The organism is Kocuria sp. MNB10, from assembly GCF_054073685.1.
On sequence record NZ_CM133411.1, the window covers coordinates 1837396 to 2294471 of the forward strand.

A 457076-nucleotide genomic window follows, 5' to 3' on the forward strand; every position below is an offset into this window, starting at 1 on the left:
CTGCGATACGCACGGTTTCGGCCCCGAATCCGCGCGTTCTGCAACGAGGATGTCCCGGGCCGCACCGGCGTGGGAGCGGGCTGAGGTTGCCGCTTCCGCCCGGTCACCAGGGGCGGATACACATAAGTGGCTCTTCAGGATCCAGGGTGTAGTCGCGGCCTGAACCCGCCGGTCTCCAGGAGCGATCTGGCGATGTAGTTGGTGAGGTTGCGGAACCCGAGCGCGGAGCCGCGCAGGTGTTCGAGCCGGCCGTTGATCGCCTCGGTCGGGCCGTTGGATGTACCAGGACGATCGAAGTAGGCCAGCACGTCGGTGGCCCGCTTGGTCAGGGTCCGGCCGAGCGTGATCACCTCGCTCAACGCACCCGGGACGCCGTGGCTGAGGGAGTGGATCAGCCGCTGCATCAGCGCTCGGCCTCGGGCCCGGTCGGGTTCTCGGTAGGCGGCGATCATCCTCTGGTAGATCCCCCAGGTGGCCTCGACCTCGACGTGGGCGTCGGCCGTGAACAGCTTCTCCAGCCGGTCCCGCTGCTTGTCGGTGAGCAGGTCCGCTCCGGTGTGCAGGGTCCGGCGAGCCGAGTAGAGGGGATCGCCGGCCCGGCCGCGGTGGCCACGGGTGTCCTGCTGAACGCGGCGCCGGCACTGATCCAGGGCATCGCCGGCCAGGCGCACGACGTGGAAGGGATCCATGACCGCGGTCGCCTCGGGCAGCTCCTCGGTGGTGGCGGTCTTGAACCCGCTGAACCCGTCCATCGCGACTACTTCCACGCCCTGGCGCCAAGGGTTCTCGCGCTCGGCCAACCATGTCTTGAACGCCTGTTTGGAGCGGCCCTCGACCATGTCCAGCAGCCGGGCGGGACCCGTCCCGGCGCGAACCGGGGTGAGGTCGATGATGACGGTGACGTACTTGTCGCCGCGGCGGGTGTGGCGCCAGACGTGCTCGTCGACGCCGATGACCTTGACCCCGTCGAACCGGCCGGGGTCGTCGATGAGCACCCGCTTGCCCTCGGCCAGCACGGCGTCGTTGGCGGTGTTCCACGAGACTCCCAGGCCTTCGGCGACGCGGGCCACGGTCAGGTGCTGGCACACGATCCCTTCCAGCGCCCACCGCAGACCGCGACGGGAGAGCCTCGCCCGCGGCTCGGCTGCCTTGGTGGTGTCCTGGCGCCACACGTGTCCGCACCCGGTGCACCGGTAGCGGCGAACCGTGACCAGCAGCGTCGTAGGTCGCCAGCCCAGCGGCTCGTGCGCCAGGCGCCGCACCACGGTGTCGCGGGGCGTGCCCTCGCAGCCGCAGCGCCGGCACCACTGGTCCGGTTCCAGGACCCGGCAGGCCAGGATCGCCTGCTCGGGCTCGAGGCGCTGACCGACGACGTCAAGACCGAGCTCGTCGAGACGGCAGAAGGTGGTCAAGTCAGGGCAGGCGAAGGTAGCGTCAGGCACGTCGAGGTCTTCCAGATGAGGCGTGTAGGAACCTTCATCTTCGGGAGGCCTCGACCCCTATCCGGCGACCGACGCGCCGACCCCAACTACACCCTGGATCCTGAAGAGCCACATAAGTCCCGGAACAGCCGCCTGGACACGGGATCCGTGTCTTTTCGGGCCATGAATGTTCGCAGCCGCGGGGCGCGGTGCTTCCCCGGCCCCGTATGGAGTGCTCCCCGCCGACCCCCACGGCACGGAGTCCCATCCGGCGCGCTCGCGGGGACCGTCCGCCGCGCGATACCGTTCAAGGAGAGTTCCGTGACCGCAACAACACCCCGTGAGCCCTACTGCGCGGCAACAGCACGAGAGGGCCCCGGACGGGTGTGAAAGGACTGATGGCATGAGCGAGCTGACCCTGGCGTTCCTGGGAACCGGTTCCATGAACGGTGCGATCCTGCGAGGGGTCTTGGCGGGCGGCACCGAGAAGGGGGCGGTGCGCGCGACGACCCGATCGGCGTCGTCGGGGGAGGAGCTGCGTGACGAGACCGGCGTGACCGTGTTCGCGGGCGAGGAGGACGCGGAGGCGAACCGCACTGCTGTGAAGGGCGCGGACGTCGTGCTGCTGGGGGTCAAGCCGTACGCGATCCTGGACCTGGCGCGCGAGATCGCACCCGCTCTGGACCCCGGGACCGTGGTGGTGTCCGTGGCCGCCGGTGTCACGCTGGACGCCCTGCAGAAGGCCCTGCCGCAGGGGCAGCCGGTAGTGCGCTCGATGCCCAACACGCCGTCGAGCGTGGGCCGCGGCGTGCTGTCCGTGACCCCGGGTGAGCACGTGTCCCGCGAGCAGCTGGACGCGGTGAAGGACGTGCTGGCCGCCGTGGGCACGGTCGTGGAGGTGCCCGAGAACCTGATCCGCGCGGTCACGGGTGTGTCCGGCTCGGGCCCCGCGTACGTGTTCTACCTGGCCGAGGCCATGCAGCACGCGGGGGAGCAGCTGGGCCTGGACCCGGAGACGGCGCGCGTGCTCGCGAAGGAGACGGTCTCCGGCGCGGGCGTCCTGCTCGCTCCCGACCACGCTGATCCCGCCGCCCTGCGCAAGGCCGTCACCAGCCCGGGCGGCACCACGGAGCAGGCGATCACCACGTTCGACGAGAAGGGCCTGCGCGAGATCATCGCGGCCGGCGCGGAGGCGTCCGCGACGAAGGGTGACCACATGGAGAAGGAATACGGCGGCGAATGACGTGAACCGCCCGGCCCACCACACGAGACCACGCAAGGCGGTAGCACCATGAGCACGTTCGGCATCGAGGAAGAGTTCCTGCTGGTGGACCGCGGGGACAACCTCCCCGCACGGCCCACGCAGGAACAGTCGGCGCAACTGACGTCGCTGACCGCTGGCGGCGGTGCGGCCACCCCGGAATGGCTCTCGTGTCAGGTCGAGGAGACCTCCCCGGTGTTCCGCGACGCCGCCACGGCAGTGGACTCGCTCGTGGAGTTCCGCACGGCGCTGCGCGAGGCCACGAACGCCATGGGAATGGACGTGGTGGGCGTCGCCGCAGCCCCGGACGTGCGGCCCGAGCCCGCGCAGATCACCCACGACGCCCGCTACCAGCGACTTGCCGGCCAGACCCCGGCCATCGCGGCGGACCAGTACATCAGCGGGATGCACGTGCACCTGGGGTTCCCGGACCTGGAGGTCGCGGTGCGCGCCCTGAACGGGCTGCGGGGCTGGTTGCCCGTGCTCGTGGCCATCGGTGCGAACTCGCCCGTGTGGCGGGGCGTGGAATCCGGGTTCGAGAGCTGGCGTTCCATCCACTATCGCCGCTGGATGACCAACGGCGTGCCGCCCCACTTCCAGGACCTGCACGACTACGACTCACGCGTGGCCATGCTCACCGCGTTCGACGCCGTGGAGAGCCCCGCGAGTCTCAGCTGGCTCGCCCGGTTGTCCCACCGCCACGACACCCTGGAGATCCGCGCGTGCGACGTCCAGTTGGAGGCCCAGGACTCGGTGGCCATCGCGGTGCTCACGCGCGCCCTCGCGAACTACGCGCTCGAGACACCGCCCGCGGTCGCGTTCACCCAGGAGTACCTGGACATCGCACTGTGGCAGTCCGCCCGGTGGGGGCTGAGCGGTCGGCTCCTGGATCCCGTCACGGCCACCCTGGTCCCGGCCGAGGAACTCGTGAGCACCCTGCTGGAACGGGTGAGCGGGCACTACACCTCGCAGGAGGACCGTCGCTTCGCCGAGGCGGGGGTGCGCCACATCCTCGAGCGCGGTAATGGGGCGAGCCGTCAGCGCCGGGCGTTCGGCCGCGCCGGCGTCCCCGGGATCATGGCGCTCGCCACGCGGGCCATGACGGCCGCGCCGTCGGATGCTGGATAACGCGGGGTAGCCTCACGCGCGTGCGCCGTACCGGGGGACGACGTCCCTCGCGGGCGTCGGTCACGCCGGTCACCGAGGAGCGCGTGCCGGTCGACGCTGACCGGCACCGAGGGGCGTCGGGCCGTGATGCCGGATCACAACGGCCCGCCGAGACGCAACCGGGTCAGGGGCGTGCGGCGAACCGTTCGATCAGGTCAACGTGCCCGGACACGATGAGCAGGTCCCGCGAGCTGACCGTGGTGTCCGGGCGGGCGTAGGTGAAGTCCTCGCCCGGGGACTTCACACCCACCACGGTCACGCCGTACTTGGAGCGGATGTCGGACTCGCCCAGTGTGAACCCCTGCGTCTCCCGGGGCGGGTACATCTTGACGATCGCGAAGTCGTCGTCGAACTCGATGTAGTCCAGGAGCCGCCCGGAGACCAGGTGGGCGGTGCGGCGCCCGGCGTCGGCCTCGGGGAAGATCACGTGGTGGGCGCCGATGCGCGCGAGGATCTTGCCGTGGGCGGGGGAGATGGCCTTGGCCCAGATCCGGTCGATCCCCAGGTCCACGAGGTTTGCGGTGGTCAGCACCGAGGACTCGATAGACGTGCCCACACCCACCACGGCGGAGGAGAACTCGGCGGCGCCGAGCTGGCGCAGGGCGTCGATGTCCGTGGCATCGGCCTCGACTACGTGGGTGAGCTGGCCGGACATCTTCTGCACGAGGGCGGCGTCGCGTTCCACGCCGAGGACCTCGCGCCCCTGCTGGATCAGCTGCAGGGCCGTGGCAGAGCCGAAGCGCCCGAGGCCCACCACCAGGACGGGGACGGAGTGGGAGGAGTTCTTAGCCAATGATGGGCCTCTCTTCCGGGTACGTGTAGAGCCGGCGCCGCGAGCGCAGGGCCAGGGCCGTGGCCACGGTGTTGGTACCGATGCGGCCGATGAGCATGATGACGGACAGCACGTACTTCCCGGCGTCCGGGGCGCCCGCGGACACACCGGTGCTGAGACCGCACGTGGCGTACGCGGAGATGACCTCGAACAGTACGTGGTCCAGGGGCATGTGGGTCAGGGCGACCATGATGCTCGAACCCAGCAGCACCACGGAGGCGCCCATCATGATCACGGAGATCGCGATGCGCAGCACGGAGTCAGGGATGGTGCGGAAGAACGCGATCACGGACTGGTCGCCGCGGGCCTCCGCGAGGATGGCCAGGAAGACGACGGCGAGTGTGGTCACCTTGATCCCACCGGCCGTGGACGCGGAACCGCCGCCGGCGAACATCATGGCGTCCGTGAGTAACAGCGTGACCTGGGACGTGTCGGTCATGTCCACCAGGTTGAAACCGCCCGAGCGCATCATCACGGACGCGAAGAACCCCTGGAAGATCCGTTCGGGGACGGACTGTCCGCCCAGGGTGTCCGGGTTGGCCCACTCGATGGCCGTGAACAGCACCCACGCCAGCAGCAACAGTGCGGCGGTGGTGACCACGGTGAGTTTGGCGTTGAGGTTCCACCGGGTGAACCGGAACCCCACCTGACGCAGCACCAAGATCACGGGGAAGCCCAGGGACCCCACGATCACCCCGATGCACACGGGCAGCAGGATGAGCCACGCGGTGGGCCCGGCGTGGTCGTAGGGCACGAGCCCGTCCGTGTGGGGCGTGAACCCGGCGTTGTTGAAGCTCGAGATCGCGTAGAACACCCCGTGCCACAGGGCCGTTCCCAGGGGTTCTCCTTCGGCGAGGAACCCCACGGAGAGCACGAGCGCCAGGGCGGCCTCGATGCTCACGGAGGTGATCACAATGATCTGCAGCAGCGAGCCGACCTCACCCAAGCGCCCGATGTTGAGGGCCTCCTGAGTGATGAGCTTGGACTTGAGCCCGAGCTTGCGCCCGATGGCCAGCGCCAGGATGGACGTGAGCGTCAGGGTGCCCAGACCGCCCACTTGAATGGCGATCAGGATGACTACCTGGCCGAACACGGACCACTGCGCGGCCGTGGACACCGTGGTCAGTCCGGTCACGGTCACGGCGGAGGTCGCGGTGAACACGGCGTCCACGAACCGGGTCTCCTGACCGGGATTGGCGGACAAGGGCAGCCACAACAGTGCCGCGAAGCCCAGGTCCACGATCACGAACACGATCACCGCGAGCCGCGCGGGCGAGGAACTCGCGATCTGGTCCACGAAGTCCCGGATGCCTCGCGCCGTGCGTGTGGTCAGCGGTTCACCGGAGGGCGCGGGGGATGCAGGCTCCTCGACGGCGTTGGGTTGTTCGAGCTCGCTCACGGCACCTCCTCGCGGGATCCGATGGACGGTCGGGTCACGCGGAATCCTACGGTCCCGCGGGGGTGGATCGGCGCAACGACCCCTAGTATCCCCCGTCACAGTACGCTGCAGCGACTGCCGCACGCGCGTGAGTGTTCTAATGGAGGTGTGAGCTCCGCGACAACGGGCAAGGATGCCGTCTACCCCACCAGTGTCTACTGGGATCCCCGGTTGCTCCAGTACGACTTCGGGGACTACCACCCCATGAGCCCCACCCGCCTGGACGCGACCATGCGGTTGGTGCAGAACCTGGGCCTGGACACCGCGCCCAACGTGCGGGTCACCGTCCCCGAGGTCCCGGACGACTCCGTCCTGGAACTCGTGCACACCAAGACCTACGTGCAGTCCGTGCGCGCCGTCTCGGAGGACCCCACGCGGCAGATCCCCGAATGCGGTTTGGGCACCGAGGACACTCCCGGCTACGAGGGCATCCACGAATCGAGTGCGCGCCTGGTGGGCGGCAGCTACCAGGGTGCCGTGGACCTGCTGAGCGGTTCCGTGGTCCACGCCGTGAATTTCGGCGGTGGCATGCACCATGCCGCGGCGGACAAGGCCTCAGGTTTCTGCGTGTACAACGACTGCGCCGTGGCCATCCAGCACCTCTTGAACAACGGAGTGCAGCGCGTGCTCTACGTGGACGTGGACGGCCACCACGGGGACGGCACCCAGTCGATTTTCTACGACGAGCCCCGCGTGATGACCGTGTCCCTGCACGAGACGGGCCTGTCCCTGTTCCCGGGCACGGGCTTCGCCAACGAGATCGGCTCCGGGGCGGCGGCCGGCACCGCGGTCAACGTGGCCATGCCCACGCGCGCGGACGACTCCCAGTGGCTTCGAGCGTACGACGCCGTGGTCCCCCCGATCGCGGGCGAGTTCCGTCCCGAGGTGATCGTCTCCCAGCACGGCTGCGACTCCCACTTCCAGGACGAACTGACCCATTTACGCATGAGCGTGGACGGGCAGCGTCAGATCGCGTTGGCGGTGTCCGAGCTCGCGGCGGAATTATGCGAGGGCCGGTGGATCGCCACGGGCGGCGGCGGGTACGACTGCCACGACGCCGTTCCCCGCTCGTGGGCGCACCTCGTGGGGGTCGCCTCGGGATACCCCGTGGACGTGAACACGCCGGTCCCGCAGGCGTGGCGCAGCTACATGGCCGAAAAGTACGGCGGGCGCCCGCCCGAGCGCATGGGCGACGACGTCGACATCTGGTGGCGCTCGTGGGAGATCGGCTACGACCCCAGTGACGAGACCGACCGCAGCATCATGGCCACGCGCAAGGAGGTCTTTCCCCAGTGGGGACTGGACCCCTGGTACGACTGACCCTGGTAGGGCTGACGCTGGTGGGACCGGCCCGTGACGGGAAGGTCTGATTGGGTCGGGGTGGGCAGCCCGTCTAAGGTGAATCCCATGTCCCACGACGCATATTCCGCCTTGTCCGACCCCACCCGACGCCGCATCCTCACGGCCCTGTGCGGCGGGCCCCGGCCGGTGGGCGAGCTGGTCACCGCGCTCCAGGTCTCCCAGCCCACGGTGTCCAAGCACCTCAAGGTCCTGCGCGACGCCGGGATGGTCACCACCCGCGCCCAGGGACAGAAGCGCTTCTACAACCTCACCGCCGAGCCCTTCGTGGCCGTGCTCGACTGGGTGAACGAGCTGGTCGCCGCCGCGAACGAGGCGGACACTCCCGTGACGGATACGCACGAGTCCGCCCCGGCCGAGTCCGATGAGCCCGCCATGGCGAACGACGTCGCTGCGCAGCTGGCCGTCGACGACGCTGCGCAGCTGACCACGGACGCCTCCGCCGAGTCGACCGACCATGACGCCACACCGTCGCCCGAGGACGCCCCGCGCCCGGAGCCCGTATACGCCGAGGCCGCTGACCTCGACGCCGCCCAGGAACCTGTGCGCGAACCCGAGCGGTCCCTGCCGTGGTTCACGGCGGAGGTCACCGACGTCACCACGGAGGCCGCGGAGGCCACCAACACCTCGGACGATCCCGAGGTCCTGGACATCCCCGCTCCCACGGTCGCCCCCGGATCCCCGGTCGATGATCCCCGTCCGGAAGAAAATTCAGACGAAGCAGAGACACCCGCAGAAGCCGAGTTTTTCAACGAATCATCCCAAGAGTCCGAGAAAGTCGTGCAGTTCAGCTCGGGAGTCACCGAAGAAGCTATCAATTCCGCTGATCCGGACGGCCTGGCCGGCGAACGGGAGGCCCAGGTCACAGGGGATACTGTGGACGATGGTGCCCACACCGAGCCCGCTGCGCAGCCCCGTGCCGCGCATGATGCCGAGCCCCACGATGCAGAGCCCCGCGCTGTCTCCCCGGAGACGAACTCGCCCGAGATCGCGGAGCTCATCCGACCTCGCGGGGCCGCGCATCGCCGTCAGGGCGGTCTGCTGTCCACTCTGACGGGTTTCCGGCGCCGCAACCGCGGTTCACGCCGCGGTTGAGTGGGAGCCGCAGACCTTTCAAGAGGGCAGGAGAGACATGCACGAGAAACTGATCCCCATCCGACAGATCGTCACGGCGCGCAACCCGGGTGAGTCCGAGTTCCACCAGGCCGTGGACGAGGTCTTCGAGTCGTTGGGTCCCGTGGTGGCTCGCCATCCGGATCTGTTGGACTCCGCGATCGTGGAGCGTATCTGCGAACCCGAACGTCAGATCATTTTCCGTGTGCCGTGGATGGACGACCAGGGCCAGGTGCACATCAACCGCGGGTTCCGGGTGGAGTTCAACTCCGCGCTGGGTCCTTACAAGGGTGGCTTGCGGTTCCACCCGTCGGTGTACCTGGGCATCGTGAAGTTCCTGGGTTTCGAGCAGATCTTCAAGAATGCGCTGACCGGCATGCCCATCGGCGGCGGCAAGGGTGGATCGGACTTTGACCCGTCCGGGCGTAGTGACGCGGAGATCATGCGGTTCTGCCAGTCCTTCATGACCGAGCTGTACCGCCACATCGGTGAGTACACGGACGTCCCCGCCGGTGACATCGGCGTGGGCGGGCGTGAGATCGGGTACCTCTTCGGTCAGTACAAGCGCATCACCAACCGCTACGAGTCCGGTGTGCTCACGGGCAAGGGCCTGTCCTGGGGCGGTTCGCTCGTGCGCACCGAGGCCACGGGCTACGGTGCGGTGATGTTCGCGGAGGAGATGCTCAAGACCCGCGGGTTGGACCTCGAGGGCCGGGACGTGATCGTCTCCGGTTCGGGCAACGTGGCGATCTACGCGATCGAGCGGGCCCAGTCGCTCGGCGCCAAGGCGCTCACGGCGTCGGACTCGAGCGGTTACGTGGTGGACAGCAATGGCATCGACCTCGAGCTGCTCAAGCAGGTCAAGGAGGTTGAGCGGGCCCGGATCAGCGAGTACGCCGAACGGCGCGGCTCGAGCGCCCGATTCGTCTCCGACGGTTCGGTGTGGGACGTCCCCGGCACGGTCGCTCTGCCGTGTGCCACGCAGAACGAGCTCAACGGCCGTCAGGCCAAGACCCTGCTCGAGAACGGGATCTTGGCCGTCGCCGAGGGTGCCAACATGCCGTGCACCACCGAGGCCGTGCGTCGGTTCCAGGAATCGGACGTGCTGTTCGCGCCGGGTAAGGCCGCCAACGCCGGCGGTGTGGCCACGTCCGCGCTCGAGATGCAGCAGAACGCGTCCCGCGACTCGTGGAGCTTCGACTACACGCAGCAACGCCTGCGGGAGATCATGCGCGGGATCCACGATCGCTGCGCGGAGACCGCCGAGGAGTTCGGGATGCCGGGCAACTACGTGGCCGGTGCGAACATCGCGGGGTTCCTCAAGGTCGCCCGGGCCATGGTGGCCCAGGGCATCATCTGAGCACGGCCGCGTCCGGAGAGCGGCGCGCCGGGCGCCCGACCGTGCCATACGGCGGTCGGGCGCCGTACGACGTTTAGGGTGGGGTATATGGCAACGCATCGAGAGGTTCTGCAATGGCTCGAGAACGAGCTGTTCGACGCAAACCTGGTGCTGGGTCAACGACTGCCCACCGACAAGGACCTGGCCGCGATCTTCCGGGTGTCCCGCAACTCCATGCGTGAGACCCTCAAGATCCTGGAGGCCCAGGGCATCGTCAAACTCTTCGAGGGCCCGCACCGCAGCATTCTCCCCATCCTGGTGCGCGAACCGGCCGCGTCCGCGGGTCCCGCACTGCAGTTGCACATAGCGACGTCGCAGCACCCGTTGCGTGACATCGTCCAGACTCGCGTGATGCTCGAGACCTCGGCCCTCGAGAACGCCGAGAAGCACAGCATCCCACGCGAGGAACTGCACGCGATCATGGCGCAGATGGACGAGGACCTGGGGCTCAAGCAGTTCCACCACCTCTACGTGAGCTTCCACATCGCGCTGGTCAAGGCGGGCGGCAACGCGGTGAACGCGGCATTGTTCACCGCCCTGCGGGACTCGATCTACGAGTACACCCTGGCACTCGTGGGTCATGTGCCGCTATGGAGCACCACGTCCAGCCGCATCCGCGCCGAACACCGGGCCATCGTGGGCGCACTCGAGGCGGGGGACCACAACCTGGCCGCCCGCCTCGTGGCCGAACACATCACCTACCAGTACGAAGAAGCCGGCGTGGACCCGGACGACTCCCGCGCCTCGGTCGCGGAACCACGCTCGCTGGACCGTGTGGCATCGTCCCGGGACAAGCGCACGGCCACGCCGCGGGGGCGTTCCGTCACGGAGCAGGACGGGCGGCCAGAGCAGGACGAGGAACTCGACGCCGATCGCCGCGCGAGCGCCTGAGCGCCCGTTTTCGGGCCCGGCGGGGTCGCACGGTAAGGTAGGCCAGTAGTTTGCCGTTAAACGTATGTTGCCCCCGCGTTAGCAGGGGCGGGGCGGTGTTCACCCGCGGCCCCCAGCAAATACCACTGTCCAGAGAACTGTGAGGGATCCTATGGGTTCGGTCATCAAGAAGCGCCGCAAGCGCATGTCCAAGAAGAAGCACCGCAAGCTGCTTCGCAAGACTCGTCACCAGCGCCGTAACAAGAAGTAAGCGCGCCCGTGATAGGCCCCGTTCCCGCTACGGGAACGGGGCCTTCATCGTGTGCGCAGTGTCCGCGTGCGTAGCATGGGCCGCATGACGCAGCAGCCCGTGAGCCCCGACCGTCTCGATCCCGCCCGTCCGGCCGAACCGGGCCCCGCCGTGCAGGCGGAACCCGCAGCGGCGACGACGCGCGGGACGACGACGGCTCCCGTAACGGCGACGGCGCGTGGAACCGACGCGGGCGCCGGTGCCGCGGGGCGGCAGGACGGGCGCGAGCGACGTCGTACGCCCCTGCTCTCCGGCGCGGACTGGACCCGCCCGCGCCCGGCGCACACAGTGACGCTGCTGACCAAACCGGGATGTCATCTGTGCGAGGACGCGCGCGAGGTCGTGACCGGGGTGTGCGAGCAGACGGGCAGCGAGTACCGCGAGCGGGACATCACGGGCGATCCGCAGCTGCTGCGCGACTACGCCGAGTACATCCCCGTGGTCTTCGTGGACGGAGCCCCGTGGGACCGGTTGCGCATCGACGCCGCCCGGTTGCGCGCCGTGCTGTCCTGACGCGCAGTGCTGTCCTGACGGGGTCAGTTCCGTGCCGACGGGGCCGATTGGGGGCTGACAGCGGGGTTTGAGACACTGGGGGCATGCCTTCAGCAACCGTTCACCTCCTGCGCCACGGCGAGGTCCACAACCCCGCGCACGTGGTCTACGGGCGGCTCCCGGACTACCACCTGTCCGAGAAGGGCGCTCGGATGGCCGAGGCCGCCGCGGCGGACCTGGCCCGGCGGGTCCAGGATGGCGATCGGATCGTTCTGCTGGCGTGCTCGCCGCTGACCCGCACGCGGGAGACTGCCGCACCCGTGGCCCGCGAGCTGGGGCTCGAGGTACGCACGGACGAGCGGTTGATCGAACCGGCCAACCACTTCCAGGGTCTGCACGTGACCGGGCGTGAGCTCGCCAAGCCCAAGCACTGGCCCTACATGCTCAACCCCTTGCGGCCCTCGTGGGGTGAGCCCTACAAGGCGCAGGTCGAGCGCATGGCACAGGCCGTGCGGGAACTCGCCCGGGACGCGGTGCGCCGCGGTGGCGACGGCGCCCAGGCCGTGGCCGTGTCCCACCAGTTGCCGATCTGGCTCACGCGGTTGTCCGCGCAGGGCCGTCCGTTGCCGCACGACCCGCGGCGGCGTGAGTGCAACCTCGCGTCCCTGACGTCCTTAACGTTCGAGGACGTGGACGCCGCGCAGGTCCCGGAGGTCTCCTACCGGGAACCCGCCGCCCACCTCTATCCAGGCGTCAATCAGCTTCCCGGCTCATAATTGATCTCTCATCCCACAACCTCTTCCCAGGTGTTCTCCCCGTGACTTCTCCGCGTTGTTCATCCGCCCGTTCCCTGCCTGCCCGTGCCCGAGTGCGCACGGGAGCGGTCGCCGTGGTGGTGTGTCTGGGGCTCGCGCTCGCGGGGTGCTCGTCCTCGGGCAACGACAGCCTCGCCCAGCAGGCCAACGCCGGCGGCGAGAAGGGCTACGTGGCCGGTGACGGTTCCGTGAGCGAATACGCGCCGGAGCAGCGCGGGGAGCCCGTGCAGTTCGAGGCCGAGATGTTCGACGGCAGCACCGTGAGCGCCGAGAGCCTGCGCGGCAAGCCCGCCGTCGTGAACTTCTGGTACGCAGGGTGCGCGCCGTGCCGCGCGGAGGCCCCGGACCTCGTGGCCCTGCACCACGAGTACCAGGACCGCGCGCAGTTCCTGGGCGTGAACCTGCGCGACCAGCAGCCCACCGCGGAGGCGTTCGAACGCAACTACGGGGTGGACTACCCCTCCGCGTCCGATCTCAACGGGGCCGTGCTGCTCGCACTGAGCGACTACGTCCCGCCGCAGGCCGTCCCCACGACCCTTGTTCTGGACGAGCAGGGTCGCGTGGCCGCCCGCGTGCTGGGCAAAGCGGACAAATCCACCCTGGACGCCCTGATCAAGGACACGGTGGCTGAATCCGCATGAACGGCAATGCCTTCGCCGAGGTCGTCCTCGACGGTTCACTGATTGCCGCGCTGCCCGTGGCGCTGCTCGCGGGATTCGTCTCCTTCGCCTCACCGTGCGTCCTGCCACTAGTGCCCGGGTACCTGGGTTACATCACCGGGCTCACCGGGGTGGACCTGCGGGAACAACGGCGCGGGCGGATCCTCACGGGCGTGGTGCTGTTCGTCCTGGGGTTCTCCGCGGTGTTCGTGCTGATGTCCGTGGTGCTCGCGCAGCTCGGCGCGTTCGCGTGGTTGTTGGGCCAGCAGTGGATCATGGTGGTGCTCGGGATCCTGGTGATGCTCATGGGCGTGGTCTTCATGGGTGGTTTCTCGTGGTTCCAGCGTGACCGCAAGATCGAGCGCCGCCCGCCCCCGGGGCTGTGGGGTGCGCCCCTCCTGGGGATGGCCTTCGGTTTGGGGTGGGCCCCGTGCATCGGCCCGACCTTCGCCGCGGTGCAGGCGCTCGTCTACGTGGACGGCGCGTCCACCGGCAAGGCCGTGGTGCTCACCACCGCCTACTGCCTGGGACTGGGCGTCCCGTTCGTGCTGATCGCCCTGGCGTTGCGCCGGGGCATGGGGACCATGTCCTTCTTCCGCAGGCACCGTCTCACGCTGCAGCGCGTGGGCGGTGCCGTGCTCGTGCTCATCGGGGCCGCCATGGCCACGGGCGTGTGGTCCGCACTGGTCTCGTGGGTCCAGTCCGAATTCGTAACCGATTGGGTGATGCCGATATGACCGAGACGCGCACGCCACGCCCGAAGAAGGCGCAGCGTTCCGACGTGGAGGTCCCCTCACTGGGTCCCCTCGGCATGGCCCGGTGGGCCTGGCGGCAACTGACCAAGATGTCCACGGCCCTCGTGCTGTTGTTGTTGCTCGCGATCGCCGCGGTCCCGGGATCCCTGTTCCCCCAGCGGGTCCAGGACCCGGACGCGGTGACCAGCTACATCGAGGCGAACCCCACCATGGGTCCGTGGCTGGACCGCCTGCAGCTGTTCGACGTCTTCTCCTCCTACTGGTTCTCCGCGATCTACCTCCTGCTGTTCATCTCGCTCGTGGGCTGCGTGCTCCCGCGCGCCGTCCAGCACTTCAAGGCGTGGCGTTCCAAGCCGCCGCGCACCCCGCGCCGGATCTCCCGGTTGCCGCAGTACCGCAAGGTCATGCTGGGCGGGCGCGACGGCGCTGCCGCACCTTCCCCGGACGACGCCGTCGAGCAGGCCGCCGCCGCCCTGAAGAAGCGCGGCTACCGGGTGCAGACACAGGACCTGGGCTCCGCGGCGCCGTCGGTCGCGGCCGAGCGCGGGATGCTCAAGGAAGTGGGCAACATCCTCTTCCACGTAGCGCTGCTGGGCGTGTTGGTCTCCGTGGCGATCGGTGCCCTGTTCGGGTACAAGGGGCAGAAGATCATCGTGGAGGGGGAGTCCTTCGTGAACACCCTCGTGGACTACGACTCCTTCAACCCGGGGACCAATTTCGACCCGGACTGGCTCAACCCCTTCTCGGTGCGGCTCAACAACTTCCAGGCCACGTTCAATCGGGACACCTCGGATCCCCGGCACTACGGTCAGCCCACCGACTTCAACGCGGACCTGACCGTCACGGACGAACCCGGGGCCACACCCCAGGACGTGAACCTCGCGGTCAACAAGCCCCTCAACGTCAACGGCACCAAGGTGTACCTGGTAGGCAACGGTTACGCGCCCGTGATCCGCGTGACGGACGGGGAGGGCAACGTGGCCTACGAGGGCCCCGTGGTCACGGTCCCCTCGGACTCCGTGTACACGTCCTCGCTGACCCTCAAGGCCCCGGACGCCCGCCCCGATCAGCTCGGGTTCGTGGGGTTGTTGTTGCCCACGGCCGTCTCGGAGCCGGGGGAGATCCCGCGCTCCGCGGACCCCGCGCTGAACAACCCCGCGCTGATCCTGTCCTCGTTCTACGGGGACCTGGGCCTGGACAGCGGGCAACCGCAGAACGTATACGTGCTCAACACCGAGAACCTCACGGAACTGAACTCCATGACTTCGGCCAACGGGCCCATCCTGCTGGACGGTCAACACCGCGAGGTGCAGTTGCCCAACGGCAAGGGCAGCGTGGAGTTCCTGGACGTGAAGCGCTACGTGGGTCTGGACGTGCACAGCGACCCCGGGCGGATCCCCGCGTTCATCTCCTTCGTGCTCGCGTTCATCGGGCTCATCATGAGCCTGTTCATCGCGCGCCGGAGGGCGTGGGTGCGGGCCACCACCACGGAGGACGCCAACGGGGTGCGGTGTACTGTTCTGGAGTACGGACTGTTGGCGCGTGGCGAGGACCACCGCTTGGGCGCGGAAGCGGAAAAACTGACAGCTCTGTGGACGTCATTGTGGGAGGACCGCGGCGTGCGGGAGTTCCACCTGAATTCGAAGGCGTGAACTAATGGGTAGCAACATCAACGTGACCTTGGGCAACTGGAGCGAATGGTTCATGCTCCTGGCCGCCATGACCTACCTGGTGGTGTTCGTGGCCTTCGTGTGGGACATGGCCTCCCACTCCAAGACCCTCGGCCTGACTGAACGTGCCCGGCGTGACACCGCCGAGGGTGAGGCCAAGGAACTCGTGGGCGCCACGGCCGCGCATTCCGGGGCCCGGGCGGCGGGTGCCGCCACGGTTGGTTCCACGGTGTCGCGCTCCGCGTCCACTCGCTCTTCCGCCGGGGGTGCGTCCGGCGACGGCGCGGGGACCGGTGAGTCCGTCGCGGATGAGTTCCGGACCTCGGCGGACGGCGCCAAAGGCGTGAACGAGTTCGAGGCGCTGGACTACCAGCACAACAGCCGCCGCCCGGCTGCCCGCGTGGCCGTGACCCTCATGGTCATCGCGTTCCTGCTGCACGCGTTCGCGGTGGTCTCCCGCGGTGTCGCCGCGGACCGTGTGCCGTGGGCCAACATGTACGAGTTCTGCACCACGGGCGCCCTGGTGGTGGCCGGCGTGTACCTCGTGACGCTGTTCTTCAAGGACCTGCGCTTCGTGGGACCCATGGTCTCCGGCCTCGTGCTCATCATGCTGTGTCTGGCCACGATCGCGTTCCCGACCCCCGTGTCCCCCTTGCAGCCCGCACTGCAGTCCTACTGGCTCATCATCCACGTGTCCATCGCGGTCGCGGCCTCCGGGATCTTCACCATCACGTTCGCGATGGCCGTGCTGCAGTTGCTGCAGTCCCGCCGCGAGAAGAAGCTGGCCGCCGGCGAGGACGCCCGTCTGGGCTTCCTGCGGGCCGTGCCCACGTCCGTGACCCTCGAGAACTTCTCGTTCCGGCTCAACTCCGTGGGATTCGTGTTCTGGACCTTCACCCTGGCCGCCGGTGCCATCTGGGCGGATCAGGCCTGGGGTCGGTTCTGGGGCTGGGACACCAAGGAGGTCTGGACCTTCGTGGTGTGGACCGTCTACGCCGCCTACATGCACGCGCGCGTGACCCGCGGCTGGAACGGCAATCGTTCCGCGTGGCTGTCGATCGCGGGCTACCTGTGCGTGGTGTTCAACTTCACGGTGGTCAACACGCTGTTCCCGGGCCTGCACTCGTACTCGGGCCTGTGAGTCCTCCGCGGGCATGAGCCCGTGACATGAGTTCGCGAAACAGGTGAGCCCCGTCCCTCATGGGGCGGGGCTCACGTCATGTTCAGTGGGTATCTCGGGCTCTTAGCGGGGAGTGGAACCACCGGGACGCGAGTCGTCGCCGCGCGGATCGTCGGGGTCCAGGCCGTCCGCGTCGGGATCGTCCCGGGGAGCGTCTGAGTCTTCCGAGTGGGAGCCGCTGCGGGGGGCGACGTCGTCCGGGTCGTCCGCGCGGACATCACCCGCCGGGTGGTCGGGGGAGGGAGCAGTGAGGCGCGGGTCGGAGGGATCCAACACCGGTTCCTCGGCGTCGGGGCGTTCTCCCGGGGCGCGACCGGTGCGCTTGAGTTCGTTCTCCCATTCCTGGAGCTTGCGAGCGCGTTCCTGTTGCTTGCGCCGCTCCTCGAGGTTGCGCAGGAACTGGGGGTCGTCGTCCGGGCCGCGGCCGCGCTGGGGTTCGCGAGCGGCGTCGTCCTTGCGGGGGCGGCCGAAGAAGAGCCACAGCACCGCCCCGACCACCGGCAACAGCAGGATCACCAACAGCCAACCCCACTTGGGAATGGCCCGCACGGCGTACTTGTCCGACTGCGCGCACTCGATGAGCGCGTAAATGATGACGCCCACAGCGAGGGCGCCTGCTCCGATGATCAGGATCGCTCTGCCCATGCGGATCATCCTAGGGGAGTGGACTGGGCAGTTCCTCTTCGGGTCAGCGCGGCGGGTGGGGGCGCGCGTTCCGTCCGGATCGGGCCCGGGCAGGAAGGCGCCCTGACCAGGGCCGGGGCCTTGAGCGGGGAGGGCGTTCGAGGCAGATGCCCCGCACGGGCAACGTCCTGTCCAGATCGGGGCTTCTCGCAGGCAACCACGGTGCCCGGGAAGCACCCAGGGCGGGCCCGTAGAATGGTTGGGTGAACTTCGTGAAGTATTCCCTGCTGCGCCTGGGCATCCTGGTGGTGCTCTTCCTGCTGTGCATGTACCTGGGGCTGGGGTTGGTCTTCTCCGGGATCGCGGCCGTGGTGGCGGCCTTCGCGATCTGCTACATCTTCTTCCCCAAGCTGCATTACGCCGCGGGCCAGGACTTCCACCGATGGATCTCACGCACCCCCAAGCCCACCAACCGGGTGGCCCTGGAGGACCAGGAGATCGAGGACTCCTACACGGACCGCGAGGCTCGCAAGGACGTCTGAGCGTCCGCCCGCGGGGTTCTGGCCCGGGGCACTTCAGCGGTCGCGATGGCGCACACCCGGAGCGCGACGCCATGATTCAAGCGGCGGGGAGTGTCAGCCCAGGTACTGGTGCACCAGCACTGCGATCGCGTAGAGCACGGTCACGCCCAGGTTGATGAAACCGCACTGCTTGAGCACGGGGATCAGCTCGCGCCGGTCGGTGGTCCTGAGCACGGTCATGGCCGCGCCGATGGCCAGTGGCGTCACGGCATAAATCAGGAGCACCCACGGGTTGTGGGGCACGAGCAGCAACGGCAGGACCATCCCCACGAACAGCTCCGTGGTGAACGTGAGCCGGGCCTTCGGATCGCCCAGACGCACGGCCAGGGTCTTCTTGCCCACGGCGCGGTCCCCGGGGATGTCCCGGACATTGTTGGCCATGAGCAGCGCGCACGCGAACAGCCCTGTGGAGATCGCCAGGACCCACGACTCCAGGTTGAGCCGCCCGGCCTGGGTGATCGTGGTACCCAGGGTGGCCACGAGACCGAAGAAGATGAACACGAAGAGATCGCCGAGTCCCATGTACCCGTAGGGCTTCTTGCCACCCGTGTAGCCCCATGCCGCGAGGATCGCCAGAACACCCACCGCGGCGAGCCACCACTGCTGGGAGACCACCACGAGCGCGATGCCTGCGAGCGCAGCCAGCCCGAAGCACACGAACGCCGCGGTCTTGACCTCGCGGGGGGATGCCGCACCGGAGCCGGTCAGACGCAACGGGCCCACGCGATCGTCGTCCGTCCCGCGCACGCCGTCCGAGTAGTCGTTGGCGTAGTTCACCCCGATCTGCAGGAACAGCGCGACCAGCAGCGCGAGGACCGCGGGGCCCAACCGTGCGGCAGCCATCCACTGGGCGGCGGCGGTGCCGGCGATCACGGGGGCCGCGGCCATGGGAAGCGTACGCAGACGTGCTCCCTCGACCCACTGAGCTGGTGTGGCCACGGTGCAACCTTTCGAGAACGGGGACGGGTTCGTGTCATTGTTTCACGCGCTGTGCACGTGCACACGTTCCGGGGACACGATGAGTCCAGGCGGTCCCAGCGGCCCGGCCGTGGAGGCGGTCGCGGATTCCGGTCGGGCGCTGGGGCGCCTGAGTGCGTCAGGCATGCGCGGTCTCGCCGAGCCCAAGGGATGACGACGGCGCGAGCACGGTAAGCCGCCCGGTCTGGTTCAGCCCACCACCATGGCGGTGACGCGCTGGTCGGGATCCCACCGTCGCAGGCCCGCGATCTCGACCGCGCGCGGTGCGGGCACGTCTGCGAGTACTTCCAAGGCCTTACCCACCTGAGACGCGGTGAGTTGCTTACCCAGGGTCAGGTGCGGAACCCACGGGCGAGCCGGGGGTCGGGACTCCGCCGCGATCCGTTCCAGCTCGCGGACGGCCTCCGTGACCCCGGGTGGCACAATCACCGACTCCGCGAGCACGAAGGGCCCGTGCCCCACAACGAGCAACCCAGGGATGTCCACGGAACACGGCAACAATGCGGAAAACACCTCCCGTGCTCGGGCCAGGACGTGTTCGGGTATCGAGGGCGCGGACAGTGCGGTGATGTGCGGGGCGTTGGACGCACCGCGATGCGTGGCGAGGCTCGGTAGACCGGCCCCGTGCAGTGCCGCCCACCGCGAGCGGATCAGATCATCTGAGGCGGGGGAGAGCACCAGGTCGAGGGAGTGCGCGGGCATGATGTCACCTCGTCCCGTCCGTGGGGTCGTCGCGCAGGACCGCCCGGCCTGTCGCGGTCGGCAGCCACACCCCGGCCCCGTGGAACGCCGGCGCGCTATACATCGGGGCTCGCGAACAACGCTTCGGCGGAACGGCGGTCGGGTTTCCCCGTGGCCAGCATGGGCAGTTGCGCCACGTGACGCCACAGCTTGGGCACCGCGGGGGCTCCGAGCCCGTCCCGGATCGCCGAGGACAGTTCACGCTCCACGGCATTGAGGTCCGAGCCCTCCCGCAGCGCGATCAACGCCGCGACCGCCTGCCCCCACTCCGGGTGCGGCACAGCGAGCACGAGTGCCTGGCGGACCCGCTCATCACGCTGCAGTTCGGCCGCGACCAGTCCCGCGGAGACCTTCACACCGCCGGTGTTGATGACGTCGTCCGTGCGGCCCAGCACCCTGAGCGTCCCGTCCTCCCGCAGCACACCGAGGTCATCCGTGCGGTACCAGCGCACGCCGCCGATCACACGGAAGTGGTCCGCGGTCTGGGCGGGATCGTCCAGGTAGCCGTCGGCCACGGCCGCCCCGCCCAGCCAGATCCGGCCCTCCCGGCGCTCGTTCGGGTCGGGTACGGCGCTGGATGGTGCGCCGTCGGGGACGATCCCGGCGGTGACGGCGTCGAGCGCGGCGTCGTCGTACACGCAGCCCCCGCACGTCTCCGACATCCCGTATGTGCGCACCACGTGCACGCCCTCGTCCGCGGCGCGCGCGGCGAGGTCGGGGTACAGCGCGGAGCCGCCCACGAGGACGGCATCGAAGCGGGCGAGGGCGGCGACGGCGCGCGGGTCGGGTGCGCCGTCGCGCGGGTCCAGAATGCGCTGCAGCTGCGTAGGCACCACCGAGACGTAGCGCACCGGATGGGTGAGCCGCTGCGCGGCGTCCGCGAACGCGGCGGGGGTGAAATGCTCGGTGGGTATCGCGACCGGGTGCGTGCCCGCAAGCACCGAGCGCGCCAGCACCTGGATGCCCGCGACGTAGTGCGCCGGTAGGCACAGCAACCATTGACCGGGGCCTGCCGTGGCACGCTCGGTGGCGCGACCGGAGGCCGTGAGAGCTTGCGTGCTCAGCACGGTCTTCTTGGGGCGCCCGGTGGAGCCGGACGTCGCCACGACCACCGCAGGGCCCGGTCGGGACAGGGCTGCGGTCAGGCGCGGTACGAGCTCGAGTGGGTCCCCGGGGACGGGCCCGTCCAGGGTGACGACGTCGCTCGGCAGCGCACGCGCCTCGGGTGCCGGCACGGGCTCACCCGGCAACGCGGGATCATTCGGATAATCCGACATGCCGTGATGCTCAGAAGTAGTAGGGGAACGCGGACCAGTCGGGGTCGCGCTTCTGGAGGAAGGCGTCCCGGCCCTCGACGGCCTCGTCGGTCATGTAGCCCATGCGGGTGGCCTCGCCCGCGAAGACCTGCTGGCCCACCATGCCGTCGTCCGGGAGATTGAACGCGTACTTGAGCATCCGCACGGCCTGCGGGGACTGAGCGGTGATCTTACGGGCCCACTCGACGCTCGTCGTCTCGAGGTCCGCGTGCGGGACCACCCGGTTGACCGCGCCCATCCGGTGCATGTCCTCGGCGGAATATTCATCCGCGAGGAAGAAGATCTCTCGTGCGAACTTCTGGCCCACCTGGCGGGCCAGCAAGGCGGAACCGTAGCCGGCGTCGAACGAACCCACGGTCGCGTCCGTCTGCTTGAACTTGCCGTGCTCGCTCGACGCGATGGTGAGGTCGCACACCACGTGCAGCGAGTGGCCGCCGCCAGCGGCCCAACCGGAGACCGCCGCGATGACCACCTTGGGCATGGTGCGGATCAGGCGCTGGACCTCCAGGATGTGCAGGCGTCCGGCGCGGGCCGGGTCGATGGAGTCCGCGGTCTCACCCTCGGCGTAGTGGTAGCCGTCCCGGCCGCGGATGCGCTGATCGCCGCCCGAGCAGAACGCCCACCCGCCGTCCTTGGCGGAGGGGCCGTTGCCCGTGAGGATCACGGCGCCAACGTCCGAGGACATCCGGGCGTGATCCAGGCTGCGGTACAGCTCGTCCACGGTCCCGGGACGGAATGCGTTGCGCACCTCGGGCCGGTCGAACGCGATCCGCACCCACGGCAGATCCCTGACCACGTCCCCGTCCCGTTCCACCCCGCGGTGGTAGGTGATGTCCTGCAGGTCCTCGAAGCCCTGCACCGGACGCCACTGCTGCGGGTCGAAGATCTCGGATACCTGCTCGGGAAGCTGCGCGTTGGTCATGGGTACCACTCTAGGCAGGTGGCCGGGGCGCCGTCCCACTCGGCGTCGGGTCCGTTGACGTCGCTGTGCCCGCCGCCGCTGCTCGGTCGTGGCCGTTCGAGCGGCCCGCCATCGCGACCGCGCACGCGCCGACGACCACGGCCACGAACGTCAAGGTGAGGAACGTGAAGGTGAGCATTCCCGTCACCGCTGTCACCACCAACAGGATGACACCGGCGACGATCGCGCCGATGCCCAGCGCGCGGCCACGTTTCGCGGTCGAGTCCATGCCCACCTCTCCGTCGGGGGCTGCCCCCCTAACAACCGCGTCCGAGGGCTCGGCCATACTGGAACCCATGAGTGCCGCCCCGTTCGACGTCCGCCGGATCAGCCGGGGCCTGCCGTTCGCGGAGTCCGTGCCGGCTCTGCAGGAGGCGCTGCGCGGGGGCGCGGCCGTGGTGCAGGCCCCGCCCGGGACGGGCAAAACCACTCTCGTGCCGCCGGTGGTGTCCAACGCGGTCCGGGAAAACCTCGTAGGGGCGTCCGGTGCGGATGCTGATCCCGTCACCGGCCGCGTCGTCGTCGTCCAGCCCCGCCGGGTGGCCGCTCGGGCCGCCGCGCGCCGGCTGGCCGCGCTCACGGTGACGGAGCCGGGCGGCGTCATCGGCTGGAGCGTGCGGGGCGAGCGCAGGACGTCGAAGGCCACTCGGGTGGAGTTCGTGACCCCCGGCATCCTGCTGCGCCGACTGCTGCAGAACCCGGAACTGGCCGGGACCGCGGCCGTGGTGCTGGACGAGGTGCACGAGCGGGGCGTGGAGTCGGACCTGCTCGTGGGGATGCTCGCGGAGCTGCGGCAGCTGCGGGAGGACCTCGTGCTCGTGGCCATGTCCGCCACGGTGGAGGCGAAACGGTTTGCGGCCCTGCTGGGAGGGGACGCGCCCGCTCCGGTGGTGGACTGCCCGTCCGCGCTGCATCCGCTCACAGTGGAGTGGGCGCCGGGCCCGCAGCGCCTCGACGAACGGGGTGTCACCCCCGCGTTCCTGGCTCATGTGGCCCGCACCGCCGCGGCGGCTCATGCCCGCGCCGTGGCCACCGACCCGACCGTGGACGCCCTCGTGTTTCTCCCCGGCGCCCGGGAGGTCTCCCGTGTGGCGGCCCAGCTGCGGGGCCTCACCGACGCCGAGGTCTTGGAACTGCACGGTCAGCTCAGCCCGCGCGAGCAGGACCGCGCCGTCGCGGGCCGCGCGCCGGGGGAGCGCCCGCGCATCGTGGTCACCACGTCCCTCGCAGAGTCCTCGCTCACCGTCAACGGCGTGCGCCTCGTGATGGACTCTGGTCTGGCCCGCCAGCCCCGCCGGGACGCCGGGCGCGGGATCTCCGGGCTCGTCACGGTCTCGGCGTCCAAGGCGTCGGCCGAGCAGCGCGCCGGCCGCGCCGCTCGCCAGGGCCCGGGCACGGTGGTGCGCTGCTACGACGACGCCGCCTGGGGCGCCATGCCCGCCCACTCCGTTCCCGAGGTGCGCACAGCGGACCTCACCGCCGCGTGCCTCGCGCTCGCCGTGTGGGGCTCACCGGGAGGTGAGGGGATGGCCCTGCCGGACCCGCTGCCGCCCCGTGCCCGCGCGGACGCCGAAGCCGAGCTGACGCGCCTCGGCGCGGTAGCCGAGGACGGCCGCGCCACCGGCCTCGGACGCCTGCTGGTCTCCCTGCCGGTGGAACCCCGCTGGGGTCGCGCCCTGTTGGACGGAGCGGACCTCGTGGGTGCTAGAACGGCGGCGGAGGTCATCGCCGCCGTCTCCGACGGCGTCCGCGTGCCCGCCGCGGACGTCCCCGCGCTGGTGCGCGGGCTGCGCTCCTCCCGTGGTGACGAGTCCGCTCGGTGGCGCCGCGAGGCGCAGCGGTTGGAACGGATGGCGGCGCACCCCGCGCTGGCGGGCGACGGTGCGGCGGAGGGAGCCGAGGAGAACACGGACGCGCCGCCCCGCGGGCCGGAATCGGACGTGCCCGCCGACGTCCGGGAGGGTGTCGTCGTGGCCCTGGCGCGGCCCGAGTGGATTGCCCGACGGATGGACGCCCACGGGGACCAGTGGCTGCTCGCCTCCGGAACACGCGCGGGGCTGGAGGCCGGGAGCCCGCTGCGTCACCACGAGTGGCTGGCCGTCGCCGAACTGACGCGCGCCGCGGGCAGGGTTGCCGCGGGCACCGGCGCGGTGATCCGTGCGGCGGCACCCCTGGACCTGGCGCACGCGCAGCTCGCCGCCGGTCCGCTTGCCCGCACTGAGACGCGCGCGAGCTTCTCGAACGGTCGCGTGAGCACCCGCGAGGTGCGTGCGGTGGGCGCGATCGAGCTCTCCGCCACGCCCGTCCGCGCGGATCCGGACGCCGCCGTGCCCGCCATCCGCGCCGCGCTCGCCGCCGAGGGCCTGGACCTGCTGCCGTGGGACGACGCCGCCCGCGGCCTGCGCGCCCGGCTCGCGCTGCTGCGTCGTCACCTGGGGGAGCCGTGGCCCGCGGTCGACGACGCCGCCCTGGTCGAGCGCGTGACCGAATGGCTCGCCCCCGAACTGCGGGACGTGGCGCGTGGCGGGTCGCTGCGGTCGATCCGCGTGGTCGATGCGCTGCGCAGGCTGCTGCCCTGGCCGGAGGCGGCGCGCTTGGACGAGCTGGTCCCCCAGCGGCTCATGGTTCCCAGCGGGAACACCGCCCGGATCGACTACCCGGCGGTCTTCTCGGAGGACGAACCCGCCCGTTCGCCGGTGGTCGCGGTGAAACTGCAGGAGTGCTTCGGGTGGGCGCAGACGCCGCGCGTCGTGGCCGGGCGTGTGCCCGTGCAGTTCCACCTGCTCTCCCCGGGGCGGGCCACGCTGGCCATCACGGAGGACCTCGCGTCCTTCTGGTCGGGGCCCTACGCCCAGGTGCGCGCGGAGATGCGTGGCCGCTACCCCAAACACCCCTGGCCCGAGGACCCGTGGAACGCGGTGGCCACCGCGAAGACCTCCAGGGCGCTGCGCAGGGACGGGTGAACCCACCCCCGGTTGAGATCAGGTGTGAGCTGGGTTACTGTGGGGTCACCGTTTACGCCCGAGCGCATCACCGTGCGCCGCGGCCCGCGCATTCGAGGGATGTCGAGGCCGCCGGGCACCAGGACTGGCAGACAAGCTGCACCAACCGCCCCATCGTTCAGGTTGGTCCGTGCGTTCGGCTGACCTGCGCCACCCCGATTTCCCGCTCACCCGGATCGGTGCACCTGCCCGACGCCCACGTGTTGGGGCAGTCGTGACACGTCGGGCCCCGGGCGGCGCCCGGGACTCGCGGGGGCGCGTCCGTTCACAGACATAGATCGCGAAGTGACATCATGACCACCACCATTCCGGACACCACCACCATGACCATCGATCCCACCGAGACCCCCGCCGTGGGCCCGGAGCTGGCCCGTTCGTGGCTGCTTGTCAACGGCTCCCACACGTCCCGTTTCGACCAGGCCGCGCAGAGTGCCGCGGACGCCGTGGTACTGGACGTCGAGGACTCCGTGGCACCCGCGGACAAGGCCCAGGCCCGCGAGAACGTGATCGAGTGGCTCGGCTCCCGCAACCAGGAGGGTCAGGTCAACCGCGCGTGGGTGCGCGTCAACGGCTTCGGCACCGCCTGGTGGGAGGACGACCTCCTGGCGCTGAGGGACGTCCCCGGCCTGGACGGCGTGATGCTGGCCATGACCGAGTCCCCCGAGCACGTGACCCGCACCGCAGAGATACTGCGCGGCACCCGCATCGTGGCCCTGGTGGAGACCGCCCGCGGGGTGCAGAACCTGCAGGACATCGCCACCGCGCGCTCCACGTATCGCTTGGCGTTCGGGATCGGCGATTACCGCCGTGATACGGGCTTCGGCGAGAACCCGATGGCGCTGGCGTACACGCGCTCGCAGTTCACCATCGCGTCCCGCGCCGCGAACCTCCCGGGTCCCATCGACGGCCCGGCGGTGGGTGCGCTGGGCGCCAAGCTCGCCGAGGCCACGGGCATCACGGACGAGTTCGGCATGACCGGCAAGCTGTGCCTCATGCCCGAGCAGACCGCCACGGTCAACGAGGGCCTGTCCCCGTCCCTCAGCGAGCTCTCGTGGGCCACCGAGTTCCTGCAGGAGTTCGAGGAGGACGGCGGCCAGATCCGCAACGGCTCCGACCTGCCCCGACTGGCCCGGGCCCGCAAGGTGTTGGGGCTGGCGTCGGCATTCGGGATGCGCTTGCCGGAGGGCTACGACATGCACTTCGAGGCCCCCACGGACACCTACCACTGCTGACCTGGGCAGGGCGTGTGGCCCGGACCCGGGAGCGCCTTCAAACGTGGCCGTGGCTTGGGAGTGTCTGGAAAGTCGGCCGTGGCCTCCGCGTTGAAGCACACTCGAAGAGCGCAGCCCACAACGGCGCGGGACACCACCGCCCCGACGTGGGCTGCTCATTGCCAGGCATTGCCGTCGTGGCCGAAAATGGGGTGGGGACCGCGCGGTGCCCACCGCGCGGGACGCCACCGAACGGCGTCGCCGTCCCCGTCAGCTGATCCGGGTTCGCGGGTCCCCCGCGGGCGCGGTCGGACCGAGCGCGTCGAATGGAGAATGAGCCGTGAGCCCGTCAAACGAAACTACCGTGCGCCGCACCAAGATCGGGATCGTGGGGGCGGGATCCGTGGGGACATCCCTGGCCTACGCCGCGATGATCCGGGGCACGTCCACGGACATCGCCCTCTACGACCTGCAGACCGCCAAGGTGGAGGCCGAGGCACTGGACCTCTCTCACGGCCAGATGTTCGCCCCGGGTGTCCGGGTGGAGGGCTCGGACGACGTCGCCGTGCTCAAGGACGCGGACATCATCTTCGTGACCGCGGGCGCCAAGCAGAAGCCGGGGCAGACCCGCCTGGATTTGGCCGGTGCGAACACCGCGATCCTCAAGTCGCTCATGCCGCAACTGGTGGAGCAGGCGCCGCAGGCGGTCTTCGTGCTGGTGACCAACCCGTGCGACGTGCTCACCGTGGTGGCCCAGCAGATCACAGGGCTTCCCCACCAGCGGATCATGAGCTCCGGCACCGTGCTGGACACCTCCCGGCTGCGCTGGTTGATCGGCAGCGAGGCGCAGGTGAACACCAGCAGCGTGCACGCCTACATCATCGGTGAGCACGGGGACAGCGAGTTCCCCGTGTGGTCCTCCGCGAGCATCGGTCAGGTGCCGCTCAGCGAGTGGGAGGTGGACGGGCGCCGGCCCTTCACCACCGAGCGCCTGGACGAGCTCAAGGACCAGGTGGTCAACGCCGCCTACCGCGTGATCGAGGGCAAGGGCGCCACCAACTACGCGATCGGCCTGGCCGGGGTGCGTATCGCGGAGGCCGTGCTCAAGGACCAGCAGTCGGTGCTGTCCGTGTCCACCGTGCTGGAGGACTACTACGGCGTGAGCGGCGTGGCCCTGTCCGTGCCATCCGTGGTGGGGGGCGCCGGTGTGGGCCAGCAGCTGCGCATTCCCATGGGCGAGCCCGAGAAGCAGCAGCTGCGCGCGTCAGCGGGGACCATGCGGTCCTCGCTGCACGACCTCGGCTTCTGAGCCCGCGCGCCCCGGCGGAACGGGTTTCGCAGGAATGAACGACGCCCTCGCACCGTGCGGTGCGAGGGCGTCGTCCGTCTGCGCCGCGGCGCAGGCCGTGGAACTCAGACGGTCCCGGGGGTGGTGCCACCGGCGGCCGCCTTGGCCGCGGCGGCGGGATCGGCTTGCTCGGGGTGGTGGACCAGGCGGAGGGTCTCGTCGAACTCGCGGTCGATCTCGGGGCTCTCCCGGTGGGTGGCCAGCGAGACGATGATGCCCACCAGACCACCCAGGATGAAGCCCGGGATGATCTCGTAGAGGTCACTCCACGGGGTGTACTGCCACAGGAACACGGTCGCGGCACCCACGACCATGGCGCTGATGGCGCCCGCGTTGGTGAGCTTGCGCCAGAACAGGCTCATGAGCACCACGGGGCCGAAGGCGGCACCGAAGCCGGCCCACGCGAAGCCCACGAGGTCCAGGATGGTGGAATTCTGTTCCCACGCGAGAGCGGCCGCCACGAGGGCCACGAGCAGCACGCCACCGCGGCCCAGCCACACCTGCGCCCTGGGGGACGGGGTGCGCTTGGCGGCCAGGTTGTAGAGGTCCTCCACCAGCGCGGAGGAGGAGACGATCAGCTGCGAGGAGATCGTGGACATCACGGCCGCCAGGACGGCGGCGAGCACGAGGCCCGCGATCAGCGGGTGGAAGAGCACCTGGGACATGTCCAGGAAGATGGCCTCCGGGTCCGTGGGCTCCTGGCCCGGGCGGTTGCCGTAGTAGGCCATGCCCACCAGGGCGGTGCCGATGGCACCCAGCACCGTGAGGATCATCCAGCCGATGCCGATCCGGCGCCCGGACTTGGCGTCCGCGGGGGTGCGCAGCGCCATGAAGCGCACGATGATGTGGGGCTGGCCGAAGTAGCCCAGGCCCCACGCGAGCGAGGAAATGATGCCCACCGCAGTGCCGCCCGCGAACAGGGACAGCGCGTCGGGGTTCACGTTCTCGATCCGGGTGGCCATCTCACCGGGCCCGCCCACCAGGAAGATGCCCACGATCGGCACGAGCAGCAGCGCGCCCAGCATCAGCAGACCCTGGAACAGGTCCGTGTAGGACGCCCCCAGGAAGCCTCCGAAGAATGTGTAGAGCACGGTCACCCCGGCCACCAGGAGCATGCCCGTGAGGTAGCTGGTGCCGAACGAGGACTGGAAGAACACACCCCCGGCCACCATGCCGGAGGAGACATAGAACGTGAAGAACACCAGGATGATCACACCGGAGATCACGCGCAGGATCCGGGTGTTGCCCTTGAGCCGGTTGTCCAGGAAGGACGGGATGGTGATCGAGTTGTGGGAGACCTCGGTGTACGCGCGCAGCCGCGGTGCCACGATCTTCCAGTTCACCCACGCACCGATGGTCAGCCCGATCGCGAGCCACGCCTCCACGAGACCCGAGAGGTACACGGCACCCGGCAGACCCATGAGCAGCCATCCGGACATGTCCGACGCGCCGGCCGACAGCGCAGCCACGCCGGGCTTGAGGTTGCGCCCGCCCAGCATGTAGTCGTCGAGGTTCTTGGTCTTGCTGTTGGCCCACAGGCCAATGCAGATCATGGCGATGAAATACGCCAGGATTGCCATGAGTTGGTACGCCTGATCGGACATACTCGTGCCTTCCGGTACGGGGTCGTTGGACTGCGCCCACTGTATAGGGGAGGTGACGCAGATCCCATGTGAGCCGTGTGAGACGGTTCACAACCCTACCGCTCCGGAGGCCCTACGGACGCGTCACCGGCCACGGTGTGAAGGTCGCGGGTTCGCGCCGCCATGAGCTCGGGTCCCAGCAGTCCAGCACGTCCGCGGTGGTGCGCACGGGGTGGATGATCCCCAGAGAGCCGGCGAGCCACGCGAGCACGTCCTGCGCCGTGTACCCGATGTCCTCGAGCTCCCCGAGCGTGACGGCGCCGTCCCGCTTGGCGAGCCGCGCCCCGGCGGGACCGAGCACCAGCGGCACGTGGGCGTATTCGGGCACCCGGTGCCCCAGCAGCCCCGCGAGATACGCCTGTCGCGGAGCGGACGGCAACAAGTCGTCCCCGCGCACCACCTGGTCCACACCCTGTTCGGCGTCGTCCACGACCACGGCCAGGTTGTACGCCGGCGTCCCGTCGTTGCGCACGAGCACCATGTCGTCCACGGCTCCCGTGTACTCGCCCACGAAGTGGTCGTGCACCGTGAACTCCCGAGTCTGCGCCCTCAGCCGGATGGCGGGGGGTCGCTGGGTACGACGTCGCGCGCGCTCGGTCGCACTCAGGTTCCGGCACGTGCCGGGGTACGCGCCCGGGATGCCGTGGGGAGCGGAGGCCGCCGCGTGGATCTCCTTGCGCGTGCAGAAGCACTCGTACGTGAGGCCCGCCTCGGTGAGGTCCTGGACGCGGTCCAGGAATCGGGGAATGCGTTCGGACTGGTGGTCCACGGGGCCGTCCCAGTCGAGGCCGATCGCCCGCAGATCCGCCACGTTGCGCTGTGCTGCCCCCTTCTTGACCCGGTCCAGGTCCTCCACGCGCAACAGGAAGCGGCGCCCCGTGGCCCGCGCGAATCCCCACGCGGCCAGGGCCGTGCGCAGGTTTCCCAGGTGCAGGTCCCCCGACGGCGACGGCGCGAAGCGGCCCGCCGGGGTCACGGGGGTGTCGGGGCTGGTCGAAAACACGCGGCACACAGTAGCACCGCCCCGCCGCGGGTTCCCGTCGCGCGGGGCGGCCGGAGCGGCGTCGTGCCCCATGCCCCGGTGGCTTGCGGCGATACGTAGAGGGTGCGGGGTTGCCGATAGAGTGAGCCCCATGGCACGCACCCAGGAGTTGCGCCCCGGCGTCTATGTGATCGGCACCGAGAACTGGAGATTGAACTCCGGTCTGGTGCTGGGCACTCAGCGCGCCCTGGTGATCGACACGGGTGCGGGGCCTCGCCAGGGCCGGGAGATCCTGACCGCGGTGCGTGAGCTCACGGAGCTGCCGCTCACCGTGGTGAACACGCACGCGCACTACGACCACTACATGGGTAACGCGGTGTTCACGCGCGCCGGGGCCACCGAGTTCTGGGCGCACAAGGCGTGCGCGGCCGCGATGGCGGAGGTCGGCGAGTACCAGCGCAGTTTCGTGAGCACGCAGGAACCCGAGATGGGTGAGGGCCAGGGCATGGACACCCAGCTCGTGATGCCCACCAACACTCTTCCGGGGGACGGTCGCAGGCCTTCCCTGACCCGGATCGACCTGGGGGAACGCCCCGTCACCTTGTTCTTCCTGGGCCCCGGTCACACGGACAACGACGTGTGCGTGGGCGTGGACGACGTCGTCTTCTGCGGTGATCTCGTGGAGGAGGGGGCGGACCCCAACTTCGAGGATGCCTACCCCCAGCGCTGGGTGGAGTCCTTGCGCGCGCTCGCGACTCTGGAACGCTACCGGGTGTTCGTGCCGGGCCACGGCTCGCCCGTGACCGGCAACTTCGTGTCCCAGCAGGCGGACACCATGGAGCTGGCCATCCGGCGCGCTCGGGACGTGGGCCTCTCCGGTGAGGGCCCGTCCACCGCCTCGATGTACCGCTTGCCGTACCAGGCCGGCGTGGCCAGGGTGTTCCTGGACCGATTGGCGGCGATCTAGCCGGTCGTCACTCCCGGACGTCCGATAGCAGTTGCGTTCGTTGTCACCGGGCCGCCGTCACCGGGTCGTGTCGCGCAGTCGCCGCGCCACGAGCGACCACCCCAGGGCCGCGGCCGCCGCGATGCCCACGTACCCCGCCGTGAGCGTGACCCGCCCGGCAAGCGTGCCCGCCACGGTCGGGGAGGGCCACCAGATTGCTGCCGCGAGCAATGCCGCGGCCAACACGGTCAGGGTGATCGCGGTGCCCAACCGGGGTCGCGCGGGGAATCGCGGGCGGTACACGGGCGCTCCGTAGGGGGCGGGCTGCGACCGCGTCGGCTGGGGCTGCTGGTGCCCGTACTGCGCGTGCGGGTACCCCTGCTGAGCCTGCGGGTACGATGCCGCCCGCTCCTGCTCACCACGCTGCTGTTCCGCGAACTGCCGCTCGGCGCGCTCGTGGGCCGGTGGAAGATAGGCACTCTCGCCCCGGTCCTCGCTCCATTCGATGTCCTGGCGTCTACGCGAACGGTTCTTTCGGAACTGCCGGTAGAACTGGAGCGATGCCGCTCCGGGACGGGCGTCGGTACGGGAGAGAGCGGCGTCGACGGCGCGTGCCACGAGGGTTGCCACGACGCCCCACCCGCCCACGATGAGCAGCGCGGCCGCGGCGTCCGTGGGACGGTGCCAACCGTTGAGGATGGTGAGCATGCCAGTGACCGCCGCTATCAGGGCTCCCCAGCGCCCCACCCTGGCCCGCAGGTGGGGAGGCGCCACGAGCAGCACGGCCATGAGCGCGGAGGCCGCCGCGGTCGTGTGACCGGACGGGAACGAGTTGGACGCGATCTGCTGGATCCCCAAATCGGGTTTGTCGAGCACCCCGTGCTTGAGGAACTGGGTGGTCACGTTCGCAGCGAACGCCGCCCCCGCGGCACATACGGCGGCCGTCCAACGGCGGTAGCGCACGGCCCACACGAGCGCGAGGACGCCGGCGGCCACCGCCCCGAGCTCCGGGACGTACTGCGCGAGGACGAGGGCCGCGCCGGGGAAGTAGACATTGCGGTCGGCCTTGGCCTGGGCCAGGGCGACCTCGTCGAGTGCCTGACCCGTGACCGTGTGCAGACTGCCGTACGCGATGAGCATGACCAGACCCCACAGCACCGCGAGCGCCAGGAACGCACCGACCACGGTCCGGGTGGTCACCGAGCGGGCGGAGGTCCCGGCCGGTGGGCCGGCGAACTGCGGATAGGAGGCCTCGGGGCCGCGGGGGGAGGGGGCGTGGGACACGGAAGACTTACCTCACCGATAGAAGGACAAGTGGGCCCACCCGGGTGTGGCGGGCCCGTCCCCATGGTGACACGTTCCGCCCGGACGGTGCTGTGAGTTCCGGGGTGGGCCGCCCGGGCCGAGGGCGCCACCAGGGTGGTCCTCAGTGAGCGAACGAGTTCTGGGGCGACATCCGGACCTAGCGTGCTCATTGGGGCGAGTTCCGACGGCGAGATCTGCCAGATATCAAAAGCGTTCGGTAACTAATCAATATGGATTTCGTCCAAATAATCGAATTGCGTAGTCCTACCCTTACGATAACGCCAATTTCATGCTAGCCGATCCAGTTTTTGAGGCGGATGTTGTCTTTAGCGGCTGAACTGCTTATGAGTTACCGAGTCAAATCCATATCGTGTGAGACAAAACACAGAATGTCATTCCATTCCTCCAAGGAGATATCATGCAGTTTCATGTAGATGGCTATCAAACCGGTGATCCCATGACTATGCCCGCTCAGGGCTCGGGGGTGGATCGTCCCGCCGAGTTGCCCGACACCATGGACGTGCTGATCGTGGGGTGCGGTCCCGCCGGGTCGATCACCGCAGCACAGCTGTCCCGGTTCCCAGAGGTCAACACCAGGTTGATCGAACGCCGGGGACACCGATTGCCGTTGGCCAATGCGGATGGCGTGCACTCCCGGACCATGGAGACGTTCCAGGCGTTCGGCTTCGCCCACGAGATCTACGAGGAAGCGCACACCATCACGGACATGGCGTTCTGGAAGCCTGATCCCCAGGACCCGGAACGTATCATCCGCGAGATGAGCACCCGCGAATTACAGGAAGAATTCAGCGAATGGCCCATGATGCTGATCACCCAGGTGCGCATCATCGATTATTTCAATCGGTTCATCAAGAACGCGCCCACTCGGATGGAACCGGATTACGGGCCCTTCACAGATGAGCATGGGTAGCGGTGTGCGCGTGGGCGTCTCGAGGGGTGTGTTGTGAGGTCTGGGTAGAGGTCGAGGCCTCCAGGATGGGTAGCGACCAAGCAACCCGATCCATGAAGGCCTCGACGTGTCTCATGCTATCTGCGCGCCCGCGTGCGCGCTCTTCGACCTGCCCGACGTCCATGTCAGGGCCGTGGAACGCGGACCACGCTCGTTCACCGTGGTGGTGGAGACTTCTCCGACGCTGGTGGGGTGCCCGTCCTGCGGGGTGCTCGCCACCGGCCACGGCCGCCGGGAGGTCGTGCTCCACGATCTGCCCTGCGCTGGGGTGCCCGTGCGGGTGGTGTGGCGCAAGCGGATCTTCAGGTGCCGGGAGGACGCCTGCGAGGTCGTGACGTTCAGCGAGGTCCACGAGCTGGCCGCGCCGCGGGCCAAGCTCACCACCCGCGCGATCGCCTGGGCGGTGACGCAGCTGCGCTCCCACGACATCGCGGTCTCCGCCCTGGCGGACATGCTCGGAGTCGCCTGGAACACCGTCTGGCACGCCGTGGCCCCGGTCATCGAAGGCCAGCTGGCCGCGGAGGATCGGCTGGCCGGGGTGGACGCCCTCGGTGTCGACGAGCACGTGTGGCGCCACGTGGGTCCACCCGGCACCGGGCTGGTCACCGGGATCGTGGACCACTCCCGCGGCGAGGACGGCCGGCCCCGGGCGCGACTGCTGGACCTGGTCAAGGGGCGCACGGGGGCGGCCTACGGCGACTGGCTCACCGAGCAGGGTCCGGCGTTCACGAGCGGGATCCGCACGGCGACGCTGGACCCGTTCCACGGCTACGCCAACGCCATCCGCGACGAACTCCCTGAGGCGATCACCGTCCTGGACGCCTTCCACGTGGTGAAACTCGGTGGGCAGGTCGTGGACGAGGTGCGTCGTCGGGTGCAGCAGGACACCCTGGGCCACCGGGGCCGGGCCGGGGACCCGCTCTACGGGATCCGCCGCACCTTGCAGATCGGCGCCGAGCACCTCACCGCCAAACAGATCACCCGGCTCAACACCAAGCTTGAGGCCGGGGACCCGCACCACGAGGTGACCCTGGCCTGGCACTGCTATCAGAAGCTGCGTGCGATCTACCACGCCCGCCCCGAGACCGGCCGCCGGCTGGTCGCCGAGATCCTTGCCGCCTTCCCGTCCTGCCCGATCCCGGAGATCGCCCGGCTCGGGCGGACCCTGCGCCGGTGGAAGGCCGCGATCCTGGCCTACTTCGACACCGCCGGGGCCTCCAACGGGCCCACCGAGGCCGTGAACGGGGTGATCGAGACGATGCGCCGGGTCGCCCGCGGCTTCCGGAACTTCGACAACTACCGCCTACGCGCCCTGCTCGCCGCCGGCGGACACCGGCCGTGGCGCAAGACCCCTACCCATGCTCATCTGTGAAGGGCCGGATTACGGGCTCTTCAGGATCCAGGGTGTAGTTGGGGTCGGCGCGTCGGTCGCCGGATAGGGGTCGAGGCCTCCCGAAGATGAAGGTTCCTACACGCCTCATCTGGAAGACCTCGACGTGCCTGACGCTACCTTCGCCTGCCCTGACTTGACCACCTTCTGCTGTCTCGACGAGCTCGGTCTTGACGTCGTCGGTCAGCGCCTCGAGCCCGAGCAGGCGATCCTGGCCTGCCGGGTCCTGGAACCGGACCAGTGGTGCCGACGCTGCGGCTGCGAGGGCACGCCCCGCGACACCGTGGTGCGGCGCCTGGCGCACGAGCCGCTGGGCTGGCGACCTACGACGCTGCTGGTCACGGTTCGCCGCTACCGGTGCACCGGGTGCGGACACGTGTGGCGCCAGGACACCACCAAGGCGGCCGAGCCGCGGGCGAGGCTCTCCCGTCGCGGTCTGCGGTGGGCGCTGGAAGGGATCGTGTGCCAGCACCTGACCGTGGCCCGCGTCGCCGAAGGCCTGGGAGTCTCGTGGAACACCGCCAACGACGCCGTGCTGGCCGAGGGCAAGCGGGTGCTCATCGACGACCCCGGCCGGTTCGACGGGGTCAAGGTCATCGGCGTCGACGAGCACGTCTGGCGCCACACCCGCCGCGGCGACAAGTACGTCACCGTCATCATCGACCTCACCCCGGTTCGCGCCGGGACGGGTCCCGCCCGGCTGCTGGACATGGTCGAGGGCCGCTCCAAACAGGCGTTCAAGACATGGTTGGCCGAGCGCGAGAACCCTTGGCGCCAGGGCGTGGAAGTAGTCGCGATGGACGGGTTCAGCGGGTTCAAGACCGCCACCACCGAGGAGCTGCCCGAGGCGACCGCGGTCATGGATCCCTTCCACGTCGTGCGCCTGGCCGGCGATGCCCTGGATCAGTGCCGGCGCCGCGTTCAGCAGGACACCCGTGGCCACCGCGGCCGGGCCGGCGATCCCCTCTACTCGGCTCGCCGGACCCTGCACACCGGAGCGGACCTGCTCACCGACAAGCAGCGGGACCGGCTGGAGAAGCTGTTCACGGCCGACGCCCACGTCGAGGTCGAGGCCACCTGGGGGATCTACCAGAGGATGATCGCCGCCTACCGAGAACCCGACCGGGCCCGAGGCCGAGCGCTGATGCAGCGGCTGATCCACTCCCTCAGCCACGGCGTCCCGGGTGCGTTGAGCGAGGTGATCACGCTCGGCCGGACCCTGACCAAGCGGGCCACCGACGTGCTGGCCTACTTCGATCGTCCTGGTACATCCAACGGCCCGACCGAGGCGATCAACGGCCGGCTCGAACACCTGCGCGGCTCCGCGCTCGGGTTCCGCAACCTCACCAACTACATCGCCAGATCGCTCCTGGAGACCGGCGGGTTCAGGCCGCGACTACACCCTGGATCCTGAAGAGCCGGATTACGGCTACGAATTCGTGGACATGGAAGTCGCCCCCGAGGAAGAGAACCGCGAATACCCGATCACGGTGACCCTGCGCCGCACGGCCGGACCCGACGAGGGCCAAGAGCTTCAGGTGCGTACCAAGTATGTGGTGGGGGCGGACGGCGCTCGGAGCAATGTGCGCAAGTCCCTGGGGTATCGACTGCATGGCAAGCAGGCCAACCATGCGTGGGGCGTGATGGACATCTACGCGGACACCAACTTCCCGGACGTTCGCAAGAAGTGCACCATCAAGTCCTCGACCGGTCGCACCATCCTGCTCATCCCGCGCGAGGGCGGGTTCCTCTTCCGGCTCTACGTGGATCTGGGTGAAGTGGCGGAGGGTGATCGCTCCGTGCGTGAGACTCCACTCGAGGACGTGATCGCCACTGCTCAGCAGATCATGAGCCCGTACAAGCTGGATGTGAAGAACGTGGTGTGGCACTCGATCTACGAGGTGGGTCACCGCGTTTCCGACCATTTCGATGACCGCGCCTCGGAGAAGACCTCCAGCCAGGACCCCCGCGTGTTCATCACCGGGGATGCGTGCCACACGCACTCGGCCAAGGCGGGGCAGGGTATGAACGTGTCCATGCAGGACGGGTTCAACCTGGGGTGGAAACTGGGCCACGTGCTCTCCGGAAACAGCCCCCTGGAACTGCTGCGCACCTACGCGGAGGAGCGCAAGGACATCGCCCATCGTCTGATCGAGTTCGACAAGGCATGGTCCACCCTCATGGCGCAGCCGAGTGACCAGTTCGAGAACCCCAACGAACTGGAGGATTTCTACACGAAGAACGCCGAGTTCAACGCGGGCTACCTCACCGAGTACGAGCCATCGATGATCACGGCGGACACCAAGCACCAGGAACTTGCTGAGGGATACCCGCTCGGTAGGCGTTTCAAGTCCGCCATGGCGGGCCGTGTGTGCGATCTGGTGCCCATGCACATCGGGCACGATCACTTCGCGGACGGTCGGTGGCGTGTCTACGTTTTCGCTGACGACGCAGCTCCGGGAGTTTCCCAGACCCTCCAGGATTGGGCCCACTGGGCTGAAGGATCACTGTCGCCCGATCTGTTCGACACCAAGTTGATCCACCGCCAGCGGCACACCGAATTCGATGTCTCGGACGTGCCGGAGGCGTTCAAGCCCAAAACCGGCACGTTCCGACTGACGGACATGGAGAAGGTGTTTGGCACATTGGAGGGACACGACATCTTCGAAGAGCGCGGTATCAGCGCGGACGGTGCGGTGGTAGTGGTCCGCCCTGACCAGTACGTGGCCGGCATCTTCCCGCTGGGGGACACGGCGGAGATCGAGGAGTTCCTCTCAGGCGTATTTCCTTCGGTGCGCTCCGCGGCAATGATCAACGTCTGAGTCCCAGCCGCACCAGCGTTTCTTCACGCGCTGACCGGCTGACACTGGCGCCTCGGACCTCTCGATCCGGGGCGCCAGTGCATGTCGTGCTTCGCGCCTTACATTCCTCGTCTGCCGTCGACCCACGATGCGATGTGCATGCGGGTCGTGACGTCCAACTTGGTGAGGATGCGACCCACGTGGCCGTCCACGGTGCGCGGCGAGACCACCAGTTCTTCGGCCACCTGTCTGTTGGTCAGCCCCCGAGCCACCAGTTGAGCGACCTGCCATTCCTTGCGGGTCAGCGGTTGGATGTCCGTCTCCTGATCGGCATCCTGCGGTTCGGCGAGTGCCACCGCGATCGCTTCCTCCTTGGTCAAGCGCTTGTGCTCGAAGGGTGAGGAATCCGATGTTCCCGGTTCGAGTCCTTGTCCGACACGCTTGGCGGAGGCCCGGGAAATCTCGTCGATGTGGGGCCCGAACGCCCGGATCGTGGTTCCCAGACTGCGCCACACGGAGGCCGCGGCGCCAGAGAGTTCCACGGCGCGCGGGAAATCACGGGTGGAAGCGGCAACCCACGAGAGCAGTTCGGTCGTCAGGGCTGTGCAGATCGCGTCGTGGAAGTTCTTCTGGATGGTGAGGGCGTCCGTGGCGGCCGCTCGAGCTGCCGAATGATCCCCCATCATCCAGAGGCCGATCCCGCTGATCCAGAGAGAATACGCGCGTGTCCAGAGCTCGCCGTGCTCCGCGGCGGATTTAATGGCACGGTCGCACGTGGCCAGGGCGATCCGGGGATCGCCGTGGAAAACCTGCGCCATACCAAGTTGAAATTGTGCCGTGAGCCTCGCACTCAGATCGCCCACGCGGTCGTGGGCGGCTACTGCGCGTTCATAGTGAACTATCGCGGAGGAGAGGTCCCCTGTGAAGATGCCGTACAAACCGCTCCAGTGCTCCGTGTGAGCAAGCAGGCCGTCGTCCCCGAGGGCCGTGGCTACCCGTCGGCATTCGGCGAGGTATTCCGCGCCAGCTTCGTGATCGCCTTGCAACAGGCTGACCCAGGCGACCACCCACAACGCGGATCCTCGTTCGTGTCGTTCCGGGGCGTCGTCGTACTCGCCCAGCACACGGTCGAGCCAAAAACGTCCTTCGCTGAGGTAACCGTCCGACACCCAGTGGTGATGCAACGCCACCGCCAGGCGTGCAGCAGCGTTGATCTCACCGGGGGTGGCTACGGACCACTGCAATGCCGCCATGGAATTGGGGCGTTCCGTGCGAGCGCGCAGGATGAACTCACCCTGGCGCGGAGTAGACCACTGTTCGACCATGGTTTCCGCCCGGCGAAGAAAGCAATCCCGGTGACGACGGCGCAGCTCAGTGGCCGCGCCGTCGTTCAGCCGGTCGGCGCCGTATTCACGCACGGTCATGAGCTGGCGGTAGCGCACTGCCTCCCCGTTGCGTTCGGTGAGCAGGATGGACTTGGCCACGAGGCGATCCAACAAGTCCAGAACGAGATCCGGGACGAGACCATCGAAACTGCAGATCTCCTCGGCGGCTTCCAGATCGAAACTGCTGGGGAAGACTGACAGCCGTTGCCACAGCACCTGCTCCTCCGGGGTGCAGAGCTCGTAACTCCAGTCGATCAACGCTTGGAGTGTCCGGTGCCGGGGCTGAGCAGTGCGAGACCCGCGGCTCAACAATCGGAAGCGCTGGTCCAGGCGATCGAGCAACTGGGTCACGGACATGCTCTGCAACCGCGCAACGGCGAATTCGATGGCCAGTGGCATGCCGTCGAGGCGCGTGCACAACTCGATCACGGCCCTCTGGCTCTCGGGAGTGATCGCGAAGTCACCCACCACGTTCCGTGCACGGTCCACGAACAAGGCAATCGATTCGAAGCGTTCAAGGTCCTGAACCGCATGGTCGTCCTCCACGGAGGGTGTCGCCAAGGGAGGCACGGGATAGATCGCCTCGCCGACCATGCTCAGGGGCTCACGGCTGGTGGTGAGGATCCTCACCCCCGGGGCCGTGGCCAGGACACGGTCCACCAACTCCCCGGCCCCGGACAGCACGTGTTCACAGTTGTCGAGGAACAGCAACAACTCCTTGTCCTGCAGGTAGTCCGTCACTCGTTCCAGCGCCCCGCGATTCGACTGGTCTTGAATGGCCAGGGCGGAGGCGACTATCGGGCTGATGGGGGCACCGGGGTTGAGGGATCCCAGATCCACCATCCACGCACCGTCGCGAAAATGGGTCTGCAAGCGCTGACCGACTTCCATCCCCAGGCGGGTTTTGCCCACGCCTCCGGGGCCCGTGAGGGTCGTCAACCGCGAGCGGGACACCGTGGCCCGCGCTTCCTTCAGTTCCCTGCGACGTCCCACGAATGAGGTCGAAGCGGTACTGCTCGTCGCAAAGGACTGACTACCTACGCGGTTGACCATGCCCATCATCTTCTCGCGGCGAGGCCCGGAACAGAACTCACGAACCCTTACGGCGTACCCACCAGCCCGGACCCGTCAGCTGCGCGTGCGCGTGAAGGACGAGATCCGGGTGATCTCCCGGCCCACGATGAGCGCCTGCATCGAGTCGGTGCCCTCGTACGTGGAGACCACTTCCATGTCGGTGAGGTGACGGCCGATGTGGTACTCCAGCAACAGCCCGTTGCCGCCCAGCATGTCCCGGGCGGTGCGGCACATGGCCAGGGCTTTGCGGGAAGTGGTCATCTTGACCATGGAGGCCATGGCGTCCGTGAGTTGGTCGCGCTCCTGCAACTGCGCCATGCGGGTGCACAGCAGCTGCATGGAGGTCAGGTCCGAGAGCATGGTGGCCAGCCGCTCCTGCACCAGCTGGTAGCTGGCGATCGGCATCCCGAACTGTTCACGCTCCAGGGCGTAGTTCGCGGCGATCTCGAACGCCGCCATGCCGTGCCCCACGGCCTCCCACGAGGCGCCGCCGCGGGTGGCCTTGAGCACCTTGTTGACGTCCTTGAAGCTGTGGCAGTTCTCCAGCCGGTTCTCCTCGGGGATCCGCAGGTCCTCGATCACGATGTCCGCCTGGTTGATGGCGCGCTTGCCGATCTTGCCGTCGATCACGGTGGGGAGGTAGCCCTGCGGGTACTCGCCGTCCTCCTGTTTCTCCACCACGAAGCATTTGACCTGTCCGTCCGCCTCGTCCCGGGCATAGAGCACGATCACGTCCGCGGCGTGGCCGTTGCCGATCCACCGCTTGTGCCCGTTGAGCACCCAGTGGTCCCCGTCCCGGCGCGCGGAGGTCTCCAGGGACACCGAGTCCGAGCCGTGGGTGGGCTCGGTGAGCGCGAACGCACCGGTCGTCTCGATCTTCGCCATGGTGGGCAGCCACCGCTGGCGCTGCTCCTCATTGCCCAGCATGTAGATGCTGCCCATGCACAGGTTGGAGTGCACGCCGAAGAACGTGTTCACGGAGCCGTCGATCCGGCCCATCTCACGGGCCACCAACCCGGCGGCCTGGCGGGAGAGTCCGGGGCAGCCGTAGCCCTCGATGAACGTTCCCACGACTCCCAGGTCGGCGAGGCCCTTGAACGCGGGGAGGGGGTGCTCGCCGCGCTCCCAGAACGCGTTGATCGCGGGCAGCACGTGCTCCTGACCGTAGGCGCGCACGCGGTCGCGCAGGGCGATCTCCTCGGCGGAGAGTTCCTGGTCCAGCAGGAAGAAGTCGGGGTTCTCGAGCAGTTCGCTCATCACGGGTCCTTTCGGTGGCCGGGAGGCGGGGCTCCGCCTCGCTGCGGCGCGAGATTCTGGTGTGGGGAGGGGCTACGCGCGGTTCGGGGCCGCGCCCGGGGAACCGGCGGCTCCGTCGTGCGCGGCGGTGGGCACCGCACCGACGGCCGCGCGGTCCGGTGCGGGGGCGTCGTCGTGGGCGGCGCGACGGGAACGCAGCCAGGCCATGACATCGGTGCCGTCCGCACCGAGGGCGGGCGGGGCCTTGTCGTAGCGCACCGGGGTGCGACTGAAGGTCACGGGGTTCTTGATCAGGGGCACGGCCTCGTCGCCCTCGCCCACCTGCACCACGGGGTCCAGGCCCAGGGAGGCCGCGTACTCCACGCCCTCGGGGATGGTGAGGATGGGGGCGCACGGCAGGCCCTCCGACTGCAACCGGGACGCCCACACCTCGGCGGTGTTCGAGGACAGCGCCTTGTTGAGCAGCGGGCGCAGCTCCTCACGGTGTTGGTTGCGGTTCTCCACGGTGTCGAAGCGCGGGTCCTCCGCGAGCTCGGGCAAGCCCAGCACCGTGACGAAACGCCGGAACTGGGGGTTGTTGCCCACCGTGATGATGAGGTCCTTGTCCGCGGTGGGGAATGGTCCGTACGGGAACAGACTGGGGTGGTCGTTGCCCATGCGCTGGGGGTCGTTGCCGCACGCCGCGTAGCCCGTGGTCTGGTTGACCAGGGAGGACAGCGCGCAGGAGAGCAGATCCAGGTGGATGTGCTGGCCCCTGCCGGAGACGTCCCGCTCGTGCAGGGCGCCCAGGACGGCCACTGCGGCGTGCAGCCCGGTGAGGACGTCGAACATCGCCACGCCCGCGCGCTGGGGTGGGCCCTCTGCGGAGCCGGTCACGGACATGAAGCCCGAGACGCCCTGGACCAGCAGGTCGTAGCCCGGCAGGTGTGCGCCGCGGTCCGTGCCGAATCCGGTGATGCTCGTGTGGATGAGCCCGGGCCACCGCTCGGCCACGGCCTCGGGATCCAACCCGTAGCGGGCCAGCCCGCCGGGCTTGAAGTTCTCTATGAACACGTCCGCGGCGTCGATGATCTCGTAGGCGGTCTCCAGGTCCGCCGGATCGCGCAGGTCCAGCACGATGGAGTGCTTGTTGCGGTTCACGGAGAGGTAGTAGGTGCCCACCCCGTCCCGGCTAGGCGGCTTGTACCCGCGGGTGTCGTCCCCGGTGGGGCTCTCCACCTTGACCACGGTGGCGCCCATGTCCGCGAGCAGCATGGTGCAGTAAGGCCCCGCGAGCACGCGGGAGAAGTCCGCGACGACCACTCCGCTGAGCGGCCCGGAGGTCGCAGGATCCTGGGTGAGGGACATGAACGCTCCACTGGGACGGGGAATGTGTTTCATCCCACACAATCACCGTCATTAGGTTCTGTCCAATACAAGAAGAGCGGTGGACTGATGCGAGTATGGCAACAATCGCGTAGGCTCCGCCCATGGAAGTCCACGAAGCCAAGGCGTTCCTGGCGGTTGCCGAGGAACTGCACTTCGGGCGCGCCGCCGCCAACCTGCGGATCGCGCAACCACCCCTGAGCCGGCTCATCAAGAGCATCGAGAAGTCCCTGGGTGCTCAGCTGTTCGAGCGCAGCACTCGGCAGGTCTCGCTCACCCCGGCCGGGGCGGCCCTCCTGGAGCCCGCGCGCGAGCTGGTAGCGGCCTCGGAACAGGCCCGCACCGCGGTGGCCAAGTCCATGGCCGGAGAGACCGGGCGCGTGCGCCTCGGGTTCGCGGGGGCGTCCATCAACCGGCAGGTGGGGGAGCTGGCCCGCCACGTGCGCACCCACCGCCCCGGGGTACACCTGGAGCTGCACGGCTCGCAGTTCTCCCACACCGCCATGCAGAAGGTGCTGGGCGGCTCCCTGGACGTGGCCATCGGGCGGTGGGACTTCATCCCCTCGGAGCTGCGCTCGTCCGTGCTGGGCCACGAGGAGGTCATGGTGGTGCTGCCCAGCAACCACCCGCTGGCGGACGCGCCCCGGGTGGAGATGTCACAGCTGGCCGAGGAGTCCTGGGTGATCCTGCCCTCGGGTCCGGGGGCCGCACTGCAGAACCGGCTGACCTCCCTCGCCACAGCAGCGGGCTTCGTGCCACGCGTGGCCCAGGTGGCGCCGGACTCGTGGACCCTGGTGGTGCTCGTGGCCGCCCAGATCGGCTGCGCCCTGAGCCTCGACACCGTGCGGGACAACGTCGCCTCGGACGGCGTGGTGTTCCGGCCCCTCGCCCAGCCGCAGCGCCCCCTGGACGTGCAGCTCATGTGGCGCGCGGCGGACCCCAACCCCGCGCTGTGTGCCGTGGTGCGCCTGGCCCAGAACCTCTACGGGGACCCCCGCGGCCAGGCTACAGAGGTCCCCGGAACCTAGCGGGTCCTACTCGTAGTCGTACCAGCCGTGGCCGGTCTTTCGGCCGTAGTCACCGGCCTCGTACTTCGCCTTGATGGACTCGGCCGGCAGGGACGCGGGGTCACCGGTCTGCTCGTACTCGGCCAGCCGGATCAGGTAGACCACGTCGATGCCCACCATGTCCATGAGCTCGAAGGGGCCCATGGGGTGGTTCAGGGCGGTCTTGGCGGCCACGTCGATGTCCTTGTAGTCCGCCACCCCGTCCTCGTAGAGCTTCAGCGCCTCCGTGCGCAGGGCGCCGAGCAGGCGGTTGGCCACGAAGCCCGGAACCTCCTTCTTGAGCTCCACGGGGGCCTTGCCGATCGAGCGGGCCAGCTCCATGGCGGTCTCCACGGTCTCACGGGAGGTGCCCTCGTGGGGGACCACCTCCACGCACTTCATCACCAGCGCGGGGTTGAAGAAGTGCACGTTGCACACCTTCTCCGGGCGGTGGGTGGCGTCCGCCACACGCGAGGACACGATGTTCGAGGAGTTGGTGGCCAGGATGGTGTGCTCGGGGCACACCGCGTCCAGCTCCGCGAAGACTTGACGCTTGATGGTCAGGTCCTCCACGGCGGCCTCGATCACGAAGTCCGCCTGCGCGGCGCACGCGTCCCGGTCCGTGGAGAACGTCAGGCGCCCGAACGCGGCGTCCACGTCCTGCTGGGTGCGCCGGCCCTTGCTGACGTCACGGTCCATGCGGGAGTGCAGCTGCTTGGAGGCCTTGTCCACGGCCTCCTGCTTGATGTCCACCACGTCCGTGTCGTACCCGGCGAGGGCGCAGACCATGGCGATCTGGGAGCCCATGGCCCCGGCACCGATCACGGTGATGTGCTGGATCTCCTTCAGGGGGTTCTCGCTCACTTGCTCACGTCCTTCTGTGCTGCACTGTGGAAATCGGGGGTCCGCTTCTCCAGGAACGCAGTGGTTCCCTCGGCCTTCTCGGCGCTGCTGTAGAGCACGGACTGGGCCAGGCGTTCCAACAGGATCCCGGTCTGGTGGTCCACGTCGAAGCCGTGGCGGATCACGGTCTTGGCCAGCTGGATGGCCAGCGGGCCCTTGGCCATGATGGCCTGCGCCGTCTCGCGGGCGGTAACCAGCAGCTCGTCCGGCTCCACCACCTCGGTCACCAGCCCCATGTCCAGGGCCTCGTCCGCCTTCACACGTCGCCCGGTGAGCACGATCTCGGTGGCCCGGCCGAGGCCCACGAGCTTGGCCAGGCGCTGCGTGCCGCCCGCGGCGGGCATGATGCCCAGCCCGGTCTCGGGCAGCGCGAACTGCGCATTCGTGGAGGCCACGCGGATGTCGCATGCCAGGGCGAGCTCGTGGCCGCCGCCGAACGCGTAGCCGTTCACCGCTGCAATGGTGGGCTTGGGGAACTGCTCCACCTTCTCGTACACACCCTGCATGGTGGCCTTCAGCCCGTCCTTGGGCGTGCGTACGGCGAGCTCGTTGATGTCCGCGCCCGCCACGAACGCCTTGTCCCCGGCGCCGGTGAAGATCAGCACCTGCACGTCATCGTTCTCGGCCAGCTGCGAGAGGGTCTCGGTGATGGCTCGCAGCACGGTCGCATTGATCGCGTTGCGCACCTCCGGCCGGTTCACGGTGACCAGGGCGATCCCGTCCGTGACGTCCACGGTCAGGACGTCGGTGTTCTCTGCGCTCATGATGCGTTCTCCTTCGTGTTCTCGTGCGGGGCGTGCGCACCCGCGGGGGCACCGCCGGTGCCGTGCGCGCCGTGCGTGCCGCGGGCGGCGTCGGGAACCTCGGCTCCCTCCGGCACCCGGGTGATCTGCCCGGTCTCGGGGTCGACGACGGCGCGCGGCCGGCGCAGGCGCGCGAGCACCGCGGCCGCGACCACCAGCGCCAGACCGATGAGCGTGACCGGGGCCCCAGGCAAGAACATCATGAATCCGCCCACCGCGAGAACCACCCGCAGATACAGGGGCAGCTGGCGTTCCACGAACGTGAGCCAGCCGCCCATGGCCGCGGCGATCGCGTAGACCGCCACGAGGCTGGAGAGGAAAGCCAGCCCGATGTGCACGGGCTCGCCCTGGGCCACCAGTGCGGGGTTGAGCGCGAAGCCGAACGGCACCACGTACTTCACGGCGCCGAGCTTCATCGCGGAGAAGCACGTGGCCATGGGCGAGGCCTTGGAGATGCCCGCCGCCGCGAAGGCCGCGAGCCCCACGGGCGGGGTGATGTAGGAGACCGAGGCCCAGTAGATGACGAACAGGTGCGCGGCGATCGGGTCCACGCCCAGGGCCGTGACGGCCGGGACCATCACGATGGCCAGGAACACGTACGCGGCGGAGATGGTCAGGCCCATGCCCAGGATGAAGCACACCACGGCGCCGGCGATCAGGATGAGCACCACGTTGTCGCCCACCAGGGCCACCAGGTCACGCGAGAGGGACAGGGCCACGCCCGTGGCGGTCAGCCCACCCAGGATCAGGCCCACGCCCGCGATGATCCCCACGATCTGCGCCAGCGTCTTGCCCACGTCCACGCCCATGTCCACCCACTGGCGGGGGCCGAACGTCACGCTGGGCTTGACCAGGGCGATCAGCAGCAGGATGGCCACCACCCAGTACGGCACCTGCGCCTCGGAGTCCGTGGTGAACAGCAGCACCGTGAGCACGGCCAGGGCGCCCAGGTAGGGCCAGCCCATGGCCAGGGCGTGGCGGGCTCGTGGCAGCAGGTTCTTGGGCGTGCCGCGCAGGCCGCGCTGGGCGGCGTAGCCGTCGATCTGCAGGAAGATGCCCAGGTAGTACAGGATCGCGGGGATGGTGGCCGCCACCAGGATGGACGTGTACGGCACGCCCACGAAGGAGACCATGAGGAACGCCGCGGTGCCCATGATGGGCGGAGTGATGGAGCCGCCGGAGGACGCGGTGGCCTCCACGGCCCCGGCCACCCGGGCGCTGAACCCGGAGCGCTTCATGGCCGGGATGGTCATGGGCCCCGTGGTCAGCACGTTGGACACCGCCGAGCCGCTCATCATGCCCATGGCCGCGGAGCTCGCCACGGCCACCTTGGCGGAGCCGCCGCGGTAGCGGCCGAACACGGCCATGGACAGCTCGTGGAAGAAGTCCGCACCGCCGGTGTGCTGCAGCACCACGCCGAACAGCAGGAAGCCCACCAGGATGGTGCCCGCGGTCTGCAGGGGCAGGCCCAGCACGCTGTCCACGCCCATGGTGTGCACCTGGGCCAGGGTGGGCAGGTCGTAGGAGATGCCCTGCAGGAAGGACAGCGGGATGATCCCCGCGAACAGCGGGTACACGGAGAACAGGAACGCGATCACGAGCACCACCAGACCGGCGGCCCGGCGCAGGGTCTCCAGGATCAGGGCCCAGAACACGAAGCTCAGCACGGTGGCCAGGGTGGGGGCCATGTACTGCCAGCCGTACTCCTGGATCTCGATGCCGTGCACCGCGAAGTACGCGCTGGTGCCCACCACGGCCAGCAGCAGCAGGACGTCGTACCACGGCACGCCCCGCCGCTGCCGAGCCGCGGCCCCGGGGGCGTGCTTGCGGATGGGCGTCACGATGAACACGATCGGCACGAACACCGCGATCAGCAGGTACAGGAACGAGTTGGTGGGGATGGTCACCCCGCCCACGTTCCAGAAGAACACCTGGTTCATGGTCAGCAGCACGCCCACCACGGTCAGCACGATCACCAGGCTGCGCCAGAACGGCGTCAGTCGGGGGCTCGCGTCGTGCAGGGAGACGTCCGAGGGCATGGTGGGCTGGGCGGCGTCGTCGCCCCCGTGCGGGTGCGTGGCGGTGATCTCCGCGCCGGTGCGGGGGTCGATGGCCGGTCCGGGGGTGGTGATGGGGCCAGCGGTGCCGGCGGGAGCCGAGGCACTGGCGGGGCCGGCGGCGTCGCCGGTCTGGTACGGGGTGCTCATGCGTGGCCTCCGGAGGGTGCGGTGGTGGACGAGGCGCCGGGCAGGGTGCCGGGGGTGTCCGGGAGCTCGGGAAGGTTGGCCTTCTTCCAGTCCACCCACTCCTTGCGCGCGGACTTGGGGTCCTCGCGGTCCTTGTGGTCCTGCCAGAACGCGGGCCAGGCCTCGTGCATGCGGCGCTCGCGCTCCAGCAGGGCGTCCTGGCGGGTCTGCAGGTCCTTGTTCCAGCGGCCCTTGCTGGTGAGGAACTCCACCATGGCGTCGTGGAACGGGATCACCAGGGGCGTGAGCTGGATCTGGTCCGTGCCGAAGCGGTGGGCGTCCGGGGTGGTGTCCTTGTAGTCCGGGTAGTAGCGGTCCATGTCCGCGACCAGTGCGGCGACCTCGTCCGCGGGGCGGTCCGCGCGGGCGACCACCGGGATGGTGTACTGCATGTTCACCGCCGTCTCCCCCTTGGCCAGGCCCGCACCCTTGGAGAACTCGCCGGGTTTGACCATCGGCGCCAGCTCCTTCCACGTGGCGTACTGGGAGGGCGTGCCGCCGCCCAGGCCCAGCCAGCGGATGGGGTACTGGGAGGCCAGCTCGGAGACGTTGGCGCCCACCACGTTCTGGTAGAGGGTGTCGATCTGACCGGTCTTCAGCGCCTCGATCTGGCCGCTGTAGGTGACGTCCACCATCTGGACGTCCTTGCCGGTGAGGCCGCCGTAGTTGAGGATCGCCTCCATCTTGCGGTTGATGGACGTGCTCGCGATCAGCTTGGGGAACTTGCGGCCCTTGAGGTCCGCCACGGTCTCGATGCCACTGTCCTTGCGCACCAGCACCCCGTAGTTGCCCGGGGGAGTCCACACGAGGCGCAGCGCCTGCGGGCCCCACTGCTCGGAGCAGTACTCGTCATTGCCCTCGAACGCGTAGTAGTACTCGTCCCCGGTGCGCGAGTACTGGGCCGTGCCGTTGATCAGCGGGGCCAGGCGCCCGATGCCGGTGTCCGAGGTCATCAACCGGATCTGCCGTCCCGTGCGCTGGGTCAGGGTGTTCGCGACCGCCGCGAGGTCGTTGTACGTCCCGGTGCCCACGCCGTAGGTGGACCACACCAGCTGATGCGTGCGGTCGGTCGCGCGCGGGCCTCCCGCGCAGGCCGACAGGCCCCCGATCACGGGCAACGACGCCGCTGCGGCTAGCAACGATCGTCGGCTGAGGGTTCGTGTCATGGTGCCTCCACGGGAGTGATGCGATGGACCCACCGGCCCAACGCCGCCGCAGGGTGCGCGGGGGCCGGTTCGGCCGGTGGGTACATTCATACCGTCAATTGCGTGACCCACGACACTTTCCGGTCGATTGATGCCTAACCAGTATCGCCGAGGGTCAGGTGGGGCAATGCGTCACGGTGACGGCGGCGGGTCCCTGCCAGTCCTCGAACTCTGGAGCACGTTTGGGCCAACGTGCGCATTTTGAGGCACGTTCTGGCCAGCCCCCGGACTGTGAGGCACGTTGAAGCCACGAACAGCGGGTATTCCTGGCCTCGACGCGCCTGAAAGTGCACCCGGTGGCTCGAGAGTGCCTCAAATGTCAGGCAGTGGGCGGGGTGTCGCTCTCGCGACGTCGCATCGCGGCCAGGTGGACACGCAGGTCCGCGAGGAGACGACGCCGCTGCAGCTCCACCGTGCGACCGTCACCTCGGTCGGTCCGAGGGTTCGATCGTCCGCCGGGCCGGCGTCGGAACGTGGTCGCACCGCGGGCAACTCTGGCCGACTGGCCAATCGACCCGTGCGGCGCGCTCCCCGATAGGCTCCGGCCATGGACACTTCCGCTCTGGACTACGTCGTGACCGAGTGCAAGGCACTACTCGAAACCCGGTTTCCGGACGGGTCGGAGCACGGTGCGGCGGCCATGTTGCTCGAGGACGGCACCGTGGTCACCGGAACCGCCCCGGACATGCCGAATGCTGCGGTCGAGGTGTGCCACGAGATCGAACCGTACTGTGCCGCCCACCGGTTGGACCTCAGGGTGGTGGCCTCGGTGTGTGTGCACCGCAGGGCGGATGGCAGCGTCGTCGTGCTGAGCCCGTGTGGGGTGTGCCGGGAACGGTTGGCAGCGTACGGGCCGGACGTCCTGACGGCGGTGGCGGACCGGGACGATCCCACGGCGGTCGTGTGGAAGCGATTGGCGGACCTGCTGCCGGACTACTGGCTGACCGCGCTGACGGGTGACGCCCACCCCGGCTGGCTGCGGTGACGGGATGCCCCGCGGGGAAGTGGGTCCGGCATAGGGTTCCCTCATGAACACTCGAGGAATGAGCGTGGGGGAGCGAGCGCCGGCGTAGCGACGGCCGGGACGATGAGGATGGGGAGTCCGCATTGTGGGGTGCCCCCTGGACCTGGCTTCTAGCCGACTCCTACGGTCCGCTTTTCTAGTTCGGTAGCACATAGGGGCAAGCCGGCGCGAGCGAGGCCCTCGAGGTACCCATTCCACGTGATCTTCGGATTCCGCATGTCAGCCACCACTTCTTCGGCGACCGGACCGAATGAAGGGGGCGGCCCAGCCTCCCCCGGCATCTCGGGGAACGTTCACAGTGTTCTCACGCGAAGGGACGCTGCTGCACGACGCGGAGAAGAGGTGCCAGGCCGCCCCGCAACACCGCGCGGGTCCCAGGATCACCGAGAGGCTGCCGCCGAATTCGATGGCCGGGCCGAGTGATTCGACCCATGAGGGCGCCGGTCCCGGACTCACCCCCGAGGGGCGGAGCCGACATGCGGCGACGGCGCCACCCTCGCAAGGGTGACGCGTCGCTCGGCCGGGCTCGGCGATGCAGGCCCGCCACAGGTGGGCGTGGTGGTGATGGCCACGCCCACCTGTGGTCGCTCAGGAGCGGGCGAAGAACATCTGGTTGACGGACTTGTTCGCACCCCAGGCGGAGGTGGGGCGGGCGCCCTTGCCGAGCTCCCACGCGATCGTCACCGAGCGACCACGCGTGATGGAACGCAGGCGCGAACCGGTGTGCACGTCACCCACACGCGAGGACGTCTTGGCGTTGATCACGGCCATGACCTGCGCCTTGCTCGCGTCGGCGGGCACCCGCACCGTCACGAACTGCCAGTTGTTCGCGCCCCAGAGGGCGCGGTCCTCGCGGTAACGCAGCACGCCGTCGTCGTCGAGGCGCGCCACGACCCGGGCCTGAGCCGCGGTCTTGGGCATGTACCGGTCCACCTGGAAGGTGCGCTGCACCGCCTTCACTGCGGGGACGCTCGGACGGGTCGTCGGGCGCGTGGTGGGCGTGGTCGTGGGGCGCGTCGTCGGCGCGGGCACCGTAGTCGCGGGCGACGTGGGCCGCGGCGTGATCGCCGGGACCGAGGTCGTCGGCGCCGGGCTCGTCGGCCGGGGGGCCGTCGTCGGGTACACGCAGCACCGGAGCGGGGACGCCGTTTCTCCATGTGATGTCCCGTGTCGCCTGTCTGATCGACCCCGGCCTCACCTTCCTTAGCCGCGATGCCGAGGCCTGGTCCACGTTCTGCGGGCCGTCCGGGCGTGGACGGGCACCCAGGGCGCCGGCACAGAGCGTCCGAAGTGCCACGGGGCGGGCCGGCAGGCATGATCCGGGCGGGACGCGGCCCCCCCACCGGGGGTGACCCTGCCGGGCCGCCGGGTCCGGACCCGGTCACGCGGCTCTCGGGACGGGCTGGGCGCGTACCTGCCGCTCTCAGCGCCCGCGACAGGGAGTTCCGCGAGTGGGCGACGGAGGTCGGGGGCCGGACATCCCGTTGTCGGCAGGTACGGTAGGGTCATACCGTCGAGCTCCTCGCCCGAGGGGCATGACGAGGAGGTCAGCATGGCTCTGCGCGAACTCGAGTTCACGTCGCACAACGGCACCGAGACCATCCAGGCCTGGGTGTACGAACCGGCGGTCACGCCGGTGGCGGTGGTCCAGCTCATCCACGGTCTCGGCGAGCACTCCCGCCGGTACCTGCACATGACGGCCGCGCTGGTGGATGCGGGGTTCGTCGTGGTCGCGGACGATCACGCGGGTCACGGTCGGACGGCGATGCAGTCGGGGACGTGGGGTGACGCCGGTGACGAGTCGGCGACGGTCATCGTGCAGGACGAGGTGACGCTGTACCGGAAGGCCAAGGAGCTGTTCCCCGACCTGCCGTACGTGGTGTTTGGCCACAGCCTGGGGTCGATGATCGCGCGGGCGCTGGTGCTGCAGCCGGGTGTCGAGGTCGACGGGCTCGCGCTGGGCGGTATCGCCGTGGGCATGCGCGGTGTCGAGTCGACGCTGGATCGCGAGGCCCTGAAGGCTGCCGTGGCGGCCGACGGTTCCGCCCCCGCTGCGGATGCGTTGGTGGGCCAGCTGTTCGACGGCTTCTACGACCGCCTCGGCCCGGACTTCGGCCCGACGGACTGGGTGGCGCGCAACGCGGACGTCGTCCGTGATCACGGCCGCGACCCCTTCAACAACTTCGGCGCCCCCTTGAGCAACCGGTTCCTGCAGGGCTTTGTCGACGTGTACGACCAGGCCAACGGCGACGACTTCTTCGACCGCCTTCCGCAGGTTCCCGTCGCGATCTTCGCGGGCGCGGAGGACCCGGTGACCAACTACGGCGAGGGTGCGCGCGAGGTCGCCCGGCGCCTGGAGGAGAAGGGCCACGACGTCGAACTCCACATCTACCCCGACGTCCGCCACGAGGTTCACAACGAGCCCGAGACCCGCGCCGAGATGGAGAACTCCCTCATCGAGTTCGTCCACCGCGCCGCCGGGCGGGACGACGCCTGACCCCCGAGGCGCACCCGGCCGCTCGCGCCCAAGCACCGTGACGGGGCCCTGCCGTGAGGATCGTCTCTCGGCAGGGCCCCGTCGGTGATGTGAGGTCTCAGGCCATGACGGGACGCACGCGTCGCCCAGCGAGGGGCTCGTCCATGGTGACCTCGCGAAGCGGAGGATGTCGCCGGTGGCGCAGCGAGGGCGAGAGGCCTGGCCACGGGTGACCTCGCCGAAGTGAAGGCGAGGATGCCGAGAGCAGGCTCCGCGACGAGTGCCTGAACATCAACAGCTTCTACTCGCTGCTCCACGCCCAGGTCGTGATCGGCGACTGGAAGACCGAATACAACCACGACCGCCGGCATTCATCGCTCGGCTACCTCGCACCCGTCGACTACGCTCGGCAATGCACCCATCAATCGGAAACCGACGACTCGCACAGCGACCGGACCGAATGAAGGGGGCGGCCCAGGTCCAAATCCAACTGGTCGAGTAGGAAGTCATCCGGAGACCGCACCGCAACGTCATAGGGCTTGAGGGCGGTCGCCGGGAAGTCCTTCTGGTTGGATGTCACGATGAGCTCGGCTCTTGAACGGACCGCTGCCGCCAGCACATGTCTGTCCTTGGGGTCATTGGTCATGGCAGGCACGAGGCTCTCGTAGTTCTCGACCAAAGCGGCCTGAATTGCTTGGCCGTGGCCAGACGCAGTAATAGATCTGCGATAGGCATGGGAATCAATACGCATGCATCGAGAACCACCGGGAACGACATAGGGATTTACCGGGTGGTCGGGTCTGCCGGGATGTCGAAGTATGTGCCGTGGTTCGCTGCCTCGTGAGTTGCCTGTCGGAGACCTTCGCGGCGTGTCTTCTCGAGACGTTCTTCGTAGGCAATGAGATCAGTCAGCAGGACTCTGCGGTGCCTTCCGACCTTGGTGAATGGGATATCACCTTGCTCCAGCAGCTTGACCAGTGTCGGCCGGGAGATTCCCAGATGATCAGCAGCTTGCTGGGTGGTCAGCTTCGCATTGGTAGGTACCACGGAGACGCCGCGGTTGTTGGCAAGCGCGTCCACGACGTGTGTGAGCAGGGAGTAGACCTCAGCGGGGATCTGCTGTGTGGCTCCGGTCGGAGACACCAGATATGGGATCCCGCGGCCCTGTGCCGAGGGCGTGGCCTCGAGGAAGGCCGCGAGGGCTTTCAGTTCTTCCTCATGAGCCGGGGTGGGTGCGACAGTTGAGCGATCCAGCGGGGCGGTTGTCATGTTTCTACCCTACTAGATATTCGAAATATTCAAAATGTCGTCACTCCACCTCGCTCTGCCGCAGCCGCTCCCATAGGTCGAACGCCAGAGCGGGTACCGCGGGATGAGGTTGGCGCCAGTTAGGAGTTGCGGGTCCTTCCAGGAGTGGCATTTCCGCCCCGCCCGGCGACGAGGCGGCGCGTCCCCTTCGCGCAGTAGGCGACCACCCGCTCGAGCGGTCCCTGCCCAAGAGTCTGTTGCCAGATGACCGCGAAGACAGCGGCCACCAGCAGGTGCACGACGTACCAGAGGTAGGGGGAGTCGTAATGCAGCTCGAGGGACAGCGCCAGCAGGTGCGCCGAGTAGAGCGTAAGGGTCATCGATCCCATCGCGGACAACGGCACGAGCCAGTCCCCGATCTTCTGACTGATGAGCAGGAACACACCCAGCACCGCCAGGCTCAGCCCGAGGCTGGTCGCAATGGCCAGCGGCGTGTTGGAATGCGGGGTCGTGATGGCCAGCCACCACCCGGTGTCGGTCGGTAGCGAGTCGGTACCCCACACCAGGATCTCGTCGAGCGTGGACTCGCTCAAGCGCGATGCCTCCTGCAATACGGAGTAGCCTCCGAGGCCGTAGAGGAGCACGGCGGACACGAGCTGGGCCAACACGGTGAGCGCGACGCCCACGATCACCAGGCGGACCTGGGTGCGCATTGCTCGCAGATCCAAGCGGCCCAGCCCCATCCCGACCAGCAGGTACGTCATGTACGGCAGCGCCGGGTAGTTGCCGGTCAGCAGAAGCTGAGACAGCGTGCCCGCGGGGTTGCTGAGGACATTGGGCAGCGTGGGGTTGTAGTACCACCACTCCGGCAGGACATCCAGCATGCGCTGCATCAGCAGGGGCGAGAGGATCCCGAACCCGGCGGCCCAGATGAACAGCGTCTTGGGGCGGGCACGCAGGAACGGGATGGCCAGGATGAAGAACATGCCGTAGTAGAACAGGATGTTGTAGGCGGGAGGGTCCTCCGGCATCGCGGCGTTGACGGTCATACCCACCGTGACGATCAGCAGGGCGCGGACCAGGACACTCACCCGGTCAGCGGTCAGGCCTCGCCCCTCGCGTGGTTGCCGGGCGCCGGAGCCCAGCGCCAGGCCCACTCCGGCCAACAGCGCGAACAGGGCCGCCGAGTGCCCGGAGAACAACCGCCAGGACCAGCTGGCCTCCCCGGTCTGTTCGTTCCACGCGGGCAGCAGGTGGATGGCCATGAGCCCGATCAGTGCCAGCCCCCGGGCGGCATCGATCCCCACCAGTCGCCGCTTGCGCGGCGCCCCGTCCGTTGCGGTTGCCACGTCCCCCGTGCCCCCGCGTCGTGTCGTATTCACTCGTACTCCTGAGTTCTCCCCGGCCTCGCGGCCCCCTAACACGTGCTTTCAGGGATAAGCCCTACCCTGCCCGCGACCGTTCCCACAAATCGAACGCCATGGCCAGTTCCACCAGATCGGTGGGCGGGAGCTCCTGGAGTCGCTTGGCGATCGCCTCGGACTGGCGGTTCTGATTCCACACGGAATCCTCCAGCACAAGACGCACCTGCGGGGAATGCGAGAAGTCCGCCCTGGTGTTGTTGCGCGCCTGTTGCTGCAGGTCAGTGTTCTCGGCGGCCTCGCGGACCAGTAGTTCCACGGTGCTTACCTTGTGCTCGTCGCTGGCGTCCAGGCCTCCGAGGAATCTGTTGACCTTCTCCACCAGCTCGGCCTTGGCTGCCCGCTCGCGTTCCTGCTGGCGGGCCATGCCGGCTTCGGTCATGCCCTGCAGCCCTCGGGCCTCGCCGTCCTCCAGTTGCAGGTCCTCGTCCCGCTGCTTCTCCAGCCGGTAGTGGGTGAGGACGACGTCGTCCGCCGTCACCGTCTCGCGCTCGCCGCCGTCCAGCTGTTCGCGCAGCAGTCGCGCCAACAGGTCCGCGAACACCGAGAGCTTGAGGTAGTACGTGTCCCCGAAGTTGAGGATCTGGGAGAAGAACGCATAGGACTTCGTGTACTGGCCCAGCAGGGAACGGAACTCGTCGAGCTCGTCGCGCGCTGCGGCGTCGTCGTCGTACACGGCGCGGGACCAGCGGTTGGTGAACCGCTCGACCGCCGGTACCAGCGCCGAGGTCAGCGCGCCGCGCTTGCCGTTCCTGTTCGACCACGCCGCCCACACCCGGTCGACCTCCGCGGGTGTGTAGATGTTGGCGGCATCCAGCTTGGTCATCTGTTTGGCCACGAGGTCCGGGTCCGAATCGGTTTCGATGCGCGCGTCCTCGTAGTAGTCCTGGAACGCCGCCAGGATCTGGGCGGGGTCGTTGACGAAGTCCAGCACGTACGTGTTCTTCTTGCCGTCCGCGCGCCGGTTGAGCCGCGACAGCGTCTGCACCGCGGCGATCCCGGAGAGCTGCTTGTCCACGTACATGGCCGTGAGTAGCGGCTGGTCGAAGCCCGTCTGGTACTTGTTCGCCACGATCAGGATGTTCTGGTCCTCTTGGCTAAACACCCCGGCCAGGTCCCTCCCGCGCAGTTCCGGGTTCATGGACGCCTCGGTCACCTCCGGCACGGCCGCGTTACCGATCGCGGTAACATCCGGATCCGGCAGCGAGCCCGAGAATGCCACGAGGGTTTGCAGCGGCAGCTTCTCGCGTTCGATGTGCTTCTGGAACGCCCGCTGGTACTTCACCGCGGACGCACGCGACCCCGTCACCACCATGGCCTTCGCGCGCCCGCCCAGCTCCTTCTTCACGGTGTGCTGATAGTGCTTGAGGATCACGTCCACCTTGGAATCCACGTTCGTGGGGTGCAGCTCCACGAACCCGATGTACGCGCGCGTCCCCTTGCGCACGTCCACCTCGTCCTCGGTCGACGACGCCGCAGTCCCCGTCCTGCCCTCGGGCACCGTCTCGGGGTCCGCACCCTTGAGGGCGATCCGGGCGGCCATCTCGTACGTGGTGTAGTTCTTGAGCACATCCAGGATGAATCCCTCCTGGATGGCCTGCTTCATGGAGTACAGGTCGAACGCTTGTCGCTTACCGTCCGGACCCGGGGTGCCGAACAGATCCAGGGTCTTGGCCTTGGGGGTTGCGGTGAACGCGAAGTAGCTGATCCGACGACCGTCGTCCGCCTGTGCGGCCATCTGGACCAGGGCGTCCTGGTCCGCGCCCGGCTCCAGCTCGGTCTCCTCGCCCGTCTGCGCCGCGGTCGGGTCGTTGCGGTACAGCAGGTCCTTGACCGACGACGCCGCGGCCCCCGTCTGCGACGAATGCGCCTCGTCCGCGATCACCGCGAAGCGCTTGCCCTCGAATGTCCCGCCCTTTTCCCGGATCTTGGCGAGGGCGTACGGGAAGGTCTGCAGGGTCACGCCGATGATCTGCGTGCCCGCCCGCAATGCCTCCAGCAGGCGCTCGGTCTTGGAGCCCTCGGAACCGGAGGTGATGGGTTCGAAGGTCCCGGTGGCGACCACCAGTTGGTCCACTGCGTCCTGGAGCTGGCGGTCCAGCACCTGCCGGTCCGCAATGACGAACACGGTGTCGAAGACCTTCTCGCCCTCCGGTGTGTGCAGGGAGGCCATGCGGTGGGCGGTCCACGCGATGGAGTCCGTCTTGCCCGAACCCGCTGAATGCTGGATCAGGTACTTCTGCCCCGGGCCCTCAGTCCGGGCCGCCTCGGTCAGCTTGGTGACCGCGCGCCACTGATGGAAGCGGGGGAAGCGGATCTGGCTGGCCTCCGTGATCCGCCCAGTTTTCGGATCGGTCTTCTTCTCGTGGTTCACGTAGACGAACTTGGTGAGGATCGTGATCCACGTGTCCTTGTCCAGGATGTGCTCCCAGAAGTAGGACGTGGCCACGCCGTCCTGCGACGGCGGGTTGCCAGCTCCGTTGTCATGCCCCTGGTTGAAGGGCAGGAAAAATGTGTCCGCACCCTTGAGCTGGGTGGTCATGTAGACGTCGTTCTCGGTGAGTGCGAAGTGCACCAGTGCACCTCGATGCGGGGTCAGCAGCGGTTCACCGGCTGGCGTGCGGTCCGTCTTGTACTGCTCGATGGCCGCCTGCAGCGACTGCGTGAAGTTCGTCTTGATCTCAATGGTCGCCACGGGCAGCCCGTTGAGGAACAGCACTAGGTCGATCCGGTCGCTCTTCCGCGTCGAGTAGCCGACCTCCTGCACCACCCGCACCCGGTTCTTCGCGTAGCGCTCCGTGATCCGGGGATTGCGGTTGTCTGCGGGCGGGGCTGTGAGCATGCTGAACTTCTGTGCCCCGGGGACCGAGAAACCGCGACGAAGCGTATTGAGGGTGCCACCGCCGGCCTTTTCCGACTGCCCCAGCTGAGATGCCAGGCGATCCAGAATCCGGCGCTCGCCCTTGGCTCGGGCGGCGTCATCGCCATGCTCTGGAACGATCCGGGCATACTGCTCCGGTTGCGTGTCCTGCAGCCAGCCGAGAACGTCCTCGGGGAACAGCGCCCGTTCTTTGTCGTAGCCCTGGGAGTTGGGGGAGTGGGACCACCCGTGCCCCTCCAGGTACTCCGCGATCTCCCTCTGGAACGGCTTTTCCTGATGCGGTGCGCTCATGCGTACTCCCTGTGCAGACCCTGCGCGACGTCGTCCTCGATCTGCTCCGCCGCGGGCTTGTTCTTAGCGGTCACGTCGATTTGCCCGGTCACCGCCGCGGTGATGAGGGCGGCGCGCCGCTCGTGGGCTAGGTCAATGGCTCTATTAGCGCCGGTTATCAGACTTGATATATCGTCTTTCTTTCCTCTATATGTTTCAACAATTTCTTGTTGATTCGTATAAGAAGGTAGCCATGCGGGTTGTTCTCTGTACCATGCCATGTTCAAAGACGGAACAGCACCTGGATTGCCCAACGGAACTAGATCCATATTGGAAATTATTCCTTGCAAGAATTCTGGATTAACGCTTGGACGGGGAATTAGGCCTAGCATATTGTTGTCGATACAAGAAGGTTTCCCAAGACGTGCAGTGCGGTTTAAGAACAGGGCTGCCCCGATTTTGGCTAACACGACAGTATTCTCAGGCAAGATCATGGCTCCGAGTGCCTTCGCAGTGCTCGTGCTGACGGTATTCGGGGAGTTTGTCAGTTTCCCATCAACAGAATCTTTGAGTGATCCTACTTTAAAAAAAGGAATCTCCTGTGCCGGGTCTCCTTGATAATCGTGGGGGAAACCGGATCCGCTGACCTGTCTTGCCAACCGTTTTAAGGAAATAGCTTCATGAGTGGTCGGCAGTCCAAATAGTTCAGAACGAATAGCCCCTAAACTCTCATGGAGAAGGGATATGAAACTATCAAGGTCCATAATAAACGCATCGATTTCGGCGGTCTCGTGGTCGAGGTAGTCCGCGATCTGCTGCTGCTCGTATATCGAAGGGGCAGGCAAGTGCAAGTCCTTAATGTACGAATCGGACACACGCTTCAGGCCGCCCGCGCCTGTCATCGATGAGATTGCAGGATTACGAAACGTGGCAGATTGAACCACGTATGACAGGAATCTTTGGTTCGCTCCGTCCCTCGGGCGAAGGACCGTGACCTCAGTAGTGGCAAACACCGGTTCTTCGAGGTCTGCTCCAACGAGGCCCTTCCCGTTTTCGAAGCAGGGGGTGACCTTTGCGTAGGCGACGTCCGTTGGCTCGATGTAGGAGTACCCGGACAGCAGCTCCAGTGCGGGCCGCTTGTAACCGGTGTCGGGAGGGGAGAACTCATGGATGGCTTCCATCGGGAGAAGCCGATACTCGGCTTCCGGGTCCAGCCGCACGTGACCAGGAACTGGCGGATTCACATCTGCCAGGTAACGAAGGCGGCGCGTCGGGAATGCTTGTCTCACCGCTTCACCTCCTCCAAACGCGCGCGGATGCGGCCCAGAACCTCGTCGAGGTCGCGGTCGATCTCATCCAACGGTCGGGGTGGGACGTACTCATAGAAGTGGCGGGTGAAGGGGATCTCTGCGCCCTCCTTGGTCTTGGATTCGTCGATCCAGGCGTCGGGGACGAAGGGTTTGACCTCACGTTCCAGGTACTCGTGGATGTCCTGATCCCAGGGGACGTTCTCGGTGTCCCGGAGCGTGGGGTCCGGTTCCGGGTCCAGGACACGGTTGGTCTGCAGCTCACCCTCCTCGTCCCGTTCGCTGAGCTCGGCGACAATCGTCTTGAGCACTGCGGGCTTCACCACCACCCCAGCTTCCGCCAGCGCTTCGAGCAGTATGGTCGTGAAGGCGCTCTTGTTGGTGCTGACCTCTCCGCCCGCACGCTGGGACTGGGCCTCGAGGGCGGAACGCAGCGCAGCGGCGTCGCCGTCCGAGAGCTTTGCGATGGACTTGGCTGCCATGACGCGCTCGATGCGCTCCCCGGTGAACGCGAAGTTGAGGCGCAAGGGGCGCTCCACCGTGATGGTGCGGTAGAAGAAGTCCTCGGTGCGGAAGATCTTGGAGTGTTGGGACTCGGTGAACTCGTCGTAGATCCGGCTGATCTCCGCGATGTTCTCCCGCGAGAGTTCCTTGCGCTTGGAGCCCACGGATTTGCGCATCTTCACGAACATGCCGGTGGCGTCGATCAACTGGACCTTGCCGCGGCGTTCGGGAGCCTTGTCCTTGGACAGGATCCAGACGTAGGTGGAGATGCCGGTGTTGTAGAACATGTCCGTGGGCAGACCGATGATGGCTTCGAGGTAGTCGTTGTCCAGCACCCATTTGCGGATGTTGGATTCCCCGGAGCCGGCACCGCCCGTGAACAGCGGGGAGCCGTTGAGCACGATGGCCGCGCGGCCGGCCGACTGGTTCTCCTCCGTGGCGCTGGGTTCGCGCATTGTGGAGATCAGGTGCATCAGGAAAAGGAGCGAGCCGTCCGAGACGCGGGGCAGGCCGGGGCCGAAGCGGCCGGCGAAACCTGCGATCTGATGTTCGGTCTCCACGGCCTTGCGGTGCTGCTTCCAATCCACGCCGAAGGGCGGGTTGGACAGGCAGTAGTGGAACGTGCGGTTCTCGAATGCCGGGTTGGTCAGGGTGTTGCCCAGGACGATGTTGTCGATGGGCTGGCCCTTGACCACCATGTCCGCCTTGCAGATTGCATAAGAGGCGGGGTTGATCTCCTGGCCGAGCAGGTTGACCCAGGCCTCGCTGTTGAACTGCTTGATCTTGTTCTCGGCGGCGGAGAGCATGCCACCGGTGCCGGCGGTGGGGTCGTAGACGTCGCGGCCGATGCCGGGGGTGGTGAGCTCCTCGTCGTCGTGCAGCAGCAGAGTGACCATGAGGTCGATGACCTCGCGCGGGGTGAAGTGCTCACCCGCGGTCTCATTAGACGCTTCCGCGAACTTGCGGATCAGTTCCTCGAAGATGTGACCCATCTGCTCGTTGGACACCGCATCCGGGTGCAGGTTGGCCTTGGTGAAGTGCTGCAGGACCTGCAGGAGCAGATCGTGCTGGGCGAGGCCGGAGATGGTCTGCTCGAACTCGTACTTCTGGAAGATCTCGCGCACGTTCTCCGAGAAGGCGTTGACATAGTCCCGCAGGTTCTCCTCGAGGTTGTCGGGGTCACCCTGCAAGGTCTTGAGGGTGTGGCGGGAGCGGTTGAAGAAGTTGTAGGTGTGCTCGTTGCCGGCCTGCTTGGTGCGGTTGCGGATCATCGCCAAGGGCGGCTCGGTGTCCACGTAGGTGGGGCCGATGGCCTCGAGGACGTCCTCTTTGGTGGGGGCCAGGACGGCGTCCAGGCGGAACAGGACCGTGAACGGCAGGATCACATCCCCGTACTGGTGCTGCTTGTAGGTGCCGCGCAGGATGTCCGCGGCACCCCAGATGAAGGACGCGTGGTTAAACACGGTGGGTGGCTGCCTTACTCGGTGGGGCGGGGGTCTACCGTGCAGTCTACGAGGGGGGTAATGAGAAGCTGTTCTCTTCGCGGCCTTTTGTGAGCTGAAGGTTCCCGGACCTGGTGCCGGCCGACCACCGGAACCAAATGGGTCTGTTGCACGAACTCGTGACAGTGTGACCTGCCCCTGTTGGAGACCCTCTGTGGGCTCGCTGATTTGTACCTTGCCGTGAGGCACCCGGACAGGTAGTACGGCCGCCCGCAGTTCGGCGCCGCGGAGGCCGCGGGCGGCGTCGTCGATGGCCCGCGCGAACGGACGCGCCGCCGGACAGCGGGTGGAAACATCTGTGGTGCAGAACGACCAGAAAACAAGGAAAAACCGTGCGGATCGCGGCATGGATGTAGTGGAGAGCGTTTGCCGCGGCGCCAGAGGGTGAGGAGGGGAAAGCCCCCTCCCCGAGGGTTCACCCTCCCGTCACCCCTACGTCGTCCGGCACACCCCGCAACCTTTTGATGAGTAACTCAAAACATGACATAGTGAAGCTATGACCTCGACAACACTGACCGATCAGCCCGGGGGACGGGAGAACGGCGGCGGCGCCGTCGTGCCCGTGCCGTGGACCGATCGGATCCGGGCGGCCGGACTGCGGGTCACCAAGCCCCGGCTGGCGGTGCTGGACGCTGTCGATCGCCACCAGCACGCCACCGCGGACGAGGTGCTCGCGGAGGTGCGCACGGCATTGCCGGAGATCACGGTGCAGTCCATCTACGTGGTGCTGCACTCGCTCACGGACGCCGGACTGTTGCGCCAGCTGGACCTGGCGAACTCCCCGGCGCGGTACGAGACCCGGGTCGATGACAACCACCACCATGCCGTGTGCACGGTGTGTGGACGCATCGAGGACGTGGCCTGTGCCGTGGGGTATGCACCGTGCCTGACTCCCAGCGAGGCCCACGGGATGAGCATCCACGTGGCCGATGTCGTCTACCAAGGCGTGTGTTCCGACTGCTCGGCCCAGCGGGCCGGTGCGACCGCGGCGCCCGTGTAGGCCCCCCTGAGCTCCGGGAACCCATCTGGGCCACCGGTTCACCCACCCATCCCAACCCCATCAAGGAGTACGCGATGACGGAATCCACACCGCACGCCACCGGGTCCACGACCCAGGCCGGCATTCCCGCTGTCAGCGACCGCAACTCGCTGACCACCGGCCCCAACGGTTCGATCGTGCTGCATGACCACCAGCTGGTGGAGACCCTGCAGCACTTCAACCGGATGAACATCCCCGAGCGTCGTCCGCACGCCAAGGGCGCCGGCGCGTTCGGCACCTTCGAGGTCACCGAGGACGTCTCGCAGTGGACCAAGGCGGACTTCCTGCAGCCGGGCAAGAAGACCGAGATGCTGGCCCGCTTCTCCACCGTGGCCGGCGAGCTGGGCTCCCCGGACACCTGGCGTGACGTCCGTGGCTTCGCCCTGAAGTTCTACACCGAAGAAGGCAACTTCGACATGGTCGGGAACAACACCCCGATCTTCTTCGTGCGCGACCCCATGAAGTTCCCGCACTTCATCCGCTCGCAGAAGCGCCTGCCGGACTCCGGGCTGCGTGACGGCACCATGCAGTGGGACTTCTGGACCAACAACCCCGAGTCCGCCCACCAGGTCACCTACCTGATGGGTGAGCGCGGCCTGCCCAAGACTTGGCGCCACATGAACGGCTACGGCTCGCACACCTACATGCTGGTCAACGCCGAGGGCGAGAAGTTCTGGGTCAAGTGGCACTTCGAGTCGCGGCAGGGCGTGGAGAGCCTGAGCAACGAAGAGGCCGAGCGCCTGGCCGGAGCCGATGGCGACGTCCACCGTCGCGACCTGTTCGAGGCGATCGAGCGGGGCGAGTACCCGAAGTGGGACCTGTACTTCCAGATCATGCCGTACGAGGAGGCCAAGACCTACCGGTTCAACCCCTTCGACCTGACCAAGACCTGGTCCAAGAAGGACTACCCGCGGCACAAGGTGGGCACCATGACCCTGAACCGCAACCCGGAGAATTTCTTCGCCCAGATCGAGCAGGCGGCCTTCTCCCCGGCGAACATGGTCCCGGGCACCGGCAACTCCCCGGACAAGATGCTACTGGGGCGCACCTTCGCCTACGCGGACGCCCAGCTCTACCGCGTCGGCACCAACTTCCAGCAGCTGCCGGTGAACCGCCCGATCAACGAAGTGCACACCTACAACTTCGAGGGCAGCATGACGTATCACCACAGCGGTGCCCGGCGGGTGTACGCCCCGAACTCCTTCGGTGACTCCTGGTCGGACGAGACCGGTCCTGTGGACAACGGCTGGGAGGACGACGGCGCTCTGGTCCGCGAGGCCTACACCTTGCGTCAGGACGACGACGACTTCGGTCAGCCGGGCACCTTGATCCGCGAGGTCTTCAACGACGCGCAGCGCGCGCAGTTCGTGCAGACCGTGGCCGGCGCCCTCGAAGGTGTCGAGGAGCCGGTGCTCTCGAACGCCTTCCAGTACTGGAAGAACGTGGACGAGAACATCGGTCAGCGTATCGAGGAGGCCGTCAAGTCCAACGCCGCCAACCCCGAGGTTCCGGGCATGGGCGTGGACGAGGACCCCACGAGCAACTCCGAGATCAGCGAGTGACGCTCCGGGGGTGAACGGGCCCCGGGTGAGTTCGGTGGGCCCGGGCGCGGTGGGATGATCACCGTGCGGGGCCCCGGCCGCCGAAGGCCGCCCACCCCTGACGTTCACACGCGTGCGAACACCCGGTCAGTGATCCTGGCCGGGTGTTCGCGCGTTCTGGGTCCAGGGTGCCCACCCGGGGGCGCCGACCCGGACGCTACTTCAGCTCCGTGACCGGTCGGAACTCGTACCCCAGCTTCTTGATGCCGGTGACCGTCTTCTTGAGGTACTCGATGTCCAGGTACGGGTGGAAGAAGAAGCTCGCGGTGGATTCGCGCACAGTCAGGTTCGCATTGGCCCGTGAGACCAGGAACTCCGGGGTGCGGGCGGCATGGTTGTTCTGCTCGCCCTCGGTGATGTTGCCCAGGTTCTCGGGGTAGACCGTGCCGCCGTAGATGTCGCTCACCGTGAACGGGAACTGCTGGCTGTAGGACTTTCCGGCCTCGGAGGGCTGCCCCGTGAGAATGCTCGCGTAGTAGTCACCCTGCTCGTAGCGCGCGTCGTACTCCTGGGCCATGGCCACGTACGAGTTCACGGACCCGCCGTAGTGCGGGGTCTCGAAGATCGTGGGCGCGCCCAGACCGGCGTCCTCCATCACGGAGCGTCCCGCCTCGAGGCGGTCCTTCCACTGGTCCACGTCGTCCTGGGCCACGCGGCCCACGGGCGTGATGTAGGAGTCGTTGGTGCACTCCTCGAACGTGTAGGGCGCGGTGCCGGTGGACGTGCATCCGAACTGGTAGAACTCGTAATCCTCACCGGAACGCCCGCTGTACGGGTTGTCCATGGTGCCCATCTGGTGCGTGGTGCCGTGCTGGATGAGCGTGCCACCCTTGCTCTGCATGTACTTCAGGGCGTCCACGACCTCGGGCCGGTCGGTGAGGCTGAGCCCGTACCAGTCGGAGCCATCCTTGTTCTGCCCAATCTGGATGGGGATCACGGCCACCTGGAACGGGACGTTCTCGGACGCGAGGTAATCGGCCACGCGGCGCAGGTCCTTCGGGTTGGACTCCGGCCCCACGTCCTCCAGGCGCACCGCGGCCTGCTTCACCGCGGGGGCGTCCGAACCCACGAGGTCGTAGAAGAGATCCGTGTAGACCAGGTACACGTCGTTCGCGTCGATGTAGTCCAGGGGCACCTCGGCCAAATACGTGAGGTTCGCGGAGCGGATGGCCCACGGGGCCTGCGGGGAACCGTTCGGCGTGCACGAGGTGGGCTTACCGTGCTCGGTGCACTGCGACGTCGTCAGGACCTCCACCTTGTCGTTCGTGCCCGTGAACGGGACCACGATCTCAGGGGCACCCTGGGTCTCCCGGTGCACCTTCTCGCCCTGGTACTCGACCGAGGTGACCTTGGAACTGTCCACCGTGGTCGCGGCGCGGGGGTCCCAGCCGTACTTGTCCCGGAACTGGGCGTTCTGCGCGTCGTCGGGACCCGCGAGGGCCTCGATGTTGCGGCCCAACCACATCACGGGCTTGTCGGTGGAGCGGACGTCGTCCAGGAAGGCCTGGGGGAGCGGGACGCGGTGGTCTGCGCCGATGTACACCGCGGCGTCGTAGTTCTCGACCATGGCGTCCGTGTAGTCGGCCACCGGCTTGAGTTCGGTCTTCCCGAAGTGTGTGAGCAGGTTGCCCGTGGCGATCGCGTACATGGCGTTGGTGTCCGCGGCGGCACCGGTGTTGTCGTAGAGCACGAGTGTGGACTTGCCACTGTCCCGGCCGTAGCTCGCGGACAGCTGCTCCTCCGGTTCGGTGGAGCTCGCCCCGTCCAACTCGGGATCCGTGTACTGCTTGGCCAGGCTCGAATCCTGCCCCTCCACGAGCGAACTGCTCGTGAGGCCGAACACCACCACGAGCGCGATCGTCAGGATCACGGCCATGCCCGTGAGCCACCCGATCCGCGCTCGCCGTGTGAGCTTGAAGTCCCCGTCCATCGTTGTCTCCCTGTGTTTCCGCACGTTCCCGCGGGTCCCCCCGGACCGCGCGTCCCCCCTTGTCGGGTGCGCTGCCGTGCGCACCCCGCAACCGTCCGCACCAGCCCGGCGCGAACGATCCCGTCAGCCCTGCCCCATGATCTCGAAATCGTGGAACAGGACCTTGGCGTCCTCCGTGTACAACCCGATCGCGCCCCCTCGGTAGGGAGTCTCCTCGTCCGTGACGGTGGCCAGTTCGGTCCCGTCCACCGTGACCGTCATCCTGGGCCAGTCCTGCCTGATCTCCACCCGGTAGTCCCTGCCCACCGGGAAGGTCCGGTCCCCACCGGAGGCGATGAACCGCTGCGCCCCCGGGTAGGCCGGGTCCTGCTTGGAGATCTCCCAGCCGTTGGGTTTGAGCGCCACCGCGTAGAAGTGGTCGTTGTCACGCAGGTTCCACTGCACCCAGCCCACTTCCCACGCATTGGGTTCGTCATTGCGGCGCAGTTGCTCCTCGGTGCGCACCGTGACGGCGAAGTCGGCGTCGTCGTAGTTCTCCACCGTGTGCACGAGCGCCCCGTGGGTCACGATGGCGGCCTCGGCCGTGTGGGGTTCCAGCAGCACCTGCCGGTCGTTGCCCTTCACGGTGCCGTAGCCCGTGTACATGACCTGCCAGCGCCCGTGCACCTCCCCGTCCGCCCACGGCTGCACGCGCCACAGGTTATTCATGACGGCCACCACCGCGAGCACCAGCACGATCGTCGCGACGAGTACGACGACGCCGCGCTTCCTCATGCATGGGCCTCCACCGTGAGCTCTCGGGCCGAGGAGTCCACCTGCTCCTGGTTCTCGACCACGCGTTCCGTCTTGGCCCAGCCGTTGTGGCCGCGCACCGCGCGCCACGCGGCCTTCCAGCCGGCCACGTACCACAGCACGGCGTAGAGCACGTAGAGGTGGACCAGGCCCACGGCCTTGACCGGGTTCAGACCGCTGTGACGTTCCTGCGACCAGTACACCAGCCCGTAGAGCAGCGCGGGTCCGAACGCGATCAGGTAGGACGAGAGCCACCACCCGGAGACCACAGCATGACCCGTGACGATCCCGACCGCGAGGTCCAGCACCCAGAAGGCGAACGCCAGGGACAGGAAGGACGTAAGCAGCAATAGGAACGGGCTCGTCAGGTGGTACAAGAGATCCGCCCGGCGGCTGCCGGTGAGGTCCCGCAGCACCCACGGCACCAGGTTCCAGGACTGCAGGTGGCCCTGGAACCACCGGGTGCGCTGCTTGACCCAGCGCTTGACGTCCACGAGCCCCTGCTGGTGCACGGACGCGGTGGAGACGAACTCGGTCTGCCACCCGTCCATGAGCAGTCGCACGCCCAAATCCAGGTCCTCGGTGAGGCTGCGCGACCACGGGGACACACCCAGCCCGTCGAGCGCGGAGAGCCGGACGAACTGGCCGTTGCCGCCGAGTCCCACGCTGCCCAGGTGTCGGCGGCCCCGCTGGAACACGTGGGTGTAGAGCACGAACTCGAGGTCCTGCATCCGGGCCAGGAGGTTCTGCTGGCGGTTGTTGATCCGCACGCCGATCTGCACCGCGCCCAGGCGGTTGTCCTTGAACAGGGGCATGACGTCGTCCAGGGCGTGCGGGTCCAGACGTCCGTCCGCGTCCATGACGCACACGACCACGTCAGAATGAGACGTCCCGGCGATCAGATCGCTCGTGCGCAGGTACTGGATGGCGGCGTTGAGCGCCTCGCCCTTCCCCTCGCGGGCGTGGGGCAGGGTGCGCTGGAACAGGTGCACGCGCGGGTCCGGGAACGAGCGCACGATCTCGGCCGTGCCGTCGTCGGAACCGTCGTCGATCACCATGATTTGGACGTCCGGGTGGCCCAAGCCGACGAGCCGCTCGAGGCTGGGCCGCAGGACGCGTTCCTCGTTGAGGCACGGGATCACGAAGACCACCTTGTGGTGGCCGGGGACGGTGGCGATCTTCACCCTACGGTGCTGCGAGCGCTGCGGTTCGAAGCGGGAAAGCACCAGGATGAACATGCCGTACAGGACGCTCAGGGCCACGAGGACCACGGCGAGCACCAGGATGAGGTCGATACGATGACCGAAGACCAGGATCACGGTTCAGCCCTTCACCTTCAGCGCGTGCCGACCGTGCGCGGGCAGCTCCTGGTACGGCTGGTCCTCGGCGGCGGTCACGGGCGCCATCTCGCGCGGGTGCGCGGCCTGACGGGGCCTGCGCCGGATCTGGTGCCACGTGGTGATGGCGCTCGCGATGGACACCGTGCTGAGGAAGAACAGCAGGTACGCCAGGAACAGCACCATGGCGATCATTAACAGCACGCGGCTGCCGCCCTGCAGGAACGCCTGCAACGTTTCCCCCACGGACGCGATTTCGGACAGCGCAAAGACACGCAACACGAATCCCCCGATTCCCCCTGTGGTGTCGCGATCATCCCCCCGGACTCACGACACCAGTGACCCCTCCAGAATACGTCGGGCACAACCATGCGTTGTGGCACGTAGTTGCGACTGCGAACGCTTTGTGGGCCGAGCGGCCCACGGTGGTGTGGGGTCTCGGGGGAAGTCTTCCGGCGCGCAGTGGCATAAAAGGTGCGTTTCGCATGTAAACAGATGCACTTACATAGAAAGTTGTGGGCTCAAACTCTATGCAGTAACGCCAAACAGGGGACAGTAACCGACGTTTCGATCAAGGCGGACACGTACCCTAGGGCCATGCTCTCTTCGGTGACGCCCATACCCCCACTGTCCGATCTGCTCGATACCGCTCGGGTGGTCTCCCTGCCCATGCGCGTGCGGTTCCGGGGGGTCACCGCCCGGGAAACGGTGGTCTTCCACGGCCCGGCGGGTTGGGGTGAATTCGGTCCCTTCACCGAGTACGAGGACGCCGAAGCGGCGTCGTGGTTGCGCGCGGGCATCGAGGTGGCATGGACCGGGTTCCCCGACCCCGTGCGCACCCGGGTGCCCGTCAACGCCACGGTCCCGGCCGTCCCCGCCGAGCGCGTCCCGGAGGTCCTTGCGGGGTACGGCGGCGCGGTGCACGCCGTGAAGATCAAGGTCGCCGAACGCGGACAGAGCCTCGCGGACGACGTCGCTCGCGTCGCCGCCGTGCGCGCCGCCCTCCCGGACGCGCAACTGCGCGTGGACGCGAACATGGGCTGGAGCGAGGACGACGCCGTATGCGCACTCACCACCCTGAGCGAGTTCGAGCTCGCGTACGCCGAGCAACCCGTGGCCACCGTGCCGGGGCTGGCCAACGTGCGCCGTCGGCTGCGGGACGCGGGGAACAAATTGTTGATCGCCGCGGACGAATCCGTGCGCAAGGCGCAGGACCCGCTGGCCGTGGCTCGGGCCGACGCGGCGGATCTGATCGTGGTCAAGGTCGCACCCCTGGGCGGGGTACGCCGGGCGCTGGAGATCGTGGCGCAGGCCGGGCTGCCCGCCGTCGTCAGCTCCGCGATCGACAGCTCGGTGGGGATCCGGGCGGGCGTGGCACTCGCCGCGGCGTTACCGGAGTTGCCGTACGCGTGCGGGCTCGGGACGCTGTCCCTGATGACCGCGGACGTCACCGCCGAGCCCCTGCGCCCGGTGGACGGCTACCTCCCGGTGCGGGACGTGGCGGTCTCCGAGGATCTGCTGACGGAACACGCGGTCACGGGCCCGCGCCGTGACTGGTGGCTCGAGCGGATCTCCCGCACGTACGAGGTGCTGCGGGGCGGGGACATTTAGACGGCGGAAGGGGCCGACACTACGCATGGGTAGGATCGGCCCCTTCTTGGCAAGTCCGGTTCAGCGACGGGCAGCCGGAGTGGGCTCCTCGGTGGCGGATTCAACCAAAGGAGTATCGATATGGGGCTTCAAGCGCGAGGCCGCGAAGGCAGCTAGAGCTACCACGACCGCAACCCCGATGTAGAGCTGGGTCGGTGACCAGCCGCCGTCGAGGAGGGTGCCCACCAGAATGGGTGCCAGAATGGCTCCCACCCGGCCAATTCCGAGACCCCATCCGACACCGGTTGCTCGCACCTCCGGCGCATACGTCTGAGGCGCCACGGTGTAGAGTCCCGCAACACAGCCGTTGATGAGCATTCCCACGACAACACCACTTAGGAATGCGAGAGCCGGAATTGATGTAGTAGTAATGAATACCACCAATAGCACGGCCGCAAGAATAGTGAACACCACGAGCGTGTTGCGCGCGTTACGCCGAATGGTCAGAACACCGTAGATCAGTGAACCGAAGGTTCCACCCATGGTCAGCATCAGCCCCCCCACAATGCCTTGTTGCTCCGTCATCCCGGATTCAACCAGAAGTCTCGGCGTCCACGAATTCGCGAAGTAGAAGCCGAACATGATGACGAAGAACGATACCCATAGCAGGATGGTCGAAACCCGGTACCGGCCACCAAGCAGCTGAGTTACGCTACCCTGTGACGAATTGGTTGTGGTGGGTGCATCCCCCAGGAAAACGTCCCCCTTGAGCCCGATCCGTCGGGCAATTCCAGCCAACTTCTCTTCGGCATTCTTGGGGCGTCGGACACGGTAGTAATCAACTGATTCTGGCAGGATAACCAGGATCAAAACGGCTGCGAACAATGTCACAAGGCCACCGGCAAGGAACACGGAGCGCCATCCGAAAGCGGGAATCAGCTGGGTGGCGCCCATTCCACCCAGTGTCGCACCCACCCCGTAGCCGGCGGTGTAGATACTGATGGCCATGCCGCGATTCTTCACATTGGAGTACTCGCTGGTGATGACCGTAACCGTTGCGAGGATGCCGCCCACACCCAGCCCGGTGATGACTCGCCATGCGCCCAGCTCAAGGGCGGAGTTCGCCGTGGCGGAAAGGAACAAACCTGCGGCATTGATGCCAACCGCGACCAACAAGATCTTGCGACGTCCGAAGCGATCAGCGAACGGGCCCAGCAAGAGTGATCCAGCAGCCATGCCGATCAGACCGGAACTCAGCAGCCAGCCCAGCTGGGCTCCTGTGAGTTCGAACTCCTTGGAGACGGAGGTCGCGGTGAAGGCCATTGCCAACACGTCGTACCCGTCGAGGGCGTTGAGAAACGCGGCTAGTGCAACAATGACCCATTGATATGCCGACATCTTGGAAATGTCGATCTTACGGCGAATGTCCAAAACATGCCTTTCAGGGAACGTCGATGGTTACGAGGGCTGACTGTGCGGGGTTTCCCGGAGTTGAATCCGGTCGAGTTGCTACTGCGCGGGAGACGCAGCAGCACATTGTGGCGTTCGGGGCCTTCTGGCGGTCGGAATAGAAGACGTCTCGATGATCAACTTCCCCGGAAAGCTCCAGAATCTTCACCTGACAGAGACCACACTCTCCCCGGCGACAATCCGACATGGTGTCCACACCTCCGCGTTCCAGCGCTTCGAGCATCGACTCATCCGAATTCACGGTGGTCCTGAAGTTCAATCGGGGAATATGGACTTCGAAGGGCTCGGCCTCGTACCATCCACTGTTCCCGAACGTCTCGTACCTCAACTTGGTAGGGTCCAGGCCGTTATCGGACCACGCCCTGCGGACAGCATCCATCAAGCGAATGGGTCCGCACATGTACAGCTCGGTGCCATCGGCAACGTTGCTCACGAGATCAGCGACATCCAGAGTTCTCCCCCGATCATCCAGGTGAACCTCGATACGGTCGCCGTGCAGCGCCTTCAAATCCTCCATGTAGCATGGGCACTGCTGCACGGTGAGGTGACATTTGTAGTGTCAAGCCGCGAGGTCCACGGCTTGGTTCATGATGGTCTCGCATTCCATCGGGGTCAAACGGCCCAGGCGAACCTGTCGACGGCGCCAGTGGTAGGCCTGTTCGATCCAGGTGATAATCGCGATCCGCAGCTCGTCACGGGTCCGCCAGCGACGGCGATCGAGGACGTTCTTCTGCAGCAACGCGAAGAAAGATTCCCGCGCCGCGTGGCCGCATTGACCAGTGCGTTCACCGCGAGGCGGGCCTTCATCCGGGAATCCATGGAGTAGCCCACGATCCGCCCGCAGAACGCGTCCTTACGAACGACGTCCGTGCGGAACTCTCGGGGATATGCAGCGGGCATGGTGCATATCCTTCCAGGCCGCCCGACGGGCAAGCCAGATCAGATGTCACCTCCCCCGTACAGCAGTTCCGATCCATGATGAGGGGCCGAGGTGGCTCGAACTTGCCCCAGCGCGTCAACGGGGGTTGAAACCCGCCCCTGTATGCAGCCCGGGACCCAAAGTCGCCACAATGCGGCACGCGGCGCGCGGGGCCCCGAAGGTGGTCCGTGACGGACGCGCAATTAACCCGTCGTTCGCCCGGTGGTTGCTTGGCGATCACGCCGTGATGGTGGGCTGAGCAGCGGAACCACTCGCTGACATGCATCAACGCATGTCCCACCCAGGGAGCCACGCCATGACCCAAGCGCCCGAACGCCGTCGCCTGTTGCCCATGCTGGGCCACGTCAACGGCAAGCGAAGCCCGCTCACGTGTGAACTCAAGTGCGGTAGCCAGTGCATGACCCCGGACGCGAACACATCCGGCAACGAGTACGTGCACGACGTCATCTCCGCAGCTGTCAGCCGCCGTGCCGCCCTGGGTCTGGGGATGGCCGGGGCCGTGACCGTGGGTGTGGTCGCCGCGACCGCCCAGCCGGCCGAGGCCACCTACGCCTACTGGGGTCAGGGCCGTGCCCGCCTGGACTTCACGCCCATCAAGCCCGTGGACATGACCGTGGACGACCTCTCGGTGCCCAAGGGCTACGACTGGTCGCCCATCATCCGCTGGGGTGACCCCCTGTTCTACGACTCCCCGGAGTTCGACCCCAAGAACCAGACCCCCGAAGCGCAAGCCAAGCAGTTCGGGTTCAACTCGGACTATCTGGACATCATCCCGGACCCGAACGGGCTCACGGGCGTGCTGGTGAACAACCACGAGTACACCAACGAGAACACCATGTTCCCGGCGGGCTACGACAAGACCAACCTGACCAACATGGTCAAGACCGCGATCCAGGCGCACGGCATGTCGGTCGTGGAGATCTCCCGCACCAAGGTGGGGGAGCCGTGGACCTATGTGCGCGGTGGCGCTCGCAACCGTCGCATCACGCTGACCACCACGTTCGTGATGGACGGGCCCGCCGCGGGGTCCGATCTGCTCAAGACGCAGGACGACCCCACCGGCAAGCGCGTGCTGGGCACCCAGAACAATTGCTCGGGCGGTGTGACACCGTGGGGCACGGTGCTCTCCGGTGAGGAGAACGTGCACCAGTACTTCATCACCTCCGGCACCGCCGAGGAGAAGCGCTACGGCTTCCCCACGACCATGCCGTCCCGCCGCTGGCCCGAGGTGGAGAAGCGATTCGACGCCCGGATCGAGGGGTACAAGAACGAGCCCAACCGCTTCGGTTGGATCGTGGAGATCGACCCGCAGAACCCCAACTCCGCGCCCATCAAGCACACCGCGCTGGGCCGCTTCAAGCACGAGGGCGCGAACGTGCGCGTGGGTGACGACGGCACGGTGGTCGCGTACTCCGGTGACGACGAGAAGTTCGAGTACATCTACAAGTTCGTCTCGTCCCGCAAATACCGCAAGGGCGACAAGGCCCACAATATGAAGTTGCTCTCCGAGGGCGACCTCTACGTGGCCCGGCTGCGCGGCAACTCCCAGGCCCCCGAGATCACTGGGACGGGCCAGCTGCCCCGCGACGGCGAGTTCGACGGCACCGGCGAGTGGCTGCCCCTGCTCAAGGGTGGAAAGTCCATGGTCCGCGGCATGTCCGTGGAGGAGGTCCTGGTTTACACCCGCCTCGCCGCGGATAAGGCTGGCGCCACCAAGATGGACCGCCCGGAGGATGTGGAGCCCAGCCCCCACACCGGCAAGGTGTACGCGGCGCTGACCAACAACTCCGATCGCGGCAAGCCCGGCAAGGCGGACGTGGACGAGGCCAATCCCCGCACCGGCAACCGTGACGGGTACATCCTGGAACTGACCGAGCGCAATAACCGGCCCCAGGCCACGCGCTTCGACTGGAACCTGTTGCTCGTGTGCGGTGACCCCACCAAGGATTCGGGGACGTACTTCGGCGGGTTCCCCAAGGAGAAGGTCTCCCCGATCTCGTGCCCCGACAACGTGGCCTTCGACAAGGCGGGCAACCTGTGGATCTCCACGGACGGTGCGCCCTCCAAGATCGGCTACAACGACGGTCTGTTCAAGGTGGACCTCCAGGGTGCCAATCGCGGTCGCGTGCAGCAGTTCCTGGCCGTGCCGCAGGACGCGGAGACGTGCGGTCCCGTGATCCACGACATCGAGGGCATGGTCTACGTGGCCGTGCAGCACCCCGGTGAGGACGGCACGTTCGAGCAGCCCCGCTCGTACTTCCCCGACTACGTGCTGCCCACGCGCGCCGGGGCCGGCGAGTTCTCCATGCCGCGCCCCGCGGTGGTCCAGGTCTTCCACAAGAACCGCGAGGACCAGCCCGAGTTCCCCGGTGGCGTGAGCGACAAGCCGGGTAAGGGCCGCAACCAGGACAAGCGCCGCAAAAACGGCAAGAACGGCCCCAAGTACCGCGGGTACCAGGGCAAGAGCAATGCCGAACTCAAGCGCCGCGCTCGCCAGGCGCCCAAGTCCTTCGAGGGCTGAGCTGGTAGCACCACCGCACGCATGCGCGGGCGGGATCGCGGGGACCGCGGTTCCGCCCGCGTCGTCGTGCCCGGGAACAGCGGGCGACGACGCCGCGGTGTCGGCCGAGCGACGTCGGCCTGTACTCGCGGGTGACCAGGGGGAATGCCGGCTATGTGACGGGTTTGTGACGGTGAATCGCTGCACTGAGGGCTCGCTCGGTACGTTGGAGCGACTTGCCTCCCCCTCACCCAAGGAGCACCCATGACACCCTCCGCCGACACCCAGGACAAGGCCCCCGCCGCGGCGTCCGGCCGCGTGCGCGGACCCCGCAAGGGCACCGATCTGGGCCAGTGGAAGGTCAGCGGCCGCACGCCGCTGAACCACAACGAGGAGTTCAAGGCGGAGGAGAACTCGCTCAACGTCCGGCAGCGGATCATCGACACGTACTCCAAGACGGGGTACGCCTCGATCCCCGCGGATGACGTCCACGGGCGGTTCCGCTGGTTGGGCCTGTACACGCAGCGCAAGCAGGGCGTGGACGGTGCGTCGACCTCCAAGCTGGACGCCGAATCGCTCTCGGACGAGTACTTCATGCAGCGCATCCGCCTAGACGGCGGACAGCTGACCACGGAGCAGACGCGCGTGCTGGGTGGTATCTCCCGGGATTTCGCGCGCGGCACCGCGGACGTGTCCGACCGGCAGAACATCCAGCTGCACTGGCTGCGCATCCAGGACGTCCCCGAGATGTGGGAACGCCTGGACTCGGTGGGGCTCACGACCCTCGAGGCGTGCGGTGACACCCCCCGCGTGTTCCTGGGCAGCCCCGTGGCGGGCGTCGAGGCGGATCCGATCATCGATCCCACGTCCGAGCTCGAGGCGCTGCGCACAGAGTTCGTGGGCAACCCGGACTACGTGAACCTGCCGCGCAAGTTCAAGACCGCGATCACCGGCAGCCGCACCCTGGACGTGGTGCACGAGATCAACGACGTCAGCTTCGTGGGGGTCAACCACCCGGAACTCGGTCCCGGTTACGACCTGTGGGTGGGCGGTGCACTGTCCGTGTCCCCGCGGTTGGGGGAGCGCCTGGGTGCGTTCGTGGCGCCGGAGGACGTCGTGCCCGTGTGGGCCGGGGTCACTGCGATCTTCCGTGACTACGGCTACCGCAAGCAGCGCACCAAGGCCCGGTTGAAGTTTTTGCTCGCCGAGTGGGGCCCGGAGAAGTTCCGCCAGGTGCTCCAGGACGAGTACCTGGGTCGCGAGCTGCCCGACGGTCCCGCCCCCGGGCGCGCCGTGGGTCACGCGGATCACGTGGGGGTTCACGAGCAGAACGACGGCAAGAAGTACGTGGGCTTCGCGCTGACCGCGGGTCGCCTGAGCGGTGACGCCCTCGTGGCGCTCGCCGACGCCGCCGAGGCCGCCGGTTCCGGCCGGATCCGGTTGACCCCGCACCAGAAGGTCCTGGTGCTGGACGTGGCCCCGGAGAACGTGGATTCCCTGATCGAGACGCTGCGCCCGTGGGGAATGCACGCCAAGCCCAGCCCGTTCCGCCGGTCCACGATCGCGTGCACCGGGATCGAGTTCTGCAAGCTCGCGTTCGTGGAGACCAAGGGTCTTGCCGCGCGGGTGATCGACGACATGGAGCAGCGCCTCCAGGACGTGGAGATCCCCACTCCCATTTCCCTGCACATCAACGGGTGCCCCAACTCGTGCGCGCGTATCCAGACCGCGGACATCGGCCTCAAGGGCCAGTACATCGGTGAGGAATACGTGTTCCAGGTGCACCTGGGCGGCGGCCTGGCCTCCCCGGACCGCGAGGAGGGCGGTTTGGGTCGCACCGTGCGCGGGCTGAAGATCACCGCAGATGACCTGTCCGACTACGTGGAGCGTGTCACCCGCACGTTCCTCGACGAGCGCGAGGCTCACCAGAGCTTCGCCGAGTGGGCCCTGAACGCCCAGGAGGATTCACTGAAATGACCAGGACCGACACCGCAGGCAACAGCGGCGCGGCGGACGCGTCGTCGTCCGCTCATACCACGACCATCGAGCAGGACCCCGCGGCCGCTTCCCCCGGACGCACCCGCTCCGTCGAGGAGCTCAAGGCGCTCGTCGAGGAGGCGCAGCAGCGCTTCGGACTGCGGGATGCGGACCCGGACGAGGTGCTCGCGTGGGCCGCCGAGACCTTCGGGAAGAAGCTCGCGGTCGCGTGTTCCATGGCCTCCGACACCGTGGTCCCCGCCCTGGTGAGCAATCACGTCAAGGACGTGGACGTGCTCTTCCTGGAGACGGGCTACCACTTCCCGGAGACCCTCGAGACCCGCGATCGCTTCGCCTCGGACTGGCCAGTGAACGTGCGGACCCTGCTGCCCGAGCTGACCGTGCCCGAGCAGGACGCCAAGTACGGTCCCAAGCTCCACGACCGTGACCCGGGCCTGTGCTGCGGGATGCGCAAGGTCGCGCCGCTGGACAAGGCCCTGGCCGGCTACGAGGCCTGGGTGACCGGGCTGCGGCGCGAGGAGACACCCCACCGCGCGAACGCCGCGCCTGTGGAGTGGGACGAGCACCACCAGATGGTCAAGCTCAACCCCGTGGTGGATTGGAGCTTCGACCACGTGGTCGATTACGCCGAGCAGAACCTCGTGGTGGTCAACCCGTTGCTGGGCCAGGGCTACCCGTCCATCGGGTGTGCACCGTGCACGCGCAAGGTCGCGCCCGGAGAAGACCCCCGCGCCGGTCGTTGGTCCGGTGTGGGCAAGACAGAATGCGGGATCCATCTATGACCACGACCACCTCCGAGTCCGTGACACTCTCCCAGCTGCAGCGCCTCGAGGCCGAGTCCATCCACATCTTCCGCGAGACCGCGTCCGAGGGCGAGCGCCCCGTGCTGTTGTTTTCCGGCGGCAAGGACTCGGTGGTCATGCTGCACCTGGCCGCCAAGGCCTTCTGGCCGGCCCCCATCCCGTTCCCCGTGCTGCACGTGGACACCGGGCACAACTTCCCGGAGGTCCTGGAGTTCCGGGACCGCACCGTGGAGCGGTTGAAGATCCGTCTGGAGGTCGCCAAGGTCCAGGACTACATCGACGACGGCCGCCTGGCCGAGCGCCCGGACGGCACCCGCAACCAGTTGCAGACCGTTCCCCTGCTGGACGCGATCGCGGAGGGCAAGCACGACGTCGTCTACGGCGGCGCCCGGCGTGATGAGGAGAAAGCCCGCGCCAAGGAACGCATCATCAGCCTGCGCGATGAGTTCGGTCAGTGGGATCCGCGTAACCAGCGCCCTGAACTGTGGAGCCTGTACAACACGCGCCACCGCCCCGGTGAGCACGTGCGGGTGTTCCCGCTGTCCAACTGGACCGAGTTGGACATCTGGTCCTACATCACCGAGCAGGGCATCGACCTGCCCCCGCTGTACTACGCCCACGAGCGGGACGTGATCAGCCGCGACGGGATGTGGCTCGCCGTGGGTGAGTACGTAAGCCCGCGGGAGAACGAGACCGTGGAGCAGCGCACCGTGCGCTACCGCACCGTGGGTGACATGAGCTGCACGGGTGCCGTGGAGTCCCCGGCCACGACCGCGGAGGAGGTGCTGGCTGAGGTCATGACCAGCACCCTCACCGAACGCGGGGCCACCCGCGCGGACGACCGCGTGTCCGAGGCCGCCATGGAGGACCGCAAACGAGAGGGCTACTTCTAGAGATGAGCACCGAGAACCGAGCAAGCCTGCTGCGGATCGCCACGGCCGGCAGCGTGGACGACGGCAAGTCCACGCTCGTGGGCCGCTTGCTGCACGACACCAAGAACATCCTGGTGGACCAGCTCGACGCGATCGAACGGGTCAGCCAGTCCCGCGGCCTGGACGCCGCGGACCTCGCGCTGCTCACGGACGGGCTGCGGGCCGAACGCGAGCAGGGCATCACGATCGACGTGGCCTACCGCTATTTCGCGACGCCCGCGCGCAGCTTCATCCTCGCGGACTGCCCGGGGCACGTGCAGTACACGCGCAACACCGTCACGGGTGCCTCCACCGCGGACGCGCTGATCGTGCTCGTGGACATCACCCACGGGATCATGGAGCAGACCCGGCGCCACCTGGCTGTCGGGGCCCTGCTGGGGGTGCCGCACCTGATCGTCGCGGTCAACAAGATCGACCTGTTGCCCGATGCGGAAGAAGCGTTCCGGGAACTGAGCGGACAGTTGCACGAACTCGCGGACGAACTGGGTGTGCTGGACCTGCGGATCATCCCGGTCTCCGCGCTGCGCGGCGACAACGTGGTCGAGGCCTCCCAGGACACCCCGTGGTACGACGGTCCGTCCCTGCTGAGCTGGCTCGAGAACCTCCCGGACTCGTCCGAGCTCACCCAGGCGGAACGGTTCGCGCTGCCCGTGCAGTGCGTCATCCGCCCGCAGGCCGCCGCACTGTCCCCGGAGTTCGTGGACTACCGCGGCTACGCGGGCCAGATTGCCTCCGGTTCGGTGGCCGTGGGGGACAAGGTCGCCGTGCAACCGGCCGGGCGCACCACCACGGTTGAGCGCATCGACGTGGCCGGGGCTCCCGCCGAGTACGCCGTGGCCGGGCAGTCCGTCACCCTCACGCTCGCGGATCAGATCGACATCACGCGCGGTGACCTGATCGCGGAACCGGCCGGGGCGCCGTCGGGCACTAAGTCGGTGGAGGCCGTGGCGTGCTGGCTCGACGACGAGAAGCCCCTGCGCGAGGGCCAGCGCGTGCTGCTCAAGCACACCACGCGCGTGGTGCGCGGGATCGTGGGTTCGCTCGACGGGCGGCTGAACCTCGAGAACCTCGCCGCGGAATCGGTGGAGTCGTTTGAGCTCAATGATATTGGCCGGGTGACCGTGCGCGTGGCCGAACCGCTGTTCACCACTGCGTACACGCAGTCGCACGCGCTGGGCTCGTTCCTGCTCATCGACCCACAGTCCGGTCGCACGCAGGCCGCGGGCATGGTGCAGGACGACAGCGTCAACACCCCGGGTGTGCTGGGTAACCTCCGCGCGGACGCGGGGGAGTGGGCCATCTGAGCCGTCCCTGAGTGACCTTTGCGGCCCCGGTCCACGTCGTCGACGACGGCGTGGCACCGGGGCCGCTGTGCGTGTCGGTGCCGGTCGATACGCTCTGGAGCGTGATCAGCCCCAGCCTCGTCTCGGCCACCGCCGTCCTGCGCGCCCTCGCGATGCGCGGGATGGAACACCTCGTGGTGTCCCCGGGGTCGCGTTCCGCGCCGCTGGCATATGCCGCGGCCGCAGCGCAGGCCAGCGGTGCACTGTCGGTACACGTGCGGATCGACGAGCGCGACGCCGCCTTCACCGCCCTCGGCATCGCCCGCTCCACGGGCCTGCCGTGCGCCGTGGTGACCACGAGCGGGACGGCCGTGGGTGAGCTGCTCCCGGCGGTCATGGAGGCCTCCCACGCGGGGGTCCCCCTGGTGGTGCTCAGCGCGGACCGCCCGCCCGAACTGCGCGGGACCGGCGCGAACCAGACCACGCGGCAACCCGGGATGTTCGCCAACTTCGTGCGCGCGGCCGTGGACCTGCTACCCCCGGACGATCCGCAGTTGTCATGGCCGCAGCAGTGCGAGGACGTAGAATCGTTGCTCGATCACATCCTGGCCGCCCTTCCCGGCGATGAGCAGGATCCGCCTGGACCCGTGCACGTGAACGTGGCCCTGCGCGATCCGCTGTACCCCGTGTGCGACGACGACCACCGTCACCTGCGCAGCTGGGCCCGCGACCTCGCGAGTGAGGTGCGGCCCGTGCGTTCCGGGGGTGCCGCGCGGATCCGGGTGCACCCGTGGTCGGTGCTCCTGGAGCCGTTCCTCCCGCCCGCCGAGTCGGTGCGAATCGCGGAGTCGGCGCCATGGAACGAGCCCGTGCGTGTGACTTCCGAGGCCGACGGCGCGGATATGCGTTCCAATGCTGCGCGGCGGGTGTCTTCCGACTCTGAGTCTTCGGCGCCCCCGGCACCCTCGGCGACCGCGGGCACCGCGCATCCCCTCATCTTTGCCGGCGACGGCGCGGGGCCTACCACCGAGCGTTTCGCGCTGGAGCATTCGTTGCCCCTGCTCGCCGAACCCTCGTCCCAGGCGCGCGCGGGAGAGGCCGCCATCGCGTCCTACGAGAGCGTGCTGGACTCACCCCTCGGTGAGCGCGTGGACTCGGTGATCCTCGTGGGCCGCCCGACCCTGAGTCGCCGTGTCTCGGCGCTGCTCAAGCGCCCCGACGTGCGGGTGATCGCCGTGCGACCCGATCCCGCTCCGTGGTTCGAGCACGGCAGGCGCCCCGAGGACGCGGTGGGCTCGTTCGAGGAGGCGGCGAGCGCCGTCGGACCTGCGGAACCCGGGTGGCTCGAGGCGTGGCGCGAGGCGGGAGCCGCCGCCGACGCCGCGGTGCTGCGGTTCGCGGACGACCAACCCTCGCTGACGCGCCTGCACGTAGCGCGGGCAGTGTGGGACGCAGCGTGCGCGGACGGGTCGGTACTCGTGGCGGGGTCCTCTAACATCGTTCGGGACCTGGATCTCGTGGCCCGCGCCCGGGGGCCCTTGGCGGTGATCGCCAACCGCGGGCTCGCGGGGATCGACGGGACCGTGGCCACCGCGCACGGCGTGGGACTGGGGACGGGGCGGCCCGTGCGTGCCGTCATGGGGGACCTGACGTTCCTGCACGACGCCGGGGGACTGCTCCTGGGACCCGGCGAACGCGTTCCGGACCTGCACATGATCGTGGTCAACGACTCCGGCGGCGGGATCTTCCAGACCCTGGAACACGGGGAGCTGGGCCGGGACCCGCGTTACACCGCGACCGTGGAGCGCTTCTTCGGAACCCCCCACACGGTGGGGATCGCGGAGCTGTGTGCGGCGTACGGGGTCCAATACGTGAGCGCGGACACCGCGATCGAACTCGCCGCCGCACTCGCCGCACCCGTGGCCAGCCGGCGGGTCATCGAGGTCACACTGGACCGGCAGAGCCTGCGGGACTTCAACGTGGCCGCCAGGGACGCCGGTGCGCGAGCGGTGCGGGAGTACCTTGAGGGCGAGCCCTCCGAACGGGAGCATCGCGCGGGGGAGTGAATGCCACTCGGCGCTCACATGTTTTTCACCGTGCGCCGTGCGTACCGTCCCGGGCCGGCTGCGCCCGTATGCGCCGCCCATGGTGTCCGGGGCGCTCGTTAGCATGGCGTCATGACTGAGCAGAGCACTCACACGACCACCGTCCGCACCGCGCTCGTCACGGGCGCCACCCGCGGCATCGGCCGGGCCATCGTGCAGGACCTCGCACGGGACCACATCGTCTTCGTAGGCGGACGTTCCGCCGACGCCGTCCAGCGGGTCCGCGACGAACTCGCCGGGCTGGGTCCGGGGACCCGGGCGTTCACCGCGGACGTGAGCTCGGACGAGCAGGTCGCCGCGGCGTGGGAACCCCTGCGGGACGAGTTCGAGGGGCTCAACGTGCTGGTCCACTCGGCCGGGATCGCACCGCAAGCGCGGGTGGAGGAGGCCACGCGGGAGCAGTGGGAGCGGATCTTCGACATCAACGTGATCTCCGTGGCCCAGCTGACCCGGTTGACCCTGCCCCAGCTGCGCGTGGCCGGCGGTGACGTCGTGGCCATCAACTCGGGCTCGGGGTTCACCTCGGGCCCGTCGGCGGCGCTGTACTCCGGGACCAAGTTCGCCCTGCGCGCCCTGACCGACGCGCTGCGTGAGGAGGAACGCGAGAACGGCGTGCGCGTGAGCTCGGTGCACCCGGGGCGCGTGGCCACGGACATGCAGGAAAAACTGCAGGCGTACATGGGCAACGAGTACCACCCCGAGGACTGGATCCGCCCCGAGCAGATTGCCGCGGCGGTGCGCACGGCAGTGGACGCCACGCGGGATTCTCAGGTCGAGGTGATCTCGGTGCGGCCCTCCGGGATGGTGAACCGGGGCTGACCGCGGTTCATCGCCTCCCGCAGGGGCCGCTCATGACGTCGTGATCGGGTGGGCGCGCTGCATCGGCGCGGGATGCGCGCCCCGAGGGATGCCGGCCGACCCCGCCGGGACCACCGTGAACGCCGGTGAATAGGCGTCCTCACCATAGGGTGCGTGTTTCAATCACGCCGATTCATTCATGATTCGGGAAAGAGGCACCCCTGGTAAAACCCAGGGGTTGCTCCCGGTGCCATGGGTCACACTCTCGGTCAGGATCGAGGTCGAGTAATGAGCGCCACGTCGGTGCTCAACTCGGGCGCGGTGATCGGCGGCATGCTCGCCTCCAAGCTCGCGGACCGTTCGGGCCCGCAGCGCATCGTGGCCACCACGTTCGTGCTCCCGGCCATCACCCTGACGCTTATGACCTTCGCGTTCCCGCTGCCGGTGCTGTTCATCGTCATCGCGATCGCCGGTGTGGGCACCCTGGGTACCCAGGTGCTGATCTACGGCTTCACGTCCAACTACTACACGACCAACGCACGTGCCGCCGGCGTGGCCTGGGGCTCCGGCCGCCTGGGCGGGATCTTCGGCCCGCTCATCGGCGGGTGGCTCCTGGCCGCCAACCTGGGAGGCGCCACCGCGTTCTACATCTTCGGTGCCGTGGCCCTGTTCGGTGCGCTCGTGACCATCCTCGTGCCGCGTCAGCGCACGGTGGAACAGGCCAAGGCCACGGCCGAGGAGATCCTCGAGACCCAGGACATCCGGGGGTCCGCCACCGACATCCCTGTCACGGATCGCGTCTGATCCACCGATCCGGTCGGGCACCCGCTCGGCACCCGTGTTCCACCACGACGGCGCTGCTGTTCTTCCCGAACAGCGGCGTCGTCATCGTGTGCTTCCACGCGGCATCGAGCGCCCCGCCCATTGCTGCAGGATCACGGGGGCGGGGCCCCCGTTTCATGGGAGTCGGCGGGCGGATTACTCCGGGGTGTCCACCGTGGTGGGGTTGAGGACCCGGGAGAGGAACGTGCGGGTGCGCTCGTGCTGGGGTGAGCCGATGACCTCGCGGGCGGGGCCCTGTTCCACGACCACGCCGCCGTCCATGAACACCACGCGGTCGGCGACGTCGCGTGCGAAGGACATCTCGTGGGTCACCACGAGCATGGTCATCCCGTCATCCGCGAGTTGGCGCATGATCGCGAGGACGTCGCCCACGGTCTCGGGATCGAGAGCGGAGGTGGGCTCGTCGAACAACATCAGATCGGGGTCCATGGACAGCGCCCGGGCGATCGCCACGCGCTGCTGCTGACCGCCGGAGAGCTGGGTGGGCCGCTGGCCGGCCTTTGCCTCCAGACCCACGCGTTCCAGGTTCGCCAGGGCGATGCGCTTGGCCTCCTCCTTGGAGCGCTTGAGCACCTTGACCTGGGACACCGTGCAGTTCTCGAGCACGCTCAGGTGGGGGAACAGGTTGAACTGCTGGAACACCATGCCCACGCGGCGGCGCATGGCGTCCACGTCCAGATCTGGGTCCGTGACCGTGAACCCGCCCACGGAAATGGTCCCGGACTGCGGGGACTCCAGGAGGTTGAGGCAGCGCAACAGGGTGGACTTGCCGGAACCGGAGGGCCCGATCAGACACACGACCTCACCTGTGGCCACGTCCAGATCGATCCCGCGCAGCACCTCGAGGTCCCCGTAGGACTTGTGCAGCTCGCGCACGTGCACCGCGGCGGAACCGGAGTGGCCCCGGTCGGACGCGGCAGCGGCGTCGTCGGAGGACGCGCGAGATACACCCGGGGACCGGGCAGCGGAACGGCCCGGACCGGTCGCGGCAGCGCTGGGACCTGCAGTAGAGGCGGCGTCGTGCTGGGAACCCCGGGCGGGATCCGCCCCGGGGGTCGCCGACGGGTCGGAGGATGCGGGATCGGGGGAGGCTGCGGAAGTGGACACTGGGAGCTCCTAGGACTTCTTGACCCGGTCGGTCTTGGTTTCGAAGTGGCGGGACAGAAGCCCCAGCGGCACGGTGATGATCAGGTAGCAGATGCCGGCCACGACGAGCGGGGTCAGCCCGGCGCCGGCGTCGGAGATGCCTTCGCGGCCGAACTTGGTGAGTTCGTACTGCTGCACGCCCATGCCCAGCAGATAGACCAGGGAGGAGTCCTTGGTCAGCAGGATGACCTCGTTGGTCAGCGGCGGCAGGACGATGCGCAGGGCCTGGGGGATCACGATCGTGACCATGGCGCGGGTGTGGGACATGCCCAGGGAGCGGGCAGCCTCGTACTGCCCCGGGGGCACGGCCTGCAGACCTGCGCGGAGGGACTCGGCGATGTACGCGGCGGCGACCACGCCGAGCGCGATCATCACGGTCACGTAGTGGTTGAAGCGGAATCCGAAGGCCAGGGGGATGCCGTAGCCCAGGGCCAGGAACACGAGCAGCGCGGGCACGCCGCGGAAGAACTCGATGTAGAGGGTCGCGATCCACCGGTAGGGCGCCACGGAGGAGAGCTTCATGAGCGCGAGGACCACACCCAGGGTCAGGCCCACCACGAAGCCCAGGACCGTGTAGATCAGGGTGTTCTTCAGCGCCACGGTGATGATCCCGGGGAACTGGTTCAGTGCGACCTCGGGGTTGAACACGCGCTGGTAGAGCACGTTCCAGTCCGCGAGGAACACGAGTGCTACCAGTACGACGACGAGTACGGCGTACTGGATGCCCCGCGACAGCTTGGCGCGCTGCCGGGTGGTCATGGCCATGGATGTCTCCCTGTCCGTGGGTTGCCCACATATGCGTGCCGGGCGGTGTCACACCGCCCGGCACGGATGTCCTGCTCTCGGGGAGTGGAGCCTACAGGCCCATCCACTCCTTCTTCATCTTGTCCATGGTGCCGTCGCTCGTGATGCGGTCCAGGGTCTTGTTCACGGAGTCGAGGATCTCGGTGTTGCCCTTCTTCACGGCCACGCCCAGGTTCTCGTTGGTGTCCACGGTCTGCACGACCTCGAGGTCCGGGTTGTCCTTCGCGCGCTTGGACAGCGTGGAGATGTTCCCGGACACGGCCTGCACGCCACCGGACTCGAGGGACTGGAACATGAGCTCCACGTCTTCGAACTGCTGGGTCTTCAGGTGCTTGTCCTTGGCGAACTGCTCACCGGAGGTGGCCTGCTGTACGCCCACGGTCTTGTCCCCCACGGAGTCGAAGCCGCGGATCCCGGAATCCTTGGTGGTCAGCAGGGCGATCTGGTCGTTGAAGTACGGCTTGGAGAAGTCCACGGACTGCTTGCGGGCGTCCGTGATGGTGATCCCGGAAATGGCGGCGTCGCACTGGTCGGTGTCCAGCGCCGCTCCGGACTCGAGGGTCTCGAAGTTCGCCTGCACGACGTTCTTCTCCCGGCCCAGGTCCTTGGCGATCTCGTCCCCCAGGGACATGTCGAAGCCCACGATCTTGCCGTCCTTCTCGAACTCGAACGGCGGGTACGGAGAGTTGGTGCACACGGTGAACGTGTCGGAGCCACCGGCCTGGGAGCCGCCCCCGGAGGTCGATTCACAACCGGTCAGTGCCAAGCCTGCGGCGGAGAGGACGGCGAGCGCGGGAACGAGTCGGCGCAGGGTTGACATGTGTGCTCCTCGGGGAGATGTGGGGTTCCGGGTGAAACTCGTGGCGATTTTACTACGGGGTGCCCGGATCGGCCCGGAATCCCTTTACTCCCGGTCCCACCGTGCGGGCAGGGACTCGAGCATGGGGCGCAGTTTCGCCCAGGTCTCGGCGAGCTCGGCGCGCGGATCGGATTCGGCCACGATCCCGCAGCCGGCGCTCACGCGCGCCCGGTGCGCGTCCAGCTGCACGGCCCCGCGCAGGGCGATGCCCCACTCGCCGTTACCTGCGCCGTCGAGCCAGCCCACAGGGCCGGCGTAGAGCCCACGGTCCATGCGTTCGAGGTCCTCGATCACGGCCCCGGCGGTCTCGGTGGGCGTCCCGCACACCGCGGCGGTCGGGTGGACGGCCTCCGCGAGTTCGAGGGCCGAGGGCAGGGTCCCGTCCACGCCCGCACGCAATTGCGCGGTGACGTCCGACGCGAGATGCCACACGTTCGGCAGCGCCAGGATGAAGGGGTGCTCGCCGCCGGAGACCTCATCCGCGTACGGGGACAGCCCCGTGATCAGAGAGTCCACGGCGAAGCGGTGTTCGCGCTGTTGCTTCTCGGACCCGCCCAGCTCGGTACCAGCGAAGTCCTCGGGGTTGGCGCCGTCCGGCAGGTCCTGGCGGTCCAGGGTCCCGGCGAGCACACGGGCCGTGGCGGTGCCGCGATGCACCCGGATGAGCATCTCGGGGGTCGCGCCGAGCAACCGGCCCGCACCCTCCCCGTCGTCCGGGCCCTCCTGCTCGGAACCTTCCTGCTCCGGGCCCAGGCGCACGCAGTACGTCCAGCACGTGGCGAAGCGTTCGCTCAACCGCCCCAGCACCGCACCGAGTTCGATGGGCCGCCCGGTGTCCACGACCACGTCCCGCGCGAGCACGAGCTTGTCGAGCTCCCCCGCGCGGATCATCCCCACGCCGTCCGCGACGGCCTCCATCCAGTGCTGTTCGTCCAGGGTCCCGGGCACGGCCGTGGGGTACGACGACGCCGCTGCGTCCGGTTCCTCAGGCCGCGCCACCGCGGGTGCGGCGCGCACGAGGCGACGCCACGCGGCGTCGACGTCCTCGACCGTGGGTTCAGACGGTCCGGTGGAGATCAGGGTGAGCCACGCGCCATGGGCGTCGGTGCCGATCACGAGCTCGGGGACCATGAGCCCGGAGTCCACCGTGGAGGACGGCGCGAACGCGAACGCCCCGAAGGCCAGCAAACCGGTGCCGGGGCGCTGCACGGAGTCATGCACGGTCGCGTCCTGGCGAAGCTCGTCCCACCACACGCGCGCGGAGGTGAACCGGGTCCCGCCCCGCACGCGGTAGGCCGCCACGCGACCGAGGCCGACGATTCCCTTGCCGCGCATGATCCACGTGGCCGGGTCCGCGCTGCCCAGCAACCGCCGGACGTCCGGGTTGCGGGCGAACTCTGCTGCCGCGGGAACCTCGGACAGGGGAAGGGTGAGCGCACTCAGGCGGGGCGCGGGGAACTCGGGTGTCATCGTCCTCAAGCATAGGACGCGCGCGTGGGCGCGGCGGTGTCGGTCGGGTGGGACCGGGACCGGCCCGGCTTCCTGCCGAGTCCGTGGGCGGAGCGACGACGGCGGGCACGGCGTACGTGGCGAGGCCCGCGCCACCGCATGGATGGCGGCGGTCGCGGCGACGGCGGGGACAGCGGCGTCGGCGGGCGATGACACAATGGGCGGGTGGTCCGTCCAGCACGCGGGCGCGCCGACATCACAAGGAAGAACACAGGAAGCGGAGGGCCGCGGCGCAGTGAAGGTCTTGATCAGCGGGGGAGGCCCCGCCGGTGCCACGGCGGCGTACTGGTTGGCGAGCCAGGGGATCGCGGTGACCGTGCTCGAGAAGAGCGGCTACCCGCGGGAGAAGGTGTGCGGGGACGGGCTCACGCCGCGGGCCGTGCGCCAGATGCAGCTCATGGGCTTGCCGCACGGCGCCGCGGAGGGTTATAAGGCCAACAAGGGACTGCGACTCGTGGCGTCCGGGCGCACCGTGGAGGTCCCGTGGCCCGAACTGACCGATTTCCCGTCCTACGGACTCGTGCGCACGCGCGCGGGTTTCGACGAGGACCTGGTGCGGCACGCCCGGCGTGCCGGTGCGCACGTGATCGAGCACCGCACGGTGCGGGACGTGCTGCGTGATGACACCGGGCGGATCGTGGGCGTGCAGGCAGCCGTGATGGACCCGGCGACCGGGCGACGCACATCCGAGACGGAGGAGCACCGCGCGGACCTCGTGCTCGCCGCGGACGGCAACTCGACCCGCACCGCCGTGGCCGCGGGTCTGCACCGGCGCACGGATCGGCCCCTGGGCGTGGCCGTGCGCACGTACTACCGTTCCCCGCGCTCGGAGCTCGACTGGATGGAGGGGTGGCTCGAACTCGCGGACGGCACGGACCCCGAGCGCTCCCTGCTGCCCGGCTACGGCTGGGTCTTCGGCGTGGGGGACGGCACCGCGAACGTGGGCCTGGGCATCCTGGACACCTCGCCCGCGTTCGGCAAGCTCGACTACCGCGCGGTGCTGCGTGACTGGGCCGCGTCCATGCCCGCCGAGTGGACCTTTGACCCGGAGCACCAGGTGGGCCGGGTGGGTTCGGCCGCGCTGCCCATGGCCGGCAACCGCACCCCGCACTACGTTCCCGGGCTCATGCTGGTCGGGGACTCCGCGGGGCTCGTGTCCCCGTTCAACGGAGAGGGGATCTCCAACGCCATGGAGTCCGCGCTGTTCGCGGCGTCGTGCATCGTGGACGCCGCCGAGGCCAACGGGCCCCAGCAACGGGAGAACGCGCTCGCCCGCTACCCGCAGCTCGTGCGCGCCGAATGGGGGGCCCATTTCACGCAGGGCCGGGCGCTCGCCGAGCTCATCGGCCACCCGGCGATCCTCACCGCGGGCCTACGGGCGGGGATGAGCGTCCCGGCCATGATGCGCTTCGCGGTGCGGGTCATGACGGAACTGTCGGACCGGCCCGCCCGGACTGTGACCGATCGCGCGATCGCGGTGCTGGACGCACTGACCCCCGCGAGCTGAATTGTCGATAGAGTGGTGGATCGTGACTGACCCCAGCCGCCCGAATGACTCCCTGCGCTTGCCCGAAGGGTTCGAGCTCATCGCCCAGGACTCCCACCTGGGCCCGCTCATGCTGCGCAGCCTCGATCGGATCGAGCAGCGGCTGGCAGAGTCCGTGCACTCCGCGGACCGGATCGCGGACGTCACGGCCCGGCACCTGCTCGACGCCGGCGGTAAACGGGTGCGGCCCCTCCTCACGCTGCTCGCGGCGGAAGTGGCCGGTGAGGTCACGGACGAGGTCATCGAGGCCGCCGCGGTCGTGGAACTGACCCACCTGGCCTCCCTCTACCACGACGACGTCATGGACTCCGCCCCCATGCGCCGGGGCGTGCAGACCGCGCACACGGTGTGGGGCAACACCGTGGCCATCCTCACCGGGGACATGATCTTCGCGCGTGCCTCCGCCATGGTCTCCGCACTGGGCCAGGAACCCCTCATGATCCAGGCGACCACGTTCGAGCGCCTGGTGATCGGGCAGCTGCAGGAGACCACCGGTCCCGCTCCGGACGAGGATCCCGTGGCCCACTACATCAAGGTGCTCTCCGGTAAGACCGGTTCGTTGATCGCCGCGAGCGGTCAGTACGGCGCCCTGCTGGGCGGGGGGCCCCGCTCCGTGGTGGATCTCATGGTCGTCTACGGCGAGAAGGTGGGACTCGCGTTCCAGCTCGCGGACGACATCATCGACCTCACCGGCCACCCGGACGTCTCCGGCAAGATACGCGGTACGGATCTGCGCGAGGGCGTGGACACCCTCCCGGTCCTGCTGTTGCGCCGCGACGCCGCCGGCTCCGACCCGGCCGCCGCGGCCTCCGCGCGCGAGCTGCTCGAGCTCGTGGACGGGGACCTGTCCGACGACGCCGCCCTGGCCCGCGCCGTCGAGGCCGTGTCCGAGCACCCCGCGGCTGCGGAGGCGTGGCAGATTGCCAACGACTGGGCGGACGAGGCCATCGCGGCCCTCGAACCGCTCGACGATTCCGTGGCCAAAGCGGCACTGATCGAATTCGCGCACGGCGTGGTGCATCGCAGGGGCTGAGTTCTCAGTAAGCTTGGCGCATCCGTAATCCACTTGCGCGCCACGAGGGCTTCCGCGTGCGCGCCGATGGGATTCGTCCCGCGTGAGGTTCATCCATGTCCACAGACACGACACGTGGTCGCGCCGCGAAGGAAGCATTTTCCGGGCGCACCATGTTCATCTTCGCCGCCATCGGCTCCGCCGTGGGGCTCGGCAACATCTGGCGGTTCCCGTACGTCGCGTTCGACAACGGCGGCGGCGCCTTCATCATCCCCTACCTGGTGGCCCTGCTGACCGCCGGTATCCCGCTGCTCATGCTCGACTACGCGGTGGGTCACCGCTACCGCGGGTCCGCCCCGCTGTCCTTCCGACGGCTGCACCCCAAACTCGAGACCATCGGGTGGTGGCAGCTGGCCATCTGCGTGGTGATCGCCGTGTACTACGCCCTGATCATCGGATGGGCCATGCAGTACACCGTGTTCTCGTTCAGCAAGGCGTGGGGGGACGACCCCGCGACCTTCTTTATGAGCGACTACATGCGGGTCTCGGACGAGGTCACGATCGGCTTCGACTTCATCTGGCCGGTGTTCATCGCCACGGCCATCGCGTGGCTCGTGCTGCTGATCGTGCTGATGATGGGCGTGCAGAACGGGATCGGGAAGATCAACGTGGTGTTGATCCCGCTGCTCGTGGTCATGTTCTTGATCATGGTGGGCATGGCCCTGACGCTGCCGGGTGCCGCCGCGGGTCTGGATGCCCTGTTCACCCCGTCCTGGTCCGCACTGGGTGATTCCTCCGTGTGGGTCGCGGCCTACGGGCAGATCTTCTTCTCCCTCTCGGTGGGTTTCGGCATCATGGTCACCTACGCGTCCTACCTCAAGCCCCGCTCGGACCTCTCCGGCTCCGCACTCGTGGTCGGTTTCGCGAACTCGTCCTTCGAGATCCTCGCCGGTATCGGCGTGTTCGCAGCACTCGGCTTCATGGCCTCGGCCTCCGGGACGGAAGTCGCCGACGTCGCGACGTCCGGGATCGGTCTCGCGTTCATCGCCTTCCCGGCCATCATCTCCCAGGCCCCGTTCGGCACGCTGATCGGTGTGCTGTTCTTCGGTGCCCTGTCGTTCGCCGGGTTCACGTCCCTGATCTCCATCGTGGAGGTCATCGTGGCCGGTTTCCGCGACAAGCTCGGGCTCTCGCGCCCCGCGGCCGTGGCCCTCGTGGTCATCCCGCTCGCCGCGATCTCCCTGCTGTTCTTCCCCACGACCACGGGGCTGAACCTGTTGGACGTCGTGGACGCGTTCGTGAACAACTTCGGCATCGTGGCCGCGGCCCTGGTGTCCGTGCTGTTGCTCACCGCGGGCTTCTCGGCGTTGCCCACGCTGCGTGACCACATCAACTCGGTCTCGTCCTTCAAGCTCGGGCGCACGTGGATGATCATGGTGGGCGGTGTGACCCCGGTGATCCTGGGCTACATCCTCATCGACCAGCTCACCGAGACCGTGTCCCAGGGCTACAACGACATGCCGCAGTGGTTCGTGAACACGTTCGGGTGGGGGATGGCCGTGGCCCTGATCGTCTTTGCCTACCTGCTGTCCCGACTGCCCTGGTCCCGGCGCACCGCGGAGGCCCTCACGAGCCCCGCCCCCGCCATCCAGGACGCCTACGTGGACCGCGGCACCCTCGCGCGCCACAAGCCCCTGTCCCACTACCAGGACACCGCGACCCGCACCCCCGCACTGGGCCAGGACTTCTCCCTGCGCGCCATCGAGGACGGGACCGTGGTGCAGCGTCAGGCCCCGTGGGCGCACGCCGGATCGGGTCACACCGACCCTGTCGGCGACGCCGCGGGCCGGTCGTCCGCCCAGGTCCAGCCCCGCCGCTCGGAAGGAGAACTCTCATGAGCACCATTTCCGTCGTCATGATGATCGTGGCCATGGTCACCGTGTGGGGTGGGCTGTTGCTCGCCCTGATCAACATCAAGCGCTCGCCCGAGGAGGTCGACGAGCTCGACACCCCGTCGGAGGGCTCCCATGAGGACGCCGCGCACCGCGCGGCCACCGACGGTGACCCGGGATCCCGGGTGAACGCCGGCGCGGCTCCCGAGTCGCGGATCTGATTCACGCGGTCCCATGAGAGAAGGCCACCCCTGGTCAAGGGTGGCCTTTTCTCGTTCCGGGACTCAGGACCCGGGACCCGGTATCCCGGACACGGGACCGAGAACGATGCCGGGACCCGGACCGCGCGGCGACGGTAGCGTGGGGCGTGCGCTCAGCGGCGGGGGAGACGGGGCGCGCGGGGCGCGCGGACGGCGTCGAGCACGAGCAGCACCACGGCGAGCCACACGAGGCCGAAACCGACCCAGCGCTCCGGGGGCATCTCCTCGTGGAAGACCAGGACGGCCAGGATGAACTGGCCGATCGGTGCGATGTACTGCAGCATGCCCACGGTGCTCAGGGGCAGCCGGGCGGCGGCGGCGCCGAACAGCAGGAGCGGAACAGCGGTGATCACGCCGGAGGACAGCAGCAACAGGAAATGCCCGGTGCCCTCGGAGGTCAGGGTGATCTGTCCCTGGGCGCCCAGCAGCGCGACCGCCACGAGCGCGAGCGGCGTGATCATGGCGGTCTCCCCGGTGAGGGTGATCAGCGCGGGATAGCGCGAGCCCACGCGGGACTTAACCAGGCCGTAGAAGCCGAACGTGAAGGCGAGGCCCAGTGAGAGCCACGGCACCGCGCCGTAGAACACGGCCATGATCACCACGGCCAGCGCACCCACGGCGATCGCGGTCCACTGCAGGGGGCGCAGCTTCTCGTGCAGCACCAGGACACCCAGCAGGATGGCCACGAGCGGGTTGATGAAGTACCCCAGGGACGCCTCGAGGGTGTGCCCCGTGGTCGTGGCGACCGTGTACAGCAACCAGTTCCCGGCGATCAGCACACCGGCCACCGTGAGCGCGAGCACCGCCGAGCCGTCCCGGAACAACCGGATGAACCGGCCCACGGAGTGGGTCACGGCCAGCATCAGCAGACAGACCACCAGGGAGAAGACAATGCGCAGGGCCACGATCTCGTACGCCGTGGCCGGGGCCAGGACCACGAAGTACAGGGGCAGCAACCCCCAGATCCCGTACGCGGCGAACCCGTAGCCGAAACCGGCCCGGGCCCTCTTCTGCTGGTGAGGGCCCGGGCCGGAAGTCGCGTTGTCAGTCACCGTCCGATCCTATCCCCGGTGACCGCCGCGTCGGTTCGCGATCAGAGGTCGAAGAAACGGCTCAGGAAACCGCGCTTCTTCTTGCCCTTCTTCTCCGCCTGCTCGTTGGTCTCGACCTCCTGGCCGTCCACCACGGCGGGGGCGGAGATGTCGTCCTCAGCAGCGCCGGGGCCGGCGACGGTCTCGCGGGCGACCACCGTCTCCCGCTCGGCCCGCTCGCGGGCCACGGTGTCCTCGGAAACGTCCCGCAGGACTGGCTGCTCCGTCGCGGGTTCGCTCGGTTCCGGCGCAGTGGGTTCGCGCGTGTCCCGCGCCGCGTCCTCGTCCTGCATCCCCGGCTGGGCCGCGGCGAACTCGGGGTCCGGGATCCGGGACATGGCCGTGGTGTTGGGGTGCGGGGAGGCCTGTGGGCCGGCGGTGGCCGCGTCCCCGGAGGGACCGGGCAGCACCGTGGTCTCCACGCGACCCGGCTCGGCGGGTCCGGAGGTGGGTTCCTGGTCGAACGGGCGGTCCGGGTCCCGCACCTCGCTCGCGGGGACGGCCACGTCCCCCTCGGGCTGCTCGGGCTCGGGCGCCTCGATCTCCTCGCGGGACAGCTCGCTGGGCAGCGGCTCCTCCTGCTCGGACGCGGACGACGCCGCTGCGGCGGCTTCTTCACGCTCGCGCCGCTTGCGTTCGGCGGACTCCACGCGCTGCTGCTCACCGAGCTGCTCGGCCTGGGCCACCGCGGCACGGCGGTCCTCGAGCAGGGCCTCGCGGTGGGTCTGCGCCTGGTGTTCGAGCTCGCGCAGTTCGTCCTCGCCCACGGAGGGCTCAGCGGGTTCCACGCCCGTGATCTGGTGGTCGTCGAACCAGAAGCGCTGAGCGCCGTCGTGCACGGTGACCACACAGGTGGCGTCCGTGTCCCACTCCACGTGGGCGCCGCGCAGCTTGGCGTAGCTGGCTACGGCGAGGTTGTGGTCCACGGCGGTGTCCGTGGTCAGGGATTCCCCGATGACCTGCATCATGCGCTGCTCCGTGAGTCGGGGCAGCTCGAACTCGGGGCCGTCCAGCAGCAACCACGCCGTGATGTTGCCACCGGCGCGCGCGGGATAGTGGGCGTAGAGACCCGTGACGGCCTTGGCGGCCAGGGTCAGCCTGCGGGCCAGACCGTCCTCGAGGGGCAGCTCGTCCGTGGTCAGCTCGGAGACCTCGTGACGCTCACCGGCCTGCTTGGCCTGCACGGCGGCGGAGACCACGCGCGGGTTGAAATGCCCAAGCTCCTGCCACGACCACACGAAGGACCCGCGGGACGCAGATTCGGTGCCCAACAGGTAGGGGGTCAGGGTGACGGGAGGCGTGGTTTGCAGGGTGAACGACGGCGCGGAAAAGTCCACGTCCCACTCCGCGCCCTGGGACAGTTCCGCCAGCACTGCCTGGTATTCGGTGGAAAGGAAGATCGACGCGTCGATCAACTCCTGCAAAGTTTTCGTCATGGGTCCAGGCTAACAACTGGCGCGGACGCCAGCGCGCGCCGGACGGCACGTCGGTGCCTGTGGGGCCCCTGTATCCGCCCGCGGCACGTACCCGACGACGACGCCGCGGCCGCACCGAGCGACGTCGCACCCCGCGGCCGTGTTGGGACCTCGCACGCGAGCGGTTCGTTAGGCTGGGGGCGCGCGGCGCCCGGCAGCGACCGGGGGAGATCGCGCGAATTTACAGCGAGCGGACCCGTGGCTCACGGGTCGAAGGGACACCACACCATGACCTCTGAGCCTCGGCCCGAATCGACGACCCCCGCACCCGGTGAGCGTGAACTCGTCGCACGGGTGGGCGAATGGGTGATGTCCGTCCTGCGCACGGAACCGGGCTGGGACACCATGCTCGTGGAGTTCAAGCCCCAGGGCGGGCGGGTCCATCTGCGGGTGGTCGAGAACAGGGACGGCTCCGTGATCCCCGGGGCGGCAGGGCCCATCAAGCAGGACAGCCCGGTGCTGGAGACGATCGCGCAACTGCAGCGCAGCTGCGCGGTGCCCGGGCGGGGAAGCTGGTTCACCGCGTCCGTGAGCATCGCCGCGAGCGGGTGGCCCGAACCCACGCTGCACACGAGCGCGTCCTACAATTTCCGGGAGCTGCCCCGCCCCTACGCGGACGAGGGCGCCTACACGGGCCGGGACGTGCTGGCTCAGCTGACTGAGTTCCCGCGTACCCAGGAGCGTACGCCGCTGTGGGCCTTGGAACTGGCCGATGAGGCCGGGGTCGAGCTGCCGTTCGCACCGGCCTCCGAGGACGACTCCCACGGGGACGTGCACCCCCGGTTGCGCGCGGCGGCCGAGGCGTTCACTCGCGAACCCGGGGAGCGGACCCTGGCCGGGGCCCTGCGCGAGGCGTTGGCCGGGACCGTGCTGCTGGACATCTCCGGATCGGACCTGGTCCCGGGGGAGGACGGTCAGCCCGTGGGGCCGCAGTCCCACATCCGGGTCCAGGCGGTCGCCCAACCCGACGGTGGTCGCGCACTGGCCGTGTATACGACCGCCGAGCAGGCCCGCGAGATGTTCACCCGCAGCAACAAGAACCCGGATCTGGCCGAACCCGTCCTGCTGCGCCAGCGCGCGAGCGCGATGATCGAGATGGTCGCGCAGGACACCCAGTACGACGAGATCGTGGTGGACCCGGCGTCCGAACACGCCCTGCGGATCCCCCGCCAGCAGATCGAGTGGGTGGGCCGCTCACCCCACAACGAGGCACTCAAGCAAGCGCTGCTGGACAATGCCATGGCGGACGTCCTGGGGGCCCTGCTCAACCCGAACGGCCACCTCATGCTCGGCACCCGGGACGAGGGGGAGAACGCGATCCCGGTCATGGTCCAACCCTCCGAGGAGGGCGCCGCACCGGATACCCTGCTGGTCTTCACATCCGCGGCGGAGGTGGCCGCCCTGGACCCGGCGCTCACGGTGCGCTCGGCCCCGTCCCGGAAGATCCTGGAGTTCGCGCTCGAATCGGGTGCGGCGGCCATCTGCCTCAATGCCATGGCCCCCGTGGCCACCCTGCCCACGGCGCAGCTGCGGGAGATGCTGGAGCTCGTCACGCAGCGCGAACAGGGCGGTACCTCGCAGCCTCGCGACTGAGAGGTCGGTGGGTCGGAATTGCGGCGCATCTCGTCCGCAGTTTCCACACCCGCGGGGCGTGTCCGGGGGTGCGCCAGGGCTGTATGCCAGGGCCGCGCGTAAGGGAGCCGGTGTCAGCGTGGCTCAGCGGGCCTCGGTCGCGCTCGCCGCGAGCTCTTCCTGGCAGCGGGGGCACACACCCCGGTAGACGACCTCCGCGGCTAGCAGCTCGAAGCCGTGGTCCTGGGACGGCGTGAGGCACGGGGCATGGCCCACGGCGCACGGCACGTCCTGGACCACTCCGCAGCGCACGCAGTACGCATGGTGGTGGTTGTCCCCGGTGCTGATCTCGTAGCGCGCGGGGGATCCGGGCGGCTCGAACTTGGACACCATCCCGATCGCCGCGAGGTCCGCGAGGACCACGTAGACGGACTGGACGGACATATTGGGCAGCACGGAGCGGACCTGCTGCACGGTGTCCTCGGCGGTGGCGTGCGGGACCGCGGACACGGCGTCCAACACGGCAAGACGTTGTTTGGTGACCCTGCGCCCGTGCGAGCGCAGATGCGAGGTCCACGCATCCCGCGACGGGTGCGGCGCGGCCTGAACGGTGGTCTCCATGGGGTCCATTCTATTCTTATTCTGAGCTACTCACAATAGTTGCACTCACGGCGCTCCCGCGCTGTCAACGCCGCCGTCCCCGCCGACATGCCCCCCGCGGTCCCGGGTCACCGCCGTGGTGCGCTCGCAGCCCGCCCGCCGCGTGGGGCCGTCGCGGTCCGGGACGGGCGCGCGGAAGGCCGCGCGCAGCGGCGTCGTCATCCGTGACGGGACCCGCGAAAAAAGTTTTCGGATCTCGCGTCATGATTTCCGATCCCGTGCGTCTACGTAGTGGATCCCGCGCGGGCTGCGCGGGATCCCGGACGGTCCGATCGCTCTGGGACCGGCGAACCGGTGCCGCGATCACCACGGGGACACATCGCGCGGCACGCGGCGGGTGAGAGCGTCTCCTTGCCGGACGGGCTGTCCGGCGCGGGGGAGGGAGATGGCACTAGGAGACGGGGGCGGGACCGGCGTGGGGGCGCCGGTCCCGCCCCCGGCCATGACCGGGCCGGCGCGGTGACAGCGGGAACGCGGGGGAGGGGCGGGGTCGCGGAGTGCCGCGCAGCGCCCGCGGCTGTCACAATGGAGGTACCGAGTTACTTCCAGTGGGCAGAGAGCGCCATGTCACACAGAGCAGTTCCCGGCACCGGGGACCACCCGGGCCAGGGCGGCCAACGCATCAGCGACGAACACCTGTTACGCGCGGTCCGCGAAGGTGACTCGCATGCCTTCGCCACGCTCTACGAACGGCACCGCGGGGCGGCGCTGGCCGTGGCCCGCATGCATTCCCGCAACGAGCCGGAAGCGGAGGACCTCGTCTCCGAGGCGTTCACGCGCGTGTTCGCGCTGCTCAAGGAGGGCAAGGGCCCCCGGGAGTTCCTGCGCGCCTACCTCGTTACGGCCGTGTCCCGGCTCGCTGCGGACCGCGCCAACGAGCTGAGCCGCACGCGTCCCGTGGACCCCCAGCCGGACGGGCCGCTGGACCGTGTGCAACTGTTCGAGGACACCGTAGTGCGCCAGGTGGACTCCGTGGTGGTGGCCCGCGCGTTCGCGTCCCTGCCAGAGCGCTGGCAGGAAGTGCTGTGGTACCTCGAGATCGAGGGGCGCAAGCCGCGTCAGGTGGCCTCCGCCGTGGGCATTCAACCCAACGCGGTCTCCGCGCTGGGCACACGCGCACGGGAGGGACTCCGCACCGCCTACATGCAGGAACACGTCTCGGTGCGAGCACTCGAGGACTGCGGCGAGTACTCACGACAGCTCGGTGCGTTCGCGCGCGGTTCCCTGACCCCGTCACGCACCAAGGTCGTGCAGGAACACCTGGACCGGTGTCCCCGCTGCACCGCCGAGTACCTGCAGCTCCAGGACCTCGGGATCGGGATGCGCGGTTGGCTCCTGCCCGTCCTAGCCGGACTTCCGTTGTGGGCCGGCGCGGGCGGTCGGCTCGTGGACGCGCTCGCCGGCACGTCCCTGGCGGGCTTCGGGGCTGCCGCGTCCCAGGCTCCGGGAGTCGCGGGGACCCCGGCTTTCGATGGCGCGGCGGGGAGCGCCATGGCAACCTCCGGGGGTCCGGGTGCCGGCGGCTCCGTGGCCGGCGCGGGCGCCTCGTCCGGGGCTGCAGCCGCAGGGCAGTCCACGGGGATTGCTGCGTTCGCATCGTCCGGTATGGGCCTGGCGATCGCCGCGGTCGGCGTCCTGGTTGCGGCCGCCGCGGCCGTGGGGATCGTGGCCGTGTCCAACTCGCCGGACGATCCCTCGGGCGGTGCGCCCGCCGTCGCCGCCTCCCCGGATGTGAACTCTTCCGACGGCGACGCCGCTGCGTCTGGCGCCCGCGGTTCTTCCGAGACACCCGCAGCCGGTCGCGACGACGATGCGGACGGCAGTGATTCCCGCGATGGGGATTCCGCCGGTCGGGACTCGGACGGCGGTGCCGCCGATGGTGGAGATTCCGCGTCCGTGGCTCAGGGGGACTCGGGCGGTTCCGACGGTGGAGGGTCCGTGGCCCTCGGCGATTCCGACGCGTCCCGCCCCGAGCAGGCCCGCGAGGACGTCCCCCAGGGACAAGGCCCGGACGGCCAGGCCGGCCGCAATCAGGGTGACTCGCAAGGTCGCTGGCCGGGCGGTGCGCCACTGCCCGGGGACCCGGGTGCGCCGGGCAACGGAGCGGGCGGTGCGACGTCGTCCTCTGCCCCCGACCTCGGCACCGATCCGGACGTCCCGCCCACGCCGTCGCCGAGCCCGTTCCCGGGTGACGCGGACCCGGGAGGGAACCCCGCGGACCCGGGCGAGGGAACCTCCCCCGCGCCGTCGGACGCTACGCAAACACCGGTCCCGTCCCCCTCGACGGGGGTGGCACCACCGCCCCCGACGACCACGGACCCCGGCTGCGAGGTGTCGTTCGGACTGGGAGGGTGGGAGATCATCTGCCTCGACGGGCTGCCCCCCGCTGCCCACATTTCCCCCACTGCCCGCGCCGCCGTCCGCATTGGTACCGTCGGTATCCCTCAACATTTTCTTGCCCCGCTAGACCCCACAGGAGAACACTGAATGCACCGCCATTACAACGGACTGAAGACCGTGCTGCTGTTGGGCGGTATGTGGGTGGTGTTGCTGGCGATCGGCTGGATCATCGCCGGGGCCACGCGCAGCTCGTTCTTCATCATTTTGTTCGCAGTGATCGGGCTGATCGGTACCGCATACAGCTACTGGAACTCGGACAAGCTCGCCATCCGGTCCATGCGGGCGGTGCCCGTGAGCCCGCAACAGGCACCGGCCATGTACCGGATCGTGGAGGAGCTCTCCCGCCGGGCGGAGCAGCCCATGCCGCGGCTGTACATCGCGCCCACCATGAGCCCCAATGCGTTCGCCACCGGACGCAACCCGGACAACGCCGCGGTGTGCTGCACCGAGGGGATCCTGCAGATGCTCGACGAACGCGAGCTGCGCGCGGTGCTCGGCCACGAACTCATGCACGTGTACAACAGGGACATCCTGACCTCGTCCGTGGCGGCCGCGGTGGCGGGACTCATCACGTCCGCCGCGCAGGTGCTGCAGTTCGCGGCCATCTTCGGCGGCGGGCGCGGTGATGACAACCGCGGTGGCAACATGCTCGTGGGGTTGCTCATGGCGTTCCTCGCACCCGTCGCGGCCACCGTGATCCAGCTCGCCATCTCCCGCACGCGCGAGTACGACGCCGACGAGGACGGCGCCAAGCTCACCGGCGACCCCCTTGCGCTCGCCTCGGCACTGCGCAAGATCGAGGGCGGCGCGTCCCAGCGGCCCATGAACCCGGAGGACCAGAAGGTGGTCAACACGTCCCACCTGATGATCGCCAACCCGTTCCGCGGCGGTGCGGTCTCCGGCCTGTTCCGCACCCACCCCTCCACCGACGACCGCGTGCAGCGGCTGCAGAACATGGCACGCAACGGCGGGTTCTACGGCCGCTGACGCGGCGTTCGGGTTTCGACGTCGCGGTGGGCGTCGCGTGCGACCGGCCCGTCGCGTCGTCCCACGACTGCGGCCCGCGTGTCCGCCGTGGTGCCCGGGGGGGGCGAACCCCGTACGGAAGAAGCCGTGATCCCCGCTCGGGGCTCACGGCTTCCTGGTCTCCGGATGCGGACCGGCGTGTGACGGGCGTAGGGCCGACGCGGTGCTGGCGCAGCGCCGGGGCCGGGTCACGTCAGCGGTAGTTCACGAACTGCAGGTCGACCTCCACGTCCGATCCCTTGAGCAGCGCGATCACGTCCTGCAGGTCGTCACGGGACTTGGACGAGACCCGCAGTTCATCACCCTGGATGGTGGCCTTGACACCCTTGGGGCCCTCGTCACGGATGAGCTTGGTGATCTTCTTGGCCTGGTCCTGGGCGATGCCCTCCTTGATAGAGCACTCGATGCGGTACTCCTTGCCGGAGGCGTAGGGCTCGCCGTCGTCAAGGGACTTCAGGGAGATCCCGCGCTTGACCAGCTTGGACTGGAAGACGTCCAGGACGGCCTGGGCACGCTCCTCCGAATTGGCCTTGATCAGGATCTTCTCGCCGGAGAAGTCGATATCCGCGCCCACCCCGCGGAAGTCGTAGCGCTGGGCCACTTCCTTCTGGGCCTGGTTCAGGGCGTTGGACACTTCCTGCTTGTCGACCTTGCTGACCACGTCGAATGATGATTCCGAAGCCACGGTTGTCCTCCTGAGTGTGTTGGGTGCGTGATGTCACCCACCAGCCTAATTGCCCGCGATGAGCGCATTCGTGCCGGAACCGGGCGGATCGGTGGTGATCGGGCTCCCCGCGCAGTTCGCGGTCACCCGCGTGGGGGCACCGATGTCACGCTCCCGGCCGTTCAGGGGTTCTGGGGGCACCCGCGCTGATTTGGGGGACGGGGGGTGTGCTGTGTAATGTTGAGGTGCTCCCGCACGGCGGGGGTGCAATGCGCTCTGTGCGCTCTCGGCAGGTTACCCGAGCGGCCAAAGGGGGCTGACTGTAAATCAGCTGGCACTGCCTACGGGGGTTCGAATCCCTCACCTGCCACCCACGGGGATGAGTGATCATCCCGAAGGGGCTCCCCGGATGACATGATCCGGGGAGCCCCTTCTTTCGTCCCAGGGCCCTGCTGCAGTCGCGACTTCTCTGCCAAGCTCTGCCGCGCACTGCTCCGCGGCTCATCCGCCCTCTGTGCCGACCGCATCGAATTCCTAGTGGAGCACAAGCAGCTGAGGGCGCCCATTTCTGCTTTAGCTCAGTAAAAGCCGCAGGATGGGGCGTGATGTGTCGGGGCGGAGCCCATGGATGTGGGTGGCAGGTGCGGGAGTTCCGAGCAGCGCGGGTGGGCTCAGCGCAGCGCCGGGAGGACCTCTCGACCGAGCAGTTCCACGGTCCGCAGCGCCGCGTCGTGGGGCAGGCCGTTCACGTCCACGCGCACGAGCACCCGATCCAGCTCCAACGTCTCGCGCATGGCCCGCAGCTTGGTGACGACGTCGCTCACACCGCCCACGAGCAGCGCACCCTCCGGCCCGCACTGTTCGCGGAACTCCTCCGGTGTCCACGCGGGATCGTCGGCGCTTGCGGCGCCGAAGGTTCTCGTGCCCGCGGCGAAGTGCGGATAGGCGAGGGTGAGGGCGTCGGGGGAGCGGGCGGCGTCGTCGTCGGACACCACGAGGCCCGGCAGCAGCAGGCCCACCGCGCCGCGCGTGGAGTGCCTGAAGCCGCGCAGCGCCTCCCGGTACGCCTTGACGTACGGCACGAGCTGGTCCCAGCGGCCCTCCATGACGTTGAGCATCACGCCGATCCCGTGCCCCGCGGCCCGCAGCACCGAACGCGGCGAGCCCGACGATGCCGCCCACACCGTCTCGCGCGTCCCGCCCACGGGCGGTGGCAGGGTGACGCCAGCGGCCTCGGGCCGGTGGATGCCCGCGAGATCGGTGGGGCCGGGGGAGAGTAACTCGAGCAGCTGGTCCAGGCGTTCCTCGAAGATCTGCTCCTGGTCGAGCGGATCCACACCGAACAGCCGCAGATCCCGGTCGGTCCCGCCCTGGCCGGCCACGAGCTCGGCGCGGCCACCGGAGACCGTGCCCAGGCTGCGCAACTGCTCGGCCACGCGCACGGGATCCACGGTGGTCAGGACGGAGGCGGCAGCGCACAGGGTGACGCGCGGGGCGTGGGAACTCAGGGCGGTCAACAGCTGCAACGGATCCGGGTTGATGTGGCCAGCCCCGTGCCCTTCGCCCACAGCGACGACGTCCAGTCCGGCGCCGTCTGCCGCGCGGGCCAGCTCGGTGAGTTGTGCGAACCGCTCCCGCGGGTCGGGTAGTTCTCCCGTGACGGGGTGGGCAGCGCGTTCTCCCCACGTGGCGATGCCGAGTTGGAAGGACACGGGTGGCTCCTCACGGGTGCTTCCGGACGAATACCGCCGGCGCGGCGCCCACGGTACTGGTGCCCAGGGCGTTCCTTGTGCCCGCAGTGAACGTTCTGGAGCCCAGCGGAACGGGAGTCCTAGGCTGGTTCCATGGCTACTGTAGACATCACCCAGGACACCCTGGGCCAGACCATTTCCGACAACGACATCGTGTTGCTGGACTGGTGGGCGGACTGGTGCGGACCGTGCAAGCAGTTCGCGCCCACCTACGAGGCCGCGTCCGAGAACAACCCCGAGATCGTGTTCGGCAAGGTGGACACCGAGGCCGAGCAGGGCCTGGCCGCCGCCGCCCAGATCTCCTCGATCCCCACGCTCATGGCGTTCCGCGAGGGCATCCTGGTGTTCTCGCAGCCCGGCGCGCTTCCCGCGTCCTCGCTCGAGCAGGTCATCGACGCCGTCAAGAACCTGGACATGAACGAGGTCCGCGCGGAGGTCGAGAAGCAGGCCGCCGAGGCGGAGAACGGCGCCGCGGGGGATCAGCAGAACTGATCCCGCACGGTTCCACGGGCCGGGTCCGGCTCGTGAAACCGTAATGGGCCCGACACCCCTGCGTTTCGAGGAATGCACGGGTCGGTGACCATGCGCCGAACGACAGTGAGGGCGGCTCCCGAAGGAGCCGCCCTCACTGCGTGTCCGGCGGGATCCGGGCCGCAGCCCGTCACGGCCGTCCGCTGCGGCCATCCGTCACGGCTGTCGGACACCGCGGTGGGTCACGGCGGCCCGTCACGCCGCGGAAACCCCCAGCAGGGAACCGATGAGGAAGGTCGCACCCAGGGCCAGCGCACCGCCCACCACCACGCGGGTCGCGGCACGGGCCACGTGCGGGGTGTCACCCAACCGGGCACCGAGCGTCCCTGTGAGCGCGAGCGCCACGAGCACGGCCACGAACGTGACCGGGATCCGCCATGGCGCGGGCGGGAGCAGGATGGCCAGCAGCGGCAACAATGAACCCAGCAGGAACGCCACGGCGGAGGAGATCGCGGCACCCCACGGGCTGGGAATGTCATCCGGGTCAATCCCGAGTTCGGCATCCAGGTGGGCACGCAACACGTCCTTCTCGGACAGTTCCACCGCGACCTGTCGGGCCGTGGTCTCGCTCAACCCGCGATCCCGGTAGATCTGCGTGAGTTCGTCGAGCTCGGCCTCCGGCATGGCCTGTAGCTCCCACTTCTCCTTCTCGATGAGAGCTTCCTGCGAATCCTTCTGACTCGACACGGACACGTACTCGCCCAGCGCCATGGACAGTGCGCCGCCGATCACGGCGGCCGAACCGGCCACGAGCACGGGCGTCGTGGCCGCGGTGGCCCCGGCCACGCCGACGACGGTCGCGGCCACGGACACGATGCCGTCGTTCGCGCCCAGGACCCCGGCGCGCAGCTTGTTCATTTTCTCCCCGGACCTTGTCGCGTGCGGTTCCACCGCGGTGTGCTGTGCCATGCAGATAGTTTGCGTCGCAAATGAAAACCCCGCCAGGCAGGCAAGCCAAACCTCAGTCGGGCTGTCATCCGCGGGAGAGCAGCACGCGTGGCACGCGACATCATGCCCCGCCCGCTCTTTGGGGCGACGCCGCTCTGGAGTAGCCCGTTCGCCGCGGCGGCGCCGATCCAGGGGCGGGCCCATCAAACCCCGTCAGTGGTGACGATGATCCTGGGGTGTGAGGCGGGGTCCGAACGCGGGTTTGCGGTGCCCGCTGGCCTTGATGAGCCGCACGACCCGCTGCCGGTGACCCCGCCACGGTTCGAGCAGTTCGAGCATGCGCTCGTCCGATCCGGGGGCACCGTCGAAGAACCAGCACACGTAGTCGGCCAGGTGGAAGTCCCGCACGCTCACGCCGTCCGGGTCCGCGTGGGTGCACTGGGTGATCTCCGCGGCCGTCCACACACCGATCCCGCTGATCGATTGCACCGCAGCCCGCACCCGCGCCGGATCCGGTTCCCGGCCCAGGCGCTCCAGGGCCGACGCCCGCTGTACCGTGCGCATGACCGTCGCGGAACGGGCGGGGTCCACGCCCGCCCGGTGCCACTGCCAGGACGGCACCCTGCGCCACTGCTCGGCCGTGGGCGGCACCCGCATCCCGCGCGGAGCGGGCCCGGGCGCCTCCTCACCGATCCAGCGCAGCAGCGCCCGGTACGCCCGCACGGCCTCGATCGCCGTGACGCGCTGTTCCAGGATGGAGACGACGGCGCGGTCCAGGACGGTGCCCGTGGCGGGCAAACGCATCCCCGGGTGATCGTGGCGCGCCCGGACGAGCCGGTGCGGCAACTGCGCGAAACCCGCCGAGGACTCGAACTCCTCCCACGAGTCGCCGTGGCCCACCCACCGGGGCGCCGACGGCAACCATTGCTGCGCTCCCGGGCCCCACGCGTCCACGACGACGTCCCGGTCCAGGGGGTTCTCACCCGCGACGCGAGGTGGGCGGGAGAACCGTGCACTCACCGGCAACCCGCTCGAGCGCGTGGTGATCCACACGCAGTCCTCGTTCAGGATGCGCACCGTGGGATCGTCCGCACCGCGCCCGAGCACCCGCAGGGTCTGGCCCAGGTGCACGGGCCCGGGTGGCGTCCAGCGCAACCGGGCGGGGGAGTCCCCCGAACCGCTGATTCGCGCTGTCCGCACCGTGGTGGTCATGCGCAGATGATGCCACGGGTCTCCGACACCCTCGCGCGCACCCGGCTGGCATACTGGGTCCGACAACCCCGCCGCCCGGCACAGGCACCCCGGAGGGAGGATCGTGGCCCGTTCCCCCGCGTCGGCCGACCCCGGGCGGACTCGTCCCGCATGGTTGCTACCCGTCCTCGTGGGAGCGTTCACGACCGCGGTGTACTGCGCGTTCTCCTGGAGCCAGTGGATCCGCTGGGACGTCCCCTCGTGGGACAACGCGATCTTCACGCAGCTGCTCTCCGCGTACGCCTCCGGACACGCACCGATCGTGGACATCAAGGGCCACGGGTTCAATCTCCTGGGGGATCACTTCCACCCGCTGCTGATCGTCCTGGCACCGATCTACGCCGTGCTCCCCTCCGCGCTCACCCTCATGATCCTGCAGGACGTCCTCTTCGGGAGCTCCGCCGCCGTCGTCACGCGGTGTGCCCTGCATGTCCTGCGCCCCGCCCCGGCCGTCGCGATCGGCGTGGCGTACGCGGCGAGCTTCGGACTGCAGAACGCGGTCGCGGTGCAGTTCCACGAGATCGCGCTCGCCGTGCCGCTGCTCGCGCTCGGTTTGTGCGCACTGCGGGAACGGCGGTGGCGCGCGGCCGCCCTGTGGAGCGTGCCCGTGGCCCTCGTCAAGGAAGACCTGGGGGTCACGGTCGCGGTGATCGGGGCGCTCATGCTCGGTCACGCGCTGGTCCCGTTCGCGCGTGGGTGGAACCGTGCGGTACGACGCCGCTGGGCCGAGTTCCGCGCCTACACCCACCGCGGCGCAGGGCGCAGTGCCGCGCACGTGCACGGCACTGAGGATCGTGTCACCGCGGATGCCCGCCACCATGGGGACCGCGGCGCCGCACAGACATCGGCGGATCCCGCGAGAGCGGTCCTGCGGGATCCGGCCGCGCGGTGGGGCGCAGCACTCATGGTGTGGGGCGTCCTGGCCTCCGCGCTCGCGGTGGGGGTGATCCTGCCCGCGCTCAACCCCGCGGGGGAGTTCGCGTACTCGGACAAGATCGACCTGGCACTCCTGCTGCGCGATCCCACATCCGTGGTCGTGTTGCAGGTCGTCCCGGTTGAGAAGCTTGTCACGTGGTTACTCCTGCTGCTGATCGGCGCCGTGGTGGCGGTGCGCTCACCCCTCGCGCTGGTGGCGCTGCCCACGCTCGCGTGGCGCATGCTGTCCCCCAACCACGGCTACTGGGGGCCGGGGTGGCACTACAGCGCGGTGTTGATGCCCGTGGTCTTCGTGGCGCTCGTGGACGCCATCGATCGGCTCCGCGACGATGCGGATCGCGCGCAGAAGGCGGGGAGCGACGTCGTCGTCCGAGACGGCCCGGCGCGCCGAGGAACCGCGGGGGATCATGCCGGGAGCGGGGTTACGAACGGACGCCTCACCCGTGACCGCTTACCGTTCCTCCCCGGCGAGGGTGCGGTGCTGCGCACCATGGCGCGCGCGGCCCCGTGGGCGGCGCTGGTCGTCGCGCTCGCGGTGGGCACCCAGCAACCGCTCGCGCAACTGGCCACCGCCGAGGCATGGCAACCCGATCCGCGTCAGGACGCCAAGGCCGCCGCGGTGGAGCGCATCCCGCACGGGGCGAGCGTGGCCACGGACCTCTCGCTCATGAACGGGCTCGTGAGCACCACCCGCGTGCACTGGATCGGCAACGGGGACGATCCCGCCCCCGAGTACGTGGTCGTGGACCGGCTCGGCGGGACGTGGAGCGGCGAGCCACCAGCGGACGTCACGGGCTACGCGCGGGACATGTACGGGGTCGACTACACGGTCGTGAGTGACGAGGCGAACATCGTGGTGGCCCGCAGATCGGCCTAACATGGCCCGGCCGTGCGGTAGGCTAGTGGTTTATCATCCCGGTTTCTTGTCTGTCGTAACCGTTTCGCCGTAGTGGGCATGTCGGTCCAGGACTTCAGCGGTAGTACCGCGCGCACCGGTGACAATCACTCCATTCCACCGAAGCGAGGTTCTTCCGTGTCCACTGACTCCCTGTCCCAGAACGAAAATCCCCACAACGAGACCCCCGAGCACGAAACCCCCGAGGGCGACGCCGCTCCCGCCGTGACCGACGCCCCCGACAACCACGACGTCGTCGTCGACGACGCGCAGCGCACCGAGAGCGGCGAGGCGACCGAGCCCACCGCGACCGAGTCCGCCGACACGTCTTCCGCGGTCGAGCAGACCGCCCGGGACGACGACACCGCCGAGTCCGCCCAGGCCGCCGAGAACGACTCTGCCGAGAAGCGCGCCGAGGCCGAACCGAACCCGCCCACGTTCGCCGAACTGGGCGTGGACGCGCGCGTGCTGGCGGCACTGGACGAGGTGGGCTACGAGTACCCCTCGCCCATCCAGGCCGCGACGATTCCCGCGCTGCTGAGCGGCCGCGACGTCGTCGGGCTCGCGCAGACCGGTACGGGCAAGACCGCCGCGTTCGCCGTGCCCGCACTGTCCAAGCTCGCGGAGCTGTCCGACCTGCACGGCCCGCAGCGCAGCACGCGCGTGCTGGTGCTCGCGCCGACCCGCGAACTCGCGCTGCAGGTCGCCGAGGCCTTCGGCTCCTACGCGACCCACCTGGACGACTTCACCGTGCTGCCCGTGTACGGCGGCTCCTCGTACGGTCCGCAGCTCGCGGGCCTCAAGCGCGGCGCGCAGGTGGTCGTGGGAACCCCGGGGCGCGTGATCGACCACCTGGCCAAGGGCTCGCTCAACCTGGACGACATCGCGTACGTGGTGTTGGACGAGGCGGACGAGATGCTGCGCATGGGCTTCTCCGAGGACGTCGAGAAGATCCTGGCGCAGACCCCCAAGGAGAAGCAGGTGGCTCTGTTCTCCGCCACTATGCCCAAGGCCATCCGCCGGATCGCGCAGCAGTACCTGCACGACCCCCAGGAGATCACGGTCAAGGCCAAGACCACCACGGGCAGCAACACCCGGCAGCGGTACATGCAGGTCATGGGCCCGCACAAGCTGGACGCCATGACCCGCGTGCTCGAGGTCGAGGACTACGACGGCGTGATCGTCTTCGTGCGTACCAAGGCCGCCACGGAGGAGATCGCGGACAAGCTCAAGGCCCGCGGCTACACCGCCGCCGCGATCAACGGTGACATCCCACAGAACCTGCGCGAGCGCACCGTGGACTCGCTGCGCGACGGCAAGATCGACATCCTCGTGGCCACGGACGTTGCAGCCCGCGGTCTGGACGTCGAGCGGATCTCCCTGGTGGTCAACTACGACATCCCCCACGACACCGAGTCCTACGTGCACCGCATCGGCCGCACCGGCCGCGCGGGGCGTAAGGGTGAGGCCATCCTGTTCATGACCCCGCGCGAGAAGTACCTGCTGCGCGCGATCGAGAAGGCCACCCGCCAACCCGTCGAACAGATGCGCGTGCCCTCCACGGACGAGGTCAACCAGACCCGCAAGGAGAACTTCGCGCAGCAGATCGAGGAGACCATCGACTCCGAGGACCTCTCGCTGTTCCGTGAGCTCGTGAAGCAATACGAGTCCGAGCACGACGTCGACGCCGTCGAGGTCGCCGCTGCGCTCGCCGTGATCGCCCAGAACGGCCGCCCGTTCCTCCTGGAGGACCTGCCCGAGCTGCCGCAGCGCAAGCGGGACCGCGAGCGCCGTGACGGCGACGGCCCCCGCAATCGCCGTTCCCCGGGGGACGAGGCCGGGATGAAGACCTACAAGCTGGCCGTGGGGCACCGCGATCGCGTAGTCCCAGGCGCCGTGGTGGGTGCCCTCACGCACGAGGGCGGTCTCAACGGTTCGCAGATCGGTGCGATCGACATCCGCCCCACGTTCACGCTCGTGGGTCTGCCCGAGAACCTCCCCGCGGGAACCCTCGACAAGCTGGCCAACACCCAGATCAACGGTTCGCCCATCCGGATCCAGGAGGATCGCGGACCCGGTGGCGCGCGCGGGGGCAAGCCCTTCCGCGGCGGTGACCGTGACCGTGGACCCCGCAACGACCGGGGCGGGTACCGCGAGGATCGGGGCCCGCGCAACGACCGCGGGGGCTACCGCGGCGACCGTGGTGACCGCGGGGGATACCGTGAGGACCGGGGCGGCTACCAGGATCGCGGTGGGTACCGCGAGGATCGTGGCGGTTACCGCGACGATCGCGGCGGCGGCCGTTCCCGTGGCGGGTTCTACCAGCAGGACCGGCCGCGTCGGAAGAACCGCCCGGACAACGGCGGCTACTCGGGTCGCTGATTCGTCGGTTCACTGCCTCACCGTGAGCCGCTGACTCGCGGATTCGCCGGTTCGCTGCGAGCCACTGAGCCGGCCGACTGAGCAGGACCGGCTCAGCCGGGATGGTCGCTGACGTGGTCGGTCATCGGCGCGGCCGGTGAGTGACAGCACAAAGGGCCGTGGCCGGGACGATCGTCCCGGCCACGGCCCTTTTCTGCTTCTCATGTTCCCGTGAGGTGTGAGGTGCGCTGACGCGTGCGGCTCAGGCCACCGTGATGATCTGCAGGCCCTGCCCCACGGTCACCGCGCCGTCGTAGCCGCGGCTGGCCAGCCGGTGCCACTCCACGGGATCGATGGTGCCGCCCGTGTTCTCGATGTGCGAGAGCACCAGGTGGTCCACATGGGAAGCCTGCGCCACGGGTCCCACGTCCTCAACCATCACGTGGGCGGAGTGCGGGGGCATGATCTCGTTGACGGCCACGAGCGAGTCGTAGTCCCGGACGTCCTCGTCCCGCATGAAGATGTTGTTCGTGTAGGCGAACGCCCGCAGCAGGTGCGCGGTCATGGACTTGGTGCCCGGTGTGGGTTCCTCCGGGCTCGCGATCCCCACCGGCCGACCCCCGAACGGTTCCGGCAGACCGCCCGCGGGCCCGGGACCGTACACCGCGAGCTGGCCGGGGATAACGTCCCCGTTCTTTCGGCCCGTCGTGGACGCCATCATGAAGTAGTTGAAGTAGTCGGCCACGGGATCGGCATGCAGGTGGGTCAGGCAGATCCCCCGCAGGGACGCGAAGCTCAGCCCCGCCTTGTGGAACTGGGTCACGCAGGCGCGTCCGCAATCGACCAGGTACGTGTGCCCGTCCACGATCGGTGCGGACGAGATCCCGGCGCGGTCCGCAGCCATGGGCGGGCCCGCCTTGGTCCCCACTTCTCGGGGTCACTCGTGACGCGGTGCGCGAGCTCCGCCTCGGTGATGCTGCAGTGGTGGTCCTCGTGCACCAGCCGAAGAGCAACAGCCCCAGGGCCGGGCGCAGGACCAACAGTCCCAGGGCCATGATCAGGCTCCTTCCGTGAGCAGTTCGCCCCGGGCGGGGGCGTTCTGCGCGTCGGGTACATCCCTTGCGGGGGTGCCCAGGATGCTGTGCAGCGCGGCACGCAGTTCGGCGGTGGGATCCGCGAGGTCCTGTCCCGCACCGATGCCGTGAACGGCGATCTGCAGACCCAGTTCCTCGCCGACGACGCGAACGGCCTCGCGCCACGGCGCCCCGCCGATCCCGGTCAGCAGGGTGAACCCGCCCGCGGCCCACCAGATCAATCGTGGAGACCCGGCGGCCGTCCTGGGTCAGTTCGAGCAGTTCGGTGCCGAACCGGATGCTCGCCCCGTGGCGCTCGCCGGCGGCCGCAGGATGGGTTCCAGATCGTGCTGGCCGATGTTGCACATGGACGTGGGGCTCGCGTTGTCGTACTCGACCCGCAGGTCGTCGCGCCCGCCCCACGCCTTGCGGCGCGCGATCTCGGTGCCCGCGAAGGACCTGGCCCACACGTTGCTGACCATGAGCTCGTGGAAGCGGTCGGTCGGGAGGATGCCCCCGAGGCCTGCTGGCTCATCAAGGAGCACACCGTGGCGGGTGAATCGGCGCGGCTTATGGGGTGAGGTGCTCGTTTTTGCGACCCGCTCATCTCCTGTTAGAGTATTCCGCGTTGCCCCGATAGCTCAGTGGTAGAGCGCCATCTTGGTAAGATGGAGGTCCCGGGATCGATTCCCGGTCGGGGCTCTCATGATGAGAACCTGCGGCTCCTTGTGAACCGTGGGTTTCATCCATGATGTGGCGGTGTAGCTCAGCTGGTTAGAGCGCACGACTCATAATCGTGAGGTCGACGGATCGAGCCCGTCCACCGCTACCGTTCAGGCGCCGTTCCCCTCGGGGAGCGGCGCCTTCGTCGTCCCCGGGCACAATTGCTCCGGGACAGCCGGTCCCGCACCACCCGCTGCTGAGCAGTCCGGGAACGGGCGACCCCCTCGCCGATTGCTGAGCCACCCGTCCGTCAGGTCGACTCGCGGAGGAGCCCGATTCACCTCGCGGCCGTTTGGCCCTGTTCCACTCGAGGAACAGGGCGCCGCACTCCGGAGCAGCCTCCGGGGCGGGTGGGCACGATCGGACGTCGGAGGGGCGAGGCACCATGTCGGGTAGCGGATCAACGCTGGCACAGCGACCCACCGAGAAGGGCGCGGCTGGACGAGCGCGTGCACGGCCCCGGTAGTTCGTGCGGGCCCGCTCGCCCAGTACTCTGGGAGAAATTCTTCCCAGCGATCGAGGAGAGTCATGGCCATATCCGCTGACGTGGTGGGCAGGACCTACCCGTCCATCCCCCCGTACCTCGTGGGCCGCGAGAAGATCCGCGAGTTCGCGAGCGCCGTCCACGCCACGGATGCCGCCCACCACGACGTCGCCGCGGCGCGCGCTGCCGGGTACGCGGACCTGGTGGCCCCGCCCACCTTCGCGATCATTGTGTCCCAGCGGGCCGACGCCGCCCTGGTCAACGATCCCGAGGCCGGGATCGACTTCTCGCGCGTAGTGCACGCGGACCAGCGGTTCACGCATCACCGCCCCGTGGTCGCCGGGGACGAGCTGACCGCCGCGGTCACGGTGGACAACGTGCGTCCCCTGGGATCCGGGGCCATGGTGACCTCTCGCGTGGAGATCACCACGGTGTCGGGGGAGAAGGTGGCGACCACCGTGTCGTCGTTGTTGGTACGCGGGGAGGACCAGTGAACATCACGTTCGACGAGCTCGAGAAGGGTCAGTCCATCGGGGAGCGCCGCGTGGAGGTCTCGCGCGCGGACCTGGTGCGTTATGCGGGCGCGTCTGGTGACTTCAACCCGATCCACTGGAACCAGGACTTCGCGCAGGGCGTGGGCTTGCCCAACGTGATCGCCCACGGGATGTTCACCATGGGTGCGGCCGTGGCGCTGGTGACCGAGTGGGCCGGCGACCCCGGCGCCGTGGTGGACTACCAGACCCGGTTCAGCAAGCCCGTGGTGGTCCCCAACGCGTTCGAGGACCGCGTGGTCCCGGGCACCGCGCTGACCGTGAGCGGGGTGATCGGAGTCGTGGATCCCGAGGCGCGTACGGTGCGCGTGGACCTCACCGTGACCGCTCCGGACCTCTCCGAACCGGACACGGATCCGGCCGAGGCCAAGGAGCTCAAGGTGCTCGTCAAGGCTCAGGCGGTTGTGCAGTTCCCGCACTAGAGTGGTGCCTCATGAACGCAGCACGCCTGTCCCACCTCACGACCACGGCCGTGGGGGGCCCCGCCGAGAAGGTCGTGGAGGTGACCACGGAAGCGGAACTCGTCGACGCGGTCTCCCACGCCGATGACGCCGGTGAGCGCGTGTTGATCGTGGGCGGCGGCTCCAACATCCTCGCCTCCGATCAGCCGTTCGCAGGAACCGTGGTGCACGTGGCCACGCGCGGGATCACGGTCACGGACGAGGACGGCTCGGCCGACCGCGACTCGGAGACGGCGCTCGTGGACGTCGCCGCGGGAGAGCCGTGGGAGGACACTGTTCGGGAGACGGTACAGCGCGGGCTGGCCGGTCTGGAGACCCTGGCCGGGATCCCGGGCACCACGGGTGCCACGCCCGTGCAGAACGTGGGCGCGTACGGCGCGGAGGTCTCCCAGTGCATCGTGCGGGTGCGGGTGTGGGACCGGGAAGCCCGGAGGGAGCTCACGTTCGGTTTCGCGGACCTGGAATTCTCCTACCGTGACTCCCTGCTCAAGCGCAGCATGACTCACGGTTCACCGCGCTACGTGGTGTTGTCCGTGACGTTCCGCCTGCGCAGGCAGGAGCAGTCGATGCCCGTGCGCTACGCCCAGTTGGCCGCCGCTCTCGGGGTCGAGACGGGTCAGAGCGCACCGCTCGCGACCGTGAGGGACACCGTGCTGCGACTGCGAGCGGGCAAGGGCATGGTCCTGGACCCCGAGGACAGGGACACGTTCAGCACTGGGTCCTTCTTCACCAATCCGGTGGTCCCGGAGGACGAACTCACGGATCGGATCCCCGCGGACGCCCCCCGCTACCCGGTCCTGGACGCCACGGGACGGGAGGTTCCCGGTGCGGTGAAATTCTCCGCGGCATGGTTGATCGACCACGCCGGTTTCGGCAAGGGATTCGGGCTGCCGGGCACCCGAAACGAGCTGTTGGACCTGGACGGCGGGGAGGTCGCCGGAGGACGCGCGGCGCTGTCCGGCAAGCACACGCTGGCCATGACGAACCGGGGCACCGCGTCCGGGGAGGACGTCGCCGCCGTCGCGAGCACGGTACAGCGCGGCGTGGAACAGGTCTTCGGCGTACGACTGGCCCCCGAGCCCGTGCTGATCGGGCTGTCGCTCTGACGAGCGCGACCCATGGGACGAACGGAACAGTTGTGATGATCGGGGCGAGATGCGTCGGCACGGCGCACCACCTGAGTGGGACGCGCGCATGAGTTCCGAGTTGCAGGAGGAGATCGAGCGCGGCGAACGCGGGGGCCGGGTGCACCGGGCGGTGCTGCGGCTGCGCGCGTGGTCCGAGCGCCACCCCGTGCTGCGGGTCCTGCACAAGGCCACCGTGATCGTGCTCGGCGGGGTGTTCGTGCTCGCGGGGATCGTGATGCTCGTGACGCCCGGGCCCGGGTGGCTTGCGATCTTCCTGGGGCTGGGGGTCTGGAGCACCGAGTTCGAATGGGCCCACCGGCTGAATCAGCGGATCAAGCAAGTCGCGCTGCGTGCGTGGCGGTGGTGGGCCAACATCATGGCGCAGTGGCGCTACCGGCGTGCCCGGGACAGGCCCCACACCATGGTGCAGGGGCCGCGGCACATGCGGGCCACGACCCCTGATGATCCTCGCTAGGTCCGGGAACCCCACCGAACGCGCGGATCAACGCGCGCACCGAAACGCCCGGATCAGAACCTCATGATCAGAGGGTTCCCGTGGCGATCTTGAGCATGCGCCGCACGGGCTCCGCCGCGCCCCACAGCAACTGGTCGCCCACGGTGAACGCGGAGATGTACTGCGGACCCATGGACATGGTGCGGATACGACCCACCGGGATCTGCAGGGACCCGGAGGCGGCCACCGGCGTGAGGTCCCGCATGGAGTCCTCCTTGGTGTTGGGCACCACGGTGGCCCATTCGTTGTCCGCGTCCAGCAAGCGCTCGATCTCCGCGACGGGGACCTCCTCGCGCAGCTTGACGGTCAGCGCCTGGGAGTGGGAACGCATCGCGGCGATCCGCACGCACAACCCGTCCACCGGGATGGTCCGGTCCCCGGAGCGGCCCAGGATCTTGTTGGTCTCCGCCTCGGCCTTCCACTCCTCGCGGGACTGGCCGTTACCCAGATCGGCGTCGATCCAGGGGATCAGGGACCCGGACAGCGGGACCCCGAACTGGGTGGTGTCCAGCTCACCGCCGCGCTGCTTGGCGAGCACGGCGCGGTCGATCTCCAGAATCGCGGAGGCGGGATCCGCCAACGGGTCGGCGACGCTCGCGTGGATGTCCCCGAACTGCTGGATGACCTCGCGCATGTGGCGCGCACCGCCGCCGGAAGCGGCCTGGTACGTCATGGACGTGGCCCATTCCACGAGCTCGTTGCGGAACAGCCCGCCCAGCCCCATGAGCATGCACGAGACGGTGCAGTTGCCTCCCACGAAATCCTTGACGCCGCGGTCCAGGGCGGCGTCGATGACGTCCCGGTTGACGGGGTCCAGCACGATCACGGCGTCGTCGTTCATGCGCAGCGTGGAGGCGGCGTCGATCCAGATGCCGTCCCAGCCGTTCTTGCGCAGCTCACTGTGCACGGCCTTGGTGTAGTCCCCGCCCTGGGTCGTGACCAGGATGGGCAACTTGGAGAGTGCCTCGAGATCGTGGGCGTCCTGCAGCACACCAGGATCCCCGGCGCTCCCGACCGAGGGGGCCGGACCCCCCGCATTGGAGGTGGAGAAGAACACGGGATCAAGCTGGGCGAAATCGTTCTCGGCGCGCAGGCGGTCCATGAGCACGGAGCCCACCATGCCGCGCCATCCGATGAAACCTACGGCGGCGGGTTGTGAAGTCATGCGCCCCAGTCTAACGAGGCACCGTGTTCAGCCCCGAGTCCGCGGGTCCGGGGTGGTGGCCAGCAGCTCCCGGTAGGACGGGAAGCGACGCATGTAGTCCTGGATGTAACTGCACGTAACCCGGACCTTGAGGCCGCGCTGCCGGTAGTCGTCCAGCACGCGCGTGACCAGTGTCCGCGCGTATCCGCGGCGGCCGAAGGCCTCCGAGATGATCGTGTGCTGCAGGTCCACGGTGCCGTCCTCGAGCACCTCGACGCCCAGGAACCCGATGTACTGCTCCCCGTCCCACAATTCGTAACGTGAAGCGTCGTGGTTGGGGACCACCTTCAGGTCCGGGCTGTTGTTGATCTGCGGTGTGGGTTCAGTCGTCACGGCGGGGACCTCCATCTCGAGCTGTGTGTCCCATCACGCTATCCCATCGCCCCTGGTCACGGTCCCGGTCGCGGCACCGCGCGTGTATTCGTCGATCCGGTAACGGACCCCCTTGGCGGACTCGGCCCAGTCCGCGACCTCGCGCCGCGCCCACTCGTCGTCGAGGTGTGGGGCGTGGGTGTCGCCGGTGACGTCCAGCTCGATGGTGGTCACGAGCGCCCGGGTCAGGGGCAGCGGAGCGTACGCGGCGGCCTCGCGCCACACCCCCGGGCCGCCGATCACCCAGATCTCGCGCGCGGTCCCCGGCACGAGGGATGGCCCGTCCGAGGAGGCAGCGTCGGTGCGCGACGAGGTCCCGGCGGGCGCGGCATCATCGGCGCCGGGGGCCGGGGGCAGCAGGCGCAGCGCGAGGGCCACGGCGGCGTCGTACGAGTCCACGGCCCACACCCGCGAACCGTCCGCGGGCACCGAGTCCGGACGGGAGGTGATCACGATGTTGGGCCGGCCCGGCAGGGGCCGGAAACGCTCAGGGAAGGACTCCCACGTGCGCCGACCCATGATCACCGGGTGCCCCACGGTGGTGCGGGAGAAGAACCTCAGGTCCTCGGGCACGTGCCACGGGATGCTGCCGTCCGCCCCGATCACGCCGTCCGGGGACTGCGCCCAGATCCCGCCCACGGCGACGTTGCTCCCGCCGTTCGGGCGCTGCTCACCCTTTGCGGGAGCCACGATCGCGGCGAGTGCGTCCGAGCCTTGCCCGTTCACGACGTCCCCGTTCATACCGCCACCGGGGCCTTGATACCGGGGTGGTGCTGGTAGTCGAGCACCTCGAAGTCCTCGAACTCGTAGTCGAAGATCGACTCCGGACGCCGGCGCAACTGCAACCGGGGGTACGGGTAGGGCTCACGCGCGAGCTGGGTGCGCACCTGCTCCAAATGGTTGGAGTAGATGTGGCAGTCACCCCCGGTCCACACGAACTCACCCGGGACCAGATCGCACTGCTGCGCGACCATCACGGTGAGCAGTGCGTAGGACGCGATGTTGAACGGCACGCCCAGGAACAGGTCCGCCGAACGCTGGTACAGCTGGCAGCTCAGGGCGTCCGGACCGTCCTCGCGCGGCTGAACGTAGAACTGGAATAGCGCGTGGCACGGGGGCAGCGCCATCCGGTCCACCTCCGCAGGGTTCCACGCGGTGACCATGTGCCGGCGCGAGTCCGGAGTGGTGCGGATGGACTCGACCACGCGGGCAATCTGGTCGATCGTCTCCCCGTGCCCGGCGGGCCAGCTGCGCCACTGCACGCCGTAGACGGGCCCCAGGTCCCCGTTCTCATCCGCCCACTCGTCCCAGATGCTCACCCCGCGCTCCTGCAGCCAGCGCACGTTGGAGGAGCCAGAGAGGAACCACAGCAGCTCGAGCGCCACCGAGCGGAAGTGCACGCGCTTGGTGGTCAGCAGGGGGAAGGAGCCGCCCAGGTCGTAGCGGATCTGGCGTCCGAACACCGACAGCGTCCCCGTGCCGGTGCGGTCCGTCTTGGGGGTCCCGTTCTCGAGCACGTCCCGCAGGAGGTCCTCGTAGGGAGTGGGGATGGGCATGGGTCTCCTCTCACGACGCCGCTGCGGCGGCCTCCGCGCGGCGCGCACCTCACGAACGGTCGGGGCGCGCCCGGGTGGGGACAGCGGCGTCGGCGTGGGCATGAACGCGGGCCGGGGGCCCGGCAGTCGGGGTGGTGTCAGTCGTCGAACGGGGAAATGATCTCGAAGCCCACGGCGCGAGCGCTCTGCGAGGCCCGGGGCATGTGCAGCACGATCATCTGACCGGGGCTCAGGTACGGGTCCGCGTCCGGCAGTTGCGCTGCGAGCGCGGGCGGCAGGTGCTTGGCGAGCACCTTCAACACGGTGGGCAGCACGGGGCGGTGGGTGCACAGCACCACGGGACGCTCGGTGTCGAAGAGCTGCTCGGTGACCTGGGCCGCGCGCTTGGGATGGCGCTTGTGGGCGGCCTCCGTCAGCTGTGAGCGCTCCTTGACCTTGATCCCGTACTTCTTGGCGTAGGGCACCACGGTGGAGATGCAGCGCAACCACGGGGACGTCACCACGCGCTTCGGTTGCCACGCGGCGAGCAACCGGGTCACGGCGAGCGCCTGACGCTTGCCCGTGGCGGCGAGCGGGCGGTCCCCCTCGGCGCGCTGCCAGGAGGAACGCGGCTTGGCCTTGGCGTGGCGGATCACGATCACGGGGCGGGTGGCCAGGGAGGCCCGCGCGTACAGGCGGGCGAGTTCGTCCAGGGGAGCGGTGTCGTCCTCGTTGGTCAGGATCGAGCGGGCCCGGGCCACGGGCAACCAGCTCATCCGGTCCACCTCGTCGTCCTCCGGGGACGTGTGGGCGAACGGGGAGACCTCCGCGGCCCAGTAGCGCACGAGCTTGTCATGACCACGGACGGTGTACTCGGTGTCCGCGAGGTGGACCCCCAGGGTGATGTGCAACCCCGTTTCCTCGCGCAGCTCGCGCACGGCCGTCTCCGGCAGCGTCTCGCCGTCGTCTTGCTTGCCCTTGGGCCAGGACCAGTCGTCGTAGCGGGGGCGGTGGATGACCAACACCTGGAGTTCGCCGTCCACCACCCGCCAGCACACACAGCCGGCGGCGAGGATGTCGTACTTACTCAGGGTCTTGTTCTTCGCCATGACCTGCTCTCCGTAGTCGGACGCTCGACTCGACCGCGCGGCGCGGGCGGGGTTCGGTAACGATCGTAGCCGTCTCAGCTGCGGTACATGACGTCCACGTGCCAGCGCTCGAAGCCCAGGGATTCGTACAGCGCCACGGCCGCGGGGTTGTCCGCGTCCACGTACAGCATGACCTCGTCCAGCCCCTGTTCGGCCAGGTGGTTGATGCCCGCCGCGGTCAGGGCGCGGCCGAGTCCGTTGCCCTGGTGGTCCGGGGCGATCCCCACGGCGTAGACCTCACCGATGGCCGCGGCGTCCCCCGAGGCCGGGTGCACCTTGGTCCAGTGGAAGCCCGCGACGTCATCCGGGTCGTCCGCGGCGACCGCGAGCAGGAAACCCCGGGGATCGAACCACGACTCGTTCTCGCGTTCCTGCAGATCGGCGAGCGTCATGCGGCCCTGTTCGGGGTGCTCGGCGAACGCCGCGGCGTTGACCCGCAACCACGACTGCTCGTCCCGGCCGACCTCGAACGCCCGGATCTCGAGATGTTCCGGTAGGTCCACGGGCAGGGGGACGTCCTCGGCGCCGGCCACGGCGCGCTTGAGCTGGTAGAGGTCTCGCACGGCCTCTAGGCCGTGGAGCTCGGCGAGGCGTTGCGCGGCCACGTGGTTGCCGTGGGCCCAGGCCTCCACGGTGCCGTCCAGCTGAGCGCGCAGCTGCCCCGCGATCGCCGTGGCCACACCCCGGTTGCGGTGCTCGGGGTCCACCACGAGCTCCACCGTGTACGTGGACGCGCGATCCGGCTGCGGCACGACCACCGCGGCACCCACGAGGCGCTCGCCGTCGGTGGCCGCGACGCACGTGACCCCCGCACGGTCGGAGCGCACGTCCACGAGGGTCTGGTCGGAGAACGGCGGCTCGCCGTCCGCGGCGTGGGCGCGCTCGGCGAGCGCCACGAGATCGTCGGGGAACGGGATGTCGTCGTGGGCGGTCACGGTCACGGACATGGGATGCCTCCTCGGTGGGTTATGGCGCGCGATCAGGGCGTCTGGTCCCTGCCCGCGGTGTAGCTGTACCCCACGTTACGCACCGTGGTGATTAGGTGCTCGTGATCCGCACCCAGTTTGGCTCGCAGCCGACGGATGTGGACGTCCACCGTGCGCGTCCCGCCGTAGTAGTCGTAGCCCCACACCTCGGAGAGCAACTGGTGGCGCGTGAACACCCTGCCCGCGTGCTGGGCCAGGAACTTCAACAGCTCGAATTCCTTGAACGTGAGGTTCAGGGCCCGCCCGCCGAGTTTCACGGTGTAGGAGTTCTCGTCGATCACCACGGCCCCGGCGCGGATCACGGCGTCGTCGTTCTCGAGCGCGTTCGTCCCGGCGTCGGCGAGCGCGAGGCGCAACCGCGCCTCGATCTCGGCGGGTCCCGCGGTGTGCAGCAGGACGTCGCTCACGCACCATGACGGCGCCACGGCCGCCATCCCGCCTTCGGTCACCGTCACGAGCACGGGCAGCGGGCGTTCGAGCCCCGACAGGGAGACGGCCGTGTTGCGCGCCGTCACGAGGTTGCGGGTGCCGTCCACGATCACCACGTCCGGGCGCGCGGACCCGGTCAGTGCACTGCTCTCGTCCGGGGCGTGCACCCGCACCCGGTGCGGCAGCAGCTCGAGCGCGGGCAGCGCGGACTCCACGGCGGGGGAGGCGGTGCTGAGCAGGGCGATGTGGGTCACTGTGGGATCCGCTCGGACGCGAGGTGACCGCTCCCGCGCGGGCACGGCCGATGACCGGGCCAGTATAGGCGGGCCCCGTGGACGTGCGGGGGTACACGTGACCCGCCGCGGGGCCCGCGCCGGTTACGCTGAAACGGGTACGCACCACACCGCCCGCCCTCGGCCCCGAAGGAACCCCGCCATGAAGTACGCGCGCATCATCGTTGCCGCCGCGGTGGCGCTCGTCCTCGCGCTCACGGCGGGCGTGATCGGCTCGTGGGCGCCGCTGCTCGTGTCCGTGGCCATGGCCGTGACGATCGGTGTGGGGTGGCCCGCCGCCGCGGGGATCCAGGCGCGGCGCCGGCACAACGTGCTCATCGCGGTGGCCGGCACCCTCGCGTGCCTGCTCGTACAACTCGTCCCGTCCCAGCGCCTCGTGTGGTTGCCCGCGATCATCGGTGTGTCCTTCATGGCCGTGTGCGTGGCCGAACTCGTGCGGGGGGAGGGTGCCAAGTACCGTCTGGAATCCGCGCTGGCCTCCGCGACGGGGGTCCTGGCCGCGGTTGCCGCCTCGGGGTGGATTGCGTTCTCCCGCGTGGCCCACGACCAGGGACTGAGCAGGTGGCTCACCGTCGCGGGCGTGGGCGCCCCGCTGACCATCATCCTGGTGGTCGCCGGTGCCCGCGTGATCTCCGCGGCCCCCGAGAACCTGCGCCGCAGGGGCATGATCACGCTTGGTGTCACACCCGTGGCACTGTTCGGTATGGTGGCCGTTTTCGCGACCCAGCTACTGGCCGCCGTGGTAGCGTGAAGCCATGCTTGCTCTCGAAATCTTCTACCTCGTCCTGCTGGGTCTCGCGGGCCTGTGCATCCTCGGAATCTCCTTGAAGGTCGTGTTCAGCCTCTTCAAGGGCCAGCTGTAACTCGTGCCCGTCGAGATCCCCACGGACCTGACCCCCGAACTCGTTCCCTTCGCATGGCTGTTGGGCACGTGGGAGGGCAACGGCTTCATGGGATACGGTGACGCCGAACAGCGTGCCTTCCGGCAACGCGTCACGTTCGAACAGACCGGCTTACCGTTCATGATCTACCGCGCGCAGACCACGCTGCTCAACGAAGAGGGCGAACCCCAGCGCGAGGCCACGTACGAACAAGGGTTCTGGGAGCTCGCCCGTCCTCGTGAGGACGGCGACATCGGACCCGGGATGCTCCCGCCGGACCCCGTGCCCGTGCTCAAGTCCGCACAGGACGTCGAGGACCTGCGCAACGCGGACGGTGGCTTCGACATCTCCGTGACGATCGCCCAGCCCGGCGGCGTCGCCGAGCTGTACCTGGGCCAGATCAAGGGCCCGCGCGTGGACCTCAGCACGGACGCCGTGATCCGCGCCCGCGGTGCCAAGGAGTACGTCTCCGGGACCCGGCTCTACGGGCTCGTCAACAACCACCTCATGTGGGCGTGGGACATGGCCGCGCAGGGCCACGAACTCGCTACGCACGCTTCCGCCGAACTGAGCAAGGTCGAACCCCAGAAGTGACTGACACCGCACCCTCATACTCCTCCGTCCTGTTGCACCGCCACGGTGCCGTGACCGCGGAAGCGCTGGACGAGGGGGTCGCGGCGCACTACGGCGCCCCCGTGCACGAACAGCGCGCCCTGGCCCGGGGGAGGGCCGTGGTGGACCAGTCCCAGCGCGGCGTCGTGACCGTGAGTGGCCCCGATCGACTGAGCTGGCTCACCACCTTGTCGTCGCAGGTGCTCACCGGACTGAGCCCGGGAGTCAGTACCGAAACCCTCTTCCTGAGCATCCAGGGCCGCGTGGAATTCGCTCCGCACGTGGTTGACGATGGCGGGACCACGTGGTTGATCACCGAGGCCCGGGAGGCCGCAGGGCTCGCCGACTGGCTGACCACCATGCGCTTCGCCCTGCGGGTGGAGATCGAGGACGTCAGTGACCGCTGGGCGGTGCTCGTCGCCACGCGGGACCTTCGTGAGCTGCTTTCCGCCCAGACCAACCCCGTGCTGGTGTGGCATGACCCGTGGCCGGGCGTCGGCGCGGGCGGTCACGCCTACGCCGTGACCGAGGACCACCCGGGTGCCGCGCGCTCGTGGTACGAACACCTGATTCCGCTCGCGTCGTTGGAGACCGCGGTCGCGGCTCTCGAGGAACAGGGGTATTCGCTCGCCGGTTCGTGGGCCGCGGAGGCCCTGCGGATCGAGGCCTGGCGGCCGCGCTGGGGCGCGGACACGGACGAGAAGACCATCCCGCACGAACTGGACTGGATGCGCACCGCCGTGCACCTGGCCAAGGGCTGCTACAAGGGCCAGGAGACCGTGGCCCGCGTGCACAACCTGGGCCACCCGCCGCGCCGGCTCACGTTCCTGGACCTGGACGGTTCCCAGCACACGCTCCCGGGCCCCGGGGCCACGGTCGAGCTGAACGGCAAGGTCGTGGGTCGCGTGACCGCGGCCCAGTTGCACCACGAGGCTGGCCCCATCGCGCTCGCCGTGCTCAAACGCTCGGTCGCCCCGGACGCGGTACTCACCGTGCGGGACACCGTCGTGCAGGGCTCGGAGGAGGCCGCATCGAACGGCAACGGCGCGTCCGACGACGCCGCGGGCGGCACGTCCGCGGACGCACCCGCCGAACAGTGGGCCGCCGCCCAGACCGTGGTGGTCCCCCCGGATGCCGGGTCCGTGGTGGGCCGGGCCCAGGGGCTCATGCGCGGTCCGCGCGGCGGTGGAATGCGGCTCTGACCTGACACGACTGATATGTGGTGACGCCCCGTTCCCCTCGGAGGGGAACGGGGCGTCACCACGAGTCGGGGCTCAGCGACCGAACAGCACCTTGGCCTCGTCGTAGCGGTCCTGCGGTACCACCTTGAGCCCGTCGAGTGCCTCGGAGAAGTCCACGCGCACCACGTCCGTGCCGCGCAGCGCGCACATCTTGCCCCACTGCTTCTCGGTGGCCATCCCCACGGCGGCGATCCCCAGTCGAGTGGCCAGGACACGGTCGAAGCCGGTGGGCGCGCCACCGCGCTGGATGTGACCCAGGATCGTGTTGCGGGTCTCGATGCCGGTGTTCTCCTCGATCTCCCGCGTCACGAAGTCCCCGATGCCCCCCAGCCGCGGGCGCCCGGACGCCTCGGTGCCCTTGCCCGCGATGGCCTCCTCGCGGTCGTCGGGGATGAAGCCCTCCGCCACGACGACGAGCGGTGAGCGGCCACGCTCGTGGACCTCACGGACCCACTCGGAAACCTGCTCCATGGACTCCCGGAATTCGGGGATCAGGATGGCGTGCGCGCCGGCGGCCATGCCGGAGTGCAGCGCGATCCAGCCCACGTGGCGGCCCATGACCTCCGCGACCATGCACCGGTGATGCGATTCGCCGGTGGTGCGCAGCCGGTCCATCGCATCCGTTGCGATCGAGACCGCGGTGTCGAAACCGAACGTGAAGTCGGTGGCCTGCAGGTCGTTGTCAATGGTCTTGGGCACGCCCACCACGGGCAGCCCCGCATCCGCGAGCCGCTTGGCGCCGGCCAGGGTGCCTTCGCCGCCGATCGCGACCACGGCGTCGATCCCGTGACGCTCCAGGACCTTGGCGATGTTCTCGGGACCGCCCTGGGGGCCGTCGAACGGGTTGGTGCGCGAGGTGCCCAGGATGGTCCCGCCCTGGCGCGCGAGGCCGCGTACACTCTGCCGCGGCAAGTCGATGATGTCCCCTTCGACGACGCCGCGCCAGCCGTCCCGGAAGCCCACGAACTCGTGATCGAAAGATTTGATGCCGTGTAACACCGCGCCGCGGATCACCGCGTTGAGTCCGGGGCAGTCCCCGCCGCTGGTCATGAGCCCGATTCGCATGTGTGCCTCAGTTCCCCTCTGTCGTGTCGTATCGTTGTTCCCTTTCCATCCTAGTAACGCGCGCTCGGCGTTGCCCGGGACACCGGATAAACGGATGCGCGGCACATGGCGGGTCCCGTCCACCCGTGGTTAATGTGGGCAACTAAGATCGGGGGAGGATCTGTGAACACGCCGTTCGCGATGTCAGGCCACCAGGAGGACGTTATGACCGCCCAGCAAGAACCGGCCCGGGAGAACCTGCGCGAGTTCATCGACAAGCTCGTGGACCAGGGTTACACCGTGCGGGACGGGCAGTCCCCGGACCCCGATCTGATCGACCCGGGTGGAAGCGCGGTGGAGACGTGGCGGGAGGGGTACCCGTACGACGAGCGGATGTCCCGCGAGGACTACGAGCTCGAGAAGTACCAGTTGCAGATCGAACTGTTGAAGTTCCAGTACTGGGGTCAGGACAACGACCTCAAACACGTGATCGTGTTCGAGGGCCGGGACGCCGCGGGCAAGGGCGGGACCATCAAGCGTTTCACCGAGCACCTCAACCCCCGCGCCGCCCGCGTGGTGGCCCTGAACAAGCCCTCGGACCGCGAGCAAGGCCAGTGGTACTTCCAGCGCTACATCCAGCACCTGCCCACCAACGGTGAGATCGTGCTGTTCGACCGCTCGTGGTACAACCGCGGCAACGTGGAGCGCGTGATGGGCTTTTGCACGGACGAGCAGTACGAGAGCTTCATGCTGCAGGCGCCCGTGTTCGAGAAGATGCTCGTGGACTCGGGGATCCACCTGACCAAGTTCTGGTTCTCGGTGACGCAGCACGAGCAGCGCACGCGCTTTGCGATCCGCCAGATCGACCCGGTGCGCCGCTGGAAGCTCTCGCCCATGGACCTCGCGTCCCTGGACCGCTGGGAGGACTACACCGTGGCCAAGGAGGAGACCTTCCGCCGCACGGACACGGACCACGCCCCGTGGATCACCATCAAGTCCAACGACAAGAAGCGCGCCCGCCTCAACGCCATGCGCTTCTTCCTCAACCAGTTCGACTACGAGGACAAGGACACCTCCGTGGTGTACCCGCCAGACCCGCTGATCGTGCGCCGCGGCCGCGACGCCGTGGACGACTGACGGCTCCTCCCACCGTTCCCCGGAAGCGTCCATGGTTGGTTCCACCCCCGTGAGCCGCCCGGCCTGATTGATTCGTGGCGGGGCGGCCGCTGGCGTATCCACCCTGTGCGAGGCCACGTCCCACTACGCGGCGGTCCCGAACCCGCCGAACGTGGCCCTCCTGGCGTTGACCCTCTCGAACGCGGGGCTCGTGTGCGTGCTTCTCGCCGGGCGGCGTCTCGGCGCCGTACGAACCGCGTGTGCCGTGGCGCTGAGCCAGCTGCCCTTCCACGCGCCGTTCTCGCTGGGCGGTCATGCCGCGGGGCCGTCCTCCCACGTGATCGGGACGGCCCACGCCCACGGTCACGCCCTGCACGCCCACGCCCCGTCCCCGCACCTCACGGACGCCCAGTCCCTCGTGCCTCCCGATCCGGCGGCCATGGGTCACGACCCCATGGTGAGGGCCCACGTGGCCGCGGCCGCCCTCACCTTCGTGCTCGTGCGGCACGCGGAGGACGGGTGACGGCGGCTCGCGCACGCCGCCGCGCGTATGTTCTTCAGCGTTCTCGCACTCGTGGTCCCGGCGCTCGTGTCGTGTCACGCACTGCGCCCCGTCCCCCTGGCCTACCTCCTGCCCCCGTGCGCGTGGTCACCCGTGCGCGCCCCTCCCACGCCTGGTTCATGGCCCTGCTGCAAAGACTGCACTCTGCCGCTGCGCACCACGATCGACCGGTTGTACCGGGACCTGCTGCTGGGTGAGCCCGGGCGGCTCTACAGCGAACTCGCGGCCTCGTGGCTGGGTGTCATGGCCGTGAGCAGGATCGTGCTCGTGGTGCTGCACCGACGTCGCGTGGGGCGGGGCCGCTGCGCCCGGGTCACCCTGGACCCGCGCCCGGGGGAGGCCAATGCGTATCGCCGGACCCGGTCGTGCCACACGGCCACGGGCGTGTGGCTGGCCCTCGATTTCCTGTTTCTCGCGTCGTCGGGACTCACGTGGTCCGCGCACGCGGGGGGGGTGCCTCTATGGTTTTCGTCAAGCAGCCAGGGCCACTGATGACGCGGTCTGAGGGCCGGTGGGGTCTTGGTAGAGGGTGCCGTCACGCAGCATTGCGAACAGGACGTCGGTCCGCCGGCGGGCCAGGGCGATGATTGCCTGGTTGTGGCGTTTGCCCTGGGCGCGTTTCCGGTCGTAGTAGGCCCGCGACGGGGCGTGGTGGATCTCGCGGTCGCCGTCGTCGCACAACGCCGCTCGGCCCGGGAATCCGCGCACTGATCATCCGTGCGGACGGCGCTCCCCGAACGGGCCGCGCCGTCTGAACGGATGTCGCTCCCTGCACGAACAGCACCCCTGAACGAGCAGCACCCCCGACAGCGGTCATCCGCCGTCGGGGGTGCGTGCGCTGTGGAGGGTGCGTGCGCGGTGAAGGGTGCGTCCGCGCGGGGGCCTCAGTCGGTCTCGCCCCGGAAGTTGTGCCGGTCCACGAGCGCCCACGACGCCGCGGCGTTGACAGCGGCCACGGTGAACACCGAGGGCCACGCGCCGATCTTCTTGGCCAGCGGGTGGGACAGTCCGAACCCGGCGAGGTACAGCACGCTCAGGCCCGCGGTCGTGGCGGGTCCCGCGGAGCGGTACCACGTGCGCCCGGCGACCACGCCCTTCGCGAGCAGGACCGCGCCGCCCAGGGCGCGCACCCCCGTGAAACGGGCCACCGCGTAACCGCCGATCAGTCCGCCGGCCACCACAGCCGAGCTGGGCATGGCCACGGCGGAGGGCAGCAATTCGTTTAGCTCGTGCAAGGTCTCTTTGACGCTCATTCGGTGCCTCCCAGGAAGTTCTGCAGACGGGACAGGCCCTCGGCAAGATCGTCGTCGCCCAGGGCGTAGGACAGGCGCAGGTACCCGGACGGGCCGAAGGCCTCACCCGGGACCACTGCCACCTCGGCCTTCTCGAGGATCAGTTCCGCGAGCTCCGCGCTCGTGGTGGGCGTGACGCCCGCGAACTCGCGGCCCAACAGTGCCGTGATGTCTGGGTACGCGTAGAACGCACCGGTGGGGGTGGGGCACACCACGCCGTCGATCGCGTTGAGCCCGTCCACGATCGTGCGACGACGCCGGTCGAAGGCCTCGCGCATGCGCTCCACCTGGTCCATGGGCCCGTTCAGGGCGGCCAGGGCCGCGCGCTGGGCCACGTTGTTCACGTTGGAACTCAGGTGCGACTGCAGGTTGGTCGCGGCCTTCACGACGTCCGCGGGACCGACCAGCCAGCCCACACGCCACCCGGTCATCGCGTAGGTCTTGGCCACGCCGTTGAGCAGGATGAGGTTCTCGTGCAGCTCGGGCACGGCGCGGGCCATGGAGGTGAACTCCACGTCGTCGTACGTGAGGTGCTGGTAAATCTCGTCGCTGATCACGAAGATGCCCTTGGCCGCGGCCCATTCACCCACGGCCCGGGTCTCCTCGGCGGTGTAGACCGCACCCGTGGGGTTGGAGGGCGAGCAGAACAACAGGGCCTTGGTGTGCTCCGTGTATGCGGCCTCAAGTTGTTCGGGCGTGACCTTGTACTCCTGGTCCGCACCCGCGAAGACCTCCACGGGGTTGCCGCCGGCCAGTCGGATGGCTTCAGGGTAGGTGGTCCAATATGGGGCGGGCAGCAGGACGTCGTCGCCGTCGTCCACGACCGTCTGGAACGCCTGGTACACGGCCTGCTTGCCGCCGTTGGTCACGAGCACCTGGGAGGGCTCCACGGCCCATCCGCTGTCGCGCTGCGTGGCTTGCGCGATCGCTGAACGCAGCTCGGGCAGTCCCGCGGCGGGGGAGTAGCGGAAGTTCTTGGGGTCCTGGAGGGCCTCGGCGGCGGCATCCACGATGTAGTCGGGGGTCGCGAAGTCCGGTTCACCCGCGCCGAAGCCGATCACCGGCCGCCCCTCGGCCTTGAGGGCCTTGGCCTTGGCGTCCACGGCGAGGGTCGCGGACTCCGCGATCGCCGAGATCCGATGCGAGATGCGCTGCTGCGCTGGTGACATGGTGATCATTTCTCCTGGGCTGACTGGGCTGCTTGGACTGACCGGGTCGTCCCGGCGGGCGGGCCTCTCACTGGCCCGCGCACGGATCCGTACGAGAATCTGACGGGCCCGGGGTCCGACCGGGGACGCGGACACCGCTCCCAGCTTAGGTGGCCGGACCCTTGCTTTGCACGGGACGCGGCGGGCGCGTACCATGGTCTGTTGGTGCCGCCACCAGTGCGGTGTGCTCTGCCCCGGGATGGACTCCCGACGGCGGGATGACGGGCCGATGATAGGCTCGGGCACCGGATTTCGTGTCGCGCATGGCTGCGGCGCGGTGTCGAAGGGCAGTGGCGCAATTGGTAGCGCAGCGGTCTCCAAAACCGCAGGTTGCAGGTTCGAGTCCTGTCTGCCCTGCTTCAGGACCCACAACGGCACGCACACCACCGCCGAGAAGTTGCTTCACGCAGGGGAGAGCCGATGTCGCACACCGTCACAGGACAGACCCCGGGTCAACCTGCCGGTTCCGATCACAAACGTGGGATCTTCGGCCGGATCTGGCTGTTTATCCGTCAGGTCGTGGGAGAACTCAAGAAGGTCGTCGCCCCGTCCCGCCGGGAACTGGTCAACTTCGTCCTGGTCGTGCTGGCGTTCGTGGCGTTCATGATGGTGTTGATCTCCCTGTTGGACCTGGGCTTCGGTCAGGTGGCCATCTGGCTGTTCGGGAACGGCGACCAGGCCCAGTAAGTCCTTCCACCACTTCCAGACGTCCACAGAAAGCAGGAATCCCCGGTGACCGATCACGAGCTCGATAACGACGACACCCAGCCCGCTCAGTTCGACTCCCTGATGGCGGACGCTGCGCGGGACGAGTCGGCGCAGAGCACGTCCGAGACCACCGAGACCACGGATCCGCAGCAGGACTCCGACGAGCGCACCGTGCAGGAAGCCGACCTCGACGCCGCCGAGGGTAACGGCGAGGCCGTGCCCGTCCCCACCGAGGACGCCGCGGCCACGGCGGAAGCCGCCGAGGACGACGTCGACCCCGCGGTGGAATTTAAGGCCAAGCTGCGCCGCCAAGAGGGCGACTGGTTCGTGATCCACACGTACGCGGGGTACGAGAACCGTGTGAAGACCAACCTCGAGACCCGCATCCAGTCCCTCAACATGGAAGAGGACATCTTCCAGATCGAGGTGCCCATGGAAGAGGTCGTGGAGATCAAGAACTCGCAGCGCAAGACCGTGCGCCGCGTGCGGATCCCCGGGTACGTGCTCGTGCGCATGAACCTCACGGATGCCTCCTGGGGCGCTGTGCGCCACACCCCGGGTGTCACGGGCTTCGTGGGCCAGGACGCCTACAACCCGGTGCCGCTGCGCCTGGACGAGGTCTTCGACATGCTCGCTCCCACGTTCGAGACCCCCGAAAAGGCCAAGGGCCTGGGCGAGACCGCCGGTTCCGGCGCGGGTGCCCAGGGTGGCGCCCAGCAGGTCACCGTGGACTTCGAGGTCGGCGAGTCCGTGATCGTGAAGGAGGGCCCCTTCGAGACCCTCCCAGCCACGATCTCCGAGATCAAGGTGGAATCCCAGCAGCTCGTGGTGCTGGTGTCCATCTTCGAACGCGAGACCCCCGTGACCCTCAGTTTCGACCAGGTCACCAAGATCTAGTCCCATCAGGTTTCGGAATCCGGCCTCGGATGTGCTTTGGTCCGGGGTGTTTCCGTTCGGTCGCCGCGCCACGGCGACCACTCGCCGTCGTACGCTCCTGTGCGGCGGTACGCACAGCTAGAAGAAGGACCATCACATGGCTCCCAAGAAGAAGGTCGCAGGCCTGATCAAGCTGCAGATCCAGGCGGGCGCCGCCAACCCGGCTCCCCCGGTGGGTCCCGCGCTGGGTCAGCACGGCGTCAACATCATGGAATTCTGCAAGGCCTATAACGCGGCCACGGAATCCCAGCGCGGCAACATCGTGCCGGTCGAGATCACCGTGTACGAGGACCGCTCGTTCACGTTCGTAACCAAGACCCCGCCGGCCGCGCAGCTGATCAAGAAGGCCGCCGGCGTCGCCAAGGGCTCCGGTGTCCCACACACCAATAAGGTCGGGAAGATCACCATGGACCAGGTCCGTGAGATCGCCGAGACCAAGAAGGAAGACCTCAACGCCAATGACGTCGAGGCCGCCGCGAAGATCATCGCCGGCACCGCCCGTTCCATGGGCATCGAGGTCAACTGAGCTCTTCCGAGCTCGTACCGAAGACAACCATCGTGGCAGGGCCGAGCGCGGCCCGCTGACCACAACTGCACAAGGAGAACAAGCAGATGGCACAGCGCAGCAAGGCATACCGGGCAGCTGCCGAGAAGATCGAGGCGGGCAAGTTCTACGCTCCCGCCGAGGCGGTCGCCCTGGCCAAGGAACTGGCCGAGAACAGCAAGTCCGATTCCACCGTCGAGGTGTCCATGCGCCTCGGTGTGGATCCCCGCAAGGCGGACCAGATGGTCCGCGGCACCGTGAACCTGCCCAACGGCACGGGCAAGACCGCCCGCGTGGTCGTGTTCGCAACCGGTGACAAGGCCGCCGCGGCCGAGGCCGCCGGTGCGGACTTCGTGGGTTCCGACGACCTGATCGCCAAGGTCCAGGGCGGTTGGACCGATTTCGACGCCGCCGTGGCCACCCCGGACATGATGGGCAAGGTGGGCCGCCTGGGCAAGATCCTGGGTCCCCGTAACCTCATGCCGAACCCCAAGACCGGCACCGTGACGATGGACGTGGCCAAGGCCGTGTCCGACATCAAGGGCGGTAAGATCGACTTCCGCGTGGACAAGCACTCCAACCTGCACTTCATCATCGGCAAGGCGTCCTTCGACGCCCAGAAGCTCGCCGAGAACTACGGTGCCGCGCTGGAAGAGGTGCTTCGTCTGAAGCCGGCTGCGTCCAAGGGCCGTTACATCACCAAGGCCACCGTGGCCACCACGTTCGGCCCGGGCATCCCTGTGGACCCGAGCGCCACCGAGGTCACCACCCAGGCGTGATCGCGGGTACGTAACGAGGGAACGCTCGCGTTCCCTGCCGTCGAGGGAAGGGTCCGTGCCGTCACCGGCCGGACCCTTCTTTCGTGGGACGATGGAAACACCGTTACGAATTCTTGATGTACTTGAGGCCGGGTTCCGTGGACGGGGCCCGTCGCCCGGGTGCCGTCCCGGCCGGGCGGCGCGGAAGGAGATCACTGTGACGGAGCCGTCACCGGTACGCATCGAATTGTTGTGCATCCCCGACACCTTCGATGACGAGGCGCAGCGGGTCCTGGGGCGCGTGGCCGCGCTCGTGCAGTCCTCCCGGCGACACGTGTGGGGCACCGGTCAGCTCAGCAACGGCGCCCACGACATCTTCCGGGACCTGCACGACCCCTACGAGCGCGTGAACATCCTGTGCGCGTACCTCGACGACCGTCTCGTGGGGCGCGCCGAGGTGCGGATGCCCCTGATCACGGACACCGACATGGCGCAGATCGCGGTGGACGTGGCCCCGGACGAGACCTCCGAGGGGATCGGGCGCGCTCTTCTGAGTGCTGCGGAGCAACTTGCGCGGGGTGAGTCCCGCCGGTTCATCCGCCTCGTGACCGAGCACCCCGCGTCCGAGGCGCGCGATCCCTCCGGCCCCGGGGACGGCAGCGCGGACGGCACGGCCGACGGCGGTGCGAGCCCCGTGGCGCCCGTCCCATGGCTCGACGCCGCCGATGGTTCCGGGCGCCTGCCCGCGAGCCACCGCCAGACCCGCTTCGCCCAGCACGCCGGGTACACCCTGCGCACGGTCAGCAGTTTCGCGCTCCTGCCCGTGCCGCTGGACGAACAGCGCGCCGCGCGCATCCACGAATCCCTCGAGGCCGTGCCCTTCGCGGACCACTACCGCCTGCACACGTGGGTGGGGGAGGCCCCGGACGAGCTCCTGGCCCCGCTCGCGCAGCTGCACGCCAAGATCCCCACGGACTCGTTCGTGCGACCGATCGTGGCGGACCCGGACCCGTGGGACGGCGCGCGGGTGCGCCGCACGGAACAGCTGCGTCAGGAGGACGGCGACCGGTCCCTGATGGCCGTGATCCAGGACGTGCGCACGAGCGAGCTCGTGGGGATGACCGAACTGATCCTCGCGCAGCACCGTCCGGCCCTGGCCCTGCAGGACGAGACCCTCGTGGTGCGCACCCACCGCGGGCACCGGTTGGGGATGCGGCTCAAGCTCGCCAACCTCGAGCAGCTCGCGAACGTGGCCCCCGAGGTCCGGACCGTGTACTCGTGGACCCACAGCGGCAACGACCGAATGAACTGGGTCAACGCCCAGCTAGGCTTCCGGGACGCCGGTCAGTCCGCGATCTGGGAGCAGGACTTCAGCATCCACTGACCGCCGGGCCGGTCACTCACCACGGCAGGGGCAGCACCACGGTCTCCTGTCCGCGGGCCAGCCCATCCCGGGGCACGGACAGCAGCCCTTGCGCCGCGGCGAGTCCGCGCACCATGTTGGAGCCCACCGCGCGGCACGGCACCCAGCCGTCCTCGTGCCGCCGGGCCGGTAGCAATCGTTCGGAGCGGGCGTCGGCCAGATCCTCCCCGGCAATCGCGGGGGCGAAAGATTGGGCATCGCGGCCCAGGTGGCCGGCCAGGAACGCCCCACCCAGCAGCAGGAACGCCACCATGGCACCCAGGGGATTGCCGGGCAGCGCGAGCACGGCAGTGTCCCGCGCGGCTGCGAACAATGTGGGGTGACCGGGCATGAGGTCCAGCTGGTCCACGAGCACATGGCACTCGTCCTGCACCAGGGGGCGCACGAAGTCCGCGCGCGAGCGGGACGTGCCACCCGTGGTGACCACGAGGTCGTGCTCGGTACTCAGTTCGCGGAGCAGGGAACGCAGCGCCGCGGCGTCGTCGGGACCGCGGCGCACCGTGACCGTGCGCCCGCCGAAGGCCTTCACCATGGGCGGCAGGGACATGCTGAACGCATCGCGCACGTACCCGGGAGCCGGGAGCCCGCTGGTGCGCACCTCGGAACCCGTGAGCAGCACGGCCACGCGCGGGACGGTACACACGGGCACGTCGTCCCGTCCGGCCACGGCCAGGAACGCGGCGTGCGCGGGGGAGAGCACGGTGCCCGCCCGCACCACGGTCTCGCCCTCGGCGCATTCCGCTCCGGCCGGGCGAATGTGCCTGCCCGCGAGTTCCGTGCGCGGACTGTCGGGGGACAGCTCAAGGAGCTCGCCGCGGCGGGTTGCGAATTCCTCGCGGATGACCGTGGTGGTGCTGTCCGGGATCACGCCGCCCGTGACCACCGGGACGGCCGTGCCGGGCGCGAGCGTGACCGCGGACGCGGCACTCGGCAGCGGCGCGGACGTCGCAGCGCCGTCGGCCAGGTGATCATCCAGTCGCCGTCCGTCGGATGCCCCCGCACGGGAGCCCGGGGCGACGACGCGCCACGGTCCCGGTCCGTGGACCGCGTACCCGTCCATCGCGCTCGAGGCGTAGTGCGGGACGGAACATGCCGCGCGGACGTCGTGGGCCGCGGTGCGACCCGCCGCCCGGTCCAGGGGGACGATCTCGATCGCGCCGGCGGGCCGGGAGTCCGCGAGCGCCGAACCGGCCCGGTGTGCGAGGGTCCGGGCGGCGTCACGCGCCGCGTGATGCAGGGGTTCGAGACCGCTGCTCCACGCGGGTGGGGTAGGACCAGGCATCCGATCAGCCCCCCGCGAAGGGCGGGAGGACGTCCACCGTGGCGGCCGGGGCCAGCGGGGACTCCTGGTCCAGGGCGGCCACACCGTCCACGAGCCACGAGCATTGCGGCAACACCTGGGCCAACGTGCGTTCGCCCGGTGGGGCCACGGGGTGCAGGGTGACCAACAGTTGCTGCAGCTCGGAGCGGGTCAGCGCCGTGGTGGTCTCCACGTGCTCTTCCTCTGTCCCGGCCGCGGCAGCGGCGGCCGCGAAATAACGCACGAGCACGGTCTCAGCCCCCGATCGCACTCATGCTGCGGTCGGGCTGGACGTAGTCCCCGGAGTCGAGGCCCGCGTGGTCCATCCCGTGGGCGCGCGGCTTGACCCACGTGGCATCGCGCCAGCGTTGGGCGATGTCCCGGTCGGTTGCGTTCGAGCGCAACAGGTGCATCAGATCCGTCTCGTGGTGGGAGAACAGACACGAGCGCACGTGGCCGTCCGCGGTGATCCGAGTGCGCGTGCAGTCCTCGCAGAACGGTTCCGTGACGGACGCGATGATCCCCACGGTCCCCACCACGGTGTCCTGACCGCGTTCCCGCACGAGGTACTTCTCCGCGGGGGCGCCCGCGCGGGGTGCGGTGTCCGGGGTGATGTCGAAGTCCCGGGACAGGGACTCGCGGATCTCGGTGGCCGTGACCATGTTCTTCCGGGTCCAGCCGTGGTCCGCGTCCAGGGGCATCTGTTCGATGAAGCGCAGGGCGCAGTCGTGGTCCAGGGCCCAGCGCAGCAGCGCGGGCGCCTCGTGGTCGTTGATCCCGCGCATCAGGACGGCATTGAGCTTGACCGGGCTCATGCCCGCGTCCTGGGCGGCAGCCACGCCCTCGAGCGTTTGGGTGAGCCGCCCGCGGCGGGCGAGCTTCTCGTAGGTGTCCGCGCACAGGGTGTCCAGGGAGATGTTCACGCGGGTCATCCCGCCGTCCGCGAGGGCCTGGGCACGCCCGGCGAGTCCGATGCCGTTGCTCGTCATGGACACGGGGATCCCCGGCATGCGCTCGGTCAGGGCGGCCACGAGCTCCTCGAGATCGGGGCGGATGAGCGGTTCCCCGCCCGTGAGTCGGATCTCCCGCACCCCGAAGTCCGAGACGGCGATGGCGGCCAAGCGCACGATCTCCGGGACCGTCAGCAACGATTCACGCGGCAGCCACTGCATGCCCTCCGCGGGCATGCAGTACGTGCACCGGAGGTTGCACTTGTCCGTGAGGGAGATGCGCAGGTCCGTGGCGGTACGTCCGAAGCGGTCCGTCAACGGCCCCTGCGTGGGCACCCCGCGAACGGGGAGGACATGGGGATTACCGAGGAAAACGGACATACCGTCCAGTGTAGGTGCTGCCCCCAGCACGGGCGGAACCCCCGGCGGGGTGGCTACCCTGGAGCCATGTCCCGCTGTATCGAAACGCACCAGCGCACGCTGGCCGAGTTGCTCAACTCCGCGTCCCACGACGACGCCACACTCCTGCCCCTCGCGCGCGCCGCGGGACGCGTGCTTGCCCGGGACCTCGTGGCGGAGGCGGACCTGCCGCCGTTGGCGAACTCGCAGATGGACGGGTTCGCGGTGCGCGTGGCCGATCTGACCCCCTCCGTCCCGCCCCACCCAGGGGATACTGAAGGGATTGAACTGCCCGTCGCGGACGTGCGGCCCGCAGGTGCCGAACCGGCGCGGCACACACCCGGTACCGTGACCGCCGTGATGACCGGGGCCGTGCTCCCCGAGGGTGCGGACGCGGTGATCCCCGTGGAACGGGTGCGTCCCCCGCGCTTCGACGTCCCGGCCGTGACGATCAGCCCCGACGTCGCCCGGTCCGTCACCGAGGGCACCTTCGTGCGCGCGGCCGGGAGCGACGTCGCCCGCGGCGCCGTGGCGCTGCCCGCCGGAACGCGGCTGGGGGCTGCGGCGCTCGGTGCGTGCGCCGCGCTCGGACTGGGCCCGGGAACCGAGGTGCCCGTGCGCACCGGACCGCGTGTGGTCGTGGTGAGCGGAGGGGACGAGATCGCGCCCGACGGGCACGCGCCGCGCCCCGGGATGTACCACGACGCCAACGGCCCCTTGCTGGCCGCGTGGTTGTCCGAGGCGGGCGCCGAATCGGTGACCCGGGTCCGTGCGGACGATGACCCGGACGCCTTCGTGCGAGTCCTGGATCACGTTGTCACCGAGGCACGACCCCACCTCGTGATCACGAGCGGCGGGATCAGCGCGGGTGCGTTCGAGGTCGTGCGCCAGGGCCTCGAGCGGGAGGGCCGGGACACGTGGTTCGACCACGTGGCCATGCAACCGGGAGGCCCCCAGGGACACGGCACGTTCCGTGGCGTGCCCGTGATCTGCCTGCCCGGTAATCCCGTGAGCACGTGGGTCTCGTGCGAGGTCTTCGTTCGTCCCGCGCTCGCGGCCGCGTGGGGGTGTTGCCCGTCGCCGCGGTGGTTCACGGCCGAATTGGGCGAGGCGGTTCGACCGCTGGATACCAGGACCCAGCTGCGCCGCGGGAGCATGGAACACCCGGGGGACGGAACGGTCCCGCGCGTGCGTCTCGTGGGGGGAGCGTCGTCGCACCTGCTGAGCGCCGCCGCCCATGCGGACGTCCTGGTGCGCATCCCGCCCGGGGAGCACGAACTCGCTGCCGGGACGACCGTGGCGGTACTGCCGGTGGACGGCGGCGTGCTGCCCGCGGACGACGACCCGGTGCCCGCGGGCGCAGCAGACGGAACGGAACGAACAGGAGAGCCAGCGTGAGCGAACGAGAGCCGGAGCCCGGACAACAGCACCTGACACACGTGCGGGAGGACGGCACGGCGCACATGGTGGACGTGAGCGAGAAGGCGGTGACCTCGCGCGAGGCCACCGCCCAGGCCGTGCTCATGACCCGCCCGGACGTGATCGACCTGCTGGCCTCGGGGGGGCTGCCCAAGGGGGACGCGCTCGCCGTGGCGCGCGTGGCCGGGATCATGGCCGCCAAGCGCACCCCGGACCTCGTGCCCCTGTGCCACCCGCTGCCCCTGAGCAAGGTGACCGTGGACCTCACCCCGGGCGAGGACCGCGTGGTGATCGAGACGACCGTGCGCACCCGCGGTGTGACCGGCGTGGAGATGGAGGCCCTCACTGCGGCGAGCGTGGCCGCGCTGACCCTGTACGACATGATCAAGGCCGTGGACAAGGCCGCCACGATCACCGACACCCGCGTGCTCGCCAAGTCCGGCGGCAAGAGCGGCGATTGGAGCGCCCGGTGAGTGAGCACGCGGATCCGGCCCACGGCCGTCCCTCCCGTCGACACGAGGTGGGCGACACCCACCTGGAGGGGCGCGGCGCCGTGGTGGTCGTGGTGTCCAGCTCGGCGGCGTCGGGCGCGGCGGAGGACCGTTGTGGGCCGCTACTGCGGGACTGGTTGCGGGGCCGCGGCCTGGACGTGACGCTGCGCGTGATCCCGGACGGTCCCGAGGTCCTCGAGCTGCTGCGCGACCTCACATCGGCGTCCGGGCCTGCCGCCCCGCGGTTCGTGATCACGACCGGGGGCACCGGACTGAACTCGGACGACGTCACGCCCGAGTCCACGGCCCGGGTGCTGGAGCGCGAGTCGCCGGGGATCATGCACGCGCTGTGGAGCGCGGGGCTGCAGAAGACCCCCACGGCCGTGATGAGCCGCGGGGTCGCGGGGCACACCGGCCAGACCTTCATGGTGAACCTCCCGGGCTCGCGCGGGGGCATCAAGGACGGGATGACCGTGCTGGACCCCCTGCTGGACCACATCAGCGCACAGCTCGAGGACGTGCACGGTCACGGGGAGGACCGCTCCGTGACGCGCTCCGCGCAGGGGGAGGTCGTCCCCGCGGCGGTCCCGGACTCCCCGGGCCACGCCGAGCGCACGGACGTGCCCGGCCATGACGCCGCCCCCGCCGCGGGCACGGTCGGCGCGCAGGTGCCCGCAGCGTCGTCGTCGTCCGACGACGACGCCGCGCCGGGCGCCGAGCCCTCGGCGGGCGAGGTGCTGCTGGCGCTCGTCACGACCGACCCCCTGGATGCGGCCGAGGCGCAGCGTGCGGTCCAGCATCCGCGGTGCGGGGCGGTCGTCGGGTTCAGCGGCGTGATCCGCGACCACGACGGCGGCAAGGACGGTGTCACGGCGCTTGAGTACAGCGCCCACCCCAGCGCGGGCGAGGTCATGCGGGACGTGGTCGGTGAGATCGCGAGCGCCCACCCGGACGTGCGCTTGTGGGCCGCGCACCGGATCGGCGCGCTCGCCGTGGGGGACAGCGCGCTCGAGGTGGCCGTGGCCGCGGGACACCGTCGCGAGGCGTTCGAAGCGTGCGCGCAGCTCGTGGACCTCATCAAGGAACGCGTGCCCATCTGGAAGCGGCAGAGCTTCGAGGACGGGCAGCACAACTGGGTGGGGCTGGACGCCTGAGATGGCCGCTCGGATCATCGTCCCCGCTCGCGTGCGCACGTTCGACGCCCACGGAGAAGTGCGCGCGGGTCCGGACCGGCTCGCGGGGGAGGAACCCCTGGAGATCCGGCTGAACGGGCAACAGTTCACCGTGACCATGCGCACGCCCGGGGACGACTTCGAACTCGTGACGGGGCTGCTGCTGAGCGAGGCCGTGATCACGGAGGTCTCGCACATCGTGAAGATGGACTACCGCTCGGGCGTGGACCAGGACGGGCACCGCACGTACAACGTGGTGGACGTCCGGCTCGCACCGGCGGCCCCGGGGCCGCGCGCGGACGCCCAGCGCCAGGTGTTCACATCCTCGTCGTGCGGGGTGTGCGGCACGCCGTCGTTGGACGGGGTGGTCAAGTCCTCCGCGTACCCCGTGGCGCACCCGCGTCCACTCGTCACCGCGGCGCGGCTCGTGTCCCTGCCGGATGAGTTGCGGGAGCACCAGCGGGTCTTCTCCGCCACGGGCGGGGTGCACGCGGCGGCGCTGTTCCCCGTGGGCCGGGACGAACCCCTCGTGGCCCGGGAGGACGTGGGCCGGCACAACGCCGTGGACAAGGTCATCGGGTGGGCGGTGCAGCGAGGACTGCTGCCGCTGCACGAAGCGGTCCTGCAGGTCTCCGCTCGGGCGTCGTTCGAGCTTGTGAGCAAGGCCGCCATGGCCGGGATCCCCGTGCTCTCCGCGGTCAGCGCACCCTCCGCACTCGCCGTGACCCACGGGCGGGAGCGCGGGGTCACGGTCGTGGGGTTCAACCGCAAGGGTCGGTGCAACGTCTACACCCACCCGGAGCGCATCACGGGGGAGTGAACCGGGCCCTGACGATTTGATGGGCACCCGCGCCCCGCTGATTTGGTGGGCACCGCGCCCTGGGGTACGATCGATGTACCAAAGACCGCCGGTCATCACGCGTGCCCCGGTACGCGCGATCTAAGAGGTTCTCGGAAACGTGAACCGTCCAGCGCAGGTGAACCAGCACGAATTCCGCTCCTCAAAACCGCATCTTCATGCGTGTGATCAGGACGTGGTCTCGAGCCCCGGGCATCTGCGCGGGGCTTTTTTCGTGTCCTCGTACGGGACGCGGGCCGGCACCCACATGTAAGGAAGGAGCACCATGGCGAATCCTGAAAAGGCTGCCGCGGTTGCGGAGTTGAAGGAATTCTTCTCCAACTCGCATGCTGCCGTCCTGACGGAGTACCGCGGTCTCACCGTGGCTCAGCTGAAGACGCTGCGCCGTTCCCTCGGTGAGAACGCCGAATACGCCGTGGTGAAGAACACGCTCACCGCCATCGCGGCTCGCGAGTCCGGTATTGACGCGTTCGAGGGCAAGCTCACGGGCCCCTCGGCCATCGCGTTCGTCTCCGGTGACGCCGTCGAGGCCGCCAAGAGTCTGCGTGACTTCGCCAAGGACAACCCCCAGTTGGTCGTCAAGGGCGGTTACCTGGATGGCGTCGCGATGGACGAGTCCGAGATCAAGAAGCTCGCGGACCTCGAGTCCCGCGAGGTTCTGCTGGCTAAGGTCGCCGGCGCCGCCAAGGCGTCGATGTCCAAGGCTGCTGCGCTGTTCCAGGCCCCGCTGTCCAAGACCGTGCGCACCGCCGAGGCCCTGCGCGCCAAGCTGGACGAACAGGGCGAGAACGCCGCCTGATCCCTTCGGGGACCCGGTTGCGGGGTCCCGGGCGAGTGCCCGGGAAACACCCGTGTTCTTCCCACGCACACCTCGCCGGCGCCACCAGCACCGGCACCACGTACAAGTAAGGAGCCAATACCATGGCTAAGCTGACCACCGAAGAACTCATCGAGGCCTTCAAGGAACTGTCCCTCATCGAGCTGTCCGAGTTCGTGAAGGCGTTCGAGGAGACCTTCGACGTCACCGCTGCCGCCCCCGTGGCCGTGGCCGGTGCCGCTCCCGCCGGCGGCGACGCCGGTGCGGCCGAGGAGGAGAAGACCGAGTTCGACGTCATCCTCGAATCCGCCGGTGACAAGAAGATCCAGGTCATCAAGGAAGTTCGCGGCCTGACCTCCCTGGGCCTGAAGGAAGCCAAGGACCTCGTGGACAGCGCTCCCAAGGCCGTCCTCGAAGGCGCGACCAAGGAAGCCGCTGACAAGGCGAAGGAAGCCCTCGAGGGCGCCGGCGCCACCGTCACCGTCAAGTGATCCACGGCGCCTCGTGCGCCCGCCGTGTCCCGTGACGTGACCCCCGGGCCCGTTCGGCACGACATCACCGCGAAACCCCGCACCGATCATCGGTGCGGGGTTTCGCGCATTCCCCGCCGCGGTGTGATGTGCGAAACTGTGTGTGACCATCTGGCCGTCACCGTACGGCGGGAGAGCATGGCGGATCCTCGTGAGCCGGTACCGCGGGCAGCGCGCCATCGCCGAAGGAGCAAACCCTCCCCGGGAATCTCTCAGGCACCCGTACCGCCGCACCAGGCCACTCTGAAGAGCTCACCCCGTCACGGGGAGAGCACCGACGGGGCAGGTCGACGGGCGCGAGCTGCTGCGCCCGCCGGCGAAATCTCTCAGGTTGCGATACAGAGCGGGGAGGACTCACCGGGCCCTCGCGCGCCCACAAGCAGCCCAGGAGACCCTCGTATGTCCTTCCTGTCACGCCACATCGGCCCCGACGCCGATGACATGGCCGTCATGCTCCGCACCGTGGGGGTGGCCGGTCTCGACGAACTGATCGACCGCGCCGTCCCCGAGAGCATCCGTGTCCGGGACGCCCTGGACCTGCCGGAACCCCTCGACGAGCCCGAGGCCCTCGCAGCCCTGCGCTCGATCGCTGCGCGCAACACCGTGATGCGCCAGATGATCGGGCAGGGCTACCACGACACCGTGACGCCCGCAGCGGTCCGTCGCAACATCCTGGAGAACCCGGGGTTCTACACGTCCTACACGCCGTACCAGCCCGAGATCTCCCAAGGCCGGCTCGAGCTGCTGCTCACGTTCCAGAACGCGGTGATCGATCTCACCGGCCTCGAGGTGGCCAACGCGTCCCTGCTGGACGAGTCCTCCGCCGTGGCCGAGGCCGTGCTCATGATGCGCCGCGCCAACCGCCGATCCAAGAGCCTGCGCGTGCTCGTGGACAGCCGCAGCCTGCCCCAGACCCTCGCCGTGCTCACGGGCCGCACCCGTGCCGCGGGTATCGAGCTTGTCACGGCGGACCTCGGTGATCCCGACGCCGCCGCGCGGGCGGTCTCGGAGGGTGACGTCTTCGGCGTCGTCGTCGCGCAGATCGGTGCGGACGGGGACGTCACGGATCCCACCGCGGTGATCGACGCCGCGCACGAGGTGGGCGCGCTCGTGACCGTGAGCACCGACCTGCTCGCCTTGACCATGCTGCGCAGCCCGGGTGAGCTGGGCGCGGACATCGCGGTCGGTTCGGCCCAGCGCTTCGGGGTGCCCCTGTTCTTCGGGGGCCCGCACGCCGCGTTCATGGCGACCCGCAAGGGTACCGAACGCTCCTTGCCGGGGCGCATCGTGGGGGTGTCCACCGATTCCTCGGGCGCACCCGCGTACCGGCTCGCGCTGCAGACACGTGAGCAGCACATCCGACGCGAGAAGGCGACCTCCAACATCTGCACGGCGCAGGCCCTGCTCGCGATCGTGGCCGCGGCCTACGCGGTGCACCACGGTCCCGTCGCACTGCGTGCCCTCGCCGAGCGGCTGCACGGTCTCGCCACGGAGCTCGCCGCCGGGTTGCGGGAGCGCGGGATCGACGTCGCCCACGAGCGGTTCTTCGACACCGTGACCTTCTCCGCGCCGGGCCGGGCGGACGGCATCGTGGCCGCGGCCGCGGACCGCGGGATCAACCTCCGCCGCATCGACCAGGACACGGTGGGCGTGAGCTTCGGTGAACCCCATACGCAGCGGGACGTCCAGGACGTGCTCACCGCGGTGTCCGAGGCGTGCGGCGCGCGCACCTCGGACTCCGGGGAAGCCGCGAGCGCGGACGCACTGCCGGACGAGTGGCTGCGCACGGACGAGTACATGACCCACCCGGTCTTCCACACGCACCGCTCCGAGACCTCGCTCATGCGGTGGCTGCGCGAACTCTCCGACAAGGACCTGGCGCTGGACCGCACCATGATCCCGCTGGGCTCGTGCACCATGAAGCTCAACGCGGCGGCGGAGATGGAACCCATCTCGTGGCCCGAGTTCGCGAGTATCCACCCGTTGGCCCCTGCGGATCAGACCCAGGGCTGGACCGAACTGATCGAGCAGTTGCAGACATGGCTCGCGGAGATCACCGGCTACGCGGCGGTGTCCGTGCAGCCCAACGCCGGTTCGCAGGGTGAACTCGCGGGTCTGCTGGCCATCCGGCGGTACCAGCTGGCCCGCGGCGAGGGTCAGCGCAAGACGATCCTCATCCCGTCCTCGGCGCACGGGACCAACGCGGCGTCGGCCGTGCTCGCGGACCTCAAGGTCGTGGTCGTGGCGACCGCCGCGGACGGCACGATCGATCAGGCGGACCTCGCGGCCAAGATCGAGGCGGTGGGGGACGAGCTCGCGGGCATCATGGTCACCTACCCCTCGACCCACGGCGTCTACGACACGGACATCACCGAGGTGTGCGCCGCGGTACACGACGCCGGTGGTCAGGTCTACGTGGACGGCGCGAACCTCAACGCGCTCATGGGGCTGGCACGGCCCGGCCGCTTCGGCGGGGACGTCTCCCACCTGAACCTGCACAAGACCTTCTGCATCCCGCACGGCGGCGGCGGGCCCGGTGTGGGCCCCGTGGCCGTGGCCGAACACCTCGTGCCGTACCTGCCGGGCAACCCGGCGGACGCGGACCTGGACGAGCACGGCGCGGGCTTCCCCGTGGCGCAGGCTCCCTACGGTTCCGCGGGGGTTCTGCCCATCACGTGGATGTACATCGCCATGACGGGCGCGCAGGGGCTGACTGAATCCACGCGCACCGCGGTGCTCGGGGCCAACTACATCTCCCGCGCGCTCGCGGACGTGTTCCCCACGCTGTACACCGGGGACGGCGGGCTCGTGGCCCACGAGTGCATCCTGGACCTGCGGCCCATGACCAAGGCCTCCGGCGTCACGGCCGAGGACGTGTGCAAGCGCCTCGTGGACTTCGGGTTCCACGCGCCCACGCTCGCGTTCCCGGTCGCCGGGACCCTGATGGTCGAGCCCACCGAGTCCGAGGGCCTCGAGGAGCAGGACCGGTTCATCGCCGCGATGCGCACGATCCACGCGGAGATGCAGGAGATCGCGGACGGCACCGTGTCCCTCGAGGACTCCGTGATCCGCAACGCCCCGCACACCGCCCAGGTGCTCACCGCGGACGAGTGGCAGCGCGCCTACCCGCGCTCGCAGGCCGCCTACCCGGTCGCGTCCCTGCGCCGGGTCAAGTACTGGCCCCCCGTGGGCCGGATCGACAACGCCGCGGGGGACCGCAACCTCGTGTGCGAGTGCCCGCCCATCGAGGCGTTCGACGCCGCGTACAACACCGCAGCAGTAGCACAGGAGGAGACTCGATGAGCGAGCAGCGCACCGCACTGTACGAGGCCCACGAGCGGTTGGGGGCGCGGTTCACCGACTTCGGTGGCTGGACCATGCCCGTGCGCTACGCGAGCGACACCGCCGAGCACCACGCGGTGCGCCGCGGCGCCGGGATCTTCGATCTGTCCCACATGGGGGAGGTCTCGGTCTCGGGTCCGCAGGCCGGCGCGTTCCTGGACTACGCCCTCGTAGGTGTGCTCTCCGGGCTCACGGTGGGCCGCGCCAAATACTCGATCATCGTGGACGAACAGGGCAGGATCCTGGACGACCTCATTACCTACCGTACGGACGAGGACGAATACCTCGTGGTGCCGAACGCGGGCAACCAGGAGACGGTCGTGCGTGCGCTCCAGGAGCGCGCCCAGGGCTTCGACGTGCGCGTCACGGACAACGGTCCGGCGACGTCGCTGATCGCCGTCCAGGGTCCGCGCGCCCTCGAGGTGCTCGAGGCCACGCGTTTGGAACCGGCCGAGGACGTCGCCGCGCTGAAGTACTACGCGTGCGTGCGCGCACGCTGCGCGGACGTGGCCGTGCTCGTGGCCCGCACCGGGTACACGGGCGAGGACGGTTTCGAACTGTACTGCGCCAACCAGGACGCGCCCGTGCTGTGGGACGCGCTCCTGGCGACCGCGGCCGAGCTTGGCACGGAGGAGGCCCCCGTGGGAGCGGCGGGTCTCGCGGCGCGCGACTCCCTGCGGCTCGAGGCCGGGATGCCGCTGTACGGTCACGAACTGTCCACGGAGATCACCCCGGTCGAAGCGGGACTCGGCAAGCTCGTGGAGATCGCCCTGCGCAAGAAGGCGGAGGCCGGCACCACCACGGTCGGCGAGGAGGTGCTCGCGGCGATGCTGGAAGGCACGCCCGAACGCACCCTCATCGGTCTGGAGGGCCTGGGTCGCAAACCCGTGCGTGCGGGCTACACCGTGCACGTGGGGGAGCGCACCGTGGGTGAGGTCACGAGCGGGCTGCCCTCGCCCACGCTGGGCAAGCCGGTGGCCATGGCGCTCGTGGCCACGGACGCCGTCGACGGGATCGACGCCGGTGAGGTGAGCGTCCAGGACGCACGCGGGCGCGCCGTGGAGGTCACGCGCACCGCGCTGCCCTTCTACAAGCGGTCCTGAAGGGTGGTGTGGGGAGCGAGCCGCCCGGAGTAGTCTCTAGGCAGGCCCGCTCCGCCGTGCACGTTCCGAGGACCGCGCGGGCCGGTGAGGGTCCCGCCCCGTGTAATCGGGGCGGGACGGACAAGGAGAACGCCGTGTTCCTGCGCGACGTCGCCCCCGGGATCCATATGATCCAGAACCACAACGTGAACTGCTATGTCCTGGAGGACTCGGACGGCCTCACGGTCGTGGACGCCGGTCTGCCCAGGGTGTGGAACGAACTCGGGTGGGCCGTGCGCGAACTCGGCCACGCCCCGGAGGACATCAAAGCGCTCGTGTTGACCCATGCGCACTTCGACCACGTGGGGGTCGCCGCGAAACTCGTGGACCGGCTCAAGATTCCCGTTTACGCCCACCAGCGGGACAAGCACCTCGCGGCACACCCTTACAGCTACGCGCACGAGAACCCCACGGCCGTCTACCCGCTGCGTCACCCGCGCGCCGTGCCGATCCTCGCGTCCATGATCGCCGGTGGCGCCGCGATGGTGCGGGGCGTGACCGTGACCCGCGAGCTGACCGCGGGGGAGACCGTCCCCGTCCCGGGCCGCCCGCGGGTCGTGTTCACCGCGGGCCACACGTACGGGCACTGCGCGCTGTACGTCCCTACAGCGGACGCCGTGATATCGGGGGACGCGCTCGTGACCCTGGACCCCTACTCGGGTCTCACGGGCCCCCGCATCGTGGCCCGCGCCGCCACCGCGGACAGCGCGATGGCCGTGGAATCCCTCGCCGCACTCGAGGTCACGGGAGCCACCCTGGTGCTGCCCGGACACGGCGACCCGTGGCGTGAAGGCGTGGGACGCGCCGTCGAACTGGCCCGGGAGAACGGGGTCGCCTGAGGGGGCGCCGCCCGAGGGGCGGGCATCTTACGGCCCGGACGGGATTTCGTCCAGCACCGGTGTGGACAAACGGGCGCAGTTCGCCTAAGCTAGTACTTTGCGTTGTCCCTTATGCATGCGTGCCTTCATATAGCGGTGGGCGCCGCAGGGGCGGTTGTCGACGAGCATCGAAAACCGGCCCCTTTTTCTCTCCCCGGGAACCTCGCGTATTCACTGCATGTCTGTGGAAGGATCACATCTTGGTCGCCTCGAGCACCGATACGAACGTCTCCGCCAACCACCCCACGAGTGATAACACTCCTCGCCGCGTTTCCTTCGCGAAGATCCACGAACCGCTGGACGTCCCCAACCTGCTTGCTCTGCAGACCGACAGCTTCGATCGGCTGGTCGGCAACGAGCGCTGGCAGGCACGCGTGGTCGAAGCCCAGGAGACGGGTGACACCAGCGTTCCCACGACCTCCGGTCTGTCCGACATCTTCGAGGAGATCTCCCCGATCGAGGACTTCCAGGGCACCATGTCCCTGTCCTTCTCCGAGCCGGAGTTCTACGACCCCAAGTACACAATGGTCGAGTGCAAGGACCGCGACGCGACCTTCTCGGCCCCGCTGTACGTCAAGGCCGAGTTCATGAACAACAACACGGGCGAGATCAAGCAGCAGACCGTGTTCATGGGCGACTTCCCCCTGATGACCGACAAGGGCACGTTCGTGATCAACGGCTCCGAGCGCGTCGTCGTCTCCCAGCTCGTGCGTTCCCCGGGTGCCTACTTCGAGAAGGGCCAGGACCGCACGTCCGACAAGGACATCTACTCCGCCAAGATCATCCCGTCCCGCGGTGCGTGGTTCGAGCTCGAGATCGACAAGCGCGATCAGGTGGGTGTGCGCCTGGACCGCAAGCGCAAGCAGTCCGTGACCGTGCTGCTCAAGGCGCTGGGCTGGACCGAGTCCAAGATCCTTGAGGAGTTCGGCGAGTTCGACTCCATCCGCGCGACGCTGGAGAAGGACACCACGGAGACCCGCGAGGAGGCGCTGCTGGACATCTACCGCAAGTTGCGCCCGGGGGAGCCGCCCACGGTGGACGCCGCCCAGTCCCTGCTGGACAACATGTACTTCAACCCCAAGCGCTACGACCTCGCCAAGGTGGGCCGCTACAAGCTCAACCGCAAGCTCGGTCTGGACAAGCCGTTCACGGACTCGGACGCCTCGGTGCTGTCCCTCGACGACATCGTCGCCATGATTCGCTACCTCGTGACCCTGCACGACGGCGGCTCCACCATGCCCGGTACGCGTGACGGCGAGGCCCGTGAGATCCACGTGGACGTGGACGACATCGACCACTTCGGCAACCGTCGCATCCGCGCGGTGGGCGAGCTGATCGAGAACCAGATCCGCACGGGTCTGTCCCGTATGGAGCGCGTGGTGCGCGAGCGGATGACCACCCAGGACGTCGAGGCGATCACGCCGCAGACCCTGATCAACATCCGCCCGGTCGTGGCCGCGATCAAGGAGTTCTTCGGGACCTCCCAGCTGTCGCAGTTCATGGACCAGAACAACCCGCTCGCGGGCCTCACGCACAAGCGTCGTCTATCCGCGCTGGGTCCCGGTGGCCTCTCCCGCGATCGCGCGGGCATGGAGGTCCGTGACGTGCACCCCTCGCACTACGGCCGCATGTGCCCGATCGAGACGCCGGAAGGCTCGAACATCGGTCTGATCGGTTCGCTCGCGACCTACGCGCGGATCAACCCGTTCGGTTTCATCGAGACGCCCTACCGCCGCGTCGTGGACGGCACCGTAACCAACGACGTCGTCTACCTCACCGCGGACGACGAGCGCGGGCTCACCATTGCGCAGGCCAACGCCCCGTTGACCGACGACGGTCGCTTCGCCGAGGACGCCGTCCTCGCGCGTGCCTCCGACGGCTCGGGTGAAGCGGTGCTCGTGGCCCCCTCGGACATCGAGTTCATGGACGTGTCCCCGCGCCAGATGGTGTCGGTGGCCACCGCCCTGATCCCGTACCTCGAGCACGACGACGCCAACCGCGCGCTCATGGGCGCCAACATGCAGCGTCAGGCCGTGCCGCTGCTCACGTCCGAGGCGCCGCTCGTGGGCACCGGTATGGAGCGCTACGCGGCCCTGGACGCCGGCGACTCGGTGCTGGCCACCAAGTCCGGCGTGGTCGAGGAAGTCTCCGCGGACCTCGTGACCGTCCTGAACGACGACGGCACCACCAAGCTCTACCCGATCAACAAGTTCGTGCGCTCGAACCCGGGCAACACGTACAACCAGCGCGTGATCGTCTCCGAGGGCGACCGCGTGGAGCCCCGCACCGTGATCGCGGACGGGCCCTCCACCGATCACGGTGAACTCGCACTGGGCAAGAACCTGCTGATCGCGTACATGTCCTGGGAAGGCCTCAACTACGAGGACGCCATCATCCTGTCCCAGCGCATGGTCTCCGAGGACGTCCTGACGTCCATCCACATCGAGGAGCACGAGATCGACGCCCGCGACACCAAGCTCGGTGCCGAGGAGATCACCCGTGACATCCCCAACGTGTCGGAAGAGGTGCTCTCCGCCCTGGACGAGCGCGGCATCATCCACATCGGTGCCGAGGTCCAGGCCGGTGACATCCTCGTGGGTAAGGTCACACCCAAGGGCGAGACCGAACTGACCCCGGAGGAGCGGCTGCTGCGCGCGATCTTCGGTGAGAAGTCCCGCGAGGTCCGTGACACCTCCCTCAAGGTTCCCCACGGCGAGTCCGGCACCGTGATCGGTGTGCGCGTGTTCGACCGCGACGACGAGGACGACGACCTCCCGGCCGGCGTCAACCAGGTCGTGCGCGTGTACGTGGCGCAGAAGCGCAAGATCACGGACGGCGACAAGCTCGCCGGTCGTCACGGCAACAAGGGCGTCATCTCCAAGATCCTGCCCATCGAGGACATGCCGTTCATGGAGGACGGCACCCCCGTGGACGTGATCCTGAACCCGCTGGGCGTGCCCGGTCGTATGAACCTGGGCCAGGTGCTCGAGGTCCACACCGGCTGGCTCGCCAAGCAGGGCTGGAACATCGAGGGCGACCCGGAGTGGCTGCACGGTCTGAGCAACTTCCCGAAGTCCACCGGTCCCACTAACGTGGCCACCCCGGTGTTCGACGGCGCTCGCGAGGACGAGATCTTCGACCTGCTGGACCACACCAACCCCACGCGGGACGGTGACCGCTTGATCGGGCGTTCCGGCAAGGCCAAGCTCTACGACGGCCGTTCCGGTCAGCCGTTCCCGGACCCCGTGTCCGTGGGCTACCAGTACATCTTGAAGCTCCACCACCTGGTGGACGACAAGATCCACGCGCGCTCCACCGGCCCGTACTCCATGATCACCCAGCAGCCGCTGGGCGGTAAGGCGCAGTTCGGCGGTCAGCGTTTCGGTGAGATGGAGGTGTGGGCGCTCGAGGCGTACGGCGCGGCCTACACCCTGCAGGAACTGCTCACCGTCAAGTCGGACGACGTCCACGGCCGCGTCAAGGTGTACGAGGCGATCGTCAAGGGCGAGAACATCCCTGAACCGGGTGTGCCCGAATCCTTCAAGGTGCTCATCAAGGAAATGCAGTCCCTGTGCCTGAACGTGGAGGTCCTCTCCGCGGACGGTAACGCGGTGGAAATGCGTGATTCCGAGGACGACAGCTTCCGGGCTGCGGACGAACTCGGTATCGACCTCTCCCACTCCGAGCCCAGCTCGGTCGAAGAGGTCTGAGACCCCTTTCGTTCATCGATCAGCCCGAACACACTTCAGGATTTTAGAAAGAGGGACAGGACCTTATGTCCAACGATTCTTCACTGGGCCTCATGCGTATCGGCCTCGCGACCGCGGATCAGATCCGCGGCTGGTCCTACGGCGAGGTCAAGAAGCCCGAGACCATCAACTACCGCACGCTCAAGCCTGAGAAGGACGGCTTGTTCTGCGAGAAGATCTTCGGCCCCACCCGGGACTGGGAGTGCTACTGCGGTAAGTACAAGCGTGTGCGCTACAAGGGCATCATCTGCGAGCGCTGCGGCGTGGAGGTCACGCGCGCCAAGGTGCGTCGTGAGCGGATGGGTCACATCGAGCTCGCCGCTCCCGTGACCCACATCTGGTACTTCAAGGGCGTGCCCTCGCGCTTGGGATACCTGCTGGACCTCGCCCCGAAGGACCTCGAGAAGGTCATCTACTTCGCGGCGTACATGATCACGTCCGTGGACGAGCAGGCCCGTCACGACGACCTGCCCAACCTACAGGCCGCGATCGACCGTGAGAAGAAGCAGCTTGAGGACACCCGCGACGCGGACATCAACGCGATCGCCCGTGACCTCGAGAACGATCTCGCGCGCGTCGAGGAGGAGGGCGGCAAGGCCGCCGAAAAGCGCAAGCTGCGTGACTCCGCAGACCGTCAGATGGCGAACGTGCGCAAGCGCGCCGATCGTGAGATCGACTACCTCGAGAAGGTCTGGGACCGTTTCAAGAACCTCAAGGTCAACGACCTCGAGGGTGATGAGGCCCTGTACCGCCAGATGGTGGACCGCTACGGCATGTACTTCGAGGGTTCCATGGGCGCCGAGTCCATCAAGAAGCGCCTCGAGACCTTCGATCTCGCCGCGGAGGCCGAGGCCCTGCGCGAGACCATCGCCACGGGCAAGGGTCAGCGCAAGACCCGCGCCCTCAAGCGCCTCAAGGTGGTCAACGCGTTCCTGACCACGAACAACTCGCCGCTCGGCATGGTACTGGACGCCGTCCCGGTGATCCCGCCGGAACTGCGCCCCATGGTGCAGCTGGACGGTGGCCGGTTCGCGACGTCCGATCTCAACGACCTCTACCGTCGTGTGATCAACCGCAACAACCGACTCAAGCGGCTGCTGGACCTCGGTGCGCCCGAGATCATCGTGAACAACGAGAAGCGCATGCTCCAGGAGGCCGTGGACTCGCTGTTCGACAACGGCCGCCGCGGTCGCCCGGTCACGGGCCCCGGCAACCGTGCGTTGAAGTCGCTGTCCGACATGCTCAAGGGTAAGCAGGGCCGCTTCCGTCAGAACCTGCTGGGCAAGCGCGTGGACTACTCCGGTCGTTCCGTGATCGTGGTGGGCCCGCAGCTGAAGCTGCACCAGTGCGGTCTGCCCAAGCAGATGGCGTTGGAGCTGTTCAAGCCCTTCGTGATGAAGCGCCTCGTGGACCTCAACCACGCGCAGAACATCAAGTCCGCCAAGCGGATGGTGGAGCGCTACCGCCCGCAGGTGTGGGACGTGCTGGAAGAGGTCATCACGGAGCACCCCGTGCTGCTCAACCGCGCACCGACCCTGCACCGTCTGGGCATCCAGGCGTTCGAGCCGCAGCTCGTGGAGGGCAAGGCCATCCAGCTGCACCCGCTCGTGTGCGGCGCGTTCAACGCCGACTTCGACGGTGACCAGATGGCCGTGCACCTGCCGCTGTCTCCGGAGGCGCAGGCCGAGGCGCGTGTGCTGATGCTGTCCTCGAACAACATCCTCAAGCCCTCGGACGGCAAGCCAATCGCCCTGCCCTCGCAGGACATGATCATCGGCCTGTACCACCTCACCACCGTGCGTGAGGGTTGGGCCGGGGAGGGCAACAGCTACTCCTCCGTGGCCGAGGCCATCATGGCCGCGGACTCCGGTGAGCTGCACCTGAACTCGCGCTGCAAGATCGAGCTCGAGGACTTCGTGCCGTACGCCGGGTGGGAAGCGCCCGAGGGCTGGGAGCAAGGTCAGCCCGCCGTCGTGGAGACCACGCTCGGTCGCGTGCTGTTCAACGAGACGCTGCCTGCCGACTACCCGTGGGACGAGAACGTCGCGGACAAGAAGCACCTGTCCGCGCTCGTGAACGACCTCGCAGAGCGTTACCCCATGACCCAGGTGGCCAAGACCTTGGACAACCTCAAGGACGCCGGCTTCCACTGGGCCTCCCGCTCGGGTGTCACCGTGGCCATCTCGGACATCGCCACCCCGCCGGAGAAGCCCGCCATCATGGAGGGCTACGAGGCGCAGGCCGCGCGGATCCAGGGCCAGTACGACAAGGGGCTGATCGACGACGACGAGCGCCGCTCCGAGCTCATCGACATCTGGTCCAAGGCCACCGACGAGGTCGCCGAGGCCATGCGCAACAACCTGACCGCCGGGAACACGATCAACCGGATGGTCTCCTCCGGTGCACGTGGTAACTGGATGCAGGTGCGTCAGATCGCGGGTATCCGTGGTCTGGTGGCGAACCCCAAGGGCGAGATCATGCCCCGACCGATCAAGTCCTCCTACCGTGAGGGCCTGTCCGTGTTGGAGTACTTCATCGCGACCCACGGTGCGCGTAAGGGCCTCGCGGACACCGCTCTGCGTACCGCCAACTCGGGTTACCTGACCCGTCGTCTGGTGGACGTCTCGCAGGACGTGATCGTGCGAGAGTCCGATTGCCAGACGGTGCGCGGGTTGACCCTGCCGCTCGCGGACATCACCGACACCGGTGTGCGCACGCTGCACGAGGACATCGAGAACACGGTGCACGGCCGCGTGCTGGCCAGCGCCGTGGCGGACGAGAACGGCGAAGTGCTTGCCGAGGCGGGCGCGGACATGTCCGACGCCATGATCAACAAGCTCTACAACGCCGGTGTGGACCAGGTGCGCGTGCGCTCGGTCCTCACGTGCGAGTCCGCCGTGGGCGTGTGCGCCGCGTGCTACGGCCGTTCGCTGGCCACCAACCAGTTGGTGGACATCGGCGAGGCCGTGGGCATCGTGGCCGCCCAGTCCATCGGTGAGCCCGGTACCCAGCTGACCATGCGTACGTTCCACACCGGTGGTGTGGCGTCCTCGGACGGTGACATCACGCAGGGTCTGCCCCGTATCCAGGAGCTGTTCGAGGCCCGCACGCCCAAGGGCGTGGCCCCCATCTCCGAGGTGGCCGGCCGGATCCGCATCGAGGACACGGACAAGTCGCTGAAGATCGTGGTGGTCCCGGACAACGGTGACGAGGAGTTCGCCTACCCGGTGCTGCGCCGCGCCAAGCTGCTCGTCGCGGACGGCGATCACGTGGAGGTCGGTCAGCAGCTCGTGACCGGTGCCGTGGACCCCAAGGAGGTACTGCGTATCCGCGGTCCTCGTGAGGCGCAGAAGCACCTCGTGGATGAGGTCCAGGGCGTGTACCGCTCCCAGGGCGTGGGCATCCACGACAAGCACGTGGAGGTCATCGTGCGCCAGATGCTGCGGCGCGTGACCATCATCGAGTCCGGCGACACCTCGTTGCTGCCGGGTGAGCTGGTGGACAACGTGCGCTTCCTCGAGGCCAACCGCGCCGCGGTGGCGGAGGGCAAGCGTCCCGCGGCCGGGCGTCCGGAGCTCATGGGCATCACCAAGGCCTCCCTGGCCACGGACTCGTGGCTGTCCGCCGCGTCCTTCCAGGAGACCACCCGTGTGCTCACGCAGGCCGCCATGGAGGGCAAGTCGGATCCGCTTCTGGGTCTGAAGGAGAACGTGATCATCGGTAAGCTCATCCCCGCCGGTACCGGTCTGGAGCGGTACAACAGCGTGGATGTGGAGCCCACCGAGGAGGCCAAGGCCTCCATGTTCACGGATCCCTCCGCGTTCACCGATTTCAGCTACGCCGAGGAGAACGCCGGGGGGCTCGGTTCCGAGTTCCATGCGATCCCCCTGGACGACTACGATTTCGGCGGTCACTGAGCCGAGTAGGCGTGTGATCTGAGAGCCCGGGTGGGCTTCCCTTCGGGGAGGGCCACCCGGGCTCTCGCGTACCCGGACCCGTTCCGGACGCCGGCGCGGTACCCGGCCACCGCGCCCCGGTTGCGACCGACCCGAACGCGTTCGTCCCGGTCGCGGCCACCCTCGCCGCGGCCTCGTGCCGGGAGAGGCCCGGCCGCGGGGTCGTAGGCTGGAGCGGGCAAGGATCCCGCGGTTCGGCTTTCGCGGGAACCATGAGCGGAGGCGAAGCATGGCCAACTCGGCGTCCGGTGAATCACTGATCACCCGGTTCGATCGCGTCCTGGACGCGTTCGGCCCCGCGCGTCCCGAGCTGACCTTCCGCGAGATCTGCGCGGCCACCGGGTTGCCATCCTCCACGGTGCACCGGATCCTGGGGGACATGAAGCGCGCGGGATGGCTCGAGTCCGGTTCCGCGCAGACCTACCGGGTGGGGACCCGGTTGTGGGAGCTCGCGTCCCGCGCGGCATCCGCCGAGAACCTCGCGGCGGTCGCGATCCCGTTCATGTCGGACGTGCACGCGGTGTTGCGCCAACACGTGCACGTGGGGGTGATCGAGGGCCACGACGTCCTGTTCGCCGAGCGGATCGCCGCGAGTGACTCGGCGGTCCCACTGCGCTCGATCGTCGCCGGACGCCTTCCACTGCACCGCTCGGCCACGGGTCTCGCCCTGTTGTGCCACTGTTCGGACGAGTTCATCGCGCAGTACCATGACGTCGCTGCGGCGCGGGCGGTCGCGGACGAACCGGGCGGTGCCCTCGTGGGCAGGGAACGCTTCGCGGAGGACCTGCGGGTCTTCGCGAAGCGCGGTTATGCGATCCAGCGCGAACGCATCGACGAGGGCAGTGGGGGAGTGGCGGTCCCGCTCAAGGTCCCCCCGGGGCACCGCGCAGCGGCCCTCGGAGCGGTGCTGCCCCTGAGCGACATGCGGGATCCGGACGTCTCGGCCATCGTGCAAACGTTACGGGTTGCCGGCCACGGGATCTCCCGCGCCCTGGGGGCATTCTGACAACCTCTTGTGGGTGATCTTCGCGGGACACACCTCCGCCCAAGGCGCAACGGGGAGCCTCGTACCGGCCGCAGCGATGTCGTACCCCGCGTCACAGACGCGACCCCCGTCCCATTGAACGGAATCAATGAGATACGCGCCATGTGGCTCCAACATAATGTGACCCACGACGTGCGCAAGGAGGACACATGCTCGAGGAGCGAACGATCATCGACACCCAGGTGGCCATCGTGGGGGCGGGGCCCGCCGGACTGATGCTCTCCCACCTGTTGTACCGGGCCGGGATCGACAACGTGGTCGTGGAGAAACGCAGCCACGACGAGATCGCCAATACCCACCGTGCGGGCATCCTCGAAGCGGGGACCGTGCAGATGCTCGTCGAGACCGGCGTGGACGGGCGCGTGCTATCGCACGGCCACGAGCACGAGGGCACCGTGCTGCGCTTCGAGGGCGAGAGCCGTCGCATCGACTTCCAAAAGCTCGTGGGTCAGTCCGTGTGGCTGTACCCCCAGAACGAGGTATTCGCGGATCTTGCGGCGGCGCGCGAGCGCGACGGCGGTGACGTGCGCTGGGAAGTCACGGACACCGAGGTCCGGGACCTGACCACGGAGCAGCCCACGGTGCTGTGCACCACCAAGGAGGGCGAGAAGCTCGAGATCCGTAGCCGCCTGCTCGTGGGCGCGGACGGTTCCAAGGGCATCTGCAAGCGTCAGATCCCGCAGGACGTGCGCACGGACAATTTCATCGAGTACCCGTTCGCGTGGTTCGGGATCCTGTGCGAAGCGCCGCCGTCGGCACCCGAGCTGATCTACGCGAACTCGCAGTACGGTTTCGCGTTGATCTCGCAGCGCAGCGACACCGTGCAGCGCATGTACTTCCAGTGCGACCCCAACGAGAACGTGGACGACTGGGACGACGAGCGGATCTGGACCGAGTTGCAGCGGCGCATCGACGGCCCGGACGGGTTGCAGCTGCAGCGCGGGTCCATCTTCGACAAAACCGTGCTGCCGTTCCGCTCGTACGTGTGCGAGCCCCTGCGCTACGGGAACATGTTCCTGGTGGGGGACGCCGGGCACACCGTGCCGCCCACGGGCGCCAAGGGTCTGAACCTCGCGTTCTGCGACGTGCGGGTGCTCGCGCCGGCGATCATTGAGTTCTTCGGTTCCGGTGACGAGCGCGGGTTGGCCGGGTACTCCGCCAAGGCCCTGGACCGGATCTGGAAGGCCCAGAACTTCTCGTACTGGGTCACCAACCTGATGCACGTCCAGCCGGGGGAGAACCCCTTCAACATGAAGCGCCGCCGGGGCGAGTTCGAGACCGTCACGAACTCCACGTACGGCTCGGGCTACTTCGCCGAGTCATACACCGGCTGGCAGGACCGCACCTGAGCACACCGGACCCAGACTCCGATCCACTCACCCAAGGAGATGATCATGACCACCGAGAACGACGACACCTTCGACCCGCCGTACGTCAAGGGCGCGGACGACGCCGCCGACACCCAGAACCAACTCAACGACGAGATGGCCGCCATCAGCAAGCAGTACGAGAAGGCTGGCACGGAGGAGACCCAGCCTCGTCTGGACTACGCCCCGTACCGCAGCTCGATCCTGCGTCACCCCACCAAGGACCCCCGTCACGCGGACCCGGAGACCATCGAGCTCTACGCGCCGGCCTTCGGCCAGCGGGACGTGCACGCGCTGGAGTCGGATCTGACAATCCAGGACGGCGGCGAGCCCATCGGTGAGCGGATCCGGATCTCCGGGCGCATCCTGGACGGCGACGGCCGCCCCGTGCGCAACCAGCTCGTGGAGATCTGGCAGGCCAACGCCGCCGGTCGCTACATCCACAAGCGCGATCAGCACCCAGCCCCGATCGACCCGAACTTCACGGGCGTGGGCCGCTGTCTGACGGGTGACGACGGTTCCTACTCGTTCATCACCATCAAGCCGGGCCCGTACCCGTGGAAGAACCACCTCAACGCGTGGCGCCCCGCGCACGTGCACTTCTCGCTGTTCGGCACGGACTTCACGCAGCGCATGATCACCCAGATGTACTTCCCGGGTGACCCGCTGTTTGCGTTGGACCCCATCTACCAGTCAATCGTGGACCCCAAGGCGCGCGAGCGTCTCGTGGCGGACTACGACCACGACATCTCCGAGCACGAATGGCTGCTCGGCTACCGCTGGGACATCGTGCTGAGCGGTTCGAACCGAACCTGGACGGAGGACGACAGCAATGTCTAAGAACACTGAGCGCCTGGTGCCCACCCCGGGCCAGACCATCGGACCCTTCTACGGCTACGCGCTGCCCTACGAGGGCGGGGAGTTCCTCGTGGACCGTTCGCACCCGAACGCCGTGCGCCTGCACGGCACGGTGTACGACGGCCACGGCACGCCGGTTCCGGACTCCATGCTCGAGATCTGGCAGGCGGACGAGAACGGCCAGGTCTCGCAGGAGCCCGGTTCGCTCAAGCGGGACGGCTACACCTTCACCGGTTTCGGCCGCGTGGCGGTGGACAACGTGGGGCACTACGACTTCACCACGGTCAACCCCGGCCCTACCGAGGACGGCAAGGCCCCGTTCATCTGCCTCACGGTGTTCGCGCGCGGTCTGCTGAACCGCCTGTTCACCCGCGTGTATCTCCCCGAGGATACGGACGCGCTGACCAACGATCCGCTGCTGTCCTCGCTGTCCGAGGCCGAACGCGCCACGATGATCGCAGAGCGTCAGTCGGACGGCTCGTTGCACTTCGACGTGCACCTGCAGGGGGACCGCGAGACCGTGTTCCTGGCCTACCCGGGGATCTGATGATCTTCACCGGTCTTCTCACTCCGGGGAGCCACCGAGCCGCAGAGCTCGCCGACGACCGTGCCGTGGCCCGCGCGATCCTCCGTGTGGAGGACGCGTGGGTCGCGGCCCAGTCGCGGTCCGGGCTCGTTGCGCCCGACGCCGCTCGGGCGGCCCACGCCGCAGCTGAAAGCGTGGCGCTCGACGAAGCGGCCCTGAACGACCTCGCGGTCGCGGCCGAGGGCGGAGGCAATCCCGTGATCCCCCTGCTCGCGGCCTACCGTGCGGCGGTCACAGGGGAGAACGGCGCGCCGATTAGTGCGGTGCACGCCTCGTTGACCAGCCAGGACGTCATGGACACGGCCCTGGCGCTGGTGGTGCGTGACGTCCGCTCGAGCATCCTCGCGCACCTCGCCCGCACGGGGGACGCTCTCGCTCGCATCGTGGCTGAGCACCGCGACACCGTGATGGTCGGACGGACCCTCACCCAGCACGCACTCCCCATGTCTTTCGGTCTCAAGGCCGCCTCGTGGCTCGCAGCGGTCGACGACGCCGTGGACGCCGTGCTCGCCGCACGGCTTCCCGTGTCGTACGGCGGGGCGTCCGGGAGCCTGGCCGCCACGATGGCCCGCTGCTCCGACGGCGCAACGTCGGAGCAGACCTTCGGGCGGGTCACCGATTTGCTGGGCCACTGGGCGGACGAGCTCGGCCTGGAGCTGCCGAACGGTGTGTGGCACACCGACCGCGTGCCGGTGCTGCGGGTCGCGAGCGGCTACGCGCAGACCACCGCCGCACTGGCCCGCATGGCCAACGACGTCCTCATGATGTCCCGCCCGGAGGTGGGGGAGCTGCGCGAACCCACCGCGGAGGGGCGAGGTGTTTCCTCGGCCATGCCGCAGAAGCAGAACCCCGTGCTGAGCGTGCTGCTCAAGCGCACGGGCATCGCGGCCCCGGGGCTGCTGTCCCAGGTGTTCGCGGGTGCGAGCGCCGCGGACGACGAACGCCCGGACGGCGGCTGGCATGCCGAATGGGCCGCGTTGCGCGAGCTCGCGGTACTGGCGACCGCGGCGTCGTCGCACGCTGCCGAGCTGGCCGGGGGGCTCACGGTGGACACCGAGCGCATGGCGCAGAACCTTGAGCGCGCCGGAACGGGCGTGATGGCGGAACGGCTGAGCGCGGCACTCGCGCCGGTGCTGAGCGAGCGCGAGGGCAAGAACGCGAAGCAGCGCGTGCAGGCCGCGGTGCGCGCTGAGCCGTGGGACGCGGACGCGCTCGCGAGCGCCCTGGCGCGGGAGATCGCGGCGGAAGAGGACCCGACTCTGCCCGAGGGAATGTCCGTCGGGGATCCGCAGTCCGTGACCCGCTGGGTCCGGAGCCTGCTGGACCCGCGCGGTTACCTGGGCGCGTCGGGCGAACTGTGTGACCGGGCCGTGGCCCGGCACGAGGAAAGGACGACGGCATGACGGTTCCCGCACCGGGACTTGTGGAATTCACCCGACCGCAGGACCTCGCGGAGGGTGCGCCCCTCGTGGTGCTCGGCCCCGCATTGGGCACCTCGGTCACCCATCTCTACGCGGCCGTGGCCCCGCTGCTGGCCGAGCGGTTCCACGTGATCGGCTGGGACCTTCCGGGCCACGGGGTCAGCGATCCCGCGCAGGAATTCACGCTCGGAGAACTCGCCCGCGCCGTGGCGGACGCCGTCACCGAGCACACCGGTGCGCGGTCGTGGCACATGGCGGGGACCTCGATCGGGGGAGCGGCGGTGCAGCAATTGCTCGCCCAGGATCCCGAGCGGGTGGCGTCCGCGGCGTTGATCGCCACGAGCAACTACTTCCCGGACCCGCGGATGTGGCGCGAGCGCGCCGAGCTCGTCGCGAGTGCCGGCACACCCACCCAGGTGATCGGGTGTGCCAAGGCGTGGTTCGCCCCCGATTTCCTGGCCGAGCACTCGGAACGCGGGACCCCGCTGCTGCACGACCTGCAGGGGACGGACCGGTTCAGTTACGCCGCGGCCTGCCGTGCGCTCGGTGGTTTCGACCTGCGGGAGCGCACGCGCCCCGCGCCCGTCCCCACCGCAGTCGTGGCCGGTGCGCAGGATGTCATGGTGGGGCCCGACGTCGCCCAGGGTCTCGCAGACGCGCTGCATGCGCGCTGCGAGGTCGTCGACGACGCCGCCCACCTCGTACCTGTGGCCGCACCCGAGCTCGTGGCCCATACGATCGCGGAGCTCGTGGCGGCCGCGCGCTGACGCGGTCCACGCGCGCTCGATCGATCCGCGGCACCCGCGGGGAGCCGCGAGCGCACGAGACACGGATTCACGGGACGCGGCATGACGGGCCACGAGCTCGGGAACGACGACACGAACCAGCACGAGACCAGGAACGAGGAACAAACATGAACCCACGCTCGCAACGCACCGAAGCACAGGCCCTGCAGGACGGGATGACCGTGCGCCGGGAGGTGCTCTCGGACGCCCACGTGGACCGCGCGGAGTCCGGCAAGACCGAGTTCACGGAGGACTTCCAGGACTTCATCTCGCGCTACGCGTGGGGTGAGATCTGGACCCGGCCCGGCCTGGACCGCCGGATGCGCAGCGCGTGCGTGTTGACCGCGCTGATCGCCGCCGGTCACTGGGAGGAGTTCGAGATGCACGTCAAGGCGGCGTTGCGCAACGGGCTGAGCACGGACGAGATCAAGGAGATCCTGCTGCAGTCCGCGATCTACCTCTCCGTCCCGTCCGCCAATAACGCGTTCAAGCACGCGCAGAAGGCGCTGTCGGAGTACTCCGGCTGACCGGAATTGTTCGTCATGCGAACAAGTGTTCACATGGCGATCACTGCGCTCTAGACTGAACACATGCAACGCGGTGACCGGACACCCGAGCCCGGCGCCGCCCCGGCCGCGGCCGGGTGAGTTACCACGGTGAGGATCCCCATGAACCACGCATACGTCTACGACGCCATCCGTACCCCGTTCGGGAAGGTGGGTGGCGCGCTCGCGAGCCACCGTCCCGACGACCTCGCGGCCCTCGTGGTGCGCACGCTCGTGGAGCGCGCACCCGAGCTGGACCCCGCCACGATCGATGAGGTCTACTTAGGCAACGCCAACGGCGCCGGTGAGGAGAACCGCAACGTGGCGCGCATGGCCACGCTGCTCGCGGGTCTGCCCGTGTCCGTTCCCGGCTCCACGATCAACCGGTTGTGCGGTTCGTCCCTGGACGCCGCGATGATGGGCTCCCGTCAGATCGAGGTGGGGGAAGGGGACTTGCTGCTCGTGGGCGGCGTCGAGTCCATGTCCCGCGCGCCGTGGGTGCTGCCCAAGACCGAGCGGCCCTACCCCATGCAGAACCTCGAGCTCGCCAACACGACCCTGGGCTGGCGCCTAGTGAACCCGGACATGCCGAGCGAGTGGACGGTGTCCCTCGGTGAGGCCACCGAGCAGTTGCGCGAGAAGCACGGCATCTCGCGCGAGGACCAGGACGCGTTCGCGGCCACCTCCCACCAGCTTGCGGCCAAGGCGTGGGACGAGGGCAAGTACGACGACATCACGGTCAGCGTGGCACCCAACACCAAGAAGGGCGTGGAGCTCACCCGGGACGAAACCGTGCGCGGGGACTCCACCCCGGAGACGCTCGCCGGTCTGCGCACCGTGTTCCGCAGCGGTGACAACGCGACCGTCACCGCCGGTAACTCCTCTCCCATGAACGACGGCGCGTCCGCCGTGTGGCTCGGCAGCGAGCGCGGTGCGCAGCTGCTCGGTCGAGAGCCCATCGCCCGTATCGCCGGCCGCGGTGCCGCCGCCAACGAACCACAGTTCTTCGGTGAGGCGCCCGTGGAGGCGGCCAACATCGCCGTGCGCCGCGCGGGGATCACGTGGGACGACGTCGCCGCCGTGGAACTCAACGAGGCCTTCGCCGCGCAGTCGCTTGCGTGCCTGCGCCAGTGGGGTGTGGACCAGAGCATCGTCAACCAGTGGGGCGGGGCCATCGCGATCGGCCACCCGCTCGGCGCCTCCGGGACCCGCGTGTTGGGGACCCTGGCCCGCCGGTTGCAGGAGAGCGGGCAGCGCTGGGGTGTGGCCAGCCTGTGCATCGGCGTGGGGCAGGGCCTCGCGGTGGTGCTCGAGAACGAAAACGCCCAGGGCTGAGACCCCTCCAACCTTTTCGAGAAAGGCACACCATGCTCAACATTGCAGACAGCGCCGCGGCGGCCGTGGAGCTCATCCACGACGGTGCGTGCGTGATGATCGGCGGCTTCGGTGTGGCCGGTCAGCCCGTGGAACTCATCGACGCCCTGATCGAACACGGCGCCAAGGACCTCACGGTCGTGAACAACAACGCCGGCAACGGGGACGTGGGTCTCGCCAAGCTGATCCAGCTGGGCCGCGTGCAGAAGATCATCTGCTCGTTCCCGCGCCAGTCGGACTCGTGGCACTTCGATGAGAAGTACCGCGCCGGTGAGATCGAGCTCGAGGTCGTCCCGCAGGGCAATCTCGCCGAGCGGATCCGCGCCGCCGGTGCCGGGATTGGGGCGTTCTTCACGCCCACCGGTTACGGCACGCCCCTGGCCGAGGGCAAGGAGGTGCGCGAGCTGGACGGCAAGCACCAGGTGCTCGAGTACCCCATCCACGCGGACTTCTCCCTGACCAAGGCGTATCGGGCGGACAAGGCCGGCAACCTCGTGTACCGCAAGACGGCGCGCAACTTCGGCCCCATCATGGCTGCGGCGGCCACGCACTCCATCGTGCAGGTCAGCGACATCGTGGAGCGCGGGCAGATCGATCCCGAGGTCGTGGTGACCCCGGGGATCTACGTGGACACCGTGGTGCAGATCAACCGGCCCCAGCAGCAGGACCCGCGAGAGGAAGGTGCGGCATGAGCGTTCCGCAGAACAGTGATCACCCGTTGAGCCCGGAGGAACTCGCGGAGGTCGTGGCGCGGGACATCCCCGCCGGGGCGTACGTGAACCTGGGCATCGGCCAGCCCACCCTGGTCTCCAACTACCTCAGCGCCGAGGACGACGTCACCCTGCACACCGAGAACGGGATGCTCGGGATGGGTGCGGAGGCCCACGGGGACGAGGTGGACCCGGACCTGATCAACGCCGGCAAGATCCCCGTGGTCGAGACCGAGGGCTGCTCGTACTTCCACCACGCAGACTCGTTCGCCATGATGCGCGGCGGTCACCTGGACTGCTGCGTGCTGGGTGCGTTCCAGGTGGACCAGCAAGGCAACCTCGCCAACTGGCACACCGGCAAGCCGGACGCGATCCCCGCCGTGGGCGGTGCCATGGACCTCGCCACCGGCGCCAAGCAGACCTTCGTGATGATGACCCTGAAGACCAAGAAGGGTCAGTCGAAGCTCGTGAAGGAGTGCACCATGCCGCTCACGGGCGTGGGCTGCGTGTCCCGGATCTACACGGACCTCGGCGTGTTCCTCCTCGAGGACGGCAAGGTCACGGTGCGCGAGACCTTCGGTGTCGGCTTCGACGAACTCGCCCAGCAGGTGGAGGTGGAGCTGACCCCCGCCCAGTGACCCACGCGGTAGTCTGCCGGGTAGTGTGCCGATGGTGTCGCGCGGACCGTTCGCGGTGCCATCGCCGTGTCGATCAGTGACCCACGCGGCGTCGTGGGGGAGAGAGGGTGGTCACCACGACCGGTAGCAACGACTCCGCCCCCGGGGACGGTTTCGTGCAGTCGCTCGCGCGCGGGCTCGCCGTGATCGGGGCGTTCGACGCCGAACGCCCCGCCATGAGCTTGTCCGAGGTGGCCCGGCAGACCCAGCTGACCCGCGCGACCGCCCGCAGGTTCCTGCTCACGCTCGAGTCCCTGGGTTACGTGCGCTCGGACGGGCGGCGCTTCGAACTCACGCCCAAGGTACTGAGCCTGGGCTACTCCTATCTCTCCGCGCTGTCGCTGCCGCAACTGGCCCAGCCGCACCTGCGCTCGTTGTCGGAGGAGCTCGGGGAATCCACGTCCATGTCCGTGCTCGACGGCGCGGAGATCGTCTACGTCGCGCGCGTGGCCACCCAACGGATCATGAGCGTGAGCATCTCGCTCGGCACGAGGTTCCCGGCGTACGCAACCTCCATGGGCCGGGTCCTGCTCGCGGCACTGCCCCCCGAGGAGCTCGCGGAACTGCTCGAGCGGGCGCAACCGCGCAGCCTGACCCCGCTGACACTCACGGACCACACGCAGCTGCGGGCGCAGATCGCCGCCGTGCGTCGTGCCGGCCACGCCGTGGTGGACCAGGAACTCGAACTCGGGCTGCGCTCCGTGGCCGTGCCGGTGACGGACGGCACGGGAGCGGTGGTAGCCGCGATCAACGTGTCCATGCGCGTGGGCCTCGGATCCGGGGACGTGGAACACCCGGACCGCCGAGTGGTCCCCGCACTGCAACGGTGCGCCGCCGCCCTGTCGGCAGACGTCGTGACCTCCGGCAAAAGCGATTTTTCCTCCTGAGGCGCGAGCTGCTATGCTAAGGAAGAATTGCTCCATTCCGGGCAATCTTCAGATGGCAAATCGGACACCGTCCTGTGGTACGCACCCTGTACCTAGATGCCATCTTTCGTCATGCTCGGACACGGTTTCGTCGCAGTCACTACTGCTGATCCGTCCCGGCGGGCCCGGGATCAATATTCCGCCATCAACGGGGGGCGGCCACCGCCGGTCCCGTTCCAACAGGAGGCACTGTGCCAACTATCCAGCAACTGGTCCGCAAGGGCCGGCACTCCAAGGTCGTGAAGACCAAGGCCCCCGCGCTCAAGGGCAACCCCATGAAGCGCGGCGTCTGCACCCGCGTGTTCACCACGACCCCCAAGAAGCCGAACTCGGCGCTGCGCAAGGTGGCCCGTGTGAAGCTCAACGGCGGCGTGGAAGTCACCGCCTACATCCCGGGTGAGGGTCACAACCTTCAGGAACACTCCATCGTGCTCGTGCGCGGTGGTCGTGTGAAGGACCTGCCGGGTGTCCGTTACAAGATCGTGCGCGGCGCGCTCGACACCCAGGGTGTCAAGGGCCGTCAGCAGGCTCGCTCCCGCTACGGCGCGAAGAAGGAGAAGAAGTAATGCCTCGTAAAGGTCCCGCTCCCAAGCGCCCCCTCGTCGTCGATCCCGTCTACGGCTCGCCCGTGGTCACGCAGCTGATCAACAAGGTCCTGCAGGACGGCAAGAAGTCCACCGCCGAGCGCATCGTCTACGGTGCCCTCGAGGGTGTGCGCAACAAGACCAACTCCGATCCCGTGGCCACCCTGAAGAAGGCCCTCGACAACGTCAAGCCGGCCCTCGAGGTCCGCTCCCGTCGTGTTGGTGGCGCCACCTACCAGGTGCCGGTCGAGGTCAAGGCAGGCCGCGCCCAGGCGCTGTCCCTGCGCTGGCTCGTGGGCTACTCCAAGGCGCGTCGTGAGAACACCATGACCGAGCGTCTGCAGAACGAGATCCTCGACGCCTCCAACGGCCTCGGCGCCGCTGTGAAGCGCCGCGAGGACACCCACAAGATGGCCGAATCCAACAAGGCCTTCGCCCACTACCGCTGGTAAAATTCGGTAGTCCTGTCGGCCCCGCCCCGCGCGGGGCCGACACCAGGGCCCGGCACTACCTTTTACGAAGGGAACCATCGTGGCACTCGACGTGCTTACCGACCTCAAGAAGGTCCGCAATATCGGCATCATGGCTCACATCGATGCCGGTAAGACCACGACCACCGAACGAATCCTGTTCTACACGGGCATCAACCACAAGCTCGGCGAAACGCACGACGGTGCATCCACGATGGACTGGATGGCTCAGGAGCAGGAACGCGGCATCACCATCACGTCCGCCGCGACCTCGTGCTACTGGCACGACTACCAGATCAACATCATCGACACCCCGGGTCACGTGGACTTCACGGTCGAGGTCGAGCGCTCCCTGCGCGTGCTCGACGGCGCCGTGGCCGTCTTCGACGGCAAGGAGGGCGTGGAGCCCCAGTCCGAGACCGTGTGGCGCCAGGCCGATAAGTACGAAGTGCCCCGCATCTGCTTCGTCAACAAGATGGACAAGCTGGGCGCCGACTTCTACTTCACCGTGGACACCATCAAGTCCCGCCTGGGCGCGACCCCGCTCGTGCTGCAGCTGCCGATCGGTGCCGAGAACGACTTCGTGGGCGTCATCGACCTGGTGACCATGAAGGCTCTCGTGTGGGAGGGCGACTCCAAGGGTGACGTCTCCCTGGGCGCCAAGTACGAGACGCGCGAGATCCCCGAGGACCTGAAGGACCGCGCGGATGAGTACCGCAACCAGCTCGTCGAGGCCGTCGCGGAGGCGGACGACGAGCTCATGGAGAAATACCTCGGCGGCGAGGAGCTCACCGAGGACGAGATCAAGGCCGGCATCCGCAAGCTGACGATCACCTCCCAGGCCTACCCCGTGCTGTGTGGCTCGGCGTTCAAAAACCGCGGCGTTCAGCCCATGCTCGATGCCGTGGTGGACTACCTGCCCTCCCCGCTCGATGTGGAGGACGTGCAGGGCCACGCCATCAACGACGAGGAAGAGGTCATGACCCGCACCGCGGACGCCAACGGCCCCTTCGCGGCGCTGGCGTTCAAGGTCGCCTCGCACCCGTTCTACGGCCAGCTCACGTATATCCGCGTGTACTCCGGCAAGGCGAAGGCCGGCGAGCAGGTCATGAACTCCACCAAGGGCAAGCGCGAGCGCATCGGCAAGCTCTTCCAGATGCACTCCAACAAGGAAAACCCGGTGGACGAGATCTCCGCCGGTCACATCTACGCCGCGATCGGTCTGAAGGACACCACCACCGGTGACACCCTCTCGGACCCGAACAACCAGATCGTGCTGGAGTCCATGAGCTTCCCCCAGCCTGTGATCTTCGTGGCCATCGAGCCCAAGACCAAGGGTGACCAGGAGAAGCTGTCCACCGCCATCCAGAAGCTCTCCGCGGAGGATCCCACCTTCACGGTGTCCCTCAACGACGAGACCGGCCAGACCGAGATCGGCGGCATGGGCGAGCTGCACCTGGACATCCTGGTGGACCGCATGAAGCGCGAGTTCAAGGTCGAGGCCAACGTGGGCAAGCCGCAGGTGGCCTACCGCGAGACCATCAAGAAGGCCGTGGACAAGGTCGACTACACCCACAAGAAGCAGACCGGTGGTTCCGGCCAGTTCGCCAAGGTGCAGGTTTCCTTCGAGCCGCTGCCGCTGGACGCGGAGGAGCTGTACGAGTTCGACAATGCCGTGACCGGTGGTCGCGTGCCGCGCGAGTACATCCCCTCGGTGGACCACGGTATCCAGGACGCCATGCAGTTGGGCATCCTCGCGGGCTACCCGGTGGTGGGCGTCAAGGCCACCCTGATCGACGGTGCCTACCACGACGTGGACTCCTCGGAAATGGCGTTCAAGATCGCCGGCTCGATGGTGTTCAAAGAAGGTGCCCGGCGTGCCAACCCGGTCCTTCTCGAGCCGCTCATGGCCGTGGAGGTGCGTACCCCGGAAGAGTACATGGGTGACGTCATCGGTGACCTGAACTCCCGCCGTGGCCAGATCCAGTCCATGGAGGACGTCGCGGGTGTCAAGCTCGTGAAGGCCCTGGTGCCCTTGTCGGAGATGTTCGGCTACATCGGTGACCTGCGGTCCAAGACCCAGGGTCGCGCGGTGTACTCGATGGAGTTCGACAGCTACTCGGAGGTCCCCAAGGCCGTGGCCGAGGAGATCATCCAGAAGAACCGCGGCGAGTGAGCCGGCGGGGCCCACGCCCCGTGATTTCAGTAAATTCGTAATCCAGAAGTAGACTTGCACAGGTTTCGACACGCGCAGCGTCTGAAGCGCTGTGGTCCCACGCTCCGTGGTCCGGAGCAGTCGAGCAAGTCTCACCTCAATGTTCTAGGAGGAACACATCATGGCGAAGGCCAAGTTCGAGCGCACCAAGCCGCACCTCAACATTGGCACCATCGGCCACGTTGACCACGGCAAGACCACGCTCACCGCTGCGATCTCCAAGGTCCTGGCCGACAAGTACCCGGACGTCAACGAGCAGCGTGACTTCGGTGCGATCGACTCCGCCCCGGAGGAGAAGCAGCGCGGCATCACGATCAACATCTCCCACATCGAGTACCAGACCGACAAGCGTCACTACGCCCACGTGGACGCCCCCGGTCACGCTGACTACGTGAAGAACATGATCACCGGTGCTGCTCAGATGGACGGCGCGATCCTCGTGGTCGCCGCGACCGACGGCCCCATGGCCCAGACCCGCGAGCACGTCCTGCTCGCCCGCCAGGTGGGCGTGCCCTACCTGCTGGTGGCGCTGAACAAGTCCGACATGGTCGACGACGAAGAGCTGCTCGACCTCGTCGAGATGGAGGTCCGCGAGCTGCTGTCCGACCAGGGCTTCGACGGCGACAACGCCCCCGTGGTGCGCGTCTCCGCCCTGAAGGCCCTCGAGGGCGACGCCGAGTGGGTCAAGTCCGTCGAGGACCTCATGGAGGCCGTGGACGAGAACGTCCCGGACCCCGTGCGTGACACCGACAAGCCCTTCCTGATGCCCATCGAGGACGTCTTCACGATCACCGGTCGCGGCACCGTGGTGACCGGCCGCGCCGAGCGCGGTACCCTGCCGATCAACTCCGAGGTCGAGATCGTGGGCATCCGCCCCGTGCAGAAGACCACGGTGACCGGTATCGAGATGTTCCACAAGCAGATGGACGAGGCCATGGCCGGCGAGAACTGCGGTCTGCTGCTGCGCGGTCTCAAGCGCGACGACGTCGAGCGTGGCCAGGTCGTGTGCAAGCCGGGTTCCATCACCCCGCACACCGACTTCGAGGCCAACGTCTACATCCTGTCCAAGGAAGAGGGCGGGCGTCACAACCCGTTCTACTCGAACTACCGCCCGCAGTTCTACTTCCGCACCACGGACGTCACCGGCGTCATCACCCTGCCCGAGGGCACCGAGATGGTCATGCCCGGTGACAACACCGAGATGACGGTCGAGCTGATCCAGCCGATCGCCATGGAGGAAGGCCTCGGCTTCGCCATCCGTGAGGGTGGCCGCACCGTGGGCTCCGGTCGTGTGACCAAGATCAACAAGTAAGACCCGTTGATCCGGTGAGGCGCTGAGTCGAACCTTCGAGAACCCCGTGGTCCGTTCAGGACCGCGGGGTTCTCGCATGTCCGGGCGGCGGCGTGCCCGCCGGCCCGGGGGAGTAGGGGCGTGGCCGGTTTGCGCGCTCCCCCGGATCTCTGGCAGAATGGTCGCTGTTGTTCGCTCAGCGACGCGGGATTCCGTGCGCCGGTCGAGCGCGTGGAGTCCATTGCGAGAACCGGGTGCGGAGCAGTCGCGCAACCGAAGCAAACGCAATGCAGCGAACTTCCACGCGGATATCACCGCGGACAACCATTTTTCAACCGGCACCGCATCATTGTGTGGACCGGGCGGCGCGCTCCTCGCGCGACACGCCCGAGTTCGGGTGCCGGGGCCCCGACAGGGTGAGGAACCCGGAAGTTTCCGGATTCAGTCTGTGCGGGGTGGCGAGCACGATCGCCGAGCACAAGGAGTCCGCGGACTCCATACAGGGAAGTACTTGAAGAAAGAGAGTCACGACGCCATGGCGGGACAAAAAATCCGCATCCGGCTGAAGTCCTATGACCACGAGGTCATCGACGTCTCGGCCCGGAAGATCGTTGAGACGGTGACGCGCGCAGGCGCCACGGTGGTGGGACCCGTCCCGCTGCCCACCGAGAAGAATGTGTACTGCGTGATCCGCTCGCCGCACAAGTACAAGGACAGCCGTGAGCATTTCGAGATGCGCACCCACAAGCGGCTGATCGACATCATCGACCCCACGCCCAAGGCCGTCGACTCGCTCATGCGCCTCGACCTGCCCGCTGACGTGAACATCGAAATCAAGCTGTAAAAAGGATCGCACCCCAATGACTACCACTTTCGAACGCCAGGTGAAGGGCCTGCTGGGCACGAAGCTCGGCATGACCCAGGTCTGGGACGAGAACGGGAAGTTCGTGCCGGTGACCGTGGTCAAGGCCGACTCCAACGTCGTGACGCAGCTGCGCAACGAGGACAAGGACGGCTACAACGCCGTGCAGATCGGCTTCGGTGCGATCGATCCCCGCAAGGTGACCAAGCCACTGGCCGGTCACTTCGCCGCTGCAGGCGTGACGCCCCGTCGTCATGTCGTCGAACTTCGTACTTCCGACGCCGCTGAGTACGAGCTGGGACAGGAACTGTCCGTCGAGCTCTTCGAGGCCGGCGCCAAGGTCGACGTCGTCGGCACCACCAAGGGCAAGGGCACCGCGGGTGTCATGAAGCGCCACGGCTTCGCCGGTGTGGGCGCTTCCCACGGTGCACACAAGAACCACCGCAAGCCGGGTTCCATCGGCGGCGCATCGTACCCCGCTCGCGTGTTCAAGGGCATGCGCATGGCCGGCCGGATGGGCAACGCCCGTCACACGACCATGAACCTGACCGTGCACGCTGTCGACGCCGAGAACTCCCTGCTGCTCATCAAGGGCGCCCTGCCGGGCCCCAAGGGATCGGTCGTCCTCGTCCGTTCCACCGTGAAGGGAGCCTGATACTCATGGCAACTGAAACCGTCAACGTCGAGCTGCCCGCTGAGATCTTCGACGCCCAGACCAACGTGGCGCTGCTGCACCAGGTCGTCGTCGCACAGCTGGCCGCCGCCCGTCAGGGCACGCACAAGACCAAGACCCGCGCGGAGGTCTCCGGCGCCGGTCGCAAGCCGTTCAAGCAGAAGGGCACCGGCCGGGCTCGTCAGGGCTCCATCCGTGCCCCGCACATGACCGGCGGTGGAGTGGTGCACGGCCCCACGCCGCGTGACTACTCCCAGCGCACGCCCAAGAAGATGAAGGCTGCCGCCCTGCGCGGTGCCCTCTCGGACAGGGCCCGTAACGGCCGCATCCACGTGGTCGCGGACCTGGTGAGCGGCGAGCAGCCGTCCACGAAGGCCGCCAAGGAGGCGCTGCGTTCGCTCACCGAGCGCAAGAACCTGCTCGTGGTGCTGAACCGTGGCGAGGACAACGCCGCGCTGTCCGTGCGCAACCTGGTCAACGTGCACGCCGTGTACGCCGATCAGCTCAACACGTACGACGTGCTCGTCTCGGACGACGTGGTCTTCACCAAGGCCGCTTACGACTCGTTCGTCGCAGCCGCGTCCGGTAGCAAGCAGGAGGACGCCAAGTGAGCGTTATCTACAACAAGGACCCGCGCGACGTCATCATCCGTCCCGTGGTCTCCGAGAAGTCCTACGGTCTGATCGACGAGGGCAAGTACACCTTCCAGGTGGCCCCCTCCGCCAACAAGACCGAGATCAAGTACGCGATCGAGCACATCTTCGGTGTCAAGGTCGCGTCCGTGAACACCCTCAACCGTCCCGGTAAGCGTAAGCGCACGCGCTTCGGCTGGGGACAGCGTAAGGCCACCAAGCGTGCCATCGTGTCCCTCCGGGAAGGCTCCATCGACATCTTCGGCGGTCCGCTCTCTTGAGCGGAGACCACTTTAACGAGGAACTCAAAACATGGCTATCCGTAAGCACAAGCCGACAACCCCGGGCCGTCGTGGCTCGTCGGTTGCGGACTTCGTAGAAATCACGCGCACCACGCCCGAGAAGTCCCTGGTGCGTCCGCTGCCCAAGAAGGGCGGTCGTAATAACACCGGCCGCATCACCACCCGTCACAAGGGTGGCGGGCACAAGCGCCAGTACCGCGTGATTGACTTCCGTCGTCACGACAAGGACGGCGTGGACGCGAAGGTCGCCCACATCGAGTACGACCCGAACCGTACGGCTCGGATCGCGCTGCTGCACTACGTGGACGGCACCAAGCGCTACATCATCGCGCCGAACCGCCTGCGTCAGGGCGACGTCGTGGAGTCTGGCCCCAACGCCGACATCAAGCCGGGCAACAACCTGCCGCTGCGCAACATCCCCGTGGGTACCGTGCTGCACGCGGTGGAGCTGCGTCCGGGTGGGGGAGCCAAGCTCGCCCGTTCCGCCGGCGCATCCGTGCAGCTGGTCGCCCGTGAGGGCAAGTACGGTCAGCTGCGCCTGCCCTCCGGTGAAATCCGCAACGTGGACGTGCGCTGCCGCGCGACCGTGGGCGAGGTCGGTAACGCCGAGCAGTCCAACATCAACTGGGGCAAGGCCGGACGTAACCGCTGGAAGGGCATCCGCCCGACCGTCCGCGGTGTGGTCATGAACCCCGTGGACCACCCGCACGGTGGTGGCGAGGGCAAGACCTCCGGTGGTCGTCACCCGGTCAACCCCAACGGTAAGCCCGAGGGACGCACCCGTCGCCCCAACAAGGAAAGCGACAAGCTCATCGTGCGTCGTCGTCGTACCGGCAAGAACAAGCGCTAAGGAGCCTGACTAATGCCACGCAGCCTCAAGAAGGGCCCTTTCGTTGATCAGCACCTCTTCGTGAAGGTCGCCAAGGAGAACGAGAAGGGCACCAAGAACGTCATCAAGACGTGGTCCCGCCGCTCGATGATCGTGCCCGACATGCTCGGACACACGATTGCCGTGCACGACGGACGCAAGCATGTCCCGGTGTTCATCACTGAGTCGATGGTCGGGCACAAGCTCGGCGAATTCGCCCCCACCCGCACGTTCCGCGGCCATGTGAAGGACGACAAGAAGGGCAAGCGTCGCTGACCCCTCGGGGTGAGCACGTTGCACTTCTTCGACAAGACGAGAGAAGGAAAGCAATGGAAGCCAAGGCATCTGCGCGCTACATCCGCGTGACGCCTATGAAGGCCCGGCGCGTCGTCAACCTGATTCGTGGCCAGCAGGCGAATGAGGCGTTGGCGATTCTGAAGTTTGCCCCGCAGGCAGCTTCAGAGCCGGTGTTCAAGGTTCTCGAATCCGCCGTGGCCAACGCCCGGCAGAAGGCCGACCGCGAGGGTCTCGCGTTCAAGCCGGAAGACCTCGTGGTCTCCGCGGCCTTCGTGGACGAGGGACCCACCATGAAGCGGTTCCAGCCGCGTGCCCAGGGTCGTGCGTTCCGCATCAACAAGCGCACGAGCCACGTGACCGTGGTCGTGGCGACCCCGGAGAAGGAGGAGGTCCGCTAAGTGGGACAGAAAATCAACCCCAACGGATTCCGTCTGGGTATCACCACCGACCACGTCTCGCACTGGTACGCGGACTCGAACCAGCCGGGTCAGCGCTACAAGGACTACATCCGCGAGGACGTGAAGATCCGCGAGCTCATGTCCACGGGCATGGAGCGCGCCGGCATCGCCAAGGTCGAGATCGAGCGCACCCGTGACCGCGTCCGCGTGGACATCCACACGGCGCGCCCGGGCATCGTGATCGGCCGCCGCGGCGCCGAGGCGGACCGGATCCGCGGTGAGCTCGAGAAGCTCACCGGCAAGCAGATCCAGCTCAACATCCTCGAGGTCAAGAACCCGGAGACCGATGCCCAGCTCGTCGCTCAGGGTGTCGCCGAGCAGCTGGCCTCCCGTGTCGCGTTCCGTCGCGCCATGAAGAAGGCCATCCAGTCCGCGCAGCGCGCCGGTGCCAAGGGCATCCGGATCCAGTGCGCCGGCCGCCTCGGTGGTGCGGAGATGTCCCGTTCGGAGTTCTACCGCGAAGGCCGTGTGCCCCTGCACACCCTGCGCGCGAACATCGACTACGGCTTCTTCGAGGCCAAGACCACCTTCGGCCGCATCGGCGTGAAGGTCTGGATCTACAAGGGCGACCTGACCGACAAGGAACTCGCTGCCCAGCAGGCCGCTGCTCCCTCCTCGCGGGGTCGCAACGACCGTCGCGGTGGCGGCGGGGGCGAGCGTCGTCGTCGCCCGAATGACCGTAACGACCGTGGCGGGCGCCGTGAGCGCGACTCCGCCGCAGCCCCGCAGCAGAACACCGCTGCGGAGGCGACCAACGCAGAGGGTGGTAAGTAATGCTCATCCCACGTCGTGTGAAGTTCCGTAAGCAGCACCACCCGCGTCGTCGGGGTCAGGCCAAGGGCGGAACCCAGGTCACGTTCGGCGAGTGGGGCATCCAGGCGATGAGCCCGGCGTACGTCACGAACCGTCAGATCGAGGCCGCGCGTATTGCCATGACCCGTCACATCAAGCGTGGCGGCAAGGTCTGGATCAACATCTACCCGGACCGTCCCCTGACCAAGAAGCCCGCCGAGACCCGCATGGGTTCCGGTAAGGGTTCCCCCGAGTGGTGGATCGCCAACGTCAAGCCCGGACGCGTCATGTTCGAGATCTCGGGCGTGAGCGAGGAAGTGGCCCGTGAGGCCCTGCGCCTGGCAATCCACAAGCTCCCGATGAAGGCACGCATCGTGCGTCGCGAAGGCGGTGAATGATCAATGGCTATTGGATCCAAGGATCTGAACATGGAGAACCTCGCGGCTCTCGACACCGGTGCCCTCACCGACCAGCTGCGCACGTCCAAAGAAGAGCTGTTCAACCTGCGCTTCCAGGCCGCGACCGGTCAGCTCGAGAGCAACGGCCGTCTCAAGTCCGTCAAGCGCGACATCGCCCGGATCTACACCGTGCTGCGTGAGCGCGAGCTCGGGATCCGCGAGGACGTGGCGCCGGCTGCTGAGAAGACCGAGAAGAAGGCCTCGAAGAAGGCTGCCAAGTCTGAGGATGATGCCAAGTGAGCGAGCAGGTTAACAACGAATCGGCCGCGGCCGAGCGCGGTGACCGCAAGACCCGCCAGGGCTACGTGGTCTCCGACAAGATGGACAAGACCGTGGTCGTCCAGGTCGAGGACCGCGTCAAGCACGCCCTGTACGGCAAGGTGCTGCGCAAGTCCAAGCGTGTGAAGGCCCACGACGAGCAGAACACCTGCGGCGTCGGGGACCTCGTGCGCATCGCCGAGACCCGTCCGCTGTCCGCCACCAAGAACTGGCGGATCGTGGAGATCATCGAGAAGGCCAAGTAAGTCCTCCTCGACAGCGTCAAGGGCCCCCGACCGGTTGCGGTCGGGGGCCCTTGCGCGTGCACGACGGCGCTGCCCGGCGCCGTTCCCGCGTCCACCCGCGCCCCGGCCGCCGGCCTGTCCATCGATTGGCGTTCCCCGCCGGGGCGCGGTAGAGTAGGCCGGTACGCGTGTCGACACACGTGTGCCCACTCTGACTTCGACCCTGCTGAGTCAGAATCCACGTCCGCCCCACGTGCGCTGTGCGCACCGTACCGGGACGGCGGCAAGCCCCGCGGTGCGTCCGTGGGCGGCTCCGCGCATTGCACGCCGCGGTTGCTGCGACAACTTGCTCGTTGATTCTGCATTCAGCCACGAATCCGAGCAGGGCAGCACGGCGAACCCGTTCGCCATCCATGTGTGAGCGATCATCGCGTACGAACTCCGCGCACGCCCCGGACCCCTCCTACGGTCACGGGGAACACCGTGGCGTGGAGCGTTCACACGACCACCGTTCCGCAAGGCTCGGCATTCAGCACCATCGGATGAGAACCAGCGCGACGACAGGAGTAAATCAGTGATTCAGCAGGAATCGCGGCTGAGGGTCGCCGACAACACGGGTGCGAAGGAAATTCTCACCATCCGTGTGCTCGGTGGATCCGGACGCCGTTACGCAGGCATTGGCGACATCATCGTCGCCACCGTCAAGGACGCCATCCCCGGCGGCAACGTCAAGAAGGGTGACGTCGTCAAGGCGGTTGTGGTCCGTACCAAGAAGCAGAGGCGCCGTCCCGACGGTTCCTACATCCGTTTCGACGAGAACGCCGCAGTGATCTTGAAGAACGACGGGGACCCCCGCGGCACGCGCATCTTCGGCCCCGTGGGCCGCGAGCTGCGCGACAAGAAGTTCATGAAGATCGTCTCGCTGGCCCCGGAGGTGCTCTGACATGGCGAAATTCAAGATCAAGACCGGCGACCTGGTTCAGGTCATCACCGGTAAGAACAAGGGCGAGCAGGGCAAGGTCCTGCGCGTGATCACCGAGACCTCCCGCGTGGTGGTCGAGGGCGTCAACGTCGCGACCAAGCACAAGCGCGCCAACGCCCAGGGCGAAGCCGGCGGCCTCGTCAAGTCCGAGGCTCCGATCCACATCTCCAACGTGATGCTCGTGGACCCGGAGACCGGCAAGCCGACCCGTGTGGGCTACCGCACCGAGACCGTGGAGCGCAACGGCAAGCAGAAGACCGTCCGCGTTCGCGTGTCCAAGAGCACCGGCAAGGATCTGTGATGAGCGAAACCACCGAAACCAAGTTCACCCCCCGGTTCAAGACCAAGTACCAGGAGACCGTCGTCCCGGCCCTGCAGGAGCAGTTCGGCTACGCGAACGTCATGCAGATGCCGCGCGTGGTCAAGGTCGTGGTCAACATGGGTCTGGGCGAGGCGGCCAAGGACTCCAAGCTGGTGGACAACGCCATCAAGGACCTCACCGCCATCACCGGTCAGAAGCCCGTGGTCAACCGGGCCAAGAAGTCCATCGCGCAGTTCAAGCTGCGTGAGGGAATGCCCATCGGCGCGCACGTCACCATGCGTGGCGAGCGGATGTGGGAATTCCTGGACCGTCTCGTCACGCTCGCGCTGCCGCGTATCCGTGACTTCCGTGGTCTGTCCGACCGCCACTTCGACGGCAACGGCAACTACACCTTCGGTCTGACGGAACAGTCCATGTTCCACGAGATCGATCAGGACAAGATCGATCGCGTGCGCGGTATGGACATCACCGTGGTCACCTCCGCCACGACCGACGACGAGGGTCGCGCGCTGCTCAAGGCGCTCGGTTTCCCGTTCAAGACCAACTGATTCCATCGACGTCAGAAGGTCCCTGCGGGCTGCAACCGGCAGGGAAACCCTGACGAGGAAGGGCTGAAGCCCACATGACAATGACAGATCCCGTCGCAGACATGCTGACGCGGCTGCGCAACGCGAACTCGGCCTACCACGACACCGTGAGCATGCCGTACTCCAAGCTCAAGGCTCGGATCGCGGACATCCTCAAGGCCGAGGGCTACATCGCCGACTGGTCCGAAGAACCCGCACGGGTGGGCAAGACCCTGACCCTGTCGCTGAAGTTCGGTTCCAACCGTGAGCGCTCGATCGCCGGTGTCCGGCGCATCTCCAAGCCGGGCCTGCGCGTGTACGCGAAGTCCACCGAGCTGCCCCGCGTGTTCGGCGGCCTCGGCATCGCGATCCTCTCCACGTCCTCCGGGCTGCTGACCGACAAGCAGGCCGGCAAGAAGGGCGTGGGCGGGGAAGTCCTCGCGTACGTCTGGTAACCGGTAGCACAGAAGAAGAAAGGAAGAAGACATGTCACGTATTGGACGTCTCCCGATCTCTGTGCCCGCCGGTGTGGAGGTCTCCGTGGACGGTTCCGTGGTGCAGGTCAAGGGCCCCAAGGGCGAACTGACCCACACCGTGCCCGCGCCCATCACCGTGGTCGTCGAGGACGGCACCGTGCAGGTGTCCCGCCCCAACGACGAGCGCGAATCCCGTTCCTTGCACGGCCTCACGCGCACCCTGATCTCCAACATGATCCAGGGTGTCTCGCAGGGCTACGCCAAGCAGCTGGAGATCGTGGGCACGGGTTACCGTGTCCAGGCCAGGGGTGCCAACCTGGAGTTCGCTCTGGGTTACAGCCACCCGGTGCCCTTCAACGCTCCGGACGGCATCACGCTGTCCGTCGAGGGCGCCAACAAGGTCACCGTTTCCGGTATCGACAAGCAGCAGGTTGGCCAGGTCGCCGCGAAGATCCGCTCCCTGCGTCTGCCCGATCCCTACAAGGGCAAGGGCGTGCGCTACGCCGGCGAGCAGATCCGCCGCAAGGCCGGAAAGGCTGGTAAGTAATCATGGCTCTCGTAATCAAGGGAAAGTCGAAAGCTGCTCAGCGGGCACGGCGTCACCGCCGCGTGCGCAAGCACATCGCCGGAACCGCGCTGCGCCCCCGTCTGGTGGTCACGCGTTCCACCCGCCACATGGTCGCCCAGGTGATCGACGACGACAAGGGTTTCACCCTGGTCTCGGCGTCCACCATGGAAAGCGATCTGCGTGCGTCGTCCGACGACAAGACCGCCAAGGCCAAGCGCATCGGTGAGCTGATCGCCGAGCGTGCCAAGGCTGCGGGGATCGAGACCGTCGTGTTCGACCGCGGCGGCAACAAGTACCACGGCCGCGTGGCCGCGGTGGCCGAGGGTGCCCGTGAAGGAGGTCTGGCGCTGTGAGCGAGCAGAAGAACGAGAAGGAAACTCAGGTGAGCGAAGCCACCAACGGTTCCAACACGACGACCGAGGCGAACACCTCGGAGCGCCAGGGGACCGACGAGAACCGCGGTGGCCGCGGCGGTCGTAACGACCGTGGCGGTCGCAACGAGCGCGGTGGCCGCAACGACCGTGGTGGTCGTGGGGGCCGCGGCGGGCGCGACGACGACAAGGACAAGTTCCTCGAGCGCGTCGTGACCATCAACCGTGTGTCCAAGGTCGTCAAGGGTGGTCGTCGCTTCAGCTTCACCGCTCTCGTGGTCGTCGGTGACGGCAACGGCATGGTCGGCGTGGGCTACGGCAAGGCCAAGGAAGTTCCCGCCGCGATCTCCAAGGGCGTGGAGGAGGCCAAGAAGAACTTCTTCCGGGTCCCCCGCGTGGAGAACCGCACCATCCCGCACCGTGTGCAGGGTGAGGCCGCGGCTGGCGTCGTCATGCTGCGCCCGGCGACCCCGGGTACCGGTGTGATCGCCGGTGGTCCGGTGCGTGCGGTGCTCGAGTGCGCCGGTATCCACGACGTGCTGTCCAAGTCCCTGGGCTCGTCCAACCAGATCAACATCGTGCACGCGACCATCCAGGCGCTGCGTGAGCTCGAGGAGCCCGCCTCCGTGGCGGCCCGCCGTGGCCTGCCCATGGACGAGGTCGTTCCCGCGCCGTTGCTGCGTGACATCCAGAAGGCAGGTGCCTGATGAACGGAAAGCGCATTCAGGCCACCGGCGCGTCCCTGCGCGTGAAGCAGGTCCGCTCCGTGGTCGGTCAGAAGCAGAACATGCGCGACACGCTGCGTTCGCTCGGTCTCAAGCGTCCGGGCCAGGTCGTGGAGCGCAAGGCCGATGCCGCCACCGTGGGCATGATCAACACGGTGTCGCATCTCGTAGAGGTTGAGGAGGCCTGAGCATGGCTGAAAACACCGAGAGCAAGCGCCACGCTCTGAAGGTCCACCACCTGCGTCCCGCCCCCGGCTCGCACCAGGCCAAGACGCGTCTTGGCCGTGGCGAGGCCTCGAAGGGTAAGACCGCGGGCCGTGGTACCAAGGGCACCAAGGCGCGTTACCAGGTCAAGGCCGGTTTCGCGGGCGGTCAGCTGCCGCTGCATATGCGCCTGCCCAAGCTGCGCGGGTTCAAGAACCCGTTCCGCGTGGAGTACCAGGTCGTGAACTTGGACCGCCTGGGCGAGCTGTTCCCCGAGGGTGGCACGGTCACCGTCGCGGACCTGGTCGCCAAGGGTGCGGTGCGCAAGAACCAGCCCGTGAAGGTGCTCGGAAGCGGGGAGATCTCCGTGGCGCTGAACATCACCGCGGACAAGTTCTCCGCGTCCGCGTCGGAGAAGATCGCCGCGGCTGGTGGGTCCACGCAGAACGCATGAACCGATCCCAGTGTTCGGTTGTAGGGTGAATCCCTGAACTCGAACGGGCCCCGTGCCGGATTGCCGGCGCGGGGCCCGTTGCGTTACCCCCACGGCGACGCCCGGACCGCGTCGCCGGAATCGCTTTACCAGGATGTCGCAAGACCGACCGCCGGGGTCGCGGCGGATCCTTCGCTAGACTTGCCCGGGGTCGGAACCCACCGGGCCACCACGTTTTTGGAGGAGGACCTGTGCTCAGTGCTTTCGCACGGGCGTTTACCACGCCGGAGCTGCGCAACAAGCTGCTGTTCACACTGGGGATCATTGTGATCTACCGGTTGGGGACGTTCATCCCCGCACCGGGTGTGGACTACGGCAACGTGCAGCAGTGTCTCGCCCTGGGCAACACCACGGGTGGCGCGTACGACCTGGTCAACCTGTTCAGCGGTGGGGCCCTGTTGCAGCTGTCCATCTTCGCGCTGGGCGTGATGCCCTACATCACCGCGAGCATCATCGTGCAGTTGCTGCGCGTGGTGATCCCGCGGTTCCAGGAACTGCACGAGGAGGGTGCGCAGGGGCAGACCAAGCTCACGCAGTACACCCGCTACCTCACGATCGGGCTGGCCGCGTTGAACGCGACCACCGTGATCTCCCTGGCGCGTTCGGGCAACCTGCTCGGCAACTGCCCCCTGCCCGTCATTCCGGACGACTCCCTCTTGGTGCTCGTGATCATGATCCTCACGATGACCGCGGGCACCACCGTGATCATGTGGCTCGGTGAGCGCATCACGGACCGCGGCGTGGGTAACGGCATGTCCCTGCTGATCTTCACCTCCATTGCGGCCACGTTCCCGTCCGCGCTCGGTGACATCCTGCGCACCCGCGGTTGGGGCCTGTTCCTGGGCGTGTGTGCCGTGGGACTGGTGGTCATCACATGCGTGGTGTTCGTGGAGCAGTCGCAGCGCCGGATCCCGGTGCAGTACGCCAAGCGCATGGTGGGCCGCCGCACCATCGGCGGGACCAGCACCTACATCCCGCTCAAGGTCAACATGGCCGGCGTGATCCCCATCATCTTCGCGTCCTCCATGCTCATGCTGCCCACGATGATCGCGCAGTTCGCGATGCCCGACGACGGCAGCCCCGTTCCGGGGTGGGTCAACTGGGTCAACACGTACCTGGCCCGCGGTGACCACCCGATCTACATGACGGTCTACTTCCTGCTGATCGTGGCCTTCACGTACTTCTACGTGTCCATCACGTTCAACCCCGAAGAGGTCTCCGACAACATGAAGCGCTATGGCGGCTTCATCCCGGGGATCCGCGCGGGCCGTCCCACCGAGAACTACCTGCGCTACGTGCTCTCCCGGATTACGCTGCCCGGTGCGCTGTACCTGGGCATCGTGTCCATGATCCCGCTCGTGGCGCTCGTGCTCTTCGACGCCAACCAGAACTTCCCCTTCGGTGGCCCGTCGCTGCTGATCATGGTGGGCGTGGGTCTGGACACCGTCAAGCAGATCGACGCCCAGTTGCAACAGCGCCACTACGAGGGTCTGCTGCGCACCTGAGCCCGTGCACGGCCACGGCAGGCGAGTCCACCGCCCGGTAGAGTGGGGGAGAACCTGACGTTGACGCAAGGAGAGAACATGACCCGCATGTTGATCATTGGACCGCCGGGCGCGGGCAAGGGCACCCAGGCCGCGCGGATCTGCGAGCGACTAGGCGTTCCCGCGATCTCGACCGGTGACATCTTTCGCGCCAACATCAAGGAACAGACCGAACTCGGCAAGGAAGCCCAGCGCTACACGGACGCCGGGAACCTGGTCCCGGATTCCGTGACCAACAACATGGTGCGTGACCGGTTGTCGCACGACGACGTCCGCGACGGCTTCCTGCTGGACGGGTACCCGCGCACCGTGGCCCAGGTCCGTGAACTGGACCGGATCCTCGAGGCCAACGGGGTCTCCCTGGACGTGGTGCTGCTGCTTACCGCGGACAACGAGGAACTCGTCTCCCGGTTGTTGGGCCGCGCCCAGGACCAGGGCCGCACGGACGACACCGAGGACGTCATCCGGCACCGTCTGGACGTCTACGACGAGCAGACCGCACCGGTCGTGGAGCTGTACGAGGACCGGGGCATCGTCACGCGCGTGGACGGACTCGGCGGCATCGACGAGGTCACCGAGCGCATCCTGGCGGCATTGCCCGCCTGAGCCGCAATCCACACGAACGGCGCCGCTCGGCCGCGGCCGGGGGCGCGCCGTCGATCACCAGAACCATCACGAGCCCCCAGACCGGCGCGACGCGTCGGTCCGGGGGCTCGCCCGTCAGACGAACATCAACCATCAGGGGAGGTCCCGAGCACCGTGTTCGGACGCCGCAAGATCCAATTGAAGTCGGACGCCGAGTTGGCGGCCATGTCCCGGGCGGGCGTGGTCACGTCACTCGCGCTCGACGCCGCGGTCGCGGCCGCCGTCCCCGGGGCCACCACCGCGGACCTCGACCGTGCATTCCGCGAGGTCCTGGACGAGTACGACGCGCAGTCCAACTTCCTGGGCTACTACGGCTACCCGGCCACGGTGTGCACCTCCGTCAACGACGAGGTCGTGCACGGAATCCCCGGGCAGCGCGTCTTGGCGGACGGTGACATCGTATCGATCGACGGCGGTGCGATCGTGGCCGGTTGGCACGGGGACTCCGCGCGCACCGTTCTCGTGGGGACGACCCACGACCCCGCCGACCAGGAACTGTCGGACGTCACGCGTGCGGCCATGTGGCGCGGCATCGCCGCGATGGCCACCGGTACCCACGTGGGGGACATCGGCCGCGCGGTCGAGGACCACGTGCGGGACACCGTGGGCGGGCGTCTCGGGATCCTCGAGGACTACGTGGGCCACGGCATCGGCACCGAGATGCACATGGCCCCGGACGTCCCCAACTACGCGGTCAGCAATCGCGGGCCCAAACTCGTCACGGGCATGGCTCTGGCCATCGAACCGATGCTCGTGCGCGGCGGGATCGAGACCCGCGTGCTCCAGGACGAATGGACGGTCGTGACCACGGACGGCTCGCGCGCGAGCCAGTGGGAGCACACCGTGTGCCGCCACAGCCAGGGCGTGTGGGTGCTCACCGCGGAGGACGGTGGCCGCTCCGAACTCGAACCCTTGGGGGTCCGCCCGGTCCCGATCCCCGCTGCCTGACGGCCCCGCCGCCTGACGGCCTGCCGCCGCAGGTCCGATCGTCACAGCTCGTCCCGCAACGTCCACCCGACCCCTGACACCACAGAACCACCCCGAGAACAGGGAGAGGATTCCCATGACGGCACAACCCGTTGAGATCACCCCGAAACCCAAGACCGGCCAGCTCGTGTTCAAGCCCGCGCGGCGCGGCAAGCCCCCGCTGCACCTCGCGGACTTCGACATGGCCGGCCGCAAGCAGTTCCTGCAGGACGCGGGCTACCCCGCGTTCCGGGCGTCGCAGCTGTCCAAGCACTACTTCGAGCGCTTCGAGGCAGACCCCGCGGCCATGACGGATCTGCCCGCCGCCCAGCGGGACGAGCTCGCGGCCAAGGCACTGCCGCCGCTGTTGACCACCGTGCGGCAATTGCGCGCGGACCAGGGGATGACCGTCAAGTCCGTCCACCGGTTGTTCGACGGCGCTATGGTCGAGTCGGTACTCATGCGCTACGACAAGCGCGTGACCATGTGCATTTCGTCCCAGGCGGGGTGCGGGATGAACTGCCCGTTCTGTGCGACCGGCCAGTCCGGCCTCACACGCAACCTCTCCGCCGCCGAGATCGCCGATCAAGTGGTCCAGGGTGTGCGGGCGCTGCGCGACGGCGTGGTGGGGGACCCGGAGGACGTGCCCCAGCGGGTGTCCAACATCGTGTTCATGGGCATGGGGGAGGCCCTGGCCAACTACAAGGCCACCATGGGCGCCGTACATCGGATCATCGACCCTTCCCCGGAAGGACTCGGGATCTCCGCGCGCGGGCTCACCATGTCCACCGTGGGTCTGGTTCCCGGGATCCGTAAGTTCACCCTCGAGAAGCTGCCCATCACGCTGGCGCTGTCCCTGCACGCGCCGGACGACGAACTGCGCGACGAACTGATCCCCATCAACACCCGCTGGAAGGTGGACGAGGCGCTCGACGCCGCGCGCGACTACTACGACGCCACCGGCCGGCGCGTGTCGATCGAGTACGCGCTGATCCGTGATATCAACGACCAGGGCTGGCGGGCGGACCTGCTGGGGGAGAAGCTCAACAAGCGTGGTGCCGGGTGGGTACACGTGAACCCCATCCCGCTCAACCCCACCCCCGGCTCCAAGTGGACGGCCTCGCGCCGTGGCGTGGAGCAGAACTTCGTGGAGCGCCTGCGCGCCCACGGCATCCCCACCACGGTGCGGGACACTCGCGGCTCCGACATCGACGGCGCGTGCGGCCAGTTGGCCACGGACGTCTGAGCCGGCGCGCGCTCACCCGCGTCGTGAGGGGTGGGCCCAGCGAACGGGCGGCCCGGTGTCGGCCGACGGGACCAGGCTCACGGACTATCGGGACCACACTCACGGAAGAGCACCACCGCGGTGCGGGGGGGGGCTGACGGCGGGGCAGCGCGGCGTCGTCGTGGCGCTGCCCTCCGGTTTGCGAAGACGGACGAAACAGCGTAGTGTCGTGCGTTGGTTGTTTGTGCTCGCAGACCGAGCCGCGCCCACCCATCCCATGACCCCCACTGCGAATCGTAGTGCGGGGTTGTTCGTCTGGGGGGACTACCGGTCCGGGCACCGCCGTCCGGTAGGACAACCGGACCCCTCGAGAAGTTAGCGGAGGATATGGCCAAGAAAGACGGAGTCATCGAGATCGAAGGCACTGTGGTCGAGGCACTGCCCAATGCGTCGTTCCGTGTTGAGCTGACCAACGGTCACAAGGTGCTCGCCCACATCTCTGGCAAGATGCGCCAGCACTACATCCGGATCCTCCCTGAGGACCGCGTCGTGGTGGAGCTCAGCCCCTATGACCTTTCCCGAGGCCGGATCGTCTACCGCTACAAGTAAGACCCAGAACCACCGCGCACGGCCGGTACCCCCGGCCCGGGCGCGGTGTCTCCGGTGCACACGCCATTACGAGTACGCGAAGGAATGCGATGAAGGTCCAACCGAGCGTCAAGCAGATCTGCGACAAGTGCAAGGTGATTCGCCGTAACGGGCGGGTCATGGTGATCTGCGAGAACCCCCGGCACAAGCAGCGCCAGGGCTGACGGGGACGCCCCCACGCAAGTGGATTGACAGAACGGGCACTGCAGCCGGCACCCACGGGTGCGGCAACCCCCGGCACGGAGGCCGGAGACCAGATGTGACGAAACATCCGGGACGCAGTGTTCAAGACCTCCGGACAGTACAAGGAGAACCGCCGATATGGCTCGTCTCGCAGGCGTCGACCTCCCCCGCGAAAAGCGGCTGGAAATCGCGCTGACCTACATCTACGGCGTGGGACGCACGCGCGCTCTCGCAACCCTGGATGCCACCGGCATCTCGGGCGACGTGCGCGTCAAGGATCTCACCGACGCCCAGCTCGTGGAGCTGCGCGACTACATCGAAGGCAACTACAAGGTCGAAGGTGATCTGCGCCGCGAGGTTGCCGCCGACATCCGCCGCAAGGTCGAGATCGGCAGCTACCAGGGACTGCGTCACCGCCGTGGCCTCCCGGTCCACGGCCAGCGCACGAAGACCAACGCTCGCACCCGCAAGGGTCCCAAGCGCACGGTCGCCGGCAAGAAGAAGTAATCGTGGTCGCCACCGCCGCCGGTGGCTGATCTACGTCGAAGATCTTTGTAGGAGAATTCATGGCTCAGAAGACTCGCGCGACGGCTGCTCGCAAGCCGCGTCGCAAGGTTAACAAGAACGTGACGCAGGGCCAGGCCCACATCAAGTCCACGTTCAACAACACCATCGTTTCCATCACCGACCCCTCGGGTGCGGTCCTGTCGTGGGCCTCGGCCGGCGGCATGGGCTTCAAGGGTTCGCGGAAGTCCACCCCGTTCGCCGCGCAGCAGGCCGCCGAGGCCGCTGCCAAGGGCGCGCAGGAGCACGGCATGCGCAAGGTGGACGTGTTCGTCAAGGGCCCCGGTTCGGGCCGCGAGACCGCGATCCGCGCACTGCAGGCCACCGGGTTGGAGGTCGGCTCCATCCAGGACGTCACCCCGTCCGCGCACAACGGCTGCCGGCCCCCCAAGCGCCGCCGCGTCTGACACGTCCCGCGTGGTCGCCCGTGCCCCCTGGGTGCGGGTGACCACGCTTCGACGCGGTGTTTCACGCCTGCTCACCGCGGCACCCACCCATTTTGTTTTCCACCACCTGCGTGCGTCATATGGCGGAGGCACGCTGAAAGGAAACATCAGTGCTCATCGCACAGCGCCCCACCCTCACGGAAGAGGCTGTGGCCGAGAACCGTTCCCGGTTCGTGATCGAACCGCTGGAACCGGGTTTCGGTTACACCCTCGGTAACTCCCTGCGCCGTACGCTCCTGTCCTCCATCCCCGGGGCCTCCGTGACCAGCATCCGCATCGACGGTGTGCTGCACGAGTTCTCCACCGTGGAGGGTGTCAAAGAGGACGTCACCGAGCTCATTCTCAACATCAAGAAACTCTCCCTGTCCTCCGAGGAGGACGAGCCCGTCACCGCGTGGCTGCGCAAGCAGGGCCCGGGCGAGGTCACCGCGGCGGACATCTCCGCCCCGGCCGGTGTCGAGGTCCACAACCCCGATCTGCATATCGCGACCTTGAATTCCAAGGGCCAGCTCGAGATCGAGCTGACCATCGAGCGCGGGCGCGGTTACGTCTCGGCGTCGCAGAACAAGTCGGGTGACGCGGAAGTCGGTCGGATCCCCGTGGATTCCATCTACTCCCCCGTCCTGAAGGTGACCTTCCGTGTGGAGGCCACCCGTGTGGAACAGCGCACCGACTTCGACAAGCTCATCCTGGACGTCGAGACCAAGGAAGCCATCTCCCCGCGTGACGCGGTGGCTTCGGCGGGCACCACGCTGGTCGAGCTGTTCGGCCTGGCGCGCGAGCTGAACTCGGCCGCCGAGGGCATCGAGATCGGGCCTTCGCCCACGGACGCAGCGGCTGCCGCGGACATGGCGTTGCCCATCGAGGACCTCGAGCTGTCCGTGCGTTCGTACAACTGCCTCAAGCGCGAGGGCATCCACAGCGTGGGTGAACTCGTGGGCCGCTCCGAAGCTGACCTCATGGACATCCGCAACTTCGGTGCCAAGTCCATCGATGAAGTCAAGGAGAAGCTCGGTGAGCTCGGTCTGGCCCTGAAGGATTCCCCTCCGGGTTACGACCTCGCCGCCCACGCGGCGTCGCTCGAGGACGAGGACGAGAACAACAACCCGTTCGACGTCGATCTCGACTGACGCCCACACCACTTTCCGTGCCCCGCGGCCGCTGAGCGGACCGCACGGGCCCGATCATCAGGAGACCTACTATGCCTACCCCTACCAAGGGACCCCGTCTCGGCGCCGGGCCGACCCACCAGCGCATGATCCTCTCGAACCTGTCGCAGCAGCTGTTCGAGCACAAGCGCATCACCACCACCGTGACCAAGGCCAAGCGCCTGCGTCCCGTGGCCGAGCGCCTGATCACGTTCGCCAAGCGCGGTGACCTCGCGGCCCGCCGTCGCGTCATGCGTCAGCTGACCGACAAGTCCGTGGTGCACGAGCTGTTCACCAGCATCGCGCCCGCCATGGAAGGCCGCGACGGCGGGTACACCCGCATCACCAAGATCGGCAACCGCAAGGGCGACAACGCCCCCATGGCCGTGATCGAGCTCGTCATGGAGCCCGTGGCCAAGCGGGAGACCGTGGCCGAGGCCGAGCGCGCCACGACCAAGGCCGCCGCCGAGCCCGCCGCTCCCGTGGACACCCCCGCCGGTTCTACCGCCGAGGACGTCAAGAAGAACGAGATCCCCGCCGAAGAGCAGGCTCCGGCCATTGGCTCCCAGGAGGCCGCCGAGGTCGCCGAGGAGAACCAGGACGCCGAGTTCGCCGGTTCCCACGCGCCGCTCGAGTCCGGCGAGGCCCCCGAGGGCTTCACCGTCAAGGGCAACCGCAACTCCATGAAGTACCACGTGCCCGGTTCGCGCTGGTACTCCGGCACGACCGCCGAGATCTGGTTCGACTCCCCGGCCAATGCCGAGGCAGCCGGCTTCCAGCCCGCCGGCGGTGCCGCCGCCCAGAAGATCTCCGAGTGATCGGGACTTCTGAGTAGCACGACCGTCACGACGCCGCCGCAGGTTCCTGCGGCGGCGTCGTCGTCCTCGGGAGGAACGCACAGATGACGGGGGAGACCCTCAGACTGCGGGTGGAACTGGGCTACGACGGCGCCCCGTTCAAGGGCTGGGCCCGGCAACCCGGGCTGCCGAGCGTGCAGGGCGCGCTCGAGGACGCGCTCGAGCTGATCTTCCGCGCGCCGTGCGCCACGGTCGTGGCCGGGCGCACGGACACGGGTGTGCATGCGCGTCGGCAGACCGTCCACGTGGACGTTCCCGCGCCGTTGTGGGCCCGGTTCGCGTGCTCGCGTCCCCGCGGGCCCCTGGCAAGTGATGCCGACACCGGCGATCTCAGCGCAGGCGGTCCCGCCGACGTGCAGGACGTCGCGGCCCGCGATGCCGCCGCCGCGGGGCTCACGCGCAAGCTCAACGGCGCCCTCAACCGGGTCCTGGGTAAGGACCGTGCGGCCCACGGCTGGGACCCCGCCGTGGGTGCGATCGTGGTGCGCGACGTCGCCGTGGCCCCCGAGGGCTTCGACGCCCGGTTCTCCGCGCTCTCCCGCGGCTACACGTACCGCGTGGCGGACGCCGTGACCGGCCACGACCCCCTGACGCGCACTTTCTCGTGGTGGGTCCCCTGGCACCTCGACGTGCCCGCGATGGACCGGGCCGTGCGCGAACTGCTGGGGCTGCACGACTTCCTGAGCTTCTGCAAACCCCGCGAGGGCGCCACCACGATCCGCGACCTGCAGCGCGCGGGCGTGCACCGCGACGAGAGCGGCATGATCACGATCGTCCTGCAGGCGGATGCCTTCTGCCACCACATGGTGCGCTGCATCGTGGGCGCGGTGGTCCGCGTGGGGGAGGGGCGGTACGACGCCGGGTGGCCGGGTCAGCGGCTGCGCGCCCGGGTCCGGGACGCGAACGTCCTCATGGCACCCGCGCACGGTCTCGTCCTTGATGCCGTGCGCTATCCCGACCAGTCCCAGCTCGCCGAACGCGCCCGGCTCACGCGCGCTCGGCGCCCCGCCCACCACGACGAATAGCGCCCCACGACTGGCGGGGCGGGCGGTGATCCGGTAATATGGAATGCTGTTGTGCGTGTTCTGCCCCGGTTCACGTGTACCCGCATCGGTCGCTCATGTTGCAGAGCGCAGGGCCGTGCGGTGCACCGGGTTGTGGACGCACGGATGCCGCCCGGATCTCACCCGGGCCCCGAAGCACAGCGGAACCATCGGACACGAGCATTCGTGTCATCAGCAGACAAACGAAGGCAGATCAACGTGCGTACGTACACTCCGAAGCCCGGTGACGTCCAGCGTCAGTGGCACGTCATCGACGCCACCGACGTCGTCCTGGGTCGTCTTGCCAGCCAGACCGCAACGCTGCTGCGCGGGAAGCACAAGCCGACCTTCGCTCCCCACGTGGACACCGGCGATTTCGTCATTATCATCAACGCGGAAAAGGTCGCCCTCACGGGTGCCAAGCTCGAGAAGAAGCGCGCCTACCGCCACTCCGGCTACCCGGGTGGGCTCAAGTCCACCAGCTACGCCGAGCTGCTCGCGAAGAACCCCACGCGCGCCGTGGAGAAGGCCGTCAAGGGCATGCTGCCCAAGAACAAGCTGGCCGCCCAGCAGCTGTCCAAGCTGAAGGTCTACGCCGGCGCCGAGCACCCGCACCAGGCCCAGCAGCCCAAGCCCTACGAATTCACCCAGGTCGCCCAGTAATTCGGGCCAACGAATAACACATAAGGAGAATCGTGGCTCAGAACACTGAAGAGCAGATCACCGAGGACGTGGAGCTGACCAGCTACACCTCCGAGTCCACCGAGCCCGTCGCCGGTGCCGCACTGTCCGACCGCCCCGCCCTGACCGTCTCCGGCCAGGCCGTGGGCCGCCGCAAGCAGGCCATCGCCCGCGTGCGCGTGGTCCCCGGTTCCGGGCAGTGGACCGTCAACGGTCGCAGCCTCGAGGAGTACTTCCCCAACAAGCTGCACCAGCAGGAGGTCAACGACCCCTTCCGCCTGCTCGAACTGCAGGGCGCGTACGACGTCATCGCCCGCATCAGCGGCGGCGGCCCCTCCGGCCAGGCCGGTGCGCTGCGCCTCGGCGTGGCCCGCGCGCTCAACGAGATCGACGCCGAGCACAACCGCCCCGCCCTCAAGAAGGCCGGCTTCCTGACCCGTGACGCCCGCGTCATCGAGCGCAAGAAGGCAGGCCTCAAGAAGGCCCGCAAGGCTCCCCAGTACTCCAAGCGCTAAAACGAAGCAGCCCAAGCCTCGGCCGGGCGTTTTCGTGCAGGGTCCCGTTCCTCGGTTTCGGCCGGGGAACGGGACCCTGTTTCGTTGCCCGGGCGTTGCCATGCGGCCACCTGCCGCGGTGACGGACGTACCATGAAGGTGTGGAGCGACGTCGCTCCCGCCGTACCGTCGAGAGAGGGCCCGTATGAGCAAGCAGTCGGAGCAGAAGTCGGGGAACGCCGTCGTCGAGGAGCAGCAGGCCGAGACGGAACAGCGCACAGAGCAGCGGGTGGCGGTGGACGAGGCCCTCAAGAAGGAACAGCACCGGGTCTCCGTGGTGGAGGACTACGCGGCCGAACTCGACGAGATCGCGGAGCTCGGGAAGAGACTCAACGACGCGAGCGGGGCGGAACCGTCCACCGCGTGGAAACTGGGCTACCCGTACGACGAGAAGCTGCCCCGCAAGGACTACGAGCGCACCAAGCGGGCCCTGCAGATCGAACTGCTCAAGCTGCAGTTGTGGATCAAGGAGACCGGCCAGAAGCTGCTCATCATCTTCGAGGGCCGGGACGCCGCGGGCAAGGGCGGGGCGATCAAGCGGTTCACGGAGCACCTGAACCCCCGTGGTGCGCGGGTCGTGGCGCTCGAGAAGCCCACGGACATCGAGCAGACGCAATGGTACTTCCAGCGCTACGTCAAGCACCTGCCGTCCGGTGGGGAGATCGTGCTGATGGACCGCTCGTGGTACAACCGGGCGGGTGTGGAACGGGTCATGGGCTACTGCACGTCCCAGCAGTATTACGAGTTCATGCGTCAGGCGCCGGAGTTCGAACGGATGCTCGTGAACTCGGACACGCACCTGATCAAGTTCTGGTTCTCCGTGACGCGCGCGGAGCAGCTCGCGCGGTTCCAGTCCCGCCGGACGGACCCGGTGCGGCAGTGGAAGCTCTCGCCCACGGACGTGGCATCCCTGGACAAGTGGGACGACTACACGGAGGCCAAGGAGGCCATGTTCTTCTACACGGACACGGGGGACGCCCCGTGGACCGTGATCAAGTCCAATGACAAGAAACGCGCGCGGCTCGAGGCCATGCGCTACGTCCTCACGCAGTTCGACTACCCCAACAAGGACCACTCCGTGGTGGGCACGCCGGACACCAAGATCGTGGGTGGGGCGGCGGATCTCACGGAGGACAGCAACGAGAACCCGGACGGTTTCCCGGTGGTCCGGCCTGGGAAGGGCTGAGTCGAATGCGCAGGGTTTGCGCGGGCGTCGGTCGTAAGATGACTCTCGATGTCTAGAATCTTTGGAACGGACGGCGTTCGCGGTCTCGCGAACGGCCTCCTCACAGCAGAACTTGCCATGGAGCTGTCCCAGGCGGCGGCGATCGTCCTGGGCCACGGCCACGCGGAGGCCGGGAAGCGACCCACCGCCGTCGTGGCACGGGACGGGCGCGCGAGCGGGGAGTTCCTCGGCGCGGCCGTGATCGCGGGTCTCGCGAGCTCCGGCGTGGACGTCTACGACGCCGGGATGCTGCCCACGCCGGCAGCCGCCTACCTGGTGGGGGACATCGACGCCGATTTCGGCGTGATGATCTCCGCGTCCCACAACCCCGCGCCGGACAACGGCATTAAGTTCCTGGCGCACGGGGGCAAGAAACTGCCGGACGCGATCGAGGACACTATCCAGGAGGTCTACGAGGCCAAGGATTTCCGCCGCCCCACGGGTGCGGAAGTGGGCCGCGTGACCCGCTTGTCGGACGCCGAGGACCGCTACATCCTGCACCTGGTCGGTGCCATCCCGCACCGTCTGGACGGGCTGTCGATCGTGCTCGACTGCGCGAACGGCGCGGCGTCCGGCGCCTCACCGGACGCGTTCCGCGATGCCGGTGCCAAGGTGCACGTGATCGGTGCGGAACCGGACGGGCTGAACATCAACGACGGCGTGGGCTCCACCCACCTGGGTCCGCTCAAGCAGGCCGTGCGTGAGCTGGGCGCGGATCTGGGCATCGCACACGACGGCGACGCAGATCGCTGCCTGGCCGTGGACCACACCGGCACGGAGGTGGACGGCGACCAGATCATGTGCATCCTTGCCATGGCCATGAAGGACGCGGGCAGGCTCAACCAGAACACGCTCGTGGCCACGGTCATGAGCAACCTGGGTCTGCAACTGGCCCTGGACGAGGCCGGGATCCAGCTCGTGCGCGCCTCCGTGGGGGACCGCTACGTCCTGGAATCTATGGTGGCCAACGGCTACAACCTGGGTGGCGAACAGTCCGGGCATGTGATCATGGCGGATTACGCGACCACCGGTGACGGTCTGCTCACGGGTCTGATGCTCGCCTCACGGGTGGCTCAGACGGGCATGCCGTTGCAGGAGCTCGCCAAGTCCATGACGCGCATGCCCCAGGTGATGATCAACGTCAAGGGCGTGGACAAGGCGGCGGCCAAAACGAGCGAACCGGTGCTCGACGCCGTCGCCCGCACGGAGGAGCGGCTCGGCAGCGAGGGCCGGGTGCTGTTGCGCCCCTCCGGCACCGAACCCGTGGTGCGGGTCATGGTGGAGGCGGCTTCGCAGGACATCGCCCAGCGCGAGGCGGAAGAGCTCGTGTCCGTGGTGGAACAGCACCTCAGCCTGTAGCGTCACCGAACGGACCAACGGCGAAGGGGTGGTGGGGTCAGCGGATCGTTCCTCCGGTGGTACCGGGCTGTCCCGAGAGGCCGGTCTGCGTGCCGTCCGTGCGCAGCGCGTCGGCGTTGTGCCCGGTGAGCGCGTCGCGGATCTCGGTGAGCAGCACGGTGTTGGGATCGGCCGGCTCATCGGTGGGCTCGATGCCCAGTCGGCGGTTGCGGCGTTCGATCATCTTGTTCATGGGCAGCACGATGCAGAAGTACACGGCGGCGGCGATGAGCAGGAAGTTCACGATCGCGGTCAGCAACACACCGAACTTGACCTGGTTGCCGTTGAACGTGACGGCGGCGAAATTGTCGAAGTTGGGCGAACCGACGAGTCCCGAGATGGCGGGCATGAGGACGTTCTCGACGAGAGCATTGACGATCTTGGAGAAGGCGGCGCCGATGATCACGGCAACGGCCAGATCCATCACGTTGCCCTTCATGATGAATTCTTTGAAACCACTGAGCATGGCGCTCATCGCACAGTGAGAACGGGCCTGAAAATATCAGTTCTTTCGCAGCAGCACCCTGCGGATCTTGTGATCGTGGTCTTTGGAGAGGATCAGCCGTGCGCGGCCGCGTGTGGGGCGCACGTTCTGCTCCAGGTTAGGTTCGTTGATCCGCCGCCAGATGTCCGTGGCCACGTCCTGTGCCTGCTCGTCCGTGAGGTCCGCGTAGCGGTGGAAGTAGGACTCGGGGTCCGAGAACGCGGAGGAGCGCAGGGCCTGGAAGCGCTCCACGTACCAGCGTTCGATGTCCTGGGTGCGGGCGTCCACGTAGATGCTGAAGTCGAAGAAATCGCTCAGCGCGAGCGCGGTGCGTTTGCCGCTCTCCAGCTTCGCGGGCGCGAGCACGTTCAGGCCTTCCACGATCACGACGTCGGGGCGGGTCACTACCACTTCCTCGTCCGGGAGGATGTCGTAGGTGACGTGGGAGTACTTGGGGGCACGCACCTCGGGGGCGCCGGACTTGATCTCGGAGACGAAGCGCAGCAGCCCGCGCCGGTCGTAGGACTCGGGGAAGCCCTTGCGGTCCATGAGTCCACGCCGTCGTAGTTCGGCGTTGGGGTAGAGGAAACCGTCTGTGGTCACGAGCTGCACGTTCGGGGTGGACGGCCAGCGGGCCAGCATCTCGCGCAGCAAGCGGGCCGTGGTGGACTTACCCGCCGCCACGGACCCGGCGATCCCGATCACGAACGGGGTGCGCGCGTGATGCTCGCCCAGGAACGAGTTGGTGGCGGCATTGAGCTGTGTGGAGGACATGTCGTACAGCGTGAGCAACCGCGAAAGGGGCAGATAGACCTCGCGGACCTCGTCCACGTCCAACCGGTCACCGAGACCGCGCAGGTTCTCGATCTCCTGCGCGGTGAGCGGGACGTCGATCTCGTGCGAAAGCCTGGACCAGGTCTGACGATCCAACTCCACGAAAGGGGAGACGCGGTGGGTTATGGGCTGTGTGCTCATGCTCGGACCAGTGTAGGCCCGGGCCCCCTCCCGCAAGGCATTAGGGCGCGTAGCGTTTCCGGTACAGTATTTTTCATGTGTGGAATTGTGGGATATGTGGGCTCGAACCGTGCTGACGGGCGACAGCACGGTGCGCTCGAGGTGATCCTCGAGGGGCTTCGTCGACTGGAATACCGCGGGTACGACTCCGCGGGCGTCGCAGTGATCGCCGACGGTGCGGTGGAGTACCGCAAGAAGGCCGGGAAGCTGAGCAACCTGATCGGTGAGCTCGAAGCGCACCCCCTGCCGGAATCGAACATCGGGATCGGCCACACCCGCTGGGCCACCCACGGAGGCCCCTCCGACGTCAACGCGCACCCCCACGTGGTCGACGGCGGCAAGCTGGCCATGATCCACAACGGGATCATCGAGAACTTCAGCGAGATCAAGCGCGAACTCAGCGCCCAGGGCGAGAGTTTCACGTCCGAGACGGACACCGAGGTCGCCGCGGTGCTGCTGGCCCGCACGTACAACGCGCAGGGCGCGGACGAGAAGGACCTCACCGTGGCCATGCAGGACACGTGTCGCCGCCTCGAGGGCGCGTTCACGCTGCTGGCCGTGCACGCGGACCACCCGGACCGCGTGGTCGCTGCGCGCCGCAACTCGCCGCTCGTGATCGGGCTGGGCGACGGCGAGAACTTCCTGGGCTCGGACGTCTCCGGTTTCATCGACTACACCAAGCGGGCCGTGGAGATGGGCCAGGACCAGATCGTGACCATCACCGCGGACGACTACACGATCGTGGACTTCCACGGCAACGCCGCCGAGGGCAAGCCCTTCGACATCGAGTGGGACGCCGCCGCCGCGGAGAAGGACGGCTACCCGTCCTTCATGGAGAAGGAGATCCACGACCAGCCCGCCGCCGTGGGCGACACCCTGCTGGGCCGCCTGGACGAGAACGGCCGGCTCACGCTGGACGAGATCAAGATCGACGAGACCGTGCTGCGCTCGATCGACAAGATCGTGGTGATCGCATGCGGTACCGCAGCATACGCCGGGCAGGTCGCGCGCTACGCGATCGAGCACTGGTGCCGGATCCCCACCGAGGTGGAGCTCGCGCACGAGTTCCGCTACCGCGATCCGATCGTGAACGAGAAGACCCTGGTGGTCGCGGTCTCCCAGTCCGGCGAGACCATGGACACCCTCATGGCCGTGCGTCACGCGCAGGAACAGGGCGCCAAGGTCGTGGCGATCTGCAACACGAACGGTTCCACAATCCCGCGCGAGGCGGACGCCGTGCTCTACACGCACGCGGGTCCCGAGATCGCGGTGGCCTCCACCAAGGCGTTCCTCGCCCAGATCACCGCGGCGTACCTGCTGGGCCTGTACCTGGCCCAGTTGCGCGGCAACAAGTTCAAGGACGAGATCTCCACCATGTTGGCCGAGCTTGAGGCCATGCCCGCCAAGATCCAGCGCGTGCTGGACGAGGTGGAGCCGCAGGTCAAGGAACTCGCGACCGGGATGAAGGACGCCGGATCCGTGCTGTTCCTGGGTCGTCACGTGGGCTTCCCCGTGGCCATGGAGGGCGCCCTGAAGCTCAAGGAGATCGCGTACATCCACGCGGAGGGCTTCGCCGCCGGTGAGCTAAAGCACGGGCCGATCGCGCTGATCGACCAGGGCCAGCCCGTGTTCGTGATCGTCCCCTCGCCCAATGGCCGGGACTCGCTGCACGCCAAGGTGGTCTCCAACATCCAGGAGATCCGCGCTCGTGGTGCCGAGACCATCGTGATCGCTGAGGAGGGCGACGACGCTGTGCGCGAGTTCGCCAACCACGTCTTCTACGTCCCCGAGGCGCCCACGCTGCTGCAGCCGTTGCTGGCCACGGTGCCGCTGCAGATCTTCGCGTGCGAACTCGCCGGGGCCAAGGGCTACGACGTGGACCAGCCGCGCAACCTGGCCAAGTCCGTGACCGTGGAGTAATCATCCGGTTCGTCCGTCCGACGGCGGGTGACGCCTCCCACGGGAGCGTCGCCCGCCGTCGTCGTACCCGGGCATGCCGCGACGCCCATGGGGCCCGGACCGTGCCGCGGCGCCCGTGAGGGGGCCGGGCGGCGCCGGTAGGCTGGCGACATGATTGTGGGCACCGGCGTGGACATCGTGGACATCGCGCGTTTCGAACGACAGCTGGAGCGCACGCCGCGATTGCGGGAACGCCTGTTCGTCCCGCACGAACGGGAACTGCACCCGCGCTCGCTGGCCGCGCGCTTCGCGGTCAAGGAGGCCGCGGCCAAGGCGCTGCTGGCCCCGCCGGGGATGATCTGGCAGGACTGCTGGATCAGCAACGACGCCCACGGCGCTCCCCGTCTGCACACTGCGGGCACCGTGGCCGAGCAGGCGCGGCGCAGGGGCGTGGAAACATGGCACGTAACGATCTCCCACGACGGCGGCATGGCCGTGGCGTTCGTCGTGGCCGAGGGACAGGGAGGACACCGCGATGATTGAGGCGTACTCGGGCGAGAGCATCCGCGCCGCGGAACAGCCGCTGCTGGACGAGGGCTACGGGGACGTGCTGATGCGTCGTGCGGCCCTGGGACTGGCCCGCGGCTGCGAAGCGCAGTTGCGCCTGACCAACCGGAGAGGGTTGTTGGGTGGCACCACGGCGGTGCTGCTCGTGGGCTCGGGCAACAACGGCGGGGACGGACTGTGGGCGGGCGCATTCCTGCGCCGCAGCGGCGTGAAGGTCGTGGCCATCCTGACCGGCACGCGCGTGCACGAACAGGGCCTGCGGGCGCTGCTCGCTCGCGGCGGCACCGCGCTGCGGCTCACCGACCAGGACGGCGAGGAGCGCGAACCCTCGGACGCCGTGGCCGCCGCGCACCCGGTGGAGGTGTCCCGCGCGGTCTCCCTCATGGCCGACGCCCATCTGATCGTGGACGCCGTGCTCGGCACCGGTGCGCAGGGCGGGCTGCGGGGTACGGCCGCCGAGCTCGTGCGGGCGTTCACCGAACGGCAGCGGGATCCCGCCGCCGCGCGTGAACGGCGCTTCCCACGGATCGTGGCGTGCGACCTCGTCTCCGGCGTCAGCGCGGACACCGGCGAGGTTCCCGAGCCGGTCCTGCATGCCCACGCGACCATCACGTTCGGCGGGGCCAAGACGGGCCACGTGGTGTCCCCGGGGGAGCAGGCCACGGGGGCGCTCACGGTGGTGCCCATCGGGATCGAGGACCGGCTGAGCGACCCCGCCGTGCACCGGCTCGAACCGCGTGACGTGCTCGCCGCGTGGCCGCGTCCCGGCGCGACCGACACTAAGTACACCCGAGGTGTGCTGGGCGTCGTGGCCGGCGCGTCGAGCTATCCGGGCGCGGCGATCATGTGCACCCAGGCGGCGGTCAACGCTGGCGCGGGGATGGTCCGCTTCCTGGGGGATTCGACCACGCGCGGCATGGTGCTCGCGCGCAGTCCGGAGGTCGTGTGCTCGGACGACCAGCCGTGGGACGTCCACGTCCAGGCGTGGCTCGCGGGCCCCGGCGTGGTGGGGGACGAGTCCCAGGCCGCGCGCGTGCAGGCAATCATCGAGGCCCAGGAGCCGGCTGTGCTGGACGCAGGTGCGCTCGACGCCGCCGCGCGATCCGTGGTCGACGCCGCTCTGGGCCCCCATAAGATCCTCACGCCCCACGCGGGGGAGCTGTCCCAGGTCTTCGAGTGGCTCCACGGTTTCGGGGTGTGCGATTCCACGGTGGAGCGCTCCGAGATCGAGGCCAACCCCGTGCACTGGGCCGGTGAAGCCGCGCGCCTCACGGGCGCCACGGTGCTGCTCAAGGGCGCGTCCACCGTGATCGCGTCCCCTGTGGGACGGAACGGGGACGCATGCGAGGACGGGAACGCTTCCGGGTGCGACGAATGCCTGTGCCTGAGCATCGGCCACGCGAGCCCCTGGCTGGCCACGGCGGGTTCGGGGGACACCCTCGCCGGGATCCTGGGCACGGTCGTGGCCCACGTGGCCGAGCACCCGGACGCGCTCGCGGCCCTGGGCGACTGGGCCCGCGGGGACGGTCGCTGGGCGGCCGCCGCGGCCGTCGGGGCCGGTCTGCACGCGGTGGCCTCACGGGCAAATGGGGAGGGCCCCGTCCCGCCGTCGGTGCTCGCGGAGAACGTGCGCGCGGTGCTGACCCGTCCGTGAGCCGCGACCCGAACGACTATTGTTAGTGGCTGGCTGTGAGCGGGGATCCGCTCACAGCCCCACGACACGCTGAGGAGAAGTACATGGAAGTTTGGCCAGGACAACCGTACCCGTTGGGCGCCACGTTCGACGGCACGGGGACCAATTTCGCGCTCTTCTCCGAGGTCGCGGACCGTGTGGAACTGTGCCTGTTCGAGGAGGACGGCACCGAGACGCGCGTGGAGGTCACCGCCGTGGACAGCTACGTGTGGCACTGCTACCTCCCCCAGGTGCAGCCCGGTCAGCGCTACGGGTACCGGGTGCACGGGCCGTGGGATCCGTCCCAGGGGTTGCGGTGCAACCCGGACAAGTTACTCCTGGACCCCTACGCCAAGGCCGTGGAGGGCGGGATCGACTGGGACGAGTCCCTGTTCTCCTACAACTTCGGCGACGAGGACTCCGAGAACCACCAGGACTCCGCGGAACACATGATGAAGGGCGTGGTGATCAACCCGTTCTTCGACTGGGAGGGTGACCGCACCCCGCGCACCCCGTACCACAAGTCCGTGATCTACGAGGCCCACGTCAAGGGCCTCACCATGCAGCACCCGGAGGTCCCGGAGGAACAGCGCGGCACATACGCCGGTGTGTCCCACCCCGCGGTCATCGAACACCTGCAGAAGCTGGGTGTCACCGCGATCGAACTGATGCCCGTGCACCAGTTCGTCCAGGACTCCACGCTGCTCGAGAAGGGGCTGCGCAACTACTGGGGTTACAACACCATCGCGTTCTTCGCGCCCCACAACGAGTACAGCGCGGCCTCCCACCTGGGCAGCCAGGTCCAGGAGTTCAAGGCCATGGTGCGCGCACTGCACCAAGCGGACATCGAGGTCATCCTGGACGTGGTGTACAACCACACGGCCGAGGGCAATCACATGGGCCCCACACTGTCCATGAAGGGCATCGACAACACCGCGTACTACCGCACCGTGGACGACGACCAGAAGTTCTACATGGACTACACGGGTACCGGTAACTCCCTGAACGTGCGCCACCCCCACTCGCTGCAGCTGATCATGGACTCGCTGCGCTACTGGGTCACCGAGATGCACGTGGACGGTTTCCGTTTCGACCTCGCCGCCACCCTGGCCCGTGAGTTCTACGACGTGGACAAGCTCTCCACGTTCTTCGAACTCGTCCAGCAGGACCCTATCGTCTCGCAGGTCAAGCTGATCGCCGAGCCCTGGGACATCGGTCCCGGTGGCTACCAGGTGGGCAACTTCCCGCCGCAGTGGACCGAGTGGAACGGCAAGTACCGGGACACCGTGCGTGATTTCTGGCGCGGGGAGCCCTCGACCCTGGGGGAGTTCGCGTCCCGTGTCACCGGTTCCGCGGACCTCTACGAGAACAGCGGCCGGCGCCCCTTCGCCTCGGTGAACTTCGTGACCGCCCACGACGGCTTCACACTGCGGGACCTCGTGTCCTACAACGAGAAGCACAACCAGGAGAACGGCGAGGACAACAACGACGGCGAGTCCCACAACCGCTCGTGGAACTGCGGTGAGGAGGGGCCCACGGACGATCCCGAGGTGCTCGCGATGCGTGCGCGTCAGCAGCGCAACTTCATCGCCACGCTCATGCTGTCCCAGGGCACGCCCATGCTGTTGCACGGTGACGAGGCGGGGCGCACCCAGAAGGGCAACAACAACACGTACTGCCAGGACAACGAGCTCACGTGGATCAACTGGGAGAAGGTGGACACTCCGCTCGTGGAGTTCACCTCGGTGATCACCCACCTGCGCCACGAACACCCCACGTTCCGCCGCTCGCAGTTCTTCGACGGGCGTCCCGTGGACATGGGCGAGCGTGCCGAGGGCGATCCCATGCCGGACATTGCGTGGCTCAACACGGACGGCACGCCCATGGTGCCCGCCGACTGGGACGAGCCCTTGGCTCGTGCCGTGGGCATGTGGCTCAACGGTCAGGGCATCACGGGAGTGGATATGCGCGGTCGCCGGATCACGGACGTGAACTTCATCGTGTACTTCAACTCCAACCCCGAGCCCGTGGACGTCACACTGCCCCCGGCCAGCTACGGCATGAAGTGGGAGGAGATCGTGGACACCGCCGGCGAGCATGCGGACGGTGCCGTGCGCGGGCACTCCTCCACGTTGCGGATGGCAGGCAAGTCCACGGTGCTGTTGCGCGCGTGGGAGGCCCCCGAGGAAGAGCCGGACGCCTCCGTGGCCGCGTCCGTCGCGGCAGCGGTGTACGCGGCGTCGTCCGACGACGCCTGAGCGCCCCGCGGTGCGTGACCGGGCAGATCGCCCGCAGCCCGCGCCGCGCTGAACACGACTGCGGACGCGTCACCCCACACGGGTGGCGCGTCCGCCGTTTACGGGCCCTTCACAGATGAGCATGGGTAGGGGTCTTGCGCCACGGCCGGTGTCCGCCGGCGGCGAGCAGGGCGCGTAGGCGGTAGTTGTCGAAGTTCCGGAAGCCTCGGGCGACCCGGCGCATCGTCTCGATCACCCCGTTCACGGCCTCGGTGGGCCCGTTGGAGGCCCCGGCGGTGTCGAAGTAGGCCAGGATCGCGGCCTTCCACCGGCGCAGGGTCCGCCCGAGCCGGGCGATCTCCGGGATCGGGCAGGACGGGAAGGCGGCAAGGATCTCGGCGACCAGCCGGCGGCCGGTCTCGGGGCGGGCGTGGTAGATCGCACGCAGCTTCTGATAGCAGTGCCAGGCCAGGGTCACCTCGTGGTGCGGGTCCCCGGCCTCAAGCTTGGTGTTGAGCCGGGTGATCTGTTTGGCGGTGAGGTGCTCGGCGCCGATCTGCAAGGTGCGGCGGATCCCGTAGAGCGGGTCCCCGGCCCGGCCCCGGTGGCCCAGGGTGTCCTGCTGCACCCGACGACGCACCTCGTCCACGACCTGCCCACCGAGTTTCACCACGTGGAAGGCGTCCAGGACGGTGATCGCCTCAGGGAGTTCGTCGCGGATGGCGTTGGCGTAGCCGTGGAACGGGTCCAGCGTCGCCGTGCGGATCCCGCTCGTGAACGCCGGACCCTGCTCGGTGAGCCAGTCGCCGTAGGCCGCCCCCGTGCGCCCCTTGACCAGGTCCAGCAGTCGCGCCCGGGGCCGGCCGTCCTCGCCGCGGGAGTGGTCCACGATCCCGGTGACCAGCCCGGTGCCGGGTGGACCCACGTGGCGCCACACGTGCTCGTCGACACCGAGGGCGTCCACCCCGGCCAGCCGATCCTCCGCGGCCAGCTGGCCTTCGATGACCGGGGCCACGGCGTGCCAGACGGTGTTCCAGGCGACTCCGAGCATGTCCGCCAGGGCGGAGACCGCGATGTCGTGGGAGCGCAGCTGCGTCACCGCCCAGGCGATCGCGCGGGTGGTGAGCTTGGCCCGCGGCGCGGCCAGCTCGTGGACCTCGCTGAACGTCACGACCTCGCAGGCGTCCTCCCGGCACCTGAAGATCCGCTTGCGCCACACCACCCGCACGGGCACCCCAGCGCAGGGCAGATCGTGGAGCACGACCTCCCGGCGGCCGTGGCCGGTGGCGAGCACCCCGCAGGACGGGCACCCCACCAGCGTCGGAGAAGTCTCCACCACCACGGTGAACGAGCGTGGTCCGCGTTCCACGGCCCTGACATGGACGTCGGGCAGGTCGAAGAGCGCGCACGCGGGCGCGCAGATAGCATGAGACACGTCGAGGCCTTCATGGATCGGGTTGCTTGGTCGCTACCCATCCTGGAGGCCTCGACCTCTACCCAGACCTCACAACACACCCCTCGAGACGCCCACGCGCACACCGCTACCCATGCTCATCTGTGAAGGGCCCGTTTACGTCACGGTGCTCGTTGAGCGCGGGGTGACTGGCCCGAGCGCGCGCATTCGGCAAGACTGTAGGGGTGCTGACACCCACTTCAACGTACCGGTTGCAAATCACGACCCAGCAGGACCTGCATCGCGCGGCGGAACTGGTCCCCTACATCAAGCGTCTGGGGGCGGGGTGGGTGTACCTCTCGCCCATCCTGCGGGCCACGAGCGGCTCGGACCACGGGTACGACGTCGTAGATCCCACCGAGGTGGATCCCGAACGCGGGGGATCGGAGGGGCTGAAGGCACTGTCCGATGCCGCGCACGAGGCCGGACTGGGCGTCGTCGTGGACATCGTGCCCAACCACCAGGGCGTGGCCGCCCCGCAGGAGAACCCGTGGTGGTGGTCGCTGCTCGAGAAGGGGCAGGACAGCCCCTACGCGGACGCGTTCGACGTGGACTGGCAGGCCGGCGGCGGCAAGATCGTGATCCCGGTGCTCGGCGACGGTGACGAGGACCTCTCCGCGCTCACCGTCCAGGACGGGACGCTGCGCTACTACGACAACGTCTACCCCCTGGCCGAGGGCACGTACCGCGAGGGCGACGATCCCGCCGAGGTGCACGGGCGGCAGCACTACGAACTGATCAACTGGCGCCGCGGTGACTCCGAGCTGAACTACCGCCGGTTCTTCACCGTGGCCACGCTCGCCGGGGTGCGGGTCGAGGACGCCCGTGTCTTCGAGGAGTCCCACGCGGAGGTCGCGCGCTGGTTCCGCGAGGGACTCGTGGACGGGCTGCGCATCGATCACCCGGACGGGGTGCGGGACCCGCAGGACTACCTCGGGAAGCTGGCCGGGCTCACGGACGGCGCGTGGACCGTCGTCGAGAAGATCTTGGAACCGGGGGAGTACCTGCCCGAACAGTGGCGCACGGCCGGGACCACGGGCTACGACTCGTTGGGCTGGATCGACCGGGTGCTCACGGACGCGCGCGGGCACTACGAGCTCGCCTCATTGGACACCAAGCTGCGCGGTGGTCAGCCCGTGCGCTGGGACCCGCTGATCCACGAGACCAAGCGCCGGATGGCGGACGCTGGCCTGGCCGCGGAGGTGCACCGCCTGGTGCGCGAACTGCCGGCCGACTTCCCGCACGGGGCCGCGGCGTCGTACGACGGTCTCGCCGAGATCCTCGCCAACTTCCCGGTGTACCGCACGTACCTGCCCGAGGGTGCGCAGTACCTGCGCGACGCGGTCGCCGCCGCGCGGCGGTGGCGCCCCGAGCTCGCGGACGTGCTCGACGACCTCGCGCGTGAACTCGGCGGGGACGTGAACGGCACCCTGAGCGGAGTGGCGCAGCGTTTCCAGCAGACCTCGGGCATGGTCATGGCCAAGGGCGTGGAAGACACCGCGTTCTACCGATACCCCAAGCTCTCCTCCCTCACCGAGGTGGGCGGTGACCCCTCGGTCTTCTCGCTCACGCCCGAGCAGTTCCACGCGGAGGCGGCGCGGCGGCAGCGTGAATCGCCCTCGACCATGAACGCACTGACCACCCACGACACCAAGCGCTCGGCATCGGTGCGTGCGCGGATCACGGTGCTCTCGGAGCAGCCCAGGGCCTGGTCCGAGACCGTGGCCACGCTCGTCAACCGCGCCAAGGACGCGCAGATCGAGCTGGCGGACGGACCCGCCGTGAACCTCGTCCTGCAGGCCGTGGTGGGTGCGTGGCCGCTCGAGCGCGATCGTGCCGTGGACTACGCGATGAAGGCCGTGCGCGAGGCGTCCGTGTCCACCGCGTGGGTGGACGGGGACGAGCACTTCGAGGCGGAGCTGACCCGGTTCATCGACTTCCTCTTCAGCAACCCGCGCGCCCGCGGCATCGTGGAGGGATGCGTGGAGCGCGTGAGCGCACCGGGGTTCAGCAACGCCCTGGCGGCCACCGCGCTGCAGCTGACCCTGCCGGGCGTCCCGGACGTCTACCAGGGGCAGGAGTTGTGGGAACCGTCGCTCGTGGACCCCGACAACCGTCGGCCCGTGGACTTCGCGGCGCGCGAGCAGATGTTGGCATGGCTCGACGCCGCTCGGCCGGGTTCCGCGGACGCCACCCCGCCCGTGGACGGCACGGGGGCGGCGCGCATGCTGTTGACCTCGCGCGCCCTGCGGCTGCGCGGCGAGCACCCCGAGCTGTTCACGGAGTACATACCGCTGGAGTTCCGGGGCGCGCTCGCCGAGCACGCCCTGGGCTTCGACCGCGGCGGCGTGGCCACCGTGGTCACCCGCTTCCCCGCGACCCTCGCCCCCGAGGGCGGCTTCACGGACGAGACCGTGGTCCTCGCGCCGGGGACGTGGCAGGACGTCCTCACGCACCGCGAGTACACCACGGACCAGGACGGCGCCGTGCGCCTGGCCGACCTCCTCTTCACCTACCCCGTGGCGATCCTGCGCCGGAAGGACGGCTGAGACATGACCCAGGACCATCGTTTCGACGTGTGGGCACCCCACGCCCGCAAGGTCACCGTCCGCATCGACGGTGTGGACCACCCCATGCAGGGCCTGGCCGATCGCCCCGGCTGGTGGACGCTGCCCGACGACGCCGACGTCCCCCGGGGCACCGTGCGCTACGGCTACCTGCTGACCAAGGTCTTCGACGAGGGCACGGACAAAGAACGCACTTCGGTGTCCGAGGTGCTTCCAGACCCGCGCTCACGCCGCCAGCCGCAAGGTGTGCACGATTTGTCCTGCACGTTCGACCCGGACGCCTTCGAATGGCACGACGCCGCGTGGCGGCCGCGTCCGCTGCGGGACTCGGTGCTCTATGAACTGCACCCCGGGACGTTCACCCCGGAGGGCACGCTCGACGCGGCGATCGGCAAGTTGGACCACCTCGTGGACCTTGGCGTGGACGCCGTGGAACTGTTGCCCGTCAACGGGTTCAACGGGGACCACAACTGGGGCTACGACGGCGTCGCCTGGTACACCGTGGATGAGTCCTACGGTGGGCCCGAGGCCTATCAGCGGTTCGTGGACGCGTGCCACACCAAGGGCATCGCCGTGATCCAGGACGTGGTCTACAACCACTTGGGACCCAGCGGGAACTACCTGCCGCTCTTCGCGGAGTACTTCAAGCCCGGGGCCTCCAGCTGGGGGGACCTGATCAACCTGGACGGGTGGGGTTCGGACGGGGTGCGCGAGTACATCCTGGACAACATCACCATGTGGCTGCGCGAGTACCACGTGGACGGGTTCCGCCTGGATGCCGTGCATGCGCTCGCCGATTCCCGCGCCACGCACATCCTGGAGCAGATCGCCCAGCGCATCGCGGCGGAGTCCGAGCGCACGGGCAAGGAGCTCGTGGCCATCGCGGAATCCGACCTCAACGATCCCCGCATGATCGCGGGTACGGAGGGGCACGGTCTGGGCATGGACGCGCAGTGGCTCGACGACGTCCACCACGCCGCGCACGTGGCATTCACCGGGGAGACCCACGGGTACTACGGGGACTTCGCATCCCTGCACGCCCTGGAGAAGACCATGCACACGGCGTACTTCCACAACGGGACGTACTCGACGTTCCGTGGCCGCTCGCACGGCCGCGAGATCGATCCTGCCGAGCAGCGGCCGTGGCAGTTCGTGACGTTCCTGCAGAACCACGACCAGGTGGGCAACCGCGCGGCCGGGGACCGGATGAACCACGGCATGACCGTGGACCGGGCGATCGCGGCCGCCACGTGGCTGCTCACCCAGCCCTACACGCCCATGCTGTTCATGGGCGAGGAGTTCGGGGCCAGCACGCCGTGGCAGTTCTTCACGGCCCACCCCGAACCCGAGCTGGGGGAGGCCGTGGCCACGGGCCGCAAGGCGGAGTTCGCCGCGATGGCCTGGGATCACGCGACCGTCCCGGATCCCCAGGACCCGCAGACGTTCGAACGTTCCAAGCTCGTCTGGGGCGAGGTGCACGAGGGTGAGCACCAGCGCATCCTGGACGCCTACCGGGAGCTGATCGCGCTGCGCCACGACACCCCGGAGCTCACCGATCAGAACTGGGCCACCGTGGCCACCCAGGCGAGCGACTCCGAGCAGTGGTTCGTGGTCAAGCGGATGAGCGAGCCGGAGTCCGAACACGGCGTGGTCGTGGCCGTGAACCTCTCGGACTCCGAACGCGAGCTGCCGCTCATGGGCGGTGACGCCCCGCGGGTGCTCTTCGCGAGTGGCACGGACCCTGACATTACGACGACGCCGGGCGCGGTGCGGCTCGCGCCGGAGACGGCGGTGGTGCTGCGCGTGTAGCTATGCGTGTGGCGTCGTTCTGCGCGGCGTCGGTGTGTGCGGCGGGATTCCATGGGGGCCCGCGCGGGCCCCGCCGCGGCGCCGTCGTGCGGGCTGCTGCACCGGGCCCGAGACGTGACCGTTACCTGCTTCGAGTCAGCCCCACCCGCAAGGTGGCACACTGGACCCCATGCTGACTTTTGGTGAGAACACCGTGTGGACCGCGGCCGAGGACCGCTACGAGACCATGCCGTACCGGCGGGTGGGCAACTCCGGGCTGAAGCTGCCCGCGCTGTCCCTGGGGTTGTGGCACAACTTCGGCGACGACACGCCGCTCGCCACCATGCGTGCCACGCTGCGCCGGGCGTTCGACCTGGGGATCACGCACTTCGACCTGGCCAACAACTACGGCCCGCCCGCGGGCTCCGCAGAGCTGAACTTCGGGCGCATCCTACGGGAGGACTTCGCACGGTACCGCCAGGAACTCGTGATCTCCACGAAGGCGGGGTGGCAGATGTGGCCCGGCCCGTACGGCGGTGTGGGCGGTTCACGCAAGTACCTGCTCGATTCCATCGACCAGTCGCTCGAACGCATGGGCCTGGACCGCGTGGACATCTTCTACCACCACCGCCCGGACCCGGATACTCCCCTCGAGGAGACCATGGGTGCCCTGCACCATATCGTGCGCTCGGGCCGCGCGAGCTACGTGGGGATCTCGTCCTACAGCGCGGACCTCACGCTCGCCGCGCAGGGGATCATGCGGGAGCTGGGCACTCCACTGCTCATCCACCAGCCCTCGTACTCCATGCTCAACCGCTGGATCGAGCAGCCGGACGAGCACGCGGACGGGAAGAACCTGCTGGGCGCGCTCACGGAAGCGGGCATGGGCTCTATCAGCTTCTCCCCGCTGGCCCAGGGCATGCTCACCGACAAGTACCTGAACGGTGTACCCGAGCACTCCCGCGCGGCCGCTGGGAAGTCACTCAACCCGGACTGGTTGAGTGAGAACACCCTGGATCAGATTCGGGAACTGAACGCGATGGCCCGGGACCGCGGGCAGACGTTGGCCCAGATGGCGATCGCGTGGGTGTTGCGTCCGCAGGCGGAGGGACAGGTCACGACGGCGCTCGTGGGCGCGTCCTCGCCCGAGCAGATCGCCGATTCCGCCCGCGCCGTGCAGAACTTGGACTTCTCCGACGATGAACTGCAGCGGATCGACGAGCTGGTCTCGGACGCGGACATCAACATCTGGGGGGCGGCCACCGAGTCCAAGCACGTATGACCGCGGCGCAGTACGCCGCGCTGCTGGGACTGTGGATCGCGGGGATCATCTCCCCGGGTCCGGACGTCCTGGTGATTCTGCGCAATGCGTTCCTCACCACACGTGGCAAGGCCATGCTCACGGCGGCGGGGGTGATGGTCGGCAACCTCATGTGGATCACGCTCTCGCTCACGGGTGTGACGCTGGTGATCAACAGCAATCATGTGCTCAAACTTGTGATCCAGATCGCCGGTGCCCTGTTCCTGGCGCGCATGGGCTACGGATCCCTGCGCGCCGGGCTGGCCACGCGCGCGCTGAATCGCGGTGGAACGGGTCACGCGGAGACCTCGGATCCCGAGGCACGAGCGGGCCTCGCCGCGCGGGTCTGCACCGACGGGCAGGACGGCCCCGGCGGTTCGGCCGGATTCAGCGGACCAGTGGACCCCGACGTCGCCGCGAGCCCCGCCGCATCCGCGGGCACCATCGGGGGTCCCGCGTTCTCCAAGGCCGGAGGTCTGCTCGGGACCCGCCACTTCACATCGGGCAAGGCCCTGCTCCAGGGGACGATCACCAACCTGGCCAACGCCAAGGCGATCGTCTTCTTCATCGCCCTGTTCGCGACCGTTGTCCCCGCGGACATCCTGTGGTGGGAGGGATTGATCGCCCTGGCGCTCCTCATGGCCGTGGGCCTGGCATGGTTCCTGGCCGTCGCGTGGTTCGGTTCCGTCCCCGCGCTGGCGCGGCGGTTCCAAGCGCGTTCGGCCGAGGTCGAGATCGCGGCCGGGGTCGTGTTCCTGCTGGTCGCGGTGTTGTTGCTCGTGGAGGTCGTCCTGGCCGAGTGACCGTGCAGTGTGAGGGCGGCAGCGGCGTCGTCGTCACGGCGGTGCCCGGGCGAGGCACGTCCGAGCGCGGGGCTAGACTGTGGAGTCGGTTGCGTGCGGCGTGGCACGGCGGGATGCGGTGCCCACGCACGAACGCGCGAGGTGCGCGTGGCCGTCATCACCCGAGCTGAGGAGAACCGTGTCCGAAAATCCCATCCGAGTGGCCATTGCCGGTGTGGGCAACTGCGCCACATCGCTCATCCAGGGCGTCCACTTCTACCGGGACGCAGACCCCTCCGAGACCGTGCCCGGGCTCATGCACGTGCGCTTCGGTGACTACCACGTGGGGGACGTGCAGTTCGTGGCCGCGTTCGACGTGGACGCCGCCAAGGTGGGCTTGGACCTCTCCCAGGCGATCCTGGCCTCCGAGAACAACACCATGGAGATCGCAAAGGTCCCCAACCTGGACGTGAACGTGCAGCGCGGACCCACCCTGGACGGGCTGGGCCAGTACTACCGCGAGACCATCACGGAATCGGACGCCGAGCCCGTGGACGTCGCGCAGGTGCTGCGCGAGCGCGAGGTGGACGTGCTCGTCTCCTACCTCCCGGTGGGTTCCGAGGAGGCCGACCGCTACTACGCGCAGGCCGCGATCGACGCCGGTGTGGCGTTCGTCAATGCCCTGCCCGTGTTCATTGCCGGGACCGACGAGTGGGCGCAGAAGTTCACGGACGCCGGCGTGCCGATCGTGGGCGACGACATCAAGTCCCAAGTGGGCGCGACCATCACCCACCGCGTGCTGGCCAAGCTGCTCGAGGACCGCGGCTACGTCCTGGACCGCACGTACCAGCTCAACGTGGGCGGGAATATGGACTTCAAGAACATGCTCGAGCGCTCGCGGCTCGAGTCCAAGAAGATCTCCAAGACACAGGCCGTGACGTCCAACGTGCCGCACGAGATGCGGGCCAAGGACGTGCACATCGGCCCCTCGGACTACGTGGGGTGGCTTGACGACCGCAAGTTCGCCTTCGTCCGCCTCGAGGGCCACGGCTTCGGCAACGCCCCGATCTCGCTCGAGTACAAGCTCGAGGTGTGGGACTCGCCCAACTCCGCCGGTGTGATCATCGACGCGATCCGCGCTGCGAAGATTGGCCTGGACCGCGGCATCGGGGGACCGCTGACCTCGGCGTCCTCCTACTTCATGAAGTCCCCGCCCGAGCAGTTCGACGACGACACCGCCCGCGAGAACGTGGAGAAGTTCATCCGCGGCGAGGTCGAGCGCTGATCGTCCCGTAGCACCTCACGACGACGCCGCGAGGGCCGTCCGGCACGTACCGGGCGGCCCTCGGTCGCGTCCGGGGGCGCGCGTCCTGCCGCTGGCCCGGGCCCGCCGGTGCGGCGGCCCGGGTCCCTGGGGGCGGGCGTACGGCCCGGCCCTCGCACGGTGCAGCGAAAGATCGCCGAGCCCTCGGCGGACGCGCGCGCCAGGTCCGCGACCGCCCGGACCCGCCGGGGGCACGGTCACGCCCCGCGGCCAGGCCAGCACGATCGATTCCCGTTCGTTCCCCGGGGACACCGGGCGGCACACCACGGGTAGTCCCTCCCGACTCAACTCCGTCCCCACGCCCAGGAACGGATCCCGCCGCGCTGGACACCTCCCACCCGCACGTCGTGGTGTGTTCCACGTACGGGGACGGCGAACTGCCCACGTCCGCGCGGGCCTTCGCGACGGCAGTGGCCGAAGGAGCCGCGGATCTGAGCGGCGTGCGCTACGCGGCGTTCGGCCTCGGGAACCGCACGTACGGGGAGACGTTCTCGCGCGGCGTCGTCGTGCTGGACGAGACCCTCGCGGCAGCGGGCGCGTCCCGGTTCGGGGACGCGGGTCGGGACGACGCCGCCGAGGGCCGATCGCCCGCGCGGCAGGCGTGCGACTGGCTGGACGGCATCGTCGAACTCAGCCGCGTTCCTGCCCCGCGAGCCCCGCACGGGAAATGATGTAGTCCACCACGGGGTCGTAGAGGTGCGGGGGGACGTTGTCATCCAGCGGGACCACGACCTCCACCTGCCCCTGGGCCTCAGCGACGAAGATCCCGGGGTCGTTGCAGTCACCCATCGCGATGGTGGACAGCCCCGCCCGCGAGCCCGCGTGCCCGGCCATCCCGTGATCGGCGATCACGAGGTCCGGCGCCTCGCGGCCCTGGTCCCGCAGATGATCGAGGACCAGCTGCATGGGCTCGGGGAAGTGGGTGTGGCGCAGGCCGCCGTACTGCTCGACCATCACGACGTCCTCGATCTGGCGGACGTCCCCGTCCTCGAACGGCAGGGCCTCGTCGAAGCGCAGCACGCGCGCCCCGGACTTGCGGGCCACCCGCGCGAGCCGGGCGTACACGGGCGCGAGGCCGGAGGGATGACCGGTCGCGAACAACAACCGCTTGCGGCCCTGCACCGCGCGGCTGAACAGCTCGGCGTAGCGGTCGAGTCCGGCCACGCACAGCTGCGCGGAAATGAAGTCCTGGCCCTCGGCGTACTCGGGGTCGTCGTTGATCCCCACGCGGTCACGCATGAGCTCGAAGACGGAGTCGAAATCCCAGTCCCTGGTGCGCTCGACCCCCATGTGCTGGTGCTGGTCCCCGTCCAGGAAACCCTGGATGTTGCGGAGGTTGGCTTCACGGGGGGTCGCGACGGCCCCGGTGATCCGGGAGCGGTCCAGGTAACGGGCAAGGGAATCACGGCTCAGGTACGCGGTGGTCACACGGGAAAGTTTAGGCGTCGTGCTCGCGCGCCGCACAGGCGAGGTAGGCCGCAGCGTGCTGCGCGGCGACGTCGTCCCACGTCAGTTCGCGCGCTCGCAGCCGAGCGGCGTGTGACATTGCTCGCCACGCGCCCGGGTCCCGGGCCGCGCGGTACAGTGCGTCCGCCCAGCTCGCGGGCTCGCGGTCCGGGACGAGCCGGCCGGTCTCACCGTCGCGCACGGCGTAGCGCAGTCCGTCCACGTCCGTGGCCAGGACGGGCGTCCCGCACGCCTGGGCCTCGACCGCCACGAGCCCGAACGTTTCCGACGACGACGCCACGGCCACCGCGTCCACCCGGCCCATGAGTCGGGCGAGGTCCTCGCGGGGCAGGGAGCCGCGGAAGTCGACGGCGCTCGCCACGCCCCCCCGCGTCCGCCAGCTCGCGCAGGTGGGCCAGGAAGCCGGGGGAGCCCACACCGGCCAGGATCAAGCGAACGGGAACGTCGGGGTGACTGCGGTGCAACTCTCCGAGCGCGCGGACCAGGATCTGCTGTCCCTTGAGGGGTTGCATGCGTCCCGCGGACAGGACGGTGAAGGGCCCGTTCCGTAACTCGTCCCGTTCGTCCGGGACCGGCGGGTGGAAGACCTCGGGGTCCACCCCGGGCGGGATCACGACCACGCTCGCCGGATCCGCGCCGTACAGCTCCACGACCTGCCGCTGTTCCGCGGGGGTGTTCACCACGGTGCGGCAGGCGTGGGCGATCAGTTCTCGTTCGGCGGCCTCCCGCTCGGCCGGTTCGGGGGACTCGTCCGATCCGGCGCGCAGGTTCTTGGCGGCGGCGGAGGTGTGCAGGGTCAGGACGAGGGGAGCCCGGAGGAAGCTGGCCACGTGGAGCCCGGCCACGCCGGAGAGCCAGTAGTGGGCGTGCACGACGGGCGCGGCGTCGTCGGCGTAATGCTGTGCGAGGGCCTCGCCGAAGGCACGAGCGAACCGGGGCAGGCCCTCCTTGGGGACCTCTGCGGCGCCCGCGAGCGCCACGGTGAGCAGCCGCACGCCCGGGGCGAGGTCCGTCGTGCGAATGCCGGGGGAATGGGACGGATCGCGATCGAGGGTGGCCATGTCCACGGCCCAGCCCGCGTGGGCGAGCGCGTGGGCTAGGTGCCACACGTACACGTTCATGCCACCGGCGTCTCCGGTCCCGGGCTGGTCCACGGGGGACGTGTGCATGCTCAGCAGCAGGACACGGGGCCGATCGGGAGAGGACACGCGACCAGCCTACTGGGGCGGCGTACCGCGACCGCCCGCCCGGGAACGAGTGCGCGTGACTCGGGCGGGGCCGGGCGCGCCGGCGGCGCAGGGCACAATGGAATGGTGAGTGCGATGACAGACCGACAGCCCCGGCAACCCAGCGAACGCAGCGCGGTGGTGGACCTCTCCGCCGTGCAGCACAACGTGCGGCGCCTCGCGGAACTCGCCCGGGGGCGCACGCTGATCGCCGTGGTCAAGGCAGATGCGTACGGCCACGGGGCGGTTCCGGTGGCGCGCGCGGTGCTCGCCGCCGGCGCCCATATGCTCGGCACGGCGCACGCGTCCGAGGCGGTCGCCCTGCGCGACGCGGGCATCACCGCCCCCGTGCTCGCGTGGCTGCACACCCCTGCCACGGACTTCGAACAGGCGCTGCGACGCGACGTCCGCCTGGGTCTCAACGGGTGGGAGCTCGACGCCGTTCTGGCCGCCGCCCGCGACACGGGCACCCCGGCCACGGTGCACCTCAAACTCGATTCCGGGCTCGGCCGCAACGGTGCCACGGTGGAGGAGTGGCCCGGGTTCGTCGAGCGCGTGGTGGCCGCTCAGAACGCCGGTCTGCTGAGCGTGGAAGGGATCTTCACGCACCTCGCCGTCGCGGACGAACCGCAGCGCGAGGCCGAGACCGTTGCGCAATTGCACGCACTCAGCGATGCGGTGCGGATCGCGCGCGACGCGGGCCTGGACCCCACCCTGATCCACGCGGCCAACACCCCCGGATTATTCGGGGCACAGGACATGGCGGATCCCGATCTCATGCTCTGCGACGCCGTGCGGGTGGGGCTGGGCCTGTATGGGCTGAGCCCGTTCGCGGATCGCACCCCCGAGGACTTCGGCCTGCGCCCGGCCATGACCCTGCGGGCCCGTGTGGCCAACGTCAAAGCCGTTCCCGCGGGCCACGGGGTCTCGTACGGTTTCGCGTACCGTACCACCGGGCCCACGCACCTTGCGCTGATCCCGCTGGGCTACGCCGACGGCGTTCCCCGGGTAGCCACGGGCACCCCCGTGCGGATCGGGGACCGGGTGTACCCCGTGGTGGGGCGGATCGCGATGGACCAGTGCGTCGTGGACCTGTCGCGGGGCGGGGAGCCCGCGGCGTCGTCGTCCGGATCGGAACCGCCCGGAGTGGACTCGTCCGCGGCGGAACCGCCCGTGCGCGTGGGGGACGAGGCCGTGCTGTTCGGGGCGGGGGAGGACCCGTCCGCCACGCGGTGGGCGGATGCCGCGGGGACGATCAACTACGAGATCGTCACGAGGATCTCGCCGCGCGTACCCCGGGAGTACGTGAACGCTCCCGATGCCGACGGCGTCGGAATAGCCGGGAGCGCGGCCGACGGTGCCGCCTGGACCGTGACTCGGCATCCCGACACCGCTCATGACACCCGGGTGCTCGCCGAGCGGGTGGCCGAGCACCTGCGGGCCGGGGACCTGGTCATGCTCAACGGTGACCTCGGCGCCGGAAAGACCACGTTCACCCAGGGGCTCGGCCGGGGCCTCGGGGTGCGCGACGGGATCATATCCCCCACGTTCGTGTTGAGCCGCGTGCACCCCAACGATCCGGACGGGCCCCACCCGGGCGGACCCGATCTCGTGCACGTGGACGCCTATCGCTTGGACTCCGCGGCGGACGTGGACGACATCGACCTCGAGGACACCGTGGACACGTGCGTGACCGTCGTGGAGTGGGGGACCGGCAAGGTGGAACACCTCAGCGATTCCCGGTTGGTGATCGACATCGTCCGGGCGCGGGGTACGCAGGACGGGCCCGGTTCGGCGGATCCGGTGTCGGACGCGACGGGTGCGGAGTCCACCGTGGGGACCACGGACGGTGAGGACCCCGCGGATCTCCGTGGGGCGGTGCTCTCCGGCGGATCAGGTTCCGACGGAGAGGGCCATTCCCCCTCCGCGGCGGACGTGATCCGCGCCCTCAACGACGAGTGGAAATCCGCGGAGCAACTCAGCGATGAACCGCGCGCGGTGATCGTGCGCGGCTACGGACCCCGCTGGGCGAACCCCCTCCAGCTCTGACCGTGCCACGGCATGCCGGGGCGAGGGGTCGCCGGGGCCCGGAGTGATTGCGCCGAGTGGTCACCGGGGGCCCGGGGCGGTGACGGGGGCGGGCTTAGACTGTTCGGGTGCTTGTGCTGAGTCTGGATTCCTCGTCGATCGCGTCCGTGGCACTGTCCCGGGACGGTGAGGTCCTGAGCAGGTTCGACACCACCGACACCCGATCCCACGCCGAGGCCCTGGCTCCGGCCGTCCAGGACCTCATGACGGAGGCGGGCCTCACCGGCGCCGACCTGGACGCCGTGCTCGTGGGAACCGGTCCCGGTCCGTTCACGGGATTGCGAGCCGGACTCGTGACCGCTCGCACGCTCGGCTTTGCGTGGGACGTCCCCGTCCACGGGATGTGCTCCCTGGACGCGGTGGCCTTCCACGTGGCTCCCGCGGCGCTCGCCGCCGGGCACACCGAGTTCGTGGTCGTCACCGACGCGCGCCGCAAGGAGCTCTACCGCAGGAGCTACCGGGTGCACGAGGACGAGCTCGGCCCCGTGATCGCCCCGACCGACGATCCGCGCGTGGGTGCTCCGCAAGATGTTCCCGCGCTGCCGTGCTACGGCTCCGGTGCGGGGCTCTACCCCGATCGGTTGTCGCACACGGTTCCGGGGTTCGCGGAGCTGCACCCCTCGGCCGCCGATCTGACCCGGGCCGCATGGGCGCTCACGCGCCGCGGTCACGAGCTGAGCACCGACACGTCCCCCCTGTACCTTCGCGATTCCGACGCCAAGGTGCCCGCATCCCCCAAGCGAGCCACCCGATGACGGGCCACCCCATGACGGGAGGGCACGCGGCTGCGGTGGGAGCGGCGTCGTCGTTACCGGCGGGCTATGCGCTGCGGCCCATGCAACCCGGGGACCTCGAAGACGTGTACGCGCTGGAGACCGTCCTGTTCCCCGAGGACGCCTGGCCCCGGCACATGTTCCACGAGGAACTGACCCACCCCACGCGGCAGTACTGGGTGCTCACCCGGGACCGGGAGATCGTGGGCTACGCGGGGATGATGAGCATCCCGCCGGTCGCGGATGTGCAGACCATCGCGGTCGCGAAGGACCACGAGGGCAAGGGCCTGGGCAGTGCCCTGCTGCGCGTGCTGCACGAGGCCGCGATTCGCAGCGGCGCCACCGAGATAATGCTCGAGGTGCGGGCGGACAATCCGCGGGCACAAGAGCTGTACCGCCACTTCGGCTATCACCACATCCACACCCGGGCGCACTACTACGGGCCCGGCCACGACGCGCTGATCATGCGCTGCGAATTGGTCCCCGCGAAGGAGCCCACCCGCAGCGCGGACGGAAGGACCATTCATGAACACCGCTGAACCGCTCGTCATGGGCATCGAGTCCTCGTGCGACGAGACGGGTATCGGGATCGTGCGGGGCACCGAGCTGCTCACCAACACGGTGTCCTCGTCCATGGCCGAACACGTGCGCTTCGGCGGCGTGATCCCCGAGATCGCCTCGCGCGCGCACCTCGAGGCGTTCGTCCCCGCGGTGCGTGCTGCGCTCGACGACGCCGGTGTGACCCTGGACCAGCTCGACGCGATCGCCGTGACCTCCGGGCCCGGGCTCGCCGGGGCGCTCATGGTAGGCGTCGCGGCGGCCAAGGCACTCGCGGTGGCCACGGGCAAACCCCTGTACGCGATCAACCACCTCGTGGCCCACGTGGGGGTGGGTCTGCTCGACGACCGCGGTGAGCTGCCCGACGGCCTGGGCGCGCTGCTCGTCTCCGGGGGCCACACCGAGATCCTGGCCGTCCCCGACATCACGAGCGACGTGCGGCTCCTGGGCGCCACGATCGACGACGCCGCCGGCGAGGCCTACGACAAGGTCGCCCGCCTGCTCGGCCTCTCCTACCCCGGTGGGCCAGCGATCGACAAGGCCGCGAAGGACGGCGACCCGACGGCTTTCGCGTTCCCCCGGGGGCTGACGGCGGGCAAGTACATGGGGTCGGCCGAGAATCCCGGTCCGCACCGTTACGACATGTCCTTCTCCGGCTTGAAGACGGCCGTGGCCCGCGTGGTCGAGGCGTTCGACGCCGCCGATCAACCCGTCCCCGTGGCGGACGTGGCCGCAAGCTTCCAGGAGTCGGTCGTGGACGTGATCGCGCGCAAGACCGTGCTGGCGTGCACCGAACACGGGATCACCACGCTTCTCATGGGCGGGGGCGTGGCCGCCAATTCCCGGTTGCGAGAGGTCGTGACCACGCGGTGCGGTGAGCACGGGATTCCCGTGGTGATCCCGCCGCTGTCCCTGTGCACCGACAACGGGGCGATGGTCGCGGCCCTGGGCTCCCGGCTGGTGGCGCAGGGCCGTCAGCCCACCGGGATCTCGTTCACCGCGGACCCCGGCCTGCCGGTGTCCACGGTGTCGATGCCGGCGGCGTAGTCCTGCCGGGCCGTATCCGGATCAGCGTTCCGAGCGGTTGCGCTCCACGATGTCCATGACCACGGCGCGCAGGTCCCCGCCGTTCTCCCGGGCCACGCGCCGTTGGCGCTGATAGCCCACGGCCCCGCTCATCATGGTCTCCACGTGCGCGAGCTCGCGGGCGCAGCCGAGCTCGTCCGCGAGGGGTTCCAGGTCGGTGAGCAGATCCGCGAGGTCCTCCGTGACCAGGCGCTCGCGATTGCGGGTGTCCCGGATCACCACGGCCTCGAGACCGTAGCGCGCGGCGCGCCACTTGTTCTCCTGGTGGTGCCACGGGGGCATCACGGGGATCGTCCCGCCGTCGTTGAGGGAACGGGAGAAGGACTCCACCAGGCACTGCGTCAGTGCGGCGATCGCGCCCACCTCCCGCAGGGTCGAGGGACCGTCGCACACGCGCATCTCCACGGTCCCGAAGCGGGGGACGGGGCGGATGTCCCAGCGGTTCTCGGAGATCTCCTCGATCACGCCGGTCTCGATGAGGTCGTTGACGTAGGACTCGTACTCGCCCCACGTGTCGAAGTGGAAGGGCAGCCCCGCCGTGGACAGCTGCTGGAAGATCAGTGCCCGGTGGGACGCGTACCCCGTGTCCTGGCCGCACCAGTACGGCGAGTTCGCGGACAACGCGAGCAGGTGGGGGTAGTAGTTGAGCAGGCCCTCCAGGACGGGCAGGGCCTTGTCCCGGTGGTCGATGCCCACGTGCACGTGGGCCCCGAAGATCACCATCTGCCGACCCCAGTACTGCGCCCGGTCCAGGACCTTGAAGTAGCGTTCCTTGTCCACCACGGGCTGGTCCGCCCACTGGGAGAACGGATGGGTCCCCGCGCCGAAGATCTCGAGGGACCGAGGATCCGTGATTTCCCGGATCCGGTCCTGGGTGTCCGCGAGCTGGTCCACGGCCTCGCCCACGGTGTCGCACACACCGGTCACCATCTCCACGGTGTTCTGCAGGAACTCGCCCGTGACATGGGGGTGGTCCCCCTCCTCACCGAACTGCGGGTGCTGCGCCACGAGGGCATCGAGGACCTCCTGGCCGCGCGGGGCGAGCTCGCCGCTCTCGCGCTCGACCAGGGCGACCTCCCACTCCACACCCAGGGTGGAACGTTCGGAGCTGTGGAAATCAATCTGCACGGCGTGGTCCTCTCATGGGTGCACCGGGATCGGCGGTCGTGACCTGAACCGGGACGTCGTTGCCGACCACCGGGGTGTCGCGCGCGGTCCGAACACAGGGGTATCAGTGTACGAGGTTTACGGCGAGCACCACGCGCCGTTCCTTCCCCGCCTGTTCGAGTCGCGTCATGACCAGGGTCGCTCGCTGCGAACCCCGGGGTGCAAGTTGCTTACGCAGTTGCTCGGGGGTCACGTCCGTGCCGCGTTTCTTGATCTCCAGGGTCCCCACGTCCTGCTCCCGCACCCACTTCTTGAGGGTCTTCACGGTGTGGGGCAGCACCTCGCGCACCTCGTACGCGGTGGCCAGCGGGGTGTGCACGAGCGTGTCCGAGCTCAGGTACGCGATCGCGGGATGGATCAGACGCGCTCCGATGCGCTGCGCGAGATCGGTCACGAGCCCCGCGCGGATCACCGCGCCGTCGGGCTCGTAGAAGTACTGCCCCACCGCGCCCAGCAGTTCCCCTTCCGCCGCGGGCGACTCCCACGTCGCGGAGGTCAGTTCGGCCGCCGACGACGCCGCGGCACCGTCCCGGGATGCGTCACCGCTCCGGCCGTCTCCGGCACCCGGCGCGTCGTCACCCGGCACGAGCGTGTCGTCGGCGGCGCCGGGAAGGCGGGGTGCGCCGTCGTGCCCGAGGACCAGGGCGGCACGCGCGACGCCCGGGCGGCGCACGGCGTTGAACCACAATGCGACCTCCACGACGTCACCGTGCTGCGAGATCCACTGGGCCTCCGCGGCGCGCGGGACGTGCTCGTGGGGGATGCCGGGACCGAGCTTGGCGCCCACGGAGAGCCCCCGGTCCGCGAGGTCCGTAACGAAGGACAGGGGAGGGGAGAAGGCCTCCGGGTCGAACAACCGCCGCGTGCGCCCGTGACCCGAGACCCGGCGCGCGGGGTCCAACCACACGCCCTGCGCGGGACCGGACTCAAGGGCGTCCAGGTCCAAGGACTGCGCGTCCGCGCACACGACGCGAGCGCGCGGCCACCCCGTGAGGTTGACGGTCGCCACGGCCGCGGTGACCGGGTCCCGCTCGACCGCGGTGACCGTGCGCTCGAGCGCGGCCAGGGCCAGCGAGTCCGCGCCGATCCCACATCCCAGGTCCACCACGTGCTCGATCCCCGCTTGCGCGAACCGCTGGGCGTGCAGGGCGGCCACCGACCACCGGGTGGCCTGCTCCACACCGTCGCGCGTGAAGACCATATGACGGGCGAAGTCCCCGAACTTGGCGTGGGCCTTGGCGCGCAACCGGGACTGGGTGAGGACCGCGGCCACGAGCTCCGGGTCATGGCCCTGTGCTCGCAGGGACTGGGAGAGCGCGAACGTGGCGTCCGGGTCGTAGGGGCCCAGCGAATCCAGCAGCCGCATCCCCCGCGGGGTCAGCAGCTGGGCGAGGCTGCGGGTCTCGGCGTCGTCGGGGGCGGTGGAGGCGTTCACACGTCCATCACATCACGGCGCGGGGAAGCCGCGGCGAACGCGCGGGCCGCGACGCCCGTCACAGAGCTATTTACATTACGATCCGCATCCCTAATTAGGTTAGGCTCACCTAGTGGCTGGCCGCCCGTAACAGACGACCCCGCGAGATTGCGAGAAGATCCATGTCCATGAACCGATTGATCCCCGGTGTGGCGCTGAGTGCCGTGGCGGCACTGGCCCTCGTGGGATGCGGTGCCAACGCCCAGAACGCCTCCGACACCCAGGCGTCCTCGGCCACCGTGACCGTCACGGACAACAAGGGCGAGCAGACCGTTCCCGCACCGCCGCAGTCCGTGGTGGCCACCGACAACCGGGTGTTCGAGACGCTCGCGGACTGGGGCGTACAGCTCAAGGCCGCCCCCAAGCAGCTGATCCCGAACGACATCTCCTATGCGAACGACGACGCCGTGGTGGACCTGGGTTCGCACCGTGAACCGAATCTCGAGGCGATCGCCGGGGTGGACCCGGACCTCGTGATCAACGGGCAGCGCTTCGCGCAGTACTACGACGACATCAAAAAGCTCGTCCCGGACGCCGCCATGCTGGAACTGGATCCGCGCGACGATCAGCCGCTGGACGAGGAACTCAAGCGCCAGACCACGGCCCTGGGCGAGGTCTTCGGCAAGCAGGAGGAAGCCCGCCGACTCACCGACGGGCTCGACCAGGCCGCCCAGCGCGCCAAGGACGCCTACGACGGCCAGTCCACGATGGGCGTGATCGTCTCCGGTGGTGACATCGGGTACGTGGCACCGAGCAAGGGACGCACGATCGGCCCGCTGTTCGACATGGTGGGGCTGCAGCCCGCGCTGAAGGTCGAGGGCTCCGACAACCACCAGGGGGACGACATCTCCGTGGAGGCCATCGCCCAGTCCCGCCCGGAACTGCTCATCGTGCTGGACCGTGACGCGGGCGTGAAGACCTCCGAGGGTGCCAGCCCGGCGTCCGAGGTGATCGAGAAGTCCGAGGCCCTCAAGGACGTCCCCGCGGTGAAAAACGGCAACGTGGTCTACCTGCCCGCGGACACCTACACGAACGAGGGGATCCAGACCTACACCGAGATCCTCGACGACATCGCGGAGAAACTGGGAGGTCGGAGCAACTGATCCCTCCCACCCCGCACGACCACCGACGCCCCGCGGGAGTCTCCCGCGGGGCTTCGGCATGATCCAGGAAGCACACGTGATGGTCTCCACTGCACAACGTCCGACCCGCACGGGGGTGGCCCGGGACTGGAAATTCTGGCTCGCCCTGCTGGTGGTCCTGGGACTGCTCTGGCTGTCCCTGGTCACGGGGGTCGCGGACCTTTCGGACTCCCAGGGTGAGCAGTTCCTGGGTCTGACCCGGATTCCCCGCACGGTGGCCCTGGTCCTGGCCGGTGCCGCGATGGCCATGTCCGGGCTGGTCATGCAGTTGCTCACCCAGAACCGGTTCGTGGAACCCACGACCACGGGCACCACCGAGTGGGCCGGGCTGGGGCTGTTGCTCATGATGATCCTGGCCCCGGACGCCGGGTTGAGCGCGCGGATGATCGGCGCGATCGTAGCCGCGTTCGTGGGGACCATGGTGTTCTTCGCGTTCCTGCGCCGGGTTACGCTGCGTTCCTCCCTGATCGTGCCGATCGTGGGGATCATGCTCGGGGCCGTGGTGGGGTCGATCTCCACCTACCTGGCGCTCGTCACGGACCGGTTGCAGAACCTGGGCGTGTGGTTCGCCGGCAGTTTCACGTCCGTGCTGCGCGGCCAGTACGAGACCCTCTGGGTCGTGGCACTCGTGGCGGTGCTCGTGGTCATCACCGCGGACCGGCTCACCGTGGCGGGACTCGGCGAGGACATCGCGACCAACGTGGGATTGAACTACAACCGGATCATCCTGATCGGCACCGGACTCGTGGCCGCGGCCACCGGCGTGGTCACGGTGGTCGTGGGCAACCTGCCGTTCCTGGGGTTGATCGTGCCCAACGTGGTGTCCCTGTTCCGGGGCGACGACCTGCGCTCCAACCTGCCGTGGGTGTGCCTGCTCGGGGTCGGCCTGGTCACGGTGTGTGACCTGATCGGGCGCACGATCATCGCGCCGTTCGAGGTCCCCGTGTCCCTGATCCTGGGCATCGTGGGCGCTGCGGTGTTCATCGCCCTGTTGCTGCGAAGCCGGCGCCATGTCTGAGGTGACCGCGCTGCGCCACGACCGGGCGCGCACTGGATCGGGGGCCTTCGTCTCCCCGGCCCACCGCCGCCGCTACTGGATCACCGCGCTGTCCCTGCTCGTGGCGGGACTCGTGTTCTGCGCGGGCATCCTCACGTGGGACAACCCCCTGCCGTTCGGCACCCCGGGGTTCTGGCGGATCGCCGAGTCCCGGGCCACGAGCGTGGTGGTGATCGTGATCGTGGCGGTGAGCCAAGCCATGGCCACGGTCGCGTTCCAGACCGCCGCGAACAACCGCATCATCACGCCGTCGATCATGGGTTTCGAGTCCCTGTACGTGCTCATCCAGACCTCGGCGGTCTACTTCCTGGGTGCGGTGGGGGTCAGTGCGGTGCAGGGGCTGCCGCAGTACGCCCTGCAGGTGAGCCTCATGATCGTGTTCGCGCTGGGGCTCTACGGTTGGTTGCTCTCGGGCAAGTACGCCAACGTGCAGGTCATGCTGCTGATCGGCATCGTCCTGGGCGGCGGGCTCGGCGCGGTGTCCACCTTCATGCAGCGCTTGCTCGCACCGAGCGAGTTCGACGTGCTCAGCGCCCGCTTGTTCGGCTCGGTGGCCAACGCGGATCCCGGGTACTTCCCGCTGGCCGTGCCGCTGTGCGTGGTGGCCACGGTGGCCCTGTACGTGCACTCCCGCACGCTCAATGTCATGGCTATGGGGCGGGACGTGGCCACGAACCTGGGCATGGACCACCGCCGGGAGCTGCTGCTCACCCTGTTCTGGGTGTCCATCCTGATGGCGGTCTCTACGTCCCTGATCGGGCCCATGACGTTCCTGGGGTTCCTCGTGGCGATCCTGGCGTACCAGTTCGCGGACACCCACGACCACCGCTACGTGTTCCCCATGGCCGCGCTGATCGGTTTCGCGGTGCTGTCCGGGGCCTATTTCGTCCTGAAGAACGTCTTCTACGCGGAGGGCGCTGTGTCCATCATCATCGAGCTGGTGGGTGGCAGTGTCTTCCTCTTCGTGATCCTGAGGAGGGGCAGACTGTGATCCAGTTGACCGGACTGGTCAAGGAGTACGGCACGGACTTGGCGATCGGGCCGGTGGATCTGCAGATCCCCGCCGGTGGCGTGACCGCGCTCGTGGGGCCCAACGGCGCGGGGAAGTCCACGCTGTTGACCATGATGGGTCACCTGCTGGGTCCCGAGGCCGGCACCGTGGAGATCGGCGGTCACGACGTGAGCAGGACGCCGCCGCGTGAACTCGCCAAGGTGGTCTCCACGCTGCGCCAGGAGAACCACTTCACCGCGCGGCTCACCGTGCGCCAGCTCGTGGCGCTGGGTCGCTTCCCCTATACGCGTGGGCGGATCACCCGGGACGACGAGCGGATCATCTCCGAGTCGATAGACTTCTTCGACCTGGGACCCCTGCAGAACCGCTACCTGGACCAGCTCTCGGGCGGTCAGCGCCAGCGCGCCTACGTGGCCATGGTGCTGTGCCAGGACACCGAGTACCTCCTGCTGGACGAGCCCCTGAACAACCTGGACATGCGCCACTCGGTGCACATGATGCATCACTTGCGCCGCGTCGCGGACGAGCTCGGACGCACCGTGCTGATCGTGCTGCACGACATCAACTTCGCGAGCCACTACTCGGACTGGATCTGCGCCGTGAAGGACGGTCGCGTGGTGGAGTTCGGCCCGCCCGAGCAGATCATGACGGACGAGACCCTCACACGCGTGTTCGACACCCCGGTCACGTGCCACGACGGTCCCCACGGGCGGCTCGCGGTCTACTACTGACGCGGCACGGACGGCTCGCCGGCCGCGACTGACGCGGCCGCGGGGACGGCGGCGTCGTACCCGCGGATTGTGCCCAGAGACGAGCGCGGCGGGCGCGCCTTGACCGCGCGCGGCCCGTCTCCCTACAGTGATGATTAGCACTCTCATGGTGAGGGTGCTAAAGGCCAGGCGCTCAATCGGCACCGCGACGACGGTTGGCACGCCAACTGGCCTGTGGCGGACGCGGTCATGGGACCCCATGACACGGCGCGTTCGCACACCGTCTCACACGCCTAGAAGAAAGGGAGAGATCGTGTCGGTCTCCATCAAGCCTCTCGAGGATCGCATCGTGGTTCAGCCGCTGGCCGCTGAACAGACCACCGCTTCCGGTCTGGTCATCCCGGACACCGCCAAGGAGAAGCCGCAGGAAGGCACCGTCCTGGCCGTGGGCCCGGGCCGCGTGGACGACAAGGGCAACCGCATCCCCGTGGACGTCAAGGAGGGTGACGTGGTCATCTTCTCCAAGTACGGCGGGACCGAGGTCAAGTACAACGGCGAGGAGTACCTGGTGCTCCCCGCGCGCGACGTGCTGGCCGTCATCGAGAAGTAATCCCCGCAACGACTTTTGTGCGCGGTGCCCGGACGTTCGCCCGAGAACGGGCCACGCGGGCACCGCGCCGTCATTTCCACACCCTTCTCGTTTCGTAAGGAGCACACATGCCCAAGCAGTTGGTGTTCAACGACGCCGCTCGCAAAGCGCTCGAATCCGGTGTCAACCGACTGGCCGACACCGTCAAGGTCACGCTGGGCCCCCGCGGGCGCAACGTGGTCCTGGACAAGAAGTGGGGCGCACCCACCATCACCAACGACGGCGTGACCATCGCCCGTGAGGTGGAGCTCGAGGATCCGTACGAGAACCTCGGCGCCCAGCTGGCCAAGGAAGTGGCCACCAAGACCAACGACGTCGCCGGTGACGGCACCACCACGGCGACCGTCCTCGCGCAGGCCATCGTCAAGGAGGGTCTGCGCAACGTGGCCGCCGGAGCGGCCCCGGGCGACATCAAGCGCGGCGTGGAAGCGGCCGTGGCCACCGTGGCCCAGCGTCTGCTCGACAACGCCCGCCCCGTGGAGGGCAAGGACGTGGCCCACGTGGCCGCGATCTCCGCGCAGTCCATGGAGATCGGCGAACTGATCGCCCGCGCCTTCGAGACCGTGGGCACGGACGGTGTGATCACCATCGAGGACGGTTCCTCCACCGAGGTGGAGCTGGACGTCACCGAGGGCATGCAGTTCGACAAGGGCTACCTGTCCCCGTCCTTCGTCACGGACCCGGAGCGCCAGGAAGCCGTCCTGGACGACACCTTCGTGCTGCTGTTCCAGGGCAAGATCTCCTCGGTCCAGGACCTCATGCCCGTGCTCGAGAAGGTGCTGCAGGCCAAGAAGCCGCTGACCATCATCGCCGAGGACGTCGAGGGCGAGGCCCTGTCCACCCTGGTGGTCAACAAGCTGCGCGGCACGCTCGACGTCGTGGCCCTGAAGGCCCCCGGTTTCGGTGACCGCCGCAAGGCGATCATGCAGGACCTGGCCGTGCTCACGGATGCGACCGTGATCACCCCCGAGCTCGGCATCTCGCTCGAGGGCGTGGACGTGTCCCAGCTGGGCAACGCCCGCCGGATCACCGTGACCAAGAACCAGACCACGCTCGTGGACGGTGCGGGCTCCTCGGAGGCCGTGGCCGAGCGTGTGGCGGAGATCAAGGCGGAGATCGCCCGCACGGACTCCGAGTGGGACCGTGAGAAACTCCAGGAGCGCCTCGCGCGCCTGGCCGGTGGCATCTCGGTGATCAAGGTCGGTGCCGCGACCGAGGTCGAGCAGAAGGAACGCAAGCACCGCATCGAGGACGCCGTGTCCTCGACCCGCGCGGCCCTCGAGGAGGGCATCGTGGCCGGCGGCGGTTCCGCGCTGGTCCACGCCTCCAAGGCGCTCGACGGCACGGACCTCGGTCTGACCGGGGACGCGGCTACGGCCGTGACCATCGTGCGGCGCGCACTGACCCAGCCCCTGCGCTGGATCGCGGAGAACGCGGGCCAGGACGGCAACGTCGTGGCGGCGCGCGTGGCGGACCTCGAGCCCGGCAACGGCTACAACGCCCTGACGGACGAGTATGAGGACCTGCTCGCCGCGGGCATCATCGACCCCGTCAAGGTCACCCGTTCCGCTCTGCAGAACGCGGCGTCCATCGCGGCGCTCGTGCTCACCACGGAGACCCTCGTGGCCGAGCACAAGGGCGAGGACGCCTGATCCGTCCCACCCCGCCCACGTCCGTGGGTGACCGGGAATCGGCGGTCCACTCCTGACGGGAGTGGACCGCCTTCTCCCATGTCGTGTCGCGCAAGGACCCGCACCGCGAACGGTTCGCATCCTGCCGCGGCGCCCCCTAGGCTGAATCAATGCGGCGCCCCCTTGGCTGAATCAATGCCGTCCGCCCCGAAGCGCTCCTCGCACGATCCCGGGTCGAGCGCTGCCGGTTCCGTGACCGGCGCCGCGGTCGCCTCCGCGGACGACGGCGCCCACCCCCGTATCGGACCGGCGACACCGCAGGACGCGCGCCCCGCCGATGCCGCCGCCCGGGTGGCCCGGTACTGGCTGCACACGTTCAAACGCTTGTTACCCCTGGCTACGCTCACAATCTTGCTGACCCTCGCCGCGCTGTGGGCGTTCTTCCCGACCATGCAGATCGCCCAGTTCCGTTCGCAGGGTGTGGCATCCGTGATGTACGTGGAGAACTGGGCGCTCGCTGCCGAACAAGTGGATTACTACGCGGCGGACCACTCGACCGAGTCCCCGTTCCAGCACTTCTGGTCCCTGTCGGTGCAGGGGCAGGTCTTCCTCGTGTGGCCGCTGATCTTCGCCCTCGCGTGGTGGTGGCGACGCCGCACCGCCCGCAGCTGCGTACCCGTCCTCGCGGGCTGCTTCGGTCTCGTCTTCGCCACGCCCCTGGCATTCTCCGTGGTCACGACGGTGTCCCGACAGGGGTTCGCGTACTTCGATACCCGTGCTCGACTGTGGGAGTTCGCGCTGGGTTCCCTGCTGGCCCTGGCTGTCCCGTACCTGCGCGTGGGTCGGGGCCTGGGACTGCTGCTGGGTTGGGTCGGGTTCGTGAGCATGGTCCTGGTGGGCATCCTCGTGGACGTGCAGGGCGCGTTCCCGGGTTGGATCGCGTTGTGGTCGTTGCTGTCGGCGGCGGCGATCATCGTGGCCGGACAGTCCGGTTCCAGCATCGGTTTCGACCGGTTCCTCTCGTGGGGCCCCATAGTACGACTCGGGGATGCGGCGTACGCGCTCTACCTGGTCCACTGGCCGCTGCTGATTACCTACCTGGTGCTCCGTGACCGCCCGGACGCCGGAGCCCTCGCGGGAACCGCCCTCGTGCTGGCCTCGATTGCGCTCGCCCTCCTTCTCACGCGCTGGTTCGAAGAACCCCTGAAGCGGTGGTCGTGACCGGAGGCCCGGTCGTGGCGAGCCGGACTCGTGATCGCGGTGTGCATGGGGCTCGTGACGGTGACCGCCGGCGCGTGGGAACGGGCGGAGCTGCAACGCAACCATCGACTGGGGGAGAACGCGTCCGCGAACAACCCTGGCGCCGTCGCCCTGCTGCCGGGCTACGAGTTCCACGGCGACCCGACCGCGCCCGCGCTGCCGCGCCCCGAGGAACTGCCCCACAGCGCCGCGGACCTGGGTGGGGGCTGTCCCGAGGACGTCGAGCTGCCCGAGCAGTTCCGGCAGTTCTGCCGCGAGCCCGTGGCCACGGAGGACCCCGCCCGCACCGTGGTGGTGATCGGCAACAGCCACATGCAGCACTGGGTCCCCGCGCTCGAACCGCTGGCCAGCGCGAACGGGTGGCGCGTGCTCGCCTACATCCAGCACGGGTGCTCTTACACGGTGGCCGCGGAACTCGAGGACGCCGAGGCGTGCGCGACCTGGTTCGAGGGCAGCGACGAGATGCTCGCCGCCGCCGACCCGGATCTCGTGTTCGTGCAGGGCACCTTCAGCGAGCCGGACGGGGAGACGTGGAAACCGGGCCTGGAGACCCGCGTGCGCGCCCTCGTGGCGGACGGCATCCAGGTGGTGGGCATCCGGGACACCCCGCGGTTCCACGACGCCCCGGCCGAGTGCGCCGCGCTGCGCGGCCTCGAGTCCCCGGAGTGCGAGATCGTGCACCCCATGCTCGACACCCCCGACCCCCAGCGGGACCTGGGCTCCGAACTGGAGGGTTTCGCGCCCGTGGACATGACCGACGTCGTGTGTCCCGACGGCGCGTGCCGGCCCGCCGTGGGCAACGTGATCGTGTACTCCGACGACGACCACCTCACCGGGATGTACGCGGCCTCAGCCTCCCACAGCTTCGCCCAGCGGGTCTCGGACGCCCTGCAGCAGGACGGGATCACGGGGATCGCGTTACCCGAGTAACTCCTTGTCAGGCGGGGGAGGTCTACTATGGCCTGCGTGCTTCCCCCCGATCGATCCCTCACGACAGTTCCGCAGGCCCCCGGGTCACCCACCACGGCCCCCGCCCCGTGGACGGACGTCTCCTCCGCCGGGATGCCCACCGCCTCCGCGTCCCCGGGCTCCTCCGCCTCGGCCACCCGGGTGGCCCGGTACTCGGGATTCCGTCCCGAGGTGCAGGGGCTGCGGGCGGTGGCCGTGCTGTTGGTGGTCGTCTACCACGTGTTCATGGGCCGGGTCTCCGGCGGCGTGGACATCTTCCTGCTGATCTCGGCGTTCTTCATGACCCTCTCCTTCGTGCGCCGGATCGAAGGGGGGCGTCCGCTGGGGCTGGTCCGGTACTGGCTGCACACCTTCAAGCGGTTGCTGCCGCTCGCCACGGTGATCATCCTGGGCACGCTGGCCCTCGTGGCGTTCGTGTTCCCGCGCACCGACGTCGCGGAGTTCCGGTCCCAGGGCGTGGCCTCGATCCTGTACGTCGAGAACTGGGCGCTGGCCGCCAACCAGGTGGACTACTACGCCGCGGACCATTCGACCGCCTCTCCCTTCCAGCACTTCTGGTCCCTGTCGGTTCAGGGTCAGGTGTTCCTGGTGTGGCCGCTGATCTTCGCCCTCGCGTGGTGGTGGCGACGCCGCACCGGGCGCAGCTGCGTACCCGTGCTGGCGGGGTGTTTCGGCCTCGTGTTCGTCGCCTCGCTCGCGTTCTCCGTGGTGACGACGGCGTCCCGGCAGGAGTTCGCGTACTTCGACACCCGCGCCCGGTTGTGGGAATTCGCACTGGGCTCCTTGCTGGCCCTGGCGGTGCCCTACCTGCGCGTGGGCCGGGGCCTGGCAGTGCTGCTGGGCTGGGCCGGGTTCGTGAGCATGGTCCTGGTGGGCATCCTCGTGGACGTGCAGGGCGCGTTCCCGGGCTGGATCGCGTTGTGGCCGCTCCTCTCGGCCGCGGCCATCATCGTGGCCGGCCAGACGGGATCGCCGATCGGTTTCGACCGGTTCCTCTCGTGGGGCCCCGTGGTGCGACTCGGGGATGTGGCGTACGCGCTCTACCTGGTGCACTGGCCGCTGCTGATCAGCTACCTGGTGCTCCGTGAGCGCCCCGAGGCCGGCCCCCGTTCGGGTGTGATGCTCGTGGTGCTCTCGGTCGTGCTGGCCCTGGCGCTGACCCGTTGGGTCGAGGCGCCGATGAAGCGGTGGGCGTGGCCCGAGGCCCGGAAGTGGCGCATGGGGCTCGTGATCGCGGTGTGCATGGGACTCGTGGTCGCGACCGCGGGGGCCTGGAGCGCCGTCGAACGCCACCGCACGCAACAGCTCACGTGGAACGCGGCCGAGAACAACCCGGGCGCGGTGTCCCTGCTGCCCGGTTTCCAGTTCGCGGGGGACCCGGAAGCACCCACGCTGCCGTTGCCGGAGGACCTCTCCCGCAGCGCGGCGGAACTGGGCGGCGCGTGCCCCGAGGACATCGAGCTGCCCGAGCAGTTCCGCCAGTTCTGCTACGAGACCAGGGCCGCGGAGAACCCCGCCGAGACCGTGCTCGTCACGGGTAACAGCCACGCGCAACACTGGCTGCCGGCCATCACCGCTCTGGCCGAGGCGAACAATTGGCGGGTCGTGAACTACATCCAGCCCGGGTGCTACTACACCGTGGCCGAGGAGCAACCCCCGTTCGAGACGTGCGACCGATGGTTCGAGGGCACGCAGCCCATGGTGGACGCCGTGCACCCCGGTCTCATGTTCGTCCAGGGAACGTTCACCAACGTGGACGGGGAGTTCTGGAAGGCCGGTCTGGAGACCCGGGTGCGGGACCTCGTGTCCCAGGGCATCGACGTAGTGGGCATCCGCGACGTCCCCCGCTTCTCGCAGCCACCGTCCGAGTGCGCCGTGGAGCACGGGGAGGACGCCCCGCAGTGCGTGGGCACCCACCCCATGCTGGGCACCGAGGACCCGCAGCAGACCCTCGCGGAGGTGCTGCCCGGGTTCTCGGCCGTGGACATGACGGACGTGATCTGCCCGCGCGAGCAGTGCCGCCCGGTGATCGGCAACGTGTACGTGTACCTGGACGACGACCACATCACGGGCATGTACTCGGCCACGACCGCGCCCATCTTCGCGCAGCGCACCGCGGAGGCGATGACCGCGGACGGTGGCGCGGGTCTCGACGTGCCCCGCTGAGTCCGGCCTGCCACCCGACTGGGGGAAACGTCTACGATGGCCTGCGTGCTTCCCCGTGACGAGACCCCAGCCACCGCCGCGCCGTCCTCCGCGCCCGCGCCCTGGGGGGACGCGGCCTCCGCCGGGGCACCGACCGCGTCCGCGACCCCGGGATCCTCCGATTCCGCGGCCCGGGTGGCCCGGTTCTCGGGGTTCCGCCCGGAGGTGCAGGGGCTGCGGGCCGTGGCCGTGCTGCTCGTGGTGGTCTATCACGTATTCATGGGCCGGGTCTCCGGCGGCGTGGACGTCTTCCTGCTGATCTCGGCGTTCTTCATGACGCTGTCGTTCGTGCGGCGGATCGAGGGCGGCCGACCGTTGGAGTTGGGTCGGTACTGGCTGCACACGTTCAAACGCCTGCTGCCCCTGGCCACAGTGATCATCCTGTTCACCCTGGCGCTCATCTGGTTGGTGTTCCCGCGCACGGACGTCGCGGAGTTCCGGTCCCAGGGCGTGGCCTCGATCCTGTACCTCGAGAACTGGGCCCTGGCCGCGAACGAGGTCAACTACTATGCGGCGGACCACTCGACCGCGTCTCCCTTTCAACACTTTTGGTCCCTGTCCGTCCAGGGCCAGGTCTTCCTGGTGTGGCCGCTGATCTTCGCGCTCGCATGGTTCGTCAAACGGCGCACGGGGCGCAACACCATCCCCGTGCTGGCCGTGTGCTTCGGTCTCGTGTTCGCCGCCTCGCTCGCGTTCTCGGTGGTCACGACGGCGACCCAGCAGGAATTCGCGTACTTCGACACCCGCGCCCGGTTGTGGGAGTTCGCACTGGGGTCGCTCATCGCGCTCGCGATCCCGTACCTGCACCCGGGCCGCGTGCTGCGTGTGGCCCTGGGCTGGCTCGGTTTCGTGAGCATGGTCTCGGTCGGTGTGCTCGTGGACGTGCAGGGCGCGTTCCCGGGGTGGATCGCCCTGTGGCCACTGCTCTCGGCGGGGGCCATCATCGTGGCGGGGCAGTCCGGGTCCCGGATCGGTTTCGACCGGTTCCTCTCGTGGGGCCCGGTCGTGCGCCTGGGGGATGCGGCGTATGCCCTCTACCTGGTGCACTGGCCGCTGCTGATCGCTTACCTGGTGATCCGCGAGCGCCCCGAGGCGGGCCCGCGCTCCGGGGTGGCGCTCGTGGTGCTCTCGGTGGTGCTCGCACTGCTGTTGACCCGCTGGATCGAGACCCCGTTGAAGCGGTGGACGTGGCCCGAGGCCCGGAAGTGGCGCATGGGCCTCGTGATCGTGGTGTGCATGGGGCTGGTTACCGCGACCGCCGCGAGTTGGGCCGCCATCGACCGGCACCGCGAGGCACAACTCGAGGCGCAGGCGGAACGGAACAACCCGGGGGCGCGCGTGCTCGACCCGGGGTTCGAGTTCACGGGGGACCCGAACGCCCCCGTCCTGCCACAGTCCATGGGGGACCAGTGGGTGGGACTGCCGCAGGAGTGCAGCGGGCTCTACCGCAGCCTGAACGCCACGGCCCAGGGGTTCTGCCGCCAGACGCCGGAGGTGTGGGACCCGGACAAGGTCGTGGCCGTGGTGGGCAACTCCCACATGGAGCAGTACATGGGCGCGCTGATCCCCGTGGCGGAGGAGGAGAACTGGCAGCTGATCTCCGTGCTGCAACCGGGCTGCGGCTTCGGCGTGGAGGGCCAGTCCGCGGCGTGCCGCGAGGGCAACGAGGCCGCCCTGGAATACCTCAAGGCCATGCAACCGGACGTGGTGATCACCACGTCCACCCGGTCCGAGCTCATGTCCGGGGAGGACGAGCACGTGGTGATCGGTCTCGAACAGATCGTCCACGAGCTCACGGCCGACGACATCACGGTCGTGGGGTTCCGGGACAACCCCCGGCTGGACTTCGACCCGACCCGGTGCGCGCAGGAACGCAGCCCCGACGACCCGTTGTGCTCGGTCTCGAGCGACGTCGTGCTCGGGGACCACAACCCCGCCGAGGCGCTCGAGACCATCCCCGGATTCGTGGGCGTGGACCCCACGCCGCTGATCTGCCCGCGGGGCGAGTGCGTCCCGGTGATCGGCAACGTGGCGGTGTGGTTGGACTCCCACCACCTCACGTGGGACTACACGCGCAGCATGGCCCCGCTGTTGCACGACACCCTGGTCCGCGCGGTCCAGGTCACACCGGGGGCGGACACGGAGTGAGCCCTCGGCGCGCGCCGTAGACTGGTGGGGACATTCTCGCGTGAAAGGGATTATTCGTGTCTGAACCCGTGCCCACGGCCCTCATGGACGACCCGTTCGGCTTCACCGGACTGACCTACGACGACGTGTTGTTGCTTCCCGGCAACACGGACGTGATCCCGTCGGAGGCGTCCACCAAGACCCGCTTGTCCCGCAGGATCACGCTGGAGGCCCCCGTGCTCTCCGCCGCGATGGACACCGTCACGGAATCGGCCATGGCCATCTCCATGGCCCGCCAGGGCGGGATCGGCGTGATCCACCGCAACCTGTCCATCCAGGACCAGGCGGATCACGTGGACCGCGTCAAGCGCAGCGAGTCCGGGATGATCACCAACCCGGTCACGGTATCCCCGGAGGCCACGCTCGCGGAACTGGACCGGCTGTGCGGCTACTACAAGGTCTCCGGTCTGCCCGTGGTGGACGAGTCCCAGAAGCTGCTCGGGATCATCACCAACCGGGACACCCGCTACCTGCCCGAGAGCGATTTCGAGACCCGGCTCGTGAGGGACGTGATGACCCCCATGCCGCTCGTCACGGGCAACGTGGGGATGAGCCGGGACGAGGCCCACAAGCTGCTGGCCACGCACAAGATCGAGAAGCTGCCGCTCGTGGACGACCAGGACCGGCTGACCGGGCTGATCACGGTCAAGGACTTCACCAAGGCCGAGCAGTACCCGCTGGCCACCAAGGACGACGAGGGCCGGTTGCGCGTGGGTGCCGCCGTGGGCTTCTTCGGCGACGGCTATGAGCGCGCCATGGCGCTCGTGGAGGCCGGGGTGGACGCCCTGTTCATCGACACCGCCAACGGTCACTCCCAGGGCGTGCTGGACATGATCGTCCGGCTCAAGAAGGACTCCGCCGCCGCCCACGTGGACATCATCGGCGGGCAGGCCGCGACCCGCGCGGGCGCCCAGGCGATCGTGGATGCCGGCGCGGACGCCGTGAAGGTGGGCGTGGGCCCGGGTTCCATCTGCACAACCCGCGTGATCGCGGGCGTGGGCGTCCCGCAGATCACCGCGATCAACGAGGCCGCCCAGGTCACCATCCCCGCGGGCGTGCCGCTGATCGCCGACGGCGGGCTGCAGTTCTCTGGGGACATCGGCAAGGCCCTCGTGGCCGGTGCGGACTCCGTGATGCTCGGCTCCCTGCTGGCCGGTTGCGACGAGTCCCCCGGAGAACTCGTGTTCGTGGGCGGCAAGCAGTTCAAGGCGTACCGCGGCATGGGCTCGCTCGGGGCCATGCAGTCGCGCGGCAAGAACACGTCCTACTCCAAGGACCGCTACTTTCAGGCGGACGTGGCCGACGACGAGAAGCTCATCCCCGAGGGCATCGAGGGCCAGGTGCCCTATCGCGGGCCGCTCGCGTCCGTGCTGCACCAGTTGGACGGTGGGCTGCGCCAGACCATGTTCTACGTGGGCGCGCACAGCATCGAGGAGCTCAAGCACAAGGGGCGGTTCGTGCGGATCACGCCGGCCGGGCTCAAGGAGTCCCACCCGCACGACATCACCATGACGGTGGAAGCCCCCAACTACAAGCGCTGATCGCGCCAGCCCCCGCGCTCTCCGCGCGGTGAAAGGATCCCTCGTGAGTTACGACATCGAAATCGGGCGCTCCAAGCGGGCACGCCGCACGTTCAGCCTGGACGAGATCGCCCTGGTGCCCTCCCGACGCACGCGCGATCCGCAGGACGTGAGCACCTCGTGGCAGATCGACGCCTACAACTTCGACATCCCCGTGGTGGGTGCGCCCATGGACTCCGTGATGTCCCCGGCCACAGCGATCGCCCTGGGCCGCTGCGGCGGTCTGGGCGTGCTGGACCTCGAGGGCCTGTGGACCCGCTACGAGGACCCGCAGCCCGTCCTGGACGAGATCGCGGACCTCAGCTCTGAAAACCTGCCGCAGGCCACGCGGCGGATGCAAGAGCTGTACTCCGCCCCGATCCAGCCCGAGTTGATCAAGGCCCGGTTGGCCGAGATCCGCGAGTCCGGGGTGATCGTCTCCGGCTCCCTGTCCCCGCAGCGCGTCGTGGAGCACTACCGCACCGTGCTCGAGGCGGGCGTGGACCTGTTCGTGATCCGCGGCACCACGGTCTCCGCCGAGCACGTCTCGCGCACCCAGGAGCCCCTGGACCTCAAGAAGTTCATCTATGACCTGGACGTTCCCGTGATCGTGGGCGGCGCCGCGGGCTACACCCCGGCCCTGCACCTCATGCGCACGGGTGCGGCGGGCGTGCTCGTGGGCTTCGGGGGCGGCGCGTCCCTGCGCACCGAATCCATCCTGGGCATCCACGCGGCCATGGCCTCGGCCATCTCCGACGTCGCCGCGGCCCGCCGCGACTACCTCGACGAGTCGGGCGGTCGGTACGTCCACGTGATCGCCGACGGCGGTCTGGGCACCTCGGGTGACATCGTCAAGGCCATCGCCATGGGCGCCGACGCCGTGATGCTCGGGACCCTGCTGGCCCGCGCGGAGGAGGCCCCGGGTCAGGGCTGGCTGTGGGGTCCCGAGGCCCACAACCCGCACTCACCGCGCGGTGTGCGCACCCACGTGGGGACCGTGGGTCCTCTGGGCGAGCTGCTCAACGGGCCCTCGCGCCATGTGGACGGCTCCTCTAACGTGATCGGTGCCCTGCGCCGGGCCATGTCCACCACCGGCTACTCCGAGCTCAAGGAGTTCCAGCGCGCGGACGTGGTGATCCGCAGCTGATCCCCCCGTGCCGGGCCGCGGGTGCGCCCGCGCTTCCGGCTCGGGAACCGGTGGCCGTTACGGACCCGTGACCCGTGGCCGTCCCGTGATCGGGGCTGCCCGTACCCCCGCTGATTTGGGAAACGTCCAGCCCGGAGCACTAGGGTTGAGGGGTGCTCAAGACCGCCCTGCGCCCCCGCTCCCTGGCTTTCCTGGTGGTCGCGCTGCTCGTGGCGGCACTGTTCGTGGTGTTGAGCATGTGGCAGTTGAACGCTTCCCTGCAGTCTTCCACTGTGGTGGATCCCGCCAAGGACCGGGTCTCGACCCTTGAAGACGTGGTCTCCCCGGGGGAGGCCACGACCGCTCAGCAAGCCGATCACATGGTATCCGCGGTCGGACGCTACGTCCCCGATTCCACGGTGCTGGTCCCGGGGCGGTTGCAGGACGGCAACCCTGGGTACTGGGTGGTCACCCAGCTCGCGATCCCCGAGTCGCAACAGCGCTGGGACGCCGCCGATAACGACGTCTCGATCGCGGTGGCCCGGGGCTGGGTCGCTTCCGCCGACCGGGTGCCGCGAGCGCCGTCGGACGAGATCCGGGTGATCGGCAGACTCCTGCCCACGGACTCCCCGCTACCGAGCGAGAACGTGCCGGCCGGGCAAGTCGCGTCCGTGGCGTCCGCGCAGCTGAGCAATCTGTGGGACGCGCCCCTGTACTCGGGGTACGTGGCCGCGTTCGCGGAGAACCCCTCGGCGGAACCGGCGCCCGTGACCCGGGAGGGTACGCTCGCGGTGTCGGCCGGGCTCATGGGGGAGGGGCTGGAACCCCTGCAGATCCAGCAGCAACCCGCGGACACCTCCGTGCACGCCCTGAACCTGTTCTACGCGATCGAGTGGGTCGTGTTCGCGGGCTTCGCGTTCTTCATGTGGTGGCGTTTCGTGCGGGACGACTACCTGCGCCGGCAGGACCCCGAGAAGTACTTCTACTTCGACGGCGACTACTTCTGGGACGAGGCCGAGCAGTCCTACTACTACTGGGACGCCCAGGACCAGTGCTACTACTACTTCGACGACCAACCCGCGGTGCGCACGGAATCGCGCACCCCGCCCACGAGTTCCACCCCGCGATCCCACGGAGCCAGTCATGAGTGATCACACGCCGCAGCCCGATTCCCAGCCCCGCCCGGTGCGCCGCACCGACGGCGTGCGGGTCACCGCGCCCGAGGACGCGAGCCCCGAGCGGGCGACCGTCCCGGACAGTGTGCGCGCCAAGGCCGCCGCGCTGAAACCACGACGGCGCTTCGGCGGGACCGAGGCGCAGATCCGCGGCGCGCTGACCTTCTACAAGGTGTGCGCGTGGATCTCGGGTACCTTCCTGCTGCTGCTCGTCGCGGAGATGATCACCCGCTACGGCTTCGGCTACGACCTGATCGCGGGCGGCACGGACAAGGCCACGGGGCAGAGCGTGGCCCTGGGCTGGCAGGACCTCGAGCTCGAGAACCTGGCCGGGGGCGTGAACATCTCCACGTGGATCCTGATCATCCACGGCTGGTTCTACGTGATCTACCTGCTCTCATGCCTGCGCGTGTGGTCGCTCATGCGCTGGCCGTTCGCGCAGCTGGTCGTGATGGCCCTGGGCGGTGTGGTGCCGTTCCTCTCGTTCATCGTGGAACGCAAGATCCACCGCTCCACGGAGGCCGAACTCGTGGCCAATCCGCGCGCCGCCCGGCGCTACTGAGACCGGGCGAGGGTGTCCGAGCGGTGTTCTAGACTTGTCCGCGTGAGTGAATCCCCTGACAACCTGAGCGAACTGGAGCAACGTCCGGTACTCGTGGTCGACTACGGCGCGCAGTACGCGCAGCTGATCGCCCGCCGGGTACGCGAGGCGAACGTCTACTCCGAGATCGTCCCGCACACCTGGTCCACCGAGAAGATCCTGCAGCGCAACCCCGCCGCACTGATCCTCTCCGGCGGCCCGGCGTCCGTGTACGCGCCCGGTGCGCCGCAACGGGACGCCGAACTGTTCGAAGCCGGCGTGCCCGTGCTGGGGATCTGCTACGGCTTTCAGATCATGGCCAACGCCCTGGGCGGGACCGTTGAGCGCACGGGTGTGCGCGAGTACGGGGCCACCGCCGCCTCGACCTCCGGGGACGGCGTGGGCACCATCCTGGACGGCACCCCGGACGTGCAGACCGTGTGGATGAGTCACGGTGACTCGGTCACCGCCGCACCCGAGGGTTTCACGACCCTGGCTACTACGGAGGGCGTCCCGGTGGCGGCCTTCGAGAACCGCGAGCGCAGGCTCTACGGCGTGCAGTGGCACCCCGAGGTCAAGCACTCCGCGTACGGGCAGAAGATCCTGGAGAACTTCCTCTTCGAGGGGGCCCAGCTCACGCCCACGTGGTCCACGGGCAACATCATCGAGGAGCAGGTAGCCGCGATCCGCGCCCAGGTGGGTGACGGCAAGGCCCTGTGCGGGCTCTCCGGCGGTGTGGACTCCGCGGTGGCTGCAGCCCTCGTGCAGCGCGCGATCGGGGACCGTCTCACGTGCGTGCTGGTGGATCACGGTCTGATGCGCCAGGACGAGGTCGCGCAGGTCGAGAAGGACTACGTGGCCGCCACGGGCATCAAGCTCCACGTGGCCCGCGAGCAGGACCGCTTCCTCGCCGCGCTCAAGGGTGTCACCGACCCCGAGACCAAGCGCAAGAACATCGGCCGCGAATTCATTCGCGCGTTCGAGGCCGCCGAGCAAAAGGTGCTCAGCGACGAGGCCCAGGACGGCCAGCCCGTCCGGTTCCTCGTGCAGGGCACGCTGTACCCGGACGTCGTGGAATCCGGCGGCGGCGAGGGTGCCGCCAACATCAAGAGTCATCACAACGTGGGCGGGCTGCCCGAGGACCTGCAGTTCGAACTCGTGGAACCGCTGCGCGCCCTGTTCAAGGACGAGGTCCGCGCCGTGGGCCGCGAACTGGGACTGCCCGAGAACATCGTGGGCCGCCAGCCGTTCCCCGGTCCGGGTCTGGGAATCCGGATCATCGGTGAGGTCACCGAGGAGCGCCTGGACATCCTACGCCGCGCGGACGCGATCGCCCGCGAGGAGCTCACGCGCGCCGGTCTCGACGACGACGTGTGGCAGATGCCCGTGGTGCTGCTCGCGGATGTGCACTCGGTGGGCGTCCAGGGGGACGGTCGCACGTACGGCCACCCCGTGGTGCTGCGCCCGGTCAGTTCCGAGGACGCCATGACCGCTGACTGGTCCCGCTTGCCCTCCGAGCTGCTCGCCCGGATGTCCAACCGCATCACCAACGAGGTCGAGGAGATCAACCGGGTGGTCCTGGACGTCACGTCAAAGCCGCCGGGAACCATCGAGTGGGAGTGAACCCCACCGCGTAGAGAGCCATCGTCAGTTGCGGTGCGCCGGTCCGCCCCATCCCCCGTGGTGAGCAGACCGGCGCACTCGTGAGTAGGAGCACCATGTCGACACCCGCCCCGGACCGTTCCCGAACAACCCCCCAGGACACGGGCGCCACGGGCGAGCGTGAACACCCCCGCGTGTCCCTGCGTTCCTGGACCCAACAGATGGACGCCTACACGGGCCCGGACACCCTGCTGGACTTCAACCAGGTGGACAACGTCTGCATCGATCTCACCGAGGCCAACTCCTCGGGGCAGGCACAGTTGCTCATGGGCCGTCCCACCCGGCTGTCCACGATGATCCACCAGGACAGCCCCGCGTACGAGCGCGCCGTGCGCTCGGCCCGGGCGCTGCGCACCAAGGTCCACGAGCTGTCGGTGATGCACGGTCTGGACGCCTCCTACCTGGCCGCGGGCACGGCGTCGTGGCTTGCCGATCCCGTGGCGGACGGGTTGCGCCGGTTCATCGCCCCGGTCCTGCTCGCCCCGGTCACGGTCAAGTTGCGCCCGGACCACAAGGACTTCGAATTGCACATCGTGGGTCCCGCCCACCTCAACCCGGCACTCGTGCGTCGGCTGCGCGAGGACCACGGCGTGGAACTGGCCACGGCGGAGATGTCCCGGCTCGCGTACGGCACCCGCAAGTTGGACCCCGCGCCCGTGCTGGAGACCCTGCGCCAGCTCGCGGCCCACGTCCCGGGCATGCACGTGGAACACCAGTTGCTGGTTTCCACGTTCGCGGATCTGCACGAACGTCCCGCGGACGAGCACGTGGTCGCGCACACCCAGTTGATCGAGGACCTCGCCCGGCTCAAGAACCCCGAGGTGGGCAAACTGCCAGTCGTGCGCCCCCTGACCGATCAGGCACCCGGTCTCGACGAGCGCGACCCCGCCCAGGAGCTGCTGCTCACGGACCTGGACGCCAATCAGCAGGAGATCGTGGACCTCGCCGAACAGGGTGAGAGCTTCGTGGTCGCTACACCCGTGGGCACCGCCGCGGTGGACACCGTGGTCTCCACGGTCGGCGCGCTCGTGCACCGCGGCCGCAGCGTCCTGGTGCTCGGCGAGTCCCGCACCACGCTCGCCGCGTTCAACCGCGCGTGGAACCGCACCGGCCTGGACTCCCTCGTCCTGCCGCTGGGCTCCCACCTGAGCCCGGACGACGTCGCCGAGCGGCTCGTGCGCGCCGTCGCCCGCAACGAACGCGCCGAGCAGCCGCAGCTGGAACAGCACCTGGACGCCCTGCAGCGCAGCCGCGAACAGCTGCGGGTGCACGAGGAATCCCTGCACGCACTGCGTCCCCGCTGGCAGGCCTCGCCCTACGAGGCCATGCAGGCGCTCGCGGAACTGACCGCGCGCACCCCCGGACCGCAGACCGCCGTGCGGTTCCGCCGTTCCGTGCTGGACGCCGTGTCCCACCGCAGCGAGGTGCAGCGTCAGCTCCAGCGCGCCGCGACCCTCGGCGCGTTCGACGCCGCGGCGCTCGCGAGCCCGTGGCACGGTGCGCGGCTCGTCAACGACGACGAGGCCCGTGAGGCCCACGACCTCGCCAAGTCCCTGCTGCTCGAACTGACCACCCTCAAGACGGCCATGCGCCACGTCCTGGGGGTCTCGGGGCTGCGCGTGGGCTCGACCATCGGCGAATGGGAGCAACAGCTCGAACTCGTGACCGAGGTCGGGGAGTCGCTCGAGTACCTCACACCGGACATCTACGACCGGCCCGTGACGGACCTGATCGCCGCGACGGCCTCCGCGTCCTGGCGGCGGGACCACGAGATCGAGCTGAGCGGGCTGCAGCGCTCCCGCCTGCGCAAGGCCGCCAAGGAATACCTCCGACCCGGCGTGCACCTCTCGGACCTGCACTCGGCGCTCGTGAAAGTGCAGTCCGAACGGGACAGGTGGCGCGAATGGGCCACCACGCTCGAACAGCCCGCCGTCTCGGACCGCGCCGGGGAGACCCTGCAGATCCATCGCCGGTTCCGCGAGGACCTCGAGGGGCTCGCGATCGCACTCGAGGGCTCGCGCACTGCCGCGCGCCTGGAGACGGCCGGGGTGGACGAACTCCAGGAAATCCTGGACGAACTGATCAACGACGAGGCCCACCTCGCGACCCTGCCCGAACGCACCGTGTTGCTCGACGACCTGCGGGCGCGCGGGCTGGGGGAGTTCCTGCAGGATCTCGAGACCCGCGCGGTACCCGCCGAGCGCGTGGGCGAGGAACTCGACCTCGCGTGGTGGCAGTCCGTGCTCGAGGCCATGATCAGCGGTGATGACTTCGTGGCCATGCCGGACGGTTCCGAGCTGCGCCGCACGGAATCCGTGTTCCGCCGCGCCGATTCCGCCCACATCGCGGCCGCACCGGCGCGACTCGAGTACGCGCTGGCCGAGCGTTGGGCGCGGGACACCAAGCGCAACCCCCGGGAGGCCCGCGCGCTGCGGGACATGCTGCGCAGCGGTCACGTGCGCACCGAGGAGCTGGACCGGGTCCAGCACCTCACGCCGTCGCTCGTGCCCGTGTGGACCGCGAGTCCGCTCGTGCTCACCGCCACGCTGGGGGAGGAGCAGTCCGTGGACACCGTGGTGGTCCTGGACGCCGAGTCCACCCCGCTCGCGGCCACGCTGCCCGCGCTCGTGCGGGCGGATCAGGTCATCGCGTTCGGTGACCGCAACGCCGCGGGTCCTCAGCCCTTCACGGTGGCCCCGCACGTCGCGGCCCGGGACACTCCGCAACCCGTCGCGGACATCGACTCGGCGTACGACGCACTGACCCGCGTGGTGGACTCCCGGTCCCTGACCTCGGTGCGCCGGCCCATGGACCCCCGCTTGTTCGACTACCTCAACGACGCGTTCTACGACGACACCCTGACCCGCGTGCCGCAGGCCTCGGAACTGACGAGCGTGAGCACGGGGATGTCCGCCGAGTACGTCGTGAACGGCGTGGGCGTGCTCACCGCGGGCAGCGAAGGGGTGCAGGCACCCACCGCAGAGGTCCACCGCACCGTGGACCTGGTCTTCGCCCACGCCGAGCGGCACCCCGAGCGGTCCTTGGCCGTGGTCACCGCGAGTGCGATGCATGCCGCCCGCGTGGCCCAGGCCGTGCAGCGTCGACTGCGGGAGACCGGTGAGTCCGCCGAGTTCTTCGCTCCGGGGCGGGAGTCCTTCCGCGTGGTCGAGTTGCACCGGGCCGCGGGGATCGAGCGGGACACCGTGATCTTCTCGCTCGGCTTCGGGCGTACCACGTCCGGGCGCAGCACCCCGCAGTTGGGTGCACTGTCCGAGCGGGACGGGCGCCAGGCGTTCGTGCGCGGGATGACCCGCTCGCGTCGCCATACGCACATCGTCACGTCCATCCACCCCAAGGACACCGAGCCGCGGCGGCTGCAGAACGGCGCCAGGGACATGTACCACATGCTCGAGATCCTCTTTGGAGAGGACACCACGTCGGAGCGCGCGGTGGCTCCCGCCGAGGACACCGACGCCGCCCCGGATGCTTTGGTCGCTGATCTCGCCCGACGGCTGCGGGGCGCCGGAGCCACGGTCCACACCGGCTACGCCCACATGATCGACATGGCCGCGTACGCGGAGACCGAGTCCTTGTCCGCGGGGGCTGTCACCCAGCGTGCGGCCACGGGCGAGCCCGTACGCATCCCGGTGGCGCTGCGCTCCGACGGGTCCGAGCGCAGCCGCGCGCTGAGCGTGCGCGAACGCTCGCGGCTCATCCCGCAACAGCTCGAACGCGCGGGGTGGAACTACGTGAGCCTGTGGTCCGTGGAGGTCTTCACGGACCCGCAGACCGTGGCTGGTCTCGTCCAGCGCTACCTCGGCCTGGGGCCCGATGCGGGGTCCGACTCGGAGACCGACGCGCGGAGAGTGAGCGGTTCGCGTGACGACTGATCGCCCGGCGGGCCGTCCTAAGTCCTCGTGGGACGGCTGGGACGCCGGGGACGGGCGCTCGCGGGACGAGGCGGCGCCGAAAGAGGTGGCTCGGGATCCTACGCGGGGCCCAAGGCCCACGGATGGCGAGGACGCCCCGGGCGCAGCGGTCACCTCGTCCGAGGGCGCCCCGGATGGTGCCACTTCCGACCAGCCCGGGGGACGCCGCCGCCGCGGCCACCGCCGCGCGACGGGCGGAACCGCGCCGGACGCGGAGTGCGCGCTGCGCACCACTGAGTGGGGTGCGGGCTCCGATGAGCTGGGCGGCGACGCCCCGGACCCCCGGGAGGCTGCCGCGGAGAGCGGCCACGCGCAGTGGTTGAAACAGCAGCGCCCGCCCCACTGGGGATGAACCGGCTGCCGGAGGGATCCGGTGGTGATTCCACCCGAGTCCGTATGACCTCGACCCGGGGCAGGGTTTTGCATGATCCCGCGTTCCCTCACGACGACACCAGGACGAGGGACACCCGACCCGTCCCATCGAGCGTGGCCAGTTCCGCGGCGGTCTCACGGGACGCCGCCAGGACCACGAGCCCGGCATCCCCGTCGGTGCCCGACGCGGAGAGCAAGGACGAGGTGTCGGGGGAGCGTGGGGTCGCGGCCCACAGCACGGTGACCGATTGGGCCACGGTGCGACCGCGCCCGTTCGAGGCATCGTCGGTGTGGTGCACCACGTCCACCACGTCACCCGGTCGGACATGTCGTAGCACCGCGGGATCGCTCACCCGCACCGTCGCAGCGGTGGTCCCCTGGGGCTGACCCGTGAGCACCCCGGGGCCCAGCACGGTGGACGGTGTCACGGGTTGCCCCGCGGTCAGGGCGATCGTGGTGGTCTGCCCCGCGGCGTCGTCGGGACTGCTGAAGGCTGACGCGGGGGTGAGGGCGGACGGGAACTCTGCGACCGTGAGGTCACCAGGCGCAAGGGACTGGCCCGCGGGGATCTCCCGGGCCGCCGTGACCACGGGTGTAGTCTGCGCGCTCGGCGGGGCGAGTCGCAGGATCACGAGCGTCAGGGCCAGGGCACACAGCGCGGCGGCCACGAGGCGGTGGCGGCGCCGCACCGCGGTGCGGACGCGCAAAGCCAGCGGATAGTGCGGACGGGATCGGGAGCGCATACCCGGACGCTAGGCGGGCGGCGTCGTCGTCCCGGAGCGGCGTGGTGGATCGGTGGAGACCGGGGGTGGGCTCAGCGCTGAACACTCACCCGTGCAGTGCGCTCGCCGCGGTGAGAATCAGGCATGCGCCGGTCTGTCGACCCGGGTCCCGTCGTGCAGGGACGCCGCGCTGGTCCGGTCAGCAGCGGGCCCGGCGGAAGTGACCGTGGGAGCGACGTCGACTCAAGACGCGGAGGTCGACCCGCTCGCGGTCGAGGCGGAGGATGAGCTCGTGCCGCTGCCGGAGGTGGCGGACGCAGCGGTGCCGGAGTCCTTGCCTGCGCCCTTGTCCGCGGCCGGGGTCGCGGTGGCATCCGCCGATCCCGAGGTGCCGGAGGAACTCCCGCTCGAGGAGGAGTCCGAGCGCGAGTCGTTGCGGTAGAAACCGGAACCCTTGAACACCACGCCCACCGAGTTGAACTTCTTCCGCAACCGACCGCCGCATTCCGGGCACACCGTCAGGGCGTCGTCGGAGAAGGACTGACGGATGTCGAAAGCATGGCCGCAATCTTTGCAGGCATAGGCGTAAACGGGCACGGGTGTTCCTTCGAGGGGTGAGGGTGGTTTACCGACCTCACATCCTACTCGCCCGTCCACGGCTGCGATCACTGCCCGGAGGGCCCCAGGGGCACGACGCCGCGTTCCGTGAGGACGCTGCCGAGCACGGCATCGTGCGCTTCGCGGGGGACGGTCCCCGCCGGCAGCACCTCGTCCGCGAAGCAGCAGGCCATGGCCTCCAGCCGGTGCTGGGTCCCCGTAACGCGCGGCAGGAACCGGTCGTAGTACCCGCCCCCGAAGCCCAGCCGCACACCGGCCTCGTCCACCGCGACCACCGGCACGAGCAACACCCGCACCGCCGTGAACACCTCCGCCCCGTGCCGTTCCCCGGCGGGTTCGAGCAGCCCGGGCAACGCCCCCTGGACCAGAGGGGCATCCGGGTGCCACTGCACCCAGCTCAACTGCCGCAGGGGTTCCACCACGGGCAACCAGACCCGGTGGCCGCGGTGATGCGCCTGCGTGAGCGCGGACAGCAGGGGCGGCTCGTCCGGCAGCGGCAGGAACGCAGCCAGGTCACCCGTCCCGGTCCCGGCGAGGACGCGCGCCAGGTGCTCCGCGAACCCCGTCTCCGCCCGGTGCCGTGCGGCCGCCCCACGACGACGCCGCCGCGCCAGGATCCGTGCGCGCAATCGCGCCTTGTCCTCGGGGACCGGGGATGCGTCCGCGGGGGATGCCGTGGGGTCCATGCGTCGTCGACCGTCCTTCCCTGTTCACCGTTGGGAGTACATTTCCCGAGAATTCTCGCATTCCCGGTATCACACGGGCGTTGGAACGCGGGCGCCCGTGTGCGGTCGTTTACCCTGATCCCATGAGTCGTGAAGAGACCAAGCGCGTACACAAGGCCGTCATCCCCGCCGCGGGGTTGGGCACCCGATTCCTGCCCGCCACCAAGGCCATGCCCAAGGAAATGCTGCCCGTGGTGGACCGCCCGGCCATCCAGTACGTGGTGCAGGAAGCCGTGGACGCCGGCCTGGACGACGTCCTCATGATCACCGGCCGCTCCAAGCGCGCCCTCGAGGACCACTTCGACCGCGTCCCCGCGCTCGAGGCGCAACTGGATGCGTCCGGTAAGAAGGCCCTGTTGGCCGAGGTCGAGCACGCGTCGGACCTGGGCGAGATCCACTACCTGCGGCAACAGGACCCCAAGGGGCTGGGACACGCGGTGTTGCGTGCCCAGACCCACGTGGGCGACGACCCGTTCGCGGTGCTGCTGGGCGACGACCTGATCGACGAGAAGGAAGACCTGCTCGCCCGGATGATCCGCGTGCAGGAGCGCACCGGCGGTTCCGTGGTGGCCCTCATGGAGGTGCCCCGCGAGAACATCAGCGCGTACGGCTGCGCGGACGTCACCGCCGTCGAGGGGGAGGACTACGTCCAGGTCAACGGCCTCGTGGAGAAGCCCGCGCCGGAGGACGCCCCGTCCAACCTCGCGATCATCGGCCGCTACGTGCTGCACCCGGAGATCTTCGAGATCCTCGAGAACACGGCCCCCGGTCGCGGTGACGAGATCCAGCTCACGGATGCCATGCAGACCATCGCGGACCGCGGGGATGCTGCCCACGGCATGTACGGCGTGGTCTTCAAGGGCCGCCGCTTCGACACCGGGGACAAGCTGTCCTACCTCAAGGCGAACATCGAGCTCGCGTGCGAACGCGAGGACCTCGGTCCGGGCCTGCGCGCCTGGATCAAGGACTACGCCCGCGACCTCGAAGGCTGAGGTCCCCACCTTCGTGAACACGGCTGCAGAATGGCCGGTCACCCTTCAGTGGGCGCAGCTCGTGCTGCGCCCACTGGCCATGAGTGACCGCGGTGAATGGGACCGGGTGCGCTACCGCAACAAGCAGTGGCTCGAACCGTGGGAAGCGAGCAACCCCGAGGCGGACGGCGCGGCGCCGTCGTTTCGTGGTTTCGTGCGCTCCATGACCAAGCAGGCGCGGGAAGGGCAGACCCTGCCGTGGCTGATCACCGAGCAGGACCCCGGGACCCGGCGCCACGAACTCGTGGGGCAACTGACCGTCTCGGGCATCACCCTGGGTTCGTTCCGCTCCGCGACGTTGGGCTACTGGGTGGACGGCGCGCAAGCCGGGCGCGGGATCGCCCCCATGGCGGTGGCCATGGCCACCGACTACTGCTTCGAGCACCTGCGGTTGCACCGGATGGAGATCAACATCCGCCCGGAGAATGCCAAATCACTGCGGGTCGTGGAGAAGCTGGGTTTCCGGGACGAGGGGCTGCGCCCGCGGTTCCTGCACATCGCGGGTGACTGGGCGGACCACCGAAGCTTTGCGCTCACCGCGGAGGAGGCCCCGGAGGGGCTCGTTCGTCGGTTCACGGGCGAGGACCGAGGGATCACCGTCCGGCGCGCGTCTCGCTGACAGTCATGGGAAAAGGCCCCGGACGGCGTCATAACTGCATCGAATTACATTGATGTGAGCAACACGCGTTTGCGTTGCGGGGGATCACGGCGCGGTGTCCTACGCTGAGACGGTGGGATTGTCGTGGGTGAGCAGTTCGGCCGTATTGGCCATTATCATCGTGCTGTGCGTCGTGCGGTTCGCACCGCGCGTGGCTCGGCGCACGAACGCTCCTGTTCGTGCCCAGGTGGAGGCCCCAGAGCTGCAGACCGGTGCCGTGATCCACAGGCAGGAGCGCGTGGGCGCGGAGTCCACTACAGTGCACACAGTAGCCTCATCACACGTCCACGAACGGGAGACGAAAGCCATGGAGACAACGGCACCCGCGCCGGGCGCGACCACAGTCCAGCGCGGTTCCCTGGCGGGGCTGCGGATCAAGTGGGACCGCACCATCATCTTCCTCACCGGGGTGTTGCTGCTCCTGGCCGCCGTGGTGAGCGCTCTCGCCGCACCGCTGACCTCCGTGTCCTGGGCCGTACCCGTGGTCCTGTTCCTGCTGGGCGCCGGGTGCGTGGCCGGTCTGCGCTACCTCGCCGTCACCGACCGTGAACAGCGCGCCGCCGCCCGTCCCGTCACCGCGGACGTCGCCCCCGTGCAGTACGCGATCTTCGACAACGAGGACGAGGACCGCCAGGAAGCCGCTCAGCACGACCGCGAGCTGCACGCGTCCCTGGATCTGCCCGTGGACGGTGAACAGCCCGCCACCGGAACCGCCGAACGTCCCGCGGAACCCGTCTACACCGTCGCTGAGTTGCGCGCCGAGGCCCTCAAGGTAGCCCGCAGTGCGGCACCGGCCGCGTCGAGCGCCACCACGTGGCAGCCGGTCCCGGTGCCCAAGCCGCTCTACACGCAAGCGCCCGTGGTCGAGCGCAGCGAGCCGGAACCCCTCCGCGTGCCCGAGCGCCCGGCAGCCCGTTCAACGTCCCTCAAGGAAGCCATGCGCGCCGGCGAGCAGGAGCCTGCGGCGCTGAACCTCGACGACGTGTTGAAGCGACGTCGGGCCTGAGAACTCTGCAGAACATTCGTTGACAGCAACGCGCCGCGGCACCCGACCAGGGCCGCGGCGCGTTCCACACAGGGAGCACCATGGTCACCCAACAGGTCGAGATCGAACGCAAGTACGATGTTGCGGGGCAGCGCACCCCCAGGCTCAAGCTGCACAAGCTCAAGAACTTCACCGTGGGTGATCCCGTGGAGCACGAGATGAGCGCCACGTACTACGACACCGCCGATCTCGCGCTCGCGCACGCGAAGGTGGCCGTGCGGCGTCGTACGGGCGGCAGCGACGACGGCTGGCACGTCAAGTACCAGGCTGGGCAGGTGCGCGGGGAACTGCACTACGAGCCGCTGAAGACCTCGGCGCAGCGGATCCCCGCCGCGCTGCGCAAGGTCCTTACCGGCCTGACCCTGGGCGAGGAGCTCACCCCGGTCGCGACCATCAACACCCACCGCACGGTGTACCCGGTGCTCGGGGAGGACGGTCAGTACGCGGAGCTGTGCCTGGACGCGGTCAGCGCGCGCGACGAGCGCGGCCGGGTCACGCGGGAATGGTCCGAGTGCGAGGTCGAGCTCACGCGCGACGACCTCACCCAGAAGCAGGCGCGCACGGTGTTCGAGGCCGTGGAGTCCGTGCTGTACGCGGCGGGGGCGGCGCCGTCGTCCTCGGTCGCGAAGATCGCCCGCGCCCTGGGCCAGGACGGTGGCGACTCGGTGCGGGTCGTCGCCCCGGAGCACGCCGCAGAGGCCGGTGCCTCCGACGACGCCGCCCTCCCGGACCACGCCAGTTCCGGCACCGATGACGCCACGTCCTCGGACGGTGGTGTGAACGAAACAGATGCCGCGAAGGCGTCGACGGAATCGGAGCGGGGTTCGGCCAGGAAGTCCGAGATGACGGGCGATGCGGAGACGGACAAGGACTCCGGCAAGAAGCCGGGCAAGAAGGCCAAGGCCGAGAAGACCGGGAAGAAGTCGAAGAAGAGATCAGGGAAGTCCTCGGACAAGGACTCGCAGGCCCCCGCTGCTGCGGAGCCGGAGCCCGAAACGGAGTCCGAGCCGACCGGAGCGGACGTTCTCGCGGCGATGCTCGCCCGCCTGACCGGGGAGCTGCAGCGGTGGGACTTCGCCGTGCGGATCGACGCCCCGGACTCGGTGCACCAGTTGCGGGTGCGCTCGCGGGCGTTGCGGGCCGTACTGCAGGCCGCGCGTGGGTTCGTGACCGAGGACGTCGTCGCGGATCTTGAACAGCGCCTCAAGGGTGTTGCCAGGGTCCTGGGTGATGCCCGCGATCAAGAGGTCGCCCGTCAGCGACTCGACGTGTTGCTCGAGGCCCAGCCCTCCGGCGTGGTGACGGAACAGGCCAAGCAGGAACTGCGTGCCGCGGCCGACCAGCTCGGCGTGGTGGCGGGCCGCACCGTGCGCCGGGAACTCGACGGTGCCGCCTACCTGCAACTCGTGCGGGACCTGCGAGCGCTCGCGGCGGGCCAGGACATCACCGAGGACGCGGCGCAACTTTCGGCCAAGGACTTCGCCAAGACCGTGCTGGGTGCCGCGTTGAACCGTGTGCTCGTCTCCGCCAACGCCAAGGTCCCGGACGCCGATGTCGCGACCGACGTCAGCGACATGGCTGCCGAAGTGGGTCGACGCATCACCCTCCCGGGTCTGGACGCAATGCAGACCGCCGCGGCGTTCGACGTGGTCCACGAGACCCGCAAGGCCGCCAAGTCCGCGCGGTACGTGTCCGAGGCACTGGGGCACGCCCACGCGAAGGCGGGCAAGAAGCGGGTCCGTGCGGCCGTGGTGGCCAAGGACTACCAGGACGATCTGGGCGTGATTACGGACGCCGCCGTCATGGAGGAGTGGTTGGCCCGGGCCAGCCGGTCCTTCCAGCGCACGGGCAAGGACCGCTACGCGGTGGGCCTGCTGCACGGGATGGAGCTGTCCGACCTGCGGGACGGGATGCTCGAGGCGCCGGAGATCCTCGAGGATCTGGTGGAGGACCTGTGCGAGGTACTGCCGTCGGAGGACTGACGAGCCCCGCCCCGCCCCTGGGGTGGATCCCAGGGGCGGGGCGGTGCTGTCGCGCGGTTGCGGGCCCGTGATGTCGGGCACTGCATTCGTGGCGGGGCCGTCTCGCCTCAGCGCCCGCCCGGTCAACGCGGAGCGGCTGGTCCCGGGGTGCGAACGGCGTGCATCACTCGGATCCCGGAGCGCTCTTTCAGGCCCGGTGGCGCGGCGCCGGGCGGCCACCGCGTCGGCCTCTGCGCGGCGGGCGGGCCGCGGTCTGCGTGGCTGTCGACGCCTGCGAGGTCTCCCGGGTTCGCGGGAACTCAGAGGCGGCACTGTCCGTCACGGTCCCCGGCTGACGAGGGGATTCTGCGGGGCGGTCCGAGGCGCCCACTGCCGCCTGCGACTCGGTGGCGGTGGCCTCGACCGTGGAGATCTCGCCCGTGCTCAGGTCCACGCGGGTGGCCAGGGGCTTCTCCTCCACGAACAGCAGCAGCACGAACGCGAGCACCGCGAGCGGGATCATGAACAGGAAGATGGGCAGCAGGGCGTCGTTGTAGGACTGGATCACCGGGTCGCGGAACATCTCCGGCAGCCCGTGCACGCTCTGCGGGGTGAAGGAGTTGGCGTCCATCGCCCCGGCGGACTTGTCCGGGATCTTGGGCAGGTTCTCCGCCAGCAGGTCCTTCAGCCGGGAGATGAACAGCGAGCCCACCACGGCGGAGCCCACGGTGGCTCCCACCTGGCGGAAGAAGTTGCTGGAGGCGGTGGCGGTGCCCACGATCCGGTTGGGCACCGAGTTCTGCACGATGAGCACCAGGATCTGCATGCTCAGCCCGATGCCCGCGCCGAACACGGCGAGGAACACGCACATCCGCACGGTGGAGTCCGAGACCTCCAGGGTGGACAGCAGCCACAGGCCGATACCCATGATCACCATGCCCACCAGGGGGAACAGCTTGTACCGGCCCGTGCGGGAGACGATCTGGCCCGAGACGATCGAGGTGATCAGCAGGGACGCCATCATGGGGGTCATGAGCAGACCGGCCTGGGTGGCGTCCACGCCCTTGACCATCTGGATGTAGGTGGGCATGTAGCCGATCGCGCCGAACATGGCCACGCCCACCGCGAGCCCGGACACGGTGGTCAGGGTGAAGTTGCGGTCCTTGAACAGGGACAGGGGGATCACGGGGCTGCTCGCGCGGGTCTCGGCGATCACGAAGGCGATGGCCCCGGCCAGGGTGGTGGCGCACAGCAGCAGGATCTGCGGGGAGTTCCAGTCGTACTGGGTCCCGCCCCACGTGCACACCAGGATCAGGCACGTGGTGGCACCGGCCAGCAGGATCATGCCCAAATAGTCGATGCGTTCGCGCTCCTCGCGGGGCCGCCGGGGCAGCTTGAGGAACACGGCCACCGCGATGATGGCCAGGATGCCGAGCGGGATGTTGAAGGAGAACGCCCAGCGCCAGCCGGGACCCTCCGTGATCCAGCCGCCCAGCAGCGGCCCGGCCACCGAGGACACGGCGAACACGGCGCCCATCACGCCCATGTACTTGCCGCGCTCACGGGCGGGGACCACGTCCGCGATGGAGGTCTGGGCGAGGATCATCAGACCACCGCCGCCCAGGCCCTGCACCACGCGGGCGGTGATGAGCCAGCTCATGGTCCCGGCCGCCGCACCCAGGGCGGAGCCCGCGATGAACAGCACGATGGCCGCGATCAGCAGGGGCTTGCGGCCGAGGAGATCGGAGATGCGGCCGTAGACCGGCATCATCACGGTGGAAGCCAGGATGAAGCCGGTGATGACCCAGCTCATGTGGTCCACACCGCCCAGGTCTCCCACGATGGTGGGCAGGGCGGTGGAGAGGATGGTCTGGCTGAGGGACGCGAGCAGCATGACGACCATGAGGCTCGCGAACAGCAGTCCGAGGTGGGGTGGTTTCTCGTCCACAGGAGGGCTGGATACAGCCCGGGTGGCGGTGGCGGTCATGAGATCTCCTTGAGAGCGGTGCGGAAGACGCCGATGGCGTGGTCGAGCGCGCGCTGGATGGCGGCGTCGTCGGGTGTGGTGGCCAGATGCGTGTTGGTACGGAACACGAACTTGATGACCGAGCCGGCCAGCAGGACGAACGCGTGGGTCGTCTCCTCCGAGCGGGGAGGGGTGTCGCGCGCGGAGTGTTCGGTGACGGTGGAGACCACGAGGTTCTCCACCGCGGTGATGTGCATCCCGATGCGCCGTTTGAGGTCGGGGTGGGCGCACACCAGTTCACGACGGCGCGTGGCCAGTTCCGGGGGTCCTGTGGCGTCCCGGAGGACGTCTACGAACAGGCGCACGGTGCGAGCGAACTCGTCCCCGGCGTCAGGATCCGTGTAGCGCTCGCGAGCGGCCTCGGACAGTCGCGGCGGGGTGAGCCCCAGCATCGCGTCCTCCTTGGACGAGTAGTAGTTGAAGAACGTCCTGCGGGAGACCCCGGCACGTTCGGCAATGGCTTCCACAGCGGTGTCGGCGTAATTCCCCGACGTCGCGAGCTCCAGCGCGGCGCGATGGATCTCCGCGAGGGTGCGAACACGGTGGCGTTCACGCAGGGAGAGATGGGATTCAGGCACGACGAAAATCCTATGCACGAGTGCAAAGTTGCACAAGTGCAACGAGTGCACGGGTGAAGTGAGTTCCGCCACGACGTGCGGGGTGTGACCGGCAGCCAACCCGGGTCCTTTAAGACGCATGCGATGCCCACCCGGGCCCTCTCGGACGCACCCGGTACCCACCCACCCGCCCGCTCCTGGCCGCCGCGGCAGCCGGACTGCACAACACCTGGGGCCCGAAAATGCACGGATTCTCGAATCCACGTGTTGTTCCGGGACACAGATGTTGGGGGCCGGATGGATGGCCGGGTCGATACAGTGGGGCGGTGACAGTTCCCCTCCTCGCCTGTGTGGGCCCGGCCCAGCACGGTGTCCGCATGCATGCCGAGGCACTCGCGCGGCACACCCCGGAAGCCCGATCGGTGTCCGGCACGGTCGACGAACTCCTGCCCGACCTGTTCCGCGACGACGCCCCCGTGCACCTGCACTTCACCGACCGCGTGTTCGGCGATTCCGCCACGGCCGCCGCGGACACGATCGCCCGGTTGACTCGGGTCCGGCCCGTCTCGGTGACCCTGCACGACATTCCCCAGCCGTCGGACGGCCACGCCTTCGAGGCGCGACGTGCCGCCTATGCGCGCGTCGCGGACCTCGCGCGCACCGTGATCGTGAGCAGCGCGTCGGAACGTCGCCAGCTCGAGCGGTTCGTCGCAGCCGATGTCACCGCCGTTTTCGTGGACCCGCTGCCCATCGATCCGCCGGAGCCGGGGGAGTGGGCGGCCGCGCGACGTCATCCGGCGAACGGCACTCCGAGCGTGGCGATGCTCGGCTTCCTGTATCCGGGCAAGGGCCACGACCGTGTGGTCGCGGCCCTCGAAGGTGTGCGTACCCCGGTTGACGTCGTGGCACTGGGCCGCCCCTCGGACGGTCACGACGACCTCGTCCCGGCCCTGGACGCCGCGGCCCGCGCGCTCGGGCACTCGTTCAGCGCCACGGGATTCCTGCCCGACGCCGCCCTGACCCGCGCCGCGCAAGAGGTTACGGTCCCGGTGGTCGCACCGTCCCACGTCTCGGCCTCCGGATCGGTAGGCCGGTGGATCGCGAGCGGACGCAAACCCCTCGTGACGCCCCACCCGTTCTTCGAGGAACTCGCGGCGCGGGCCCCATGGGCGCTTACGCTCACCGATGACCTCCCGACGGCGCTTGCTCGCGCACTCGAGGATCCCGCCGCCACGTGGATCGATCCCGCCGCGTGGGATGTGACTCAGGTCCCCGGCACGGCTGCTGCCGCCGCAATGCAATGGGAGCGGATCACGGGGGATCGACTCACACCTCGGCGAGGTGCGCTGTGAGCGCGCCGTCGATGAGCGTCATCGTCCCGTACTTCGAGAACCAGCGCGGCCTGGATCGCCTGCTCGCCGCATTGGCGCAGCAGGACCACCCGGTAGAAGAGTTGGAGGTTGTGGTCGCCGACGACGGCTCCGCAGAGGCCCCCGCGATCCCGCCCGTCCCGTTCACATGCACCGTGGTGCGCCAGGAGGACCGGGGCTTCCGCGCGGGGGCGGCGCGCAATCTCGGGGCGCGCACTGCGCGGGGTGATGTGCTCGTGTTCCTGGACGGGGACATGATCCCCGAGCCGGGGTTCGTCTCCGCGATGCTCACCGGGCTCACCCGTGCGGATGACGGCCACGGCGCGCTCGCGGTGGGCGCTCGCCATCACGCGGCGCTCGACGGCCTCAACGTGCCCGCCGTGCTGCGCTGGGTCGCGGGCGAGGACGTCCCCGGCGCACGTCGGCTGCAGGATCCCGTGTGGCTCGCGGACGGCTACGCCCGCACGGCGGATCTGGCGGACGCGGGGACCGAGGACTTCCGGCTCGTGATCAGCGCGCTGCTTGCGATGGACCGCGCACTCTTCGAGCGCTGCGGTGGCTTCGACGAGACCCTCGTGGGCTACGGCGGCGAGGACTGGGACCTGGCGTACCGCTGCTGGCAAGCAGGGGCGCGCTTCACCCACGTACCGGGGGCCGGGGCGTGGCACGACGGTCCCGACCTCGCCGGCCGCAGTGCCACGCGCGCGGTCAAGGACGCCGAAACTCTCGCCCTCGCCCGGCGGATCCCACTGCGCAGCACGCGCGGGTCGGGTGTCGCGTTCGGCCAACCGTGGGCGGTCGTGCAAGTGCACGGGCACGACGACACCGCCGAGGCCTACCTCACCGCCGCCCACGTCCTGCGCGACACGGATGCTGGGGTGTGGTTCGTGGACCGCGCGGAGGTCCCGGACGCGCTCGCCGAGGACCCCCGGATCCGGATCGGTGCACCACCGCAGAACGTGCTCGACCGGGCCGTGGTCCTCGCCGATGTCCACGCGCCCCTCACTCTGGACGTGCCCCTGCGTCGGTGGTGCGAGCGCGGGGAAACTCATGTGCCGGGGTTGCTCACGGTGCGTTCCGTGCGTGCCGTGAACCGGGCAGAATCGAATCCGGTGGACGTGGACCCGGACGATCCGCAGGTCCCGGTCCACGCCGCGGACACCGCACGACGACTCGAGGACAGGGTGGGACATGACCACTGAACCGACGAACGACGCACACATCGCGGGCCGCCGGGTGCACTACGGGGACTTCTACGGGCTCAACGAGCTCCCCGACGTCCCGCTGTTCGCGGTGTACGGCAACTGTCAGGCCGAGTCCCTGCGCGTCCTGCTCCACGGCGCCCTGGCCGGTGAGTGGCACGGGGTGCGCTTGCCGCCCGTGCACGAGTTGACCGAGCAGGACCTGCCCCACTTGCATACCCTGCTGCCGCGGCTCTCGCTGTTCGTGACCCAGCCCGTGGCGGCCGGATACCGCGGCCTGCCCCTGGGCAACAACGACGTCCTCCCGCGCTTGGCCGACGACGCCCGGATCGTGCGCATCCCGGTGATGCGCTGGACCGCGCTCATGCCCACGCTTGCGATCGTGCGGGCCCCGGGCGTGGGGGACCCTCCCGTGGCCCCGTACCACGACCTGCGGGTGCTGACCGCCGCGGCCCGGGGTGAGTCCACGGTGGAGCTGACCCGCCCGACCCCGGAGGCAGTGTGGGCGGCACGGGAAGAGTCGCTGCGACAGCTGCGAGTGCGGCAAGACGCGCACCATGCCCTCGATGCCGCCTCGATCCTGGATGCCGCCGGCCCCAATGCCGTGCACGTGATCAATCACCCGGGTAACGGGGTGCTCACGGAGGTCGCTGCGGCGATCCTGGCGGAGGCCGGCCTCAGCGCGACCGTCCCCGATCCCGGGCGGGTGCTGCTGGGCGGGATCCGCGCACCGATCTACGCGAGCACGCTCGAAGCCCTCGGTCACGATCCCGACGACTTGATCGGGGGTCCGCACGACGACTGGATCATCCACGGGGAACACATCCCGGAACAAGACATCGCGGCCGAACACCTGCGCTGGTACGCCCAGAACCCTTCCGTGGTCACGGCCGGTCTGGCGCGCCACGAACAACTCATCTCCCGCCTGGGACTGGACGGGGGGGCTGCGCCGATGAGCCCGGAAAAGAAAGACGCGGCGACCGCGGCGTCGTCGGGCCCCGAACGCACTGTGGACGGGCACCACATCGTGGTCAACGGGCGCACATGGCGCGCCACGGACCCATGCATCCCTGAGAAGTTCCGGGAAGAACTCGTCCGCGAACTCATGAGCGCCCGGCGAGCCGTGAAGTCCAAGGACGAACACGCGCGCGAGCGGGTCCAGGACGCGAAGGTCGCGCTGGGGGAGCGAGGTGACCCGTGGTGGGAGACCCCCTCGGAGTCCGGGCTGCGGGAACGGCGTGCGGCCACGATCCGTGCGCTGCTGCGGCACCGAGCGGGCACGACGATCTGCCCGTCCGACGTCGCCCGGACCCTGGGCGGGGACGAATGGCGGGACGACATGCCCGGGGTGCGGGCGGTGGCCCGGGAACTGGCGGACGTGGGGGAGATCACGGTGCAGCAAAAAGGTGAGACAGTGGACATCACCACAGCCCGTGGCCCTGTCCGGCTCGCGCCGGGACCAGAACTCACGGGGATGCCGGCGGACGGGGACTGAGACCGCCCGCCCGGACCGAGGAGGCCGCGTGACGTTCCTGGACGACGCGACATCACTGCGGCCCGACCTGCACACCGCTGGTCTCGTGGGCGCGGCCACACTGCTGAGCGCTCGCCGGGACGACCTGTCGGGCCACGTCGTGTTCATGTTCCAGCCCGGCGAGGAGGGACCCGGCGGAGCGGCGCCCAGGCCGCGGCCCTCGCCGAACTCGCGTGGGAGCGTCTGGCGCGCGCCTGATGTTCCGGCCGGGGGCCGGGGCGGTGCGCCCCGCTCAGCGCACCCGTTCCCCGGCCTGCCACACCCCGCGGACCCGGCCGCGCAGTTGCGTGACGCCCTCGCGGTGGAGATCACCCTGGAGTAGGACCAGATCCGCCGTGGCGCCACGCTCGAGGTTGCCCAGGCACGGTTCCTCGATGAGCTGCGCGGCCGTGGATGTCGCGGCACGCAACGCGTGCACCGTGGACATCCCGTTGGCCGCCATGAGCTCGATCTCCTCGAGGTTCTCGCCGTGGGCGCCCACGCCCGCATCCGTGCCCATGGCGATCTTCACGCCAGCGTCGTGGGCCTTGGCCACGGACGCGCTGTGGGCTTGCGCCACGCGGCGGGCCTTCTCGACCACGCCCGGGGGCATGGGCACGCCCGCCTCGTGGGCCGTGATCACCGCGAGCGGGGCCTGCAGCGTGGGGACCAGGAAAGCGTCGTTCTCCAGGAGCAGCTCGATGGCCTCGTCGTCCAGGAAGATCCCGTGTTCCACGGATCGTGCTCCGGCGCGCAGGGCGTTCTTGATCCCGGGGGCACCCTGCGCGTGGGACATCACGTAGGCACCCTGTGCGCGGGCCTCGGTCACGATGACCTCGATCTCGTCCGGGCCGAACTGCGAGTGCTGCGGATCGTCGTCGGGGGACAACACACCGCCCGTGGAGCAGATCTTGATCTGGTCTGCACCGGCCCGCAGGATCTCGCGGGCCTTGCGCCGCACGCCGTCGGGACCGTCGGCCACGCCGTCGGGGCGGCCGGTGTGCGGCGCGAGCATGGGTGAGCACGCACCCGAGAGCAACCAGCTGTCCCCGTGGCCCCCGGTCTGGGACATGATGCTCACCGAGAGTTTCACGCGTGGTCCGCGGACCAGCCCGGTGGCCAGGGAATGCTTGAGGCCGGCGTCCGCACCGCCGGCATCGCGCACGGTGGTCACACCGGCGTCGAGCGTGCGGCGCATGTTGTCCACCGAGCGGTAGAACTGCGTGGAGAACGGTTCCGCGAAAGCCGCGAGGGACCCCGCGTTGCTCACGGTCAGGTGTACGTGACAGTCGATGAACCCCGGGGTGAGCGTGTGTCCCGAACCGTTCACCGTGCGCGTGTCCTGCGAGGCCTGGATCTCACCGTGCGATGCCACCCGCTCGATGCGTCCCTCGCGCACCAGGACGTCCCTGGTCCCGGAGTGGAAGTCCGTGCCGTCGAAGACGACGACGTCCGTGAACAGCGTGCTGGTGGGTTCCCTCATGGTGTCCTCCCGGGGTGTGGGCGTTGCGGCGGAGTCAGGCGTGCAAAACCTCGTGGGATTCCGAATCGCGAATGTCTGCCGTTTCGATCTGGAACGTGGAGTGGTGTACCGACACGTCGAAGTGTTCCGCGACACACGTCTTCACGTCCCGGAGCAAGTCTGCCGCATGCCCATCCCGGAAGCACTCGTCCTCCACGACCACGTGCGCGCTGATGGTGGGAAGGCCCGTGGCGACCGTGGAGGCGTGAACGTCGTGCACGTCCACCACGTGGTGCAGGGCCATGATGTGCTCGCGGAACAGGTCCAGATCCAGGCCGTGCGGCGTGAACTCCATGAGCACCGCTGCGGTCTCGCGCATGATCCGCACGGCGCGGGGGAGGATGAGCGCGGCGATGAACAGTGCCGCCACGGTGTCCGCGCGCTGGAACCCGGTGGTCGCGATCACCACGGCGGCGACGATCACGCCCAGCGAGCCCAGGGCGTCGTTGACGACCTCCAGGAACGCGGCACGCATGTTGAAGTTGCTCTCCCGACTCGAGGACAGCACCAGGACGGCCACTACGTTGCACGCCAACCCCACGGCACCGAAGACCAATAGCTCCGTGGGCGGTACCTCGCGCGGTTCCACGAGCCGCCGGACACCTTCCACAGCGGCGAAGATCCCCACGCCCAGCAGGAGGGTGGCCTGGCCGAGGGCCGCGATCACCTCCACGCGCCGGAAGCCCCACGTGTGCTTGGAACTGGCCGGGCGCGTCATCAGGTGCGCCGCGACGAGCGCTACGAGCAGCCCGATCGCATCCGTCAAGGCGTGAACGGTGTCGGTCAGCAGGGCCAAGCTCCCCGTGATTACCGCCCCCGCCGCCTGAGCCACGACCATCCCCGCGGTCAACCCGAAGGCCACCCGCAGTCGCCCCGGGTGTCCCGTGGCCCCCGCGTGGGTGTGCCCGTGTACGTGTCCGGCGCCCATTACTCGGCCTCCCGTCCCGACGACGCCGCCGCCCCGCCCCGCACTGCAGCGGTCCCGGTGGCGGGTCCCTGCGGGGGGTGGCGCAGGTGAGCGCACAGCACCGCGTCGGTGCCGGTGGCGTGCAGGATGCGTTCCGCGGCTGCGATCAGGGCCGCGAGTTCATGAGGGCGGGTGAGCGAGTACCACGTGGCGCGCCCCTCCGGCCGTGCCTGGATCAGGTGGCACTCCACGAGGAAGCTCAGGTGCTTGCTCACCGTGGACTGGGCCAGGCCCATGTGCTCCACGAGGTCCCGGACCCGGTGTTCCCCCGAGGCCAGGTGTTGAACCACGGCCAACCGGGTCGGTTCACTCAGCGCCTGGAACAGGTGCGCGTACGCCGCGGTGGCTCGTGCATCCAACGTGGGGAGCTCACTCACTTCAATCGTCATAGAGCGATGATATCGCTGCACACCGCATGCGGGAAAGCGTGGGACGATGTGTCGCCCTGGCCGCCGCGAACGACGCCCACCCCGCGAGCCTGCCCGGCGTCGTCGAGCTCCAGAATCCTGGCTGAGTCGCGCTCGCTGACCAGGGGAGTGCCCCCGTGGAAGGCAATGGGCCACGGCGCGTCCAAGTTTTCGGTCACGGTCCGGGGCTCACCCAACGACGACGCCGCCGCGGCCGTTTCGCTCGGGTCGGCTCGGACGTCCGGTCGCCGTTGCACGAGGTCAGAAGGAAAAGGCCGGACACAAGGAACGCGGTGGCTGCGGGACGTGATGTGGACACCATGCTGAGCTCCTTTCGGGGCCGTGGCGTGGATCCGGCCTACCGGGGCTGTTCAGGCCGACTGCGATCCTGACTCAAGGGCGACGGCGTGGACAGCGGCCGCCAGCGCGTGTGCGAGGTCATCGAAACTCAGCGCCGAATCCGCGGGGGTGTGATCCGGGTCGGTCTCGGCGCCGATCCCCGCTGATCCTCTCGACCTGACCGCGGGTACGTGGATGAACGCGGCGGGCAGATCCGTGCGGTGCAGCGCGGTCCAGAAGACGGCGTTGCACAGGAAAGCGCCTGCGTCGTCGGAGACCTCGGCCGGGATGCCCGCGTCCCGGACGGCATGGGCGAGCGCGGTAGGGTCAATGCGGGACTCGAGGCGCTCGGGACCCTCGGCGAGGGGAGCGGCGTCGCGGACCCCGCCGTCGTTGTCCGGGATGCGCCCGTGCCCCAGGTTCCTGGCCCACCGCTCAGGGGTGACGGCCGTTCGGCCGCCCGCTTCACCCACGGCCACGACCGCGTCGGGCCGGTGTTCCTCGACGGCCCGCAGCAGCGCGGGACCCGCGCCGGACCACCTGACGGGGAGGATCGCCGTGGCGATGCATACGCCGTCGCTCGGCGCGAACTCGCGGAGCATGTCGACGGCGACGCCGCTCGCGTTCTCCGTCTCTCCACCGAAGGGCTCGAAGCCGGTCACGAGGATCTTCATGGGCTCACAGTATCCGCGCGCGGCGGGTCAGCCTCGGAGGATCTTCTCCATGGCCTTGCCCTTGGCGAGCTCGTCGACGAGCTCGTCCAGGTAGCGGATCTCCCGCAGGAGGGGTTCCTCGACCTCCTCGCCGCGCACGCCGCAGACCACACCCGTGATGAGGGAACGGTTGCTGTCCATGGCAGGGGTGTCGGTGAAGAAGGTCTGGAAATCGACGTCGTTGTCGAGCTGGCTCCGCAGCTGCTCGGGGGAGTATCCGGTGAGCCAGCAGATGATCTGGTCCACCTCGTCCTTGGTGCGGCTCTTCTTCCCCGCCTTGGTCACGTAGTGCGGGTACACGCTGGCGACGCTCGTCGTGTAGCTCCGGTGCTGGGGCATGGGGCCCTTCTGCCGGGGGCAATGGGTGGCGATGCACGTGTGTCCCGAAAAAACATGTCCTTGGCGAATCGCATGTCTTCACGGGGCACAGATGTTCGCGACGGTCCGGCGGCCGCGCTCCCGACTCCATCGATTGGGAGCGCGGCGCGCGGACAGCAAAGATCCCGTGCCCTTCCGGACACGGGATCTGAGAAAAATGTGGAGCTTAGGGGAATCGAACCCCTGACCTTTTCATTGCGAACGAAACGCTCTACCAACTGAGCTAAAGCCCCGAACAACAGGGAACACTCTAGCCCTCCGCGCCGGTTTTCGCACATCCGTGCGCCACGAAGCCGCACGTATCACTCGGATGGGCCTGCACGCCCAGCTCGGACAGGCCCGGACATGGCGCACGCACGGGTGCACTTAGGGTGGGAGCATGACCGTAGCGGACACCCCGACACCCCCCTCTGAGCCCGCGGAGCCGGGCGCGTTCACCGTGGGGTACGTCCCCGGTGTCATGCCCGGCAAGTGGTTCGGCCGGTGGCGCGAGCGCAGGATGCGCCCCGAGCTGCGGGACGTCCTGGTCCCGGCCGCGGAATGGCGCTCCGCGCTCGGCGACGCCGCCGTCACCGCGTGCTTCGTCCGGCTCGGCTGGGCGCCGGGGGATCCCTCGCTCGAGGACCTGCGGGTCACCCACAACGCGGTGCACCTGTACGACGAGCTGCAGGTGGCGGTGCTGAGCACCGACGACCTCCTGACCGTCCTCGACTCCCTCACCCTGGCGCAGCTCACCGAGGAGTCCACCCCGCAAGCGCACGGCGATATCGACGACGCCGCCATGGCCGTCGAACTCGCCGCCGCCGGCGTGGGTCCCGTGGTGCTGCCGATGTCCGTGGCGCGCCTGCACGCCCGCAAGGACGTGACCTTGAGAGAACTCACGGACGCCCCCACCGTTCCCGTGGTCCTCGTGTGGCCTCGCGGCCTGGATGACGAGGGCGAGGACACGGTGCAGCGGTTCGTGGGGATCGTGCGTGGCCGTAAGGAGTCCAGTGGCAGGGAAGCGCCGCGAGACGGCGGCCGCACCAAGGATGGGGCCCATGACAGGGACAGGCGAGCGGCGTCATCGGCGGGGAAGCGTAGCGCAACGAAGCCGGGACGCGGGCGGCCCTCCCGGGGTGGGGGAGTCCGCCGGAAGCGGAGCTGACGGCCCGCGCTCAGCCGTCCCCGCGGCGTTCCGCGGACGTGGTTCCCTCGCCGGACTCGTCGCGGCTGGGGGTGCGGCCGTCCGGGGTGTGGCTGTCCACGTCCACGGGTTCGGGGCGCACCGGGGTGGTGCGCAGCTTGCCGGTCGTAGGCACACGCGGCACGGGGAAGGACGTGGTGGGTGCTTCTCCCTGTGTCTCGGGCTCGGCCCCCGTGCGCACCGTGACCTGGTTGGTCAGCGGGATGCGCAGCCCGTCCCGGTCGAGCATTTTTTTGATCCGCACCCGCATCACGCGGGCCACGTCCCACTGCTCGAGGGGAGCGGTCTTGACGGCCAACCGGATCGTGATGCTCTCACCCGAGATGTTCTCCACACCCCACACCTCGGGGTCCGCGACGATGCTGGGACCCACGTCCGGATCGTCACGCACGAGCCGGGCTTCGTGTTCGATCATGTCCGCGATCAGGTCGATGTTGGTGTCGTAGGGCACGGGGATGTCCAGGACACAGCGGGCCCAGCCCTGGGACTGATTGCCTACGCGCAGGATCTCGCCATTGCGCACGTGCCACAGGGTGCCCTTCACGTCCCGGACCTGGGTCACGCGCAACCCCACGTTCTCCACGGTGCCCACGGCCTCACCGAGATCCACGGAGTCACCGATGCCCAATTGGTCCTCCGCGACCATGAAGATCCCGGAGAGGTAGTCCTTGACCAGGGACTGCGCACCGAAGGACAGCGCCACGCCCGCGATGCCCGCGGAGGCGAGCACCGGCCCGATGTTGTACCCGAGTTCCGAGATGATCATGAGGATCGCGATCGCCCACACCGCCACGGTGGACACGGACGAGAGCACCGCCCCGATGGTCCTGGCCCGCAGGCTCTGGCGTTCGGATGCCAGCCCCGCGTCCTGCACCCAGCGGGCCTGGCCGTGGTCGAAGCGCTTGATGATCCGCGATTGGGTGCCGCGTGCAATCCCCCGGGTGATCTTGCGGATCAGCAGGCGCACGAGCGCGGAGACCACCACGGCGCCCAGCAACACGAGCACCAGGCGGAACGGTTTGTCGAGCCAGAATTCCCAGTTGTCCATCCCCGCCAGGGTAATGGCCCGGGATGCGTGCCCGCTCAACGCGGAGCGGGAGCGGCCTCCGAGAGGGCCGCCGGACGACGTCGCCCGCGGACGTCACCCGCCGACGTCGCCCCCGGACCGTCCCACCGTGCGGCCCGTCCGCGCCCCAGCGAACCGACGCGTTGCGCGCCTCACAACCAGTTCTTGACCTTGAATACCGCGTAGAGCACCACGGCCACGAGCAGCATGAGGCCCAGGGACATGGGGTAACCCAGGCGCCAGTCGAGCTCGGGCATGTGGGTGAAGTTCATGCCGTAGATCGAGCCCACGATGGACGGCGCGAAGAGGATCGCCGCCCACGAGGAGATCTTCTTCATCTGTTCGTTCTGCTGCATGGCGGCCTCGTTCTGCCGCGCCGTGGTGAGGGTGGAATCCACGCTCATGGCGTCGGTGAGCGAGGCCCGCATGGATTCGAGCTTCCCGCTGACCTGGATCACGTGATCCAGCACGTCACGCAACCGGTGCTGCAGTTCCTCGTGCGTACCGTACTTGGTGAAGCCCGTGAAGTAACGCTGCATCACGTTGCTGAGCGGGGCCACCCCGCGGTGGAAGTCGTTGATCTCCCGGGCGAGCTCGTAGATCCGTTGCGAGACGTTCGGCTGCCCGGCGAACAACGCGTCCTCGATCTCGTCGATGTCGTTCTGGAGACCGTCGAGCACGGGGAAGTAGTCGTCCACGATCTGGTCCAGCAACGCGTACAGCACGCCGTCCGGACCGAAGCACAACAGCTCCCGGTCCTCCTCGACCCGCTTACGCACCCGCCCCACGCCGCTGGACTCGGAGTGACGGATGGTGATCACGAAATGGGGTCCGGTGAAGATGTGGATCTCACCGATCTCCACGGTCTCGGTCGCGTCCTGGTAGACCGCCGGGCGGATCACGGTGAACAGCGTCTCGCCGTAGCGTTCCATCTTGGGGCGCTGGTGCGCCTGGACGGTGTCCTCGACGGCGAGCTCGTGCAGGTGGAAGTGCTCGGCGAGCGAGCGGGTCTCGTCCGGATCGGGCCGGTACAGACCGATCCACGCCACGACCGTGTCCGCGCTCTCGGACGCTGAGGGCTCCCCGGGATGCTCCAGCATCCGCTGCAGCAGGCCGTACGTCTCCTCGAGGGACCGGGGCGACTCGACCCTGCGCCCGTTACGGTAAATGGCGTTCTCCACGATGCTCACCCGGACATTATGGGCCCCGCCAGCGCGCCGCACCGACCGCACCCTGCCGCGCCCGCACCGCCCCGGGGAAACCGGTCCGCTGTCAGGGGTCACCCGGAACGCGTCAGTAGACTGGCGCTCATGAGCAAGCCGTTCGATTCCCGTGTGGGCGCCTATGCCCTGATCACCCGCGACGAGCACGTGCTGTTGACGCACTGGAACCCCCGTCACCCGGGGTTCGACGGCGCGTGGACCCTTCCCGGCGGCGGCATGGAACCGGGGGAGCAGCCGGAGCAGACCATGATCCGGGAGGTCTTCGAGGAGACCGGTTTCCACGTGGAATCGGATGGCCTGGTGGGCGTGCACAGCTACTGGATGACCCCCGAGCAGCGCCTGGACGGTCAGCCCCGTGGCAATCACGCGTGCCGCGTCCTGTACACCGCCCACATCACGGGCGGTGAGCTGGCGGTCGAGCAGAACGGTTCCTCCGACGACGCCGCGTGGTTCCCGATCGCACGCATCGACTCCCTCAAGCGCCTGGACCTCGTGGACCAGGGCCTGCGACTCGCCGGGCTCACGAGCGCCGTCACGGACCCGGACACCCCGCCCGAGGACATCCCCGAGCAGGACGTGGCCACCGAGCCCGGCCGGGACCGGTGAGTCACGGGGTGCGGCTGCGCGCCGTCGCCGCGATCGCGAGCGGCGCCCTCCTGCTGAACGCGTGCGGCGCGGGCGGCGGGACCGGCGGGCCGGACACGGAGACGGCGAGCCAGGCGGCGTCGTCGAACGCCACGGGGGAGTCCACCGTGAAGATCGCGACCGGTGTGGACCTGCAGACCCGCGTGCTGGCGCACCTGTACCAACAGCGGCTGGCCGCGGACGGGATCACCGCGAGCGTGGTGGACGTGGGGACCACGCGCGAACAGATCGTGGACGCACTGCAGGCCGGCCGCGCGACCATGGTCCCCGACTTCACCGGTGATTTGTACGTGTACGCGCGGCAGAACGAGCGGCCGGCCTCGCCGCAACCGAGTGCGAACCCCTCGTCCACGCGTTCCCCCGCCCCGGACACGGACACCCCGCGCGGGCTGCTGGACTCGCTCGGGCAGTTGCTCGGCATCACGGGGGAGACCGGGCCGTCCGACGACGACGTGTACCGCGCCCTGCCCGGGGCACTGCCGCGCGGGCTGACCGTGCTCGATTCGTCGTCCGCGCAACGTACGGACCGCGTGGTGGTCACGGCCGCGACGAACGCGCAGTACAACCTGGGGGGCCTGAACACGATCGGGGGGCACTGCCCCGAGATGGCCGTGGGGATGGCCCGGGGCTACGCGGACAGCGCCCAGGGAGAGCGCGGGCTGAAGGCCTATTACGACTGCGCTCCCAAGGCCGTGCCGGAGTTCGCTACCACCGGTGAGCTCGTGAATGCTCTGCTGAGCCACGAGGTGCAGGCCGCGGTGCTGCGTTCCTCCGAACCCGCGATCGACGACGGGCTCGTGGAACTGGACGACCCGAACCGACTGTTCCGCCCGGAGCGCGCGGTGGTGCTCAGCTCCGAGGGCATGGACGACCGGGCGGTGGCCTCGGCGAACGCGGTCTCGGCAGATCTCACGTCGGAGGACCTGACGACCATCACCCGGCTCGCGGGCGGGTCCGATCCCGCGATGAGCCCCGAACAGACGGCGACGTTCCTACGCGAGCAGCCGCGCTGACGTGATCCGAGAAGTGCTGACGTGCGACGGGAGGCAGCGCGCGACGTCGTGGGCCCTTTGAGCCGCGGAGCACCGCCGCGTGCCGACCGAATCGGGACGGGGGCGCCGAGTATGGTGACCCCATGGCAAAGGTGAAACAGTCCGACAAACTGAAGAACGTCCTCTATGACATCCGCGGGCCCGTGCTCGAGCAGGCGGAGAAGATGGAGGCCGCGGGTCAGCGCATCCTGCGCCTGAACATCGGCAACCCCGCACCCTTCGGCTTCGAGGCACCGGACGCCATCCTGGTGGACATGATCAAGAACCTGCCGAACGCGCAGGGCTACTCGGACTCCCGGGGCATCTACTCCGCGCGCACCGCGGTGGTGCAGTACTACCAGACGCGTGGGATCATGAACCTGGACACAGACGACGTCTACCTGGGCAACGGTGTCTCCGAGCTGATCACCATGACCCTGCAGGCACTGTGCAATCCGGGCGACGAGATCCTCATCCCTTCACCGGACTACCCCCTGTGGACGGCGTCGGTGGCGCTGTCCGGCGGCACGCCCGTGCATTACACGTGCGACGAGGAGAACGGGTGGAACCCGGACCTCGAGGACATGGAATCCAAGATCACCTCGCGCACCAAGGGCATCGTGATCATCAACCCCAACAACCCCACGGGTGCGGTCTACTCACGCGAGACCCTGCAGAAGATCGTGGACCTGGCCAAGGAACACGAGCTCATCCTGTTCTCGGACGAGATCTACGAGAAGATCACCTACGACGACGCCGAGATGATCAACACCGCGAGCCTCACGGGCGAGGACGTGCTGTGCCTGACGTTCTCGGGCCTGTCCAAGGCGTACCGGGTGGCCGGCTACCGCTCCGGGTGGCTCGCGATCACCGGGCCGAACTGGCGGGCGGAGTCCTACCTGGAGGGCATCAAGCTGCTCGCCAACATGCGCATGTGCGCGAACGTGCCCGCACAGCACGCGATCCAGACGGCGCTGGGTGGATACCAGTCGATCAACGACCTCATCCTCCCCGGCGGGCGGCTCAAGGCCCAGCGGGACATCGCCCACCGCAAGCTCAACGAGATCGACGGCATCACGTGCGAGCAGGCCCACGGCGCGCTCTACCTCTTCCCCAGGCTGGACGTGGAGAAGTTCGGGATCGTGGACGACGAGCGGTTCGCCCTGGACCTGCTCAAGGAACAGAAGATCCTGCTCAGCCATGGCACCGCGTTCAACTGGGGCAAGCCGGACCACTTCCGCCTGGTCACGCTGCCCGCGGTGGACATGCTGGACACCGCACTGGATCGACTCGGCGAGTTCCTCTCCGGGTACCACCAGTAGCCGGTTCCTGACCCCGACCACGGTCCGGGCAACGTCCCACCACGGGGTGACGTGGCCGGGCCGCTCCGGGAGTTTACCGGTGACCGGACTCCACTGCGTCCACCCGACGACGGCGCGTCAGTCCTCCGACGCCGCCTGCCCCCGGTTCTCCTCGCGCCGGGCGCGGGCGGCGTCGAGGCGTTCGCGGGCGCCGTCGAGCCACTGCTCGCAGCGGGTGGCGAGTGCCTCGCCCCGTTCCCACAGGTGGAGGGACTCCTCCAGCGTGGTGCCGCCCGCTTCGAGCCGGGCCACGGTCTCCACGAGCTGCTCGCGGGCCTGCTCGTAGCTCAGACCGTCCACGTCCGAGAGATCGGGGCGGGTTCCGGCCGAGCCGCCGAGGCGGGAATCGTCCTGTCCGGTGCTGTGCTGTTCGCTGCTGTTCTGCTGTGCCACGGTGTGTCCTTCCGGTGGGGTCGAGGAGATCGAAGGGCGGGGTTCAGTGGTCCCCGGGCTGGCGGTTGGTGCGGGAGGTGACATTCACCCCGAGTTCCCCGGCGGCCAGGCGCACGGTGAGGTCCTGCCCCTCGGAGACGTCGCGTGCATCGGTGAGGACCGAACCGTCCGAGGTCTGCACGACCGCGTAACCGCGCTCCAATGTCTGCTGCGGGGACAGAGCACGCACGCGGGCGCGCATCTGGGCCACCGTGTCCTGCGCTCGCACGGTCTGGGCGTTCACCGCGGACCACGCGCGCGAACGCCAGCGATCCAGGTCCTCCTCACGGACCAGGATCATGGAGTCCGGCTGGGCCAGGGAGGGCCGGGACCGCATGGTCTCGAACCCCTGGTGTTCGCGCTCGATCATGGTGGCCACGGCACGGTCCAGGGCCCCGCGCGCCTGGGCAATGCGAAGGCGTTCCTCGTGCACGTCCGGGACGATGCGTTTGCCCGCGTCCGTGGGGGTGGAGGCGCGCAGGTCCGCGACGTAATCCAGCAGCGGTTGGTCGTTCTCGTGACCGATCGCGCTTACGACCGGCGTGTGGGCGGCGAACACCGCGCGCAGCACGGATTCGTCGCTGAACGACAACAGGTCCTCGAACGCGCCCCCGCCGCGGGCGATCACGATCACGTCCACGGCATCCATGGCGTCGAGTTCCACGAGGGCTTGGACCACGGCGCGCGCCGAACCGGCTCCCTGGACCGGAACCTCGCGGATCTCGAATTGCACACCCGGCCACCGGTTGGTGGCGTTGCGCACCACGTCCTTCTCGGCATCGGAATTGCGCCCGGTGATCAACCCGACCCGGTGGGGCAGCACCGGGAGGGGTTTCTTGTGGGCGGGATCGAACAGACCCTCTTCCGCGAGCGCTCGCCGCAATCGTTCGAGGCGTTCCAGGAGGTCCCCCAGACCCACGGGGCGGATGTCCCGCCCGATCATGGACAGCCGCCCGGTCTTGACGTACAGATCCGCCTTGAGGTTGACGATCACCCGGGAGCCCCGTTCGAGGGGGCGCTCCAACCGGGACATCTCCGCCTTGAACATGGTGACGCTGACCGAGACCTCGTCGTGGAGGTCGCGCAGCGTCACGTAGGAGACGCGGGCGCGGTGGTTGACCTCGATCACCTGACCCTCGACCCAGGCCGCAGGTGCGCGTTCGACCCACCCATGCAGCCCGTACGACAGCTTGCTGAGCGGCCACGGATTCTCCGGTGTGGTGTCCCGCGCCAACCGGGGCGTCTCGGCGGGGCGTTCCGGTGCGCCGGTGTCTTCGCTCGGGGGCCACGTACTCATGGGACATAAGTATCACCCGACGGGGACACGCACAGCCGGTTGTCCGTACATTGGAGTCGTGAGCTCATCTCCGTCATCCCGTCCCGCGGCGCTGCTGCGCAGCCTGTGCGCCGCCCTGTGCGCGATCCTGGCCGGTGCGGGGTTCGCCGCGTGGCTGGGGCTGACCTGGATCCAGGACCATCTGCTCTCGCCCTCGGGGTTCCAGGACACCGCGGCGGCCGTGGTCACCGAAACGACCTTCCAGGACGAACTCGTGCGCACCGTCCTGGACCGCGCGACGTTCAACGCCCTGAGCGACGTCGAGGTCGGGATCGAACCCGTGGACCAGGCCATCGAGCGGGTCCGGGAAACGGCGGTCACCGCCGCACAGTCCTGGCTCACCGCCCCTGAGCAACAGGGGACGTGGATCCAGGTCCTGCAGGACACCCACGACGCGAACGTACCCCTGAGCGCCGATTCCGCGGACGCGCCCGAACACCTCGTGGTGGACGCCACCGCGTTGGGCGCCGCCGTGGATCACCAGGTCGAGGACGTCATCGGGATCTCCCCGGGGATCGCCCGCAACGATCTGATCATGACGGTCCCCGGTGCCGAGACCGGTCGCGTGCTGGACGCCCTCGTGTGGCTCGCGCAATGGCGATACGCCCTGCCGTGGCTCGTGGCGCTGCTCGCGGTGCTCGCCGTGGTGGTCAGCCCGCGGCGGTGGCTCGCGATCGCCGGGGTGGGCCTGGCCGGTGTGTTGTTTACAGGTGTCCTACTCGCCATGGTGCTGTGGGCCGCGAGCTCCGTGGTGGACGCGTCCGGTGTGGAACCCGTGGCGCACCTGGTCACGGAACAGATCATCACTCTGCTGCGAGAATCCTTCGTGGGACGCAGCGTCACGGGCATGATCGGTGCCGCGTGCGTGGCCCTGGTGGGTGTGATCGGCGCCGTGGTGCGCTCCCGTATGGTCACTTACCATTAAGGACATGTCCACTGTGGTTGACCTGTCCATGCCCACCGTTCCCCGGGTTCGTCGCACCCCCCAGGAAATTGCCGACGCCGCTCCGGTCACCGGAGAGCGCAAGGTCCTGTTGGCGGCGCCGCGCGGATACTGCGCGGGCGTGGATCGCGCGGTGATCGCCGTGGAGAAGGCGCTCGAGCACTACGGTGCCCCGGTGTACGTGCGCAAGGAGATCGTGCACAACAAGCACGTGGTCCAGACCCTCGAGGAGCGCGGTGCGATCTTCGTGGAGGAGACGGACGAGGTGCCTGAGGGCTCCCTGCTGGTGTTCTCCGCCCACGGGGTGTCTCCCGCCGTGGTGCAGTCCGCCCACGACCGCAACCTCCACACGATCGACGCCACGTGCCCGCTCGTGACCAAGGTGCACCGCGAAGCCGTGCGCTTCGCCAAGAGCGACTACGAGATCCTGCTCATCGGCCACGTGGGCCACGAGGAGGTCGAAGGCACGTTCGGGGAGGCCCCCGAACACATCCAGATCGTGAACTCCCCGGAGGACGTGGACAGCATCGAGGTCCAGGACCCGGACAAACTCGTGTGGCTGTCCCAGACCACGTTGAGCGTGGACGAGACCATGGAGACTGTGAACCGGCTGCGTGCCCGGTTCCCCAATATGATCGATCCCCCCAGCGACGACATCTGTTACGCAACCTCAAACCGCCAGGCGGCGATCAAGGAGATCGCCCCGCAAGCGGATCTGGTGATCGTGGTGGGCTCGGCCAACTCGTCGAACTCCGTCCGGCTCAAGGAGGTGGCCCTCGAGTACGGGGCCCGGCGCGCCGAACGCGTGGACTTCGCCCACCAGGTGGACGAGTCCTGGTTCGAGGGTGTCGCTACCGTCGGAGTGACCTCCGGTGCTTCGGTTCCCGAGGTCCTCGTGCGCCAGGTCCTGGATCTGCTCGCGGAGTACGGCTACGGGTCCGTGGTAGAAGTGGAGACCGCCCAGGAGGACATCCTGTTCTCCCTGCCCAAGGAACTGCGCGCCAAGCTGGCCCAGGACGGGGACACCTCCCGACGGCTGGGCGGCCGCGGGGCCAAGCCCACCCGCTGATCCCCCACCGCTCCGTTCGGAGCCGCTCGCGATTGCGGAGGGCCGGCCTGCGGGCTCTGCTCCCGGCGCGATCGCTGCGGAGTGACCCACCGTTCCGGCCGGACCGCTTACTGCCGCGCTCGCGCCCGGAAGGAACGCCCGCCCGCCTCAGTCCCGCACGAACTCCGTGGCCGTAACCGGACGGGGGACCGAGTCCACGGGTTTGGTGTCCAGGGCATCGGTTCCCGTGCTCGTGGGATCCAGTTCGGCGATCTTCCGGGCAGAGGGCAGCACCCGTGATTCCAGCGACCCCACGAGTTTGTTGTACCCGTCCACGGAGCGCCGCAGTGACCCGCCCATGTCGGCCAGGTGTTTGCCCACCGCGCCCATGCGGTCATACAGCTCCCGCGACAACCGGTAGAGCTCCCGCGCATTGTCCGTGAGGGTGGCCTGACGCCAGCTGAATGCCACGGCCTTGAGGGCCGCCAACAGGGACACGGGGGACACCAACGCCACGTTGTTGCGCGCGGCGTACTCCAACAGGGACGCATCCGCGTCCAGGGCCGCGGCGAGCGCGGACTCGATGGGCACGAAACACATCACGAGCTCGGGGGAGTTCTCCTCCGCGGACCAGTACCTCTTGGTGCCCAGGGTGTTCACGTGGGAGCGCAGTGCTTTGGCGTGGGCCACGAGCAACTGGGCGCGGCGCTGCTCGCTCTCCGCCGCGCCGTCCGACGCGACCGCCTGGGCGTCCAAGTACGAGTTCATGGGGGCCTTGGCATCTACCACCACGGTCTGCGCACCGGGCAGGTTGACCACCATGTCCGGTCGCTGCACGCCGCTGTCCGTGGTACGCACGGACTGCTCGGCGAAATCCACGTGCCGGGTCATGCCGGCGGCCTCCACGACGCGGCGCAACTGCATCTCACCCCACGCACCGCGCGCCGTGGTGGAACGCAGCGAGGATTCGAGCGAGCCCGTGGCCTGTAGGAGTTGCTGGTCCGTGGTGCGGGCCGCTTCCAACGCCTGGGCGACCGCGCCGAACTGCTGGGCGCGGTCCCGTTCCATCTGGTTCACGTGCCGCCCCACGGTGGAGAGTTGATCGTTGAGCGGAGCCAGGGCGCGCATCACGTTCTGGTCCTGCACCGAGCGGGCCTCGAGTGAATCCACCCGTTGTTCGAGTTGTTCGCGGGCGGAACGATCCGCGGCCGCTTCCTGTAGCGCGGTGAGTTTTTGTTCCTGGGCCTCGTCCAGCTCGGTTTCCAGTACCCTGGCCTTCCGCGAGGCCACGAGGTACCCGAGCACCCCGCCAACCACGAGCGCGAACAACGCCCACAACCACCACACCTGAGACATCACGGAACCGTCCATGGGCTCACGATGACAAGACCGTCCGACACGCACAAGCGCACGGGTGACCGCGGCTCAGATCCACCCGTTGCGCAGGGCCAGGGCCGCGGCCTCCGACCGGTTCTGCACACCCGTCTTGCCGATCGCGGAGGACAGGTGATTGCGCACGGTACCGGGGGAGAGGTGCAGGGCCGCGGCGATCCGCTTGGCGGACGCGCCGTTCGCGGCCTCGCGCAGCACGTCCTGCTCCCGCTGGGTCAGCGGGTTGGCACCGGCCACGAGTGATTCCTCCGCGAGCGCGGGGTCGATCGCGCGCAGCCCCGCATGAACGCGCCGGATGGCCTCCGCGAGCTGCTCCGCGGGCGTGTCCTTGACCACGAAGCCGCTCGCCCCGGCCTCCAAGGCGCGGCGCAGGTACCCCGGCCGGTCGAACGTGGTCACGATCAGGCACCGCGTTCCCGAGCCGCCACCCGTGATCTCCCGGGTGGCCTCGAGCCCGTCCAGCACGGGCATCTCGACGTCGAGCAGCGCCACGTCTACGTGCTGCGAGGTCACCGCGGCCACGGCCTCCCTGCCATCGCCCACCTGGGCCACCACGCGGATGTCCGGTTCCAGGTCCAGCAGAGCTGCGAGCCCGGCCCGGACGAGCGCTTGGTCGTCGGCGATCACCACGCAGATCGGATTCATGCCGGCTCCACCACGATCCGCAATCCACCGTCCGCGCCGGCCACGGGCGAAATCACGGCCAACCGCAATCCGGCGGCCTCGGCCCGTTCCCGCATGCCCCGCAGGCCATTGCCGGGTAGTCCGTTGCCGCGCAGCACGGACGACGACGCTGCTGCCGCCCCGTTCCGTACGCGTCCCGGCCCGGTGCTGTCCCCGGTCCGTCCCGACCCGGCGTCGTCGGCCGCTCCACCCGAGCCAGTGCCGGCACGCGCGGGGGACAGGACGACGTCGTCGACCAATGCGCGCGAGGCCGCGAGGGCAGGAGGGGCGGGCACGGCGTCGTCGTCTGTTCGTGCGAGGCCCACGCCGTCGTCGGTGATGGTCAACGTGGTGGGAGTTAGCGTGACCCGGCACGAGGACGCCGCGGAATGACGCACCGTGTTGGTCACGGCCTCACGCAGGATCCAGGCGAACGCGGAACGCCGTGCTGCGTCGATCGAGGGCACGGTGTCGGGCAGGTGCGGCGTGATGCCTGCCGAGCGCAAAGCGGCGCGGGCCTGGACGAGTTGGACGCTCAGCTCCGGTTCGCGCAGTTTGCCCACGGTGGAGCGCACGTCGGTGAGGGAGTCGCGGGTCAGGACCAGGACGTCGTCGAGTTCCTGGGCGGCGCGCTGCGGATCGGTGGTCAGCAGCCGCTGGGCTAGCTGGACCTTCATGGACACCACGGTGAGGGAATGGCCCAGGATGTCGTGGACGTCGCGGCCCACCGCCTCGCGCTGCCGAGCCAGCTCCAGCTCCCGCTTCAGTTCCTCCTGGACCCCGGAGCGTTCCATCATCCACCGGGAGATGAGCAGCAGGAAGACCGCGGGCAGGGTCCCGATCAGCGGCCACCCCCACTCGTGCGGCAGTCGGGCGAGCAGCCACGGGACGCTCGCCGCGAGCACCACCACCGCCGCGGAGATCAGTGAGGCCCGCATACTGAACCGGAAGATGCACACGGCCACGAAGAACGGCGCCACGTACGTGACGGCCAGCCCCGCGGCCGGCACCACGAGAGCCAGCGGCAGTAAGAGAACGAGACACCAGAACAGGGCGTTGGCCCGTTCGCTGCGGCGCGGGAACGGGTACTCGAGCAACCACGAGACCACGTAGAGTGCGGCGAACAGGCCCAGACCGGTCAGGCCCAGCGCCTTCGTGCCGCTCGAGACGGGTGCGGAGAGCACCCCGGAGGCCGGGAAGAAGAGGAAGACCAACCACACGGACGCGTAGAGGACGTCCGGCCACGTCGATGTCCCCGGGGCGGGGTCGCTCGCGCACGCGGTACCCCGGACCGCGGGGTTCTCGGAAGTCCTGGTGGTCATCGGCGGGCCGTTGCTCTTCGGGCCGCGATCAGGGCGATGGCGCCGAAGATCGCGGCCCAGACACCCACGTTGGCCAGTAGCAGCCACACGCTGTCCTGTTCGGCCGTGCCGTCCACGGCGACCACCCAGCCTTCGGTAATCGGATAGCGGGCAAGTCCCACGATCCCATACAAGGGCGTGAAGCGCGCGAAGTCCAGCAATGCACCGGACAGCGGCATGAACACGTTGCCCAGGAATGCGAGCACCACGAGCAGACCGGACGCCGCGCTCACGGCCCCGTCCGAGCGGAACAACAACCCCGCGGCCAGTCCGTAGAGCGCGAAGACCGAGGAGCTCGCCACCACGATCCCGGCGGTCGCGAACCAGCGCCAGAGGTCGTCCAGCATGGAATTGGTGAGCAGGCCGGCCAGGTACACGATGATCACCGGTATCACGGCCACGGAGACCGCCACCGTGACCTTGGTCGCGGCGTACCCGCCCGTGCCCATGGGGGTCATGGCCAATTGGCGGCCCCACCCCTGCAGCCTCTCGACCGCCGCACTGCCCGCGATGGACGTGGTGGCGGTGACGGCTCCATACGCGGCCATGGACACCATGAGGTACGCGGAGACGTTGCCGTGGCCCGAGGATTCTCCGGACCAGCCCTGGGTGACGCCGAACATGACGAACAATGCGGCGGGCAGGACGGCGATGAAGAACATGTTCGCGACGTCCCTGACCTGGCGCCAGAAATCGTGGAGTGTGTAGGTGAGGTTCATGACGGGATCCTTCGTGGGTCGGATGAGGCGGGGACGCTGCGGTTCAGTGCTCGCCAGAGCGGTTCACGAGGGCGGCGAAGGCGTCCTCGAGCCCGCCGCGAGAGATCTCCAGCTCGGTGGCCGGGGTCTCGGTGAGCAGGACGCGGGCCAGCCGGTCGGATTCCCGGGTGTGCGCGGTGACGCGGGTGCCCGCCCGATCGAGGTGCGTGACGCCGGAAAGGTCCGGCAGCGGCGTCGTCCCCGGCCAGGAGAAGGAGACGGTCTGACGGGTGGAGGCGGAACGGAAGCTGTCGAGCGTCCCGTCGTGGTGGACCATGCCGTGGTCCATGAGCACTACACGCCGCGCAAAATCCTCCGCTTCCTGCAGGTAGTGGGTGGCGAACACGACCGTGAGCCCGCGCTGGGCCTCGGCATGCATCGTGTCCCAGAACTCGGCGCGGGACTGCACGTCCATGCCCGCGGTGGGCTCGTCCAGCACGAGCAGTTCGGGGCGGGGGAGCAGGGCGAGCGCGAACCGTACGCGTTGCTGCTGACCGCCCGAGCACCTGGACACCTTGCGGTTCGCGAACTGCGCGGCTCCGGCCCGCTCGAGCACCTCGGCCACCGGCGCGTGGTCGCGGTAGAGCGAGGCGATCATGGTCACGGTCTCGCGCACGGACAGGTCCCCGAGCAGCCCGCCCGCTTGCTGCACCGCGCCGACCTTCCCGTGCGCGACGGCGACGCGCGGCGTCTCACCGCACACGCGCACCTCGCCCTCGGTGGGGTCGGTCATGCCGAGGACCATGTCCAGCAGGGTCGTCTTCCCGGCGCCGTTGGGACCGAGCAGGGCGACGACGTCGCCGCGCGGGACCCGCAGCGAGACACCCTTCACGGCGCGCACCGTTTCCCGGCGGGTGCGGAAGGACTTGACGGCGTCCGTCACGGTGATCGCGGGGGCTTCCCGGGGTGCTGTGGTGTTCATGACTCCACCCTCCCGCGGGCGGCCCGGGCCCGGAACCGTGGTTTGTCACGACGTGGGGGTGACAAGTGTCAGGGGTGGGCACTTCCGATAGGACCTGCTGACGCGGGGACGGAACGTGCGCGGGCGGGCCCCCCGGCGGTCCGAGCACCGGTAGACTGGTCTGCCGTGGCTCTTACTATCGGAATCGTCGGTCTGCCGAACGTCGGAAAATCAACCCTGTTCAACGCGCTCACGCGCAACACGGTGCTCGCCGCGAACTACCCGTTCGCGACCATCGAGCCCAACGTGGGTGTGGTGAACCTGCCGGACGAGCGGCTGGACAGGCTCGCGGAGATGTTCGGTTCGCAGAAGATCGTGCCGGCCACGGTGTCTTTCGTGGACATCGCGGGCATCGTGAAGGGCGCGTCCGAGGGGGAGGGGCTGGGCAACCAGTTCCTGGCCAACATTCGTGAGGCGCACGCGATTGCCCAGGTCATCCGTGTGTTCGACGATCCGGACGTGGTGCACGTGGACGGGAAGATCGATCCCGCCTCCGACATGGAGACTATCAACACCGAGCTGATTCTGGCCGATCTGCAGACCCTCGAGAACGCCATTCCCAAGCTCGAGAAGCAGGTCAAGATCAAGAAGGGCTCGCCCGAGCAACTCGCGGCGTACCAGGCCGCGGAGAAGGTGCTGGCGGAGGGCCGCACGATCTTCGAGGCCGCCGGGCCGGAGAAGCTGGACACCGACAACCTGCGCGAGCTGAACCTGCTCACCGCCAAGCCGTTCATCTACGTATTCAACGCGGACGAGGGCGTGCTGTCCTCACCCGAGCGTCAGGCTGAGCTGGAGGCGCTGGTGGCGCCCGCGCAGTGCGTGTTCCTGGACGCGAAGCTCGAGGCGGATCTGGTGGAGCTCTCCGAGGAGGAGGCCCGCGAGATGCTGGAGATGGAGGGCCAGGACGAGTCCGGCCTGGACAAGCTGGCCCGCGTGGGCTTCTCCACCCTGGGCCTGCAGACCTACCTCACCGCCGGCCCCAAGGAGGCCCGCGCGTGGACCATCAACCAGGGCGACACCGCCCCCAAGGCCGCCGGGGTGATCCACTCGGACTTCGAGCGGGGCTTCATCAAGGCGGAGATCGTCTCCTACGACGACCTCATGGCCGCCGGGTCCATGGCCGACGCGAAGGCCGCGGGCAAGGTGCGCATGGAGGGTAAGGAGTACGTGATGCAGGATGGGGATGTGGTGGAGTTCCGATTTAACGTATAGCGTTATTGACGCTCCGCGTTATACACTGGCCTCGTGATCAGATCGTTCGGCAGCAAGGACACCGAGCGTCTGTGGCGTCGTGAGCGCGTGCGGTCCATCGATCCCAGGATCCATCGGGTTGCTCTGCGCAAGCTGCGTCAGGTGGGGTCGGCGGAGGTGCTCGACGACCTTCGCGTCCCGCCGGGCAACCGGCTCGAAGCACTGAAGGGTGATCGGGTCGGGCAGAACAGCATCAGGATCAACGACCAGTGGCGAATCTGCTTCGTGTGGACGGATGCTGGGCCAGAGGAGGTGGAGATCGTTGACTATCACTGACAGGATCGAGCCGATACACCCTGGAGAGGTCCTCATGGAGGACTTCATCGAGGGGTTCGGGATCACTCAGAACAAGCTCGCCGTGTCGATCGGGGTGCCGCCGCGTCGGATCAATGAGATCGTGCACGGCAAGCGGGGGATCACCGCGGACACCGCGTTGCGGCTGGCGAAGTACTTCGGCACGTCGGCTGAGTTCTGGATCAACCTGCAAAGCCACTACGAGCTGGATCGCGCAGAGGATGCTGCAGGGGATCAGATCGCGTCGATCACGCCGCTGCAGGTCGCGTGATGTCTGGAGGGATGGACGCCGAGGAGGTCGTCCGAGTCGTCGACTGGCTCGACGAGCGCTCTGTCGTGTACCAGGTGAACGGCGGCTGGGCTGTCGATGCCTTGGTCGGATCCCAGTCCAGAACGCACGGAGACCTGGACCTCTTCGTCGACGCTGGACAAGTCGACACCCTCATCGAGTGGCTGTCCGGTCGCGGGTACGAGGTCGTCGAGGATTGGCGACCGATTCGTGTGGAGCTGCGATCGGGCGATCGGGCTGTCGACATCCACCCGATGACGCTGGACGCAGCCGGTGACGGTGTCCAGAGGGGGTTCGGGGACGAGACCTTCGCCCATCGTGCGCGCGATCGTGCTGCGGGGATGATTCGTGGTCGCCCAGTGGTCGTAGCGACTGCGGCGAGGCTCGTGGAGTTGAGGTCAGGATATGAGCTCCGGCCTGAGGACCATCACGATCTCGAGTTGCTCTGGGAGCTGGGTGACGGCAGAGGATGAGCGACGTCGACGCGTCTCGACCGAAGATGGTTCTCCATGCCGGAACTCGGTGGAGTTTCGCTTTTCGATCTAACCTCTGAAGCTGCAACTCCTCTTGATCGAGGCTCTTCAGGGTGGCCTGCGCGAGGTCGGCCAGCGGCACGTCTGCGATTTGAGATGTTGACCAGACGCCCGATGACGACGGCCCTAGGCTTGGGGGCATGCCAGAAGTCGCGATCGAGATCGTTGCGCACGAGGAACTGACGTCCAGTGACCTCGAGGGATTGCGACGACTCTTCGATGCCGAGTACCTGGATGACTTCGGTGAGTGGGACCCCGATATGCCGTACGGGTATGCGCCTCACGCCCTTCATGTCATCGCGCGGAGAGGCGGGGAGATCGTCGGTCATGTTGGCTGGGCGAGGCGGACGATAGCCGTCGGCGGTACTGAGATCGAGATCGGCGGTGCGGGGGGAGTGCTGATCTCTGATGCTATGAGGGGTGAGCGCGTCGGGAGTCGGCTCATGAGCGCTGTTGCGGAGTCGATGAGGGGAACCAACGGCGTCGCATTTGGGTATCTCGGTTGTCGTGAAGAGGTGGTCTCGTTTTACGCCTCGTGCGGCTGGACTCGGATCTCTGCTGAGGAGCGTTCGATCGATACGTCTGGCCGACCTCGCGAAGACCCGCCCGGCCAGCCGTTGCTGATCCTGCCGGTTGAGGGTGAGATCGCCGATTGGCCGGTGGGTGCGGTCGACCTGCGGGGTCGGGCCTGGTGATCGGTCGTAATGCACGGCAAGCGCGGAATCAGTGAGGACACAGCTATCCGGCTCGCGCGCTACTTCGGCACGTCCGAGGAGTTTTGGATGAACTTACAGTCGAACTATGAGCTGCGGCTCGAGCGTCGAGCGCTGCGCGACATGGTCGCGGCGATCACGCCATTGCACTTGACATGATGGACCGCACAGTGTTGCGCCCCGACAGCGTCTGGATCGCGGTCACCGACCTCGGTGGCGATGGCCCCACCGTCGTACTGTTGCACGGCCTCGCGGGGAGTTCACGCGAACTGTTGCCCACGGCGCATGCGCTACCGGGCTATCGTGTGCTGCTCATAGACCAGCGGGGGCACGGCGCGAGCACGCGGCTTCCCGATGATCTGTCGCGCGAAGCCTTCGTCGGAGACGTCGTCGCAGTGATTGAGGAACTCGTCCCTGGGCGGCGGGCGACGCTTGTCGGGCAGTCGATGGGAGCCCACACCGCGTTCCTTGTCGCGGCGGCGAGGCCAGACCTGGTCGAGGGGCTCGTGATGCTGGAAGGGCACGTGGCGGGCAACGGTGATCCGGGAGAGGCTGCCGGACTCGGCAGCTACTTCGAGTCCTGGCCGGTGCCGTTCGAAGACGAAGCTGCCGCGCGGGGGTTCCTCGGTGATGACGCGATCGTCAATGCCTGGGTGGCCGACCTTCTTCAGACCGATGATGGCCTGGTACCGCGCTTCGATGCCTCGGTCATGCAGCGCACGATCGAGGCCGTCCATGAGCCGCGCTGGCAGGAGTGGGAGGCTCTGCAGGTTCCCACGCTCGCGGTCTTCGCAAAGCATGGGATGTTCAGCGATGCCGATAAGGACGAACTGGTCCGGCGCAGGCCCGAAACGCAGAGAGTAGATCTGGCCGACGGCAGCCATGACGCCCACCTTGACGCCTTCGACGAGTGGACCGATGTGCTCCATCACTGGCTGTCCCGCGATCAGACCGGGCCGTTGCGACCCAGCGGCCGCTGAGGTTGCTCCGTGCCGGAACGTGGTGGAGTTTCGTTTTGCCGCATAACCTCCGGTTGCGCGTGGTGTCATGCGCTTCCTCTGCGTCTGGTCACCGCGTTGCTGCCCTTGTCCATGTCCTCCCGGGTCCGCTCGTGCCGGTGGACAGCTGGATGACGACCCTGCGAGCCGATCCGCGAGACGCGTTGCCATACGATTGAGCGGTGACGACTCCTATACGCCGCGAGATCGGCCAAGTCTTCATGCCGGTGCGGGACATCCACCGCTCTGCCGACTGGTACGGCAGACTGCTCGGTGCGGAGGTGTCCCTGCCTTCGCATGACGACACGATCGTCGACGTCCCGATGGAACCGGGCCCCGGCCTTGCTCTGGACGCGAACGCGCCGTTCACGCCGGACGGTCCGCCACGCTTCTTCTGGTGGGCCGATGACCTCGGCGCAGTAGTGGCGCATGTGCGCGATCTCGGGGCCGAACTCGCCTCGGACGTCGTCGACATCGGGAGCGTGGCCTTCGTCCAGTTCCGGGATCCTGACGGGAACCTGCTCATGGTGTGCGCTCGAACGGCGGGCGACGAGTCAGCTCGCACCGTTGTCTGACCGCCGGTGAGCGACGGCGCGGCTCATCAGTGCTGGCCCGCACAACGACAGTGGCGGTAGAGATTGCTCGGTGTCGGAATGGGGTGGAGTTCAGGTTCAACGTGTGAGCTGAACTGTCTTTGGAGCGTAAGCGACTTCCGTTCCAGCGTGAGGACTGTCCCCCGCTGGAGCGTTGCGGGGCTTGCCCCATCCTTGGCCGGGCGAGTGATGTCGGAGCAGCGGAGCCTGGGTCTGAATTGCTCGAACGACGGGTGTGTGAGCCTCGCCCCGGCGGGTCAGAGCGCGATGTCCGTCAAGGTGGCCAGTTCAATGCCAACCTGGCGGCGTTCTGTTGAGTTCAGGCCATGCGTTTTGTCTAGTGCGACACCTGCTAACGGTATGATTAAGCCATGTCGTACACCCGTCGCGTCGTGGACCTCGAGCTGGATGATCTCTTTGGCGAGGTGGCGGCCCTCGCGCTGGACGGCCCCAAGGCCGTAGGCAAGACCACGACGGCGGAACAACGGGCGGCTGGGCTGGTGAAGCTGGACTCTAAAGCCGTTCGGGAGCCTGTCGCAGCGGATCCGCAGATCATTCTCCGCCGCCCGCGTCCGCTCCTCATCGATGAATGGCAGAAGATGCCAGAGGTGTGGGACGTTGTTCGCCGCGCCGTGGATGAGGACGCCGTGGGCGGGCAGTTCCTGTTGACCGGCAGTGCGAGTCCCCAGGACGGAACCGTGCAGCACTCGGGAGCCGGCCGGATCGGTCGCCTGCGCATGCGTCCGATGACGCTCGCCGAGCGTGGTCTGGAAACACCAACCGTGAGCCTCGGCGCTGTTCTGGCCGGACGTGACTCCATCCAGGGCGAGTCAACGATGGGGCTGCCCGAATACGTGGAGGAGATCGTTGCGTCGGGTTTCCCGGGGATGCGCGGCCTGAGCGCCCGCGCCCGGGGCTTCCAGCTCGATTCCTACTTGCGCAACGCGGTGGAGCGTGACGTGCCGGAACAGGGCCTGGCCGTCCGTCGCCCGGAGGCCATGATGGCCTGGCTGCGAGCGTATGCTTCCGCCACTTCGACGACGGCGAGCTACTCCCAGATTCTCGATGCGGCGACCCCTGGTCATAGCGACAAGCCGGCACGGGCGACCGCCGAGTCCTACCGCCAGGTGCTCGCCTCGTTGTGGCTTCTCGACCCTGTGCCGGCCTGGACCCCGACCGGCAGTCCGATGACTCGCCTCGGGCAGGCTCCGAAGCACCACCTGGCCGATCCTGCTCTGGCAGCTCGCCTCCTCGGCCTGGGCGCTGACGCACTGCTGGGCGGCAAAGGGGAGCCACTTCGTCCCCAGGCGGGTTCCATGCTGGGGACGCTCTTCGAATCGTTGGTGACATTGTGCGTCCGTGTCGCTGCCCAGGCCGCGGAGGTCGACGTCGCACACCTGCGGACGCGCAACGGCGACCATGAGGTGGACCTCGTGGTCGTGCGGCCCGACGGCGGGGTTGTTGGGGCGGAGGTGAAGCTCGCGGCGGCTATCAGCGACTCCGACGGCAAGCACCTGCGCTGGCTGCGCGATCAGCTGGGATCACGTTTCGTGGATGGTCTGATCATCACGACGGGTCCGACCGCCTATCGGCGGCGGGATGGTATCGCCGTGGTGCCCCTGGCCCTGTTTGGCCCCTGAGGAACGAAGCAGCCTGAACCGAATTGTCTGAGGGCGTCGGCAACGTCCCCAGTGAAGGAAGCCCATGCCTGATCGTCGTCATGCGGACCACGCCAGGAGGTTGACTGGTACTATAAACTGGTACCAGTCAACGTAGGGAAGGTACTCCATGTCCATCAGCGCAAGCGAGGCCCGCAAGACTCTCTTCCCGCTCATCGAGCGCGTGAACGAGGACCAAGAAGCCATCGAGATCGTCTCTCGGAAGGGCAACGCGGTGCTCATGCCCGCCGACGAGTACGCGGCGTGGCAGGAGACCGCCTACCTGTTCCGGTCGCCGTCGAACGCCCGCAGGCTTCTCGACGCCTACGATCGTGCCCGCGCCGGGAAGGCCCGGGTCCACGAGCTCGACCGTTCCGACGAGCCGTCCAGCCAGGCTCGGGACGTCTGAATGCGGCTGGCCTGGGACGAGGCCGCCTGGGAGGACTACATGTACTGGCAGACCGCCGACCGGAGAATCCTCAAGCGGATCAACCTGCTCATCGATGCCTGCCTGTGCGAGCCGTTCGAGGGCATCGGCAAGCCGGAGCAGTTGAAGTACGGGGCGCGGGGCTCGTGGTCGCGGCGCATCAACGAGGAGCACCGGCTCGTCTACCTCGTGACTGGTGAGGATCTCGTGATCTTGCAGGCTCGATACCACTACTGAGCCGGGCTGAACTGTCGTTGTTCGGAGCAGCCGTGTCAGGTGACTTTGCTGCCGTCGTTTAAGCCGCATCTCTGGGAAGCCCGCGAGGCTTGTCCGACCATTGACTGGTGAGGAATGTTGCCGTGCCCGATGAAGCCCTGTTCCTTCGTAGATTGCGACAGTCCGATGCCTCAGCCGTGTTCGAAGCCTTCGCCTCCAACCTCGACATGGCCCGTCAAGGCGTGGTCACTTCGGCCGAGGAAGCGTCGGCGTACGTCGCCCGCCTCGTGAGCCCGGACTCGCCCCACGAACCCTGGGCCGTCGTTGAGTCCGACGCACTGATCGGCCTCGTCTGCGTCACGGTGGACGAGGACAACCGGAACGGGTGGTTCTGGTACTGGATGACCGACCGAGCGCGCGGCAGGGGAGTCATGAGCCGCGCCGCAGCCACGGTCGCCGAGTGGTCCCTCGCGGAGCGCGGACTGGAGCGCCTGGAACTCGGCCACCGCGTCAACAACCCGGCCTCCGGCGTCGTCGCGAGAAGAGCTGGTTTCGTCAAAGAAGGAACCCAGCGTCAGAAATTCCTGGTGGACGGAGAACGTCTCGACGCCGACATCTACGGTCGGCTGAAATCAGACCCGCACCCGACCTTTGACCCAGTGACCATAGTCACCCGATGAACGGTGACGGGAATCACCAGACCGGTCGCCTCCACATGACCAGGGAGCCGTATTTTCGCTGGCCACGGGCCTAAAATTGAGGGGAGAAGAGTCTCACACCGGAGCGACACTCGGAGGCGGAAATGTCCGGCCATCAGGTTGATTCCACCCACGAATCCAGAACCATGAGCCGGGGCACCGTCTCGATGCTCTGGAAGTTCGGACTGATGGTGCTGGTGGGCGCGGTGATCTTCTTCATCCCGGCACCCGAGGGCGTGGACCCCCGCGGCATGCACATGCTCGGCATCTTCGTCGCGACCATCCTGGGGCTCATCCTGCAGCCTCTGCCCACCCCGTCGGTGGCGCTGATCGGTCTGGCCACGGCCATGATCACCGGTGCCATGGATGTCAAGAGTGGGGAGGCGCTGAGCGGATTCTCCAACTCCGCCGTGCTGCTCATCGTCGCGGCGTTCTTCATCGCGGACGGCTTCTTGCTCACCGGGCTGGGGCGCCGCGTGGCCCTGATGTTCCTCAGGGTCCTCGGCAAATCGCCCCTGGGCATCGCCTACGGCATGGCGGTCACGGACCTCCTGCTCGCACCGGCCACCCCGTCCAACACGGCTCGCGCGGGTGGTGTGATCTACCCGATCGTCCGCTCCGTCGCGGAGGTCCAGGGCTCCACCCCGGACACCGACGAGTCCCGCAGGAAGCTCGGCTCCTACCTCACGTTCACCGCTGCCCACGTCAACGTGGTCACCAGCGCCATGTTCATCACGGCCATGGCCGGCAATCCGCTGGCCGTGGCTTCCGCCGAGAAGCTCGGCGTGCACATCTCCTGGGGCCAGTGGGCCCTGGCCGCGCTGATCCCCGGCCTCGTGAGTCTGGCGGTGGTCCCGTGGCTGCTCATGAAGGTCTACCCGCCCACGCTGAAGAGCACGCCGGAAGCACCCACCATGGCGCGCAGCGAGCTGCAGAAGATGGGGTCCATGACTCGCGGTGAGATCATCATGGCGGCCACGTTCGTGCTGCTCCTGGTGCTGTGGGTCTTCGGCACGGCCATTGGCGTCAACGCCACCACGGCGGCCTTCGTCGGCATCGCGGTGCTGCTCGTGACCAAGGTGCTCACCTGGAACGACATGGCCAAGAACGGCTCCGCCTGGAACACCCTGATCTTCTTCGCGGTCCTGGTGGGCATGGCGGAAAACCTGAACAACCTGGGAGTCATCACCTGGATCGGCTCGGTGGTTTCCGGTGCCGTCGGCGGCATGTCCTGGCCGGTCGCCTTCGCCATCCTGGCGCTCGTGTACTTCTACGCGCACTACATGTTCGCCTCGAACACCGCGCAGATCGTCGCCATGTACGGCGTGTTCCTGGGCGCGGCCATCACCGCCGGTGCCCCGCCGATGTTTGCGGCCCTCGCTCTCGGCTTCATCGGCAACCTCTTCGGCGCCATCAGCCACTACGCGTCCGGCCCGTCCGGCGTGGTCTACGGCTCCGGGTACATCAAGGTCTCCGAGTGGTTCAAGGTCGCCTTCATCATGTCCGTCGCGATCATTGTCATCTGGACCGTCGTGGGCAGCGGCTGGATGTGGATCCTCGGCGACCTCGCCATATAGTCTGCCCGGCAAACCCTCCCCGTACGACGACGCTCGGTGCCCTCACAGGGGCACCGAGCGTCGTCGTCTGTCGTCGGGGGAGCGGGTCAGTCGTCCTTGTTGCGCAGCACCTGCCGCAGCTTCTCCCGGTTGAGCCCGGCGATCGCGGTGAGCGGGATGCCCGCGGGGCACACCTCCGCGCACTCGCCGTAGACCGAGCACGGACCGAACTCCTCCTCGGCCGCACGCGTGATGCCTTTGGCCCGGCGGCCACGCTCCTGGGAACTGGAGGGCAGCGTGGCCAGGTGCATCGTCTTGGACCCGGCGAACAGCTGCGCGGAACCGTTGGGGCACGCGGCCACGCACGCACCGCAGCCGATGCACGCTGCCAGGTCCAGCGCCCACTCCGCGGCCTCGTGGGACACCGGGATGGCGTCCGCGTCCGGGGCGGTGCCCACGGAGGTGGAGACGAAACCACCGGCTTCGATCACTCGGTCCAGCGCGCTGCGGTCCACCGCGAGGTCCTTGACCACGGGGAACGCGCCGCTGCGGAACGGTTCGAGCTGCACGGTCGCGCCGTCCTCGAAGGAGCGCAGGTGCTGCCGGCAGGACGGCGTCTTCTCCTGGGGGCCGTGGGGTCTGCCGTCCACAGTCACGCCGCACGCCCCGCAGATGCCCTCGCGGCAGTCCGAGTCGAACGCGATCGGCTCCTCGCCATGGGTAACGAGGTCGTCGTTGAGCTTGTCGAGCGCCTCCAAGAGGGAGAACTCGGGTCCGACCTCCTCCAGCAGGTACTCCTCGAAGTGCCCCTCCTCGGCGCCGGACTCCTGACGCCAGACTTTCAACGTGAGTTTCATGAGGATGGTCCTCTCATCGGTAGTCGCGGGTCTCGGGCGGGACGCTGGGGAACTCCAGGGGCTCCTGGTGCCTGATGTAGCGCGGTCCCGTTTCGCCGGTCTCGCCGGAATCAGCACGCTCCCACGCGGACGCGAACAGCCAGTGCTCGTCGTCGCGCTGGGCCTCGCCGCCCTCGGTCTGGTGCTCCTCGCGGAAGTGCGCGCCGGCGGACTCGTCCCGGTCCAGCGCGTCCAGGCACATGAGCTCGGCCATATCCAGGTAGTCGGCCACACGGCCGGCGCGCTCGAGCTCCTGGTTGAAGCCGTCCGGGCGCCCCTGCACCCGCAGGTCGCTCCAGAACTCCCTGCGCAGCTCCTGGATGCCTCGCAGACCCTCGGCCAGCCCCTCGGCGGTGCGCGTCACCCCGCACTTCTCGTACAGTAGGTCGCCCAGTCGGCGGTGGAAGCGCTCCGGGCCCTGCGTGCCGCCGATGTCGACCAGCGCCTGCACGTCCGCCTCGGCCTCGGCAACCGCGGCCCGCACGACGTCGTCGTCCGGTGAGAGCTTCGGCTTGCTCAGCAGCGGTGCCAGGTAGTTGGGCACCGAGTAGGGGAGCGTGAACCACCCGTCCACGCACGCGGAGAGCAGCGAGTTGGCGCCCAGGCGGTTGGCGCCGTGGTAGCCCCAGCCGGCCTCGCCGCCCACGAACAGCCCGGGGATCGACGTCATCATGTCGTAGTCGCTCCACAGCCCGCCCATGGCGAAGTGCGCGCCGGGCGCAATGCGCATGGGCTCCTCGTACGGGTCCTCGCCGGTGGCGTCCGAGTACATCTCGAAGAGGTTGCCGTAGCGCTCGGCGATCACCGTCCGTCCGAGCCGCTCGATGGCGTCCCGGAAGTCGAGGTAGACGGAGTTCTTCAGCGGCCCGACGCCGCGGCCCGCGTCGATCTCGGTGCGCGCGGCCCGGCTGGCGACGTCGCGCGGTGTGAGGTTGCCGAAGGCCGGGTACCGGCGTTCGAGGTAGTAGTCGCGCTCGTCCTCGGGAATCTCGTTCGGGGGCCGGTGGTCCCCGGCCTTCACGGGAACCCAGATTCGGCCGTCGTTGCGCAGGGACTCGCTCATGAGAGTGGTCTTCGACTGCCACTCGCTGGAGACCGGCAGGGCTGTGGGGTGGAACTGGATGAAGCACGGGTTGGCGAACAGCGCGCCGCGCCGATGAGCCCGGAATGCGGCGGTGACGTTCGAGTTCTTGGCCAGCGTGGAGCGGTAGTAGACGTTGCCGTAGCCGCCGGTGGCGAGCACCACGGCGTCCCCGGTGACCGCCGAGATCTTCCCGGTCACGAGGTCGCGCACCACGATGCCCTGGGCGCGGCCCTCCACGACGATGAGGTCCAGCATCTCCGTGCGAGTGTGCAGGTTCACCTGTCCCGTGGAGACCTGCCGCAGCAGCGCCTGGGCGGCGGCAACCTGCAGCTGCTGACCGGTCTGCCCGCGCGTGTAGTAGGTCCGGGAGACCTGCACGCCGCCGAACGAGCGGGTGGCCAGCCCGCCCCCGTACTCGCGGGCGAAGGGCGCGCCGATCGCGTTCATGTGGTCGATGACCCGGATGCTCTCCTCGGCCAGCCGCCAGGCATCGGCCTCGCGGCCGCGGAAGTCGCCGCCCTTGACGGTGTCCTTCACGAACCGGGCGATCGAGTCGTTGTCCACCGTGCGGGCGCGTGCGGCATTGATGCCACCCTGGGCGGCCACCGAGTGGGCGCGGCGCGGGGCGTCGTGGAAGGTGAACGACTCCACGTTGTAGCCGAGTTCGCCCAGGGCCGCCGCCGCACCTGCACCGGCGAGTCCGGTGCCCACGACGACCACGGTGAACTTCCGACGGTTGAGCGGGCCCACCATGCGGTAGTGCAGCCGCCGGTCCGCCCACATCTGAGACGGGGGCACGTCCGAGCCCAGGCCAGGGAGGTCCGAACCCACGGTGCGCAGCTCGTCCAGCAGGGCGTGCGGCTGGGTGGTCGAGGATGCCGTCATCACTGAATCACTCCCAGGAGAACCAAGACGGGGATCGAGATGTTGCCCAAGCAGATGGCCATGGCGACCAGCCCCGCCACCCACGCGGCGAGCTGCCGCAGCCGCCTGCCGGTGGCGCCGAGGTCGTTGGCGGCGGTCCACGTCCCGTGGGCCACGTGCACGGTGAGCACCAGCATGGTGAGCATGTAGAAGAGGGCCACGACGGGCCGCTGGAAACTGGCGACCAGATTGGCGTACGCCGATCCGCTCTCGAACGCCCCGGATGCGGCCGGCTGAACACCCAGCGTGAGGTCCAGGATGTGGAAGATCACGAACAGCAGGATCACCAGGCCGGTCCCGAGCATCGAGCGCGCCATCAGGGCGTCGCCCCGGCGCAGCCCGGTGCGTTTGAACGGCCCGCGGGCTCGACGGGCGCGCGTCCACAGCAGGAGCCCGCAGCCCACGTGCAGCACCAGGCTGATCAGCAACACGACGCGCAGCACCCACAGGACACCCTCGTAGGGCATGAGCGGCATCAGGATCTCGCGCAACCAGTGTGCGTAGTGGTCGAACTCCTCCTGGCCGCGGAAGATGTGCAGATTGCCGTACATGTGCACGAACACAAATCCGACGAAAATAAGACCGGTGACGGCCATGGTGGTTTTCGCGGCGAAGTTCGACACCGGCAGCCGTGTGCGCGGCGGGGCTGACGTGCGTTGTTTTCGCTGAATGGTCGCCGTCATCGTTGTCCCTCGTCAGTGGGTGAGCCGAGTGCTGAACTCCGGGAGTTCATCGCCCTCAATTCTACGCCGGGAGGGGTATCGCGGGACGCGTTCCGAGGCGTTTCCGGTACTGCCGCCAGAAAGGGTTGTGGCGGGTGCCGAGGGCATTGAGAATAACTAAGGTTTGCCTATCGTAATTTCACAGTGTGGGTATTTTTACGGTGTTCCGTTCCCACTCGCGGGGTTCCGGACCCAATGGGCGGCTGTGCCGCTCCCCAGGGGGTCCGCAGCCGGGTGTCCCACTTCTCACCTGTCACTCTCCGCGGAGGGTTCCCGCCCGAACTGCCCGGTTCAGGACTAGCGTTGACCCTGTGATCAAGGCGTCGCTGCGGCGCGTGGCAGGCGGTGGTACGAGGGTCCGCTGGCTCCCGGAACCCGCCCCGCTGCGCGACCGGCGGCCGACGACGGCGCGCACCGCGGCGACGTCGCGAGCCCGCCTTGAGGACTGCTCACCCGCCGGACGTCGTGGAGGCTCCAATGTGGACCCAATCTCTTGACACCCTGGGCAGCCTGCCCCTCACCGCGCTCGTGGCCGCGATCCCGATAGTCGTGTTCCTGGCCTGCATGATGCTGTTCAAGCTCACGGGGCTGACATCGGGGCTCATTGCGCTGGTGGTGCAGATCCTGGTGGCACTGCTCGTGTTCCACATGCCCGTCTCCGCCGCGGCCGGTGCAGGTCTGCTGGGGTTGCTGACCGCGCTGTGGCCCATCGCGTACATCATCGTCATGGCGGTGTGGCTGTACCGGCTGAGCGTGCGCTCGGGCCACTTCGACGTGATCCGCTCCTCGATCGCCGCGGTCTCCGCTGACCAGCGCGTGCAGGTGCTGCTCATTGCGTTTGCGTTCGGCGCGTTCCTGGAGGGCGTGGCAGGCTTCGGCGTGCCCATTGCGATCTGCGCGGCACTGCTCGTGCAGCTGGGGTTCCCGCCCGTGCGCGCCGCAGTGCTGTGCCTCGTGGCCAACGTGGCCGCCGGTGCCTACGGCGCCATTGGCGTGCCCGTGCTCGTGGGCGCGCAGGTCACCGGCATGGAGACGCAGGAACTCTCGCGAGCCCTCGTGCTGCTGCTCCAGCCGCTCACGTTCCTCGTTCCGTTCCTGCTCGTGTGGATGGTCGACGGGGTGCGCGGCCTGCGCGAGGGCTGGCTCCCGGCGCTCGTCTCCTCGGTGGTCTTCTGCGCGGTGCAGGGTGGCCTGCTGTGGTTCATGGGCCCCGAGCTGGCAGATCTCGCGGCCGGCCTGCTGGCCATGGTCGCCCTGTTCGCGGTGTGCCACGTGTGGTCCCCGCGCCGGATCTCGCGTGCCCCGGAGGCACCCGAGACCGCTGAGGCCAGCCATCCCGCGAGCGAGGTGATCCGCGCGTGGAGCCCCTTCTACATCCTCACCGCCGTGATCCTGCTGTGGTCCGTCCCCGCCGTGCAGAACCTCTTCACCAAGGGTGCGCTGAGCTTCACGACCTTCAAGGTGCCCATGCCCGGGCTCACCGGTCACGTGACCACCGCCGCCGGAACGGTCGTCAATGCCACCTGGACCTTCTCGATCCTCGGTGCCACCGGAACGGCCATCCTGATCGCGGTGCTCATCACGTTCTTCACCACCCCGCAGCTGCACACCAAAGAACTGGGGGAGGAGCTGGCGGGCGCCCTCAAGGCACTGGGCCCGGCCATCCTGCTCATCGCCGTGATCCTGGTGCTCGCGAACATCGCCAACTACTCCGGCGGCTCCACCGCCATGGGCACCGCGCTGGCCGCCGTCGGTCCCATTTTCCCGCTCATCGCCCCGGTGATCGGCTGGATCGGCGTGTTCCTCACGGGCTCGGTGGTCAACAACAACACCCTCTTCGCGCCGCTGCAGGTGGCGACGGCGCAGGGCATCGGCGCCGCCCCGTCCCTCCTCGTGGGGACCAACACGGCAGGCGGTACCACCGCAAAGGTCATCTCCCCGCAGTCCATCGCGATCGCCTCCGGCGCGGTGGGTCTCAACGGGCGGGAGAGTGAGATCATGCGCGGCTCCATCGCCTACAGCCTGGGCATGCTCGCGGTGGTGTGCGTGTGGACGTTCGTGCTGGCCCTCGTGTGAGCAACCCTCGGATGAGTGTCTGAGGGAGGCGCGTCCTCAGGCGGGCCACGACCTCCTCGTGGGTGGGCCGTTCGGTGCATCGGGTCAGCTGGGAGGTGCCGCAGGAGGAGAGCGACTGCTTTTCGGCGGTTCCGGCCGAGTGAACCCTCATTGATCCAATATCTTGCGCATAATATGCTGATTATGTTTCGAACAATTCACGGAGGGGACCTGAGAAGCGATGGCGCACCACTCGTTCGAGCACACCACCCACCACGGCTCCGGGAGCGGAGTCGCCACCCTTTCAGAGCTGGTCGGCCGCAGCGAACCCCGTCCGGGCCGCCCCAGTGCTGCCACGGTGGTGGAGGAGGATGGCGTCAAGGTGGTCGCCTTCGAGTTCCACGAGGGCGACGAGCTCCACGAGCACGCCGCACCGCACCCGGCGCTGATCCAGGTGGTCCGGGGGAGCGTGGATTTCCAGCTCCCGGAGGGTCCCGTGCAGCTGCGGCCGGGCCAGGTGCTGCACCTCACGGAGGGGCTGCTGCACGCCGTGAGGGCCCTCGAGCCCACGACGCTGTCCGTCACACTGCTGCGGCACTGATCCCGCTGCTGCCCGTGCCGTTCGGTCTCATCACCGTGGTGCTCATGCTGACCGTGGCGGTCCTCGTGCGGCGCCAGCCGGTGGACAGGCCCACGCCCATGCACCGACCCGTCAACGCCTGAGCGCCCAGGGCGACGTCGCGGCTGCCCTTCTCCACCCGGCGCGTGCAGTCCCGGGAAGCCGGGGCCGTTCAGCCCTGGGGTGACGGCGTGGTGAGCCAGTCCATGAGGCCCGGCCACACGGCGTTGGCGGCGGAGCGGCGGAACAGGCCGTGGTGGCCAATGCGCGGAACGCCCAGCTGCTGCGGGGTGAACATGTGGTGCTCCACCGCGGCGGAGGTGAGCCGCCCGGTCAGGGCCCTCATCTGCGCGGGGCTGGCCCAGGGATCGTCGGAGGCGCCGAGCGCGAGCACATCCTGGGTGACCGCGGCCGCGCGGCCCGTCGCGTCCATGGACGGGTCGTCGAAGAAGTAGCCGGGACGCCGTGCCCACGACCCCCACTCGACCATCGCGGCTGTGGGCATGTTTTCTCCGATGCCGAGCCGCTTGCCGGGCATGTACCCCAGGGTCCGGCTCAGTGCCGGGCCCACGACATGCAGCATGGCGGCCACGCGCAGCTGCTCCTTCCGCGGGGCGATCGTGCGGGTGTGCGCCAGGTGGGAGGAGACCACCGCGAACCGGTCGAGGCCCTCGAGCCCGTGGCCGAGGACCATGGCGTGCCCGCCGATGCTGTGACCCACGGCGTGCAGTGAAAACCCGGGGAACCGTGCGCGGTTCCAGGCGGCCACGGCGGGGACGTCCCCGCCCATCCAGTCGCGCATGCGTAGGTGCGGGTTCTTCCGGGGTTCGCCGGAGCGGCCCGTGCCGCGGTAGTCATAGGTCACCGCCGCGAGACCGCGGCCCGTCACGTACTCGGCGAACCCGGCGTAGAACCGTTCGGGCGTTGCGGTGGCGGGGTGGATGACGACGACGCCGCGCGGCTCGCCCTCGGGCAGCCACAGCGTGCCCGCCACGGCGTCCAAGGCGACGGGAATGCTCAGGTTTTCGCGGCGGATGCCGGCTCCGGGGGAGTTCCGGTGGTCAGACATAGAAGTTACTCTAGGGTATTCCCAGCGGCTCAGCCCTGGGCCGTCACAGTGACGGTGGCTCATGTCGCACCCAGGGACGCCACGTCCGTCTCGGGGGCGGAAGAGTCAGTGACAATCGGGTGGAGCTCCGCGCGAGCGCAGCCTGAAGGACGCGCTCGGCACCTCCGCGGGCACCGCGGCCGTCGCCTGCGGTGCCTTCTCCGCAACCATGACGATCGGCCGTCTGCTGGCAGACCGGGTCGTGGAGTGGCTCGGCTCCGGGGCGGTCCTGCGCTACGGGGCGTCCCGCCCCTCGCACCCGGTGAGCAGCGTGACGGCCAGTACGGCCAGGGTCGCTCCTCGGCCCGCGGTCGTGGTGCGTGGCTCAGCGGATTCCTCCCTGAGCTACCGTGGACCGGGTAGGACCTCCAAGACCCCCGGCAACTGAAAAGGGGCATATCCCCGTGCGACTCATCCTGGTGCGTCATGGCCAGACCTCCTCCAACGTGGGCCATCACTTGGACACCGCCGCATCCGGCGCGGACCTCACCGACCTGGGGCGTGAGCAGGCGCGGGCCCTCGTGCAGGCGCTGGCGGGTGAGCCCATCAGTGCGATCTACGCCTCCAACCTCGTGCGCACCCAGCAGACGGCCGCCCCGCTCGCGGATGCGCGCGAGTTGTCGACCGAGATCCGTGAGGGTCTGCGTGAGATCGGTGCCGGGGATTTGGAAATGGCCAACGACCACGATTCGATCGAGACCTATCTGGAATCAGCGTTGAGCTGGGCGGATGGCGGCCTTGATTCGAGGATCCCCGGGTCGGACGAGAACGGCCACGACGTCATGGCGCGCTTCGACGCCATCGTCGAGGAAGCGTCCACTGCTCTGGCACCGGACCGCGTGGCTGTTCTCGTGTCGCACGGCGCCGTCATCCGTGCGTGGTGTGCGCTGCGGTGCGCCAACCTGGACCGCAAGTTCACGGCGACCAACGGATTGTCGAACACGGGCGTCGTCGTGCTCGACGGCGAGCCCGGCGCATGGCGCGTGCTCACCTGGCAGGACCAGGCCGTGGGCGGGCCCGCACTGCAGGATCCGGAGTCTGACGGCGCCGCCGCCGAGGAACTCGATGGGGCAGAAAGCTCCGGCAGCTGAGAACACACAGCCTCACGGGGCGCGGTGGGAGACCACAATGAAGCATGACGATCGACTCATTGCGCGCCGTTTACGATCGCACCCGGATGGTCGGCTGGGACTTCTCAGGTTGGAAGGCCGACTGACCGCTACTGAGCCACCGTGGGATGTCGAGGCGGACTGTCTCGCGGCCGTGCGCAGTGCGTCCCGATCAGTGGACCTCGGGACCAGGGGTGGCGAACGGTTGGGAACGCTGCTCGCGGGAACCCGCGTCGGAAGCCGAGGTTGCGCATGGAGTTGAAGAAAGTGTTCATGGCCACAACAGCACTCACAGCCGCCAGGGCAAGAGCGGCAACCGCCCCGCCCCATGTCACTTTCCCCCGAACTCTCCGCGACCTGCCAGACTTTAACTCCGACCACACGAAGGGAAGATCATGGAAAACACGCCCAAAACTCAGCCCAGCAACCCGCAGAAGGGCACCCCGTGGGGGCTCATTCTGATCGTGCTCGCGTTCCTGCTGGCCACCGCCATGGTGATCGGCGTGGGCGTCGTGTCCCTGGACATTGGCTTCGGAGGCTGACGACCTCGTAGTTCGCCTCCCTTTCCTCGGCCTCAAGCGGTACATCTGGCGACGGCAGACGGTCACCTGGAACGCGAAGGTGGCCGTCTGCCGTCGTCGTACTGCCGTTAGAGATCGGGCAACGCCATCAACGGCGCGGGGGCTCGGAGTGTGCTGGGAACGGCGGGACTTCTACAACCGCGACAGCTTCTCGCCGAGTTGCTCCTGTTCCTCGGGCGGGACGCTGATCCCGCTGGTCCGCTCGGCCTCCTGATGGAGGTCACCGCTCATCACGTCGCCCAGTTGCATGGCGCGCAGGTTGAACTCGTCCACCGCCTGGATGAGGGCATTCGCGTGCCGGGGTGTCCAGCGGCGGTTCGGGTCCAGGCGGTAGAGCAGCAGCGTGCGGATCAGGTCCCCGGGCAACCCTTCCTCGGCAATGTGGGTGCGCGCGCTGACCAGCCACGTGACCAGTAGGACCGCCACGAAGAGGACACCGAGCCAGCCGATCACGGGGAAGACCTTGGTCACGAGCTCGGTGAACGGCAAGAAACTCAGCCCGAACCTGACCAGCGTGACCGCGATGAACACGAGCCGCCCCCACCGGGCATGCCAATGTAGTACACCGACGTACTGCACCGAGCGGCGTTCGATCACTTCCGGGGGTCCTCCGCAGACAAGGGGGGGGTCAGTTCATCACGGCGGACAATCCACTCCCGGCCATCCATACCCCTACGATCGCCGCGATCCACAGAAGCGTGACCTTCGCTTCCCGCTCGAGCGTGGGGACGATCCTCTCGAGGCGCGGCCAGATCCGCTGGCCGGCCAATGCTGCAGCCACGATGAGCACGAGCGCGGGCAGGATCATCACGACGCAGTAGGCAGCGAGCAGGGCCAGTCGCAGCGACCAGCCGATGTCCATACTCGTGATGATCCCGTTGGCCGCGAGATAGGGGACCATCGTGGCGGCTTCCGTGAGAGCAGCGCCGGCACCGAGGGCGACCATGGCACCGGGATGCAGGGACCTGGGCGGTGCGCGGTGCCCCTCGCGCTTCACGGGGTCCGGTGCGAAGATCCCGTACGCGAGCAGACCCAGCCCGGCGACCACCTTGAACCACTGGGCGGGCTCGCTGTCCCAGATCCTCCCGGCCACGTCGGAGAGGAGGTCGAACCCCAGGGCGATCGCGATCCCCAGGAAGAAGTAGAGGAGCACCACGGCCGCGAAGTAGAAGAACAGCGGGACCGCGTCCACGCGCCGCCGGGAGATCACGAGGACCAGGGGGATCACCAGGGTCCCGAGGCTCATGCTGTCGAGAAGAGCTAGTCCGAGCAGTGCGAGAAGGTCACCCATGTGTGCCGCCTTGTCTCGTACGAACGTATGTCATACCGCAACCATACACTTGTATGAGAGGGGGTGGTCAGATGCCACAGGAGAACGAGAGTCGCGGGATGATCCCCGCCCGGGTCATGATCGCGGAAGCGGCGATCCGCGTGATCGCCCAGCAAGGTTTCGACGTGGTGAGCGTGCGCACCGTGGCCCAGGAGTCCGGGATCTCCCCCGGGACCGTTCAATACCACTACAAGACGCGGCGGGATCTGCTGCTCGCCGCCCTCGAGAGGTCCGTGGAGCGACAAACCCAGCGGGTCATGGCTGCGCGCGGTCAGAACGGCTATCGGGCATCCCTCGCTCGCACCCTGCGTGAACTCCTGCCATTGGAGGGCGTGCGGAGGGAGGACGCTGCCGTGTGGGTCAGCTTCGGGGCGGCCGCCTCCACCCGGGACTGGCTCGCGAGCGTGTACTGGCAGAACCTGCAGATCTTCCACGAGGGTGTCCTGAACGTCCTGCGGCGGGCCCAGGAGGACGGGAAGCTACATGAGGGGCTGACCCCGGACACCGCCGCGCCCCTGGTCACGGCACTCGTGAACGGGTTGGCCCTGGATCACCTCAACGCACCCGAATCCGTTCGGGAGGGCACCGAACAGGCCCTCGATCGGGGGCTGTCGTTGATCCTCACGGACTGAGCCTCCTCAACGCCGTCGCGTCCCAACCCACCGTGTCAGGGCCCGTGCGTAGGGTCGGAGGCATGATCCCCCACGACACGAGACTGCGCCGCCATGCCCCCTTGATAGTGCTGGAGGTGCTCCTCGTGGGGACGCTGATCTTCGAGATCGCCCGGGAGAACGGCCCGGCCGTGTTCTTGCTGTCCGCACTCGTCCTCGCGGCGCTCGTCCCGCTCGCCCTGGAGCCGATCGCCTGCGCCACCATCCCCGTGACCCTACAACTGCTGTACGCGGTGCTGTTGTTCGGCGGGGCGTTCCTGGGAACGTACTTGCACGTCTACGGTGTGTGGACGCCGTGGGACACCGTGGTCCACTTCTTCTCGGGAATCCTGATCGCGCTGGGCGCCGATCACGCATGGCGCATCCTGTCCCGGCGGCATGGTTTCGCCCTGCCCACGTGGCTGTGGGGGCTCGCAATCGTGTCGTTCAGCGCCTTCATCGCGTTCCTGTGGGAGGTCGCCGAGTTCGTCACCGATCTGGTCTCGGAGAGCAACGCTCAGGTGAACAACCTGGACACCATGACCGACATGATCGCGGGCACAATGTCCGCGCTGGTCGTCGTGGTCATCCTGGCGCTCACCCGGGCGGGGGGTCGAACGTCCGTGTGACGAGGACGGGTTACTCGATCACACCGCACGCCAGGCGGCTGCCGGCGTCACCCGTGGAGCGGGTGTCCTCATCCGGTCCCTCCGGGGCGTAGCGCTCGGGGATGTTCGCGTAGTTGTCCGGGCCGGAGTGGATCATCAGCGCGGAGCCGTTGTCGTCCCGCAGGTTCTCGGCCGTGAGCCGGTCCGTCTCGAACGACATGGCCGCCCGCCCGGATTCCGTCACCAGCAGCGCGGGAAGGTCACCCGCATGCTCCGGATGGCGAGCGTCGTCGCCACCCAGGTGCCCGCCGGCGGACAGGAATGCGCCGGTCTCGGAGGGATCGTCCGGTGCGGAACTCTCCGCCTCGCACACGCCATTGCCGTGCACGTGCAGGCCGTAGTACCCCGGTTCCAGACCGGAGAACTCGACCGAAACCCGCATCGCATCCTGGTCGGCCTCGGTGAACTGCGCGGTGCCGACCTCCATTCCCTCGGCATGACGCACCGTGGCGGTGGCCAGGGGACCCGGGCTCGACGCCGCCGTCGCGGCCCCCTGCCCACCCGTCGGATCCGCGGTGGTGGCGTCATTGCCCTCGCCGCACGCAGCCAGTGTCAGCATGCCCGCGAGCCCCAGGAGAGCCAGTCCGCCGCGGGCTCGGAAGGGGCGATGGGTGGTGGGTGGCTCGTCGGTGGCCGGGGGTGTCATTGCGCTCGCGTTCATGGCATCTCCTCATCGTCGGTCCGTTGGGCCGGCGAGGATCGTGATGCCGACCATGCAACGGAGGTGGCTCTTCCACCGTACACATGACGAGGGTCACAATCGGGAGTATTGCCAGGTGGGAGGCCGGTTCCGCACCGCACTCAGGTGACCCCCGGGCCGACAGCCCGCACCCCGGCGGCTATTGTGAGGGCATGACGGAGTCAGCAACGCAGGAGTCGGTGGACGTGATCGTGATCGGCGGCGGCGCGGTGGGAGAGAACGCCGCGCAGTACGCGATCGAGGGCACAGACCTCACCGCGGTCATCGTGGAGGGTCACCTGCTGGGCGGGGAGTGCTCGTACTACGCGTGCATGCCCAGCAAGGCGCTATTGCGCCCGGTCGACGTGACGGGACTAACGGACAACCTCAAGGGCGTCGTCCCCACGCGGCTCGACTGGGACGGCATGCTCGCGCGGCGCGACTCGTTCGTCTCCGACTACGACGACTCCTCCCAGGTCGAGTGGGCCGAGTCCGCGGGCCTCCGCGTGGTGCGCGGCCACGCCCGCCTCGTGGGCGAGCGCTCGGTGCGCATCGAGGCCGACGACGCCGCCGCGCGCACCCTCACCGCGCGGCACGCCGTGATCCTCGCGACCGGCAGCGAGCCGAGCATCCCCTCCGAGTTCGACGGAGCGCACCCGTGGACGTCCGCGGACGCGACCGGCGTGGTCGAGACGCCGGAGAGCATCGCGATCGTGGGCGGGGGAGTCGTGGCATGTGAGGCCGCGGTGTGGCTCAACGCCCTGGGATCCCGGGTGACCCTGCTCGTGCGGGGCTCGGGTTTGCTGTCCGGCAACGAACCGTTCGCGGGGGACACCGTCCTGGACGGGTTGCGCGCCAGCGGCGTGGAAGTGGTGCTCGGCGCATCCGTCACCAAGTGCACCCGCAGCGATGCCGAGGACACGGGGCTGGGCCGGGTCCACGGCGGGCCGGTCCACCTGGAGACCTCCGCCGGGACCTTCGACGTGGCCGAGGTACTCGTGGCCACGGGCCGTATCCCGCGGTTGCGGGACGTGGGACTCGACGCGGTCGGGCTGAGCGCGGACGACATCCTGCATGAGAAGCTCCCCGCATGGCTGCACGCCGTGGGCGATGCCAGCGGCGATGTGCCCCTGACCCACTGGGGCAAGTACCGCGCCCGGGTCATCGGGGCCCGGATCAAGGCGGCGGCCACGGGGGCGCCCGCGCCGTACGAGGTGGAGAATCCGCCCGTGCCCCAGGTCGTGTTCACGCAACCGCAGGTCGCGCAGACGGGACTGACGGAAGCCTCCGCGCGGGACCGGGGGATCGACGTCGTCACCGCGGAGGTGCCCTACAACGGTGCGGCCGGTGCGGCGCTGCTGCGTGACACCGTCTCCGGAAAGGCCAAGATCGTCGTGGACCGGGAGACCCGGTGCCTCGTGGGTGCCACGTTCGCGGGCCCGGACGCTGGCGAGCAACTGCACGCGGCCACGATCGCGATCACGGGGAAGGTACCGGTGCACGTGCTGCGCCACGCGGTGCCCAGCTATCCCACGGTCTCGGAACTGTGGTTGCGGCTGCTCGAGGAACTGCCCGAGCAACTGCGCCGGGCGCCGGAGTAAAAGGTTCCCGCACAACTGCGCTGGGCCCGGAGCAAGAGGTTCCCGAATCCGCTCGCGACGGCCATACTGGGACCGAATCATCCGGGATGCGTTCGTCGAAGGAGCCTCACATGACCCCCTCACTCGCCACGTACATCGCCCTGCCCGGAACCACCGCCGAGGCCATGGAGCACTGGCACGACGTGTTCGGGGGTGACCTGCACATCCTGCGCTACGGCGACATGGACCTGCAGGGCATGCCGTTCGAACCGGATCCCCAGGCCGTGGACCACCCGAGCCGCCGCCACGGTGGCTGAGTGGGCCCTGGACCACGCCGGACTCGAACGCCTCGAGCTGGGGCACCGGGTCAACAACCCCGCATCGGGAGCGGTGGCGCGGGCCGCCGGTTTCCGCAAGGAAGGGACCCAGCGGAGGAAGTTCCTGATCGCGGGCGAGCGGGTGGACGTGGACACCTACGGACGGCTGCGAACGCATCCCCGGTGGCAGAGCAGCGCGGCGGCGGCCCGGTTGCGGCCCGGCGACCGTCGGCGCTACCGCACTGCCACGGCGTGACCCACGGTCGCGGGGTGTTTCCGGGAGAACTCCACGGGGAAGTCGGTCGTGATCCGATCCACGCCCAGGGCCGCCATGCGGTTGAAATTGCGCTCGGCGTTTACCGTGTACACGCTCATGCCCAGCCCTGCCGCACGGACCCGGTCCACCGCGGCCGCATTGAGCCAGCGGTGGTTGGACCCCACCTGTCCCGCGTAGGTGGAGATCCGCGCGAGGGTCTCGGCATCGGGAACCCGGTACACGAGCTGCTGCAGGGGGACCTCCGGGGCCAGCACCGCGAAGCGCTGATTGGAAGCGGCGTCGAACCCCAGGACCTCGATTCGCCCGTCGCGGACCAGACGCTGCCACCGGGGATCCGATCGCAGACGCTCCACGATGATGCGCTCGATACCGGGGGACGTGACCGGGGACTTGATCTCGATGAACACGCCGATCGCGTCGCGCGCAACCTCCACGGCGTCGTCGAAGTGCGGGATGCGCTCGCCCCGGAACGCGCCGGAGAAGGACGAACCAGCGTCCAGTCGTTGCAATTCGGCCCATGTGAACGACGTGACCGGATCGTTCTCCCGACCCGGGAACACCTCGGCGGCGTTCGTGGTGCGCGCGGGGGTGGGGTCGTGGAACGCGAAGGGCACACCGTCCGCGGAGAGCTGGACGTCGAGCTCGAAGAACTGTGCACCCGAGGAACGGGCCACCTCGAACGCCGCCACCGTGTTCTCGGGTGCGACCCCCGCGGCTCCGCGGTGGCCGATCAACAGGTGGGCCGGCGCAGTAGTCATTCCCGCAGTGTCCTCCCGCCCGCGGGGTGCTGTCAGGAGGGCCGTGGGCCGGATCCAGCGGAGGGGGTCCGTTGCGAGACGGTCGGTCAGGGGGGTCGTGCGGGTGCGCATCCAGAGCCTCTCACGGGTTGCCGTACGGAGATGGCCTTGCCGGTCGCGTGGTGATGAACGGCGAACGGGCCGAACCCATGGTCGCGGGTGGACATGACGGCTGGGGAGCACCCCGATGACCGAGGTGTTAACTCGCCACCACGGATCACAGCCGGTGTATTAACCCGGCGTCCGCCGCCGAATGCACCTCCGGCGGATCGCACCCGGTCCGTTACTCCAGCGGGTCACCCTTGGTGCGGTCCAGCGCGACCCGGACCAGGGCCGCGGCCAGGATGGGGAGTTTTTCGGGAGGGACGAGGTCCGCGAGGGCGTGGGCGTCGTCGGGCAGACCGATCCGCCGGGCGCCGTCCAGGGCCTTGGCGTCGAAGAACGGCGCGAGGCCGGGCCAGACACCTTGTACCTCCCGGGCGAAAATCGCGGCGCCCGCGGGGCCGATCCCCGGGAACTGCTGGAGCGCCTCGAGGACGTCGTCGGTACCGTCCGCGCGCTCACGCACGCGGCGCAGATCCCCACCGTACTCGTCGATCAGGAGGGCGGCGCCGTCGCCGAGCATCGTGGAGGTGCGCTCGTCGTAACGCTTGTAGCCGCCGCGACCCAGCGCCTGAACCCGTTGCCGCCACGACGCCGCGCGCATCCGTTCCGGGGTGCGGTACCCGGCCGTGAACAGCTCGCGCGCGGAGGCGACCGCCACCTTGGCCCCGATGCGCGCGGACAGCAGATTGGCCAGCACCAGCAGCTGGAACAGGGGAGCGGGTGTGTCCCGCAGCTCGATGCCGGCGTCCTGCGCGTACGTGGTGCCGTGGCGCTCCAACAGCACGTGCACGGTGTCCTCGTGCGATCGCGTCATGCGTCCCTCCCTGCCTGGATCTCTGTGTCCGTGTCGTCCGTCATCATGCCGCCCACGACCGGATCGTTCGGGGCTGTGCTGCTCACGACGGCGTGAATTCCGCTCCCGGCCAACTCTCTCGTGCGCACCGTCACTAGTAAATAAACTGACAATCGACGCCACATCGCGGTGGCAGACCCCACGGTTTGGTGGGCATTCACAGCCTCGACGAAAGGAAGTGCCATGGCGGAGAACACCAACGACATCCAGAAGGTGCGGGACATCATCAAGGGCACCCGCATCGCCATGCTCACCCACGTGGACGGGGATGGTCACCTGGTGTCCAAGCCCATGGCCACGCAGGAGGTCGAGTTCGACGGCACCGTGCGGTTCATCGCGGAGCGCGACTCCGAGCAGGCACAGGCCCTGCAGCAGCGCCCCGAGGTGAACGTGGCCTACTCGGGTTCCGGCTCGTGGGTGTCCGTGTGCGGCACCGCGCGCATCGTCAACGACGAGGCCAAGCTCAAGGAACTATGGAGCAGCTTCACCGGTTCGTGGCTCCAGGGCGGCCCGGAGAACCCCAACAACATCCTCATCGAGATCGACGGCCACAGCGCCGAGTACTGGGACAGCCCGGGTAACAGCAAGGTGACCCAGGTGGCCAACTTGATCAAGTCCAAGGTCAAGGGCGACACCGTGGACGGCGAGAACAAGGTCGTGGATCTCTGATCCGACCCGCCCGTCCGACGGCCGTTCGATCCCCATGGATCGGGCGGCCGTTGCGCATGTCGGGGCTCGTCCGGCACGGGGCGCCTCGTCCGGGTGGGGCCCGCGCGCCTACCATGGAGTATGACCGTACGCCTACTGTCGATCGAGACCGCCGTCCCCGACACCGTGATCCGGCAGGAGGACGTGTCCCGGCTGTTCGCCGAGCAGCCGGGGATGACCAGGCTCGGCACGCGCGTGGTGCGTTCCGCCTTCGCAGGCGCCGGGGTGAGCACACGCCACACGGTCCTGCCCGAGCTGGGCGTTGTGGCATCGGGGACCGTTGACGGGGGCGACGCCGCGGCGTCGCCGTTCGTGGATCCCACGGCCCGGCACCTGCGCTCGCCGGGAACGCACGCACGCAACCAGCTCTACACCGAGCACGCCAAACGGATGTTCGTGACAGCCGCCCGGGCGGCCCTCGACGCCGCGGCCCCCGGGATCGAGCTCGCGGACGTGACCCACGTGATCACGGTGTCCTGCACCGGGTTCTTCGCGCCGGGCCCGGACGTGCGCGTGACCAAGGACCTGGGGCTACCCGCGGACGTGAAGCGGATGCACCTGGGGTTCATGGGCTGCAATGCCGCGTTCCCCGCCCTGCAAGCCGCGTACACCGCGTGCCGCGCGGATCCGGACGCCGTGGTGCTCGTGGTGTGCGTGGAGCTGTGCACCCTGCACCTGCACGTGCGCAACGATCCCGACACCGTGATGGGCAACGCCCTGTTCGCGGACGGTGCGGCCGCCGCGGTGGTGACGGGGCGCGACGCCGCCGCTCCCGGCGCTACCCTCGAGCTCGTGGACTTCGAGACGACCCTGGCCCCAGTGGGCGAGGAGGAACTCGCGTGGAGCGTGGGGGACGAGGGCTTCGAGATGATCCTGGGGACCTACGTGCCGCGGATCATCGACGACCACGTGACGGACGCCCTCGCACCCCTGCTGGACCGCGCGGGGTTGAGCGCGGACCGGATCCCCCTGTGGGCCGTGCACCCGGGGGGACGCAGCATCCTGGACAAGGTACAGGGACGGCTCGCGCTCACGGACGAGCAGATGGCCCCCTCCCGGGGAGTGCTCGCGGACGCCGGGAACATGAGCAGTGCGACCATCCTGTTCGTGCTCGAGCGCCTTGTGCGAGCGGGGGACCCGGGCACCGTGGCGGCGCTCGCGTTCGGCCCCGGCCTGAGCATCGAGAGCGCCCTGCTGCGGGTCCGTCCCGCGTCCGAGGCGACGTGAGCGATGAAACCTATGCTGCGCAACAACCCTCTGCCGCACGCTGATGTCCTGCGCCGCCGCGACCCCCTGCTCCGCCACCGCAGCGTGGACGAGCCGGAGCTCATGGACGATCCGGCCTGCGATCCGGTGGCCCTGGACAACACCTACCGCTTGTTCGGGGTGATCAACCCGCTCGTTGCATCCTGGCGGCCCGTCTACCGCCGGTATGTACGTCCCGCGTTGCGTGCCGCTGCCCGAGAGGGCCGCCCCGGCACCGTGCTGGACATCGGGTGCGGCGGGGGCGACGTCGCCCGGGCCATCACCCGCTGGGCCGCTCGCGACGGGCTGGACGTGCGGATTACCGGGATCGACCCGGACGCCCGGGCCACACGGTGGGCGGCCGCGCACGACCGCGGAGTGGGCGCCGCCTACCGGACGCTCGCGAGCCACGACCTGGTGGCAGCGGGGGAGCGCTACGACGCCGTGATCTCCAACCACATGCTCCACCACCTGACACGGGAGGAGCTGTCCGCCGTGCTGGCGGACTCACGTCGGCTGACCCGTGGGGTAGCGGTGCACAACGACCTGCGCCGCAGCCGCGCGGCCTGGCTGCTGTACTGGGTGGCCACGCTGCCGCTCGCACGAGCCAGGGTGTTCGTGCGCTTCGACGGTCTGCTGTCCATCCGGCGCAGCTACCGCCCCGGAGAGCTGCGCCAGGCGCTGCCCCCGGGGTGGCGGGCCGTGCAACAGCGGTTCTTCCGGCTGCTGGCGGTGCACACCGGCCAGGACGCGCAGCCGGTCCGGGCGGATCAGGATCAGGTGGACACCCCGCAGAAGGACCGGACTCAGTCGGACCCGGGACGCACGTCCTGATCCCAGCCCTGCTGAGGCGTCTCGCACGTCTCCCGGAACACGTACTGGGAGGGGCGTTTGCGTTCGCGGCTGGACCAGTCGATCGCCGGGCGGTGGGTGCGCTCAGGCACGTAGCCCAGCCGGTACACGGCCATGAGCTCCAGATCCTCCGGAACGCGCAGCACGTCCACGATCCGCTGCCACTGGTGCGGTGCCTCCATGGGGAAGGACACGAACTGGATCCCCATACCCAACTCCACCGTGGTGAGCCACAGGTTTTCCATGGCGGCACCCATGCTGAACACCGAGTAGAACCCGGACAGTTCCTCCGGGCGGTATTCGCCGCGCTCGAGCATCACGCCGATCAGCAGCGGAGACCCCGCCACGAGCTTGCGGTTCTCCTCGCCCAGGGTCTGGGGCACGCGCAGCTTGTTCATGAGGCTCTGCCCGGAGGGCGTGAACGCCTTGGACGTGAACGGGCGCAGCAGCGCGGGCAGTTTATCGAACAGCATGCCGCTGCGCTGGGCGTCCATCTCCTTCTGGCTGAACCGGAAGTACTTCTTGTACCGGTCGAAGAACGTGCCCGCGCCCATGACCTCGGTCATGCTCTCCCCGCTGATCCGGGCAACGGTCTCGATCGTGTCCCGGTTCTCGATCAGCACGAACCGCCATGGCTGGCTGTTGAACTGGGAGGGAGCCGCGGCCGCCGCGCGGATCAGCAACTGTTGGTGCTCGGGGCTCACAGGATCCGGGCGGAACGGGCCGTTGGTGGTGCGGCGGTTGAACACGGCATCCAGGAATTCCACGATTCACCTCCAGGCCAGCGCGAGGCCGGCCACGTAGCAGGGAGCCGCCGCGAGGGCGTCTCGGGTGTGACGTCGCAGCGGGTGCGCACCGTGGCGCTGCAACAGGAAGAGCGGGACGACCGCCGGTGCGAGGACCGCCGCCACTGGGGAGCGCTCACGCACCGCGGCCACGCATGCCGCCGCGGTCACGGCGGACGTGGTGATGTACAGACCGTGGTGGATCCACCGGACGTTCGAGGTGTCCACCCACCGGGCGGCTACGGACGCCCCCAGCGCGCAATTGGCGGTGTATGCACCGGCGGATGCGGTCACGAGCGTGCGCAGCAGGTTCATGACTCTCCTCGCCAGTGGGGTGCGTCCCGTGCTCTCATCGTGTCACACGTGTCATGCCACGGTGTCCAGCCACGCGGCCGCGCTGCCGTCCCGATGGAGTGCGGGGGGCGACGGCGCGTGGTGGCGTTGTCGAAACCGGGCGCCGGGGCGCGGCTCAGCCGATACCCGGGGGCCACTCGCCCGCGTGGTCCACGGACTCGGTGTTCGGGTTCCAGGAGTACGTGGACACAGCCCGCCCGCTCGCACCGGCATTGCTCTCGCCCTCCTTGGCCCACCGGTAGGTGACCTGGATGGCGGAGTCGGACAGCCGCACGGTCGCGGGCGAGAAGGCGATGCCCTCCTTGGTGGTCGTGCCCAGGTACTCGCCGTCGTGGAAGAGCATCTGCTGCGACGGGGAGGACGCCGTGCCCCTGCGGATCGTCAGCGTGACCCACGACAGGTCCGCGCACGGGTCGTACGTCTCGGTGTCGATCGCCATCCACTCGGCGTCGGGAACGTTGCCCTTGGGGAACGCCGGGCCCACCTTGTCGATGTTCTCGTTCACGGCCTGCTCCGCGGAGGTGTTCGCGCACGACCCGGACGGTTCGGGGGTCGCAGACGACGCCGCAGTGGTCGCCGCGGGGCGCTGCGACCCGGGCGCGGGGGTGTCGGACGCGGTCATGTGACTCTTGGGCTGCGCGGCGGGCGAGGACACGGGAGCCGCGGCGGTGGCCTGGCCGGTCGCCGCGGCGTCGGCCCCGGCCTGCGGGCTCGCGGCCTGGGAGCGGATGCCGGAGGTGGGCCCGTTGGCGATCTCGGAGGAGGTGGCCATGGACTGTGGCTGTTCCGCGGGCGAGGAGCTGCATCCGGTGAGCCCGCCCAGTGACAGGACCAGGAGGGCGGCTGCCGCGGTCACCGTGCGTGTGCGGTGCATGACGAATCCTCTCGTCTCATCCGTTCCCCGATGTCCACGGGTGGTTCCAGCGTGAGGGCTCGTCTTCACTTAAGCAATACTTCTATGTAGATGCAAAAGAATCAGCCCGCGACCAGGGCATTCGTCCTGAAGACCGTCACGCGTCGTCGTCCGCGAAGCTGTCACCCGACCCACCCCAGGAGCCGTTCCGGGAGCGTGAACGCATGTATTCGCCCAGCACCGCGGCGTCGAGGTCCTCGGGATCCGGGGCGACCACCCGACCGCGCACCCGGCGCGCGAGCGCCGCGATGAAGCGAACGAGTCCGGGGTCGTCCCCCAGCCGGAACAGGGTGATCTCGGTGCCGCGCCGGGCCACGGCATCCAGCTGCGCCACGGTGAGCCGCAGGGTCTCGGGATCGGGCGGGTACATGAACCATGCCTCGCCGCCGGGTTCCAGGTGGGCGGTGGCCTCACCGTCCGTGACCACGAGCAGCACGGGGTGCATGGTGGGGTGCTTGCGGAAGAAGCGCTGCGCCAGCAGCAGGCCGTGATGCAGGTTGGTGCCCTGTTCGTGCCACGCGGGCAGCGCGGTGAGCTCCCCGATGTCCATCGTCTGGGCGTAGCGGCCGAATGTGATGAGTTCGAGTGCGTCACCCCGGAAGCGGGTGGAGATCAATTGGTGCAGGGCGATCGCCGTGCGCTTCATGGGGACCCAGCGCCCGTTCAACGCCATGGAGAAGGACGTGTCCACGAGCAGCGCCACCGCCGCTTGCGTGCGCGCCTCCGTCTCGCGCACCTCGATGTCCTGGACGTCGATCCGCAGACCCGCACTCGGGTCCGCGCCCGACGCCGCCGTGCGGGTCACCGCGTTGGTCACCGTGCGGGTCACGTCCCACGGTTCCACGTCCCCGAACTGCCACGGGCGGGACGAGCCGGTCTGCTCACCGGCGGCCCCGGCGAGCCGGGTGTCCCGGCGGCCACTGCGACCGGAGAGTCTCCCGGCGGCGTCGCGCAACAGGGATTTGCCGAGCTTGCGCATGGCCCGCGGGGACAACCGCAATTCGCCGTCCGTGCCGCGGCGCAGGTAGCCGCTGTCCCGCATGGCGCGCTCGAGCTCGGTGAGCGTGCGCGCGGCGACGGCGGCGTCGTCGCCCAGTTGCCGGGCCAGCGCGGCCACGTCCAGGTCCGAGAGCGTGGAACCCGCATAGGACTGGGACAGCTGCTCGCTCAGGGCGTCCAGGTCCGCGAGGTCCTGCAGCACACCCGTCCCGTCCCCGAGACCGAGGCCTTGATCGCCCTCGAACTGCTCCGAGCCGGACCAGTCCAACCCGGGACGCAGGCCCTGCAGCGCGGCGTCGAGGCGGTCCAGTTGAGACATCAGTTTGGGGGAGCCGAACGCCTGCGCGGACAGCGCCATGAGCTCCTCGCGCTGCTCCGGGGTCATGGACCGCATCATGCGCTGCGCGGCGGCGGAGCGCTGAGCCAGCGCGTCGATAAGCTCGTCGATGTCCTGGGGGTTCTCGGGGAACTGGTCCCCGTGCCGGTTCATGAACCGCTCGAAGTCCTCGGGCGTGTCCTCGCCGCGGGCGTGCTTCTCGAGCAGCTCGTTGAGGTCCTCGAGCATGCGGGAGACCGCGGCGCGGTCCTCGTCCGTGGCGTTCTGCAGCGCGTTCTTCATCCCCGCGAAGCGCTGCTCGAGCAGTTCGCGGCCCAGCAGGTCCTTGATCTGTTCGTAGTTGCGCCGTGCGGCGTCCGACTGCCAGTCGTAGTCGGACAGTTCCGTCACGGCCGCCGCGGTGGAGGACGGCAGGGCGTCCAGGCGCATCTCCCGGAACTGCCGGTCCGTGGGATCCATGCGCGCGTCCCGCAGGAACTGATCGCGTTCCTCGCGCAGCGCGCGGTCGAGCAGTTTCTTGGCCTCCTGCACCGTGCCGTCCAGGCGGTGCCGGCTCAGCAGGTCCCGACGCCGCTGATGCACCTGGCGCGCCAGATCGTCCAGCCCGCGCTGGTTGCGCCCGCCGCGGCGCAGGAATTCGCGCAGGGCCTGGTCGGGGGAGTAGCCGGCCATGACGTCCTCGGTCACGGCGTCCAGGACCTCCCCGAGGTCCACGGGTGGGGCCAGGGGATCGGGGCCGCCGGAGTAACGACCGTACCGTGAAGAATGCCGGGGTGTGCGCATGGGAGGCCTATCCGTAGACGGTTTCCCCGTCGCCGGACTCCTTGGAGAGCTTCCGGGTCAGGAACAGCCCCTCGAGGGCGAGTTCGACGGCGGTCGCGCGGTACCCGGGCCCCTCACCGCCCACGCGTTCGGCCAACCGGTCGTAGAGCTCGGAGTCCTCGAGGGCGGGCAGGGCGTCGAGGAACTCCTGGGCGCCGACGCGTTCGCCGGTCGTGATGGTGCGCTGACCGTCGAACGCGGCGACCAGGGGAGAGAGATCCAGGCCGCGGAAGTGTTCCCGCACGGTCTGGGCGGTCGCGGTACGCAACAAGTGCTCCAGGATGTCGTCCTCGCGGCCTTCTTCACCGGATTCGAACTCGACCTTCCCGCCGAGTACGGCCACCGCGGTGTCCACGTCCACCAGCCGGGCCACGGCGGGGTCACCGGGGCGCACCGTGGCGCGGTGCCGGGCGGCGGCCGCCACGGTTTCAGCTCCCGCGATCGCGAAGCGCGCGGAGACACCCGAGGACTGGTTCACCGCGCTGGATTCACGCAGTTGTCGTGTGAACCGGGCCAGGATCTCCAGGATGATGTCGGGGACCTCGGCGGTGAGTTCGGCCTCCTGGCGGATCACGGCCATCTCGTCCTCGAGTTCGAGCGGGTAGTGGGTGCGGATCTCCGCCCCGAAGCGGTCCTTGAGCGGGGTGATGATCCGGCCGCGGTTGGTGTAGTCCTCCGGGTTGGCGGAGGCCACGACCATGACGTCCAGCGGCAAGCGCAGCACGTAGCCGCGGATCTGGATGTCCCGCTCCTCCATGACGTTGAGCAGGGCCACCTGGATGCGCTCGGCCAGGTCAGGTAGTTCGTTGAGCGCCACGATCCCGCGGTTCGCGCGCGGGATCAGCCCGTAGTGGATGGTCTCGGGGTCTCCGAGCCGCCGCCCCTCCGCGACCCGCATGGGGTCCACGTCCCCGATCAGGTCCGCGACGGACGTGTCCGGGGTGGACAGCTTCTCCACGTAACGCTCGTCGCGATGGCGCCACGTGATCGGTAGGTCGTCACCCTCCGCGGCGATCCGCGCGGTGGACTCGGCGGTGAGCGGCTCGTAGGGGTGTTCGTTGAGTTCGGAGCCCGCGATCACGGGCGTCCACTCGTCCAACAGCCGTGGCAGGGTGCGCAGCAAGCGGGTCTTGCCCTGGCCGCGTTCACCCAGCAGCGCGACGTCGTGCCCCGCGATCAGCGCGCGCTCGAACTGGGGGATCACGGTGCGCTCGAAGCCGTGCAGTCCCTGCCACGGGTTCTCCCCCGCGGCGAGCGCCGCGAGCAAGTTGTCGCGGATCTCCCGGCGCAGGGATTTCAGCTCATGACCCGACGCGCGCAGGTCACCCAGGGTGCGGATGTCAGGTTGGGCGTTCACGCGCGTCACGCTACGCCCGGCAGGCGGCGGCGTCGAGCCCCCGGGGCGGTTCGGTGACGCCGTGTGACGGGCGGGGAGCCGTGCGGGGCGGGGCCCGTGACGCGGGGGCGGGTGCGTTCTAGGCTGACGAAGCATGAGCGACTCCCGCGGATCGACCACCGTCCTGCTCGTGCGTCACGGCCGCACCCCCACGACGGGTGAGCTATTGCCGGGGCGTTCCCCGGCACTGCACCTGTCCGAGCAGGGGTGGGAGCAGGCGCGCGCCGCGGCCGAGCGGATTGCGGAACTGCCCGTGAGCGCGCTGTACAGCTCGCCGCTCGAACGCGCGCGGGAGACCGCCCAGCCGAGTGCCGAGCTGCTGGGTCTGCCCGTCCGCGAGGACCCCGCGCTCCTGGAGCTCGACGTGGGGCAATGGACGGGGCGCGCGCTCAACGACCTCAACCGGTTGCCCGAGTGGCGCACCGTGCAGCACAACCCCTCCGCGTTCCGGTTCCCGGACGGGGAGAGCTTCCCCGAGATGCAGCAGCGCATGGTCGATGCCGTGCAGCGCCTGTGCACGTTCCACCCCGGTGGGACCGTGGTGTGCTTCTCCCACGCGGACCCCATTCGCGGGTTGCTGGCCCACGCGATGGGCACGCCCCTGGACAACTTCCAGCGGCTCAGCGTGGGGCCGTGCTCGATCTCGGTGCTGTCCTATCCCGCGGCGCCCGACGGTGCGGATGAGCCCTCCGGCGACGACACGAATCCCGTGGTGCTCACGGTCAACTCCACGCGGGATTCCTTGCGGGAGCTGGTGGCGTCGTGACGGGCCGGTCCGGCGCGACCCGGAGCGGGCGCGGGGGCGGCGGGACGGCGTCGTCGTGAGAGCGGCGTCGTGAGGGCCGAACGAGCGGACGAGCTGCTGCGCACGGGGGAGATCACACTGCTCGGGCAGCTCGCGCGCAGCAGCAATGAGACGTTCCTCGTGGAGGTGCGCGCGCTGGCGTCGCAATCGGTCACCGGCACCGACGGCGACGCTCGTGCCGGCGAGGTCCCCGGCCCTGAAGCCGCCGAGGCCTGCTTGTTTCCCGCGATCGGCGACGACGCCGCTCCGGCCGACTCACCCGTCGCGGCACCCGACCCAGACAATGCAGCTCCCGCAGCGAGGTCGTTCGGTCCGCCGGACTCGGACACGGCATGCTGGGCCATCTACAAACCCGAGCTCGGGGAGCGGCCCCTGCACGACTTCCCGCCGGGTCTGTACCGCCGGGAGCGCGCCGCGTACCTGCTCAGCGAGGCGCTCGGCTGGGGGATCGTCCCGCTCACCGTGATCCGGGACGACGCCCCGTTCGGGACGGGATCGCTGCAGTTGTTCGTGGCCGCGGACCCCCGGGAGCACTACTTCACGATTGTGGAGGACCACCCGGACACCCACCCGGTGCTGCGCGCCATGGCCGCCTTCGACGTGCTGACCAACAACACAGACCGCAAATCCGGCCACGTCCTGCGCGGCTGGGACGGGCGGATCTGGGGGATCGACCACGGCCTGTGCTTCGCCGCGGCGTTCAAACTGCGCACCGTGATCTGGGAATTCGCGCGCGACCTCTTGCCCCTGGACCTCGTGGCGGACATTGCGGCGCTCGCCGAGAACGGCGCACCGCCGGAGGTGACCGAGCTGCTGACGACCGAGGAGACGCGTGCCCTGCGTCGTCGTGCCCGTGCCCTCGCGCTGCTGGGCAGGCTCCCGGAGGACCCCTCCGGCATGCGCTACCCGTGGCCGCTCGTGTGAGCCGCCCCGGAGCGGTCCGCTGCGCGTGAAGCGGCCGGGGCTCCGGTGGAGGCGCGTGGCCGCGGCACCGTAGTCTGACCGTGCGCGTGACAGCGCGCTCGTCGAGAACCTGGCAAGGAGTAACCCATGACGCAGCCCATCCCGGACCCCAACCCGCTCGACAACCCTGAGGCCTCGGACGACACGTTCCGCGAGGACGAACTGATCGGCACCACCGGTGACGAGGACTCCGCGTGGGAGGAGGACGACGCCCAATGGGGTGCCGACGAGGATCCCCTGACCCACCCCGAGGAAGCCGACGTGGAGCAGGTGGCGCAGGAGGAGACGATCCCCGAGCTCGATACCACCTCCGAGACCCAGGACCCGGAGGTCGAGGCCCTCGTGCAGGACCCGCAGGCCGACCGCGAGGTCAACCGCTCGTTGCGGGACGGCGCGGACCAGACCGTGGACCCCATGGACGAGCGCTGACGCGACACGCCGTCGCAGACCACCGACGACCCGTGGCGTCCGGGTGGCCCGTGTGGCCCCCGGTCGTCGCGGGTCGTCGCCGTGCGGGCCGAATCCCGGCGTGACCCGGACCGATGCCGCCGCGAGGGCCGCGCGGGTCGTCGCCGTCGCGACACACCTGACACCTGGACGCGCGCGGTAAACGGTCTATTCTTGAGGTATGTCCCGATTCAGCCCGCTCGAGTGGCCGGTCATCCGCCAGCTCCGGACCGGGGATCACACCGGCCGCAGTTCCGCGGTGCAATCACAGCGCACGCGTGAGATCACGCCGCGCACCAGCAGCGCGGACCGCGTGGTGCAGAGCGTGTGCCCGTACTGCGCGGTGGGGTGTGGCCAGAAGGTCTACGTCAAGGACGAGCGCGTGGTCCAGATCGAGGGTGATCCGGATTCCCCGATCTCCCGCGGTCGGTTGTGCCCCAAGGGGTCGGCGAGCGAGCAGCTCGTGAACTCCCCGGGCCGTCAGACCCAGGTGCTCTACCGCGCCCCGGGTGCCGCCGAGTGGCAGCCCCTGGACCGGGATACCGCGATCGACATGATCGCCGATCGTTTCCTGGAAGCCCGACGCCGCGGTTGGCAGGACACCGACGAGCAGGGCCGTCCGCTGCGCCGCACCATGGGCATCGCGTCCCTGGGCGGGGCCACGCTGGACAACGAAGAGAACTACCTGATCAAGAAGCTGTTCACCGCAGCGGGTGCCGTACAGATCGAGAACCAAGCCAGGATTTGACACTCCGCCACGGTTCCCAGTCTGGGAACCTCGTACGGCCGCGGCGGCGCCACCCAGTCGCTGCAGGACATGGCGAACGCCGACTGCATCGTGATCCAGGGATCCAACATGGCCGAGTGCCACCCCGTGGGATTCCAGTGGGTCTCCGAGGCGAAGGCGCGCGGCGCCAAGATCATCCACGTGGATCCGCGTTTCACGCGCACCTCTGCGGTCGCGGACAAGCACGTCCCCATCCGGGCGGGCTCGGACATCGCCCTGCTCGGTGCGCTGATCAACTACGTTCTCACGCACGACCTGTGGTTCCACGACTACGTGGTGTCCTACACGAACGCCGCCACGATCATCAACGAGGACTTCGAGGACACCGAGGACCTCGGCGGGATCTTCTCGGGCTACGACGTCGAGAAGGGCGCGTACGACCTCTCGTCGTGGGCCTACGACGACGAGGACGACGACGCCGGTGACGGCACCGACAAGCACGAACAGGGCGACGAGGAACGCGAGGAAGCCGGCGGCGACAAGTTCGGCAGCGGCGGCGCGCCCACGGGTGCGTCCGGACCGCGCTGCGACGAGACCCTGCAGGACCCCCGCACGGTCTTCCAGATCCTGAAGCGCCACTTCTCGCGCTACACGCCGGAGAAGGTCGAGGAGGTGTGCGGCATCTCCGCCGCGGACTTCGAGTACCTGGCCCGTGCCGTGACCGAGAACTCGGGACGCGAGCGCACCACGTGCTTCGCGTACGCCGTGGGGTGGACCCACCACACGCTGGGCGCGCAGTTCATCCGCACGGCCGCGATCCTGCAGTTGCTGCTCGGCAACGTGGGTCGTCCCGGCGGGGGCGTCATGGCACTGCGCGGGCACGCGTCCATCCAAGGCTCCACGGACATCCCCACGCTGTTCAACCTGCTGCCGGGTTACCTGCCCATGCCCTCGGTCGAGTCCGATTCGCTCACCGAGTACCTGGGCACGATCGGGTCCAAGACGCAGAAAGGCTACTGGGCTGACGCGGACGCCTACACCGTGAACCTGCTCAAGGCATGGTGGGGGGACGCCGCGCGCGACGACAACGACTGGGCGTACCACTACATGCCGCGGATCAACGGTCCGCACGGGACGTACCAGACCCTCATGGCCATGCTCGAGGACAAGGTGGACGGGTACTTCCTGCTGGGGCAGAACCCCGCGGTGGGATCGTCCAACGGCCGCATGCAGCGCACCGCCATGTCCCACCTCAAGTGGCTCGTGGTGCGCGATCTGAACATGATCGAATCCGCCACGTGGTGGAAGGACGGACCCGAGATCGAGTCCGGCGAGCTGAAGACGGAGGACATCCAGACCGAGGTGTTCTTCATGCCCGCGGCCACCCACGTGGAGAAGTCGGGATCGTTCACACAGACCCAGCGTCTCGTGCAATGGCGCCACCAGGCGGTCTCCCCGCCGGGTGACGCGCAGAGCGAGCTGGACTTCTTCTACGACCTGGGCCGGCGACTGCGCACCCGGTTGGCGGAGTCCACGGATCCCCGGGACCGGCCCCTGCTGGACCTCACGTGGGACTACCCGCTGACCGAGGAAGGTGAGCCGGATCCCGAGAGCGTGCTCGCGGAGATCAACGGCCGGTTCGAGACCGGCCCCGATGCGGGCAAGCCGCTGTCCTCCTACACCCAGATGAAGGCGGACGGCAGCACGTCCGGCGGGTGCTGGATCTACACCGGGATCTACGCGGACGGCGTGAACCACGCCGCGGACCGGGTTCCCGGGCGCGAGCAGGACGAGATCGCCTCCAAGTGGGCGTGGGCCTGGCCCGCGAACCGACGGATCCTCTACAACCGCGCCTCGGCGGACCCCCAGGGCAAGCCGTGGAGCGAGCGGAAGAAGCTCGTGTGGTGGGACGAGGAGTCCGGGCGCTGGACCGGCAAGGACGTGCCCGACTTCCCGGTGGACAAGGATCCCGGCGCGCGGCCTGACCCGGAGCTCGGTGGCGCGGCCTCGCTGCACGGCGACGACCCGTTCATCATGCAGGCGGACGGCAAGGGGTGGCTGTACGCCCCCAAGGGTCTCGTGGACGGGCCCATGCCCACCCACTACGAGCCCCAGGAGTCGCCGGTGGCCAATGCGCTGTACTCGCAGCAGCAGAACCCGGCCCGCGTGATGTTCCCCCGCAAGGACAACCTCTCCGCACCGAGTGCGGGCGCGCCCGGCAGCGAGGTCTACCCGTACGTGTTCACCACGTACCGGCTGACCGAGCACCACACCGCCGGTGGCATGAGCCGCTGGTTGCCGTACCTGTCCGAACTGCAGCCCGAGGCGTTCTGCGAGATCTCCCCGGAGCTCGCCGAACAGCAAGGGTTGGAGCCCTTTGGATGGGCCACGATCATCTCGCCGCGCTCGGCCATCGAGGTCAAGGTCCTGGTGACCGACCGGATGACGCCGCTGCGGGTGGGCGGGCAGACCGTGCACCAGATCGGGCTGCCCTATCACTGGGCCGTGGGCAAGGACGCCGTGGTCAGCGGTGACGCCGCCAACGACCTGTTGGGGATCACCCTGGACCCGAACGTCCAGATCCAGAACTTCAAGACAGGTTCGTGCGACATCCGCCCCGGCCGCCGGCCGCGCGGTGCCGAACGCATCGCGCTCATCGAGGAGTACCAGGAGCGGGCCGGGCTCACCGTCCGGACCGGCAACGAGCGGATCACCGATCCGCAGCGGGAACTGAACGAGGATCCGAAGCGTCCCCACGGCGAGGGCCAGTCCGCGGGGCGTTCCACGGCGTACGGCTCCGGCACCGCGGTGCGGGAACGGGAAGAGGACGAGTGAGCACGGATCGGATGACACCCACTGACAGGTTCGCGGACGACTCCCACTGGGATCATCCGCACGAGCGCCGCGGGTTCTTCACGGACACCTCCATCTGCATCGGGTGCAAGGCGTGCGAGGTCGCGTGCAAGGAGTGGAACCGCAACCCCGCGGACTCCGACTACGAGCTGCTGGGTTCCTCGTACGACAACACGGGCGGCCTGGGCGCGGACACGTGGCGGCACGTGGCATTCATCGAGCAGTCGCGGGACCGCATCGAGCAGGCCCGGGAATCCGGGCGGGCGCTCGTGGACCTGGGGATGCCCCGCGTGGGTCCGCCCGCGGCGTCGTCGTCGGCTGAACCCGCGTCCGGTGGCTGCGGGTGCTCGTCCGGGGGAGGGGGGTGCGGGAGCGCGGCCACGACCGGCGGCGCATCCACCGCGCAGGACGGCGACTCCCCGGTCCTGGACACCCCGGACTTCCGGTGGCTCATGTCCTCGGACGTGTGCAAGCACTGCACCCACGCCGGGTGTTTGGACGTGTGCCCCACGGGCGCGTTGTTGCGCACCGAGTACGGCACCGTGGTGGTCCAGGAGGACATCTGCAACGGCTGCGGTACGTGCGTGGCCGGCTGTCCGTTCGGCGTGATCGAGCGCCGCGACGACGGTCTCGTGGAGCCCAAGACCCAGCGCGGTGCGGCACCCATGCCGGACACCGTGAAGGTCCCCCAGGACGGGATCGCCCAGAAGTGCACGCTGTGCTACGACCGAATGAAGGACGACCAGACCCCGGCGTGCGCGCAGGCGTGCCCCACCACCTCCATCAAGTACGGCGAGCGCGAGACCATGCTCGAGTCGGCCCAGAAGCGGGTCGCCCAGTTGCACGAGCAGGGCAAGACCGAGGCGCGGCTCTACGGCGCCAACCCCAAGGACGGCGTGGGCGGAACCGGGTCCATCTTCCTGCTGCTCGACGAGCCCGAGGTGTACGGCCTGCCGCCGGATCCCCGCGTCCCCACGGCTGACCTGCCGCGCATGTTCAAGCGCGCGGGCATGGCCGTGGTGGGCATGCTGGCGCTCGGCGCGGTCGCGTTCACGGCGGGTGATCGCTCATGAGCATTTCCCCGTACGACGCCTACCGTCCGCCGCAGGAGCCGCGCGGCAAACGACGCCGCAAGAACCGCACCCCGGGCGGGGGAGCCTTCCGCCGCGGTGGCGGTGACGGTTCCCGCGAAGTGCCCGTGGTGCCGGAGCCCGAGTTCACGTCCTACTACGGCCGCCCGATCGTCAAGGCCCCGCCGTGGGACTCCAAGATCGCGTCCTACCTCTTCCTGGGCGGTCTCGCGGGTGGTTCCGCGCTGCTGTCCCTGGGCGGCTACCTCACGGACCGGCCCGCACTGCGTCGTAACGGTCGCCTGGGTGCGCTGGGAGCGGCGAGCCTCGGGACCGTGGCGCTCGTCGCGGACCTCGGGCGCCCCGAACGGTTCCTGCACATGATGCGCACGGTCAAGCCCACCTCGCCCATGAGCCTGGGTTCGTGGTTGCTTGCGGGTTTCGCGACCAACGCGGGCGTGGCCGCCGCGATCGAGGTGGACCGGATGACGGATGAACGCCTCCCGCTCGGCCCCCTGCGCCCGGTGCTGCACGCGCTCGAGCTGCCCACGAGCGTGGCCTCCGGCGTTCTCGGAGCGCCGCTCGCGGCCTACACCGCCGTGCTGCTCGGGGACACCGCAGTGCCCACATGGCACGAGATGCACGCGCACCTGCCGTTCGTGTTCGTCAGCTCGGCGTCCTTGGCGTCCGGGGGCTTTGCGCTCGTGACCACGCCCGTGGCGGAGACCGGTCCCGCGCGGTTCTTCGCGGTGGCCGGGGTCGCGGGGGAGCTCGCGGCCATGCACGTCATGAAGGGCTCGATGGACCCCGTCTCCGTGGAACCGCTCGAACAGGGCAAGCCCGGTGCGTGGCTCACCTGGAGCGAACGACTCTCGGTCATCGGTGGCGCGGGCGCTCTGCTCGGCGGACGACGCCGTTGGGTCGCCGCAGCCTCGGGACTCGCCCTCATGACGTCCTCCGCGCTCACACGCTGGGGTGTGTTCTGGGCCGGCAAGGAATCCGTGAAGGACCCCCGGTACACCGTGATCCCGCAGCGCAACCGGCTCGAGAAGCGCCGCGCCGCCGGGATCATCGACGATTCGATCACGACCGCCGGTTGAGTCTGCCGTGGCGGGGGGCTGCCCCGCTCACGTGCGAACACATGCCCGGGACGACCGCGCAGGCCGTCTCGCAACCGGTCGGATGAACGGTTCGCGCAATGGGTTGAGTTGAACGACGCGCTCAGCGCACGGTGATGAGCGCGTCGCCGTCGGCGGGAACCTCGGTGGTCTCCCCGATCACGGGATAGCCGGGGACCTCCCCGACCACGAGCAGTCCGCCCGAGGTCTGGGCATCCGCGAGCAGGAGCAGCTGGTCCTCCGTGATTCCCGATCCCGCGGACAGGAACGGGCGCACCCAGTCCAGGTTGCGGCGGGTACCACCCGAGACGAAACCGTCCCGCAGGGCGTCCGCGGCGCCGTCGACGAGCGGAACCGCGGAGGCGTCGAGCGTGGCGGCCACCCCGGAGGCCCGGCACATCTTGTACAGGTGGCCCAGCAGACCGAAACCGGTCACGTCCGTGGCCGCACGCACCCCGGCCGCAAGGGCTGAGCGAGACGCATCCTTATTGAGCGCGGTCATGGTCTCGATCGCGGCGGGGAACACCTCGCCCGTGGTCTTGTGCCGGTTATTGAGTAGTCCCACCCCGATCGGCTTGGTCAGGGTGATGGGCAGACCAGGCCGGGCGGCGTCGTTGCGCATGAGGCGTTCGGGATCTGCGGTACCGGTGACCGCCATGCCGTACGTGGGTTCGGGGGAGTCGATCGAGTGCCCACCGATCACGGGGCAGCCCGCGAGCGCGGCCACGTCCAGGCCGCCCTGCAGCACCTCGGACATGAGGCTCATGGGCAGCAGTTCACGGGGCCAGCCCACGAGGTTGATCGCGACCACGGGGGCGCCGCCCATCGCGTAGATGTCGGACAGTGCGTTCGCCGCGGCGATCCGGCCCCAGTCGCGGGCGTCGTCCACCACGGGGGTGAAGAAGTCGGCGGTCGAGAGCACCGCGAGGTCGGGGCGCACGAGGACGGCCGCGGCGTCGTCGCCGTCGTCCAGGCCCACGAGGACGTCCGGGGAGTCCTGACCCGTGAGTCCCTTGACGGCGTCCTCGAGCTCGCCCGGCGGGATCTTGCAGGCGCAGCCACCGCCGTGGGCGTAGCTCGTGAGACGGCCGATCCCGGTCCCGGACGGGTGCGAGGTCGTGGACGGGCGGGCGGCTTCGGGAGTCATGCGTCCAGTCTAGGAGTGGGGACGGACAGGCTACTGAGTTATGACGACCGAGGGCGTCCGAGTGCGGTGATACATTCGCTCCCGGAGGCGTACGTGTCCTGGTGGGCGCCCCGGTCTTCAAAACCGGTGAGACCGAGCAGCTCGGTCTGGCGGGTTCGATTCCCGTCCGCCTCCGCCACTTTTTGAGCACTCGCCCGCCACAGATCCCGAGGAGTTGCCGTGAGTGCAGCGGATCCCCGCAGCCGCATCCCCCGCACCGACCGGTTGCTCGCGGATCCTCGCATCGGGTCCGCGGGAGCCGGGCTGGGGGCCGCGGCGGTGCGGGCCGCGATCACGGCCGCGCAGGCCCGGGCACGCGCGGGGGAGATCGCGCCCGAGGACGTCGCGAGCGCCGTCGTCAGCGAGCTCTCGGCGCGCGGCGCGTCTTCATTGACCCCGGTGCTCAACGCCACGGGCGTGGTGGTGCACACCAACCTGGGCCGCGCTCCGCTCTCCGATGCCGCCCGCCAGGCCCTGCAGGACGCCTCCGGCTACGTGGACGTGGAACTGGACCTGACCACCGGGCAGCGCTCCGGCCGGGGTGTCGCCGCGCGGCAGGCACTGCTCGACGCGTGCCCCGCCGCCGAGGATGCGCTGATCGTCAACAACGGTGCCGCGGCGTTGGTCCTCGCCACGACCGCGCTGGCCGCGGGACGCGAGGTCGTGATCAGCCGGGGCGAATTCGTGGAGATCGGTGCCGGGTTTCGCTTGTCCGACCTCATGGAATCCACGGGTGCGCGGCTGCGCGAGGTGGGGACCACCAACCGCACGCACCACGCCGACTACCGGGACGCCATGGGTCTGGAGACCGGGTGCATCCTCAAGGTCCACCCCAGCAACTTCCGGGTGGACGGCTTCACGTCCTCGGTGCCGCTCGGGGAGCTGCGGGCGCTCGCGGACGAGCACGGGGTGGCGCTCGTGGTGGACGTGGGTAGCGGCCTGCTCACGCCGGATTCCGCGCTGCCCCACGAGCCGAGTCTGTCGGAAGCGCTCGAGGCCGGCGCGGACGCCGTGATCGCGAGCGGGGACAAGCTGCTCGGCGGGCCCCAGGCGGGTCTGTTGCTCGGGCGCACCGAGACGATCCGCCGCCTTGCGCGCTTCCCGCTGGCCCGGGCCGTGCGCGCGGACAAACTGACCCTCGCCGCCCTCGAGGCCACCCTGCGGGGCGGTCCCACCCCCGTCGCGAGCGCCCTGCACGCGGACCCGCAGCGCGTGCGTGAGCGCGCGGAGGCCCTGGCCGCCGCGGTGGGGGCCGACGTCGTGGAGCACGATGGTCGCGTGGGTGGGGGTGGTGCTCCCGGTGTCCCGCTGCCCGGCTGGGCCGTGCGGCTCCCGGAGGCCGCCGCGCGCCCGTTGCGTCTCGGCACGCCAGCCGTGCTGCCGCGCGTGCACGACGGCGCGTGCCTCGTGGACCCCCGCTGCGTCCCCGAGGAGCGGGACACCGACCTGCTCGCCGCCGTGCGCGCGGCGCTCGCGGAGGTGGGCTGATGTATGTCGTGGCCACGGCCGGTCACGTGGACCACGGCAAGTCCACCCTGGTCCGAGCACTCACGGGGATCGAACCGGACCGGTGGGACGAGGAGAAGCGACGCGGGCTCACGATCGACCTCGGGTTCGCGTGGACCGAGCTGCCCTCGGGGAGGCATGTGGCGTTCGTGGACGTCCCCGGGCACGAGCGGTTCCTGGGCAACATGCTTGCCGGTGTGGGCCCGGCTCCGGTGGTGTGCTTCGTGGTGGCCGCGGACGAGGGCTGGCAGGCCCAGTCCCGCGACCACCGGGATGCGGTCGCTGCTCTCGGGATCGAGTACGGGATGATCGTGGTGACTAAGGCGGATCGGGCTCCGGAGCGGGTGGCCGACGTCGTGGCGCGGGCGCGCGCGGAGCTCGCCCACACGGGTCTCGCGGACGCTCCCACCGTGGCCGTCTCGGCGCGGGAGGGAACCGGACTCGACGAGTTCCGGGACACGCTGGACGCGGTGCTCTCCCGCGTGCCCGGCCCGGACCCGGACGCCAGGATCCGGTTGTGGATCGACCGGGCCTTCACGATTTCCGGTGCCGGGACCGTGATCACCGGGACCCTGACCGCCGGGACCCTGCACACGGGTGACCGGTTGACCCTGCGCGGTCGAGCGGGAAAGCAAGAGGTCACCGTGCGCTCGATCCAGAGTCAGAATGATTCCGTGGCGCGGATCGGACCCACCCACCGCGTGGCCGTGAACCTGCGGGGCACGAGCAAGGACGCGATCCACCGTGGGGACGTGCTCGTGACCCCGGACGCGTGGCCGAGCGCGGGCGTCATCGAGGTCCGCCGTGAGCGGGGTGCTCCGTTCGACGAACTGCCCGCCGAGATCGTGGTGCACGCGGGAACGGCCGGCGTGGGCGCTCGGTTGCGACCGCTCGATGCCGATCACGCCCGATTGCAGCTGGACCACGAGATGACCCTCGTGCCGGGGGACCGGCTCGTGCTGCGCAGTCCCGGGGCGCAGGTCGCGGTCGGGGGTGCACGTGTGCTCGACGTCGACCCGCCCACCTTGGACCGGCGCGGTGCGGCCGCCCGGGAGACCGCTCGGCTCGCGGGCATCGCCGACCACGGCGACCCCGTGGCGGAAACCGTCAAGTACGGGGCGGTGAGCACCGAGCGGTTGCGGCTGCTGGGGTTCGCGGCGGACGAGACGCCCTCCGGCGACGTCGTCGTGGCGGACGGATGGTGGATCCACGTGCCCCGGCTCACGGAGTGGGCCACGCAGTTGCGAGCGGCGGTCGAGGCCGCGCACGAGCGCGACCCCCTGGCCCCGGGACTGCCCCGAGGCGCGGCCCGCACAGCGCTCGGCGAACCCGGCGGACGGCTCCTGGACATGCTCGTGGCCCGGGCGCAGCTCACGGAGCAGGACGGATACATCACGGTCCCCGGTCGCGGCGGCGGACTCGGTGCCGCGGAGGCCGCGATCACCGCGCTCGAGAAGCGCTTGCGTGCGGATCCGTTCGCGGCACCGGAGGCGTACGAACTGCAGGAGTTGCGCCTCGGCCCGCGAGAACTGGCGGCGGCGCAGCGGCTCGGTCGGGTGCTGCGGTTACCCGGCGATGTCGTCCTGTTGCCCACCGCGCCCGCGCTTGCGATGCGCGAGCTCGCCCACCTCCCGCAGCCCTTCACCACGAGCCAGGCGCGGCAGGCGTGGCGCACCACGCGCCGAGTGGCCGTGCCGCTGCTCGAGCACCTGGACGCCAAGGGCTGGACGCGGCGCGAGGACGGGAGCACCCGCAGCATCGTGCGGTGACCACCCGCTGCGGATCGGTACGAGCGGTGGGACCTTGCGCGCCGTGAGCGAAACATGCTCGCGGGGAGGCGGAGCGGGGGCTAGCGTCGACACCACGACATCCGGTGATCCGGCGCGAGACCCAGCGAAGGAGCAGTCATGACCGAAACCCCCGCACAGGACCCCCAGGGCGAACAGCCCCCGCTCGAGAACGGCACCCCGGACGGTGCCCTGCCCGACCAGGCCGCCAACGGCGTTCCGCAGGGAGAGACCAATGGCGCGCCCCAGGGCGAGACCATCGGTGCGACCGGTGACACTCAGGACTCGTCCCTCGAGAAGGACCCCTCGACCTGGGTCAGCGGCGATGAGCCCATGACCGCGTCCCAGAAGTCCTACCTGGACACCCTCGCCAAGCAGGCCGGGGAGGAACTGCCCGCGGATCTCACCAAGGCGGAGGCGTCCCAGCACATCGAACGGCTCAAGGGCTCGCAGAACTGATCCGTCCTCATCCGGGACGTCCCGGATCCACCGCCCCGTACCCGGCATCCACGCCGCGTGCGGGGCGGTGTCCGCTTTGGGGCGCGGTGGGCGCGCACAGTAGATTGGGCCCGTGCCCCAGGACCAGAAACCCCTCGTGAAGACCACGCTCGTGGGAGACGGCGAGCAACGCGTCGTGTTCCTGCACGGGCTCTTCGGCCGCGGCAAGAACTTCACGAACATCGCCAAGGGATTGCGACCCGAGTTCCGCAGCTTGCTCGTGGACCTGCCCAACCACGGTGAGTCCGCCTGGACCGAGAGCTTCGGCTACGCAGCCATGGCGGATACCGTGGCCGCCGAGCTGCGTGAGTCCTTCGCCGCGGACGGTCCCGTGGACGTCGTGGGCCACTCGATGGGCGGCAAGGTCGCCATGATCCTGGCCCTGCGTCACCCGGAACTCGTGCGCCGGCTCGTGGTCGTGGACATCTCCCCGGTGGGTGCGCAGGAGTCCGGTGCCGGGCGGGGCGACTTCGAGCACCTGCTGGGCGCCCTGCAGCGCCTGGACCTGAGCGACGTCAGCCACCGCTCCCAGGCGGACGCCGCGCTGCGCCCCGAGATCCCCGAGGACCACGTGCGCGGTTTCCTCCTCCAGAACCTGCGCCACCGGGACGGCGGTTTCGGGTGGCAGCCCAACCTGGGCCTGCTCCATGCCGAGCTCGGCGCCATCGGGGACTGGCCCGCGGACGACGTCGCAGGGCGCACCTTCATGGGGCCCGTGCTGTGGATCGCGGGGGAGCGTTCCGACTACGTCCAGGACAGCGACGTCCCCGCGATGCGCGCGCTGTTCCCGCGCACGGTGCGGACCACGGTGCGCGGTGCGAGCCACTGGGTGCACGCGGACCGCCCGGACGAGGTCATCTCCGCGCTGCGCACGTTCCTGCTCACCGACCGCTGATCCCGCGCGATCCGTAGGGTTGAAACTCCACGACCAAAAGAGCACCCCGGATGCGCTCCGACCTCGGCCGCTGTGTCTTCGTGACCTTAAGCGGGGTGTTCTGCATCGTCGGGACACTCGTGGGCGTCGGGGTGACCGGGACCTCCGTGGCGAACACCGCCGGCGGAGCCCTGGACACGGACGCACTGGATCATCGCCCTGGTCCGGGGTCGCTATCGGGGCACCCGGGCACTCAACACCCGCGCGGGACGCGAGCGCAGCGGCGTCGTCGCGAGCTGACCCGGTACCGCGGGGCACCGCGTAGCGTGGACGCCGTGAATCCCTCGACCTCACCGACGGCCCGGGAGCGCGGTGGTTCGTCCGCGCAGGGCGTGCTGCTCGTGGTCGCCGCGGCGTTCGTCACGCAGACGGGCGCGGCGATCGCCGTGAGCCTGTTCGACCACGTGGGCGCCACGGGTGCCGTGTTCCTGCGACTGGTCATTGCCGCGGTGGTGCTGTGCGCCGTCGTGCGACCCTCCCCGGCGGGGCTCACGCGGCACACGATCGGGGTCGTGCTGGCGTTCGGGGTGGCCCTCGGTGGGATGAACCTGTTGATCTACCAGGCGATCGCGCGATTGCCGCTCGGGATCGCGGTGACCATCGAACTGCTCGGACCGCTCGCGCTGTCCGTGGTGCTGTCCCGGAAGTGGAGCGGGGTGCTATGGGCCGCCCTGGCGCTCGCGGGCGTCGTGCTGCTGAGCGGTGTGGGCCCGGGCTCAGGGGTCCCCGACCTCGCGGGTGTGTTCTTCGCCATGGCTGCGGCCGCGATGTGGGCCGTGTACATCCTGATGTCCCGGCAGGCGGGGCGCAGTTTCCCGGGGACCCAGGGGCTCGCATGGGCCATGGTGATGGGCGCGGTGCTCGCGGCGCCCTTCGGGATCGCGAGCGGTGGAGCGGCGCTGCTCGAGCCGCGCGTGTTGCTCGTGGGGCTCGCGGTGGCGCTGCTGTCCTCGGCGCTGCCCTACGCCCTCGAACTCGCGGCACTGCGTCGGTTGGCCGCCGAGACGTTCTCGATCCTGGTGAGCCTGGCACCGGCCGTCGCCGCTCTGGTGGGCTGGGTGATCCTGGGGCAGATGCTGGGCCCTGCGGAGATCATCGGGATGGGCCTTGTGATCCTCGCCGGTGCGGCGGCCGTGCGCACGGGGCGTCTGCCATCCACGGGGCCGACGCCGCCGGGGACATGACGCGCGCTGGTTCCGACCCGGCCCGCTCCCGCCGTTCCGGGCTGCGTCGTCGGAGGGGTGGGTTCCCGCAGCGCTGCCCGCTCCGCGTCGTCGAAGGAGCATGTTCCCGCCGCGCTGTCGGCTTCGCTGGAGGCGTGGTCAAGCCCCGCTACCCGACTCGACGGAGGGACGTTCTGCTCCGAGTGCGCCAGCTGTGTTCCGGCATCCATCCGGGCCGTCGGTGCTGCGGCCTAGCATGATCCACCATGGGATTCTCACGCGCCGAACTCGACTCCTACCGGGATCGCACTGTCCCGGATCTGCTGCCCCAGCCGTTGCGGCTGTTGTTCGTGGGTATCAACCCGGGGCTGTGGACCGCCGCGACCGGTGCGCACTTCGCCCGGCCGGGTAACCGTTTCTACCCGGCGCTGCACCGCGCGGGGATCACCCCGACCCTTATCAACGCCGCCGACGGCTACGTCCCGGAGGAGCTGGCGCAACTGACCGACCGGGGGATCGGGATCAGCAACGTGTGTCCCCGGGCCACTGCGCGGGCGGATGAGCTCACCGCGGAGGAGTTCCACGAGGGGGCACAGCGGCTGGACCGACTGGTCCGCGCGGAGCATCCCGCCGTGGTTGCGGTGCTCGGCATCACCGCGTACCGCGCGGCCTTCGACCGCCCCAAGGCCGTCACGGGTCGGCAGGATTCACCGTGGCCGGGCACCGAACTGTTCGTGGCACCCAACCCCAGCGGTCTCAACGCCCACAGCTCCCTGGACGACCTCGCGCGGATCTACGGTGACATCGCCTGCGCCGCGGGCATCGCCGTCGACCCGGAGGACACCCCTCGAAGCGTTGAACCTCGGGATGTCAAACACCCTTGACATCGGGTGTCAAGCACACTTGACTGTAGCCATCGACATTCGGAACGGTATCCCCGCTCCGACCGGGTGAAGGGATCGCAGTCATGACCACTCGAACAGAGCGCCGGATGAAGGCGCCCCCGTCCGCCTATGTCACCATGCTCATCACCGGTGCGCTCGCCGCGGCGGCGCTGGGTGGCGTGGCCGCATGGTTCTTCGACGAGAACCGGCTCATGGCGTTCGTCATCTTCGCGGTGTGCACCGCCGGGCCCATGTTCGCCCTGTCCTGGTTCGTGTTCGTCTCCCGATACACGGTGAAATCCGATCCCCACGCGGAGGACAACGTGGAGGGCCAGTGGTACGAGAAGGCGGCCTCGGGCGCCTTCCACGACTTCCTGGTGGTGGCCGGGCTGGGCTGCGTCGTCCTGGCCCTCACGCAATTCGAGATCGCAGGATCGACCCTCCTGGTGCTGTTGCTCGTGTTCGTCATGGCTGATGCCGCCATCCGCTACGCGGTACTCAACAGGCGAGGGGCCTAGTGGACAACCGGATCGCGGAGCGAAGGGGAGACCGGTCGTGGTCGCAGGCCCACCTCGCACACTTGCTGGGCGTCTCCCGCCAGACCGTGATCTCGATCGAGCGCGGCCGGTTCGACCCCAGCCTCCCGTTGGCGTTCCGGCTCGCCGCCGTGTTCGAATGTCGGATCGAGGACCTGTTCACGCCCGACGCCGTCGAGTGACCCGTGTTCCCGAGCCACCCTGTTCAGAGGGCACGACCCGTATCCGGCGGGAACATCCGCAGCCCGGCGCGGGAATCACTCGTGACGGGCTCGCCCCGCGCGAAGTCCGCCCACGCGCGACGCAAGCGAGCGCCGTCGGCGAGAACGTCCGCCCACGTGTGTCCCTCGACCATGGGGGTGCGCTCCCATGCCGGGCCAGGGAAGAGCAGGGGCAGCTCGGAGATGTGCGCCGCGGCGATCGGGCTGCGCCCCACACCCCACGAGAACTCGTAGCGTGCGCCCGTGCCACCCGAGCGGACATGGCGTTGCGCGAACCGGCGGGCGCCCCGGCCGTAGAGCCGCTGGGTGAACGGGCTGATCAGGATCCGCTCCACACCGCGGGACTTGCGGGGGTGGTTCATCCGCCGGAGTAGCGGGGGGATGCGCGCGGTGAACAGCGCGGCTTCGCGGGTCGTGTTGCCCACGAGGACCTCCACGTGTGGGGCGGCCTCGCACCAGTGCCGGTCCAGTTCGGATTCCGGCGGCAGCGGGTCGTGGCCGTACTGCAGTCCGAACGGCATCTGGCCCTTGAGTCCGAACCGCGTGGCGGCCTTGGCCACGCGCTGTTGCATCGTGCGGATGTCGTCCAGCGACGCGTCCCGGGCGAGTGCGCTCGCGGTCGTCGCCATGAGCTCGCTCATCGTGGCGCGCCCGGCCAATAGGCCGAACGGCGCGCTCTGGATGACGGCACGGCGGAACAGGCCCCGAGCGCCGTCGGCGATCATGAGGTGCGCGACCGCGTCCCCACCCGCGGACTGACCGAACGCCGTGACGTTGGCGGGGTCGCCGCCGAACGCGGCGATGTTCTCGCGCGTCCAGCGCAGGGCAGTGATCATGTCCAGCAACCCCAGGTTGGCGGGGATGTCCGCGCCGTCGCCCAGGAAACCGAGCAGCCCCAGCCGGTACGTCACGTTCACCACGATCACGCGCTGTTCGCTCACAATCACGCGCGGGTCGTAGAACGGCGCGTCCCCCGCGCCGGATGCGTACGACCCGCCGTGGATCCACACCATCACGGGCAGCCCGGCGTCCGGCGGCGTGTTCGCAGGCACGGTCACGGAGACGCGCAAGCAGTCCTCGTCCTGGGGCAGCTCTCCGATGTTGCTGCCCACGACGTCGTCCAGGAACGGCATGGGCGGTTGCGGGCACGCGGGCGCCGGCTCGGTCGCGTGGAGCTCCGCCGACGACGCCGCGACGGGCCGCGGTCGCTCGAAACGCCCCGCGCTCGCGTACCGGATCCCGGTGGCCCGGTCCACCGGCCCGTCCCGCCATCCGATGATCCGCCCGCACGGTGCGTCCCACCGGGGTGCGGTGGGTGCGTCGGACGGGGGCGGGGTGGAGCGACCTGAAACGGCGTGACCCGGGACGGCGGCGTCGTCGTCCTGTGGGGCGGACCCCGGATTTACCGGAGCGGGGGGACGCTCAGTCATGCGCGCCGCGATCCATGGACAGGCTCATCCCGATGGTCCGCGGCGCGGGGTCCGCGAACCCGCGCCGCTCGTACAGCGGACGCCCGGGCTCATCCGCCATGAGGGACACGTACGCGCCCGGCGGTGCGTCGCGGTGGATGCGATCCAGCAGCGCGCGCAGGACCGCGGAGCCGATGCCCCTGCCCTGATGCGACGGCAACACCGCCATGTCGATGACGTGGAAGTACCACCCGCCGTCCCCGATCACCCGGCCCATGCCCACGGTGTCACCGGACTCGTCGTGGATCGCGTGGATCGCCGCCCACGCGCCGCCGATCCCGGCCGCGGCCTGTTCCTCGGTCTTGCGGCTCATCCCCGCCTCACGGCGGAGCGTCAGGTAGTCCGGGATCGTGGGCGGGCCGTCCAGGACGGTGTAACCGGGCAGGGTGTCGTTCATGCTCCTATCCTGGCGCATCCGTGGACCACGGAACACCACGCCAGCGGGGTGTCCGCTGGCGCCGCGCGGTCACCGCTGCGGGGTGAGCGTGCGGGTGTAGACCGTGGTGCCGTTGGCGTTGATGAGGCGCACCGTGAACGCGCTGCCGTCCCCCGCGACGTTCACGTGTCCGAAGTACTGGTGCTCGCCCGAGCGCGGGGAGCCCATGGGCGGACCGGCCTGTTGGAAGTCCACGCGGGGGCCGAACGTGCGGTCCAGTTCGTTGGGGCCGAAGGAACCGGCGTTGATGGGCCCGGCCACGAACTCCCAGAACGGCGTGAAGTCCTTGAACGCCGCCCGCTCCGGAGAGTAGTGGTGGGCCGCGCAGTAGTGCACGTCCCCGGTGAGGAACACCACGTTCTTGATCCGGTGGTCCTTGATCGCCTTGAGCACGCGGGCCAGCTGCAGCTCACGGCCCAGTGGTGCACCGTGGTTCGCGTTGGAGATGGATTCCTGTCCCTTCCCGTCCGGGACCACCAGACCCAGGGGGAGGTCGTTGCCGATGACCTTCCACGTGGCCCGGGACCGGCACAGCTCGTGGATCAACCACCGGGTCTGTTCCTCGCCCAGGATCTCCGTCTCGTGCGACTCCAGCCCATTGGTGTTCTCGCTCTTGAACGTGCGCATGTCCAGGGCGAAGACGTCCAGATGAGGGCCCCGGGCGATCTTGCGGTGGATGCGCGCGGGCCCGAAACCGGTGCCGCGGCGCAATGCGCGGGAGTCGGCGATGGGCATGTACTCCTGCCACGCCTGCCGACCGCGGGCGGCCAGGGTGTCCACGTCCCGGACCTGCGTGTACCGCGGGTCGTCCAGGACCTCACCGGGCCACCAGTTGTTGGTGGTCTCGTGGTCGTCCCACTGCGCGATCACGGGGACCTCCGCGTACATGGCCCGCAGGTTGGTGTCCATCATGTTGTAGCGGTGGCGGCCCCGGAACTCGGCAAGTGTCTCGGCGACCTCCTCCGTGACCTCATTGCGCCACAGCGGTTCACCCGGTACCTGGCGCGTGGGCTCCAGGGGGTTGTCCGCGTAAATCGTGTCCCCGGAGTGCAGGAAGAAATCGGGCCGCGTGGCATGCATTGCCGCATAACCGCGCATGCCTCCGATCTCCGGGTTGATGCCGTAGCCCTGACCGGCGGTGTCAGCGGTCCATACGAAGGACTGGGGAGCGCACTGACCGCGGCGGTTCGTACGCTCCGGGGCGGTCGTGAACGACCCCGTGAGTCGCTCACCCATGCGTCCGGAGTCGTCCTCGAAACGGTACGTCACGTCGAAGCGGGTTCCGGCGGGAAGCTTCCGGGCCAGGATCTTGGCCGTGTGGTCGGTCCCGGGGTGGGCCCACCCGCTCACGAGGTGCAGCTTGGTGGCGCGGCGCCCGCGCAGGACGGTGCCGTCCGCCGCGGTGGCCCGCAGGACGGCGTGCAAGCGCCCCGCGCCGGAGGATCGTGCCCACAGCACGGCGGAGTCGGAGGTGACGTCGCCACTGGCCACCCCGCTCGGGAGGGTGAGGCGCTCGACCACGAGCCCCGGCCCGCGGGAGGGCTTGTCATGGGCGAGCGCGGCGGAGGGGACGGCGGTCACGGCGGCGGCCAGGGCGGCCCCGCTCATGAGCTGACGACGGTTCAAGGGGCCGTTCTGAAGAGTCATGACCTCATGATCGGCGCCGTGGGTGACCCGTGGATTGCTCCCGGGTGAATCTTCGGATCCGCTCTGACGTGCACCGATACCCCCACGGGGGTGCACCACGGGCAGCCGGGGTTCCCACCCGCGGAACCGATCGACGTGCCGGTTGCCGCCCGGTGCGCCGATCGGCCCCTATGCTGGTCCCCGTTCACGCAACGGGTCGACGGGAGAACACGCAGTGAGCATCGAGGCGGCATCCGTCTTCAGCGCCGTGGATCTGCTGGGCGTGCTGACCAACGGGATCCTGGGCGGCGTCGTGGCCCGCCAATTGCGCATGGACCTCGTGGGATTCACGGTGCTCGCCATCGTCTCCGGACTGGGCGGCGGCATGCTGCGGGACACGCTGCTGCAACAGGGCTTCCCGGTGGCGCTGACCAACCCCGCCTACCTCACCTCCGCGCTCGCCGGCGCGGTGATCGCCTACCTCATGGTCTTCGGTCACCGCTGGACGATGCGCGCCCTGTTCGTGGCCGACTGTCTCTCGGTGGGGTGCTGGGCCGCCACGGGCACCGTCAAGGCCCTGGGTGCCGGGCTCGCATGGCCACCGGCCATCCTGCTGGGGGTCGTCACCGCCGTGGGCGGGGGGATGATCCGGGACATCGCCGTGGGCCGGTTGCCCGCCATCTTCGGCGGGAACACCCTCTACGCCACGAGCGCCCTGCTCTCGAGCGGCCTCATGGCACTGCTCGCGGGCCTGGGTCACGAGACCGCCGGTATGGCCGGGGCCATCGTCCTCAGCGCCGTGGTCAGCGTCGCAGCGCGCCGTTTCGGGTGGCGCCTGCCCGGCCCCGCGAACCTCGGCCCCGGTGCGCTGGCACGGTTGCGCCGCAGACCCGGCACGGGCAGACGCGTGCGTCGCGAGCGGGGAGGGGTGCGGCGTCGTCGTCGGGTGTGACACCGGCGCGGACCGCGCCGACAGGTCCGGACCCGGGGCTCACGCGAACGGCGGACAACGCCGCTGCGTCCCGGTACGCGGGGAATGGTCAGTCGGCGGGGGAGACGTCCTTCGCGGGCGCCTTGTTGGTTCATGACGTGGGCGCGTTGCGACCCGCCAGCAGGGAGAAGATCACGATGAGCGCCAGGACGACCGGGGCGGCGTAGAGCCCCGGGTTGTACGTGCCGGTCAGGGTCTGGATGGCGCCCCCTAGAACGATGTGCCGGAGGTTCGGCGCCGATGGGTCATTGACAGCTCATCAAGTCAGGCGTCCACCGCGCGAAGCACGGGACCTGTGAGCCCCACACCGCCGGGTCGGTGACAGGTGCGGCCCTCCCCACGGCTGTATCCAATCCAGCGAGGGCCACGCGCACCCGCACCCCGCCCCACATCCCCCGCGTTACACCCCCGCGGCAATCCCACTGCACAACACACATGCCCCGGAACGACCGCGGGATCGGCCGGGAACGGCTTTTTCGGGGCATAGATGTTCGGTCGGAGCGGGGATCTACGCTGGAGTCATGTCCCTCCCCAAGATCGTGCTGTTCTACGTCTTCACACCCCTGCCGGATCCGGAGGCGGTGCGGTTGTGGCAGCTGAACCTGGCGCGGAGCAGCAATGTGACGGGGCGGATCATCGTCTCCGCTCAGGGGATCAACGCCACGGTGGGAGGGGACATCCAGGACGTGAAACGGTACGTCCGCGGGCTGCGGGAGTACGTCCCGTTCAAGGATGCGGACGTCAAGTGGTCGGACGGCCGCGGGGACGACTTCCCCCGGTTGAGCGTCAAGGTGCGCCCCGAGCTCGTGTCCTTCCACGCCCCGGACGTCATCACGGTCACGGAGCACGGGGTCCAGGGGGGTGGCACCCACCTGACACCCCGCGAGCTGCACCAGCTCGTGGACCGGGGCGGGGAAAACGTGGTGTTCTTCGATGGTCGCAACGAGCTGGAGGCGCGGATTGGGAGGTTCCGGGACGCCGTCGTCCCCGACACGGGCACCACGCGGGACTTCATCCGCGAACTCGACTCCGGGAAGTACGACCACCTCAAGGACAAGCACGTGGTGACCTACTGCACCGGGGGAGTGCGCTGCGAGGTGTTGAGCGTGCTGCTGAAGAACCGGGGATTCCGGGACGTGTACCAGCTGGACGGCGGGATCGTGCGCTACGGCGAGCAGTACGGGGACCACGGACTGTGGGACGGCTCCCTCTACGTCTTCGACAAGCGTAGGCACATGGAATTCTCCCCTGATGCGCGCTCGCTGGGCCGCTGCGAGGAATGCGGCACGGCGACACCCACGTTCGTGAACTGCGCGGAACCCACGTGCCGGCAGCTGTTCCTGTGCTGCGAGGACTGCACGGCCTCCGGGGCCCGGGTGTACTGTCCGGACTGTGTCCCGGCGCACGCATGAATCGCAGCGAGCAAGGAGCAACGAGCCACGCGCGGCGCACGAAACAGCACGCGGCAGCGCGAGACGCCGCGGGTCGTGAAGCAACTGACAGGCATGCGGACCGGCCGGACCGCGCGAGCGGCGCCCATACCCCATCCGGTGAGCAATCCCCGGGATCAGGAGGACCCATGGAGAATCCACAACTGACGGTCACGGATGCCGCGGTGGTGGCACTGCACACCGGCGCGGTGCGGCGGCAGCGCTGGGGCGGCAAGGCCTTCGACACCGCCGCGGACAAGGAGGCCCGCACGGACCGGGTGTTCCTGAGCGCCACGGGATTCATCGGCGACGAGCAAGGGGACATCCCGGTGCACGGCGGTCCCGAGAAGGCCGTGTGCTGCTATCCCCATGAGAACTACGACGCGTGGCGCCGCGAGGGCCGCGATCTGGGCCCCGGTGCGTTCTCCGAGAACCTCACGTTGCGCGGCGCCACGGAGGATCAGGTCCACCTGGGGGACGTGTACCGGGTGGGCACCGCGGTGGTCCAGGTGACCCAGCCCCGCACGCCGTGCGCCACGGTGTCCCGCAGGTGGCAGGACGCCCAGCTGCCCCGGGACATGGAGGACACCGGCCGCACGGGGTTCTACCTGCGGGTCCTGCGCGAAGGTCACGTGGCCGCGGGGGACACGTTCGAGTTCACGAGCCGGCCGTCGGGCGCGGTGTCCGTGAGCGATGTCGTGCGCATCATGAACGCCGGCATGGCGGACCCGGACGCCTACCGTGCGCTGACCCGCGCCCCGGAGTTCCCACAGCGCTGGCGCCGGCAGATCCTGCGCCGGCTCGGGGAGGACACCCTGCTCTGAGCCGCGGGCCCGACGTCGCGTGCTCGCCTCGGTCATTCTCTACCTGTTCCGCTCGGGGCGGGGACGACGGCGCTCGCGACCGGCGCGGCCCGGCTCGGGCGGCCCGCCGCTCCGCACCGCACGTCACCGCATTTCCACACCCTTCCACACCCACTCGCCCCCTTGAGACAGGCACCCGCATGGCCGAGAACCCCCAGACGCTCCTGCCCCACCCGCTCACCGGGCGGCTCTTCCCGTCCCCGGTGCCGCCCGGGACCGGGTGGCCGGAGGACCCCGCGCGAGCGGACACACCCGTGGCCCACGACGCCGCCCGGGTGCGTGAGCTCGCGGCGGGGGCGAGCGACGTCGAACAGCTCAATGCCCTGTGCAGCGTGTGTCGCACGTGCGAGCGGCTCGTCGAATGGCGGGAGGACGTGGCCGAGCACAAGCGGGCGTCGTTCGCGGGGGAACCGTACTGGGGGCGCCCGGTGCCGTCCTACGGGGACCCCATGGCGCGGCTCGTGATCGTGGGACTCGCGCCCGCGGCGAACGGCGGCAATCGGACGGGTCGCATGTTCACGGGGGATCGTGCCGGGGACTGGATCTACGCGGCGCTGTACCGCGCGGGGTTCGCGGCGAACGAGACCGTGAGCACCGCGGGGGACGGGCAGACGCTGCGCGGCGTGCGGATGATCGCCCCGGTGCGCTGCGCGCCGCCCGCCAACAAGCCCGCACCGGACGAGAAGGCGGCGTGCAGTGGGTGGTTCGAGCGGGAGATAGCGCTGCTCCCACATCTTGAGAGCATGCTCGCGCTCGGGGGCATCGCGTGGCACACGACCCTGGCCGCCGCGGCGCGCATGGGTTGGGACGTGCCCCGACCGCGCCCGAAGTTCGGCCACGGTGCCGTGGCACGGTTGCGCACGCCGGAAGGCCGCACGGTGCGACTCGTGGGGTGCTACCACGTGAGCCAGCGCAACACGTTCACGGGCCTGCTCACGCGTGAGATGCTCGACGACGTCATGGCCCTCGCCGCGGCCCCCGCCTCAGGGGAGGAGGAGTCTGGCGAGGCCTGACCCCGGGAACTGCCCCCGCGGGGCCGATTCCGGGGTGCGACGACGCCGCGCGCGCACGGACCGCTTGAAAATCACCCCCGCGGACACGGGATGCCCGGACGCCGGCGTGCGATCGACACCGAGCGGCGTCGTGCTCATCGCGGAAGAAGTTGCACGGGAAATAAAAAGGGCGGGGTCGCAGTTGCACCGGTCATGAAGGCTTTCGGATTCCTGAGTTTCGGTCATTACGGTTCCGGGCGTGGACGCGCGGACCCGGATGCTCGTCAGGCCCTCAAGGACGCGATCGAGATCGCCGAGGGCGCGGACGCGCTGGGCGTCAACGGCGCGTACTTCCGCGTGCATCACTTCGCACGCCAGTCCGCGTCCCCCATGCCCCTGTTGAGCGCCATTGCGGCCCGTACCCGCCACATCGAGGTGGGCACCGGCGTGATCGACATGCGCTACCGCATATCGTAGTTGCAACGCCCGTTCACGTAAGCTTGGTTGCATGGTCGAACTGGTAGCGCTGAGGAAGACGAACGAGGTGGCGGCGTACGTCCGCGCCTCGATGGATCGCAAGGGTGATCGGTGGACCGTCGAGACCCAGTTGCGCAAGATCAGGGCGCTCGCTGAGGCCAAGGACTGGGAGGTCGTCGAGGTCTACGACGATAACGCCGTGTCGGCGACCAAGAAGCGCCGCGCTGGCACACGGTGGGCCGAGATGCTGGACGATGCCCGCGCGGGCCGGTTCTCGATGGTGGTCGCCGTGGACATGGACCGGCTCCTGCGCAGCACGAAAGACCTCAACACGCTGATCGACCTCGGTCTGCGCGTCGTCACCGTGGACGGCGAGATCGACCTCTCGACGGCGGACGGCGAGTTCCGCGCGACGATGCTCGCGGCTCTCGCCCGCTTCGAGGCCCGACGCAAGGCTGAGCGTCAGATCAGGTCGAACGAGCGCCGTCGTGCCGAGGGCATACCCACGTCCGCCTGGAAGGCGTTCGGCTGGACGCGTGAGGGCGAGCTGATCGAGGAGGAGGCAGAGGCCGTCCGGCGAGCCTTCGATGCGTTCCTCGGCGAGCCATCGCTGTCGATCCGGCGCATCCGCGAGGACCTGAACAGCGCTGGTCACCTCACCGCCCGCGGCTCGGAATTCTCCGTCGATGCCGTGCGCTACCTGCTCGCGAACCCGCTTTACTGTGGCTACATCAAGCACTACGCATCCGGCGAGCTGTACCCGGTGCAGGGCGAGGCGTTCCCGCCCATCGTCAGCGAGCAGACGTGGCGGACCGCGGTGGCGAAGCTGGAGGACAACGTGCGGAGGTCGGCCAGGCAGGGCAACCAGCCGAAATACCTCCTGTCGACGATCGGGCTGTGCGGGAAGTGCGGTGCGACGCTCGTCTCGGGGACGAACAGCCGCAAGCAGCCGACGTATCGCTGCGGCGAGCAGTTCCACCTCACCCGCCAACGCGAGCCCGTCGATGCGATGGTCACCGAGGCAGTGCTCACCCGCCTGTCGTCGGTGGACGTGCACGACCTCGTGATGCCGCAGGAGGACGACGGGCCGGACCGCGAGGAGCTGCTGACCGAGCGGAACGCCCTGGTCGAGCGCGTCAAGGAGCTGAGCCCGCTGCTGCGCGACATCCATCAGCCGGTCCTGGAGATCACCGCGGCGATCAACGACGTGAAGGTCCGCATCGACGAGATCGACGCGGAGCTGCTCGACCGCTCGGTATCCGTGGCGGCGAAGCTGCTGGCAGACGTGGAGGAGGCGGTCGGCACCGCGGAGCGTCGCGAGGTTGTCGAGTCGAAGTGGAAGGCGTTGGACATAGACCGCCGCCGGATGCTCGTGGACGAGCTGGTGACTGTGACCATCGAGCCCATCGCGCCCGGTCACGTGAAGTTCGACCCCGACCTCATTCGCATAGAGCCGCGTCGCGACTGACTCATGAGTCAACTCGTCATTGCAATGGTGAGTCGACTCGTGGGAGAGTGGTTGCAGACAAGAAGATCCCACCGGGGCCGCGACTTAGAAGCGCGGGGTTCTGCTCCCGGATGAGTAGCCGGTCAAACAGCCCAACTACCGTGGCGGGGAACCGGAAGATACTCATATCTGAGGACTTCCGATGTCTGTCGTTATCGACGTTCCCCGCGCATCCGCGCTTGACTGCCCTGCTCTCGATCAGGACTCGTCTCCCGTTCCGCATGCTGATGGGCTCGATCCCGTCATCGCCGCCGCCCGCGCCGCCGGTCGCCGAGCCGGTGAGCGCCTGGCACTCACTCCGCTGACGCCGCGACAGCGCGCCGCCGTCGCCGCCGTGATGGGCCGTGGTCGCTGATGAGCGCGAACTCCGCCGCCTTCGATCACCTGACCAGCTTCCGCTGGCGACAGGGCGACCCGTCCCTCGCCGATGGCGAGGCCCAGCTCTACGACCTCGGCGTGCTCCGCTCCGTGCTGGAGGAGGCCGTCGAGATCGCCGTCGCCGACGCCCGCGCCGACGGGGTGACCTGGGCCAGGATCGGCGACGCCCTCGGCGTCACGCATCAGGCTGTCATCAAGCGCTACGGCCGGGGCGGTGGTCGCTGATGCACGCCGACGCACGCAACCTCAGCACCGCACCCGCCGACCTGACCCCGCCCGGAGGGCCTGGCCTGGCACCCGCCGAAGGCGGGCTGCCCATCGCCGTGATGACGGTCCGCAGCCGTGCTTCGCACTCCAAGAGTTTCGGGGGCCTCATTCGTTCCTACGGGCGCGGCAAGGGCTTGTCGATTGCCGCGCCTTGCAACAACGCGCCTGGTCAGAAGCCGATTCCGTCTTCGCTGCGTCGCGTCGCCTCGCGGGTTCATTTGAGGTCTCATTTGGGGGTCAATACGGGGTCATTTAGGCGCCGCACCCCCTCTGCGGCCCTCCACGCCGCCTGCGACGGGGGTGGTCGCCGTGGCTAAGCAGGAGAACAACCCGACGAGCATCGGGCTCACGCAGTACCTCGATCCGTCGTACTGGACCTGGGCTGCCGAGGACCCGAACGGGGCCGCGCTGCTCGAGCAGGGAGCCGGGGCGATCCTCGCCTACGTCGCGCAGCGGCTCGAGGCCATCGGCTGCGAGGTCATCGAGGCCTACGGAATCGTGCACGACAAGGATGAGCGCGAGGTCTGGAGCGACACGGAGAAGGCTCTGGTGGTCGAGCCGAAGCCCGATCACCTGCACGCGGTCATCAAGTTCGCCAGCCGTGCGAAGAGCGCGCCGCTGGCTCGGCTCGCGTTCGGCATCGGCGTCGAGCCCCAGTACGTCGAGAAGCCGGGCCGCGGTCGGTACGCCTTCGACAACATGCTGTCGTACCTGACTCACGTGAAGTATGCGGACAAGCATCAGTACGCGCCGTCGGAGGTCGCCACGGTGCGCGGGCCGGACTACCTCGGGATCGACGCCCAGCGCCGGGAGACCTGGCTCAAGGGGCGCGCCCACGTGAAGAAGAAGGTCGTCGCGGAGAACTTCGAGGACATGCGGGAGCGGGTGCTGCAGGGCGAAATCACGCGGGATCAGATCATGCTCACGGACGAACTGTTCGACATCTACTCGCGGCATCAGCGGGAGATCGACGACGCGCTGTCGGCCTACGGCCAGCGCCGCGCGTACCGGGCGGCCGCGAAGCTGCGCGCCGGTGCCTTCTCGACGCACGTGGTGTTCGTCCACGGGGATGCCGGGATCGGCAAGACTCGGTTCGCAACGGATTTCATCACCGAGGCGATTAGCGCGGCCAATGCACATGGCGAGCGGTGGCAGGTCTACCGTGCCGCGACGGGGAACCCATTGGATGACTGGCGGGGCGAGGAGGTGCTGCTGCTGGACGATCTGCGGGCCTCGGCGATGGACGCGAACGATTGGCTGCTGCTGCTCGATCCGTATAACGCCTCGCCTGCGAAGGCTCGGTACAAGAACAAGGGCGAGGTGGCTCCGCGCCTCATCGTGATTACGGCGACGATCGAGCCGGTCGAGTTCTTCTACTACGCCCGCCAGAAGGGCAACGTGGACGAGGCGCTGGACCAGTTCATCCGCCGCCTGGCGTCGGTCGTGAAGGTCTACCGCGCCGACGACATCAACCGCTACCTCGTGCAGCACATCGGGAAGATCGAGCCCTACGAGTGGCACCAGTGCAGCATCCCGACCGCCGCGCACACGCCCGGCATGTACGGCAACGCGTACCACCAGAACGCCGGGTCGCGGGAACTGACGTACGGTCCGGAGACCTCGGCGGAACACGACGCGGACGGTGCGGTCGCGGAGCTGCTCAGCGGGCTCGCGGTGCGAAGTCCGGACGTGCCGCTGGCGCTGATCGAAGGTGCCGCATGAGCACCGATCAGCATTCGCTCTTCCAGGGGGTCGAGGGGGCCGGAGGCCCCTCGCAAGCAGGGCTGGAGGACACGAGCGTCAGCGATGTGTCCGACAGGCCTACTGCTTGCCACTCTGGCGTACAGGTGGAGCAGCAGACCGACTCCCAGGTGAACACCGGTCGGGCTGATGCGGAGGCTGTGCGTCAGAGTCACGGCGGCGCGAAGCGTCGTCGTGGGGGCCGCGCGAAGCTCGATACCGACTTCGGGGAGGAGACGCTCGCGGCGCTTCGCACTCGTGCGAAGCGGCTCGGGCTGGCTCCGAGCACGTGGGTACGGACCGTCGTACGCGATGCCCTCCACGCCTCCCGCTCGGAGGAGTTGGACGCCGCCGTGGCGGCGCACCTGCTCGGGGTCGAGGCGCGTGTGCAGGCGTCGGCGGACGCTCGTGAGCTGGCTGCCCAGGTGCGCCCGCTGGCGATCAACGTCAACGACTTGGATCGCCGCGCGCGCGCCGGTGAGGCGGTGGCGCTGTCGTCGGAGGTGCCCGAGCTGATCGAGCTGCTGCGCGAGGTCCGCGCCTTGCTCGGGGATCGGACGGCCGCATGAGCACCACCCACTACAGCCCGAGCACCAGCGCCGCCGACACCGAGCGCTATATCCGCGGGAAGGAGGACGAGCGGGGCGTCGCGATCACGTGCGAAGTGCCGGGAGGCCCTGGCGCATTCTCGGCGCGCGCACGGGCGCTCACGCAGAACACCACGCGCGAGGTCGAGGCGCTGCATTACCGGCAGTCTTTCAGCGACGAGGAGTTCGACCCGAAGAACCCGGAGCACGTGCAGCGGGTGAACGATCTCGGCTATCAGCTCGCGAAGAAGATGCATCCGGATTCCGACTGCCTCGTGGTCAGTCATGTGGATGGGCGGGGAAAGAAGCCGCACAATCATATTTTGGTTCTCAATCACAACAACCGTACGGGTAAGGCGCTCTCGGACTATCGCACGTTCCACGACCGCAAGGCCGGGAATCAGAAAGGCGTGCAGTCGGCGAACGACGAGCTGATGCGCGAGCACGGGCTCTCGGTCGTGAAGCGGCTGGAGCGCGTGCCGAAGGACTGGGAGCTGCGCCGCGAGGACTTCGCCGAGGGGTCGCTCGACCGCGAGATGGGCGACCGGATGAGCGCGGCGCTGGCAGATCCCCGCGCGGTGGACAAGGCCGGTCTCGAAGCGGTGATCGAGGAGCAGAACCAGCAGCTCGTCGATGACGGGGAGCGGGTGCCGCGGATGCGGCTGCACAGCCCCGTCAGCAAGAAGGGCAAGCGCGCCGGTCAGGAGACCTGGACGCTCTACATCGAGGACCGCCGCGGCGAGTCCGGGCGTGCCGAGCGCCGCAAACGCACGAGCGCACTCTCGGCGGACTTCACCCCGGAGGGCGCGCAGGCGTTCTTCGACTACCACCAGCAGCAGAAGGAGCAGGAACATGAGCGCAGCACTCGACAGGCTGAAGCAGCAGAACGGGCCCGTGCAGTCGCCGCAGCCGCTCGGCAGTCCGGAGACGATGGAGGCGTTGACCTCGATCCTCACCGCCGTCGAGGCGCAGAACGCGAGGCTCGACCGGCTGGCCGAGCAGCAGAAGAAGCTCGCGGGGTTCGTGAAGGTCATGGACGAGGAGACGACGAGGCGGCTGGAGCGGATCACGACCCCGGCGTCGACCTCCTCGCCCTCCAGCGACGTGTCCGCGAGGATCGCGAGTATCGAGAGCAGGCAGAACGAGATCGCGAGCACGCTCGGCGAGTTCGCGCAGAGTCTCAACGGCGAGAGCTTGAACGCCGCGTCGCGAACCTTGGTCGCGGAGGCGCAGAAGAATCGCGCGGCTACGGCCTCGGCGATTGAGGGTCTGAAGGTGCAGGCCACAACGAACCAGAAGCTTGTGAGCCAGGTCGGCGGCGCGGTGCAGCGGATCGAGAAGCGTACTGAGGAGCGGGTCGAGAAGGCCGTCGAGCAGGTCGCCGGGGAGGCCTCGGCCACGATGACCGCGAACCTCGACGCCTCGAACGAGCGCGCCGAGCGGATGATGGCGGCGACGGCGAAGCTCGAAGCGCGTCAGCTCTGGTCGGCCGCCGCTGCGATGTGCCTCGCCCTGCTGCCGGTGGTCGTGGTCGTCGCCGGGCTCTGGATGGGCATCGCCGGTCTCATCACGGGCGCTCAGTGGGCGCTCGACGTGGACGGGCGCATCTGGCTCGGCATCGGGCGCTGGCTCGTGGTCTCCGTGGGTCTCGCCGGGGCCGGCTACGGGCTCTTCGCGTCCGTCCGCTCGGCCGCCGGTCTCGTGGAGACGTGGAAGGGTCGCGGGGTGCCGAAGTGGCCGAGGTGGCGATGATGGCTGGATCCGCTCGAGCTACCGGTTCCGATCAGCGGTCGAAGGATTTTCGCAGCAGCCGGTCCTGCGGCCTCGGTGCCGCCGCCCTAACCTGACGAGCATCCCCGCCGTGACGGCCATCACGACGGCGATCCCGGCACCGATGATCCAGGGGTTACCGAGGAGCCCACCGACGCCCGCGAGTGCTCCGCCCGCCGCGATGAGCGGCAGGCCGCAACAGAGCAGCAACGGAAGCGCGCAGCATGCCAGCAAGAGCAGTCCGGTCCCTGCAGCGACGACGGGACCGGCGCGCCGTTCGTCGCGGTCCTGATCGGCGCTCGTCGTCTGCACCTCTTCAGGATGAGATCTCCCCGATTGCCTGCGCTGCCGGTCATGCGCAGCACGACAGCAGCGACGGGTCGGTGGTGAAGGCCTTCGCGGCGATCCGGATGCCCTCGGCCATCGTCAGGTAGGGAGCCCAGGCGTCGGCGATCTCGGCGACGGTCTTGCCGAGCACGTGGACACCGGCGGCGGCGAGCTCTCCGGCGTCCTTGGCGACGGCGGTCAGGCCGAGGATCTCGTTCGTGTCGGCGTTCACGACGATCTTGATGAACCCGCGGGTGTCGCGGTTGACCAGCGCGCGGGGCACGTGGTGCAGCGGCAGGACGCGGCAATCGCAGCGGATCCCCGCAGCAAGCACTTCCTTCTCGGTCATCCCGACCGCTCCGATCGCGGGCCCGGTGAACGTCACCCGCGGCAGGCGGGAATAGTCGACGGCACGATCGGCGTCGGCGAACGCGTTCTCGGCGACGAGGGTGCCGTGGTGGGCGGCGACGTAGACGAACTCGGGGTGCCCGGTCACGTCGCCCGCGGCCCAGATCCGCGGGTTCGAGGACCGCAGCCGGTCGGAGACGACCACCTCGCCGGAGTCCCCGGTCTTCACCCCGACCGCATCGAGGTTCAGGCCATCGGTGACGGGACGGCGTCCGAGGGCGACGAGCACCTGCTCGGCGCGGAACTCCTGCGAGTCGCCGGACACGTCGGCGGTCACGACGGCCTCGCCTCCCGTGCCGCGGGAGACCCGGGTGGGCACCACGCGGCGGACGACGCGGATGCCTTCGTCGGCGAACGCCTCCTGAAGCGCCTTGGACACCTCCGGCTCCTCCTTCGAGGCGAGCCGGGACCGCACCAGCAGCGTGACCTGCGAGCCGAGGCGAGCGAACAGCTGCGCCTGCTCCAGGGCGACGTAGCCGCCGCCGAGCACCAGCAACGACTCAGGAACCTCAGCGAGTTCCATTGCCGTGGTCGAGGTCAGGTACCCGGTCTCCTCCAGGCCGTCGATCGGCGGAGCCCACGGGCGAGAACCAGTCGCGACCAGGAAGTGGTCGGCCTCGATGGTCTCGACCGTCCCGTCGCCGGCGATGATCTCCAGTACCGGGGCGTCTGGGCCGCCGGCGAACGATGCATCGCCGCGGCGGACCTGCCAGCCGTAGGAGTCGGCGACGTCGGCGTACTTCTCGCCGCGCAGCGACTCGACCAGCGCCTGCTTCCCGGCGATCAGCGCAGGCATGTCCACTGTCTCAGCCGTCGCCGCGATCCCCGGGAACCGGCCTGAAGCGTCGGCGGCGACGTGACGGGTGTCGGCAGCGGCGATGAGGGCCTTCGACGGCACGCAGCCGGTGTTCACGCAGGTGCCGCCGAGCGTCCCGCGCTCGATCATCACCACCGACTTGCCGAGCGTGGTCGCACGGATGGCGGCGGCGAATGCTCCGCCTCCGGATCCGATGATGGCGAGGTCGTACTTGGTAGGCATCGCTGCTCCTGTCAGTCCTTGGCTTTCTGCTCTGTCTCAGCCATACTGGACCTTCCAGTGCAGGGGAAGGTCAAGCCTGCTCCTGCCGAACGATCGGAGGCCGCGATGCGCATCGGAGAACTCGCCGAACGCGCGGGCACCACGGCGAAGACGCTCCGCTTCTACGAGGGGCAGGGGCTGCTTCCGCCGGCCGAGCGCACGCAGTCCGGCTATCGCGACTACGCACCCGAGACGGTCGCCCGGATCGACTTCGTCCACCGCGGCCAGGCCGCGGGCCTCACCCTCGCCCAGATCCGCCAGATCCTCGACATCCGCGACGGCGGCCATGCGCCCTGCGAGCACGTGCGCGACCTGCTTGACGTGCGCCTCGCTGAGATCGAGCAGCAGATCGCGCAGCTCTCCGTGCTGCGCGACACTATCGCGGACCTCAGACAGGACGCCGCGCACCCGGACCCTGAAACGTGCAGCACCGATCAAGTGTGTAGGTACTTGTAGACGACGGTAGCCAATGACTCCAACGCTACAACCCCGATATGCGCTATGAGAACCCGCTCTACCTCGCGGAGGAAGCGGCCCAGTTGGACCTCATCGCGGACGGCCGCGTGGCCCTCGGCGTGAGCCGCGGTTCACCTGAGCCCGCGCTGCGCGGGTGGGAGGCGTTCGGCTACCTGGGTTCCACGGATCCGCGCGGTGCGGACATCGCCCGGGAGCACTTCGACACGTTCCTGCGGGCCATCAAGCGTGAGCCCATGACCTACGCGGATCCCGCCCAGTACGGCGCGGGAGCACGGCTCGCCATCGAACCGCAATCACCGGGTCTCGCGGAACGCGTGTGGTGGGGTGCCGGTTCGGGCCGGACCGCCGAGTGGGCGGGCGAGCAGGGCGTGAACCTCATGAGTTCCACGCTGCTCACGGAGGCCAACGAGGGTACGTTCGCCGCGCAACAGGCCGATCAGTTGCGCCGCTACCGCGAGGCCTTCGCGAAGGCGGGCCACACGCGTGCGCCGCGCACGTCCGTGAGCCGCAGCGTGTTCCCGATCGTGGGCCCCGAGGACGAGATCTTCTCCTACATGGGCGCGCGCGAGTCCCGCGACCAGGTGGGCGTGATCGACGGGTTCACCTCCACGTTCGGGCGCACCTACGCCGATTCGCCGGACGTCCTCATCGAGCAGCTGCGCGCCGACGACGCCGTCATGTCCGCCGACACCCTCATGCTCACTATCCCGAGCCAGCTGGGCCCCGAGCTGAACCTGCGCATCCTCGAGAACTTCGCCAAGCACGTGGCACCCGCCCTCGGGTGGAAACCCAACACGGAGGGCCCGGTCCAGGGGTACTCGATCGCGGGTCGCTGACCGCCGGAGCCATCGCCGCACGGGGCGGGCCGCGGGATGTGCCCGACGACGATCGTCGGACCCGCGGCCCCCGCGCCGCCCGCTGACGTACCGCCCGGCTGTCATGCGGCCCGACCGGCGAAGGCCACGTGCACGCGCCGGGTAGGGCGACGTCGCACCCCGAGGGGTGGGGGCAGCGCGGGGGTAAACTCCCGCGCATGAGTGTTTGTCCCTGCGGTGGGCTGCCCGCCGGTGCCCCGTTCGAACAGTGCTGCGGCCCCGCGGTGCGTCACGAGCGGTGGCCCGTGACCGCGGAGGCCCTCATGCGTTCGCGCTACACCGCGTTCGCCACGGGCGACGACGACCACCTGTTCCGCACGTGGCACCCCGCGAACCGTCCCGCGGACACCGCGAGCGATCCCCGGGTCGAATGGACGGGGCTCACGATCGTGCGCACGGAGGCAGGCGGGGAGGACGACGCCGTTGGCACCGTCGAGTTCGAGGCCACCTACCGCGGTCCCGACGGTCCGGGCGTGCTGCGCGAGAACTCACGGTTCGCCAGGCGCGCAGGCCGGTGGTTCTATACGGCCCCGGTCGAGGACGCGTGAGCGGCACAGCCACGGCAGGGATCACCGGACGGGCACTGGGTGCGCTGAAGAGCACTGTGGCGAGCCTGCCGCGGTCGTGCTTTGCGGTGGTCATGGCCTCCGGCATCGTCTCCGTGGGGGCGTACCACCTGGGATTCCACGGACCCACCACCGTGGTCATGGGGTTCGCACTCGTGGTCTAGGCGATGCTCGTGGTCCTCACCGCGTGGCGCGTGGTCGCCTATCCGCAGCGGGTTCTCGAGGACCTGCACGTCCCCGCCCGGGCCGTCGGGTTCTTCACCGGGGTGGCCGGGACCAACGTGGTCGCGGTGTGTCTCATCGCGCTGGGGGAGACCGTTCCCGTGACGTGCTCGCCCGGGGGGAGGGGCTGACTGCTACGAGACATTGCGGGGAGGCGAACGGCGCCAGTGCCAGCGTCCCCGCGGAGGCACGGGCGCCGTCGCCCCTGGTGACGTCTTCGCGGACAACTCCGAGGACGTCAGAGCGGGAAGACCCGCACCCCGAGAGCGTGGTCCACACCCGCGGCGCGCCCGGCGCCTTCGGTCATGCCCGTGATCATCTCGTGCGGATCCGGGTGCCCGTCCAGCGCGGCGAGGTACTGCTCGTGGCAGCGCAGCGACTCGACCGCCACGGTGATGTCCTCCTCGGACAGTTCGATCGCATGATCGGGTTGCGCGCCCGTGACGAGCAACCGTTCGGCGCCCCACGCCTCGAGCCCCTCGTCCTCGAGCAGCTCCCGGAACACCCACGGATTATCGGCGTCCCGCAGAGCGTCGAGCGCGGCCATCCCGGCCACGCGGTGGTCGGCCTGGTTGAGACCCCACCCGGCCTCCACGGACCAGTCGATCGTGACCATGGTGTCCGGGCGGACCTCGCGGATCACCCGCGCGATCCTGCGCCGCAGGTCTAGTCCGTATTGGAGGGTCCCGTCCGGCAGGTCCAGGACCCGCAGATCGGTGACCCCCACGGCCCGGCACGCCGCTTCCTGTTCGCCCCGCCGCAACGGGCCGACGTTGCTCGGATCGCGGTCCCGGATCCCCGCCTCCCCGGCGGTCAACAATAGGTAGCTCACCGTCGCGCCGCGCCGGGTCCAGCGGGCGACGGCGGCCGAACCCCCGTACTCCATGTCGTCCGGGTGGGCCACCACGCACAGGACGGTGTGGACCCCTGAATCGTCGAACAGTTCGAGATCGGCCATGCTCCCAGCCTAGGGGCCCATGGGGTTCGGTGACAGGGCGGGACTAGTGTGGCCGTATGAACATCGAGATTCGCAAGGGTGACATCACGAAAGTCCACGCGGACGCGATCGTCAACGCGGCCAACTCCAAGCTCCTGGGCGGAGGCGGTGTGGACGGGGCGATCCACCGCGCCGCCGGGAAACAGCTGCTCGCCGAGTGCAAGCAGTTGCGGGAGACGACCCTCCCGGACGGGCTGCCCGCGGGCGGGGCCGTGGCGACCAAGGGGTATGACCTGCCCGCCACGTGGGTCATCCACACGGTGGGCCCGGTGTTCGCGAAGAAGACCGATCGCAGTGACGTCCTGGCCTCGTGCTACCGCGAGTCGCTGCGCGTGGCGGACGAGATCGGCGCCGTGTCCGTGGCCTTCCCCGCGGTCTCCGCCGGGATCTACGGCTGGCCCATGGACGACGCCGCCCGGATCGCCGTGCGCACGGTCCTCGCCGCGGACACCTCCGTGGACACCGTCGTCTTCGTCCCCTTCTCCGACGCCGCCGAGCAAGCGTTCCGCGACGCCCTGGCCGAGAACTCCTGACCCGCCCCACACACGGCGGTGCGGGTCAGGGCCGGGCTCAGATCAAGCCCAGTTGCTGCACGGCGTCGCGCTCGGACTCGAGTTCCGCCACGGACGCGTCGATGCGTGAACGCGAGAACTCGGAGATCTCCAGGCCCTGCACCACGGACCAGTCGCCCCCGGACGTGGTGACCGGGAACGAGCTGACCAGGCCGGCCGGGACACCGTAGGAACCGTCGGAGACCACGGCCATGGACGTCCAGTCCCCGTGGCGGTTACCGAGCATGAGGTCGCGGGCGTGATCGAGCGTCGCGCTCGCCGCGGATGCGGCGGAGGACGCACCGCGGGCCTGCAGCACCGCCGCACCCCGCTGGGACACCGTGGGGATGAACGTGTCCGTGACCCATTTGCGGGACACCAGGTCCAGGGCGGGCCGCCCGGCCACAATGGCGTGGTCCAGATCCGGGTACTGCGTGGCGGAGTGGTTGCCCCACACGCTGAGGTTCTTGACCGTCGCGACCGAGGTTTTGGTCTCAGCGGCGAGCATGGCCGCGGCCCGGTTGTGGTCCAACCGGGTCAGGGCGCTGAACCGGGACTCGGGTATGTCCGGGGCGTTGCGCTGGGCGATCAGCGCGTTGGTATTGGCCGGGTTGCCGGTCACGACCACGCGCACGTCGTCGTGGGCCACGTCGTTGAGGGCTCGGCCCTGTTCCGTGAAGATCGCACCGTTGGCCTCAAGCAGGTCGCTGCGTTCCATCCCCTTGGCCCGCGGGCGGGCACCCACGAGCAAGGCGAGCTGAGCGCCGTCGAACACCGTGCGGGCGTCGGAGTCGATCTCCACGTCCGCGAGCAGCGGGAACGCGCAGTCCTGCAGTTCCATGACGGTTCCCTCGAGGGCGGGCAGGGCCTGCGGGATCTCCAGAAGCCTCAGCCGGACGGGGCGTTCGGGGCCGAGCAGGTCCCCGTGAGCGATTCGGAACAGCAGGCTATATCCGATCTGGCCGGCGGCGCCGGTCACGGCCACGGTGACGGGAGTGGTATTCACGGTGATTCCTCCTGGGCTGCGCGCTCCGGGGTGCCCGGCGGTCACGCGACTCTGATGCGGGGTACCCGTGTGACTCGTCTCACGGGGCAGGGTGGCACAGAGGCTATCAGCGAGCCCGGTTCAGCGCACGGCGGACATACGTGTCACGGGCCAGTGGCGCGCACCACAATGGAGACATGGCTACTACTGCATTCCAAGGAAACCCCGTCCACACCGTCGGCGAGCTGCCCGCCCAGGGAGAGCCCGCGCCGTCCTTCGACCTCGTGGGAGCGGATCTGAGCCCCGTGGCCTCGGACGAGTTCACGGGCAAGCGCATGGTGCTCAACATCTTCCCGTCCCTGGACACGGGCGTGTGTGCCCAGTCCGTGCGCGAGTTCAACCAGCGCGCCGCGTCCCTGCAGAACACCGCCGTGGTGTGTGTCTCCAAGGACCTGCCGTTTGCGCAGGGCCGGTTCTGCGCCGCGGAGGGCATCGACAACGTCACCACCGCGTCCGCGTTCCGTTCGTCGTTCGGCGAGGACTACGGTGTGACCCAGACGGACGGCCCGCTCGAGGGTCTGCTGGCCCGCGCCGTCGTGGTCGTGGATGAGAACGGCAAGGTCGTCCACGCCCAGCTCGTCGAGGAGATCACCGAGGAGCCGGACTACGACGCCGCTGTCGCCGCCGTCTCCTGATCAGCTCACCGGAGGAGGGGCGGGGCCGTGCGGCCCCGCCCCTTTCGCGTGTCCGGATCTTTCGGGACGGATAACTAACGACGCCGCACCGCCCCCGTACGGAGGCGACGCGGCGTCGTCGTCGGTTGCTGCGCGTGCGCGAACCTGGGTCCGTCACCACGCGCGAGAGAATCCGGAACGTCAGGCGCTGAGCCCGTCCACGATCTCGTTGAGCGTGGCGGAGGGGCGCATCACCGCGGAGACCTTCTCCGGGACGGGCCAGTAGTACCCGCCGAGATCCGCGGGGGAACCCTGCACGTCCAGCAGTTCGGCGTTGATGGTGTCCTCGTTCTCGCGCAGCTCGGAAGCGACCTTCTGGAACGCCTGCGCGAGCTCGGAGTCCTCGGTCTGCTGCGCGAGCTCTTCGGCCCAGAACATGGCCAGGTAGTAGTGCGAACCGCGGTTGTCGAGCTCGTTGACCTTCCGGGACGGGGACTTGTTCTCGTTGAGGAAGGTCCCGGTCGCGCGGTCCAGGGTATCCGCGAGGACCTGCGCCTTGGCGTTGTCGTAGCGGCTGGCGAGGTGTTCGAAGGACGCGGCGAGCGCCAGGAACTCACCCAGGGAATCCCAGCGCAGGTGGTTCTCCTCCTGCAGCTGCTGCACGTGCTTGGGCGCGGAACCACCGGCGCCGGTCTCGAACAGGCCACCGCCGTTCATGAGCGGCACGATGGACAGCATCTTGGCGGACGTGCCCAGTTCCAGGATGGGGAACAGGTCCGTGAGGTAGTCGCGCAGCACGTTACCGGTCACCGAGATGGTGTCCTCGCCGCGGCGCAGCCGCTCCACCGTGAACTTGGTGGCCTCCGCGGGGGAGAGGATCCGCAGGTCCAGACCGTCGGTGTCCTCCTCCGCGAGGTACTGCTCCACCTTGGTGATCAGGTTGCGGTCGTGGGCGCGGGACTCGTCCAGCCAGAACACGGCGGGCATCCCGGAGTCGCGGGAACGCCGCACGGCCAGCTGCACCCAGTCCTTGATGGGGGCGTCCTTGGCCTGGCACGCACGCCAGATGTCACCGGGCTGGACCTCGTGGGACAGCAGCACCTCACCGGCACCGTTGACCACCTGGACGGTGCCAGCGTCTTGGATCTCGAAGGTCTTGTCGTGGGAGCCGTACTCCTCGGCCTTCTGTGCCATCAAACCCACATTGGGGACGGTACCCATGGTCGTGGGATCGTACGCGCCGTTCTCGCGGCAGTCGTCGATCACGACCTGGTAGACCCCCGCGTAGGAGGAGTCCGGCAACACGGCCAGGGTGTCCTTCTGCTCGCCCTCGCGACCCCACATCTTTCCGGACGTGCGGATCATGGCGGGCATGGAGGCGTCCACGATCACGTCCGAGAGCACGTGGAGATTGGTGATGCCCTTGTCCGAGTTCACGTAGGCCAGCTCGGGGCCCTCGTCGATCGCCTTGTCGAACGCGGCCTTGATCTCCCGGCCGTTGTCCAGGGCGTCCAGGCCCGAGAGGATTCCACCCAGGCCGTCGTTGGGGGACAGCCCCACCTTGGCGAGGTCCTCTCCGTAGCGGTCGAAGACGTCCCGGAAGAACGCGGTGACCACGTGGCCGAAGATGATGGGGTCGGAGACCTTCATCATGGTGGCCTTGAGGTGGGTGGAGAACAGGACGTCCTCGGACTTGGCGCGGGCCACCTGCTCCGCGAGGAACGCGTCCAGCGCGGCGGCGCTCATGAAGGTGCCGTCCACGACCTCACCGGCCAGTACGGGCAAGGACTCCTTGAGCACCGTGGTGCCCCGGTCGGTGACGAGCTGGATGGTCAGGGTGTCGTCCTCGGGGATGATCACGGACTTCTCGTTGCTGCGGAAGTCGTCGTGGCCGAGGGTGGCCACGTTGGTCTTGGAGTCCTTGCTCCACGCGCCCATGGAGTGCGGGTGCTGCCGGGCGTAGTTCTTCACGGCCTTGGGGGCACGGCGGTCCGAGTTGCCCTCGCGCAGCACGGGGTTCACGGCGGAGCCCTTGACACGGTCGTAACGCGCGCGGATGTCCTTGGCCTCGTCCGAGGTGGCGACCTCGGGGTAGTCCGGCAGGTCGTAGCCGTCCGCCTGCAACTCCTTGATGGTGGCCTTCAGCTGCGGGATGGACGCGGAGATGTTCGGCAGCTTGACGATGTTCGCTTCCGGGGTCTCCACGAGTTCGCCCAGCTCGGCCAGGGTGTCCGGGACCCGCTGTTCGTCGGTGAGGCGGTCCGGGAACTGGGCCAGGATGCGCGCGGCCAGGGAAATGTCCCGGGTCTCCACCTCCACACCGGCGGTGGAGGCGAACGCCTCCACGATCGGCTTGAACGAGTACGTAGCGAGCAGGGGTGCTTCGTCGGTCTCGGTGTAGATGATCTTGGGCATGAGCGATGGCTCCTTGCATTGACGGTCACTGGGCTGCCTCCCAGGATACCCGCTGGCCCGCGCCCGATTCCGTGTGCGGCGGGCCCACCGGCTGGTCACCACGCGCCCTACGCGCTGTCACGCTCGCGCACTCCCCGGAGTACGACGACGCGCGGCGCCGGTCCCGATCGACCGACGCCGCGCGCCGTGGTGCAGTGGGCTCTCAGCCGTGCAGCGAGGTCCTGATCCGCTCGCGCTCGCGTTCGAGCTTGCGCACGCGGTGACCCAAAGAGAACATCCGCACGGACCCCACGAGGGCCATGATCAGGGCCCCGGCGATCGCCGAGAGCAGCATGGCCACGCCCAACGGGAGGCTGAACGTCCACGCCATGTACTCGAATCGCGTGGCCACGTTGTTCTGGATGATAAAGACCAGCAACAAAATCAGCACGATCACGCCCAGGATCAGCGCCGCCCACACGGTCCCCGACACGCCGCGCTTGACGGGCTTGTCCAGCGAGGGATCCACGGGGGAGGCCGTACCCCCTGCCCCCGAGGCCGAGTGCGCGGTCCCGCTGTCTGTGACCGCCGTCCCGGGATGTTGCGCGTCCACGGGGGCCGACGGCGCCGGGTGCGCGTCCGCGTACCCCTCGCGCAGCGGTTTGCCCGCGGAACGGGAGCCGGGAGTGTGAGGCGGGCGTGCGGCGTCGTCCGGGGGGAGACGGGGCGCGTTACGGGGCTCGTGCGGTGTGTTGGTCACGGGGGGCCTCCTGACGGGGCGAAGTGATGATGGCAACAGCGTACGGCCAATATCACGGAATGTGATTCGATGCTCGGCATTGCCCGCGCCACGACGAAATCATTCGACACTCCCGAGACACGCGGGAGGTTTCTCCCCGAAAAGGTTATCCGCGAGTAACCTGTGCTTCATCATGAGACGCACCACAATTCATCGGTGATGCCGGCCCCGGCTTGGGGTAACAACCACCGGGGTGCAACGCACATTCCATGGACACCATATCGGGAGGAAACGTCATGGGAAAGTACACCTTCAAGGGGAAGGCTGCCGTGTCCGTCGCGGCAATCGCTGCACTCACACTGACCGGCTGCGCCAGCGTGGGCGGCGGCAACGACAGCAACGGCGGCGGCGGTGACAGCAGCGCAAGCGCCCAGAGCGGCGGCGTGGTCAATGTCGCCGAGACCAACAAGTTTTCGGGTGCCAATCCGGGCTACACCAAGACGAACCTGGACATCAACGGCCACGTGGCCCAGATGACCCGCGAAGGGTTCATCACGGTGGACCCGGAGCAGAAGATCCACCCCAACGAGGGCTTCGGCACGTACAAGAAGGTCTCGGACGATCCCCTGACCGTCGAGTACACGCTCAAGGACCCCAAGTGGTCCGACGGCAACGCGGTGGACAAGGCCGACCTCATGCTGTGGTGGTCCCTGCTCTCCGGCTACGCCAATGACGCGAGCGAGGACGGCAAGGCCGGCAAGGACTACTTCGCGATCGCCGGCTCCACGGACATCCTGAGCTCCACGGACAAGCCCGAGTTCTCCGAGGACGGCAAGACCATGACCCTGAAGTGGGCCAAGCCCAACGCGGACTGGGAGATCGGACTGGACTCCAACTCGCTCATGCCGGCCCACGTGGTCGCCAAGAAGGCGGGCATGTCCGAGGAGCAGCTGTTGGAGGTGCTCGAGAACCAGAAGAAGGGCGATCCCAAGAACCCCCAGAAGCAGCCCGAGCTGGAGAAGATCGGCAAGGCCTGGGACACCTCCTTCAACTTCACGTCCACCCCGGACGACAAGGACGTCCTCGTGTCCAACGGTCCGTTCACGATCGACAATGTGGTGGAGAACAACTCGGTCACGCTCAAGAAGAACGAGAACTACAACGGCAGCATGCCCGGCAAGCTGGACGAGATCACCCTGCGCACCATCGGCGACGCCACGGCTCAGATCCAGGCGCTGCGCAACGGCGAAGTGGACATCATGCAGCCGAACAACGTCAACAAGGACACGATGGACCAGGTCAAGCAGATCGAGAACGTGAACGTGCAGCAGGGCGACCAGCTCGCGTACGACCACGTGGACCTGAACTTCGGCTCGGACACCTTCAAGGACCAGGAGACCCGCGAGGCGTTCCTGAAGACCATCCCGCGCCAGCAGATCCTCGACCAGCTGGTCAAGCCGGTCAAGGAGGACGCCGAGGTGCTCAACTCGCAGATGTTCGTCTCCAGCCAGGGCGAGCCCTACACCAAGGCCGTGGAGAAGAACGACGCCAAGAAACTCTACGGGGACGTGGACATCGACGGCGCCAAGAAGCTGCTCGACGGCAAGACCCCCACCGTGCGGATCCTCTACAACAACGGCAATCCGCAGCGCGTGGACACCTTCCAGCTGATCAAGGAGTCCGCGGAGAAGGCCGGGTTCAAGGTCGAGGACCTGGGCGATCCCAACTGGTCCGAGAAGCTCGCGGACGGCGACTACGACGCGTCCCTGTACGGCTGGGTCTCCCCGGGCGTGGGCACCGAGATGCTCTCGCAGATCTTCAAGACCGGCGGCGGCGGCAACTACAACGAGTACTCGAACGCGGACGTGGACAAGCTCGTGGACGAGGCCCGCGCCAACCTGGACGAGTCCTCGCGCAACGACCAGATCGCTGAGGTGGACAAGCACACCTTCGAGGACGCCTACGGCCTCCCGCTGTTCCAGTCCGTGGGCTACGTGGCCTCCTCGGACAAGATCGCCGGAGTGGACCAGTACCAGCCGAACCAGACCGGCGTGTTCTGGAACGTTTCCGAGTGGAGCCGCAAGTAGGACGGTCGACCTCGGTTGACCGGGTCCTTCCCCTCATGATGCTGCGCGGGCGCGGAACGCCGTGTCCGCGCAGCGTCGTGACCACCACTCGTTCAGAGGCAGCATCATGATTTCTTACATCCTCAGACGGCTCATCACCGCCGTCCTCATCCTGCTGGGCGCATCGTTCCTCGTGTACCTCATGACGGCGGTCTCCGGCGACCCGCTGTGGGACCTGTACGGAAACCCCAACGCCCAACAGCTGATCCCCGCCCGCGTGGAGGCCCTCAACCTGGACACACCGCCCGTGCTGCGCTACTTCACGTGGCTCGGCGGGGCACTCGGGTGCCTCGTGCCCTTTGCGGACACCTGTTCCCTGGGCGTGAGCCGCGAGGGCCAGGAAGTGACGAGCCTGCTCTCCTTCGCCATGGGCCAGACCATCATGCTGGTCACGATCGGTACCATCCTGGCCATCGTCGTGGGTATCACCCTGGGTATTGTCTCCGCACTGCGGCAGTACTCGGGCCTGGACTACGGCATCACGTTCCTGACCTTCCTGTGTTTCTCGCTGCCGAGCTTCTGGCTCGCGGTGCTGCTCAAGGAAGTGGCGGCCATTCAGTTCAACGACTTCCTGCAGAACCCGTCACTGTCCATCGGGGCGCTGCTCGCAATCTCCGTGGTGGCCGGGCTCATCTGGTTCCTGGTCTCGTTCGGGCGCATGCGGACCCGCATCCTCATGGGTGTCCTGGGCTTCGTGGTCACCTTCGGGATCATCTACTTCGTGCTCGCGACCAACTGGCTAGCGCACCCCTTCCTGGGCATCCCGCTGATCGCACTGACCGGCATTCTAGTGGCCGTGACCGCCACCGTCCTCATGGCGGGACTACGCAACAAGCGGGCCCTGTACGCCGGGCTGGCCACCGTGGTGGTGGGTCTCGTGCTGTACTTCCCCGTCCAGGCCCTCTTCGTCGGGGGCGGGCTGCTGACCCTGCTGGCGTTGGTCGTCGTGATGATCCTGGTGGGTGTGGGAGCCGGTTACGTCGCCGGTGGCTACGACCGTGGTCAGGGCGCCCGCGTGGGCGGGGTCACCGGCTTCTTCGTGGCCCTGCTGATCATCCTGGACCGCTTCATGCAGTCGTGGCCGGACTACGTGAACTCCGGTCACATCCGGGGCCGGCCCATCGCCACGGCCAACTCCTCCACCCCGGGCCTGTCGGGTGACTTCTGGATCACCGGCCTGGACCGGTTCACCCACCTCTTGCTGCCCACCATCTGTATCACCCTGCTGGCGCTCGCGTCCTACTCGCGGTACTCGCGCGCGTCCATGCTGGAGATCATGGGCCAGGACTACGTGCGCACCGCGCGCGCCAAGGGCCTGTCGGAGCGGACCGTGGTCATGCGTCACGCGTTCCGCAACGCGCTGATCCCGCTGGCCACGCTCGTGGCCTACGACATCGGCGGTCTGATCGGCGGCGCGATCATCACGGAATCCGTATTCGCGTTCACCGGTATGGGGCAGTTGTTCATCCAATCGGTGCGCAACGTAGACCCCAACCCGGTGATGGGCGTGTTCCTGATCACCGGCATTGTCGCCATGGTCTTCAACCTGATCGCTGACCTGGTGTACTCCGTACTCGACCCGCGCGTGAGGGTGAAAGCATGAGCCAGCCACAACCTATCGACGTCCCCCAGCAGGTCGAACAGAATCCGCAGACCGGCGAGAAGCCCGAGGACGTGCGCGGCAAGAGCCAGGGGCAGCTGGTACGCCAGCGGTTCTTCGGCAACACGGGCGCCGTCGTGTCCCTGATCGTCCTGTTGTTCATCGTGGTGCTGTCCGTCACCTCGCTGGGTGTCGGTCCCATCCCGGGATGGTGGAAGTGGAACCCGGACGCCACGGGAACCGTGCTCAACGGTGGCCGGCCCACGCTGTCCCTGCTCCCGCCCTCGCTCGGGGAGCACCCGTTCGGCCAGGACAACCTGGGCCGTGACCTGTTCGCCATGGCCATGCAGGGCACCCAGTACTCCCTGGTGGTCATGATCGTGGTGGGCCTTATCGCGGGCCTCGTGGGCACCGTGGTGGGTGGCCTGTCCGGGTACTTCCGGGGCTGGACCGAGGCCGTGCTGATGCGTCTGACCGACGTGATCATCATCATCCCCCTGGTGATCCTGGCAGCCCTGTTGGGCCGCCTGGCCATCTCGTGGGTGCGCGCCCACAACCTGCCCACGTTCGCCACGGTGATCGCCCTGGGTCTGCTGATCGGTCTAGCCTCGTGGCCGCCGCTCGCGCGCCTGGTGCGCGGTGAGTTCCTCACGCTGCGGGAGCGCGAGTTCGTGGACGCCGCGCGACTGGCCGGTGCCTCGAGCGGGCGGATCATCTTCAAGCACATCCTGCCCAACACCGTGGGTGTGATCACCGTGAACATCACGCTGTTGATGTCCTCGGCGATCCTGCTGGAGACCGCGCTGTCCTACCTGGGTCTGGGTATCCAGGCCCCGGACTGGTCCCTGGGCCGGTTGATCAGCGAGAACCAGACCGCCTTCGCGACCCGTCCGTGGTTGTTCTGGTGGCCGGGTGTGTTCATCGTGGCGATCGCGCTGACCATCAACTTCATCGGTGACGGTCTGCGTGACGCGTTCGACCCGCGCCAGCGCAAGTTCAACCCCAAGCGCGCCCGCGAGACCGGCGAGCGCACGGACCAGTACCCGGACGCGCTCACCGCATCCGAGCCGGGGACGAAGCCCGCGGTGAACGCCGGGGCCGAGACCGGGACGCGCGGGGACACCGGCCGGGACGGACGATGATCGGTTCACACGGTGAACAGCACGGCGCTCGCGGCGGCCAGCAGCACGACCGCCGCGAGCGGGCCGGGCGCGTACCGGGTCCGCACCGGATCGGGTGCGGCGTCCCGGGCGAAGACGTCCAGCTCACCGGTCTCGATCTTGCGTTGCCACGTGTCGCGGACGCGGTGCGCGGCGGCGCCGGAAGCGGTCGAGGTCAGGTCGCCCACGCGCACCGCGCCGCCCGGTCGGGCGATCGGGTGATTGCGGTTCACGGCGTCCACACCGGAGCGCAGGGCGGCGCCCGCACCGGCGGAGGGCAGGGCGAAACACGAGTGGGCGCCCTGGTCCGTGGCGATGGTCACCGCGAAACGGGTGCGCACGTCCACGATCCGGCTCCACGGAATGCTCACTGTGCGCAGGGGGTTCACCATGCGCACCTCGTCCGCGTGCACCTCGAGCCGGGGGCGCCAGTACAGCGCGTATCCGAGCGCCGCCAGGGCGAGACCACCGAACACGGCGCCCACGTGGTGCGCCACGGTGTGGCCCCAGCCCGCGAAGCACATCACCAGACCCAGGACCACCAGGAATCCCGTGAGCCACGGGGCCGACGACGCTCGGTAGGTTTCGGGCTCGCCGGCGGGTTCTCGGGTCATGACCCCCATGCTAGGCAATGCGCGCGTGCCGCGGCCGCGCGCCCAGTTCTCGACACGATGGAGCACACACGATGAGCACCTCGAACCAGCCCGAGGGCACCCCGCGACCCCACGACGCGGCGCAGGACCCGAACGCGGCGTCATCGCACGAGGCCACGGCCGCCGAGCACAACGCCCCGTGGGACGGCACGCCGAGCGGCGACGGGCGGGTGGCCACCGAAGGCCCCGCTAACCCCTCCGCGGCTCACCCTCGCGCCGCCGGATCGTCCGGTGCCACGGCCGCCGACGCCGCTGCGGTCACCGGTCGCGCCGACGGAACCGCGGCCGCGGGTGCAGCCGCCGGCGGCAGTGCCGCGGCGGGTGCCACCGCCGAGGGCGCGCAGAATCGGCGCGGTCGGCGGGCGCAGCGCAACGAACCCACCGTGCGGCGCGGCCCGGCCCGCAGGACCGTGGCCCGCGGTGAACCCGTGCTGAGCGTGCGCGGGCTGTCCGTGGACTTCGGTGTGGACCGTGACTGGGTTCCGGCCGCGATCGACCTGAACTACGACGTCGCAGCGGGGGAGGTGCTCGCGATCGTGGGCGAGTCCGGTTCGGGCAAGTCCGCGAGCTCGATGTCCATGCTGGGGCTGCTGCCCTCCAACGCACGCGTGCGCGGTTCGGCCGTGCTGGCGGGGGAGGAACTGATCGGGCTGCGCGGCAACGCGCTGCGGCGCGTGCGTGGCGAGGAGATCGCCGTGATCTTCCAGGAGCCCATGACCGCGCTGAACCCCGTGTACACGGTGGGCCAGCAGATCGTGGAGACCATCCGCCTGCACCGGGACATCTCACCCGCCGAGGCCGCCGAACGTGCCCGGCAGATGCTCACCATGGTGGAACTGCCGGACCCCGAGAAGGCGTTCCGTTCCTACCCCCACCAGCTCTCCGGTGGTCAGCGGCAGCGCGCGATGATCGCGCAGTCCCTCTCGTGCGACCCCAAACTGCTGATCGCGGACGAGCCCACCACGGCCCTGGACGTGACCGTGCAGGCGGAGATCCTGGACCTGATCCGCAACCTCAAGGACCAGCTGGACTCGGCGGTCATCCTGATCACCCACGACATGGGTGTGGTGGCGGACCTCGCGGACAACATCGCGGTCATGCAGAAGGGCGTGATCGTGGAACAGGGCACGGCGGAGCAGATCTTCACCGCACCGCGCCACCCCTACACCCGCTCGTTGCTCGAGGCCGTGCCCCACCTGGGCCAGGGCAGCGAGAACGACGAGTCCGTGGACATGGTCGCCGCGCTCGAGCGTTCCGTGGTCATGCCCATGGTGGTGGACCGCAGCACGGCGGAGGCAGCGTCCATGGACACGCTCGCCCAGCGGGTCGTGGAACCGGTGCTGCAGTTGAATGACGTGGCCATCGAGTACCCCAAGCAGGGCCGCAACCCCGCGTTCCGCGCGGTCGAGGGCGTCAGCCTCACCGTGGCTGCCGGGGAGACCGTGGGTCTCGTGGGTGAATCCGGTTCCGGCAAGACCACGATCGGCCGCGCCGCGGTGGGACTGCTGCCCGTGGTCGAGGGATCGCTTGTCGTGGACGGCGTGGAACTGCACGGTGCCCCGCGCGCCAAGCTCAACGCGGTGCGCAAGGACGTGGGCATGGTCTTCCAGGACCCCGCGTCCTCGCTGAACCCGCGGCTGCCGATCGGTGAGTCGATCGGTGAGCCCATGTTCCTGGCCGGCGAGGCTAAAGGGGCGCAACTGCAGCAGCGCATCGAGCAACTCCTGGACCAGGTGCGGTTGCCGCGCAACTACCGCAATCGTTACCCGCACGAGCTCTCGGGCGGTCAGAAGCAGCGCGTGGGCATCGCCCGGGCCCTGTCCCTGAAGCCGAAACTGCTCGTGGCGGATGAACCCACGTCCGCGCTGGACGTGTCCGTGCAGGCCACGGTCCTGGAATTGTTCGAGCAGCTGCAAGCGGAGATGGGCTTCGCGTGCTTGTTCGTGACCCACGACCTCGCGGTGATCGACCGGCTCGCCAACCGGATCGTGGTCATGCAGCACGGGCACATCGTGGAACAGGGCTCGCGCGAAGCGGTGCTGCGCCACCCCGAGCAGGAGTACACCAAGCGCTTGCTCGCCGCGGTGCCCGTGCCCTCGCCCGAGGCCCAGCGCACGCGCCGCGAACTGCGTCAGCAGTTGGCCCACACGGTGTCCTGAGCATGATCGGAGCCCCGGGAGCAGCGCGGTTCGCGCGGCAGCCCGGGGCTCCGCCCATGGGGACTCGGACGATATGCGTATGTGTTGAGCCCTGCCATCGTGCGCTGGCTCGCGTGGGGAATTACTACAGTGGGAGCCATGATGACACCGGCACGCCTCAACTCCGACCTCTCCCGTCTGAGGCGGGAGACCGACATGTTCCTCGCGACCGTGGAGTCCCTCTCGGACGAAGAAATGGTGGGCCCCACCCTGTGCGAGGGTTGGGACCGCGCGCACGTGATCGCGCACCTGGCCTCCAACGCCCGCGCCCTGGTCAAGCTCATCGACTGGGCCACCACGGGTGAACCCCAGCAGCCCTACGAGTCCCACGAGGCGCGCGAGCAGGAGATCGACGAGCTCGCCGCGCTGCCCAAGGACGAGCTGATCGAGACCTTCAAGCAGAACGCGCAGTTCTTCGCCGAGCAGTGCGAGCGTCTCAAGGGCGACATCGTCACCGAAGAGCTCGACCTGCACGGTAAGCCCGTCCCGGCCACGTCCGTGCCCGCGGTGCGGATCGCGGAGGTCGTGGTGCACCACCACGACCTGGACACCACGTGGACCGTGGCGGAAGCGGACCCGGACTCCCTGCTCAACGCCGTGGAGGCCGCGGTGCGCACCATGCGGGCCAAGGGTGCCCCGGGGATGACCCTGCGCACCGAGGAGCGGGACGAGTGGATCATCGGCGACGGCGGTCAGCTCATCACCTCCGACCGCGAGGGCATGCAGCGGTGGCTGGCCCGCGGTGACGACGAGTTCGTGGAGTCCGAGAGCGCCTTGCCCGAGCTCCCCGCGTGGTGAACGCGGCTCGCTGATCCGCTGTCGGACTGACCCCGCTGGGCCTCCCAGCGAGGTCAGTCGCGCATCAGGAGAACACCGTGATCCCGTAGGCCGCGAAGATCACCAGGTGCGCCGCACCGTGGATCGACGTGACTCTGGAGGATGCGAACGTGGTGAGGGACAGTCCCAGCGTGATCCCGAGCAGCACCAGGTTCGCGGGGCTCTCGGCGAGCACGACCGTTTGATCGGTGAGCAGCCCGATCACGAGTATCGCCGGGATGGTCAACCCCACCGTGGACACCAGCGCCCCGTGGCACAGGTTGCTCACGCGCTGGATCTCCCCGGCCAGCGCGGCGCGCAACGAGGTGAGGGATTCGGGCAGGAACACGATGGCCGCGATCAGCGCGCCGGCCAGCGCGGGCGGTGCCCCCACACGGCCGAGCCCATCGTCCAACAGCGAGGCCATGTCGTGGGACAGCACCACGACGGGCACCACGGTGATCACGAGCAATGCCAGGCGCGCGAGGATCTCGGTGCGGTGCTCGGCCAGGACCGAGCGCAGGGACGGACGCGTCGTCGTCTCCCGGGCCGCGGTCTCCGGACCCGGGCGCAACCGGGGGTCCACTTCGGTGAAGTCCACGGCCTGCGCGCCCGTCTGTCGGTACAGGAAGAACGCGTAGATCGCCACGGTGACCGCGATGATGGAGATCTCCTGCCACGGCTGGTACGCGCCGTCGGTGCCGAGCGCCGCGGGTAGCACGAAGGTCAGGGCGCTCAGGACCACGAGCAGCGCCAGGTAGTTGGAGGTTCCCGTCCGATTGTGGGCCATGTCCCCGTGCTTGAGGCCGCCCACGAGCAGGCACAGACCGATTACCAAGTTGAGGATGATCATGGCCACGGCCATCACGGAGTCCCGCGCGATCGTGGCGTGCTCACCGGGGCCCAGCATGACCGCGGAGATCAACACCACCTCGATTACGACGATGGACAGGGTCAGCACCAGCGAACCGTACGGATCGCCGAGTCGGTGGGCCAGGTGTTCGGCCTGTCGCACGACGCCCGTGGCCGCGTACAGGATCACGCCCACGATCACCACGAGCGCCCCCACGAGCAGCGGAGAGGACACGGGTGGGGCCAGCAGCGAGCCGGAGAGTTGAAGCAGCACGAAGAATCCCCATCCTGCGATCACGCGGGCCAGGGCTCCCGGAGTCAGGATGGAACGACGCGTGGGGAACATGGAAGCGTCAGCTCGATTCTCGGGACTGTGCGCGCCCCGGTCCGGGCGGGGTCGTCCCCGAGCTATCCGGTGTGCTGACGGGTCGTCCCGTCGGAGGAGGCGATGTCCGGGTCTCAGTCACGCACCGCGAACAACCACGGATCCGCTCGATCCGTGTGCGGATCGCCAAAGTTCACGAACGTGCGGCCCTTGGCCTCCACGACATTGTATTCCTGGACAACTTCCAGGCTGAGCCGTTCGCGGTGGGCGACCTCCACGATCACCGCGGTGGCACCGGAGCGGTCCGGGAGGGTGGCGGGGTAGGCCAGTGCGGCGACGAGCAATCCGGAGGCCTTCTCTCGCGCGATGCCCCGCAGTTCGGCCAGCACGTCCTGGGGGGCCAGATCGTTCACACGAGACGGGTCCACCGAATCCAGTTCGAACTCCCCGTCCTTGGCGCCGGTGACCAGGAAGGCTGGGAATGCTCCGTACTGGCGCACCTGTTCCTCCACGACCGCCTGGACGTGGCTCAGTGCGGTGTCCACGGTCTCCACGGCGGAGTCCGAGACCCACTGTCGCCACGCGTTGTCGTGATCCACGCGGGCGCGCGCGGCGTCCGCCCGGGTCATCCGGGAGGTGCCCTTGGAAGGCGTGGAGCGGCGTCGTGATGAACGGGCGGAGGACTGAGCCACGAAGTGGGACCCCTTCGGGAGATCGGCGGGAGAACGGGAGTGCTGAGTCCAGGGTAGGCGCTCGCTAGACTGGATCGGAACCAATCAGCGAATACCAGGAGCATGCATGTCTGCGATCAATCGCGAGCAGGTGGCGCACCTGGCCGAACTCGCGCGCATCGAGATGTCGGACGAGGAACTGGCCCGCGTGGCCGGTGAACTCGATCTCATCGTCGAATCCGTGGCCTCGGTCAGCCAAGCCGCCGGGGACGACGTCCCCGCCACGAGCCACCCCCTGCCGTTGCACAACGTCTTCCGCGAGGACGTGGTGGGGGAGACCCTCACGCAGGAGGAAGCCCTGAGCAACGCACCGGACAGCCAGGACGGCAAGTTCCGGGTCCCGGCGATCCTGGACGGGGAGTGAGCATGAGCGAGCGCATCGTAGAACTGTCCGCCGCGGACCTCGCGGCCAAGCTGGCCTCCGGTGAGGTCTCCTCGGTGGACGCCGTGACCGCGCACCTCGAGCAGATCGAGGCCACGGACGGCACCCCGCTGGACGCCCAGGACCGCTCACGCGGGACCGACGGGCTGAACGCGTTCCTGCACCGCAACCGCGAGGAGGCCCTGGACGTGGCCCGTGGTGTGGACGAGGCACGCGCCAAGGGTGAGCAGTTGCCCGAGCTCGCGGGTGTGCCCGTGGCGGTCAAGGACCTCATCGTGACCAAGGGCCAGCCCACCACGGCGGCGTCCCGGATGCTCGAGGGTTGGATGAGCCCGTACGACGGCACGGTGACCCGCAAGCTGCGTGCGGCGCGCATGCCCATCCTGGGCAAGACCAACCTGGACGAGTTCGCCATGGGTTCGTCCACCGAGCACTCGGCGTTCGGTCCCACGCGCAACCCGTGGGACCTGCGCAAGATCCCGGGCGGTTCCGGTGGCGGTTCCGCCGCCGCGGTCTCCGCGTTCCAGGCGCCCCTGGCCCTGGGCACGGACACCGGTGGCTCCATCCGCCAGCCCGCGGCCGTGACCGGCACGGTGGGCGTCAAGCCCACGTACGGTTCGGTGTCCCGTTACGGCGTGATTGCCATGGCGTCCTCGCTCGACCAGGTGGGCCCGTGCTCCCGCACGGTGCTCGACGCCGCGCTGTTGCACGAGGTCGTGGGCGGTCACGATCCCGCCGACTCCACTTCGCTGACGGATCCCGTGGGCTCCTACGCCTGCGCCGCGCGCGAGGGATCTGCCGAGGGCGGGCTCAAGGGGCTGCGCGTGGGCGTGGTCCAGCAGCTGAGCGGCGAGGGTTTCCAGGCCGGTGTGCAGCAGCGCTTCGAGGAGTCCCTCGAACTCCTGCGCGCCGCGGGCGCCGAGATCGTGGACGTCCAGACGCCCAACTTCGAGTACGCGCTGGGTGCCTATTACCTGATCATGTCCTCGGAGGTCTCCTCCAACCTGGCCAAGTACGACGGCGTGCGCTTCGGTCTGCGCGTCACTCCCGAGGGCACTCCCACCATCGAGAAGGTCATGAGCGCGTCCCGCGCCGCAGGCTTCGGGGACGAGGTCAAGCGCCGGATCATCCTGGGGACGTACGCGCTGTCCGCGGGGTACTACGACGCGTACTACGGTTCCGCACAGCAGGTGCGCACGCTCGTACAGCGTGATTTCGCGGCGGCGTTTGAGAAGGCGGACGTGCTGATCTCGCCCACCGCGCCCACCACCGCGTTCGACATCGGGGGCGTGGACGAGTCCGCGGATCCCATGCAGATGTACCTGAACGACATCGCCACGATCCCCACCAACCTCGCGGGGATCCCCGCGATCTCCCTGCCGGGCGGCCTGGCACCGGAGGACGGGCTGCCCGTGGGGATCCAGTTCATGGCACCGGCGCGCGAGGACGCCCGCGTGTACCGCGCCGGGGCCGGTCTGGAGCGGTTGCTCACCGAGCAGTGGGGCGGCCCGCTGTGGCGGGAACGCGCCGACGTGACCGCCACCGTTCGTGACTTTGCGGCCACTGCCGCGCAGGGAGGCAAGTGATGAGCCAGGACGTGCTGTCCTTCGAGGAAGCCCTCGAGCGCTTCGACCCCGTCCTGGGGTTCGAGGTGCACGTGGAGCTGAACACCAAGACCAAGATGTTCGATGCCGCCCCCAACACCTTTGGGGACGAGCCCAACACCAACGTGACCCCGGTGTCCCTGGGGCTGCCCGGCGTGCTGCCGGTGGTCAACGGCAAGGCAGTGGAATCCGCGATCAAGCTCGGTCTCGCGCTGAACTGCTCGATCGCGCAGAAGTGCCACTTCGCACGGAAGAACTACTTCTACCCGGACACCCCCAAGAACTTCCAGACCTCGCAGTTCGACGAGCCCATCGCGTTCGACGGGCACCTGGACCTCGAGCTGGAGGACGGCACGGAGTTCCGCGTGGAGATCGAGCGCGCCCACATGGAGGAGGACGCCGGCAAGCTGACCCACATGGGCGGGGATGCCGGGCGGATCCAGAACGCGCAGTACTCCCTGGTGGACTACAACCGCGCAGGTGTGCCGCTCATCGAGATCGTGACCAAGCCCATCGTGGGTGCGGGGGAGCGGGCGCCGGAACTGGCCCGCGCCTACGTGGCCGCGATCCGCGAGATCGTGAAGAACCTCGGCATCTCGGACGCCCGCATGGAGCGCGGCAACGTGCGCTGCGACGCGAACGTGTCTCTGATGCCCAAGGGCGCCACGCAGTTCGGCACGCGCTCGGAGACGAAGAACGTGAACTCGCTGCGCGCCGTGGAGCGCACCGTGCGCTACGAGATCCAGCGCCACGCCGCCGTGCTCGCCGCGGGGGAGAAGGTCACGCAGGAGACCCGCTTCTGGCACGAGGACACCCGGTCCACGACCGCGGGGCGGCCCAAGTCGGACGCGGACGACTACCGCTATTTCCCCGAACCGGACCTGGTGCCCGTGGTGACCACGGCGGACTGGATCGAGGAACTGCGCGCGAGCCTTCCCGAGCCCCCCGCCGAGCGCCGCAAGCGGCTGAAGGCGGACTGGGGGTACACGGACGAGGAGTTCCGCGACGTCGTCAACGCGGGTGTGCTGGACGAGATCGAGCAGACCATTGCCGCGGGCGCCTCCGCCGCCGTGGCGCGCAAGTGGTGGATGGGTGAGATCGCCCGCCTCGCCAAGCAGCGCGAGGTCGAGATCGCGGACCTGCTCGTGACCCCGGCCCACGTGGTCGAACTCAACGGGCTGATCGACGGCGGCAAGATCAACGACAAGCTGGCCAAGAAGGTCCTCGGTTTCGTGGTCGAGGGTGAGGGCACCCCGGCGGAGATCGTGGAGTCCCGCGGGCTCGCGGTCGTCTCCGACGACGGCGCCCTCACCGCAGCCGTGGACGACGCCATGGCCCAGATGCCGGACGTGGTCGAGAAGATCAAGGGCGGCAAGGTCCAGGCCGTGGGCGCCCTGATCGGACCGGTCATGAAGGCCACGCGCGGCCAGGCGGACGCCGGACGCGTGCGCCAGATCATCCTGGGGAAGCTCGGCGTGCAGGGCTGACGCCCCCCTCACGAGCACGGAGAAGGCCGGTTCCGGGACCCTCACGGGGTCTCGTGGAACCGGCCTTCTCTCGTGGACGTTCCGCCGCTCAGTCTTCCGTTTCCTCCGCGACCCGCCACTCCCGCAACCCGTTCGCCGTCGCCGAGTCCGTGTTGATGATCCCCGCGATGCGCTCGCGGATCTGCCGGTCCTCCTGCGGGGAGCGGCACACACCGTTGGGCTGGTCCGAGGCCGTGGAGCACCACTGGAACCGGCCGTCCTGGGTGTTGGAGCTCGGTGCCCAGGCCAGGTCGCTGACCCGCCACGCGCCGTCGTCCCCGAGCGCGAACTGGAAGCGCGTGATCAGACCCTGGTTGTTGTTCTCATGCGCCGGGGAGGTCTCCGTGACGGTGTTGCCCAGTCCGTAGACGATCCACTTGCCGTTGTAGTGCTCGATGGGCTGCACGCTGTGCGAACCGTGACCGTACACGGCGTCGAACGCACCGGAATCGATCAGCGAGTGGGCCGTGGTTTTCTGGTAGGCGTCGGCGTCGTCCTGGTACTCGATGATCGAGTGCATGGCCGCGATCACCACGTCCGCGCCCTGCTGGCGCGCCTTCTTCGCCTGCGCCACGGCGCGGTCGATGTCTTGTCGCGCGGCCTGCGGCTCCTCGGCGGGGTCCCGCAGCCGGTCCACCTGCCAGTCGTGCTCCGCCCGCTGGCCGTTGAGACTGTTGGTCCCGGTGACCACGGCCACGGTCCCGGCCGGGGTCTTCAGCAGCATGGGCTCTTCGGATGCGCGCTCGGAAGTGTACGAGCCGGTGTGCTTGAGGCTCGCCTCGTCGAGGGTCGCCAAGGTCCGGTTCACGCCCTCGGTGCCGCGGTCCACGGTGTGATTGGTCGCGGACGTGCACGCGTCGTAACCCGTGTTCTTGGCCGCCACGGTGATCTCCGGCGGCACACTGAAGCTCGGGTAGGCCGAGTAGGGCCCACCCTTGGGCGCCACCGGGGTCTCCATCTCGCAGATGGCCACGTCGGCCTGGTCCAGGTACGGCTTCTGACCGGCCAGCAGCGGGTCGAAGTCGAAGTGTCTGTTTTCATTCATGGCCGGGTCCACCGCGAAGTTGCGCCACAGGCCTTCGTGCAGCAGGAGATCACCGGTCATCGCCACGGTGAAGCACGCGTCCTCGGGACACTCCGGACCCTTGCCGGGCTCGCTCGCACGGGCCGTCTCGCTCGTCGCCCGGTTGGTGGCGGACGACGTCGCTGCGCCGGGATTCTGCCCCGCGTCCTCCTGGGCGTCCCCGCCCGAGGCCCCGCACCCGGAGACCAGCAACGCCACCCCGGTCAGTGCCGCGGCCCCGGCGATCCGCGGCGAGCGTGATCGTCGGGCGGCGCGGGATGAACGGGGTCGGAGGGGTAGGGGAGGCATGCTGCGATGCTAACGCACATGCCCATGACATGAATCACCTCCATTTAGGTCATAAAAATCTGATCAAATTCGTCGCAAACCCTTCCGTCCACCTTTTTGGGAGGTTAGGCTTTCCTAAGTTTCGCGAATCGGGTGCGATCGGGATGTTCTCGGCGGACCCGGTCGGATTGGTCACAATGGAAGCGGGGACGATCGTGGGTCGAACCGACAACGGTGCACAGCTCGGGTACGTGGGCGTGTCGGAGCGCGTGGTGTCGCTCGCGCACGGCATGCTCGCGGGCGCGGGCCGAGCGAACGTGGTCGCCTACCGCCTCGAGGGTCAACCTACACTGCCGTGCGTGGCACACGGGTTCATGCCGGACGGCCGGATGGTCATGGCTGCTGCTCCCCAGCCCGACACCGCTGCGCTGACCCCGGCGGGGCAGACCGTGGACGTGCGCGTGGACATCGCCAAGTTCGCTCCGGACCCCTCCGTACGCATCGTGGCGGCCAGTGCACACTTCCTGGCGGGTCTTGAGTGGCTGACCCCGGGTGAGACCGACGAACTCCTCATGACGGGGGAGTTGCCGGAGCTCGTGGCGGCCGTGGCCGACACGGCCTCCGGGCGACTCGCGATCGTCTCCACGGCACGGGTCGTGGTTCATGACGGTTCGGGTGCCACGCCACTGAGCGTCGACCAGGTGCGGGCGTTCGGTCGCGGGCTCGGGGATTCCATTGCCGCGGTGAACACCGAAGCCGTGGCCCTGGACGCCGCGGTGTCCGTGGATCCAATCGATCTGGCCGGGATGTGCGATGCCGCGGAGAACGGATGGATCCCCGCCCACCTGCTGACGCGTAAGCCCTCGAGCGGCGGGTGCGCTCACACCCGGAATCGGGATTTCGTGGTGGACGTGGATCTCACCGGGGTCACGGTTCTGCGCGAGGGTTCGACCGCTACCAGCGTCTACTTCGTCCCGTTCCATCGTCCGACGTCGTCCGCGCAAGACCTCGCCGACAACCTCGCATCCCTGCTGGGCACCCCCGCCGCAGCGTGACGCCGCGCCGGTACCCCAGCGACAGCGTCACACCCCGAGGCTGTCCGGCGGTTGTGTGAACCTGCCGGGGCTCGATCAATCGTTGCAGACATGAGAGGATCGCGAGTCATGCGACTCGCGGTCCTCTCGTGTCTGCAGTTGTTACTCGGTGAGCTCCGCGATCAGCGGGCTTCGTAGCTCGCGCAGTTGGCGTCCGCAGTGACCTCGATCGATGAGGCGGTGCACAATAGGTCCTTGTTGTGCACGCACTCGAGGCGCTGGCACGCGCCCACCTGGCCGTTGGCGGTGGGCAGGCCACCGCGGGCATCGAGCGAGATGAACGTGGTGCACGAGGCCTCGGAGCCCTGGCCGCCCACCGTGATGGCGGGGGCGGCGCAGCCGTTGTCGTTGAAGGCGCAGCCGGTGGCGGTGCAAGCGGAAACAGCGGTGAGAGTGGCCATGATCTTCTCCTGTGATTCGGGTGGTGCTCTGATCGTCGGATGAACTGATATGGACACTACGGGTGTTTTTCGGGGCGCGCCAGTAAGTTGACCCTTATGGTAAAAGGTCGTTACCTAATTGGGGTTAGGTATGCCTGAGTTTGTTGAGGGTGCACTCACCAGAATAGGGAAACAATATTTGATCTAATGGTTCGAGTGAGCTTGCGACCCCGTCGTCGGCTCATCGCAGATGCGCGCGGGGCGTGTGTGCTCACTCACTGCGCGGCGGGGCTCCGAGTTTCCGGGGCCGCTCGAATTACTTCGACAATTTACAGAAATAATCCCGACAATGAATATGCGGAGAATCCCGCGATGAATGCCATCAGGAAATTCTTGCTCACTGCGTTCACGATCACGGAAATCACCGCCGCGAGAATCAATCGGCTCAAATGCACCCCTGAATCGGCCTCCAGCAATGTATAGGCGACCAGGATCAACATGAGTCCCGCGGGGAGCAGGGCGGAGATCTTCCGCAGGTCCTCGCGATCGCGGAACCGATGGGCCAACAACACGGGGAACAGGCGCAACGAATAGGTCACGGCGGCGCACACGACGATGGCTGCGAGCATCTCAGGCGCCGCCTTCCGCGGTCTGGGACGAACGACCGCGCCGTGGGCGTTTGACGAGCACGACGCATAGCACCGCGTAGCACAGCATGGCACCGAGCAGGAACAGGTCGCGGGGCAGCAGCAGCCCCACCGCAATGGAGGCCAGGGCAGCGAGCACGATCATCACGCGCTGCGAGGCCGCGCTCAGGGCGCTCACGAACAACAGGGTGAACAACCCGGTCAGTGCGAAGTCGAAACCGTCGAACGATTCCGAGATGAGTCCGCCGGCCACGGCTCCGGCCGCGGCACCGAAGACCCAGTAGAACTGGGAGATGCCCTGGATGAGCATGAGCTCGTGCTGCGTGGTGGGGCGCACGCCGCTGTTGATCAGCGCATAGGCCTCGTCGGTCAGGGCATAGGGGCCGTAGAACTTGGCGAAGGGCGAACGCAACAGGTGGGTGGGATAGGAGAAGCCGTAGAAGATGTGTCGGCTGTTGACCAGCAGAGTGGTCACGGCGATCTGTAGCAGGCCCGCTCCCGCCGAGACCAATCCCACGAGCAGGAACTCGATCGAGCCCGCGAAGACCACGAGAGCCGTGAGGGGCGCCAGGTAGGGAGCGAACCCCAGCGAGACCGCATAGGCGCCGAAGGCCATCCCGAGCGGCAGGTATCCCATGGCCACGGGAACCGTGACGCGCACCGCCCACGCCAACGTCCCCTTGTCCGAACTCATGCGTTCCACTCCCATCCGCCACCGCTGCGCCACGTGGCCGAGGGCCACGTTAGTGGCTGGGGTGACACGTGGGCGCTTATGCGTGACCGGCACGTCTGTAATGTGACTCATATGACACCCCGTTATGAAACTCCCGAACAGCTCGTGGCCACCCCACGACTCACCGGATTGAGCGGACACCGGAACGGCCCGGTGATCGCCCTGCGGCAGGAACTGTCCTCAGACGGTAAGCGCTACGTCAAACACGCGTGGTCGGTACCCCGCCCGACCGACGGCGATCGTGCACCTGTCCCCCTGACCTCCGGCGATCACGGAGTCCAAGAGGTGTGCCCGGCGCCGTCGGGGGAGCTCTACTTCACGTCCGACCGGCCCATGGACGGGGACGACGAGAAGCGCTCCCGGTTGTGGTTGCTCCCCGAACGCGGCGACGCCCGCATGGTGCTGGACATGCCCGAGGGCATCTCGGACCCCAAGCTGGGCGGGGACATGCTGTTCTTCCTCTCGGGCATGCACCCGAGTGCCAAGGGTGCGGCGGACGAGCTCGCCCGCAACCGTGAACTGCACGAATTGCGTGAGGAATCCGGGGCGAGTCCCATGCTCTACGACCGCGCGCCGTTCCGGTACTGGGACCACGACCTCCCAGCCGCCGAGACCGCCCTGTGGTTCGTGGACACCGCCGCGCTCGCCGAGTCCCGGGACGCGGGGGAGGCCGTGCGCCGCGTGGATCTGCCCGCCGGGCGGTTAATGCGCTACTCGGTCGCCCCGGACGGCACCTGGCTGATCGCACAGTTGACCGCGTGGTTGCCGGAGGGCTGGGAACGGTCCCAGCTGTGGCGGGTGCCGATCACGGCAGACGGCGCCGGTCAGGCCGAACTGTTCCGGGACGCCACCGAGGAGGACTGGTGGGAGCCCGGGCCCGTCTCCCCGGACGGCAGCCGGGTCGTCCTGGAGCGGGACGTCGTGTGGCGCGACGGCGTCAACCTGCAGATCTCGCTGTGGGTCCACGACCTGAGCACGGGTCGGGACACGGAAGTGGTGCCCACAGACGAATACTGGGCGGGGGAATCCCGGTGGATCGATGACGACTCCTTCGTGTGCACGTCCGACTATCAGGGCCGGGGGATCGTGCTGCGGGTCACGTGCCCGCGGGGCGGGGACTCCTCGATCGACGTCCTGGCCGGCGGTGGCGAGCAGCCGTGGACCTATTGCGCGGTCCACCCCGTGGGGGACGCGTTCTACGGTCTGCGGGCCACCTACGACCACCCCCTCGAGGCGGTGACGTGGTCCGGTCGGGAGTTCTGCGCCGAGCCCACCCGGATCGACGGTCTCGTGCCCGACGACGCCGTCCCCGGCCGCCTCGAGGAGGTCACCACGACCGCCGAGGACGGGACGAGCATCCGCGCGTGGCTCGCGCTGCCCGAGGGGGAGGGAACCGAACACCCGTTGCTCGTGTTCGTTCACGGTGGGCCGTGGGCGTCCAACAACCAGTGGAGCTGGCGTTGGAATCCGTGGCCGTTCGTGGCCCGCGGTTATGCCGTGCTATTCCCGGACCCGGCCATCTCCACGGGTTACGGACAGGCCATGATCGACCGCGGTCAGCAGGAGCTGGGCGGGGCGCCGTTCACGGACGTGATGGCCCTCGTGGAGGCCACGACGCAGCGGGCGGACATCGATGCCCAGCGCCAAGCGCTGCTGGGCGGTTCCTACGGCGGGTACATGGCCAACTGGGTGGCCACCCAGACGGCGGACCGGTTCCGGTGCATCGTGACCCACGCGTCCCTGTGGAACTTGGACTCCATGGGTGCCACCACGGACAACACCGAGTGGCGTGAGGCCATGGGCCCGGCCCAGGCCGCCGTGTACTCACCGCACCGGTTCGTGGACCGGATCCAGGTCCCCATGCTCGTGATCCACGGGGACAAGGACTACCGGGTCCCGATCTCCCAGGGCATCGAGCTGTGGTCCGATCTGCAGCTGCGCACCCGGGTGGAGGGCCACCGGTTCCTGTACTTCCCGGACGAGAACCACTGGATCCTCAAGCCGGCCAACTCGCGGGCGTGGTACGAGACCGTGCTCGCGTTCCTGGCCGAACACGTGCTGGGTGAGGAATGGCAGCGCCCCGAACTGCTCGGCTGAGCACACGGGAGACATGCATCACGTGTGCTCCGGGTGGTGGCGGAGGGGAGTAGAATCGCCACGATTCCCCTCTGCATCCACTCATGAAGAGAGACCTGTGCATGTCTGAAACCACCACCCAGCGCGCCGATCTGCGCAACGTGGCCATCGTGGCCCACGTTGACCACGGCAAGACCACCATCGTCGATGCCATGCTCCAGCAGACGAACGCGTTCTCCAGCCACGGAGAGGTCGAGGAACGGGTCATGGACTCGGGCGACCTGGAGCGGGAGAAGGGCATCACCATCCTGGCCAAGAACACCACGGTGTTCTACGACGGCCCCGCGGCCAACGGTGAGACCATCACGATCAACGTGATCGACACCCCGGGTCACGCCGACTTCGGTGGCGAGGTGGAGCGCGGTCTGTCCATGGTGGACGGTGTCGTGCTGCTCGTGGACGCCTCCGAGGGCCCGCTGCCCCAGACCCGGTTCGTGCTGCGCAAGGCCCTCGAGGCCAAGCTGCCCGTGATCGTCGTCGTCAACAAGGTGGACCGCCCGGACGCCCGGATCGACGAGGTCGTCTCCGACACCATGGACCTGCTGCTGGGCCTGGCCTCGGACATCGCCGAGGACCACCCGGACCTGGACCTGGACGCCGTCCTGGACGTGCCCGTGGTCTACGCCTCTGGCAAGGCCGGCCGTGCCTCCACCGACCAGCCCGGCAACGGCGAGTTGCCGGACAATGAGGACCTCGAGCCGCTGTTCCGTACCATCATCGAGCACATCCCCGCGCCGTCCTACAACCCGGACGGCGTGCTGCAGGCGCACGTGACCAACCTGGACGCCTCCCCGTTCCTGGGTCGCCTGGCCCTGCTGCGCATCTTCAACGGGACGCTGAAGAAGGGCCAGACCGTGGCGTGGGCGCGTCACGACGGAACCCTCAAGAGCGTGCGCATCTCCGAACTGTTGGCCACCAAGGGCCTGGACCGGGTGCCTGCGGAGAGCGCCGGGCCCGGTGAGATCGTGGCCGTGGCCGGGATCGAGGACATCACCATCGGTGAGACCCTCACGGACCTCGAGAACCCCGAGCCGCTGCCGCTGATCACGGTGGACGACCCCGCGATCTCCATGACCATCGGGATCAACACGTCGCCCTTGGCCGGACGCGTCAAGGGCGCCAAGGTCACCGCGCGCCAGGTCAAGGACCGCCTGGACAAGGAGCTCATCGGGAACGTCTCGCTGCGCGTGCTGCCCACCCAGCGCCCGGACGCGTGGGAGGTGCAGGGCCGCGGTGAGCTGGCCCTGGCCATCCTCGTGGAGCAGATGCGCCGCGAGGGCTTCGAGATCACCGCGGGCAAACCACAGGTGGTCACCAGGACCGTGGATGGCAAGGTGCACGAGCCCTACGAGCACATGACGATCGATGCTCCGGACGAGTTCCTGGGTGCGATCACCCAGCTCATGGCCGCGCGTAAGGGCCGCATGGAGGGCATGAGCAACCACGGCACCGGGTGGGTGCGTATGGAGTTCAAGGTCCCCTCGCGCGGTCTGATCGGCTTCCGCACCAAGTTCCTCACGGAGACCCGTGGCGCGGGCATCGCGTCCTCCTACGCGGACGGCTACGAGCCATGGGCCGGGGAGATCGAGTACCGCACCAACGGTTCCATGATCGCGGACCGTGCCGGTGTGGTCACCCCGTACGCCATGATCAACCTGCAGGAGCGCGGCTCGTTCTTCGTGGAGCCCACCTCCGAGGTCTACGAGGGCATGATCGTGGGTGAGAACTCCCGCGCGGACGACATGGACGTGAACATCACCAAGGAGAAGAAGCTCACCAACATGCGCTCGTCCACGGCGGACAGCTTCGAGAACCTCACGCCCCCGCGCAAGCTCACGCTCGAGGAGTCCCTCGAGTTCGCGCGCGAGGACGAGTGCGTGGAGGTCACCCCGGAGGCCATCCGCATCCGCAAGGTGGTCCTGGACGCCAACGAGCGCCTCAAGGTCGCCCGGCAGCGGGCGCGCGCCTGATCGTGGCCGATCCTCGATACCCGGGCGGGGGACACGCGACCGAGGGGGCGGTGGAGACACTGCTCCCCGGGGGCGTGGACCCCGCCCGGGCTCGTGTGTTGTGGGTGCACGCCCACCCGGACGACGAAGCCATCGTCACGGGCGTATCCATCGGGTACTACGGCGCGCTGGGCGCCACCACGGTGTTGCTGACCATGACGCGCGGCGAACGCGGTGAGGTTATCCCGCCCGCCCTGCGTCATCTCGAGGTGGGCCAACCCGGGTGCCCGGACACCGACGGCACCGCGCTGGGGCTCTACCGCGTGGGTGAGCTCGACGCCGCCGCGGCCGCCATGGGGCTCGCGGACCGGTTCTTCGCGGGGGAGCCCCCCGCCCACGATCCCGCCGAGGGTTTCGCCAACGGCGCGGACAAGTACGTGGATTCCGGGATGAGCTGGGGGCCCGACGGCCGCCCGCAGCCCGCCGAGGACGTCTCACCCGCAGCGCTCACGGCGGCGGATCCGCAGGAGGCCGCCGCCCACGTGGCCGCAGCTATCCGCGCGGTGCGCCCCCACGCCGTGATCACCTACGACGACGACGGCGGGTACGGTCACCCGGACCACGTGGCCACGCACGGGGTCACGCTGCGCGCCGTGGACCTCGCAGCGTCAGCACCGGACACCGCCCACGACGCGTGGGACGTCCCCCTGACGTGGGGGATCGAGAGCGACGTGAACCCCTCGGACGAACGGCCGCAAGCGGCGATCCACGGTGATCTGGCGGTGAAGCGCGCCGCAATGGCGGCGCACGCCACACAGATCACCCTGGGCGAGGACCCGCAGGGCACCACGTACGAGCTATCCAACGGCGTGCCGCAGACCCTCAGCGCCACCGAGACGTTCCGCCTGTTACGCCGGGGCGGACAATGAGCGCGTCCGGACTGCGCCGCACCGCCCCGTGGGAGAGCGCCCCGGCCGTGCAGACCGCCGGCGACCACGCGCCCGGGGGAGCCGAGAAGCAACGGCCGGGAGCGGCGTCGTCGTTGGTGACGGCACTGCTCACGGGACTCGTGGCGGGAGCGGTGGCCACGGCCATGCACGCCAACATCTGGTACCTGGACGGCTGGTGGCTCCCGTGGGGGCTCGTGTTCTCCGGGGCGCTGCTGCTGTGCGCGAGCGTGTGGTGCGGTACTGCGACCCGGCGCGTGTGGGCGGCTGCCGTCCCAGGGCTCGTGACGTACGTGATCGCCTGGGCCACCGCGTACCTGCGGGAGGGCTCGGCGCTCGTGGTCACCACGTGGGCCGAGCCCGTGGGGATCGTGGGGTTGCTGTGGTTCGCCGTGATCTTCGTGGCGGTCATGGCCTCCGTGATTGTTACGGGGCATTGGCTGGTGCGCTCGCGGGCGCGGTAGCCTCGAATGCCCGCCGCTAGAATGGTCGAGGACTTGGGAACAGAAGGAGAGGTTCGTCAACCGTGACTTACGTAATTGCGCAGCCGTGCGTGGATGTCAAGGACAAGGCCTGCGTGGAGGAATGTCCCGTGGACTGCATCTACGAGGGCGAGCGATCCCTGTACATCCACCCGGACGAGTGCGTGGACTGCGGGGCGTGCGAACCGGTGTGCCCCGTGGAGGCCATCTACTACGAGGACGACACCCCCGAGGAATGGGCCGAGTACTACAAGGCGAACGTGGAGTTCTTCGACGATCTGGGCTCTCCGGGTGGGGCCGCCAAGCTCGGCAACACCCACAAGGACCACCCCATGATCGCGGAACTGCCCCCGCAGAACCAGGACTGATCCGGTGAGCGTGGCCCGCGGATTCGGTCTGAACCTGCCCGACTACCCCTGGAACTCCCTCGCGCCGTACCGCCGGACCGCGCAGGAGCACCCGGATGGTGTGGTGGACCTGTCCATCGGGACCCCGGTGGACCCCACGCCGCTCGTGATCCAGGATGCGCTCGCCGCCGCCGCGGACGCCCCCGGGTATCCCACGACGCACGGGACCCCCGCGCTGCGGGAGGCCGTGGCCGCGTGGTTCGCCGATCGTCGCGGTGTGCCCGATCTGGACCCGGACGCCGTGATGCCCACGGTGGGGTCCAAGGAACTCGTCGCGTGGCTGCCGCTGTTGCTGGGTCTGGGCCCGGGCGACGTCGTAGTGCGTCCCGTGGTCGCCTACCCCACGTACGACATCGGGGCGCAGATCGCCGGCGCCGAGGCCGTGGCCGCGGACTCGCTGGACGAGCTCGAGCCCTCGGTGCGCGAGCGCGTGCGCATGGTGTGGGTCAACTCGCCGGGCAATCCCACGGGCATCGTGCGAGACGCGCAGAGTCTCAAGCGGCTCGTGGACCAGGCCCGCGCGCAGGGGGCCGTGGTGGTCTCCGACGAGTGCTATGCCGAGCTCGGCTGGGGTCAGTGGGATCCCGCACGCGGTGGCGAACCCGTGCCGTCCGTCCTGGACCCGCGCGTGAGCGGCGGGGACACGTCCCTGCTGTTCAGCGCGTACTCGCTGTCTAAGCAGTCGAACCTCGCGGGCTACCGCGCCGCGTTCCTCACAGGTGACCCCGCGCTGATGCCCTCGCTCATCAACTCGCGCAAGCACGCCGGGATGATCGTGCCCTATCCCGTGCAGGAAGCCATGCGCGTGGCCCTGGGGGACACCGCGCACGTGACGGCGCAGAAGAACCTCTACCGGCAGCGGCGCGAGGCACTCAAGCCCGCCGTGGAGGCCTTCGGGCTCACGATCGAGCATTCCGAGGCCGGCTTGTACCTGTGGGCCACCGCCGGTGAGGACACGTGGGACACCGTGGAACGCTTCGCGCGCCTAGGCATCGTGGTGGGCCCCGGGACCTTCTACGGGGACGCCGGGCACGGCTACGTGCGGCTGTCCCTGACCGCGAGCGACGAGCGCATGGCGGCCGCCGTGCAACGGCTCTCAGGCGCCGTCTGAGCCCGCCGCACACGGGTGGGCAAGTGGAATCCCGATCACACCAACGGGTAGGTTGGTGGGGAATGACATCGTGTTCCCGCCCGGTGCGCACCGACCCGAACCGCCACGACGGCGTGGGGGTGAACCGGACCGCGAACCCGTCGTGGAACACCTAGCGAACCGTGAAGGACACATCATGGCAGAGGCCAAGAAGTCCACCGACAAGGTGGAGCTGAACTACGAGAAGGGCAAGTCCCTCGAGCTGCCCGTACTGGAGGTGACCGAGGGCAACAAGGGCTACGGCGTGGGTTCCCTGCTCAAGGAGACCGGCAACGTCAGCTTCGACCCCGGGTTCGTGAACACCGCGAACACGCGCTCCACGGTGACCTACATCGACGGCGCCCAGGGCATCCTGCGCTACCGCGGCTACCCCATCGAGGAGCTTGCGGAGCACTCCAACTTCCTGGAGACCGCCTACCTGCTGATCTACGGCGAGCTTCCCACGCGTGAGCAGTACGAGGACTTCCAGCACCGCATCACCACGCACACCATGGTGCACGAGGACATCAAGATGTTCTTCAACGGCTTCCCCCGCTCCGCGCACCCCATGCCCGTGCTGTCCTCGGCCGTGTCCGCGCTGTCCACCTTCTACTCGGACTCCCTGGACCCGTTCAACAAGGAGCACGTGGAGATCTCCACCATCCGTCTGCTCGCAAAGGTCCCCACTCTGGCCGCGTACGCGTACAAGAAGTCCGTGGGGGAGCCGCAGCTGTACCCCCATAACAACCTCAACTACGCGGAGAACTTCCTGCGCATGTGCTTCGGTGTGCCCGCCGAGGACTACGAGGTGGACCCGGTGGTCGCCAAGACCCTGGACATCCTGTTCATGCTGCACGCGGACCACGAGCAGAACTGCTCCACCTCCACGGTGCGCCTGGTGGGTTCCTCCCACGCCAACATGTTCGCGTCCGTCTCCGCGGGCATCAACGCCCTCTACGGCCCGCTGCACGGCGGTGCCAATGAGGCCGTGCTGGCCATGCTGGACCAGATCCAGAATCGTGGGCTCTCCGCGGACGAGTTCATGGAGAAGGTCAAGAACAAGGAGGACGGCGTCCGCCTCATGGGGTTCGGGCACCGTGTCTACAAGAACTACGATCCCCGTGCCCGCATCATCAAGGGCTACGCGCACGACGTCCTGGCCAAGATGGGCGGCAACAACGAGCTGCTGGACCTGGCCATCGGCCTGGAGGAGAAGGCGCTCGCGGACGACTACTTCGTGGAGCGCAAGCTCTACCCGAACGTGGACTTCTACACGGGTTTGATCTACAAGGCCATGGGCTTCCCGGAGAAGATGTTCACCGTGCTCTTCGCGATCGGCCGCCTGCCCGGCTGGATCGCGCAGTGGCGCGAGATGATCGAGGACCCCGAGACCAAGATCGGCCGCCCCCGCCAGCTCTACGTGGGCGAGGGTGAGCGCCACTACCCGACCGCCAACTGAGTTCCCCGGTCAAACCGACGAGCCCCGATCACCGTTCGGTGATCGGGGCTCGTTCGTCGGTGCGGGCACGACGCCGCCGCTCGGCTCAGCCGTCGTAACCGTTCGGGTTGTTCTTCTGCCAGTTCCAGTGGTCCCGGCACATGGTGTCGATGTCCCGGTCCGCGGACCAGCCCAGCTCGGCGAGGGCGGAGGCGGGATCGGCGTAGGACACAGCGGCGTCGCCGGGGCGGCGCGGGGCGATCTCGTAGGGGATCTCCCGGCCCGAGGCCTTCTGGAATGCCTCGCGGACCTCCAGCACGGAGTAGCCGCGGCCGGTGCCCAGGTTCCACACGTGCACGCCGTGGTCCCGGCTGATCCGGTCCAGGGCACGTAGGTGCCCGTCCGCGAGGTCCATCACGTGGATGTAGTCGCGCACGCCGGTGCCGTCCGGGGTGGGGTAGTCGTCGCCGAAGACCATGAGCTTCTCGCGGCGGCCCACGGCCACCTGCGCGACGAACGGCATGAGGTTGTTGGGGATCCCCGAGGGGTCCTCACCGATCCGCCCGGACTCGTGCGCGCCCACGGGGTTGAAGTAGCGCAGCAGGGCCACGGACCAGCGGTCATCGGAGGCCGCGAGGTCTGCGAGCATGTCCTCGATGTGTTCCTTGGTACGGCCGTACGGGTTCTGCGCGTCCATGGACAGCTTCTCGGTGAGCGGCATGGTCTCCGGGGCGCCGTACACGGTGGCCGAGGACGAGAACACGATACTGCGGCACCCGTTCTCCTCCATGGCCCACAACAGGTTCACGGTCCCGCTGACGTTGTTCGTGTAGTACCACAGCGGCTTCTGCGCCGATTCCCCCACGGCCTTGAGCCCCGCGAAGTGGATCACGGCGTCCGGGCGGTGCTGCGCGAACACGCGGTCCAGACCCTCGCGGTCCAGCAGGTCCACCTCTTCGAACGCCGCGACGTCGCGTCCGGCGAGTTCCGCCACCCGCTCGAGCGACGTCTTGGTCGAATTGGACAGGTTGTCCAGGACGACGACGTCGTGCCCCGCCTCGAGCAGCGCCAGAACCGTGTGCGAGCCGATGTACCCGGTTCCCCCGGTGACAAGAATCTTCATGGTCCCCACCCTATCCAGTGGACCTCACGAAAACGCGCGGCCGGGCCCGCGAGCTGCGGGACCCGGCCGAGCGGCGTCGTCGTCGCGATCTGTGGACGCGCGACGGCGGGGATCAATTGGCGTGCAGTGCGGCGTTGAGCTCCACCGTGCTGCCCTGGCGGGGCAGCGCCTCCACGGCGCCGTTGGTGGAGTTGCGGCGGAACAGCAGGTTGTTCACGCCGGAGAGCTCGGACGCCTTGACCACGCGGGGTTCGGCGCCGCCCTCGATAAGGCTCACGCGGGTACCGGCGGTGACATACAGGCCGGCCTCGACGACGCAGTCGTCACCCAGGGAGATGCCCACGCCCGCGTTGGCGCCCAGCAGGCAGCGCTGGCCCAGCGTGATCCGCTGCTTGCCGCCGCCGGACAGCGTGCCCATGATGGATGCGCCGCCGCCCACGTCCGTGTGGTCGTGGACCACGACGCCGGCGGAGATCCGGCCCTCAACCATGGCCTCGCCGAGCGTGCCGGCGTTGAAGTTCACGAACCCCTCGTGCATCACGGTGGTGCCTTCGCCCAGGTAGGCACCGAGGCGCACGCGGTCCGCGTCACCGATGCGCACACCCGAGGGCACCACGTAATCGACCATGCGCGGGAACTTGTCCACGCCAAGCACGGTCACGGTCCCGCCGGCGCGCAGGCGCAGCAGGGAGCGGGTTAGTTCCTCCGCGAGCACGGGACCGCGGCTGGTCCACGCCACGTTCGCGAGCTTGCCGAAGACGCCGTCCAGGTTGAGGGTGTTGGGCCGCACCAAGCGGTGGGACAGCAGGTGCAGGCGCAGGTAGGCGTCCGCGGCGTCCTGGGGTGCGTCGTCCAGGTTGATCACGGTGGTCACGATCTCGGACCGCACGTTGCGATCCGGGTCCGTGGTGGCGGCCACGCGGAGATCCGCCTCGTAGCTCGTGTCCGGGTTGGCGCTCAGGCTCGGCGCAGGGTAGAAGACGTCCAGCACGGTCCCCTCCCGCTCGCCGGAGTCCACCACGGTGGCCAGCCCCACTCCGGAGGCGATACGGGAATTCTCGGTGCTCTCGCTCGTTGAAGTCATGGGCTCATCTTAAAAGATGCCCCGTGACCCCCGGTGTAGATGACCCGGCCCACGCGGCTCGTCAATGAGGCCCCTCGGCAGCCGGCCGCGACGCCCGCTGCGGGGCGCAGGGGCGAACTGTAGGCTGGCACGCATGAGCTCAGACGCTTCCGTGACCCTCGACCTCACCATGGATCCCGCGGATCTGACCGCCGCGCTCGTGGACGTGGAGTCCGTGTCCGATCACGAGGGCCCCCTGGCCGACGCCGTCGAAACAGCCCTGCGCGCTCTGCCCCATCTCAGTGTCCACCGGGACGGGGACACCGTGATCGCCCGCACGGACCGCGGCCGAGACGAACGCGTGATCCTCGCCGGCCACCTGGACACCGTGCCCCTGCCCACCGTGGAGGGATCGCTGGGCGGGGTCCCGGCCACGCGGCGTCGGGAAGCGGACGGGGACGTGATCTACGGCCGCGGCACCACCGACATGAAGGGCGGTGTGGCCGTCCAACTGGTGCTCGCGCACGAACTCACCGAGCCCAACCGGGACGTCACCTACGTGTTCTACGACCACGAAGAGGTCTCGAGCGATGCGAGCGGGCTGGGCCGCGTGATGCGCAACAGCCCCGAACTGCTCGAGGCGGACTTCGCGGTGCTGCTCGAACCGACCAACGGGACCGTGGAGGGCGGGTGCAACGGCACCATGCGTTTCCGGATCACGACCCACGGCAAGGCCGCCCACTCCGGGCGCTCGTGGATCGGGGAGAACGCGATCCACAAGCAGGCGGACGTCCTGGCCCGGTTGAGCGCGTACGAGGCGCGCACCGTGACCGTGGAGGGCCTCGACTACCGTGAAGGGCTCAATGCGATCCGGATCGGCGGGGGAGTCGCGGGCAACGTGATCCCGGACACCGCGTGGGTCGAGGTCAACTACCGCTTCGCCCCGGACAAGTCCCTCGAGCAGGCACAGGACCACATGCGCGAGGTCTTCACCGGGTACGAGCTCGAGTGGCAGGACCTCTCGCCGGCGGCCCGTCCCGGGCTGGACAGGCCCTCCGCCGCGCAGTTCGTGGCCGCCGTGGGGCGGGAGCCCATGCCCAAGTACGGCTGGACCGACGTCGCCCGCTTCTCGGAGGCCGGGGTGCCTGCCGTGAACTTCGGCCCCGGGGACGCCCTGCTCGCCCACACCGACGACGAGCACGTGTTCGACGACGCCGTCCGGGCCTGCCACCGTGCGCTCGCGTCCTGGTTGTCCTGAGTCCTGAACGGCCCGAGGGACGGGCGGCTCAGCCGATCTCGTTGCCCTCGGCGGCCTCGTGCAGTGCGCGCGTCATGCTCGCCGTGCGGTAGCTGAGCCTGCGGGACAGACGCCCGGCGGCGAACGACAGCAGCGTGTTGATCACGATGAACACCACCGCGGCGGCCAGCAGGGTCTGCAGGATGTTGCCGTCACCGGAGCCGAGCCGGCGCGCGGAGGCGAGCAGCTCGGGGTAGGTGATGATGTAGCCGAGCGCGGTGTCCTTGAGGATCACCACGAACTGGGAGATCAGCGAGGGCAGCATGGCGGTGAGCGCCTGGGGGAGCAGGATGCTGCGCAGGCACTGCGACGGCGTGAGCCCTACCGCGAGCCCCGCCTCGCGTTGCCCTCGGGGCAGTTGGTACACGCCCGAGCGCACGAGCTCGGCGATCACGGACCCGTTGTAGAGCACGAGCCCGATCACCACGGCCCAGAACGGCGTGCTGGACGGGGACACCAACCCGGTGCGCGCGAGCCCCAGGTAGAAGAAGATCATCATGACCAGCACGGGCACCGCGCGGAAGAACTCCACGACCACGGCGGCCACGGCCCGCACGGGCCACGCCCCGGACAGCCGGGCCAGCCCGAAGACCAGACCGAACACGACCGAGCCCACCACAGCGAGCAGTGCGGCCTTGAGGGTCTGGATCAGTCCGGGGATCAGGAAGTTGGCCCACGTGCGCTCGGTGAGCAGGGCCTGCCACTTGGCGGGCTCGAGCTGTCCTTGCGCGCCGAGCTTCTGCAGTACCACGACCGCCAGGCCGATCAGTACGAGCAGGGCCACCACGTTGAGCACGAGGGTGAGCCGCCGCGTGCGGGGGCCGGGGGCGTCGAACAGGACCGTGGTGCTCATCGCTTCACCGCCACCTTCCGGGACAACCACGTGGTCAGCAGACCCACGGGGATCACGATCACCACGAAGCCCAGCGCCACCGTCAGGAAGATGGCCACGATGACGTCCGGGCGGAACTCGATCATGGTCTTCATGAGGGCGGAGATCTCCGTGACGGAGGCCGCCGCGGCCACCGTGGTGTTCTTGGTCAGGGCGATCAACGTGTTGCCCAAGGGCGTCACGGCACCGCGCAGCGCCTGCGGGAAGATCACGTGGCGCGCCGCGGGGAAGAACCCCAGGCCGATCGCCCGGGCGGCCTCGGCCTGTCCCAGGGGGACCGTGTTGACGCCCGAGCGGATGGCCTCACACACGAAGGACGCGTGGTAGAGGCTCAGGCCGATGATCGCGTAGATGAAGAAGTTGCGATTGAAGTCGGAACTGAAGTTGATGGCCAGCTGGGACCACACCCCCAGCACCAGGAACACCAGGATGATCGTCAACGGGGTGTTGCGCACGATGTTCACGTACCCGGCACCCACGGCCCGCAGCGAGGCGACCGGGCTGATCCGCATCAGGGCCAGGACCGAACCCAGCACCAGGGACCCCAGGGCGGCCCAGAAGGTCAGTTGGATGTTGACCCAGAACGCCGCGAGGACGTCGTACTGGGACAGGAGTGACGCGAAGTCACCTAAGTAGTCGGACACTATTTCCTCCCGGGGGCCCCGGCGTGCGCGAACCGCGCACGCCGGGAACGGACCGAACGCTGGATCAGGAGCAGGGCTCGGGCTTGGGCGGGTTGAGCTTGGTGTTGTACTTGTAGTCCGCGCCCTGGGTGTTGGAGGTCACGGCCTTCTCCCACGAGCCGTCGTCCACCATCTTGGTGATGGCGTCGTTGATCGCCTGGCACTTGTCGGAATCCTTGGGGATGCCCACGCCGTACTTCTCCTCGGTGAACGGCGCACCGACCACCTTGAACTTGCCCTTGTTGGCGTCCGTGGCGGCGAGACCCGCGAGGATGATGTCGTCGGTCGTGACCGCGTCCACGCCGCCGGAACCGAGCATGGTCACGCAATCCGCGTAGCCACCCTGTTCCACGAGGTTGACCGAGCCCGCGTACTTGTCCTTGATCTTCTGCGCGGACGTGGAACCGGTCACCGAGCACAGGTTCTTGCCCTCGAGGTCCTCCGGGCCCTTGATGTCCGTGTTGTCGGACTTCACGAGCAGGTCCTGACCGGCCACGAAGTACGGGCCCGCGAAGTTCACGCTCTGCTTGCGGGCGTCCGTGATGGAGTACGTGGCCACGATCATGTCCACCTGACCGTTGGACAGCATGTTCTCGCGGTTCGCGGACGGGGACTCGACCCACTCGATCTTGTCCTCCGGGTAGCCCAGTTCCTTGGCGATGTAGCGGGCCACGTCCACGTCGAACCCGCTGTACGTCTCACCGTCCTTGAAGCCCAGGCCGGGCTGGTCGTACTTGATGCCCACGCGCAGGGTGTCCCCGCCCGCCTCGGAGGAACCCCCCGAGCCGCCCGAGTCCCCGGAACCGCCGCACGCGGTGAGGGACAGGGCGGCGGTGGCGGCCAGGGCAGTGACGACGGCGCTCTTACGGAATTTCACGATGTGCTCCTTGGGATCCAGGGAATGAACGGGTGGTGCTGCGGTGAAGAAGAGAAGTGGGAGTCCTGCGGTGCTGGCCTCAGTGGCCCAGGACCTTGCCCAGGAAGTCCTTTGCGCGCTCGCTGCGGGGGTTGGTGAAGAACTCCTCGGGGGTGTTCTGCTCCACGATGGCTCCGTCCGCCATGAACACCACGCGGTCCGCGGCCCGCCGCGCGAAGCCCATCTCGTGGGTCACCACGACCATGGTCATCCCGGCCTTCGCGAGGGACACCATGGTGTCCAGGACCTCGTTGATCATTTCCGGGTCCAGCGCGGACGTGGGTTCGTCGAAGAGCATGACCTTGGGGTCCATGGCCAGGGCGCGAGCGATCGCCACGCGTTGCTGCTGGCCGCCGGAGAGCTGGGCGGGCAGCTTCTCCGCCTGGTTGCCCACGCCCACGCGGTCGAGCAGTTCCCGGGCGCGTTGCTCCGCGGCCCCGCGGTCCTTGCGCCGGACCTTGACCGGGCCCAGGGTCACGTTCTGCAGCACGGACTTGTGGGCGAAGAGGTTGAAGGACTGGAACACCATGCCCACGTCCGCGCGCAACCGGGCGAGCCCCCGACCCTCCGACGGGAGGGGTTTGCCGTCCACCGTGATCTCGCCGCTGTCGATGGTCTCCAGGCGGTTGATCGTGCGGCATAGCGTGGACTTGCCCGAGCCCGAGGGTCCGATGATCATGACCACTTCCCCGCGGGCGACCTCCAGGTCGATGTCCTTGAGCACGTGCAGGTCCCCGAAGTGCTTGTTGACGCCCTTCATCCGGACCAGGGGCGCGTCACCGCGCTCGGTGCGGTGCGCGCGGTCCGCGAGAGCGGCGTCGTCCGCGGCGGGTCGGGCGCTCGCTACGGGGGCCGACGACGCCGCCGAACGTTCCCCGGGCGGCGGGGTGGAGGAGGCTGCTGCGTGAGACATGGGAACAAACTAATGCACCGTCCGCGAGAAAGCGATGCGCAACACAACACGGGCGTCGTGGCGCGGCGGGCCCCGGTCCGGGCGGTGCGTGCCGGGCCGTTCTGCGGCGCCGTGCAGCACGAGAACGTAGCCTGGTGGGCATGCACACCCCTGAGACACCGCACGAACGTTCCCTACCCCCCGAGCGTCACAAGGGGCCGGTGGTGCTGCGCCGCAAACAGCTGCATCGGCGCACGTCCGACCAGCGTTTCCTGGACCAGCGCCCCGCCGAACCGGACGACTTCACCCGCACCGACCCGTGGCGTGTCCTGCGGATCCAGGCGGAGTTCGTTGAAGGCTTCGACGCACTCGCGAACCTGGGCCCCGCCGTCTCGGTCTTCGGGTCGGCGCGCACCGCGCCGGGGCACCCGGAGTACGAGCTCGCGCGCGAGCTGGGACGGGAAATCGGCAAGGCCGGCTACACCGTGGTCACGGGCGGCGGCCCCGGTGTGATGGAGGCCGCGAACAGGGGAGCGGTGGACGTGGGCGCGCACTCGGTAGGGATCGGCATCGAGCTGCCCCACGAACAGCGCCTCAATGACTGGGTGGACCTGGGCATCAACTTCCGCTACTTCTTCGCCCGTAAGACCATGTTCGTGAAGTACAGCCAGGGCTTCGTGGCGCTGCCGGGCGGCTTCGGTACGCTCGACGAACTCTTCGAGGCACTGACCCTCGTGCAGACGGGCAAGATCACGCGTTTCCCGGTGATCCTGGTGGGCACGGACTACTGGGGCCCGTTGCTGGACTGGATCACCACCACGCTGGTGGCCGACGGCAAGGTCTCCACCGCGGACCTCGAACTGTTCCGGGTCACGGACAGCGTGGCCGAGGTCGTGGAGATCCTCACCGCGGTCCACGCCGACGACGACGGCATCCCGGTCTCCGGCCCCGCCCCGGGTGCCTCTCCCGCCCCGGGCAAGGCAGCGGTCGACGCCGCGGCGCCCGGTTCCGGGGGCGACGACGCCGCTCCCGCGGATGGCGCGCGCGGTTCCGTGCGCGGCGACACCGACCCTGGCACCGCAATACCCCGTTCCAGGGGCGACGACGCTCGCGCCCCCGGTTCCGGCGCGTGAGTTCCACGGCGGTGGCGGACCCCGCGCGCAGCGCGCACGACTCCCGTGCGGGGAGGATGCGTCGACTGTGGGCGGCGGCTCCGTGGTGGCTCGCCGTGCTCGTGGTCTACGGGGTGTCGCGGGTCTGGGGCTGGGCGGTGTTCACGGTCGTGGGTGCCCAACAGGGTCCCGGGCCGTGGGGCAACGGCGCCCTGGGTTACCTGGATTTCGTGAACACGTGGGACGCCGACTGGTACCACACCATCTTCCGGGAGGGGTATCCGTTCCAGGTGCCCCGGGACTCGCTGGGCACGGTGTCCGAGAACGCGTGGGCGTTCTACCCCGTGTTCCCGCTGCTCGTGCGCGGCATCGACGCACTGACCGGGACCGGGTGGGCCGTCACGGCCGCCACGGTGTCCCTCGTGGCCGGTTTCGGTGCGGCCCTGGTGTTCTACCGACTGGTGTGCCAAGCACCCGTGATGGCCGGGCCCCGCACTCCCGGGGGCGTCTCACGCCCGGCACTGTGGGCCGTGGCGGTGTTCGCGTTCAACCCCGTGGCACCCGTGCTGCAGACCCCGTACGCCGAGGCGCTGAGCATGCTGTTCTTGCTGAGCGCCATGTTGTGCGTCGTGCGGGACCGGCCCGTGTGGGTCACCGTGTTCGTGGTGGCGCAGGCACTGACCCGACCCACCGGCGTGGCCCTGGCCGCGGCGCTGGGGGTGTGGTGGTTGTGGCGCAGCGTGGGGGACGTGCTCGCGCGACGTCGGGCGTGGTACCGGTGCCTGGACCGCTGGCTCGTGGTGGCGCTGATCGCGTGCGCTGCCGCCCTCGCGTGGCCGGCCATCGCGTGGGTCGTCACGCGGGAGCCCATGGCCTACACCGAGACGGAGGCCGCCTGGCGCGGGAGCCAGCACGTGATCCCCGTGTTGCCGTGGTTCCGCGAGGCCACCGATCTGCTGGGCCCGATCGCCGGACTCGTCGCTCCCGTGGTGCTCGTGGCGGCGGTCGTGATGCTGTTGCGTTCGGACACGGTCAAGCGGGCCCTGCCGTTCTTTGTCCGTGTGTGGATCGCGGCCTACGGGTGCTATCTGCTGCTCGTGCTCAACCCGCAGAGCTCCACGTTCCGGTTGCTGTTGCCGTGGGCGCCGCTCGCCGCCGCCCTGGTGCACGTGAGCGACTCGCGCGCCTATCGGGTGCTGCTCGTGATCTTCGGGGCAGTGCTGCAGATCGTGTGGGTCGGGTGGCTGTGGCACTGGAAGCAACTACCCGGCGGTGGCGACTACCCGCCGTGACCCCGCGCGGCGGCCCTTGCCGCAGGCGCTGTCCACACACGCGCTGCGCGCTATGGCACAGATGGTTCCGAGCGCTCCCGCGTCGTGTGCCGGGTCACGGTACTGGCTGAGCGTTCGATAAGATAGCGAGCGTAAGTACTCACGAAGAGGAGCTCATAAATGGCGGCCATGAAGCCGAGGACGGGTGACGGACCCATGGAGGTCACCAAAGAAGGACGCAGTCTGATCATGCGGGTCCCCCTGGAAGGCGGAGGGCGTCTGGTGGTGGAACTCAAGTCGGACGAGGCCGCGGAATTGCGCGAGTGCTTGGCTTCGGTGACGCAGTAGCACCGACACCCCCCACGCCCGTGTCGCGAGGGCCCCTCACATCGAGTGAGGGGCCCTCGCGGCGTTCGGGGCTCAGAACGCCCAGTGGCTCCCGAGGGTGAGCCCCGCGGCCACGGCGAGCAGGCTCCACAGGACGGTTCCGAGCACCGACACCACCGCGGCCCCGGCACGTTGTTCTCGCGCGAGCCGTACGGCGTCCACCATGGCCGTGGAGAACGTCGTGTAGCCACCGCACAGCCCGGTGCCCAGGGCGAGCGTCCACACGGGTCCCAGAACCGCGCTCAGTCCGGTGACCACACCGAGCACGAACGACCCCGTCACGTTGATCAGCAGTGTGGCCGCGGGGAAGGTGGGAGCCCACCGGGCGGTGATCCCGCGGTCCAGGAGGAAACGCAGGACCGCTCCCACGGCGCCGCCCAGGGCCACGGCGGGTACCGCGATCACCGCGCCGCTCCCGCGGTGGGCGTGCCGCGGCGTCGTCCCCGGAGCCAGGCGCCCACCGCGAGACCCGCGGCCGCGGCGGCCAGCCCCGCGACGAGCATCAGCACCGCGTCACCGAACGCGGCCGCGCTCGCCCCGGAGCGCACGCGCTCCCACAGCTCCAGTGCGAAGGTCGAGTAGGTGGTGAACCCGCCGAGAAGCCCGGTGCCGAGCAGCATGCGCGCGGTGTGGGCACCACGGCGCTCGCGGCCGGGGCGGGTGAGCGCTTCGAGCAGCAGCCCGAGCAGGAAGGCGCCGGAGGCATTGACCGCGAACGTGGCCCACGACCACCCGGATCCTGCCGGAAGCACGAGGGACACCCACCAGCGGGCCAGACTCCCCGCGGCGCCGCCGAGGGCCACGAGTCCGGCGTCCTTGAACAGGGAGCCGCTCACAGCCGGACGGCCAGCAGTACACCCGTTCCCGTGGGCACGACGGCCGTGGACAACCGCGGTTCGTCCCGCAGGGTGCGCACGACGTCGCGCATGATCACGGTCTCCTCCTGGCGCTGCGCGGGCTGGGGGACTAGGTCCTGGTGCAGGGCGTCGTTGACCACGAGCATCCCGCCGTGACGCAGCAACCGGGCACCCTCGATGACGTACTCGGCGGTGTTGACCACGTCCGCGTCGATGAACACCATGTCGTACGCGTTCTCGGTGAGCCGCGGCAGCACCAGGGAGGCCGCACCGGAGATCGTGCGGGTGCGTTTGGTTTCGAAACCGGCCTCGCGGAACGTGTCCCGCGCGGCGCGCAGGGCCCGGATGTCGGTGTCGATGGTCGTGAGGACGGACTCGGACGGCATCCCGCGCAGCAGCGCGAGCCCCGAGACGCCCGCACCGGTGCCCACTTCCACCACGGTCGCGGGGCGGGACGACGACGCCAGGACGGTCAGCAGCGCCGCGGTGGCCGGGGTCACGGGGTCCAAGCGCAGGGCCAGGGAGCGCTCGCGCGCACGGAAAGCGGTTTCGTCCTCCGTGGCGTAGGCCTCGCAATAGGCCCAGCTCGTGGTTTTATCCGTGCTCATGGACGCGGCGTGCCCTTCACTGCTGTGTGTGCCCGGATCCCCGCGGACCCAGCGCTTCGACGTGGCGGGCCCGGCGTCATGTCCGGGCTCACGGTGCTTCAGCTTATCGCGGTCTGAGGGCACCGCCGGGAACGCCCGGTCGGTGTCCAGATCGCTGTCAGAATCCTGCCGCACAATTGGGGCGTCGAACGCGGCCGCCGCAGGGCGGTCGCAGCAGGGGACGAACAGGGAGGGGGACGGGGTGTCCACACGGGTCGCGGGTCGCAGCAGGGTGCGCCGGCCCTGGCGTCGGCCGAGTCGGCGGGCCGTGGGTCTCATGACCGCCTTCGCGGCCTGCGTGTGCGTCGCCCTGCTGACCACCGCCGTGTGGAGCGTGGGCAAGCAGGTGCAGCAGCGCCAGAGCGCGGACGCTCGGTCGGAGGCCACGTGGTCACCCGGTCCCCGGGGAATGGTAGACACCACCTCGGAGGCCGACATCCAGAGCCTGCGCGCCCGGGGGTGGGCCGTTCCGGGTCTGGCCGCGAAGGGGTACTCGGTCGCGGACATCCAACAGTCGCAGGTGGGGGGCCAGCCCGTCGTGGCGGTGGCCCTGCACAACGATCACGGCTCGGTGACCATCGTGGAGCAGCGCGGTGACATCAATCCCGACAACCCCATGGACGGCATCACCGGGCTCCCCGTGGGCGCCGAGGGCATGCACCGGTCGGTGCTCGACGGCGCGCGGTTGTGGGTGGACCGCTCCCAACCGTGGCGCGCGGTGATGGTGCGCCCGGACGCCGTGTACACCCTCACATCGGACACCGCACCGGCCACCCTGGCCCAGACCGTGAGCGCAGTCGTGGCGGAGGACCGGGGACGGGTCAGCCTGCCCTCGCAGAAGGACGAGAGTTTCGGGGCCACGGTCGCGGACGGACTCAAGGAAATTTTCGGTTAAGGACCGCCCCCACCGGGGCGTTCCACGACGTTGATAGGCTCAGCGGGTGTTCGGGATTTCAGGCGGGGAAGCCATCATCATTCTCATCGTGGCCCTGGTGATCATCGGGCCCGAGCGGTTGCCCGAGTACGCCGAGAAGTTCAAGGACATGGTCAAGTCCATCCGGCGCTACGCCACGGGTGCCACGGACGATCTCAAGGCGACTCTCGGCCCGGAATTCTCGGACCTCGACTGGCGCAAGCTCGACCCCCGGCAGTACGACCCGCGCGTGATCGTGCGTGAAGCGCTGCTCGAGGACGACGAGGAACAGAACCGCCACCAGTACGAGGCCTCCACCGTGGCCGCACCCACGGTGCGACGGCTCGCGCGAGGCGAACGCGCCCCGTTCGACACCGAGGCCACGTGAGCCGTCGAGCGCGGCGTGAGCAACCGGCCGCCGCGCTATCGGCCGCGCGCCGCGTGAGCTGACAACCGTCCCGTCATCAGACCGACGCCGCGCGGAGGTCGACGCCGCGTGAACAGACGGGTAGGTGCCGGGCGAGCGGGAACCGGGCCGTGCGGCGGCGGCGTCCCGAGGGAGATCGCTCAACCGCGCGGCGTGATGCCCAGATTCTTACCGGCCAGCCCGCGGCCCTGCTGATCCAGGGCGCGCGCGACGGCCCACAGCTGCTCGGCGGCGGGGGAGTTCGGCCGATCCCATACCGCGGGCACGCCGCGGTCCGAGGCCTCCCGCACGGTGACGTCCAGGGGGACGCTGCCGAGCAGGGGGACGGGGTAGCCCAGGCGCTCGGACAGCGAGCTCGCGATCGTCTCGCCACCGCCCGCTCCGAAGACTTCCATGCGCGTGCCGTCCGGCATGACCATCGCAGACATGTTCTCGACGACGCCCGTGACCTTCTGCTCGGTCTGCTCGGCGAGCGTCCCCGAACGCTGGGCCACGCTCACGGCGGCGTGCTGGGGCGTGGAGACCACGACCACGCCCGAGCGGGGCAGCAGCTGACCCACCGAGATCGCGATGTCCCCCGTGCCCGGGGGCAGGTCCAGGAGCAGGTGGTCCAGGTCCCCGAAGTGCACGTCCGTGAGGAACTGCTCCACCGCGCGGTGCAGCATGGGGCCGCGCCACGCCACGGGCTGGGCGGGATCCACGAACATCCCGATCGAGATCACCTTGAGCACCCCGCGCGAGCGGTGACCGGCCCCAGCCGCGCTGTCCTCGGGCCGGCGGTCCGCACCCTCCGGGACCTCCACGACGGGCGGCAGGATCATGTCCCCCACGCGCGTGGGTGGTTGCGCGATCCCCAGAAGACCGGGTACTGAGAAGCCGTGGATGTCCGCGTCCACGATGCCCACGGTGCGTCCCATCGCGGCCAGCGCGGCGGCGATGTTCACCGTCACGCTGGACTTTCCCACCCCGCCCTTGCCGCTCGTGATCGCGTGCACGCGGGTGAGTGAATGCGGGTCCGCGAACGGGTTGGTGCGGTGGTGCCCGAGCTTCTCCTGCAGTTCCTGGCGCTGCGCCGGGGTCATCACACCCACGTCCACGGCGACGTCGCGGACGTCTGGGAGCTCGTTCAGGGCGGCACGGAGATCCGCTTCGATCGTGGTGCGCATGGGGCACCCGGAGACCGTGAGCAGCACGGTCACGCGTGCCGTCCCGCCTTCGAGGACGGCCTCGGGGATCATCCCGAGCTCGGTCACCGGGCGGCGCAGCTCGGGGTCGATCACGCCGTCCAGGGCTGCGCGCAGTCGGGGGTCGATGGTGCTCCCGTTCACTGATGCGGTCCTTCCTGCTCGGGGTCCTCGAGCTCGATCTTCTTCGCACGCGGGGCCCTGGTGGAGCCGTCGGACTTCTTGCCCTCGGACTTCTTGGTCTTGGACTTGGTGGCCTGGGACTGCGCGGCGGCCTGACCGGCGGCGCGGCGGTCCTGGTCCTCGAGGATCTCCTCGAGCAGCCCGCGCAACTCGGAGCGGACGTAGTCGCGGGTCGCGACCTCGCGCAACGCGATGCGCAGGGACGCGATCTCCCGGGTGAGGTACTCGGTGTCCGCGAGGTTCTGTTGCCCGCGTTTACGGTCCTCCTCGGCGACCACGCGGTCACGGTCGTCCTGCCGGTTCTGCGCGAGCAGCAACAAGGGAGCGGCGTAGGAGGCCTGCAACGAGAGCATCAGTGTCAGCAGCGTGAAGTTCAACGCGCGCGGATCGAACTGCATGCTCTCGGGCGCCAGGGTGTTCCACGCCAACCACACCGTGACGAACACGGTCATCCACAGCAAGAACTGGGGCGTGCCCATCCAGCGGGCGAAGGACTCCGTGAGCCGCCCGAAGGCGTCCGGGTTGGGGCGGAAGCGGGTCAGGTACCCCGGGCGTTTCTCGCGCGGTTGGTCCAGGGGGGCGGGCGAATACTGCGAGGACGCGCTGCGCCGGGGATTACTCATACCGCTTACCCACCTTCCGGACCGGGGTTCCGTCGTCGTACGTGCGCCAGTCCTCGGGCAGCAGGGCGTCCAGGACGTCGTCGATCGTGACCGCACCCACGAGCCGGTCCTGGTCGTTGACGACCGGCAGGATCGTGAGGTCGTACGTGGCCAGTTCGCGAGCGACGTCGGCTAAGGACGCCTGGTCCGAGACGGGCTCGATGGACCGATCGATTAGGTTACCAATCGCCTCGGGCGGCGGGTAACGCAGCAGTCGCTGCGTGTGCACGAGACCCAGGTACTTACCCGTGGGGGTCTCGAGCGGCGGGCGGCACACGAGCACCGCGGATGCCGCGGCCGGGATGACCTCCTCCTGGCGGATGTGCGCGAGCGCTTCCGCCACGGTGGCCTCCGGGGGCAGCACGATGGGGACGGGCGTCATGAGCGAACCGGCCGTGCCCTCCTCGTACTCGCGCAGGCGCCGGACGTCCTCCGCGTCCTCGGGTTCCATCATGGTGATGAACCGCTCGGCCTCCGCTTCCGGCAGTTCGTTGAGCAGGTCGGTCGCGTCGTCGGGGTCCATCTCGGCGAGCAGCGTGACGGCGCGCTCGTTGTCCAGGTGGGTCAGAATGAAGACCTGGTCGTCCTCCGGCAGCTCCTCGAGCACGTCCGCGAGCCGCTCGTCCTGCAGTTCCGCCGCGATCTCGAGCTTGCGCTTGTCCGGCATGTCCCGCAGCTCGTCCGCGATGTCCGCGGCCTGGTCCTCCTCGTGCTGCGCGATCCACTGCGTGGCCGGTTGCGGCCCCGCGTTGGACGGGTCGTCCGCGTCCTCCCAGTCCACCACGAGCGTCTGATTACGACGCCGGATCAAGCCTCCCGTGGCCTGCGACCTGCGCACGAACAACTGCGAAATGACCCAGTCACCCCGGTTGTTGCTCTTCTCCATGGCCACGTCCTCGATCGTGGCGGTCCCGGAACCGTCCAACAGCACCACGGTGCGGTCGAAGAGCTCACCCACGGCCAGCGTCTCGGCACCGCGCTGCTCGAAGCGGCGCAGGTTCACGAGCCCGGTGGAGATGATCTGCTCCGCGTCGATGCTCGTAACACGCGTCATGGGCACGAACACACGCTTCTTCCCGAGCACCTCCACCACGAGACCCACGACGAGCGGGCGGGTGCGCACCGACGGTTTGCTACCCGGGCGCAACAGCACCACGACGTCGCGCAATCGCCCCAGGCGGTCGCCCAACGGGTCGAAGACGTCCAGGCCGATGAGTCTCGCGACGAAGATCTTGGAAAGGTTTGTGCTCACCCGCCCAGCCTAGTGAACCGTGCTGTGTGAAGCGCCCTGAGTTTGTTGGAGGCTCCTGACCTTGGAAACGAGGATGGAGTTATGCCGAAGGAACTGGCGAATGGGAAGCCGACGACGCGTCGCTACTCGGACGAGGAGAAGGCCGCCGCGGTGCGGATGGTGAGGACGCTGCGGGCCGAGCTCGGGGTCACGCAAGGAACCGTGCAGCGAGTCGCGACGCAGCTCGGGTACGGGGTCGAATCCGTGCGGATGTGGGTGAAGCAGGCCGACATCGACGAGGGTGTCACCTCCGGCGTGAGCTCGGCGGAGGCGCAGCGGGTGAAAGAGCTCGAGCAAGAAGTCCGCGAGCTTCGCCGGGCCAACGAGGTGCTGAAGCGGGCTGCGTCTTTCTTCGGGGCGGAGCTCGACCGCCACTACCGGAAGTAGTCGCGTTCATCGACGCGAACAAGGACGACCTCGTCGACGGTCGCCGGCTCGGAGTCGAGCTCATCTGCAGACAGTTGCAGGTGGCTCCGAGCAGCTACTACGCCGCTAAGACCCGCACCCCGTCCGCCCGTGCCCAGCGGGACGAGGAGCTGATCCCGCGGCTCGTCGAGCTGTGGGAGGCGAACTACCGGGTCTACGGGGTCCGCAAGCTCTGGAAGGCGGCCCGGCGGGCGGGGATCGCGATCGGCCGCGACCAGACCGCGAGGTTGATGAAGGTGGCAGGGATCGAGGGCGCAAGGCGCTCGAAACGGGTGAAGACGACCAGGCCGGATCCGGCGTCCGCGCGACACCCGGATCTGGTGCAGCGGGAGTTCACCGCGACCGCTCCGAACCGGCTCTGGGTGACGGATCTGACGTTCGTGGCGACCTGGGCCGGTGTCGCGTACGTGTGCTTCATCATCGACGCGTTCTCCCGCATGATCGTCGGGTGGCGGGTCGCGTCGCACATGCGCACCGAGATGATCCTCGACGCCATCGAGATGGCCCGCTGGTCCAGAGGTCACCGCCACGCGGACCTGCGGTGTCACAGCGACGCGGGGTCTCAAGGCGGATTCAACTGGTCGTCGCAACACCTCGATCGGGAGGTGTCAGATGGTTCGTCGTCAGCAGGCAGCAGATCGGGCGGAGCGACCGAAGCTTCGGTCCCCTGGGCATCCGAAGTTCCAACGGCATGTCGAGGCGGCGTTCTGGGCGGAGATCGCCAAGGGGCTATTGCCCATCGAGGCTGCTGCCGTGGTCGGCGTGGCGCAAGCTGTCGGTCAGCGATGGTTCCGCCACGCTGGCGGCATGCCTCCATTCGATCTGAAGTTCACGCCAACCGGACGCTACCTGTCGTTCGCTGAGCGTGAGGAGATCGCATTCCTGCGTGCTCAGGGACGCGGCGTGCGCGAGATCGCTCGAACTCTAGGCCGTAACCCGGGGACGATCTCCCGTGAGCTGCGGCGGAATGCGGCCGTCCGCTACGGAAGTCGCGGGTATCGAGCGTCGGTTGCGCAGTGGAAGGCCGACATGGCCGCGAAACGCCCGAAGGCGGCGAAGCTGGTCACGAACGTGCGGTTGCATACCTACGTCCAGGACCGATTATCGGGGCAGATCGCCACGCCTGATGGCAAGGTGATAATCGGTCCCGAGCCCCCACGGTTCACGGGGATCAACAAGCCCCACCGTAAGCACCGCGGGTGGTCCACGGCGTGGAGTCCGGAGCAGATCAGCAACCGGCTCAAGGTCGACTTCCCCGATGATGAGTCCATGCGCATCAGTCACGAGGCGATCTACCAATCCCTCTACATTCAGGGCCGCGGCGCGCTCAAACGCGAGCTTGTCTGGTGTCTGCGCACGGGCCGGGCGCTGCGCGCGCCGCGGGAACGGTCACGCCGCAAGACTTGGGCGCACGTCACTCCTGGAACGCTGATCAGCGAACGTCCCGCAGAAGCCGGAGACCGAGCTGTTCCCGGCCATTGGGAGGGTGACCTGCTGATTGGGCTCGAGCGCTCAGCGATTGGCACCGTCGTCGACCGCACGACCAGGTTCACGATGCTGGTCCACCTCCCCCGTGAGAAGGGATACCGACACAAGGAAACACCCAAGAACGGCCCCGCGCTGGCCGGCTATGGCGCGATCACGATGAAGAACGCGCTGGCGAGCACGATGTCGACGCTGCCCGCCCAACTGGCGAGGTCGTTGACCTGGGATCGCGGCAAGGAGATGTCCGCTCACGCACAGTTCACGGTCGAGACGGGCATCCCGGTGTTCTTCGCCGATCCGCAGTCCCCCTGGCAACGCGGCACGAACGAGAACACCAACGGACTACTGCGCCAGTACTTCCCCAAGGGCACCGACCTGTCGAGCTGGACGGCAGAGGAGATTGAAGCCGTCGCTCACGCACTCAACACAAGGCCCCGCAAGACCCTCGGCTGGAGAACCCCTGCCGAAGCCTTCAACGAGCAGCTACTGTTGCTCCAACAAGCCGGTGTTGCAACCACCGGTTGAACCCGGTCAATTCACGTCCATTCGCTACGGCGAACGCCTCGCGGAGATCGGCGCGACGCCGTCGATCGGGACCGTCGGTGACAGCTATGACAATGCCCTGGCCGAGACGGTGAACGGGTACTACAAGGCCGAACTCGTCCGCGGGCCGGCCCGGTCCGGGCCGTGGAAGACGGTCGAGAATCTCGAGCTCGCCACCCTCGGTTGGGTGCACTGGCACAACACGCAGCGCCTCCACAGCTACCTCGGCGACGTCCCGCCCGCCGAGTTCGAGAACGCGTTCTATGCTGTCCAAGCCGACCGCGAACACCTGGTCGGAATCAAATAGCGCGAGTCTCCATCAGACCCAGGGCGCTTCATAGCGGACGCAGCGGTCTCGTAGGCGTTCGGGGCGATGTTGCCGATCGCGGAGTGGCGGCGGCGGGTGTTGTAGCGGTTCGCCCACCGGAACACGGCCCGGTAAGCCGTGGCCTGGTCGGGGAACGCGGGGCGACCCTCGAGCAGCTCGCGCTTGAGAGCCGCGTTGAACGATTCGGCCAAGGCGTTGTCCGCGGACGAGCCGATCGCGCCCATCGACTGGGTCACCCCGAGCCGCTCGCAGAGAGTTGCGTACGACTTCGAGGTGTAGACCGACCCGTGGTCCGAGTGGAAGATCGCGCCGCGCAGAGTGCCGCGCTCGCGCCGCGCGGTCCTGAGCGCGTCCTCGACGAGTTCGGTGCGCATGTGCCCGGCCATGCTCCACCCTGCCAGCTTCCGCGAGCCCAGATCGATGCAGGACGCGAGGTAGAGATTCGTGCCGTCGGCGATGGGCAGGTAAGTGATGTCGCCCACGTAGCGGCGGCCCGGCTCCCCAGCGGTGAAGTCTCGGCCGACCAGGTCGGGGAACTTCCGGTCGGACTGGTCCGGCACCGTAGTCTTCACGCGCTTGCGCAGGCGGATGCCGGCCAAGCCGTGCTGACGCATCACGCGGGCCACCCGCTTGTGGTTGACCCGCTCGTCGGCAGGCGCGTCCTCGTTGAGGTCGGCGGTGATCCGCGGCGCCCCGGATGCGCGGTCCCCGCCCTGCTGCGGGTCTTGCAGCGCCCGGATCCGTGCCGCCAGCGCCGCGTCCGCTGCCACCCTCGCGGCCCGTTGCGGCGCGGCGGCCAGCCATGCGTAGAACGACGACCTCGCGATCTCCACGACCTCGCACAACCGCTTCACGCTCCAGGCGTCCTTGTGGTCCTCAACGAACTGGAAGCGGTTCACCAGTTCGTCTCCCCGGCGAAATACTTCGCCGCCTGGCGCAAGATGTCCCGCTCCTCGGCGAGCTTGGCCTGCTCGGTCCGCAGCGCCGCGTTCTCGGCCTCCAGCCGGGCGATCCGCGCAGCCTGCGACTCCGGCCGACCGGCCGGCGCGGCCGTGGGCGCCCCCGCGGTCGTGGTCCTAGAGCCGAGCTTGTCGACCCACTCCTTCAACGAGCCCCGGGACACGCCCAGATCCGCCGCGATCCCCTTGAGCGTCGCGCCCGGCGTGGACTCGTACAAGTCCACCGCCCGGCGACGGAACTCGTCGGTGTAGTTCTTCCTGGCCATCCTTGGATTCTCGCTTCCCCAGCATCGTGCTGGATACCGCGTGTCCAAGATCAAGGGTCAAGCCCCCTGCTCGGATATCCCAAGCTCCCGACACACCGCGGCGATGTCGCTGCCGTCGGCGAGCATCCTGTCGGCCTGCCCGAGCTTGCGGACGACCTGCTCCGGGGTGTGACGCTTCCTGCTGTTCGACATGATCTGACCAGTCTCCCTGCCCGCAACCACGGGCGACAGGACGACTCCCAGAACCACCGGACCTAAAAAACGGGGTCAGCCCAGCTACACCAAGGTGCAGGTGAAGCAGTACTACTACGCCGAGGACAAGTACGGGAATTCTCACGAGCACGGCAGTGACTACTACCAGTACAGCTTCAACCACCACGGCGGTGAAACCTGGGGCGGGGGGGCAGTGGCGCCACTTCAATCACCACCAGGACAAGAAGGTGTACCACGTGGTCAAGTACCGCTACTGGGACGGTCACGGCTGGTCGGACTGGTACAAGGACGTGAGCCACAAGACCGGCCTCGGGCACTGATCGCGCTTTGGTGGGGGCCATCCAGCTTGTGGCTGGCCCTCACCCACATAACATCGGTGAGGGCCCCATCCGCACGCTGTCGTGGCTGGTGACAGCACCCCGCAGCATTGCTCTTGCACCACTGGATGCAATTCTTGGGCAGCAGAACCGTGGCCTCCAGGTCCTCGACGGGGGCTCCCGAAGTGCCGGGTATCGATGAACACTCCTCACTTGTCGCCCATCACAAAGTCATTTCTGGGTGGGGCAGTGATCGGGCCGAACCAGAAACCCCAGATCGGACGGGATCTGCTCCCCGGGATCACGGACCAGAAGGTCCGCGGGGGCGCTGTCATGAGAGGGTTGCAGCATGTCCCATCCTGCGTCCCCCGGCGTCTGCCCACCCGATGAGTCCCGCAGCGCCCAGGGATCCTCCCCGGCCGAACCTGGGGCCGAAAACCTTCCCGCGAAGGCCGCCCCTGGGGCGGTCCTGTACGAGGAACGGTTGTCGGCCGCGTGGTGGATGTGGTTGCTCGTGCTCTTCGCGGGCCTGGTGGGTTTCATTGCCCTGGCCCCGATCAACATGTGGGCCGGGACGGCCGTCGGGGCCGTGGTCGCCGGCGGCACTGCGGTGGCGTTGATTGTTTCGAGCACCGGGATCGTGATCACCGGGGAGTCGTTGCAGGTGGGGCGGGCCCGTATCGAGCGTCGGTTTGTGGGCGAGGCCGAAGCGTTTCGCGGCAGCGCCGTGCAACGGGTGCGGGGCCCCGAGCTTGACGCCCGCGCCTACATGAACTTCCGCGTCTCCGTGGGCCCGGTGGTCCGCATCCAGATCACCGATCCCGTGGATCCCACCCCTTATTGGTTGACCTCGACCCGTCACCCGGAGCGCATCGTCGAGATCCTCTCCGCCGGCTGAGACCGGCGTCCTGTGAGGGGCTCGTCCGGTGACCAGCTCTCAGAGGCTCCGGAGAGTATTGAGGATGGTGATGGGTGTCACCCAGATGGCCTCGGCTTCCACCGGGGCCAGATCGATCGCGGTGTGCTGGTTCCCCGGTACACCGGTGGTTCCGCTGGCTCCCTGGGCGATGACACGAAAAGGCCCGCCCGGCACGAGGCCGCAGGCGCGGAACCGGGTCAGGAGTTGCGGGTCGGCATCAGAGAGACGAACGATCTCGTATCGTCCCGGCCTCGCCCTGGTGAGCCGGGTGGTGTTGAGTGGGCGGCGGGTGCGTCCCTGCGCGGTGGGGATCGGGTCCCCGTGCGGATCGGCCGTAGGCTGTCCCAGCTGGGCGTCGATGCGCTCGATCATCGCGTCGGAGACGGCGTGCTCGAGACGTTCGGCCTCGTCGTGGACCTCCTCCCACGGATACCCCAGGGTGGTGACGAGGAAGGTCTCCAGCAGTCGGTGCCGGCGCACCATCGCGACCGCGTACGCGCGCCCCTGCGGGGTGAGGGTGACGGGTTTGTAGGGCTGGTACTCGACGAGCCCCTGGGCGGCCAGTCGCTTGACGGTGTCGGTGACGTTGGGGGCGGAGGTCCCCATCCGCGCCGCCAGGGCTGTGGTGGTGATCGGCGGGTCGCCCCATTCGGTGGCCGACCAGATCGCCTTGAGATAGTCCTGGGCGACCGGGGTGATCTCACTCAAGTCCATGGGATCCACGCTACCGAGTGCCGCGCCGGAGCTGCCGGGCCCACTCAATCGGCCCCGGTGGCGGTCAGGATGATCAGCGCCAGATTCAACGACACGATCAGGGCCACGACCACCCAGGCGGCGACAGTCAAGGCCACCTTGTTCACGAAGGCGCCCATCAGATCCCGGTTGCTGCTCAGTCGCACCAACGGGATCAGGGCGAAAGGGATGCCCAGGCTCAGCAGCACCTGGGACAGCACCAGCGCCCAGGTCGGGTCCACCCCGACGGCGATGATGACCAGGGCCGGGATCAGGGTGATCAGCCGGCGGGTGAACACCGGGATGCGCACGTGCAGCAACCCGCCCATGATCGCTGATCCGGCGTAGGAGCCCACCGAGGTCGAGGCCAGACCGGAGGCCAGCAACCCGATGCCGAAGGCGACCCCGACGGCCGGGCCCAGGGCGGCGGTGATCGCCGCATGGGCTCCTTCGATGCTGTCGGTGCCGGGCACCCCGGCGAGATTGCCCGCGGCCAAAAGCAGCATCGCGATGTTCACCGACCCGGCCACGAGCAGGGACAGCAGCACGTCCCACCGGGTGGCGGTCAGCAGCCGCGGCAGGGCCTCGGCGGGCACCGAGTGCCCGTGGCGGTCCCGCGCCAGGGCGGAGTGGGCGTAGATGGCGTGGGGCATCACCGTGGCCCCGAGCATGCTCGCGGCCAGCAGGACCGTCGGGGTGCCCTCGAACCGTGGGACGATCCCGGCGACGGCCTCGTCCCACGACACGGGGCCGAAGAACAGGCCGGTGACGAAACCGGCGGTGACGATCGCCAGTAGGCCGGTCACGACGAACTCGAAAAACCGAGGGCCCCGGCGGGTCTGCAGGACCAGCAGCAGCATCGAGATCACCCCGACGATCACGCCCCCGGCCAGCAGCGGGATCCCGAAGAGGATGTGCAGGGCGATCGCCCCGCCGATTACCTCGGCCAGGTCAGTGGCCGCGGCCACCAGCTCGGCCTGGACCCAGTAGGCCAGCCGCCAGCCCCGGGGCAATCGGTCGCCCAGCAACTCGGGCAGGCTCGATCCGGTGACCAGCCCGACCTTCGCCGAGAGGTACTGGATGAGTACCGCCATGGCATTGGCGGCCACCAGCACTCACACCAACAGGTACCCGTACTGGGCGCCGGCGGTGAGGTTCGCCGCGACGTTGCCCGGGTCCACGTAGGCGACCGCGGCCACGAAGGCTGGACCCAACAACCAGGGCAGCGGTTGGCGGCGCACCCACCGCTCTCCTGGGGAAGTGGCGGCAACACCTGTTGAGCCGGTGCGCCCGGTCCCGGTCCTCATAGAAAGTTAAGCTATACGAACTTTCCGGCGCGGGGAATGGGGGCCCGGCCTCGAGGGCTTGGTCATGCCCCCAAACGTGCGCGCGCAGGAGGGGCTGGGCGCCTCGACAGCCGATCACAGGGGCATGGAACTCCGGACGGTGCTGGTCTCCTGGGGTGGGGGAACTGTCGGCCAGTGGTGGGGTCCTGGGTTCAGGGGGTCAGCTCGCCCAGGGGTGCGGGGCGGAGTCGGCCGAGACCGGGCATGAACCGGCCGACATGAGCGGCGTAGGAGGCGTAGGCCTGTCGGTGGGTGCTCAGCAGGTAGGGCTCTTCGACGAGACGGACCTGCAGCTCCACGGCCACCAGCAAGCACAGCCACGCCGCTGCAGTGACCACGGTGGGCACCAGGAGGGTCAGGCCGGCCAGGGTGGTGAGCATCGCGGTGAAAATCGGGTTGCGGACCACGGCGAAAGCCCCGGTGGTGACCAGCTCGGTGCGTTCGGTGGCGTCGACACCCACCCGCCAGGAGGCGCCCATGCCGGCCTGGGCGGCTAGTACACCGAGGAAACCCACCACGGTGACGACCGCCCCGGCCCAGGACAGTGCTTGCGGGAGCCGGGGTGCGGCCACGGTGCCGGTGAGGGCCAGGACGGGCCCGGCCGCACCGAGAACCAGGGCGGCCGCGAACAGGATCCCGCCCCACCACTCGGGCGAGCCGGGCGCCCCGCTCACCCCGCGGAAGCCGCTGGAGCCGGTGCGGCGCCGGTGGATCCACGACCGCACACCGAAGGCGGTCACCAGGCCGGCCAGGTACAGGCCCAGCGCCAGAGCCGGGGCCACTTCCGACATCATCACGGTCCTCCTCGATCCGGCAAACGCAGCACGCCCCGGGTGACCCGCTGGTGCGCCCGAGGAGTGCCAGCAGGCCACCCCTCAACAGTACACAGAAACCTGTACCGTAGGGGGGATGACCGCGGTGACCCCCACCCATACTTCGGCCCTGTCCCGGTTGGGCCATGCTCTCTCGGACGGGACCCGGACCCGGATCCTGCTGTCCCTCCGAGACGCCCCGGCCCGGCCCTCGGAACTGGCTCAGGCCCTGGGGGTGTCCAAGCAGGTGATCTCCAACCAGCTGGGGTGCCTGCGCGGGTGCGGGCTGGTGACCTCCACCGCCGAGGGGCGCAGCACCTGGTACTCCCTGGCCGATCCCCGCCTCGGGGCTGCCCTGGGGGACCTGCTGGAGCTGGTGGTCACCGTGGACCCGACCTGCTGCTCCCCGGAAGGATGCACCTGCACATGACCTCCCTGACCCTGGACCCCAAGCCCATCGCCGATGCACGCCGGGCGGTGCTGCACCGCAGGGTGCGCTGGATCGTGGCCGGCACCATCACCTACAACGTGCTCGAGGCGGTCATCGCCCTGACCGCCGGCACCATCGCCTCCTCCTCGGCGCTGATCGGCTTCGGCCTGGACTCGATCGTGGAGGTCCTCTCCGCGGCGGCGGTGGCGTGGCAGTTCGCCGCCCCGGACCCGCACCGACGGGAAAAGGTGGCGATGCGGGTGATCGCGTTCTCCTTCTTCGGCCTGGCTGCCTTCGTCACCGTCGATGCGATCCGCGCCCTGCTCGGGGCCGCCGAGCCGGAACACTCCCCGGTCGGGATCGCCCTGGCCGCGGTGAGCCTGCTCATCATGCCGTTCCTGTCCTGGTTCGAACGCCGCACCGGCCGGGAGCTGGGCTCTGCTTCTGCGGTGGCCGATTCCAAGCAGACCCTGCTGTGCACCTACCTCTCCGCCGTGCTGCTGGTAGGCCTGGTGCTCAACAGCACCCTGGGCTGGTCCTGGGCCGACCCGCTGGCTGCGCTGGTGATCGCCGCCGTGGCGGTCAAGGAGGGGCTGGAGGCCTGGCGCGGAGACGCCTGCTGCACTCCCGTTGCGGTCCTCACCGCCGAGGACGGTGCACACTGCGGTGGATGCGGTCCCAACTGCGCCCACTGAGCACGGTCGGCACGCGTCGGCGCCCCGAGACGAGGACGCCGGGGCGCACGGCTTCTCAGGAACCGAGGTAGACGGAGATCGCGGCGAACAGCGCAACTCCGCCGGTGAGCAGGATCGGTCCCGGCACGCTGGTGTCGCCTTCGTGGGCTTGGTCGGGCATCTCCTCGACCACAACGCTGGCTAACGTTCCGCCAGTCAGTGCGAGCATGGACAGAGCCCAAATTTCCGGGGCTTGATGCAGCGCGAAATATCCCAGGATGGCCGCGGGCTTCGCTCTCGATCCACCCGCCGCGCCTTTTGAAGTGGCTCCTGTCCCCACCGCTGTGTGGGCGACGACTCCCCGCGCAGCGTCCACGCACCAACAAGCCACCTCACTCAAAGCGCAGAGCGCCCCGCCTTTCTCGGGAAATTAACAGGAAAAAGCCGACAACAATTCAGGTCTTCATCAAGCCTTGACCACTTCTTTACGATCTCTATACATTCCCGAATCGGATTGTGATTGTTTCGTAATCTCCTTGTACTCTTCAGTGCGTGCCGACCACTGATCCTGTCGGCGCCCTCGTGGCACATCGCCGAGTTCTGCCGGTGCTCGGGGTTCCTGAAGAGAAATCGCTTGGCAGAAGCGGGGGAACCATTACCGGTCCCGGTGTACCGGGGCCTTGGGGTTAAGTCTCAGAGCGCGTGCGTTCTGCGGCCGGGTGTCTCCCACCCGCATCCGACAGCTCACCTCGTAGGCAAAGGGAGGAACTCCACCATGTCGCTTTTCAAGCAGCACACTGCCCGTCACCGCGCCCAGACCTCCTCGCGCGCCGTGCGTACCACCACCGTCGTCGCCGCCGCCGGCGCAGCGCTGGTGGGCTCCATCGCTCCGGCCCAGGCCTACGCCGAGATCCCCGCCGCCTCCGGGTCCTCCTATGCGGCTCCGGCCTCGGCGATGGCCGATCTGGCCTCCTACACCACCCCGGCCCCGGTCGCCGCGCAGCCCGCCGCCCCCGTCGACCAAGCCCCGGCCCCGCAGCAGAGCGCCGCCACCTCGAGCGTGAGCCCGCAGTCCACCGCCATCACCGAGATCGCCCCGGCCGCCGGCGGCATCGTGGGCACGGCCATGCAGGGCGTGGGCACCGGCTACGTCTGGGGCGGGACCTCCTTCGGGGCCTGGGACTGCTCCGGATTCACCGGCTGGGTCTACGCCCAGAACGGCATCGACATCCCCCGCACCAGCTTCCAGCAGATCGCCGCCGCCACCCCGACGTCCAACCCGCAGCCTGGTGACCTGGTGTCCCAGAACGGCGGCAACCACATCGGCATCTACATCGGTGGCGGCAAGATGGTCTCGGCGCTGAACCCGACCCAGGGCACCTTCGTCCACTCCGTCAACGCCATGCCCGTCGACGGGTACTACACCTACCGGTGAGTCTCGCCGATGTGGTGAAGGCCGGCCGGTGGGCTCATCCGTCAGGTGCGGAGTGCCCCGCCAGGATCATCGTCGATGGACCGCATGGGTGCACTCGGATGGACCGCATGGGTGCACTCCGCAGCTGTAGCCGCAGACTCGAACGATTGCCACGATCCTGTCGATGTGCACACGCCAGCGAATCGGCACACGGGGAGCAGTCCTGCGGAGAGGATCGGAGAGTGCTCATGGCCTTGCCCTGTCTTCCGCTGGACGCGGGCAGTGCTTATCCTGCTCCGCCTCGGCATTGGAGCGAGAGCCCTTAGGGTGCAGCGATGGCTCGGGGGACGGGGATGCCGCAGTGGCGGACGGCACCCCCGTCCGCCCTCACCGTATGAATACGAGCTGGACATTGCCCGATCATCAAGGGAAGCCCCTCATCTCCTTTGATACAGATTCTGCTGTACGGTTATTGGATGAGGATCTTGTCCCCGGTCGCGGCGATGTCCCGTTTCGGCAAAGCACTGGCCGATCCCACCCGGGCCGCGGTGCTGCTGCAGCTGCAGCAGGGCCCAGCGGTGCCCTCGGAACTGGCGGCCCGGATCGGGGTGAGCCGGCGGATCGTGTCCAACCACCTGGCCTGTCTGCGCGACTGCGGGTTGGTCGTGGGCGTGCCGGTGGGGCGCAACGTGCGCTATGAACTCTCGGACCCCAAGCTGGCCCACGCGTTGGAGGACCTGCTGGGCACTATCCTCACCGTCGAACCGGTGTGCCGGTGCGGGACACCCGAGTGCGCCGCCGAGGCCCTCGCCGATGACGCCACCACCCAGGAGATTCCGGTATGAGCGGCGAGCACGATCATTCCCACGCCGGCGCCGGGCGGAGGGGGAAACTGGCAGTGGTGTTCGCCATCACCGCCACGATTATGGTCGCCGAGATCATCGGTGCGGTGGTCTCGGGCAGCCTGGCGCTGCTGGCCGATGCCGGGCACATGTTCACCGACTCGGCCGGGCTGCTCATCGCCCTCACCGCCGCGACCCTGGCGCTGAAACCGGCCACGGACAAACGCACCTGGGGGTACCAGCGCGCCGAGATCGTCGCCGCGGCCGCCCAGGCCTCGGTGCTGCTGGCTGTGGGCGGGTTCATCGCCGTCGAAGGGGTGCGCCGGCTGTTGGAGCCCCCCGAGGTCGAGTCCACGGCCATGCTGTGGTTCGGGGTGGTCGGGCTGGTCGGCAACATCATCGGGCTGGTCATCCTCGCCTCGGGCCGGGGGGAGAACCTGAACATGAAGGCCGCGTTCCTGGAGGTGGCCAACGACGCCCTGGGCTCGGTAGCGGTGATCGTCTCCGCGATCGTCATCGCCACCACCGGGTGGACCCGGGCGGATGCGGTCGTGTCCTTGTTGATCGCCGCCCTGATCGTGCCGCGGGCTCTGATCCTGCTGCGCGACACCATCGAGGTCCTGATGGAAACCACCCCGAAGGGCCTGGACCTCGAGCAGGTCCGCACCCGCTTGGAAGCCCTGCCGCACGTGGTCGGTGTGCACGATCTGCACGCCTCGCGCATCGACTCCGACACCCCGGTGCTCTCGGCCCACGTCACCGTCCACGACGGCTGCCTGAACGCTGAGCACGCCGGGGTCGTCCTGGCGGATCTGCAGGCCTGCGTGGCCCGTGACTTCGACGTAGCCATCGAGCACTCCACCTTCCAGATCGAACCGGCCTCCCACCGCCACGATGAGACCCTCCACCCCTAGCCCCCTCCACCGGTACGCCCTGCTGCCGGAGACAGAACGGACACCCCTGTGAGTACTACCGCCAGCCCGCCCACCCCAAAGCAGAAGCCCTCCAAGGCCAAGATCATCGTGTGGGTCCTCCTGGTCGCCGTCGTGGCCGCCGTGGCCATCCCGATCCTCATCGCCCGTGCCAACTCCACCCCCGAAACGGTGCCCCAGGGCCAGGGGCAGGTCGTGCGGGAGAACAGCCGGGTGCTCTCCCAGGCACCGGACGAACAGGCCGTGCTGGTGGAGTTCCTGGACTATGAGTGCGAAGGGTGCCGGGCCGCCTACCCCGTCATCGAGGAGCTGCGGGCCGAGTACGCCGACACCGTCACCTTCGTCCACCGCTACTTCCCGCTGCCGGGCCACCGCAACTCCATGAACGCCGCCCTCGCGGTCGAAGCCGCCGCCCAGCAGGGACAGTACGAGGCGATGTACCAGCGTATGTTCGAGACCCAGGAACAGTGGGGGGAGTCGGCCGAGGACCAGAGCGCGGTCTTCCGCGGCTTTGCCGAAGACCTCGGCCTGGACATGGCCGCCTTCGACGCCGCGGTGGCTGATCCGGCCACCCAGGAGCGCATCGAGCTCGATGTCGCTGACGGTGAGGCTCTGGGGGTGGGTGGGACTCCCACGTTCTTCCTCGATGGGGAAGTGCTCAACCCCGAGTCCCTGGAAGGCTTCCGGGACGCCGTCGAAACCGCAGCCACCGACTGACCCAATGGTCACCCCACCCCACACGCCCACCCCGCCGGTGGTCCTCCCCCCGCCTCCCGGCCCGACGCCGACTGGACGGCGCCGGCGCGCCATGGCTGCCGTCTACATCGGTATCGGGGTGGGGACCTTGGCCGTGCTGTGGGTGGCCCTGGGATCCTCCGGGGCCACCGCGCCCCGGGAAGTGCTCGATCCCGGGGTCCTGGTGCGCTGGGGGTTGCCGCTGGCCACGACCGTGCATCACCTGGCCATGGGCATCACCTGGGCCGGGCTGGTCTTCGCCACCACCGTGGTGCCCCGGTCCACTCCGGTCCCCGGAGCGGGACAGACCAGGGCCGAGCACCCGGCCTTCGCCCGGGCCATGACGGTGGCTGCGGCCGCGGCCGCGGTGTGGACCCTGGCGGCGGTGGCGATCATCGTGCTCAGCTACGCCGACACCATCGGGGCTCCCGTGTCCGGCTCGGCCGAGTTCACCGGGCAACTGGGTTACTACGTGACCCGCCTGATCCCCGGCCAAGCATGGGCCGTCACCGCGGTGGCCGCGGCACTGACCACCACCCTGGCCGTGCTCGTTCGTTCCCCGGCGGCGGTGGCCGCCACCGCCCTGGTGGCCCTGGCCGCCGTCATCCCGCTGTCCCAACTGGGACACGTGGCCGGGGTCGATGATCACAACGGGGCCGTCAATGCTCTGGCCCTGCACCTGCTCGGTGCCGGGATCTGGACCGGCGGGATCATCGTGCTCGCCCTGCTCGCCCCGCTGCTGACCGCCCCCGCCACCGGCCACGGGTCAGCCCGGACCGTGCTGGAACGCTTCTCGGCCCTGGCCGGGGTGGCTTTCGTCCTGGTGGCTGTCTCGGGAGTCATCAACACCGTCTACCGGATCGGTGGCTGGGACGGGCTGGACTCCGGCTACGGGGCGCTGGTGATCGCCAAGACGATCGCCACCGTGGCCCTGGGCGTGCTGGGGTACCTGAACCGCCGGGCGATCACCGCCGGCACCCCGACGCTAGGCCGGGTGTGGCGGCTGATCACCGTGGAGGTCTTCATCCTCTGCGCCGTGATGGCCCTGGGCGTGGCCCTGGCACGCACCCCCACCCCGGTGCCTCTGGAGAGACAACCTGACATCACCCCCGCGGAGATCCTCACCGGCTACCTCCTGCCCCCGCCCCTGAGCTTCTCCGGTTGGTTCACCCAGTGGCGCGTCGACTGGCTGTGGATCGCCGTGGCGATCCTCGCGGCTTGCCTCTACCTGGGCGGGGCCCGACACCTGCGCCGCACCGGCGCACCATGGCCGGTGGCACGCACGGCCGCATTCCTGGCCGGTCTGGTGCTGCTGGTCTACGTCACCTGCGGAGCGATGGCCCTCTACGCCCCGATCCTGTTCAGCGTCCACACCGCCGCCCACCTGCTGCTGAGCTTCCCGGTGCCGCTGCTGCTGATCGCCGGAGCGCCCGGCCGCCTGGCCGCGGCCCTGGTTCCGGTCCGCACTGACGGCAGCACCGGGTGGTGCGAGCTCGCCGCTGCATGGCGCACCTCCCGGGCCGGGGCCCTGCTGGCTCACCCGGCCCCGGCCGGGATCCTGATGCTGGCCGGGCTGGGCGTCTTCTACTACACCCCCGCCTTCGCCGTGGCCCTGCACACCCACGTCGGCCACGAGCTGATGAACACCACCGCCGTGGCCCTGGGCCTGATTTTCGCTACCGCCGCGCTGGCCGCCCCACCGGACCGCAGAGCGGTGCGCACGCAGGCCTTGGTGCTGCTCGCGGTGGCCACCGTGCTGGGGATCTGGGTGGTGTTCACGGCCCTGTCACCGACGGTGATCCAACCAGAGTGGTTCTCCGGACTCGGCCGAGACTGGGGGCCTTCTCCGCTGGCGGATCAACAATCCGCGGCCCATTCCATCCTCTTGGCCGGGGTCCTGCCCCTGTTGGCCGCGGCCCTGGCCGTCCTGGCTCGAAGACACCAGCACGGCACCACCGACGCCACCGTTGATCGAGGAACCCCCAAGGACATCCACCATGGCTGAAACCACCACCAGCGCCCACCGCCACCCAGGCGCCGGCCCGGTCGCCGAGGAGCACCTGCCCGGATTCGCCCGTCGCCGCCCCTTCGCCCTGGTCCTGTTGGTGACCGGGGTGATCGGGTGGGTCGCCTCGGCGATTCTGGTGCTCGAGCGCCTTCAGCTCTACAAGGACCCGGGCCACGTCACCAGTTGTGACATCAACCCCTGGGTGTCCTGCGGGCAAGTCATGGGCACCTGGCAGTCGGAGCTCTTCGGCTTCCCCAACCCGCTGATCGGCATCGTCGCCTTCGCGGTGGTGATCACCACCGCCATGACGATCCTGGCCGGGGCCCGCCTCGGGCGCTGGTACTGGGCGGGCCTGCAGGTCGGGGTCACTCTCGGGGCGGTGCTCGTGATCTGGCTGTGGTCCCAGGCCCTGTTCGCGATCTACATCCTGTGCCTGTACTGCATGATCGTGTGGGCGGCGATGATCCCGCTGTTCCTCCTGCTCACCGTGCGCAACCTCGCCCACGGCGTCATCCCCGCCCCGCCCCGGTTGGTGCGCTTCGCCACCGAGTGGGCCTGGACCCTGGTGGCCATCGCCTACGTGGCCGTGGCTGCCTCGGTGTTCTTCCGCTTCTTTTCTACCTTCACCGGCCTCTGACCCACCCCTGAACGATTCCGGCCATAGCGCCCCTTCAAAGATGCCATGGCCACGATGTCCAGCGACCCGACAACTGCCCCCTGGATCTTGCCGCAGCACCTGCTGTTGGATGTCCTCGAACAACAGCCAGAGGGCCCCTGCCATGGCAGGGGCCCTCTGGCTGTTCCCGACGGTGCCGCGCATCCGGTGACACGACGCGCTCCGTTTGAGGGATGGAAGCGACCACCATTAGTGGGACACCCACGCCAGTGCTGCCCCTGCTCATCGTGAAGCGCCGTGAGTTTGTTGGAGGCTCCTGACCTTGGAAACGAGGATGGAGTTATGCCGAAGGAACTGGCGAATGGGAAGCCGACGACGCGTCGCTACTCGGACGAGGAGAAGGCCGCCGCGGTGCGGATGGTGAGGACGCTGCGGGCCGAGCTCGGGGTCACGCAAGGAACCGTGCAGCGAGTCGCGACGCAGCTCGGGTACGGGGTCGAATCCGTGCGGATGTGGGTGAAGCAGGCCGACATCGACGAGGGTGTCACCTCCGGCGTGAGCTCGGCGGAGGCGCAGCGGGTGAAAGAGCTCGAGCAAGAAGTCCGCGAGCTTCGCCGGGCCAACGAGGTGCTGAAGCGGGCTGCGTCTTTCTTCGGGGCGGAGCTCGACCGCCACTACCGGAAGTAGTCGCGTTCATCGACGCGAACAAGGACGACCTCGTCGACGGTCGCCGGCTCGGAGTCGAGCTCATCTGCAGACAGTTGCAGGTGGCTCCGAGCAGCTACTACGCCGCTAAGACCCGCACCCCGTCCGCCCGTGCCCAGCGGGACGAGGAGCTGATCCCGCGGCTCGTCGAGCTGTGGGAGGCGAACTACCGGGTCTACGGGGTCCGCAAGCTCTGGAAGGCGGCCCGGCGGGCGGGGATCGCGATCGGCCGCGACCAGACCGCGAGGTTGATGAAGGTGGCAGGGATCGAGGGCGCAAGGCGCTCGAAACGGGTGAAGACGACCAGGCCGGATCCGGCGTCCGCGCGACACCCGGATCTGGTGCAGCGGGAGTTCACCGCGACCGCTCCGAACCGGCTCTGGGTGACGGATCTGACGTTCGTGGCGACCTGGGCCGGTGTCGCGTACGTGTGCTTCATCATCGACGCGTTCTCCCGCATGATCGTCGGGTGGCGGGTCGCGTCGCACATGCGCACCGAGATGATCCTCGACGCCATCGAGATGGCCCGCTGGTCCAGAGGTCACCGCCACGCGGACCTGCGGTGTCACAGCGACGCGGGGTCTCAATTCACGTCCATTCGCTACGGCGAACGCCTCGCGGAGATCGGCGCGACGCCGTCGATCGGGACCGTCGGTGACAGCTATGACAATGCCCTGGCCGAGACGGTGAACGGGTACTACAAGGCCGAACTCGTCCGCGGGCCGGCCCGGTCCGGGCCGTGGAAGACGGTCGAGAATCTCGAGCTCGCCACCCTCGGTTGGGTGCACTGGCACAACACGCAGCGCCTCCACAGCTACCTCGGCGACGTCCCGCCCGCCGAGTTCGAGAACGCGTTCTATGCTGTCCAAGCCGACCGCGAACACCTGGTCGGAATCAAATAGCGCGAGTCTCCATCAGACCCAGGGCGCTTCAGGTGGCCGACGAGGTCCCAGCAGCCTGAGTTCCCCCGGCAGGGGCCGTAATCCCTACAGGATCGCTGGGCACACCAGTCTCGGGAGTTGGTTTGGCGGGCGCCACTCGTGCCGGGCGTATGGGTTCCTCATCCTTGTCGTTGAGGATGCCGTCCCCGTCGATGTCCGGGTCTTCCTCATTGAGCAGGCCGTCCCCATCCATGTCCGGATCAACCTCATTGATGAACTTATCGCCGTCGAGGTTGTCGTCAGCCTTGTTGTCGATGCCGTCCCCGTCGAGGTCGGTGTCATTGATGTCGAGGGTGCCGTCGCGATCGGTGTCCCGTTTGGTGTCCGGAACCCGGGGCGCCACTCCGGGCAGGAGCTCCTTCTCGCTCCCAGTGTCCGCAGACGGTGACGGTGCCGGTTGGGGTGGTGCCGTTGTGGGGCCGGGCGGGGCAGGAGCTGGTGCCGGTTGGGGTGGTGCCGTTGTGGGGCCGGGCGGGGCAGGAGCTGGTGCCGGTTGGGCGGGTTTTACGGGTTTGGTCTGGATGGCCGTGGGCTTTTGCGCCGCTGACGGTGGAGGGGCCGGTGTGGGGCTGGGTTTCGCAGGAGCGGAAGGCTCGGCCGTGGGTTGGGGCTCCTTCGTGACCTTCTTGGTGGCAGCGGCCTTCTGCTCGGCAGCTTCTTCGTCCGAGGCGGCCTTTTTCTTGGCGGTGGTCTCGTCATCCACGGGGGCCGGCACGGGCACCTCCAAGGAGTACTTGCTGCGGGAGGCGGGAATGACGCGGAGACCGTCGACCCAGTCGAAGGACTGGGGGTCCACGGCCTGCCCGTCGACCCAGGTCTCGAGGTGCAGGTTTGGTCCCGTGACTCGGGTTCCGGTGGCACCGACGGAACCGAGCTGCTCGGCTGCGGCCAGCCGGTCACCGGTGGCCACCCTGACGTCCTCGAGGTGGTTATAGGTGGTCCTCAGTCCGTCCGCGTGGGTGACCTCCACACGGTTGCCGCCCCAGACGTCCCAGAACACGGCCGTCACCTCGCCCTCGGCGGCCGCCACGACCGGCAGCCCTGCGGCTGCGGAGACGTCGGTGCCGTTGTGGAACTCGCGGTCGCCGCGATCGGGGGCGATCCGCCACCCGAAGGTTCCCCCGGTCAGGACGGCCCCGGGAGTGGTGGGGGCGATGAGGGTGTTGACGGGAAGCTCGCCCGAGTACAGCCTCGGTGCATGTCGCCCCGGGCGCACCGTCGAGGCCGCGTTCCGGGCGGCGTCGCCCGGCCCGGTGCCTTGGCGCCAGGACCCGTTGCCTGCGGCGCCGTCACGGACGGGCGAGGTGGAACGGTTCTGCCGCAACGGTGCCGCCGGAGGGTGCTGCCGCTCCTGACCTGACGCGAAGAGGCTCCACCCGCTGTCCGACCGCTCCGAGGAGGCCGAGGAGCCCGCCGACACCCCGAAGGCAGCCCCTCGTTCTTCGCCGGCCCCCGGAGTGACGCCCGAGCTGACGGCCACGCTCGGCGCCACGAGGGCCGAGAACGCGGCGAGGGCGCTCACCGGCGAGGAGGCGCGGTGACGGAGGTCGGGCTTGGCAGGGCGGCGAGAGGAGTCACGGGGCATGATGGTGTTTCCCCCAGGACGTCGCGGGCAACGACGGAAAGATCGAGCAACGGACCGCAGGCATCAAACATTGGTGTGCGCGTAGGAGCACGGACAATCCTCCTGAGGATACGTCTTCGCTCCCGTTAATGCGGTGTCGTGCGGGCACGCAACGCTGTATGACGCGCAGAGCTGCCGCCCTCCGATTCGAGGTTCCTGAATCGGTGGCAAAGTGGCGCTGATGTACCTCATGTGACGCGGTAGATCTCGGTGTCAGGGCGCCGAGTCATGGGTCAGGTGTTGCCGTGGCAGCCAGGGTGGTTCGCGCCTGTGGTCAGTCGAGCAGATTGGTGAGGCCGGGGGCGAGCAGCAAGATGGTGGGCACGATGATGAGCGCAGCGGCTGCGCCGATGACTGTTGCCTTTTGTCCCGCCGGCACGGGCGTGGCCTCCAGTCGCAGGATGCGATGACGGGCGTCCTCGGCAGGGGCCGCGCCTGTCCAGGTGCCTTGGAAGCGGTGCGAGGGAGCAGCGGATCCACCGGTGCTGACAAGGGCGACGGCTCGGGCGAGGGTACGGTCGTCGACGCTCCGGCGGGCGCGGTCGTCGGCGAGCATCTCGACGAGGAGCCCGACTTCGCGGTGAGCGCGGTCGGCGATGGGGAACCAGGGCAGGGAAGCCTTCCAGGCGCGGAATAGCATCAGCACGATGTCATGGCGTTGGGTGGCATGTGCCTTCTCGTGCTCGATCACCGCGTCCAGCTCGTTTTCATCGAGCAGTGACAGCAATCCGGCAGAGAGGACGGTCATCGTGGTGAACGCCCCCGGGAGGCAGTAGGCGACAGGGGCGGGGTTGTCGAGGAGCCGGGTGCCGGGGGCATCGGGCAACGGTGTGCTCAGGAGCAGGACCAGCTGGGCATGGCGCCGGCGATCGCGTTCGGCGCGCACAATCGTGACCATCAGGTTCAGCAGCAGATGCCCGCCGAGCAGAACTGCTCCGGACAGCGCGAGGATGTGCATCGGGCCTGCGGGCACCCATGGCTGATCTCCCAAGAAGCTAGCGGCGAAGCTGATGCCGCCCGTGACCAAGTCCGGCCCAAAAGGGGCCAGGCCGAAGGTGAGCAAGGCCCCGAGCATCGACAGCCCGCCGGCCAGGGCGACGGCCTGCCAGAGCACCAGTGCGGTGGCGGGGGCGCGGGTCGGCCACTTGGCGTGCGAGAAAAGGATCGGGACGGGCCAGGCCAGGGCGAGAGCAAATGCCGCGAGGCCGATCGAGGCGCTGATCACATGGACTCAGTGGTCGTCGAGGAGGCGCCGCAGAGTTTGTGCCTCCTCGGAACTGACGCCCCCGACGAAGCGTTCGAGTACGGCGGCCCGGTCGTTGGCTGTTCCGAGGACCTCGTGCATGAGGGAGGCCATGTGCTCTTCGCGGGACGCTGCGGCGTGGTACCGGTGGGGGCGGAAGGTGCGTTCCCGTGTGACGAAGCCTTTGCGCTCCAGGCGGGACAGGACGGTGAGCACGGTGGTGGCGGCGCGGGGGCGACCGCTGTCGGTGGCTAGGGGGAGCTGGTCCTGGAGGTCGTAGGCCGACAGGGGGGTGTCCGCCTGCCAGAGGATCTCCATGATGGATCGCTCCAGGTCACCTAAGGAGGTTGCACGTTTCGATTCGTTGGTTGCCACCAGCTGATTCTAGCGGACCGACCCACGTGTTCTACAGTGGTGTAGAAGTAGTTCTACGACTCGTAGAACTACTTCTACACCACTGTAAAAAGGCTTGGGGGACAACCCATGGATCCGTTGGAGATCGCCCGGTGGCAGTTCGGGATCACCACCGTCTACCACTTCGTGATGGTCCCGCTCACGCTCGGGCTGGGTCTGCTGGTGGCGCTCATGCAGACGATGTGGGTGCGCACCGGCAACGAGCGTTGGCTGCGGATGACGAAGTTCTGGGGCAAGCTCTACCTGATCAACTTCATCATGGGCGTGGCCACCGGGTTGGTGCAGGAATTCCAGTTCGGGATGGCCTGGAGCGAGTACTCCCGCTTCGTCGGCGACGTCTTCGGCGCACCGCTGGCGATGGAGGGCCTGCTCGCCTTCTTCTTCGAGTCCACCTTCCTGGGCCTGTGGATCTTCGGCTGGGACCGCCTGCCCAAGAAGCTGCACCTGGCCACGCTGTGGACCGCGGTGCTCGGCTCCGTGGTCTCGGCCTTTTTCATCATCGTCGCCAACTCCTGGATGCAGCACCCGGTGGGCGTGGAGATGGTGGACGGCCGCCCGGTGATGAACGACGTGTGGGCGGTGCTGACCAACAACACGGCCCTGGTGGCCTACTCCCACACCCTGGCCGGAGCGGTGGCAGTGGGCGCGGCGTTCCTGATCGGGGTTTCCTGGTACCAGCTGTGGCAGCGCCGCCGGGACAACATCGACACCGTCGACGACTCCGGTGCCGTGGTCGTGGGAGAGCGGGCCGATATTCCCGGGCGGGACCGGGTCGACCACGCGGTGTGGCTGTCCAGCCTGCGCATCGGTGCGGTGGTCGCCGCCGTCGCCTTCGGCGGGGTCGCCGCCACCGGGGACCTGCAGGGCAAGCTCATGTTCGACCAGCAGCCGCTGAAGATGGCCGCCGCTGAGGCGGCCTGCCACGATGGCACCAGCTTCTCGGTGCTGGCCGTGGGCCCGCTCGGAGCCCAGGACTGTGACCAGGTGACCAACGTCATCGAGATCCCGGGCCTGCTGTCGTTTTTGGCCCACGGGGACTTCGACACCGAAGTCAAGGGCGTGAACACCCTCATCCCACAGTACGAGGCCGCCTACGGCACCCACCTGCCTGAAGACCCCATGTACGGCGAACGGGCCGGCCAAAAGATCGACTACCTGCCCCTAATGGAGGTCACCTACTGGGGGTTCCGCCTGATGATCGGCTTCGGCATGCTCGCCGCCGGCTTCGCGGCGCTGACGCTGTGGCTCACCCGGAAGGGCACCGTCCCGGCTTCCAAGCCCTTGATGTGGGTGGCGGTGGCCTCCATCCTGGCACCCTTCGGGGCCAACATTGCCGGGTGGGTGTTCACCGAGATGGGACGGCAACCGTTCGTGGTCGTCCCGAATCCCAACCCCAGTGGTGTGGACGGGGTGTACATGTACACCGCCGCTGCCGTCTCCCCGGGAGTCAGCGGGGAGGAGATCCTTTTCTCCCTCATCACCCTCGGGCTGATCTACGCGGTCCTGCTGGTGGTGGAGACGAGGTTGCTCGTGCGCTACGTGCGCGGCGGGGTCGCCTCGGCCATGCCCGAGCTCGCCCACCACGAAGATGACCCCGCCCATCCCGAGGGCATGACCGGTCGGCGCGATGACGTGCTGGCCTTCGCCTACTGAGCCCGACGACCACAGAACGGCCCCTGACATGGAACTGCTTCCCACTCTCTGGTTCATCGCCATCGCGGTGCTGTGGACCGGGTTCATCCTCCTGGACGGCTTCGACCTGGGCGTGGGGATGCTCATGCTCACCAGTACCCGCGATGAGCGCCAGCGCCGGCAGATGCTCAATACCATCGGCCCGGTGTGGGACGGCAACGAGGTGTGGCTGATCACCGCAGCCGCCGGGCTCTTCGCCGCCTTCCCCGACTGGTACGCCTCCTTGTTCTCTGCCCTGTACGTCCCCTTCGTGTTCGTCCTGGTCGGGCTGATTTTCCGGGCGGTGTCCATCGAGTACCGCGGCAAGGTCCACAGCGACCGGTGGCGGCGGTGGGTGGACCGGGCCCTGGGCGGGGGATCGTTCCTGGTCGCCTTCGGGCTCGGTGCTGCCTTGGCTTTGACCACTACGGGCCTGCCGCTGAACGCCAACGGCGACCGCGTCGGCGGGGCCTTCGCCTGGTTCACGCCCTACGCGCTGCTCGGTGGGCTGGCGCTGGTCGGTTTCTGCCTCGTGCACGCCTCGGCCTTCCTGGGACTGAAGACCGAGGGCCCGGTCCGGGTGCGTGCCCGCCAGTTCCTCCTCCGTTTCGGCCCGGCCGCGCTGGTGCCGCTCACCGTGTGGGTGTTGGCCGTTCAAGTGCTCCACGACAAGGCCTGGACCTGGCCCCTGGTCGGTGCCGCGGTCGTCGCCGCGCTCTTCGGGTGGACCAGCGCCCGCCTGGGCCGGGAAGGCCGCGCCTTCGCCGGCTCCGCCGCACTGCTGTTCTGCGGCCTTACCTCAATCTTCGCCAACGTCTACCCCGTGGTCCTGCCCTCCACGATCGACCCCGCCCACCACCTGACGGTGGCCAACGCCTCCAGCAGCGACTACACCCTGGGGGTCATGACCGTCGTGGCGGCCATCGGCTTGCCCTCGGTGATGCTCGCTCAGAGCTGGAGCTATTGGGTGTTCCGCCGGCGCCTGACCACCGGCCATCTTCCCGCCCCCCACCCCGTCCTTCCCGCCGTTGCCCCGAGCCGCGCCGCGGGTACCCGACGTGAGGGTGTGCCGGGGACGGGCACGGACGGGAACCAGCAGGCATGAAACGTCCCCCGCTGGGCCCCGGTGGTGCTGCCACAGTCTTCACCCTCGGCCTCCTCGGAGCGCTCAAGGCTCTGGCTCTGATCGGCATGGCCGAAGCCCTGGCCCGCGGCATCGTCGGGGTCATCGCTCATGACACGGCGGCCTGGCAACGGGCTCTGCTGGTCGGGGTCGGTGCCGGGCTGCTGCGTGCCGCAACCACCTGGGCCACCCAGGTCGTCGCCGTCCGCGCCGCCGGTCGGGCGAAGCGGGGGCTGCGCCGAGAACTCGCCACCCGCCTCCTGGCCGGGGGCGGCCACGACGTCGGCGCCACGACCACTGTGGGCACCATCGGCCTCGACGCCCTCGACGACTACTACGCGCGCGTGCTGCCCTCGGTCACCGCCGCCACCACCGTGCCTCTGCTGGTCGGGGCGCGGATCCTGGCCGCCGACTGGGTCAGCGCCCTCATCATCGCGCTCACCGTGCCCCTGATTCCGGTGTTCATGGCACTGATCGGGCTGCACTCCCAGGACAAGGCTGAGGAGTCCTCCGCCGCCCTTCAACGACTCTCCCACCACCTGGTCGAACTCGCCCGTGGACTGCCCGTCCTCGTGGGCCTGGGACGGATCGAGGAGCAGGCTGCGGCGCTGCGCGATGTCTCCGAGCAGCACCGGCACACAACCATGGTGACCCTGCGCACCGCGTTCCTCTCCGCGCTCGTGCTCGAGCTGATCGCCACGCTCTCGGTCGCCGTCGTGGCGGTGTTCGTCGGCGTGCGCCTCGTCTACGGTGACCTCGACCTCCTGGTGGGACTCATTGCCCTCATCCTCGCCCCCGAATGCTTCGCCCCCTTCCGCGACCTCGGCGCAGCCTTCCACGCCTCCCAGGACGGCATGGCAGCCTTGCACTGCTCCCGTGAGATCGTCGCCGAGCCCCCGGCCCCCGACATCCGCAGACCGACGCCACCGGAATCGAACCCCGCAACGATCAACCCCCAGCCGGACACCCCAGCGGACCAGGCACCCGCGGTGCGAATCAGTGGCGTGGTCGTGCGCTACCCAGGACGGCCCTCCCCAGCAGTATCCGGTCTCGACGCCGAAATCCCTTCCGGAACTATCACTAGCGTCGAAGGCCCCAGCGGCAGCGGCAAATCCACCCTGCTCGGGGTCCTCGCCGGAACCATCGAAGCCCAAAAAGGAACCATCCACGGGATCGACCCGGCTGCAGTGGCCTGGGTGCCTCAGCACATCCACACCGTCGGCGAGACCGTCCTCGACGAGATCCAGCTCTACGCCCACGACACCGCTTCCACCCACCACGCCCTCGCGCGAGTCGGACTGACCGGGCTGGCCGAGGCGGACCCGAACCAACTCAGCCCCGGGGAACTGCGCCGCCTGGGCCTGGCCCGGGGCCTGGTCCGCATCACCGCCGGGGCCCGGCTGCTGCTCCTCGACGAGCCCACCGCCCACCTCGATCCCACCAACGCGCACCGCATCAGAAACCTCATCGACAACCTGCGCGGCACCACCACCGTGATCCTGGCCTCCCACGAAACCGAGATCACCGCCCTCGCCGACCAGAAAGTGCTCCTGGGGCAGCCCGCCAGCCCCCGCGGGGAGGGGGCGCATCGCCAGCCAGGAACCACCGCCCCGGAGGAGCAGCAGGCCTCCGATCGCCAGGGCGAGGCGTTCACTTCTTCACTCGCCGAGACCTGCGGTGGTGCGTTGGGCGAGCTCAGGGCGTTCCTCGCCTCCACTCGCTGGCGCATGTTGGGGGCAGCGGCCCTGGGGACGGCCTCAGCCCTGTTCGCCGCCGCCCTCACCACGCTGTCGGGCTGGCTAATCGTGCGCGCCAGCGAGCAGCCGGGAATCATGTACCTGATGGTCGCCATCGTCGGCGTCCGCTTCTTCGGCATCGGCCGCGCCGTGCTGCGCTACGCCGAACGACTGGCCACCCACGACGCCGTCCTGTCCGCCACCACCGAGCTCAGGTCCCGGATCTGGGCCGGGCTGGCCGCCCGAGGCCTGGCCTCCCGGGTTCTAGCCACCGGTGGGGCGGCCCTGGAGCACCTGGTCGACGCCGCCGACCGGGTCCGCGACCTGGCCCCCCGGGTCCTGCTGCCACCGATGGCCGGGGCCGGCACCGCCCTGGGGGCTGTCGTCGCCGTCATGGCCCTGTGCCCCAGCGCGGTGCCCACGCTACTGGTCGCCGTCCTCGGCGGGCTGCTCGCCGGGCCCGTCGCGGCGCTGCTGGCCGACCGATCCGCGGCCCGCCACCTCACCGTCGTGCGCTCCAGCGTGATCCGCCGCTTCGCCGCGATGGTCGCCGCCTCCGACGAGCTGCGCGCCAACGATCGAGCCAAGGACATGCTCGCCCGGCTCGACGACCTCGAGCAGTCCGCGGACACCGCAACCCGGTCCACTGCCTGGGCGCGGGGCCTGGGCGAGGCCGTCGTGGTGCTGGCCTGCTCCCTCTCCTCCGTGCTCATGCTGGCAACCACCGTCGAAGCCCGGGCGGCAGGCACAATCTCCGCACCGGTCGTCGCCGCACTCGTGCTGCTGCCCCTGGGCCTGATCGATCCGCTGCTCGGCGCGGTCGATGCGGTACAGCAGTGGCCCGCGCTGGCCCAGTCGCTGCGCAAGGTCCATGCCGTCACCGCCACAACCACCCGCCATAAGCGACCTCGGCCCCCCGCCGGGCTGGTTCCGGCTCAGGTCCAAGAGCTGACGCTGGCCGACCTGGCCGTCACCTGGCCGCAGGCGCCGGCCCCGGCATTCCGCCACCTCCAGGCCACCGTGCGCCGGGGCCGGTGGCTCGTCGTTGAAGGTCCCTCCGGCTCAGGCAAATCCACCCTGCTGGCGACCCTCCTGGGCCACTTGCCCGCCGCGGAGGGCTCATGGCAGGTCAACGGCTCCGACAGCACCACCTTCGACGCCCGGCAGCTGCGGCGACGCTTCGCCTGGTGCCCCCAGGAGGCACACCTGTTCGACTCCACCATCCGCGGGAACCTCCTGCTCGCCCGGGGGAAAAACGATCGGCCCACCGATGAGGACATGCATGAGGTCCTTACCCGCGTGGGCCTGGAGTCCTTCATGGGTGGATTGCCCCAGGGCCTGGACACACCAGTCGGCCCGAGCGGAGGGAGCCTCTCGGGAGGCCAACGACAACGCATCGCCGTCGCCAGGGCGCTGCTCACCCGCGCCGACGTCCTGCTCCTCGACGAACCCACCGCTCACCTCGACGCACCCGCTGCCCACTCGCTGATCTCCGACCTGCGCTCAGCACTGTCCGACCGCATCGTCGTGCTCGTGACCCACCACGCCGAACAACGCACTGGAGCAGACGTTCGCCTCCACCTGCCAGGAGCGCACCAGCACTGCGCACCACAGCCCAGTGACCATGCACAGACCAGTGACCATGCGCAGGCTAGAAACGGCGACCGGTCACTGACGCGTGTTCCCTGACCGTCCCGCCAACGCAGAAAATTCCAGGCGTCCCAGATGGGATACAGCCCTTCCGGGGACTCTGCTCGACCCGTCCTCAGCGCCGGCGCCCGGCTGACCTGCGCTGGCACGGGTTAATCCGGAAGGCTCCGAGAAGACGCCATGGCGAGTAGGACCATCCCGTGACGAGACACCGCTCGGCTCCCTCACGCTCCCGGGGCGATGGAGGTGTCGGTGCTCGCTGTGGCGTCTTCGGCGGGCGGCACGGTGGCGCGGCGGGGTGAGCGGCCCAGATCTACCACACGGTAGATCAGACCCGCCACCAGACCCCCCAGCAACGGGGCAACCCAAAACAGCCACAGCTGAGACAGGCTTTCAACACCCCCGATAACCGCGGTGCCGGTGGAGCGGGCCGGATTCAGCGACCCGCCGTCGAAAGGCGCCAGGATGGTGAGCAGGAAGGCGAAGCTCGCCCCGATCGCCACCGGGGCCAGGACCGCGTTGGCCCGTGGGGCTGTCGAGCCCAGGACCACGAGGACGAACAGCGTCGTCGCCACGAACTCGACCAGAAGCACGGTGGACCAACCGGCTTGGGAGGTGGAGTTCTCCCCGTAGCCGTTGGCCACCGCCCCCAAGGCCTGGGCGGTGGTGGAGGCATCAATCAGTGTCATCAGCACCGCCCACAGCATGCCCACCGCGACCAGCGCCCCGAGCACCTGGGCCACCACGTAGCCGAGGGCGACCTTGGCCGGAGTGCGCCCGGACACGACCGCTGAAGCGCCGTGAGTTTGTTGGAGGCTCCTGACCTTGGAAACGAGGATGGAGTTATGCCGAAGGAACTGGCGAATGGGAAGCCGACGACGCGTCGCTACTCGGACGAGGAGAAGGCCGCCGCGGTGCGGATGGTGAGGACGCTGCGGGCCGAGCTCGGGGTCACGCAAGGAACCGTGCAGCGAGTCGCGACGCAGCTCGGGTACGGGGTCGAATCCGTGCGGATGTGGGTGAAGCAGGCCGACATCGACGAGGGTGTCACCTCCGGCGTGAGCTCGGCGGAGGCGCAGCGGGTGAAAGAGCTCGAGCAAGAAGTCCGCGAGCTTCGCCGGGCCAACGAGGTGCTGAAGCGGGCTGCGTCTTTCTTCGGGGCGGAGCTCGACCGCCACTACCGGAAGTAGTCGCGTTCATCGACGCGAACAAGGACGACCTCGTCGACGGTCGCCGGCTCGGAGTCGAGCTCATCTGCAGACAGTTGCAGGTGGCTCCGAGCAGCTACTACGCCGCTAAGACCCGCACCCCGTCCGCCCGTGCCCAGCGGGACGAGGAGCTGATCCCGCGGCTCGTCGAGCTGTGGGAGGCGAACTACCGGGTCTACGGGGTCCGCAAGCTCTGGAAGGCGGCCCGGCGGGCGGGGATCGCGATCGGCCGCGACCAGACCGCGAGGTTGATGAAGGTGGCAGGGATCGAGGGCGCAAGGCGCTCGAAACGGGTGAAGACGACCAGGCCGGATCCGGCGTCCGCGCGACACCCGGATCTGGTGCAGCGGGAGTTCACCGCGACCGCTCCGAACCGGCTCTGGGTGACGGATCTGACGTTCGTGGCGACCTGGGCCGGTGTCGCGTACGTGTGCTTCATCATCGACGCGTTCTCCCGCATGATCGTCGGGTGGCGGGTCGCGTCGCACATGCGCACCGAGATGATCCTCGACGCCATCGAGATGGCCCGCTGGTCCAGAGGTCACCGCCACGCGGACCTGCGGTGTCACAGCGACGCGGGGTCTCAATTCACGTCCATTCGCTACGGCGAACGCCTCGCGGAGATCGGCGCGACGCCGTCGATCGGGACCGTCGGTGACAGCTATGACAATGCCTTGGCCGAGACGGTGAACGGGTACTACAAGGCCGAACTCGTCCGCGGGCCGGCCCGGTCCGGGCCGTGGAAGACGGTCGAGAATCTCGAGCTCGCCACCCTCGGTTGGGTGCACTGGCACAACACGCAGCGCCTCCACAGCTACCTCGGCGACGTCCCGCCCGCCGAGTTCGAGAACGCGTTCTATGCTGTCCAAGCCGACCGCGAACACCTGGTCGGAATCAAATAGCGCGAGTCTCCATCAGACCCAGGGCGCTTCAGTGCGGTCCCATTCCTGGAGTGGGGGATCAGAACCCGGGCAATACCGGTTGCTGGGCACCCGATCCGGGGTGGGTTCACCGGCCGCCGTGTTCACCCGCTGCGATGATCCAGGGTTTTCCCGGCGGGCTCGTGGGTGACTACGGGACAATGGATGGCATGAGCAACTCGAAACCAGGCCCCGCCCAACTGTCCATCGCCCCGGAAATGCCCCGCGGTGAGGTGGTGGGCCGTTACCGGACCTACGCCCTGGCGCAGAAAGCCGTTGACTACATGGCGGACGAACACTTCCCCGTGGCCATGGTCTCGATCATCGGCAGCGACCTCAAGTCCGTGGAGCAGGTCACCGGTCGGCTCTCCTACCCCAAGGTCGCCCTGCAGGGTGCGCTCAACGGTCTGGTCTTCGGCGCGTTCTTCGGCCTTTTGATGTCCCTGCTGGGCGGGGCCAACATGGCTTCGTCCCTGTTGCTCACCATGATCCTCGGTGGCGCGTTCTGGATGCTCATGGCCACCATCACGTACGCCATGTCCCGCGGCAAGCGGGACTTCACCTCGACCAGCAGGATCGTGGCGGGCAGCTACGAGGTCCTCGCCGCCCCGGAGGTCGCGGGTCAGGCCCGCCAGGTGCTCAACGGCATGGAGGGCGGCCACGTGGTGGGGCAGCGCGGGCAGAACCCGGGTCAGGGGTACCGCGGTCCCGCCGGTCCGCAGGGTGACCAGTGGGGTGGTTCGGGTGCTCCGCAGGGCAGCCAGTACCCCGGTGGCCCGCAGTACGGTGGACCGGCCCAGGGCGGTCCCGTCCAGGGCGGGCGGCCGGGCGCTCCGGGTCAGGGCGCCCCGGTTCACGGTGCTCCGGTGCAGGGTGATCCCGGGGGACAGAACGCTCCCGGCGGTTCCGAGCCGCGCTACGGTGTGTTTCTCCCGGGTGCAGATCAGCAGCAGGAAGACGCCAACCGTTCCGCGAAGTTCCCGGACCTCCCGGACGGACGCCCGCAGTACGGTATCCGGCTCGAACCCTCCGACGCCGCCCCGGCCGGTGGGCAGCCCGCACCGCAGGCCCCCGCGAACGCCGCCGCTCCGTCCCACCCCGCGGCCGACGCTCCCGCTCCCTCCACAGACGGGGCGTCATCGGGCACGATCCCCGCGAACCCGGCTCAGTCGGCCGACCGCGCGGCGCCGTGGACACAGCCGGGTACCCCCGAGGCACCGCGCGAGGGCGGGTCCACCCCGCACAACGGACAGGGCACGACCCAGCGGCCGCACGGCGAGGACCAGCGCTGACCCACGGCACACGCGCAACAAAATTTCGGGCACGCCAGAGCCACAAATGGTGCCCGAAGGTGGCGCGGGAGTGACTGAGAGTTCGGCGGCGTCACGCACAGAGAGCGATCCCCGGGTCCTGACATGCGGGCCCGGGGATCACTCTCTAGGTGTTCCGGGGGTTACGCCGCGGGGCCCGCGCTGGGGCCCACGTTCTCGTCCCGGTTCCAGATGCCCTGGATCCACGACTCCACGTCGTCGGGGTTGCGGGGGAGGGCCTCGGAGAGGTTCTCGTTGCCCTGCTCGGTGATCAGCACGTCGTCCTCGATGCGCACACCGATGCCGCGGTACTCCTCGGGGATCGCGAGGTCCTCGTTCTTGAAGTACAACCCGGGCTCGATCGTGAACACCATCCCCGGCTCGATCACAGCGTCCAGGTAGAGCTCACGCTTGGCCTGGGCGCAGTCGTGCACGTCCAGTCCCAGGTGGTGGCTCGTACCGTGCGGCATCCAGCGGCGGTGGTGCTGACCGGCCTCGGACAGGGAGACCTCCGCGGACACAGGCAATAGCCCCCATTCCTCAAGCCGCTGGGCGAGCACCTTCATGGCCGCGGCGTGGAGGTCCCGGAACTTGTTACCGGGGACGGCGACGTCGAACGCGGCGTCCGCGGCGTCGAGCACGGCCTGGTAGATCCGGCGCTGCACGTCCGTGTAGCTGCCGGTCACGGGCAGGGTGCGGGTGAGGTCCGCGGTGTAGAGCGACTCGGCCTCCACACCCGCGTCCACGAGGATCAACTCGCCCGGCTTGACCGAGCCGTTGTTGCGGATCCAGTGCAGCACGGTCGCGTTGTTCCCGGACGCCGCGATGGTGTCGTAGCCGAGGTCGTTGCCCTCGAGGCGGGCGCGGGAGAAGAACGCGCCCTCGACGACGCGCTCGCCGCGTTCACCGCCGATCGCGCGCGGCAGCACGGAGACGATGTCCTCGAAACCGCGGATTGTGGCCGCCACGGCCTCGCGCAACTGCCCGATCTCGTACTCGTCCTTGATGAGCCGCAGCTCGCTCAGGGCCTCGGCCAGGGTCGCGTCCTTGGTGTCCGACTGCTCGAGGTCCACGCCCGTGTTGATCCGGGAGGTGTCCACGAGCGCGTCCATGTTCAGGTCCACGTCCCGCACCAAACGAATGCTGAGACCACCCAGGGCGGTGTTGCCTGCGTCCTTGGTGACCGCGGTCTCCAGAGCGGAGAGGTCCTCGGTGGGCAGCGCGAACTCGTCGCGCAATTGCGCCAGCGTGGGGCGGGGCCCCACCCAGAACTCACCGTTCTTGGCATCCGCGTAGAACTCCGCGGAGTCCCGCCCGGCCATGGGGTGGAAGTACAGGGTGGAGGTGTGGTCGCTGCCGTCGTCTCCCTGACCCTGCTCAGTGGGTTCCATGACCAGCACGGCCTCGGGCTCGTGGTCCACTCCCATGCCCGTGAGGTGCGCGAACGCGGAGTGCGGGCGGAAGCGATAGTCGGTGTCGTTCGAGCGCACCTTGGGGGCGCCCGCGGGGATCACGAGACGCTCGCCGGGGAACATCCGGGAGAGCCGGGCACGGCGCTGAGCGGCGAACTCCGCGACCTCGGCGCGCGGCGTCGTCGTGTGCTCCGGAGCGGCCCAACCCGAGGCCATGAACTCGCGGAACTCCGCGTTGTCGGGGCGCTGCGAGCGGTTGTCCACCCGCTCGTCCATGGGCTGCGCGGCGTCCTCGCTCGCGTGATGGGAAGCGGTGGGGTGTGCTGAGCCTTGGCTCATGGACGCGGTCATCTCCTTCGGGGCGCGGGCTCCCGCGCGGGTCGCGATGCTGGCGGAATGTTCTCGTCCATGGTGCCACGCCGGTCAACCCTGGCCCGTGGACAGCGAGGACCGGGCGATCGGTAGCGATGGCTCGGCCTCGTCCGGTCGGCGCGTATCGCGGGCCGACCCACCGCGGTCCGCGGGTATCGTGGAGGTGATGAGAATCGACCTGCACACCCACTCCAACGCGTCGGACGGCACGGAGTCCCCGGCGGACGTGGCCCGCGCGGCACACCGGGCCGGGCTCAACGTCTTCGCGCTCACCGATCACGACACCACCGCGGGATGGCAGGAGGCGGGGGACACCGCCGTGTCCCTGGGGGTCGCGTTCGTACCCGGCATGGAGATCACGTGCACCACCGCGGGCGGTATCTCGGTGCACATGCTCAGCTATCTGCACGGCCCGGACCACGCACCGCTGCTGGACGCGATCGAGGAGTCCCGGCGCAGCCGACTCTTCCGCGCGCACACGATGGTGGACCTGCTCGCGCAGGACTACCCGATCAGCTGGGACGACGTCATGGCCCACGTGAGTCCCGAGGCCACGGTGGGCCGCCCGCACATCGCGGACGCCCTGGTGGAGCTGGGCGTCGTTCCAAACCGCTCTGCCGCGTTCTCGGACATGCTCTCCGGGCGATCTAAGTACTACGTGCGGCACATGGCCCTGGACCCGGTGCAGGCCATCAAACTCGTGCGCGCGGCGGGCGGGGTCCCGGTGTGCGCGCACCCCATGGCCCCGTTGCGCGGTCGCGTGGCCACCCCGGCTGATTTCAACGCGATGATCGACGCCGGTCTGGCCGGCGTGGAAGTCGCCCACCGGGACAACCCGGACGAGTCCCGCGCGGTGCTCATGAAGCTCGCCGCGGACCACGATCTCATCGTCACGGGATCCAGCGACTACCACGGCGCGGGCAAGCCCAATCGGTTGGGGGAGAACTCCACGTCCGTGCGTTCGCTCACGAGGATCTGCGAACAGGCCACCTCCGGGGTGGAGGTCCGCTGGCCGTGAGGCCGGGGCGCACGGCGCGGTCCTGACGACGTTTCGAAGAACAGTCGGGATGCAGCGGCTCGTGAACCGGATCAGGACGCGCTGAACACCGCCGTATCCGGCAGGCGCCGACGCATGACGTCCACGGCCTCGGGGTTGGAGTCCACGCACACGAACTTCCGGCCCAGTTGCTCGCTGACCGCGCCCGTGGTCCCCGAGCCTGCGAAGAAGTCCAGCACCCAGTCCCCGGGACGCGAGGACGCCGTGACGATCCGGCGCAACACCCCGGCGGGTTTCTGCGTGGGATAACCGGTCTTTTCCTTGCCCGTGGGGGAGACGATCGTGTGCCACCACACGTCCGTGGGCAGCTTGCCGCGCGCGGCTTTGACGGGACCCACGAGCCCCGGGGCCATGTACGGCTCCCGGTCCACGTCCGCGGAGTTGAAGTGGTAGGCGGTCGGATCCTTGACGTAGACCAGGATCGTGTCGTGCTTGGCCGGCCATCGCTTGGCGGTGCGTCCGCCGAAGTCGTAGGCCCAGATGATCTCGTTGAGGAAGCACCGGCGGCCGAACAGCGCGTCCAGCAGCACCTTGACGTAGTGCACCTCGCGGTAGTCCAGGTGCACGTACAGCGTCCCGTGCGTGGCCAGCACGCGCCGGGCATGCATCAGCCGGGGTTCCAGGAAGCCCAGGTAGTCCGCGAACGAGTCCTCGTAGCGCAGCAACGAGCCCATGATCGTTTCGTAGGAACGCCCCGCGAAGCCCACGCGATCGCCCTCGCCCGCGGCCGCGGGGACGGAGCGAGTGGTGCGGCGCACCTGGTCCCTGCCCGTGTTGAACGGGGGGTCCAGGTACACCAGGGAGAACGCCTCGTCCGGCAGCCCCTCCAGCACGCTGAGGTTCTCACCGTGCACGATCGCGCTGGTGCCCTCCGCATCGAATGCGAAGGGCTCCCACTGCGCCATCTACTCTCCCGCTGCAGAGGACTGCTGCGCCTGCTGACCGCCCTGGGCAGCCTTGTTCTGCCCCGAGGAACGACGACGCCGCCGGCGCCGCTTGGTGCCCTCGCCCGTGTCCTCCACGGAGGTCTCCCGGGAACGCTCGCCCTGCTCGGAGCGGGGCCGCTGGTTCTCCGCCTGGGATCGCCCCGCGGAGCCGCTGCGGGGGTCGGAACCGCCCGAGCGGCGTCGTGCGCCGGAGCCGTTGCGGCCACCGGAACCACCACGACCGTCGCGGCCCGAACGCTTCTCGGAGTGCTGCGGCCTGCCGTCACCGAGGTCCTCGAGCTCCTCGGCGTCGAGGCCCTCGAGCGTGCGCTGCGACTTGGGCAGCTTGCCCTTGACGCCGCGCGGGATGTTCAGGTCCGTGTAGAGGTGATCGGAGGACGAGTAGGTCTCCACGGGTTCGGGCACGCCCAGCTCGAGGGCATTGTCGATCAGGCGCCAGCGGGGGACGTCGTCCCAGTCCACGAACGTGATGGCCGTGCCCTTGTTGCCCGCGCGCCCGGTGCGCCCGGTGCGGTGCAGGTAAGTCTTCTCGTCCTCGGGGCACTGGAAGTTGATCACGTGGGTGACGTCCTCGACGTCGATCCCTCGCGCGGCGACGTCCGTGGCCACAAGCACGTCCACCTTGCCGTGACGGAACGCGCGCAGCGCCTGCTCGCGGGCACCCTGGCCCAGGTCGCCGTGCAGGGGAGCGGCGGCGAAACCGCGGTGGATGAGCTCGTCCGCGAGCTTGGCGGCCGCGCGTTTGGTACGCGTGAAGATGATGGTCCGTCCCCGGCCCTCGGCCTGCAGGATGCGCGCGACGACCTCGTCCTTGTCCAGGTGGTGGGCGCGGTAGATGACCTGACGGATGTCCTTCTTGGTGCTGCCCTCGTCCGGGGCGGCCGCACGGATGTGCATGGGCCGGGACATGTACCGCCGTGCCATGGCCACCACGGGGCCGGGCATGGTCGCGGAGAACAGCATGGTTTGGCGCACCTGCGGAACCGTGGCCAGCAGCTTCTCCACGTCCGGGAGGAAGCCCAGGTCCAGCATCTCGTCCGCCTCGTCCAGCACGACCATGCGCACGTGGCTCAGGTCCAGGAAGTGCTGGCGGTTGAGGTCGATCAGGCGCCCGGGGGTGCCCACGACGACCTCCACGCCCTTGTCGAGCTCGGCGATCTGCGACTCGTAGGGGCGGCCACCGTAGATCGTGGCCACGCGGGCGTTGCGGGTCTTGGCGGCGATCGCGAGGTCGCTGCCCACCTGGACCGCGAGCTCACGCGTGGGGACCACGATCAATGCCTGGGGGGCGCCGGGCTTCTTCAACTGGGCCCAGCCGTCGTCGTCACGGCCCACGGCGCGCTGCAGTGCGGGGATGCCGAAACCGAGGGTCTTGCCGGTACCGGTCTTGGCCTGGCCGATGATGTCCTGGCCGGACAGCGCGATGGGCAGCGTCATGGCCTGGATGGGGAACGGGGAGGTGATGCCGTGCTCGGCGAGCGCGTCCACGATGTCCTGGCGGACGCCGAAGTCCGCGAACGAAGACTCGGTCACGGGTTCGGCGGTGTCGACCGCCTGGGTCCCGGCCTCGTCCGGCTCGATGATGTCGTGTTCGGGTGTTGCAGTGATATCGGTCACGAATGTCCTTCACGGGTCGGCGCGGGGCACCACACCGGATCATCGGCCGGGCCGTCCCGGAGGACGGAGCGGCACGAAGCGGGGGCCGCCGCGCTGTGAGAGGAAGCCGATCGTGAAACGCACCCCGCCCGGGCGCTCAGCGGAAGGCGCGGGACCTTCCGGGCGCGGGCCGAAGCCGGGTAACAAGTGAACGTGACGGTCTCATGGGACGACCGGTCATCCTGATAAACAGCTCCAGTGTACCCGCAAAACGGTGAGGCCCCCGGACGCGGTGGTCCGGGGGCCTCACGGCGTGGGCGGTTCAGCCGAGGGGCAGGGGGGTGAAACCCACCTTTCGCTTGGTCTCCTGGCCGGTCTCCACGTAGCCGATGCTCGCGGAGGGGACCACGGTGGTGGAACCCTTGGTGTCCTGCAGCACGAGCGGTGCGCCGGAGCTCAGCGCCTCCGTGACCTTGGTCTGCACCTCGTCCGCGGAGAGGTCGGCGTTGACCACGAGCTCGCGGGCCACGTTCTGAATCCCGATCTTGATTTCCATGAGTACCTCCTGCGGCGTCACCGGCCCACGGTGATCACGGGCCGGACCATGTCTTCCAGGTGCCGCGCACCCCGGTGAGGGGCGGGCGCGTCAGCCTCGGTCGTTGCCGATCAGTTTAGGAGCAGGTTCCCGGCGCTCCTCGTCGAGCGTCCTGATTCCGCCCCAGGCTAAACGGAAAATCCGGTCCTGGACCTCTTCACGTGTGCCCGCTTCCGGGTGGCGGGTCCAGAACACAGCGGAGGTCTGGACCAGGTGCACGAGGCCCCGGGACAGCATGGTGGCCTGGGCCGGTGGCATGCCCGCTTTGGGTCCGAGCACCGCGGCCACGGCCACGGCGATCCCCTGGTAGAACTCGTCTAGTTGCGCCGCGACCTCGGGGAAGGACATGAGGTCCGCGCTGAACACGAGCCGATGGGCCTCCGGCTGGCTGTTCACGAACTCGAAGTGGGTGTCGATCACGTTCTGCACCCGCGCCTTGTTGGTCTCGGCGTTGGCCAGGGACCGCTCGAGCTTCCCGGACAGTTCCGCGAGCGTGAACTGCACGAGCGCCAGGAACAGGTCCCGCTTACCCGGGAAGTGCTGGTAGAGCACCGGTTTGGAGACTCCGGCCGCGGCGGCGATCTCGTCCATGGAGGTCGAGTGGTAGCCGCCTTCGGAAAACACCCGCAGTGCCGTGCTCAATAGCTGCTCCCGCCGCTGGTCCCGGGTCATGCGAGGGGCCCGCGTGTGGCCGGTGGGCGCGGGCGCGTCGCGTGCATCGGGAGCGTTCATGGGGTCCTCCTCTGTGACGGGCCCTCGCCCGTCGTGGCTTCAACCGGCCGCGCGGGGACGCGGGGTGTCTGAGGGGGATCGTTCAGCGAGGGAATCCTGATCCGCGGGGAGGGTCTGCGGTGGCGCGACCTCCAGACCGAACAGCGCTTCCAATCCGGAAATGTATTCGTCCGCGCGGCCCTCCGCGGCGAGTTGACGGGCACGGACGGTGGGGATGTGCAGCAGTGAGCGGACCATGCGGCGCATGGCCATCTCGATCTGTTCCTCCGCGCCGGTGCAGCCGTGGTGGGCACGGACCTTCTCGAGTTCGGCGTCCAGCACGGCCATGGTGTGCTTGCGCAGCGCCACGATGGCCTGGTCCATGGTGCGGGCGTTCTGGGCCGCCGCGAAGCCCTGGGCGGCCTCGTCCACGATCTCGCGCGCCGCGCTCACGGACTCGCGGGTCTCCTCGGGTGCGGCCACGCGCACCGATTCCAGGGTGATCAGCTCCACGTCCGGCAGGTCCGCGACGGCGGGGTCGAAGTCCCGCGCGAGCGCGAGGTCGATCACGGTGCGCGGTCCGCTCGGGAAGGCGGACGCCGGCATGGGGGCGGAGCCGCCCGAGCAGCCGATCACGACGTCCGCGCGGCGCAGTGCCGCCGGCAGCTCGACCTCCGTGACGGGGGAGCCGCCGCGCTGGTCCGTGAACTGCTGGGCGCGTCCGGAACCGGAGTAGACCTCGATGTCCGCGCAGCCGCGGTCGCGCAGCGCGGCCATGGTGGCGCCGGCGTACGCGCCGGTGCCGAAGATCAGGGCGTGCCGGTCGGGCCAGCTGCCGCGGGTGATGTCGTCGGCGAGGTCCAGGGCCACGGACACGATGGAGCGTCCCCGCTCACCGAGGCCGGTGCGGGCCCCGACCTCACGTGCGGTGCGGGCGGCGGCCTCGAACAACTGCACGAGGTGACCCGAAGCGGTGCCGGACTGGCGGGCCTGGTTCAGCGCGCGGCGGACCTGTCCGGTGATCTCGCGCTCGCCCACCACGGCGGACTCCAGACCGGAGACCACGGTGAACAGGTGTTGCGGAACCTCGGTGCCGTGGTAGGTGTCCATGGTCTCCAGGACGAAGCGTTCGTCCAGCCCCGCGCGCTCGGCCACGCGTTCGGCGAGCTGCTGCTGGGCCAGGGCGACGTCGTGGGTCTCGTCCTCGGGGAGCTCACCGTAGAGCTCGAGCCGGTTGCACGTGGACAGCGTGATGGCCCCCGAGAGCGCACCCTGGGACACGGCCTCCTCGGCCACCCCGAGAGCCCCCGTGCTCAACCGTGCGACGGTGTTGAGGTCGACGGAACGGTGCGATGCGACAAGACAGAAAAGAACCACAATCCGGCCATCCTAGACGAATTCATCCTGGCTCGCTCAGCATAACCACTGGGCGCGCCCGGCGCAGAGATTGCGTTCCCGGCGGACACTACGTCACCAAAACCCGCGGACTCCTTTGGCACAATGGGGCCATTATGGCTTCCCAGAATGATCGCACCGTAGAATCCCGCCGCGCCGAGTCCCCCCACGATCCCGCCGCGGCCACGGAGCCGGGCGGCGATCACGCGTGGGAGCAGCGCATCGCAGCGCTTCCCACCGAACACCCGCTGCGCTCGGCGGGGGTGGCCGACTCCCCGCTGATCAGGACCCTGCGGGGACTGCCCGCCGCGCACACACCCGTGTGGTTCATGCGCCAGGCGGGTCGCTCGCTGCCCGAGTACCGCGCCGCCCGGGAGGGCACGGGGATGCTCGAGGCGTGCCTGACCCCGGACCTCGCCGCGGAGATCACCCTGCAGCCGGTGCGCCGCCACGGCGTGGACGCGGCCATCTTCTTCTCCGACATCGTGGTGCCCATGAAGCTCGCCTCGGTGGCCGTGGACATCGTGGCCGGGCGCGGCCCGGTGCTCGAGCACCCGGTGCGCACCGCCGCGGACGTCGCCGCGCTGCCCGAGCTGCCCGACTCGGCGCTGGACCCGATCCGTGAGGCCGTGGCCCGCACGGTCGCCGAGCTCGGTGACACCCCGCTGATCGGTTTCGCGGGCGCGCCGTTCACGATCGCCGCCTACGCCGTGGAGGGCGGACCCTCGCGCGACCACTTGCGCCCGCGCACCATGATGCACGCGGACTCCGCGTCCTGGACCGCCCTGGCCGAATGGGCCGCGCGCACCTCCGGGGCGTTCCTGCGCGCCCAGGTGGAAGCTGGGGCCTCGGCCGTGCAGTTGTTCGATTCGTGGGCGGGCTCGCTCTCGCTCGCGGACTACGAGGCGCACGTCCAGCGCCACTCCGCGGACGCGCTCGCCGCCGTGGCGGACCTGGGTGTCCCGCGGATCCACTTCGGCACGGGCACGGGCGAGCTGCTGGCCGCCATGCGGGACGCGGGAGCGGACGCCGTGGGTGTGGACTACCGCATCCCGCTGGACGTCGCATCGCAGCGTCTGGGTGGGCGTACCGTGGTGCAGGGCAACATCGATCCCGCGCTGCTCGCCGCCCCGCGGGAGGTGCTGCACGAGCACGCCCTCGACGTCCTGCGCCGCGGCCGCAGCGCCCCCGGTCACGTGGTCAACCTGGGCCACGGTGTGCCGCCGGAGACGGACCCGGACGTGCTGAGCGAACTGGTGACCTTCATCCACAAGGAGACTCGGTGACAACTTCCCCCGGTGCCCAGCGGCGCACCGCGCCACGGCGTCCTCGCACGGCCCTCGTGGTGGGCGGCGGCGTCGCCGGGTTGACGGCCGCCCGTGACCTCGCGCGCGCCGGTCTGCGCGTGACGCTGGTCGAGGCCTCGGACCACTTCGGCGGCGCCGTGGGTGCCCACGAGGTGGCGGGGCTCGTCCTGGACTCCGGTGCGGAATCCTTCGCCACGCGCTCGGAGGCCGTGCCCGATCTGCTCGAGGAACTCGGGCTCTCCGATCGCGTGGTCACTCCCAACCCCGCGGGCTCTTGGTTGCAACTGCCCGAGGGTGCGGTGCCCGCCCCCAAGTCCGGGGTGCTCGGGATCCCCGCGGACCCCACCGCACCGGAGCTGCGCAAACCCCTCGGCCGGGCCGGCGTGGCCCGTGCGCGCATGGACAGGGCGCTGCCGGCCCGCGTGGGCGCGGGGGAGCGTTCCATCGGCGGCCTCGTACGCGCCCGCATGGGTCAGCGCGTGCTGGACCGGTTGGTCACCCCGTTCGTCTCCGGGGTCTACTCGACCCACCCGGACGAACTCGACGTCGACGCCGTGGCCCCCGGTCTGCGCGCCCGCTTGCGCGAACTCGGCAGCCTGGGCGCGGCCGCGGGTGCACTGCGCACAGCGAGCCCCGCGGGTGCGAACGTGGCCGGTCTCGACGGCGGGATGAACCTGCTCAGCGAACGGCTCGTGCGGGACGCGGAGCGGTTGGGCGTCAAGCTCGTGACCCGCTACGACGTCATCGCCCTGGACCGTGACCCCCGCAGGCCCGGGTGGATGGTGATCCAGCGCCAACCCGTGAACGGGGACAAGACGGCCGTGGCCCGCGGAGAACTGCTCGTGATGGCCACGGACGGACCCACCACGGTGCGCTTGCTCGGCACGCAGGTCAGCGACGTCCAGAACTTCACGCCGCGCTCGGGGCCCCGGATCGCGCTGGCCACCCTCGTGCTGGACTGCCCCGCCCTGGACAGTGCACCCCGCGGGACCGGTCTGCTCGTGAGCGACGACGTGCGCGAGGTGCGCGCCAAGGCCCTGACCCACGCCACGGCCAAGTGGAAGTGGGTGGCCCGCGAGGCCGGGGAGCACCGCCACGTGGTGCGGTTATCCTACGGCCGGGCCACCCCGCGTGGATCGGGCCCCTCCCCGGAGGTCACGCTCGAGGACAAGCACCTCATCTCGCTCGCCCTCGGGGACGCGAGCACACTGCTGGGCGTACCGATCGAGCCGGAACAGCTCGTGGGCGCGGACGTCGTGCGGTGGCACACCGCCCTGCCGCGCACGGACGCGGGTCACAGCGCCCGCGTCACGGGGTTCCGCCGGGCGCTCAAGGACGTCCCGGACGCCGCGGCCGTGGGGGCGTGGCTGTCCGGTACGGGACTCGCGGCGGTCGTCGCGGACACCCGCCACCAGGTCAGGACCCTGCTCAAGCACCACGGGTTCGACGTGACCCCGAACTGAGGGACCGCCGCGCGCGGGACCGAGCCGTGCGACGTCGTCCGCGCAGCCCGGGCAGTTCTGCGCGGGACGAGAACCACCGGACGTGAACAGAACGAGAAGTCGAAAGGGAGCACACACGATGAGTGAGCACGCAACCGAGGCACGCCAGGACGCGGCACAGGGCGGCGGGGACACGCTGTACTGGGCCGGTTACACGGTGTTCGAGCGGACGGGTGAGCGCCCGCGGGACGCGGACTCGCAGGCCAACCGCAGCGCGTTCGACGAGCTCGTGAAGGACCTCGAGGGTCGGGGCGTGACCGTGCGCGGTGTGTACGACGTCTCCGGGATGCGCGAGAGCGCCGATCTGATGCTGTGGCTCACGGGCAAGGAACCGGACGCCCTGCAGGCCGCGATCCGGCAACTGCGCCGTCAGCCGCTGCTCGCGGGCACCCGGCAGTCCTGGAACGCCATGGGCGTGCACCGCGAGGCGGAGTTCACGTCCAACCATTCGCCCGCGTTCGCGCGCGGTGCGGAGGCTGGCGCGTGGGTGTGCGTCTACCCGTTCGTGCGCTCCTACGAGTGGTACTACATGAACCCGCAGCGCCGCGGGGAGATGCTCAAGAACCACGGCATGAAGGCCCGCGAGTACCCGCAGGTGCTCGCCAACACCATCGCGTGCTTCGGGCTCAACGACTTCGAGTGGCTGCTGGCCCTGGAGGCCCCGGAGCTCGTGGACCTGGTGGACATCATGCGCCACTTCCGCAACACCGAGGCACGCCTGCACGTGCGTGAGGAGACCCCGTTCTACACGGGGCGCCGGATCACCACCCACGAGATTGCCGAGGTGCTTGACTGAGATGACTGGCACCCGAGAGACCAATGCCCTGAGTGCCGAGCGCGCCAACGCGCCGCACAGCTTCGACGCCCTGATCCTCTCCTCCTTCGGCGGGCCGGAGGGTCAGGAGGACGTGATCCCGTTCCTGCGCAACGTCACGCGCGGCCGCGGCATCCCGGACGAGCGGCTCGAGGAGGTGGCCACCCACTACCGTGCGAACGGCGGCGTGAGCCCCATCAACGCCCAGAACCGGGCGCTGCGCGATGCGCTCGAGGCCGAGCTGCGGCGTCGTGGTGTGGAGCTGCCCGTGCTGCTCGCCAACCGCAACTGGGACCCGTACGTGGCGGACGTTCTGCGCGAGAGCCACGAGCGAGGGTACCGGGACCTGCTGGTGCTCGCCACGAGCGCGTACTCCGGGTACTCCAGCTGCCGCCAGTACCGGGAGGACTACGGCGTGGGCCTGGAGGAGACGGGGCTGCAGGACGAGCTGCACGTGGAGAAGATCCGGCAGTACTACGACTCCGAGGGTTTCCTGCGCCCCTACGCCACCAAGCTGCGTGAGTCACTGGAGGCTCTGCGGCAGCGCACGGACGGTGCGCTCCGCGTGCTGTTCACGACCCACTCGGTGCCCATGACGGACGCGCATGCCGCGGGTCCCGAGCGCATGGACTTCGAGGGGGACTCCGCCTACGTGGCGCAGCACCTCGCGGCCGCGCGCTGGATCGTGGAGCAGGTGGGCGAGCCCATGAACGGGGTGGAGTGGGAGCTCGTGTACCAGTCCCGCTCCGGGCCCCCGCAGGTCCCGTGGCTCGAACCGGACATCTGCGACGTCATCCAGGAGCTGCCTGGTAAGGGCGTCACCGGCGTGGCCGTGGTGCCCCTGGGCTTCGTCTCGGACCACATGGAGGTGCTCTGGGACCTCGACACCGAGGCCCGTGACGCCGCGGCCGAGGCCGGCCTGGAGTTCGAGCGCATCCCCACCGCCGGCACCGATCCCGAGTTCGTGGCCGCGCTCGCGGACCTCGTGGAGCAGCGGCTGGGCACGCCCACCGCGCCCCCGCGGGTATCCGCGTGCGCCCAGGGCACGTGGTTCGACACGTGCGCCCCCGACTGTTGCTTCAAGATTCTGCGCGGTCAGGACTCACCCCGTCCCACGATCGCCCAGCGACCCGTGGGGGAGCCCATCCCGGTGGGCCTGGACGAGTCCGGGGACGTGACCTACCGATGAGCGGTGCCGATTTCACCGTGGGTACCCGCGGTTCGCAGCTGGCCATGACGCAGAGCCGCTGGGCCGCCGAGGCCGTTGCCAGCGCGGGCGGACTCGACTACGAACTGGTCACCGTGCGCACCGAGGGCGACGTGCTCACCGGGCCGCTGTCCCAGTTGGGCGGTACAGGGGTCTTTGCCACGGCGTTGCGGTCCAAGGTGCTCGACGGCGCCGTGGACCTGGCCGTGCACTCCCTCAAGGACCTGCCCACCGCGGCGGTCACGGGGCTCACCATTGCCGCGCTGCCGCAGCGTGAGGACCCGCGGGACGCCCTGTGCGCCCGTGACGGTCTGACCCTCGACGAACTGCCGGAGGGCGCGGCCGTGGGCACGGGCTCGCCGCGGCGCGTCGCGCAGTTGCGCGCCCTGCGCCCCGACCTGCGCATCGTGGACATCCGCGGCAACGTGGGCACGCGGCTCAACCGCGTGGCTCCCGGGGACCCGGGGGACCTCGACGCCGTGGTGCTCGCGGCGTCGGGCCTCAAGCGCCTGGGCCTCGAGGGGCGGATCACCGAGTACCTGGATCTGCACCGGATGCTGCCGGCCCCGGGCCAGGGTGCGCTCGCGCTCGAGGTCTCGGCGGAACTCGCGGCGGACTCGGGTCTCGCGACCGGTCTGGCCGCGGTGGACCACCTGCCTACGCGGCTCGCGGTCACCGCGGAGCGCTCGGTGCTGGCTCGCCTCGAGGCGGGCTGCGCCGCACCCGTGGGAACCTTCGCACGCCTCGTGGACGGTGATCTCGAACTGGACGTCGTCGTGGCGAATCCGGACGGCTCCGAGGTCATGCGCCGCACGGAGTCCGCGCGGGAACCCTCGGTCGAGGCCGCGCGGGCTCTCGGTCAGCGGGTCGCGGATGACCTGTTGGCCCACGGCGCGGACCGGTTGGCACGGTTGAGCCTGTGACCGCGGCGCGCGTGCTCATCACCCGCGACCCCGCTTCCGCGAGCGCCCTGGCGGTGCTGCTGCGGGAGCGCGGGTACGAGCCGTGCGCCTCGCCCCTGCTCGAGGCCCAGTTGCCGTCGGACGTGGAATCACTGCGGGAGCTGCTGGCCGAGGCCACCGGCCCGAGCGGTCCCACGTGGTTGTGCGTGACGTCCGCGACCACGGTGGCGGCGCTTGCCGCGGTCGCCCCGACCCCGCAGTGGGGTGCCGCGCTCGACGCCGCTCGGCGGCCCTCCGCTCGTCATCGCACCGAGGCCGGTGGACCCGCGCTGCGGGTCGCCGCGGTGGGCGAGGCGACCGTCCGCGCGCTGGGGGAGTATGGTGTGGGCGTGGATTTCGTCCCCGCGCGCGTCTCGAGCGCGGCGGGCATGCTCGCCGAGTGGCCCGAGGAGCACCCGGGTGCAGCCGGGGCCCCGGTGCGGGCCCTCGTGCCGGTCTCGGCGCTCGCGTCCGACGCCCTCGTGAGCGGACTGCGGGAGCGGGGGTACGACGTCGTGCGGATCACCGCGTACGACACCGTCCCGGCCCCGGCGGACCGCCCGCTGCGCGCCCCCGGTGCCGGGACCGCAACCACACCAGAAGCCCCCGAGGAATGGGGCGCCGACGCCGCTCGGGCCGCGTGCGCGTCCGGTGAGCTGGCCGCGGTGGTGGTCACGGCGCCGTCGCGCGCGGACGCCCTGCTGGAGGGCATGACGCCCGCGGCCGCCACGGCGTGGATCGCGATCGGGGAACCGACCGCCCGCGCGCTGCGGGCCCGCGGAGTCGACCCGATGACCTCCGCGCAACCGACCCCAGCGGCCCTGGCCGACGCCGTGTCGCGGGCGCTGGGTGAGCCGGACACTTCGGCGCCGGAGCGGGACGGTCACGCCGAGCCCGCAACGACCCGCCCCGTGACGACTCAAAGATTTCGATGATCAGGAGATGTGAACCATGACCGACCATGACGTGTCGTACGACCTCGTGTCACGGCCCCGCAGACTGCGCAGTACCCCGGCCATGCGCCGGTTCACCGCGGAGACCCGCGTGACGCCGTCCGAGCTGATCCTGCCCGTGTTCGTCAAGGAAGGACTCGACGAGCCGCAGCCCCTGGCCTCGATGCCCGGTGTGGTGCAGCACAACATGGACTCTCTCAAGCGCGCGGCCGCCGAAGCCGTGGAGCTGGGGCTGGGCGGCTTCATGTTGTTCGGGATCCCGCAGACCCGCGACGCAGAGGGCTCCGCCGCGCTGGACCCGGACGGCATCCTCAACCGCGGGATCCGTGCCGTGCGTGACGAGGTGGGGGACGACATCGTGGTCATGTCGGACCTGTGCCTGGACGAGTTCACCGATCACGGCCACTGCGGCGTGCTGGATGATCAGGGCCGCGTGGACAACGATCGCACCCTGGAGATCTACGGCCGCATGGGCCTGGCCCAGGCCGAGGCCGGCGCCCACATGCTGGGACCCTCCGGGATGATGGACGGCCAGGTGGGCGTGATCCGCGCGGCACTGGACGCTGCGGGCCGCGAGGACGTGTCGATCCTCGCCTACAGCGCCAAGTACTCGTCCGCGTTCTACGGCCCGTTCCGTGAGGCCGTGGACTCCACACTCACGGGTGACCGCAAAACCTATCAGATGGATCCTGCGAACCGCCGGGAGGCCCTGCTGGAGCTGCAGCTGGACCTGGACGAGGGCGCGGACATGGTCATGGTCAAGCCGGCCATGAGCTATCTGGACATCCTGCGCGAGGTCGCGGACGCGTCCCCCGTGCCGGTCTCGGCGTACCAGATCTCGGGTGAGTACGCGATGATCGAGGCCGCCGCGGCGAACGGCTGGATCAACCGCGACGCCGCGATCCGCGAGTCCGTGCTGTCCATCAAGCGCGCCGGGGCCAACTCGATCCTGACCTACTACGCGACCGAGCTCGCTCGCTGGTTCCATGAGGAGAACGGCAGGTAACCCCAGAACCCCCGCGCCCGCGCCGTCGCGCGGCACGGTCCCACCGGGAGAGCCTCCCGGCGAAAGGAATGAAGTGATCTCATGAGTGTTTCGCAAGAACTGTTCGACCGCGCCCAGCGCGTCATGCCCGGGGGCGTCAACTCGCCCGTGCGCGCGTTCAACTCCGTGGGCGGTACCCCGCCGTTCATCGCTGCGGCCAAGGGCCCGTACCTCACGGACGTGGACGGGCGCGAGTACGTGGACCTGGTGTGCTCGTGGGGCCCCGCGCTGATCGGTCACGCGCATCCCGTGGTCACGGAGGCCGTCCACGAGGCCGTGGAGCGCGGCCTCGGTTTCGGCGCCACCACGCGCGGTGAGACCGAACTCGCCGAGCTCGTGGTGGACCGCGTGGCCCCGCTCGAGGAGATCCGCATGGTCTCCACGGGCACCGAGGCCACCATGACGGCGCTGCGCCTGGCCCGCGGGTTCACGGGCCGCGACCTGGTGGTCAAGTTCGCCGGGTGCTACCACGGTCACGTGGATTCGCTCCTGTCGGAGGCCGGTTCCGGTGTCGCGACCCTGGCCCTGCCGGGTTCCGCGGGAGTCACCGAGGCCACCGCCGCCCAGACGCTCGTGGTGGCCTACAACGACGTCGCGGCGCTCGAGACCGTCTTCGCCGAGCACCCCGGTGAGATCGCCGCGGTGATCACCGAGGCCGCTCCGTGCAACATGGGCGTGGTCACCCCGGAGAACGACTTCAACGAGCACATCCGTCGGATCACCCGGGACAACGGCGCCCTGATGATTCTGGACGAGGTGCTCACGGGCTTCCGCGTCCACGAGGCCGGGTACTGGGGGCTCAGCAACCAGAACGGCGAGGACTGGGTCCCGGACCTGTTCACGTTCGGCAAGGTCATCGGCGGGGGACTGCCCACCGCCGCACTGGGCGGGCGCCGCGAGATCATGGAGTACCTGGCCCCCATGGGCCCGGTGTACCAGGCGGGCACGCTGTCCGGGAACCCCGTGGCTATGGCCGCGGGGATCGCGACGCTCAAGTGCGCGGACCGGATCGCGTATCAGACCATCGACCGCCGTTCCGAGCAGCTGCAGGCGGGGGTGCACGAGGCCCTCGATGCCGCCGGGGTCGATCACTCGATCCAGGTGGCCGGCAACCTGTTCTCGGTGGCCTTCGGGACCGGTGCCCGCGGGGTGCACGACTACGCGGACGCCAAGGCCCAGGAGAGCTTCCGGTACACGCCGTTCTTCCACTCCATGCTGGATGCCGGGGTCTACCTCCCGCCCTCGGTCTTCGAGGCGTGGTTCCTCTCCGCGGCGCACGACGATTCGGCCATGGACCGGATCCTCTCGGCCCTTCCCGCCGCGGCTCGTGCGGCAGCGGAGGCTCGACCCGCCGAAGGCTGATCCGCTCCGCCTTTTCTGTACGCCTTTTCCTGTACGACGACGGCGCGGCGCCGCCCGGGTGGTTCCCGGCGGTGCCGCGCCGTCGTCGTTGCGCAGTGCGACGGCCGCGGTCGTGCGCGTGACGGTCGCTGTAGTGGTGCGGGTGGGGTCAGGGGTGCGGGTGGACGGGCCACGTGCCGTCCACCACGGCCTCGGGATCTCGGCGCCGGAAGTACTCCTGCAACGACGCCGCTTGCTCGGCTGCCCAGCCGATCTGCAGTTCGTGCAGCTCTTCCGCGGGTCGTTCAAGCTCTGCGAACCGTTCGACCAGGGCGGTGGCGAGCCGCTCGGTGGCCAGCGCGTCCGCCGCGGAGGTGTGTGCGGCATCTAGGACCACGCCATACTCCTCGCACAGTGCGCCCAGCGTCCGCTTGCCGCGGCGGTAGCGGTGCACCTGCTTGTTGAGCACGAACGGGTCCAGCACGGGCATCGGGGCCGGGGCGGGCAGACCGTGGCGCTCGCTCTCTCTCGCGAGGACCGTGAGGTCGTAGGCGGCGTTGAATGCGAGCACCGGGATCCCCGCGCGCCACAGCCCGCTCAGCACGTCGTGCAGTTGCGCGGTGACCTCCGCGGCGGGGCGGCCCTCGGCGCGGGCCCGTTCGGTCGTGACGCCGTGGACCGCGGCGGCCTCCGCGGGGATCTCGATCCCGGGATCGGCGAGCCACTCCCATTCCCGCGTCACGGTCCCAGTGGCGTCCACGAGGACCACCGACGCCGTCACGATCCTCGCCTCCTGCGGATCCCGCCCCGTGGTCTCGAGGTCGAACGCCGCGCGCTCGCCGGCGGTCCACGACGGCGCGGCGCCGACCTCCCTGCGAGCCGCCCCGTGGGGGACGGTTGCTGCGGTCGCCGCGGGCTCGACGGCGTCGTCGCCGGCGCTCTGTGCTACTTCGGACGCGCGGTCGCGTGAGGGCGCGGAGCGGGTGCCGGCAGCGTTGTCCCGCGTGAGTTCAGGCGCGGGCTCGAGCGCGGCGTCGAACAGCGTGGGCTGCTCGGGCTGCGGCGCGGCGGGTTCCTCGGGGTCCGCCGCGGGTGGCGGGGGCGGCACGTCGAAGAGTGCGGGCTGTTCGGTGTCACCTGTGTCCTGCGGGGAAGCCATGCGACCACGGTACCGGTCGGTGCGCGGGCCGTTATGCGTGTCGGATGACCGTGATGTGATCACCACATGCGAACGCAGCGTGAACCGTCCTGGCGCGTCCTCCCGCCCCGCGGCGTCGAATCCGGCGGGGCGGACCCGGAGCTGGACCCCGCGCAACGCACCGTCGTGGAGCTACCGGCCGACCACGGGCCGGTCCTCGTGCTGGGAGCGCCCGGGACGGGGCGCAGCACGGTGACCGTGGAGGGTGCGGTGCGACGGATCGTCGAGGGAGCCGATCCGCAGCGCCTGCTCGTGCTCGCGCCATCGCGTGAACTGGCGGCCACGCTGCGGGACGAGATCAGCCGCCGTGCGCGCGCGACCATCAGCACGCCGCTCGTACGCGCGTGGCAGGCGTACGCGTTCGACGTCCTGCGCCGCGCACAGGCCCAGGACCTGTTGCCCGGGGTCACCACCACACCGGTGTTGTTGTCCGGGCCGGAACAGGACGCGTTCCTCGCGGAGATGATGCGCGGGCACGCTGCCGGGTACGGCAGCCCCGTGGTGTGGCCCGCGGAACTCGATCAGGCGCTCGGCACGCGCGGCTTCCGCGGCGAATTGCGCGAGCTGTTCGACCGCATGAACGAATACCGCCTGGCGCCCGACGTTTTGGCGCGCTGGGCGCAGCCCCTCGGTCGCCCCGAGTGGCGCAGCGCGGCGGCGTTCCGCGCCGAGTACCAGCAGATCCGCGCTCTGCGCATGCCCAACGCCTTCGACCCGTCCGAGCTCGTGGACCGCGCGGCCCGCGTCCTCGAGGAGAATCCGGATTTCCTCGCCCGGGAACAGGACCGGTTGGACGTCGTGCTCGTGGACGACCTCCAGGACGCCACCCCGTCCGCCCACCGGCTTATCGGGGTGCTCACCCGGGGCCGGGACGCCGTGTTCACCGCCAATCCGGACACCACCGTCCAGGGGTTCCGCGGGGCCCGCCCGGACCTGTTGCGCACGCTCGAGGACCGGGTGGGCACCCCCGCTCAGCCCCTGCAGCGCTTGCAGCTAGGCACGAGTCACCGCATGCCACTGCGGGTCAACGAGGCGTGGCAGCGCGTGGCGCGGGCCATCTCGGTCGTACCGGGGGCCCGCGTCCAGCGCGCCCCCGAGCAACCCCGTGCGACCGAGCACATCGCCTCCCAGGCAACCGACGCCCACACAGCCGACGCCCTCCATGCCGCCGACGACGCCCACCCTGCCGACGACGCCGCAGCGCCGGGTTCGGTGCGCGCGGTGCTCTTCGATTCGCCCACGGCCCAGGCACGCTGGTGCGCGGACCACTTCTTGCGTTTGCATGTTTTGCACGGTGTGCCCTACCGGGACATGGCGGTGATCGTGCGCAGCGGTTCCCAATTGTCGGCGCTGACCCGGCAGCTGTCGGCGCTAGGCGTGCCCACGACCACGTCCGCGGCCGAGACCCCCTTGCGCGAGGAACCCGCGGTGATCCCGCTGCTGCATGCCCTGCGCTTGTTGCTCGCGGCTCAGGATGCGGTCGCGGAACCGGACGGAGCACTTGATCAGGAAGCACAGGAGGCCGGCCCGGGCCGGGGTGGGCAGCCGGGCGACGATCCCGATTCTGCTTCCGGAACGTCGATGGAGGGCTCGGAGGCCGAGGACGCGGACCGTGAGCGGGCCGCCCACCGATCCATGCTCACGGCCAGTGCCGCGGTGGCCCTGTTGACGTCGCGGATCGGCGGGGCGTCACCCATGGAGGTGCGCCGGATCCGCCAGAAACTGCGCGGTTACGAGCTGCGTACCGGTGGTGGACGCACGAGCGACGACCTCCTCGTCCAGGCGCTCGCGGACGGTGTGTTGCTCGAGCTCGCGGAGGTGCACTCGGATTCCGCGGCGCGCGTCGCTGACATGCTCCAGGCCGGTCAGGAGACGTTGGACGAGCCCGGCGCCACCGCTGAATCCGTGTTGTGGGCCCTGTGGGACGCGTCCGGGGTCGCACCGCGCTGGCGGCGTCGTGCCCTGGCCGGGGGAGCGGAGGCCGTGCGGGCGGACCGGGACCTGGACGCCGTCGTCGGACTGTTCGAGGCCGCCGAACGGTTCGTGGACCAGGTCCCGGGCGCCACGGCACGGGCGTTCATGGACTACATGGACCACCAGGAGTTGCCCATGGACACCCTGGCGGCCCGAGCACCGGCGGAGGACAACGTCTCGGTGATGACCCCCGCGGGGTCGGCGGGTCGGCAGTGGGCGCACGTGGTCGTCGCCGGGGTGCAACAGGGGGTGTGGCCCAACACCGCCCTGCGCGGTCAGTTGCTGGGAACGGACGTGCTCACCGACGCCCTGGACCACGGGCCGGCACAGGCCACACGGTTGAGCGCGGTGGACCGGTTGCGGCAGGTGCGCTTCGACGAACTGCGGCAGTTCGCCACGGCCGTCTCCCGCGCCACGGCCAGCCTCACGGTCACCGCGGTGGCCAGCCAGGACGAGCAACCGTCCGAGTTCGTGGACCTCGTGGCCGGTGGGAGCCGCGACGATCCCGGCATCTCCGTCGAGGAACTGAGCGCACCCGAACCCCTCACGTTGCGCCAGCTCACGGGTGCGCTGCGCCGCACCGTGCAGCAACCGGACGCGGCCGCCCACGAACGAGAGGCCGCCGCGCGTCTGCTGCATGATTTCGCCGCGCTCGCAGAGCCCGTACCGGGTGCCGCACCCGAGCAGTGGTGGGGCCGCAACGCTTTGTCCACCGAGGACGCACTGTTCGCACCGGACGAGGCAGTACGCGTCTCCCCGTCCACGATCGAGACGATCCACCGCAGCCCGCTCGACTGGTTCGTGAGCGAGGCCCATGCCACCGAGGTGACCGATCTGCGGCGCAGCCTGGGAACGCTGGTGCACGACATCGCCGAGCGACTCCCGGACGCCGACAGCGTCGAGTTGATCGCGCACCTGCGCCGCCGCTGGCCCTCCCTGGGCATGCCCCACGGCTGGACGGGGGAGCAGGAGCTCGAACGGGCGGAGAAGATGTTGCGTAAGTTCGCGCAGTACTCGCGGGAGATGCGCTCCGAGCACGGGCGCGAGCTCGTCTCGGTGGAGGGCAGTTTCGAGGTCCTGGTGCGCAGCGAGGCCCGGGACGCCCTGCTGACCGGGCGCGTGGACCGGCTGGAGGTGGACGCCCACGGGCGCCACGTCGTCGTGGATCTCAAGACCGGCAAACACCAGCCGACCAAGAAGGACATCCCCGAGCACCCGCAGCTGGGCGCGTATCAGGTGGCCTTGCAGGCCGGCGCCGGGCGGGCCATGCAGGAGGCCTCCCGCACCGAGGATCTGCATGAAACCCGACGTCCGGAGCGCATCGAGCTGCCCGAGGGCGCCGTGTCCGCCCAACCAGGGGGAGCGCTGCTCGTCCAGCTCGGCGGCCCCGCGGCGTCGCCCGGTGTGCAACTCCAGGACCCCCTGGACGAGGAACACCGCTGGGCGCGGGACCTCATCACGCAAGCGGCCCTCCTCGTGGCGGGCACGCGATTCGAAGCGCGGCACACCGCGGATCAGGAGGCCGGATTCGGGATCCGGTGCTCCGTCCCGTGGCTGTGTCCGCTGTGCGCCCAGGGAAGGCAGGTCACAGAGAAATGACCCAGCAGGATTCCGCCCCCCAGCCCCGCTCACCGCAGGACGTCCGGTACTCCCCGTACGAGATCGCGGAGGCGCTCGGGGACTTCCCGCCCACCGAGCAACAGGCCGCGGTGATCGCGTCCCCGTTGACCCCACGACTGGTCGTGGCGGGGGCGGGCTCGGGTAAGACGACCACCATGTCCGATCGCGTCGCGTGGCTTGTGGCCAACGGGCTGGCCCGCCCGGACGAGATCCTCGGGGTCACCTTCACGCGCAAGGCCGCGGGCGAACTGTCCCAGCGGATCAACCAGAAGCTGCGGAACCTGCGCCGCGCGGGACTCATCGACGAGCCCGAGGACGACGACGCCCCGGCCGCGGCGCAGGAGCCCACGGTCAGCACGTACCACTCCTACGCGAACTCGCTCGTACGCAGTTACGGGCTTCGGCTGGGCGTGGAATCGGACACCGTCCTGCTCGGTCAGGCCCAGGCCTGGCAACTCGCACACGACCTCGTGCAGAGCTGGGACGGCCCGTTGCCCGCGACCGTGCCCGCCGCATCCACGCTCACCACGGGTCTCATGCAGTTGGCGTCCGAGGCCTCGGAGCACCTCGTGGAACCGCGCCGGATCCACGAGTTCGTGGGCCGGCTGCGTACGATGTGCCTGGACACCCCTCCGGACGGGCGGAAGAAGTCCCCGGGGCGCAAGGTGCAGGACGCCGTGCGCCGGATGGAGCAGACCGAGGTCCTCGCGCAGCTCGTGGAGCGCTTCCGCGCGGCCAAGCGCGTGGACTCGGCGCTCGACTACGGCGATCTGCTGGCACTCGCGGCACGGATCGTGCGGATGGACCCCCACGCGCGCACGGTCGAGCGGGAACGCTTCTCGGTGGTCCTGCTGGACGAGTTCCAGGACACGTCCCACGCCCAGTTGGCCCTGTTCTCGGGATTGTTCGGGGAGGGGCACTGCGTCATGGCCGTGGGCGATCCCCAGCAGTCCATCTACGGCTTCCGGGGGGCGTCCTCCGGCCAGCTGTTCAGTTTCGTGGAGAACTTTCCGGTCCGGGGGTCCTCGGACGTGGAGCCGTCCCGGTTCGCGGACACGAGTTTCCTCACCACGGCGTGGCGCAACAGCCTCGCGGTCCTCGAGGTGGCGAACGCCGTGGCCGAGCCGCTGCGCACCCCGCCCGCGTGGAGCCGTTCCGCGGCCACGGTCGAGGTCCCGCCGCTGGACCCGGCGCCGGGTGCGGTGCGCGGTCGTGTGCGGGTGAGCCGCTACTTCACGGACACCGAGGAGGCCCAGGCCGTGGCCGCGTCGATCCACGACCAGCGGGCCGCGCATCAGGGCCAGGCCCCGGACGAGATGCCCACCATGGCCGTGCTGTGCCGCAAACGCGCGCAGTTCGAACCCCTGCGCCTGGAACTCGAAGCCCGGGACATCCCCTACGAAGTGGTCGGGCTGGGTGGGCTGTTGCACACCCCGGAGGTCGCCGACGTCGTCGCGATGCTCCACGTCCTCACCGATCCGGGCCGCTCGGATGCCCTCGCCCGATTGCTCGCCGGTGCCAGGTGGCGGCTGGGTGCACGCGACCTCGCGGCACTCGGCGACTGGGCCGTGGCCCTCGAGCGCGGCCACGAGCGGGCCGCGCGCGGCGAGGATCCGGAGCCCGCCGACGATGCGGCCACCACCGGCGAGAATGCCGAGGAGCCCGTGGTCATGGCGGACATCGTGGACCGCGCGAGCCTGATCGAGGCGCTCGAGACACTGCCCCCCGAGGGCTGGGTCTCCTCGCGCGGTCGCGGGATCAGTGCCGAGGGCGTGCGCCGGTTGCGCGCATTGCGCCGGGACGTGCGAGACCTGCGCAGTGTGCTCGGGGACGAGCTGACCACCGTGATCCACGAGGTCGAGACCGTGCTGGGCCTCGATATCGAACTCGCCGCGCTGCCCGGGGAGGATCCCGTGCACGCGCGGCGCAACCTGGACGGCTTCCACGACCAGGCGGTCCAGTTCACGGCCACGACCCGCACGCACGACGTCGCCGCGTTCCTGGACTGGCTCGAGGCCGCGTCCCACGAAGAGAACGGCCTGGAACTTCCGCCCGCGCACACGCGCCGGGACGCCGTACAACTGCTCACGGTCCACGCCTCCAAGGGCCTCGAGTGGGACCACGTCTACGTCCCCGGGCTCAACAAGAACGACTTCCCCTCCAAGAAGTCCTCCGCGTGGACCCTGGAAGCGGCCAAGCTGCCGTGGCCGTTACGGGGCGACGCCGCTCAGTTGCCCCAGTGGGATGCGCGCGTCTCGGACGTGCGCGAACTCGAGAGTTCTTACGAGGAGTTCGCGGAGGACGTCGAACAGTACGACCTCGCCGAGGAACGTCGGTTGGCCTATGTCGCGTTCACGCGCGCCAAGTCCCTGCTCGAACTCTCCGGCAGCGTGTTCCGGGGCACCGCCCAGGGGGTCAAGGAGGCCTCACCGTTTTTGCTCGAAGCGCGGGAGTTGGTCGAGGGATCGAGCCCCAGTTTCGAGGCGGGTCCGTGGGTCGAGCCGGAACCGGATGCCACCAACCCGCAGCGGGACACCCGGGTCAGCGCGCTGTGGCCGTACGACCCCGTGGAGGGACCGGAACTCGTGCGCACCGAACGCTCCGCGGACGGCGAGCGCATGGAAACCGTGATCGCTCCGGCACACCGGGGCCGCCGAGAGGTCATGGAACGCGCTGCCCGCGCCGTGGCCGAGCGCGGTTTCCCGGACACCCGCCAGCTCACGGACGAGGAGTTGGCACAGGGGCCCTCCGGTGACGTGGTCACGCGGTGGCGGCGCGAGGCCGAACTGTTGCTGGGTCGCCGCGCGGCGTCCGAGGAGGACCGCAGCGTGCACATGCCCTCCCACGTCTCGGCGTCCGCGCTCGTGGCCATGGACACCGATCCCGAGGGGTTCATCAGCAATCTGCGCCGACCCATGCCACGCAAACCGGGCTCCGCGGCCCGGGCGGGCACGGCGTTCCACACGTGGGTTGAGAACTACTTCGGGGACTCCGCGATTTTCGACGCGGACGAACTGCCCGGTTCCGACGACTACGTGGACGAGGACCTGGACCTGCCCCGGCTCGCCGAGACCTTCCGGAACAGCCCGTGGGCGTCTCTGGAACCCTACGCGATCGAACTGCCCGTGGAGACCCCGGTGGGGTCGCTCACGGTGCGCGGTCGGATCGATGCCGTGTTCCGCACCGCGGACGGCTGGGAACTCGTGGACTGGAAAACAGGGCGAATCCCGCACGGTCGGGAGCTCAAGCGCAAGTCCGGGCAGCTCGCGCTGTACCGGTTGGCGTTCGCGCGGTTGCACGAGGTCTCGGTGGAGCATGTGTCGGCGGCGTTCTACTACGTTGCCGCAGACCAGGTGGTGCGTCCCCACGACCTCGCGGACGAGACGGAACTCGAGGCCGTGGTGAGCTCGCTCTACGAGGTGGGCGTGACGGATCCGGACGCCGCGGAGGAACCGCCGGTGGAGGAGCCGCCCTCGCCGGAGTGATGGTCGGGGGACAAGCCGTCGTCGCTGGGGTGACCGTCCGGGGCGGAGTCGCCGTCGAGGGCGCGGCCGTCGGAGTCAGTGCGGTCCACCGAGTCCACGTCGGAGTCGCCGGCCCGATCCGCACCGGACGCGGCGGGTGACGCGGTCGAGGCGGGCGGAGGACCGGCCACCCCCGGGGACGGCGACGCGCTGGCCCGCACGTCCGCCGCGAGGGTCGTGAGCATCCGCTGGGCGTTGTCCACCATGAACGTGATGCCCCGGTCCACACCGCGCACGAGCCATTCCGCGAGCGCGAACTCGGCCTTGAGGTGCGCGCGGCGCAACAGATGGCGGTCCGGGGGTTGGACGGCCGCCACGGAGTAGGCCTCTATCACGGTGTCCGCGAACGCAGGGTCGGACATGCCCACGAGCCATGAGAAGTCCACGGCGGGATCGCCCACGTGCAGATCGCTCCACCCCGTGAAGGACGCGAGTGAACCGTGGTCCACGGTGATGTTGTCCTCGTGTAGGTCCCCGTGCACCACGCGCGTGGAGAACTGCCACAGCGTGGTGTCCTCGAGGGCCTCCTCCCACCGGCGCAAGAGGTCCCCGGGGATCAGCCCCGTGGTCGCGGCCTGATCGAGATCGTGGAGCATGCGCTTGCGGCACTGTTCGGCGCTGTAGGCGGGCAGGTCCGCGTCCATCACGAGCGCACGGGGCAGAGAATGAAGGCACCCGAGCGAACGGCCCAGTTGCACGGCCAGGGGGGCGCGCGGCGTCGCACTCGGGGAGGGCGTGTGCACGGGAGGTTCGGGATGTTCGTTCTGCCGCTGGAACTCCCGCAGGCTAAGCGTGTGACCCGGCAGGTGCGAGTAGACAAAAGTGCGCAACCCGTCCTGCGCCACGGACCCCGCGACCGTGGGCAGGTGGAACGGCAACCGCGAGCGCACGGACGGGGTGAACGCCTGCAACACCAGGTGCTCGGTCTCAAGGCGCATGCTCGCTTCGGTGTTCAGGGGACTGCGGACGCGCCAGCGGCGACCCTCGGAGTCCTGGACCACGCACGAGCGGAAATCCGCGGCGTCGTCGGGAGAAGGACCGGTGGCCACAGGGGCCACCCCGGGCACGGCCGCGGCCGCGACGGCGGCCAGCAATTCGGGGGTCGTTCTCACCTCACCCACCCTACCGGTCTCGGCCCGGGGCGGGCTGTCCACCGCGGCCCGTGAGGATGTCCGGACCCCGGTCTACAGTGGTCGGATGATCTCATCCCAGGACCGTCCCGGCGCCGTCGCGCCCCTGCTCGACGACGCCCAGCTGCCCTTCGCCGGGCGCCCCTTCGACCGGGACGCGGTCGCCCGGGAGCACCGCGATCTCGTGGCTGAGGCGCTCGCCTCGCCCACCGCGCGGGTGCTCGTGCTGCGGGGCTCCCAGGCCCCCACGCGCGACGGCGCCCTGGTCCTCCCGCTCGTGGCGGAGGTCCCGGGACCCACGGATGATGCCGGCCGCCCGGACGTGTACCTGGGCCGCCTGGCGGACGGCACCCAGGTGATCCTGCGCACCTTCCCCGAGGACACCCAGCTGTCCGGTCTCGACGGTGCCCGGTGGGAGGGGCTGCGCACGCTGGCCACCGTGGTGGACCCCGAGCAGACGTCGTTGCTCGTCACGGCGCAGGCGGTGGCCTTGTGGCACCGGGACCACCCGCGGTGTCCTCGCTGCGGGGCGCTCACGCAGAGCATCCGCTCCGGGTGGGCCCGGCGCTGCCCCGAGGACGACTCGCTGCACTTCCCCCGCACGGATCCAGCGGTCATCGTGGCGGTGGTCGAGGACGGCCCGGACCCGGCCTCGCAGCGCATCCTGCTGGGCCGCTCTGCGGCATGGGCCGGCAACATGTACTCCACGTTCGCAGGCTTCGTCGAGCCGGGGGAGTCCGCCGAGCAAGCGGTCGTGCGCGAGGTGCGCGAGGAGGCCGGGATCACGGTGGACACCGTGCAGTACCAGGGCTCTCAGCCGTGGCCGTTCCCCCGCTCCCTAATGCTGGGCTTCCGCGCCGTGGCCCACACATCGGTGGCCGAGGCGGACGGCGAGGAGATCCTGGACGTCCGGTGGTTCACGCGCGAGCAGCTGCTCACGAGCACCCGCACCGGTGAGGTCACGCTGCCGGGGAGGGTGTCGATCGCGCACGCGCTGATCGTCAGCTGGCTGGGCGAGGACCTTCCGGGGACCGATTGGTGAGCGTGGAGCGGAGCGCCGAGGAGCGGATCCTCGGAGGCCTGGACCCGGAGCAGCGCGTGGTCGCGACCACACTGAACGGTCCGGTGTGCGTGCGCGCTGGAGCGGGCACCGGCAAGACGCGGGCCATCACCCACCGCATCGCGTGGGGCATCGCCTCGGGGGTCTATACCCCCCAGAAGACCCTGGCCCTGACCTTCACCGCGCGCGCCGCCAATGAGATGCGCCAGCGGCTGCGGGCCCTCGGGGCTCCCGGTGTGCAGGCCCGGACCTTCCACTCTGCCGCCCTGCGCCAGCTGCAGTACTTCTGGCCGCAGGCCGTGGGTGGGCCCCCGCCGGGGCTCGTGAACCACAAGGCGAGACTGATCACCGAGGCCGCCCAGGCCATGCGCCTGACCACGGACCGGGCGACCGTCCGGGACGTCGCGGCCGAGATCGAGTGGGCCAAGGTCTCCATGCACACCCCGGACACCTATCCGCAGGCGGCGGGCCAGCGGGACATGCCCGCGGGCTACGACGTCCGCACCATGCAGCGGCTCTACCAGTCCTACGAGGACCTCAAAGCGGACCGGCACCTGATCGACTTCGAGGACGTCCTGCTGATCACGGTGGGGATCCTGGAGGAGGACGAGCGGATCGCCGCGGCGGTGCACGCGCAGTACCGCCAGTTCGTGGTGGACGAGTACCAGGACGTCTCGCCCCTGCAGCAGCGGCTGCTGGATGCGTGGCTCGGCTCCCGGGACGATCTCTGCGTGGTGGGGGACGCCTCCCAAACCATCTACTCCTTCACGGGCGCCACGTCCCGGCACCTGCTGGAGTTCCCGTCCCGGTACCCCGGGGCGTCCGTGGTGGAGCTGATCCGCGACTACCGCTCCACCCCTCAGGTGGTCAACACCGCCAACCGGCTGCTGGCCGCGCGCCGTCCGTCCCTCACGTCCACCCCGGACACGTGGGCCACACCGCTGCGCCTGGTCTCCCAGCGCCCCGCGGGCCCCGAGCCCGCGTGGAACGAGTATCCGGACGACGAGGCCGAGGCCGCGGGCGTGGCCGTGCGGATCCAGGACCTGATCGACGACGGCGTGGCCCCGCACGAGATCGCCGTCCTGTTCCGCACCAACGGCCAGTCGCAGGCATTCGAAGCCGCACTCGCGGATGCGAACATCGGCTTCCAGCTGCGCGGCTCCGAACGGTTCTTCAACCGGCCCGAGATCCGGCAGGCCATCGTGCAGATCCGTTCCGCCGCACGCACGGCGGGCGCGGACCGCGCGGACGTCCCCCAGCAGGTGCGGGACATGCTCGGTTCGCTCGGCTACACGGAGCGGGCCCCGCGCTCCGACAGCGCCACGCGCGCCAAGTGGGAGTCCCTGCGTGCACTCGTCTCGCTCGCTGACACCATGGCCCGCCGCGCCGCGGCGGACGGCGAGACGCTGTCGCTCGCCGGTTTCGCGCAGGAGATCGAACGCCGTGCGACCACCCAGGAGGCCCCGGTGGTGGACGGGGTCACGCTCGCGTCCCTGCACTCGGCTAAGGGCCTGGAGTGGGATGCCGTGTTCCTCGTGGGGCTCTCCGAGGGACTCATGCCCATCAGCTTCGCCGACACCCCGGATGCCATGGACGAGGAGCGCCGGCTGCTCTACGTGGGGATCACCCGCGCGCGGGAGCACCTCGTGCTCTCGTGGTCGCTGTCCCGGACCCCGGGCGGTCGGCCCAACCGGGCCCGGTCCCGTTTCCTCGACGCCGTGCTGCCCCCCGCGCCGCGCACCCCGGCACGACGCCGCGGCGGCCGCTAAGCGGGTGCGGCCGAGGCCCGGCCGGGACCGGTACCACCACCCGGTGACGCGTTGTGTGGTCGCAGCGCGGCGGGTGAGCGTGGACCGGGACCGGCCCGTGCGGCGTCGTCAGCTGCGCTCCGCGCTCGCCCAGAACTCGGTGGCCAGGCGGGCGAACTCGTCGGGCCGCTCGATCATGGGCCCGTGGCCGGTGTCGGGAAACCGGTGGCTGCGAGCCCCCAGGGCCTTCGCCCCGCGGGCGAGGTGACGGAAGGGCAGCACCGTGTCCTTGTCGCCCCACATGATGAACACGGGAACACCGGTGGCCCGCACGCGGGGGAGCAGCCGGCGCCGCCAGGGCCGCTTCACACCCGCGATCGAGCCGATCGAGCGCAGCATCTGCAGCATGGCCTCGGAGCCGCCGGGGCGCTGCGCGAGTTCGTAGCCGCGTTCCACGCGCTCGGGCGTGGCCAGGGCGGGGTCGTGGTACATGGCCCGCTCGGAGCGCAGCGCACCCTTGCGGCTCGGTGCCAGTGCGCGCTCGCCCACCCCGGGCAGCGCCGCGAGCCGCAGGGCCGGGCTCACGCCCCGTCCGAATCCTGCGGAGTCCACGAGCAGCAGGCTGCGCACGAGTTCCGGGTGGTCGGCGGTGAGCTGCATGGCCACGGCCCCGCCCAGGGAGTTGCCGGCCACGTGGGCCGGCGCAATGCCCTGGGCGCGCACGAACTCCGCCACGCGGGAGGCGAGATTCGAGAGGCTCATGCCCTCGGTGGGGACCTCGGAGCCACCGAAGCCGGGGAGGTCCACGCTGATCACACGGTGCCGCGCGGCCAGACGCTCGTGCTGCTCGTCCCAGTCGGCCAGGCTGCGTCCGATCCCGTGGATCAGCAGCACCGGGGTGCCCTCACCGGTCTCGCGCCAGCTCAGCCCGTTCCACATCTGCGTGCTCACGCGCCCACCCCCGAGGCGGTGCGGGCGGGCACCGTGAACTCCAGTTGCTCGTCCTTCTCGGCACCCGGACGGAACAGCACCCGGTCCCGCAGGTAGTTCTGCCGCACGTTCCATGCCCCGTCGCGGCCCTGGCGGGGCAGCAGGTGCGCGCCACGCTGGATGTAGCCGGAGGCCAGGTCGATGAGCGGGCGCAGCCCGGTGCGGGGGCCGGAGTACCGGGGCATGACGGCCACGGCACCCTCGCGGTCCATGCGGTCCAGCAGCCGCCGGAAGTACTCTGTGATCAGGTCCACGCGCAGGGTCCACGAGGAGTTCGTGTACCCGATGGCGAAGGCCATGTTGGGGACGCCGTCGAGCATCATGCCGCGGTAGCTCACGCGCGCGGCCGGATCCACGGTCTCCCCGTCCACCACGAGATCCATGTTCCCAAGAAACTGCACGTTGAGCCCCGTGGCGGTGACGATCACGTCCGCCGGGAGGTGACGGCCCGAGCGCAGCTGGATGCCGTCCGCGGTGAAGCGTTCGATGGTGTCCGTGACCACCTCGGCGTGGTCCCCGCGCACAGCCTTGAAGAAGTCGCCGTCCGGTGCCGCGCACAGCCGCTGGTCCCACGGGTCGTACTCGGGGGTGAAGTGCTCGTCCACCGGGAAGGTGGGGCCCAGGTGCTTCACAGCCCCGCGGTGCAGCAGGTCCCGCATGGCCTGCGGTCGGCGGCGGCTGAACTCGTAGATGGCCATGGAGCGCACGATGTTGCGCCAGCGGTTGGCCTCCCCGGCCACGCGCGGCGGCAGCCACTTGCGCAGCTTGATGCCAGTCTCGTCCCTGCCGGGCACGGAGGCCACGTAGGACGGGGAGCGCTGCAGCATGCTCACGTGAGCGCCGCGATCCGTGAGCGCGGGCACGAGGGTCACGGCGGTGGCGCCGCTGCCGATCACGACCACGCGACGGCCCGCCACGTCCAGGTCCTCCGGCCAGTGCTGCGGGTGGACCACGGTCCCCTCGAACTCGGACAGCGTGGGCCAGTCGGGGGTGAAGCCCTCGTCGTAGCGGTAGTAGCCCGTGGCCATGAACAGCCACCGGCCGGTGAGCTGCTCGGCCCCGCCCGTGTGGACGTCGCGGTGCGTGACGGTCCACGTGTGGGTTTCGGAGGACCACCGTGCCTGCTCGGCGCGCCGCCCGAACCGGATGTCCTTCGTGACGTCGGCCTCCTCGGCCGCCGAGTGGACGTAGTCGAGGATGGTGTCCCCAGTGGCCAGGCTGCGCTCTCCTGTCCAGGGGTGGCTGCGGTAGCCGAAGGTGGCCATGTCCGAGTCCGAGCGGATACCCGGGTACCGGAAGAGGTCCCACGTGCCGCCCATGTTCTCGCGCGCCTCGAGGATGCGGACGGTGCGGCCGGTGCCGGCGAGCTCCCGAGCGGTGCCGATGCCGGAGATCCCGGCACCGATGATGATCACGTCGACGTCCTGAGTGTCCATGTGGTTCTCCAACTTCCTTGCGGTCGCGCGCCCCGGTCGGATCCGGGTGGTGCAGCCGGTGCCCGACGGCGTTCCCGACGGGTACCGGCTCCGAAACCTCGCGGCGACGTGGCCGCTTCCAGTTCCCTGCAGGCAGGCCGTGCGCCGGGAGGGGCCCGGGTCGGCAGCGGTCCGTGCCGGTGCACACTAACGCGTGTTAGCTTGATGGTTGTCGAGTGTAACAGCTCACATTCGTGGGGCATCAGGGCCCGGCGGCGGTGGGCCACTCGCTACCATGTGGCCACCGACCTCCAGGGAGAACTCACGAGCATGCACCGGCACCGCACCCCCGCACGGCGGACCACGAGCGCCGACGTGGCACGGCTGGCCGGGGTCTCCCGCACCACCGTGAGCTTCGTGCTCAACGACACCCCCTCACAGTCCATCTCCGCGGGCACCCGACGCCGCGTGCTCGACGCCGCCCGGGAGCTCTCCTACGCGCCCTCGGCGGAGGCGCGGGCGCTCGGCCGGGGCCGCTCCACCTCCGTGCTGCTATACCTCCCGCCAGCGGGGTCCCTCACCGAGGACATCGGGGTGATCGTGGAGCGGCTCTCGGTGCTGTTCTCCGAGGTGGGGCTGTCCATGGTGATCCATGCGTGGACCCGCCGCCCCGCCGCCC

General features: G+C 68.9%; 418 protein-coding genes, 6 tRNA genes, 13 pseudogenes, 2 riboswitches and 3 other annotated features (1 of these 442 running past the window's edge). Of the genes and pseudogenes, 286 read left to right on the forward strand and 151 right to left on the reverse strand.

Going from position 1 to position 457076, the window contains the following annotated elements; genetic code table 11:
• Positions 1-134 precede the first annotated feature (134 nt).
• Positions 135-1442, reverse strand: a complete 1308-nt coding sequence (locus ACW9PK_RS08270) for an ISL3 family transposase (protein ID WP_058955456.1) — start codon at positions 1440-1442, stop codon at positions 135-137.
• A 382-nt stretch (positions 1443-1824) separates the two neighbouring features.
• Between ACW9PK_RS08270 and proC the strand changes: the two genes are divergently transcribed.
• Positions 1825-2664 carry a pyrroline-5-carboxylate reductase gene (proC, locus tag ACW9PK_RS08275; RefSeq protein ID WP_144932563.1) on the forward strand — a complete coding sequence of 280 codons (840 nt, stop codon included), beginning with the start codon at positions 1825-1827 and terminating at the stop codon, positions 2662-2664.
• 48 nt (positions 2665-2712) lie between these two features.
• Positions 2713-3810: a carboxylate-amine ligase gene (locus ACW9PK_RS08280; protein WP_457015522.1), complete on the forward strand. Its 1098-nt coding sequence runs from the start codon at positions 2713-2715 to the stop codon at positions 3808-3810.
• A 163-nt stretch (positions 3811-3973) separates the two neighbouring features.
• On the opposite strand, the gene ACW9PK_RS08285 is transcribed toward ACW9PK_RS08280, so the two are convergent.
• Together ACW9PK_RS08285 and ACW9PK_RS08290 are read right to left on the reverse strand one after the other, a co-directional pair.
• Positions 3974-4642, reverse strand: coding sequence for a potassium channel family protein (locus tag ACW9PK_RS08285; protein WP_035965130.1), 669 nt, complete (start codon positions 4640-4642; stop codon positions 3974-3976).
• Positions 4635-6080 carry a TrkH family potassium uptake protein gene (locus ACW9PK_RS08290; protein WP_064846651.1) on the reverse strand — a complete coding sequence of 482 codons (1446 nt, stop codon included), beginning with the start codon at positions 6078-6080 and terminating at the stop codon, positions 4635-4637. The genes ACW9PK_RS08285 and ACW9PK_RS08290 overlap by 8 nt, the downstream gene beginning before the upstream one ends.
• A 147-nt stretch (positions 6081-6227) precedes the next feature.
• Between ACW9PK_RS08290 and ACW9PK_RS08295 the strand changes: the two genes are divergently transcribed.
• From ACW9PK_RS08295 to ccsB, 11 genes are all read left to right on the forward strand, one after another.
• Positions 6228-7439, forward strand: coding sequence for an acetoin utilization protein AcuC (locus tag ACW9PK_RS08295; protein WP_457015523.1), 1212 nt, complete (start codon positions 6228-6230; stop codon positions 7437-7439).
• Between the two features lie 87 nt (positions 7440-7526).
• Positions 7527-8573: a metalloregulator ArsR/SmtB family transcription factor gene (locus ACW9PK_RS08300; RefSeq protein WP_457015524.1), complete on the forward strand. Its 1047-nt coding sequence runs from the start codon at positions 7527-7529 to the stop codon at positions 8571-8573.
• Positions 8574-8610: 37 nt separating this feature from the next.
• The gene (gene gdhA / locus ACW9PK_RS08305; RefSeq protein WP_085106230.1) at positions 8611-9951 is read left to right on the forward strand and encodes an NADP-specific glutamate dehydrogenase; all 1341 of its coding nucleotides are present in this window, start codon (positions 8611-8613) and stop codon (positions 9949-9951) included.
• Between the two features lie 87 nt (positions 9952-10038).
• Entirely contained in the window at positions 10039-10881 is an 843-nt protein-coding gene (locus tag ACW9PK_RS08310; RefSeq protein ID WP_085106231.1) for a FadR/GntR family transcriptional regulator, read from the forward strand.
• Positions 10882-11032: 151 nt separating this feature from the next.
• Positions 11033-11131, forward strand: a complete 99-nt coding sequence (locus ACW9PK_RS08315) for a 30S ribosomal protein bS22 (RefSeq protein WP_005504750.1) — start codon at positions 11033-11035, stop codon at positions 11129-11131.
• Between the two features lie 84 nt (positions 11132-11215).
• Positions 11216-11683, forward strand: coding sequence for a glutaredoxin family protein (locus ACW9PK_RS08320; protein WP_457015525.1), 468 nt, complete (start codon positions 11216-11218; stop codon positions 11681-11683).
• Between the two features lie 83 nt (positions 11684-11766).
• The gene (locus tag ACW9PK_RS08325) at positions 11767-12438 is read left to right on the forward strand and encodes a histidine phosphatase family protein (RefSeq protein ID WP_085106233.1); all 672 of its coding nucleotides are present in this window, start codon (positions 11767-11769) and stop codon (positions 12436-12438) included.
• Between the two features lie 41 nt (positions 12439-12479).
• Positions 12480-13118, forward strand: a complete 639-nt coding sequence (locus tag ACW9PK_RS08330) for a TlpA family protein disulfide reductase (protein WP_396415837.1) — start codon at positions 12480-12482, stop codon at positions 13116-13118.
• Positions 13115-13873 (forward strand): cytochrome c biogenesis CcdA family protein, encoded by a 759-nt coding sequence (locus ACW9PK_RS08335; RefSeq protein ID WP_457015526.1) that lies wholly within the window; start codon positions 13115-13117, stop codon positions 13871-13873. The genes ACW9PK_RS08330 and ACW9PK_RS08335 overlap by 4 nt, the downstream gene beginning before the upstream one ends.
• The gene (gene resB / locus ACW9PK_RS08340; protein ID WP_400696158.1) at positions 13870-15543 is read left to right on the forward strand and encodes a cytochrome c biogenesis protein ResB; all 1674 of its coding nucleotides are present in this window, start codon (positions 13870-13872) and stop codon (positions 15541-15543) included. Before ACW9PK_RS08335 ends, resB begins: the two co-directional genes overlap by 4 nt.
• Positions 15544-15547: 4 nt before the next feature.
• Entirely contained in the window at positions 15548-16702 is a 1155-nt protein-coding gene (ccsB, locus tag ACW9PK_RS08345; RefSeq protein ID WP_457015527.1) for a c-type cytochrome biogenesis protein CcsB, read from the forward strand.
• Positions 16703-16804: 102 nt separating this feature from the next.
• Here the strand turns inward: ccsB and ACW9PK_RS08350 are convergent, their stop codons facing one another.
• Entirely contained in the window at positions 16805-17386 is a 582-nt protein-coding gene (locus tag ACW9PK_RS08350; RefSeq protein ID WP_085106272.1) for a PLDc N-terminal domain-containing protein, read from the reverse strand.
• 242 nt (positions 17387-17628) lie between these two features.
• Here ACW9PK_RS08350 and ACW9PK_RS08355 point away from each other — a divergent pair, with 242 nt between their 5' ends.
• Positions 17629-17907 carry a DUF4229 domain-containing protein gene (locus tag ACW9PK_RS08355; RefSeq protein ID WP_035965117.1) on the forward strand — a complete coding sequence of 93 codons (279 nt, stop codon included), beginning with the start codon at positions 17629-17631 and terminating at the stop codon, positions 17905-17907.
• Between the two features lie 93 nt (positions 17908-18000).
• Here ACW9PK_RS08355 and ACW9PK_RS08360 read toward each other — a convergent pair whose 3' ends face one another.
• The 5 genes from ACW9PK_RS08360 to ACW9PK_RS08380 form a co-directional block, all read right to left on the reverse strand.
• Positions 18001-18885 carry a 1,4-dihydroxy-2-naphthoate polyprenyltransferase gene (locus tag ACW9PK_RS08360; protein ID WP_085106236.1) on the reverse strand — a complete coding sequence of 295 codons (885 nt, stop codon included), beginning with the start codon at positions 18883-18885 and terminating at the stop codon, positions 18001-18003.
• 228 nt (positions 18886-19113) lie between these two features.
• Positions 19114-19626 (reverse strand): 2'-5' RNA ligase family protein, encoded by a 513-nt coding sequence (locus tag ACW9PK_RS08365; RefSeq protein WP_085106237.1) that lies wholly within the window; start codon positions 19624-19626, stop codon positions 19114-19116.
• Between the two features lie 95 nt (positions 19627-19721).
• Positions 19722-20942 (reverse strand): AMP-binding protein, encoded by a 1221-nt coding sequence (locus tag ACW9PK_RS08370; protein WP_085106238.1) that lies wholly within the window; start codon positions 20940-20942, stop codon positions 19722-19724.
• Positions 20943-20952: 10 nt separating this feature from the next.
• Complete coding sequence (locus tag ACW9PK_RS08375) at positions 20953-21903, reverse strand: 1,4-dihydroxy-2-naphthoyl-CoA synthase (protein ID WP_064846661.1); 951 nt, start codon at positions 21901-21903, stop codon at positions 20953-20955.
• A gap of 10 nt (positions 21904-21913) precedes the next feature.
• Entirely contained in the window at positions 21914-22171 is a 258-nt protein-coding gene (locus ACW9PK_RS08380) for a hypothetical protein (protein ID WP_457015528.1), read from the reverse strand.
• 67 nt (positions 22172-22238) lie between these two features.
• Here ACW9PK_RS08380 and hrpB point away from each other — a divergent pair, with 67 nt between their 5' ends.
• The 3 genes from hrpB (at position 22239) to ACW9PK_RS08395 (ending at position 27464) form a co-directional block, all read left to right on the forward strand.
• Entirely contained in the window at positions 22239-24905 is a 2667-nt protein-coding gene (gene hrpB / locus ACW9PK_RS08385) for an ATP-dependent helicase HrpB (RefSeq protein ID WP_457015529.1), read from the forward strand.
• A 332-nt stretch (positions 24906-25237) separates the two neighbouring features.
• Positions 25238-26176, forward strand: coding sequence for an HpcH/HpaI aldolase/citrate lyase family protein (locus ACW9PK_RS08390; RefSeq protein WP_457015530.1), 939 nt, complete (start codon positions 25238-25240; stop codon positions 26174-26176).
• Positions 26177-26495: 319 nt separating this feature from the next.
• Positions 26496-27464, forward strand: a complete 969-nt coding sequence (locus tag ACW9PK_RS08395; protein ID WP_457015531.1) for an L-lactate dehydrogenase — start codon at positions 26496-26498, stop codon at positions 27462-27464.
• Positions 27465-27568: 104 nt separating this feature from the next.
• Here ACW9PK_RS08395 and putP read toward each other — a convergent pair whose 3' ends face one another.
• Positions 27569-29107: a sodium/proline symporter PutP gene (gene putP, locus ACW9PK_RS08400; protein ID WP_457015532.1), complete on the reverse strand. Its 1539-nt coding sequence runs from the start codon at positions 29105-29107 to the stop codon at positions 27569-27571.
• 112 nt (positions 29108-29219) lie between these two features.
• Positions 29220-30149, reverse strand: coding sequence for a tRNA glutamyl-Q(34) synthetase GluQRS (gene gluQRS / locus ACW9PK_RS08405; RefSeq protein WP_457015533.1), 930 nt, complete (start codon positions 30147-30149; stop codon positions 29220-29222).
• 130 nt (positions 30150-30279) lie between these two features.
• Between gluQRS and ACW9PK_RS08410 the strand changes: the two genes are divergently transcribed.
• Entirely contained in the window at positions 30280-31095 is an 816-nt protein-coding gene (locus ACW9PK_RS08410) for an MBL fold metallo-hydrolase (protein WP_035965106.1), read from the forward strand.
• Positions 31096-31152: 57 nt separating this feature from the next.
• Here the strand turns inward: ACW9PK_RS08410 and ACW9PK_RS08415 are convergent, their stop codons facing one another.
• The gene (locus ACW9PK_RS08415; RefSeq protein WP_457015534.1) at positions 31153-32358 is read right to left on the reverse strand and encodes a phosphatase PAP2 family protein; all 1206 of its coding nucleotides are present in this window, start codon (positions 32356-32358) and stop codon (positions 31153-31155) included.
• A gap of 478 nt (positions 32359-32836) precedes the next feature.
• On the opposite strand from ACW9PK_RS08415, the gene ACW9PK_RS08420 reads away from it, so the two are divergent.
• The 4 genes from ACW9PK_RS08420 (at position 32837) to ACW9PK_RS08435 (ending at position 37561) form a co-directional block, all read left to right on the forward strand.
• The gene (locus ACW9PK_RS08420) at positions 32837-33310 is read left to right on the forward strand and encodes an FAD-dependent monooxygenase (protein ID WP_457015535.1); all 474 of its coding nucleotides are present in this window, start codon (positions 32837-32839) and stop codon (positions 33308-33310) included.
• Positions 33311-33416: 106 nt separating this feature from the next.
• Positions 33417-34721 (forward strand): ISL3 family transposase, encoded by a 1305-nt coding sequence (locus ACW9PK_RS08425; protein WP_457015429.1) that lies wholly within the window; start codon positions 33417-33419, stop codon positions 34719-34721.
• A gap of 124 nt (positions 34722-34845) precedes the next feature.
• The gene (locus tag ACW9PK_RS08430) at positions 34846-36153 is read left to right on the forward strand and encodes an ISL3 family transposase (RefSeq protein WP_457015433.1); all 1308 of its coding nucleotides are present in this window, start codon (positions 34846-34848) and stop codon (positions 36151-36153) included.
• Positions 36154-36184: 31 nt separating this feature from the next.
• Positions 36185-37561, forward strand: coding sequence for an FAD-dependent monooxygenase (locus tag ACW9PK_RS08435; RefSeq protein WP_457015536.1), 1377 nt, complete (start codon positions 36185-36187; stop codon positions 37559-37561).
• Between the two features lie 98 nt (positions 37562-37659).
• Here ACW9PK_RS08435 and ACW9PK_RS08440 read toward each other — a convergent pair whose 3' ends face one another.
• The 3 genes from ACW9PK_RS08440 to ACW9PK_RS08450 form a co-directional block, all read right to left on the reverse strand.
• Positions 37660-39918, reverse strand: a complete 2259-nt coding sequence (locus tag ACW9PK_RS08440) for a helix-turn-helix transcriptional regulator (RefSeq protein WP_457015537.1) — start codon at positions 39916-39918, stop codon at positions 37660-37662.
• Positions 39919-40053: 135 nt separating this feature from the next.
• Entirely contained in the window at positions 40054-41256 is a 1203-nt protein-coding gene (locus ACW9PK_RS08445) for an acyl-CoA dehydrogenase family protein (RefSeq protein ID WP_085106248.1), read from the reverse strand.
• A 72-nt stretch (positions 41257-41328) separates the two neighbouring features.
• The gene (locus ACW9PK_RS08450) at positions 41329-42603 is read right to left on the reverse strand and encodes a CaiB/BaiF CoA transferase family protein (RefSeq protein WP_457015538.1); all 1275 of its coding nucleotides are present in this window, start codon (positions 42601-42603) and stop codon (positions 41329-41331) included.
• A gap of 122 nt (positions 42604-42725) precedes the next feature.
• On the opposite strand from ACW9PK_RS08450, the gene ACW9PK_RS08455 reads away from it, so the two are divergent.
• The gene (locus ACW9PK_RS08455; protein WP_457015539.1) at positions 42726-43649 is read left to right on the forward strand and encodes a LysR family transcriptional regulator; all 924 of its coding nucleotides are present in this window, start codon (positions 42726-42728) and stop codon (positions 43647-43649) included.
• Positions 43650-43655: 6 nt separating this feature from the next.
• Here ACW9PK_RS08455 and ACW9PK_RS08460 read toward each other — a convergent pair whose 3' ends face one another.
• The 4 genes from ACW9PK_RS08460 to ACW9PK_RS08475 are packed head-to-tail and all read right to left on the reverse strand — an operon-like array spanning position 43656 to position 48785.
• Positions 43656-44531 (reverse strand): 3-hydroxyacyl-CoA dehydrogenase family protein, encoded by an 876-nt coding sequence (locus ACW9PK_RS08460; RefSeq protein ID WP_457015540.1) that lies wholly within the window; start codon positions 44529-44531, stop codon positions 43656-43658.
• On the reverse strand, positions 44528-45334 hold the full coding sequence (locus ACW9PK_RS08465; RefSeq protein WP_064846671.1) for an enoyl-CoA hydratase/isomerase family protein: 807 nt from the start codon (positions 45332-45334) through the stop codon (positions 44528-44530). Before ACW9PK_RS08465 ends, ACW9PK_RS08460 begins: the two co-directional genes overlap by 4 nt.
• Positions 45331-47580, reverse strand: a complete 2250-nt coding sequence (locus ACW9PK_RS08470) for a TRAP transporter permease (RefSeq protein ID WP_457015541.1) — start codon at positions 47578-47580, stop codon at positions 45331-45333. The genes ACW9PK_RS08465 and ACW9PK_RS08470 overlap by 4 nt, the downstream gene beginning before the upstream one ends.
• The gene (locus tag ACW9PK_RS08475) at positions 47577-48785 is read right to left on the reverse strand and encodes a TAXI family TRAP transporter solute-binding subunit (protein WP_457015542.1); all 1209 of its coding nucleotides are present in this window, start codon (positions 48783-48785) and stop codon (positions 47577-47579) included. The genes ACW9PK_RS08470 and ACW9PK_RS08475 overlap by 4 nt, the downstream gene beginning before the upstream one ends.
• A gap of 586 nt (positions 48786-49371) precedes the next feature.
• Between ACW9PK_RS08475 and ACW9PK_RS08480 the strand changes: the two genes are divergently transcribed.
• Positions 49372-49809: a cytidine deaminase gene (locus ACW9PK_RS08480; protein ID WP_457015543.1), complete on the forward strand. Its 438-nt coding sequence runs from the start codon at positions 49372-49374 to the stop codon at positions 49807-49809.
• A 627-nt stretch (positions 49810-50436) separates the two neighbouring features.
• Here the strand turns inward: ACW9PK_RS08480 and ACW9PK_RS08485 are convergent.
• Positions 50437-50808, reverse strand: coding sequence for a hypothetical protein (locus tag ACW9PK_RS08485; protein ID WP_013350234.1), 372 nt, complete (start codon positions 50806-50808; stop codon positions 50437-50439).
• A gap of 592 nt (positions 50809-51400) precedes the next feature.
• Between ACW9PK_RS08485 and ACW9PK_RS08490 the strand changes: the two genes are divergently transcribed.
• Both ACW9PK_RS08490 and ACW9PK_RS08495 read left to right on the forward strand, forming a co-directional pair.
• Entirely contained in the window at positions 51401-52345 is a 945-nt protein-coding gene (locus ACW9PK_RS08490) for an alpha/beta fold hydrolase (RefSeq protein ID WP_457015544.1), read from the forward strand.
• Positions 52346-52575: 230 nt separating this feature from the next.
• A pseudogene (locus ACW9PK_RS08495) lies at positions 52576-52788 on the forward strand (integrase core domain-containing protein); the annotation flags it as partial.
• Here the strand turns inward: ACW9PK_RS08495 and ACW9PK_RS08500 are convergent.
• The 6 genes from ACW9PK_RS08500 to ACW9PK_RS08525 all read right to left on the reverse strand — a co-directional run bounded on the left by ACW9PK_RS08500 (position 52746) and on the right by ACW9PK_RS08525 (position 61418).
• Positions 52746-53075: a hypothetical protein gene (locus tag ACW9PK_RS08500; RefSeq protein ID WP_457015545.1), complete on the reverse strand. Its 330-nt coding sequence runs from the start codon at positions 53073-53075 to the stop codon at positions 52746-52748. The pseudogene ACW9PK_RS08495 and the gene ACW9PK_RS08500 overlap by 43 nt on opposite strands.
• 32 nt (positions 53076-53107) lie before the next feature.
• Positions 53108-53593, reverse strand: coding sequence for a helix-turn-helix domain-containing protein (locus tag ACW9PK_RS08505; protein WP_457015546.1), 486 nt, complete (start codon positions 53591-53593; stop codon positions 53108-53110).
• 119 nt (positions 53594-53712) lie between these two features.
• Positions 53713-54954: a heparan-alpha-glucosaminide N-acetyltransferase domain-containing protein gene (locus ACW9PK_RS08510; protein ID WP_457015547.1), complete on the reverse strand. Its 1242-nt coding sequence runs from the start codon at positions 54952-54954 to the stop codon at positions 53713-53715.
• Positions 54955-55015: 61 nt separating this feature from the next.
• Positions 55016-58165, reverse strand: a complete 3150-nt coding sequence (locus ACW9PK_RS08515) for a type I restriction endonuclease subunit R (protein ID WP_457015548.1) — start codon at positions 58163-58165, stop codon at positions 55016-55018.
• Positions 58162-59433 carry a restriction endonuclease subunit S gene (locus ACW9PK_RS08520; RefSeq protein ID WP_457015549.1) on the reverse strand — a complete coding sequence of 424 codons (1272 nt, stop codon included), beginning with the start codon at positions 59431-59433 and terminating at the stop codon, positions 58162-58164. The genes ACW9PK_RS08515 and ACW9PK_RS08520 overlap by 4 nt, the downstream gene beginning before the upstream one ends.
• Positions 59430-61418 (reverse strand): type I restriction-modification system subunit M, encoded by a 1989-nt coding sequence (locus ACW9PK_RS08525; protein ID WP_457015550.1) that lies wholly within the window; start codon positions 61416-61418, stop codon positions 59430-59432. Before ACW9PK_RS08525 ends, ACW9PK_RS08520 begins: the two co-directional genes overlap by 4 nt.
• A gap of 535 nt (positions 61419-61953) precedes the next feature.
• On the opposite strand from ACW9PK_RS08525, the gene ACW9PK_RS08530 reads away from it, so the two are divergent.
• Positions 61954-62457 (forward strand): Fur family transcriptional regulator, encoded by a 504-nt coding sequence (locus tag ACW9PK_RS08530; RefSeq protein WP_457015551.1) that lies wholly within the window; start codon positions 61954-61956, stop codon positions 62455-62457.
• A gap of 74 nt (positions 62458-62531) precedes the next feature.
• Positions 62532-64058 carry a catalase gene (locus ACW9PK_RS08535; protein WP_457015552.1) on the forward strand — a complete coding sequence of 509 codons (1527 nt, stop codon included), beginning with the start codon at positions 62532-62534 and terminating at the stop codon, positions 64056-64058.
• 196 nt (positions 64059-64254) lie between these two features.
• On the opposite strand, the gene ACW9PK_RS08540 is transcribed toward ACW9PK_RS08535, so the two are convergent.
• From ACW9PK_RS08540 to ACW9PK_RS08555, 4 genes are all read right to left on the reverse strand, one after another.
• Positions 64255-66027 carry a DUF2334 domain-containing protein gene (locus ACW9PK_RS08540; protein WP_457015553.1) on the reverse strand — a complete coding sequence of 591 codons (1773 nt, stop codon included), beginning with the start codon at positions 66025-66027 and terminating at the stop codon, positions 64255-64257.
• A 123-nt stretch (positions 66028-66150) separates the two neighbouring features.
• Positions 66151-66801 (reverse strand): family 16 glycoside hydrolase, encoded by a 651-nt coding sequence (locus tag ACW9PK_RS08545; RefSeq protein WP_270259048.1) that lies wholly within the window; start codon positions 66799-66801, stop codon positions 66151-66153.
• The gene (locus ACW9PK_RS08550; protein WP_457015554.1) at positions 66798-68138 is read right to left on the reverse strand and encodes a glycosyltransferase family 2 protein; all 1341 of its coding nucleotides are present in this window, start codon (positions 68136-68138) and stop codon (positions 66798-66800) included. The genes ACW9PK_RS08545 and ACW9PK_RS08550 overlap by 4 nt, the downstream gene beginning before the upstream one ends.
• 3 nt (positions 68139-68141) lie before the next feature.
• On the reverse strand, positions 68142-68438 hold the full coding sequence (locus tag ACW9PK_RS08555; RefSeq protein ID WP_457015555.1) for a hypothetical protein: 297 nt from the start codon (positions 68436-68438) through the stop codon (positions 68142-68144).
• A 315-nt stretch (positions 68439-68753) separates the two neighbouring features.
• Between ACW9PK_RS08555 and ACW9PK_RS08560 the strand changes: the two genes are divergently transcribed.
• The gene (locus ACW9PK_RS08560) at positions 68754-69767 is read left to right on the forward strand and encodes an o-succinylbenzoate synthase (RefSeq protein ID WP_186317192.1); all 1014 of its coding nucleotides are present in this window, start codon (positions 68754-68756) and stop codon (positions 69765-69767) included.
• A gap of 60 nt (positions 69768-69827) precedes the next feature.
• Here ACW9PK_RS08560 and ACW9PK_RS08565 read toward each other — a convergent pair whose 3' ends face one another.
• The 3 genes and pseudogenes from ACW9PK_RS08565 to ACW9PK_RS08575 all read right to left on the reverse strand — a co-directional run.
• Positions 69828-71177, reverse strand: coding sequence for an MFS transporter (locus ACW9PK_RS08565; protein WP_457015557.1), 1350 nt, complete (start codon positions 71175-71177; stop codon positions 69828-69830).
• 10 nt (positions 71178-71187) lie between these two features.
• Positions 71188-71733, reverse strand: coding sequence for a flavin reductase family protein (locus ACW9PK_RS08570; protein ID WP_457015558.1), 546 nt, complete (start codon positions 71731-71733; stop codon positions 71188-71190).
• A 42-nt stretch (positions 71734-71775) separates the two neighbouring features.
• A pseudogene (locus tag ACW9PK_RS08575) lies at positions 71776-72071 on the reverse strand (IS3 family transposase); the annotation flags it as partial.
• A 380-nt stretch (positions 72072-72451) separates the two neighbouring features.
• Between ACW9PK_RS08575 and ACW9PK_RS08580 the strand changes: the two are divergent.
• The 8 genes from ACW9PK_RS08580 to ACW9PK_RS08615 all read left to right on the forward strand — a co-directional run bounded on the left by ACW9PK_RS08580 (position 72452) and on the right by ACW9PK_RS08615 (position 83379).
• On the forward strand, positions 72452-74677 hold the full coding sequence (locus ACW9PK_RS08580) for a PhoX family protein (protein ID WP_457015560.1): 2226 nt from the start codon (positions 72452-72454) through the stop codon (positions 74675-74677).
• Positions 74678-74920: 243 nt separating this feature from the next.
• Positions 74921-76633: a nitrite/sulfite reductase gene (locus ACW9PK_RS08585; protein ID WP_457015561.1), complete on the forward strand. Its 1713-nt coding sequence runs from the start codon at positions 74921-74923 to the stop codon at positions 76631-76633.
• A complete protein-coding gene (locus ACW9PK_RS08590) occupies positions 76630-77436 on the forward strand; it encodes a phosphoadenylyl-sulfate reductase (protein WP_231885587.1) in 807 nt (268 codons plus the stop codon). Before ACW9PK_RS08585 ends, ACW9PK_RS08590 begins: the two co-directional genes overlap by 4 nt.
• Positions 77418-78350 carry a sulfate adenylyltransferase subunit CysD gene (gene cysD, locus ACW9PK_RS08595; protein ID WP_085108615.1) on the forward strand — a complete coding sequence of 311 codons (933 nt, stop codon included), beginning with the start codon at positions 77418-77420 and terminating at the stop codon, positions 78348-78350. The genes ACW9PK_RS08590 and cysD overlap by 19 nt, the downstream gene beginning before the upstream one ends.
• 2 nt (positions 78351-78352) lie before the next feature.
• Positions 78353-79693 (forward strand): sulfate adenylyltransferase subunit 1, encoded by a 1341-nt coding sequence (locus ACW9PK_RS08600; RefSeq protein ID WP_457015563.1) that lies wholly within the window; start codon positions 78353-78355, stop codon positions 79691-79693.
• Positions 79694-79794: 101 nt separating this feature from the next.
• The gene (menD, locus tag ACW9PK_RS08605; protein WP_457015564.1) at positions 79795-81738 is read left to right on the forward strand and encodes a 2-succinyl-5-enolpyruvyl-6-hydroxy-3-cyclohexene-1-carboxylic-acid synthase; all 1944 of its coding nucleotides are present in this window, start codon (positions 79795-79797) and stop codon (positions 81736-81738) included.
• 111 nt (positions 81739-81849) lie between these two features.
• Positions 81850-82596, forward strand: coding sequence for an SDR family oxidoreductase (locus ACW9PK_RS08610; protein ID WP_457015565.1), 747 nt, complete (start codon positions 81850-81852; stop codon positions 82594-82596).
• Positions 82597-82863: 267 nt separating this feature from the next.
• Entirely contained in the window at positions 82864-83379 is a 516-nt protein-coding gene (locus tag ACW9PK_RS08615) for an MFS transporter (RefSeq protein ID WP_457015566.1), read from the forward strand.
• A gap of 174 nt (positions 83380-83553) precedes the next feature.
• Here the strand turns inward: ACW9PK_RS08615 and ACW9PK_RS08620 are convergent, their stop codons facing one another.
• The 4 genes from ACW9PK_RS08620 to ACW9PK_RS08635 form a co-directional block, all read right to left on the reverse strand.
• Complete coding sequence (locus tag ACW9PK_RS08620; protein WP_064846722.1) at positions 83554-84300, reverse strand: amino acid ABC transporter ATP-binding protein; 747 nt, start codon at positions 84298-84300, stop codon at positions 83554-83556.
• Positions 84301-84534: 234 nt separating this feature from the next.
• Positions 84535-85329, reverse strand: a complete 795-nt coding sequence (locus ACW9PK_RS08625) for an amino acid ABC transporter permease (RefSeq protein ID WP_064846689.1) — start codon at positions 85327-85329, stop codon at positions 84535-84537.
• A 91-nt stretch (positions 85330-85420) separates the two neighbouring features.
• On the reverse strand, positions 85421-86188 hold the full coding sequence (locus ACW9PK_RS08630) for an ABC transporter substrate-binding protein (protein WP_085108367.1): 768 nt from the start codon (positions 86186-86188) through the stop codon (positions 85421-85423).
• An 84-nt stretch (positions 86189-86272) separates the two neighbouring features.
• Entirely contained in the window at positions 86273-87697 is a 1425-nt protein-coding gene (locus ACW9PK_RS08635; RefSeq protein WP_167318152.1) for an isochorismate synthase, read from the reverse strand.
• A 274-nt stretch (positions 87698-87971) separates the two neighbouring features.
• Between ACW9PK_RS08635 and ACW9PK_RS08640 the strand changes: the two genes are divergently transcribed.
• The 4 genes from ACW9PK_RS08640 (at position 87972) to ACW9PK_RS08655 (ending at position 92407) form a co-directional block, all read left to right on the forward strand.
• The gene (locus ACW9PK_RS08640; RefSeq protein WP_457015568.1) at positions 87972-89243 is read left to right on the forward strand and encodes a geranylgeranyl reductase family protein; all 1272 of its coding nucleotides are present in this window, start codon (positions 87972-87974) and stop codon (positions 89241-89243) included.
• Positions 89244-89352: 109 nt separating this feature from the next.
• Positions 89353-90315 (forward strand): polyprenyl synthetase family protein, encoded by a 963-nt coding sequence (locus tag ACW9PK_RS08645; RefSeq protein WP_085108442.1) that lies wholly within the window; start codon positions 89353-89355, stop codon positions 90313-90315.
• Positions 90316-90410: 95 nt separating this feature from the next.
• The gene (locus tag ACW9PK_RS08650; RefSeq protein WP_368843968.1) at positions 90411-92192 is read left to right on the forward strand and encodes a sodium-dependent transporter; all 1782 of its coding nucleotides are present in this window, start codon (positions 90411-90413) and stop codon (positions 92190-92192) included.
• Positions 92189-92407: a methionine/alanine import family NSS transporter small subunit gene (locus ACW9PK_RS08655; protein ID WP_457015569.1), complete on the forward strand. Its 219-nt coding sequence runs from the start codon at positions 92189-92191 to the stop codon at positions 92405-92407. The genes ACW9PK_RS08650 and ACW9PK_RS08655 overlap by 4 nt, the downstream gene beginning before the upstream one ends.
• Before the next feature lie 152 nt (positions 92408-92559).
• On the opposite strand, the gene rarD is transcribed toward ACW9PK_RS08655, so the two are convergent.
• Both rarD and ACW9PK_RS08665 read right to left on the reverse strand, forming a co-directional pair.
• Positions 92560-93498 carry an EamA family transporter RarD gene (gene rarD, locus ACW9PK_RS08660; RefSeq protein ID WP_085108381.1) on the reverse strand — a complete coding sequence of 313 codons (939 nt, stop codon included), beginning with the start codon at positions 93496-93498 and terminating at the stop codon, positions 92560-92562.
• Positions 93499-93539: 41 nt separating this feature from the next.
• The gene (locus ACW9PK_RS08665; RefSeq protein WP_206398561.1) at positions 93540-94973 is read right to left on the reverse strand and encodes a DUF6882 domain-containing protein; all 1434 of its coding nucleotides are present in this window, start codon (positions 94971-94973) and stop codon (positions 93540-93542) included.
• Positions 94974-95240: 267 nt separating this feature from the next.
• Here ACW9PK_RS08665 and ACW9PK_RS08670 point away from each other — a divergent pair, with 267 nt between their 5' ends.
• On the forward strand, positions 95241-96605 hold the full coding sequence (locus tag ACW9PK_RS08670; RefSeq protein WP_457015570.1) for an SseB family protein: 1365 nt from the start codon (positions 95241-95243) through the stop codon (positions 96603-96605).
• A gap of 123 nt (positions 96606-96728) precedes the next feature.
• Here ACW9PK_RS08670 and ACW9PK_RS08675 read toward each other — a convergent pair whose 3' ends face one another.
• The gene (locus ACW9PK_RS08675) at positions 96729-97205 is read right to left on the reverse strand and encodes a Fur family transcriptional regulator (protein ID WP_144931517.1); all 477 of its coding nucleotides are present in this window, start codon (positions 97203-97205) and stop codon (positions 96729-96731) included.
• A 603-nt stretch (positions 97206-97808) separates the two neighbouring features.
• Here ACW9PK_RS08675 and ACW9PK_RS08680 point away from each other — a divergent pair.
• On the forward strand, positions 97809-99731 hold the full coding sequence (locus ACW9PK_RS08680) for a sigma-70 family RNA polymerase sigma factor (RefSeq protein ID WP_457015571.1): 1923 nt from the start codon (positions 97809-97811) through the stop codon (positions 99729-99731).
• Complete coding sequence (gene htpX / locus ACW9PK_RS08685) at positions 99732-100631, forward strand: zinc metalloprotease HtpX (protein WP_035960103.1); 900 nt, start codon at positions 99732-99734, stop codon at positions 100629-100631.
• A gap of 232 nt (positions 100632-100863) precedes the next feature.
• Here htpX and ACW9PK_RS08690 read toward each other — a convergent pair whose 3' ends face one another.
• Positions 100864-101355 carry a YajQ family cyclic di-GMP-binding protein gene (locus ACW9PK_RS08690; protein ID WP_035960096.1) on the reverse strand — a complete coding sequence of 164 codons (492 nt, stop codon included), beginning with the start codon at positions 101353-101355 and terminating at the stop codon, positions 100864-100866.
• 267 nt (positions 101356-101622) lie between these two features.
• Here ACW9PK_RS08690 and ACW9PK_RS08695 point away from each other — a divergent pair.
• A tRNA-Tyr gene (locus ACW9PK_RS08695) sits at positions 101623-101704 on the forward strand.
• A 301-nt stretch (positions 101705-102005) separates the two neighbouring features.
• On the opposite strand, the gene ACW9PK_RS08700 is transcribed toward ACW9PK_RS08695, so the two are convergent.
• Complete coding sequence (locus ACW9PK_RS08700) at positions 102006-103046, reverse strand: LLM class flavin-dependent oxidoreductase (RefSeq protein ID WP_457015572.1); 1041 nt, start codon at positions 103044-103046, stop codon at positions 102006-102008.
• A gap of 132 nt (positions 103047-103178) precedes the next feature.
• Between ACW9PK_RS08700 and ACW9PK_RS08705 the strand changes: the two genes are divergently transcribed.
• Positions 103179-103577, forward strand: coding sequence for a thioredoxin family protein (locus ACW9PK_RS08705; RefSeq protein WP_162230311.1), 399 nt, complete (start codon positions 103179-103181; stop codon positions 103575-103577).
• A gap of 234 nt (positions 103578-103811) precedes the next feature.
• On the opposite strand, the gene ACW9PK_RS08710 is transcribed toward ACW9PK_RS08705, so the two are convergent.
• Complete coding sequence (locus tag ACW9PK_RS08710; RefSeq protein WP_206398557.1) at positions 103812-104525, reverse strand: VIT1/CCC1 transporter family protein; 714 nt, start codon at positions 104523-104525, stop codon at positions 103812-103814.
• Between the two features lie 192 nt (positions 104526-104717).
• Entirely contained in the window at positions 104718-105716 is a 999-nt protein-coding gene (locus tag ACW9PK_RS08715) for a DNA-3-methyladenine glycosylase family protein (protein ID WP_457015573.1), read from the reverse strand.
• Positions 105717-105819: 103 nt separating this feature from the next.
• On the opposite strand from ACW9PK_RS08715, the gene ACW9PK_RS08720 reads away from it, so the two are divergent.
• Positions 105820-107568, forward strand: coding sequence for a DUF2079 domain-containing protein (locus ACW9PK_RS08720; protein ID WP_270258535.1), 1749 nt, complete (start codon positions 105820-105822; stop codon positions 107566-107568).
• A 78-nt stretch (positions 107569-107646) separates the two neighbouring features.
• A complete protein-coding gene (locus ACW9PK_RS08725) occupies positions 107647-109968 on the forward strand; it encodes a DEAD/DEAH box helicase (protein ID WP_457015575.1) in 2322 nt (773 codons plus the stop codon).
• A 241-nt stretch (positions 109969-110209) separates the two neighbouring features.
• Here ACW9PK_RS08725 and ACW9PK_RS08730 read toward each other — a convergent pair whose 3' ends face one another.
• The 3 genes from ACW9PK_RS08730 to ACW9PK_RS08740 all read right to left on the reverse strand — a co-directional run bounded on the left by ACW9PK_RS08730 (position 110210) and on the right by ACW9PK_RS08740 (position 111565).
• Positions 110210-110851 (reverse strand): MBL fold metallo-hydrolase, encoded by a 642-nt coding sequence (locus ACW9PK_RS08730; RefSeq protein ID WP_144998272.1) that lies wholly within the window; start codon positions 110849-110851, stop codon positions 110210-110212.
• Positions 110852-111004: 153 nt separating this feature from the next.
• A complete protein-coding gene (locus tag ACW9PK_RS08735) occupies positions 111005-111262 on the reverse strand; it encodes a hypothetical protein (protein ID WP_144998274.1) in 258 nt (85 codons plus the stop codon).
• A gap of 27 nt (positions 111263-111289) precedes the next feature.
• Positions 111290-111565, reverse strand: a complete 276-nt coding sequence (locus tag ACW9PK_RS08740) for a hypothetical protein (RefSeq protein ID WP_457015576.1) — start codon at positions 111563-111565, stop codon at positions 111290-111292.
• An 85-nt stretch (positions 111566-111650) separates the two neighbouring features.
• Between ACW9PK_RS08740 and ACW9PK_RS08745 the strand changes: the two genes are divergently transcribed.
• The 6 genes from ACW9PK_RS08745 (at position 111651) to ACW9PK_RS08770 (ending at position 114841) form a co-directional block, all read left to right on the forward strand.
• Positions 111651-111722 (forward strand) — tRNA-Thr (locus tag ACW9PK_RS08745).
• A 53-nt stretch (positions 111723-111775) separates the two neighbouring features.
• A tRNA-Met gene (locus tag ACW9PK_RS08750) sits at positions 111776-111849 on the forward strand.
• Positions 111850-112271: 422 nt separating this feature from the next.
• Positions 112272-112721: an FAS1-like dehydratase domain-containing protein gene (locus ACW9PK_RS08755; protein WP_064845251.1), complete on the forward strand. Its 450-nt coding sequence runs from the start codon at positions 112272-112274 to the stop codon at positions 112719-112721.
• Positions 112718-113200: a MaoC family dehydratase gene (locus ACW9PK_RS08760; protein WP_098055971.1), complete on the forward strand. Its 483-nt coding sequence runs from the start codon at positions 112718-112720 to the stop codon at positions 113198-113200. Before ACW9PK_RS08755 ends, ACW9PK_RS08760 begins: the two co-directional genes overlap by 4 nt.
• Before the next feature lie 11 nt (positions 113201-113211).
• Positions 113212-114345, forward strand: coding sequence for a UDP-N-acetylmuramate dehydrogenase (locus ACW9PK_RS08765; protein WP_457015579.1), 1134 nt, complete (start codon positions 113212-113214; stop codon positions 114343-114345).
• 88 nt (positions 114346-114433) lie between these two features.
• Positions 114434-114841, forward strand: a complete 408-nt coding sequence (locus tag ACW9PK_RS08770; RefSeq protein ID WP_457015580.1) for a PGPGW domain-containing protein — start codon at positions 114434-114436, stop codon at positions 114839-114841.
• A gap of 67 nt (positions 114842-114908) precedes the next feature.
• On the opposite strand, the gene asd is transcribed toward ACW9PK_RS08770, so the two are convergent.
• From asd to ACW9PK_RS08805, 7 genes are all read right to left on the reverse strand, one after another.
• Positions 114909-116045, reverse strand: coding sequence for an aspartate-semialdehyde dehydrogenase (gene asd / locus ACW9PK_RS08775; protein ID WP_085108425.1), 1137 nt, complete (start codon positions 116043-116045; stop codon positions 114909-114911).
• Between the two features lie 27 nt (positions 116046-116072).
• Positions 116073-116417 carry a GNAT family N-acetyltransferase gene (locus tag ACW9PK_RS08780; protein ID WP_082943131.1) on the reverse strand — a complete coding sequence of 115 codons (345 nt, stop codon included), beginning with the start codon at positions 116415-116417 and terminating at the stop codon, positions 116073-116075.
• Between the two features lie 33 nt (positions 116418-116450).
• Positions 116451-117197, reverse strand: coding sequence for a dihydrofolate reductase (locus ACW9PK_RS08785; protein WP_457015582.1), 747 nt, complete (start codon positions 117195-117197; stop codon positions 116451-116453).
• The gene (locus ACW9PK_RS08790) at positions 117194-118012 is read right to left on the reverse strand and encodes a thymidylate synthase (protein ID WP_144998286.1); all 819 of its coding nucleotides are present in this window, start codon (positions 118010-118012) and stop codon (positions 117194-117196) included. The genes ACW9PK_RS08785 and ACW9PK_RS08790 overlap by 4 nt, the downstream gene beginning before the upstream one ends.
• Positions 118013-118149: 137 nt before the next feature.
• Positions 118150-119100: an NUDIX hydrolase gene (locus ACW9PK_RS08795; RefSeq protein ID WP_064845244.1), complete on the reverse strand. Its 951-nt coding sequence runs from the start codon at positions 119098-119100 to the stop codon at positions 118150-118152.
• Positions 119101-119174: 74 nt separating this feature from the next.
• Complete coding sequence (mshD, locus tag ACW9PK_RS08800; RefSeq protein WP_457015584.1) at positions 119175-120086, reverse strand: mycothiol synthase; 912 nt, start codon at positions 120084-120086, stop codon at positions 119175-119177.
• 32 nt (positions 120087-120118) lie between these two features.
• Entirely contained in the window at positions 120119-120808 is a 690-nt protein-coding gene (locus ACW9PK_RS08805; protein WP_035960005.1) for a winged helix-turn-helix transcriptional regulator, read from the reverse strand.
• Between the two features lie 181 nt (positions 120809-120989).
• On the opposite strand from ACW9PK_RS08805, the gene ACW9PK_RS08810 reads away from it, so the two are divergent.
• The 3 genes from ACW9PK_RS08810 (at position 120990) to ygfZ (ending at position 123542) form a co-directional block, all read left to right on the forward strand.
• Positions 120990-121598 (forward strand): hypothetical protein, encoded by a 609-nt coding sequence (locus tag ACW9PK_RS08810; RefSeq protein WP_144931500.1) that lies wholly within the window; start codon positions 120990-120992, stop codon positions 121596-121598.
• 115 nt (positions 121599-121713) lie between these two features.
• Complete coding sequence (locus tag ACW9PK_RS08815; protein ID WP_035959982.1) at positions 121714-122322, forward strand: nitrobindin family protein; 609 nt, start codon at positions 121714-121716, stop codon at positions 122320-122322.
• Positions 122319-123542: a CAF17-like 4Fe-4S cluster assembly/insertion protein YgfZ gene (gene ygfZ, locus ACW9PK_RS08820; protein WP_457015586.1), complete on the forward strand. Its 1224-nt coding sequence runs from the start codon at positions 122319-122321 to the stop codon at positions 123540-123542. The genes ACW9PK_RS08815 and ygfZ overlap by 4 nt, the downstream gene beginning before the upstream one ends.
• Before the next feature lie 72 nt (positions 123543-123614).
• On the opposite strand, the gene ACW9PK_RS08825 is transcribed toward ygfZ, so the two are convergent.
• A complete protein-coding gene (locus tag ACW9PK_RS08825) occupies positions 123615-124646 on the reverse strand; it encodes a 6-phosphofructokinase (protein WP_085108437.1) in 1032 nt (343 codons plus the stop codon).
• Between the two features lie 204 nt (positions 124647-124850).
• Here ACW9PK_RS08825 and ppk2 (ACW9PK_RS08830) point away from each other — a divergent pair, with 204 nt between their 5' ends.
• The 3 genes from ppk2 (ACW9PK_RS08830) (at position 124851) to ACW9PK_RS08840 (ending at position 126795) form a co-directional block, all read left to right on the forward strand.
• Positions 124851-125762 (forward strand): polyphosphate kinase 2, encoded by a 912-nt coding sequence (gene ppk2 / locus ACW9PK_RS08830; protein WP_172644385.1) that lies wholly within the window; start codon positions 124851-124853, stop codon positions 125760-125762.
• A 151-nt stretch (positions 125763-125913) separates the two neighbouring features.
• Entirely contained in the window at positions 125914-126264 is a 351-nt protein-coding gene (locus ACW9PK_RS08835) for a hypothetical protein (protein ID WP_457015588.1), read from the forward strand.
• A gap of 27 nt (positions 126265-126291) precedes the next feature.
• Positions 126292-126795: a PepSY domain-containing protein gene (locus ACW9PK_RS08840; protein WP_457015589.1), complete on the forward strand. Its 504-nt coding sequence runs from the start codon at positions 126292-126294 to the stop codon at positions 126793-126795.
• On the opposite strand, the pseudogene ACW9PK_RS08845 reads toward ACW9PK_RS08840, so the two are convergent.
• The 3 genes and pseudogenes from ACW9PK_RS08845 to ACW9PK_RS08855 all read right to left on the reverse strand — a co-directional run.
• Positions 126775-126945: pseudogene (locus tag ACW9PK_RS08845) on the reverse strand (IS110 family transposase); the annotation flags it as partial. The gene ACW9PK_RS08840 and the pseudogene ACW9PK_RS08845 sit on opposite strands and share 21 nt — an antisense overlap.
• A gap of 242 nt (positions 126946-127187) precedes the next feature.
• Positions 127188-127556, reverse strand: a complete 369-nt coding sequence (locus ACW9PK_RS08850; RefSeq protein ID WP_457015590.1) for a hypothetical protein — start codon at positions 127554-127556, stop codon at positions 127188-127190.
• Complete coding sequence (locus ACW9PK_RS08855) at positions 127553-128773, reverse strand: pyridoxal phosphate-dependent aminotransferase (protein ID WP_186313787.1); 1221 nt, start codon at positions 128771-128773, stop codon at positions 127553-127555. The genes ACW9PK_RS08850 and ACW9PK_RS08855 overlap by 4 nt, the downstream gene beginning before the upstream one ends.
• Before the next feature lie 314 nt (positions 128774-129087).
• On the opposite strand from ACW9PK_RS08855, the gene ACW9PK_RS08860 reads away from it, so the two are divergent.
• The 6 genes from ACW9PK_RS08860 to ACW9PK_RS08885 all read left to right on the forward strand — a co-directional run bounded on the left by ACW9PK_RS08860 (position 129088) and on the right by ACW9PK_RS08885 (position 133133).
• Positions 129088-129160 (forward strand) — tRNA-Trp (locus tag ACW9PK_RS08860).
• Between the two features lie 63 nt (positions 129161-129223).
• A complete protein-coding gene (gene secE / locus ACW9PK_RS08865; RefSeq protein WP_064845237.1) occupies positions 129224-129490 on the forward strand; it encodes a preprotein translocase subunit SecE in 267 nt (88 codons plus the stop codon).
• 45 nt (positions 129491-129535) lie between these two features.
• Positions 129536-130408, forward strand: a complete 873-nt coding sequence (nusG, locus tag ACW9PK_RS08870) for a transcription termination/antitermination protein NusG (protein WP_064845236.1) — start codon at positions 129536-129538, stop codon at positions 130406-130408.
• 136 nt (positions 130409-130544) lie between these two features.
• Positions 130545-130973: a 50S ribosomal protein L11 gene (gene rplK, locus ACW9PK_RS08875; RefSeq protein ID WP_035959909.1), complete on the forward strand. Its 429-nt coding sequence runs from the start codon at positions 130545-130547 to the stop codon at positions 130971-130973.
• 86 nt (positions 130974-131059) lie between these two features.
• A complete protein-coding gene (gene rplA, locus ACW9PK_RS08880) occupies positions 131060-131770 on the forward strand; it encodes a 50S ribosomal protein L1 (protein WP_064845235.1) in 711 nt (236 codons plus the stop codon).
• A 196-nt stretch (positions 131771-131966) separates the two neighbouring features.
• The gene (locus tag ACW9PK_RS08885; RefSeq protein WP_457015592.1) at positions 131967-133133 is read left to right on the forward strand and encodes a GNAT family N-acetyltransferase; all 1167 of its coding nucleotides are present in this window, start codon (positions 131967-131969) and stop codon (positions 133131-133133) included.
• 16 nt (positions 133134-133149) lie between these two features.
• Here the strand turns inward: ACW9PK_RS08885 and ACW9PK_RS08890 are convergent, their stop codons facing one another.
• From ACW9PK_RS08890 to moaA, 3 genes are read right to left on the reverse strand one after another with little or no spacing between them, the layout of a single operon-like run.
• The gene (locus ACW9PK_RS08890) at positions 133150-134454 is read right to left on the reverse strand and encodes a molybdopterin molybdotransferase MoeA (RefSeq protein ID WP_457015594.1); all 1305 of its coding nucleotides are present in this window, start codon (positions 134452-134454) and stop codon (positions 133150-133152) included.
• Positions 134455-134458: 4 nt separating this feature from the next.
• On the reverse strand, positions 134459-134722 hold the full coding sequence (locus ACW9PK_RS08895) for a MoaD/ThiS family protein (RefSeq protein ID WP_457017192.1): 264 nt from the start codon (positions 134720-134722) through the stop codon (positions 134459-134461).
• 4 nt (positions 134723-134726) lie between these two features.
• Positions 134727-135803: a GTP 3',8-cyclase MoaA gene (gene moaA, locus ACW9PK_RS08900; protein ID WP_457015595.1), complete on the reverse strand. Its 1077-nt coding sequence runs from the start codon at positions 135801-135803 to the stop codon at positions 134727-134729.
• A gap of 66 nt (positions 135804-135869) precedes the next feature.
• Between moaA and ACW9PK_RS08905 the strand changes: the two genes are divergently transcribed.
• The 61 genes from ACW9PK_RS08905 to glmM all read left to right on the forward strand — a co-directional run bounded on the left by ACW9PK_RS08905 (position 135870) and on the right by glmM (position 192670).
• The gene (locus ACW9PK_RS08905; RefSeq protein WP_457015596.1) at positions 135870-137219 is read left to right on the forward strand and encodes a molybdopterin molybdotransferase MoeA; all 1350 of its coding nucleotides are present in this window, start codon (positions 135870-135872) and stop codon (positions 137217-137219) included.
• 65 nt (positions 137220-137284) lie between these two features.
• Positions 137285-137713 (forward strand): cyclic pyranopterin monophosphate synthase MoaC, encoded by a 429-nt coding sequence (moaC, locus tag ACW9PK_RS08910; protein WP_239318162.1) that lies wholly within the window; start codon positions 137285-137287, stop codon positions 137711-137713.
• Positions 137710-138885 (forward strand): molybdenum cofactor biosynthesis protein MoaE, encoded by a 1176-nt coding sequence (locus ACW9PK_RS08915; protein ID WP_457015597.1) that lies wholly within the window; start codon positions 137710-137712, stop codon positions 138883-138885. Before moaC ends, ACW9PK_RS08915 begins: the two co-directional genes overlap by 4 nt.
• Position 138886: 1 nt before the next feature.
• Positions 138887-139723, forward strand: coding sequence for a formate dehydrogenase accessory sulfurtransferase FdhD (fdhD, locus tag ACW9PK_RS08920; RefSeq protein ID WP_368835018.1), 837 nt, complete (start codon positions 138887-138889; stop codon positions 139721-139723).
• 304 nt (positions 139724-140027) lie between these two features.
• Positions 140028-140561 carry a 50S ribosomal protein L10 gene (rplJ, locus tag ACW9PK_RS08925; RefSeq protein WP_035959878.1) on the forward strand — a complete coding sequence of 178 codons (534 nt, stop codon included), beginning with the start codon at positions 140028-140030 and terminating at the stop codon, positions 140559-140561.
• A 122-nt stretch (positions 140562-140683) separates the two neighbouring features.
• A complete protein-coding gene (gene rplL / locus ACW9PK_RS08930; RefSeq protein WP_131332458.1) occupies positions 140684-141070 on the forward strand; it encodes a 50S ribosomal protein L7/L12 in 387 nt (128 codons plus the stop codon).
• 158 nt (positions 141071-141228) lie between these two features.
• Positions 141229-141347, forward strand: a riboswitch (glycine riboswitch).
• Positions 141348-141508: 161 nt separating this feature from the next.
• A complete protein-coding gene (gcvP, locus tag ACW9PK_RS08935) occupies positions 141509-144412 on the forward strand; it encodes an aminomethyl-transferring glycine dehydrogenase (RefSeq protein WP_457015598.1) in 2904 nt (967 codons plus the stop codon).
• Positions 144409-145554, forward strand: a complete 1146-nt coding sequence (gcvT, locus tag ACW9PK_RS08940) for a glycine cleavage system aminomethyltransferase GcvT (protein WP_457015600.1) — start codon at positions 144409-144411, stop codon at positions 145552-145554. The genes gcvP and gcvT overlap by 4 nt, the downstream gene beginning before the upstream one ends.
• A 134-nt stretch (positions 145555-145688) precedes the next feature.
• Positions 145689-146432, forward strand: coding sequence for an MBL fold metallo-hydrolase (locus tag ACW9PK_RS08945; protein ID WP_457015601.1), 744 nt, complete (start codon positions 145689-145691; stop codon positions 146430-146432).
• 239 nt (positions 146433-146671) lie between these two features.
• On the forward strand, positions 146672-150181 hold the full coding sequence (gene rpoB / locus ACW9PK_RS08950) for a DNA-directed RNA polymerase subunit beta (RefSeq protein WP_457015602.1): 3510 nt from the start codon (positions 146672-146674) through the stop codon (positions 150179-150181).
• Between the two features lie 65 nt (positions 150182-150246).
• Positions 150247-154137: a DNA-directed RNA polymerase subunit beta' gene (locus tag ACW9PK_RS08955; RefSeq protein WP_368843996.1), complete on the forward strand. Its 3891-nt coding sequence runs from the start codon at positions 150247-150249 to the stop codon at positions 154135-154137.
• Positions 154138-154405: 268 nt separating this feature from the next.
• Positions 154406-155182 (forward strand): IclR family transcriptional regulator, encoded by a 777-nt coding sequence (locus tag ACW9PK_RS08960; RefSeq protein ID WP_457015603.1) that lies wholly within the window; start codon positions 154406-154408, stop codon positions 155180-155182.
• A gap of 188 nt (positions 155183-155370) precedes the next feature.
• On the forward strand, positions 155371-156570 hold the full coding sequence (locus ACW9PK_RS08965; RefSeq protein ID WP_457015604.1) for a 4-hydroxybenzoate 3-monooxygenase: 1200 nt from the start codon (positions 155371-155373) through the stop codon (positions 156568-156570).
• Between the two features lie 45 nt (positions 156571-156615).
• Positions 156616-157428, forward strand: coding sequence for a protocatechuate 3,4-dioxygenase subunit beta (pcaH, locus tag ACW9PK_RS08970; protein WP_085106480.1), 813 nt, complete (start codon positions 156616-156618; stop codon positions 157426-157428).
• On the forward strand, positions 157421-157993 hold the full coding sequence (pcaG, locus tag ACW9PK_RS08975) for a protocatechuate 3,4-dioxygenase subunit alpha (protein WP_457015606.1): 573 nt from the start codon (positions 157421-157423) through the stop codon (positions 157991-157993). Before pcaH ends, pcaG begins: the two co-directional genes overlap by 8 nt.
• The gene (locus ACW9PK_RS08980) at positions 157993-159435 is read left to right on the forward strand and encodes a lyase family protein (RefSeq protein ID WP_457015608.1); all 1443 of its coding nucleotides are present in this window, start codon (positions 157993-157995) and stop codon (positions 159433-159435) included. Before pcaG ends, ACW9PK_RS08980 begins: the two co-directional genes overlap by 1 nt.
• On the forward strand, positions 159432-160220 hold the full coding sequence (locus ACW9PK_RS08985; RefSeq protein ID WP_457015609.1) for an alpha/beta fold hydrolase: 789 nt from the start codon (positions 159432-159434) through the stop codon (positions 160218-160220). The genes ACW9PK_RS08980 and ACW9PK_RS08985 overlap by 4 nt, the downstream gene beginning before the upstream one ends.
• A 146-nt stretch (positions 160221-160366) precedes the next feature.
• Positions 160367-160765: a carboxymuconolactone decarboxylase family protein gene (locus ACW9PK_RS08990; protein ID WP_064845218.1), complete on the forward strand. Its 399-nt coding sequence runs from the start codon at positions 160367-160369 to the stop codon at positions 160763-160765.
• A 141-nt stretch (positions 160766-160906) separates the two neighbouring features.
• Positions 160907-162118, forward strand: a complete 1212-nt coding sequence (locus ACW9PK_RS08995) for a thiolase family protein (protein ID WP_064845217.1) — start codon at positions 160907-160909, stop codon at positions 162116-162118.
• 32 nt (positions 162119-162150) lie between these two features.
• The gene (locus ACW9PK_RS09000) at positions 162151-162849 is read left to right on the forward strand and encodes a 3-oxoacid CoA-transferase subunit A (RefSeq protein WP_064845216.1); all 699 of its coding nucleotides are present in this window, start codon (positions 162151-162153) and stop codon (positions 162847-162849) included.
• A complete protein-coding gene (locus ACW9PK_RS09005) occupies positions 162846-163505 on the forward strand; it encodes a 3-oxoacid CoA-transferase subunit B (protein ID WP_085106405.1) in 660 nt (219 codons plus the stop codon). The genes ACW9PK_RS09000 and ACW9PK_RS09005 overlap by 4 nt, the downstream gene beginning before the upstream one ends.
• A gap of 107 nt (positions 163506-163612) precedes the next feature.
• The gene (locus ACW9PK_RS09010) at positions 163613-164431 is read left to right on the forward strand and encodes an IclR family transcriptional regulator domain-containing protein (RefSeq protein ID WP_270258612.1); all 819 of its coding nucleotides are present in this window, start codon (positions 163613-163615) and stop codon (positions 164429-164431) included.
• A gap of 230 nt (positions 164432-164661) precedes the next feature.
• Complete coding sequence (gene rpsL / locus ACW9PK_RS09015; RefSeq protein WP_012397684.1) at positions 164662-165036, forward strand: 30S ribosomal protein S12; 375 nt, start codon at positions 164662-164664, stop codon at positions 165034-165036.
• The gene (rpsG, locus tag ACW9PK_RS09020; RefSeq protein ID WP_064845213.1) at positions 165036-165506 is read left to right on the forward strand and encodes a 30S ribosomal protein S7; all 471 of its coding nucleotides are present in this window, start codon (positions 165036-165038) and stop codon (positions 165504-165506) included. The genes rpsL and rpsG overlap by 1 nt, the downstream gene beginning before the upstream one ends.
• Positions 165507-165585: 79 nt before the next feature.
• Complete coding sequence (fusA, locus tag ACW9PK_RS09025) at positions 165586-167700, forward strand: elongation factor G (RefSeq protein ID WP_085106407.1); 2115 nt, start codon at positions 165586-165588, stop codon at positions 167698-167700.
• Positions 167701-167860: 160 nt separating this feature from the next.
• The gene (gene tuf, locus ACW9PK_RS09030; RefSeq protein ID WP_064845211.1) at positions 167861-169051 is read left to right on the forward strand and encodes an elongation factor Tu; all 1191 of its coding nucleotides are present in this window, start codon (positions 167861-167863) and stop codon (positions 169049-169051) included.
• A gap of 514 nt (positions 169052-169565) precedes the next feature.
• The gene (gene rpsJ / locus ACW9PK_RS09035) at positions 169566-169874 is read left to right on the forward strand and encodes a 30S ribosomal protein S10 (RefSeq protein WP_003803825.1); all 309 of its coding nucleotides are present in this window, start codon (positions 169566-169568) and stop codon (positions 169872-169874) included.
• Between the two features lie 16 nt (positions 169875-169890).
• Positions 169891-170547 carry a 50S ribosomal protein L3 gene (gene rplC, locus ACW9PK_RS09040; RefSeq protein WP_035959743.1) on the forward strand — a complete coding sequence of 219 codons (657 nt, stop codon included), beginning with the start codon at positions 169891-169893 and terminating at the stop codon, positions 170545-170547.
• Between the two features lie 5 nt (positions 170548-170552).
• Positions 170553-171176: a 50S ribosomal protein L4 gene (rplD, locus tag ACW9PK_RS09045; protein ID WP_035959733.1), complete on the forward strand. Its 624-nt coding sequence runs from the start codon at positions 170553-170555 to the stop codon at positions 171174-171176.
• Positions 171173-171478, forward strand: coding sequence for a 50S ribosomal protein L23 (gene rplW, locus ACW9PK_RS09050; RefSeq protein ID WP_035959727.1), 306 nt, complete (start codon positions 171173-171175; stop codon positions 171476-171478). The genes rplD and rplW overlap by 4 nt, the downstream gene beginning before the upstream one ends.
• A gap of 31 nt (positions 171479-171509) precedes the next feature.
• Positions 171510-172349 carry a 50S ribosomal protein L2 gene (rplB, locus tag ACW9PK_RS09055; protein ID WP_035959718.1) on the forward strand — a complete coding sequence of 280 codons (840 nt, stop codon included), beginning with the start codon at positions 171510-171512 and terminating at the stop codon, positions 172347-172349.
• Between the two features lie 12 nt (positions 172350-172361).
• Positions 172362-172643 (forward strand): 30S ribosomal protein S19, encoded by a 282-nt coding sequence (rpsS, locus tag ACW9PK_RS09060; protein WP_035959716.1) that lies wholly within the window; start codon positions 172362-172364, stop codon positions 172641-172643.
• 53 nt (positions 172644-172696) lie between these two features.
• Positions 172697-173062 carry a 50S ribosomal protein L22 gene (rplV, locus tag ACW9PK_RS09065; RefSeq protein WP_012397693.1) on the forward strand — a complete coding sequence of 122 codons (366 nt, stop codon included), beginning with the start codon at positions 172697-172699 and terminating at the stop codon, positions 173060-173062.
• The gene (rpsC, locus tag ACW9PK_RS09070) at positions 173063-173896 is read left to right on the forward strand and encodes a 30S ribosomal protein S3 (protein WP_085106408.1); all 834 of its coding nucleotides are present in this window, start codon (positions 173063-173065) and stop codon (positions 173894-173896) included.
• Positions 173896-174312 (forward strand): 50S ribosomal protein L16, encoded by a 417-nt coding sequence (gene rplP / locus ACW9PK_RS09075; RefSeq protein WP_085106409.1) that lies wholly within the window; start codon positions 173896-173898, stop codon positions 174310-174312. The genes rpsC and rplP overlap by 1 nt, the downstream gene beginning before the upstream one ends.
• Before the next feature lie 3 nt (positions 174313-174315).
• Positions 174316-174612 carry a 50S ribosomal protein L29 gene (rpmC, locus tag ACW9PK_RS09080; protein ID WP_085106410.1) on the forward strand — a complete coding sequence of 99 codons (297 nt, stop codon included), beginning with the start codon at positions 174316-174318 and terminating at the stop codon, positions 174610-174612.
• The gene (rpsQ, locus tag ACW9PK_RS09085; protein ID WP_035959699.1) at positions 174609-174896 is read left to right on the forward strand and encodes a 30S ribosomal protein S17; all 288 of its coding nucleotides are present in this window, start codon (positions 174609-174611) and stop codon (positions 174894-174896) included. The genes rpmC and rpsQ overlap by 4 nt, the downstream gene beginning before the upstream one ends.
• Before the next feature lie 553 nt (positions 174897-175449).
• Entirely contained in the window at positions 175450-175818 is a 369-nt protein-coding gene (rplN, locus tag ACW9PK_RS09090) for a 50S ribosomal protein L14 (RefSeq protein ID WP_035959693.1), read from the forward strand.
• Position 175819: 1 nt separating this feature from the next.
• Positions 175820-176158, forward strand: coding sequence for a 50S ribosomal protein L24 (gene rplX / locus ACW9PK_RS09095; RefSeq protein ID WP_167318192.1), 339 nt, complete (start codon positions 175820-175822; stop codon positions 176156-176158).
• On the forward strand, positions 176158-176727 hold the full coding sequence (gene rplE / locus ACW9PK_RS09100) for a 50S ribosomal protein L5 (protein ID WP_085106411.1): 570 nt from the start codon (positions 176158-176160) through the stop codon (positions 176725-176727). The genes rplX and rplE overlap by 1 nt, the downstream gene beginning before the upstream one ends.
• Before the next feature lie 74 nt (positions 176728-176801).
• Entirely contained in the window at positions 176802-177200 is a 399-nt protein-coding gene (gene rpsH, locus ACW9PK_RS09105) for a 30S ribosomal protein S8 (protein WP_035959672.1), read from the forward strand.
• A 31-nt stretch (positions 177201-177231) separates the two neighbouring features.
• A complete protein-coding gene (rplF, locus tag ACW9PK_RS09110; protein WP_064845209.1) occupies positions 177232-177768 on the forward strand; it encodes a 50S ribosomal protein L6 in 537 nt (178 codons plus the stop codon).
• 2 nt (positions 177769-177770) lie between these two features.
• Positions 177771-178142 carry a 50S ribosomal protein L18 gene (gene rplR / locus ACW9PK_RS09115; RefSeq protein WP_035959658.1) on the forward strand — a complete coding sequence of 124 codons (372 nt, stop codon included), beginning with the start codon at positions 177771-177773 and terminating at the stop codon, positions 178140-178142.
• Positions 178139-178867, forward strand: coding sequence for a 30S ribosomal protein S5 (gene rpsE, locus ACW9PK_RS09120; RefSeq protein WP_064845208.1), 729 nt, complete (start codon positions 178139-178141; stop codon positions 178865-178867). The genes rplR and rpsE overlap by 4 nt, the downstream gene beginning before the upstream one ends.
• Complete coding sequence (rpmD, locus tag ACW9PK_RS09125; protein ID WP_035959642.1) at positions 178867-179073, forward strand: 50S ribosomal protein L30; 207 nt, start codon at positions 178867-178869, stop codon at positions 179071-179073. Before rpsE ends, rpmD begins: the two co-directional genes overlap by 1 nt.
• Before the next feature lie 2 nt (positions 179074-179075).
• Positions 179076-179543: a 50S ribosomal protein L15 gene (gene rplO, locus ACW9PK_RS09130; protein WP_064845207.1), complete on the forward strand. Its 468-nt coding sequence runs from the start codon at positions 179076-179078 to the stop codon at positions 179541-179543.
• A gap of 230 nt (positions 179544-179773) precedes the next feature.
• The gene (secY, locus tag ACW9PK_RS09135) at positions 179774-181087 is read left to right on the forward strand and encodes a preprotein translocase subunit SecY (RefSeq protein ID WP_064847281.1); all 1314 of its coding nucleotides are present in this window, start codon (positions 179774-179776) and stop codon (positions 181085-181087) included.
• Between the two features lie 78 nt (positions 181088-181165).
• Complete coding sequence (locus tag ACW9PK_RS09140; protein WP_064847280.1) at positions 181166-181732, forward strand: adenylate kinase; 567 nt, start codon at positions 181166-181168, stop codon at positions 181730-181732.
• 153 nt (positions 181733-181885) lie between these two features.
• The gene (gene map, locus ACW9PK_RS09145) at positions 181886-182719 is read left to right on the forward strand and encodes a type I methionyl aminopeptidase (protein ID WP_457015614.1); all 834 of its coding nucleotides are present in this window, start codon (positions 181886-181888) and stop codon (positions 182717-182719) included.
• A gap of 115 nt (positions 182720-182834) precedes the next feature.
• A complete protein-coding gene (rlmN, locus tag ACW9PK_RS09150; RefSeq protein WP_064847279.1) occupies positions 182835-183983 on the forward strand; it encodes a 23S rRNA (adenine(2503)-C(2))-methyltransferase RlmN in 1149 nt (382 codons plus the stop codon).
• Between the two features lie 366 nt (positions 183984-184349).
• Positions 184350-184571 carry a translation initiation factor IF-1 gene (gene infA, locus ACW9PK_RS09155; protein WP_012397711.1) on the forward strand — a complete coding sequence of 74 codons (222 nt, stop codon included), beginning with the start codon at positions 184350-184352 and terminating at the stop codon, positions 184569-184571.
• Positions 184572-184660: 89 nt separating this feature from the next.
• A complete protein-coding gene (gene rpmJ, locus ACW9PK_RS09160; RefSeq protein WP_012397712.1) occupies positions 184661-184774 on the forward strand; it encodes a 50S ribosomal protein L36 in 114 nt (37 codons plus the stop codon).
• Between the two features lie 157 nt (positions 184775-184931).
• Positions 184932-185300, forward strand: a complete 369-nt coding sequence (gene rpsM, locus ACW9PK_RS09165) for a 30S ribosomal protein S13 (RefSeq protein ID WP_035959599.1) — start codon at positions 184932-184934, stop codon at positions 185298-185300.
• Between the two features lie 59 nt (positions 185301-185359).
• Entirely contained in the window at positions 185360-185764 is a 405-nt protein-coding gene (gene rpsK, locus ACW9PK_RS09170) for a 30S ribosomal protein S11 (RefSeq protein ID WP_012397714.1), read from the forward strand.
• Between the two features lie 149 nt (positions 185765-185913).
• Complete coding sequence (locus ACW9PK_RS09175) at positions 185914-186933, forward strand: DNA-directed RNA polymerase subunit alpha (protein WP_064847278.1); 1020 nt, start codon at positions 185914-185916, stop codon at positions 186931-186933.
• Positions 186934-187004: 71 nt separating this feature from the next.
• Positions 187005-187769, forward strand: a complete 765-nt coding sequence (gene rplQ, locus ACW9PK_RS09180) for a 50S ribosomal protein L17, sunset domain variant (protein ID WP_457015616.1) — start codon at positions 187005-187007, stop codon at positions 187767-187769.
• 83 nt (positions 187770-187852) lie between these two features.
• Complete coding sequence (locus ACW9PK_RS09185) at positions 187853-188833, forward strand: tRNA pseudouridine synthase A (RefSeq protein WP_457015617.1); 981 nt, start codon at positions 187853-187855, stop codon at positions 188831-188833.
• Positions 188834-189070: 237 nt separating this feature from the next.
• Positions 189071-189514 (forward strand): 50S ribosomal protein L13, encoded by a 444-nt coding sequence (rplM, locus tag ACW9PK_RS09190; RefSeq protein WP_368844005.1) that lies wholly within the window; start codon positions 189071-189073, stop codon positions 189512-189514.
• 32 nt (positions 189515-189546) lie between these two features.
• The gene (rpsI, locus tag ACW9PK_RS09195) at positions 189547-190047 is read left to right on the forward strand and encodes a 30S ribosomal protein S9 (RefSeq protein WP_098054376.1); all 501 of its coding nucleotides are present in this window, start codon (positions 189547-189549) and stop codon (positions 190045-190047) included.
• A gap of 184 nt (positions 190048-190231) precedes the next feature.
• Positions 190232-191272, forward strand: a complete 1041-nt coding sequence (gene ppk2 / locus ACW9PK_RS09200; RefSeq protein WP_085106413.1) for a polyphosphate kinase 2 — start codon at positions 190232-190234, stop codon at positions 191270-191272.
• 48 nt (positions 191273-191320) lie between these two features.
• Complete coding sequence (glmM, locus tag ACW9PK_RS09205; RefSeq protein ID WP_085106414.1) at positions 191321-192670, forward strand: phosphoglucosamine mutase; 1350 nt, start codon at positions 191321-191323, stop codon at positions 192668-192670.
• Positions 192671-192707: 37 nt separating this feature from the next.
• Here glmM and mscL read toward each other — a convergent pair whose 3' ends face one another.
• Both mscL and coaA read right to left on the reverse strand, forming a co-directional pair.
• On the reverse strand, positions 192708-193175 hold the full coding sequence (gene mscL / locus ACW9PK_RS09210; RefSeq protein ID WP_085106415.1) for a large conductance mechanosensitive channel protein MscL: 468 nt from the start codon (positions 193173-193175) through the stop codon (positions 192708-192710).
• A gap of 36 nt (positions 193176-193211) precedes the next feature.
• Positions 193212-194168, reverse strand: coding sequence for a type I pantothenate kinase (gene coaA / locus ACW9PK_RS09215; RefSeq protein WP_084117926.1), 957 nt, complete (start codon positions 194166-194168; stop codon positions 193212-193214).
• A gap of 75 nt (positions 194169-194243) precedes the next feature.
• Here coaA and glmS point away from each other — a divergent pair, with 75 nt between their 5' ends.
• The 4 genes from glmS to glgX all read left to right on the forward strand — a co-directional run bounded on the left by glmS (position 194244) and on the right by glgX (position 200603).
• Positions 194244-196127 carry a glutamine--fructose-6-phosphate transaminase (isomerizing) gene (gene glmS / locus ACW9PK_RS09220; RefSeq protein ID WP_098054372.1) on the forward strand — a complete coding sequence of 628 codons (1884 nt, stop codon included), beginning with the start codon at positions 194244-194246 and terminating at the stop codon, positions 196125-196127.
• Positions 196128-196277: 150 nt separating this feature from the next.
• Positions 196278-196649, forward strand: coding sequence for a holo-ACP synthase (locus ACW9PK_RS09225; protein ID WP_035959524.1), 372 nt, complete (start codon positions 196278-196280; stop codon positions 196647-196649).
• A complete protein-coding gene (locus tag ACW9PK_RS09230) occupies positions 196642-198327 on the forward strand; it encodes a bifunctional ADP-dependent NAD(P)H-hydrate dehydratase/NAD(P)H-hydrate epimerase (protein WP_457015620.1) in 1686 nt (561 codons plus the stop codon). Before ACW9PK_RS09225 ends, ACW9PK_RS09230 begins: the two co-directional genes overlap by 8 nt.
• A gap of 83 nt (positions 198328-198410) precedes the next feature.
• The gene (gene glgX / locus ACW9PK_RS09235; RefSeq protein ID WP_144998336.1) at positions 198411-200603 is read left to right on the forward strand and encodes a glycogen debranching protein GlgX; all 2193 of its coding nucleotides are present in this window, start codon (positions 198411-198413) and stop codon (positions 200601-200603) included.
• Positions 200604-200712: 109 nt separating this feature from the next.
• Here glgX and ACW9PK_RS09240 read toward each other — a convergent pair whose 3' ends face one another.
• A complete protein-coding gene (locus ACW9PK_RS09240; RefSeq protein ID WP_457015429.1) occupies positions 200713-202017 on the reverse strand; it encodes an ISL3 family transposase in 1305 nt (434 codons plus the stop codon).
• 203 nt (positions 202018-202220) lie between these two features.
• Between ACW9PK_RS09240 and treY the strand changes: the two genes are divergently transcribed.
• The 6 genes from treY to ACW9PK_RS09270 all read left to right on the forward strand — a co-directional run bounded on the left by treY (position 202221) and on the right by ACW9PK_RS09270 (position 210467).
• Positions 202221-204584, forward strand: coding sequence for a malto-oligosyltrehalose synthase (gene treY, locus ACW9PK_RS09245; RefSeq protein ID WP_457015621.1), 2364 nt, complete (start codon positions 202221-202223; stop codon positions 204582-204584).
• A gap of 3 nt (positions 204585-204587) precedes the next feature.
• Entirely contained in the window at positions 204588-206411 is a 1824-nt protein-coding gene (treZ, locus tag ACW9PK_RS09250; RefSeq protein WP_457015622.1) for a malto-oligosyltrehalose trehalohydrolase, read from the forward strand.
• Positions 206412-206580: 169 nt separating this feature from the next.
• Positions 206581-207672, forward strand: coding sequence for an L-glyceraldehyde 3-phosphate reductase (gene mgrA / locus ACW9PK_RS09255; protein WP_064847336.1), 1092 nt, complete (start codon positions 206581-206583; stop codon positions 207670-207672).
• Complete coding sequence (locus ACW9PK_RS09260) at positions 207669-208493, forward strand: LysE family translocator (protein WP_457015623.1); 825 nt, start codon at positions 207669-207671, stop codon at positions 208491-208493. The genes mgrA and ACW9PK_RS09260 overlap by 4 nt, the downstream gene beginning before the upstream one ends.
• Positions 208494-208671: 178 nt before the next feature.
• On the forward strand, positions 208672-209757 hold the full coding sequence (locus ACW9PK_RS09265; protein WP_064847334.1) for an inositol-3-phosphate synthase: 1086 nt from the start codon (positions 208672-208674) through the stop codon (positions 209755-209757).
• A 386-nt stretch (positions 209758-210143) separates the two neighbouring features.
• Positions 210144-210467, forward strand: coding sequence for a flavodoxin domain-containing protein (locus tag ACW9PK_RS09270; protein ID WP_457015624.1), 324 nt, complete (start codon positions 210144-210146; stop codon positions 210465-210467).
• Here the strand turns inward: ACW9PK_RS09270 and ACW9PK_RS09275 are convergent.
• The 3 genes and pseudogenes from ACW9PK_RS09275 to ACW9PK_RS09285 all read right to left on the reverse strand — a co-directional run.
• Positions 210427-211224, reverse strand: coding sequence for a phosphatase (locus ACW9PK_RS09275; RefSeq protein ID WP_144931449.1), 798 nt, complete (start codon positions 211222-211224; stop codon positions 210427-210429). The genes ACW9PK_RS09270 and ACW9PK_RS09275 overlap by 41 nt on opposite strands.
• 10 nt (positions 211225-211234) lie before the next feature.
• Complete coding sequence (locus ACW9PK_RS09280; protein ID WP_457015626.1) at positions 211235-211681, reverse strand: glycosyltransferase; 447 nt, start codon at positions 211679-211681, stop codon at positions 211235-211237.
• Between the two features lie 7 nt (positions 211682-211688).
• A pseudogene (locus tag ACW9PK_RS09285) lies at positions 211689-212432 on the reverse strand (glycosyltransferase); the annotation flags it as partial.
• Between the two features lie 153 nt (positions 212433-212585).
• Here ACW9PK_RS09285 and alr point away from each other — a divergent pair.
• The 4 genes from alr to tsaD all read left to right on the forward strand — a co-directional run bounded on the left by alr (position 212586) and on the right by tsaD (position 216955).
• The gene (gene alr / locus ACW9PK_RS09290) at positions 212586-214538 is read left to right on the forward strand and encodes an alanine racemase (RefSeq protein WP_457015627.1); all 1953 of its coding nucleotides are present in this window, start codon (positions 212586-212588) and stop codon (positions 214536-214538) included.
• 107 nt (positions 214539-214645) lie between these two features.
• Positions 214646-215332, forward strand: coding sequence for a tRNA (adenosine(37)-N6)-threonylcarbamoyltransferase complex dimerization subunit type 1 TsaB (gene tsaB / locus ACW9PK_RS09295; RefSeq protein ID WP_457015629.1), 687 nt, complete (start codon positions 214646-214648; stop codon positions 215330-215332).
• 11 nt (positions 215333-215343) lie between these two features.
• Positions 215344-215889, forward strand: a complete 546-nt coding sequence (gene rimI / locus ACW9PK_RS09300; RefSeq protein WP_286738318.1) for a ribosomal protein S18-alanine N-acetyltransferase — start codon at positions 215344-215346, stop codon at positions 215887-215889.
• Positions 215876-216955 (forward strand): tRNA (adenosine(37)-N6)-threonylcarbamoyltransferase complex transferase subunit TsaD, encoded by a 1080-nt coding sequence (gene tsaD / locus ACW9PK_RS09305; RefSeq protein WP_457015630.1) that lies wholly within the window; start codon positions 215876-215878, stop codon positions 216953-216955. The genes rimI and tsaD overlap by 14 nt, the downstream gene beginning before the upstream one ends.
• Before the next feature lie 21 nt (positions 216956-216976).
• Here tsaD and ACW9PK_RS09310 read toward each other — a convergent pair whose 3' ends face one another.
• Complete coding sequence (locus ACW9PK_RS09310) at positions 216977-218122, reverse strand: glutamate--cysteine ligase (RefSeq protein ID WP_064847327.1); 1146 nt, start codon at positions 218120-218122, stop codon at positions 216977-216979.
• A 103-nt stretch (positions 218123-218225) separates the two neighbouring features.
• On the reverse strand, positions 218226-219596 hold the full coding sequence (locus ACW9PK_RS09315) for a class I SAM-dependent methyltransferase (protein WP_144931442.1): 1371 nt from the start codon (positions 219594-219596) through the stop codon (positions 218226-218228).
• Between the two features lie 161 nt (positions 219597-219757).
• Here ACW9PK_RS09315 and ACW9PK_RS09320 point away from each other — a divergent pair, with 161 nt between their 5' ends.
• The 17 genes from ACW9PK_RS09320 to ACW9PK_RS09400 all read left to right on the forward strand — a co-directional run bounded on the left by ACW9PK_RS09320 (position 219758) and on the right by ACW9PK_RS09400 (position 242840).
• Complete coding sequence (locus tag ACW9PK_RS09320; protein WP_457015631.1) at positions 219758-220738, forward strand: siderophore ABC transporter substrate-binding protein; 981 nt, start codon at positions 219758-219760, stop codon at positions 220736-220738.
• A 58-nt stretch (positions 220739-220796) separates the two neighbouring features.
• Positions 220797-221795 carry an ABC transporter permease gene (locus ACW9PK_RS09325; RefSeq protein ID WP_457015633.1) on the forward strand — a complete coding sequence of 333 codons (999 nt, stop codon included), beginning with the start codon at positions 220797-220799 and terminating at the stop codon, positions 221793-221795.
• Positions 221788-222825: an iron chelate uptake ABC transporter family permease subunit gene (locus ACW9PK_RS09330; protein WP_457015634.1), complete on the forward strand. Its 1038-nt coding sequence runs from the start codon at positions 221788-221790 to the stop codon at positions 222823-222825. The genes ACW9PK_RS09325 and ACW9PK_RS09330 overlap by 8 nt, the downstream gene beginning before the upstream one ends.
• Positions 222822-223577 (forward strand): iron ABC transporter ATP-binding protein, encoded by a 756-nt coding sequence (locus ACW9PK_RS09335; RefSeq protein WP_144998357.1) that lies wholly within the window; start codon positions 222822-222824, stop codon positions 223575-223577. Before ACW9PK_RS09330 ends, ACW9PK_RS09335 begins: the two co-directional genes overlap by 4 nt.
• A 292-nt stretch (positions 223578-223869) precedes the next feature.
• Entirely contained in the window at positions 223870-224166 is a 297-nt protein-coding gene (gene groES, locus ACW9PK_RS09340; protein WP_035959438.1) for a co-chaperone GroES, read from the forward strand.
• 107 nt (positions 224167-224273) lie between these two features.
• Positions 224274-225857, forward strand: coding sequence for a chaperonin GroEL (gene groL / locus ACW9PK_RS09345; RefSeq protein ID WP_035959431.1), 1584 nt, complete (start codon positions 224274-224276; stop codon positions 225855-225857).
• 162 nt (positions 225858-226019) lie between these two features.
• The gene (locus ACW9PK_RS09350) at positions 226020-227057 is read left to right on the forward strand and encodes an acyltransferase family protein (protein ID WP_457015636.1); all 1038 of its coding nucleotides are present in this window, start codon (positions 226020-226022) and stop codon (positions 227055-227057) included.
• A gap of 54 nt (positions 227058-227111) precedes the next feature.
• On the forward strand, positions 227112-228026 hold the full coding sequence (locus ACW9PK_RS09355; protein ID WP_457015638.1) for an SGNH hydrolase domain-containing protein: 915 nt from the start codon (positions 227112-227114) through the stop codon (positions 228024-228026).
• Positions 228027-228062: 36 nt separating this feature from the next.
• Positions 228063-230231 (forward strand): acyltransferase family protein, encoded by a 2169-nt coding sequence (locus tag ACW9PK_RS09360; RefSeq protein WP_457015639.1) that lies wholly within the window; start codon positions 228063-228065, stop codon positions 230229-230231.
• A 45-nt stretch (positions 230232-230276) separates the two neighbouring features.
• A complete protein-coding gene (locus ACW9PK_RS09365; RefSeq protein WP_457015640.1) occupies positions 230277-232418 on the forward strand; it encodes an acyltransferase family protein in 2142 nt (713 codons plus the stop codon).
• A gap of 83 nt (positions 232419-232501) precedes the next feature.
• A complete protein-coding gene (gene guaB, locus ACW9PK_RS09370) occupies positions 232502-233998 on the forward strand; it encodes an IMP dehydrogenase (RefSeq protein WP_457017195.1) in 1497 nt (498 codons plus the stop codon).
• A 43-nt stretch (positions 233999-234041) separates the two neighbouring features.
• Positions 234042-235163 carry a GuaB3 family IMP dehydrogenase-related protein gene (locus ACW9PK_RS09375; RefSeq protein ID WP_144998366.1) on the forward strand — a complete coding sequence of 374 codons (1122 nt, stop codon included), beginning with the start codon at positions 234042-234044 and terminating at the stop codon, positions 235161-235163.
• A gap of 152 nt (positions 235164-235315) precedes the next feature.
• Positions 235316-236293 carry an SURF1 family protein gene (locus ACW9PK_RS09380; RefSeq protein WP_457015641.1) on the forward strand — a complete coding sequence of 326 codons (978 nt, stop codon included), beginning with the start codon at positions 235316-235318 and terminating at the stop codon, positions 236291-236293.
• Entirely contained in the window at positions 236286-236879 is a 594-nt protein-coding gene (locus ACW9PK_RS09385; protein ID WP_035965872.1) for a DUF3817 domain-containing protein, read from the forward strand. The genes ACW9PK_RS09380 and ACW9PK_RS09385 overlap by 8 nt, the downstream gene beginning before the upstream one ends.
• Positions 236880-236921: 42 nt before the next feature.
• Positions 236922-238520 (forward strand): glutamine-hydrolyzing GMP synthase, encoded by a 1599-nt coding sequence (guaA, locus tag ACW9PK_RS09390; protein ID WP_085106437.1) that lies wholly within the window; start codon positions 236922-236924, stop codon positions 238518-238520.
• A 95-nt stretch (positions 238521-238615) separates the two neighbouring features.
• A complete protein-coding gene (locus ACW9PK_RS09395) occupies positions 238616-242449 on the forward strand; it encodes a hypothetical protein (RefSeq protein ID WP_457015642.1) in 3834 nt (1277 codons plus the stop codon).
• Entirely contained in the window at positions 242439-242840 is a 402-nt protein-coding gene (locus tag ACW9PK_RS09400) for a hypothetical protein (protein ID WP_457015644.1), read from the forward strand. Before ACW9PK_RS09395 ends, ACW9PK_RS09400 begins: the two co-directional genes overlap by 11 nt.
• 88 nt (positions 242841-242928) lie before the next feature.
• Here the strand turns inward: ACW9PK_RS09400 and cpaB are convergent, their stop codons facing one another.
• The 3 genes from cpaB to ACW9PK_RS09415 all read right to left on the reverse strand — a co-directional run bounded on the left by cpaB (position 242929) and on the right by ACW9PK_RS09415 (position 244886).
• Positions 242929-243603, reverse strand: coding sequence for a Flp pilus assembly protein CpaB (cpaB, locus tag ACW9PK_RS09405; protein WP_144998372.1), 675 nt, complete (start codon positions 243601-243603; stop codon positions 242929-242931).
• 222 nt (positions 243604-243825) lie between these two features.
• Positions 243826-244179 carry an FmdB family zinc ribbon protein gene (locus ACW9PK_RS09410; RefSeq protein WP_131332502.1) on the reverse strand — a complete coding sequence of 118 codons (354 nt, stop codon included), beginning with the start codon at positions 244177-244179 and terminating at the stop codon, positions 243826-243828.
• Between the two features lie 68 nt (positions 244180-244247).
• Complete coding sequence (locus ACW9PK_RS09415; RefSeq protein ID WP_457015646.1) at positions 244248-244886, reverse strand: 5-formyltetrahydrofolate cyclo-ligase; 639 nt, start codon at positions 244884-244886, stop codon at positions 244248-244250.
• A gap of 122 nt (positions 244887-245008) precedes the next feature.
• Here ACW9PK_RS09415 and galU point away from each other — a divergent pair, with 122 nt between their 5' ends.
• The 4 genes from galU to ACW9PK_RS09435 all read left to right on the forward strand — a co-directional run bounded on the left by galU (position 245009) and on the right by ACW9PK_RS09435 (position 249641).
• Entirely contained in the window at positions 245009-245917 is a 909-nt protein-coding gene (galU, locus tag ACW9PK_RS09420) for a UTP--glucose-1-phosphate uridylyltransferase GalU (protein WP_085106442.1), read from the forward strand.
• Positions 245918-245930: 13 nt separating this feature from the next.
• Complete coding sequence (locus tag ACW9PK_RS09425; protein ID WP_144998377.1) at positions 245931-246575, forward strand: GNAT family N-acetyltransferase; 645 nt, start codon at positions 245931-245933, stop codon at positions 246573-246575.
• A gap of 94 nt (positions 246576-246669) precedes the next feature.
• Entirely contained in the window at positions 246670-247620 is a 951-nt protein-coding gene (locus ACW9PK_RS09430) for a hypothetical protein (RefSeq protein WP_457015647.1), read from the forward strand.
• 80 nt (positions 247621-247700) lie between these two features.
• A complete protein-coding gene (locus ACW9PK_RS09435; protein ID WP_457015649.1) occupies positions 247701-249641 on the forward strand; it encodes a CYTH and CHAD domain-containing protein in 1941 nt (646 codons plus the stop codon).
• Between the two features lie 187 nt (positions 249642-249828).
• Here the strand turns inward: ACW9PK_RS09435 and ACW9PK_RS09440 are convergent, their stop codons facing one another.
• Positions 249829-251607 carry an MDR family MFS transporter gene (locus tag ACW9PK_RS09440; protein ID WP_457015650.1) on the reverse strand — a complete coding sequence of 593 codons (1779 nt, stop codon included), beginning with the start codon at positions 251605-251607 and terminating at the stop codon, positions 249829-249831.
• Entirely contained in the window at positions 251604-252224 is a 621-nt protein-coding gene (locus ACW9PK_RS09445; RefSeq protein WP_260850630.1) for a TetR/AcrR family transcriptional regulator, read from the reverse strand. The genes ACW9PK_RS09440 and ACW9PK_RS09445 overlap by 4 nt, the downstream gene beginning before the upstream one ends.
• Before the next feature lie 305 nt (positions 252225-252529).
• Between ACW9PK_RS09445 and ACW9PK_RS09450 the strand changes: the two genes are divergently transcribed.
• From ACW9PK_RS09450 to ACW9PK_RS09465, 4 genes and pseudogenes are all read left to right on the forward strand, one after another.
• Complete coding sequence (locus tag ACW9PK_RS09450) at positions 252530-253555, forward strand: hypothetical protein (RefSeq protein ID WP_457015652.1); 1026 nt, start codon at positions 252530-252532, stop codon at positions 253553-253555.
• Positions 253552-254775 carry a glycosyltransferase family 2 protein gene (locus ACW9PK_RS09455; RefSeq protein ID WP_457015654.1) on the forward strand — a complete coding sequence of 408 codons (1224 nt, stop codon included), beginning with the start codon at positions 253552-253554 and terminating at the stop codon, positions 254773-254775. Before ACW9PK_RS09450 ends, ACW9PK_RS09455 begins: the two co-directional genes overlap by 4 nt.
• A complete protein-coding gene (locus ACW9PK_RS09460; protein WP_457015655.1) occupies positions 254765-256270 on the forward strand; it encodes a WcbI family polysaccharide biosynthesis putative acetyltransferase in 1506 nt (501 codons plus the stop codon). The genes ACW9PK_RS09455 and ACW9PK_RS09460 overlap by 11 nt, the downstream gene beginning before the upstream one ends.
• Positions 256271-256334: 64 nt before the next feature.
• Positions 256335-256457, forward strand: a pseudogene (locus ACW9PK_RS09465) (M20/M25/M40 family metallo-hydrolase); the annotation flags it as partial.
• 84 nt (positions 256458-256541) lie between these two features.
• On the opposite strand, the gene ACW9PK_RS09470 reads toward ACW9PK_RS09465, so the two are convergent.
• The 6 genes from ACW9PK_RS09470 to ACW9PK_RS09495 form a co-directional block, all read right to left on the reverse strand.
• Entirely contained in the window at positions 256542-257771 is a 1230-nt protein-coding gene (locus tag ACW9PK_RS09470) for an amidohydrolase family protein (protein WP_457015656.1), read from the reverse strand.
• A 34-nt stretch (positions 257772-257805) separates the two neighbouring features.
• Positions 257806-258738 (reverse strand): cation diffusion facilitator family transporter, encoded by a 933-nt coding sequence (locus ACW9PK_RS09475; RefSeq protein ID WP_457015657.1) that lies wholly within the window; start codon positions 258736-258738, stop codon positions 257806-257808.
• Positions 258738-259166, reverse strand: a complete 429-nt coding sequence (locus tag ACW9PK_RS09480; RefSeq protein WP_457015659.1) for an ArsR/SmtB family transcription factor — start codon at positions 259164-259166, stop codon at positions 258738-258740. Before ACW9PK_RS09480 ends, ACW9PK_RS09475 begins: the two co-directional genes overlap by 1 nt.
• Before the next feature lie 389 nt (positions 259167-259555).
• Positions 259556-260197, reverse strand: coding sequence for a pyroglutamyl-peptidase I family protein (locus ACW9PK_RS09485; RefSeq protein ID WP_457015660.1), 642 nt, complete (start codon positions 260195-260197; stop codon positions 259556-259558).
• Between the two features lie 27 nt (positions 260198-260224).
• A complete protein-coding gene (locus ACW9PK_RS09490) occupies positions 260225-260575 on the reverse strand; it encodes a DUF2200 domain-containing protein (RefSeq protein ID WP_457015661.1) in 351 nt (116 codons plus the stop codon).
• 199 nt (positions 260576-260774) lie between these two features.
• A tRNA-Ala gene (locus ACW9PK_RS09495) sits at positions 260775-260847 on the reverse strand.
• Positions 260848-260993: 146 nt separating this feature from the next.
• Here ACW9PK_RS09495 and ACW9PK_RS09500 point away from each other — a divergent pair.
• Complete coding sequence (locus tag ACW9PK_RS09500; RefSeq protein WP_457015663.1) at positions 260994-261761, forward strand: LysR substrate-binding domain-containing protein; 768 nt, start codon at positions 260994-260996, stop codon at positions 261759-261761.
• A 10-nt stretch (positions 261762-261771) separates the two neighbouring features.
• Here ACW9PK_RS09500 and ACW9PK_RS09505 read toward each other — a convergent pair whose 3' ends face one another.
• A complete protein-coding gene (locus tag ACW9PK_RS09505; protein ID WP_193518857.1) occupies positions 261772-262848 on the reverse strand; it encodes a mechanosensitive ion channel family protein in 1077 nt (358 codons plus the stop codon).
• A gap of 170 nt (positions 262849-263018) precedes the next feature.
• Positions 263019-264056, reverse strand: a complete 1038-nt coding sequence (corA, locus tag ACW9PK_RS09510; protein WP_457015664.1) for a magnesium/cobalt transporter CorA — start codon at positions 264054-264056, stop codon at positions 263019-263021.
• A 120-nt stretch (positions 264057-264176) separates the two neighbouring features.
• Here corA and ACW9PK_RS09515 point away from each other — a divergent pair, with 120 nt between their 5' ends.
• From ACW9PK_RS09515 to ACW9PK_RS09525, 3 genes are all read left to right on the forward strand, one after another.
• Positions 264177-264695 (forward strand): NUDIX hydrolase, encoded by a 519-nt coding sequence (locus ACW9PK_RS09515; RefSeq protein WP_457015666.1) that lies wholly within the window; start codon positions 264177-264179, stop codon positions 264693-264695.
• Complete coding sequence (locus ACW9PK_RS09520; protein ID WP_457015667.1) at positions 264692-265747, forward strand: glycine betaine ABC transporter substrate-binding protein; 1056 nt, start codon at positions 264692-264694, stop codon at positions 265745-265747. The genes ACW9PK_RS09515 and ACW9PK_RS09520 overlap by 4 nt, the downstream gene beginning before the upstream one ends.
• 122 nt (positions 265748-265869) lie before the next feature.
• Positions 265870-267087 (forward strand): pyridoxal phosphate-dependent aminotransferase, encoded by a 1218-nt coding sequence (locus tag ACW9PK_RS09525; protein ID WP_457015669.1) that lies wholly within the window; start codon positions 265870-265872, stop codon positions 267085-267087.
• Positions 267088-267204: 117 nt separating this feature from the next.
• Here the strand turns inward: ACW9PK_RS09525 and ACW9PK_RS09530 are convergent, their stop codons facing one another.
• Both ACW9PK_RS09530 and xseA read right to left on the reverse strand, forming a co-directional pair.
• Positions 267205-267426, reverse strand: coding sequence for an exodeoxyribonuclease VII small subunit (locus ACW9PK_RS09530; RefSeq protein ID WP_457017197.1), 222 nt, complete (start codon positions 267424-267426; stop codon positions 267205-267207).
• 136 nt (positions 267427-267562) lie between these two features.
• On the reverse strand, positions 267563-268855 hold the full coding sequence (xseA, locus tag ACW9PK_RS09535) for an exodeoxyribonuclease VII large subunit (RefSeq protein WP_457015671.1): 1293 nt from the start codon (positions 268853-268855) through the stop codon (positions 267563-267565).
• Positions 268856-268913: 58 nt separating this feature from the next.
• Here xseA and ACW9PK_RS09540 point away from each other — a divergent pair, with 58 nt between their 5' ends.
• Positions 268914-269819, forward strand: coding sequence for a hypothetical protein (locus tag ACW9PK_RS09540; RefSeq protein ID WP_457015672.1), 906 nt, complete (start codon positions 268914-268916; stop codon positions 269817-269819).
• Positions 269820-269823: 4 nt separating this feature from the next.
• Positions 269824-270906, forward strand: a complete 1083-nt coding sequence (locus ACW9PK_RS09545) for a 4-hydroxy-3-methylbut-2-enyl diphosphate reductase (protein WP_457015674.1) — start codon at positions 269824-269826, stop codon at positions 270904-270906.
• A gap of 147 nt (positions 270907-271053) precedes the next feature.
• Here the strand turns inward: ACW9PK_RS09545 and ACW9PK_RS09550 are convergent, their stop codons facing one another.
• From ACW9PK_RS09550 to ACW9PK_RS09570, 5 genes are read right to left on the reverse strand one after another with little or no spacing between them, the layout of a single operon-like run.
• Entirely contained in the window at positions 271054-272256 is a 1203-nt protein-coding gene (locus ACW9PK_RS09550) for a DNA recombination protein RmuC (RefSeq protein WP_457015675.1), read from the reverse strand.
• 54 nt (positions 272257-272310) lie between these two features.
• Positions 272311-272922, reverse strand: coding sequence for a response regulator transcription factor (locus tag ACW9PK_RS09555; protein WP_035965940.1), 612 nt, complete (start codon positions 272920-272922; stop codon positions 272311-272313).
• The gene (locus ACW9PK_RS09560; RefSeq protein ID WP_457015676.1) at positions 272919-274262 is read right to left on the reverse strand and encodes a sensor histidine kinase; all 1344 of its coding nucleotides are present in this window, start codon (positions 274260-274262) and stop codon (positions 272919-272921) included. Before ACW9PK_RS09560 ends, ACW9PK_RS09555 begins: the two co-directional genes overlap by 4 nt.
• The gene (locus tag ACW9PK_RS09565) at positions 274259-275020 is read right to left on the reverse strand and encodes an ABC transporter permease (protein WP_064847293.1); all 762 of its coding nucleotides are present in this window, start codon (positions 275018-275020) and stop codon (positions 274259-274261) included. The genes ACW9PK_RS09560 and ACW9PK_RS09565 overlap by 4 nt, the downstream gene beginning before the upstream one ends.
• A gap of 43 nt (positions 275021-275063) precedes the next feature.
• Entirely contained in the window at positions 275064-275981 is a 918-nt protein-coding gene (locus ACW9PK_RS09570; protein WP_457015678.1) for an ABC transporter ATP-binding protein, read from the reverse strand.
• Positions 275982-276146: 165 nt separating this feature from the next.
• On the opposite strand from ACW9PK_RS09570, the gene ychF reads away from it, so the two are divergent.
• The 13 genes and pseudogenes from ychF to ACW9PK_RS09635 all read left to right on the forward strand — a co-directional run bounded on the left by ychF (position 276147) and on the right by ACW9PK_RS09635 (position 285267).
• A complete protein-coding gene (gene ychF / locus ACW9PK_RS09575; RefSeq protein WP_035965948.1) occupies positions 276147-277232 on the forward strand; it encodes a redox-regulated ATPase YchF in 1086 nt (361 codons plus the stop codon).
• 33 nt (positions 277233-277265) lie between these two features.
• Entirely contained in the window at positions 277266-277547 is a 282-nt protein-coding gene (locus ACW9PK_RS09580) for a type II toxin-antitoxin system RelE/ParE family toxin (protein ID WP_457015679.1), read from the forward strand.
• Positions 277534-277836, forward strand: a complete 303-nt coding sequence (locus tag ACW9PK_RS09585) for a HigA family addiction module antitoxin (RefSeq protein ID WP_175985843.1) — start codon at positions 277534-277536, stop codon at positions 277834-277836. Before ACW9PK_RS09580 ends, ACW9PK_RS09585 begins: the two co-directional genes overlap by 14 nt.
• An 11-nt stretch (positions 277837-277847) precedes the next feature.
• Complete coding sequence (locus tag ACW9PK_RS09590; RefSeq protein WP_457015680.1) at positions 277848-278327, forward strand: nucleotidyltransferase domain-containing protein; 480 nt, start codon at positions 277848-277850, stop codon at positions 278325-278327.
• A gap of 200 nt (positions 278328-278527) precedes the next feature.
• Entirely contained in the window at positions 278528-279082 is a 555-nt protein-coding gene (locus ACW9PK_RS09595; RefSeq protein WP_457015681.1) for a GNAT family N-acetyltransferase, read from the forward strand.
• A 6-nt stretch (positions 279083-279088) separates the two neighbouring features.
• Positions 279089-279259, forward strand: a pseudogene (locus tag ACW9PK_RS09600) (HigA family addiction module antitoxin); the annotation flags it as partial.
• 11 nt (positions 279260-279270) lie between these two features.
• Positions 279271-280080 carry an alpha/beta fold hydrolase gene (locus ACW9PK_RS09605; RefSeq protein WP_457015682.1) on the forward strand — a complete coding sequence of 270 codons (810 nt, stop codon included), beginning with the start codon at positions 279271-279273 and terminating at the stop codon, positions 280078-280080.
• Positions 280081-280280: 200 nt separating this feature from the next.
• Positions 280281-280673 carry a VOC family protein gene (locus tag ACW9PK_RS09610; protein WP_457015683.1) on the forward strand — a complete coding sequence of 131 codons (393 nt, stop codon included), beginning with the start codon at positions 280281-280283 and terminating at the stop codon, positions 280671-280673.
• Between the two features lie 389 nt (positions 280674-281062).
• Positions 281063-282331, forward strand: coding sequence for an ATP-binding protein (locus ACW9PK_RS09615; protein WP_457015685.1), 1269 nt, complete (start codon positions 281063-281065; stop codon positions 282329-282331).
• Between the two features lie 148 nt (positions 282332-282479).
• Positions 282480-282758: a type II toxin-antitoxin system Phd/YefM family antitoxin gene (locus ACW9PK_RS09620; protein ID WP_457015687.1), complete on the forward strand. Its 279-nt coding sequence runs from the start codon at positions 282480-282482 to the stop codon at positions 282756-282758.
• Complete coding sequence (locus ACW9PK_RS09625) at positions 282759-283013, forward strand: Txe/YoeB family addiction module toxin (protein ID WP_457015688.1); 255 nt, start codon at positions 282759-282761, stop codon at positions 283011-283013.
• Between the two features lie 122 nt (positions 283014-283135).
• The gene (locus ACW9PK_RS09630) at positions 283136-283672 is read left to right on the forward strand and encodes a GNAT family N-acetyltransferase (protein ID WP_457015689.1); all 537 of its coding nucleotides are present in this window, start codon (positions 283136-283138) and stop codon (positions 283670-283672) included.
• 164 nt (positions 283673-283836) lie between these two features.
• Positions 283837-285267: an anion permease gene (locus tag ACW9PK_RS09635; RefSeq protein WP_457015690.1), complete on the forward strand. Its 1431-nt coding sequence runs from the start codon at positions 283837-283839 to the stop codon at positions 285265-285267.
• 86 nt (positions 285268-285353) lie between these two features.
• Here ACW9PK_RS09635 and ACW9PK_RS09640 read toward each other — a convergent pair whose 3' ends face one another.
• The 3 genes from ACW9PK_RS09640 to ACW9PK_RS09650 are packed head-to-tail and all read right to left on the reverse strand — an operon-like array spanning position 285354 to position 288746.
• Positions 285354-286103, reverse strand: a complete 750-nt coding sequence (locus tag ACW9PK_RS09640) for a succinate dehydrogenase/fumarate reductase iron-sulfur subunit (protein WP_457015692.1) — start codon at positions 286101-286103, stop codon at positions 285354-285356.
• A gap of 13 nt (positions 286104-286116) precedes the next feature.
• Positions 286117-288111: a fumarate reductase/succinate dehydrogenase flavoprotein subunit gene (locus tag ACW9PK_RS09645; RefSeq protein WP_457015694.1), complete on the reverse strand. Its 1995-nt coding sequence runs from the start codon at positions 288109-288111 to the stop codon at positions 286117-286119.
• A complete protein-coding gene (locus ACW9PK_RS09650) occupies positions 288111-288746 on the reverse strand; it encodes a succinate dehydrogenase cytochrome b subunit (RefSeq protein WP_457015696.1) in 636 nt (211 codons plus the stop codon). Before ACW9PK_RS09650 ends, ACW9PK_RS09645 begins: the two co-directional genes overlap by 1 nt.
• A 603-nt stretch (positions 288747-289349) precedes the next feature.
• On the opposite strand from ACW9PK_RS09650, the gene ACW9PK_RS09655 reads away from it, so the two are divergent.
• Together ACW9PK_RS09655 and ACW9PK_RS09660 are read left to right on the forward strand one after the other, a co-directional pair.
• A complete protein-coding gene (locus ACW9PK_RS09655; RefSeq protein WP_457015697.1) occupies positions 289350-290948 on the forward strand; it encodes an L-lactate permease in 1599 nt (532 codons plus the stop codon).
• A gap of 220 nt (positions 290949-291168) precedes the next feature.
• Positions 291169-291528 carry a cupin domain-containing protein gene (locus ACW9PK_RS09660; RefSeq protein WP_457015699.1) on the forward strand — a complete coding sequence of 120 codons (360 nt, stop codon included), beginning with the start codon at positions 291169-291171 and terminating at the stop codon, positions 291526-291528.
• A 190-nt stretch (positions 291529-291718) separates the two neighbouring features.
• On the opposite strand, the gene ACW9PK_RS09665 is transcribed toward ACW9PK_RS09660, so the two are convergent.
• On the reverse strand, positions 291719-292615 hold the full coding sequence (locus tag ACW9PK_RS09665) for an alpha/beta hydrolase family protein (RefSeq protein ID WP_457015700.1): 897 nt from the start codon (positions 292613-292615) through the stop codon (positions 291719-291721).
• A gap of 208 nt (positions 292616-292823) precedes the next feature.
• Between ACW9PK_RS09665 and ACW9PK_RS09670 the strand changes: the two genes are divergently transcribed.
• The 3 genes from ACW9PK_RS09670 to ACW9PK_RS09680 all read left to right on the forward strand — a co-directional run bounded on the left by ACW9PK_RS09670 (position 292824) and on the right by ACW9PK_RS09680 (position 294305).
• Positions 292824-293042, forward strand: a complete 219-nt coding sequence (locus tag ACW9PK_RS09670) for a hypothetical protein (protein WP_286738549.1) — start codon at positions 292824-292826, stop codon at positions 293040-293042.
• Between the two features lie 16 nt (positions 293043-293058).
• Positions 293059-293745, forward strand: a complete 687-nt coding sequence (locus tag ACW9PK_RS09675; protein WP_457015701.1) for a histidine phosphatase family protein — start codon at positions 293059-293061, stop codon at positions 293743-293745.
• A 413-nt stretch (positions 293746-294158) separates the two neighbouring features.
• Positions 294159-294305: a hypothetical protein gene (locus tag ACW9PK_RS09680; RefSeq protein WP_159450043.1), complete on the forward strand. Its 147-nt coding sequence runs from the start codon at positions 294159-294161 to the stop codon at positions 294303-294305.
• A gap of 171 nt (positions 294306-294476) precedes the next feature.
• Here the strand turns inward: ACW9PK_RS09680 and ACW9PK_RS09685 are convergent, their stop codons facing one another.
• Both ACW9PK_RS09685 and ACW9PK_RS09690 read right to left on the reverse strand, forming a co-directional pair.
• Positions 294477-294941 (reverse strand): hypothetical protein, encoded by a 465-nt coding sequence (locus tag ACW9PK_RS09685; RefSeq protein WP_457015702.1) that lies wholly within the window; start codon positions 294939-294941, stop codon positions 294477-294479.
• Positions 294942-294972: 31 nt separating this feature from the next.
• The gene (locus tag ACW9PK_RS09690) at positions 294973-295590 is read right to left on the reverse strand and encodes a GAP family protein (RefSeq protein ID WP_457015703.1); all 618 of its coding nucleotides are present in this window, start codon (positions 295588-295590) and stop codon (positions 294973-294975) included.
• 116 nt (positions 295591-295706) lie between these two features.
• Here ACW9PK_RS09690 and ACW9PK_RS09695 point away from each other — a divergent pair, with 116 nt between their 5' ends.
• Together ACW9PK_RS09695 and ACW9PK_RS09700 are read left to right on the forward strand one after the other, a co-directional pair.
• Positions 295707-296306: a TetR/AcrR family transcriptional regulator gene (locus ACW9PK_RS09695; RefSeq protein ID WP_457015704.1), complete on the forward strand. Its 600-nt coding sequence runs from the start codon at positions 295707-295709 to the stop codon at positions 296304-296306.
• 62 nt (positions 296307-296368) lie between these two features.
• Positions 296369-296953: a hypothetical protein gene (locus tag ACW9PK_RS09700; RefSeq protein WP_457015705.1), complete on the forward strand. Its 585-nt coding sequence runs from the start codon at positions 296369-296371 to the stop codon at positions 296951-296953.
• 10 nt (positions 296954-296963) lie between these two features.
• Here the strand turns inward: ACW9PK_RS09700 and ACW9PK_RS09705 are convergent, their stop codons facing one another.
• Positions 296964-297653 carry a superoxide dismutase family protein gene (locus tag ACW9PK_RS09705; RefSeq protein ID WP_239320827.1) on the reverse strand — a complete coding sequence of 230 codons (690 nt, stop codon included), beginning with the start codon at positions 297651-297653 and terminating at the stop codon, positions 296964-296966.
• 191 nt (positions 297654-297844) lie between these two features.
• Between ACW9PK_RS09705 and ACW9PK_RS09710 the strand changes: the two genes are divergently transcribed.
• From ACW9PK_RS09710 to ACW9PK_RS09720, 3 genes are all read left to right on the forward strand, one after another.
• Entirely contained in the window at positions 297845-299272 is a 1428-nt protein-coding gene (locus ACW9PK_RS09710; protein ID WP_457015708.1) for a dihydrolipoyl dehydrogenase family protein, read from the forward strand.
• A 110-nt stretch (positions 299273-299382) separates the two neighbouring features.
• Positions 299383-299568, forward strand: coding sequence for a VOC family protein (locus ACW9PK_RS09715; protein ID WP_240919096.1), 186 nt, complete (start codon positions 299383-299385; stop codon positions 299566-299568).
• On the forward strand, positions 299561-299824 hold the full coding sequence (locus ACW9PK_RS09720; protein ID WP_457015709.1) for a GNAT family N-acetyltransferase: 264 nt from the start codon (positions 299561-299563) through the stop codon (positions 299822-299824). The genes ACW9PK_RS09715 and ACW9PK_RS09720 overlap by 8 nt, the downstream gene beginning before the upstream one ends.
• On the opposite strand, the gene ACW9PK_RS09725 is transcribed toward ACW9PK_RS09720, so the two are convergent.
• Together ACW9PK_RS09725 and ACW9PK_RS09730 are read right to left on the reverse strand one after the other, a co-directional pair.
• On the reverse strand, positions 299803-300603 hold the full coding sequence (locus ACW9PK_RS09725; protein WP_457015710.1) for a glycerophosphodiester phosphodiesterase: 801 nt from the start codon (positions 300601-300603) through the stop codon (positions 299803-299805). The two genes, ACW9PK_RS09720 and ACW9PK_RS09725, sit on opposite strands and share 22 nt — an antisense overlap.
• A gap of 322 nt (positions 300604-300925) precedes the next feature.
• Complete coding sequence (locus ACW9PK_RS09730) at positions 300926-301561, reverse strand: endonuclease (RefSeq protein WP_457015711.1); 636 nt, start codon at positions 301559-301561, stop codon at positions 300926-300928.
• A gap of 222 nt (positions 301562-301783) precedes the next feature.
• On the opposite strand from ACW9PK_RS09730, the gene ACW9PK_RS09735 reads away from it, so the two are divergent.
• The 3 genes from ACW9PK_RS09735 to ACW9PK_RS09745 all read left to right on the forward strand — a co-directional run bounded on the left by ACW9PK_RS09735 (position 301784) and on the right by ACW9PK_RS09745 (position 304387).
• Entirely contained in the window at positions 301784-302269 is a 486-nt protein-coding gene (locus tag ACW9PK_RS09735; RefSeq protein ID WP_457015712.1) for a pyridoxamine 5'-phosphate oxidase family protein, read from the forward strand.
• A gap of 120 nt (positions 302270-302389) precedes the next feature.
• Positions 302390-303535, forward strand: coding sequence for a type III polyketide synthase (locus tag ACW9PK_RS09740; RefSeq protein ID WP_457015713.1), 1146 nt, complete (start codon positions 302390-302392; stop codon positions 303533-303535).
• 12 nt (positions 303536-303547) lie between these two features.
• A complete protein-coding gene (locus ACW9PK_RS09745; RefSeq protein ID WP_457017199.1) occupies positions 303548-304387 on the forward strand; it encodes a class I SAM-dependent methyltransferase in 840 nt (279 codons plus the stop codon).
• Here the strand turns inward: ACW9PK_RS09745 and ACW9PK_RS09750 are convergent.
• The 5 genes from ACW9PK_RS09750 to ACW9PK_RS09770 all read right to left on the reverse strand — a co-directional run bounded on the left by ACW9PK_RS09750 (position 304360) and on the right by ACW9PK_RS09770 (position 309972).
• Positions 304360-305172, reverse strand: a complete 813-nt coding sequence (locus tag ACW9PK_RS09750; protein ID WP_131332553.1) for a nitroreductase family protein — start codon at positions 305170-305172, stop codon at positions 304360-304362. The genes ACW9PK_RS09745 and ACW9PK_RS09750 overlap by 28 nt on opposite strands.
• Before the next feature lie 3 nt (positions 305173-305175).
• Positions 305176-305505, reverse strand: a complete 330-nt coding sequence (locus ACW9PK_RS09755) for a hypothetical protein (protein ID WP_144932213.1) — start codon at positions 305503-305505, stop codon at positions 305176-305178.
• Between the two features lie 154 nt (positions 305506-305659).
• A complete protein-coding gene (locus ACW9PK_RS09760; protein ID WP_457015714.1) occupies positions 305660-306418 on the reverse strand; it encodes an LppP/LprE family lipoprotein in 759 nt (252 codons plus the stop codon).
• A 136-nt stretch (positions 306419-306554) separates the two neighbouring features.
• On the reverse strand, positions 306555-308576 hold the full coding sequence (locus ACW9PK_RS09765; protein WP_457015715.1) for a hypothetical protein: 2022 nt from the start codon (positions 308574-308576) through the stop codon (positions 306555-306557).
• A 7-nt stretch (positions 308577-308583) separates the two neighbouring features.
• Complete coding sequence (locus tag ACW9PK_RS09770; protein ID WP_368834935.1) at positions 308584-309972, reverse strand: sigma 54-interacting transcriptional regulator; 1389 nt, start codon at positions 309970-309972, stop codon at positions 308584-308586.
• Between the two features lie 133 nt (positions 309973-310105).
• Between ACW9PK_RS09770 and ACW9PK_RS09775 the strand changes: the two genes are divergently transcribed.
• From ACW9PK_RS09775 to nrfD, 6 genes are all read left to right on the forward strand, one after another.
• Positions 310106-310777, forward strand: a complete 672-nt coding sequence (locus ACW9PK_RS09775) for a histidine phosphatase family protein (protein ID WP_167318266.1) — start codon at positions 310106-310108, stop codon at positions 310775-310777.
• 69 nt (positions 310778-310846) lie between these two features.
• Positions 310847-311740 (forward strand): SCO1664 family protein, encoded by an 894-nt coding sequence (locus ACW9PK_RS09780; RefSeq protein ID WP_240505696.1) that lies wholly within the window; start codon positions 310847-310849, stop codon positions 311738-311740.
• A 126-nt stretch (positions 311741-311866) separates the two neighbouring features.
• Positions 311867-312208 carry a hypothetical protein gene (locus tag ACW9PK_RS09785; protein WP_035965408.1) on the forward strand — a complete coding sequence of 114 codons (342 nt, stop codon included), beginning with the start codon at positions 311867-311869 and terminating at the stop codon, positions 312206-312208.
• A gap of 199 nt (positions 312209-312407) precedes the next feature.
• The gene (fdh, locus tag ACW9PK_RS09790) at positions 312408-315788 is read left to right on the forward strand and encodes a formate dehydrogenase (RefSeq protein WP_457015717.1); all 3381 of its coding nucleotides are present in this window, start codon (positions 312408-312410) and stop codon (positions 315786-315788) included.
• Positions 315789-315799: 11 nt separating this feature from the next.
• Complete coding sequence (locus tag ACW9PK_RS09795) at positions 315800-316879, forward strand: 4Fe-4S dicluster domain-containing protein (RefSeq protein WP_144997877.1); 1080 nt, start codon at positions 315800-315802, stop codon at positions 316877-316879.
• The gene (nrfD, locus tag ACW9PK_RS09800; RefSeq protein ID WP_457015719.1) at positions 316876-317976 is read left to right on the forward strand and encodes an NrfD/PsrC family molybdoenzyme membrane anchor subunit; all 1101 of its coding nucleotides are present in this window, start codon (positions 316876-316878) and stop codon (positions 317974-317976) included. The genes ACW9PK_RS09795 and nrfD overlap by 4 nt, the downstream gene beginning before the upstream one ends.
• A 121-nt stretch (positions 317977-318097) precedes the next feature.
• On the opposite strand, the gene selD is transcribed toward nrfD, so the two are convergent.
• The gene (selD, locus tag ACW9PK_RS09805) at positions 318098-319141 is read right to left on the reverse strand and encodes a selenide, water dikinase SelD (RefSeq protein WP_167318267.1); all 1044 of its coding nucleotides are present in this window, start codon (positions 319139-319141) and stop codon (positions 318098-318100) included.
• Between the two features lie 83 nt (positions 319142-319224).
• On the opposite strand from selD, the gene ACW9PK_RS09810 reads away from it, so the two are divergent.
• The 9 genes from ACW9PK_RS09810 (at position 319225) to ACW9PK_RS09850 (ending at position 326670) form a co-directional block, all read left to right on the forward strand.
• Positions 319225-319319: transfer RNA gene (locus ACW9PK_RS09810), tRNA-Sec, on the forward strand.
• A gap of 41 nt (positions 319320-319360) precedes the next feature.
• Entirely contained in the window at positions 319361-320668 is a 1308-nt protein-coding gene (gene selA / locus ACW9PK_RS09815) for an L-seryl-tRNA(Sec) selenium transferase (RefSeq protein ID WP_457015720.1), read from the forward strand.
• Positions 320668-322455, forward strand: coding sequence for a selenocysteine-specific translation elongation factor (gene selB, locus ACW9PK_RS09820; RefSeq protein WP_457015721.1), 1788 nt, complete (start codon positions 320668-320670; stop codon positions 322453-322455). The genes selA and selB overlap by 1 nt, the downstream gene beginning before the upstream one ends.
• 276 nt (positions 322456-322731) lie before the next feature.
• Positions 322732-322932 (forward strand): DUF3072 domain-containing protein, encoded by a 201-nt coding sequence (locus tag ACW9PK_RS09825; RefSeq protein WP_260981557.1) that lies wholly within the window; start codon positions 322732-322734, stop codon positions 322930-322932.
• 112 nt (positions 322933-323044) lie between these two features.
• Positions 323045-323866 (forward strand): alpha/beta fold hydrolase, encoded by an 822-nt coding sequence (locus ACW9PK_RS09830; RefSeq protein ID WP_457015722.1) that lies wholly within the window; start codon positions 323045-323047, stop codon positions 323864-323866.
• 314 nt (positions 323867-324180) lie between these two features.
• Positions 324181-325089 (forward strand): EamA family transporter, encoded by a 909-nt coding sequence (locus ACW9PK_RS09835; RefSeq protein ID WP_457015723.1) that lies wholly within the window; start codon positions 324181-324183, stop codon positions 325087-325089.
• A 245-nt stretch (positions 325090-325334) separates the two neighbouring features.
• Positions 325335-325952 (forward strand): mismatch-specific DNA-glycosylase, encoded by a 618-nt coding sequence (locus ACW9PK_RS09840; protein ID WP_085107121.1) that lies wholly within the window; start codon positions 325335-325337, stop codon positions 325950-325952.
• An 83-nt stretch (positions 325953-326035) separates the two neighbouring features.
• Complete coding sequence (locus tag ACW9PK_RS09845; protein ID WP_457015724.1) at positions 326036-326470, forward strand: hypothetical protein; 435 nt, start codon at positions 326036-326038, stop codon at positions 326468-326470.
• Positions 326470-326670 (forward strand): helix-turn-helix transcriptional regulator, encoded by a 201-nt coding sequence (locus ACW9PK_RS09850; RefSeq protein WP_312918369.1) that lies wholly within the window; start codon positions 326470-326472, stop codon positions 326668-326670. Before ACW9PK_RS09845 ends, ACW9PK_RS09850 begins: the two co-directional genes overlap by 1 nt.
• A gap of 23 nt (positions 326671-326693) precedes the next feature.
• Here the strand turns inward: ACW9PK_RS09850 and ACW9PK_RS09855 are convergent, their stop codons facing one another.
• The 3 genes from ACW9PK_RS09855 to ACW9PK_RS09865 all read right to left on the reverse strand — a co-directional run bounded on the left by ACW9PK_RS09855 (position 326694) and on the right by ACW9PK_RS09865 (position 330261).
• On the reverse strand, positions 326694-328139 hold the full coding sequence (locus ACW9PK_RS09855) for a carboxylesterase family protein (protein ID WP_457015726.1): 1446 nt from the start codon (positions 328137-328139) through the stop codon (positions 326694-326696).
• Positions 328132-328575: a GNAT family N-acetyltransferase gene (locus ACW9PK_RS09860; RefSeq protein ID WP_457015728.1), complete on the reverse strand. Its 444-nt coding sequence runs from the start codon at positions 328573-328575 to the stop codon at positions 328132-328134. Before ACW9PK_RS09860 ends, ACW9PK_RS09855 begins: the two co-directional genes overlap by 8 nt.
• Positions 328576-328644: 69 nt before the next feature.
• Positions 328645-330261, reverse strand: a complete 1617-nt coding sequence (locus tag ACW9PK_RS09865) for an alkaline phosphatase D family protein (protein ID WP_457015729.1) — start codon at positions 330259-330261, stop codon at positions 328645-328647.
• A 214-nt stretch (positions 330262-330475) separates the two neighbouring features.
• On the opposite strand from ACW9PK_RS09865, the gene ACW9PK_RS09870 reads away from it, so the two are divergent.
• The 11 genes and pseudogenes from ACW9PK_RS09870 to ACW9PK_RS09920 all read left to right on the forward strand — a co-directional run bounded on the left by ACW9PK_RS09870 (position 330476) and on the right by ACW9PK_RS09920 (position 341224).
• Complete coding sequence (locus ACW9PK_RS09870) at positions 330476-331192, forward strand: trimeric intracellular cation channel family protein (RefSeq protein WP_457015730.1); 717 nt, start codon at positions 330476-330478, stop codon at positions 331190-331192.
• Between the two features lie 560 nt (positions 331193-331752).
• Positions 331753-332643 (forward strand): oxygen-dependent tRNA uridine(34) hydroxylase TrhO, encoded by an 891-nt coding sequence (gene trhO / locus ACW9PK_RS09875; RefSeq protein ID WP_457015731.1) that lies wholly within the window; start codon positions 331753-331755, stop codon positions 332641-332643.
• 167 nt (positions 332644-332810) lie between these two features.
• Positions 332811-333485, forward strand: a complete 675-nt coding sequence (locus ACW9PK_RS09880) for an MOSC domain-containing protein (protein WP_064846041.1) — start codon at positions 332811-332813, stop codon at positions 333483-333485.
• A gap of 179 nt (positions 333486-333664) precedes the next feature.
• Positions 333665-334537 carry a uracil-DNA glycosylase gene (locus tag ACW9PK_RS09885; protein ID WP_457015732.1) on the forward strand — a complete coding sequence of 291 codons (873 nt, stop codon included), beginning with the start codon at positions 333665-333667 and terminating at the stop codon, positions 334535-334537.
• Between the two features lie 192 nt (positions 334538-334729).
• Entirely contained in the window at positions 334730-334993 is a 264-nt protein-coding gene (locus tag ACW9PK_RS09890; protein WP_457015733.1) for an LLM class flavin-dependent oxidoreductase, read from the forward strand.
• Between the two features lie 91 nt (positions 334994-335084).
• On the forward strand, positions 335085-336461 hold the full coding sequence (locus tag ACW9PK_RS09895) for a recombinase family protein (RefSeq protein WP_457017202.1): 1377 nt from the start codon (positions 335085-335087) through the stop codon (positions 336459-336461).
• 393 nt (positions 336462-336854) lie between these two features.
• Positions 336855-337103 carry a hypothetical protein gene (locus ACW9PK_RS09900; RefSeq protein WP_006215448.1) on the forward strand — a complete coding sequence of 83 codons (249 nt, stop codon included), beginning with the start codon at positions 336855-336857 and terminating at the stop codon, positions 337101-337103.
• Between the two features lie 342 nt (positions 337104-337445).
• Entirely contained in the window at positions 337446-338867 is a 1422-nt protein-coding gene (locus ACW9PK_RS09905; protein WP_040340996.1) for a Rep family protein, read from the forward strand.
• Positions 338864-339454 (forward strand): hypothetical protein, encoded by a 591-nt coding sequence (locus ACW9PK_RS09910; protein ID WP_006358982.1) that lies wholly within the window; start codon positions 338864-338866, stop codon positions 339452-339454. Before ACW9PK_RS09905 ends, ACW9PK_RS09910 begins: the two co-directional genes overlap by 4 nt.
• Positions 339451-339864: pseudogene (locus ACW9PK_RS09915) on the forward strand (relaxase/mobilization nuclease domain-containing protein); the annotation flags it as partial. The gene ACW9PK_RS09910 and the pseudogene ACW9PK_RS09915, both read left to right, overlap by 4 nt.
• 460 nt (positions 339865-340324) lie before the next feature.
• The gene (locus ACW9PK_RS09920) at positions 340325-341224 is read left to right on the forward strand and encodes a hypothetical protein (RefSeq protein WP_246313422.1); all 900 of its coding nucleotides are present in this window, start codon (positions 340325-340327) and stop codon (positions 341222-341224) included.
• Between the two features lie 370 nt (positions 341225-341594).
• Here the strand turns inward: ACW9PK_RS09920 and merA are convergent, their stop codons facing one another.
• Positions 341595-343016, reverse strand: coding sequence for a mercury(II) reductase (gene merA / locus ACW9PK_RS09925; RefSeq protein WP_006215442.1), 1422 nt, complete (start codon positions 343014-343016; stop codon positions 341595-341597).
• A gap of 105 nt (positions 343017-343121) precedes the next feature.
• Between merA and ACW9PK_RS09930 the strand changes: the two genes are divergently transcribed.
• The 5 genes from ACW9PK_RS09930 to ACW9PK_RS09950 all read left to right on the forward strand — a co-directional run bounded on the left by ACW9PK_RS09930 (position 343122) and on the right by ACW9PK_RS09950 (position 345326).
• Positions 343122-343511: a heavy metal-responsive transcriptional regulator gene (locus tag ACW9PK_RS09930; RefSeq protein WP_006215441.1), complete on the forward strand. Its 390-nt coding sequence runs from the start codon at positions 343122-343124 to the stop codon at positions 343509-343511.
• A 38-nt stretch (positions 343512-343549) separates the two neighbouring features.
• Complete coding sequence (locus tag ACW9PK_RS09935; protein WP_457015735.1) at positions 343550-344368, forward strand: LLM class flavin-dependent oxidoreductase; 819 nt, start codon at positions 343550-343552, stop codon at positions 344366-344368.
• A gap of 197 nt (positions 344369-344565) precedes the next feature.
• Positions 344566-344955 (forward strand): YchJ family protein, encoded by a 390-nt coding sequence (locus ACW9PK_RS09940; RefSeq protein ID WP_457015736.1) that lies wholly within the window; start codon positions 344566-344568, stop codon positions 344953-344955.
• Complete coding sequence (locus tag ACW9PK_RS09945; RefSeq protein WP_457015737.1) at positions 344952-345137, forward strand: hypothetical protein; 186 nt, start codon at positions 344952-344954, stop codon at positions 345135-345137. The genes ACW9PK_RS09940 and ACW9PK_RS09945 overlap by 4 nt, the downstream gene beginning before the upstream one ends.
• A gap of 3 nt (positions 345138-345140) precedes the next feature.
• Positions 345141-345326, forward strand: a complete 186-nt coding sequence (locus ACW9PK_RS09950) for a hypothetical protein (protein ID WP_457015738.1) — start codon at positions 345141-345143, stop codon at positions 345324-345326.
• 107 nt (positions 345327-345433) lie between these two features.
• On the opposite strand, the gene ACW9PK_RS09955 is transcribed toward ACW9PK_RS09950, so the two are convergent.
• Entirely contained in the window at positions 345434-346153 is a 720-nt protein-coding gene (locus tag ACW9PK_RS09955; protein WP_457015740.1) for a PIG-L deacetylase family protein, read from the reverse strand.
• Positions 346154-346209: 56 nt separating this feature from the next.
• Between ACW9PK_RS09955 and ACW9PK_RS09960 the strand changes: the two genes are divergently transcribed.
• Positions 346210-346725, forward strand: a complete 516-nt coding sequence (locus ACW9PK_RS09960; RefSeq protein ID WP_145002510.1) for an O-acetyl-ADP-ribose deacetylase — start codon at positions 346210-346212, stop codon at positions 346723-346725.
• A 37-nt stretch (positions 346726-346762) separates the two neighbouring features.
• On the opposite strand, the gene ACW9PK_RS09965 is transcribed toward ACW9PK_RS09960, so the two are convergent.
• Complete coding sequence (locus tag ACW9PK_RS09965; RefSeq protein WP_457015741.1) at positions 346763-347749, reverse strand: malate dehydrogenase; 987 nt, start codon at positions 347747-347749, stop codon at positions 346763-346765.
• A 176-nt stretch (positions 347750-347925) separates the two neighbouring features.
• On the opposite strand from ACW9PK_RS09965, the gene tpx reads away from it, so the two are divergent.
• A complete protein-coding gene (gene tpx, locus ACW9PK_RS09970) occupies positions 347926-348423 on the forward strand; it encodes a thiol peroxidase (protein WP_144997913.1) in 498 nt (165 codons plus the stop codon).
• A 180-nt stretch (positions 348424-348603) separates the two neighbouring features.
• On the opposite strand, the gene ACW9PK_RS09975 is transcribed toward tpx, so the two are convergent.
• Entirely contained in the window at positions 348604-350817 is a 2214-nt protein-coding gene (locus tag ACW9PK_RS09975) for an NADP-dependent isocitrate dehydrogenase (RefSeq protein ID WP_085107134.1), read from the reverse strand.
• Between the two features lie 202 nt (positions 350818-351019).
• Positions 351020-351556 (reverse strand): LapA family protein, encoded by a 537-nt coding sequence (locus tag ACW9PK_RS09980; RefSeq protein ID WP_239321383.1) that lies wholly within the window; start codon positions 351554-351556, stop codon positions 351020-351022.
• A 275-nt stretch (positions 351557-351831) separates the two neighbouring features.
• Between ACW9PK_RS09980 and ACW9PK_RS09985 the strand changes: the two genes are divergently transcribed.
• The 3 genes from ACW9PK_RS09985 to ACW9PK_RS09995 all read left to right on the forward strand — a co-directional run bounded on the left by ACW9PK_RS09985 (position 351832) and on the right by ACW9PK_RS09995 (position 356403).
• Positions 351832-353622 carry an ABC transporter family substrate-binding protein gene (locus ACW9PK_RS09985; protein WP_457015743.1) on the forward strand — a complete coding sequence of 597 codons (1791 nt, stop codon included), beginning with the start codon at positions 351832-351834 and terminating at the stop codon, positions 353620-353622.
• Positions 353623-353728: 106 nt separating this feature from the next.
• Positions 353729-355264, forward strand: a complete 1536-nt coding sequence (locus ACW9PK_RS09990) for an ABC transporter permease (protein ID WP_035965469.1) — start codon at positions 353729-353731, stop codon at positions 355262-355264.
• Positions 355261-356403, forward strand: a complete 1143-nt coding sequence (locus tag ACW9PK_RS09995) for an ABC transporter permease (RefSeq protein WP_457015746.1) — start codon at positions 355261-355263, stop codon at positions 356401-356403. The genes ACW9PK_RS09990 and ACW9PK_RS09995 overlap by 4 nt, the downstream gene beginning before the upstream one ends.
• Before the next feature lie 5 nt (positions 356404-356408).
• Here the strand turns inward: ACW9PK_RS09995 and ACW9PK_RS10000 are convergent, their stop codons facing one another.
• A complete protein-coding gene (locus ACW9PK_RS10000; RefSeq protein WP_457015748.1) occupies positions 356409-357035 on the reverse strand; it encodes a PH domain-containing protein in 627 nt (208 codons plus the stop codon).
• 71 nt (positions 357036-357106) lie between these two features.
• Here ACW9PK_RS10000 and ACW9PK_RS10005 point away from each other — a divergent pair, with 71 nt between their 5' ends.
• Positions 357107-359233 (forward strand): ABC transporter ATP-binding protein, encoded by a 2127-nt coding sequence (locus tag ACW9PK_RS10005; protein ID WP_240505698.1) that lies wholly within the window; start codon positions 357107-357109, stop codon positions 359231-359233.
• 138 nt (positions 359234-359371) lie between these two features.
• Positions 359372-360070 carry a maleylpyruvate isomerase family mycothiol-dependent enzyme gene (locus ACW9PK_RS10010; RefSeq protein ID WP_457015751.1) on the forward strand — a complete coding sequence of 233 codons (699 nt, stop codon included), beginning with the start codon at positions 359372-359374 and terminating at the stop codon, positions 360068-360070.
• Positions 360071-360134: 64 nt separating this feature from the next.
• On the opposite strand, the gene ACW9PK_RS10015 is transcribed toward ACW9PK_RS10010, so the two are convergent.
• Both ACW9PK_RS10015 and ACW9PK_RS10020 read right to left on the reverse strand, forming a co-directional pair.
• On the reverse strand, positions 360135-361286 hold the full coding sequence (locus ACW9PK_RS10015; protein ID WP_457015753.1) for a calcium:proton antiporter: 1152 nt from the start codon (positions 361284-361286) through the stop codon (positions 360135-360137).
• A 113-nt stretch (positions 361287-361399) separates the two neighbouring features.
• Complete coding sequence (locus tag ACW9PK_RS10020) at positions 361400-361957, reverse strand: hypothetical protein (protein ID WP_457015755.1); 558 nt, start codon at positions 361955-361957, stop codon at positions 361400-361402.
• Positions 361958-362063: 106 nt separating this feature from the next.
• Between ACW9PK_RS10020 and gatC the strand changes: the two genes are divergently transcribed.
• Genes gatC through gatB form a run of 3 tightly spaced genes read left to right on the forward strand, consistent with a single transcriptional unit; the run spans position 362064 to position 365469 of the window.
• Positions 362064-362360: an Asp-tRNA(Asn)/Glu-tRNA(Gln) amidotransferase subunit GatC gene (gene gatC, locus ACW9PK_RS10025; protein WP_064846057.1), complete on the forward strand. Its 297-nt coding sequence runs from the start codon at positions 362064-362066 to the stop codon at positions 362358-362360.
• Positions 362361-362362: 2 nt separating this feature from the next.
• Complete coding sequence (gatA, locus tag ACW9PK_RS10030) at positions 362363-363964, forward strand: Asp-tRNA(Asn)/Glu-tRNA(Gln) amidotransferase subunit GatA (protein WP_457015758.1); 1602 nt, start codon at positions 362363-362365, stop codon at positions 363962-363964.
• Positions 363964-365469, forward strand: a complete 1506-nt coding sequence (gatB, locus tag ACW9PK_RS10035) for an Asp-tRNA(Asn)/Glu-tRNA(Gln) amidotransferase subunit GatB (protein WP_457015760.1) — start codon at positions 363964-363966, stop codon at positions 365467-365469. Before gatA ends, gatB begins: the two co-directional genes overlap by 1 nt.
• Positions 365470-365557: 88 nt before the next feature.
• Here gatB and ACW9PK_RS10040 read toward each other — a convergent pair whose 3' ends face one another.
• Positions 365558-366880, reverse strand: coding sequence for a CapA family protein (locus ACW9PK_RS10040; RefSeq protein ID WP_457015762.1), 1323 nt, complete (start codon positions 366878-366880; stop codon positions 365558-365560).
• Positions 366881-367056: 176 nt separating this feature from the next.
• Between ACW9PK_RS10040 and ACW9PK_RS10045 the strand changes: the two genes are divergently transcribed.
• Entirely contained in the window at positions 367057-367914 is an 858-nt protein-coding gene (locus ACW9PK_RS10045) for a hypothetical protein (RefSeq protein WP_457015763.1), read from the forward strand.
• A gap of 161 nt (positions 367915-368075) precedes the next feature.
• On the opposite strand, the gene ACW9PK_RS10050 is transcribed toward ACW9PK_RS10045, so the two are convergent.
• From ACW9PK_RS10050 to ACW9PK_RS10060, 3 genes are all read right to left on the reverse strand, one after another.
• The gene (locus ACW9PK_RS10050; protein WP_457015765.1) at positions 368076-368354 is read right to left on the reverse strand and encodes a DUF1540 domain-containing protein; all 279 of its coding nucleotides are present in this window, start codon (positions 368352-368354) and stop codon (positions 368076-368078) included.
• A 308-nt stretch (positions 368355-368662) separates the two neighbouring features.
• The gene (locus tag ACW9PK_RS10055) at positions 368663-368962 is read right to left on the reverse strand and encodes an AzlD domain-containing protein (RefSeq protein ID WP_457015767.1); all 300 of its coding nucleotides are present in this window, start codon (positions 368960-368962) and stop codon (positions 368663-368665) included.
• A gap of 1 nt (position 368963) precedes the next feature.
• The gene (locus tag ACW9PK_RS10060) at positions 368964-369674 is read right to left on the reverse strand and encodes an AzlC family ABC transporter permease (RefSeq protein ID WP_457015769.1); all 711 of its coding nucleotides are present in this window, start codon (positions 369672-369674) and stop codon (positions 368964-368966) included.
• Positions 369675-369785: 111 nt separating this feature from the next.
• Here ACW9PK_RS10060 and ACW9PK_RS10065 point away from each other — a divergent pair, with 111 nt between their 5' ends.
• The 7 genes from ACW9PK_RS10065 (at position 369786) to ACW9PK_RS10095 (ending at position 378222) form a co-directional block, all read left to right on the forward strand.
• Positions 369786-371810, forward strand: a complete 2025-nt coding sequence (locus ACW9PK_RS10065; RefSeq protein ID WP_457015771.1) for a S9 family peptidase — start codon at positions 369786-369788, stop codon at positions 371808-371810.
• A gap of 101 nt (positions 371811-371911) precedes the next feature.
• Positions 371912-373819: a translational GTPase TypA gene (typA, locus tag ACW9PK_RS10070; protein ID WP_064846062.1), complete on the forward strand. Its 1908-nt coding sequence runs from the start codon at positions 371912-371914 to the stop codon at positions 373817-373819.
• A gap of 2 nt (positions 373820-373821) precedes the next feature.
• Positions 373822-374727 (forward strand): PIG-L family deacetylase, encoded by a 906-nt coding sequence (locus ACW9PK_RS10075; protein ID WP_144932269.1) that lies wholly within the window; start codon positions 373822-373824, stop codon positions 374725-374727.
• Entirely contained in the window at positions 374724-375209 is a 486-nt protein-coding gene (locus tag ACW9PK_RS10080; RefSeq protein ID WP_240505702.1) for a hypothetical protein, read from the forward strand. Before ACW9PK_RS10075 ends, ACW9PK_RS10080 begins: the two co-directional genes overlap by 4 nt.
• A gap of 62 nt (positions 375210-375271) precedes the next feature.
• Entirely contained in the window at positions 375272-375595 is a 324-nt protein-coding gene (fdxA, locus tag ACW9PK_RS10085; protein ID WP_035965353.1) for a ferredoxin, read from the forward strand.
• A 4-nt stretch (positions 375596-375599) separates the two neighbouring features.
• Positions 375600-376745: a succinyldiaminopimelate transaminase gene (dapC, locus tag ACW9PK_RS10090; protein WP_144932271.1), complete on the forward strand. Its 1146-nt coding sequence runs from the start codon at positions 375600-375602 to the stop codon at positions 376743-376745.
• Between the two features lie 175 nt (positions 376746-376920).
• Entirely contained in the window at positions 376921-378222 is a 1302-nt protein-coding gene (locus tag ACW9PK_RS10095; RefSeq protein ID WP_064846064.1) for a citrate synthase, read from the forward strand.
• Positions 378223-378307: 85 nt separating this feature from the next.
• On the opposite strand, the gene galE is transcribed toward ACW9PK_RS10095, so the two are convergent.
• Both galE and dapD read right to left on the reverse strand, forming a co-directional pair.
• On the reverse strand, positions 378308-379324 hold the full coding sequence (galE, locus tag ACW9PK_RS10100; protein ID WP_457015774.1) for a UDP-glucose 4-epimerase GalE: 1017 nt from the start codon (positions 379322-379324) through the stop codon (positions 378308-378310).
• A gap of 112 nt (positions 379325-379436) precedes the next feature.
• Positions 379437-380408 (reverse strand): 2,3,4,5-tetrahydropyridine-2,6-dicarboxylate N-succinyltransferase, encoded by a 972-nt coding sequence (dapD, locus tag ACW9PK_RS10105; protein ID WP_259868484.1) that lies wholly within the window; start codon positions 380406-380408, stop codon positions 379437-379439.
• A 133-nt stretch (positions 380409-380541) separates the two neighbouring features.
• Between dapD and dapE the strand changes: the two genes are divergently transcribed.
• Positions 380542-381645: a succinyl-diaminopimelate desuccinylase gene (gene dapE, locus ACW9PK_RS10110; RefSeq protein ID WP_064846067.1), complete on the forward strand. Its 1104-nt coding sequence runs from the start codon at positions 380542-380544 to the stop codon at positions 381643-381645.
• A 28-nt stretch (positions 381646-381673) separates the two neighbouring features.
• Here the strand turns inward: dapE and ACW9PK_RS10115 are convergent, their stop codons facing one another.
• The 4 genes from ACW9PK_RS10115 to ACW9PK_RS10130 form a co-directional block, all read right to left on the reverse strand.
• On the reverse strand, positions 381674-382537 hold the full coding sequence (locus ACW9PK_RS10115) for an amino acid ABC transporter permease (protein ID WP_457015777.1): 864 nt from the start codon (positions 382535-382537) through the stop codon (positions 381674-381676).
• The gene (locus tag ACW9PK_RS10120; protein WP_085107168.1) at positions 382534-383220 is read right to left on the reverse strand and encodes an amino acid ABC transporter permease; all 687 of its coding nucleotides are present in this window, start codon (positions 383218-383220) and stop codon (positions 382534-382536) included. Before ACW9PK_RS10120 ends, ACW9PK_RS10115 begins: the two co-directional genes overlap by 4 nt.
• 64 nt (positions 383221-383284) lie before the next feature.
• A complete protein-coding gene (locus ACW9PK_RS10125) occupies positions 383285-384136 on the reverse strand; it encodes a glutamate ABC transporter substrate-binding protein (RefSeq protein ID WP_085107170.1) in 852 nt (283 codons plus the stop codon).
• Positions 384137-384215: 79 nt separating this feature from the next.
• A complete protein-coding gene (locus ACW9PK_RS10130) occupies positions 384216-384944 on the reverse strand; it encodes an amino acid ABC transporter ATP-binding protein (protein ID WP_183085818.1) in 729 nt (242 codons plus the stop codon).
• 284 nt (positions 384945-385228) lie between these two features.
• On the opposite strand from ACW9PK_RS10130, the gene ACW9PK_RS10135 reads away from it, so the two are divergent.
• From ACW9PK_RS10135 to ACW9PK_RS10145, 3 genes are all read left to right on the forward strand, one after another.
• Complete coding sequence (locus ACW9PK_RS10135) at positions 385229-386200, forward strand: LOG family protein (protein WP_085107204.1); 972 nt, start codon at positions 385229-385231, stop codon at positions 386198-386200.
• Positions 386197-387471 carry a glycosyltransferase family protein gene (locus ACW9PK_RS10140; protein ID WP_240505703.1) on the forward strand — a complete coding sequence of 425 codons (1275 nt, stop codon included), beginning with the start codon at positions 386197-386199 and terminating at the stop codon, positions 387469-387471. Before ACW9PK_RS10135 ends, ACW9PK_RS10140 begins: the two co-directional genes overlap by 4 nt.
• A 159-nt stretch (positions 387472-387630) precedes the next feature.
• On the forward strand, positions 387631-387798 hold the full coding sequence (locus tag ACW9PK_RS10145; protein WP_064846068.1) for a DUF3117 domain-containing protein: 168 nt from the start codon (positions 387631-387633) through the stop codon (positions 387796-387798).
• 72 nt (positions 387799-387870) lie between these two features.
• Here the strand turns inward: ACW9PK_RS10145 and crcB are convergent, their stop codons facing one another.
• From crcB to ACW9PK_RS10160, 3 genes are read right to left on the reverse strand one after another with little or no spacing between them, the layout of a single operon-like run.
• Complete coding sequence (crcB, locus tag ACW9PK_RS10150) at positions 387871-388242, reverse strand: fluoride efflux transporter CrcB (RefSeq protein ID WP_085107172.1); 372 nt, start codon at positions 388240-388242, stop codon at positions 387871-387873.
• Complete coding sequence (locus ACW9PK_RS10155) at positions 388239-388673, reverse strand: CrcB family protein (RefSeq protein WP_085107174.1); 435 nt, start codon at positions 388671-388673, stop codon at positions 388239-388241. The genes crcB and ACW9PK_RS10155 overlap by 4 nt, the downstream gene beginning before the upstream one ends.
• The gene (locus tag ACW9PK_RS10160) at positions 388670-389302 is read right to left on the reverse strand and encodes an O-methyltransferase (protein ID WP_064846071.1); all 633 of its coding nucleotides are present in this window, start codon (positions 389300-389302) and stop codon (positions 388670-388672) included. The genes ACW9PK_RS10155 and ACW9PK_RS10160 overlap by 4 nt, the downstream gene beginning before the upstream one ends.
• A gap of 316 nt (positions 389303-389618) precedes the next feature.
• On the opposite strand from ACW9PK_RS10160, the gene ACW9PK_RS10165 reads away from it, so the two are divergent.
• Positions 389619-390236: a hypothetical protein gene (locus ACW9PK_RS10165; RefSeq protein WP_085107208.1), complete on the forward strand. Its 618-nt coding sequence runs from the start codon at positions 389619-389621 to the stop codon at positions 390234-390236.
• Positions 390237-390282: 46 nt separating this feature from the next.
• A complete protein-coding gene (locus ACW9PK_RS10170; protein ID WP_085107176.1) occupies positions 390283-390642 on the forward strand; it encodes a sec-independent translocase in 360 nt (119 codons plus the stop codon).
• A gap of 179 nt (positions 390643-390821) precedes the next feature.
• Here ACW9PK_RS10170 and ACW9PK_RS10175 read toward each other — a convergent pair whose 3' ends face one another.
• Genes ACW9PK_RS10175 through ACW9PK_RS10185 form a run of 3 tightly spaced genes read right to left on the reverse strand, consistent with a single transcriptional unit; the run spans position 390822 to position 393962 of the window.
• Positions 390822-392009 carry a P-loop NTPase gene (locus tag ACW9PK_RS10175; protein ID WP_085107178.1) on the reverse strand — a complete coding sequence of 396 codons (1188 nt, stop codon included), beginning with the start codon at positions 392007-392009 and terminating at the stop codon, positions 390822-390824.
• A complete protein-coding gene (locus ACW9PK_RS10180) occupies positions 392006-392671 on the reverse strand; it encodes a DUF1003 domain-containing protein (RefSeq protein WP_085107180.1) in 666 nt (221 codons plus the stop codon). Before ACW9PK_RS10180 ends, ACW9PK_RS10175 begins: the two co-directional genes overlap by 4 nt.
• Positions 392664-393962 carry a magnesium transporter MgtE N-terminal domain-containing protein gene (locus ACW9PK_RS10185; RefSeq protein ID WP_064846075.1) on the reverse strand — a complete coding sequence of 433 codons (1299 nt, stop codon included), beginning with the start codon at positions 393960-393962 and terminating at the stop codon, positions 392664-392666. The genes ACW9PK_RS10180 and ACW9PK_RS10185 overlap by 8 nt, the downstream gene beginning before the upstream one ends.
• 81 nt (positions 393963-394043) lie before the next feature.
• Here ACW9PK_RS10185 and ACW9PK_RS10190 point away from each other — a divergent pair.
• The 3 genes and pseudogenes from ACW9PK_RS10190 to ACW9PK_RS10200 form a co-directional block, all read left to right on the forward strand.
• Positions 394044-394993, forward strand: a pseudogene (locus tag ACW9PK_RS10190) (IS3 family transposase); the annotation flags it as partial.
• Positions 394343-394477: a sequence feature (AL1L pseudoknot), on the forward strand. (Overlaps the previous pseudogene by 135 nt.)
• A gap of 46 nt (positions 394994-395039) precedes the next feature.
• A complete protein-coding gene (locus ACW9PK_RS10195; protein ID WP_029603730.1) occupies positions 395040-396437 on the forward strand; it encodes an IS30 family transposase in 1398 nt (465 codons plus the stop codon).
• Between the two features lie 7 nt (positions 396438-396444).
• Positions 396445-396762 (forward strand): annotated as a pseudogene (locus ACW9PK_RS10200) (integrase core domain-containing protein); the annotation flags it as partial.
• Between the two features lie 32 nt (positions 396763-396794).
• On the opposite strand, the pseudogene ACW9PK_RS10205 reads toward ACW9PK_RS10200, so the two are convergent.
• Both ACW9PK_RS10205 and ACW9PK_RS10210 read right to left on the reverse strand, forming a co-directional pair.
• Positions 396795-398008 (reverse strand): annotated as a pseudogene (locus ACW9PK_RS10205) (IS3 family transposase); the annotation flags it as partial.
• 66 nt (positions 398009-398074) lie between these two features.
• Positions 398075-398200: pseudogene (locus ACW9PK_RS10210) on the reverse strand (IS3 family transposase); the annotation flags it as partial.
• Between the two features lie 191 nt (positions 398201-398391).
• Between ACW9PK_RS10210 and ACW9PK_RS10215 the strand changes: the two are divergent.
• Positions 398392-398541: a hypothetical protein gene (locus ACW9PK_RS10215; RefSeq protein ID WP_159450063.1), complete on the forward strand. Its 150-nt coding sequence runs from the start codon at positions 398392-398394 to the stop codon at positions 398539-398541.
• Positions 398542-398887: 346 nt separating this feature from the next.
• Positions 398888-399436, forward strand: coding sequence for a DUF3093 domain-containing protein (locus ACW9PK_RS10220; protein WP_231559544.1), 549 nt, complete (start codon positions 398888-398890; stop codon positions 399434-399436).
• 39 nt (positions 399437-399475) lie between these two features.
• On the opposite strand, the gene ACW9PK_RS10225 is transcribed toward ACW9PK_RS10220, so the two are convergent.
• From ACW9PK_RS10225 to ACW9PK_RS10235, 3 genes and pseudogenes are all read right to left on the reverse strand, one after another.
• Entirely contained in the window at positions 399476-400171 is a 696-nt protein-coding gene (locus ACW9PK_RS10225; protein ID WP_019311257.1) for a metal-dependent transcriptional regulator, read from the reverse strand.
• A 44-nt stretch (positions 400172-400215) separates the two neighbouring features.
• Positions 400216-401496: pseudogene (locus tag ACW9PK_RS10230) on the reverse strand (Nramp family divalent metal transporter).
• Positions 401497-401687: 191 nt separating this feature from the next.
• Positions 401688-402329, reverse strand: a complete 642-nt coding sequence (locus ACW9PK_RS10235; RefSeq protein WP_019311260.1) for a methyltransferase family protein — start codon at positions 402327-402329, stop codon at positions 401688-401690.
• 115 nt (positions 402330-402444) lie between these two features.
• On the opposite strand from ACW9PK_RS10235, the gene ACW9PK_RS10240 reads away from it, so the two are divergent.
• Together ACW9PK_RS10240 and ACW9PK_RS10245 are read left to right on the forward strand one after the other, a co-directional pair.
• Positions 402445-402777: an ArsR/SmtB family transcription factor gene (locus ACW9PK_RS10240; RefSeq protein WP_019311261.1), complete on the forward strand. Its 333-nt coding sequence runs from the start codon at positions 402445-402447 to the stop codon at positions 402775-402777.
• Complete coding sequence (locus tag ACW9PK_RS10245; protein WP_019311262.1) at positions 402774-403472, forward strand: cation transporter; 699 nt, start codon at positions 402774-402776, stop codon at positions 403470-403472. Before ACW9PK_RS10240 ends, ACW9PK_RS10245 begins: the two co-directional genes overlap by 4 nt.
• Positions 403473-403527: 55 nt before the next feature.
• Here the strand turns inward: ACW9PK_RS10245 and ACW9PK_RS10250 are convergent, their stop codons facing one another.
• Positions 403528-403680, reverse strand: a complete 153-nt coding sequence (locus ACW9PK_RS10250) for a hypothetical protein (RefSeq protein WP_156125410.1) — start codon at positions 403678-403680, stop codon at positions 403528-403530.
• 387 nt (positions 403681-404067) lie between these two features.
• A riboswitch (cyclic di-AMP (ydaO/yuaA leader) is annotated at positions 404068-404221 on the forward strand.
• A 5-nt stretch (positions 404222-404226) separates the two neighbouring features.
• Here ACW9PK_RS10250 and ACW9PK_RS10255 point away from each other — a divergent pair.
• The 7 genes from ACW9PK_RS10255 (at position 404227) to ACW9PK_RS10285 (ending at position 411605) form a co-directional block, all read left to right on the forward strand.
• Positions 404227-404886, forward strand: coding sequence for a C40 family peptidase (locus tag ACW9PK_RS10255; RefSeq protein ID WP_019311264.1), 660 nt, complete (start codon positions 404227-404229; stop codon positions 404884-404886).
• A gap of 455 nt (positions 404887-405341) precedes the next feature.
• Positions 405342-405710 carry an ArsR/SmtB family transcription factor gene (locus ACW9PK_RS10260; RefSeq protein WP_085108715.1) on the forward strand — a complete coding sequence of 123 codons (369 nt, stop codon included), beginning with the start codon at positions 405342-405344 and terminating at the stop codon, positions 405708-405710.
• Positions 405707-406621, forward strand: coding sequence for a cation diffusion facilitator family transporter (locus tag ACW9PK_RS10265; RefSeq protein WP_019311266.1), 915 nt, complete (start codon positions 405707-405709; stop codon positions 406619-406621). Before ACW9PK_RS10260 ends, ACW9PK_RS10265 begins: the two co-directional genes overlap by 4 nt.
• Before the next feature lie 48 nt (positions 406622-406669).
• Positions 406670-407356 carry a DsbA family protein gene (locus tag ACW9PK_RS10270; RefSeq protein ID WP_019311267.1) on the forward strand — a complete coding sequence of 229 codons (687 nt, stop codon included), beginning with the start codon at positions 406670-406672 and terminating at the stop codon, positions 407354-407356.
• Positions 407357-407447: 91 nt separating this feature from the next.
• On the forward strand, positions 407448-409379 hold the full coding sequence (locus tag ACW9PK_RS10275) for a cytochrome c oxidase assembly protein (RefSeq protein ID WP_019311268.1): 1932 nt from the start codon (positions 407448-407450) through the stop codon (positions 409377-409379).
• On the forward strand, positions 409372-410019 hold the full coding sequence (locus tag ACW9PK_RS10280; protein ID WP_085108717.1) for a vitamin K epoxide reductase family protein: 648 nt from the start codon (positions 409372-409374) through the stop codon (positions 410017-410019). Before ACW9PK_RS10275 ends, ACW9PK_RS10280 begins: the two co-directional genes overlap by 8 nt.
• A 321-nt stretch (positions 410020-410340) precedes the next feature.
• A protein-coding gene (locus ACW9PK_RS10285; RefSeq protein ID WP_231885598.1) for an IS3 family transposase occupies positions 410341-411605 on the forward strand; the annotation gives its coding sequence in 2 pieces (ribosomal slippage) (positions 410341-410644 and positions 410644-411605; 1266 coding nt in all).
• Positions 410640-410774: a sequence feature (AL1L pseudoknot), on the forward strand. (Overlaps the previous gene by 135 nt.)
• Positions 411606-411633: 28 nt before the next feature.
• On the opposite strand, the gene ACW9PK_RS10290 is transcribed toward ACW9PK_RS10285, so the two are convergent.
• The 3 genes from ACW9PK_RS10290 to ACW9PK_RS10300 all read right to left on the reverse strand — a co-directional run bounded on the left by ACW9PK_RS10290 (position 411634) and on the right by ACW9PK_RS10300 (position 414829).
• On the reverse strand, positions 411634-413229 hold the full coding sequence (locus tag ACW9PK_RS10290) for a peptidoglycan DD-metalloendopeptidase family protein (protein ID WP_144933147.1): 1596 nt from the start codon (positions 413227-413229) through the stop codon (positions 411634-411636).
• Positions 413230-413542: 313 nt separating this feature from the next.
• Positions 413543-414493, reverse strand: coding sequence for a M56 family metallopeptidase (locus ACW9PK_RS10295; protein WP_019311283.1), 951 nt, complete (start codon positions 414491-414493; stop codon positions 413543-413545).
• Between the two features lie 6 nt (positions 414494-414499).
• Positions 414500-414829, reverse strand: a complete 330-nt coding sequence (locus tag ACW9PK_RS10300) for a BlaI/MecI/CopY family transcriptional regulator (RefSeq protein ID WP_019311284.1) — start codon at positions 414827-414829, stop codon at positions 414500-414502.
• Positions 414830-414994: 165 nt separating this feature from the next.
• Here ACW9PK_RS10300 and ACW9PK_RS10305 point away from each other — a divergent pair, with 165 nt between their 5' ends.
• The 3 genes from ACW9PK_RS10305 to cydD are packed head-to-tail and all read left to right on the forward strand — an operon-like array spanning position 414995 to position 421144.
• A complete protein-coding gene (locus tag ACW9PK_RS10305; protein ID WP_019311285.1) occupies positions 414995-416578 on the forward strand; it encodes a cytochrome ubiquinol oxidase subunit I in 1584 nt (527 codons plus the stop codon).
• 28 nt (positions 416579-416606) lie between these two features.
• Positions 416607-417701: a cytochrome d ubiquinol oxidase subunit II gene (gene cydB, locus ACW9PK_RS10310; RefSeq protein ID WP_019311286.1), complete on the forward strand. Its 1095-nt coding sequence runs from the start codon at positions 416607-416609 to the stop codon at positions 417699-417701.
• Positions 417698-421144, forward strand: coding sequence for a thiol reductant ABC exporter subunit CydD (gene cydD, locus ACW9PK_RS10315; RefSeq protein WP_145008094.1), 3447 nt, complete (start codon positions 417698-417700; stop codon positions 421142-421144). Before cydB ends, cydD begins: the two co-directional genes overlap by 4 nt.
• Positions 421145-421329: 185 nt before the next feature.
• On the opposite strand, the gene ACW9PK_RS10320 is transcribed toward cydD, so the two are convergent.
• A complete protein-coding gene (locus ACW9PK_RS10320) occupies positions 421330-421890 on the reverse strand; it encodes an aquaporin (protein ID WP_019311288.1) in 561 nt (186 codons plus the stop codon).
• A 60-nt stretch (positions 421891-421950) separates the two neighbouring features.
• Between ACW9PK_RS10320 and ACW9PK_RS10325 the strand changes: the two genes are divergently transcribed.
• Together ACW9PK_RS10325 and ACW9PK_RS10330 are read left to right on the forward strand one after the other, a co-directional pair.
• A protein-coding gene (locus tag ACW9PK_RS10325; RefSeq protein WP_231885598.1) for an IS3 family transposase occupies positions 421951-423215 on the forward strand; the annotation gives its coding sequence in 2 pieces (ribosomal slippage) (positions 421951-422254 and positions 422254-423215; 1266 coding nt in all).
• Positions 422250-422384: a sequence feature (AL1L pseudoknot), on the forward strand. (Overlaps the previous gene by 135 nt.)
• Positions 423216-423403: 188 nt before the next feature.
• Positions 423404-424525, forward strand: a complete 1122-nt coding sequence (locus tag ACW9PK_RS10330) for a general stress protein (protein WP_179861248.1) — start codon at positions 423404-423406, stop codon at positions 424523-424525.
• Positions 424526-424686: 161 nt separating this feature from the next.
• Here ACW9PK_RS10330 and ACW9PK_RS10335 read toward each other — a convergent pair whose 3' ends face one another.
• Positions 424687-426294 carry an aminopeptidase P family protein gene (locus ACW9PK_RS10335; protein WP_144997951.1) on the reverse strand — a complete coding sequence of 536 codons (1608 nt, stop codon included), beginning with the start codon at positions 426292-426294 and terminating at the stop codon, positions 424687-424689.
• Between the two features lie 199 nt (positions 426295-426493).
• On the opposite strand from ACW9PK_RS10335, the gene ACW9PK_RS10340 reads away from it, so the two are divergent.
• Positions 426494-427345, forward strand: coding sequence for a PHP domain-containing protein (locus ACW9PK_RS10340; protein ID WP_167318297.1), 852 nt, complete (start codon positions 426494-426496; stop codon positions 427343-427345).
• A gap of 71 nt (positions 427346-427416) precedes the next feature.
• Here the strand turns inward: ACW9PK_RS10340 and ACW9PK_RS10345 are convergent, their stop codons facing one another.
• The 5 genes from ACW9PK_RS10345 to ACW9PK_RS10365 all read right to left on the reverse strand — a co-directional run bounded on the left by ACW9PK_RS10345 (position 427417) and on the right by ACW9PK_RS10365 (position 432610).
• On the reverse strand, positions 427417-428289 hold the full coding sequence (locus ACW9PK_RS10345; protein WP_312793685.1) for a DNA-methyltransferase: 873 nt from the start codon (positions 428287-428289) through the stop codon (positions 427417-427419).
• Positions 428290-429948: a DEAD/DEAH box helicase gene (locus ACW9PK_RS10350; RefSeq protein WP_457015785.1), complete on the reverse strand. Its 1659-nt coding sequence runs from the start codon at positions 429946-429948 to the stop codon at positions 428290-428292.
• Between the two features lie 301 nt (positions 429949-430249).
• On the reverse strand, positions 430250-430483 hold the full coding sequence (locus tag ACW9PK_RS10355) for a DUF3107 domain-containing protein (RefSeq protein ID WP_035965329.1): 234 nt from the start codon (positions 430481-430483) through the stop codon (positions 430250-430252).
• Positions 430484-430573: 90 nt separating this feature from the next.
• On the reverse strand, positions 430574-431254 hold the full coding sequence (locus tag ACW9PK_RS10360) for a TetR/AcrR family transcriptional regulator (protein WP_457015787.1): 681 nt from the start codon (positions 431252-431254) through the stop codon (positions 430574-430576).
• A gap of 39 nt (positions 431255-431293) precedes the next feature.
• Positions 431294-432610: a glutamyl-tRNA reductase gene (locus ACW9PK_RS10365; protein WP_457015788.1), complete on the reverse strand. Its 1317-nt coding sequence runs from the start codon at positions 432608-432610 to the stop codon at positions 431294-431296.
• A 134-nt stretch (positions 432611-432744) separates the two neighbouring features.
• Here ACW9PK_RS10365 and hemE point away from each other — a divergent pair, with 134 nt between their 5' ends.
• From hemE to hemL, 8 genes are all read left to right on the forward strand, one after another.
• Positions 432745-433914 (forward strand): uroporphyrinogen decarboxylase, encoded by a 1170-nt coding sequence (gene hemE / locus ACW9PK_RS10370; RefSeq protein WP_436432782.1) that lies wholly within the window; start codon positions 432745-432747, stop codon positions 433912-433914.
• The gene (hemG, locus tag ACW9PK_RS10375; RefSeq protein WP_035965323.1) at positions 433911-435398 is read left to right on the forward strand and encodes a protoporphyrinogen oxidase; all 1488 of its coding nucleotides are present in this window, start codon (positions 433911-433913) and stop codon (positions 435396-435398) included. Before hemE ends, hemG begins: the two co-directional genes overlap by 4 nt.
• Positions 435399-435516: 118 nt before the next feature.
• Complete coding sequence (gene hemQ, locus ACW9PK_RS10380; RefSeq protein WP_035965322.1) at positions 435517-436233, forward strand: hydrogen peroxide-dependent heme synthase; 717 nt, start codon at positions 435517-435519, stop codon at positions 436231-436233.
• Position 436234: 1 nt separating this feature from the next.
• Positions 436235-437440 (forward strand): ferrochelatase, encoded by a 1206-nt coding sequence (locus ACW9PK_RS10385; protein WP_368844321.1) that lies wholly within the window; start codon positions 436235-436237, stop codon positions 437438-437440.
• Positions 437437-438381: a hydroxymethylbilane synthase gene (gene hemC, locus ACW9PK_RS10390; RefSeq protein WP_368844322.1), complete on the forward strand. Its 945-nt coding sequence runs from the start codon at positions 437437-437439 to the stop codon at positions 438379-438381. The genes ACW9PK_RS10385 and hemC overlap by 4 nt, the downstream gene beginning before the upstream one ends.
• The gene (locus tag ACW9PK_RS10395) at positions 438378-439334 is read left to right on the forward strand and encodes a uroporphyrinogen-III synthase (protein ID WP_368844323.1); all 957 of its coding nucleotides are present in this window, start codon (positions 438378-438380) and stop codon (positions 439332-439334) included. Before hemC ends, ACW9PK_RS10395 begins: the two co-directional genes overlap by 4 nt.
• A gap of 16 nt (positions 439335-439350) precedes the next feature.
• Positions 439351-440358: a porphobilinogen synthase gene (hemB, locus tag ACW9PK_RS10400; protein ID WP_064846088.1), complete on the forward strand. Its 1008-nt coding sequence runs from the start codon at positions 439351-439353 to the stop codon at positions 440356-440358.
• A gap of 81 nt (positions 440359-440439) precedes the next feature.
• Positions 440440-441759 (forward strand): glutamate-1-semialdehyde 2,1-aminomutase, encoded by a 1320-nt coding sequence (gene hemL / locus ACW9PK_RS10405; RefSeq protein ID WP_064846089.1) that lies wholly within the window; start codon positions 440440-440442, stop codon positions 441757-441759.
• A gap of 148 nt (positions 441760-441907) precedes the next feature.
• Here the strand turns inward: hemL and ACW9PK_RS10410 are convergent.
• Positions 441908-442591, reverse strand: a pseudogene (locus ACW9PK_RS10410) (exonuclease domain-containing protein); the annotation flags it as partial.
• A gap of 372 nt (positions 442592-442963) precedes the next feature.
• Here ACW9PK_RS10410 and ACW9PK_RS10415 point away from each other — a divergent pair.
• Both ACW9PK_RS10415 and ACW9PK_RS10420 read left to right on the forward strand, forming a co-directional pair.
• Positions 442964-446509, forward strand: a complete 3546-nt coding sequence (locus ACW9PK_RS10415) for a PD-(D/E)XK nuclease family protein (RefSeq protein ID WP_457015791.1) — start codon at positions 442964-442966, stop codon at positions 446507-446509.
• Positions 446506-450015: a UvrD-helicase domain-containing protein gene (locus ACW9PK_RS10420; protein ID WP_457015792.1), complete on the forward strand. Its 3510-nt coding sequence runs from the start codon at positions 446506-446508 to the stop codon at positions 450013-450015. The genes ACW9PK_RS10415 and ACW9PK_RS10420 overlap by 4 nt, the downstream gene beginning before the upstream one ends.
• Here the strand turns inward: ACW9PK_RS10420 and ACW9PK_RS10425 are convergent.
• Positions 449943-451166, reverse strand: coding sequence for a macrolide 2'-phosphotransferase (locus tag ACW9PK_RS10425; protein WP_457015794.1), 1224 nt, complete (start codon positions 451164-451166; stop codon positions 449943-449945). The two genes, ACW9PK_RS10420 and ACW9PK_RS10425, sit on opposite strands and share 73 nt — an antisense overlap.
• An 85-nt stretch (positions 451167-451251) precedes the next feature.
• Here ACW9PK_RS10425 and nudC point away from each other — a divergent pair, with 85 nt between their 5' ends.
• Together nudC and ACW9PK_RS10435 are read left to right on the forward strand one after the other, a co-directional pair.
• Complete coding sequence (gene nudC, locus ACW9PK_RS10430; protein WP_368844327.1) at positions 451252-452226, forward strand: NAD(+) diphosphatase; 975 nt, start codon at positions 451252-451254, stop codon at positions 452224-452226.
• On the forward strand, positions 452223-454013 hold the full coding sequence (locus ACW9PK_RS10435) for an ATP-dependent helicase (RefSeq protein WP_457015796.1): 1791 nt from the start codon (positions 452223-452225) through the stop codon (positions 454011-454013). The genes nudC and ACW9PK_RS10435 overlap by 4 nt, the downstream gene beginning before the upstream one ends.
• A gap of 108 nt (positions 454014-454121) precedes the next feature.
• On the opposite strand, the gene ACW9PK_RS10440 is transcribed toward ACW9PK_RS10435, so the two are convergent.
• Positions 454122-454943 (reverse strand): alpha/beta fold hydrolase, encoded by an 822-nt coding sequence (locus ACW9PK_RS10440; protein WP_197493103.1) that lies wholly within the window; start codon positions 454941-454943, stop codon positions 454122-454124.
• Complete coding sequence (locus tag ACW9PK_RS10445; RefSeq protein ID WP_457015797.1) at positions 454940-456418, reverse strand: flavin-containing monooxygenase; 1479 nt, start codon at positions 456416-456418, stop codon at positions 454940-454942. The genes ACW9PK_RS10440 and ACW9PK_RS10445 overlap by 4 nt, the downstream gene beginning before the upstream one ends.
• Positions 456419-456694: 276 nt before the next feature.
• Between ACW9PK_RS10445 and ACW9PK_RS10450 the strand changes: the two genes are divergently transcribed.
• Positions 456695-457076 carry the beginning of a LacI family DNA-binding transcriptional regulator gene (locus ACW9PK_RS10450; RefSeq protein WP_260850548.1) on the forward strand. It continues 659 nt past the right edge of the window, so only the first 382 of its 1041 coding nucleotides appear in the window; it begins with the start codon at positions 456695-456697; its stop codon lies beyond the right edge, outside the window.

Coding starts and splice junctions, on each gene's coding strand:
- glgX (WP_144998336.1), top strand. CDS start 198,411: ATGGAAGTTTGGCCAGGACAACCGTACCCGTTGGGCGCCACGTTCGAC.
- coaA (WP_084117926.1), bottom strand. CDS start 194,168: ATGAGCACACAGCCCATAACCCACCGCGTCTCCCCTTTCGTGGAGTTG.
- rpsS (WP_035959716.1), top strand. CDS start 172,362: ATGCCACGCAGCCTCAAGAAGGGCCCTTTCGTTGATCAGCACCTCTTC.
- ACW9PK_RS10355 (WP_035965329.1), bottom strand. CDS start 430,483: ATGGAAATCAAGATCGGGATTCAGAACGTGGCCCGCGAGCTCGTGGTC.
- ACW9PK_RS08515 (WP_457015548.1), bottom strand. CDS start 58,165: ATGAGCGCACCGCATCAGGAAAAGCCGTTCCAGAGGGAGATCGCGGAG.
- ACW9PK_RS08725 (WP_457015575.1), top strand. CDS start 107,647: ATGTCGGTCCAGGACTTCAGCGGTAGTACCGCGCGCACCGGTGACAAT.
- cydB (WP_019311286.1), top strand. CDS start 416,607: ATGGAACTGCTTCCCACTCTCTGGTTCATCGCCATCGCGGTGCTGTGG.
- ACW9PK_RS09940 (WP_457015736.1), top strand. CDS start 344,566: ATGAGTGTTTGTCCCTGCGGTGGGCTGCCCGCCGGTGCCCCGTTCGAA.
- ACW9PK_RS08470 (WP_457015541.1), bottom strand. CDS start 47,580: ATGAGCACCCCGTACCAGACCGGCGACGCCGCCGGCCCCGCCAGTGCC.
- ACW9PK_RS10265 (WP_019311266.1), top strand. CDS start 405,707: ATGAGCGGCGAGCACGATCATTCCCACGCCGGCGCCGGGCGGAGGGGG.
- ACW9PK_RS09000 (WP_064845216.1), top strand. CDS start 162,151: ATGCTCAACATTGCAGACAGCGCCGCGGCGGCCGTGGAGCTCATCCAC.
- groL (WP_035959431.1), top strand. CDS start 224,274: ATGCCCAAGCAGTTGGTGTTCAACGACGCCGCTCGCAAAGCGCTCGAA.
- ACW9PK_RS09935 (WP_457015735.1), top strand. CDS start 343,550: ATGCGCTATGAGAACCCGCTCTACCTCGCGGAGGAAGCGGCCCAGTTG.
- rimI (WP_286738318.1), top strand. CDS start 215,344: ATGACGGGAGGGCACGCGGCTGCGGTGGGAGCGGCGTCGTCGTTACCG.
- ACW9PK_RS09330 (WP_457015634.1), top strand. CDS start 221,788: ATGTCTGAGGTGACCGCGCTGCGCCACGACCGGGCGCGCACTGGATCG.
- selD (WP_167318267.1), bottom strand. CDS start 319,141: ATGACTCCCGAAGCCGCCCGCCCGTCCACGACCTCGCACCCGTCCGGG.
- ACW9PK_RS09760 (WP_457015714.1), bottom strand. CDS start 306,418: ATGCACCGCACACGCACGGTGACCGCGGCAGCCGCCCTCCTGGTCCTG.
- rplL (WP_131332458.1), top strand. CDS start 140,684: ATGGCTAAGCTGACCACCGAAGAACTCATCGAGGCCTTCAAGGAACTG.
- ACW9PK_RS09325 (WP_457015633.1), top strand. CDS start 220,797: ATGATCCAGGAAGCACACGTGATGGTCTCCACTGCACAACGTCCGACC.
- ACW9PK_RS09765 (WP_457015715.1), bottom strand. CDS start 308,576: ATGCGCACACCCCGGCATTCTTCACGGTACGGTCGTTACTCCGGCGGC.
- ACW9PK_RS09715 (WP_240919096.1), top strand. CDS start 299,383: ATGACCCCCTCACTCGCCACGTACATCGCCCTGCCCGGAACCACCGCC.
- ACW9PK_RS08635 (WP_167318152.1), bottom strand. CDS start 87,697: ATGACACCCGAGTTCCCCGCGCCCCGCCTGAGTGCGCTCACCCTTCCC.
- ccsB (WP_457015527.1), top strand. CDS start 15,548: ATGGGTAGCAACATCAACGTGACCTTGGGCAACTGGAGCGAATGGTTC.
- moaC (WP_239318162.1), top strand. CDS start 137,285: ATGGTGGACGTGAGCGAGAAGGCGGTGACCTCGCGCGAGGCCACCGCC.
- rpsG (WP_064845213.1), top strand. CDS start 165,036: ATGCCTCGTAAAGGTCCCGCTCCCAAGCGCCCCCTCGTCGTCGATCCC.
- ACW9PK_RS08540 (WP_457015553.1), bottom strand. CDS start 66,027: ATGGACGGGGACTTCAAGCTCACACGGCGAGCGCGGATCGGGTGGCTC.
- ACW9PK_RS09885 (WP_457015732.1), top strand. CDS start 333,665: ATGGCCGAGAACCCCCAGACGCTCCTGCCCCACCCGCTCACCGGGCGG.
- ACW9PK_RS09725 (WP_457015710.1), bottom strand. CDS start 300,603: ATGACTACTGCGCCGGCCCACCTGTTGATCGGCCACCGCGGAGCCGCG.
- ACW9PK_RS09690 (WP_457015703.1), bottom strand. CDS start 295,590: ATGAGCCTCGGGACCCTGGTGATCCCCCTGGTCCTCGTGATCTCCCGG.
- rpsJ (WP_003803825.1), top strand. CDS start 169,566: ATGGCGGGACAAAAAATCCGCATCCGGCTGAAGTCCTATGACCACGAG.
- ACW9PK_RS10290 (WP_144933147.1), bottom strand. CDS start 413,229: ATGCCCCGTGACTCCTCTCGCCGCCCTGCCAAGCCCGACCTCCGTCAC.
- ACW9PK_RS09225 (WP_035959524.1), top strand. CDS start 196,278: ATGATTGTGGGCACCGGCGTGGACATCGTGGACATCGCGCGTTTCGAA.
- rplF (WP_064845209.1), top strand. CDS start 177,232: ATGTCACGTATTGGACGTCTCCCGATCTCTGTGCCCGCCGGTGTGGAG.
- gcvP (WP_457015598.1), top strand. CDS start 141,509: ATGTCCTTCCTGTCACGCCACATCGGCCCCGACGCCGATGACATGGCC.
- ACW9PK_RS10360 (WP_457015787.1), bottom strand. CDS start 431,254: ATGAACGCTCCCGATGCACGCGACGCGCCCGCGCCCACCGGCCACACG.
- asd (WP_085108425.1), bottom strand. CDS start 116,045: ATGACTTCACAACCCGCCGCCGTAGGTTTCATCGGATGGCGCGGCATG.
- ACW9PK_RS09620 (WP_457015687.1), top strand. CDS start 282,480: ATGTCCATCAGCGCAAGCGAGGCCCGCAAGACTCTCTTCCCGCTCATC.
- ACW9PK_RS08670 (WP_457015570.1), top strand. CDS start 95,241: ATGACCTCTGAGCCTCGGCCCGAATCGACGACCCCCGCACCCGGTGAG.
- rplJ (WP_035959878.1), top strand. CDS start 140,028: ATGGCGAATCCTGAAAAGGCTGCCGCGGTTGCGGAGTTGAAGGAATTC.
- ACW9PK_RS08795 (WP_064845244.1), bottom strand. CDS start 119,100: ATGGCGAAGAACAAGACCCTGAGTAAGTACGACATCCTCGCCGCCGGC.
- ACW9PK_RS08655 (WP_457015569.1), top strand. CDS start 92,189: ATGAGCACCATTTCCGTCGTCATGATGATCGTGGCCATGGTCACCGTG.
- galU (WP_085106442.1), top strand. CDS start 245,009: ATGAGTCGTGAAGAGACCAAGCGCGTACACAAGGCCGTCATCCCCGCC.
- rplX (WP_167318192.1), top strand. CDS start 175,820: ATGGCGAAATTCAAGATCAAGACCGGCGACCTGGTTCAGGTCATCACC.
- gdhA (WP_085106230.1), top strand. CDS start 8,611: ATGCACGAGAAACTGATCCCCATCCGACAGATCGTCACGGCGCGCAAC.
- ACW9PK_RS09440 (WP_457015650.1), bottom strand. CDS start 251,607: ATGACCGCCACCGCCACCCGGGCTGTATCCAGCCCTCCTGTGGACGAG.
- ACW9PK_RS08810 (WP_144931500.1), top strand. CDS start 120,990: ATGAAGTACGCGCGCATCATCGTTGCCGCCGCGGTGGCGCTCGTCCTC.
- ACW9PK_RS08905 (WP_457015596.1), top strand. CDS start 135,870: ATGTCCCGCTGTATCGAAACGCACCAGCGCACGCTGGCCGAGTTGCTC.
- ACW9PK_RS08585 (WP_457015561.1), top strand. CDS start 74,921: ATGACACCCTCCGCCGACACCCAGGACAAGGCCCCCGCCGCGGCGTCC.
- ACW9PK_RS09480 (WP_457015659.1), bottom strand. CDS start 259,166: ATGACGATTGAAGTGAGTGAGCTCCCCACGTTGGATGCACGAGCCACC.
- ACW9PK_RS10045 (WP_457015763.1), top strand. CDS start 367,057: ATGGAAGCGGGGACGATCGTGGGTCGAACCGACAACGGTGCACAGCTC.
- ACW9PK_RS09515 (WP_457015666.1), top strand. CDS start 264,177: ATGAGCAAGCCGTTCGATTCCCGTGTGGGCGCCTATGCCCTGATCACC.
- cydD (WP_145008094.1), top strand. CDS start 417,698: ATGAAACGTCCCCCGCTGGGCCCCGGTGGTGCTGCCACAGTCTTCACC.
- ACW9PK_RS10000 (WP_457015748.1), bottom strand. CDS start 357,035: ATGACCCGAGAACCCGCCGGCGAGCCCGAAACCTACCGAGCGTCGTCG.
- ACW9PK_RS09865 (WP_457015729.1), bottom strand. CDS start 330,261: ATGACTCTTCAGAACGGCCCCTTGAACCGTCGTCAGCTCATGAGCGGG.
- ACW9PK_RS10135 (WP_085107204.1), top strand. CDS start 385,229: ATGCACACCCCTGAGACACCGCACGAACGTTCCCTACCCCCCGAGCGT.
- ACW9PK_RS09660 (WP_457015699.1), top strand. CDS start 291,169: ATGGCGCACCACTCGTTCGAGCACACCACCCACCACGGCTCCGGGAGC.
- ACW9PK_RS10180 (WP_085107180.1), bottom strand. CDS start 392,671: ATGAGTAATCCCCGGCGCAGCGCGTCCTCGCAGTATTCGCCCGCCCCC.
- ACW9PK_RS08435 (WP_457015536.1), top strand. CDS start 36,185: ATGGAAGTCGCCCCCGAGGAAGAGAACCGCGAATACCCGATCACGGTG.
- ACW9PK_RS09705 (WP_239320827.1), bottom strand. CDS start 297,653: ATGAACGCGAGCGCAATGACACCCCCGGCCACCGACGAGCCACCCACC.
- glmS (WP_098054372.1), top strand. CDS start 194,244: ATGTGTGGAATTGTGGGATATGTGGGCTCGAACCGTGCTGACGGGCGA.
- ACW9PK_RS09665 (WP_457015700.1), bottom strand. CDS start 292,615: ATGTCTGACCACCGGAACTCCCCCGGAGCCGGCATCCGCCGCGAAAAC.
- rlmN (WP_064847279.1), top strand. CDS start 182,835: ATGACGGCACAACCCGTTGAGATCACCCCGAAACCCAAGACCGGCCAG.
- ACW9PK_RS08665 (WP_206398561.1), bottom strand. CDS start 94,973: ATGACGAAAACTTTGCAGGAGTTGATCGACGCGTCGATCTTCCTTTCC.
- ACW9PK_RS09960 (WP_145002510.1), top strand. CDS start 346,210: ATGAACATCGAGATTCGCAAGGGTGACATCACGAAAGTCCACGCGGAC.
- ACW9PK_RS10165 (WP_085107208.1), top strand. CDS start 389,619: ATGACCGCCTTCGCGGCCTGCGTGTGCGTCGCCCTGCTGACCACCGCC.
- ACW9PK_RS09975 (WP_085107134.1), bottom strand. CDS start 350,817: ATGCCCAAGATCATCTACACCGAGACCGACGAAGCACCCCTGCTCGCT.
- ACW9PK_RS09730 (WP_457015711.1), bottom strand. CDS start 301,561: ATGACGCGATCGCACGAGGACACCGTGCACGTGCTGTTGGAGCGCCAC.
- ACW9PK_RS08755 (WP_064845251.1), top strand. CDS start 112,272: ATGGCCATATCCGCTGACGTGGTGGGCAGGACCTACCCGTCCATCCCC.
- nudC (WP_368844327.1), top strand. CDS start 451,252: ATGATCTCATCCCAGGACCGTCCCGGCGCCGTCGCGCCCCTGCTCGAC.
- ACW9PK_RS08990 (WP_064845218.1), top strand. CDS start 160,367: ATGAACCCACGCTCGCAACGCACCGAAGCACAGGCCCTGCAGGACGGG.
- ACW9PK_RS09550 (WP_457015675.1), bottom strand. CDS start 272,256: ATGGACGGTTCCGTGATGTCTCAGGTGTGGTGGTTGTGGGCGTTGTTC.
- rplR (WP_035959658.1), top strand. CDS start 177,771: ATGGCTCTCGTAATCAAGGGAAAGTCGAAAGCTGCTCAGCGGGCACGG.
- ACW9PK_RS09890 (WP_457015733.1), top strand. CDS start 334,730: ATGAAGGCTTTCGGATTCCTGAGTTTCGGTCATTACGGTTCCGGGCGT.
- ACW9PK_RS09735 (WP_457015712.1), top strand. CDS start 301,784: ATGGCGGAGAACACCAACGACATCCAGAAGGTGCGGGACATCATCAAG.
- putP (WP_457015532.1), bottom strand. CDS start 29,107: ATGTCCGATCAGGCGTACCAACTCATGGCAATCCTGGCGTATTTCATC.
- gatC (WP_064846057.1), top strand. CDS start 362,064: ATGTCTGCGATCAATCGCGAGCAGGTGGCGCACCTGGCCGAACTCGCG.
- tpx (WP_144997913.1), top strand. CDS start 347,926: ATGGCTACTACTGCATTCCAAGGAAACCCCGTCCACACCGTCGGCGAG.
- ACW9PK_RS09490 (WP_457015661.1), bottom strand. CDS start 260,575: ATGCCCCAGCACCGGAGCTACACGACGAGCGTCGCCAGCGTGTACCCG.
- guaB (WP_457017195.1), top strand. CDS start 232,502: ATGGACGACCCGTTCGGCTTCACCGGACTGACCTACGACGACGTGTTG.
- ACW9PK_RS08450 (WP_457015538.1), bottom strand. CDS start 42,603: ATGTCCCTCACCCAGGATCCTGCGACCTCCGGGCCGCTCAGCGGAGTG.
- ACW9PK_RS10300 (WP_019311284.1), bottom strand. CDS start 414,829: ATGGAGATCCTCTGGCAGGCGGACACCCCCCTGTCGGCCTACGACCTC.
- ACW9PK_RS10095 (WP_064846064.1), top strand. CDS start 376,921: ATGGCAGAGGCCAAGAAGTCCACCGACAAGGTGGAGCTGAACTACGAG.
- ACW9PK_RS09435 (WP_457015649.1), top strand. CDS start 247,701: ATGGTCACCCAACAGGTCGAGATCGAACGCAAGTACGATGTTGCGGGG.
- ACW9PK_RS08615 (WP_457015566.1), top strand. CDS start 82,864: ATGAGCGCCACGTCGGTGCTCAACTCGGGCGCGGTGATCGGCGGCATG.
- ACW9PK_RS09860 (WP_457015728.1), bottom strand. CDS start 328,575: ATGAACGACACCCTGCCCGGTTACACCGTCCTGGACGGCCCGCCCACG.
- ACW9PK_RS09385 (WP_035965872.1), top strand. CDS start 236,286: ATGAGTGATCACACGCCGCAGCCCGATTCCCAGCCCCGCCCGGTGCGC.
- ACW9PK_RS08730 (WP_144998272.1), bottom strand. CDS start 110,851: ATGGCTGCGGACCGCGCCGGGATCTCGTCCGCACCGATCGTGGACGGG.
- ACW9PK_RS10050 (WP_457015765.1), bottom strand. CDS start 368,354: ATGGCCACTCTCACCGCTGTTTCCGCTTGCACCGCCACCGGCTGCGCC.
- ACW9PK_RS09625 (WP_457015688.1), top strand. CDS start 282,759: ATGCGGCTGGCCTGGGACGAGGCCGCCTGGGAGGACTACATGTACTGG.
- ppk2 (WP_172644385.1), top strand. CDS start 124,851: ATGACCGCCCAGCAAGAACCGGCCCGGGAGAACCTGCGCGAGTTCATC.
- ACW9PK_RS08365 (WP_085106237.1), bottom strand. CDS start 19,626: ATGCCCGCGCACTCCCTCGACCTGGTGCTCTCCCCCGCCTCAGATGAT.
- hemL (WP_064846089.1), top strand. CDS start 440,440: ATGAGTGTTTCGCAAGAACTGTTCGACCGCGCCCAGCGCGTCATGCCC.
- ACW9PK_RS08790 (WP_144998286.1), bottom strand. CDS start 118,012: ATGCCCATCCCCACTCCCTACGAGGACCTCCTGCGGGACGTGCTCGAG.
- ACW9PK_RS10275 (WP_019311268.1), top strand. CDS start 407,448: ATGGCTGCCGTCTACATCGGTATCGGGGTGGGGACCTTGGCCGTGCTG.
- ACW9PK_RS08410 (WP_035965106.1), top strand. CDS start 30,280: ATGGCACGCACCCAGGAGTTGCGCCCCGGCGTCTATGTGATCGGCACC.
- rpsH (WP_035959672.1), top strand. CDS start 176,802: ATGACAATGACAGATCCCGTCGCAGACATGCTGACGCGGCTGCGCAAC.
- ACW9PK_RS10195 (WP_029603730.1), top strand. CDS start 395,040: ATGGTTCGTCGTCAGCAGGCAGCAGATCGGGCGGAGCGACCGAAGCTT.
- ACW9PK_RS09005 (WP_085106405.1), top strand. CDS start 162,846: ATGAGCGTTCCGCAGAACAGTGATCACCCGTTGAGCCCGGAGGAACTC.
- infA (WP_012397711.1), top strand. CDS start 184,350: ATGGCCAAGAAAGACGGAGTCATCGAGATCGAAGGCACTGTGGTCGAG.
- ACW9PK_RS09460 (WP_457015655.1), top strand. CDS start 254,765: ATGACCACTGAACCGACGAACGACGCACACATCGCGGGCCGCCGGGTG.
- ACW9PK_RS09700 (WP_457015705.1), top strand. CDS start 296,369: ATGATCCCCCACGACACGAGACTGCGCCGCCATGCCCCCTTGATAGTG.
- ppk2 (WP_085106413.1), top strand. CDS start 190,232: ATGAGCAAGCAGTCGGAGCAGAAGTCGGGGAACGCCGTCGTCGAGGAG.
- galE (WP_457015774.1), bottom strand. CDS start 379,324: ATGAAGATTCTTGTCACCGGGGGAACCGGGTACATCGGCTCGCACACG.
- rplK (WP_035959909.1), top strand. CDS start 130,545: ATGGCTCCCAAGAAGAAGGTCGCAGGCCTGATCAAGCTGCAGATCCAG.
- ACW9PK_RS10145 (WP_064846068.1), top strand. CDS start 387,631: ATGGCGGCCATGAAGCCGAGGACGGGTGACGGACCCATGGAGGTCACC.
- ACW9PK_RS09710 (WP_457015708.1), top strand. CDS start 297,845: ATGACGGAGTCAGCAACGCAGGAGTCGGTGGACGTGATCGTGATCGGC.
- ACW9PK_RS09640 (WP_457015692.1), bottom strand. CDS start 286,103: ATGAAACTCACGTTGAAAGTCTGGCGTCAGGAGTCCGGCGCCGAGGAG.
- ACW9PK_RS10040 (WP_457015762.1), bottom strand. CDS start 366,880: ATGCCTCCCCTACCCCTCCGACCCCGTTCATCCCGCGCCGCCCGACGA.
- ACW9PK_RS09545 (WP_457015674.1), top strand. CDS start 269,824: ATGTCCACTGTGGTTGACCTGTCCATGCCCACCGTTCCCCGGGTTCGT.
- ACW9PK_RS08680 (WP_457015571.1), top strand. CDS start 97,809: ATGTCACACAGAGCAGTTCCCGGCACCGGGGACCACCCGGGCCAGGGC.
- xseA (WP_457015671.1), bottom strand. CDS start 268,855: ATGAGTACGTGGCCCCCGAGCGAAGACACCGGCGCACCGGAACGCCCC.
- tsaD (WP_457015630.1), top strand. CDS start 215,876: ATGAACACCGCTGAACCGCTCGTCATGGGCATCGAGTCCTCGTGCGAC.
- ACW9PK_RS09565 (WP_064847293.1), bottom strand. CDS start 275,020: ATGAACCTCACCTACACACTCCACGATTTCTGGCGCCAGGTCAGGGAC.
- ACW9PK_RS10335 (WP_144997951.1), bottom strand. CDS start 426,294: ATGAGCCAAGGCTCAGCACACCCCACCGCTTCCCATCACGCGAGCGAG.
- ACW9PK_RS08455 (WP_457015539.1), top strand. CDS start 42,726: ATGGAAGTCCACGAAGCCAAGGCGTTCCTGGCGGTTGCCGAGGAACTG.
- dapD (WP_259868484.1), bottom strand. CDS start 380,408: ATGACTTCAACGAGCGAGAGCACCGAGAATTCCCGTATCGCCTCCGGA.
- ACW9PK_RS10115 (WP_457015777.1), bottom strand. CDS start 382,537: ATGAGCACCACGGTCCTGTTCGACGCCCCCGGCCCCCGCACGCGGCGG.
- ACW9PK_RS08610 (WP_457015565.1), top strand. CDS start 81,850: ATGACTGAGCAGAGCACTCACACGACCACCGTCCGCACCGCGCTCGTC.
- ACW9PK_RS08625 (WP_064846689.1), bottom strand. CDS start 85,329: ATGGCCATGACCACCCGGCAGCGCGCCAAGCTGTCGCGGGGCATCCAG.
- ACW9PK_RS09775 (WP_167318266.1), top strand. CDS start 310,106: ATGAGCGACTCCCGCGGATCGACCACCGTCCTGCTCGTGCGTCACGGC.
- ACW9PK_RS08530 (WP_457015551.1), top strand. CDS start 61,954: ATGACCTCGACAACACTGACCGATCAGCCCGGGGGACGGGAGAACGGC.
- glmM (WP_085106414.1), top strand. CDS start 191,321: ATGTCTAGAATCTTTGGAACGGACGGCGTTCGCGGTCTCGCGAACGGC.
- ACW9PK_RS08825 (WP_085108437.1), bottom strand. CDS start 124,646: ATGCGAATCGGGCTCATGACCAGCGGCGGGGACTGCCCCGGACTCAAC.
- ACW9PK_RS09840 (WP_085107121.1), top strand. CDS start 325,335: ATGGGATTCTCACGCGCCGAACTCGACTCCTACCGGGATCGCACTGTC.
- ACW9PK_RS08590 (WP_231885587.1), top strand. CDS start 76,630: ATGACCAGGACCGACACCGCAGGCAACAGCGGCGCGGCGGACGCGTCG.
- ACW9PK_RS08705 (WP_162230311.1), top strand. CDS start 103,179: ATGGCTACTGTAGACATCACCCAGGACACCCTGGGCCAGACCATTTCC.
- ACW9PK_RS10220 (WP_231559544.1), top strand. CDS start 398,888: ATGTCCCATCCTGCGTCCCCCGGCGTCTGCCCACCCGATGAGTCCCGC.
- ACW9PK_RS08370 (WP_085106238.1), bottom strand. CDS start 20,942: ATGTCGGATTATCCGAATGATCCCGCGTTGCCGGGTGAGCCCGTGCCG.
- ACW9PK_RS08785 (WP_457015582.1), bottom strand. CDS start 117,197: ATGAACGGGGACGTCGTGAACGGGCAAGGCTCGGACGCACTCGCCGCG.
- ACW9PK_RS10415 (WP_457015791.1), top strand. CDS start 442,964: ATGCGAACGCAGCGTGAACCGTCCTGGCGCGTCCTCCCGCCCCGCGGC.
- ACW9PK_RS08560 (WP_186317192.1), top strand. CDS start 68,754: ATGCTCTCTTCGGTGACGCCCATACCCCCACTGTCCGATCTGCTCGAT.
- ACW9PK_RS09650 (WP_457015696.1), bottom strand. CDS start 288,746: ATGGCCGTCACCGGTCTTATTTTCGTCGGATTTGTGTTCGTGCACATG.
- ACW9PK_RS09985 (WP_457015743.1), top strand. CDS start 351,832: ATGGGAAAGTACACCTTCAAGGGGAAGGCTGCCGTGTCCGTCGCGGCA.
- ACW9PK_RS10160 (WP_064846071.1), bottom strand. CDS start 389,302: ATGAGCACGGATAAAACCACGAGCTGGGCCTATTGCGAGGCCTACGCC.
- rpmD (WP_035959642.1), top strand. CDS start 178,867: ATGAACGGAAAGCGCATTCAGGCCACCGGCGCGTCCCTGCGCGTGAAG.
- hemE (WP_436432782.1), top strand. CDS start 432,745: ATGGCTTCCCAGAATGATCGCACCGTAGAATCCCGCCGCGCCGAGTCC.
- ACW9PK_RS08280 (WP_457015522.1), top strand. CDS start 2,713: ATGAGCACGTTCGGCATCGAGGAAGAGTTCCTGCTGGTGGACCGCGGG.
- mgrA (WP_064847336.1), top strand. CDS start 206,581: ATGCTGACTTTTGGTGAGAACACCGTGTGGACCGCGGCCGAGGACCGC.
- ACW9PK_RS10280 (WP_085108717.1), top strand. CDS start 409,372: ATGGCTGAAACCACCACCAGCGCCCACCGCCACCCAGGCGCCGGCCCG.
- htpX (WP_035960103.1), top strand. CDS start 99,732: ATGCACCGCCATTACAACGGACTGAAGACCGTGCTGCTGTTGGGCGGT.
- ACW9PK_RS09745 (WP_457017199.1), top strand. CDS start 303,548: ATGCTGCGCAACAACCCTCTGCCGCACGCTGATGTCCTGCGCCGCCGC.
- ACW9PK_RS08770 (WP_457015580.1), top strand. CDS start 114,434: ATGAGTTCCGAGTTGCAGGAGGAGATCGAGCGCGGCGAACGCGGGGGC.
- ACW9PK_RS09845 (WP_457015724.1), top strand. CDS start 326,036: ATGACCACTCGAACAGAGCGCCGGATGAAGGCGCCCCCGTCCGCCTAT.
- ACW9PK_RS09140 (WP_064847280.1), top strand. CDS start 181,166: ATGACCCGCATGTTGATCATTGGACCGCCGGGCGCGGGCAAGGGCACC.
- ACW9PK_RS09260 (WP_457015623.1), top strand. CDS start 207,669: ATGACCGCGGCGCAGTACGCCGCGCTGCTGGGACTGTGGATCGCGGGG.
- ACW9PK_RS08985 (WP_457015609.1), top strand. CDS start 159,432: ATGACGGTTCCCGCACCGGGACTTGTGGAATTCACCCGACCGCAGGAC.
- ACW9PK_RS10080 (WP_240505702.1), top strand. CDS start 374,724: ATGAGCGCGTCCGGACTGCGCCGCACCGCCCCGTGGGAGAGCGCCCCG.
- ACW9PK_RS10260 (WP_085108715.1), top strand. CDS start 405,342: ATGAGGATCTTGTCCCCGGTCGCGGCGATGTCCCGTTTCGGCAAAGCA.
- ACW9PK_RS08840 (WP_457015589.1), top strand. CDS start 126,292: ATGTTCTTCAGCGTTCTCGCACTCGTGGTCCCGGCGCTCGTGTCGTGT.
- ACW9PK_RS09645 (WP_457015694.1), bottom strand. CDS start 288,111: ATGACGGCATCCTCGACCACCCAGCCGCACGCCCTGCTGGACGAGCTG.
- ACW9PK_RS08855 (WP_186313787.1), bottom strand. CDS start 128,773: ATGATCACCATGTCACCAGCGCAGCAGCGCATCTCGCATCGGATCTCG.
- dapE (WP_064846067.1), top strand. CDS start 380,542: ATGAGCTCAGACGCTTCCGTGACCCTCGACCTCACCATGGATCCCGCG.
- ACW9PK_RS09595 (WP_457015681.1), top strand. CDS start 278,528: ATGCCAGAAGTCGCGATCGAGATCGTTGCGCACGAGGAACTGACGTCC.
- ACW9PK_RS08710 (WP_206398557.1), bottom strand. CDS start 104,525: ATGGCACAGCACACCGCGGTGGAACCGCACGCGACAAGGTCCGGGGAG.
- ACW9PK_RS10225 (WP_019311257.1), bottom strand. CDS start 400,171: ATGGACTTGAGTGAGATCACCCCGGTCGCCCAGGACTATCTCAAGGCG.
- ACW9PK_RS08390 (WP_457015530.1), top strand. CDS start 25,238: ATGACCACCACCATTCCGGACACCACCACCATGACCATCGATCCCACC.
- ACW9PK_RS08645 (WP_085108442.1), top strand. CDS start 89,353: ATGCTGCGCAGCCTCGATCGGATCGAGCAGCGGCTGGCAGAGTCCGTG.
- ACW9PK_RS08630 (WP_085108367.1), bottom strand. CDS start 86,188: ATGTCAACCCTGCGCCGACTCGTTCCCGCGCTCGCCGTCCTCTCCGCC.
- ACW9PK_RS08995 (WP_064845217.1), top strand. CDS start 160,907: ATGAACCACGCATACGTCTACGACGCCATCCGTACCCCGTTCGGGAAG.
- typA (WP_064846062.1), top strand. CDS start 371,912: ATGTCTGAAACCACCACCCAGCGCGCCGATCTGCGCAACGTGGCCATC.
- ACW9PK_RS08535 (WP_457015552.1), top strand. CDS start 62,532: ATGACGGAATCCACACCGCACGCCACCGGGTCCACGACCCAGGCCGGC.
- rpmC (WP_085106410.1), top strand. CDS start 174,316: ATGGCTATTGGATCCAAGGATCTGAACATGGAGAACCTCGCGGCTCTC.
- ACW9PK_RS08850 (WP_457015590.1), bottom strand. CDS start 127,556: ATGAGCGTCAAAGAGACCTTGCACGAGCTAAACGAATTGCTGCCCTCC.
- ACW9PK_RS09555 (WP_035965940.1), bottom strand. CDS start 272,922: ATGAATCCGATCTGCGTGGTGATCGCCGACGACCAAGCGCTCGTCCGG.
- ACW9PK_RS10005 (WP_240505698.1), top strand. CDS start 357,107: ATGAGCACCTCGAACCAGCCCGAGGGCACCCCGCGACCCCACGACGCG.
- rplB (WP_035959718.1), top strand. CDS start 171,510: ATGGCTATCCGTAAGCACAAGCCGACAACCCCGGGCCGTCGTGGCTCG.
- ACW9PK_RS08600 (WP_457015563.1), top strand. CDS start 78,353: ATGAGCACCGAGAACCGAGCAAGCCTGCTGCGGATCGCCACGGCCGGC.
- ACW9PK_RS08960 (WP_457015603.1), top strand. CDS start 154,406: ATGGCCAACTCGGCGTCCGGTGAATCACTGATCACCCGGTTCGATCGC.
- ACW9PK_RS09615 (WP_457015685.1), top strand. CDS start 281,063: ATGTCGTACACCCGTCGCGTCGTGGACCTCGAGCTGGATGATCTCTTT.
- resB (WP_400696158.1), top strand. CDS start 13,870: ATGACCGAGACGCGCACGCCACGCCCGAAGAAGGCGCAGCGTTCCGAC.
- cysD (WP_085108615.1), top strand. CDS start 77,418: ATGCGGGATCCATCTATGACCACGACCACCTCCGAGTCCGTGACACTC.
- rpsM (WP_035959599.1), top strand. CDS start 184,932: ATGGCTCGTCTCGCAGGCGTCGACCTCCCCCGCGAAAAGCGGCTGGAA.
- ACW9PK_RS09995 (WP_457015746.1), top strand. CDS start 355,261: ATGAGCCAGCCACAACCTATCGACGTCCCCCAGCAGGTCGAACAGAAT.
- ACW9PK_RS08475 (WP_457015542.1), bottom strand. CDS start 48,785: ATGACACGAACCCTCAGCCGACGATCGTTGCTAGCCGCAGCGGCGTCG.
- ACW9PK_RS08480 (WP_457015543.1), top strand. CDS start 49,372: ATGGACACTTCCGCTCTGGACTACGTCGTGACCGAGTGCAAGGCACTA.
- rplC (WP_035959743.1), top strand. CDS start 169,891: ATGACTACCACTTTCGAACGCCAGGTGAAGGGCCTGCTGGGCACGAAG.
- ACW9PK_RS10345 (WP_312793685.1), bottom strand. CDS start 428,289: ATGGCGCAGTGGGAGCCCTTCGCATTCGATGCGGAGGGCACCAGCGCG.
- ACW9PK_RS10420 (WP_457015792.1), top strand. CDS start 446,506: ATGACCCAGCAGGATTCCGCCCCCCAGCCCCGCTCACCGCAGGACGTC.
- ACW9PK_RS09590 (WP_457015680.1), top strand. CDS start 277,848: ATGGACGCCGAGGAGGTCGTCCGAGTCGTCGACTGGCTCGACGAGCGC.
- merA (WP_006215442.1), bottom strand. CDS start 343,016: ATGCCTACCAAGTACGACCTCGCCATCATCGGATCCGGAGGCGGAGCA.
- ACW9PK_RS10445 (WP_457015797.1), bottom strand. CDS start 456,418: ATGGACACTCAGGACGTCGACGTGATCATCATCGGTGCCGGGATCTCC.
- ACW9PK_RS09785 (WP_035965408.1), top strand. CDS start 311,867: ATGACGCAGCCCATCCCGGACCCCAACCCGCTCGACAACCCTGAGGCC.
- rplQ (WP_457015616.1), top strand. CDS start 187,005: ATGCCTACCCCTACCAAGGGACCCCGTCTCGGCGCCGGGCCGACCCAC.
- ACW9PK_RS08650 (WP_368843968.1), top strand. CDS start 90,411: ATGTCCACAGACACGACACGTGGTCGCGCCGCGAAGGAAGCATTTTCC.
- rplP (WP_085106409.1), top strand. CDS start 173,896: ATGCTCATCCCACGTCGTGTGAAGTTCCGTAAGCAGCACCACCCGCGT.
- ACW9PK_RS10305 (WP_019311285.1), top strand. CDS start 414,995: ATGGATCCGTTGGAGATCGCCCGGTGGCAGTTCGGGATCACCACCGTC.
- rplA (WP_064845235.1), top strand. CDS start 131,060: ATGGCACAGCGCAGCAAGGCATACCGGGCAGCTGCCGAGAAGATCGAG.
- ACW9PK_RS08420 (WP_457015535.1), top strand. CDS start 32,837: ATGACTATGCCCGCTCAGGGCTCGGGGGTGGATCGTCCCGCCGAGTTG.
- rplE (WP_085106411.1), top strand. CDS start 176,158: ATGAGCGAAACCACCGAAACCAAGTTCACCCCCCGGTTCAAGACCAAG.
- ACW9PK_RS09560 (WP_457015676.1), bottom strand. CDS start 274,262: ATGACCACCAGGACTTCCGAGAACCCCGCGGTCCGGGGTACCGCGTGC.
- ACW9PK_RS08465 (WP_064846671.1), bottom strand. CDS start 45,334: ATGAGCGCAGAGAACACCGACGTCCTGACCGTGGACGTCACGGACGGG.
- ACW9PK_RS08350 (WP_085106272.1), bottom strand. CDS start 17,386: ATGGGCAGAGCGATCCTGATCATCGGAGCAGGCGCCCTCGCTGTGGGC.
- ACW9PK_RS10240 (WP_019311261.1), top strand. CDS start 402,445: ATGACCGCGGTGACCCCCACCCATACTTCGGCCCTGTCCCGGTTGGGC.
- ACW9PK_RS09955 (WP_457015740.1), bottom strand. CDS start 346,153: ATGGCCGATCTCGAACTGTTCGACGATTCAGGGGTCCACACCGTCCTG.
- ACW9PK_RS08505 (WP_457015546.1), bottom strand. CDS start 53,593: ATGACAACCGCCCCGCTGGATCGCTCAACTGTCGCACCCACCCCGGCT.
- ACW9PK_RS08325 (WP_085106233.1), top strand. CDS start 11,767: ATGCCTTCAGCAACCGTTCACCTCCTGCGCCACGGCGAGGTCCACAAC.
- gatA (WP_457015758.1), top strand. CDS start 362,363: ATGAGCGAGCGCATCGTAGAACTGTCCGCCGCGGACCTCGCGGCCAAG.
- ACW9PK_RS09880 (WP_064846041.1), top strand. CDS start 332,811: ATGGAGAATCCACAACTGACGGTCACGGATGCCGCGGTGGTGGCACTG.
- ACW9PK_RS08580 (WP_457015560.1), top strand. CDS start 72,452: ATGACCCAAGCGCCCGAACGCCGTCGCCTGTTGCCCATGCTGGGCCAC.
- ACW9PK_RS08310 (WP_085106231.1), top strand. CDS start 10,039: ATGGCAACGCATCGAGAGGTTCTGCAATGGCTCGAGAACGAGCTGTTC.
- ACW9PK_RS08380 (WP_457015528.1), bottom strand. CDS start 22,171: ATGGACTCGACCGCGAAACGTGGCCGCGCGCTGGGCATCGGCGCGATC.
- ACW9PK_RS10055 (WP_457015767.1), bottom strand. CDS start 368,962: ATGCTCGCAGCCATCGTCGTGTGCGCCGCCGTGACCTATTCGTTGCGC.
- ACW9PK_RS08890 (WP_457015594.1), bottom strand. CDS start 134,454: ATGCCTGGTCCTACCCCACCCGCGTGGAGCAGCGGTCTCGAACCCCTG.
- ACW9PK_RS10340 (WP_167318297.1), top strand. CDS start 426,494: ATGAGAATCGACCTGCACACCCACTCCAACGCGTCGGACGGCACGGAG.
- ACW9PK_RS09740 (WP_457015713.1), top strand. CDS start 302,390: ATGACCGTACGCCTACTGTCGATCGAGACCGCCGTCCCCGACACCGTG.
- ACW9PK_RS09990 (WP_035965469.1), top strand. CDS start 353,729: ATGATTTCTTACATCCTCAGACGGCTCATCACCGCCGTCCTCATCCTG.
- ACW9PK_RS10330 (WP_179861248.1), top strand. CDS start 423,404: ATGAGCAACTCGAAACCAGGCCCCGCCCAACTGTCCATCGCCCCGGAA.
- rpmJ (WP_012397712.1), top strand. CDS start 184,661: ATGAAGGTCCAACCGAGCGTCAAGCAGATCTGCGACAAGTGCAAGGTG.
- hemB (WP_064846088.1), top strand. CDS start 439,351: ATGACCGACCATGACGTGTCGTACGACCTCGTGTCACGGCCCCGCAGA.
- fdhD (WP_368835018.1), top strand. CDS start 138,887: ATGGCCGCTCGGATCATCGTCCCCGCTCGCGTGCGCACGTTCGACGCC.
- ACW9PK_RS09900 (WP_006215448.1), top strand. CDS start 336,855: ATGAGCGCGAACTCCGCCGCCTTCGATCACCTGACCAGCTTCCGCTGG.
- hemQ (WP_035965322.1), top strand. CDS start 435,517: ATGAGTGAGCACGCAACCGAGGCACGCCAGGACGCGGCACAGGGCGGC.
- proC (WP_144932563.1), top strand. CDS start 1,825: ATGAGCGAGCTGACCCTGGCGTTCCTGGGAACCGGTTCCATGAACGGT.
- cpaB (WP_144998372.1), bottom strand. CDS start 243,603: ATGCGCTCCCGATCCCGTCCGCACTATCCGCTGGCTTTGCGCGTCCGC.
- ACW9PK_RS09695 (WP_457015704.1), top strand. CDS start 295,707: ATGCCACAGGAGAACGAGAGTCGCGGGATGATCCCCGCCCGGGTCATG.
- ACW9PK_RS10250 (WP_156125410.1), bottom strand. CDS start 403,680: ATGCTCGCACTGACTGGCGGAACGTTAGCCAGCGTTGTGGTCGAGGAG.
- ACW9PK_RS08490 (WP_457015544.1), top strand. CDS start 51,401: ATGGCTCTGCGCGAACTCGAGTTCACGTCGCACAACGGCACCGAGACC.
- secE (WP_064845237.1), top strand. CDS start 129,224: ATGTCGCACACCGTCACAGGACAGACCCCGGGTCAACCTGCCGGTTCC.
- ACW9PK_RS09320 (WP_457015631.1), top strand. CDS start 219,758: ATGTCCATGAACCGATTGATCCCCGGTGTGGCGCTGAGTGCCGTGGCG.
- ACW9PK_RS09895 (WP_457017202.1), top strand. CDS start 335,085: ATGGATCGCAAGGGTGATCGGTGGACCGTCGAGACCCAGTTGCGCAAG.
- rpsK (WP_012397714.1), top strand. CDS start 185,360: ATGGCTCAGAAGACTCGCGCGACGGCTGCTCGCAAGCCGCGTCGCAAG.
- ACW9PK_RS09230 (WP_457015620.1), top strand. CDS start 196,642: ATGATTGAGGCGTACTCGGGCGAGAGCATCCGCGCCGCGGAACAGCCG.
- ACW9PK_RS08320 (WP_457015525.1), top strand. CDS start 11,216: ATGACGCAGCAGCCCGTGAGCCCCGACCGTCTCGATCCCGCCCGTCCG.
- mshD (WP_457015584.1), bottom strand. CDS start 120,086: ATGTCCGTGACCGTGACCGCCCACGACGACATCCCGTTCCCCGACGAT.
- ACW9PK_RS08315 (WP_005504750.1), top strand. CDS start 11,033: ATGGGTTCGGTCATCAAGAAGCGCCGCAAGCGCATGTCCAAGAAGAAG.
- ACW9PK_RS08545 (WP_270259048.1), bottom strand. CDS start 66,801: ATGAGGAAGCGCGGCGTCGTCGTACTCGTCGCGACGATCGTGCTGGTG.
- ACW9PK_RS10385 (WP_368844321.1), top strand. CDS start 436,235: ATGACTGGCACCCGAGAGACCAATGCCCTGAGTGCCGAGCGCGCCAAC.
- ACW9PK_RS09505 (WP_193518857.1), bottom strand. CDS start 262,848: ATGGACAACTGGGAATTCTGGCTCGACAAACCGTTCCGCCTGGTGCTC.
- alr (WP_457015627.1), top strand. CDS start 212,586: ATGACAGACCGACAGCCCCGGCAACCCAGCGAACGCAGCGCGGTGGTG.
- ACW9PK_RS10245 (WP_019311262.1), top strand. CDS start 402,774: ATGACCTCCCTGACCCTGGACCCCAAGCCCATCGCCGATGCACGCCGG.
- ACW9PK_RS09525 (WP_457015669.1), top strand. CDS start 265,870: ATGGCAAAGGTGAAACAGTCCGACAAACTGAAGAACGTCCTCTATGAC.
- trhO (WP_457015731.1), top strand. CDS start 331,753: ATGTCCCTCCCCAAGATCGTGCTGTTCTACGTCTTCACACCCCTGCCG.
- pcaG (WP_457015606.1), top strand. CDS start 157,421: ATGTCTAAGAACACTGAGCGCCTGGTGCCCACCCCGGGCCAGACCATC.
- ACW9PK_RS09185 (WP_457015617.1), top strand. CDS start 187,853: ATGACGGGGGAGACCCTCAGACTGCGGGTGGAACTGGGCTACGACGGC.
- pcaH (WP_085106480.1), top strand. CDS start 156,616: ATGACCACCGAGAACGACGACACCTTCGACCCGCCGTACGTCAAGGGC.
- ACW9PK_RS09655 (WP_457015697.1), top strand. CDS start 289,350: ATGTGGACCCAATCTCTTGACACCCTGGGCAGCCTGCCCCTCACCGCG.
- ACW9PK_RS08445 (WP_085106248.1), bottom strand. CDS start 41,256: ATGAGCGAACTGCTCGAGAACCCCGACTTCTTCCTGCTGGACCAGGAA.
- ACW9PK_RS09680 (WP_159450043.1), top strand. CDS start 294,159: ATGGAAAACACGCCCAAAACTCAGCCCAGCAACCCGCAGAAGGGCACC.
- ACW9PK_RS09470 (WP_457015656.1), bottom strand. CDS start 257,771: ATGAGGGAACCCACCAGCACGCTGTTCACGGACGTCGTCGTCTTCGAC.
- ACW9PK_RS09855 (WP_457015726.1), bottom strand. CDS start 328,139: ATGACTGAGCGTCCCCCCGCTCCGGTAAATCCGGGGTCCGCCCCACAG.
- gatB (WP_457015760.1), top strand. CDS start 363,964: ATGAGCCAGGACGTGCTGTCCTTCGAGGAAGCCCTCGAGCGCTTCGAC.
- ACW9PK_RS09570 (WP_457015678.1), bottom strand. CDS start 275,981: ATGAACACCACAGCACCCCGGGAAGCCCCCGCGATCACCGTGACGGAC.
- ACW9PK_RS08715 (WP_457015573.1), bottom strand. CDS start 105,716: ATGACCACCACGGTGCGGACAGCGCGAATCAGCGGTTCGGGGGACTCC.
- treZ (WP_457015622.1), top strand. CDS start 204,588: ATGACCCAGGACCATCGTTTCGACGTGTGGGCACCCCACGCCCGCAAG.
- ACW9PK_RS09395 (WP_457015642.1), top strand. CDS start 238,616: ATGTCGACACCCGCCCCGGACCGTTCCCGAACAACCCCCCAGGACACG.
- ACW9PK_RS09920 (WP_246313422.1), top strand. CDS start 340,325: ATGAGCGCAGCACTCGACAGGCTGAAGCAGCAGAACGGGCCCGTGCAG.
- tuf (WP_064845211.1), top strand. CDS start 167,861: ATGGCGAAGGCCAAGTTCGAGCGCACCAAGCCGCACCTCAACATTGGC.
- ACW9PK_RS10010 (WP_457015751.1), top strand. CDS start 359,372: ATGATGACACCGGCACGCCTCAACTCCGACCTCTCCCGTCTGAGGCGG.
- mscL (WP_085106415.1), bottom strand. CDS start 193,175: ATGCTCAGTGGTTTCAAAGAATTCATCATGAAGGGCAACGTGATGGAT.
- ACW9PK_RS09635 (WP_457015690.1), top strand. CDS start 283,837: ATGAGCCGGGGCACCGTCTCGATGCTCTGGAAGTTCGGACTGATGGTG.
- ACW9PK_RS08955 (WP_368843996.1), top strand. CDS start 150,247: ATGTCCAACGATTCTTCACTGGGCCTCATGCGTATCGGCCTCGCGACC.
- selB (WP_457015721.1), top strand. CDS start 320,668: ATGTATGTCGTGGCCACGGCCGGTCACGTGGACCACGGCAAGTCCACC.
- ACW9PK_RS08980 (WP_457015608.1), top strand. CDS start 157,993: ATGATCTTCACCGGTCTTCTCACTCCGGGGAGCCACCGAGCCGCAGAG.
- ACW9PK_RS10065 (WP_457015771.1), top strand. CDS start 369,786: ATGACACCCCGTTATGAAACTCCCGAACAGCTCGTGGCCACCCCACGA.
- rplV (WP_012397693.1), top strand. CDS start 172,697: ATGGAAGCCAAGGCATCTGCGCGCTACATCCGCGTGACGCCTATGAAG.
- ACW9PK_RS09930 (WP_006215441.1), top strand. CDS start 343,122: ATGCGCATCGGAGAACTCGCCGAACGCGCGGGCACCACGGCGAAGACG.
- ACW9PK_RS08765 (WP_457015579.1), top strand. CDS start 113,212: ATGAACGCAGCACGCCTGTCCCACCTCACGACCACGGCCGTGGGGGGC.
- rplO (WP_064845207.1), top strand. CDS start 179,076: ATGGCTGAAAACACCGAGAGCAAGCGCCACGCTCTGAAGGTCCACCAC.
- ACW9PK_RS08300 (WP_457015524.1), top strand. CDS start 7,527: ATGTCCCACGACGCATATTCCGCCTTGTCCGACCCCACCCGACGCCGC.
- ACW9PK_RS09910 (WP_006358982.1), top strand. CDS start 338,864: ATGAGCACCGATCAGCATTCGCTCTTCCAGGGGGTCGAGGGGGCCGGA.
- ACW9PK_RS09475 (WP_457015657.1), bottom strand. CDS start 258,738: ATGGGCGCCGGACACGTACACGGGCACACCCACGCGGGGGCCACGGGA.
- ACW9PK_RS10235 (WP_019311260.1), bottom strand. CDS start 402,329: ATGATGTCGGAAGTGGCCCCGGCTCTGGCGCTGGGCCTGTACCTGGCC.
- ACW9PK_RS09670 (WP_286738549.1), top strand. CDS start 292,824: ATGACGATCGGCCGTCTGCTGGCAGACCGGGTCGTGGAGTGGCTCGGC.
- ACW9PK_RS09755 (WP_144932213.1), bottom strand. CDS start 305,505: ATGAACCTGCTGCGCACGCTCGTGACCGCATCCGCCGGTGCATACACC.
- ACW9PK_RS08500 (WP_457015545.1), bottom strand. CDS start 53,075: ATGCGTATTGATTCCCATGCCTATCGCAGATCTATTACTGCGTCTGGC.
- ACW9PK_RS08965 (WP_457015604.1), top strand. CDS start 155,371: ATGCTCGAGGAGCGAACGATCATCGACACCCAGGTGGCCATCGTGGGG.
- ACW9PK_RS09415 (WP_457015646.1), bottom strand. CDS start 244,886: ATGGACCCCACGGCATCCCCCGCGGACGCATCCCCGGTCCCCGAGGAC.
- ACW9PK_RS08335 (WP_457015526.1), top strand. CDS start 13,115: ATGAACGGCAATGCCTTCGCCGAGGTCGTCCTCGACGGTTCACTGATT.
- ACW9PK_RS08570 (WP_457015558.1), bottom strand. CDS start 71,733: ATGGAGGATTTGAAGGCGCTGCACGGCGACCGTATCGAGGTTCACCTG.
- ACW9PK_RS09500 (WP_457015663.1), top strand. CDS start 260,994: ATGACCGTAGCGGACACCCCGACACCCCCCTCTGAGCCCGCGGAGCCG.
- hrpB (WP_457015529.1), top strand. CDS start 22,239: ATGAGTGCCGCCCCGTTCGACGTCCGCCGGATCAGCCGGGGCCTGCCG.
- nrfD (WP_457015719.1), top strand. CDS start 316,876: ATGAGCATTTCCCCGTACGACGCCTACCGTCCGCCGCAGGAGCCGCGC.
- ACW9PK_RS09950 (WP_457015738.1), top strand. CDS start 345,141: ATGCTCGTGGTCCTCACCGCGTGGCGCGTGGTCGCCTATCCGCAGCGG.
- ACW9PK_RS10015 (WP_457015753.1), bottom strand. CDS start 361,286: ATGTTCCCCACGCGTCGTTCCATCCTGACTCCGGGAGCCCTGGCCCGC.
- ACW9PK_RS08675 (WP_144931517.1), bottom strand. CDS start 97,205: ATGGAGACCACCGTTCAGGCCGCGCCGCACCCGTCGCGGGATGCGTGG.
- ACW9PK_RS08375 (WP_064846661.1), bottom strand. CDS start 21,903: ATGACCAACGCGCAGCTTCCCGAGCAGGTATCCGAGATCTTCGACCCG.
- ACW9PK_RS10060 (WP_457015769.1), bottom strand. CDS start 369,674: ATGAGTTCGGACAAGGGGACGTTGGCGTGGGCGGTGCGCGTCACGGTT.
- moaA (WP_457015595.1), bottom strand. CDS start 135,803: ATGTCCGTTTTCCTCGGTAATCCCCATGTCCTCCCCGTTCGCGGGGTG.
- rplD (WP_035959733.1), top strand. CDS start 170,553: ATGGCAACTGAAACCGTCAACGTCGAGCTGCCCGCTGAGATCTTCGAC.
- ACW9PK_RS10255 (WP_019311264.1), top strand. CDS start 404,227: ATGTCGCTTTTCAAGCAGCACACTGCCCGTCACCGCGCCCAGACCTCC.
- ACW9PK_RS09485 (WP_457015660.1), bottom strand. CDS start 260,197: ATGAAGATCCTCGTGACCGGCTTCGAGCCCTTCGGTGGAGAGACGGAG.
- hemC (WP_368844322.1), top strand. CDS start 437,437: ATGAGCGGTGCCGATTTCACCGTGGGTACCCGCGGTTCGCAGCTGGCC.
- gcvT (WP_457015600.1), top strand. CDS start 144,409: ATGAGCGAGCAGCGCACCGCACTGTACGAGGCCCACGAGCGGTTGGGG.
- ACW9PK_RS09795 (WP_144997877.1), top strand. CDS start 315,800: ATGACACCCACTGACAGGTTCGCGGACGACTCCCACTGGGATCATCCG.